This is a genomic window from Aquabacterium sp. NJ1, assembly GCF_000768065.1.
In the GTDB taxonomy this organism is placed as follows: Bacteria; Pseudomonadota; Gammaproteobacteria; order Burkholderiales; family Burkholderiaceae_C; genus Aquabacterium.
Genome location: NZ_JRKM01000001.1, coordinates 3827402 through 4288774 on the forward strand (window position 1 = coordinate 3827402; position 461373 = coordinate 4288774).

Below are 461373 nucleotides of genomic sequence, written 5' to 3' on the forward strand. Positions count from 1 at the left end.
CTGCTTGCCGCGCCCGCCACGCTTTTGCGCACGGTATTCGCTCAGCGGCTGGCTCTTGATGTAGCCGGTGTGCGAGAGCGTCACCACCATGTCGGTCGGGGTGATCAGGTCTTCGGTGCCCAGTTCCTGCGCGTTGTGCTCGATGGTGGAGCGGCGCTCGCCGACCTTGGTCTGGCCGAATTCCTGGCGGATGGCGGCCAGTTCGTCGCCAATGATGACGGACACGCGTTCGGGCTTGGCCAGGATGTCCAGCAAGTCGGCGATTTCGGCCATCACGTCGCGGTATTCGCCGACGATCTTGTCCTGCTCCAGGCCGGTCAGGCGTTGCAGGCGCATCTGCAGGATTTCGCTGGCTTGCGCGTCAGACAGGCGGTACAGGCCATCGGGCTGCATGCCGTAGTTCAGCGGCAGGCCCTCGGGGCGGTAGGCTGCGGCGCCGCCGGGCGTGTCGGTGCCGACACGTGCCAGCATCTCGCGCACCAGGGACGAATCCCAGCTCTTGCTCATCAGGGCCTGTTTGGCCACGGGTGGCGTGGGCGAGGTCTTGATGGTTTCGATGAACTCGTCGATGTTGGCCAGGGCAACGGCCAGGCCTTCCAGCACATGGCCGCGTTCGCGCGCCTTGCGCAGCTCGAACACGGTGCGGCGGGTCACCACTTCGCGGCGGTGCTCCAGGAAGACCGTGATCAGGTCCTTGAGGTTGCACAGCTTGGGTTGCCCGTCGATCAGGGCCACCATGTTCATGCCGAAGGTGTCCTGCAGCTGCGTCTGCTTGTACAGGTTGTTGAGCACCACCTCGGGCACTTCGCCGCGCTTGAGCTCGATCACCACGCGCATGCCGGACTTGTCGGACTCGTCCTGCAGGTGGCTGATGCCTTCGATCTTCTTTTCGTTGACCAGCTCGGCGATGCGCTCCAGCAGCGTCTTCTTGTTGACCTGATAAGGGATCTCGTCAACGATGATTGCCTGGCGGTCGCCCTTGCCGATGTCTTCGAAGTGCACGCGGGCGCGCATGACCACGCGGCCACGACCCGTGCGGTAGCCTTCGCGCACACCCGACAGGCCGTACACGATGCCGGCGGTGGGGAAGTCGGGCGCGGGGATGATCTCCATCAGCTCGTCGATCGAGCAGCCGGGGTTCTTCAGCGCATGCAGGCAGGCGTCCACCACCTCGTTGAGGTTGTGCGGCGGGATGTTGGTGGCCATGCCCACCGCGATACCGGCCGAGCCGTTGATCAGCAGGTTGGGCAGGCGCGTGGGCAGCACCAGCGGCTCTTGCAGCGAGCCGTCGTAGTTGGGCCCGAAATCGACGGTTTCCTTGTCGATGTCGGCCAGCATCTCGTGGGCGATTTTCGTCAGGCGGATTTCGGTGTAACGCATGGCCGCGGCGTTGTCGCCGTCGACCGAACCGAAGTTGCCCTGGCCATCGACCAGCATGTGGCGCAGCGAGAAGGGCTGCGCCATGCGGACGATGGTGTCGTAAATGGCCGAGTCACCGTGGGGGTGATATTTACCCATCACGTCACCGACGATACGCGCGCTCTTCTTGAACGGGCGGTTCCAGTCGTTGTTCTGCTCGTGCATCGCGTACAGGGCGCGGCGGTGCACGGGTTTCAGGCCATCACGGGCATCAGGCAGGGCCCGGCCGACGATCACGCTCATCGCGTAATCGAGGTACGAACGCCGCATCTCCTCTTCGAGGCTGATGGGCAGGGTTTCCTTGGCGAATTGCGTCATGCGGGCTAAAGCGGTGAGAAGAGCCGGCTCAAGCGCGGGGGCTCGAGGCCGTCAGGGGCTTCCACTGGCGCCAACGCCCCCCTGTCCTGACGGTCCACGGGCGCGCGAGCGAACAAAGAGAGGATTGTAATTGGCCGGCAATGTCGTCCACGCGCAACAATCGGCCTGCTTCTCCGTGGCCAAGCCCCGTCTTGCTTGAGCGGGAAAATGGCTATGGCACAATCGTTTTCGTTATGTGCCCTAGGGTTAACCTTGTGGGCGCGTCCCACCCCCTCAGGGGAGGTTGCCCTGTCAGGGCGTCCGCAGTGGAATGCTGCGTCTTTATCGTGAGGATTTGCATGAACAAACTCAACAAAGTTGCCGCCCTGTTCGTTACCGCAGCTCTGGCTGGCTCCGCTTTTGCGCAGACCGTTGACAACTGGCGCGGTTCCGACGGCACCGTCTGGAAGAACGGCTCCAACGAACACTGCTGGCGCGACAACCCCTGGACGCCTGAAACCGGCGTTCAAGGTTGCGACGGCGTGCCGGCTCCTGCTGCGCCCGCTCCTGCTCCCGCTCCCGCACCTGCTGCAGCCCCGGCTCCTGCCCCGGCTCCCGCTCCTGCCGTGGTGCCTGCTGCCCCTGCGACCGAAAAGGTGAGCTTCGCTGCTGACGCCTTCTTCGACTTCGACAAGGCTGACCTGAAGAAGGAAGGCAAGGCCAAGCTGGACGACCTGGCTGACAAGGTCAAGGGCCTGACGCTGGAAGTCGTGATCGCCGTGGGTCACACCGACGCCAAGGGTAGCGACGCCTACAACCAGAAGCTGTCGGTGCGTCGCGCTGAAGCCGTGAAGAAGTATCTGGCTGACAAGGGCATCGAAGCCTCGCGCATCTACACCGAAGGCAAGGGCAAGTCTCAGCCTGTCGCCGACAACAAGACGGAAGCTGGCCGCGCCAAGAACCGTCGCGTTGAAATCGAAGTGGTCGGCACCCGCACCAAGTAATTGGTCGGCTCGCGCCACTGATGCAAAAGGCCCTTCGGGGCCTTTTGTTTTGCCTGGACGTGGTGAACAGCTGGCCGCTGTGAAGATCGGCGCTCAGCGCGCCCAGGCAAAACAAAACCCCGCCATGGCGGGGTTTTGTGCTTGTGGGGGCAAAAGCCGCGTCAGGCCAGGCTGACGTCCTTGCCGGTCAGGCGTTTGGCCAGGCTTGTGGCCAGGCGGTTCGTCAGGCCATAGATGGACAGCTGCGGGTTGGCGCCAATGCTGGTCGGGAACAGCGAACCATCGTGCACCGACAGGTTCGACAGTTGCCAGTGCACGCCGTCCTGGCGAACCACGCCTTGCTGTTCCGTGCCGCCCATGCGGCAGCCGCCCATGATGTGCGCACTGCCGCCACCCACGTAATAAGGCTTCATCTCGTAGGCCGCGATGGCAGCCTTGGCTTCGGCCCAGCTGGTGTAGTAGTGCGCCTGCTCATGCAGTGGCATGACCTTCTTGGCGCCGGCGGCGAACTGCACCTCTGCCATGGTCAGCAGGGCCTGCTTGAAGCCTGCCAGCACGTAGTCGGACATCGAGTAGTTCAGCAACGGGCTGCCATCGACGTTCAGGATCACGGTGCCGCCGGTGGATTCCGGGTGGAAGCCATCGCGCAGCAGCGCCAGCATCATCTGCGTGTTGGGGTAGTGCTGGAAGCGCTCGGCCAGGCCCTTGCCATAACCGCCCATCAGCACAGCGGCCAGGCCGGGGTGCATGGGCGTGGCTTCCAGCTTGTAGCCAATCGGGCCGTCCATCGGGGCGTTGTGCACGAAGTGATCGGAGTAGATCGACTGCGGAGCGCCAGCCCAGCCCTCGACGCGCTGTTCGAACACGCCGCCGGAGAACGCGACGGGGTGCAGGAAGGTGCGGGTACCCAGCAGGTCGTGCGGGTCCGGCGCCTTCGAGCGCTTGAGCAGCGCGGGCGAGTTGATGGCGCCACCTGAGACCACGTAGTGCTTGGCCGTGATGCGCAGCACCTTGTCGGAGGTCTTCTGGCCGTTGACACGGATGGGCACGCAGATCAGGCCTTCGACCTTGTCGCCCTTGATGATGAACTCCTGGGCGCGGGTCTGGTAGAACAGGCGCGCGCCGGATTCCAGCGACGAAGGGATGGTCGTGACCAGCATCGACTGCTTGGCATTGGTCGGGCAGCCCATGCCGCAGGAGCCCAGGTTCCAGCAGCCCTTGACATTGCGCGGGATCACCTCGGCCGAGATGCCCAGCTTCTGGGCGCCGGTGCGCAGCAATTCGTTGTTGGCGTTGGGTGGGGCCTCTTCCCACTTGTGCATGTTCAGGCGATGTTCGGCCTGGGCAAACCAGGGTGCCATCGACGCTTCATTGAAGTCCTTCAGGCCGAAGTTGTCTTCCCAGTACTTCAGGGTCGAGGCTGGCGTGCGGAAGGAACTCGTCCAGTTGATGACGGTGGTGCCGCCCACGCAGCGGCCCTGCAGCAGGGTCAGGGCGCCATCCATGGTCTTGCGGCCGCCGCCGTCCTGGTACAGGTTGGCGTAGGCTTCGGATTCTTTCTGGTTGAAGTCTGTGCTGGTGCGCAGCGGGCCTTCTTCGACCAGCACGACGTCCAGGCCAGCCTTGGTCAGCAACTCGGCGGTGATGCCGGCGCCAGCGCCGGTGCCCACGATGACGACATCGCATTGCACCTGCTCGGGCAGGCCTTGTTCGCCGTTGGTGGCCTTCCAGCCACGCGCCAGGCCTTCGCGGAATGGATCGGGGAGTTTGCTCATATTTGCACGGGGCCGGGGTAGCCAGTCAGGGGCCAGTGGGCGCTGTTGGAGTAGAAGGACATGCAGACGATGCTGCGCATGACCTGATAGGTCAGGCGGGTGGAGGGCAGCGGGTTGAGGCGCATGGTCTCGAGGGCCTGCGCCAGTTCGTCCTCGGTCGCATCGGACCACGAGGCGCCCATGCCGGTCAGCATCTTGCGGGTGGGGTAGTTGCCCAGCAGGCCCAGCAAGGCATTGATCTCGATCTGCAGCACATTGGGCATGCCGTTGAGGAATTCCTCGGTGTGCGCGAGGTGGCCTTCCATGATGGCGTCGCGCTGGGCCTTGTCTTTGGGCAGCATCGGGCCCACGATGGCCATGGTCAGGCCTCGAAAGACGTCACGGCCGTGTTCAGTCAGTTTGCCGTTGCTCATGCCGCGGTGCCAGTAGACCAGTGCGCCAAGCGCACCGCCTACGGCCCCGATCGCCAGCGCCGTCTTGAGAAACCAGCGGCGCTTGGGTTGAAGTGGGTGATCTATGGATCGGTCGACCATGTGTTTGGCTTCCGTGCGTAACTGTTCCCAAATAAGGAAAGGTTGTGAGTCAGATTGCCGGGAGATTGTGCCTTGCGTGTGCAGCCTGTCCCGCTGGCGTTTAACCTCTCGTCGCCTGTTTTTTGCGGGCTGTCGGAGGAATGAACAAGAAGTGCGGCGTCCGGCTTTAAGGGAATACCCTTAGTCACGAATGTTGCAGAATTCATGCAGTGCTTTACGCGATTTCTTCCGGGTGTCCGATTAACGGGTGTCCGCCGAACTTGATCCATCAAAGAGGATGACGATGACGACTTCAAAGCCATGGCTGGCCAGCTACGAACCCGGTGTGCCGACCGAGATCAACCCGGGTGAGTACGACTCGCTGATGGACTTGCTGGATCATTCGTTCAAGCAGTTTGCCAAGCGGGACATGGCCGCTTTCATGGACGTGCACTGGACTTTCGAGCAGGTCGACGAGATGTCTCGCTCGCTCGCTGGCTGGTTCCAGTCCAAGGGCCTGGCCAAGGGCGCACGTGTGGCCCTGATGATGCCCAACATCCCGCAATACATGGTGGCGATCGCCGCTGTGCTGCGCGCTGGCTACGTGGTGGTCAACGTCAACCCGTTGTACACGCCGCGCGAGCTGGAGCATCAGCTGAAGGACTCGGGTGCCGAAGCCATCATCGTTCTGGAGAACTTCGCCACCACGCTGCAGGAAGTCGTGGCGCGCACGCCGGTCAAGCACATCGTGCTGGCCGCCATGGGTGACATGCTGCCTTTCCCCAAGGGCCTGATCGTCAACTTCGTGGTGCGCAACGTCAAGAAGATGGTGCCGGCCTTCACGCTGCCCAACAACGACAAGTGCAAGCTGACCAAGTTCAAGGATGCCCTGGCACAAGGCCGTTCTGCCAAGTACACGCGCCCGAGCCTCAAGCCTGACGACGTGGCCTTCCTGCAGTACACCGGCGGCACGACGGGTGTGTCCAAGGGCGCGACGCTGCTGCATCGCAATGTGGTGGCCAACATCCTGCAAAACGAAGCCTGGTTCAAGCCTGAGCTGGCCAAGCTGGGTGACCAGCCGCTGACCGTGGTGTGCGCCTTGCCGCTGTATCACATCTTCGCGCTGACCGTCTGCTACATGATGGGCGCGCGCATGGGCAGCATGAACCTGCTGATCGCCAACCCGCGCGACATTCCCGGTTTCATCGAGACGCTCAAGAAGTACAAGGTCAACCAGTTCCCCGCCGTGAACACGCTGTTCAACGCGCTGGTGAATCACCCCGACTTTGCCAAGATCGATTTCTCCGGCCTGAAGGTGTCCAACGGCGGCGGCATGGCCGTGCAGCAGTCCACCGCTGAAACCTGGAAGAAGGTCACTGGTTGCCCGATCGTGGAAGGTTATGGCCTGTCGGAAACCTCGCCCGTGGCCACCGCCAACCGTCTGGACCTGGCTGAGTTCAATGGCGCCATCGGTTACCCGATTCCTTCGACCGAAGTGGCCATCCTGGATGACGACGGCAACCACCTGGATGTCGGTGGCGTGGGCGAGATCTGCATCCGTGGCCCGCAGGTGATGGCTGGTTACTGGAACCGCCCCGATGAGACCGCCAAGGTCATGACGGCCGACGGCTTCTTCCGCACGGGCGACATCGGCGTGATGGACCCGACGGGCCTGTTCAAGATCGTGGACCGCAAGAAGGACATGATCCTGGTGTCGGGCTTCAACGTGTACCCCAACGAGGTCGAGCAGGTGGTGAACATGCACCCGGGCGTGCTGGAGTGCGCAGCCGTGGGTGTGCCTGATGACAAGTCGGGTGAAGCCGTGAAGCTGTTCGTGGTGCGCAAGGATGCAACCTTGACCGAAGCAGCCCTGAAGGCCTACTGCCATGAGCAATTGACCGGCTACAAGTGCCCCAAGCACATCGAGTTCCGCCACGACCTGCCCAAGACCAATGTGGGCAAGATCCTGCGCCGCGAACTGCGCGACGAGAAGAAGGCGGCCTGATCGCGCTGAGCGTTTCAAGTTCGTCAAGAAGCCGCTGGTGAGTGCCAGCGGCTTTTTTTTTTACCCCCTGCGGAGGGCGCCCTGATGGGGGGTTAAGAGCGCTTTAAGAATTGCTGAAGAAGCATTTACGAAACGTCTGGGTGCGTCTTCCCTACAGTCACTTCCATCATCAACAAGGGCCTGGCACAGCACGCCGGGCCACAACAGGAAGTGACACCATGAGCAACCTCACACAAGAGATCCCCGTCGAGCAGTTCGGGGCCAGCATCAGTACACAGCTGGTTGACCAGGCGCTGGACCACAGCCAGCGCTTCAATGTTTACCAAGGCGTGCACAAGGGGCTGCGCGCCTTCATGGCCGACACGCTGGTGCGCGTGGGCAGCACCGATTACACCGATGCCCAGGAGCGTCAGGACACGGCAGAGGTGGTCCGGTCCCTGTTGCACATCTGCGGTGAGCACCTCAAGCACGAGAACCACTTCCTGCATACCGCCATGGAGCGACGCGCGCCAGGCAGCAGTGCCAGCTGCGCTCAGGAACACGTCGAGCATGTTGCGCACATCGATGCCTTGAGCGGCAGCCTGCGGCAGGCCCTGGCCGCATCCGAGTCACAACAGGCGGCGGCCTGGCAGCGCCTGTACCAGTTGCTGAGCCTGTTCGTGGCCGACAACTTCGAGCACATGCTGTTGGAGGAGCGTGAGCACAATGCGGTGCTGTGGCGCCACTTCAGCGATGAAGAGCTCATCGAGATCCACGATGCGCTGCTGGCCAACGTGCCGGCGGACGAGATGGCGCACCACTTCCGTTGGATCCTGCCGCAGTTGTCGCACCCCGAGCGCGTGGTCATGATGAGTGGCATGCGCCAGGGCATGCCGCCCGAGGTGTTCGCTTCCCAGCTGGACATGGCCCGGCCCTTGTTGAACGCCCGCGCCTGGCACAAGCTGCAGGCCGCGCTGAAGTCGGAGGTGGCTTGCCATGGCTAAGAACCTGTTGCGTTGCGCGGTGCTGTACGCGCTGTTCGGTATCGGCATGGGCATCGTGATGGCCGCATCAGGTGATTTCACGAACAAGGGCGTGCATGTGCACCTCAACCTGGTGGGCTGGGTGTCCATGGCCATCATGGCGATGGCTTACCAGGTCTTTCCCGCCATGGCGGGCAGCGTGCTGGCCAAACTGCAGTTCTGGCTGCACAACCTGGGGCTGCCTTTGATGGCCTGCGGCATCTACGCCGTACTGCACCACCTGCCGATGGCCGAGCCCATTGTGGGCAGTGGCTCGATCATCGTGGCACTGGCCTTTGCGGCCTTCGCCATCAATGTCTGGCGCAACTCAGGCGTCGGGGCGGGAGCGACAGCATGAACAGCATCCAGGCGTTGCAGCGCATGCTCCTGATCCGGGCTTACGAGGAGAAGCTGGCCGCTTTGCAGGCTGCCGGTCCCTTTCCGATGAGCTGTTCGTCGCAGGGGCAGGAGGCCAGTGCTGTGGGGGTGATCGCGGCTTTGTCGAGCGAAGACAGGATCTTGACCAATCACCGAAGCGCCGCCCATCTGATCGCCCGTGGTGCGGACCCAGCGCGCCTGCTGGCGGAGGTGATGGGCAAGGCCACCGGCTATTGCAAAGGCAAGAGCGGCTCCCTGCACATTTCGGTCGCCGAGTTGGGTGTGGTGCTGACATCCACCATCGTCGGTGGTGAGTTGTCCATGGCGCCTGGCGTGGCTCTGGCGCGCAAGATGCGGCGTGAGGCTGGCATCGTGGCCTGCTTCTTTGGCGATGGTGCGGCCTGCGAGGGCATCTTCCATGAGTCATTGAACCTGGCGACGATCTGGTCTCTGCCCGTGCTGTATGTGTGTGAGAACAACCAATGGCAGGCATTTGTACGCCGAAAAGAGACCATGCAGACCGAGCACATCAGCGAATGGGGCAAGGGCTATGGCCTGCCCTGTCAGACCGTCGACGGCAATGACGCGCACGCGGTTCACGAGGCTGCCCGGGCTGCCGTGGCTCAGATTCGTGACACGGGCAAGCCCTTTTTGCTGGAAACCTTGACCTATCGACAAAGGGGGCACTTTTCGGGCGACGACGAAGCGCACATCAGCGATGCCGAGCGTGCGCCGTGGCTCAAGCGTGATCCGATCGAGCTGTGGCAGTCGCGGTTGCTCGCGCAAGGTCAGCTTCAGGCCTCGGACCTCAGGGGCTTGAAGGATGAGGCCCTGGCCCGTATCGAAGAGGCCTTGGCTCAGGCACAGGCTGCGCCTTACCCCTCGCCAGAGGCCTTGCTGACCGATGTCTACGCATGAAGAAGGAGGAAGCATGACGACAACCATGACCGCAAAGGCTGCACTGCTCAGCGCCTTGCATGAGGAAATGACCCGAGACGATCGCGTCATGTTGATGGGCGAAGGGGTGGCCACCTTGCATCCTGATCTGGTGATGGCGTTCGGCGCCGACCGCGTGCGCAATACGCCGCTGGCGGAGGCCATCATGGCGGGCTGCGCCGTGGGGGCAGCGGCCAGTGGGCTTCGCCCCGTGGTGGACATGCTGTATGCGCCTTTTCTGACCTATGCGATGGATGCGCTGGTCAACAGCGCGGGCAAGTTGCGCTACATGTCCGGCGGGCAGTTTTCCTTTCCGCTGGTGGTGCTGGCCAATACGGGCGCGGGCTGGGGTGTGGGCGCGCAGCACACCCATAACCTGGAAGCCTGGTTCGTACACAGCCCGGGGCTGAAGGTGGTGATGCCCTCGACCGCGGCCGATTTCAAAGGGCTGCTCAAGAGTGCCATCCGGGACGACAACCCTGTTGTATTCCTCAATGACATGACGTTGCTGCATCAGGCCGGAGAAGTCGCCGAACCTGACGACATGCTGGTGCCACTGGGGCAGGCCAAGGTGATGCGTGCCGGGCGGGATGTGACCCTCGTGTCCTACGCCAAGACTGTCCACACGTGCATGGCGGCGGCCGAGGTTCTGGCCGAGCGAGGGCTGTCGGCCGAGGTGATCGACTTGCGCACCCTCAAGCCCCTGGACATGGAGACGGTGTTGCAGTCCGTGCAGCGCACCGGGCACATGGTGGTGGTTCACGAGGCGGGGCCCCTGTGCGGGGTGGGCGCGGAAGTGGCCGCTCAGGTCGCCGAGCGGGCCTTTGGCGCGCTCAAGGCCCCGGTTCGTCGCATCACCAGTGCAGATGTGCCCACGCCGGCCAGCCATGTATTGGAGCAGGCCTTTCTGCCTCAGGCGGATCAGATCGTCTCGGCCGTCATGGCATGGGTCAGTCAGCCAGCTGCAGCTTGAGCGGGCGAGACACCTGCAGCTGAAACCGGCCTCGGCCTGTCTTGTGCATGCGCACGCAACTGGTCCGCTCGGCCAGACGGCGTTGCAACAGCACCAGACGCGCTTCGAGGTTGTCGGCGATGTCGGGCAGGGACAGGTCGGGTGCCAGCCTCAGCTCACGGTTGGTGAACTGGTCTCGGCCTTCCTGTTGCCTGACCTGCACCAGCTTCCAGAAGATGGCGCCGGCCACGCCCTTGATCAGGTAGTCCTCGTCGAGGAAGATGCTGTGGTCGGCCTTGAAGTACCGAACCAGCACCGGTCGCCCATCGATGGATGCGGACGCAAGGGGGGCGACGGACATGGCGGGCTCGGCAGGGCGTGCAGGTGATGCGACAGCTGGCGTCAGTGCTTCATCGGGCTGGTCCATGGGGTCGGCGCATGCCATGCTCCGCGCCATCCAGCCGAACTGCTGCGCCACGATCTGCAGCATGTCTTCGTCGTCGTAGCTGAAGCGCAAGTCTTCATGGCTTTCGACATACAGCACGCCATACAGCGTGGCACCAGCGGTGATGGGCACCGCCATCTGGCTGCGGCATTCGGGCAGGCCGGGCATGGGGATGGCCGTTTCGAGCTGGTGGTGCAGGCCCAACGCCTCGGCGCTGTCACGCACGGCCTTGCCGTAGATGTACTCGCTGGTCATGTGCGAGATGCGGATGGGCGTGCGTTCGCGCGCGGCCACGCCGATCACGCCGTGCCCCATGGGGATCTCCGAGCCCACGCCGGACTGGTCATAGCCCCGGCTGGCCACGGTGAACAGACGCTCGCCGCACTCGTCGAGCTTGAGGATCATCATGTGGCCGATGCCGCAAACCGTTTGCAGCGCGGTGAGGGTGTTGTCGAGCAGCTCGTTCAGATCGCGGCTGGCATTGAGCATGGCGCTCATGTGGCGGAGTTTGGGCAGGCTGTCTTGAACGGTCGCCACGAGGCCGGGCAAGGTGCTCACCACGATCTCGAACTTTTCAACCTCGTAGATGTCAGAGCCCCTCAGCTTGAACACCTCGGTCATGCCGGTGTGCGAGGCGATGCCGGCCAGCTTGGCCTTCATGCTCTCGAACAAGGGGCCGCTGGTCTCCGTTCGCAGGTAGCGCACGTGCAGCTTGTAGCTGTGGCCAGTGTAAGGATCAACCACCTTCAGAAGGGCGTAGGGGTTGGCCAGAATGTTCTGGCGTGTCTTGTTGAAGAACTGGAACGTGGTGGCCACGTGACACTGGTCCACATATTGCACCTGCGAGAGGTAAGCGATATTGGGTGAGCCATCGGGCGAGCAGGTGGACAGTGCGCTGGGAATGGCGCCCTCAAAGCAGTTGCGCAGATGGGCGATGCACACGGCGCTCATGGCTGGTTGCCCCCAAGGCGATTGCCGGCCATGGGGCCGGGTGTCTGTTCGAACACCAGTTCTGGTGTGAAGCTCAGTGCCACAAGCTGCCCGGCCTCGAACGCCATGGAGGACAGCCCGAACTCTCGCCGGTGCCCCAGCCGCACAATGCCATCCACAAAGGCGTTCCGGTACGCCTCGACGCAAGCTATGTCACTGGTGCTGGCGGCACTCAGGCTGACCTGACGCCCCTTGATCTGGATGGCGGTTTCGGTGGCGGGCAGGCAAAACACCACGGCGATGACGTCCTGGCCGAGAACGTCCTGCAACAGTTGGCCGGCTTCACCGCGGCGCACAAAAATGGTCAGGCGCTGCCGGTCTGGGGAGACACGGCAGGCAAATCCCCGGCAGGCGCTGGGGCGCAGATCCGATGAGCACGAGGCAACATCGATGGCCACCTCCCGCTGGATGAAGGCCACGGTGCTGTCGCTGAGCAGGGCTGGGGTCATGCTGCTGTTCGACTGAGACTGAAGCGGGAATGTCGCCGGATTGTAGGTGGCGACGGGCAGGCCCTCAATCCTTCAGGAACAGGGCTTGCAGATCGCTGAGGAAATCAAAGCCCTTGGCCGTGGGCCAGGCGCGGGCGAGGTCACGCTGCAGCAGGCCTTGCGCTTCGGCCTGGGCCAATGGCTGCTGGATGCTGGCCAGGGTCAGGCCGGTGCGCTCGGTGAAGCGCAGCAGCTCGAAGCCATCTTTCAGGCGCAGGGCGTTCATCATGAACTCGAAGGCGCGAGAAGACAGGTCCACCTCGGTTTCGTTGGAGCAGGCCAGGCCCTGGCGCGCCTTGTCCATGTAGGTGGCGGGCTCGCGCCAGCGCACCTGGCGCACGATGCGGTCCGGGAAGCTGATCTTGCTGTGCGCGCCGGCGCCGATGCCGAGGTAGTCACCGAACTGCCAGTAGTTCAGGTTGTGCTGGCACTGGTGGCCGGGGCGCGCATAAGCGGACACCTCGTAGCGCTGCAGGCCGGCACCGGTGGTGCGGTCGATGAGGTGGTCCAGCATGTCGAAGGCCGTGTCGTCGTCGGGCAGGCCTTTGGGCGGCTGCGTGGCGAAGACGGTGTTGGGTTCGAGCGTGAGGTGGTAGAGCGACAGGTGCGGCGGCTCGAAGGCCAGGGCCTGGCTGATGTCGGCATCCAGATCGGCCGGGCTCTGGCCGGGCAGGGCGTACATCAGGTCGAGGTTGAAGGTCTCGAAATGCTGCTGGGCTTCTTCGATGGCGGCGATGGCCTGCGTGCGGTCGTGCACGCGACCCAGGGCCTTGAGCTTGGCGTCATCAAAGCTTTGCACGCCGATGGACAGGCGGTTGACGCCAGCCTGGCGGAAGGCCTTGAAGCGGTCCTTCTCGAAGGTGCCCGGGTTGGCCTCCATGGTGATCTCGCATTGCGGCTCCAGCGGCAGGCGCGCGCGGATGTCGGCCAGCAGGCGGTCGATGCTGTCGGGCGAGAACAGGCTGGGCGTGCCACCACCGATGAAGATGGTGTGCACGCGGCGGCCCCAGATCTGCGGCAGGGCGGATTCGAGGTCGGCACACAGGGCGTCGAGGTACGCGGTCTCTTTTTGCGTGTCGAGGTGTCCGGCGCCGGGCCGCCCCAAGCCGGACGCTCCCCCTTGGGGGGGCGACGCCGCAGGCGTCTTGGGGGCCAGGTCATGTGAGTTGAAGTCGCAGTAGGGGCACTTCTTGAGGCACCAGGGCAGGTGCACGTACAGCGACAGGGGCGGCAAGGCTTGCAGGGCGCCGGGGCGTTGCAGCGTGATCATGGGGTGTGCGTCGTCGTCGGGTGGGGAGGGGGCGGCGCAGCTCAGCGCTGCCAGGGCCAGCGCGCGTCGGCATCCAGGTGGTTCAGCCCGGCCAGGCCCCATTGCGCCTCGATCATGTGCAGCATGCGCTGGCAGGCCTTGGCGCGGTGGCTGACGCCGTTCTTGATCTCGGGCGCCAGCTGGGCCGCGCTTTGTTGGTAGGCGGGCAGCCACAGCAGCGGGTCATAACCAAAGCCATGCTCACCCTGGCCGGCCTCCAGCAGCTCGCCCTCCCAGTGGCCTTCGGCGATCAGCGGCTCCGGGTCATCGGCATGGCGCACAGCCACCAGCAGGCAGGTGAAGTGGGCACGGCGTTGCGCCTGGCCACGCATCTGATCGAGCAGCCAGGCGTTGTTGGCGGCGTCGATGGTTTCGCGAGGCAGGCCTTCGGCGATGCGGCCAGCGTCCACGGCATAACGGGCCGAGCGCACGCCCGGTGCGCCGCCGAGTGCAGCCACACACAGGCCGGAATCGTCGGCGATGGCCGGGCCCTGGCCGATGCGCGCCGCATGACGGGCCTTGGCCAGTGCGTTCTCGACAAAGGTGATGTGCGGCTCTTCGGCCTCGGGGATGCCCAGCGAGCCTTGCGTGACCAGTTCAACGCCCAGCGGGCTGATCAGCGCCTGCAGCTCACGCAGCTTCTTGGCGTTGTTGGAGGCGAGGATCAGTTGCTTGCTCATGGTGCGCTCAGGGGGCAGGGTGGGGTCAGGCTGTGGGCAGGGGTTGGGCCAGCGCGGCGGCCTGGGCCGTGATCAGCTCGCGCACGCCCTTGTCGGCCAGGGCCAGCAACTGGTCCATTTCCTGGCGGGTGAAGGCCACGCCCTCGGCCGTGCCTTGCACTTCCACGAAGTGTCCCGCACCGGTCATGACCACGTTCATGTCGGTGTCGCAGGCGGAGTCCTCGGTGTATTCCAGGTCCAGCAGGGGCGTGCCTTCCACGATGCCCACGCTGATGGCGGCCACGGGGTGCAGGATGGGGCTGGCGGTGAGCTTGCCTTTGGCGATCAGGCCGGTGACGGCGTCAACGGCTGCGACATAGGCGCCGGTGATGGCCGCGGTGCGGGTGCCGCCATCGGCCTGGATCACGTCGCAGTCGATGATGATGGAGCGCTCGCCCAGTTTGGCCAGGTCGAACACGGCGCGCAGGCTGCGGCCGATCAGGCGCTGGATCTCTTGGGTGCGGCCGGTCTGTTTGCCGCGTGCGGCCTCGCGGTCGCTGCGGGAATGGGTGGCGCGGGGCAGCATGCCGTATTCGGCGGTGACCCAGCCTTCGCCGCTGCCACGTTTGTGCGGCGGCACCTTTTCTTCGATCGAGGCGGTGCACAGCACCTTGGTGTCACCAAAGCAGATCAGGACCGAGCCTTCGGCGTGCTTGGTGTAGCCGCGGGTGATGCTCAAGGGGCGCAGTGCGTCTGCGGCACGGCCTTGGGTGCGCTGGTATGCCATGGGGGCTCCTGGTCTTCAGATGAAAGTGGACAGTACAAAAAACCAACCGGCCACAGCGGCCGGTTGATCAATCAAGCGGAGGGCTGCGGCGTGTCAGCTTTTCTTGGCGGCGCTGGCAGAGCGGCGAATCGCTTCGTTGATCTCTCGGATCGAGCGTTCGATTTCGGCTTCGTCCAGGTCGTCGGCCTCGACATTGTCGCCCGGGGTGCCGGTGCTGCCTACGCTGGCCTGGATGGTGGAGGCAAACACCTCTTCACCCAGGTTGTCGGTGTGCACATTGGGCTGATCGTCGTTGGAGGCGGACTCCCATTCCATGGCCAGCACGGTCACGTTGTCGCACTTGGCGCCACCATTGCGCAGGGCCACTTCCACCAGTTCCGGCACGGCATCCGAGATGGTGCGGGTGGACAGGTGGCGGGTGATCTCTTCGTCTTCCACCGTGCCCCACATGCCGTCGGAGCACAGCATGATGCGGTCGCCCTCCTGCATGATCAGCGGGCCGGCCGTGTCGACCACGGGTTTGCCGGGGCTGCCCAGGCAGGTGAACAACACGTTGCGGTTGTAGCGCTCGTTGAGCGGCACCACGGTGGACAGCGTCTGCTGCAGTTCGGAGTAGGAGTGGTCGCGTGTGCGGGCAATCAGCTTGTCGCCGCGCACGAAGTACAGGCGCGAATCGCCACAGTGCGCCCAGTAGGCCGCATTGCCTTGCAGGATGCACGCGACGATGGTCGTGCGGGGCGTGTCCATCAGGCCTTTTTCGCTGGCGTAGCGCAGCAACTGGTGGTGCCCGGCCATGACGGCGTCCTGCAGGAATCGAATGGGGTCTGCCAGGGTGGGGCGCGCATCGCGCTGGTACAGCGCGGCCATGGTCTGCAAGGCCAGTTGGGACGCCATCTCGCCTTCGGGGTGGCCGCCCATGCCGTCTGCCAGGGCAAACAGGCCTGAATCCCGCGTGTAGCAATAGCCCATGCGGTCTTCATTTTTCTCGCGGCCGCCTTTGCGGCTGATCTGGTAGACAGAGAATCTCATGCCAGCGCCATGCTTTCCTTAGGCCTTCGCCCCGGATTTGAGGTTTTCAAGTTGCAGTTTGACCCGCTCGGCAAAGGTGAGCTTGGAGTAGCGCCTTTCGGTCTCACGGGCCAGCTCTTTTTGCAAGGCAAAAACGCTTTGCGGGCGGGCCAGCGGGTCCAGTGACATGCACCACTCGGTCACTTCGATGAGGTTATCCGAATAGACGTTGCGCAGTCTTGAGAGAGAAAGCCCTAATCGGTCTTTTTCCAGGCGTTGGGGCGCATCGTTGGGGGGGTAGCCCTGCATGCAGGCGTAGATGCAGGCACCGATGGCGTAGATGTCCGTCCAGGGGCCCAGGGAACCGTCGCGGCGGTACATCTCGGGCGCGGCAAAACCGGGCGTGTACATCGGGCGGATGAAGTTGCCCTCTTTGGACAGCACTTCGCGTGCAGCACCGAAATCCAGCAGCACGGCCTTGTTGTCGTTGGTGATGAAGATGTTGGCGGGCTTGATGTCCAGGTGCAGCATCTTGTGCTGGTGCACGATGCGCAAGCCGCGCAGGATCTCGTCAAACAACGAACGGATGGTGGATTCGCGGAAGACCTTGTCGCGCTTGAGATCGCGCGCCGTGACGATGAAATCCTGCAGGGTGTCGCCCTGGAGGTAGTTCATCACCATGTAGACGGTTTCGTTCTCGCGGAAGAAATTCAGCACCGACACCACACTGGGGTGGGCGATCTGCGCGAGCGAGCGGCCTTCTTCAAAAAAACTTTTGAGGCCCAGGCGGTACAGCGGCTGCTTGTCGGGTTTGACGCGCGGGATCAATTCGCCCGGGGCGCGTTCTGCCAGGGAGGCGGGCAGGTATTCCTTGAGCGCGACGAGCCGTTTGTCGGGGTCTTCACAGAGGTAAACCACCCCGAAACCGCCGGCAGCGAGCTTCTTGACGACTTGGTAGCCGCCCACGACGGTGCCCGAAGGCAACGGGGCAGGTTTCGGCTTTGACATAATCTAGTTTTGTCTGGTGTCAAGTAACCATGTCAGTCTACTCTATGACCGGCTTTGCCAGCGCGGTTGCGTCGGCTCCCGACCACGTCAGTGAAAACACCGATGAGGGGGATTCGCCTACTGCTTCACGCGCCGGCGGTGGCAAGAGCGCCTCGGGTGGCGTGGGGGCCGAGTTGCGCTCCGTCAACAGCCGCTTTCTGGATCTGAGCTTCAAGCTGGCTGACGAGTTCCGCGCGCTGGAACCCGCTTTGCGTGATCTGCTGACGGCCTCGTTCAAGCGCGGCAAGATCGAGTTGCGCCTGCAGCCCCAGCGCGCGGCCGATGCCGGTTGGCCCACGCCCCAGCCCGACCAGCTCCACACCCTGGCCCGTCTGGAAGGCACGGTGCAGAACTGGCTGCCCAAGGCTTCGCCGCTGTCGGTCAACGAGATCCTGAACTGGTGCCGTGCCGCGGCGCCATCGGTCAAGCTGGAAGATGCGGCCCTGGAAGCTGCCCGCCAATGTGTGGAGGCGCTCAAGGAGGCGCGTGAGCGTGAAGGCGCTCGCCTGGTCGGCATCCTCAAGGACAAGCTCAAGGGCTTGCTGGCTCTGGCCGAGCAGGCGACCCCCCTGGTGCCGCTGGCCGTGCAGCGTCAGCAAGAACGTTTTGTCCAGAAATACCAGGAGGCCTTGCAGGCCGTGGGTGGCTCGGTGACGCCCGAGGCAGCCCAGGAGCGTGCGCTCAATGAGGCGGCAGCCTATGCGCTGCGCATTGATGTGGACGAAGAGTTGCAACGCCTGAAGGCCCATCTGGACGAGATCGGGCGCCTGCTGAAAAAAGGTGGTGAAGTGGGCAAGCGCCTGGATTTCCTGATCCAGGAGCTGCACCGCGAGGCCAACACGCTGGGCTCCAAGGCGGCGGCGCTGGAGCTGACGCAGATTTCGGTCGAAATGAAGGTTTTGATCGAACAGATGCGCGAACAGGTTCAGAACATCGAATGACGGCCGATAACTACCCCCAAACCTCCCCCATGTCCGCGGGCGCGTCGCCAGCGAATTCCGGAGACAAGCTCATGGACTACCCCGGCAACCTCTTCGTGGTGTCTGCGCCCAGCGGCACCGGCAAATCCAGCCTGGTGAAGGCCTTGCTGGAGCTGGACTCGCGCCTGCAGGTGTCGGTGTCGCACACCACGCGGGCGCCGCGCGGGCAGGAGCAGCAGGACCGCGAATACCACTTCACCAGCAAGGAAGAATTCCTGGCCATGGTGGAGCGGGGGGACTTTTTCGAGCACGCCGAGGTGCATGGCAACCATTACGGCACCTCGCGCCACGCCATCGAGAGCCGCATCAAGGGCGGCGAAGATGTCGTGCTGGAGATCGACTGGCAGGGCGCCTTGCAGATCAAGAAGATCTTCCCCAACGCCATCCTGATCTTCATCCTGCCGCCCAGTTATGAAGAGCTGTCGCAGCGCCTGAACCGCCGCGGCGAGGACAGCCCGGAGACCATCGAATTGCGCATGGCCAATGCCCGCATCGAGGTGGGCCAGGCTCAAAACTTCGATTTCATCGTCGTGAATGCACTTTTTGAGTCGGCTTTGTTCGATTTGAAGGCCATTGTTCATTCGCAGCGGTTAAAATACGCAGCTCAGCGCCGGAACAAGTCTGCCGTGTTCCGTGCCCTCAATCTGGTCTGACCGGCTTTCTGGCTGATTCAGACACCCTACCGGAGCGCCCACATGGCCCGCATCACCGTTGAAGACTGCCTGCAAAAGATCCCGAACCGCTTTCAGCTGGTGCTCGCTGCAACCTACCGTGCCCGCATGCTGAGCCAGGGCCACACGCCCAAGATCGAGTCGCGCAACAAGCCCGGCGTGACCGCGCTGCGAGAGATCGCCGCTGGCCAGGTTGGCCTGGAAATGCTGCGCAAGGTGCCGACCTGATCGTCATGCACGCCAATCGGGCCCACGCCGCTGACTGACGGCGGCCCCGAACTTGCAGAAAAAGGCCCGTCTCGAACGGGCCTTTGCTATTTCGCGATTGATTTCCCAGATTGATTCAGACGGCCCCGGGGCTTTCCCAATCACGCTACAGTCAACACATGACCTTGGCCAATGATGCTGCAGCGGCTTCCTTTGCTGCACTGACCCACAAACTCGACTACTTGGACGAGGCGGACATTCGTCGCGTCCGTGAGGCCTATCGCTTCGCCGACGAGGCGCACCTGGGCCAGTTCCGTGCCAGCGGCGAGCCCTACATCACGCACCCGATCGCCGTGGCCGGCCTGTGTGCCGACTGGAAGCTCGATGCCCAGGCCATCATGGCCGCGCTGATGCACGACGCCATGGAAGACTGCGGCGTCACCAAGATCGAGTTGATCGAGCGTTTTGGGGCGCCCACGGCCGAGATCGTGGACGGGCTGACCAAGCTGGACAAGCTGCAGTTCTCGACCAAGGAAGAGTCCCAGGCCGAGTCCTTCCGCAAGATGCTGCTGGCCATGGCGCGCGATGTGCGCGTCATCCTGATCAAACTGGCCGACCGCCTGCACAACATGCGCACGATGGACGCGATGGTGGCGCACAAGCGTGCCCGCATCGCCCGCGAGACGCTGGACATTTACGTGCCCATCGCGCACCGCCTGGGCCTGAACCAGACCTACCGCGAGCTGCAGGAGCTGTCTTTCCAGTACATCAACCCCTGGCGGCATTCGGTGCTGTCCAAGGCCGTCAAGAAGACACGTGGCAACCGCCGCGATCTGGTGGACCGCATCCGCAAGGAAGTCGAGCAGGCCTTCGAGGATGCGGACATGCAGGTCGAGGTGTATGGCCGCGAGAAAACCATCTTCTCGATCTACAACAAGATGATCGAGAAGCACCTGAGCTTTGCCCAGGTGAGCGACATCTTCGGCTTTCGCATCGTCGCGCGTGAACTGCTGGACTGCTACCGCGCTCTGGGCGTGCTGCACCAGCTCTACAAGCCACTGCCAGGGCGCTTCAAGGATTACATCGCCATCCCCAAGGCCAACGGTTACCAGTCGCTGCACACGACGCTGGTGAACCCGGTGGGCACGGCGGTGGAGTTCCAGATTCGCTCGCAGGCCATGCATGCCGTGGCCGAGAAGGGCATCGCGGCGCACTGGATGTACAAGGAGCAGGATTCGGCCGATGACGCTTCGCCGCAGCAGGCCGCCGTGTGGCTGCAGTCGCTCATCGACATCCAGCACGAAACACGGGACTCGGCCGAGTTCCTGGAGCACCTCAAGATCGACTTGTTCCCCGAGTCGGTGTATGTGTTGACACCCAAGTCGCGCATCGTGGCGCTGCCCAAGGGGGCCACGCTGGTGGACTTCGCGTACGCCATCCACTCGGGCGTGGGCGACCGCTGCGTGTCGGCCAAGGTCAATGGCGAGCCGGTGGCCTTGCGCACCGAGCTGCGCAGTGGCGATGTGGTCGAGATCATCACGGCGGCCAGCGCCAAGCCCAACCCGAGCTGGTTGAACTTCGTGCGCACGGGCCGGGCGCGCTCCAAGATCCGCCATTACCTCAAGAACATGGAGGCCGAGGAGTCGCTGGAACTCGGCGAGAAGCTGCTGATGCAGGCCCTGCGTGCCGAAGGCCTCACGATGCCCGCGGGCAACGAGACGACCGAAGGCGATGCCGGCTTGCTGTGGCAGAGCCTGATCCGCTGGGGGGGCAACCGCACCCGCGACGAATTGCTGGCCGACATCGGCCTGGGCCGCAAGATCGCGACCATGGTGGCCAAGCGCCTGGCCCAACTGATGGCCGAGTCTGGCGCCAAGCCCGATGCGCTGACGCTGACGCTGGGGCGCTTCTCGGATGAAACACCGGCACAGGGCTCCGTCATCATCGACGGCAGCGAAGGGGCCACCGTGCAACTGGCGCCGTGCTGTTGCCCGGTACCGGGAGACCCGATCGCGGGCTACCTGGGGCGTGGCGAAGGCCTGGTCGTGCACACGCAGTCTTGTGGTGTGGGCAAGCGCCTGTTCGAGCGCGACCACGAGCGCTGGATCGATGTCAGTTGGTCGGATGAGCCCACGCGCCTGTTCGAGACAGTGCTCAAGGTGCTGGTGGCCAATGGCAAGGGCGTGCTGGCTCAGGTGGCGTCGGCCATCAGCAGCGCCGAAACGGACATCACCCACATCGAGATGGGTGACGAGCGTCTGGGCGAAACCGCCGAGCTCAAGCTCACGGTGGCCGTGCGCGACGCCGAGCACCTGGCTGACGTGATCCGCACGCTCAAGCGCTGCCCCGTGGTGCTCAAGGCCGAGCGCTTCAGTCAGTGACTGGTGGGCGGGGCAGGGTAGCTGACCTTGATGATCTCCAGGCGCTCCAGGCCGCCTGGGGTCATCAGCTGAACCTCGTCACCTTCACGTGCCTTGAGCAGCGCGCGCGCAATGGGCGAAATCCAGCTGACCTCACCTTGCAGGTTGTCGACCTCGTCGATGCCCTTGATGGTGATGGTGCGTGACACGCCCTGCAGGTTCTCGTAGGTGACGGTGGCCCCGAAGAACACCTGGTCATGGCCGTGGTGCAGGCTGGGGTCGGCCACTTCGGCGATGTCCAGCCGCTTGGTCAGGAAGCGGATGCGGCGGTCGATTTCGCGCAGGCGCTTCTTGCCGTAGATGTAGTCACCGTTCTCCGAGCGGTCGCCGTTGGAGGCGGCCCAGTGCACGATCTCCACGATCTTGGGGCGCTCGATGTCGATCAGGTTGAGCAGTTCCGTGCGCAGGCGCTGGTAGCCCTGCGGCGTGATGTAGTTCTTGCCCCCGGCGGGCAGCGGCGGCAAGGACACGTCATCGTCGTCGTCGCTTTCTGATTCCTTGGTAAAGGCTTTGCTCATGGGACGCGATTGTGCCCAATCCTGGGGGCGGGATGAAAGCGTCACTTCTTCACGAGGGCCAGATCTTTGTTCGCCAGAACGTGTGCCGAAGCGGATTTGAACTCGCAAAAATGAAATGGCTGCCGATAACAAACCCATTTCAACCGCCGTTTGTGTCCCTGAAAGGCGCGAGATGTCTCAAGTCATCCCTTTGGGCCCCGCCGCCCGCATGTTGACCACCCGTGAAGCCGCTGTGCGCCTGGGTGTCTCGCTGCGCACCGTGCAGCTCTGGGTGGAGGCCAACATCCTGCCCGCCGCACGCACACCTGGCGGGCACCGCCGCATCCCCTACAACGCGGTGGAAGCACTGGCCTTGAGCACAGGGCTGGGGGGGGAGCCGGTGGCGCGCAGCGCACTCAACCGGCAAAACGAGCGCCCGCTGCTGGACGACACGCCTGTACCTGCCCCGACTGAACCGGGTCGTTCCGGTGCGCCCATGGACGTGCTGCTGGTGGCCGATGATCAGGACTGGCAGACGCGTTGCGCCGAGGCCATGGCGCCCTATGGATCGGCCGTCAAGCTGCGCTTTGCGGAGACGGGTTACCTGGCCTTGCTGCAGATCGGGCAGAAGGTGCCGGACCTGCTGATCACGAATCTGGAGTTGCCCGGCATGGATGGCATGGCCATGTTGCGCACGCTGGAGCGTTGCGAATCCATCGCCAACATGCGCATCCTGGCCCTGACCGAAAGTGGCGAGCACGAACTGGCACGCCGTGGCGGCCTGCCCCGCTCGGCCGAAGTGATGCGCCTGCCCGCGACGGCCGAGGCTGTGGCGGTGCGTGTGGGCCGATGGTTGCTGGGCCAGCGCGTGTCCTGAGCCCATGCCGCCCCCCGACTCCCGGGGGATCCAACCGAACTCCAAGGTAAGCACGGGCTGATTTCGCCTGCAACTTGCCTCAAGATGCGCCAGCCTGCGGCATGCACGGGGTGGCAGGCGCCCCACGAGAGACGGAGTTCGTGTTGTGAGTGACAAGCCTGTTGCAGCCTCCGGGCTGGCCTGGCGTTGGTTGGTGCTGGGCGTGTATGTGTCGGTCCTGATTGGCCTGGCACTGCTGTGGCGGCAGCCCGATATGCGCCACTGGCTGGACCCCCAGTCGCTCAGCGAACAGGGGCGGCAATTGCTGGCCACGCCACTGGGGCCGCTGGCCGTGATGGCAGGGTATGTCGTAGCCGTGCTGCTGGGCATGCCCGTGCTCGTGCTGATCACGGTGGGTGCCCTGGTGTTCACCCCCTGGCCAGGCATGGCCTACGCGCTGTTCGGGATGGTGGCCGGTGCCACGGTGACCTACGGCATTGGCCGTTACACCGGCGCGCAGACCATGGACCGCTGGACCAAGGGGCGGCTGGCGCTGCTTTCTCGCCACCTGCAGCGTCGCGGCCTGCTCACCATGATGGCCGTGCGTGTGATGCCGGTGGCGCCCTTCATCATGGTCAACATGGTGGCCGGGGCCTTGCGCGTGCGCTTGCGCGACTACGTGCTGGGGACCTTTTTCGGGCTCCTGCCTGGCACGGTGATGATTTCCCTGTTCATGGACCGCCTGACCGAAGCCTGGCGTGCGCCCGGCGTTAGCAGCTACGTGGCCCTGGCTGCATGCGTGGTTCTGCTGATCGTTGTTTTTTGGTGGGTCCGAAAAAGACTGTTGCGATCGACCTGAACGCAGCCCGATGAGCGGGTTTCCACGTGAATTCAAGGGGCCGAGGCCCCTTTTTTGTCGCCTTCAGCCAAGTCGCGAACGGTCCCCTAAGGGGTGCCACTTAAGGGGTTTCCTCGCCCTTCATTGGGGTGGTTTCAAGGGTCATGCGCTTGGCTTGTCGGGCCAGTCTGCATCTTGTAACAAAGCCTGATGATTCGTTCACGCCGCAGCCAGTTTGTCGCGGTTTCGATGCCGACGTCGCATCGGGCCAACCTGACGGATTGATCACCCGAACGGTTGCATGAACTGGCCGGCGCGAGACATCACATACACACATACCTGGAGTTCTACATGCAAGCTTTCAAACTGTCCGTCATCGCCCTGGCTCTGACCGCCGTGGCCGCTTCCGCTTCCGCCATGTCGTCCATCGACGACGCAGCCCTGAGCCAAGTCAGCGGCCAGGACGGCGTGTCGATCGCTGGTGACCTGAACATCAACATCGGCTCGTTCAAGTACACCGACACCGACGACAACGGTGGTTCCGTGTCGTTCAACAACATCGGCATCAAGGGCATGTTCGTGATGACCGTGGACATCCTGAACAAGACGTCGTTCGTGGGTGCCGTGGGCGCCGCCATGGCTTCGCACGGTCTGTCGACCGTTGCTGGCTCTGCTTCGAACGCCACTGCAGCTGCCGCTGGCCTGAGCGATGTGGACTACAACCTGGCTCTGCTGGCTCCTGCAAGCGCCACGAACCCGTTCGGTCAGGGCGTGTACGACGGTCAATCTGATGTTGTCCAGTTCGCCTTCCCCAACGCTGGCCTGAACAGCAAGCTGGCTCCGACCATCACCGTTGGTTCGATCACGATGGGCAACGCCGCTGCCACGAGCAATGCTGACGGCCACACTGCCTCGTTCGGCTCGTTCGCCATCAACAACATCGACATGCAAGGCACCAAGATCTGGATGTGGGCCCACTGATCCTGAGCTGATGCTGATCGCCTGACCGGGTGCCCACAAGGCGCCGGCAGGGCGCACCAGGTCGATGCAGACAACCCCCGGGGACTGGTTCCTCGGGGGTTGTTTCGTCTCCGGAGTCCGAAAAACGTGATGTCCATCACGCTGTTTTTACCGAGCGAAATCTGAATTCAAAAAGTGTCTGAATGAAACATAAAAATGCGGGTTATCCCTGTATTTATGTTGCATTGTCTCTGCAACCATCCGAGACCTTTCGGGGTAGCAGTCACATAACCTGAAGGGTCTTGTCATGGCCGTCAAAGCATTCACCTTGTCGCAAATCGCGTGGTACCGAACCATGAGCGATGCCTTTCGTCAGCGCGGCCTGGACGCTGACGAGTTGCTGGTCAAGTGTGGCGTGCCCATTGGCTCGACCGATGAAATGGATGTGAACCACTTGTCCGACCTGTTTTCGGCCATGTGGGAGCTGGCGGTGACCTTGACGGGTGACCCCAGCATTGGCCTGACGAGGGTGGTGCACCCGCTGGCAGCGTTTGGTGTGGTGTCACACATGCTGCTGTCGTCCACGAACGTGCTGGCGGCGGCCAAGTGCCTGGCGCGTTTTGCGGCCCTGGTTTCGCCGACTTTTGCCATGGACGTGGTGCGCGAGGACAAGCACTACGCCGTGTCGTTTGCCATCTCGGGTGGCCGTCGGCCTGTGCCCATGCAGCGCTTTGACTTCCTGGCTTCGGTGTTCCTGGCTGGCGCGCAGTGGATCACAGGCAAGCGCCTGGTGCCCAACGTGATGCATGTGCCATTCCCGGAGCCGGCCGATGCGCAGCCCTGGCGCGAGGCTTACGGTTGCCCCATCGTGTTCAATGCCAGCTCCTTCAGGGGCGAGTTCAACATCGCCGACTTCGAGCAGCCCATTCCCACCAGCGACCCGGCGATCGCCGATATGTGCGTGCGCATGACCGAGCAGGCTGCGCAGGACATGGGCGATCACTTCACGGGCAAGGTCCGGCAGTTGCTGACGCGGATCCTGCACAAGGGCGATCCGCGGCGTGAGCAAGTGGCTGAAATGCTGTGCGTCAGCGAGCGGACCTTGCAGCGCCGCCTGAGTGAAGAGGGGACGAGCTTTGCCGAGCTGGTGGATGCGGTCAGGCGCGAGCGCGCGGAACGCATGCTGGCCAGGGGCTTTCTGAGTGTGACGGAGATGGCTTGCGAGCTGGGCTTCTCCGACCCAAGCAATTTCTACCGTGCGTGCAAGCGCTGGTTTGGTCTTTCACCCAGTTCATTGCGCGTGACGCAATAAGCGGGTGGTGCTGTGTCGTACTAGTACCTAAGGGGTTTCCTCGCCCTGCATGCGGGTGGTCTGTGTGGTCATGCGCTTGGCCTCAGTGGTCAAGGTGAAAAGCAGGCGCTTCGCGATGATGCGTCAGCGTTTCAAACAAGAGCCGCTCTATCGCACAGGGACGTCAGGCAATAGAGATCGGTGATCTGATCAATCACTGGTGTGGCATTGAAACGCCCAAGCAAATCTCATACATACATATCTGGAGTTTTCATGCAAGCATTCAAGCTTTCCGTCATCGCCCTGGCTCTGACCGCCGTGGCCGCTTCCGCTTCCGCCATGTCGTCCATCGACGACGCAGCCCTGAGCCAAGTCAGCGGCCAGGACGGCGTGTCGATCGCTGGTGACCTGAACATCAACATCGGCTCGTTCAAGTACACCGACACCGACGACAACGGTGGTTCCGTGTCGTTCAACAACATCGGCATCAAGGGCATGTTCGTGATGACCGTGGACATCCTGAACAAGACGTCGTTCGTGGGTGCCGTGGGCGCCGCCATGGCTTCGCACGGTCTGTCGACCGTTGCTGGCTCTGCTTCGAACGCCACTGCAGCTGCCGCTGGCCTGAGCGATGTGGACTACAACCTGGCTCTGCTGGCTCCTGCAAGCGCCACGAACCCGTTCGGTCAGGGCGTGTACGACGGTCAATCTGATGTTGTCCAGTTCGCCTTCCCCAACGCTGGCCTGAACAGCAAGCTGGCTCCGACCATCACCGTTGGTTCGATCACGATGGGCAACGCCGCTGCCACGAGCAATGCTGACGGCCACACTGCCTCGTTCGGCTCGTTCGCCATCAACAACATCGACATGCAAGGCACCAAGATCTGGATGTGGGCCCACTGATCGGCTGATGGCCGATGGGCTCGCGTCAAGCGGGCCCGCTCTCTCCGCTTGAGTTGAACAGCAAATCCGCCGTGGCATCCACGGCGGGTTTGTTTGTGAAGCCTGATTTTCTGAAAAGCCTTTTCAGATCCTGACGACCTCTTCCACCCGCAGCCAACATGAACAGGACATCCCGCTTGATGCCACTGCTGTGCATGAGCCTGGCGCTGACAGGCGCACCACTGGCACATGCTCAGGGCAAGCCCATTGGTGATGAAGAGTTGTCTGACGTCTGGGGCCAGGCGCTGTTCTCGCTGACCAACACCAGCGACGGCACGTACGACTTTTCCCGCATCACCTTGAATGCGGACATCAAGCTCAACGCCAACCTGGGTGGCGTGCGCCTGGGCGAGTACACCAGCGCGATCCGCAATGGCACGGGCGCTGACATCGACATCGCCAAGCTGCAGTTCGGGCGCACCGATGGCACGCTGGCCCAGCGCACGGTGGCCGTGACCGACCCGTATATCGAATTCGTTTACCGCAATGTCGCCAACTCGTCGACGCGCGAAGTCGTGGGCATGCGCCTGGGCTTTGGCGGCATCCAGGGCGACATTGGCTTGCAGATGAACGCCGTGAGTGGCTCGCTGCTGATCGATGCCGGCAGCAGTGGCACCGTTGATTCACGCAATGACACCTTGGGCGGCAAGCGCTGGGATGGCAGCGCCGCCACCTGCGCCAATGCAGCCGCTTGCCAGGTTGCCTTGTCGCAGATCGGCGGCGTGACCGCGGGTAATGCCAGTGGTGCCAGCCGCGACTTCTTCATCTCCGTGCTCAAGAGCGCCGTCAACTTCCCGACGAACGCGGCCACCGGCCTGCCGACGGACACGGCCATGGCGGGCTTCTGGCTGAACTGGCGCGACCGCCTGACGGCCTTGAATACCACTGGCACCGTGCCGGCCAATGTGGGCAAGAAGTGAGGTGGGGCCTATGAACACGCGCTTGTTCCTCATCGCGCTGGGCCTGTGCCTGTTGGCCACGTCGTCTGCTCATGGCAGCAGTGCAGCAGCACCGAAGGCACTGCATGAACTCGAGGACGAGGCGCTGTCAGAGGTCAGTGGGCAGGATGGCCTGGCCTTCAACCTGCGTGACTTTGCCATGGGTGGCCCGCTCACCTTGACTTACACCAGCCCGGACGATGGCAACCCCAGTCTGTGGTTTGGCAACCTGTACCTGTCGCGCTCGGACGATCTGGACGCGACCTTTTCCGATCCGTACCGGCTCAACATCTACGGCCGGCCAGGCATGGCCGACGTGATCGAGTTGAGCAACCCGCTCAACACCAACAGCCTGCTGAAGTGGCAGTTCGCGGCCGACTTCGGGGTCAATGCCAACGGCACGGCCTTCAATGCAGGCACCTTGATCCTGCAGGACCTGGTCTTCCAGGGCGGTGGGCTGAGCATCACCACGCCAGCTGACCCCAATGTGCAGGGCGTGGTCTTTGGTCTGGCGCTGCATGTCGACATCGGCAACTTGATCATCCGCCCGCGTGGGGCCGATGACATCAGCGTGGCCAACCCCGATACGGTGGCCGAGCAGCTCAGCATTTCAGGCATCCATCTGGCTGGCGCCAATGGCGGCACCTGGGCCCTGGCCGATGTCACCACGCAACCCGGCATCTTCAATGCCATCACCGAGAACGGGCAGTCCTACCTGCACCTGGGCGTCGACTGGAGTTCCAGCCCCAATGGTGCGCCCGTGGGCAGCCTGCTGATCGACAACATCAGCTTCAAGAGCGATGTCACCGGCAACCTGAACCTGGGGTCCAGCCGCATCAACACCATCCAGCTCCAGTACCTGGACGTCAAGTTTCGCTGAGGTGTGGGGATGTTGATCATGTTGGCTCGCCTGCTTTGTCTCGCCCTGATGTGGATGGTGTGCATGCCGCTTGCCGCGCTGGCCGCGCCGGAGCCCCTGGACGACCAGGCCATGGCCAGCGTCAGCGGGCAGGACGGCATCGGTTTTGCCGTGCACCTGGAGATGAACTCCGCCTTGCTTGATGGTGCCGTGATGAACAGCCGCCTGCTGGCCGGCTTCACGGTCGACAACGTGACGACGTATGCCGTGGCACTCAATGTGGGCGGGATCATCGACATGTACGCGATGACGCTCAACCTGCGCACCAGGCCCGATGGCGGTGACTACATCGACATGGGCCTGCCCTTTTTCGTGGGCGTGAGCAAGTTCGGCTTCCGCGCGCTGGGCGTGCAGACCGACCCCACCGCACCGATCACCCGCAACTACGGGCAACTGCTGCTCGATGGCCACGCGGCCATGCGCGGCCATGTGTATCTGTGGGCGCAGTGAGCGCGCCACGACAGCCCGAACGAAACAGGACGCCTCACCCATGTTGCCCATGCTGCTTGGAATCATCGCCAGCGCGATCGGAGGATCGGCGGGCACGACCATTCACCCGCCAGACGAGCATCCCAAGGGGGAGTTCGAGCTGCCCATGGTCAGTGTGGGCGGTGGGGTGTCGCCTCAGCCCGTGACCATCAGGCCTTACTCGGAGTTCAAGTTCGAGAACATCGTGCACCAGGCCTATGACTACAGCTGCGGCTCGGCCGCGCTGGTCACGGTCATCAACAACTACCTGGGCATCAAGGTGACCGAGCAGCAGGCCATGGAGGGCATGCTCGAACATGGCGAGAAGGAAAAGATCATCGAGCGCCGGGGCTTCTCGCTGCTCGACATGAAGCGCTATGTGGCTTCGCTCGGGGCCAAGGGCGCGGGCTTTCGCGCCGAGATGTCCGATCTGGAGACGCTCACGCAGCCGGCCATCGTGCCCATCGAATACGCGGGCTTCAAGCACTTCGTGGTGTTCCGGGGCATCCGTGATGGCCGCGTCTTCATCGCCGACCCGTCGGCGGGCCACATCGTGTTCTCGGTCGAGCAGTTTGCCAAGTTGTGGGACAGGGGCACCTTGTTCCTGCTGACCTTGCCCGAGTCCATGGGCAAGCCCCTGACCAAGCTCGCCTTGAGCGACCGGGAGCTCGGTGTCATCGACAACGATTCGGTTCGCAAAGGGACCGTGCTCTCCATTCCCGACCATGCCGATGCGCTGCGCAATGCCGTGCAGTCGGGCATGGGTGTTTTCAATCTGCGCAAGTTCTGACCATGCTGTACCCCTCGATCACCCCCGCCCTTGTTCGTTCCGGCTTGCGCGCCGCCGCCCTGGCCGCCTTGTGTCTGTCGGCTTCGCTGACGTGGGCCGAGGACAAGACCGCGCCATCGGGAGATGCCGCCCGCGATGCGCTCGGCAAGCAGGAGGGCGACGTGGACCAGGCCGCCTTGCTCAAGCAGACCTTGACGGCCTCCGACAAGCAGTACTCCTTGCTCAAGAAGGGCAAGTGGGCCGCCACGTATGACCTGAGCTATGCCTACACGGGCCAGCAGCAGATCGACGCCAAGTTCACCGACAGCACACTGACGCTGTTCAAGATCGAGAACACGCGTTCGCACACCATCACCAATACCTTTTCGGTGGACTACGGCCTGCGCGACAACCTCACGGGCAATGTGTCTTTGCCGATTGTCAGCAAGTACTCCGAGTCCAGCACCTTTTCCGGTCTGTCTCATGGCTTTGGTGACCTGCAGGCCGGCGTGCGCTGGCAGCCCTTCGAGATGCGCCGTGATGCGGCCAGCTTCACCACCAGTGCTTCGCTGCGCCTGCCGACAGGCCGCAGCCCCTTCCGCACCATCGACGGCCAGAACCTGGCCACGGGCTCGGGCACGGCAGGCCTGACGCTGGGCGTGAACTCTTCCAAGATCATCGACCCCATCGCCTTGTTCGGTTCGGCCAGCCTGGGCCTGAGCGCACCAGCACGCCACCTCAACCAGGAGCGCGATGGCGTGACCCTGGTGGCCGTGCACCCTGGGCCCAGCGTCACGGTGGGTGGGGGCTTTGCCTATGCGCTGTCCTACGACGTGTCGACCACCATGTCCCTGCAGGAGTCCTTGTCCTTCCCGTCCAAGCTGGTGTTTGCCGATGGCCAGACCTCGCGCACCAGCGTGCAGACCTCGGGCATGTTCAACATCGGCCTGGGTGTGCGCACGGCGCCGCAATACACGGTCAACATGACCCTGGGCGTTGGCCTGACCAGCGACTCGCCTGATTTCACGCTCGGCATGAACCTGCCTTTGAGCTTCTGAGCGAGTTGAGGCCTGCATGATGAAGATGGCGATCGCCATGGGCAAAGCCTTGCCTGCACAGTGGCTGTGCGGGCTGCTGGGCCTCGCCTGGATGGGCGCCTCACACGCGGCCTTGACGGACAACCTGGGCACGAGCGTCAAGGCCATGTCCATGGGCAACGCGGTGACGGCCGACCCGCCTGGTGTGGACTCGATCCACTTCAACCCGGCCGGTCTCACTCGCCTGGAAGGCAACGTCAAGCAGGACAACTTCTTTGGTGCATCGATCCGCATCAAGGCCAACTTCCACCAGCCCGATGGCTTTGACGTCGGCGGCTGGAAGGAGGACCCGCTTGCAGGCAGCACCAGTGGCCCCGTGCGCCAGAAGATCTACCTGCCCGGCATCGGCCTGCCCAAGTGGTCCTTGCCGGCGGCGCTGGGCGCGGGCATGGGCTTCAGCTTCAACCGGCCCGGTTCGCCCTGGACGTTCGCTACAGCGGCTTATGTGCCGCAGGCCGTGGGTGTGGATCGCAGCTCGGACCCGAACGACCCGACCCGTTTTGACGGCCGCTCGGTGGTGCTGCAGCGCCTGGTCTACCTGTCGCCCTCGGTGGCCTACAAGGTGAACAACACGCTCAGCGTGGGCCTGGCCGTGCCCATTGCGCACCAGAGCTTTGCGCTGGACACCGACATGCGCTTTCCCAACAAGCTGCTGGGCATCATCGGCAAGCTGCAGGACGCCTGGTGCGGCAATGGCGACGGCGGCAACCCGCTGGACGAGTTCGGCTTCGGCCTGTGTGGGGGCGGGCAGCAGGGGCGCCTGAGGCCTTTTAACCGCGCCGGCACGATGAAGTTCGACATGACCGCACCGCTGGACCCGACCTACAACGTGGGCCTGCTGTGGGAGCCCAAGGACTGGTTCGCCTTCGGTGCGGTTTACCAATCGGGCAGCAAGACCACGCTGACTGGCCGCTACACCTTCATGGCCGACCCGATGTTCCCCAAGTTCGTGCAGGGCATGTACGGCAGCCTGCTGGGGCCCGTGGTGGCCTCGATGTTCGGCTTCCCGACCTCGATCCCCGATGTGCAGACGGGCAATGCCACCATGCGGCTGCCGTTCCCGGCGCGCTTGCAGGCCGGCATCAAGCTCAAGCCCTTCAGTCGCCTGCAGTTCAACATGGACGCCATGTACACCGACTGGAGCAAGTGGGACAAGCTGGAGATCCAGTTCGATCGACAGATTGCCTTGCTGCAGATGGCGCGCATCTTCGGCCAGGCCGATGCGTCCAAGCTGGTGATCCCGCGTGGCTACCGCGACCCCATCCACTTCGGCTTCGGGCTGGAGCTGGGCGTCACACGCGGCTTCAAGCTGCGCTATGGCTATGAGCCCCGCAAGACCTCTGTTCCGCAATCGGCTTTCGACCTGATCGCACCCCTGCCCACCATGACGGTGCGCAGCGTGGGGGCGGGCTACGAGAGCCCATCGGGCCTGAAGATCGACGCGACCTACAGCTATGCCAAAGGCCGCTACAACGTCCCGGCTGACACCAGCTGCAATCTCAATTGCACCAATTTCTTCAACGTCATCTACAACCCCTATGCGGGGCTGGATGTCTCAGGCTCCATAACCGTGCGTTATGGCGGCATGTCCATCACCAAACCGTTCTGAGTAGTGCCATGTCCTTTGTTCGCTCGCTTCCCCGTCTGAACCAGTTGACCGCCGCGCTGTGCCTGTCGGCCTGTGCGCTGGTACCCGCCTGGGGGCAGGCCACCGATGCCAAGGCCAAGCTCGTTGAGCGCGTGCTGGCGGTGTGGCACCCCGACGATGTCGTGGTCGTGATGGTGCAGCGCCCTGCGGCCAGTGCCATGCAGCAGGCCCGCATCGCCCTGCAAGGCCGAGTGTCTGCCGAGAAGCGTGACGCCACGCTCAAGGACATCGCCGTGGACATCCAGAAGTATGTGGATGAGGCCACGCCCATTGCCCGTGAGGCCGCGCACAAGCAGGTGACCGCCACGGTGGTGCCTGTACTGCAACAGCAGTTCACCGAAGACGAACTCAAGCAACTGGTGGCCCTGTTGGAATCCCCCGTGAAAAAGAAGTTCGAGCAGTTGATCCCGCAGATGGAGCGTGCGCTGGGTGAGAAAGTCGCCGCAGAGAGCCACGCGCAGATCGACCCCAAGTTGCAGGCCATGACGCAAGCGGTGGGCCTGAAGCTGCGCGCTGCGACGGTTGCACCATGAAGACGGCGCGCCATCCTGCTTGCGGCCCGGGCTGCGCTGGCGCGCGGTGGCTGCTGGCCTTGCTCATGTGCAGCGTGCTGGCGGCTTGTGGTGGCGGTGGTGGCAGCACCGGCAACAGCGCGAGTTCAAGCACGTCATCAGGTGCGGACAGCACGCATGCTGCTTTCACGCTGGGCTTGTCTGGTGGTGCCTACCGTGATGTGACCCATGTGTGGGTGACGGTGGGCAGTGTGGCCCTGCATCCGCAAGCCTCTCAGGCCTGGTCCAGCTCTGATCGCAGCTGGACGGTGTTGAAGCTCGAAACGCCCGTGGTCATCGACCTGGCCGTGCCCGATACGTCGCAGGGCAATGTGACGCCCATCTTCAACGGGTTGAGCGTTCCCGCCGGTACCTATGGGCAAATTCGCGTCTTTCCGCTGGCACACGATGCGGCGCTGGACGATGCGGCCGCTGCCAAAGGCCTGAGCTACAACGCACAGGTCAACTACAAGGATGCCGGCGGCATCGCGCGCACCGTGCCGTTGGAGCTCCCGTCGCCCGAGCTGGGCTGGCGTCTGCCTGGTTCGTTCACGATGGCGGCCAACAGTGGCAGTTATGTGGTGATGGGTACCGATCTGCTGCAAGGCCTGGTGCGCATGAGTTCGCCCGATGGCATCGACCGTTTCAGCTTCCGGCCCAGTTTGCGCAGCTATGACATGGCCACCAGCGGCGCCATCATCGGCCAGCTCGATCCGACGCTGATTTGCGGCGGGGCGTCTGCCCCTGCTGCGCCCAATTGTGCAGAAGACATCGTGGTCAGCGCCCAGAGCCTGTCCGCCGATGGGCAGCGCCATGTCAGCGTGCGCCAGTATCGATTGAGTGGCACCAGTGGTGGTTTTGCGCTGTACCCCCTGCCATCGGATACGCGTTATGACGTGGTGATCACGGGCCGCCACATGCAGACCATGCTGATCAAGGATGTGGCTGTGTCGGCCTTCAGCGTGCTGATCACCCTGGACTGGACGACGCTGGGCACGAGCAGCGACCCGATCCGCCCCGTGATCACGCCTGCCACGCCACGCACCGTGAACCTGGCCTCCGCCATGTCACCCCCCGGCAGCCAGCTGTACTTCGGGCAGACGCTGGGCAGCGTGACCCAGCCGTATGAGGTTGCCCTGTCGAATGTGGACATCCTCAGCGGTACGCTGGCGCAGCCGTTGGCGCTGCCACAAGGCCCGGTGAGCCTGGCAACGTATGCCGCGCCCACGACGGATTCAGGCACCGGTGTCACGACCTACCCGCCGCTGGTGTTTGCCGACACCGTGCCGCAAGAGGGCAGCGATGCCTTCAGTGTGATGGCCTTGGGCACGGCCTATGACGACCCAGGTGCGAGCAGCGTACAAGCGCCCGCACTGGGCACGGCCAGCACCATCACGGTGGCCAACCCGGTGCGCCAGGCTGCGCTGGGCATCGGTCAGATCCAGGTGAACTTGACGGGCTCGCTGTCATCCACCTACGACGGCGCCAGGCTCATCGTGTCGGATGTCAATGGGGTGGTGGCCTCGCAGGCTGTGACCGGTAGCGGCAGCGTGGTTGTCAACGTGCCTGCGGGCAGCCAGGCTGCAGCGCTGGGCGGCACGGCGGTGTACACGGTGGCTTTGCGTGCTGCGGGCCACACCGGCAGCTTGCGCTGGGTGCGCGCCACATCGGTGGTGGACTTGCGCAGCAGCGCCAGCGCCGCTGTGACGCTGGCCTTGCCCTGATCTGGTCGGATCAGGCTGCCTGCGTCAGTGGCTGGCGTGTGGCAGGGCCGGCAAGCCGAACAAGGGCAGGCCGATCGGCGCCAGCGCGGCCACCGGTGCCAGTGCGATCAAGGTGCCCCCAACCTGTGCGGCCGTGTTCACCGCATTGACGGCCATGGCGGCGCTGCGCGGCCCCATATTGGTCTGCAACTCCAGTGCGGCCATCAGCGCGGCGGTGTTCTGCGCGGAAACAGCCTGGCGGCGCGGCTCATCAGCGGATTGCTTGAGCTGACCGCGTCCCAGTTGACGCAAGGTGTCGTCATCGATGCCGGCGCCGTGAACCTCTTTCAGATCCTGATCGTCCAGCGCCACCATCTGCGAGGTGGGCGAGGGCTGCGGTGCCGCGCGATGCGGTTCAGCCAGAACGCTCGATGTGGCGAGTGCGGCGGCCACGGCCACGATGGTGCTCAGTCCCAAACCCTTGCGCATGCACAACTCCTAGACAAGCTCAGGCGCTGCGCGACATGCGCAACCCTGCAGGCTGATCTATCGGTGCGGGTCAGGGCTGGTTTGAGCCTCGGGCTTCACTTAGCTCAGTGCTGCGTGATCAATCGACGGAAAAGCCGCGAATCGGTGCTGCTGTTGCGGCGATGGCCTTGACTTGCTGCGAGCTCGGGCACAAACAAAAACAGCCTGAAGGCGCAGGCCTGCAGGCTGTGGTTTGGGCGCGTCTTCAGGCGCGCCCATCGAGGCGCAGGGCCTCAGGGTGCGTAGACGAGCGGGTCCAGCGGGTTGCCCGCGGCGATGCTGGCGCAGTTGTCCGGCACAGGCTTGCCGGCAAAGCGGTCATCGATCCAGGCAGTGGCTGCGGGCAGCCAGTTGGCGATGGTCAGGAAGTGGCTGGAGCCGTATTCCTTGTGCTGGATCTTCACGCCCTTGGCGCAGTACTGGCGAGCCAGTGTGCGCACGTCGCCTGCCAGCATCACGCCGTCACCCTTGCCCCACTTCGGCGAGGGCTGGGTGCCTTCCCAGATGCCGCCGGTGCCCTGGCCAATCTGCAGGGGGATGGAGGGCGTACCACCCGTCCCCATGATGACCTTGTTCGCGGCGTTCACGTATTCGAGCAGCTTGGTGCGGTCCTGGTACTCGGGGACGACCAGGTCCTTCCAGGTGACGTTGCCATACTGGCCGAGCACGTAGGCGATCGACGCATTCTTGATCCTGTTGTAGACCTCGATGCCACGAGGTGTCAGGTACTTCTGGATGTCGATGCCATACGAGCGCGACACACCGACCACCGCCATGGGCATCACGCCGCCCCAGATGGGCGCGCCTTCGATGTAAGTCAGGTTGTGCTCCGGGCTCACCAGCGTGCCACCGAAGGTGGCGCCGATCAGGTTGTCGTTCACATCCGGTGCGTAGGTCGGGGCCAGTTCGGCCGCCCATTCGGTGGCAATGGCGCCACCCGAGTAGCCCATCAAGGCCACCTTGGCGTTCTGGCTGAGGCCGATCTGCGGCGAATTGAATGCGGCACGGATCGAATCCAGCGTGTTGTAGCCGTACTCGGGGCCGGCGGCAAAGTTGGCTTTCTGGCCTTCCGTGTCGGAGATGATGACGGTGTAGCCCTTCTTCACGTAGGAGCCGAACAGCGCCGTCTCGACTGCTGGCAGCAGATCAGGCAGGCGCTTGCCGCCGGCGAAGGCGCGCGAAGGCGAGTCCTCAGGGTTCAGCGAGTCATAGAACGACTGGTACGAGACCACCTTGTTCTTGTTGGGGCAGGCAGATGCCGTTGCGCAATCCGGCGTGAAGATGGTCGTGACGTTGGCCGCCGGCTGTTGCTGGGCGTCGGTCGAGCGGTACACGATCTGGGTGGCCTTGTACGAGGTCTTGAGGCCAGCGACGTAGACGGAAATCGTGCGGCTCTTCAGAACGGTGCCGGGGGCGATGTCGGTCAGCGGGATGCCGTCGGTGTACTGGTAGAACGGATCGGGTGTGGTGGCCGCGCTGGCCATGGTCGGCACCATGATCGCTGCAACTGCGGTTTGAACTGCGGTCAGCAGCAGGCGTTGGGTGCTTGGGCGGAATGGCATCTATGTCTCCAGATCTTTGAGTCGTCATATCGCCCTGGCGGGACGATAAGGCGCCATGGTGCGCATCACGTCATGATCTAACTGTCGAGGACTCGACAGTTTCGGGGTTTGCGATGAGGGTGCTTTCCCGTGATGCAGTTGGCGACAAACGCGCGCCAGGCCCCGAAAAATCAGGTAGCGGGCATGGAAAAAGCCGCCCAAGGCGCTTGGCTTCGGGCGGCTTAGCTCGGCGGGCAGGACGCACTTGGTGCGTCCATGCTTCAGCCTTGCTGAACTTCAAGCTCAGGGCGCGTACACAAGCGGCGCCAGCGAGTTGCCCGGGGCGATGCTGTCGCAATTCTCGGGTGCGGGCTTGCCGGCAAAGCGGTCATCCATCCAGGCCGTTGCTCCCGGCAGCCAGCTGATCATGGTCACGAAGTGGCTCGATCCATATTCCTTGTGCTGGACCTTCACGCCTTGGGCGCAGTACTGACGCGCCAGCGCGCGGACATCCCCCGCCAGCATCACGCCGTCGCCTGCACCCCAGATGGGCGACGGCTTGGTGCCTTCCCAGATGCCGCCTGTGCCTTGGCCGATCTGCAGCGGGATGGTGGGCGTGCCGCCCGAGCCCATGATGACCTTGTTCACGGCTTCAACATAGTCACGGATCTTGGTGCGGTCCTGGTATTCGGGCTTGACCAGCGAGTTCCAGGTCACGCCAGGATATTGCAGCAGCACGTAGGCGATCGATGCGGACTTCATCTTGTCGAAGACAGCCAGGCCCTTGTCGGACAGGTACTGCGTCATGTCGATGTTGTACGAGCGCGCGATGCCAATGGCCGCCATCGGCAGCACACCGGCCCACACAGGCGTGCCTTCGACATAGCTCAGGTTGTGCTCCGGGCTCACCAGCGTGCCACCGAACGCGGCGCCAATCAGCTTGGCGTTCACGTCTGGGGCATAGGTGGGTGCCAGTTCGGCGGCCCACTCGGTGGCGATCGCACCACCCGAGTAGCCCAGCAAGGCCACTTTGGCGTTCTGGCTGAGGCCGATCTTCGGCGAGTTGAAGGCCGCGCGGATCGAGTCCAGCGTGTTGTAGCCATACTCCGGGCCGGCGGCAAAGTCGGCCTTCTGGCCTTCGGTGTCCGAGATGATGACGGTGTAGCCATTCTTCACGTAGGACCCGAACAGGGTCGTCTCGACGGCCGGCAGCAAATCGGGGAGCCGCGCGCCGCCTGCAAACGCACGGGACGGTGCATCTTCGGGGTTCAGCGAGTCATAGAACGACTGGTACGAGATCACCTTGTCCTTGTTCACGCAGGCCGATGCCGTCGCGCAATCGGGCGTGAAGACCGTGGTCACGTTCGCCGTAGGCTGCTGGGTGGCGTCGGTCGAGCGGTACACGATCTGGGTGGCCTTGTACGAGGTCTTGAGGCCCGCGATGTAGGCTGAGATCGTGCGGGTCTTGAGGACCGTACCGGGCGCGATGTTGGCCAGCGGGGTGCTGTCCGTGTACTGGTAGAAGGGATCAGGTGTCGTGGCTGCGCTGGCCATGGTGGGCACCATGATGGCAGCCACGGCGGTTTGCACGGCGGTGCGCAGCAGGCGTTGGGTATTCAGGCGAAAGGTCATCAATGTCTCCTGGGGATCTGGAGCTGGATGCTCGTTGAATTGATGTGGGATAACGCAATATGGTGTACGTGATGGCGTTATCCGGTTGTCGAAGTATCGACATTCCCGGGGTTTGTGATGAGGGGGCTTGTCCGTCCCTGAGATAGGGGGCGCAGGGGCGAAAACACGTGCCGAAAGCCGCGCACCGGAGGTGCAGGCTGTGATGAGCGAAAGCCGTGAGCACAAAGAAAAACCGCCTGAAAGCGTTGGCCTTCAGGCGGTTTGTTCTAGAACTTAAGTTCTGGTGCGGCTGGCAGGATTCGAACCCACGACCCCTTGGTTCGTAGCCAAGTACTCTATCCAACTGAGCTACAGCCGCTAAAAATGTTCTCGGCTACCGGTTTGACACTGTGCAGTGAAACTGGTGCGGCTGGCAGGATTCGAACCCACGACCCCTTGGTTCGTAGCCAAGTACTCTATCCAACTGAGCTACAGCCGCCGAGAAGTGAGACTATAGCATGGTTTACGAGCATGTGTAAACAAGTCGTCATACAAACTGCTTTTTGAGCCCCGATCGATGCGCGCTCGCGTCGGGATGCAAACGTGGGCTTGAAAGCCTGGGCTCAATCGCGATCAGGCAGCGCAGCCAGGCGGTAGAAGCGGGCGGCTTCTTCGGGACGGTGTTCGCGCTCGGCCAGCTGGCCCAGCTTGGCCCAGGCCATGCGGCGGCGCTCCAGATCGAGTTGCAGGTCGTTGGCCGCAGACAGCAGCATGCCGCGTGCCTTGCCCCACAGCTGGCGCTCTGACAGGGCCAGGCCCAGGGTGAGGGCCAGCGCCGGGTTGCGCAGGGCGGCCTGCGTGGTCGCGTCCAGGCGAGGCAGCCATTCGGCTTCCAGGCCCAGCAGGCTGTGCGACAGGGCATGAGCCAGGGCGTCCACGGCTTCGGGGCTGAGTTGCGCGATGCGGTCCCAGAGGGGGGCCAGCCATTGACGGGCTTCGATCTGGGCACCGAGATCCGCCATGCGGCGAGCGGCATGCGCCACCACCAACGGGTCCTTGCGGTCGTTGTTGTCCAGGTTTTGCCACAGGGCACGCAATTGGTCGGCATCCCGCGCCGAGTCCAGGGTTTCTATGGCCAGGGTGCGCAACAGGCCCTCGGCCGCCACATTGGTGAAGCCCTGGTGCTTGGCCAGCAAGCGGGCGGTTTTCAGTGCTTCAACGGGCTGTCGGGCCAGGCGCGTGGCCTGCAGCTTCAGGCGCAAGGCCTGTGTGCGGCGCGCCACACCCGGGGGCAGTTCGGACAGGTCGTGCAGGGCGCGGCGGGCGTCGCGGTCTTCCAGGGCGCATTCGGCGGCCAGCAGGCGGGCGCCTTCTTCGGTGGCGCGTGGCTTGCGGGTCAGGCGCGACAGGTCGATGGCGCGTTGCAGGTGCTCATCGCGGCGTTTGCGGTCTTGCAGGCGGTGCAGGCTGCCGGCCGACAAGAGATGGGCCAGGGCGGTGAACTCGGCATCCAGCGTGAGCTCGGGCGTGTCGGCCTGGATGGACACGGCGCGCTGGCAGGCCTTGTGGGCGCGGGTGTAGCGGCCGGCCATGTACAGGGCCAGGCCTTCGCGCAGGGCGGCTTGGGCCACGCGGTCACGTTGGGCAACGCGCCAGCGTTTGGCGCGCTCGGGCAGGGCCAGCAGGCTGTCGAGGCCGCGCACCAGCGAGTACACGGCCAGGAAGATCAGCACCATCCCCAGCAGGAAGAGGTTGAGCGAGATGTCGGCGCGCCAGCCCAGCCAGTAGATGGTGACCAGGCCGTCGTTGGCACCCAGGGCGGTTGCACCCACCACGGCGGCCACGGCCAGCACGAGGAACCAGACAATGGAGCGCATGCGTTGGCGTCCTTGTACGGCGGTGGCTCAGCGGCCGCCCGAGACCGCGGCCAGCGCGGCCAGGGTGTCGTCGGGGCGCGGGACGGTGGTCTGCTGGCTCTGCGCGGCCACGTCGTTCAACATGGATTGCAGCAGTTGCGTCTTGCGCGATTGCAGGTCGAAGTAGCGCGGTACGGTCGCCTGGATGTTCTGCAGATCGGCCAGGGCCACGGCGTTCTGGCGGCTCAGTAGCGCGAGGCGCGCGTTGAGCAGGCGCAGCTTGATGTTTTCACGCAGGAAGAAGCCCTGGTCCGGCGAGATCAGCATGCCCTCGGGGCGGTTGATGCGTGTGAGGCGGATCAGGCCACGGGTTTCGTTCCAGAAGGTCTGGGCGGCGCCCTTGGTCCAGTCCAGCATGTGGCTGCCCCAGCCGGGGGTGTTGTCGGCGGCTGGGGTTGCGGATGCGGCCTGGCTGGCGGCCGTCTTGCCCTTGCCTGCAGATTTCGTGTTGGTGGCAGCCGCCCCGTTGGGCTTGGGCGCCGCGGTTTCGGCCTTGGCCGCAGGGGCCATCACCACCTCGGGCTGGTTGAGCAGGGGCACCTCGTCGACCAGGCGCGCGGCTTCGTCCAGGCGGATGGTGAGGGAGGCGGTGTCGGCCACCCGGGTGGCGCGCACGCGGTCCAGGTCCTTGGCCAGGGCGCGGCGGATGTTGTCCAGGCGCGGCTGGCGGGCGCGAGCCAGGCGGTCATCGGCCGATTGCATGGCCGTGATCAGCGGTTCGGCGCTGCCTGTGAGGGTGGCTTGCTGGCTGGCCACGCGCAGGCCGGCTTCGATGTCGGCGACCAGGTTCTCGTCACGCGACAGGCTCAGTGTCTTGATCAGGTCTTCGACCTGGCTGCGCTGCAGGGCGACCTCGGCGATGCGGGTCTCCAGCAGCGTGGTGCGGGCGGTGGCTTCGCGCGAGGCTTCCTGGGCCTGGCGGGCCAGCACGCGGGCTTCGGTGGCCTGGCTCTGGCTGTCTTGCTGGCGGCGCACCAGTTCTTGCTCCAGCGACAGGACCTTTTTCTGGGTGCTCCAGGCCATCCAGCCCGAGCCGGCAGTGGCCACGCTCAGGATGAGAATGGCCCAGCGCACCCAGTTGGCGGGCGCGTCGGTGTCACCTTGGGGATCGAGCGGGATGGCTTCGATCTGGACGGGTGTGGGGAGGTTGGTGGGGGCGCTGGTGTCGGTCACAGTGAAATCATTGTATCGACGTGCTCAGCGGGCGATGGTGAAGACACCGGATGTCCGTCGCCTTACTCGATGGATCGTAGTGCTTCCACCACTGCACCGAGGGTCGGGCGGGTGGCGGTGATGCGCTGGATGCCGAGCTGGCGGCAACGCTCGGCGATCTTGGGGTGGGTGACGAGCGCCTGGGTGGTGGACCAGTCCGGTGCCGGCAGGCCGCTGGCAGGCAGGTGGTGTTCGACCAGGTGGTCGATGGCTTGCGAGCTGCTGAACAGCCAGATGTGGCGGCTGGGCTGGCCCAAGGCCTGGCTGGCGAGCCGTTGTTGTGCGGGGCTCCATTCGCCGGGCCCGCGCTGGTAGGTCAGCACGGCGTGAACCGTGGCGCCACGTTCGCGCCATTGCTGCGTCAGCCAGTTGCGGCCTTTGGCCTCCTGCTGGTCCCCGCCGCTGATGATGGCGACCTGCTGGCCTGGCCAGTCCAGCGGGGCCAGCAGTGGCCACAGGGCTTCGGAGTCGAATTGTTCGGCCGAGGCGTCGGGTGACAGCACTTGCTCGGCACGCAAGCCGGCAGCATGGCCGGCAGCCAGCAGGCTGTGCGCCGTGCCCGGGCCAGGCGTGGCGGCCAGGGTGCCTTCGGCCCAGGTGGCGCCCTCGGGCCGCAGCTTGAAGAACCACTCGACGGCGGCCGGGCTGACAAACATCAGCAGGCGCAGCTTGCCCATGTCATGCCAGGTCTGCAGCACGGGCTGCGGGTCGGCGGGGCCGTCGATCGAGATCAGGGGCAGGGCATGGGCGTCCAGTCCGTTGGACTGCAGGTCGGCCGCCCAGATGCTGGCCTGGGGCTCGGGGCGCGTCACCAGCACCTGCATGGCATCAGGCATGGCGTGGGGCAAGGGGGCGGTCAAAGTGCGGCCAGCCAGTCCGGCCCGGCCTGGGCCTTGAGCTGCTCGGCCACCGAGCGGCCCAGGGCTTCGGCCTCGGCGTGGGTTTGCGGCTGCCCTTCGGCCTGGGCCTGCACGAGGCTGCTGTGCTCGGGGTGGCCCAGCAGGCTGCGCAGCACCAGGGTGTCGCCACGCCATTCTGCAAACGCTGCCAGCGGCATGGAGCAGCTGCCGCCCATGGCGCGGGAGACGGCGCGCTCGGCCATGGTGGCCAGCCAGGTGGGCTGGTGGGCCAGGCTTTGCAGCGCGGGGCCCAGGTCGGCGTGGTTCTGGCGGATTTCCAGGCCCAGTGCGCCCTGGCCGGCGGCCGGCAGCATGTCGGTGGTGGCGATCAGCTCGCGGATGCGGCTTGCCAGGCCCAGGCGCTTGAGGCCGGCGGCGGCCAGCACGATGGCGTCGTACTGGCCTTCATCGAGCTTGCGCAGGCGGGTGTCGAGGTTGCCGCGCAGGGCTTCGATGCGCAGGTCCGGGCGGCGGGCGCGCAACTGCACCAGGCGGCGCAGGCTGGAGGTGCCAACCACGGCGCCTTGTGGCAGCTCGGCCAGGCTGGCGTACTGGTTGGACACCAGCGCGTCACGCGGGTCTTCGCGCTCCATCACGGCGGCCAGCACGAAGCCTTCAGGCAGCTCCATGGGCACGTCCTTGAGGGAATGCACGGCCAGGTCGGCGCGGCCTTCTTCGAGCGCGACTTCCAGTTCCTTGACGAACAGGCCCTTGCCGCCCACTTTGGACAAGGCGCGGTCCAGGATCTGGTCGCCCTTGGTGGTCATGCCCAGCAGCTGCACCTCGCGCCCGAAGCGGCTTTGCAGCAGGTCGCGGATGTGCTCGGCCTGCCACAGGGCCAGGCGGCTTTCGCGGGTGGCGATTACCCAGGGGGTGGAGGATCCGGACGGGGAAGTGGGGGGAGAAGCAGGCGCGGTCATGCGCCGATGCTATCAGCCAAGCCGCGCGGCGGCCTTAACGCTTGTCAGCCAGCATCGCCAGGCGGCGTTTTTGCGTCTGGTTGATGTAGTACTGCAGCGTGCGGTCGCTCCAGTCCATGCCGATCAGCTCGCAGCCCAGTCGGGCGCCTTTGGATTCGGGATGGATGGCCGTGACGTGGTGGATCATCAAGGTGACGTCCATGCTGGTGTCGTCATCCAGGTCCAGACGGCATTGGCCGATCTTGACGCCGGCGGCGATCATGGGCACGTTGTCCGGCAGGAACAGGGCCACGCCGCTGAGGCTCACGTCCAGCACGCGCAACGCCAGTTGCATTTCGGGCATGGCAGGGTGGCGGAACCTGGCCACGGGGCTCTTGGTGGCCAATGGTTGCACGCGGAATGCAGCCCGGCGCTGGAAGCGGTAGAGCACGGTGGGGTATTGCGCATTGAGGGCGCTGTGGTGGCCGCCCTTGACGTGCACCACGCCTTCCAGGTCGAACTGGAGCTTGATGCTGTCGAGGTAGGCCACGGCCACGATCTCGCCGGACTCCAGCAGGGCGTCCAGCCGGGCGTCGCTGTCTTCGGCACTGAAGCACAGGCCCCGGCCGCCTTCTGCCGCCCACATCAGGGTGGTGTAGCTGTCGCCATTGGGGCCGCTGAGCGTGACCATGGACTTGGCGTCCAGCAACTGCTTGAGCAGGGCCTGAATCTCGACGGACGAGGTGATGCGGTAGTCGTCCAGCTCGGCGGTGGCGGCGCGTGAACCTGGCATGTGGGCCCTTGGGTGCTCAATGCATCTTGGTGGGATCGGTGGCGTTGCCCATCATACGGCTGAGGTCGTTGATCCAGGGCTCCGCCAGGTTGCGGATCTCGGCATCGTTGACCAGGATGCGCTGCATGATGCGTGTCTTGAGCGCGACCTCGTCGGGCCCCAGGGGGTGGTCGTCGGAGGCGTGCTTGAGCTGGGCGATCAGCACGGCGCAGGCACCTTCCAGCTTGACTACGGTGTCCCAGTCGCCGGCGCGTGCGGCGTTGAGCATGTCCAGGCTGGCGTGTTCGATGGCTTCGTAGTAGCTCAACAGATTCCCGTTCATCAGGTCTTCGTCGGGCGCAGTGATCAATTCCGGGGCGTTCATGCGTGCACCTCCATGGCTGCGCGTACAACAGTGGCATCGGCGGGGGCGATGGCGACCCACGCGTCTCGGATCGGAGCCAGCAGCCTGACGCATTCATCCAGCGCTTCGGTGTCGTTGCGCAGGTTGCCTTGTGTCAGGCGCATGGTGATGTAGCCGTACAGATCGCACAGCTGCTGGGCGAGTTGGCCGCCGGCACGCATGTCCAGGCCTGCCTTGAGGCCTTCGTCGACGATGCGCACGGCCTTGGAGACCGCCGCGCACTTGGCTTCGATGTTGCGCGACTGCATGGCGCCCTTGGCCTGGGCGATGCTGTCGAGCGCACCGTTGAACAGCAGTGTGATGAGTTGATGCGCGGAAGCGCCGCTGACACCGGTCTCGATGTCAATCTGGCGGTAGACGCTGCTCATGTTTTTTGAACCGAACATACTGGCGGAGGATCCGGTAGCAGTGGCGTACATCTGGAGCTCTTGGGTGATGCTGATTTCAGCGTTAATGCTTTATCGGCATCACCCCTCGCAGCTTGAACTCCTGGGTGTGATGTGATCCCAGGAAATAGGCGGTATTCAGGCCGCGTTTGCCGACATCGAGACGTCGTCTTCGTGCATGGACGACGTCGATTGCGCGTATTGCTCCAGCAGGCGCTGGCGGAACAGGGCGCCTGCGGCAGATGGGTTGTCCTGCCCGTTGATGGGGGCCGAGGCACCCAGCGCCGCGGCCAGCGGGTCCTCGCTTCGGGTCAGTGCCAGCAGGCGTGTGGCCAGGCCCGATGAACGACCTGCGCCGCCACTGCCATCAAACAATTGTTCGACCTGGCTGGGGTCTTGCTGCAAGGCCTGGTTCAGTGCGCCTTCGTCCACCTGCAGCTGGCCGTCCTTGAGCTGGATGCCGATGGACTGGAAGGGCTGGCTCAGGGAGTTGGCACCGGCGTTCGCGCTGAAGGCTTCCTGGATGTGCTGCTCGATGGCGTGCGCCGCCTGCAGGCTGGGGTCCGAGGTGGACGGGTCGCTGGCGGCCAATTGGGTCGCCATGTCGTTGTAGGCATGCGCGAAGGACTGGATGTCCTGCACCATGGCCTGCGTGTCGGACTCGACGTGGATCCTGACGGGATCAGGGCTTGTGCCATTGAGCCTGAGGGTCAGGCCCGACTGCTCATCCTCGATCAGGTTCTGCGGGGATTGCACCTGGCGACCATCGATGCGCAGCCGGGCGTCCTGCGCGGGCTGGGTCAGGGGGGCGTTGCCCTTCATGGACTGAGGGTCCACGCCCATGGATGCGAGCGCCTGTGCCGCTTCCGGTGAAGTCTTGCCGTCCGCTTCCGGGCTGGCCTTGAAGCCGTTGGCTTCGCCGGTGGCCGTCGAGCGCAGCACCAGGCGCGAGCCCGTGGCGTCAGAGACCACCAGGGCGATCACGCCCACGCCGGCCGCGTTGATCTTGTCGCGGATGCGCTCCAGCGAGGTGTCCTTGGGGCCCAGCATCACGCTGGCCTTGGGCCAATTGGGGTTGGTGGAAAAGGTGCTCAGCGAGGTGTTCCAGCTGCCCAGCTCGATGTTGAGCGTGCCGATGCCCACAACGGTCGACAAGGACGAGAAGGTGGTGGAGGCCGTGCTTTGTGCCGTGGCCAGTGCGTCCACATTGATGGCGTAGTCGCCCGGCGTGGCTTTGTCGCTGACAGCCTGGACCACCGCCTCGTTGTCCGATGTGGCCTTCGTGGCCTGCCAGGTCTGGGTCTTGTTCAGGCGTGCGGCCGCATCCATCACCGCGGAGGTGGCGCTGCGCAGCCTGGCTGCTTGCGAAAAGCGGGCGTCCGGTTCGCTGTCGGCCGAGGAGGCGTTCACATGGGCTTGCGGGCGCGCAAAAGCAGTAGCAGCGCTGACCATCATCTGGAGGTCAACGCCGTCAACTCTTGTTGCTGAGCCTACGGTAGCCATGATGCAGTCCTCTAAAGCCTCATCACACCTGTGAACAGCGGCCTGAGATGGCCCCATGCCATCCGCGTCACACCGCTTGTCCTGTGTTTCGGCTGGAACTGCTCAGCCTTGAGGGCTGAACCGTGAAAATGTCACTAACCTTTATTCCAGTTTGTGATCATCTGTGTCACGTAGCTGCTTTGGCCGCTGATGTTGGCCATGGTCTGGTCCAGCGCCGTGTATTGCGCGCGCAGGCGCTTTTCGTACAGCGTGGCGCGGGCGTCCAGTTCATCCTGGCGCTTCTGGTTGTTGGCCACGGAGGTTTTGAGGCCGGCGGTGCGGGTGGTGAGTGCACCTTCGAAGCCCAGCAGGTTGTCACCCAGGGTGCGCAGCTTGGTGGCGATGCCATCCTGGCTGCTGTCGGTCAGGTTGGCGTTGGCGAACAGTTTTTTCACTTCACTCAGTTTGCCCAGCGAGTTGGTGAGCTTGGTGCTGTTCACCGCCAGCGTGCCATCGCTTTGTACCGTCACACCCACGGACGACAGGGTGTTGAACACCGATGAGTTGCCCGAGGTGCTGCCGATGGTCGCGCGCAACTGGTTGAGGACGCCCACGGCGGTGCTGTCGCCTTGCAAGGTGCCGGCCGTCTTGGTGGAATCGTCGTACTTGGTGTTGGTGCGCAGCAAGGTGACCAGCGAGGAGTAGGCGCCGGCGAAGTCGCTGATGGCCTTGCTGATGGTGTCGTTGTCCTGCTTGACCGTGACGGTGGCGGGGTTGTCGGTGAGCACCGGCGGTGTGCCGCTGGACGTCACGGTGAGCTTGCCCACGGTGAAGCTGATGCCGGTCAGCACGTCCGAGAACTGGTTGGTGCTGGAGGTGACATCCACGCCGTTGACCGAGGCTGCTGCATCAGTCGCCGATTTGGCCAGCTTCGTGCCGGCGGTGCCGCCCGCCGGGTCATAGGCCAGGGCAGACAAGCCTGCGTCGTCGGTGTTGTTGCCGTCACCGGTGTCGTTGACCGTCACCTTGAAGGCGTTGGCTGCGCCGGTGGCACTGGAGGTCATCACCAGGCGCGCGCCCTTGGAGTCCTTGACGATGGAGGCGGTGACCCCCGCGGCGGCATCGTTGATCTTGTCTCGGATGGCTTCCAGCGTGTCGGATGAAGCGATGCTGATGTTCGTCGTCTTGCTCGAAGTCAGCGTGGTGCCGTTCAAGCTGCCCAGGTCGATCGTCAGCGTGCCGCTGCCCAGTGTGGACGTGCTGGATGCCAGTGCGGTGTTGGTGACCACCGATTGGGTGGACGCCAGCGAGGAGACCGATACGCTGTAGCTGCCCGTGGCCGCGCCGGACGAGGTGGTGAAGCTGACGACGTTGCTGTCCGTGGACGAGGAGGTCGTGCTGTACCAAATGTCGGGGTTGGCCAGCTTCTGCGCGGCGTCGCGCAGCGTGGAAAGATTGGACTGCACCTGGCCGAATGCCGAGATCTTGGACTGGATCTTGTCGGCTTCGGTCTGAAGGGTGGAAATGGGCTGACGCTCCAGATCCACCAGCTTGGTCACGATGGCGTTGGCATCCAGGCCGCTGCCAACGCCCAATGAGCTGATGGTTCCAGAGATTGAAGAGGTGCTGGTCATCGTGATCTTCCTTCAGCGCCAGTCAAGCCGGATGGGGCCAGACATGCCAATGTCCGGTCGAGGCCGGACACCGTGTACTTCGGCACGAAGCCTCAGGACTTGAGCGCCCGGCTGGATAACCATCCATCCGGGGTGGTCATCAACCCAGCAGCTTCAGCACAGTCTGCGGCAGCTGGTTGGCCTGCGCCACCATCGCATTGCCGGCCTGCTGCAGGATCTGGGCGCGTGACAGGTTGGCGGTTTCTGCGGCGAAGTCGGCGTCCATGATCCGGCTGCGGGCAGCGGTCTGGTTCTCGGCGGCCACCTGCAGGTTGGAGATGATGGCGTCGAAGCGGCTCTGCGTTGCACCGTAGACGGCGCGTTCGGAGTTGACCTTGTCCAGGGCGCCGTCGATCGAGTCGATCACCGTCTTGAGCGCCGCCGAGTTGGCATCGCTGCCGATGGACACGGTGGTGCCGGTGACGGCCGTGATGCTCGCGTCAGCCAGCATGTTGGCCGTGGAGATCGTGATCAGGTCGTTGGCGGTGGTGTTGGCACCGATCTGGAAGTCCAGCGCGCCGGCACCCGAGGCCAGGATGTCCTTGCCGTTGAAGGTGGTGGCGCCCAGAACCCGGGTGATTTCCATCGACAGCTGCTTGAACTCCTTGTTCAGGGAGTCCTTGTCGCTGGAGCTGTTGGAGGCGTTGCGGGCCTGCACAGTCAGTTCACGCATGCGTTGCAGCGCGTCGCTGACCTTGCCCAGCGCGCCTTCAGCGGTCTGGGCCAGCGAGATGCCGTCGTTGGCGTTGCGTGCCGCGACGTTCATGCCCTTGACCTGGGCGTTCATCCGCTCGGCGATGGCCAGGCCGGCCGCATCATCCTTGGCGGAGTTCACACGCAGGCCGGAGGACAGCCGCTGCATCGACACGGACAGCGACATCTGCGACGTGTTGAGGTTGCGCTGAGCGTTCAGCGAGTTCAAGTTGGTATTGATCGTCTGAGGCATAACGCGCTCCTAAAGATTCGTCAGACTTCCGGCGATGGCGCCGACCTTCAGCTAGTCGCCGAAGGAGTCCAAAAAATTCCTTCAGCCAGTGGTATGGATGTTCGGAGTTTTCTTGAGAACCAAAAGTGCGAATAAAGGCCCCATCGGCCCCCAATTTCAGACTGGCAAAGAAAAAGCCGCCCGAAGGCGGCTTGTGGGGGCCGGCAGGGATGAACCAGCCGGTTTGCCTGGCGTATCAGCGCAGCAGAGACAGGACCTGCTGGGGCAGCTGGTTGGCCTGGGCGATCATCGCGTTGCCAGCCTGTTGCAGGATCTGGGCACGTGACAGGTTCGCGGTTTCCGACGCGAAGTCGGTGTCCATGATGCGGCTGCGAGCAGCGGTCTGGTTTTCGACCGAGACCTGCAGGTTCGAGATCACCGAGTCAAAGCGGCTCTGAGTGGCACCGTACATGGCGCGCTCGGAGTTGACCTTGTCGATGGCGCCGTCGATGTTGTCGATCACCGTCTTGATCGCTGCGGCGTTCTGGCTGCTGTCGATCTTCGAGCTCGCGCCGGTCACAGCGGTGATGCTGGCATCGCTGTTCATGTTGGACGTCGTGACGGTGATGGTGTCGTTGCTGGTGGTGTTGGCACCGATCTGGAAGTCCTTGGCACCGGCGTTGGAACCGATGATGGTCTGGCCGTTGAAGGTGGTGCCGCCGATCACGCGGGTGATTTCAGAGGCCAGCTGCTGGTATTCCTTGTTCAGGGAGTCCTTGTCGCTGGAACTGTTCGAAGCGTTACGGGCTTGCACAGCCAGTTCACGCATACGCTGCAGGGCGTCAGAGACCTTGCCCAGCGCGCCTTCAGCGGTTTGAGCCAGCGAGATGCCGTCGTTGGCGTTGCGCACCGCGACGTTCATGCCACGCACCTGGGCGTTCATGCGTTCTGCGATGGCCAGGCCGGCGGCGTCGTCCTTGGCAGAGTTGATGCGCAGGCCCGAAGACAGGCGTTGCATCGAGGTGCTCAGCGACATTTGAGAGACGCTGGTGTTGCGCTGTGCATTCAGGGACAGCAGGTTGGTATTGATGATTGAAGGCATGGTGCTCTCCTATGGTTGCAAAACTCCCGGCAGATAGCGCCGGCATGTAAACGCGGTGATACAGCTACCGCACTGCCAGACCGTCGCTAGCTAACCGCATTGCCCAAAGTGGCGTCTTGCCACCAGAACCTCGGCCGGCTAACCGGACCACGGACCCTTTCAGAAGACCGTTGCTTTGCATATCGGCGTCCCTTTGTGTGGACTTGAGAGATTTACAAAACCCGGATTCGTGAAATAGTGTCGAGAGAAATGACATTGCTTTGCTGCGCATCTCCAACTCCCACGGGAATCGTTGATGTCTAGACTGATGGCACCTCTTCCTTATGAAATGGGTGTCATCCGCCATGCAAACCTCGACACAAGCCGTTTTCGGCCAACAAGCACGGCTTCTGAAGCAGGCGCATCAACATTGGGAACATGGCCTGGCGTTTTCAAAGAAGGCGCAATGGCTTGCCGCCGTCAAGGAGTTCGACAAAGCCTGCAAGGCGGCACCAGCCGACACCCTGTTCAGGTTGAACCTCGCACGAGCCTTGTTGAGATCGGATCAGGCCGAGCGCGCCATTGAAGAGACGCGCCGCATCATGGAACAGGAGCCGGGCAACCTGCTGGCACGCCAGTTCATGGGTGAGTGCCTCTCGCAAGTTGGTCGCCACAGCGAAGCGGCGAGCTACATGCTGGATGTGCCTCCTGGCATGAAGCCCAGCGCCGAGTACCTGCAGATCCTGGGGAACACCTTGTTCAGTGCGCAGCGCTATAAGGAAGGCATCCAGGTCCTGTTTGATGCGCTGTCACAAGATGTGACCCATGCGATGAGCCATTACCGCCTGGGCATCTGCTTCAATGCCGTGGGCATGAAGGCCGAGGCCATTGAGTGCCTGACCACGGCATTGACCCTGGGCCTCGATGGCGGCGAGCTGGCGGCGCAAAGCCTGCGTGTGTTCATCAGCCGCGAACTGTGCCGTTGGGATGAAGCCGCCCTGGAGATGGAAGAGGTCAACCAGCTGCTGGATGCCTTGACCCCCGAGTCGGTCAACTGGTCCTCGGTGTTTGCCGCGGTCACGCTCAGTGGCGATGTGGGCCGCCAGCTGCGTTCTGCACAGGCCTGCGCCAACTTCTATGCGCATGGCGTCAAGCCTTTTGCACCCCGTGCACCACGCCCCTTGGGTCAGCGCCTGAAGGTGGGCATGGTGTCATGCGACTTCCACCACCACGCCACCACCATCCTGCTGGCCGAGGTGCTGGAGAAGCTCGACCCCGAACGCTTCGAGCTGCACCTGTATTCACACGGCCCGGATGAAGATAGCCCCATGCGCCAGCGCATCAAGGCCGTGGCCACCCAGTTTGTGGAAGTGGGCGACTGGAGCGACCAGCAGGTCGCGCAGAAAATTCGTGATGACGACATCGACGTGCTGATCGACCTCAAGGGCCACACGGTCAATGGCCGGCTGGGCATCTTCGCCCACCGCGCGGCGCCAGTGCAGGCCACCTACCTGGGCTTCCCGGGCACCAGTGGCGCCACCTACATCGACTACATGATTGGTGACGCCGTGGTGAGCCCCTTGGGCGAAGCGCCGCACTACACCGAGAAGCTGGCGCTGATGCCGCATTGTTATCAGCCCAATGACCGCAAGCGCCCCTTGCCCCAGCCCGACAGCCGTGCTGCGCATGGCCTGCCCGAGGATGCCGTGGTGCTGTGCGGCTTCAACCAGCCCTTCAAGCTGTCGCCCGAGGTGTTCGATGTCTGGTGCGATCTGCTCAAGCGCACGCCCAATTCGGTGCTGTGGCTGCTCAACTGGCTGGGGGACGCCGAAAACATCCTGCGCCAGGAAGCGGCCAAGCGCGGTGTGGACCCGCAGCGCCTGGTCTTTGCCCGCAAGGTGCACATCAGCGAACACATCAGCCGCTTTGCCCTGGCCGACGTCTACCTGGACAGCTGGCCCTGTAACGGCCACACCACGGCCAGCGACGCCTTGTGGGCAGGCGTGCCGATGGTGACCTATGCTGGCCACAGTTTTGCGCAACGTGTGGCGTCCAGCCTGTTGCACAACGTGGGCCTGCCTGATCTAATTTGCCAGGATCTGGACACCTACAAGGCCAAGGTGCTGGAGTTGGCGGCCGATGCCGGCAAGCGCCAGGCCTTGCGCGAGCACCTGCACCGCGCGCGCAATGAGGCGCCCTTGTTCGACAGCGATGCCTATGCGCGCGATTTTGGCGAGCTCCTGTGGCGCATGGCCGAGCGCCAGGCCCAGGGCTTGGCACCTGATCATTTGAGCTGAAGGGGCATGAACATGATGTCCCTGATCCCAGCCCCTAACGGAAACCGGAGTGCTGTCATGACTGAACTGCCCCGCATCCACCTGAGCATCGTGCAGCCCAAGGGCTACGTGCATTCGCTGGGTTTTCTTGACCAGGCTCGCTACTTCAGGCACCAGTTCCGGCGCATGGGGGCCGAGGTCAGCATTGGCAAGAACCGTTTGCGCCACGATGCCGTCAACTTCGTGTTTGGCGCGCACCTGGGCTTCGAGGCCGACCTGCGCCAGCGCTACAGCTGCATCTTCGTGAACCTGGAGCAACTGGGGCAGGGCGGTGCGGCGGTGTCGAAGGATTACCTGGCCCTGCTCAAGACTTCCGCCGTGGTGGATTACGACCAGGACAACATCCAGGCCTATTCGGCCCACCCCGACGAGGTGATGGTGGTGCCCTTCCTGTACGCGCCGTATCTGAAGCAGGCCGATGCCATCCCGCTGGCGCAGCGCCCCATCGACCTGCTGTTCATCGGCAGCATGAACGAGCGCCGTCGGGCGATGATCCAGCGCATCGAGTCCACCGGCGTGCAGGTCAGTGTGTTTGATGGCGCGCTGTACGGCCCGGAGCGCGATGCCTACATCGTGCAGGCCAAGGCCGTGTTCAACGCCCACTTCTACGAGAGCAGCCGCTTCGAGCAGGCGCGCGTCTCGCTCTGCCTGTCGCTGGGCACACCGGTCATCTCCGAGCGTCGCCCGCAGACCCGCCCGCATGACGCGTTCGAGCACAGCGTGCTGTGGCTGGAGGAGGATCAGCTGGAGGCCTATTTCAGCCAGCAATTCGGCACCCCCGCTTTTTACGAGCAGGCCCGTGCGGCTTTGCAGGCCTTCGAACAGGCCGACCCCATCGAGCCGTATGCCGACCTGCTGGCCTTTGCTGCTGGCTTCGGGCGCACCCACCAGGAGAGGCGGCCTCACGCGCCGTGGCAGCCCACCCGGGTGCACCTCGGCTCTGGCCATGACTACCTGCCTGGTTGGCTCAACATCGATGCCAATGACCTGATGCAGCCTGATCTGCACGGTGATTTTGCCCAGCCAGTGTTCCTGCCTTTTGCGGGTGACACGCCGCAGACGGGCCCGATCGAGATCCAGCCGGGTAGCGTCGAGATGATTTTTGCCAGCTCGGCGCTGGAGCAAGCCGACGATTTGCCCATGCTGATGCGCAACTGCCTGGACATGCTCCAGCCGGCTGGCAAGCTGATCGTGCAGGTGTCGCACGAGGCGGCCATGAAGACTTGGCAGGACCCCACGCACAAGCGCGCCTTCAACGAAAAGACCTGGCTGGCCTTCACCGATCAGTTCTGGCAGCTGGGCTGGTTCGAGCACCGCTTCCAGGTGGAGCGTTTCGAGTACATGAACGACAAGAACGAGGTGTGCGAACGCGCGCAGGCCAGCAGCATGAGCTTGTTGCTGCGCAAGGTGGAAACCACCGCGCAGGAGCGCTCGCTGGCGCGCACCATGCAGGCCGACTTTGGCCCCTTGCCCGATGACGAGCTGGACGCGGTCGAGCTGACCAAGGTGGCGCCATCCGCGACGCGGGCGGCCTGAAAACAAAAGCAGCCCATGAGGGCTGCCTGCTTGCACCATGAAGCAAGCGCCTGATCGGGCGCTTTGCTTTTGGGCTCACTCGAAGATGATGTAGCTCTGGTTGCCCGAGTAGGGCGAGCGGATGAGGCGGTGCTTTGACAAGTCCAGCACTTCGCGCAGGGCAACGGTTTCGCCCGGGAAGGCTTGCAGGCACAGTTCGTCGAAACCGATGACGCTGCCCTTGGTCAGGCGTGGCAGCAAGGCTTCCAGCGCGGCGCGGGTGGGGCGGTAGATGTCCATGTCGAAATAGGCCAACGCCACGAGGCTCTCGGGGTGCTGCTCCAGCCAGGCAGGGAAGGTGTCGACCACGTCGCCCTTGACCAGCTCGAAACGCTTGAGGCCGGGGCGAGGTGCCAGGGCTTCATGCTGGGTGAGCAGGTTCTCCAGCGTGTCCTGCCAGTTGTCGCTCACGGCCAGGTGGCCGTCCTTGAGGATGGCGTCCTGCCCATCCTGCGCCGACAGCGAGGCAAAGCCTTCGAAGGTGTCGAAGCCGATGATGCGGCGTGTGTAGTTATGCGGCTCCAGCACATTGCGCAGCGAGGCGAACAACGCCAGGTTGCGGCCCCAGCGCACGCCGAATTCGAGCACATCGCCGTGCACGGTCAGGGCCTGCTTGTACAGGTCCGTCATGAACATGATGTGCGCCATCGACGAGCGTGTCAGGTACAGGGGCAGGTGTGCCAGCAACTGATGCGGAGGGATGGGGTTGGTGCGCAGGCTGTGTTCCAGCGTGTCATAGGCCTGGACCTCCAGCTCGCTGGCGCGCAGGCGGACGGTGTCTTTGTAATTGGGGGTGGTCATGCCTGGATCCTGATGCTGCCGTCCATGTAGACGGGCGTGATGGGGAAGCTGTCCTTGGTGGCACAAAAGAGCACGTCCGCCGTCTTGCCCAGGGCGGACAGGTTCAGGCCGGATTCGCTGGCCAGGAAGTCACGGTAGAAGTCGTTGCTGGAGATGGGCTGCAGGTCGCCGAGCACGGGGGCGCCAGGCAATGACATCGCGATCTCGGAGGCAGCGATCAGGTCTTCACTGGCCATCTGGTTGTTGCGCCCGGCGCAGATGAGGGAGATGTTGCGGCGGCGGCTGCGGGCCATGTCCAGCGCCGACCTGGCCACCGCGCGTGCGTTCAGCAGCGATCCTACCAGCGTGACGGCATCGGGATTGGAAGCGGCGGCATGCAGGCATTCTGTGCCGTTGGAGGTGGTCAGCACCAATTCTTTGCCCGCCATGTCCTTGCTGGCGAAGACGAGTGGCGAGTTGTCGTATTGCAGTTGTTCGACCTTCTTGCCACCGCGTTCGCCAGCGGTGACTTCACCGATGCAGGCGTCCACGCTGGTGACGGGGCGCACACTGCGCATGCCGTGGGCCAGGGCCGTGACGATGGTGGAGCTGGCGCGCAAGGCGTCGACCACGACGATGACGTCGCCGCGTTGCGAAGCGGCCAGTGCGGCTTCTGCACCCAGGCCCATGCGGATGCAGGGGTAGTCCATGTGGTAGTACCGCAGCGTGTCGCTGCGCAGGCCCAGTCGCAAGGTTTCCAGGGGGACGACATCGGTGGGGGCGATGTTGCCCAGGTTGACCTGGTTGCCCAGCATCAGAATCAGCTCGGTCTGCTGGCTGCGCAAGGGGGCTTCGAAGATCAGGTTGTCGGCGCCAGCCTCGTTCGTGAGCGCGTGCAGCAGGTCGAGCTGGGTGCCGCCCTTCTTGTCGAAGATGCCCTGGGTGCCGCTTTCGCGGGCCTCGATGATCACCTTCCAGGCGCCGGCGGCCAGCTCCGATCGGATTTGCGCCAGGCGCTCTTCCAGGGTGATGCGCTTGTCCTCTTCCGACAGCTTGGAGCCCACTTCGGAGGTCACGCGAAAGCCCATGTCCAGGGCCTTCTTGATCATGTCGTTCTTCTGGTCCTGCGGGATGGGCACCGTGCCGTTGGACACCTCGATGCATGAAAAGCCCAGGGCCTTGGCCTGCGTCAGGTAGCTGTCCATGCGGCCTTGCAGCCAGGCCAGCTCGGTCAGGGTGCCGCCAGGGCAGCACATGATCTGGCGCTCGGCCAGCATGGCGCACTTCTTTCGGATCAGCTCGGCGTCCTGCATGGCGCTCGTGCCCCAGCCGAACTTGACCAGATCGATGCTGGATGCCGCCGTGTCCAGCAGGTCCGTCAGGGCGTTGAGGCCCATGTTCTTGTCCAGCACCATGGTCAGGCCATTGGCGCGGGGCTTGGCGGAGCGGGCTGGCAGGCGAATGTCGGGAAAGGCGGAGGGCATGGTTGGCTCCTTGTCGGCTCGCTCAACGGCGAGGCAGGCACTGCCCGATGGGCAAATCTTCGTAGTCGGGCACGAACACGGGCAGGCCGTCGATGTCCCTGAACAGGCGGTTGCGAGGCGGGAAGGTGACTTCCACGGGCCCGATGTCATCCCACAGCCCGAAGGTGGCCAGGGCCTGTGCTTCAGCCAGGTTGGCACCCTCTACCTCGGCGAAGGCCGACGCGGCCGCGACCTGACGCAGGTTGATCTCGGTGACCTTGGGGGCGTCCTGGGCATCGGTGCGCAGGTCCACGGTCACCAGGCCGTGCATGGTTTCGCCGGTGTGGCGGCAGAGTTGCTCAACCGCTTCTTTCGAGGCGGCCACGGCAACCGGGTCGTTGATCAACCGGCCTTTGCTGATGTTGCCCGAAACACCCGAGATGACCGTCTTGGCCATGAAGTATTCCAGCCGCTCGTAGCAGCCCAGCTTGACCAGCCGGCCTTGATTGAACAGCATCAGGCAGGCGAGGTTGCGGCCCGGCAGGAACTCGGAGACCATGAAGCGTTGCGTGCCCTGGTTGAGCACCATCCAGGCGGCGGCCTCTTCCTGGCTGTGGACGTGGATGGCGCCTTTGCCGCTTGTGCTGCCTTCGCTGACGTCACGGATCCAGGCGCTGCCGGCAAAGCGGTCGAGCACCCGGCCGGCCAGGATGGCTTCACGGCTGAGGATCTCGTAAGCCGGCACCAAGCCGGTGTGCTTGAGCAAGTCGTAGACGCGAGCCTTGCTGAGGGCCTCGGTGCTGAACCGGGGGGGGGGCAGCAAGGCGGGGGCGGGCATCGGGTTTTTCGTCCAGAACAGCACTTCCGGTTCGGGCACCACGATGGCGGCGTCGATGCGTTCGGTCTGGACGATGTTGGCCACGCAGGCCTGGTAGGCCTGCGGGTCATTCAAACGAGGGACGCGGTAGATGCGTTCGTACAGCCCTTCATAGAGCGTGAAGGGGTTGTCGCACACGTCCATCCCGATCAGTCGGGTCTGCGCAAAGCGGGGGCTTTTTCTCAAGGCCCGCACGATCGTGCGCGAGGTGACGCCACAGGCGCCTGAAATCAGCAGGCTTTTCTGATTGAGATCGATGGGGCTCATGGCGTGGCAGCTTGAAGGGCAAAAATGGCCTGCTTCCATATTGAGCCCCCATCGTCCGGCTTGATCGGACGATGAGGCGACGTAAAGCGCGTTAAATCCGACCGGCGCCGGTCATGCCGCCAGGCGGTTTGTGTCTGCCGGGTGGGGCTTCCAGAACACGAAGAAGGGCTCCCGGCCGTTGACGCCGGACTCGGCGGGCACGGTATCGGGCAGCAGGGCGTTGTGCTGCAGTAAATCGCCCTGCAGGCCGCTTTGGTGGAAGTAATTGGCGATGTCATCACCAAAAAGCCGGACGTGGTCGGATTGGCCGTAGAGCAGGTGTGCGGTTTGCTCGTCCGGGACGGTCTTCATTTCCAGTGTGTTCTTCAAGGACGGCGCGTAAGGCGTCTGTGCGATCAGCATGCCGCCTTCGCGCAGGCAGCGGTTGATCTCCGACAAGGCCTTGCCGGGGTGCAGGACGTGTTCCAGCACGTGGTTGCAGATGATCAGGTCCAGGCTGGCATCCTCAAAAGGCATGGCCTCGAGGTCGACGCGCTGGTGGTGCGCCTGGGTGGGGTGCAAGTCCCCCCGGATGTAGTGGGCTGGCCCGCAGGCCGCGATCAATTGCTCGATATGGCGCTCGGGCGCGATGTGCAGGATGGTGGCATCCGGCAACTGCCTGGTGATGCCGGTGGCCTGCATGTACAGCCAGAGGTGGCGGTCGCGGTCCGTGCAGCCGCAGGCGGGGCATTGGTAGACCGACAGGTCCGATCCAACGGTGCCGAGCAGGGCCATCAGCGGGCTGCGTTGCTCGATATGGGCATGGGGTAACCAGTTGCTGACCTGGTGGTCGCATACGCAGCAGTAAGGCATGTGGGCTCCTGTGTGTCCGCGGGTCAGGCGGGGTTGGTGGCGTGGTGAAGCACCTCGCCGCGCGGGGCGGCTGGCACCGCCGGGCTGTCGGGCCATTGCGGCTGCCGGATGATCTGGGCCACGCGTGCAACGTCCTCGTCGCTCAGCGCCGGGTAGATGGGCAGGCAGATCACCTTGGACGAGGTGGCCTTGGCCACGGGCAGCAGGCCCGCGCTGGCGGAAGGCAGGCCGCGGTACATGGGGAAGTCCGAGATCAAGGGGTAGAAGTAGCGGCGGCCATTGATGCCGGCGTCCTTCATTTGCTGATACAGCGCATCGCGGGCGAGCGGGTAGTCCGGCTCGATCAGGATGGGGAAGTAAGAGCAGTTGACCTCGGTATCGGCCGGGGGCTCCAGCAGACGGATGCCTTTGACGCCGTTCAGCAGCGAACGGTAGAGCGCGTCGATTTCCTTGCGGCGCGCAATCGCCTTGCCCACATGCTTGAGCTGCAGCAGGCCGAGCGCGGCATTGAGCTCGCTCATCTTGCCGTTGATGCCGGTGGCCACCACGGTGGTCTCGTTGACGAAACCGAAGTTCTTGAGGTGGTCGATGTGCTGCTTGGTGCGCGCATCCGGGCTGATGATGGCGCCGCCTTCAAACGTGTTGAACACCTTGGTGGCGTGGAAGCTGAGGATGGACAGATCACCGTGCTGCAGCACGCTCTGGCCGTGCTGCTTGACACCGAAGGCATGGGCCGCGTCGTAGATGACCTTGAGGTTGTAGTCATCCGCAATGCGCTGGATGGCTTCCACATCGCAGGGGCGGCCATAGCAGTGCACCGGCATGATGGCCGTGGTCTGCGGGGTGATGGCGGCTTCGATGCAGGCGGGGTCGAGGTTGAAGGTCTGTGGGTCGATGTCGACGAAGACCGGCTTGATGCCGTTCCACAGCAGCGAGTGCGCCGTGGCCACGAAGGAGTAGGGCGTGGTGATCACCTCGCCGCTGATGCGCAGCGACTGCAGCGCCGTCACCAGGGCGATGGTGGCGTTGGTGAACAGCGAGATGTGCTTGACCCCGAGGAACTCGGCCAGTTCGGCTTCCAATTGCTTGTGGAAGGGGCCGCCATTGGTGAGGATCTTGCTGTCCCAGATCTGCTGCAGATAGGGCATGAACTCATCCAGCGGCGGCAGATCCGGCTGGGTCACATAGATGGGAGGCTGGGTGCTCATGGGTGTGGCTCCTGCTCAGGTCTTGCTCAGCGCTTGGCTTGGGCGGGGTCGCTGGCGCTTGCGGCCGGGCCAGGGGTGTAGGACGTGGCTGGCTGGCTGGCCAGCAGCTTGAGCCAGAAGTCCCGATAGGCCACGTACAACTCATCCAGGGAGCCGGCCTTGGTGTCCAGCACGTGGAAGTAGCCGGCCATCACGGGGTCTTCGCTGAAGTGGTGCACGATGCGTTGCGTGACCGTGCCGATCGCCTTGACGGCCGTTTCAGGGCTGATGCACCCATCGCGCCATGCTGCCAGAGCGTAGGTCACCCAGGCGAGGAAACCCACGCGGCCGCCATGGGTGGTGGTGGCCTGTTGCGTGGTCTGCTGGTCGTTCTGGCGGAACACACCCAGGTACTCACGGATGAAGGTCACCGGCAGCTGTTGTGCCGCGGTGAGCACGGCGCCGATGTCCAGCAGGCCGTAGTAGCTCAGGTCATTCGCCGGCGGGCGAGGGTAGAGCGCCGCGCCCTCTGCCGAGAACACCATGTTGCTCAACTCACCCAGCCAGTTCTGGCAGGTGCCCACCGTGCTGTTGAACAGCTCTTCGGTGGTGGGCTGCAGCACATGGCCATTGCTCTCTTGCACGAAGTCGGGCAGGGGCAGGGTCCAGGCGGGCACGCCGTCGTCATGGCTCAGCCAGCGCTGGCTCACGGTGGCGCAGCAAGGCGCGGCCATGTGGGCGGCCACGTGGGTGCGGTAGAACTCGGGGTAGATGACGTCGTCATCCAGGTTGAAGTGCACCAGCGGGGTCTGGCCGCCCCACAAGTCCAGCAACTGCTCGTGGTTGCGGCGGGCGTTCTGCGGGCCACGCACCACGGTGAGGTTGAGCTCCGAGGTCAACTTGCCCCAGTGCTGGTTGCGGATCATGTCGGTGATGACACCGCCGGGGCTGTCGTCCGACAGGATGACCTTGAAGTCCTTGAAGCTCTGGCGGCGCAGGGCCAGGAACAGCTCGCCCAGGTATTCCTTCTTGTAGGCGGGGATCAGCGTGGTGATCTGGGTCATGCTCAGTTGCTCCTGGTGGTCCGGTGCTGGGCCACGAAGCCCTGGTCGATGACGCCGCACAGCGAGTGGATGGTGCTGAAGGCGGTGTGCTTTTGCAGGATGTACTCGGCCGAGTCGTAGAAGGCCTCGGGCAGCTGCCAGCCGCTTTGCGTGTTGTGGTACAGCGGCAGGCGCACGATGCGCGGGAAGACGCGGTGTGTGCAGATGGCGCTCAGGCACAGGTCGGTGGCCCACAGGTGCCAGCCGATCTGCGGGTCGATGCGGTGGATGGAGTCTTTCGAGATCACCAGGGCCAGCTCGTCGATGGACACGGCGGCGTCCGATGCGGGGTGGTCGGCGCTGTTGACGCGGTCGATCACAAAGCCGGCGGGTTCAGGCTGTTCGGTCTGGCGGTTGATGCCCATGCCGATGAAGCCCAGCAAGGTCTTGGGGCGGTCTTCCGCCGAGATGGTGGCCAGCAAGGCATTGAGGCGTTGGCCAAAGCCCTTGGGGAAGTAGACGTCCTGGTGGCACAGCAGCACCCAGTCGCTTTGCGCATGGGCCAGCGAGGCCTCCAGCGCTTCGGCCGGCGTGGCCGCCTGGCGGTAGGAAATGATGCGGGCCTGCACTTCCTTGAGCCCCGGCGATTGCTCGACGTTCACACGCAGTTGCTGTTCTTTGGTGGTGGGCACCACCACGTCGAACAGTGGCTGGCTGGAGGCGGGTTGCACATCATCGAACTGGCGCACGCCGCGGATGATGAAGTGCTTCATGCGGTGCACGCGGTCGGCGCAACCTGCGGGCACACCGAGCGCATCGCCCATGTAGCGCACGGCGGCGGCCACCTTGTCGTCCATGGGCTGATCGGGCTGGTGGTCCACCAGGGTGGGGGTCCAGCCGGCGTCCAGCAGCAGCTTGTAGATGGTCGAGTGCGACTGGTAGCGGGGGTGCGCCAGCTCCTGGCTGAGCGTGTCATGAGCCGAAGCCGCGATCCCCGTGGAAGGGTCCGCCTCGATCAGGTGCGCCAGGGTGGACAGGCAGGCATGGTTCTCGGCCAGCACGAACAACTGGCCACCAGGGGCCAGCAAGGGGCCCAGCTCGGCCAGCGTCTTGGCGGCGTGGGGCAGGTGCTCCAGGCGGTTGACCACGATCAGGTCAAAGCTGCCCTTGTTGACCGGCAGGGCGGTGGTATGCGGGTTCAGCGCCAGCCACTGCGCTTGTGGGTGCCGGCGCTGATAGGCCTGGGCCAGCTCACCCTGGCCGCAATCCAGCTCCAGCACCTGCGAGGCGGCCGGCAGGGCGGCCAGCAGCCGTTGAAAAGAAGGGTCTGCGGCACGGGCTGCGCGCTCGTGGCTGGCCGGTGCCGGCGAGCCACCACCGATCACGATCAGGGCGGGTGCGGGCGCGTTGAAGGTGGCGGGTGCATTCATACCACCATGATGGGCTTTTCACCCTGGAGCGATCTGCCAATGAGGCGCCTGAACAGTGCATTAATCCCGGCCTCACGGCAGGGCACGCCTTCAGATTTCGGCCATGGTGCCGAGCAGCAATTTCAGGTTGTGGCGAGCCAGATGGCTGCCGCGTCCGTGCACGGCGCCCTCGAGCTTGGGGTTCTCGCCGATGGCCAGGCACTGGCGCCAGGCGTTCTCGATCATGGGCAGGATGTCGGTGGCTTGCTCGGGCAGGGCGGTGGCCAGGTCCAGCAGCACGTCGCCCAGCACGAAGTAGAAATCGGGTGAGTCGGGCCAGTTGGCCATCTCGGTGTCGGCCAGTTGAATGGCTTGCTCCACCTGGCCGCTGGCCTTGAGGGCATACAGGCTGCGCAGGATCAGGTCATGTCGCCACGGGGGCTCACGCGTGGCCTGCGGGCCCAGCAACTGCAAGGCCTGTTCATAGGCTCGCCAGGCATCCTCGAAGCGGTCATGGATCTCGTGGTCCTTGCCCAGCTGGTAGCGCAGGTAGGCGTCTTGCGGGCGTTCGGCCATGGCGGCTTCCAGCAAGGCACGGTTGCGCGCGCCTTTGGCCTGCATCTGCGCGGGCATGTAGCCGTCGTGCAGCACGGTCACAGCCAGGTCCCTGCGGGGCAGGCTGGACACCGGTTGTTCGTGGATGCGGCCTTCGTATTTCACGCCAACCGGCAGCACGCGCGGCAGCCAGCTGGAGGCGTCTTGTTGATGGGGCTGGCCGTTGGCCTGGAAGGCACTGCGCACGTCCACGCGGCCCATGAAGTCGGGTGGCTGATGCCGCAGTGCCGCAATCAGTTCGCCACCTTCACTCAGGATCTCGTCGGCATCCAGCACCAGGTTCCAGTCAGCCTGGCTCAAGGCCAGTGCGGCATTGCGCGCTGCAGCAAAGTCCTGCACCCAGGTGAAGTGGTGCACCTGTGCGCCTTCGGCTTGCGCCAGGGCCACGGTGTTGTCGCAAGAGCCCGTGTCGAGCACGATCATCTCGTCCACCCAGGGGCGTGCGCTGCGCAGGCAACGCACGATGCAGCGCGCTTCATCGCGGGCAATCATGACCAGGGCAACGCGGGACACAGGGGCTCACAAATCCATACACATGCTCGGCAGTGTGGGGCTCAAACTTGAGCCACGAACCCCGAAACAGGGTGTGGGTTAACACCCAAATAGCGTGCTTACGCCACCGCTACTGATGGCATCCCCCGGGATTACGTCATTGCAGAATGAATTCACGGCAATAAGCTGAACCCAGGTCGAAGCAGGAGACCCGTATGCGCAATCAACTCATTCTGATGTTGGCGATGACGTCGATCATGACGGCAGCGCGTGCGCAAGACGCCGAACCCGAAGTGGTTCAACAACTCAGCACGACCCAGGCTCATTTGCGCGAGATGTCGCCACCGTCGGGCAAGCCGGCATCGGCCACCCCCTTGCTGGGGCGGCTGGTGGGCAAGATGCTGTCCGAGCAGTTCAAGGATGTGCGCATTGATCTGGAATCTGATGCCGGCCCGGTCAACCCGGCGATGGCACCCACGCAAGGGGCCCTGCATTTGAACCGTCGTGCCGAAATCTGCTTTGACAACTACCGCGTCGGCCTCAAGCGCGACGGCGTGGTCATGCGCTACGAACTGACGTTCTGAGCAGCGTCAGCGGGGCGCGATGCCCGGCATCACCAGGATGTTGTCGAACATGTGCGACTTGTTGCTGATGCAGTCGCCTTGTACCCAGGTGAGCGTTTTCAGGTTGTAGAAAACCGAGGGGAAGACCACGCGTTGCCAGCCCGGCTTGCCATCCAGCGGGGCGCTCATGCGCACTTGCGTGCCATCGGTCTTGGTGCCGATGAATTCGACCGTGGCGGGGGCGTCCGCATTGGCTTCGGCCAGGTCCAGGGCCAGCACCGAGAAGGGCTTGCCCGACTGGGCGGTGAGCGTCGTGCTGGCGTTGCAGCTGTTGGCCAGCATGGCCGTGTTGCCGCCCACATTGGGCGCCCACAGCTTGCCGATGGCGTGAAAGCCCACCGGGCGTTCGTCGTCCGGCGCAGGGGCGTAGCGCAGCGCGTAGCCCTTGCTGGCATACACCGAGCCCACATTGCAGATGGGTTGGGTTCGCGCGCACGTGAGGTCTTCGAAGTCCAGCACCACGGCCTGGGCCAGTTGCACGCCCGCCATGCCCGTGAGGGCGACGAACACTTGAAGGGCGAGGCGGCGAGACAGCATGGTCAACAAGGCGAGGCAGGGGTGAACGGCCATTCTAGGCAGCCCGCCCCAGGCGTGGGGTGAAATTGCTGAACGGCGCCCGGTAATTTTTCAGAAAATCTTGCGCCCCGTCAGGCGTTCGTGTTCCCGCACGGCAAAACGGTCGGTCATGCCGGCGATGTAGTCGGCCACCGAGCGGTGCAGGTCGTCGCGGCGGGCAAAGTCGGCCGGCATGGCCTCGGGCTGGCTCACGTAGGCGTGAAACAGCTCGATCAGCACCTGCTTGGCGCGTGCCGTCGTGTCATTGACCTGCTCGTGCCGGTACAGCTCCTTGAACAGGAATCGCTTGAGCTGGGTGCTGGCTTCACGCATGGGCTGGCTGAAGCGCACGAGTGGCGGGCACTGCCGCGCTTCGTCGGCCGTCAAGGGCAGGTGCTCGGCCAGCTTGGCGCGCGTCGCGTCGATCACGTCATACACCTGCTGCGACAGCATGCGGCGGATGCTGTCGAACAACAGGCGCTTGCCCGTGGCATGCGGGTGCTCGGACAAGGTCTCGTCCCGGAAGCGGGTGAACAGCGGCACGGCCTCCAGTTGCTCCAGGGTGATGAGCCCCGAGCGCACGCCGTCGTCGATGTCATGGGCGTTGTAGGCGATCTCGTCGGCCAGGTTGCACAGTTGCGCTTCCAGACTGGGCTGCGTGCCGTTGAGGAAGCGCCGGCCCACCCCGCCGGGCTCCTGGGCTTCAAGCTGCTCGGCGTGTTGTTTCGAGCAGTGCTTGAGGATGCCCTCGCGTGTTTCGAAGCTGAGGTTGAGGCCATCAAAGCCGGGGTAGCGCTCTTCCAGCTTGTCGACCACACGCAATGACTGCAGGTTGTGCTCGAAGCCACCATGGCCCTTCATGCACTCGTTGAGCGCGTCCTGGCCGGCATGGCCAAACGGCGTGTGGCCCAGGTCGTGCGCCAGGGCGATCGCCTCGACCAGATCCTCGTTCAAACCCAGCGAGCGCGAAATCGAGCGGCCCAGTTGCGCGACCTCCAGCGAGTGGGTCAGCCGGGTGCGGAACAGGTCGCCCTCGTGGTTGAGGAAGACCTGCGTCTTGTAGACCAGGCGCCGAAACGCCGTGCTGTGCACGATGCGGTCCCGGTCACGCTGGAAGTCACTGCGGGTGGGGGCGGGCGGCTCGGGGAAACGACGCCCCTTGGTTTGCTCAGGTTGACTGGCGTAAGGGGCTAACCACATCGGCTTGTTCTACCTCGGGTGTGCTGCTCAGCGGGTGTGGGCGGCAATCACATCACGGACCATGGCGTCGGGGGCGGTCCGCGTGCTCGCTTGCCCCAGTGGCCCGACGACCACGAACTTGATCTCGCCGCCTTCGGCTTTCTTGTCCACCTGCATCAGCTCGATGTAGCGGTCTGCGCCCAGATCCGGGCCCTTGACGGGCAGGCCGGTGCGCTCGATCAAGGCCTTGATGCGCAGCGAGGTGGCTTCGTCGATCAGGCCCAGTCGTGCTGACAGATCAGCGGCCATGACCATGCCACAACCCACGGCCTCGCCGTGCAGCCATTCGCCGTAACCCATGCCGGATTCGATGGCGTGGCCGAAGGTGTGGCCAAAGTTCAGGATGGCGCGCAGGCCGGATTCCTTTTCGTCCTGGCCCACCACCCAGGCCTTGATTTCGCACGAGCGCTTGATGGCGTGCATCAGTGCGGCGCGGTCGCGGGCGAGCAGCTTGTCCATGTTGGCTTCGAGCCAGGACAGGAAGTCGGCATCGGCAATCGGGCCGTACTTGATGACCTCGGCCAGGCCGGCCAGCAGTTCTTTTTGCGGCAGGGTGTCCAGCGTATCGAGGTCGCAGATCACGCGCTGGGGCTGGTAGAAAGCCCCGATCATGTTCTTGCCCGCCGGGTGGTTGATCGCCGTCTTGCCACCCACCGATGAGTCGACCTGCGACAGCAGTGTGGTGGGCACCTGCACGAAGGGCACGCCGCGCATGTAGCAGGCTGCGGCAAAGCCGGTCATGTCACCCACCACACCACCGCCCAGTGCGTACAGCACGGTCTTGCGGTCCGCGGCTTCTTCCAGCAACTTGGTGAAGATCTGGTTGAGGGCGGGCCAGTCCTTGTACTGCTCGCCATCGGGCAGTTCCACGTCCAGCACGGTTTTGTGATGCGGCGCCAGCGCGGCACGCAGCCTGGCCGTGTACAGCGGGCCCACCCTGGTGTTGGTGACGATCAGCGCCTTGGAGGACTTGGGCAGGCCGGCAAAGGACGCCGCCTGCAGCAGGCCGCCACCGATCAGGATGTCGTAGCTGCGATCGCCCAGGTCAATGTGAACCTGGGTGTTGCCAGAGACGGAGGAGGATGCGGGCGGGAGGGGAGTTGATGCCATGAGCCTGAACGCGCCCCGAACTTCGCGGAAGTTCGGTCCCGGCCGCGACGCAGGGGGCATCAAAACAAAGAATGGGGTGACGAGCCTGAACCCCGGCACTGAAGGTAATCGGTTAGGGCTGCTTCGTTCCCGACCTGACCCGGTTGGCCGCACCCCCATGCGGGGAGGCCCGTCACCGACGATTGTAAGCCATGCCGCGGTACCGGGCTGGAACTTGTGTTGCCAGCCCGCGTTGCACCAGGGTGATGTGTTGCTTTCGAGGGGGATCGAGCGCGATCAGGCCTGCGCCTTCAAGTGCGTGAGCATGAAGCTCACCGTGCGGTCCCAGGCCTGCTGGGCGCAGGCCGCGTCGAACACCTCGGGGCGGGTCTGGTTGACGAAGGCGTGGTGCGCCTGGTAGCGGTGGATGTCGGGTGCCTGACCGGCCTGCCGCATCGCCGCTTCCAGCTTGTCGACCAGCGCGGGCGTGCACCAGTCATCCAGGCTGGCAAAGTGCCCCTGGAAGGGGATGCGGATGCGTGCCGGGTCGGCGAACTCGGCAGGCGGGATGCCATAGAAGCACACGGCCGCCGACAGGCCTGGCACGTGCACGGCGCTGGCCACGGTGAGTGCACCGCCCATGCAGAAGCCCATCACGCCCACCTTGCCGCCGCGTTGAGTCAGGTACTGCGTGGCACCGCGCAAGTCCTGGTGGGTGGCGTCGGCAAAGTCCAGGCCGTTCATCATGTGGCTGGCTTCGTCGGCGGTGCTGGCCAGGCGGCCGCGGTACAGATCGGGCGCCAGCGTGGTGATGCCGGCTGCTGCCATGCGGTCCACCAGGGCCAGGATGTGGTCATTGAGCCCCCACCATTCCTGGATCAGGATGACGCTGGGGCTGCCGGGGCCGGCATCGGCCAGATAGCCACGGCTTGTGGCGCCATCGGGGCGTTGGAACTCGATCATCTGACCCATGTTGGACTCCTTGCCTGTTTGGCGCCGAGTGTTCAGCGCAGTTGCAACTCGTCGGCGCCGTACACCACGTTCAACGGTTCGATCACGACCTGCTTGGGGCCGGCTTCCACGCGGCCAGCCACCAGGGCCGGGATGCCCAGGCCTTGCGCGATCTCGACCACGCGCTGGGCATCGCTCGCCGCCACGTACAGCGCAAAACCGGCGCCCATGTTGAGCGTGCCGTAGGCCTCGTGGTCATCCAGGCCGCATTCCTTTTGCATGAAGGCCAGCACGGGTGTTTTCTCGGGCAGGGCGGTGATGCGGTAGGTCAGCGCCTTGGGGTGGCGCAGCAGCTTGCGCCAGCCGTGGCCGGTCACGTTCGCACAGTAATGTGGGTGGATGCCGGCAGCGGCCAGGGCCTCAGTCACGGGCGAGTACAGCGTGGTGGGCGCCAGCAGGGCCTCGCCATAGGTCTGGCCATTGCCGATGTCGGTCAGGTAGCCCTTGGGCAGGCGCTCGGCCAGCTTGCGCGCCAGCGACAGGCCGTTGGCGTGGATGCCACTCGATGCCAGCAGCACGATGGCATCACCCGCTTCCATCTTGTCGCCCACCGACAGGCGGGTCTTGGGGCTGATGATGCCGGTGCAGGATGCGGCCAGATCCACACGGCCATCGGCCACGATGCCAGCCAGTGCGGGTGTTTCGCCGCCGCCCCAGGCCACATTGCAGACCTCGCAGGCTTTTTTCCAGCCGGCCACCAGGGCATTGGCGCGGATCTTGTCGCCGAACCAGTCCGAGCCGCCAGCGGCCCAGTAGGCCTGCACGACCAGGGGCGTGGCGCCCACGGTGATCAGGTCATTGACGGCCATGGCGATGGTGTCTTGCGCGATGCTGTCGTAGTAGCTCTTGCCCGTCAGCGTGGCCATTTCGTCGGCCACCAGGGTCTTGGTGCCCAGGCACTCCACGATGGAGGCCAGGTACATCGGGCCCACGTCCACCACATAAGCCGACTCGCCACGCGAGGCCAGCACTTCCGAGAAACCATGGCTGGCCAGGTTCGCACCGGTTTCAGCAGCAGCACGTTGCGCCGCGACCTTCAACGGGTCGATCAGGTCATAGTTGACACCGGCCTGGTCGTAGGTGAGGGGCGCGTTCTGGTTAGTGGGCGTGGTCATGGGCAGGCAAAGAGCTGGGTGATCGGGAAAACCGCGATTATCCCGTACCGCGGCGGGGTATGGGGTAATTTGCGTGGACGGCGCTCCACGATGAGCCCGTTTAAGGGGGCGCTAGGGGAGGGCGCTGCAGTTGCGCGTCTTTGGTTTCATGTGAGGGGCGACGGCCACTGAACGAGGGCAAAGGGGTGGCCGGTGCGGGGAGGGGCTTGGGCGGGTGACTGCTAGACTTGAACGCGTCATTGCCACTGAACAAGGACTTGTCCATGCTTGCTTCCCATGAGCTCACCTGCGGCGCTTGTCTGCAGGGCCTGCTCAGCCGCCAGAACGGTCACTGCATGACGCTGGCCTGAGGCGGGTCCATGGTGCATTTGCTGGGCAAACTGTTGCGCAGTTTGCGTGAAGACAAGTTTTTCCTTGTTCTGCTTGCCGGTCTGGTGGCACTCAGCGCGCTTGCACCGAGCGGCATGGGCGCCTATGCGTCGCTGGTCGATTGGCCGACGATCGCGGCGCTCACCGGGTTGTTGCTGCTGACCAAGGGCATCGAGGTCAGTGGCGTGCTGCACCGTTTCGGCCTCGCCCTCATCCGCTTGATGGTGACCGAGCGCGCTGCGGCGCTGTGCCTGGTGATCGCCGCCGCGTTGCTGTCCATGGTGCTGACCAACGACGTGGCCTTGTTTGTCGTGGTGCCTCTGACGCTGGGGATGTGCCGCCTCACGAAAATGCCGGCAACCAGGCTGATCGTGTTCGAGGCGCTGGCCGTGAATGTCGGCTCGGCGCTGACGCCGATTGGCAATCCACAGAATCTGTTCCTGTGGCAACGCTCGGAAGCTTCTTTCGGTCAGTTCGTGTGGCACATGCTGCCGCTGGTCGCGCTGATGATGGCAGCGCTGCTTGTGCTGACCGCCTGCACGTTTGGCCGCCAGGCAGTGCAGGCACGCGACGACGCCACCCTCGTGGCGCTTGACCGCCCGCTGCTGGGTGTGTCGCTTGCGCTGTACTTGCCGTTCCTGATTGCCACCGACCTGCATCACGTCGGCGTGGCGGTGACCGCGTTGCTGGCGGTGTTCCTGGTGCTGCGGCCGCGTGTGTTGGCCCAGCTGGACTGGGGGCTGCTGCTGGTGTTCATCCTGATGTTCATCGACCTGCGTCTGCTCGTTGGCCTGGCGGGTGTGCGCGAAGCGCTGCAACACCTCGGGCTTGACCAGCCAGCGCACCTGTATTTCGCCGGCATCGGCGCCTCGCAGATCGTCAGCAATGTGCCGGCGGCCATCGCGCTGGCGGAATACGCCAAAGACTGGCGGGTGCTGGCCTACGGCGTGAACGTCGGCGGCTTCGGGTTCATGGTCGGTTCGCTCGCTAACCTGATCGCCCTGCGCCTGTCAGGTGACCGCAGGGCCTGGCTGAGCTTTCACGCCTACGCCATCCCCGCGCTGTTCGTGGCCGCCGCCATGGGCTACCTGCTGCTGTTCGTGAGGTAAGTGCCCCCGACGCGGTTGACGCTATGCGGCTGCCTGCTTGCGGCCAGCAAGCTGCTGGCTGATTACTGGCTACTGGCTGATCTTGCGGGCCTCTTCGACCTGGTATTCGAAGTAGCGCTGGCCGGAAAACGCGATGGTCGACATCAACACCGTGGCACCCAGCATCAGCGCCAGGCCCACGCCGATCACCGCGGCCCAGCCGCTGGCCGGCGCATCGGGTGAGGTGGCCAGGGCCGGGTTGTAGCGGGCGTGCCATTTCTCGTCCGGCATCAGGCCGTAGAGGATGGCCTGCAGCATCGTGTAGGCCACCATGAAGCCCAGGATGGGGATGAGCAGCCACGACAGCTGGTCGTCCTGCCCGAGATCCTGTACCCGCTGGATGCCCCAGGCGCCCACCAGGGTCGGGATGGCGTGCAGCCAGCCCAGCCAGTCGCCCAGGCCGAACAGGTAGAAGCGGTGCGCCCCCACAGGCCCCCCCAGCAGGGCAGCCCAGGTGGCCAGGGTTTTGGACTTGTAGCCAGCGGGGATTTGCGTCATGGATGCAGTGTTCACACAAACGGTAAGAGTCGGACTATAATGCGCGGTTTCGTGGCCCGAGTCGGGTGTTTCCCATGCTGGAGTTTTTGGCTTCAATCTGGGGGTGAACTCTGGCGCGTATCTAAACGGGCTGTGAGATCCCTATACCTGGTTGGGCCAGATCATTTTTGAATGAGATGTCTGACCAACCTTTGGCCGCCTGCCCCCGAGTGTCTCCCGGGAAGGGTGGCCGCCAAACCAATTTGAAGGACACATCATGGTCGTGATTCGACTCTCTCGCGGTGGCTCCAAGAAGCGCCCCTTCTACAACATCGTTGTGGCTGAACAAAAGAACCGCCGTGACGGCCGCTTCCTGGAGCGCGTGGGTTTCTACAACCCCCTGGCTTCCGGCAACGCCGAAACCCTGCGCCTGTCGCTGGACCGCGTGGCCCACTGGGTTGGCAACGGTGCCCAGCCCTCTGAGGCCGTGACCCGTCTGGTCAGCGAAGCCAAGGCCAAGGCCGCTCCCGCTGCCTGAGCTTGACGCTTGCATGAACGATCGCGCCGAGACCTATACCCCTGTTCTGGACGACGGTGTCGTCTGGCCTGCAGATGCGGTAGAGGTCGGGCGCATCGTTGACGCCTGGGGCGTGAAAGGCGGGATCAAGGTCCAGCCTTTCTCCTCTGATCCTCAGGCGCTGTTCTGTACCAAGAAATGGTTCTTGCGCCCCGGCGAAACCGCTGCGGGCGCTTTGCCACGTCCGTCTGCAGCCAAGGCCAGTGCCGCGGCGCAGGCTGCCCCGGCTGCCGCGCCCAAAGGTGTGCTGCGCCTGAGCAAGCCGCGCTTCCTGCAGGTCAAGCAGGCCCGTGAGCAGGGCGACGTGGTCGTGGCCACGGCCGATGGCCTGGAAGACCGCAATGCCGCCGAGGCGCTCAAGGGCGCCCGCGTGTACGTGTCGCGCTCGGCCTTCCCGACGCCCGACGCAGACGAGTTCTACTGGGTCGACCTGATCGGCCTGGATGTGCTCAACAAAGCCGGCGAAGCCCTGGGCAAGGTGGTTGATCTGCTCGACACCGGCCCCAACAGCGTGTTGCGCCTGGAGGGCGAGGCTGGCGAAGACGGCAAGCCCGTCGAGCGCATGATCCCCTTCGTGTCGGCCTACATTGTCAGCGTGAGCCTGGCCGATCGGCGCATCGTGGCCGATTGGGGCCTGGACTACTGATCCTTTTTTGAACGGGGGGTCAAGCATGGCCGTGCGCTTCGACGTCATCACCCTGTTTCCCGAGTTGTTCGCCCCGTTTCAAAGCATCGGCGTGACGCGCCGCGCGTTCGAGACGGGCGCGGTGGACGTGCGCTTGTGGCCCTTGCGTGACCATGCCGACGGCACCTACCGCCGTGTGGACGATCGCCCCTTTGGTGGCGGCCCCGGCATGGTGATGCTGGTCGAGCCCCTGGTGCGCTGCCTCTCGGCGATCCGCTCGGACCAGGCGGCGGCCGCGGCCCCGCGCCTGCCGGTGGTGCTCTTCAGCCCGGCGGGCAAACCTTTGACCCAGCAGCGTGTGCAGCACCTGGCCCAGGGGCCGGGTGCGGTGCTGCTGTGCGGCCGTTACGAGGGCATCGACCAGCGCTTCATCGATGCCCATGTGGACGAAGAAATCTCCATGGGTGACTACGTGCTCTCAGGCGGCGAGCTGCCTGCGCTGACCTTGATCGACGCCGTGGCCCGCCTGCAGCCCGGCGTGCTCAACGACGTGGCTTCGCACGAACAGGACAGCTTCTCGGACGGTCTGCTGGACTGCCCGCATTACAGCCGCCCGGAGGTGCTGAGCCTGCCGGAGCAGGGTGAGGGCGCCAGCGTGGAGGCCGCCGTGCCGCCCGTGCTCATGTCGGGCCACCACGCGCACATTGCGCGCTGGCGCCGGGAGCAGCAGCTGGCCATCACCGCCCGTCGCCGGCCCGAGTTGATCGAGGCAGCCAGGGCGCGCGGTGAATTGTCCAAACAAGACGAACACTTTTTATCCCAACTCGCGCTATAATCTGCGGTTTTCCGATCCTCTACCCGGCTTTTACCTCTGCGCAAGCCGATCAGACCATCTGGTTGACTGGGCAGATTTCAATCTTTCTGGCGCGGGCAAGATCATTTAGGAGCCTTTGATGTCCAACATCATTCAACAGCTCGAGCAAGAAGAAATTGCTCGTCTGAACAAGACCATCCCCTCTTTCGCCCCTGGCGACACCGTGATCGTGTCCGTCAACGTGGTGGAAGGTACCCGCAAGCGCGTCCAGGCCTACGAAGGCGTCGTGATCGCCAAGCGTAACCGCGGCCTGAACTCCAGCTTCATCGTGCGCAAGATCTCCAGCGGCGAAGGCGTGGAGCGTACGTTCCAGCTGTACAGCCCCCTGATCGCTGGCATCGAAGTCAAGCGTCGCGGCGATGTGCGCCGTGCCAAGCTGTACTACCTGCGTCAGCGCAGCGGCAAGTCGGCACGTATCAAGGAGAAGCTGGCTTAATTGCCGGTTCCCTCCGAGCCGGGCATCACAGTGTGGTGCCTGCCCCAATAGCCGCCCTTGCGCAAGCACTGGCGGCTTTTGTTATGGTGGTGTCATGGCATTCATGATCGATCCTCGTGTGGCCGAGCTGTTGGGCCACGATGCCCACCTGCCGGCTGTTGACCCGCAGCGCTTCACGCGGGCTTCGCTGGTTCAGCGCTTCCAGCAGCCACCCGTCTGGCAGCCCGATGTCGAAGTCGAGAAGTGGTACCGTGCGCCGGATCCGGTGCCGGCCTCGGTGCTGGTGCCTCTGGTGATGCGTGGCGAGCCCAGCGTCTTGCTGACACAACGCACCACGCACCTCAAGAAGCACGCCGGCCAGATCAGCTTTCCGGGTGGGCGCAGCGAACCCTCTGACCCGGACGCCGTTGCCACGGCCTTGCGCGAGGCGCAGGAAGAAGTGGGCCTGGCGCCGTCACGGGTGGACGTATTGGGTACCTTGCCCACCTACACCACGGGCACCGGCTTTGTGGTCACGCCCGTGGTGGGCCTGATCGAGCCTGGTGCGCAAGAGCTGGAGCGCCTGCAGCTGCAAGCCGACCCCAGCGAAGTGGATGAGATCTTCGAGGTGCCGCTGCACTTCCTGATGGACCCGCGTTACCACCAGCGCCGTGCCTTCGATGTGTCGGGCACCCGCCTGGAGTTCTTCTCCATGCCGTGGACGTCGCAGGCCACCGACAAGGAGTACTTCATCTGGGGTGCGACTGCCGCGATGTTGCGAAATTTATACCGCTTCCTGTCTGCCTGAAACTTGGCCCCATTTCCCGGCCATTCAAGGGCGGGGCGGGGGCTATCATCCATCCATGAGCTTTTTTGCCGTGCTCTTCGCCCTGTTGGCGGAGCAGCTCAAGCCCTTGTCGAACCTCAACCCCATCCACCACGGACTGACTGGCTGGGTGCGTTGGGCTGGGCGCAACTTCGATGCCGGCGAGGACATGCACGCGCGCGTGGTCTGGGGCATCACGGTGCTGGCGCCTGCTGCGCTCACGGCCATCATCTATGTGTTCACCAACCGCTACAGCACCGTGCTGGCTCTGGGCCTGGATGTGGCCGTGCTGTACCTGACGCTGGGCTTTCGTCAGTTCAGCCACCACTTCACCGACATCCGCGATGCCCTGGAGGCCGGCCGTGAAGACCGCGCACGCGAGTTGCTGGCGCACTGGCAGAACCTGGACGCCAGCGAACTGCCCCGCACCGAGATCCTGCGCCATGTGCTGGAGTACTCGCTGCTGGCTGCGCACCGCCACGTGTTCGGCGTGTTCTTCTGGTTCGTGGCCCTGTCGTCATTGGGCCTGGGGCCGGCGGGGGCCGTGCTCTACCGCATGGCCGAGTTCGCCAGCCGTTATTGGTCGTACCGCAGCCAGATCACCGGGGTGTCCACGCACGACCGCCTGATGAGCCTGTCGCAGACCTTGTTCTCGCTGGTCGACCATGCGCCCGCGCGCTTGACGGCCTTTGGTTTTGCCGTGGTGGGCAACTTTGAGGATGCCGTGGATGCCTGGCGGCGTCACGCCGTGTTGTGGGTACGCCCCAATGAGGGCACCATCCTGTCGGCTGCCTCGGGGGCACTGGGTGTGCGCCTGGGTGGCCAGGTGGCGCCGAGCACCGACGGCGCACGCGATGTGAGCCGCACGATCACGCAAGGCGATGCGCCCGATGTGATCGAAGCGCAAGGCAGCACCACCGGTGCCGCGCCCCAGATGGCCCACCTGCGCAGTGTGGTGGGTCTGATCTGGCGCTCGGTGGTCCTGTGGATGCTGCTGCTGGCCTTGCTCTCGCTGGCCAACCTCATTGGTTGATCAGCACGCGCTGATCCACACCGCCTCAGCCGGCTGCTTTCACATTCATCGTGATGCGCGCCGTGAAGACCTTCTTGCCTTCGGTATCGAACACCTCCACGGGCACGACCTGATCGCCCGTCTGCGTCCAGTCAATGCCGCTGCCATCGGACACGGCACGGATGTCGGTCTTGACCTTGGCCAGGTATTCCACGCTCATGCCCTTGGGAATCCAGCGGTAGCCGGCCGGCAGCGAGGCGTCGGTCATGGTGCCGGCCACCAATTCGGCCGCGTTGCACAGCGCGATCGCATGCATGGTGCCCAGGTGGTTGGTGACTTCCTTGCGCAAGGGGACGGTGGCTTCTGCATAACCCGGGCGCAGCGCCGTGACGCTGGGCGTGATGGTGCTGAAGTAGGGGGCGATCTGGCAGATCATGGTGGTGAACTGCTCGGGCCCGACGCTGTTGAACAGGTTCAGGACTTGGCTCATGGGTGTCTCCTCGGTGTCCTTGCTGGACGGTTGATAACGAACAGAATAGTATTCTGGAATATTATTCGGTGTCAAATAGCGCGCCATGAAGCAAGCAAGCAAGACCATTGAACCCAAGGCTGCAGCGAAAGAAAAGGCCGTGGGTGTGCGGGGTGTGCTGGAGCGGGCCTACCCAGGCAGCCGGGCGCAACTCAAGCGGCGCATGCTGGAGGGGGCGCTGGCCTGCTTCAACGAACACGGTATCGAGCCCACCACCATCGAGATGATCCTGGCGCGCTGTGAAGCGAGCGTGGGCAACCTGTACCACCACTTCGGCAGCAAGGACGGCCTGGTGGCTGCGCTGTTTTTCTGCACCCTGCAGGATCAGGCGGCCCTGGTGGACGAGGAACTGGCCAAGGCCCACTCCATGCGTGAAGGCGTGGCCGCGTTGGTCTACAGCTACGTGGATTGGGTGAGTGCCCAGCCGGAGCTGGCGCGCTTCATGTTCCAGGCGCGCTCGGCGGTGTCCAAGGGGCCGCATGCCAGCGAGTTGCAGCAGCGCAACCGCCTACGCGCCAAGCTCGTCATGAACTGGTTTGCCCAGGCTGATCGGCCAGTCCGCATCAAGGACTGGCCGACCGAGCTCTTGCCTTCCTTGATCATCGGCCCCGCCGAGAACCTCAGCCGCGCCTGGTTGTCCGGGCGGGTCAAGGCTACGCCCGCGCATTACCGCGAGCAGCTGGCCGAGGCCGCCTGGCTGAGCGTGGCAGGGTCAGACTGAAGGAGCCTGGTCCGCCAGGTCGTTGCCGGCCACGTAGCCGAAGGTCATGGCCGGGCCGATGGTCGAGCCCGCACCCGCATAGCTGTGGCCCATGACCGACGCGCTGTTGTTGCCCGCGGCATAAAGGCCTTCGATGACGCTGCCATCGTCGCGCAGCACGCGGGCGCGCGCATCGGTGCGCAAGCCACCCTTGGTGCCCAGATCGCCCGGCCGGATCTTGAAGGCGTAGAAGGGCGCATGGCGCAGTGCGGCCAGGCTGGAGCTGGGGCGCACGGCGGGGTCCGTGTAGTAGTGGTCATAGACACTGTCGCCGCGGTGGAAGTCCAGGTCTTTGCCGGCATCGGCAAAGCCGTTGAAGCGTTGCACGGTGTTGCGCAGCGCGGCCGGGGGCACGCCCATCTTGGTGGCCAGGCCTTCGAGTGTCAGGTCCTTGACGACCACGCCGGCGTCATACCAGCGTTGCGGCAGCGGCAGGAAGGGCAGCGTTTCCTTGAACAGGTAGCGGTTGCGGTAGCGTTGGTCCACCACCATCCAGGCGTTCACGTCCTGGCTGACCAGGGCTTGCTTGTAGGTGGCGTGCACGAAGTCCGTGTAAGGCGCGGCTTCGTTGACGAAACGCTGGCCCTGGCTGTTGACCATGATGCTGCCCGGCAGGGTGCGTTCGGCCAGCACGAAGTAGGGGCCTTCCGGCAGGGGGATGACCGGACCCCACCAGGCGTCGTCCATCAGGTCCAGCGCGGCGCCGGCGCGTTGCCCGGCCTGGATGCCGTCACCCGTGTTGGTCTTGGTGCCGACCGTCCAGTCCGTGGTGATGGGGTGTTGCTGGTAATCCAGCCGCATCTTCAGGTTGTGCTCGAAGCCGCCTGCGGCCATGACCACGCCTCGTGTGGCCCGGATCACCGTGGGGTTGCCGTTCTTGTTGACGAGCACGCCGTTGACGCGGCCATTGGCGTCGAACTGCAGGTCGATCAGGGGCGTGTTGAGCCACACCGGCACATTGGCCTGAAGCAAGCCGGCACGCAGGCCGGCCGCCAGGGCCTGGCCCATGGTCAGCGGGATCTGGCCCTTGAGCATGGCCTCTGCATAACGTGCCACGGCATTGGCTGCGATCAGGGCGCCCTTGGCGGACACGGCCGCGAGGTTCAGCCACTTGTACTCGCCACCGAAGATCACCACGCCGGGCGGCGTCGCCAGGTAGGGCGGGTTGAGGTTGGCCAGCTCCTTGCCCAGCAGCCGGCCATCGAACTGATCGGGCTCGATGGAGGCGCCGTTGGGCTTGCCGCCTGGCAACTCGGGGTAGTAGTCAGAGTAGCCCTCCATCCATCGAAAGCGCAGCGGCGTGTTGCGCAGGATGAAGGAGATCATGGCCGGGCCTTGCTGCAGATAGGTGGCCTTGCGCTCGGGCGGCACGATGGGCCCGACCACGGCGTCCAGGTAGGCGGCAGCTTGTTCGGGCGTGTCGGTCACGCCGGCCTTTTGCAGCACCTCGTTGTTGCGGATCCAGATGCCGGCGCCCGAGCGGGCCGTGGAGCCACCGAACTTGTCGGCCTTTTCGATCACGACGACGCGCAGGCCGCGTTTGGCGGCGCTCAAGGCGGCGGTCATGCCCGCGGCGCCCGAGCCGATCACGACCACGTCAAACGTGTCCTCGGCGGCTTGGGCGGGGCTGCTGAGGCTGCCCATCACGCTGGTGGTCAGCGCGGCCGATGCGGCGCCTTGAAGGACTTGTCGACGGGTGCGGGATACAGGCATGGGTGTCTGGAAAGCGGGGGTTGGTGACCGAACCATTCTCGGTTCAAATGGCAAGCTACAAATGATGGGCCACTCATGTCGGTGGCCCTTGAAGCAAGGGGGGCTGCATGGGAGACAAGTTGTCGGGTTTACGTGAGCTGGGCGTGTCCTATCCGGTCATGCAAGCCGGCATGCCGGGCATCGCGGGGCCTGAACTGGCCGCGGCAGTCAGCCTGGCGGGTGGCATCGGCACGCTGGGCATCATGGATGTGTCCGAGTGGGGCACGGCGCTGGCCTTGACGCGGCGCCTGTGCCAGGGGAGGCCCTTCAACGCGAACCTCTTGCTGCCCTTCACGCGGGCGCGTCACATCGAGCTGGTGATCGCGCAGCAGGTGCCGATGGTGACGCTGTTCTGGGGGCGTGATGCGGCCTTGATCCAGCGTTTGAAGCAGGCCGGCATCTTCACCTTCCAGCAAGTGGGCAGCGTGGACGAGGCGCGTTTTGCGCTGGATGCAGGCATCGATGCCTTGATCGTGCAAGGCCGCGAAGCGGGTGGGCATGTGCGCGGCACCAGCTTGCTCAAGGTCATTTTGCCGGCCATCGTGGGCGAGGCTGGCGAAGTGCCGGTGTTTGCGGCGGGCGGCATGTACACCGAGCAGGATGCCCTGGCGGCGCGGCACATGGGCGCCAGTGGCGTGTCAACGGGGACGCGTTTCGTGGCCACCAACGAAAGCCGCGCCCACGATGCCTACAAGCGTGGCCTGGTCGAGGCCGACGACACGGTGGTGACCACCTTGTTCGGTTTGAACTGGGATGCCCCGCACCGTGTGCTGCCCAACGAGGCCACGCGGCGCTGGTGTGATGCGCAAGGCCAGGCGCCAGCCTGGGTGCGCGGCCTGCACAAGCTCACAGGCTTGGGGCGGCGCCTGATGCCGATGAAGGCCGAGCTCACGCATTGGCAACGAGCGGCGATGCCTTTGTTGACCGGTGCCGCGCTGGAGGCCAGCATGCCGGCACGCATGGCGGGCTGTACGGCTTTGTATGCGGGGGCCGATGTGGGCCGTATCCGATCCGTGATGCCGGCGGCCGAGGTGGTCAGGGAACTGGCGGCGGCATTTGATCAGCGCGGCAGCCGGGCTGGCCGGGCGGCTTGATCCATTTGATCTGCTTGATCTGCGAGATGCATGGCCTGGCTGGCCCAAACGAGTTTGTGCGTGCTCCGGGTTTGATCAGGACGCAGGCAGGGCACGTGCCCGGGCCAGCCAGTCGGCGAGTGCACCCACCATGTCGGCCTGGCTGAAGGAGCAGCTTTCTTCGGTGAACAGGGCGGCGCTTTCCAGTTGGTTGAGCAGGCGCTCCAGCACGTCCACGTAACGCTGCGGCAGCGCAGGCTCGTGGCTGTAGGCGGCGTCGCGCCAGTCACGGGCCAGGTCGGGGATGGAGATGGCGCCTTGGGCGAAGTCGTCAAGGGTGGCGGCCAGGGCGATGAGTCGGTCTGTCATGGTCGTGGGTGTCAGTGCGAGGTGTCGGTTCGTGATCTTGCGATTGCGATAGGGTCTTGCAAGATGGGCTTGGGGGCGCAGCCAGGGCTTGGTTTGGCCTTTGGCCTGAGTCTTGGCTCACCAGCGCGGCTGGCTGAGCTCGTCATACAGCGCGGTGTACAGGCTCAGGCGGATGGGGCTGATCTCGCCACGCGCCACGGCGGCCTGCACCGCACAGCCCGGTTCCTGCCGGTGCGTGCAGTTGTGGAAGCGGCAGTCGTTCATGTGCCGGGCGATGTCGGGCATCCAGCGCGCCAGTTCGGTGGGCGGGATGTGGTGCATGCCGAACTCCTGAAAGCCCGGTGAGTCGATCACGGCGCTGGTGCGGCTGTCGTCCAGCCAGTACCAGAGGCTGGATGTGGTGGTGTGCTTGCCGGAGTTGAGCGCCTGCGAGATCTCTTGCGTTTCGGCGCGGGCGTTGGGCAGCAGGGTGTTGATCAGCGTGCTCTTGCCTGCGCCGGACGGGCCCAGCACCAGTGTGGCCTTGCGTTCCAGCAAGGGGGCGACCTGGGCGCGTGCGGCCTCGGTCTCCTTTTTCAGGGACAACTCGACCACCTTGTAGCCCATGGCGCGATAAGGCGCGAGGCGATCACGTGCAGCCTGCGCACCGGGCAGGTCGATCTTGTTGAGCACGATGGTGGGTGGGATGCCTGCAGACTCGGCGGCGATCAGCGCGCGTGTGAGCTGCGATTCGCTGAACACGGGCTCCACCGCGATCCACATCAGCAACTGGTCGAGGTTGGCGGCGAAGGATTTGCTGCGCCACTCGTCCTGGCGGTAGAGAAGGCTCTTGCGCTCTTCCACGGCCACGATCACGCCTTCGTCACCGCCTTCCAGGGTGTGTTGCCACATGACGCGGTCGCCCACCACGGCTTCGCTTTTCTTGCCGCGTGGGTGGCAGATCAGGCGCTCGCCAGCATCGTCTTCCACGATCACATGGCGGCCGTGCGTGGCCACCACCAGGCCGCTCTGGCACTGGCTGGTGTCCGTGCTCTTGCTGTTGCGACGAACGCCGCTGGGTTTGCCGGGCCGCTTCATGCGGACAGGGCGTCCACGCGGGCGGCGCAGATGAAGTCGTTGAGGGACAGGCCGCCCACGGAATGCGTGGACCAGCGGATGGTGCAGTGTTTGTAGCTCACGGCCAGATCAGGGTGGTGGTCTTGTTCATGGGCGACCCAGGCCACGGCGTTGACGAAGGCCATGGTGTGGTGGAAGTCGGCCAGGGTGTAGGTCTTGGTGAGGGCGCCGCCTGGCGTGCTGGTGTCCACCTGCCAGCCTTGCAGCTGGCTCAGGAGCAGCAATTGCTCGTCAGGCGTGAGGGCGGGGCCGCTCTGGTGGCTGCAACGCTGTTGCTGCAGGGGCAGGGCATGGGCTGCGGTCATGGTCACCTCACTCAGTTGGCCGCCATGGCCGCCAGGCGTTCGGAGGCCGGTGGGTGCGAGTAGTAAAAGCGCACGTACATCGGGTCTGGCGTCAGGGTGGACGAGTTGTCTTTGTACAGCTTGATCAGGGCCATGGCCAGGTCCTTGCCGCTGGACTGCTTGCAGGCGTAGGCATCGGCCTGGTATTCGTCGCGGCGCGAGAAGTACGAGAACACGGGCGACACAAAGAACATGAAGGCGGGCAGGGCCAGCATGAACAGCAGCAGGGCCAGCGCATCGTTGGGTGCCGTCAGGTTGGGCGCCACGCCCAGGCCGGTGTAGAAAGCCATCTGGCGCGACAGCCAGCCCAGCAGCGCGAAGCCGGCCAGGCTCATCACGAACATCATGATCATGCGCTTGAGCACGTGCTTGTGCTTGAAGTGGCCCAGCTCGTGCGCCAGCACCGCCTCGACCTCGCCGTGCGACAGCTTGGTCAGCAGCGTGTCGAAGAACACCACGCGTTTGGACGAACCCAGGCCGGTGAAATAGGCATTGGCGTGCGCCGAGCGGCGGCTGCCGTCCATCACGAAGAAGCCCTTGGCCTTGAAGCCACAACGCGTCATCAGGTTGGTCACGCGCGAGGCCAGGGTGTCGTCCTGCAGGGGTTCGAACTTGTTGAACAGCGGCGCGATGAAGATGGGGAAGATCACCATCAGCAGCAGGCTGAAGGCCACCCAGGCGCCCCAGGCCCACAACCACCAGGCCTGGCCGGCCGCGCCCATCAGCCACAGGATCAGGGCGGCAATCGGCGTGCCGATGAGGATGCCCAGCAGCACCTGCTTGAGCTGGTCACCGATCCACATGCCCCAGGTCATGCGGTTGAAGCCGTGGCGTTGTTCGATGCGGAAGGTGTTCCAGGCGTCCATGGGCCATTCGATGATGGCGCCAATGGCCGTGAACGAACCCAGCAAGGCGAGCTGGTAGGCCAGGCCGCCCCAGCGCGGGAAGACGGCGTCGCGCACCAGGTGGTTGAGTGCGTCCAGGCCACCCAGCAGCGTCCAGCCGAGCAGCACGGCGGTGCTGATGGCGGTGTTGAGCAGGCCAAAACGCAGTTTGTCCAGGGTGTAGTCGGCTGCACGCTGGTGGCTGGCCAGGGCCACCTCGTTGCTGAAGGCCGGGGGGACGGCACCTCGGTGGGTGGCCACGTGGCGCGCCTGGCGGCTGTCCAGCCAGAACTTGGTCAACAGGGAGGCGGTCACGAAGGCCGCGAAAAGCAGGGTGAGATCACTGGATTGCATGGGCGCCAGTGTACGTTTGCCTCACAATCGCCGCTTCGGGCTCGATGGCCATAACCCCACACCCATGCGGACAGGGGGCCATCGGGCCGCTGGTTTTTCGCATGACAAGAGCCGGGCGATGGCCCGCGCAAGGACCCTGATCGATGAGCGACACGCTGCCCGCCACAGCCCCGACCCCGGCCGATACCCCCGCCGCCGATACCCCTGCCACCCTGACCAAGAGCGACCAGAACCTGATCTGGATCGACCTGGAGATGACGGGCCTCAAGCCGGACAGCGACCGCATCATCGAGATCGCCGTGGTGGTGACCGACCCGAACCTGAGCATCCGGGTCGAGGGTCCGGTGTTTGCCATCCACCAGTCTGACGAGATGCTCAATGGCATGGACGCCTGGAACAAGGGCACGCACGGCAAGAGTGGCCTGATTGACCGCGTCAAGGCTTCGACGGTCGATGAGGACCAGGCCGCCAAGGCCGTGATCGCTTTTCTCAAGCCTTATGTGGGCAACAACAAGTCGCCCATGTGCGGCAACTCGATCTGCCAGGACCGCCGTTTCCTGGCCCGCTACATGCCTACGCTGGAGGCCTACTTCCATTACCGCAACCTGGATGTCAGCACCTTGAAGGAGCTGGCCAAGCGCTGGAAGCCGGGTCTGGCCGAGGGTTTCAAGAAGGCGCAGAAGCACACGGCGCTGGCCGACATCCACGAGTCCATCGACGAGCTGGCGTATTACCGCGAGCACTTCCTGGTGAAGTGAGGGCGGGCCATGTCTTCGCGTCTGTCTGACAAGCCGGGCATCGTTCGCCTGGACCAGCCAGCCCAGCCTGGTGCGGTTGATCACCCCCGGCCGGATCGGCTGGAGCAGGGCAACCCGCGCCGCGAAACCTGGACGCTGTACGAATCAGCCGATGGGCAGATGAGCTCCGGCATCTGGGCCTGTGAAGTGGGCCGTTGGCGCATCGTGTTTCCCGCCGGCAAGGACGAGTACTTCTTTGTGCTCGAAGGCCATGTGCGCCTGCACGACCGCGATGGCGGTTTCGTGGATGTGCAGGCGGGCCAGGGGGCCGTGATCCCGGGCGGCTTTGAAGGTGCGTTCGAGGTGATCAGCCCGGTACGCAAGCACTTCGTGGTGGTGGAGCGGCCTCAAGCGGGTTGAGGCCCGGCCGCGATCAGGTCAGGGCTTGCTGGCCGGCGGCACCGATGGGGCGGGCTGCGTCTGAGGTGTCGCGGGCGTGGCGGGGGACGGTTTGCCTTCAGTGGCAGGCGAAGTGGGTGCAGGTGAAGGCGTGGACGCCTCGCCCGCAGAGGCCGCAGCCAGTTGCGGTGGTGGCGTCAGCACACAGCCGTGCGACACGGCAAAACCCTTGAGAAAGGCCCGGCGGATGGAGCCGGCCGTGATGGCCGCCGCCAGCTTTCTGGAGTGGCGCTCTGCACCGCTGAGCTTGCGCACCCAGCTTCTGAACGGCACCAGGCCTTCGGCGGTGCGCTGGATGGCGCCGATGGCGGTGTTCTCGGCCATGTCCTCGCCGCGGTCCAGCAGGGATGGGTTGTCATCCGAAGCGGGGGCATCCAGATCGGCGCCCAGCACGGCATCGAGCTGGTACACCTCGGTCACGACCACGCTGCAAGTGGCATCCGAAGGCGGCAGGTAGGGCTGCTTGAGCGCGTTTTGCAGGACCTCGGGGATCTCGTCGCGCATCAGGTTCAGGTCGCTCAACGGGGTGGTGGCGGCCGAGGTGACGCGGTTTTGTGTCTTGGTGGTGGCGCATGCCGACAGCAACAGCAACAAGGCGAGTGTGCTGACGCGCTTGGCGTACTGGGCGAATTTCGGAACGGGGCTCACGGTCGTCATGCTTTCACTTTAACCGAGTACCTCACAGATGAGGCTTCGTGCGCGCCTTGTCAAGACGCCTGGAGGCCATCGGCAGGCAAACCGGTGGTCTTTCACGGATTCCCTGGTGTGGCGAAGGGCCACTGTCGAACTGCTTGCGCCAGCCAATCCGCTACGCTACCTCGCGCTTCAGTCACCAGACCCAGTGCGCGCCCGGCCTGTTGCAGGGTTGCTTGAGGCGATGACAGGTCCAGCGCCCGGGCCCCGTTCTGTTTGGACAGCTTCTCGCCGTTGTCGCCCAGCACCAGCGGCGTGTGCAGGTAGCGCGGCGTGGGCAGGCCCAGCCAGCGCTGCAGCAGGATCTGCCGGGGCGTGTTGTCGCACAGGTCGGCGCCCCGGACGATGTGGGTGACACCCTGTGCGGCATCGTCCACCACCACGGCCAGTTGGTAGGCCCACAGGCCATCGGCGCGCTTGATGACGAAGTCGCCCACGGCGCTGGCCAGGTGCTGGTGCTGGGGCCCCAGTCGGCGGTCTTGCCAGGTGATCAGGTCATGCGGGGCGTCGGGTACCTGCAGGCGCCAGGCGCGGGCGGGCTTGCCTTGGAGCCCACCTCGCTCTGGGCGGCAGGTGCCGGGGTAGACCAGGTCGCCATGGCGTGGCTTGCTCAGGCCCAGGGTGGCATTGGCCTGGGCGATGTCGGCACGGGTGCAGCCGCAGGGGTAGGCGTGGCCGTTGGCAACCAGTTGGTCCAGCGCCGCCTGGTACAGCGCACCGCGCTGGCTCTGGTAGACCGGGGGCGCATCCGGGATCAGGCCGCAGCTGGCCAGTTGCTGCAGGATGAGCTGATCGGCGCCGGGCACGCAGCGTGGCAGGTCCACGTCTTCGATGCGCACCAGCCAGCTGCCACCATGGGCACGGGCATCCAGCCAGCTGGCCAGCGCGGCCACCAGCGAGCCCGCATGCAGCGGTCCCGTGGGGGAGGGCGCGAACCGGCCGATGTAGCGGCCCGCCTCTGCCACAGCGCTCACAGGATCAGGCCCTCGTGCAGGTCCAGCAGGGCGCAGCGCGTGGCCGGGCTGGCCAGCTGGTGCAGCCACCAGGTCAGGGCCATGCCGGGCTGGGCACCCGTCTGGCGCCAGGCGTAGTGCGTGCGCACGACGCGGGGTGGGGTGTCCACCTCCTTGCGGATCAGGCGGCCTGAGGCGATGTGGGGACGCACCATGGGTTCAGGCAGGAAGCCGCAGCCCAGTCCGCGCAACTGGGCCTCGAGCTTGGCGGCCATCGAGGGCAGGGTCAGCACATCCTGGCCGGGCAGGATGCCCACGGTGGCCGGGGCCAGGTCGCGTGCGGTGTCGGCCACGGCGATGATGCGGTGCTGCGCCAGCGTGGTCGATGACAGCGGCTCGGGCGCCTGGGCCAGCGGGTGGTGGGGCGCCACGGTCAGCACGAACTGGTGCTCGCCGATGGCCTCGAAGCGGATGTCCTGGCTGGACGCACGTTCGGCCATCACCCCGATGGCGAGGTCCGCCTGGCCGGAAGCCAGCGCTTCCCAGGTGCCGGTCATGACCTCGCTGCGCATGCGCAGGCGGGTGGGGGGCTTGAGGGCGTAGAAGGCCTCCATGAGGTCGAACACGGCGTGCGGGGCAATGGCCTTGTCCACGGCCACGGTCAGCTCGGCTTCCCAGCCCGAGGCGATGCGGTGCACGCGGTTGGCCACGGCGTTCATCTGCTGCAGCAGCAATTGGCCCTCGCGCAGCAGCTCTTCACCTGCTGCGGTGAGTCGGGCCTGGCGGCTGCGGCGGTCGAACAGCAGCACGTCAAGCGCATCTTCCAGCTGGCGCACGCTGTAGGTCAGCGCCGAGGGCACCTTGCCCAGCTCGCGTGCGGCGGCGGCAAAACTGCCCGTGCGGGCGATGGCCACCACCATGTCCAGGGCTTCGGGCGAGAGGGCGTGGCTGCGGTCGGTCATGCAGGGTCAAACCTTGGATGATTCAAATTACTTGAATGATGCCATCAGCGGCCCGCAGCGGCCAGGCGGGTGTCGGCGCCTACAGTGAACCCACCGCGAACGACATTCGCTCACACCCTGAAAGGAGTCACACCATGCTGACACTGCGCCGCTCCGATGAACGAGGTTATGCCGACCACGGCTGGCTGCAGAGCTTTCACAGCTTCTCGTTTGCCGAGTACTTCGACCCGGCACACATGGGTTATGGGCCGCTGCGTGTAATCAACGACGACGTGATCGCGCCCGGCCGGGGCTTTGGCATGCACGGCCACCGCGACATGGAGATCGTGACCTATGTGCTCGAAGGTGAGCTGGCCCACAAGGACAGCCTGGGCAATGGCGCGAGCATCCTGCCCGGCGATGTGCAGCGCATGAGCGCTGGCAAGGGCATCATGCACAGCGAGTTCAACCAGGCCTTGTACAAGCCCACGCACCTGCTGCAGATCTGGATCGAGCCGACCGAGAAGGGCCTGCGCCCCGGGTATGAGCAGAAGAACTTCAGCGCCGAAGACAAGCGCGGGCGCCTGCGCCTGGTGGCCTCACCCGACGGCCGTGATGGCTCGGTGACCATCCACGCGGATGCGACCTTGTCCGTGGGCCTGTTCGATGGGGCTGAAGCGGCCGAGCTGGCGCTGGACCCGACGCGCAAGGGCTATGTGCACGTGGCGCGCGGGCAGGTGGTGGTCAATGGCCAGGCTTTGAACGCGGGTGATGCGCTCAAGCTGGACGGTGAGCACAGCTTGATCATCGGGCAGGGCCAGCAGGCCGAAGTGCTGTTCTTCGACCTGGGCGCCTGATGGCGCTCAAGCCTGGCCGGGCTCAGCTTTGCTGGGCTTCGAGCGTGTAGGCCGCGTGGTCGTCCTGCCCGATGGTCTCGACCAGCCAGGGCAGGGCTTCGGCCAGGCGGTCGTACAGCGTCCACGGCGGGTTGATGATGAACATGCCACTGCCGTACAGGCCCAGGCCGCCCTTTTCGGCGGCCTTGACGCGCAGCGTGGCATGCAGCCAGTCCACCTTGGGCAGCTCGGCGGCCAGGCGCTTGAGCTGGCCGGGCAGCTGCTGTGATTCGCGGCGCGCCACCTCGGGGTACCAGATGGCGTAGGTGCCGGTGGTGAACTTGGTGATCGCGTCCTTCAGGGTCTGCGTCACGCGGCGGTAGTCTTCCTTGAGCTCGTACGGCGGGTCGATGTGGACCAGGCCGCGGCGAGGGGGCGGCGGCAGGCAACCCTTGAGGTTGCTGAAGCCGTCGGCGCACTGGATGCTGACGCCACGCTTGACCGAGGCGAAGTGCCCTTCCAGCAGCTTGATTTCGGTGGGATGCAGCTCGAACAGGCGCAGGTGGTCACCCTCGCGCAGCATCTGCGCGGCGATCTGAGGCGAGCCGGGGTACCAATGCAGGTCATCCTTGTCGTTGACCTTGGCCACCTGGGCCAGGTAGTCCTGTACCGCTTCGGGCGTGGCTTTCTTATTGCGCAATGGCCACAGCGTGGTCACGCCGGTTTCGGCTTCGCCACTCTTGGTGGCGTAGCTGCTGGTGAGGTCGTAGAGCCCCCCGCCGGCGTGGGTGTCCACCACCCAGAAGGGTTTGTCTTTCTTGAGCATGTGCTCAAGCAACTGCACCAGGACCATGTGCTTGAGCACATCGGCGTGGTTGCCCGCGTGGAAGCCGTGTCTGTAACTGAACATCCGCCAAGGGTAGCGGTTTTATGGGCCTGTGCCCCCTGGCCGGTGTGACTTTTTTCTGGACGGCGATCAGGCGGAGGGCGCGTGCGGCAGTTCGATGACCTCGACCCAGGTCGGGCTGGTGCCGCAATCGAGCTGGCTTTGAAGCCGCATGCGGCCTTGTTCCGGATCGAAATCGATGACGCTCAGGCGGCCCGTGTCCTGGCTGGCCACGAAGAGCGTCAGGCCATCAGGGGCCAGCGCAAAACTGCGTGGCAAGGCTTCTGTCTGCAGGCAATCGACCAGGGCGAGCTGGCCGGTGGTGGTGTCGATGCGCAGGGCGCTCAGCGTGGCGGCGCGGCGGTCGCTGGTGAACAGCCATTGGCCGTTGGTGCTGACGCGCAGTTCGGCCGACCAGGGTTCGGTCGATATCTCCGGCGGCAGGATGCGGGCATGGCTCAATGGCGACGGTGGCGCGCTGCCTTCGCCCAATGCCAGCCCATCCACGCTGCCGCCAAGCTCGTTGATGAGGAACAGCCAGCGCCCGTTGGGGTGAAAGGCCAGATGCCGGGGGCCGCTGCCGGCACGGCAGGCATGGCGCAGCACAGGCTCGGTTGACAGCGGGGTGGCGGTTTGCTGGGGGGCAGACGCAAGCCGGTAGCACAGCAGCTGATCGGCACCCAGGCAACTCACCCAGACGTGCTGGCCATCGGGGGCCGGGCAGATGGCATGCGCTTGCCTGGGCGTGTTCAACACCTGCAGCGTCGGGCCGACAAGGCCGTCGGCCTCGATGGCGTTCACCGCGATCAGGTCTTCACCATAAGACGAGGTCAGCAGGTATCGCCCGTCCAGGCTGGTGGACACATAGACCATGTTGCCGGCCAGCGGGCTGGTGCCCAGCAGGCTCAGGTGGCCCTTGTGCGCGTCGACAGCCAGGGTGTGCACCGTGAAGGGTGCGGTGCGGTTCACCGCGTACAGGCGATCGCGCTGGGGGCTGAAGGCCATGGGCATGATGGCGCCGCCCAGCGCCAGCCGCTGCACGGTCTGCCAGCTGGCCTTCGTGGCGGGCTGATCAGCGAGGCCAGACGCAAGCGGGGGGGCGTGCGGGCGCAGCACATGGATGTCGCCGCTGCCGGCTGCCGACACGTAGACGGCCAGACGGCTGGAGCGGGCCGCCATGTGCATGGTGCCGTTCAGGCCTTGGCGCCTGCGGTGCCACGCCCGCGTCGGGCCATGCTCAGCAAGGCGTCGGGCATCAGTGCCTTGAACAGGGCGCGTGCGGCCGTGCCATTGAAGGCGCCATAGCGCAGCGCCGCCTTGATCAGCAGGCTGATGGCCAGGCCAGGGCGGTCCTCCGAGTTGGCGTATGCCGCATCGATGGTGACCTCCGACAGCAGCTTGCGCAGCGCCGGCCCACGTCGCTGCCGCAGCTCAGGGTCACGTGCCACGATGCGCTCGGCCACCATCACCACATCCACGCTCGAGTTCTTGCTGTAGCGCTCGGACGAGATCTGCGTGTTGGAGCGCCGGTAGTTCAGCAAGGGCCGGTCGATGTAGGCGAAATCGGTGACACGGGCGGCGCGCACCAGCCAGTCCCAATCGGTGCACAGACGCGCTTCGGGGTCAAAGCCACCGATCTGGTCGATCAGGGCGGCACGGAACAGCACCGTGGGCGGGTGGGCGAAGTTGCCGCAGGCCATGGTGTCGTAAACCGAGCCCATGTACACCGGCACGTCCACGGGTTCGCTCGCCGGTGTGGGCAGGCAGGCGGCCACATCCAGTGTGGTCTTGCGCGGGAACTGGCCGGCCGGGCCACCGCGATCGGCGGTGCATTGCGCGTAGTAGCAGGGGCTGTAGCGCTCGGCGATCGGGCCCTTGTCGCTGAAGGCGCTGAACTCCGTGCAACACAGGCCGACCTCGGGGTGCTGGTCCAGCAGGGCGATCTGCGCGGCGATGCGCTCGGGCATGCACAGGTCGTCGTGGTCCATCAGGGCGATGAATTCGCCGCGGGCATGCAGCAAGCCTGTGTTGCGCGCCGCAGGTACACCGCCATTGGCCTGGCGCACCGCCACGATGCGCTCGCCGTAGGACTGCAGCACCTGCCAGGTGTCGTCGGTGGAGCCATCGTCCACGATGATCAGCTCCATGGGCTGGTAGGTCTGCGCCAGCATGGTGTCGATCGTCTCGCCGATGTGGCGCGCCGAGTTGTACGCCCCGATGATGACGCTGACCAGGCGCGGGACGCGCGCATGCTTCTGTTGAATGGGGTGGATGATCATCATGCGCCTGCAATCAGTTCGAGGGGCATGACGTAGTCCAGCAACTCTCGGCAGCTCAGGAGACCCAGGAGCACGGCGGTGGTCATGTTGCGGCGGTTGCGCATGGTGGCCACCCATTGCTTGCCGCTGCGCAGCCCTTCCTCCAGCCTGGGCAGGAGGCCATCGCGCTGGAACACGTGTGTGCCCTGGGGTTCGCGGCCCGTGGCCAGCGAACTCTTGTAGCGGTAATCGCCCGCGGTGAAGTCGTAGACATGCTGCCCGTTGCGGGCGTTGTGTTCGATGGCCAGCGCGTGGCAGACCAGGCCTGGACGATCCTGCTTGTCCAGCAGGCCCGTGCGGAAGCCGGATTGGTAGAACACCACGCGGCCGCGGTGCACGAAGTTGTAGAGGTAGCCCAGTTCGGTGTCGCCTACCGAGATGCGCAGCAACTGGATCTCGCCGCGGTCGAACGCTTCTTCTATGAGCAGATCGTGGAAGCGCTCTGCCACCTTGGAGTTGACGAAGGCGGATTCTTCGCCACGTTCTTCCCATTTCTGGGCATGCAAGGCGCGCAGGGCGTTGAGAAATGCCCGGGCCTCCTGGGCGGTGCTGGCCGGGGTCAGCGTCACCTCGCCCAGCTTTCGGTAGCCGCTCAGGCTGCGCCTGACCTGGCTTCGCGTGTTGGCGCTCAACAGCGGGATGTAGCCCTCTGCCTGGGCACGCACCTCGTTGAGATCGACCGTGTACGAGGCCAGCTCGACGGTGCGCACCAGCATGCCGCGTTCCTGATGGGCACTGGCCAGTTCGGCAAAACGGGCCTCGGCCTTGGTGATCTCGAAGCGCCGCACACCGGTCTGAGTCAGCAGGTGGTTGAGCATGGCGTCCTTGATCTGCACGGCGCGACCTTCTTCCGTGAGGAAGCCGTTGTACTCGATGGTCAGGCTGTCGAACTCCATCAGCCCGGTCGCGTGCAGCCGCCAGCAAGACACGGGAACGACGCGCAGCATGCGGGCCCGGCCGCGGATCAACAGGCCCAGGCCCATGATGACATCCCCATCGCGTGCGACGAGCAACTGGGGTTGCAGATGCGCGGGCAGGATGTTCAGCCAGTTGCCGATCCATGACCATGATGTGAAAAAAGTGGCCATGGCGCGGGTTTCAAGCTCGCGCCACCATGCAGCCAGCGTGGTTCGGGGCGGTGGGCTTTCCAGCGCGATGGTCAGGGCCATTGAGGGACTCCGTGTACTTGTCTTTTGTTGGCATGCCGCACCAGGGGCCGGGCGCACCGCTGGCTGGTGGGCAGGGCAGGTGTCTTTTACCGAACGGCCGACGCATCACCTGGCGCATGAGGCGTGGTGGAGGCTGAGGCTGAAACGGGAACCGGCCGATCTTAATCAAACCAGGCCCTGGCAGCGTCCGCCTGTATCGGGGGGCGGCAAAGCCGGCTTGTGCGAAATTGCATGTTTCTCTAGCAATATACGTGCTGGAGTTACAGCGCCTGGTTGCTGTCCGAAATTGGCCCTGAAAAGGGTCTTGATAACTGGAAGTACATGACCGCAAGCAATCTTTCCCGGCCAGTGAGGCTGTTGGCCATTTCAGGTAGTTCACGCCAGGGTTCGCTCAATCGCCAGCTGCTTGGTCTGGCGGCGCGCAAGGCGCAGGCGCTGGGGGCGGAGGTCACGCAGGTCGATCTGCGCGAGCTGGCCCTGCCTGTTTACGATGACGATTGGGCCGCGGCGCATGGCAAGCCAGAAGGCGCCATCAAGCTGCGCGCCTTGTTTGCCAGCCATGATGGCTTGTTGTTGTCCTGCCCGGAGTACAACGCCTTGCCCACGCCCTTGTTGATCAACAGTTTTGACTGGCTGTCCACGGTGCCGGCACAGGATGAGCTGCCCGGCGGTACGGGCGCCACGTCTGGCAAGCCGGTGGGGCTGATGGCCGCCTCGCCAGGCGCCCTGGGCGGCCTGCGGGCTTTGCCCATCGTGCGCACCTACCTGAGCACCAATTTCGCCATGGTGGTGGTGCCCGAGCAGCTGGGCCTGCCGCATGCCGACCAGCAGTTCGATGAAGCCCATGGCCTGGTGAAGCCGGATCTGGACAAGGTGCTGGACCGCCTGGTGGCGTCGGTGGTGCGCCAGGCGCGCTGGCGCATCGCTGAACAAGCCTGAGGACGCCTGAAGGGCTCAGGCCAACGGGGCCGAGAGGCCTCAGTTGCTGGCCGCCAGGAAGGCGAGGAACACCTTCAGCGTGGCCTGCGGGTCTTCTTCCTGGGGCAGGTGGCCCAGCCCGGGGAAGGTGGTGAGCTGGCAGTGCGGGATGTCCCGGCAGAACAGGTTGCCCTGGTCGGGCGAGATCATCTCGTCTTTCTCGCCCCACATGACCAGTGTGGGTTGCTGCACCCGGTGGATCAGCGCTGAGTTGCTGCCGAACTGCGCCTGGTCCATGCGCTGGAACAGGGCGCGGCGGTTGCCCACGCGCAGGTTCAGCTCGAAATAGCGGTCGACCTTCTCTTTGGTGGCGTGGGCCGGGTCACCGAACACGCTGCGCACGCTGGACTCGACGAGCGAGCGCGGCAGGATGCGTTCGGACACCCAGCGCAGCCCGCGCATGCTGGCGATCTGGAAGGCCAGCGGCATGGACAGCACGGAGGGCTGGTAGCCGTCCGAGTCGATCAGCACCAGCTTGCGCACGCGCTCGGGTGCCAGCACGGCCGTTTGCCAGGCCACTTCGCCGCCCAGGGCGTTGCCCACCAGGATCACGCGCTTGACGTTGAGCGTGTCCAGAAACCGCAGCACGAAGCGCACATAGGCGTCGATGCGGTAGTCGCCCTGGGGGCTGGGGCCGGTCAGGCCGAAGCCGGGCAGGTCCACGCTGATGACACGGTGTTTGGCCTGCAGTGCGGTCTGCCAGCCTTCGTAGGTGTGCAGGCTGGACGACATGCCGTGCAGCAGCACGATGGGCAGGTTGTCCTCGCGCGGGCCGGTGTCCCGCATGTGCACCTGCATGCCGTCGAGCTCGACGAAGCTGGAGGGCTCGGGCGCCCAGCGCCCCACCAGTTGCCCCAGTTGCCGGTCAGGCTCCCAGGTCGACCAGACAGCCACAGCCAGGCCGATCCCCAGCAGGACGGCACTCCACCAAAGTCGGTTCAGCCACTTCATGCGCGCATCATGCCGCGCTTCGGGCCGGTTGACGCGGCTTGTTCATCTTGCGCAACTGTTTCATCACCAGCACCTGGTAGGCCGAGCCGAACAGGCGGATCACCTTGTCGAGCTTCTTGGCGTCGTTGCCGACCAGCACGCGGCGCTCGTTGTTTTCAACGGCCTGCAGGATCTGCAGCGCGGCCGATTCGGCGGTGGTCACGTTGATCAGCTTGTTGGCGCGGCGCTTGTGGGCGTCCACGCTCTGGCCGGTGAGCTTTTCCATGACCGGGTCCACCTTGCCGGCGTTCGCGATGTTGGTGGCGATGCCGCCCGGGTGCACACAGGTGGCGCTCACGCAGGCGCCTTCCATGTCCAACTCCATGCGCAGGGCCTCGGTGAAGCCGCGCACGCCGAACTTGCTGGCGTTGTAGGCGCTTTGCGTGGGCACGGCCATCAGGCCGAACAGGCTGGAGGTGTTGATGACATGGCCTTCGCCCGACGCTTTGAGGTGCGGCAGGAAGGCCTGGGTGCCATACACCACGCCCCAGAAGTTGATGCCCATGATCCACTCGAAGTCGCTGATCTTCATGTGCTCGACGGGGGCGGTCAGCGCCACGCCGGCGTTGTTGAAGATCAGGTTGACCTTGCCGTGGTCGCGCACGACTTCGTCGGCCCAGGCGTAGACCTCGTCGCGCTTGGAGACATCCAGCTTGCGCACGGTGACGCGCACGCCATGCTGGCTGGCCAGTTCGGCCGTCTTGACCAGCTCGGCGTCGTTGACGTCGCTGATGGCCAGATTGCAGCCGCGACGGGCCAGCTCGACGGCCAGCGTGCGGCCCATGCCGGATGCGGCGCCGGTGATGGCCGCGACCTTGTTCTTGAAGTCTTTCATGGGGTCTTCCTCAGGCGATGGGTTTAAGCGGTCACGCGGGCTGTCACGTTGGTGATAAAGGCGCCGCATTCTTTCAGGGTCTGGCGGGCTTCGGGCAGCATGAGCATGGTGGGCCACACGTGGGGCATCTTGGCCTTGAGGTGCAGCTCGCTCTTGACGCCTTGTTGCTGCGCGCGTTCATGCAGGCGGGTCGAGTCAGCCAGCAGGATCTCGTGCTTGCTGGCGTGGATCATCAGGGGTGGCAGGCCCTTGAGGTCGGCAAACAGGGGCGAAGCCAGCGGCGTGGTGGTGGGCTTGCCGTTGAGGTAGAGCGCTGCAGCTTCGGGCAGGGACTCGGGGTTGAACATCACGTCCGCATCGGCCAGGGACTTCATGGTCTCGCCCGAGCAGGACAGGTCGCTCCAGGGCGAGAACAGTACGGCGCCTGCGGGCATGGGCAGGCCCTGGTCACGCGAAGCCACCAGGCAGGCCAGGGCCAGGCCACCACCGGCCGAGTCACCACCGAAGACCACGCTCTTGGGGTCGATGCCCTTGTTCAAGAGCTCTTTCCACCAGGCCACGGCGTCGTCCACGGCAGCGGGGAAAACGTTTTCGGGCGCCATGCGGTAGTCCACCGACAGCACCTGGGCTTCGGCGGTGCGCGCCAGGTAGGCACAGGTCGGGCGGTGGGTTTCCAGGCCGCAGAAGAAGTAGCCGCCACCATGGAAGTACAGCACCGTGCGCTTCGGGTTGGCCACACTCAACCACTCGGCCGAGCACAGGGCGCTGGCCGGTTGCGCCGCCACGGGCGTGTGCTTGATTTCGGGCGGCGGGGGCGGGTAGCGCTTGGCCATCTTGTTGACCATGTGGCGTGCCTTGTGCACGTTCAATGGCCCACGCCCTGCGCGCTTGAACTGGTAACGCAGGACCATGTTGGCGATGACGGATTGAATGCTCATGCGCGCTCTGTGAAGTAGGGGTTGAGGTTGAAACGGCGGGTTTTCAAACGGTAGGCAAATGTAAACCCTGGCCACAGCGTCGTGTTGCGGCCCTTGTCGTCGATGTACCAGCTCTTGCAGCCGGAGTTCCACACGGTTTTCTTCAGGTCGGCCTGCACATCGGCCACGAAGCGGGCCTGCGCCTGGGGTTTGACTTCCAGGGCCTTGATGCGGCGCTCTTTCATGGTCTTGAGCGCCTCGACGATGTAATGCGCCTGCGACTCGATCATGAACACCATGGAGTTGTGGCCCAGGCCCGTGTTGGGGCCCATCAGCATGAAGAAGTTGGGGAAGCCTGCCACGGTGATGCCCATATAGGCCTCGGCGCCTTGCTTCCACACCTCGGCCAGATCGGCGCCACCCTTGCCGAACACGGCCTTGGGCGGGATCGGGTCCTGCACCTTGAAGCCGGTGCCGAAGATGATGGCGTCCACCTCGTGCTCGCGGCCATCTTGCGTGCGCACGCCGCGTGGCGTGATGGCCTGGATGCCCTCGGTGACGACCTCGACATTGGTGCGCGCCAGGGCAGGGTAGTACTCGTTGGAAATCAGCAGGCGCTTGCAGCCGGGCGTGTAGTCGGGCGTGAGCTTGGCGCGCAGGGCCGGATCCTTGATGGCCTTGTTGATGCGGTGCTTGCCCACCTTTGCCACCAGCTTCATCCACTCGGGCTTGAACTTGAAGGCCAGGAAGCGCATCTCCAGCGTCCAGTACAGCTTGGTGCGGGCGATCTTCTGGCGCCAGGGGTTGGCGTTGAAGTCGGCCTTTTCTTCGGGTTTGATGGGGCGGTCCATCTTGGGCACGACCCAGGGCGGGGTGCGCTGGAAGTAGGTGAGGTGGTCCACCTTGGGGGCAATCGCCGGCACGAACTGGATGGCGCTGGCGCCGCTGCCGATCACGGCCACGCGCTTGCCCGTCAGGTCGTAATCGTGGCGCCAGGTGGCGGAATGGAAGGTGGTGCCCTCGAAGCTGTCCAGGCCCTTGATGCTGGGGATGGCCGGGTTGCTCAGTCCGCCCATGCCGGAGACCAGCACATCGGCTTCGAACACGCGGCCGTCGTCCGCCTTGACGACCCAGACCTGGCGCGCTTCGTCATAGCGCGAGGCCGTGATGTTGGCGCCAAAGCGGATGTGGCGCAGCAGGTCGTACTTGGTGGCGACGTGCTTCAGGTACGCGTAAATCTCGGGCTGGGGCGCGTACATGCGCGACCAGTTGGGGTTGGGCTCGAACGAGAAGGAGTAGAGGTGGGACTCCACGTCGCAGGCGCAACCGGGGTAAGTGTTGTCGCGCCAGGTGCCACCCACGTCATGGGCACGCTCCAGCAGCACGAAGTCGTCCTCGCCGTTTTCACGGAGTTTGACACCCATGCACAGGCCCGAAAATCCCGTGCCCACGACGATGATGCGGTGCCGCTCCACCCCCTGGCCGGCGGCAAGCGGCTGCTTGAATTCATTCGGCTTCATACGGAGATCTTTCTGAAAGCACTTTGATTTGTGACAAGAATTATTGTCAGACTAACTTTGACAATGATTCATGTCAATATAGGGATCCCTATGGACGCAGCAATTTCCGACTCATCCCCCCCGAACAAGCGCCGTTATGGCGGTGTCTTGCCCGAAGAGCGCCAGCGCCTGCGGCGAGCCAAGCTCATCGACGGCGCGCTGGAGGTGTTCGGGACGAAAGGCTTCCACGCCACGACGGTGCGCGAGGTGTGCGTGGCTGCGCACCTGACGGAGCGTTACTTCTACGAGTCCTTCAAGACGCTGCCGCAGCTGTTTCTGGCCACTTACGCCGAATTGCGCGAGCAGTTGATGGCCTTGACGCTGGCCTCGCTCAAGCAGGCCGAGCCCACGCCGCTGGGCATGCTGGAGCCCGCCATGCGCGTGTTCCTGGAGTTCATCCGCGACGACCCACGCCGGGGCCGCGTGATGCTGGTGGATTCGCTGGGCGTGAACGACGAGGTGGCCGCCTTGAGTGGCGCCACGGCGCGCGACTACTCGGCCATGATGCGCCAGCACCTGCACCTGCTGGTGCCCAAGGGCCGCGCCGCCGAGATCAACCTGGACTTGCTGGCCGACGGCATGATCGGCCTGAACGTGCTGCTGGCCTCACGCTGGATGCAGGACGGCTTCAAGGAACCGATCGACAAGGTCGTCAAGACCAACTTGTTGCCGTATCAGGGCTTGCTGGCGCTCGTGGACCACGAACCCAAGGCCCCCAAAGCGGGCTGAGCCTGATAAGGTGGTGGCATGCTCGAAGCCATCCGCCAGCCACTGATCCAGCGTTATGCCGAGCCCCATCGGGCCTACCACGGCATGGCCCACATCGAGGCCTTGCTGCAAGCGCAACTCGCGCACCGCGATCTGATTCAGGACCAGCGCGCCGTCATGCTGGCGATCTGGTTCCATGACGCCGTCTACGACACGCAGCGGCAGGACAACGAGGAGCGCAGCGCCGTGCTGGCCGGGGAGATGCTGCAACAGGCGGGGGCGGATGCCGCCTTGATCGACTCGGTACAGCGCAAAGTGCGCGCGACGCACCACCATGAATGGACCGATGGGGACCCGGACACGGCGGTGTTCCTGGACCTGGATCTCGGCATTCTGGCGACCTCACCCGAGGCCTATGACCGCTATGCACAGCAGGTGGCCCAGGAGTGGGCCTGGGTGCCCGAGCCGGCCTACAAACAAGGCCGCGTCAAGGTTCTGCAAGCCTTTCTGGATCGGTCCCAGATCTATTTCACGCCGGCCTTGCGGGCCCAGTGGGAAGACCGCGCCCGCGCCAACCTCCAACGTGAAATCGCCGCGCTGACGGCGTGAGCGTCAACGCGGCGCGAGGTGCTGGCCAGCGAGCTGGCCGCGATGGGATCAGGCCTGCTTGAGCGCGGGCTGGGCCGCCTGGCTGGCCTGAGCGGTGGCCGAGTCGGTCAAACCAAAGCGGCGCATCAGCATCGCGCGCTTGGCGGGCAGGAAGTTGATGCGGTTCGCATCGCCACCGACGGCCTGGATCACGCGCTTGTCCATGATGGCGAACCACAGTGGCGGCACATAGGCAGCCAGGAACATGCCGAAGTAGCCGGAAGGCAGTGTGGGCAGCTCGGGGAAGTTGCGCAGCGACTGGTAGCTGCGGGTCGGGTTGGCGTGGTGATCCGAGTGGCGCTGCAGGTGGAACACGATCAGGTTGGACACGATGTGGTTGCTGTTCCACGAGTGGTGCGGCTGGCAGTGTTCATAGCGGCCATCGGCCTTCTTCTGGCGCAGCAGGCCGTAGTGCTCGATGTAGTTGGCCGAGGTCAGCTGGAAGGCGCCCCAGAAGGCCACGATGGCCAGGATGGGCACCATCTTCGGGCCGAAGGCCGCGATCAGGCCACCGTACAGCAGGGCCGTGACCAGGCCGGCTTGCAGGATCTCGTTGTCCAGGCTCCAGACCGACTTGCCGACGCGGTCCAGGCGTTCCGTTTCCAGATCCCAGGCGCGGAAGTAGGCGCCGGGCAGCTCGCGGAACATGAAGCGGTAGATGCTCTCGCCCATCTTGGAGGATGCGGGGTCTTCGGGCGTGGCCACATGGCGGTGGTGGCCGCGGTTGTGCTCGATCGAGAAGTGACCATAACCACCCAGCGCCGAGTTGAACAGGCCCATCTTGCGGCCGATCCAGTCCTTCTTGTGGCCCAACTCGTGGCTGAGGTTCAGGCCAAAGCCCAGCATGGAGCCGGTGATCACGGTGGTGGCCAGCCATTCATACCAGGCCAGGTCGTGTGTGGCCAGGAACACCACGTTGAACAACAGGCTGCCCCACAGCACGGGCACCACGAGGTAGTTGATCCAGCGGTAGTAGCCATCGGCTTCCAGGCGCGGCACGGCGCCCTCGGGCGGGTTGCTCAGGTCCTCGCCCATGATGTAGTCGAGCAGGGGCACGCCCAGGTAGATCGCGATCATGCTGGCAAAGAACCACATGGGGTGGGTGTGGCCGTTCAGGTAGGCCACAGGGCCCACCACCACGGAAGCCGGCGCGATGACCGACAACAGCCACATGAGCTTCTTGCGGTCGCGGTAGCTGGCGGGGTCTTGTTCTTGTGCAGGAAGGGGCAGGGTAGCGGGCATGGGTTTGTCTCCTCAAGTTCCTTGAACCATGACGTGACTGTGCGTTTTCCCTCCTCGACGCGACACCGTTTGTGCTGGCAGAATTTCGTCATTTAGTGACATGCCCGAATGACCTCAACCCGAATGGCATCCAGGATCGACATGCTTGATGCGCACGCGCCTGCCGACTGGTTGAAGCCCTCCCTGCACCCCGTCTACGCCCGCCTGATCTGCGCCGAGTTGCGCCGCCGCGGCTTCAGTGAAGACGAGATCCTGCAAGGCACCCGGCTGAACTGGGCCGAGTTGCATGGCAGCAACCTGTTCCTCAGCTTCGAGCAGACGCGCCGGCTCGTCCTGCGGGCTTTGACCTTGACGCAATGCCCCTGGCTGGGGCTGCAGGTGGGCCTGAGCACACAGTTGTCCGCGCACGGGGCCTTGGGTTATGCGGCCATGGCGGCCGGCACGGTGGGCGAGGCCATGTTGCTGTTGCAGCGCTTCACCGACGTGCGCCTGCGCCTGGCCCGCATGGATGTCGATACGCGTGGTGGCTTTGCCCTGGTGCTCAAGGAGGTGCTGGTGTCTGATGATGTGCGCGAGTACATCGTCGGGCACATCGCGGCGGCCATGTTGCGCATGTTCGAGACCATCGCCGGTCAGGACATGCGGGGCCGCGTGCGGATTCAGTGGCCCTTCCCCGAGCCGCCCTGGGGCCAGCACTACCGCGACTTCTGCCCGCAAAGCGAATTCGGCGCCGATCAACTGCGCATGGAGTTGCCGCTGGATGTGTGGGGCAGTCCGGGCATCGCGTCCGACCCCGAGGCCTTTCGCACGGCCTTGCGCGACTGCGAACGCCAGCTCAACCAGATCGAGATGGGCACGGTGACGACCCGCGTGCAACGCCGCCTGTTGGGCTGCGACGGCAGCTACCCGTCGCTGGAGCAGATGGCCGAGCTGGAACATGTGTCCCCGCGCACGCTGATTCGCCATCTGAGCGAAGAGGGCATGAGCTACCAGCGCCTGCTGGATGCGGTGCGCGAGGAGCTGGCCTGCTGGCTGCTGGTGCACACCGAGCTGAGCGTGGAGGCCATCGCCGAACGCCTGGGGTATCAGGACACGTCCAACTTCAGCCGCACGTTTCGGCGCTGGCTGGGTGTCACACCGCGGGATTTTCGGCAAACCCGGGTAGACCACAAGCCACTTGAGGCTCAATCGGGCTGATCCGGGTGCCGGGCTTCTTACAATGCCTGGATGCCTTTCGTACACCTGCGCTCCCACACAGAATTTTCGGTCGTTGACGGCACCGTTCGCATCGACGACCTGGTCGCTGCCGCCGCCAAGGACAAGCAGCCGGCCGTGGCCGTCACCGACCTGAGCAACCTGTTCGGGGCGCTCAAGCTGTACAAGGCCGCGCAGAAGAAGGGCGTTCAACCCATCATCGGCGCCGATGTGTGGCTGGAGCCCGAAGAAGCCGGCAAGGCGCCCACGCGCCTGCTGCTGCTGATCCAGAACCGCAAGGGCTATCTGCGCCTGTGCGAACTGCTGGGCGAGGCCTGGACGGCGCCCGGCCAGCGCACGCATGCCTGGGTGCACTGGGCCTCCCTGGCGGCCAACAACGAGGGCCTGATCTGCCTGTCTGGCGCCGAAATGGGCATGGTGGGCCAGGCCTTGCTGATGGGGGATGTGGCCAAGGCCGAGGCCCAGGCGCGCAAGCTGGCCGAGACCTTCCCGAACCGCTTCTACATCGAGCTGCAGCGCGCCGGGCACAGCACCAACGAGCCCTACATCCGCGAAGCCGTGCCCCTGGCCGCGCGCCTGAAACTGCCCGTGGTGGCGACCCACCCCATCCAGTTCCAGGAGCCCGATGACTTCCAGGCGCACGAGGCGCGCACCTGCATCGCCGAAGGCGAGACCCTGGGCAACCCCAAACGCGTCAAGCGCTTCACGCGGGATCAGCACTTCAAGACCACGGCCGAGATGGAGGCCCTGTTTGCCGACATCCCCTCGGCCATCAGCAACACGCTGGCCATTGCCCGCCGTTGTTCGTTGACCCTGGTGCTGGGCAAGCCGCAGCTGCCCAACTTCCCCACGCCCATCATGCCCAATGGTGAGCCGCAGCCCATGGAAGACTTCTTCCGCGAGCTGTCGCACGCCGGCCTGGAAGAGCGTTTGGTTCACCTGTTTCCTGATGAGGCCGAACGCGAGGCGCAGCGCCCACACTATGTCGAGCGCCTGGACTTCGAGATCAACACGATCCTGAAGATGGGCTTCCCGGGCTACTTCCTGATCGTGCAGGACTTCATCAACTGGGCCAAGAACAACGGCTGCCCCGTGGGGCCGGGCCGGGGCTCCGGTGCCGGCTCGCTGGTGGCCTATGCGCTCAAGATCACGGACCTGGACCCGCTCAAGTACAACCTGCTGTTCGAGCGCTTCCTGAACCCTGAACGCGTCTCGATGCCCGACTTCGACATCGACTTCTGCCAGGGCAACCGCGACCGCGTCATCGACTACGTGAAGGACCGCTACGGCCGCGATGCCGTCTCGCAGATCGCCACCTTCGGCACCATGGCGGCCAAGGCCGCGCTGCGTGACGTGGGCCGCGTGCTGGGCATGGGTTATGGCCAGGTGGACGGCATCGCCAAGCTGATCCCGGCGCCCCCGGGCAAGACCGTGACGCTGGCCAAGGTGCCCGCCGAGCCGGACCCCGGCATCATCTACGCCCGCAAGGAAGCGCCCGAGCTGGAAGAGCGCGAGAAGGCCGAAGAAGAAGTGGCCTCGCTGCTCGAACTCGCCATGCGCGTGGAAGGCATGGTGCGCAACATCGGCATGCACGCAGGGGGCGTGCTGATCGCGCCCGGCAAGATCACCGACTTCTGCCCGCTGTACCAGCAGCCCGGCAGTGAATCGGCCGTGAGCCAGTACGACAAGGACGACGTGGAAGCCATCGGCCTGGTGAAGTTCGACTTCCTGGGCCTGGCCACGCTGACCATCCTGGAGCTGGCCAAGGACTACATCATCGCCCGCCACCCGGATCAGAAGGACTTCGACTTCGCCAAGATCCCGCTGGACGATACGGCCTCGTACCGCTTGCTGTCAGAAGGCAAGACCGTGGCCGTGTTCCAGCTTGAATCCCGCGGGATGCAGGGCATGCTGCGAGACGCCAAACCCAGCGTCTTCGAGGACATCATCGCCCTGGTGGCGCTGTACCGGCCAGGCCCGATGGATCTGATCCCTTCCTTCTGTGCGCGCAAGCACGGCAAGGAAGAGGTGACCTACCCGCATCCGCTGATGGAGCAGGTGCTCAAGGAAACCTACGGGATCATGGTCTACCAGGAGCAGGTGATGCAGGTGGCCCAGATCGTGGGGGGCTACTCACTGGGCGGCGCCGACTTGCTGCGCCGCGCCATGGGCAAGAAGAAGGTCGAGGAGATGCAGCACCACCGCGGCATCTTCTCGGAAGGCGCGGCCAAGAACGGCATCAGCAAGCAACTGGCCGACGAAATCTTCGACTTGATGGAGAAGTTCGCGGGCTACGGCTTCAACAAGTCGCACGCCGCCGCGTATGCCTTGCTGGCCTATCACACGGCCTGGTTGAAGGCGCACTACACCGCCGAATTCTTCTCAGGGAACATGAGCGTGTCGAGTGACGACACGGACAAGCTCAAGATCTTCCATGACGATGCCACGCAGAACTTCGGCATCACCTTCACGCCGCCCGATGTGAACCAAGGCGAGTGGCGCTTCGTGCCCACGGGCAACAAGACCATCTGCTACGCGCTGGGTGCCGTCAAGGGTACGGGCCAGGGCGCCATCGAAGCCCTGGTGCGCGAGCGCAAGGAGAACGGGCCCTTCAAGAGCTTCTTCGATTTCTGCGCGCGGGTGGACCGCAAGCAGGTCAACAAGCGCGTGGTCGAGGCCCTGATCAAGGCCGGTGCCTTTGACTCGCTGGAGCCGCATCGTGCCGGCCTGCTGGCCAGCGTGGGCCTGGCCTTCGAGTACGCCGACACGCTGGTGGCCAATGCCGACCAGGGAGGCCTCTTTGATTTTGGCGACAGCCATGCAGCCTCGACCAACGAGCCCGAGCTGGTGCCCACCGAGATGTGGACGCTCAAGGAGCGCTTGTCGCTGGAAAAAACGGCCATCGGCTTTTACCTCTCAGGCCACTTGTTCGACGAGGCTGAACCGGAGGTGCGCCGTTTTGCCAGGCAGCGCATTGGCGACCTGAAAGACAGCCGCGACCCGCAGGTGGTGGCCGGCATCATCAGCGAGCTGCGCGTCATCAACGGTGTGCGCGGCCGCGTGGCCATCTTCAAGCTCGACGACAAGAGCGACGTCATCGAGGCCGTGGCCAATCAGGACACGCTGGACGCCAACAAAGACCTGCTCAAGGACGATGAGCTGGTCATCATCACCGGCAAGGTACAGACCGACCGCTTCTCGGGTGGCCTGCGCCTGAACGTGCAGCAGGTGATGAGCCTGCCGGCGGCGCGTTGCCGTTATGCCCGTTTCGTGCGCGTGCTGGCCAAGGACCAGAAGCTGCCCGTGGCCGACATCCTGCGCGAGTTCCCTGCGCGCCAGATCGAGGCGCCCCAGCCTGATCTGCCGCCCACCATACAAGGGCTGCCGATTCGCGTGGTGGTGGAGCGGCGCACCCCGGACATCTCGGCCAGGGCCGAGGTGGAGCTGGGCGACAAGGCACGCATGTTCCCCAGTGACCAGGCCCTGCAGCGCTTCAAGGAGCTGATGCCCGAGGGGCAGGCCATGGTGGTGTACGGCGAGGGCTGATCAGTCCAGCGATGCGACCTGGATGGCGGGGCTGCCCACGCATTCGCCACGGCTCAGGCAGGCCGCAGCCACCTGGCTGAGGTTACGGCCCAGCACCACGCGCACATCGGCACGCATGCCGTCTTGCAGGCTGGCCGAGGCCTCTTCCAGCTCGCTGCTGGTGGGCAGCAGCCGGGCCAGCGCGCGAGCCTCTGCGGCCTTGCCTGGGCGGTAGACGATGCGCGTGTTCGACACATCGAACTTCGCCATGTTGGCGATGCGATTGGGCTTCAGGCCTTGACGGGCCAGCGCGTGGCTGAGCCCTTTGGCCGCGCCCGCAATGCCGTTGCCGTTGAACACCTCCACCGTCAGCCCCGTGAGGGTGACGGACATGGTGGAGGCGGGCACGGCCTGGTCGTTGAGCGCCACCGATGTGAGTGGCACCACCTTGATGTTGTCGGCGCCCTTGAGCTGCAGCGGCTCGGCGGAGGCCGTGGTCGTGATCTGCGGCAAGGGGGCCACATTCGGTGTTTGCTGAACACCCAGCACGGTGGTGAGCCTGAGGGCCATCTGGGTCACCCCGGACAAGGTCGGTTCGGCTACAGGCGCCGCCGGGCTGGTGGCCTCACGCGGCTCGACCTGGGCCACGGTCATCGACATGGCCGATTGCGCCAGCATGGCCAGGTTGTAGCGCGCCTGGGCGTGCGTCGGGTCTGCCTGCAGTGCAGCCTTGAACATGGCCACGGCCTCATCGCGTTCGCCCTGCAGCTTCAAGGCATTGCCCAGGTTGTTGAGGATGCGGGCGTCGTGTGGTGCCAGCGAGGCCGCTTCTCGCAAAGAGCTGATGCCCTCGGGCAAACGCCCCATGCGCGCGAGACACAGGCCCAGGCCATGGTGGGCATCCGCACGGCCGGGGGCCGCGCCCACGGCGCGTGCCCACCAGATGGCGGCGTGCTCCAGCTGGTTTTCCGCCTCCGCTTCGCGTGCCCGCACCATGTAGCCGTAGGACAGGTCCACCTGCCCACCCTGCTTGACCTGGTAGTTCGGTTTCACCTGGAGCGCCTGCGGCCCCATCGGGTTGTGCGCGCAGCCTGAGAGCGCCAGGCCAATCAGGATGGTGCCGCAGGACAGGGCGAACTTGGGCTGTGACATGGGGGTGTCCTTCCTTGGCTACTTGGCCGTGAAGATGCCGACCAGCTGGATGATCGAGGGGCCGACCAGCACGAACAGCAGGGCCGGGAACAGGCACAACACCAGCGGGAACAGCAGCTTGGTGCCAATCTTGGCGGCCTCTTCTTCGATGCGCTGGCGGCGGCGTGTGCGCATGGTCTCGGAGTGCACGCGCAGCGCCTCGGCGATGCTGGTGCCGAAGCGCTCGGCCTGCATCACCATGGTCACGAAGCTGTCGACCTCGTCCACGCCGGTGCGGCCGTAGAAATTGCGCAAAGCCATGGCCCGGTTGAGGCCGGCGCGTGTTTCCATGCCGATGATCCGCAGTTCCTCACCCAGCACCGGGTTGCTCATGCCGATGTCTTCGGCGACCCGCGACATGGCCGAATCCATGCTCAGGCCGGCCTCCACGCACACGGTCATGAGGTCAATGGCATCGGGCATGCCCTCCACGATGCGCTGGCGGCGGTGCCTGACGGCCCACTTCAGGAACAGGCTGGGCAGGTAATAACCCAGCGCCGCGGGCGCCAGCACGGTCATGATGTTGAACGAACGCGGGCCCACCGTGCTGAAGGTCAGCACAGACAGGGTCAGCAAGGGCAACAGCAGCGTGAGCGCCGCCTTGGCGCCGAAGTAGGCGGCGGGCGCCGATTTCTGACGCAGGCCGGCATGGGCCAGCGTCAGCGAGATTTCGTTGAAGCGGTCCTCGTCGGGGGTGGCCAGCTTGCCGATGGGTTCGGTGACGCGGGCCAGCACGTTGATGAGGTGGTTGCGCCTCACGCGGCGCGCGGCATGGGGCGAGGCATCGACGAGGTCTGCCAGACGGCGCCGGGCCTCGTCAGGGAAGAAGATGTCGAACACCCACACGGCAAACAGCGCAGCTGCCGCGAAGATGAAGAGCAGGACCAACCAGATTGACATGTGTGGCACTCCTCAGGCCCTGATGCGCACAATGCGCGTGATCCACAGGATGCCCAGCGCCATCAGCACCAGCATGCGGAACAGCCACATCCGGCCGGATGGGTCCGTCCAGATCAGGGACATGGATTTGGGGTTCAGGTACATCAGGAAGGCCGCCATGCCAAAAGGCAGCAGGCTCAGGATCCAGGCAGACATGCGGCCTTCGGCGCTGCGGATGCGCACCTCGCCGATCAGCTTGAACCGTTCGCGCATCAGCTTGGCCAGCTTGTCCAGCAACTCGGCCAGGTTGCCGCCGGTTTCACGTTGCACGGTCAGCACCACGGCCAGGAAGGACACCTCGCGCAGCGGCACGCGGTCGACCAGGCCTTGCAGCGCATCGTTGAAAGGGATGCCCAGCGTGACTTCGTCCGACATCTCGCGCAATTCGGGGCCCAGCGGACCGGGCAGCTCGTCGCCGCACATCTTGATGGCCACGGACAGCGCATGGCCCGCCCGCATGGCGCGGGCCACCATGTCCAGCGCCTCGGGGAACTGCTGCTCCAGGCGCTTGATGCGTTTGTCGCGGCGGTAGCTGATGAACCACCAGGGCGCCGCACCAATGGACAAGCCCACGGCCGCACCAAAGGGCAGGGGCCGCCCCGTGACGGCCGCCGCCAGGATGCCGGCCAGCAACAACGCGGCCGAGATGAGCACCATGTCTGCGGCATGCAGGCCGGCGTCAGCCTGGTGAACATACAGGGTCAGCCGCTTGCCAATCGGGTTCCCCAGCATCCAGCGGGCGAGCTCGCCAATACGGGCTTGCTCTTCCTCCCGCGTCAGGCGCAGTTCAACCTGCCTGCCGGTGTCGTTGAGTTGCGCCAGGCGATTGCGGATGCGCCGGGCTTCCCGCGAGCGACCGGCAAAGAAGGTGTGATACAGCCCTTCGAGTACCAGCACCACGGCCAGAAAGGCCAGGATGACGAACATCAGGTAGGTTGCGTTCATGACTTGCTCCTGATGTGCTTCACACGTTGTGTTTGACGGGCTCGAACAGCCGCTCGGGCAGGTGGATGCCCTTGGACACCAGCTTGTCCCACAGCTTGGAGCGCACGCCCGTGGCGGTGAAGTGGCCCTGGACCACACCGTTGGCGGCCACGCCGGTCTGCTTGAAGACGAAGAGCTCCTGCATGGTGATCACATCGCCTTCCATGCCGGCGATCTCGGTGACGCTGGTCAGGCGGCGCGTGCCGTCGGTCAGGCGGTTGACCTGCACGATGACGCCGATGGCCGATGCAATCTGGCTGCGTGCGGCGCGGGCGGGCAGGTCCACACCCGCCATGGCGACCATGCTTTCCAGGCGGGCCAGCGCATCACGCGGGGTGTTGGCGTGAATGGTGGTCATGGAGCCCTCGTGGCCCGTGTTCATGGCCTGCAGCATGTCCAGCGCCTCGGGGCCGCGTGTTTCGCCCAGCACGATGCGGTCAGGGCGCATCCGCAGGGCGTTGCGTACCAGTGCGCGCTGGTTGATCTCGCCGCGGCCTTCGATGTTGGCCGGGCGGGTTTCAAGGCGCACCACATGGGGCTGCTGCAGCTGCAACTCGGCGGCGTCTTCGATGGTGACGATGCGCTCGTTGGTGGGCACGTAGCCGCTGAGGATGTTGAGCAGCGTGGTCTTGCCCGAACCCGTGCCACCCGAGATCACGATGTTGACCTTGGCCTCTGCGGCCGCGGCAAGGAACAAGGCCATCTCCTCCGACAGGGACTTGAAGCCCAGGAGGTTGCTCATCTGCAAGGGCGTGGCGGAAAACCGCCGGATCGAGAGAATCGGGCCATCGATCGCCAGGGGCGGGATGATCACGTTCACGCGGGAGCCGTCGTCCAGGCGGGCATCGGCCATCGGGCTGGACTCATCGACGCGCCGCCCCACACGGGAAACGATCTTGTCGATGATCTTCATCAGGTGGGCGTTGTCGGCGAACGCGATGTTCGTCAACTCCAGCTTGCCCATGCGCTCCACGTACACCTGCTGAAAGGTGTTGACGAGGATGTCCGACACGGACGGGTCCTGGAGCAGGGGCTCGATGGGCCCCAGCCCCAGCATCTCGTTCTGGATCTCGGTGACCAGTGCGCGCCGCTCCGAGGCATTGAGGGCGATGCTCTGCTCATGCAGCAGCTGTTCGACCAGCAGGCGCAGCTCTTCGCGCAACCGGTCGGGCGGCAGCCTGTCCAGGGCTTCGATGTCCAGGCGACGCAGCACCTGCTGGTGCACCTGCGATTTGAGTTGCTGGTAGGCCCGCGTGGCAGCAGGGTTGGCGTCCACCGGGGCTGGCACCGCGCCTGTCGGTATCAGCTTGGACAGGGCTGCGCGGGTGATGGCTTCATCGTCAGGTGGCGGCATCACGCTGTCGGGGGCGCCGGACGGAGCCGTTGTGGTGAGTGCTTTCTCACCGCCTCCACCGCCACCGGCACCCAGGCCGAGACGTTCTCTCAAACTCATACCGATACCCCGTCACCACGTTTGTCGAAGAACTTGCCCAGCATGCCCTTGATGCCCGCGTTGCCTGCGTCCACAGGCGCCTGGCCGGTGATGCTGGAGGCCAGTTCATGGATGGCCAGCGTCACCGGGCTGCGCGGTGCAATGCGCGAAACCGGCACGCCCTGGTTCACCGAGTCGGCCACCACGCCATAGTGGTTGGGGATGGTGCTCAGGTGCTGGATGTTCAATGTGCGCTTCAGGTCGTGCAGCGTCAGCTGGCCGCCCGCTTCGAAGCGGTTGACGATCCAGTTGATCTTGCTGGGCGGATAGTCCAGCGACGTGAAGATCTGCTGCAGCCGCTTGCCGTCGCGGATGAAGGGCAAGGTCAGTTGCAGCACGGCATAGACCTGGTCGGCCATGTCCAGTGCCTGCAGGGCCACGGCATTGAGCGTGCGGCCCAGGTCAATCACGATGTAGTCGAACTCGTTCTGGGCCGTGTGCAGCAGGGTGCGCACGTGTTCGGCGTGCACGTCTTCGGCAGCAGCCGGGTCTTCAGGTGCCGGCAGAACGAGCAGGCCGGGGCTGACTTCCAGCATCGACGCACGCAGCAACTCCTGGTCAAGCCGTTCGCTGTTGCGTGCCACTTCGGCTACGTTGCTGGAGGCCTGCTGGCTGCTGATGAACAGCAAGGCGTCGCCGAACTGCAGGTTGAAATCGAACAAGGCCACCTTGCGCGTGCCTTCGGCTGCCAGGTCCACCGCCAGGTTGGCCGCCAGGAAGGTGGCGCCGCTGCCGCCCTTGCAACTGATGAAGCACAGGATCTTGGCCTTGCGGGTGGGGCGCAGCGCACCGCCTTTCTTGCGGGCCAGGCGCTCGACAGCCTGGGCCACCGCCACGCCATCGGGGTTGCCGGGCAGCACTTCGCGCACACCGGCGCGCATCAGACTGACCAGCGTATCCGCATCGGGCTGCAGGCCGACGATCACGCAATCAAGGTAGGGCAGGTCCTGTGCCAGGGCCTGCAAGGCGGCGAAGTCATCGGGCTTTCGGGCCTCCACCACCAGGATGTCGGGCACATCCTCCTTGATGGCGGCTTGCGCCTCGCTCAAAGACCCGTAGGCGCTGGTGATGTGCAGGCTTCGGGGGGATGCGCGCAGCGACGCTTGCCAGCCTTGAGCGGCGGTGGGACTGCAGACCAGATGGATGTGCATAGGCGTTCAGTGGCAAATGGCTACGTCAACTGCAGAAGCCGTTGTTGGTGCTCACCATGAGCTCACGCGGCGCGGTGGTCGACACGGTGGGCAAGGTGAGGTTGAGCGGAAACACCGGGATGACGGTCGGGACGGGGACACCGCTGAGCGCGACCCGGACATAGGCGCAGTCCGACGTGCTGGTGCAGCTGGTGCTCATGTCGCTTTTCATGCGCGTGATCGTGACGTAGCTGCTGTAGTCGCTGGGGATCTGCGGCAGGATGGCGCGCATGCGGTTCACCGCCAGGTTGACCGTGGTGTCGTTGGGGTCGCACAGGGCGATGGTGCGGGCGCCGATGCGGGTGGCCTCGGAGGCGACATTGCGCAAGTAGGCAAACCGGGCCAGTTCGATGGCGCCCAGGAACAGGGGCATGAAGAGCACGAAGCTCAGGGCAAACTCGACAGCCACGACGCCTCGGGCCGCGCGGGCAGGCGTGCTGTTCATGAGGAGGGGTGGGCGATGTGTGTTCATCTCAGCCCACCCTGGGAAGCGTCACGGAAATGGTCTTGAACAGCATGTCGGCGACCGTTTGCGGGAAATAGGAGATGAGGGTCAGGTTGCTGACCTGCACCTGGACCAGGTTCACGGTGCCGGCACCGGTGACGGGCTGGTTGGTCATGCTGGCGGTGCTGGCGCCCGGGATGTCGCAATAGCTGGGCGTGCAGAACTGGATGGCCGTGCTGGAGGCGGTGAGCTCGCTGGTCAAGGCCGGCCCGCTGTTGGAGAAGCTGCCGTAGATCACCAGATTGCGGGCCCTGCTCACTTCGGTGGCACCAACGGTGGGCGAGGTGGCCAGGTAACGTGCAGCCGTTCTGGTCGACTGCGCGATCTCGTTGTAGGCATACATGGCGCGCCCCAGGTCGAGTGCACCAAACATCATCGTGGCCAGCAGGACGGTGACCAGCGCCAGTTCGATCACCACGACGCCGCGTGTGCGCAGGCTGCTGGGGGATGAAGGGCGTGATTTGCGCATCATGGGTCCCCGTCAGTTCACCAGCGTGGCCACCGAGTTGCCGATCCCGCTGCCGGAGGGGTCGGGCAGGCCGCTGATCTGGCACGGTGTGCCGCTGGTGCCGGGCTTGCCCAGGTATTGCAGGTACAGCGGGGTGCTGTTGGCACCGTTGCCGTTGTCCATGGGGTTGAGCATCAGCACGCAGGCGCTGTCCGTGACCTTGGGTGCAGCAGAATTGCAGTCCGCCACGATCAGGGTCAGGATGCGGCGGTCCCGGCCGTAGGTCTGCAACTCGCTTGTGGTGGCGATCTTCTTGTAGGCGCTGTTGCTGAAAGATTTGCCGCCGCTCTGATCCACATAGGCCGCTTTGGAGAAGGGCGTGTTGCTGGCCCGCTGGACGAGGTAGTCGTCGTAGGCGTTGGTCGCATTCAGCGGGATGCTGGCCGTCGGGTAGGCATAGCCGGTCTTGTCCGGCATCGGCGTGGTGGACAGCGTCAGATCGGTTGAGGCCGATTTGTACAGGCCGAAGCGCGAGTTGTATTCGTCGCTCACACCGCTGGCCACGCCGGGGAAGGTGACGGGGTCGCCCTTGCCGGCGCAGGTGTTGTCGTTGGACGAGAGCCCGGCGGCAATGGTGCTGGCACCCCCTTTGCCGGACAACAGCGCCCACTTGAACACGGTGCCACCCAGCGTGCCCTTCTTGTCGGCATAGGCTTCGGTCAGCCACTGCCCCTTGGTGTAGGTGGGGCCACTGCACACGGCAATCGGCGCGTTGGTGCACATGTTCTGCCCGCCAGAGAGCGTGGCCACGGCCACGGCCTGGGCCTGCATGCTGTTGATGCCCAGCACGCTCAGGAAGGCCGGCGCGATGGTGCTGGGCTTGATCGTGCACTTGGCATAGCGCGACGCGTTCTGCGACTTGTCGAAAGTGCCATTGCTGCTGGTCGAGAACGTCACATCGTTTTCGGTGATGGCCACGCTCTTGCTCTGCAAATCCATCTTGTTGCGGTTGGCCAGGTTCACACCACGCTTGGCGGCGCGGCTCAGGCAACTCGCATCACCTGCTTCGCACACCAGCTCGGTGGCAGCCGCGAGGGCACAGGCATCGGCGGCCGACTGCAGTTCGCTCTTGTTGCTCAGCAGCCGGCCGCCGTCCAGCGCCAGGCCGAGCGCACCGAGCAACACCACCATGGCAATGGCCACAAAGATGGCGAACGCACCGTGCTGGCGCTGCCTGCCGGCTGCGCCTGGAGGGGCAATGCGTCGGGTGCTCATGGCGGGCTCGTCCAGCGTGGTTCAGCGGTTCGAGTTCGTGCCGGTGCTGCCACCCACGCCACTGACCGTCGGGATCTCGCCGGTCTGCGGGTTGCGGTAGCTCTCCAGCAGGCGCTCGGAACTGGCGCGCACGGTGCGGCCGTCGGCGCCCAGGGGTTTGGCTTCGTTGGCCGCGCTGGCCTCGGGGTTGATGCGCTGCTGCACATTGAGTTGGTGCACCGATTCACCGAAGTGGGCATCCAGGATCGGGGAGGTCGAGGCGCAGCCGCCGATCAGGATGGCGGTACTCAGCAGGGTGCCCAGGGCAGCCCTGTTCAGGCATGAAGAGTGGTTCATGGTTTGTCCTTGGGCGTGCTCAGGTCGAAGCCACCGTTGCTGGCGGGTTGGCGAGAAGGGGCGGGTGCGGGGGCGCTGCCGGCTGCGTCACCATCGGGCTTGCTGCCTTCGGTGCGGCCATTGAGGATCACGTCACTGCGGCTGGGGGGCACGTAGTTGTCCGTTGGCAGCTTGTAGTCGGCCGGCAGTGACTTGACGAGGCGCGGCGTGATGACGAACACCAGCTCGGTGCGATTGGTCTGGAACTGCGAGCTTCTGAACAGCGCGCCGATGACAGGTAACTCACCCAGGAAGGGGAAGGCGCTGATGTTGGTTGTGGCGTTGTTCTTGACCAGTCCACCGATGGCAAAGCTCTGGCCATCGGCCAGTTGCACCGTGGTTTCGGCCTTGCGCGAGGTGAACGAGGGCAGCACGGCGTTGCCATTGAGGCCTGCGATGGTCACGCCCGAGGCATTGAGCTCGGACACCTCGGGGCGCACGTGCAGGTTGATGCGGCCACCACCCAGCACCGTGGGCGTGAAGCTCACGGCCACACCGAACTCTTTTTCTTCCAGCGTGATATTGGTGCCGCCAGACGAGTTGTTCTGACTCACCGGTATGAGCACCTTGCCGCCGGCCAGGAAGCTGCCTGTCTGGCCGCTGATGGCCATGATGGTGGGCTCGGCCAGCACCTTGATCAGCTCATCGTTCTTCTGGGCGTTGATGAGGACACTTGTGGTGTACTTGGAGCGCGCACGGCTGAAGGCGATACTGCCGCCGAGGTTGCCTCCTGGGCTGACGCTCAACAGGTTGCTCAACAGCTGGATGCTGTTCCCGGAACTGTTCTGATACCGAGAAAAGTCCACGCCAAACTCGTCGAGCAGTGTCTTGGAGATCTCGGCCACCTTGACCTCCAGCATGACCTGCTGCGGTGCGCCCACGCTGAGCATGTTGATGACCTTGGCGTTGCGGTTGTTGGTGCTGCCTGCCCCGCTGGCCGAGCCGCCGCCCACAAAGGCCTGCGCCAGATCCACCACGCGGTTGACGGCCTCGCTGTCAGACACCTCGCCCGACAGCACGATGGCGTCGTTGGCCGTGGTGACCTTCACATTCTTTTCGTCCGGGACCAGGTCGCGGATCAAGGTCTGCAGGCCCAGCGCGTCCATGCTGACCAGCACGTCAAAGGCCGTGCACACATTGCTGCGGTCCATCAGCACTACGTTGGTCGTGCCCAGTGACTTGCCCAGCAGGTAGACCTCGCTGGGACTCAGCAGCATCACGTCCACGTCTGCCGCACCCAGGCGCGGTGCGCCTGCCGGGTTGGCCGCTGCGGCATTGGCCGGGGCAGGCGCCGAGCCCAGCACGATGCGCTGGATGGGGGCCTGGGGCCGGATGATGGTGGACTTGCCCAGGGCGACCTTGACCACGGGGGCGATGTCGACACGGCTGCAGCTGGCGTTGGCAGCCATGGCCTGGCTGGTGGCCAGGCAGCAAGTCAGGGCTGCGGCCCAACTCAGGGTGGACCGTGCCAGCGTGAGAGGACGGTTTGATTGGCTCATGTTCGTGCTCATGCGAGGGCCCTCAGAAACATTCGTGGCTGCGTGCGCCTGCCCGAATCACGTCCACGCAATCCTGCGCGGTGCCCTGGGATGGCTTGACAGATGGAGATGTGCGCGGGCGGGGCGTGGCCACCGCGCTGCTGGCTGGGGCGGGCGCCGCCTTGATGGGCAGGTGGGCATCACGCAGGCCCAGCAAGGCCTCCTTGGTCGCACCGGTGGTGCCCGCAGTCTGGGCTTCAGCCTGATTGCGCAGCACCAGCGACAACGCGCCGACGCTGCGTGCCAGGTCCAGCGTTTCGGCCTGCTGGGGGGTGACCTCCAGCGTCACCGCGTTGGCCACCTGGGGCTTGGTCGAGTCGCGCTCGACGTCTTGCGCCACGGCCAGCACGAGGATGCGTTCCAGCACGATCTTGGAGATCGATTCCTGCTTGCTGCCTTCCTGGCCGACCTGGGTGTTGACAATCACATCGACGTAGGTGCCGGGCAGCACGAAGCCGGCCACGCCCACCACGTCGTTGACACGCACCGTGATGGCCCGCTTGCCGGGTGCCACGATGGCGTTGAGGCCGCCCTTGGAGCCTTCCGGCGCAAGGCGGCGCTGCACGATGGGCTCACCCTTCTGCACCGCCGTCAGGATGACGCGGTTGCGCAAGGGCGCCACATCGGTGAAGGCGCCCTCGGGTTTGGCATCTTCTGGCCAGGGCGCCAGCTTCACCATGTCGGGCCCGATGACCGCACCCATGGGGATGTCGTTGACCGCCACGGCAACTTGCGTGGACCTCGTTCCCGTCGTTTGCGAACGCATCCACTGCGTTGCCAGCACGATGGCAAGCAAGCCTGCCAACAGCGCGAAGACGAGCATCAATACACCGCGGAATCTCATGGGCAACTCACTCCCTGGGTTAGCAGGACCTTGGACGAATTAGTCATCGACAGCCCTCATAAGAAATCAATGCTGAAACAACGTTACGCTGATGCTCGCCAGCAGGATGGGTAAAGAAAAAGGTAATTTGACCGTCGTGTAACGAAGCGGGTCAAAACCTTTGATTTCACCTTCCACTGTCGGGATCGCGCCGCCGTTCGAGCAGCCTTGCAACCTGCGCCAAAGCGCGCCTATGGGGTGCCACAAGAGCAGGGATGGCACCCCGAACCAGAGCTTCCATGCCAGGGCCATGACACCTCCCAGCATCAGCGCCACGAGGGCGCCTTGCCAGGCGAGTGCCGGGCCCAGGATGGCACCGCAGGTGGCCATCAGTTTCACGTCGCCGGCACCCATCAGTCGGGCGATGTGAAGCGGTAAAAAACACAGCAGCCCCACCAGCAAACCGCTCGGGCGCTGGGTGAGGGCAAAATCGGTATCCATATGGCCTGACTGAATCGAATTAACGATGGCCATAGAGAATGTCAATATCAGGCTGAAGAGCAGAACCTGATTGGGTATGCGGCGTTCGCGCATATCCGAGCGAACGGCAGGCATCAGCACAAGTAATAGAATGACTTGCACCATACGATATTCCTGGTTCTGTATTGATCTGGCGCAACAAGCCGGGTTTTTGAGCGTGTCAGGCAATTCGACTGAATATCGATTGCCAGATGCTGGTCAAAATACCGGGGGCGTTGCTGGTGAAGAAGCCAAGCACCGCGGCAGCCACAAAGGCAGCCGTCAAGGCATATTCAATGGCGATGGCACCAAACTGGTTTTCGCGAAACCGGGGCATGAGAATGCTGGGTGTCATGGCAGGGGCCTCCCAGGTTGGCAGATTCGCCGGAGCAAAGTCATTGGGAACAGCGGCGGATGGTCAGGATGCCACGCACCCTGACCCGTCAGGAGCTTCGCTTCTTAGTTCGCGGGGGTGGTGACGCCGGCAGCCGTCTTGATCTTGTCGTACAGCGCGGTCAGCAGCGAGCCAAACGAGCCGCTGGAAGAGAAGAAGGTCAGCACCACAGCCGCAATACCGGCAGCCACCAGTGCATATTCAATCGCAACAGCGCCTTCTTCGTCGCGCAGGAACTTGGTCAGGGATTTGGTCAGGGACATAAGATACTCCTTAAAAAGTGGCGAAAACACGATACGAATCGCTAAAGATGAGCACGGCCTGGTGTACTGCTTCAACCCATTTCGCCTCGCCCTCAAACCTGTTCATCTATTGAGCATGTCGCTTTAGCGTTGTGACCGTAACGAAAGGTTACAAGGGTTCTTACCGATCGTGTAAACATTTTCGGTTATTCGGACCCTTAATCAAGGGGTAGAAGTTACCCTGTGCTGTGATTTATGACTAAGTTGGCATTACATGGGGGTCTGTGGGCATATAAGGTCGGAAAATGTGCAAAAGTTCATATCACGCAAATGAGTGCCAGCAAGATATGAAGAGATGAGCGAGTATTTACGTCGGGAATGGCGCCAGGCCATGGGCAGGGCTCCAGTCCAGGAGGGGCACAGGGAGGGGCGGTAAGCAGGTCAGGCTTGAGTGCTGTATGTTTGTACAGTATCATTCAATCAACCATGAGCACCCCACCAGACGACCGACACGTTGCCGCGCCCCGCAAAGGCCGGGGCACGATGACCCGCATCGCGCACCGCTTCGAGTCACAAGGCCGGCAGGTGGACGAGCTTGTCGAGCCGGTGCCTGATCAGGCTGAGCCAGCCTGGGGTGACGATGACGCTCAGCCCTCGCCGCAGACCGAGGTCACGCCCGAGCAGGCGCGCAGCATCCTGTCCCGCAACGATTCACCCGACATCCCCTTCACCTGGTCCATCAACCCTTACCGCGGTTGCGAGCACGGTTGCATCTACTGCTATGCCCGCCCCACCCACAGCTACCTCAATCTGTCGCCGGGGCTGGACTTCGAAACCAGGCTGGTGGCCAAGGTCAACGCAGCTGCCTTGCTGCGGCACGAGCTGGCACGCGAGGGGCATGAGCCTTCTCCTATCAACATCGGTTCGGCCACCGACGCGTATCAACCCGTCGAGCGCGAGTGGCGCATCACCCGCAGCGTGCTGGAGGTGCTGCACGCCTGCCAGCATCCCTACACCATCGTGACCAAATCGAGCGGGGTCGAGCGTGATCTGGACATCCTGTCTGTGGCGGGTGCGCGCCGGCAGGCTTATGTGATGGTCAGCGTCACGACGCTGGACAGCGGCTTGTCACGCCGGCTGGAGCCTCGCGCCGCCGCGCCTTTGCGCCGCCTGCAAACCGTGCAAAGGCTCGCGCGGGCCGGCGTGCCGGTGGGAGTGAACGTGGCACCCATCATCCCCTTCCTCAATGAGCCCGAGATTGAGCAGATCATCGAGGCGGCGGCACAGGCCGGGGCCCAGGCCATCCACTACACCGTGGTGCGGTTGCCCTGGGAGGTCAAGCCCTTGTTCGAGGAGTGGCTCATGCACCATGTGCCTGACAAGGCGGCGCGCGTCATGGCCCGTGTGCGTGAGCTGCGGGGCGGCAAGGACTACGATGCCGACTTCAGCCTGCGCATGAAAGGCGAGGGCGTGTGGGCCCAATTGATCGCGCAGCGGGTTCGCAAGGCCGCGGCGCGCCATGGCCTGGGGCGCCGTGCACCTGAGCTGGACAGCAGCGCGTTCGATCGCGGCGCCTTGCACCTGGACGATGGCCCCCAGATGGGCTTGTTCACTGGATGACGGGCATGTCCTGCTCGATGGGCTTGTCGCCGTCGAACAGGTGCTCGACCTCACGGTCGCCCAGGTGGTTGTCGCCGTCCTCGTCATGATCCGGGTCGTCTGAGGGTGAGGTCACCACGGGCAGCGGGTCCAGCGAGCGCCAGGCCGGGGTGCTGACCAGCGCGCTGGTGACCAGGCCCGAGATCCGCGCCGTCCACCAGATGGTGCCGATGGACAGGCCCAGGCCCGTGGAGTAGCTGGCCACCTTGGTCAGCTTGATCGGTGTCTGCCCCCCGTCCTGGTCGGATGCGTTTGTGTCTGCGACTGAGCGTGCAGGCAAGGCGTGCGTGACGCTGCTCAAGGGGGTGTGCAGCAGATTGATGTCCTGAGCGTGTTCCACGGCGGGCTTGATCAGATCCAGGAGTTGGATCACCGTGGTGCCATTGCCCGGATTGGTCGGCATGGACGGGACGTAGTTGCTGAGGGTGGGTGAGAAGAGCATTTGTCTGCCGCTTCCAAACGTGTCCGTCAGCGTGCGGGGACTCCAGATACCTGCCTGGATACGTTGCAGCAGCGCACCTGCCGCATCTTTGGGGGCAAAGTCTGCGCCTTCCGCCTTGGCTGGGGTGGGCGTGGCAGGTTGTGCGTTCTGTGCGGGTTTGGGCTCGGCTTCCTTGCTTGGTTTGGATGGGCTCGTCTCAACGCTTGTTTTGTTGCCGGTATCGGTTTGGGCGCTGGGAGGGGGCGAGTTTGATGTGTCTGTGCTCGGGCCCAAATCGATTGCCACCGGCATGGATACCACGGTGGCGGCACTGGTGACGGTCTCGGCCGCGCCGTGTCCGTCGGTGTAGGTGGCTTTTGCAGAGATGGCCGTGCCCATATCGGCGTCAGCCAGGACATAGGTGCTGCCCGTGGAGCCCGTGTCCACGCCATTGCGCAGCCAGTGGTAGGTGATGGTGCCCAGACCGTCCGCATCGGCGATGTTGTTGCTGGCGGTGAGTGTCTGGCCCTGCGTCGGCGTGCCTGAAATCGTGACCGCACCCGTCGGCGCATCATTGACATTGGCCGCGGCCGCCGTGGCGGCGCTGGTGACGGCCTCGGCCGTGCCGTGTCCGTCGGTGTAGGTGGCCTGTGCAGAGATGGCCGTGCCGACATCGGCTTCGCCGAGTACATAAGTCGAACCGGTGGAACCGGTGTCCACGCCATTGCGCAGCCAGTGATAGGTGATGGTGCCCAGGCCATCGGCATCGGCGATGTTGTTGCTGGCCGTGAGCGTCTGGCCTTGGGTGGCGGTGCCGGTGATGGTGACGGAACCAGTGGGCGCGTCATTGATATTGGCCACGGCTGCGGTAGCTGCACTGGTGACAGTCTCGGCGGTGCCGTGGCCGTCGGTGTAGGCGGCCTGTGCAGAGATGGCGGTGCCGACATCGGCTTCGGCCAGGACGTAGGTGCTGCCCGTGGCGCCCGTGTCCACACCATTGCGCAACCAGTGGTAGGTGATGACACCCATGCCGTCCGCATCAGCGATGTTGTTGCTGGCCGTGAGCGTTTGGCCCTGCGTCGGCGTGCCAGAAATCGTCACCGAGCCGGTGGGCGCATCGTTGACATTGGCCACGGCTGCGGTGGCTGCGCTGGTGACGGTCTCGGCGGTGCCGTGTCCGTCGGTGTAGGTGGCCTGTGCAGAGATAGCGGCGCCCACATCGGCTTCGGCCAGGACGTAGGTGCTGCCTGTGGAACCGGTGTCCACGCCATCGCGCAACCAGTGGTAGGTGATGGTGCCCAAACCGTCGGCATCGGCGATGTTGTTGCTGGCGGTGAGTGTCTGGCCTTGGGTGGCGGTGCCGGTGATGTTGACGGAACCAGTGGGCGCGTCATTGACATTGGCCACAGCCGCCGTGGCGGCGCTGGTGACGGTTTCGGCCGTACCGTGTCCATCGGTGTAAGCCGCTTGTGCAGAGATGGCCGTTCCGACATCGGCTTCGGCCAGGACGTAGGTGCTGCCCGTGGCGCCCGTGTCCACGCCATCGCGCAGCCAGTGGTAGGTGATGGTGCCCAGGCCATCGGCATCGGCGATGTTGTTGCTGGCAGTGAGCGTCTGGCCTTGGGTCGGCGTGCCTGAAATCGTGACCGCACCCGTCGGTGCATCGTTGACATTTGCCACAGCCGCTGTGGCTGCGCTGGTGACGGTCTCGGCGGTGCCGTGGCCGTCGGTGTAGGTTGCTTGTGCAGAGATGGCTGTGCCGACATCGGCTTCGGCCAGGACGTAGGTGCTGCCAGTGGCACCCGTGTCCACGCCATCGCGCAACCAGTGGTAAGTGATGACACCCATGCCGTCCGCATCAGCGATGTTGTTGCTGGCCGTAAGCGTCTGGCCCTGCGTCGGCGTGCCTGAAATCGTGACCGAGCCCGTCGGCGCGTCATTGACATTGGCTACGGCCGCAGTGGCGGCACTGGTGACAGTCTCGGCGGTGCCGTGTCCATCGGTGTAGGCGGCTTGTGCAGAGATGGCTGTGCCGACATCGGCTTCGGCCAGGACGTAGGTGCTGCCTGTGGCACCCGTGTCCACGCCATCGCGCAACCAGTGGTAGGTGATGACACCCATGCCGTCCGCATCAGCGATGTTGTTGCTGGCCGTAAGCGTCTGGCCCTGCGTCGGCGTGCCTGAAATCGTGACCGAGCCCGTGGGCGCGTCATTGACATTGGCCACGGCTGCGGTAGCCGCACTGGTGACAGTCTCGGCGGTGCCGTGTCCATCGGTGTAAGCCGCTTGCGCGGAGATGGCCGTGCCCACATCGGCTTCGGCCAGGACATAGGTGCTGCCTGTGGCGCCCGTGTCCACGCCATCGCGCAGCCAGTGATAGGTGATGACACCCATGCCATCGGCATCAGCGTTGTTGTTGCTGGCCGTGAGCGTTTGGCCTTGGGTTGCAGTGCCCGTGACGGTCACGGAACCAGTGGGCGCGTCATTAACATTGGCTATGGCCGCCGTGGCGCCACTGGTGACGGTCTCTGCAGTGCCATGTCCATCGGTGTAAGCCGCTTGTGCAGAGATGGCGGTACCCACATCGGCTTCGGCAAGCAGGTAAGTCGAGCCTGTGGAGCCGGTATCCACGCCATCGCGCAACCAGTGGTAGGTGATGACGCCCATGCCGTCGGCATCGGCGATGTTGTTGCTGGCGGTGAGTGTCTGGCCTTGGGTGGCAGTACCGGTGACGGTGACCGAGCCGGTGGGGGCATCGTTGACATTGGCCACGGCTGCGGTAGCCGCATTGGTGACAGTCTCGGCGGTGCCGTGTCCATCGGTGTAGGCGGCTTGCGCAGAGATGGCGGTGCCGACATCGGCTTCGGCCAGGACGTAGGTGCTGCCTGTGGCGCCCGTGTCCACACCATCGCGCAACCAGTGGTAGGTGATGACGCCCATGCCGTCGGCATCGGCGATGTTGTTGCTCGCGGTGAGCGTTTGGCCTTGGGTTGCAGTGCCCGTGACGGTCACGGAACCAGTGGGCGCGTCATTAACATTGGCTACGGCCGCCGTGGCGCCACTGGTGACGGTCTCTGCAGTGCCATGTCCATCGGTGTAAGCGGCTTGCGCGGAGATGGCCGTGCCCACATCCGCTTCGGCGAGCAGGTAAGTCGAGCCTGTGGAGCCGGTATCCACGCCATCGCGCAACCAGTGGTAGGTGATGACACCCATGCCGTCCGCATCAGCGATGTTGTTGCTGACGGTGAGTGTCTGGCCCTGCGTCGGCGTGCCTGAAATCGTTACCGCACCCGTCGGCGCGTCATTGACATTGGCTACGGCCGCAGTGGTGGCGCTGGTGACGGTCTCGTCGGTGCCGTGTCCGTCGGTGTAGCTGGCCTGCGCAGAGATAGCGGCGCCCACATCGGCTTCAGCCAGGACGTAGGTGCTGCCCGTGGCACCCGTGTCCACGCCATCGCGCAACCAGTGGTAGGTGATGGTGCCCAGGCCATCGGCATCGGCGATGTTGTTGCTGGCGGTGAGTGTCTGGCCTTGGGTGGCGGTGCCTGAAATCGTGACTGCACCCGTCGGCGCGTCATTGACATTGGCCACAGCCGCCGTGGCGGCGCTGGTGACGGTTTCGGCCGTACCGTGTCCATCGGTGTAGGCGGCTTGTGCAGAAATGGCCGTGCCGACATCGGCTTCGCCGAGTACATAAGTCGAACCGGTGGAACCGGTGTCCACGCCATTGCGCAGCCAGTGATAGGTGATGGTGCCCAGGCCGTCCGCATCAGCGATGTTGTTGCTGGCCGTAAGCGTCTGGCCCTGCGTCGGCGTGCCAGCAATCGTCACCGAACCGGTGGGGGCGTCATTGACATTGTCCACAGCCGCCGTGGCGGCGCTGGTGACAGTCTCGGCGGTGCCGTGGCCGTCGGTGTAGGCGGCTTGCGCAGAGATGGCGGTGCCCACATCGGCTTCAGCGAGCAGGTAGGTCAATCCGGTTGTACCTGTGTCCACGCCATCGCGCAGCCAGTGGTATGTGATGACACCCATGCCGTCGGCATCGGCGATGTTGTTGCTGGCGGTGAGCGTCTGGCCTTGCGTCGGCGTGCCGGCAATCGTCACCGAGCCGGTGGGGGCATCGTTGACATTGGCCACGGCTACGGTGGCGGCGCTGGTGACGGTTTCGGCGGTGCCATGCCCATCGGTGTACGCCGCTTGTGCGGAGATGGTGGTACCCACATCGGCGTCAGCGAGCAGGTAAGTTGATCCGGTTGTACCCGTGTCCACACCATCGCGCAGCCAGTGGTATGTGATGGCACCCATGCCGTCTGCGTCGGCGATGTTGTCGCTGGCGGTGAGGGTCTGGCCTTTGGTGGCGGGGCCGGTGACTGTGACCGAACCGGTGGGCGCATCGTTGACATTGGCCACGGCCGCGGTAGCGGTGCTGGTGACGGTCTCGGCGGTGCCATGTCCATCGGTGTAAACCGCTTGTGCGGAGATGGCGGTACCCACATCGGCTTCAGCAAGCAGGTAGGTCGACCCAGTTGCACCAGTGTCCACACCGTTGCGTAGCCAGTGATAGGTGATGGTGCCTAAACCGTCGGCATCGGCGATGTTGTTGCTGGCGGTGAGTGTCTGGCCCTGCGTCGGCGTGCCTGAAATCGTGACTGCACCCGTCGGCGCGTCATTGACATTGGCTACGGCCGCAGTGGTGGCGCTGGTGACGGTCTCGGCGGTGCCGTGTCCGTCGGTGTAGGTGGCCTGTGCAGAGATGGCCGTGCCCACATCGGCTTCGGCGAGCAGGTAAGTCGAGCCTGTGGAGCCGGTATCCACGCCATCGCGCAACCAGTGGTAGGTGATGACACCCATGCCGTCGGCATCAGCGATGTTATCGCTGGCCGTGAGCGTCTGGCCTTGGGTGGCGGTGCCGGTGATGGTGACCGAGCCGGTGGGGGCATCGTTGACATTGGCCACGGCTGCGGTGGCGGCACTGGTGACGGTCTCGGCGGTGCCATGTCCATCGGTGTAAGCGGCTTGCGCGGAGATGGCCGTGCCCACATCCGCTTCGGCGAGCAGGTAAGTCGAGCCTGTGGAGCCGGTATCCACGCCATCGCGCAACCAGTGGTAGGTGATGACACCCATGCCGTCGGCATCAGCGATGTTGTTGCTGGCGGTGAGCGTCTGGCCCTGCGTCGGCGTGCCTGAAATCGTGACCGCACCCGTCGGCGCATCGTTGACATTGGCCACGGCCGCAGTAGCGGTGCTGGTGACGGTCTCGGCGGTGCCGTGGCCGTCGGTGTAGCTGGCTTGTGCCGAGATGGCGGTGCCGACATCGGCCTCGGCCAGGACGTAGGTGCTGCCTGTGGCGCCCGTGTCCACGCCATCGCGCAGCCAGTGATAGGTGATGACACCCATGCTATCGGCATCAGCGATGTTGTTGCTGGCCGTGAGCGTCTGGCCTTGGGTCGGCGTGCCTGAAATCGTGACCGCACCCGTCGGTGCATCGTTGACATTGGCCACAGCCGCTGTGGCGGCGCTGGTGACGGTCTCGGCGGTGCCGTGGCCATCGGTGTAAGCCGCTTGCGCGGAGATGGCCGTGCCCACATCGGCCTCGGCCAGGACGTAGGTGCTGCCAGTGGCACCCGTGTCCACGCCATCGCGCAGCCAGTGATAGGTGATGACACCCATGCCATCGGCATCAGCGATGTTGTTGCTGGCCGTGAGCGTCTGGCCTTGGGTGGCGGTGCCGGTGATGGTGACGGAGCCAGTGGGCGCGTCATTGATATTGGCCACGGCTGTGGTAGCCGCACTGGTGACAGTCTCGGCGGTGCCGTGGCCGTCGGTGTAGGCGGCTTGTGCGGAGATGGCCGTTCCGACATCGGCTTCAGCGAGCAGGTAGGTCGATCCGGTTGTACCAGTGTCCACGCCATTGCGCAGCCAGTGGTAGGTGATGGTGCCCAGGCCATCGGCATCGGCGATGTTGTTGCTGGCGGTGAGCGTCTGACCTTGAGTGGCGGTACCAGTGACGGTGACCGAGCCGGTGGGGGCATCGTTGACATTGGCCACGGCTGCGGTAGCCGCACTGGTGACAGTCTCGGCCGTGCCGTGTCCGTCGGTGTAGGTGGCCTGTGCAGAGATGGCCGTGCCCACATCGGCTTCGGCCAGGACGTAGGTGCTGCCTGTGGCGCCCGTGTCCACACCATCGCGCAACCAGTGGTAGGTGATGGTGCCCAGGCCATCGGCATCAGCGATGTTGTTGCTGGCGGTGAGCGTCTGGCCTTGGGTGGCGGTGCCGGCAATCGTCACCGAACCAGTGGGGGCGTCATTGACATTGGCCACGGCTGCGGTAGCGGCGCTGGTGACGGTCTCGGCCGTGCCGTGTCCGTCGGTGTAGGTGGCCTGTGCAGAGATGGCCGTGCCCACATCGACTTCAGCGAGCACATAAGTCGAGCCGGTGGAACCGGTGTCCACGCCATCGCGCAGCCAGTGGTAGGTGATGGTGCCCAGGCCATCGGGATCGGCAATGTTGTTGCTGGCGGTGAGCGTCTGACCTTGGGTGGCGGTACCGGTGATGGTGACGGAACCAGTGGGCGCGTCATTGATATTGGCCACGGCTGCGGTAGCCGCACTGGTGACAGTCTCGGCGGTGCCGTGGCCGTCGGTGTAGGCGGCTTGTGCCGAGATGGCGGTGCCCACATCGGCTTCGGCCAGGACATAGGTGCTGCCGGTGGAACCGGTGTCCACGCCATCGCGCAACCAGTGGTAGGTGATGACGCCCATGCCGTCGGCATCGGCGATGTTGTTGCTTGCGGTGAGCGTCTGGCCCTGCGTCGGCGTGCCTGAAATCGTGACCGTACCCGTCGGCGCATCGTTGACATTGGCCACGGCTGCGGTGGCGGCACTGGTGACGGTCTCGGCGGTGCCGTGTCCGTCGGTGTAGGTGGCTTGTGCAGAGATGGCTGTGCCGACATCGGCTTCGGCCAGGACGTAGGTGCTGCCTGTGGCACCCGTGTCCACGCCATCGCGCAACCAGTGGTAGGTGATGACACCCATGCCGTCGGCATCAGCGATGTTATCGCTGGCCGTGAGCGTCTGGCCTTGGGTTGCAGTGCCCGTGACGGTCACGGAACCAGTGGGCGCGTCATTGACATTGGCCACGGCTGCGGTAGCCGCACTGGTGACAGTCTCGGCGGTGCCGTGGCCGTCGGTGTAGGTGGACTGCGCAGAGATGGCCGTGCCCACATCGGCTTCAGCCAGGACGTAGGTGCTGCCGGTGGAACCGGTGTCCACACCGTTGCGCAGCCAGTGATAGGTGATGGTGCCCATGCCGTCCGCATCGGCGATATTGTTGCTGGTCGTGAGCGTCTGGCCTTGGGTGGCGGTGCCGGTGATGGTGACAGAACCAGTGGGTGCGTCATTGACATTGGCCACGGCTGCGGTAGCCGCACTGGTGACAGTCTCGGCGGTGCCGTGTCCATCGGTGTAGGCGGCTTGTGCAGAGATGGCCGTGCCCACATCGGCTTCGGCCAGGACGTAGGTGCTGCCTGTGGAACCGGTGTCCACGCCATCGCGCAACCAGTGGTAGGTGATGACGCCCATGCCGTCGGCATCGGCGATGTTGTTGCTTGCGGTGAGCGTCTGGCCTTGGGTGGCGGTGCCGGTGATGGTGACGGAGCCAGTGGGCGCGTCATTGACATTGGCCACGGTTGCGGTAGCCGCACTGGTGACAGTCTCGGCGGTGCCGTGGCCGTCGGTGTAGGCGGCTTGTGCCGAGATGGCGGTGCCCACATCGGCTTCGGCCAGGACGTATGTGCTGCCTGTGGCACCCGTGTCCACACCATCGCGCAACCAGTGGTAGGTGATGACGCCCATGCCGTCCGCATCAGCGATGTTGTTGCTGGCCGTAAGCGTCTGGCCCTGCGTCGGCGTGCCTGAAATCGTGACCGTACCCGTCGGCGCATCGTTGACATTGGCCACGGCTGCGGTGGCGGCACTGGTGACGGTCTCGGCGGTGCCGTGTCCATCGGTGTAGGCGGCTTGTGCAGAGATGGCTGTGCCGACATCGGCTTCGGCCAGGACGTAGGTGCTGCCTGTGGCACCCGTGTCCACGCCATCGCGCAGCCAGTGATAGGTGATGACACCCATGCCATCGGCATCAGCGATGTTATCGCTGGCAGTGAGCGTCTGGCCTTGCGTCGGCGTGCCGGCAATCGTCACCGAACCAGTGGGGGCGTCATTGACATTGGCCACAGCCGCCGTGGCGGCGCTGGTGACAGTCTCGGCGGTGCCGTGGCCGTCGGTGTAGGCGGCTTGTGCCGAGATGGCGGTGCCGACATCGGCCTCGGCCAGGACGTAGGTGCTGCCTGTGGCACCCGTGTCCACGCCATCGCGCAACCAGTGGTAGGTGATGACACCCATGCCGTCCGCATCGGCGATGTTGTTGCTGGCCGTGAGCGTCTGGCCCTGCGTCGGCGTGCCTGAAATCGTGACCGCACCCGTCGGTGCATCATTGACATTGGCCACAGCCGCTGTGGCGGCGCTGGTGACGGTCTCGGCGGTGCCGTGTCCATCGGTGTAGGCGGCTTGTGCAGAGATGGCTGTGCCGACATCGGCTTCGGCCAGGACATAGGTGCTGCCTGTGGAACCGGTGTCCACGCCATCGCGCAACCAGTGGTAGGTGATGACACCCATGCCGTCCGCATCAGCGATGTTGTTGCTGGCAGTGAGCGTCTGGCCTTGGGTCGGCGTGCCTGAAATCGTGACCGCACCCGTCGGTGCATCGTTGACATTTGCCACAGCCGCTGTGGCTGCGCTGGTGACGGTCTCGGCGGTGCCGTGGCCGTCGGTGTAGGCGGCCTGTGCAGAGATGGCGGTGCCGACATCGGCTTCAGCCAGGACATAGGTGCTGCCAGTGACGCCCGTGTCCACACCATCGCGCAGCCAGTGATAGGTGATGACACCCATGCCATCGGCATCAGCGATGTTGTTGCTGGCGGTGAGTGTCTGGCCCTGCGTCGGCGTGCCTGAAATCGTGACCGAGCCCGTCGGCGCGTCATTGACATTGGCTACGGCCGCAGTGGCGGCACTGGTGACAGTCTCGGCGGTGCCGTGTCCATCGGTGTAGGCGGCTTGTGCAGAGATGGCGGTGCCGACATCGGCTTCGGCCAGGACGTAGGTGCTGCCTGTGGCACCCGTGTCCACGCCATCGCGCAACCAGTGGTAGGTGATGACACCCATGCCATCGGCATCGGCGATGTTGTTGCTGGCCGTGAGCGTCTGGCCTTGGGTGGCGGTGCCGGTGATGGTGACAGAACCAGTGGGCGCGTCATTGACATTGGCCACGGCTGCGGTAGCCGCACTGGTGACAGTCTCGGCGGTGCCGTGTCCATCGGTGTAGGCGGCTTGTGCCGAGATGGTGGTGCCGACATCGGCCTCGGCCAGGACGTAGGTGCTGCCAGTGGCACCCGTGTCCACGCCATCGCGCAACCAGTGGTAGGTGATGGTGCCTAGGCCATCGGCATCGGCGATGTTGTTGCTGGCAGTGAGCGTCTGGCCTTGGGTCAGCGTGCCTGAAATCGTGACCGCACCCGTCGGTGCATCGTTGACATTGGCCACAGCCGCTGTGGCTGCGCTGGTGACGGTCTCGGCGGTGCCGTGTCCATCGGTGTAGGCGGCTTGTGCAGAAATGGCCGTTCCGACATCGGCTTCGGCCAGGACATAGGTGCTGCCTGTGGAGCCGGTGTCCACACCATCGCGCAACCAGTGGTAGGTGATGACACCCATGCCATCGGCATCGGCGATGTTGTTGCTGGCCGTGAGCGTCTGGCCTTGGGTGGCGGTGCCGGTGACGGTCACGGAACCAGTGGGCGCGTCATTGACATTGGCCACGGCTGCGGTGGCGGCGCTGGTGACGGTCTCGTCAGTGCCATACCCGTCTGTGTAAGTCGCCCTGGCGGAAATCACGGCTCCAACATCAGCTTCAGAAAGCAAGTAGGTTCCGCCCGTCGCGCCGGTGTCGACGCCACCGCGCAGCCAATGGTAGGTGATGGTGCCCAGGCCGTCAGGATCGGCAATGTTGTTGCTGGCAGTGAGTGTCTGGCCTTGCGTGGCCGTGCCGGTGATGGTGACTGATCCAGTCGGCGCGTCGTTGACCGCAGTGATGTTGATCGTTGCTGTATCAGATGCGGTCAGCGTGCCGCCCGTGCCCGTATTGCCGAGGTCACTGACTTGAAGCGTCAAGGTGTCGCTGGCGGGCGGCGCGTCGCTGTTGATGATGTACGTGACAGTGCCGCTCAGACTGCCTGCCAGCAAGTTGTTGATCTGTGTGATGGTGCCGCTCAGCGTGACCGTGTTGGTGCCTGAGTTGCTGACCGTCACACCTGTCGTTCCTGCCCCCACATTCAGTGTGCCGCTCGTCACACCAATTTGCACCTGAACGATCGAACTGCCAGCGTCGGGGTCGGAGATACTCAGCCCCGTTCCATGCAGCGTCAGGGAGACCTGTTCGGTCGCGCTATAGCTGATGGGCGTGATGGTCGCGGTGGGCGCATCGTTGACGGCGGTCACAGACACCGTGGTATCCGTGCTGGTGCTGCTTGTACCTCGTGCGTTCGTCGCCACAAAGCGGACTGTGCGGCTGCTTGTCGAAGGCGTCGTCGTGTTGGTGTTGGCATAGGTCACGTTATTGACCAGCGCACTCACCGCGGCATTGGTGGCCGAAGCGTTGAGCGTGATCACCAGGGCCGCGCCACTGGAGCCACCCGCATACGTGCCGATGACGGTCCCGCCATATGTCACGTTCGCCCCGCTGACGCCGATCTGTCCAGCGCCTGTGCCCTGGTTGCGTATCGCCAGCACGTCCTCCGAGGAGGTCGATCCGGCCGTGAACGACACGGTCAGATTCCCACCTGACCAGCCAATCCCATCCCCGTCGCTGACGGCAGCGGCTGATCCCTGGTCGATGACCGTTGCCGCAGCATCCTCGGTATACGCCAAGGTGTCGCCAGAGAGGTTGCCAATGCTGGGCGGCGTGTAGATGTTCCAGGCAAAGGCGTAGTTCTCTCGATAATATTCACCCGTATTGGCATCAATGGTCGTCACGGATCCCCAGGCGCTGCCATCCCAGGCCACCATGTTCAGGTCCAGGGCGCCATCCTGATCTGCCATCATGATGGTGTTGGAGTAAGGGTCAGCGTAGAGCTTGAGCGAGTAGGTGATGTCCGTGCCGCCCATGCTTGGGCCTTGTTGCTCGGCGGACCACACGCCAGCGCTGCTGTATGTCTGGTAGTACACATAGGGGCCCGCCGCCTTCCCATAAGCCACCAGCAAATCACCCGACAAGGATTCGAACGCCACGGCCATGGTGGCATGGTTGTCCGGCGAGGCAATGCCTGACGTGGTGATCAGATGAGACGTGTCCCAGGCGCTACCGCTCCAGACGCTGACATACACATCGTTTGCCGCATCTTTGACCGCAACCGCGATCTTGTTGCTGGTTGGGTCTGACGCGATGGCCGTGCAATACACGTCAGACGTTGCCGTGATGCCCGCTGCCGCAGAGATCGTGCCTTCGCTGCTCCAAGTGCTGCCATTCCAGGTGCGGTATTGCAGGTTGGAAGAATTTGAAGCCGAGTTGTCATAGACCACCATGGCGTTGCCGGTCTTGGCCTCGTAAGCGGCGTTGATCTCGAAATACTGCTTGTTGGTGTTGGTGCCCAGTGTTTGAGAGTTGCCCCAACTGCTTCCGTTCCACACGATGGCGTAGTTGTTGTCGCCCGTATTGGTCGTCGCCACCAACACCAAGCCATCTGCAATGGGGTTGGATACCAGCTTCATCTGCAAGGGCTCGCCCGATGATGGCGCGGTGATCGTGTTGATGGCCGACCAGCTCGTCCCGTTCCACACCGCGTACGACAGACCGGCCGTACCGGTGGTGCCGTTGTCCCACACCAGCATGGCATCGCCGCTTTGACTTTCATAGGCCAGGCCGAAGCTGTTGTACTGCGATGCGGCAGCGCTGGGTGCAGCGACCGGCACACCCAGCGGGGCCGTCCAGGTGCTGCCGTTCCAGACGATGGCTTCGATCTTGCCCGAGGCATCGGCCGAGCCGATCATGATGAGCTCATCGCGTGTCGGGGCTTCTGCAACCGTCATCATCGTGACGTCGTCACCCAGATTCAGCCCTGTCATGCCAGGCGCACTGAAGGCCGTGCCCGACCAATTGGACACCCAGTTGTCGAGCTGATCGTTGTCGGTCCAGATCAACTTGCCTTTGGGCGCGTTGGCAATGGATGTCGCAGCCAGGCCCTGCGAGAACTCGGAGCCACCCAGATAGCTGGTTTCGACGTTGCCCACCGCGGTGATGTAGTCACCCACGTTGACCCCGGTGACCGTGATGCTGAAGGTGGCGTCGCCGGTGGTCGGGTCCGTCGTGACGGAGGCCGCGCCCAGATAGGTCTTGCCCTCACCGTAACCGGAGGCATCCAGTGTTGGGCTGGAGAACAGCTCGATGTAGATGGTGTCAGCTGTGGCGTGGTTATGCCAGTCAATGGAGCCAGTGATCGTGGTGTTGCTGCCGTTGACCACCGCCGAGCTGACGACCGGGTAGTTGTTGAGGTAGTTTGGCCCGCCGTCGCCATCGTTGTAGTCGTTGGCCGTCACGCCATCGTTGTTCAAGTCGATGCCTAGCCCGGTGTTGCTGTAGATCGAGTTGCGATACCAGAGGTTGTCATGGCCGGCGATGACCGCAATGCCCGCGCCGCCATTGCCGGCGATGATGTTGCCTTCACCGGCATTTTTGCCGCCGACCTTCACGTAATGCGCGTTGATGTAGACGCCCGTGGAGCCATTACCGATCAGCGTCGTTCCGTCAGACGCCACTCCGATGTAATTGCCCTGGATGACGTGCCCTGCGCTGGGGCTTGATTCCACGTCGATGCCATAGGTGCTGTTGCCGGAGATGACGTTGCGTGCCGCTGCCGAGCCGCCGCCAATGGTGGATGCCGCCGACGTGTTGAGATAGATGCCGGGGCCGGTGTTGCCCAGGGTGGCGGTGCCCGTCGCATTGAGCCCGATGATGTTGCCCTGGACGGTGATGCTGTTGTTAGCTGCGAAGATGCCGCCATAGTCGTTGCCGGAGATGACGTTACCCGCCCCCGCAGTGGTGCCGCCGATCACGGCCGTACCCGTGTCATCCAGGTAGATGCCGTAACGCGCGTTGCCGAGGTCCGCCGTGCCGGCCGCATTGGTGCCGATGTAGTTGCCTTGTATCGTCACCGAGCCCGTGGAGCTCTCGTAAATGCCCTGCAGGTTGTGGCCGGAGATCACATTGCCTGCGCCAGCGGCCGTTCCACCGATCGTGACGTTGCTGGCCGACCCCTGGATCACGATACCGTAGTCGGTCTTGTTGCTTGAGAAAATCGATGTGCCCGTCGCGTCCAGGCCGATGTAGTTGCCCTGCACGACCGTGCCGTTGGAGCCCGTGTCCAGCCAGACGTCATAGGCTGTGCCGTTGCCCGAGATGACGTTGCGGTCTGCCGCAGTCGTGCCGCCGATCACCGCATTGCCGCCAAAGACGTAAACCCCCAGGTTCGCGTTACCTTTGCCCGTGCCGGCATTGCTGCCGTCGGCGTAGAAACTGCCGATGTAGTTGCCCACCACCGTCACGTTGTTGGCATTGCTTTCGATATAGACACCATTGCCGGCCGAATTTCGAATGACCAGCCCGCGAATCGTGCTGCCGGACGCGCCGGATGCCAGGTCGAAAACGGTTCCGAAGTCAGCGCCATCGATCACCACGGTGTGCAGGCCGCCCGCCACATAGCCGCTTTGCGTCGAGCCGTCGATGCTGACCGCCTTGGTGATTTGCGGCAGCGCAGAGGTCAGGGTGATGACATAGGCGCCTGTATCACTGCCCGTGCCTGCTGCGCCCGAGCTGATGTTGAACGTGATCGAGCCGCTGCTCGTGCTGTTGATCTGATTGAGCGCGTAGCGCAGCGTGCCCGATGTATTGGTGTCTGCGGTGGATGTCACCACGTAGTTGGCGAGCAGGTGATCCCACTGGCTGACGGGTGAGCCGTTGAGCAGCATGCTCGTGTGGATGGCGCCATCCTGGTACTCCAGCGTCCAGTCTGCGCCAAGGTTGCTGTTGCCTGTCTCGTTGGTGCTGGCCGCCACGTTGGCGCCCGTGAGCAGCGAGAAGTCGTCTACAAAGCGCTGGCCATGGGTTGACTGCGCCACATCGCAGCCATACAGCAGGATGTCCGCATTGGGTGCGAGCGCGGCATGCCAGGATGACAATTGCGCAGCGTGGTTGGCCAGGTTTGTGTCATTGAGCACGCCATTGCCCAGGACCAGCTGACCATCATTGCCGTGCGTGATGAGGTGCAGCGCGCCGATGTCCTCTCGGCCTTGGAGGAGTTTTGTGATCTGCTCGACGCCATCCTGCTGACCATCCAGGTAGTGAATCTCAAGCTGGCGATTCTGGTTCTGCGCCATGATCTGGTCGACCAGCAATCGCGCATCGGCGACGCGTCCGTCAACGATGACCAGTTCGGTCTGTGCGCTTTGCGTGGATGAGCCGGTGCTTGTGCTGCCAGCCGTGGTCTGCGTTGCAGACGTTGCCGGTGGCGCAACCATCTGGATTGGAGGTGCCGGGTCGCCGGATGTCAGCAGGTCAGGGGCAAGCAGCGCCGCTGCATCGGCACTGAACAGGATGCGTGGTTCCAGCTCTTCCAGCTGGCCATCGAATCGCGCCCTGTCGAGCACCTTGGCGGGGCGCTTCATCCAGGCGAACGGAGACCGGGCCTTGCTTTTCATGCAGCCCTCCGGCCATGCCTTGCATGGCTCACCGTCGCCGTTGACGCGGACATGGACAAACTCCCACCCAGTACACCACGCTGTAACCCAAGCTCATCATGGGCTACATGTCCGAATATTGCGTGTTCCGCGACGAGTTAAACGCCTTGAAAAACGTGATGAACTCACGGCTTTTCAAGGCTGCCAGTCCGCCTGCATGCTGCACTGGCCTGAAGGCCTCAGTCTGGCACCTCAATCCCAGTGGCGGTGGCGTCGCCAGCCTCGGTCATCTTCATCGTCGTTGTCATAGGGATCAGGGCTCGGCGCATAAGCCACGGGGGCCACGGCCACGGGTGCGGCAGGCGCGGCCACGGCCGGTGTCAGCGTCACTTGCAGCGGGATGGTGGCACCAGGCTCCTGCGCCATCTGCGTGCTGAAACGCTGGCCGGCATATTCGTAGACCACGCTGTAGGCCACCACGCGGTTTTCGTAGGCGGACTGCTGCTCGCACCGGCGCACCGTGCTGGCGTTGCCTGGCCGGCCATTGACCTCAACCTGGTTGCCCAGGATGGCGCCACCAAAGATGCCCAGGCCGGTGGTCAAGGCCCGGCCAGAGCCTTTGCCGATCGCATTGCCCATGGCGCCGCCCGCGATGGCCCCCATCAAGGCGCCTGCACCGGACGAGCGTGGCGGCTCCTGGCGCATCTCGTCATAACAGACCTGGCGTGGCACGGGCACCTGCCCGATCACCGGCGTGGCCGACACCACCCTGGCCTGCACCGTCAGCGAAGTGGTGCTGGGGCTGCCCACCACCTCGCCCACACGTGGGCCGGCGCTGGCCGCCGTGGCCGCCAGCAGGCTGCTCAAGGCCAGGGCAAGGGTGCGGCAGGTGGGTGTGAATCGGGTGTGCATGCTGATCTCCTGGTGAACGCGCGAACCTGCTGGTGCGCTCCAGCACTCAACGGGCATGCGCCCACCCTGGTCGACCAGGGGCACGTGAAGTTTGCGTAAAGCCACTTGAAACGGGTGCGATGGCAGCCAGGGCAGCCTTACAGCGTACACAGCGTAAAATCCACGGTTTCGTCTCTATCCACCGATTCGACCATGTCCAAAACTGCCAAGCCAGCCCGCGCCGCCAAGCCGGCCAAGGTTTCCAAGGCCGCTGCAACCGCAACTTCGCCTGCTGCCGCCCCCGTGGCCGCCACCAAGGCATCTGCCGCTGGCGCACAGAAAGTCAAGAAAGTTGTCCTGGCCTACTCCGGCGGTCTGGACACCTCCATCATCCTGAAGTGGCTGCAGGACGAGTACCACTGCGAAGTGGTCACCTTCACGGCTGACATCGGCCAGGGCGAGGAAATCGAGCCCGCACGCGCCAAGGCCCTGAAGATGGGCATCAAGCCCGAGAACATCTTCATCGAAGACCTGCGCGAAGAGTTCGTGCGCGACTTCGTGTTCCCCATGTTCCGCGCCAACGCGCTGTACGAGGGCGAATACCTGCTGGGCACCTCCATCGCCCGCCCCCTGATCGCCAAGCGCCTGATCGAAATCGCCAAGAAGACCAAGGGTGACGCCATTTCGCACGGCGCCACCGGCAAGGGCAACGACCAGGTCCGCTTCGAGCTGGGCGCCTACGCGCTGCTGCCCGGCGTCAAGGTGATCGCACCGTGGCGCGAGTGGGATCTGCTGTCGCGTGAAAAGCTGCTGGCTTATGCCGACAAGCACGGCATCCCCGTGGACTTCAAGAAGCGCAAGGGCGGCGCCCCCTACTCGATGGACGCCAACCTGCTGCACATCAGCTACGAAGGCGGCGTGCTGGAAGATCCGAACTTCGAGCCTGAAGCCAATATGTGGCGCCTGACGGTGTCGCCCGAAAAGGCGCCCAACAAGCCCCAGATCATCGAGCTGACCTACGCCAAGGGTGACGTGGTCGCCATCGACGGCGTGAAGATGTCGCCTGCCCAAGTGCTGACCAAGCTGAACGAAATCGGCGGCAAGCATGGCATCGGCCGCCTGGACAAGGTCGAGAACCGCTACGTTGGCATGAAGAGCCGTGGCTGCTACGAAACCCCTGGCGGCACCATCTTGCTGAGCGGCCACCGCGCCATCGAATCCATCACCCTGGACCGCGAAGTCCTGGCGCTGAAGGATGACCTGATGCCGCGTTACGCCCGCATGATCTACAACGGCTACTGGTTCAGCCCCGAGCGCGAACTGCTGCAAGGCCTGATCGACAAGAGCCAGGAAACCGTCAACGGCACCGTCAAGCTCAAGCTGTACAAGGGCACCATCCTGGTCGTGGGCCGTGAGTCCAAGACCGACAGCCTGTTCGACGCCAAGATCTCGACCTTTGACGACGACGGCGGCGCCTACAACCAGGCCGATGCAGCTGGTTTCATCAAGCTCAATGCGCTGCGTCTGCGCATCGGTGCCAATGTCAAGGCAGCACGTGCCGCTTCGGCCAAGCCGGCTCGCAAGACTGCTGGCAAGAAGCCGGCAGCCAAGCCTGCTGCCAAGAAGGCCGTGGCCAAGAAGGCCGCCAAGTAAGCACGTTGAACAGGCCGGGGCGCGAGCCTCGGCCTTTTATATTTTTGGAGACTCTCTCATGACCACCACCACCCTGGCCGGCACCGTTGCCACCCAAGCCAATGTGTACTTTGACGGCAAGTGCGTCTCGCACACCGTGACCCTGGCGGACGGCGTTCGCAAGTCTGTTGGCGTGATCCTGCCTGCTGCGCTGACCTTCAATACCGGCGCACCCGAGATCATGGAAACCGTGGCCGGCCGTTGCAGCATCAAGCTCAAGGGCGAGACCGAATGGAAGAGCTACGGCCCGGGCGAAAGCTACAACGTGCCTGGCAACTCCTCGTTTGAGATCAAGGTGGAAGGCGAGCCTTACCACTACATCTGCCATTTCGGTTGATTCCGCACGCTTCCCCAAGGGGGAGCACAAAAAAGGCCGCACGGTGTGCGGCCTTTTTGCTTGGGGCGGGTAGTCCGCCTGACGTGGGCAAGGCCCGCTCAGAACTTCGGCTCCGGCATGTCATCCGCCGTCATGGGCTTGCAGTCCATGGTGATGGTGCCCAGCGAGTCGTCGTTGAAGTCCAGCAACTCGCCTTCCAGCTCGGCCGTCTGGCGGTCCACCGACAGGCGGATGGTGGCCAGGCGCTTGAGGTTGGGCTGCCACACCACCCATTGCCCGTGCACCCAGTCGTTGTAGTAATGGGTGCCCGGTTGGGGCAGCTTGTAGACCATGGCGTACACCATGGGCGAAGCCTTGTACTTCAGGCGCTCACCCACGGGCAGCACGTTGGAGCGCTGGATCAGGGCGGTTTCATTGCTGTCCCGCATGGCCAGGTCCAGCGTGGCGGCCTTGCCCTTGCCATTGGCGTTGAGCTTGCCCGCGCAGTTCAGGAACAGGTTGAACTCGGCCGCGCCGGCTTGCTGCGTAGCCCCATAAAGGGCCAGCGTGGCCACAGCCAGATGAACAAGGCGGCGCGCAGCGGTCATCCTCGTCACCTTACTTCTTCTTCGTCGTGGACTTTGTGCTTGGCTTGGCGTCGAGTTCCTTGGACGCCGGCGTGTCACCACCTTGAACGCCCAGACGGCCACCGGTGCCCAGGCCACCCTTGACCGTCTGCGCCTTGTAGCGGCGCAGCGCCTTGACCATCTGGTTGTACGAGTCGGCAAACGCCGCCACGATCACCTTGCCCTGGGGCGTCTTGGCGTAACCGCCACCGCCGCCAAAGCCGCCACCGCCAAAGGCCGCGCCGAACAAGCCGAAGTCAAAGTTCTTGGCCGTGCCTTCGGCCGCCGCGATCTGCACGCCCGAGCGGTTGTCGATCAGCAGCAAGGTGGTGGAGGCCTCGTTGCGGCCCACGCTGCCGGCAATGGCGCCCAGCATGCCCAGTGCACCGCCGCCGCCAAAGGCGCTGCCGCCACCGGTCTTGCCCGAGAACTGGATGGCCGGGCTCATGGTGTAATCCGCCGCGACCATCTGGCCCTTCTGGAAGTTGCTGCCGGCGCGGCTTTCTTCGCCGCGGGCGAACTCGCGCTCGCGCATCATGTTGTTGAGGCTCTTGCCGCGCTCCACGATCACGAAGCAGTTGCTTTGCTGGATCATCAGGCGCAGCACGGGCACCGTCGAGCCCAACTGGTGGTCGCGCAACTGGTAGTACCAGGGGGCGTTGGTGTCTTCCTCGATGGCCAGGGTGCCCAGGGTCTCGGGGCAGCTTTCCAGCTGGGAGTTCTGGCCATCGGCGCTTTCGCCACCGGCCGCACCACTGACCACGCCCTTGTTGTCGCCCAGCGTGGGCGCCGTCGAGGCACAGCCAGCCAGAACGGCCGCAACGACCGCGGCACCGAGCAGGGAAAGGGACCAGCGCGACGCGGCGCGCACGTGGGTAGCAGAACGCATGGGCAGACCTCCGAAATTCGATGGCCGCAGTATAGGTCGCACGCCGGTTTCCGCCTCTCCCTAGCAAGGGTGGTGTGTTGCAGGGCGGCTTCGGCGCGCAGGGCGGGGTGCCAGCCCTCAGACCACCACCGGCTCGGGCTCCAGCCGGATGCCGAATCGCCCGTACACGCTTTCCTGGATGGCCCGCGCCAGGGTGACCACCTCGGCCCCGCTGGCCCCGCCACGGTTGACCAGCACCAGCGCCTGGCGCTCGTACACGCCGGCCCGGCCGATGGACTTGCCCTTCCAGCCACAGGCATCGATCAGCCAGCCAGCGGCCAGCTTGTAAGTGCCGTCGTCCATCGGGTAGTGCACGATCTCGGGGTCACGGCCGATGATGTCGCGGCATTGTTCGGCCGACACCACGGGGTTCTTGAAAAAGCTGCCCGCGTTGCCGATCACGGCGGGGTCGGGCAGCTTGGCGCGGCGCACGTCGCAGACCCAGTCGAAGATCTGGCGGGCGTCAGGGTGGATGTTGGCCGTCTCGGCGATCTTGCGCTCCAGCTCCATGTAGCCGAGCACCGGCTGCCAGGGGCGGGGCAGGCGCAGGCGTACCTTGGTGATCACGCTCTTGCCGCCCAGGCGCTGTTTGAACACGCTGTCGCGGTAACCGAAGTGGCACTGCGCCGCATCGAGCGTCACGGTGCGGCCCGTGATCATGTCCACCGCGTCCAGCGATTCGAAGCGGTCCTTCAACTCCACGCCGTAAGCGCCGATGTTCTGCACCGGCGCCGCGCCCACCGTGCCGGGGATCAGCGCCATGTTCTCCAGGCCGGGCAGGCCCTGCTCCAGGCACCATTGCACGGTGTCGTGCCAGGATTCGCCCGCGCCCACCTCCACGATCCACGCGTCTTCACGCGTTTCCAGCAAGCGCCGGCCCTTGATCTCGATCTTGAGCACGCACAGGTCCACATCCTGCGTGAGCACCAGGTTGCTGCCGCCCCCCAGGATGAACTTGGGCGCGCGGCCCAGCTCCGGGTCATTGACCACCTTCTTGGCGTCTGCCTCGGAGGCAATGCGCACCAGCGTTTGGGCGCTTGCGGGCAGGCCGAAAGTGTTGAAAGCACGCAGGCTGGCCCCCCGTTCAATCACGAGAGAAGAGGGGGGTGGGACGGCGGCTGGCGTGTGCATGGCAGAATTTTCGCAGACAAAGGAGAAATTCATGCCCAGTTTTGACACCGTGCTCGATCCCAATCTGGTCGAAGTTCGCAATGCGGTCGACCAGACCACCAAGGAAATTGGCACGCGCTTCGATTTCAAAGGCACCAGCGCCGCCATCGAATTCAAGGAAAAAGAGAAGGAAATCACCATCCTGGGTGACAGCGACTTCCAGCTCGACCAGGTGCGCGACATCCTCAACAACAAGCTCACCAAGCGCCAGGTCGACATCCGCTTCCTGGACATCGGCAAGGCCGAGAAGATCGGCGGCGACAAGGTCAAGCAGGTCATCAAGCTCAAGGCCGGCATCGAGGCCGAGCTGGCCAAAAAAATCACGAAGCTGATCAAGGACAGCAAATTGAAGGTCACGGCCAGCATCCAGGGTGATACCGTGCGGGTGCAGGGCGCCAAGCGTGACGACCTGCAGGCGGCCATGGCCCTGATGAAGAAGGACCTGACGGAAGCGCCGCTGACCTTCAACAATTTCCGCGACTGATTCATTTCGGTGCGGTTTCGGTATGCAGCCGGCAACAAAACAGGGAGATCAGGCCGTGCAGATGGAATCCAGGCAATTGAGCGGGCGCGCTGTGGCCCCATGGGGGGCGCGGCGCGTGGCGCTTGCGGTGGCCCTGGCGTTCGGCGGCGGTGTGATGCCGCTGACAGCGCTGGCGCAAAGCGTGGCCATGACCGGCGGCATGGGCAGCAAAGCCCTGCTGGTGGTCAATGGTGGGGCGCCCAAGGCCTTGGCGGCGGGTGACACCTACCAGGGCGTCAAGGTCCTGAGCGTGAGTGCAGACCAGGCGGCCGTCGAGGTCGCGGGCAAGCGCCAGACCGTGCACCTGGGTGAGGCACCCGTCAGCATTGGCGGATCAGGCGGTGGTGCCAATGGCACGCAGATCGTGCTGTCGGCCGTGTCAGGCGGGCACTTTGTGACCCAGGGCCAGGTCAATGGCAAGTCCACGAGCTTCATGGTGGACACGGGCGCCACCTCCGTGGCCATGGGGGCCGACGAGGCCCGCCGCATGGGCATCAAGTTCGAGGATGGCGCCAAGTTTTATGGCAGCACCGCCAATGGCACGGTGGTGGGTTACCGCGTGAGCCTGACTTCCGTGCGCATCCAGGATGTCGAGGTGTTCAATGTGGAGGCCGCCGTGCTGCCCATGCCCATGCCGCACATCCTGCTGGGCAACTCGTTCCTGACGCGTTTCCAGATGAAGCGCGACAACGACACGCTGACCTTGACCAAGCGCTATTGAGCCAGGGCGTCAGGCTGCGTACTGCGCGCGGCTGCCCTGGCGTTCGCGCGCCTGGCCACTGAGTTGCGCCAGCTCCACCGGGTCATGGGCGCAAAACAGCGTGACGTCCCGGCCGTGTTGCTGCTTGAGTTCGCGCAGGCGCAACTGGTTGGCCATGCGGCTGGCGCCGTCCATCTGCACCATGCTCTGGAACACACGCAGGCCGATGGGGCAGTGGCGCTCGTCCACGTCCATCTCGCCCCGGAAGAAGTAGGCATCGCCACAGTGCAGCAGCCAGCCATCGTCGCCACGCACGGCCACGCCGCAGTGGCCTTGGGTGTGGCCGGTGAGTGGCACCAGCAGCACTTCCTCATCGGTGTCGGGCAAGGCGCGGGCGGCTTCGAAGCCCATCCAGCGCTCACCCTCCACGTTGTGCGGTGACCATTTCGGGCCATGCGCCCATTGCGCCGGGATGTAGCGGCTCTTTTCCTTCAAGCTGGGCCGTGTCAGTGCAGCCTGCAACTCCTTGGCGTACACATGCACCTCGGCTTGTGGGAAGTCGCCCAACGCGCCGACATGGTCCAGATCGAGGTGGGTGGGCACGATGTGGCGCACATCGCGCGGGTCCAGCCCCAGCTCGCGGATCTGGTAGAGCGCGGTTTCCGACATCACCAGCTTGGGCCTGACCATCGCGTTGAAACCAAAGCCCAGGCGCGAAGGGTTGCTCACATCGGCGGTGCCCAAGCCGGTGTCCACCAGGATCAGGCCATGACGCCCTTCGATCAGCAGGCAGTGGCAGCACATATTGGCCGGGGCCAGCCAGCCGCCTTCGCCGCTCAACAGGCGTCGCCCCAGAGGGCACATCGACCCGCAATTCAGATGGTGAACTTTCATGCGTGAACCCTTCGTGCTGATGCTTGCCCGTCTGTGCTGACGCCAGCGTGGTCATGATGGCAGCACAATGTCGCTTTGGCCAGTAGCTGGCCGTGTCAGTCGGATTCGATTTTTACCATGCCTCCACGTTCCCGTTTGCCCGCCGGTCACGAGCACCTGGCCCAGATCCTGTTTGCCCAAGGCTTCGGCGCCCGCCGCGAGTGCGAGGGCCTGATCCTGCATGGCCTGGTGCAGGTCAAGGGCGAAGTGGTGGATGACCCGGACGCAGTCTTCCCGGAAGACCGGCTGGAGCTGGTGGTGGACGGCATGCCCTGGGTGACCCACGTCAAGGCCCTGATCGTGCTGAACAAGCCGGCGGGCTACGAATGCTCGCTCAAGCCCGGCGCCTGGCCGGGGGTGCACAACCTGTTGCCCGTGCCGCTGCGCCGCCGCGGCCTGCAGCCTGTCGGCCGGCTGGACCAGGACACCACGGGCCTGCTGCTGATGACCGACGACGGCCCGCTGCTGCACAAGCTCACCTCGCCCAAGCACCACGTGCCCAAGGTGTACGAGGTGACCTGCAAGTACCCCGTGACACCTGCCATGTGCGAGAAGCTGCTCAAAGGCGTGGTGCTGGACGATGACCCCATGCCGGTCAAGGCCGATGCGGCTGAAGCCGTGGGGGAGGGGGAAACCTGCCATCTGCGGCTGACACTGCTGCAAGGCAAGTACCACCAGGTCAAACGCATGGTGGCGGCCGTGAGCAACCGCGTCGAAGGCCTGCACCGCAGCCAGATTGGCCGCCTGATCTTGTCGGACGAGTTGGCGTCAGGCCAGTGGCGCTGGCTGGAAGACCCCAAGCTGGTGTTGCCTTGAGGCAGCCTGCTGGCCGGGCATAATTTGGGTCTATGCAAGTCTTTCGTGGTTTTCACCATGCGGCGCTCGCCCCGGCTTGCGCGCTGACCATTGGCAACTTTGACGGTGTGCACCGGGGGCATCAGGCCATGCTGGCCTTGTTGCGCAGCGAGGCCCAGCACCGAGGGGTGCCCAGCACCGTGCTGACCTTCGAGCCGCACCCGCGCGACTATTTCGCCCAGCTGGCCGGCAAGCCGGAGATCGCGCCTGCGCGCATCGCCACGCTGCGCGACAAGCTGTCCGAGCTGGAGCGCTGCGGGGTGGACCAGGTCGTGATCCTGCGCTTTGACCGCACATTTGCCAGCCAGAGCCCGGACGACTTCATCAACAATGTGCTGGTCAAGGGCCTGAACGCGCGTTACGTGCTGGTGGGCGATGACTTCCGCTTTGGCGCCAAACGCGCGGGTGACTACAACCTGCTGGACGCCGCCGGCAACGACCACGGCTTCGACGTGGCCCGCATGATGAGCTACGAGGTGCACGGCACCCGGGTGTCGTCCTCGGTGGTGCGTGATGCCATGGCGGCAGGCGACATGGCCCGTGTCGAGCAGATGCTGGGGCGCCCCTACACCGTCAGCGGCCACGTGATCCACGGTGCCAAGCTGGGCCGCAGCCTGGATTGCCGCACGCTCAACGTGCGCTTCGGCCATGAAAAACCGGCCACCACGGGCATCTTCGTGGTCCGCACCCATGGCCTGGCCGACCACCCGATCGAAGGCGTGGCCAGCCTGGGCGTGCGCCCCACGGTGGAAGACGCCGGGCGCGTCCTGCTGGAGGTCCATTGCTTTGAATGGCCCTCGCATCTGGGAACCGAGGGGGGCTACGGTAAAATCGTGCGCGTGGAACTCCTGCACAAACTCCGAGATGAAGCCCGTTATGACGGGCTGGACGCCTTGCAGGCCGCCATCCACAAGGACATCGCCGATGCGAAGTCCTTCTTCCAGGCTCAGCGCCGTCAGACCACGCGCGACCGAATTTGACGCTCACCGTCTGACCGAAACCGAGCCTGGCCGCTTTCCCCGCCGCTTTTTTCGCCTTTCAAGGCAGCGTGCGTGGTGCGCGGCTCACCTGATTCCCAGGAACCCGATGGCAACGGGGCCAGATGTGGCCGCCCTGTCGTGTTCCTTTGCCGAGAACGATCATGAGTCAAGACAAGAAGTCTGCAGCCCCTGCCAACACCGCTGGTGAGGGTCAGTACCGCGCCACGCTGAACATGCCCGACACCCCCTTCCCGATGCGGGGAGACCTGCCCAAGCGCGAGCCGGGCTGGGTGGCCGAGTGGGAAAAGAACGGCCTGTACGACAAGCTGCGCGCGGCCCGCCAGGGCGCGCCCAAGTTCGTGCTGCACGACGGCCCGCCCTACGCCAACGGCAACATCCACATCGGCCACGCCGTCAACAAGGTCCTCAAGGACATGATCGTCAAGGCGCGCCAGCTCAAGGGCATGGACGCCATCTACGTGCCCGGTTGGGACTGCCACGGCCTGCCCATCGAGAACCAGATTGAGAAGACATTCGGCCGCAACCTCAGCCGCGATGACGTGCAGGCCAAGGCCCGCGTGTATGCCGCCGAGCAGATCGATGGCCAGCGCACCGACTTCAAGCGCCTGGGCGTGCTGGCCGACTGGGCCCATCCCTACCGCACCATGGACTTCGGCAACGAAGCCAACGAAATCCGCGCCTTGAAGAAGATCGTGGAGCGTGGCTACGTCTACCGAGGCTTGAAGCCCGTGTACTGGTGCTTTGACTGCGGCTCCTCGCTGGCCGAGTTCGAGATCGAATACGCCGACAAGAAATCGCAAACGCTGGATGTGGCCTTCCTGAGTGCCGAGCCTGCCGCACTGGCAGCAGCCTTCGGCCTGAGCGCGCTCAGCAAAGACGCCTTCGCCGTGATCTGGACGACCACCGCCTGGACCATCCCCGCCAACCAGGCCCTGAACGTGCACGCCGAACTGAGCTACGCCCTGGTCGACACACCCAAGGGCTTGCTGGTGCTGGCGGAATCGCTGGTGGAAAAGGCCGTCGCCCGTTATGGCTTCGAGCCGGATCAGGTCAAGGTGCTGGCCACCACGCCCGGCGCCAAGCTCGAAGGCCTGAAGTTCAAGCACCCGCTGGCCCATGTGGACAAGGGGTATGACCGCGAAGCGCCCGTTTACCTGGCCGAGTACGTCAGCGCCGAGGACGGCACCGGCATCGTGCACGCCGCGCCTGCCTACGGCGTGGACGACTTCAACTCCTGCATCGCGCACGGCCTGAAGTTCGACGACATCCTCAACCCCGTGCAGGGCAATGGCGTCTACGAAGCCGATCTGCCCTTGTTCGGCGGCCAGCACATCTGGAAGGCTGCGCCCGTGGTGCTCGAGACCCTGCGCGAGCACGGCCGACTGCTGGCCACCAAGGACATCGTCCACAGCTACCCGCACTGCTGGCGCCACAAGACGCCGGTGATCTTCCGTGCGGCTGCGCAATGGTTCGTGCGCATGGACGAAGGCGAGGGCGTGTTCGCTTCCAACCCGGCCGACAAGACCCTGCGCCAGACTGCGCTGGATGCCATCGACCACACCACCTTCTACCCGGAGAACGGCCGCACCCGCCTGCGCGACATGATCGCCAACCGCCCTGACTGGTGCATCAGCCGTCAGCGCAACTGGGGCGTGCCACTGCCTTTCTTCCTGCACAAGGTCACGGGCGAGTTGCACCCCAACACCATGGCCTTCATGGACAAGGCTGCTGACCTGGTCGAAGCCGGCGGCGTGGAAGCCTGGTCCAAGCTGGACCCGGCCGAATGGCTGGGCGCGGAAGCAGCCGAGTACAGCAAGTCCACCGACATCCTGGACGTGTGGTTCGACTCCGGCACCTCCTTCTTCCACGTGCTCAACCCGGCGCAAGGCAGCCACCCGACGGCCGGCCACGATGAGCTGCACGAAGCCGACCTGTACCTGGAAGGCCACGACCAGCACCGCGGCTGGTTCCACAGCTCCTTGCTGGCTGCCTGCGCCATCTACGGCCGCGCACCTTACAAGGGTCTGCTGACCCACGGCTTCACCGTGGACGGTCAGGGCCGCAAGATGTCCAAGTCCGTGGGCAACACGGTGGCACCGCAAGAGATCAGCACCAAGATGGGCGCCGAGATCATCCGCCTGTGGGCCGCGTCGACCGACTACTCGGGCGACCTGGGCATCGACGACAAGATCCTCGCCCGCGTGGTGGACGGCTACCGCCGCATCCGCAACACCCTGCGTTTCCTGCTGGCCAACACCTCCGACTTCAACCCCGAAACGGATGCCGTGCCGCTGGGCGAGTTGCTGGAGATCGACCGCTACGCACTGGCCCGCGCCTCGCAGCTGCAGGAGGACATCCTCGCGCACTACGAGCGCTACGAGTTCCACCCGGTCGTGGCCAAGCTGCAGGTCTATTGCTCCGAAGACCTGGGCGCGTTCTACCTGGACGTGCTCAAGGACCGCCTGTACACCAGCGCCGCCAAGAGCCACGCCCGCCGCGCCGCGCAGACCGCGCTGTGGCACATCACGAACGGCATGCTGCGCTGGATGGCGCCGTTCCTGAGCTTCACGGCCGAAGAGGCCTGGAAGGTCTTCAACGGCGGCGAGTCGATCTTCACCGAAACCTACTGGGACTTCCACGAAGCGGACAAGGACGCCGAACTGCTGGCCAAGTGGTCGCGCATCCGCGCCTTCCGCGAGGAGTGCAACCGCCAGATCGAAGAAGTCCGCACCCGTGGTGAAGTGGGCGCCTCGCTGCAGGCCAATCTCTTCGTCACCATCAGCGCCGACGACCAGCGCCTGCTGGCCGATCTGCGCAGCCTGGGTGATGACCTCAAGTTCGTGCTGATCGTCTCCAGCGTCGAGCTGGCCGAAGGCCATGCCACCCAGATCGAGGTCAACCCGTCCAAGGCTGTGAAGTGCGAGCGTTGCTGGCACTACCGTGACGACGTTGGCGTCAACCCCGAGCACCCCACCATCTGCGGCCGTTGCGACAGCAACCTGCACGGTGAGGGTGAACACCGCGAACACGCCTGAGCACCCGCATGGCCACCAAAAAGTCCGCTTCGGGCGCCAACCAGGGTTTGCTGCCCTGGTTGGGCATCGCCTTCATCCTGATCCTGCTGGACCAGTTCACCAAGGTGCTGATCCTGGGCATGTTCCAGCTGGGGGACGGCCGCCACGTGCTGTCCTTCTTCAACATCGTGCGCGTGCACAACACCGGTGCAGCGTTCTCCTTCCTGGCCCATGCGGGCGGCTGGCAACGCTGGTTCTTCGTGGGCCTGGCCTTCGCCGCCACCGGTTTCATCCTCTACATGCTGCGCCAGCACAGCGGCCAGAAGCTGTTTGCCTGGGCGATGTCACTGATCCTGGGCGGCGCCATCGGCAACGTGATCGACCGCCTGGTGCACGGCTACGTGGTCGACTTCCTGGACTTCCACTGGAACTTCCTGTCGCCCATGTTCCCGGGCGGCCACTTCCCGGCCTTCAATGTGGCTGACTGCGGCATCACCATCGGCGCCGGCTTGCTGATCCTGGACGAATTGCGCCGAGTACGTCGCGGTTGAATACATTTGGGGACAAAAAGCAGGCTGACTGACACCGGTTGACCTGTTTTCCCCGTGTTTTCACCAGTGACGCAGCGCCATTCCAGGCGTACTTTTCTCCTATCGAAGGTGCTTCGGAGGAGAACGCATGGGTACGGCTGGTCGTCTGACACATCATGTCCTGGTTTCTCGTCGCCGTACGCACCGTCGTCGCCCGACCCTTCGCAGGGCCCACCTCTGGCCAGGGCAGCCTTCGCAACAGGATGCGCCCTCATCCCAGCTTGAGTTGTCATCGCGCTTCCTGACGCCGATTGCCGAAGCGCCGCTGGCCCCCGGCATGAAGCTGGCCAGCGCACCAGGCCAGGTGGACGTCGCCCCCATCATCGATGCCGACCCGGCTGAGGCCGCGCGCCGCAACAGCGTGCTGGACATGCCCTTGGCGCAGTTGAGCTGGCACGACCCTTTCGAGTGGCTCTCCCTGGGCTGGCATGACTTCACCCGCGCACCTTTGATCGGCCTGTTCTACGGGGCCTGCTTCGTGCTCATGGGCTGGCTGATGGTGGCCTGCTTCCATCAGGCGCCGCAGTACACGCTGGCGCTGTCTGCAGGTTTCCTTTTGCTCGGCCCTTTCCTGTGCCTGGGCCTGTACGAGGTCAGCCGCCGCCTGGGCCGCGGTGAACCCGTCAGCATGTGGTCCTCGCTCACGGCCTGGCGCATCAGCAGCGGGCAGTTGGCCATCTTTGCCTGTGTGCTGCTGGTGCTGGAAATGCTCTGGGGGCGCTCGGCCATGATCGTCTTTGCGATCAGCTTCGATGGTGTGCCGGATTTCAGCGGCCCGCTGTCTTCGATGCTGACCGAGGAGTACCTGACCTTCTTCGCCGGCTACATGGCGGTCGGTGCGCTGTTTGCCGGCTTGATCTTCGCCTTCAGCGTCATCTCCATGCCCATGATGCTGGACAAGTCCACCGATGCCATCTCGGCCGCGCTGGCCAGCATGCGCCTGGTCACGACGCAGACGGGCGTGATGCTGCTGTGGGGCGCCCTGATCACCCTGGCCATCGTCATGGCCATGTTGCCGGGCTTTCTGGGCCTGCTGGTGGTCGGGCCCGTGGTGGGGCATGCGTCCTGGCATGCGTATCGCAAGGCCACCATGGCGCGTGACTGAGCGCCTGATGGCGTGCCCACTGGCGCACCCATTGCCGCATCGTTTGCGGCATCGTTTGCCCGCTTGATCCGCGCGCGCTCTTTCTTGTCAGGCTGTTCTAATGGCAGGTGATCGACCACCTGCCTGAGCCTGCCTTGACGCGCCCCGCCTATCTCCAGCCCCGCATCCTGTTCCTGCTGGTATTGCCGCCCATGATGTGGGCGGGCAATGCCGTCGTGGGCCGCCTGATGGTCGGCACCTTGCCACCCGTGGCCATGAACGCCTTGCGCTGGTTGATGGTCGCCTTGATGCTGATGCCCCTGTCGACTCGGGTCTGGCGGGACATGGCCGCCATCCGCCAGCGTTGGGTGTACCTCGCCGCCATTGGCGTGCTGGGCGTGGGCACCTACAACGCGATGCAGTACCTGGCGCTGCAGACCTCGACCCCGCTGAACGTCACCTTGATCGGCTCCAGCGTGCCCGTCTGGATGATGCTGGTGGGCTGGCTGGCTTACGGCCAGCGCTTGCATGCACGTCAACTGCTGGGCGCACTGTTGTCCGCCTTGGGTGTGGTGCTGGTGATCGCGCAAGGCCAGTGGGAGGTGCTGCGGCATGTGCGCCTCGTGCCGGGCGATCTGTTGATGCTGCTGGCCAGCCTGGCCTGGGCGTTCTACAGCTGGATGCTGGCTTGCCCACCTGCCAACATGCTGGGGCACCAGCGGCCGGACTGGGACTGGGCGGCCTTCTTGCAGATTCAGGTGCTGTTTGGCCTGATATGGGCCGGGGCTTGCACCGCCGTGGAAGCCATCATGGCCGGGCCTGGGCAGGCGCCCATGTGGCCCTCAAGCTGGCAGGCCTGGGGCGCGATGGTCTTCATCGCCATTGGCCCGTCCATCCTGGCCTATCGCTGCTGGGGTCTGGGCGTGCAGGCCGTGGGGCCCACCATGGCCGCCTTCTTTGGCAACCTCACGTCCATCTTCGCGGCGGTGTGGTCTGCCCTGTTGCTGGGGCAGCATCCCCGCTGGTATCACCCCGTTGCGCTGGTGCTGATCACCGTGGGGATCGCTGTTTCATCGCGCGTCAGAAGCGGCGACCAGGCCCGCGACGCGACTTGAACGGGGGCTGGCCACGCCAGAAGCGGATCATCAGCCAGCCGCCCAGCATGCCACCCAGGTGCGCAAAGTGCGCGATGCCCGAGGTGGTGTCCTTCCAGCTCAGCAGCAGCTCCAGCAAACCGAAGCCCAGCACGTAGTACTTGACCTTCATGGGGATGGGGGGGAACAGCGGCATGATGATCCGGTTGGGGAACATCATGGCGTAAGCCAGCAGCAGGCCGTAGATGCCGCCCGAGGCGCCCACCATGGGGTGGCCCCAGCCCCCCAGGAAGGACATCAGCAACTGTGTGGCGCCAGCCGCCACCACGCTGGCCAGCAGGAACTCCAGGTAGCGCCGGTTGCCCCAGACGCGCTCCAGCTCACCACCGAACATCCACAGCGCCAGCATGTTGAAGAACAGGTGCTCGATCGAGCCATGCAGGAAGGCATAGCTCACCAGCTGCCAGGGCAGGAAGTTGCCGCTTTGCAGTGGCCACAGTTCCAGGTAGAACCGCAATGCACCGCCAGTCAAGGCATCGTCCAGGCAGAACATGGCGACGTTGATCAGAATCAGTGCCTGGGTAAGGGGGGGAAGCGGCGGCATGCTTTCTGAGAATGGGCAGTGGATGTAGGCGCACATCATAAGGGCCGGCGAGAAGCCCCCAAGGCCCGCGGGTCCTCGGTACAGACCCTTTGATTCAGCCCATCTCCGGTGATCCGTCACAGCGGGCTGGCATGCAACTCGCTAAGGTGTTGACAAGCCCTGGCGCCAGATCGGCGGGCACTTTGGAGACGGAGGTCTTTGACCATGTCAGCCCATATCGTTTTGACCTCACACCCTGCTCGCAAAAAGAGCGACGAGGCCCATCAGGGCATCGAATGGGGCGCAGCCACCGCGGCGCAGCGGGGCCCCCTGGTTGCCAGCGTGGCCAACCCGGGTGTGCGCAACGTCATCGGCACGCACGCGGGTGCCTACTCCGTCTATCGTGCCCTGGCGGTGGCCTCCGGTGCGCTGCAGCGCGACCACAAGCCCGACCTCACCAACACGATGCCTGCCGAAGTCATCGGCCCGCACCCGCAATGGGCAGACCCCGGCAAGATCGTCTCGCTGGACCCCTGGGGGCATCTCGTGGCCAGCGAGTTCAAGGCCCAACTGGACGCCGGCCTCGACGTGCGCCCCACCATCGCCATCACCAAGGCCCACATCAACATGCCCGAGCTGTTGGCGGCCATGGCCAGCGGCCGGCTTCAACCCGATGGCGACATCCTGCAGGCCAATGGCGACGTCAAGGTGACCAAGGCGGCCATCGACCCCGTCTGGTACCTGCCGGGCCTGGCCGAGCGTTTCGGCATCAAGGAAAGCGCATTGCGCCGCCACCTGTTCGAGCAGACCGCCGGCATGTTCCCCGAACTGGTGACGCGGCCCGATCTCAAGGTGTTCCTGCCACCCATTGGCGGCATGACGCTGTACTTCTTCGGCGATGTCAGCCTGCTGGGCAAGCCTGAGACCAAGGTGGCCTGCCGCGTGCACGATGAATGCAATGGCTCGGACGTGTTCGGCTCCGACATCTGCACCTGCCGCCCTTATCTGGCCCATGGCATCGAGGTGTGCATCGAGATGGCCCAGCAAGGCGGTGTGGGCCTGTGCATCTACAACCGCAAGGAAGGGCGCGCGCTGGGCGAGGTCACCAAGTTCCTCGTCTACAACGCGCGCAAGCGCCAGAACGGTGGCGACCGTGCCGAGACCTATTTCGAGCGCACCGAATGCGTGGCCGGTGTGCAGGACATGCGCTTCCAGCAACTCATGCCCGATGTCTTTCACTGGCTGGGCATCAAGCGCATTGACCGCTGGGCTTCCATGAGCAACATGAAACACGGTGCGCTGGTGGAGCAGGGCATCGAGGTGGTCGAGCGCGTGCCAATCCCCGATGCCTTGATCCCTGCAGACGCCCGCGTTGAAATGGACGCCAAGAAGGCCGCAGGCTATTTCTCGACCTACACACCCGATGCGAGCGAGCTGGCCCAGCCCAAGGGCAGGGGGTTGATGGAATGAGCGCCCTGCATGCCCCTGCACCCAGCCTGGCAGACAAGCTGCTGAGCACCTGCGCCGTTCGCCAGCACAGCGCGGCGATCATGGCCCTGGCGCAGTCAGGCCAAGCCCGCCACTTCACCTGGCACCCTGAGCGCATGGCCGTGGTGTCGGCTTATGTGGCCAATGTGATCCGCCAGCGCTACCCGAGCCTCAAGGTGCCGTACCACAGCCGTTGGCGGCATTTCGAGGCCGGTGGCGTGGACCGGTGGTCGGCCGTGTCCCATGAGCAGGGGTTGGATGGTTTGCACACACGCCTGGAGCGCGCCCGCGCCCGGGTGGACCTGGCCATCACCAGCGTGCTGCTGGACGCCGGCGCGGGCCCATCGTGGCAATACAGGGATCAGGCAAGCAGCCAGGCTCTCAGCCGCTCAGAAGGCCTGGGTGTGGCCAGCCTCCGGTGGTGGTCTGGGGGCGGGCTCTCCAGCGATCCGCATCAACCCTGCCGCGCAGACGCCAAAGGGCTGGAGCGCGTGCAGACGGCCGATCTGGCCCTGGCCTTTCAGGTGTCGGACAAGAACCCGCTGGTGGGCCTGGAAGGGCGTGCCAACCTGCTGCGGCAACTGGCCCTGGCGCTCAAGGCCCATCCCGATGTCTACGGCCGCCCGGACGAGCCCGGCCTGCTCAGGCCCGGGCACCTGATCGACACGCTGTTTCGGCAGTCCCCCACCGGCCAGGTTCGTGCTGCCCATGTGCTGTCGCTCTTGTTGCACACGCTTGGCCACATCTGGCCGGGCAGGCATGAACTGGGGGGCGTGCCGCTGGGCGATTGCTGGCCGCACCCCGATGCGCCCGATGGCTGGTTGCCCTTCCACAAGCTCAGCCAATGGATGACCTACTCCCTGCTGGAGCCGCTGGAGGACGCCGGCCTGACCGTGATCGGGCTCGATGAACTCACGGGCTTGCCGGAGTACCGCAACGGTGGCCTGTTGCTGGACCTGGGCTTGCTGCAGGCCCGCGATCGTGCCTTCCACACCACACGTTGGGCCGTGGATGCCGAGCCCATCGTCGAATGGCGTGCATTGACGGTGGCCATCCTGGATCATCTGGCCGAGGCCGTGCGGGGCGAGTTGGGCATGACGCCCGAGCAGTTCCCTCTGGCCCGTGTCCTGGAGGGGGGCAGCTGGGCAGCGGGGCGCCAGATCGCCCTGGCCAAGCGCCCCGGCGGCCCGCCCCCCGTGCAACTCGACAGCGACGGCACCGTGTTTTGACAACAGGAAAGCAAGATGACCGCAGATTTCCCCAACCTCACCGTGGTCCATCATCCCCTGGTGCAGCACAAGCTCACCTGGCTGCGCAGCACGGACACCAACACCGACAGCTTTCGTAACCTCTTGCGCGAGGTCAGCCAGATGCTGGTGTACGAAGCCACGCGGGATCTGCCCACCGAGCTGCAGACCATCACCACGCCCATCACCACCATGGACTCGCCGGTGATCAGCGGCAAGAAGCTCTGCCTGGTCTCCATCCTGCGTGCGGGCAACGGCATGCTCGACGGCATCCTGGCTGTTTTGCCGCTCGCACGCGTGGGCCACATCGGCCTGTACCGCGACCCTGAAACACTGGAGCCCGTCGAGTACTACTTCAAGGTCCCGGCCGACATCGCCGAGCGGCAGGTCATCGTGGTCGACCCCATGCTGGCCACTGGCAACTCGGCCGTGGCCGCCATCGACCGCATCAAGGAGGCCGGCTGCGCCAGCATCAAGCTCATCAGCCTGCTGGCCGCACCGGAAGGCGTGGCCAACATGCTCCAGCACCACCCCGACGTGCCCATCGTGACGGCGGCGCTCGACAGCCACCTCAACGAACACGGCTACATCGTGCCCGGCCTGGGTGATGCTGGCGACCGCATCTTCGGCACCGTCTGATCGGGTCTGATCCCTGCTAGTCTGCGGGCAGTCGCGCATGCGCGTTGCTGCCAGGAGCCTGCCTTGTTTGATCTCATCGTTCGACATTGCACCTTGCCCGATGGTCGCGTCCATCAGGACATCGGTATCAACAAGGGGCGCATCACCGCGCTGCACCCGGCCATCGCGGGCCATGCCGCGCAAGAGATCGACGCCGCCGGGCACCTCGTCAGCCCGCCCTTTGTGGACGCCCACTTCCACATGGACTCGACGCTGAGCTACGGCCAGCCTCGTGTCAACCAATCCGGCACCCTGCTGGAAGGCATCGCCTTGTGGGGGGAGCTCAAACCCCACCTGACCCAGGACGCGATCATCGAGCGCGCGCTGCGCTATTGCGACTGGGCAGTGGCCAAAGGCCTGCTGGCGATTCGCTCGCATGTGGATGTGTGCGACCCACGCTTGCTCGCGGTCGAAGCCTTGTTGCATGTCAAGCAACAGGTCAAGCCCTACCTGGACCTGCAACTGGTCGCCTTCCCGCAAGACGGCGTGCTGCGCAGCCCGGGCGCCCTGGCTCAACTCCAGCGCGCACTCGACATGGGCGTGGACGTGGTCGGTGGCATCCCGCATTTCGAGCGCACCATGGCCGATGGCGCCGAGTCGGTGCGCATCCTGTGCGAACTGGCCGCCGAGCGGGGGCTGCGCGTCGACATGCATTGCGACGAGTCTGATGACCCGCTGTCCCGCCACATCGAGACCCTGGCCAGCCAGGCCCATCGCCTGGGCCTGCATGGGCGCGTCGCCGGCTCGCACCTGACCTCCATGCACAGCATGGACAACTACTACGTCAGCAAGCTGCTGCCCCTGATCAAGGAGGCGGGTGTGGCCGCCATCGCCAACCCGCTGATCAACATCACCCTGCAGGGCCGTCACGACACCTATCCCAAACGACGTGGCATGACCCGCGTGCCCGAGATGCTGGCCGCCGGCATCGACGTGGCCTTCGGGCACGACTGCGTCATGGACCCCTGGTACAGCCTGGGCAGTGGCGACATGCTGGAAGTGGCCCACATGGGCTTGCACGTGGCCCAGATGACGGGCCAGGCGGCCATGCGCCAGTGCTTCGAGGCGGTCACCAGCACGCCTGCACGCATCCTCGGGCTGGAAGGCTACGGCCTGGAGGTCGGTTGCCATGCCGACTTCGTGCTCCTGCAAGCACGCGACCCGGTCGAGGCCATCCGCCTGCGTGCCACCCGCCTGGCCGTGGTTCGGCGCGGTCAGGTCATCGCACGCACGCCCCCAACAGTGGCCACGCTGAGCCTGCCGCAGCGGCCATCCACCATTGCCTGGAGTTTGTGACAGGACCACAAAAGCATGTGCTATGCTTTTGGTCTTCACACTGGACGCCCTGGTGGTGAAATTGGTAGACGCGCCGGATTCAAAATCCGGTTCCGCAAGGAGTGCCGGTTCGAGTCCGGCCCGGGGCACCACCCAACACCTTCCCTGGTGTTGCGCCTTCCGGCCTGGGCCCTCCGCCTCCAGGCCCCCAGCCTGAAACAGCGCAGCGCGCGCAATGCACACAGGCCGCATTTGGTCTTTGTCTGCCTGCGACAATACCGGCCATGAACTACCCCACGCTCGAAGACGCCATCGGCAAGACCCCGCTCGTTCGACTCCAGCGCGTCCCCGGGGCAGGCAACGATGCCCGCGGCAACGTCATCCTGGCCAAGCTCGAAGGCAACAACCCCGCCGGCTCCGTCAAGGATCGGCCCGCCATCAACATGATCCGCAGGGCCGAAGCGCGCGGCGAGATCAAGCCTGGTGACACGCTCATCGAGGCCACGTCCGGCAACACCGGCATCGCCCTGGCCATGGCCGCAGCCATTCGGGGCTACCGCATGGTCCTCATCATGCCGGAGGACCTCAGCATCGAGCGGGCACAAACCATGAAGGCCTTCGGTGCGGAACTCATCCTCACGCCCAAGAGCGGCGGCATGGAATACGCGCGCGACCTGGCTGACCAGATGGTGCGCGACGGCAAGGGCGTGGTGCTCGACCAGTTCGCCAACCCTGACAACCCGGCCGTGCACTACGACACCACCGGCCCCGAAATCTGGGCGGACACGCAAGGCCGCATCACGCATTTCGTGAGTGCCATGGGCACCACCGGCACGATCACCGGCGTCTCACGCTTTCTGAAAGAACAGAACCGGGAGGTGCGCATCGTCGGCGCCCAGCCTCAGGAGGGCTCGCGCATCCCCGGCATCCGCAAGTGGCCCGAGGCCTACCTGCCCAAGATCTACGAACCCAGCCGGGTCGACGAATTCATCTATGTCAAACAGACCGATGCCGAGGAGATGGCGCGTCGCCTCGCCCGTGAAGAAGGTCTGTTCTGTGGCATCTCCGCCGCGGGGGCCTGCTGGGCCGCGCTGCAACTGGCGCAGAATCTCAGCAACGCCACGATCGTCTTCATCGTTTGCGATCGAGGTGATCGTTATCTGTCGACAGGCGTCTTCCCAGCCTGAGATCGGACCTTGCCATGGACATCCACAAAGAACTCGACGCCCGCGGCCTGACTTGCCCCTTGCCCATCCTCAAGGCCAAGAAGGCCTTGTCGGACATGCACAGTGGCGAGGTGCTCAAGGTGCTGGCCACCGACCCCGGCTCCGTGCGCGACTTCCAGGCCTTTGCCCGCCAGACCGGCAATGACCTGGTCGACCAGCAGGCCCAGCAAGTGGCCGGCCGCGACGAATACATCCACCTGCTCCGCCGTCGTTGAGTCCTTGTCGCTGAGGCCTCTCAGTCCAGCAGATCTCCGCCTTGCGGTGCCTGCAAGCCCAGGTGCTTGAACGCGGACGCCGTGGCAATGCGCCCACGCGGTGTGCGCTGCAGAAAGCCTTGCTGGATCAGGTAAGGCTCGATCACATCCTCGATGGTCTCGCGTTCTTCGCCAATGGCGGCCGCCAGGTTGTCCAGCCCGACCGGGCCGCCATCAAAGCGATGCAGGATGGCCTCCAGCAGCTTGCGGTCCATCACATCGAAGCCCAGCGGGTCCACATCCAGCATGGCCAGGGCCTTGTCGGCCATCACGCGCGTGATGCGGCCATCGCCCTTGACCTCGGCATAGTCCCGCACCCGCCGCAGCAGCCGGTTGGCAATGCGCGGTGTGCCGCGTGAGCGCCGGGCCACCTCCATGGCGCCCTCTGGATCAATGGGGGCGCCCAGCAAGCCGGCAGAGCGCGTCACGATGCGCTGTAACTCCTCGGCCGAATAGAACTCCAGCCGCGCCACGATGCCGAACCGGTCGCGCAAAGGGTTGGTCAGCATGCCGGCGCGTGTGGTGGCACCCACCAGCGTGAAGGGCTGCAGATCCAGCTTGATCGAGCGCGCGGCGGGCCCCTCGCCGATCATGATGTCGATCTGATAGTCCTCCAGCGCCGGATAGAGGATTTCTTCCACGACGGGGCTGAGGCGGTGGATTTCATCGATGAACAGCACGTCGTGCCGTTCCAGATTGGTCAGGATGGCGGCCAGGTCCTTGGGCTTTTCCAGCACAGGCCCGGAGGTTTGGCGCAAGTTGACGCCAAGTTCCGTGGCGATGATGTGACTTAGCGTCGTTTTGCCCAGGCCGGGTGGCCCGAAAAGCAGCACGTGATCCAGCGCCTCACCACGTTTGCGCGCCGCACCGATGAAGATCTCGAGCTGTTCGCGCGCCTTGGCCTGCCCGACGTACTCATCCAGGTCCTTGGGGCGCAAGGCCCGCTCGATGGCGTCCTCATTGGGCGAGCTCACGGAGGGCTCGACCATGCGTGCAGGCGCTTCGAACGGCGAGGCTGCGGGGCTGCTTTTGCTTCGGCGAGGAGGGCTGAAGTCGTCGGTCTGGATGCTCATGCGGCGATTATCCCGCCCTGGGCGTTGTTGCGTGATGGCAACGTTAATCCTTTTGGATTGGGGTTTATGACAACCCTGTCACCACGAAAACTGAAAAAGTCTGCTGCAATGCCATCTAGTTTCAGCGGGAGCCAAACGACTTCCGGGTCGTCAGGCAGCACGAGTTGTTTACATCCGTGCCAACACAACAAGCCGCTGAAGCCTCTGGTTCAACTTTGGAGAAGTCAATGAAAAAGACTCTGCTGGCTCTGGCTGCCATCGCCGCATCTTCTGCCTCTTTCGCTCAATCTTCCGTGACCCTGTACGGCGTGGTCGACGCCTCGCTGGAAAGCGTCAAGGCTGACAAGACCGTGACCCGCGTGTCGTCTGACAACCTGTCCTCCTCGCGTTTCGGCCTGAAGGGCTCTGAAGACCTGGGTAGCGGCATGAAGGCCAACTTCAACCTGGAAGCCAGCCTCAAGGCTGACACCGGTGCATCCGCTACCGGCCGCTTCTGGGATCGCGCTGCTTGGGTTGGTCTGGCTGGTGGCTTTGGTGACCTGCGTCTGGGCCGCATCGATTCGCCTATCGGTGACATCGCTGGCAACGTCCTGAGCGCTCAGCCTTACGACGATCTGAAGATCGTGGGCACCCGCGCTGGTAACTCGTACCGTCGCGTTGACAATGCCATCACCTACTTCCTGCCCACGCTGGTGCCCGGCCTGACTGCCTCGCTGCAGTACACCACGGCCAACGGTACATCCACGGCCGGTGGCGCTGAAGCCGCTGGCAGCAATGTCGGCAAGGCCTACGGCCTGGGTGTGAAGTACGTTGCAGGCCCCCTGTCGGCGGGCCTGGGCTACGAGAACATCAAGGACGACAACGGCGTCTCCACCGACGGCAACCAGAAGGCCAATGCCACGCTGGTGTACGCTGCTTATGACTTCGGCGCTGCCAAGGTCACCGGTTATTACGACTCTGAAACGCATCCGTACGGTGTGGTTGGCGCTACGGCTGCCGACACCCGTCGCCTGACCGTGTTGGGTGCCAAGGTTGCCGTGCCGGTCGCTCCTCAGTTCACGCTGGTGGCTGGCCTGTCGACCGCTCGTAACGTGCAGGGTGACCAAGCCGGTGATGACAACGTGCAAATCGTGACCGTCAAGGGCATCTACGACCTGTCGAAGCGCACTTCCGTGTACGCCATGTTCACCAACGTGAACAACGACACCGCTACGAACAAGAGCGTGGACTCTGCTCTGACCACCAGCGCTGACAAGACCACCCACGGTATCGCCGTTGGTCTCCGTCACACCTTCTGATCTCGATCAGATCTTGTGATTCCAAAAGGGGCTTCGGCCCCTTTTTCGTTTCTGGATTGCCAAATTGGTTGTCGTCAATAGGCGACACATAGCAGAAACCTTGCAGACCTTTGAATCGGTTTCAGCAACAATTCCCTGCACCCCCGATTCAAGGGGTAATCAAGGAGATTCAAGATGCAAAAAACCGTCCTGACCAAAGCCGTCGCGGTTGCTCTGGCCACTTTCGGCGTTGGTGCCGCTTTCGCTCAATCTAGCCTGACCATCTACGGTAACCTCGACGTGGCTGTGGATAGCGTCCACAAGGGTCAGGGTGACATCAACGGTACGTTGTTCCAGACCCTGCCTATTTTGGTGGGGGGCACCAACGGGGCAGCGTTGGCAGCAGGCTACAACGCTGCTTATGCTGACAAGTCCACGGTCACGCGCCTGACCTCCAGCATCTCCTCCGTGAACGCGCTTGGCTTCAAAGGGACGGAAGACATCGGTGGTGGCTACAAGGGCGGTTTTGTGCTCGAAGGTCAGTTCCAGGTGGATACTGGTGCACAAAGTGGTCAGGACAGCCGCATGTGGGGTCGTCAAGCTTTTGTCAGCTTGACCACGCCGTATGGTGAAGTTCGTCTGGGTCGTCAGTACGCCCCGATGTTCTATTCCTTTGCCACTGCGACGGTTGAGGCGCTGGGCGGGGCCGACATCATGGGCTCCGGTCTGATCGTCAACAACCTGCAGGTTCGTCAAGACAATCAGATCAGCTACTGGCTGAAGGCGGGTGACCTGACAGGCGCATTGTCCTATTCGCCGAACGCTGGTGTCGATCAGAAGGTCAGCTCGAACCGGACTGGCTCGCCATTTGGTACCACCAACGGCCAGATTGTGGGCGGGGCAACGGCTGGCACCGAAGCTGCGAACACGCAAAATCGTGGGCAGTCTGCCGGGTTGTACCTGAACTACATGGTGGACCCTGCCTTGATGGTCAACGGTTCGGTTCATGCCAACCGCTTTGGTAACGCCCAACTCGTAGTTGGTGGTACCGGGACAGTCATTGCCAATCTGCGCAACTTTTTGGGCTATTCGCTGGGCACCAAGTACACGATGCCTGGTGCTGGTACCCAGCTGGCTGCGATTCTGCACCGCGGGGAGTTCAAGAACGATCCAGGTGATGCTGTCGGCCCCAAGATCAACACGATTGCATTGGGTGTGAAGCACCCGATTGGTCAGTATGCGGTGGGCGCAGAGTACGCCTATTCGAAGTTCGCCAACTTCACCAAGGGTAAGGACACCTCCTTGATGCTGATTGGGGATTACAACTTCTCCAAGCGCACCAAGGTGTACCTGCGCGCAGGTTACGCCAAGGATGATCGAGGTCAATTGGCATCGACTGGCGCTGGTTTGACTGTCGCTGGTGGTCCGCTGCCTTTGCTGACGGGCTTCGGTTCGCTTGAGACGCCGTTCTTCTCGGCTGGTGGCGCCAACATCGACGCCACAACCCGCGTGGTGGCCATCGGTATCCGCCACCAATTCTGATCGATTGGTACGCAAACAACAAAAAACCGCCTTCGGGCGGTTTTTTTTGTTTGGCGGCCCGAGCAAATCGGCCCCGAGCCCTCATCAGGCAGGCAACAGCTTCTCCAGCTTGAACAAATCGGCCACGGCCTCACGTTCACGCACCACCCACACCTGATCCCCATCCACCATCAACTCGGCAGCACGGCCACGCGTGTTGTAGTTGCTGGCCATGGTCATGCCATAGGCCCCCGCTGACAGCACCGCCAGCACATCGCCGGCTTGCACGCTCAGCTGGCGGTCGCGACCCAACCAGTCGCCCGATTCGCAAACCGGGCCCACCACGTCCCAGGTCTGCGCAGCGTCGTCACGTTGTTGTGTGTTGACGATGCCCATGTAGGCTTCATACAGCGCGGGGCGCATCAGGTCGTTCATGGCCGCATCCACGATGCAGAAGTTCTTCTTCTCGCCGGGCTTGAGGTACATCACCTCGGTCAGCAGCACGCCGGCATTGCCCACCAGCGAGCGGCCAGGCTCGAACACCAGTTCTCGGTGCCCATGGCCACGTGCGTCGATCTTGGCCAGCAATTGCGCGATCAACTCGTCTGCGCCGGGTGGCGTTTCGTCTGTGTAGGTGATGCCCAGTCCACCGCCCAGGTCCAGATGGTGGATCCGCACGCCGCCGGCTTCGATGGCCTCGACCAGGTCCAGCACGCGGTCCAGCGCATCCAGGTACGGTGACACCTCGGTGATCTGCGAACCAATGTGGCAATCAATGCCCACCACCTCGATGCCGGGCAGGGCGGCTGCGCGCTTGTAGGTATTCACGGCCAGTTCGTGGGCGACGCCGAACTTGTTGCCCTTCAAGCCCGTCGAGATATAGGGGTGGGTGCCCGCATCGACATCGGGGTTGACGCGCAAACTGACGCGCGCGCGCTGACCCAGGCCCGCCGCCACTTCAGACAGCACTTCGAGTTCGGCCGTGCTCTCGACGTTGAAACAGCGCACGCCGGTTTCAATGGCCAGCTTCATTTCGGCGCGTGTCTTGCCCACGCCGGAGAACACCACCTTGCCGGCGTCACCACCGGCGGCCAGCACGCGCGCCAGTTCGCCTGCTGAGACGATGTCAAAACCGCAGCCCGCCTGTGCAAACGTCTGCAGCACGGCCAGGTTGGAGTTGGCCTTGACGGCATAACACACCAGGTGCTGGCGCCCCTTCAGGGCGCGTTGATAGGGCGCGAGTGCAGCCAGCATGGCCTTGCGCGAGTACACATACAACGGGCTGCCATGCTGACGAACCAGGTCCCGCAGGGAGATGTCGTCCATGTACAGGTCGGCCCCTTTGTAGGCCAGATAGGGAGAGCCGGGCAAGGTCATTTTGAAAGGCTGGGTGAAGGGGTTGAGGCGGCTTGGGTCGGGGCGGGCAGGTAGAGCGGGCCCTTCTGGCCGCAAGCGGTCAAAAAGGCGCAGACGGCGGCGCCAGCCACGCCCCGGGCGAGGGCCTTGCGCAACGAATTCGGGCCCATTGTCGGGGTGCAAGGCCCAGCAAGTCGCGCGGTCTTGGCGGTACTGCCTAGAATTTGGGGATCTTGAATCATGTTCTCATTCTAAGGAAGTCACCATGTCCATCCTTGACACCCCTTCGGGCTTGACCGATGCGCAGTACGACGCCGCCATCCAGGCCGCGCTGGCGCGCATTGAGCGTGCGGTGGACAAATGGCTGGAGGACGACGTCATCGACATCGACACGGCACGCTCTGGCGGCATGCTGACGCTGACGCTGCCCAATCGCAGCCAGTTGATCGTCAATGCGCAGCCACCCTTGCATGAACTGTGGCTGGCCGCCCGTCGCGGCGGTTTTCACTTCAAGCTCAACAGCGCGGGCCAGTGGCAGGATACGCGCAGTGGCGAGGAGTTCTTCGCCTTGCTGTCCAGCTGTGCCAGCGAGCAAGGCGGCAAGCCGGGGCTGGCATTCTGAGCGGGCGTTGAGCTGGGGCTTACTCTGGCTTGCCCCCAAACATGTTGAGGATGCCCTTTTTCTCTTCATCGGAGCTGGGGGCCGGGGCGCCGCCAGCAGGGGTGTCCGTGCTGTCCGGGCCCAGTTCCCTGACGCCGGTGCCCGATGTGTATTCCTCATAGAACCACTCGCCACCCACGTTGACCACACCCTCCGGCGCGGCGGGTTCCTCGATGGGGGCGTTGCGCAGGGCGGTGCTCATGAAGTCGATCCAGACGGGTAGTGACAGCCCGCCACCGGTTTCCCTGTCGCCGAGCTTGCGCGGCTGGTCGTGCCCGATCCACACTATCGCCACGTTGTGCATCGTGTAGCCCGCAAACCAGGCGTCCATCGAATCATTGGTGGTCCCGGTCTTGCCGTACAGGTCAGGGCGCTTGAGCATGGCCTGTGCCTTGGCCGCCGTGCCAGAGCGGGTGACCTCCTGGAGCAGGCTGCTCATGATGAAGGCATTGCGTGCATCAATGGCGCGCATGCTTTCGTTGAGCGGGCTGGGGCGATATTGCGCCAGCAGGTGCCCGCGGTTGTCGGTCACCTTGAGCACCAGCAGCGGGTTCACGCGGTAGCCCCCGTTGGCGAACACCGCGTAGGCGTCGGCCATCTGCAGAGGCGTGACCGAGCCGGCACCCAGCGCCATCGTCAGGTAGGCGGGGTGCTTGTCTGCCTCAAAGCCAAAGCGCGTGATCCAGTCCTGTGCATACTTGGCACCGATGGAGCGCAACACGCGGATCGAGATCATGTTCTTGGATTTCGCCAGGCCTCTTCGCAAGGTCATCGGGCCTTCGAATTTGCCGTCATAGTTTTTCGGCTCCCAGGCTTGCCCGCCCGTGGTGCCTGCATCGAAGAACAACGGTGCATCGTCGACAACGGTGGCGGGCGTGAACCCCTTTTCCAGCGCGGCCGAATAAATGAAGGGCTTGAAGCTGGAGCCCGGTTGGCGCCAGGCCTGGGTGACGTGGTTGAACTTGTTGCGGCCGAAGTCAAAGCCGCCCACCATGGCGTGAATCAGCCCGGTGCGAGGGTCCATGGAGACCAATGCGCCCTCGACCTCCGGCAACTGCTGCACGTACCACATGCCTTGCTTGTCCTGGTTGATGCGGACAATGGCGCCTCGCCTGATCTGCTGCTTGGGGTTGGCCTTGTCCGTCAGGGCGTTGCCCACGGCCTTCAGGCCATCCTGGGTGATCGTGACCTGCTCGCCGGATTGCAGGGCCACAACCAGCTTGCGAGGCTCGGCCTGCAGCACGACCGCCGCACGGATGTCTTCGCTGTCGGGGTGTTCTTCCAGCGCTTCTGCAATCCGTACATCCATCTGTTTGGGGTCGGCTGGCAGGTCGATGTAGGCCTCAGGGCCGCGCCATGGCTGGCGGCGATCGAAGTCCAGCAGGCCCTTGCGCAGCGCCTTGTAGGCTGCGGTCTGCTCTGTCATGTTGATGGATGTGTAGACGTTCAGGCCCCGTGTGTAGGCCTCGGCGCCGTATTGCTCATGCATCAGCAGTCGGGCTGCTTCGGCCGCATATTCCGCGTGGATGGGGATGGGGGCCTTGGTCCGGTAATGCAGCACCTCTGCTTTGGCGTCATCGCGCTGCTTGCTGGTGATGAAGCCGTTCTCGAACATCCGGTCAATGATGTATTGCTGGCGGATGGTGGCGCGCTTGGGGTTGCGGATCGGGTTGTAGGCGGAGGGGGCCTTGGGCAGGCCGGCGAGCATGGCGGCCTCGGCCACGGTGATGTCCTTGATGGGTTTGCCGAAATACGTGTCGCAGGCGGCCGCAAAACCGTAGGCTCGCTGGCCCAGGTAGATCTGGTTCATGTAGAGCTCCAGAATCTGATCCTTGCTCAACAGGCTTTCGATCTTCAGCGCCAGCAGCATCTCGTAGATCTTGCGGGTGAACGTCTTTTCCGTTGGCAGGTAGAAATTGCGAGCGACCTGCATGGTGATGGTGGATGCGCCCTGGCTGCGAGCTTCGCCGAAGTTGGCCAGGCCGGCGCGCAGGACGCCCACGTAATCAACGCCGCCGTGTTTGTAAAAACGGGCATCCTCAATCGCCAGAACCGCATCCCGCATGACACGGGGAATTTCTGAAATGGGCAGGAAATTGCGTTTTTCTTCGCCAAATTCCCCAATCAAAACCTGATCGGCCGAGAAAACTCTCAAAGGTATTTTGGGTTGATAGTCGGCCAAACCACGCACTTCGGGCAGATTGGGGTAGGCCACCGCCAGGCCGATGCCGGCAATCAAAACGCCGCTGAGCACGCCTGCCAGCCCCAGACCGGCCAGCACGGCAATCGGCTTGATCAGCCACTGGACCCACCAGGCCTGGGCGCGAGAGGGGGCCGCGCGGCCCGATCGAGGTTGCTTGTCGCTGGTGTTGGTATCGCTCATGAGGGCACGCGGAAGAAGGTTTGGCGATTATAGAAACCCCTGCGCCACCTCTCGTACACCAGCCTCAGCTAACCGTTTGATTGCGATTTGTTGGTTTTGCAACCGCTTGTAAGGCGTGTGCATCTCGCAACGAGGTTGGGATTTATCCTGCTTTCTCCCGTTTCATACACAAAAACTTTACTGATAGCATTCAAGCGGTTTATTAACTTTCCAGCGCCAGCCTTGGCGCATGGGGGACGGTGTGAGCTTTCTTGACACGCTCTTGGGCCGCAAGCATCCGCCAATGATCGGACTGGACATCAGTTCATCGAGCGTGAAGCTGGTCGAGCTGAGCCAGAGTGCATCTGGCGAATACATCCTGGATCGGTTTGCCTCCGAGCCCTTTGAGAAGGGCTGGATTGCGGATGGGCAGATCGAAAAGTTCGACGAAGTGGCCGAAGCGGTCCGCAAGGTGGTCAACAAGAGTGGCACGCGCACCAAGCACGCGGCCATGGCCATGCCTCAATCTGCGGTGATCACCAAGAAGATCATGCTGCCCGCAGGCTTGCGTGAGGAAGAAATGGAAATGCAGGTGGAGGCCGAGGCCAACCAGTACATTCCCTTCTCCCTGGACGAGGTCAGCCTGGATTTCTGCGTGGTGGGCCCGAGCCCGACCTCGGCGGGTGATGTCGAAGTGCTGATTGCCGCGTCCCGCAAGGACCGTGTCCAGGATCGCCAAGGCCTGGCTGAAGCCGCCGGCCTGAAACCTGCCATTCTGGACATCGAGTCTTATGCCTCGCGTCTGGCCATGCAGCGCCTCATCGCCGCCTTGCCGGGTGAAGGCAAGGATGCGCTGGTGGCGCTGTTCGAGATCGGTGCCGAGAACACCAGCCTCAAGGTGCTGCGTGATGACGAGTTGCTGTATGACCGCGATCAGGCTTTCGGTGGCGCCCAGCTTTCGCAGCTGATTTCGCGCCAATACGGGTTCTCTTTTGAAGAGGCCGAGCAGAAGAAGCTGTCGGGCGATCTGCCCGAGGACTTCCAGAGCACGATCCTGGGGCCCTTCGTTGACAGCCTCTCTCAGGAAATCGGCCGTGCACTGCAGTACTTCTTCACCAGCACACCGCATCACAAGGTGCACTACGTGATGCTGGCCGGTGGCACGGCAACCTTGCCTGGCCTGAAAGACCGGGTGACGGAGTTGACCGGGTTTGCTTCCATGGTCGTCAACCCCTTCGAGGGCATGAAATTGGGTTCGGCGGTGCGTGAAAGCAAGCTGCGGCGTGAAGCGCCCGCTTACCTCACCGCATGTGGCCTGGCCATGCGGAGGTTCCTCGCATGATTTTGATCAACCTGTTGCCTCATCGCGAGGAAAAGCGGAAGCTGCGCAAGCAGGCTTTCTTTGTCGGGCTGGGCCTGTCTGTTGTGGCGGGCGCCGTGATCGTGGCGCTCTGGTACGCCGTGCAACTGCGCATGATGGCCACGCAACAATCCCGCAACGAGATCCTGACCTCTGCCATCCACAAGCTGGACGACGAGATCAAGGACGTGTCCGCGCTGAAGGCGGAAATCGATTCGCTGAAAGCGCGCCAGCGTGCTGTGGAAGACCTGCAGACCGACCGCAACATGCCTGTTTACCTGCTCAATGAGCTGGTGGCCCAGACGCCTGAAGGCATCTACCTGACGTCCATTCACCAGAATGGCCAGAGCGTGACGGTGGCCGGTCTGGCGCAGACCAACGAACGGGTGTCGGAGTTCCTGCGCAACACCAATTCGCGCTCGAAATGGCTGGAGCACCCTGAACTGGTGGAAATCAAGGCTGCCACGCCAGGGAAAGACGGGCGAGACAGCAAGCGGCTGTTTGATTTCTCCATGCGCGTCAGCCTGAAGCGCCCTGGCGAAGTCTCCACGGCGGCCAGCGGTGCATCCGCACCTGCGGGCGCGGCTTCCGGGGTCAAGGCCTCACAACCTGCCGCGTCTGCTGCGGTGAAGTCCTGAGGTTGAAGCCATGGCAAATCCCAATCTGAACATTGATCTGAACGCCTGGTTCGAGAACGCCCAGGCGCAGTTCCGCGGGCTCAACCCCAACGAGCCCGGCCAATGGCCCATCCTGCCCAAACTGCTGAGCTTCCTGGCGACCGGTGTCGCCATCGTGGGGCTTGGCTGGTTCGGCATGCTGTCGTCGCAAAGTGACGAGTTGCAAGCCGAGCGCGACAAGGAGCCCAGGCTCAAGGAAGAGTACCGTTCGAAGGTGGCACAGGCTGTGAACCTGGGTGAGTTGCGCAAACAGCGCATCCAGGTGGAAGAGTACGTCAAGCAGCTCGAAAAGCAGTTGCCCGGCAAAGCCGAGATGGATGCGCTGCTGTCTGACATCAACCAGGCTGGCCTTGGTCGTGGTCTGGAGTTCGATCTGTTCCGCCCCGGCCAGGTGTCCGTCAAGGATTACTACGCCGAGTTGCCGATTTCGATCCGTGTCTCGGGCCGTTATCACGACATCGGCGCCTTTACGGCAGACATCGCCAACCTCTCGCGTATCGTGACGCTGCACAACCTGGTCATTGCTGCCGTCAACGCGAAGGAAAGCAAGGACAACACGGGCGGCAACCTCTATATGGAGGCCACGGCACGCACCTACCGTTATCTGGACCCGGCTGAGCTTGATGCCATTCGTGCCGAAAAGGCCAAGCAGAAGAAGGGGGAGAAGAAGTGATGACCCGCCCCCACAATTGGCTGATGGCCTCTGTCGCCGTGCTCGCCTTGAGCGCTTGCACGGGTGAGCAGGAAGAGCTGCAGGCCTGGATGGATCAGCAGCGACACGAGGTGCAGCCTAGCGTGCAGCCCTTGTCGCCCCCTCAAAAATTCAACCCGCAGGCCTATGCCGGTATGGATGGCGTCGAGCCGTTCAGCACGCAGAAGCTGACAGGCGCACTCAAGCAAGAGGCCGCCCAGCCCAATTCGGCCGTGGCTGCCGAGTTGAGCCGGCGCAAGGAGCCGCTGGAGGCCTTCCCGCTGGACAGCATGTCCATGGTGGGCAGCGTCAATCGCAAGGGCGTGCCGTACGCCTTGCTCAAGGTCGACAACCTGCTCTATCAGGTGAAGGTTGGCGAGTACCTTGGTCAGAACTACGGAAAGATCATGAAGATCACCGAGACCGAAATCACCTTGCGTGAGATTGTGCAGGACGCCGCAGGCGAATGGATCGAGCGGCCCACCACACTGCAGTTGCAGGAGGGCAGCCGATGAAAACGAATCTGGAGATGATGACTATGAAACCGTGGCGTGTTGCATTGGCCGGGCTGACCTTGACCCTGGTTTCGCCGCTGACCTGGGCGGCTGCGGCGATCCAGGCGATCACGAGCAGCCAGCAGGCGGGCTCGGATGTGGTTCGCATTGAAATGTCCGAGCCGCTAGCCTCTTTGCCGGCTGGCTTCGTCATTCAGGTGCCACCGCGTATCGCGATCGACCTGCCAGGTGTCACCAGCGCCATGTCGCGCAACTCGGTGGAAGTCAACCAGGGCAATGTGCGCTCGGTCAATGTGGTGCAAGCCGGTGAGCGGACTCGCCTGGTGCTGAACCTGCGCCAGTCCACCACCTACCGCGCGCAACTGCAAGGCAACACGCTGATGCTGATCCTGGACTCCGGGTCCAATCCGCCACAAGCTGTTGCCGCCGCAACGCCTCCGGCCGCGGCGAAGACTGCAGCCAAGCCCGAAGACACCGTGCGGTTTGCTGAAAACAAGAACGTCAACCCGCTGGCGCTCAAGGACATCGACTTCCGTCGTGGTCAGGATGGGGCGGGTCGTGTTGTGGTCGAGTTGCCCAACAACCAGGTTGGCGTGGACATCAAGCAGCAGGGCCAGAGCCTGGTGGTGGAGTTTGCCCGGGCAACCTTGCCCGAACGCTTGCGTCGTCGGTTTGATGTGACTGATTTTGGTACGCCCGTGCAAGCGGTGTCGGCCAGCCAGATCGGCGATCGTGTCAAGCTGGTGGTGGACCCGCGCGGTGACTGGGAGCACTCCGCTTACCAGAGCGACAATCAGTTCGTGCTGGAAGTGCGCCCCCGCAAGGTTGACCCCAACAAGCTGACCCAAGGCCCCGGTTATTCGGGTGAAAAGTTGTCGCTGAACTTCCAGAACATCGAAGTGCGCGCCTTGCTGCAGGTGATCGCTGACTTCACCAACTTCAACGTGGTGACCAGCGATACCGTGACCGGTAACGTGACTTTGCGCTTGAAGGACGTGCCCTGGGATCAGGCGCTGGACATCATCATGCAGGCCAAGGGGCTGGGCGTGCGCAAGTCCGGCAACGTGCTGTGGATTGCGCCCAAGGACGAAATCAACGCCAAGGAAAAGATCGATCTGGAAGCCAAGGCCCAGGTGGCTGCGCTGGAGCCTTTGCGCACCCAGTCCTTCCAGTTGAACTACACGAAGGCTGAAGAAATCGCCAAGGGTTTGACCGGCACGAGCACAGGCTCCAGTGGCGGCGGTACCGCCACGCGGATCCTGTCTCCACGCGGCAGCGTGATTTTCGAGACCCGTACGAACCAGCTGTTCGTCAATGACATCCCTTCCAAGCTGGAAGAGATCCAGGCGATGATCACCAAGATCGACATCCCTGTGCGTCAGGTGTTGATCGAGGCACGTATCGTGGAAGCCAACGATACGTTCGGTCGGTCCCTGGGGGTTCGCCTTGGTGCACTCGACATGCGTGGTCTTCAGGGCAGCACGCCTGGCTCGGCAATAGGCGGCAGTGGTGGACGTATTGCTGTGACCGGTACCTACCAAGGTGTGGGTGAGCAGACCTTGCAGGCTGCAGCTACTTCGGGCAGTTACACGCCCAACACCTATTTCGTGAACTTGCCGAGTACGGGCTTCAATGGCTACAGTGCCTCCTCGGTGGCGTTGTCGCTGTTTGGTGCCAGTGCCAATCGATTCCTGAACCTGGAGCTGTCTGCGCTCGAATCTGACGGCAAGGGCAAGATCGTATCCAGCCCGCGCGTGATCACGGCGGACCAGGTCAAGGCCTTGATCGAACAAGGTACGGAGCTGCCTTACCAGGTGGCCACATCCAGCGGCGCTACTGCACTGGCCTTCCGTAAGGCCAACCTCAAACTGGAGGTGACGCCTCAGATCACGCCTGAAGGCAACGTCATTCTGGATGTGGATGTGAACAAGGACAGCGTCGGTCAGGTGACGAACGCGGGCTATGCCATCGACACCAAGCACGTGCAGACCCAGGTACTGGTGGAGAACGGGGGCACGGTCGTGATCGGCGGTATCTTCCTGCAAAGCGAAAACAGCACCGATACCAAAGTCCCGTTCCTGGGCGACTTGCCTATCCTGGGACATCTGTTCAAGTCCAATACACGAAGTGCAGCGCGTTCGGAACTGCTGATCTTCTTGACACCCAAGGTGGTGACGGAAAAGGCAGCATTGCGATAAGAAGGGGAGGGGCTTCGCCCTTTCGCTTGTGGCACCCACTCGGAAATGAGTGGGCGTCGTCAAATAGAAAAAGGGGCCGGCAAAACCGGTCCCTTTTTTTGTGCCCAGGCTTTTCCTTTCAGGCGCTGTCCACCTTCGCATGGTGGTAGCAATTCGCTAAAAGGCTCATTAATCGACAGATCGCGCCCAGCACCTGGGTTCTAGCATCACCTTCAACCTCGACAAGAGGTGCCCACTTTGCGCCTGACAGCGCAGTGGATCGAACCGACGCGTTTGCCAGCTTGCCTGGCTTGCGTATCCAAATCGAAAGTGACGGGTGAATGTTATGAACTGGAAGAACCTGGTGCTGTGGGCCGCGACGACCGCGCTCGTGGCCGCGTGTGGTGGAGGCGGCAGCTCAAGCTCTCCAGCGTATAACGTGTCAAACAACGCTGCGTTCGGCAATGGTTCAAGCGGTGGCAGCAGTGGGAGTACAACTGGCTCCTCGGATGTGTCTTCGAACGTGTCGGGCACGGTGGTGTTGTCATTGACCAATAGCACCATCAGCGCGTCACAACCTGCAACGGTGATTGCCGTTGTCAAGGATGCTGCCGGGCTTCCAATTGCAGGAGCGCTGGTTCAGTTCGCGCTGACCGGCTCCAGCGCGTCGACGTTGGCCACCTTGTCACCAGCGTCGGCCATCACCGATGCGAACGGGCAGGCCGCCACGACGCTCACACCAGCTGTTGGTGCAACCAGCGGTGCGACCTATGTGAGCGCAACCGCTGACACGAGCTCGGGTTCGTTGACCGCTAAGAAAGCGTTTTCTATCAGTGCGACGAATGTGACCTTGAGCTCCGTGGTGCTTTCGCCTTCGTCCATCAGTGGCTACAACACGGCACTGATCAACATCACGGTTGCTGGAGCCAGCAGCACATCGCCGGTGACGGTCAATGTGTCGTCTACCTGCGCATCTGGGGGTAAGGCCAGCATTTCGCCTTCTTCGTTGACGATGACAGGCACCAGTGGTTCGGTGACTTATCAAGACAAGGGCTGCGGCTCGGTGAGTGGCGGCGCCAGCGCGACGGACCGCATCAATGTGCAGATTGTTGGCACAACGGAGCAGCGTTCCGCGGACTTGACCGTGGGCGCGCCGTCAACACAAGGCATCCAGTTCGTGTCTGTTGACAACCCCACGATTTGCCAGAAGGGCACGGGTTGCCCCAGCGTGGCGAACGTGGTGTTCAAGACGGTAGATCAAACTGGCGCCGCGCAACAGGGCGTTCAGGTTGACTTCAGCCTGGACAACACCGCTGCCACATTGGGCTCCACGTTTGGCGTGACTGCTGCCGATGGGACGGTGTCTGTGGCCGTTGCGGCCAAAAACACGCCATCGCCGGTGCGCGTGATTGCCAAGGTGCATGGCACGACTTTGCAGACCGTTTCCAATCAACTGACCGTATCAGGTGGGTTGCCCATGGCAGGTCTTAGCGATAGTCACACGGGCATTTCCTTTGCGGCGGAGAAATATGCCCTGGACTATAGCTATGACGGCGACAGCGCCGACTTGACTCTGCGACTGACCGATCGATATGGTGCACCAGCAACGGATGGCACCGTGGTCAATCTTGTGTCCGACGGCGGTACGGTCGTGCCGGCCTATTGCGTGACGAAGGATGGGGCAGGCGCGTGCGCGGTCAAGCTGGTGGTCTCCAACCCTCGGCCTGTCAACGGGCGAGTGCACGTGGTGGCTTATGCCAATGGGCAGGAGTACTTTGTCGATGCCAACGGCAATGGTGTGCACGACTCAAACGAGGCTTACGATGACACGCCGGCTGCAGTTTGTCTGGACAAGGATGAGAACGGTGCGTGCAGCTCAACCGAGTTTCTGGTGGGGGATATCAATGCGCCGGATGTCGGCAATGGCGTCTGGGATGATGGTGGCTCGGCGTTTGCTCGCATGCAGAGGACTTTCTTCTTTTCCAGCACGACGACGTCTCCGCGCTTGTATCAGGTTAATGGCAGTGGCGCATGCACCAATACGTTGGTGAACGATGCCTACATGTCCATCACCATGGGTGGGCAAAGCAGCGCGTCGCTGCAATTCTGTGTCAGAGATGGCAATGCGAATGCGGATGCCTATGGTGGCAACCCCTTGCCCAGTGGCGTGGCGATTACTTCTGCCGCCAACATGGCAAACGCCAGCGTGAACATCGTGGACGCGAGCATTCCCAGCGGAGTGAATGGGCCGACCCTGCACACCCTGACGGTCCAGAATACCTCGACGGCGTCGCCTCAACCTGCACTGGCAAGCGGGTTGGCCACAATCACCTTTATGATGCCGCACACCGGTTCTATCACCATCACCCAGAAGGTACACATTTCCCCGTGACGGCATCGTTGAATCCGCCATTGATCGTTTCTCTTGTAGGCCTCCCTGGCGGCGGTAAATCCACCGTCGGGCGGCAGTTGGCGAAGCGCATCGGAGCGCGATTTATCGACTCCGATGCGGTTCTTGAAGAACGGATCGGCATGCCGATCCGTCAGTTTTTTGAGCAGTTCGGAGAGGTCGCCTTCCGTGATCGCGAAGAGGCCGTGATCGATGAGCTCACGGCTGGCGCTCAGGATGCCGATGCGCCCGCTCTGGTGCTTGCCACTGGCGGCGGCGCGCTCTTGCGGCCAGCCAACCGCGAGCGGCTGCGTGACCGAACCACAGTGGTGTACCTGCGTTCAACGCCTGAGGAGCTGTATCGGCGCCTTCGGCACGATACCCAGCGCCCTTTGCTGCAGGTGGCGGACCCGCTCGCCAAGTTGCGAGAACTGTTCGAGCAGCGTCACCCGCTGTATGAGCAGACTGCGCACTACTGTGTGGACACTGGCCGCCCATCCGTGGCGACGCTGGTCAACATGATCATGATGCAGCTCGAGGTGGCAGGGCTCTTGCCTGTTCAGAACGCACAAAACGCACAAAAGGGGCCTTGAGCCCCTTTTTTGTTTTGCGTCCGCTGGTGGTGGGCGCTCTTGCGCCGAGCCCATTCAATCCAGCTTGAGCTGCTTGAGGTAGCTGCGGAACCAGTCGCCCACCTGATGGTGCTTGAGCGCCAGTTCGACGTTGGCCTCCAGGAAGCCTTCCTTGCTGCCGCAGTCATAGCGCTTGCCTTCGTATTGGTAAGCGAAGACTTTCTCCAGGTTGAGCAGACCGGCGATGCCGTCTGTCAGCTGGATTTCGTTGCCCACGCCGCGAGGCTGCGAGCGGATCTGTTCAAACACGGCAGGCGTCAGGATGTAGCGGCCGGCCACGCCAAGTCGCGATGGTGCGGCCTCTGGTGCGGGTTTTTCAACGATCTTGGAGATGGCCATCACACGCTCGGATACGGGCGTGCCCGCCACGATGCCGTAACGCTTGGTGTGCTCTGCTGGCACTTCCTGAACGGCCAGGATGGAGCCTTGCAGTTCATCGAACTGCGCCACCATCTGTTTGAGGATGGGGGTGGTGCCCACCATCAGGTCGTCGGCCAGCAGCACAGCAAAGGGCTCACCACGCACCAGGCGCTCGCCGCACAGCACGGCATGGCCCAGGCCCAGGCTCTTGGGCTGGCGCACGAACACGCATTCCATGTCGGCCGGCTTGATGGACTGCACCGTCTTGAGCAGGTCCATCTTGCCGGCGTGTTCCAGCTCGTACTCCAGCTCGAAGGCGGTGTCAAAGTGGTCCTCGATGGGGCGCTTGTGGCGGCCCGTGACGAAGATCATTTCGCGGATGCCCGCATCGTAGGCTTCTTCAACGGCGTACTGGATCAGCGGTTTGTCCACCACCGGCAGCATCTCTTTCGGCTGGGCCTTGGTGGCGGGCAGAAACCGGGTACCGAGGCCGGCGACGGGAAAGATGGCCTTCGTGATGGACATGCATAGCTCCTGACAGATTGGCCGGGATTGTGTCACCGGCGTGAAGATGCGGTGTAAGCAGACGTCCCTACCTTGTGGGGGGGACGCCTCATTCGCGGGGGGCAAAAGCGGGCGTTTATCCCAGTCGCTGGAACTGGGTCTTGACGCGTTCAAGCGTGGCTGTGAATTCCGTCACACGTTGCTTTTCCTGCTCCACCACCGCAGCCGGGGCGCGTGCGACGAAGCTCTCGTTGCCCAGTTTGGCGTTGGCCTTGGTGATTTCGCCTTCGAGGCGAGTGATCTCCTTGGCCAGGCGCGCCTTCTCGGCTTCGACGTCGATCTCGACGTGTAGCGCCAGACGGGCGTCCCCCTGCACGGCAACCGGTGCCATGGCCGTGGCCTCGGCAAAGGCGGCTTCGTCCAGCACCTTGACTTCGCTGAGCTTGCCCAGGGCCTTCAGGATGGGGGCCGCCTGCGTGATGAAGGCCGCGTCACCGGTGGTCAGCATGGGCACGCGCTCGGCAGGCGACAGGTTCATTTCGCCGCGCAGGTTGCGGGCGGTGCCGACCAAGGCCTTGAGCTTGCCCATCCAGGCGTCGGACTCGGCGCACACGCGGCTCAGATCCGGCACAGGGTAGGGCGCCAGCACAATGGAGTCGTCCGCGTCGGCTTGCTTGCGGCCGGCCACAGGCGCCACCACTTGCCACAGCTCTTCGGTGATGAAAGGCGTGATGGGGTGCAGCAGGCGCAGCACGGTTTCGAGCACGCGGATCAGGGTGCGGCGCGTGCCGCGTTGTTGCGCTTCGTTGCCGGTGTCCTTGGCCACGTTGAGCTGCGTCTTGGCGATCTCGATGTACCAGTCGCAGTATTCGTCCCAGACGAACTGGTAGATGGCGTTGGCGACGTTGTCGAGGCGGAACTCCTTGAAGCCTTGCTCTACTGCTGCTTCCACACGTTGCAGCTCGCTGACGATCCAGCGGTCAGCGGGGCTGAAGTCCAGGTAGCCGTTGGCGGCGCATTGGCCGGGCTCGTGCTTGACGATGCCGCAGTCCTGGCCTTCGCAGTTCATCAGCACGAACTTGGTGGCGTTCCAGAGCTTGTTGCAGAAGTTGCGGTAGCCCTCGCAGCGCTTGCTGTCGAAGTTGATGCTGCGACCCAGGCTGGCCAGTGCCGCGAAGGTGAAGCGCAAGGCGTCGGCGCCGTAGCCGGGGATGCCTTCCGGGAACTCCTTCTCGGTGTTCTTGCGGACCTTGGGCGCAGTCTCGGGCTTGCGCAGGCCGGTGGTGCGCTTCTCCAGCAGCGGGGCGAGCTCGATCCCGTCGATCAGGTCAACCGGGTCCAGCACATTGCCTTCGGACTTGGACATCTTCTGGCCTTGCGCATCGCGCACCAGACCGTGGATGTAGACATGCTTGAACGGCACCTTGCCCGTGAAGTGCTTGGTCATCATGATCATCCGGGCCACCCAGAAGAAGATGATGTCGTAGCCGGTCACCAGCACCGACGAGGGCAGGAAGAGGTCCAGCTCCTTGGTCTGCTCGGGCCAGCCCAGGGTGGAGAAGGGCACCAGGGCGGACGAGTACCAAGTGTCCAGCACATCCTCGTCGCGGGTCAGCGTGCCTTCGTAGCCGGCGGCCTTGGCGCGCACATGCGCTTCTTCCTCATTGCGAGCCACGAAGATCTCACCGTTGCTGCCATACCAGGCCGGGATCTGATGACCCCACCACAGCTGGCGGCTGATGCACCAGTCCTGGATGTTCTTCATCCACTGGTTGTAGGTGTTGACCCAGTTCTCGGGCACGAACTTGACCTCGCCGGACTCCACCGCCTCGATGGCTTGCTCGGCAATCGACTTGCCTTGCGCACCGGGCTTGGTCATGGCCACGAACCATTGGTCCGTCAGCATGGGCTCGATGATCTGGCCGGTACGGGCGCAGCGCGGCACCATCAACTTGTGCTTCTTGACCTCGACCAGCAGGCCTTCGGCTTCGAGTTGCGCGACCAGGGCCTTGCGGGCCACAAAGCGGTCCAGGCCACGGTAGGCCTCGGGGATCTCTTCGAGGTGCGACACCACCTGCGCGTCCAGCGTGAAGATGGTGATCATCGGCAGGCTGTGGCGCTGGCCGACCTGGTAGTCGTTCGTGTCGTGGGCCGGGGTGACCTTGACGACGCCGGTGCCGAAGTCCTTGTCCACGTGTTCGTCGGCGATCACGGGCACGAGGCGGCCGGTGATGGGCAGCTTGACCAGTTTGCCGATCAGGTGGGTGTAGCGCTCGTCTTCTGGGTGGACCATGACGGCGGTGTCGCCCAGCATGGTTTCAGGGCGGGTTGTGGCCACGACCAGGGTCTCATCGCTGCCATCAATGGGATAGCGGATGTGCCACATCGAGCCGTCTTCTTCCTCGCTTTCGACTTCGAGGTCGGACACGGCGGACTTGAGGATCGGGTCCCAGCTCACCAGGCGTTTGCCGCGGTAGATCAGGCCTTCTTCGTACAGCTTGACGAAGGTGTCGCTCACGACCTTGGACAGCTTGTCGTCCATGGTGAAGTACTCGTGCTCCCAGGACACCGAGTCACCCATGCGGCGCATCTGCTGCGTGATGGTGGTGCCGCTTTGCTCCTTCCACTCCCAGATCTTGGCGACAAAGTTCTTGCGGCCCAGGTCGTGGCGGTTCTGGCCCTTTTCCTGCAACTGGCGCTCCACCACGATCTGGGTGGCGATGCCGGCGTGGTCGGTGCCGGGGATCCACAGGGTGTTGTGGCCGAGCATGCGGTGGTAGCGCGTCAACGAGTCCATGATGGTCTGGTTGAAGGCGTGGCCCATGTGCAGGGTGCCGGTCACATTGGGGGGCGGCAGCTGGATGCAGAAGGACGGCTTGCTGGCGTCCAGGGTGGGCTTGTACAGACCGCGCTGCTCCCACTGGGGGCCGTATTGGGCTTCAATCGGGGCGGGGTCGAAAGATTTGGCGAGTTCGGTCATGGTGTTGGGAGGCTGGTCTGCGCCCGAAGCGGGCGCTTTCTCTGGGCCAAACCGCGATTTTAGGTCGGCTGAGCGGCTTCGCGAGGCTTTCTGGCCTGGCAGGCTTTCATGTCATGGATCAAAAACCTGAGGTTTTGATGTTGTTGTGTGGTTTTAGGTGTTGGCGCGAAACGATTCGCGATCTAGGATGAAGCCAGATCAGTCGCTTGACTGAAGTTGGAATGCAAGGCGTTAGGAGGCCCTCATGTACGAACATTTGTTGGTGCCGGTAGATGGCAGCGAGTTGTCGAACAAGGCCATTGAGCACAGCATTGGCCTGGCCAAGATGCTGGGGGCGTCGATCACCGGGTTCACGGCCGAGCCGCCGCTGCCTGTGCTGGTGGTGGAGCAAGCCGCCGTGGCCTATGACGTGGCCACGTTTCAGGAACACGAAAAGCGTTGTGAGGCGCATGCCCGGGAAATTCTCGAAGCGTTTGCAGCCCGGGCCAAGGAGGCGGGGGTGCATTTCGATGGCCAGTTCATGATCACCGACAACGTCCAGCAGGGGATCGTGGACACGGCGCGCAAGCAGGGCTGTGACCTGATCGTGATGGCCACGCATGGCCGCCATGGCCTGGATGCCCTGATCCATGGCTCGCTGGCCAAGAGTGTGCTGGCGCACAGCCAGGTGCCTTTGTTGATCCTGCATTGATTTCTGTTTGACCCCACTAACTGAAGGAGAGCGACATGAGCGAACTGACTTCCGCCCAAAAGGACAAGCTGATGGCCGACCTGCAACTGGTCATGGCCGATGCCGAAGCGCTGCTGGCTGCCACCGCCGATGACGCGGGTGCTGGCGTGGCCGAGTTGCGCAAGCGCGTGCAGGCCACTCTGTCCAATGCCAAGACAGGCCTGATCGAGGTGCAGGCTGCCGTGGTGGACAAGGCCAAGGCCGCCGCCAAGGTGACGGACGAATACGTGCACGAGAACCCCTGGAAGTCCATCAGCATCGCCGCTGGTGCGGGCTTGTTGATCGGCCTGCTGCTGGGTCGTCGATGAATGGCTGACGCTGCTGATCAGTCAGCGGAGGTGCGCCGGGGGCGTTTGATGTCCTCGGTGCAGGGCCTGGCCGCCACCTTGATGGCGATCTTCCAGACGCGCCTCGAATTGCTGGCCACTGAGGTCGAGGAAGAAAAGCAGCGCCTGCTGGCCGTGCTGGGCTGGGGCGCCGTGGCCATCCTGATGGGCGCGGTCGCGAGCGTGTTCCTGGCCGGTTTCATCACCGTGCTGTTCTGGGACACGCACCCGCTGCTGGTGCTGGGCTTGCTGACCTTGGCGTTTGCAGCGGTGTGCCTGTGGGCTGTCAGGCGTGTCCAGGCGATCACGGCGTCGCCCGAGGGCATGCTGGCCGCCACCCTGGCCGAGTTGCAGGCAGATCACGACGCCTTGCTCGCTGCCGCCCAGGAGGGCGCTCAACCTGAGCAGAAAGGGTGACGCGCATGTCGGCTCGCATGGCTGAACTGGCCTTGAAAAAACACATGCTGCGCCAGCGCAGTGCTGTGTTGCGGCATACCCTTGCCTTGCAAGTGAACGCCCGTGTAGCGCCGCTGGCGGGTCTTGCTGATCGGGCTGTGTCCACCGGGCGTTGGGTGGGGCGCCATCCGTACTGGGTCGTGGCTGCGGCCGTGGCGCTGGCGGTGTGGCGGCCCACGGGCGTGGCTCGCCTGGCTGGGCGAGGGCTGTGGATGTGGCAGACCTGGCAGCGCCTGCAGCCTGTGGTCATGCCCTTGCTGGCCCGGCTCGCCAGCGCGCAAAAGGGCGTCGCAACAGATACGGACAACAAGGACACCACGAAGGCATGATCATGCGCATGACGTTTTATGGCGCGACCGCCACGGTGACTGGTTCCAAGACGCTGGTGGAAGCCGGCGACGTGAGGATGCTGGTGGATTGCGGCATGTTCCAGGGTTTCAAGACCCTGCGCGAACGCAACTGGGCGCCTCTGCCATTTGATCCAGGCAGCCTGGATGCGGTCTTGTTGACCCATGCCCACATCGACCACAGCGGCGCCTTGCCTTTGCTCACGCGCAATGGCTTCAAGGGCACCATCTGGGCCACGGCCGCCACGGCGGATCTGTGCGAGGTGTTGTTGCTGGACACGGCGCACTTGCAGGAAGAAGAAGCGCGTTACCGCAACCGCCATGGCGCGACCAAGCACAAGCCCGCCGTGCCCCTGTACACCGTGCAGGATGTGAAGGCCTGCCTGAAGCACATCAAGCGGGTGCCGCTGGATGGCGTGGTTCAGCTGGACGAGGGCGTGCAGGCCCGCTTCACGCCAGCCGGGCACATCCTGGGCGCGTCCAGCGTGGCCATCGAGTACCAGGGCAAGACGGCCTTGTTCTCTGGCGACCTGGGTCGCGATGACGACCTGGTCATGCTGCCGCCCGCCACCGGGCAGAAGGCCGACTGGGTCGTGATCGAGTCGACCTATGGCGATCGCCTTCACCCTGATCTCAATGCCATCGAGAAACTGGGCGACATCGTGCGCCGAACCGCTGCGCGCGGTGGCGTGGTCATCATCCCGGCGTTTGCGGTGGGTCGCACGCAAGGTGTGCTGTATGCCTTGTATCGCCTGCGTCAGGCTGGCGCCATTCCTGATATGCCCGTGATCCTGGACAGCCCGATGGGTATCTCTGCCACGGGGCTGTACGAGCGGCATCGCGCCGAGCATCGCCTGACGGACGAGGAGTGCGAGGGCATCCGCCACATGACGCGCTTCGTGCGCGACGTGGAGGAGTCCAAGGCCTTGTTGAGCCAGCGTTACCCCATGATCATCGTGGCCGGTAGCGGCATGGTGACGGGTGGGCGCGTGTTGCACCACATTGCCCACTATGGGCCGCATTCACGCAATTCGATCGTGCTCAGTGGCTTCCAGGCGGGTGGCACGCGGGGTGCCTCCCTGGTTGCCGGGGCGACCTCGCTCAAGATGTTTGGTGAGTACGTGCCCATCCGCGCGGAGGTCGTGCAGATCGAGGGCTTGTCGGCGCATGCCGACCAGGCAGGTTTACTGGCCTGGCTCAAGGCGCTGGGCAAGGTGCCGGAGCACGTCTTCATCAACCATGGCGAGCCACAGGCGGCCGACACGCTGCGCCTGCGCGTGGGTGAAGACCTGGGCTGGAACGCCAGCGTCCCTGATTACAAGGATGCGGTGGATTTGAGTTGACCTGTCGCAAAGCCGCGAGCGCGTCAGGCCGTTACCGTCGGGGGCAATTTCATCTTTGAACGCTGCCCATGACGCTCGACACATTCGAATCGCCTTCTTCTCTTTCGGATCATGTGGATGTCGAACTGGCGCGCAAGCTGGGCGCCAGCGGGCTGCGCAGCATGCGCCTGGGCGGGCGGGAGTTGCTGCCCATCGTGCAGGGCGGCATGGGCATCGGGGTGTCAGCCCACAAGCTGGCGGGTAGCGTGGCGGCCATGGGTGGCATGGGCACGCTGTCGTGCGTGGACATCCGCCGGCATCACCCGGATCTGATGGCCAGTACGCAGGGTTTGTCGTCCCGCATCGGGCAGGATGACGATACCCGTGAGCGCATCAATGCAGCGAACCTGGAGGCGGTCGAGCGCGAGGTGAAGGCCGCACGCCAATTGTCGCAAGGGCGGGGCCTGCTGGCCATGAACGTGATGCGTGCGGTGAGTGATTACGCTGGCTACGTGAAGCGTTCGCTGGAGGCCGGTATCGATGCCGTGGTGGTGGGCGCTGGCCTGCCGCTGGATTTACCGGACCTGGCTCAGGACCACCCCAAGGCCTTGCTGATCCCGATCCTGTCGGATTCGCGCGGTGTGCAGCTGATCATCAAGAAGTGGGAGCGCAAGAAGCGCCTGCCGGACGCCATCGTGATTGAGCACCCACGTCTGGCCGGTGGTCATCTGGGTGCGGCCAAGATCGCTGATCTCAACGACCCGCGCTTTGATTTCGAGCGTGTGATCCCCGAGGTACTGGCCTTCATGCGCGCTGCGGGCATCGAGAAGCACATCCCCTTGATTGCTGCGGGTGGCATCCGCACCCATGAAGACATCCGCCGCATTCAGAACCTCGGTGCGGATGGCGTGCAACTGGGGACACCCTTTGCCGTGACGCTGGAGGGTGACGCCCACCCCGAGTTCAAGCGTGTGCTGGCCGAGGCCCATGATGAGGACATGGTGGAGTTCACCAGTGTGGCGGGTTTGCCTGCGCGCGCTGTGGCCACGCCCTGGCTCAAGGCTTACCTGAAGATCGAGTCACGCTTGCAGGCGGTCAGCCATGCCAAGAAGCGTTGCACCAAGGCGTTTGATTGCCTGGCGCAATGCGGCCTGCGTGATGGCTTGCAAGGCTGGGGGCAGTTCTGCATCGACAACCAGCTGGCTGCGGCCATGCGGGGTGATGTCAAGAAAGGGCTGTTCTTCCGCGGTGCGGGGGCCTTGCCCTTTGGCAGCCAGATTCGCAGCGTGCGGGATCTGATGGAGCGTTTGTTGACACGCGAAGAAGCGGCGCTGGCCGCTGCAGCCTGATCCGTTCAGGGGGGTGTGGGCTGCTCCTGAAGCCCGCCGTCCAGGTCAGCTGATTGGAAGTGAGCCAGGCGCTCGGCATCAGCCGGGTGGCTGCTGAACGCGATCCCGATGGGCTGGCTTGCGTCATCGGCCTGCGGTGCGGTGGCTTGCCCCCTGCGCGGGCTTGCGTCTTTGACTCGCTGAAAGAACACCCCCATCACGGACGGGCGGATGTGGTTGCGGTGCATGAAGGTGATGGCCGCATCGTCTGCCTCGCGCTCCAGATCACGTGAATAGGCAAGTTGCCCCATGAGGATGGGGGCGCTGGCCAGCACGGTACTGAAGTCCCCGAAGGTGAGGCTGCCGATGGCACCCAGCAGGCCGGCCTGAATCAGGCCGCGCAAACCATGGCGGCCGGTGATGTGCCCGGTCTCGTGCCCGACCACACCGATCAGCACGTCCTCGCGGTCATGCAGCAAGGCGATCAGATCGTCGGTGATGACGATGTTGCCATCCGGCAGGGCGAAGGCGTTGGGGCCGATGTGCGCCTGCCTGAACTGAAGCTGGATGGCGGGCTGCCTTGATGCCGCGCGGGTGCCTGTGTCGATCTCGGTGCCCTCCAGCCCTTGCGCGATGGCCTTGGACAACAAGGCTCGCCAGTGTGCCTGTTCCTGAAAGGGGAGCTGGCTGGGCTTGAGCCATTGCTCGTCCATGGTTTGCAAGGTGGCTTTGCCGATTTGCTGGCTGACCGTTTGAGGTACCAACGGTGCGAGGAGCCGGGCAGCCAGCGGCAGCCCCCACCAGTAGCCCATGACGGCCACCATCAGCAAGACGGTGGTGGCCAGCATGGTCCAGCGCCAACTCTGGTGCGCGCGCACGCTGAGCGGGGCGCCCAGGTCGTGGTGGTCCAGCCAGCTGTCCCAATCTGCCGGGTTGACCGCCTGGATGGTGCCACCGTCAGCGAAATGGGCCATGCGGGCGCCATGGCGTGTGCGTTCGCTCCATTGCACCTTGTTGAGCGGCACCTGCCTGATCAAACCGGCCCCGGACAGTTGCAGCATGCCCGGCTCCACCCACATGAGGACGGGTTGGGCGCGGGCGGTCAGGCCGTCGAAATAGGCCACCGACAGTTGGCGTGCGGAGGTCATGGGCTGTTTCACAGCCCGACGTCGATGCCGACCAGATCCGCGGCGAGGTCCCCCGTGGCGTTGGTGCTGGCCTGGCGGGCCTGGCCCACCAGCAAGTCTGGATCCTGGCGCGTGTGGATCACGATGGCCTGCAGGCGGGCGCGCGCCAGTGCCACGGCGGCAAAGGGCCAGTACAGGCCCAGCGTGAGCATGATCAGGAGCCAGTTCTTGAGCGCCAGCCCGGCCATGTCAGACCATTTCAGGTGGCTCTTGAAACGCACCATCCGGTTGCCGGTCTGGGTCCACACCAGATTCTGCAGGTGCACGCTGAAGTAGGGTGCCACGACGACCTGGGTCAGCAGGATGTAGCCAGCCAGCACGGGCAGCATCAGGGACACGGCGGACAGCAACTGCCTGGGGTCTGGCCGGGTGCTCATGTGCCCACCGCCCAGCACGGCGCCCAGCAGGCCACCGGCCAGGGCCAGCCCGGTGGCGGCGGCCAGCGTCAGCAGCCCGGTTTTCACGAAGATGGCCAGCACATTGCCGTAGCTGGCCTTGAACGAGGTCTGCAACTGGCCCAGCGCATAGTGGGCATGCTGGTAGCGTTTGATGCGCCAGATCACGTACGGCGCCAGGGCTGCGCCGCTGAGCATGAAGGTGACCATGAGCACCAATGGCATCACGACCTTGCTGGTGCCGCGGGGCAGGAAGGCCACCAGGATGCCGCTGAGCACCATCAGGCCCACGCCAATCAGCGCGGGGTTCAGCACCGTCATGTAGGCGCCCTTGAGCGAGCCTGTGAAATGGAAACGCAGGCCGCGCCAACTGGTTTGCGACAAGCGAAATTGCAGCGACGAGCGCATCAGCGCGGGCCAGATGGCCGCCAGGATCAGGCCCGCCACCGAGCCCGATGCCGGCGAAACGCGCCCGGCCACCGCATACAGCACCATGAGCAGGCTGACCAGCAGAAAGCCGCGCAGCATCTGGCGCGGGTTGCCGTGAAAGCCCAGCGGGTGGCCGATCACGATGGTGTTGCCGTAGAAATAGCGCAGCTTGCGGGTTTTGGCCCAGGGGTAGTAGAGCCCCAGGGTGACCAGCGTGAGCAGGAGGTTGACGATCCAGATCCTGAAATATTCGCTGCCCGAGCCGGTGAAACGGATGGTATGCAGGCTGGCCGGACGGGAGCCCATCGCCGAGATGAAGGGCGATGCGGTCAGGCCGCCGGCTGGTGGGCCGGGCAGGCGGAGCTGGTTCATGCTGATTCCCTGTTTTTTTGGTGTGATGGCCAGGCCTTTGTTGGCCTTTAACCAGGATATCCAGCAAGCCCGCCTACAATTTTTGGATGAACGAGCGCACTGATACCCCTGGATTGTTTCCTCAACAGCCCCCCGCAGGCAACTCCCCCATGCTGGTGGGACTCAATCCGGAGCAGTTGGCCGCCGTGACGGCCCCGCCGGGCCCGACCCTGATCCTGGCGGGCGCGGGCTCGGGCAAGACCCGGGTGCTGACCACGCGCATCGCCTGGCTGCTGCAGACGGGCCAGGTATCGCCCGCCGGCATCATGGCCGTGACCTTCACCAACAAGGCCGCCAAGGAGATGCAGGCACGCCTGTCGGCCATGTTGCCCGTCAACACGCGGGCGATGTGGATCGGCACCTTCCACGGCCTGTGCAACCGCTTCTTGCGCGCGCACGCCAAGATTGCGGGCCTGCCCCAGGCCTTCCAGATCCTGGACACGCAAGACCAGCTGTCGGCTGTCAAGCGCATCATCAAGGCGCTGAAGTTCGACGAAGAAAAGTGCATCCCCAAGCAGACGAGCTATTTCATCGCCAACGCCAAGGATGCCGGGCAGCGCCCGCGCGATATCCAGCCGCGTGACGAACTGGGCCGCATGCAGCTGGCCGTCTACCAGGCTTATGAAGACCAGTGCCAGCGCGAAGGCGTGGTGGATTTTGCCGAGCTGATGCTGCGCACCTACGAGATCATGCGCGACCACCCCGAGGTGCGCGAGCATTACCAGCGCCGCTTCAAGCACATCCTGGTCGACGAGTTCCAGGACACCAACCGTCTGCAATACGCCTGGCTGAAGATGTTCGCGGGCAACCCGGCCGTGACCGGCAACAGCGTGTTCGCCGTGGGCGACGACGACCAGAGCATCTACGCCTTCCGGGGCGCGCTGGTGGGCAACATGGCGGACTTCGAGCGCGAGTTCCGCGTGCCCAGCGTGATCAAGCTGGAGCAGAACTACCGCAGCTTCGGCCACATCCTGGATGCGGCCAACACCCTGATCGCACAGAACAGCCGCCGCCTGGGCAAGAACCTGCGCACCGACGCAGGGCAGGGCGAGCCCATCCGCATCTACGAGGCCAGCAGCGACTTCGCCGAAGCCCAATGGGTGGTGGACGAGGCCCGCCAGTTCAAGCGCGACGGCCAGCCCTTGCATGAAGTGGCCGTGCTGTACCGCAGCAATGCGCAGTCACGGGTGATGGAGTCGGCGCTGTTCAACGCGGGTGTGCCTTACAAGGTGTACGGCGGTCTGCGCTTCTTCGAGCGTGCTGAAGTGAAGCACGCACTGGCCTACCTGCGCCTGCTTGAGAACCCGAACGACGACACCAGCTTCCTGCGCGTGGTGAACTTCCCGGCGCGGAGCATCGGCGCGCGCACCGTGGAGGTTTTGCAGGATGCGGCCCGCTCATCGGCACGCAGCCTGGGGCAGAGCGTGACGGCGGTGCCGGGCAAGGCGGGGGCGAACCTGCAAGGTTTCGTGGCCTTGATCGACACCATGCGCGAAGCCACGCGCGGCCTGACGCTGCGCCAGATCATCGAGCATGTGGTGGAGGCCTCCGGCCTGGCTGACTTCTACCGTGCCGAGAAAGAAGGCCAGGAGCGCCTGGAAAACTTGGCCGAACTGGTGAACGCCGCCGAGGCCTTCGTGACGCAAGAAGGTTTTGGCAAGGACGCCGTGGCCCTGCCGGTGGACGAGCCTGCGGGCACGATCGCCCAGGGCCTGCCTGCGGCCGTGGCGCAGGTCGACACCCTGCCCGATGCCGAGACCGGTGAAATCATCTCGCCCTTGCTGGCCTTTCTGACGCACGCCTCGCTGGAAGCAGGCGACAACCAGGCCCAACCCGGGCAAGACGCCGTGCAGCTGATGACCATCCACGCTGCCAAGGGCCTGGAGTTCAACAACGTGTTCCTGACCGGGCTGGAAGAAGGCCTGTTCCCGCATGAGAACTCGATGAACGACACGGACGGCCTGGAAGAAGAACGCCGCCTGATGTACGTGGCCATCACGCGTGCCCGTCAGCGTCTGCACATCAGCTTCAGCCAGACGCGCATGCTGCATGGCCAGACACGCTACAACATCAAGAGCCGCTTCCTGGACGAGTTGCCCGAAGGCGCGCTCAAGTGGCTCACGCCGCGCAACCAGGGCTTTGGCTCGGGTTTTGCCAAGTCCTACAACGACGCGTGGGCCAGCGGCAAAGGCATGGGTTCGATGGTGGGGGCCGGGGCGCAGCCTTATCGCTCTGGTGGCGGTTCAGGTGCTTATGCCGGTGGCAGCCGCGGTGGTTATGGCGGTGGTCAGTACTACGGCGCCAAGAAGGAAGACGATTTCAAGGATCTGACGGCACCGCTGCCCACCAAGATGGCGCAGGCCAAGACCGAAGGCGGCTTGCGTGTGGGCCAGAGCGTGTTCCACAACAAGTTCGGCGAAGGCGTGGTGCTGACCTTGGAGGGCAATGGCCCGGATGCCCGCGTGCAGGTCAACTTCGGGCGTCATGGCACGAAGTGGCTGATGTTGAGCGTGGCCAAGCTCACGCCCATCGAATAAGGCGCAGGCCGGGCCGCTGCGGGCCCGGTGTGACTCAACCGCCTCAGACCAGCCCGTTGCGGATCGCGTAGGCGATCAGGTCGGAGTTGTTGGTCAGGCCGAGCTTTTCCAGCACGCGGGCGCGGTAAACGCTCACGGTCTTGGGGCTCAGCAGCAGTTGTTCGGCGATGTCGGACAGGCGCTTGCCCGAGGCGATCATCACCAGGGTCTGCAATTCGCGGTCAGACAACTTCTGGTGCGCGTCTTCTTGAGCCGGTGCGGTGAGGTTCTCCACCAGCATCAGCGTCATCTCAGGCGTCACGTACTTCTTGCCCTGCGCCACGGTGCGCACGGCCGCCACGATCTGCGCGGCGTCGCTGCCCTTGTTCAGGTAGCCCGAGGCACCGGCCTTCAGCGCCCGCATGGCGTACTGGTCTTCCGGGTACATCGAGACCACCAGCACCTTGAGTGTGCTGCCTTCTTCCTTGAGCACGTGCAGCACGTCCAGGCCGCTGCGGCCGGGCAGGTTGATGTCCAGCACGAGCACGTCACAGCTCTTGTCGCGCAGCAGGGTGCGCAGCTCGCCGTAATCGGCCGCTTCACCCACCACGTCGATGTCCGGTGCATCGGCCAGCGTGTCGCGGATACCGCGTCGGATCAGGGCATGGTCGTCGCAGAGAATGACTTTGATCATAGTTTGCCCCATACCGTGGGGTCGTCAGGGTCAGCCTCGTTGCCCAGCGTGCCGGCTTCCAGATCGGGCAACAGTCGATCGATGAAACCGTTTTCCGGGCCAGACAGCGGCACGGACAGGATCAGGGTCGTGCCGTCCGGGTTGCTGCTGATGTCCACCCAGCCGCCCACCGTTTCAGCACGCTCATGCAGGCCACGGATGCCGAAGGAGCGGGCCTTGGCCAAGTCCTCGGCATTCAAGCCTCGGCCATTGTCAGTCACTTCGATGGACAAGACGCCGCCTGCCTGCGTCAGATCGACGCTGACCTTGCTGGCCTGTGCGTGTTTGGAGACATTGGTCAGCGCTTCTTGTGCAAAGCGGTAGGCCACCAGGGGCACACCCGGCGCCAGTTGCAGCTGTTCATGGCTGGTGCGGAAGCTCACCTGCAGGCCGGTGCGCTTGGCGAAGCGGTCGCTCATCCATTGCAGTGCGGCCACCAGGCCTTGCTCCAGGATGGCCGGGCGCAGGTTGTGCATGATGCGCTGGCTGGCCTCGTGGGCGTGGCCGACCGATTCCAGCGCCTGCTGCACGCGCTCGGCGATTTCGGGCGAGCCGGCGTGGCGGGCGATCCAGGCCAGGTCGAACTTCACGGCCGTCAGCGCGCCGCCGACATCGTCATGGATTTCACGCGCGATGGCGGCGCGTTCCTGCTCGATGCTGGTCTGCAAGTGCTGGGCGAGTTCGCGCAGCTGCTGGCGCGAGCGGCTCAGGGCGTGGTCGGCGCGCTGCTTGGCGATGCGGGTTCGGTTGGCCTCGATGGCCAACAGGGCGGCGGGCGCCAGGCGAGCCAGGTTGCTCTTGAGCAGGTAGTCGTTGGCGCCGTTGCGCATGGCCTGCACGGCGATGTCCTCGCCGATTTCGCCGGACACCAGGATGAAGGGCACCAGCTTGCCCATGGAGCGCACCTTGTCCAGCGCCGCCAGGCCGGAGTAGCCCGGCAGGTTGTAGTCCGACAGGATCAGGTCCCAGTCCTGCTCCAGGGCCTCGATGAGCGCCGCTTCGTTCTCGACCCGCACGATGTCGGCGTTGATGCCGCCGCGGCGCAGGTGGATGGCGACCAGGGCGTGATCCTCGTCGTTGTCTTCCAGGTGCAGGACGCGCAGCCTCACCGGCGGCATGCTGTTGACGCCGGTCTGGGCGGGATCCGTCAATGGGGGCATATCGGACACGGACTTCCTTCGCTGGTTCGATCTGGCGATTTGCGCCAAGTTTTCCCGTGTCATTGTGAACATGCCACAGCGGGAAATGCGAAAAATTCTATCAACCGGCAAAGCCGAGCGAACTTATTGCTTTCGGCATTAAGGATCCCACGGATTCGGCCGAAAAGGTCCTTGTGCCATGCCGTCTGGTCAAAGGACGGTCCCGTCCGTAACCTGGTTGAGTGGAGCCAAGATGAGCCACGACGATCCCGTCGAACCCTCGCAGCCCGAAATGCCGCTGCTGTTGGCCGCCGAGCTGCAAGATCACTTGATGACGGCTCACAACGATCTGGAGCGCCTGCAGCGCCTGCTGGACGATGCCTGTGAAGTCCTGATGGAAGGATTTCACGGAACGGCCGGCCAGCTGGGCGAGGTCATCGACCTGGGACACGAGGTCACGCCGCATTTGCAGGCCGTGAGGCAGACGCTCTACAAGACCGTCACCGCCCTGCAGTTTCAGGACATGGCGACCCAGCTGATCGCCCACACGAACAAACGCCTGCGCAACTGCGCCGACCAGATTGCCCGTGACGCCCTGGGGGACGACGATCCCGATGGTGCCGCAGTGGTGGACGAGGCCCCGATGAAGCCGAACCCGGTCACCCAGGATGAGGTGGACGCCGGGTCGGTGGAGTTGTTCTAAAGAAGCCGTCCCACCAGCCGAAATAACGTCCGCCTAACCAGCATTCAATTAAGCCCCGGAGAGCGACATGCACTCGATTCTTGCCGTCGACGATTCTGCATCCATGCGTCAAATGGTTTCCTTCACGCTCAAGAGCGCTGGCTACAACGTGGTCGAAGCGGTTGACGGCCAGGACGCCTATGAAAAGGCCCAGGGCCGCAGTTTCGATCTGGTGCTGACCGACCAGAACATGCCCCGCATGGATGGCATCAGCCTGACCAAGAAGCTGCGTGAATCGCCCCAGTTCAAGACGACGCCGATCCTGATGTTGACCACCGAGTCCAGCGATCAGATGAAGCAGGCAGGCCGTGCCGCAGGTGCGACCGGCTGGCTGGTCAAGCCCTTTGACCCCACCAAGCTGATCGAAGTGATCCAGAAGGTGATCCGTTAACCGGGCGGGCGCCAGGTTCACGGGCATCGCGACGAATTTCAGGAGTCAGAGATGGCAGACACAAGCACTGATCACAGCGCGGCAGCAGGCATCGACCTGAGCCAGTTCTATCAGGTCTTCTTCGAAGAAGCAGGCGAGAACCTCGAGAACATGGAACAGCTCCTGCTGGAGCTGGACATCACGGCCGCCGACGACGAGGAGATGAACGCCATCTTCCGTTGCGCGCACTCGATCAAGGGCGGCGCTGCCACCTTCGGTTTCAGCGACGTGGCCGAGCTGACCCACCAGATGGAAACGCTGCTGGACAAGCTGCGCCGTCATGAACTGATTCCCACGCCGCCGATGGTGGACGTGCTGCTGCAGTCCGGCGATGCCCTCAAGGCCATGCTGGGCCGCCACCAGGGCTCCGGCGGCGAAGAGGTGGACACTTCCGAGCTGTTGTTCAACATCCGCGCCATGGTGGCCGGTGAAGCGCCACCCGCCGCAGAGGCTGTGGTGGCTGCGCCCGTGGTCAGGCAGGAAGCGCCTGTTGCCCAGGCCGCTGTTGCAGTGCCTGCTGCAGCGCCCACCACGGGCAAGCGCACGGTCGAGTTGCGCGTGGGCCCCTTGAGCGATGCTTCGCAGGCCGACAACCTGGTGGACCTGTTCAAGGAAATCACCGATCTGGGCACCATCGAACCTCTGGCCGATGATCCTGCTCTGGCTGGCATCCGCCGCTTCAAGGTGGACACGGCCTCCGCTGAATCCGAACTGCTGGACCTGTTCACCTTCCATGTGGCGCGTGAGCAAGTGGCCTTCCTGCCCTATGGCGACGCGGCGGCCCCTGCTGCACCGGCTGCGCAGGCTGAAGCATCTGAGAAGGGCTACGGCTTCTTTGACGATGCGCCTGGTGCCCCGGCCGCCGCGCAGCCTGTCGCCCCCGTTTCGGCCATCGAGCCTCAGCAGCCCAAGCCGGTGGCAGCCGTGGCCAAGCCCGCTGCGCCCAAGGCCGAGAAGCCAGCCGCTGCGCTTGAAGCCTCCACCATCCGCGTGTCGGTCGAGAAGGTCGATCAGCTCATCAACCTGGTGGGCGAACTGGTGATCACCCAGGCCATGCTGGCCCAGAACAGCCGCGGCCTGGACCCGGTCGTCTACCAGCAACTGGTGACCGGCCTGACCGACCTGGACCGCAACACCCGCGACCTGCAAGAGGCCGTGATGTCGATCCGGATGATTCCGATGTCGACGGTGTTCAGTCGCTTCCCCCGCATGCTGCGCGACCTGGCCAACAAGCTGGGCAAGAAGGTCGAGCTGGTCACGCAGGGTGAAGCCACCGAACTGGACAAGGGCCTGGTCGAGAAGATCACCGACCCGCTGACCCACCTGGTGCGCAACTCCTGCGACCACGGTGTTGAAATGCCTGCAGACCGCCTGGCAGCTGGCAAGCCCGAAGTGGGCACCATCACCCTGGCCGCTTCGCACCAGGGTGGCTCCATCGTGATCGAAGTGCGTGACGACGGCCGTGGCCTGTCACGCGAGAAGCTGCTGCGCAAGGCCCGCGAAAAGGGCATTGACGCACCTGACAGCCTGACCGACTCCGAAGTGTGGAACCTCATCTTTGCGCCGGGCTTCTCCACAGCCGATGTGGTGACCGATGTGTCCGGCCGCGGCGTGGGCATGGACGTGGTCAAGAAGAACATCACCTCGCTGGGTGGCACGGTCGAGATCGACTCGGCCGAAGGCTACGGCATGCGCGTGGCGGTTCGCCTGCCGCTGACCCTGGCCATCATGGACGGCATGAGCGTGGGCGTGGGCGAAGAGGTCTACATCCTGCCGCTGTCGTCGGTGGTCGAGTCCTTCCAGGTCAGCCAGGAGATGGTCAAGACCATCGGGGGCTCGGGTCGCGTGGTCGAGGTACGTGATGAATACATGCCGGTGATCGAGCTGGAGAAAGTCTTCCAGGTGCCCCGATTCGATTGGGAGCACAACAGCGGGATCATGGTGGTGGTCGAGGCAGAGAGCGGCCGTGTGGCCCTGCTGGTCGACGAGCTGCTGGGGCAACAACAGGTGGTGGTCAAGAACCTTGAGACCAACTACCGCAAGGTCAACGATGTGTCGGGCGCCACCATCATGGGTGACGGCCGGGTGGCCTTGATTCTGGACGTGGGCAGCCTCGTGCGCCGCTCGCGTCACTGAGTTCAACAGGAGACCATGCAATGGGCATGATGGAAAAACTGGACGTGCAGGCCGATCTGGCACGCGAGTACCTGACCTTCCGCCTGGGCGATGAAGAGTACGGCATCGACATCCTGAAGGTGCAGGAGATCCGTGGCTACGAGAACCCCACGCGCATCGCCAATGCGCCCCACTTCCTCAAAGGGGTGGTGAACCTGCGTGGCACGATTGTCCCTATCGTCGACCTGCGTATGCGCTTTGGTTGCTCCTCGGCGGAGTACAACGCCTTCACCGTGTCGATCATCCTGCACATCGGGCAGCGCACCATCGGCGTGGTGGTGGACTCGGTGAGCGACGTGATGGAAATCCCGGCCGAGGCCATGCGCCCCGCGCCTGAAATGACTTCCGCCATCGAGGCGACCTACATCCGTGGGCTGGCTCAGGTGGGTGAGCGCATGGTGATCCTGCTGGATATTGAAGCCATGCTGATGAGCCAGGACATGGGTCTGGTTGACTGAACACAGGAGATGACATCATGAACAAGCTGTTTGCTGTTACCGCCATTGCGTTGTCCGTCATGACGGGCTCGGTTCTGGCCGCCGAGGGCGGTGCCACCAAGGAAGACGCGGTGGCCATGGTGAAAAAGGGCGTGGCCGCCATCAAGTCTGGCGGCGCTGACAAGACCTATGCCGAGTTCGGCGACAAGGCCAACACGACCTGGCACCAGCATGACCTGTATCTGGTGGTCTATGGCCTGGACGGCGTGGTGCGTGCACACGGTGCCAACGGCAAGATGGTGGGCAAGAACCTCATCGAGCTCAAGGACATCGACGGCAAGGCCTTCGTGAAGGAGCGTGTCGACATGGCCAAGACCCACGGCACCTTCTGGCAGGACTACAAGTTCACCAACCCCGAAACCAAGAAGATCGAGCCCAAGAGCATGTACTGCGAAAAGCTCGATGAAACCGTGGTGTGTGGCGGCATCTACAAGTGATGCTCGGTTAAGCCGAAGCGAAACAACGGGCCTTCAAGGGCCCGTTTGCTTTTGGTGGATGCGGCGCTTCAACCGGCGGCTTTGGCGGGGTTGCGGTAGACGTCGATCAGCTCGCCTTGCGGACCGAACAGGCGCGTGCGCCAGGCCTCTTCCAGTGCCTGGGTCTGTTGCTGCCTGGGGTGGAACTGGCGGCGCCAGAACTTGGGCATGTGGCGCAGCACGTTGCTGATGAGGGCCCCACGCCCGAACAGCGCCCGATAGCCGCGGCGGTTTTCTGCACGGTTGAACAGCTGGCCTTCCTTGATCAGCAGGCGCAGCCAGGCTGCCACCACCGCCGGCATCACGAAGAGGCCCACCAGCCAGCCGGCCTGCTTGCGCTCCTTCTGGGTGCCACCGATGAGCTCGAAGACGTCATAGGCCACCGACTTGTGTTCCAGCTCCTCCAGCGCGTGCCAGTACCAGAGCTTGAGCATCTCCGGGTCGGACGAATCGGTCAGGGCCTGGTTGGTCAGCCATTGCTCGGCCAGGTGCGCGGTGAAGTGCTCCATCATGGTCGTGCAGGCCAGTTGCAGCCGGGGTGAGAAGCGCTCCAGCTGGCGCAGCCCGAAGCGCACGTAGCGCGCGGGCAGGTCCACATCCAGGCCGCGTTCGCGAAACAGATCGTTAAGGCGCTCGTGTTCGCGGCCATGCAAGGCCTCCTGGCCCATGAAGCCCGACACCTGGGCTTTCAGCACCGGATCCTGGATCTGGTCGCGGAAGTTCCGAACCGACTCCATGAAAAAGCGCTCGCCCGGCGGGAAGGCGCCCGAGAACACGACGAACAGCAGGCTGGCCAGCGGGTTGTTGTCGTAGAAAAAGTAGCGGTCTGCCTCACGTGAAAACTTGAAATCGATGTGGCGCGGCGGGATGCCTACCTGGGCGCCGGTGAGGGAACGTGATGCGGCGGTTTCGGACATGGCTGGAATGTCTCCGTACTGAAGGTGGCGAGGTCAGTGGCTTGGTCGCTTGACGTGCACGATAATCAGCGCCAGTTTGTTCCGAATGTTTATTCGGATTCAATTCGGATCTTTGTTGGTTCTCTGCTCCGGAACGCCGCCCATGCAACGCATCCCCAGACAGCAACGTGCCAAGTCCACCGTCGAAGCCATCCTGGACGCCGGCTACATCAGCCTGGGCCGACATGGGCTGGCGGGCACAACCACCACGCACATCGCCGACATCGCGGGTGTCAGCGTGGGCTCGCTGTACGAGTATTTCAAGAACAAGGAAGCGATCTACGAGGCCATGCGCGACCGTTTCGTGCGAGACCTCATCGGCGTGCTGCAACCGCTGACGCCGCGCATCGTGCGCATGCCGGTGGTGGAGGCCATTCCGATCCTGCTTTACGACGTGCAGGCGCTGTTGCTGCGTGATGAGCAGCGCTACCTCAAGTACGCCCGCGAGGTGTTCAACGCGGACTTCCGCTTCGACCTCACCGATGTGTCCCGGTCACTGGGCGACATCATCGTGCAGTACCTGCTGCACAACCCGAAATACGCCGGCATGCAGCGCTTTGCGGCCATGAGCTACATCTTCGTCAACGCGGGGATGTTCACCGTGATCCGGCACATGTCAGACCCGAACCCGCCCATCACGTATGACGAGCTGGTGGACGGGCTGGCCCACATGGTGAGCCACTATGTGCGCATGGAGCGGCAACTGGCCCGGCGGCAGAGCGACGCGTCGGGCGCAGCTGACAAAGCGGCGAGCTGATCTCAGCCCGCCTGCAGGGCCCTGGCCAGCATGGCGTCGAGCTGCGTCAAGGGCAGGGCCAGGCGCGATGCCGCATCCGAGACCTCGCGCTGCTTGGGTGCCCACACCGGCGCGGGCCAGCGGGCATCCCAGTCGAAGCGGGCAATCACGTGCCAGTGCAGATGCGGCACCACATTGCCCAGCGAGGCCAGGTTGATCTTGGTGGGGCTGAGCGCCTCACGCAGCACGGTTTCCACCTTGGCCACCGTCTGCATGATGTGGCTGCGGTTCTCGGGGATGAGGTCCGTCCACTCGGCCACGTGGTCGTTCCAGATCACGCGGTAGAAGGCAGGATGGTCCTCGTCCAGGGCGCGGATCACACGGAGCTTGTCGGTGCGCACGATGAGGATGCCCCCATCTTGCGTACACAGTTCGCAGCCCACGGCGCGGGAAGTATCCAGTTGCCCCATGATCAGACCAGCACCCGTTCGATGCCGCCGTTATTGGCCTTGGCCACGTACTCCGGCATCCAGTTCTCGCCCAGGATCTGCTTGGCCATCTCGATCACGATGTAATCGGCCTCCAGCAGCCCGGTCTGGGCGTCGTCCACGTAGCGGCTCAGGCCTTGCAGGCAAGCCGGGCAGGACGTCAGCACTTTCACGTTTTCCTTCTCGCCGATCAGGCCCTTGGCGCGCAACTCGGCCTCGCCCTTGCGGATCTCTTCTTCCTTGCGGAAGCGGATCTGTGTGGATACATCCGGGCGGCTCACGGCCAGCGTGCCCGCCTCGCCGCAGCAGCGCTCGGACTTGATGACACCGTCGCCCACCAGGGCCTTGACGGTCTTCATCGGGTCCTGCAGCTTCATGGGCGTGTGGCAGGGGTCGTGGTACAGGAAGGCGCCCTTGCCTTGCAGGGTGATGCCCTTTTCAAGCAGGTACTCGTGGATGTCGATGATGCGGCAGCCCGGGAAGATCTTGTCGAACTGGTAGCCCTGCAACTGGTCGTAGCAAGTGCCGCAGGACACGACCACCGTCTTGATGTCCAGGTAGTTCAGCGTGTTGGCCACGCGGTGGAACAGCACCCGGTTGTCGGTGATCATCTTCTCGGCCTTGTCGAACTGGCCGGCACCGCGTTGCGGGTAGCCGCAGCACAGGTAGCCAGGCGGCAGCACGGTCTGCACGCCGGCATGCCACAGCATGGCTTGCGTGGCCAGGCCCACTTGCGAGAACAGGCGCTCCGAGCCACAACCGGGGAAGTAGAACACCGCCTCGGTATCGGCCGTGGTCTGCTTGGGGTCGCGGATGATGGGGACGTAGTCCTTGTCCTCGATGTCCAGCAACGCACGCGCGGTCTTCTTGGGCAGGCCACCCGGCATCTTCTTGTTGATGAAGTGGATGACCTGCTCCTTGAGCGAGGCCGTGCCGACCGACGCCGGCGGGGCGCTGGTCTGTTTGCGCGCGGCCAGCTTGAGCACTTCGTTGCCCAGGCGCTGCAGCGGCATCGCCACGTCCACCAAGGCACTGCGCACGATCTTGATCGTCTGCGGGTTGTTGGTGTTGAGCATCAACATGCCGGCCGCACCAGCGGGGCGGAAGCTCTTCTTGCCCAGCTTGTTGAGCAGGTTGCGCATGTTCATCGACACGTCGCCGAAGTCGATCTTGACCGGGCAGGGCGTCAGGCACTTGTGGCAGACCGTGCAGTGGTCGGCCACATCCTCGAACTCTTCCCAGTGCTTGATGGACACGCCGCGGCGCGTCTGCTCTTCGTACAGGAAGGCCTCGACCAGCAGCGAGGTGGCCAGGATCTTGTTGCGCGGGCTGTAGAGCAGGTTCGCGCGCGGCACGTGCGTGGCGCACACGGGCTTGCACTTGCCGCAGCGCAGGCAGTCCTTCACCGAGGCGGCGATGTCGCCGATGTCGCTCTGCTGCATGATCAGCGACTCGTGGCCCATCAGGCCGAACGAAGGCGTGTAGGCCTCGGTCAGGTCGGCGGCGTGCACGTCGTCGCCCAGGGCCTTGAGCGCGGCGCCACGCAGCAGCTTGCCCTTGTTGAAGCGGCCTTCAGGGTCGACCTTGAGCTTGTAGGCCGTGAAGTTGGCCATCTCGTCGTCCGTCAGGAACTCCAGCTTGGTGATGCCGATGCCGTGTTCACCCGAGATCACGCCGTCCAGCGAACGGGCCAGCTTCATGATGCGGGCCACGGCTTCGTGGGCCGTCTGCAGCATCTCGTAGTTGTCGCTGTTGACGGGCAGGTTGGTGTGCACATTGCCGTCACCGGCGTGCATGTGCAGGGCCACCCAGACGCGGCCACGCAGCACCTGCTTGTGGATGCGCTTGAGCTCGTCCACGATGGGCGTGAGGGCCGCACCGGTGAAGACCTTGGCCAGTTCGTCACGGATCTCGCGCTTCCAGCTGGCGCGGATGGACCAGGTCTGCAGCAGGTTGAAGACCGTGTCGCCGTCTTGCGGGGTATAGGTGCCGTTGCGATGCTGCTCGTAGCCGAGCGCGACCAGTTGATCACCCACCGTGGCCAGTGGCGTATCGATGTGGTCGTACAGGAACTGCCAGCGCGCGCGGACCTTGTCGAGCTGTGTCAGCGCGGCGCCAACCTTCTCGGCCAGTTGCTCGGGGCTGGGCAGCTCTTCGGCGTCTTCGACCTTGCCAAGATAGGAGGAGATTGGCAGGTTGCCACCCTGCACGAAAGCGATCAGCGCATCGGCGATGGCCAGCTTGTTGCGCAGGCTCAGCTCGATGTTGATGCGCTCGATGCCCAGCGTGTACTCGCCCATGCGCGGCAGCGGGATCACCACGTCTTCGTTGACCTTGAAGGCGTTGGTGTGCTTGGCAATGGCGGCGGTGCGCTTGCGGTCGGCCCAGAACTTCTTGCGCGCGTCGCTGCTGACGGCGATGAAGCCTTCGCCCGAGCGGCCATTGGCCAGGCGGATGACCTCGCTGGCAGCGCGCGCCACGCGGTCTTCGTCGTCACCGACGATGTCACCGATCAGGACCATCTTGGGCAGGGTGCCACGCTTGCTCTTGGTGGCGTAACCCACGGCGCGCAGGTAGCGGTCGTCCAGGTGCTCCAGGCCCGCAAGGATGGCGCCGCCAGGCTGCTTCATCTCTTCGAACATGAAGTCCTTGATCTCGACGATCGAGGGCACGCCTTCCTTGGGATTGCCAAAGAACTCCAGGCACACCGTGCGCACGTGGCCGGGCATGCGGTGCACGACCCAGCGGGCGCTGGTGATCAGGCCGTCACAGCCTTCCTTCTGGATGCCGGGCAGGCCGGCGAGGAACTTGTCGGTGACGTCCTTGCCCAGGCCTTCCTTGCGGAAGGTGCGGCCCGGGATGTCCAGACGCTCGGTGCGGATGGGTGTCTTGCCGTCGGCCTGGAAATACTTGAGCTCGAAGCTGGCGGTTTCGACGTCGTGGATCTTGCCCAGGTTGTGGTTGAGGCGAACCACTTCCAGCCATTCGGCGTTGGGCGTGACCATGCGCCACGAGGCGAGGTTGTCCAGCGCAGTGCCCCACAACACGGCCTTCTTGCCACCGGCGTTCATGGCGATGTTGCCACCCACGCAGGATGCTTCAGCCGAGGTCGGGTCCACGGCGAACACGAAGCCGGCGCGCTCGGCCGCATCGGCCACACGTTGCGTGACGACGCCCGCGCCCGTCCAGACCGTGGCCACCGGCTTGTCCACGCCGGGTAGCGTCACCATCTCGACTTCGGTCATCTGTTCGAGCTTTTCGGTGTTGATCACCGCGCTCTTCCAGGTCAGCGGCACGGCGCCGCCGGTGTAGCCGGTACCACCCCCACGCGGGATGATGGTCAGGCCCAGCTCGACGCAACCCTTGACCAGGGCAGCCATCTCTTCCTCGGTGTCCGGTGTCAGGACGACGAAGGGGTATTCCACACGCCAGTCGGTCGCGTCCGTCACGTGCGAAACACGGCTCAAGCCATCGAACTTGATGTTGTCGTGTCGGGTGACCTTGCCCAGGACCTTGTTGGTGCGCTCACGCAGCGCGCCCATCTGGTCAAAGGCCTTGGCGAAACGGTCCACGGCGCCGCGCGCCGCGTTCAGCAACTCGGCGACCAGCGTGTCGCGCAAACCATCGGTCGCCGCCTTGTCCTCGGGGTGGCGGCGCTTGTCGACCTCGCCCAGGCGGTGGTGCAGGGCGTCGATCAGCAGGGCACGGCGCTTGGGATTGTCCAGCAGGTCGTCTTGCAGATACGGGTTGCGCTGTACGACCCAGATGTCGCCCAGCACTTCGTACAGCATGCGGGCAGAGCGGCCGGTCTGGCGCTCGACGCGCAGCAGGCTGAGCACCTCCCAGGCACGCTGGCCCAGCAGGCGCTGGACGATTTCACGGTCCGAAAAGGAGGTGTAGTTGTAGGGGATCTCGCGCAGGCGGGGCTGGCCGTCGCCGTGTGCGTCGGCGGCCTGGGCGGTCATGTGGGTCAGCTCGATGGGTGCGTTCATGAGGGCGCCAGGCGCGAAAAACCGGTTCAACAAAGGGCAATTCGCCTGGGGTTTGGGATAACGCCCAGGCACTGCGGGGGAGGGTGGTTTTCGCGCCTGAGGCGAGATGTTAACGCAGCAGGTCATGCCCTCGGGCAGAAAAGGGCAACCGACAGGGTCTTCTGAAAGCGTTTAGCCTTGGCTCAAATCGATATTCTGAGCAGCAGTTCAGAATTCAAAGTAGTCGAGCCCGCCATGACCCAATACGGATCCCCAGCCACCCATTGGCCTTATCCATGCTGGATTGCCCACCGTGGTGCGGGCAAGCTGGCGCCCGAAAACACCATGGCTGCCTTCCGCCTGGGGGCCGAGCACGGCTTTGCGATGTTCGAGTGCGACGTCAAGCTCAGCGCTGACGGCGAACCCTTTTTGCTGCACGACGCCGAGCTGGACCGCACGACCAACGGCCAAGGCGTGGCCGGTGTGCTCAAGTGGGATGCCTTGTCGCGCCTGGACGCCGGCAGCTGGCATGGCCGCACCTACGCTGGCGAGCCGCTGCTGCGCCTGGAAGCCCTCTCGCGCTGGCTGCAGGCCCTGGGCCTGATGGTCAACCTGGAGATCAAGCCCACGCCCGGCGAAGAAGTGCGCACGGGCCGCATCGTGGCCCAGCATGTGGCCCGCCTTTGGGCGCAGTCGCAGATCAAGCCGCTGCTGAGCTCCTTCAGCGTGGACGCCTTGCGTGCCGCGCAGGAAGCCCAGCCCGAATTGCCTCGTGCGCTGTTGCTGGACAAGTGGGTGCGCGACGCGGTGGACCAGGCCCAGTCTCTGGGCTGCCAGGCGCTGGTGGTCAACCAGACCCAGCTCGATGCGGACCGGATCGAATTGGGCCATGCCGTCGGTTTGAAGATGCTGACGTACACCGTCAACGACGCGTCGCGCGCCAGCACCTTGTGGTTGTCTGGCCTGGATGGGCTGATCACGGACCGGGTCGACCTGTTCGAGCCTCAGGCCCGCCTGGGCGCCAACCCCGCCCAATTGATGTACGTGGCCGAAGAGTTCATCGCCTGAGCCTGACGCCCTGGTGCTGAGCCCAGGGCCATCAAGCCATCAGGGGTGAGGGGGCTTCAGGCCAGCGCCTTGAGCAGCTTGTCGTGGATGCCGCCAAAGCCCCCGTTGCTCATGCACAGGATCTGATCACCCGGCTTGGCAGCCTTGACCACCTTGCTCACCAGCGTGTCGATGTTGTCGGACACGATGGCGCGCTCGCCCATCTCGGCCAGCGCCTCGTTGGCATCCCAGCCCAGGCCGCCGCTGTGGCAGAAGGCCAGATCAGCTTCTTCGAGTGACCAGGGCAGCAAGGCCTTCATGGTGCCCAACTTCATGGTGTTGGAGCGTGGCTCGAACACCGCCAGGATGCGGCTGTCGGGGCCTACCTTGCGGCGCAGGCCGTCCACCGTGGTACGGATGGCGGTGGGGTGGTGTGCGAAGTCGTCGTAGACGGCCACGCCCTTGACCTCGCCGCGCAACTCCAGCCGGCGCTTCACGTTGGCAAACTGCCCCAGAGCTTCGCAGGCCTGTTGCGGCGTCACGCCCACATGCTCGGCTGCCGCGATGGCCGCCAGCGCGTTCATCTGGTTGTGCTCGCCCAGCAACGCCCACTCCACGCGGCCCACCAGTACGCCCGCCTTCAACACGTCGAAGGCATGCGGCTCGCCGCGGGCACGGAAGCCGGGCACATCGCCACGCACGCCAAAACGCGCCACATCGCTCCAGCAGCCGCGTGTCAGCACACGTTCCAGCGCTTCTTCACGAGCATTGACGACCAAGCGGCCGCTTTGGGGCACGGTGCGCACCAGGTGGTGGAACTGGGTTTCGATGGCAGCCAGGTCGGCAAAGATGTCGGCGTGGTCGAACTCGAGGTTGTTGAGCACGGCGGTGCGCGGGCGGTAGTGCACGAACTTGCTGCGCTTGTCGAAGAATGCGGTGTCGTATTCGTCTGCCTCAATGACGAAGGGGTGGCCTGTGGCCGGGCGCGTCTCGGCAGTGGTGTCACCCAGGCGGGCAGACACGCCAAAGTTCTGAGGCACACCGCCCACCAGGAAGCCGGGCTGCTTGCCCGCGAACTCCAGGATCCAGGTCAACATGGACGTGGTCGTGGTCTTGCCATGCGTGCCAGCCACAGCCAGCACATGGCGGCCTTGCAGCACGTTCTCGCTCAGCCATTGCGGGCCGCTGGTGTAGGGCAGGCCCGCATCCAGGATGGCTTCCATCAAGGGGTTGCCGCGTGAGACCACGTTGCCGATCACGAAGAGATCGGGTTCGAGCTTGAGCTGGTCAACCGTGTAGCCTTCGATCAGCTCGATGCCCAGGGCACGCAGTTGGTCGCTCATGGGCGGGTAGACGCCGGCGTCGCAACCGGTCACGCGGTGGCCTGCTTCGCGGGCCAGGGCGGCCACACCACCCATGAAGGTGCCGCAAATGCCGAGAATGTGAATGTGCATGTAAAGCTCAGAGTTGGCGGAAGGCCTTGCCGGCGGCCGCCACGGTTTGGGCGATGTCATCGGCCGTGTGCGCAGCGCTCACGAAGCCGGCCTCATACATGGCGGGTGCCAGGTACACGCCCTGGTCCAGCATGAGGTGGAAGAACTTGTTGAACTTGTCCGTACCCTTGGCCATCACGGCCTGGTAATGCTGGGGCAGCTGGTCGGCAAAGAAGAAGCCGAACATGCCGCCTTCGCAATCCGCCGTCAGTTCGACGCCGGCAGCCTGGGCTTCGGCACAGAAGCCGTCCATCAGGCTGCGGGTCGATGCCGACAAGGCTTCGAAGAAGCCCGGGCGCTGGATCAGCTTGAGTGTGGCCAGCCCACAAGCCGTGGCCACCGGGTTGCCCGACAGGGTGCCGGCCTGGTAGACCGGGCCCAGCGGGGCCAGCTTGGCCATGATCTCTTTCGAGGCGGCAAAGGCCGCCAGCGGCATGCCGCCGCCGATCACCTTGCCGAACACGCTGATGTCGGGCTTGAAGCCGGGCAGGGCCTTGGCGTAGATGCTCTGTGCACTGCCCAGGGCCACGCGAAAGCCGCTCATCACCTCGTCGAACACGAACAGGGCGCCATATTGGTCGCACAGTTCGCGGATGCGCTGGATGAAGGGCACGCTGGCGCGCACGAAGTTCATGTTGCCGGCGATCGGCTCGATCATCACGCAGGCGATGTCGGCGCCTTGCGTGGCAAAGGCCTCTTCGATCTGGGCGATGTTGTTGTACTCCAGCACCAGGGTGTGCTGCACCACTTCAGGCGGCACTCCGGCGCTGGTCGGGTGGCCGAAAGTGGCCAGGCCCGAGCCGGCCTTGACCAGCAGGGCGTCGGCATGGCCGTGGTAGCAGCCCTCGAACTTGATCAGCTTGCTGCGGCCGGTGAAGCCGCGCGCCAGGCGGATGGCGCTCATGCCGGCCTCGGTGCCAGAACTCACCAGCCGCACCTGCTCGGCACTGGGCACGATCTTCAGGATCTCTTCGGCCAGTTCGATCTCGCGCTCGGTGGGGGCGCCAAAAGAGAAGCCTTCCAGCACGGCCTTCTGCACGGCCTCGACCACCTCGGGGTGCCCGTGGCCCAGGATCATCGGCCCCCAGGAGCCGATGTAATCGATGTAGCGCTGGTTCTCGGCGTCCCAGATGTAGGCGCCTTGAGCCCGGGTGATGAAGCGGGGCGTGCCGCCCACGGCGCGAAAAGCGCGCACGGGCGAATTGACGCCGCCAGGGATGACGCGTTGGGCGCGCTCAAAAAGCGAGGCGTTAGTGGACATTGCGGGTATGCGGGGGAGGGAGCTGTTCGTTCAGATCGGTGATGTCGCCTTCGGCTGGCGCGCCTTCGCCTTCAGCGGGCTGTTCGCCCGGGGGCAGCGCCCAGAAGAAGCGATCGGGCACCACACCACCCATGCCGGGGCGGAAGCCCGAGTCCAGGGCCTGGTCCAGGAAGCTCAAGGCTTCGGACACGGCCACATCCAGCGCGGTGCCGGTGGACAGGATCGCGGCCAGCGCGGCCGACAGGGTGTCGCCGGCGCCCACGAAGCTGGCCTCGAAGCGCTCGAACCGCTCGCCGGCCACGGCACCTTGCGGTGAGGCCAGCACGTTGTCGATGAACTGGTCCGGCAGTTGCACGCCGGTCACCAGCACGTAGGCGCAACCATGCTCGGCGGCGGCCACGGCGAGCTCCCGTGCGGAGGGCGAACGCTCGGCATCCCACTCGGGCAGCAGGAAATCCGTGAGGGTCTTGTGGTTTCCCACCAACACCTGGCTGGCCGGCAGGATCAGTTCGCGGAAAGCATCCAGATAGGCCATCTGGGCGTCCTCGTCCATCCAGGACAGGTTGGGCAGATAGGACACCAGCGGCGTGTCGGTGTAATCGGACAGGATCTCGGCGACGGCGCTGATGCCCTCGGCGCTGCCCAGAAAACCGACCTTCCAGGAGGCGATGGTGATGTCTTCCAGCACGCTGCGCGCCTGGTCGATCACTGCCTCGGCATCGATCTCGTGAGACTCGAAGACCTCGGCGGAATCGCGAATCAGCAGGCTGGTGACCACGGGCAGCGCGTGCGCGCCCATGGCGGCGATCGTGGCGATATCGGCCCCGATCCCGGATGCCCCGCTGGCGTCATTGGCGTTGAAGCTCATGACGCATGCTGGCGAGCCTGCGTCCTGGTCTTCTGCGGCGGTGTGGTCCTCTGGACCGGTCTGGGGGGCGTTCATGCGTGTGCAGTATTGGCTAGAAGGTGAGCCCGTGCCCACAAACCCTGGGGTTCACGGGAGCGGCTGATGGCTACAATCAGTTCATTGTATTCAAGCTGGTTTGGACCGACGTGAACGAGTTTCGTACCTGGATGTGCCTGATTTGCGGCTGGATTTATGACGAGGCCGCTGGTTTGCCTGAAGAGGGTATCGCGCCCGGCACCCGCTGGGAAGACGTTCCGATGAACTGGGTCTGTCCCGAGTGCGGTGCCCGCAAGGAAGACTTCGAAATGGTTCAGGTCTGATCCTCGTGATCGAATTGATTTTGACCAAGGCCCCGAGAGGCGTTGGTCGTCTGGAGGAACGCGTCCGTGTCTGATGCTGAGAACCCCGAATTGAAGGCGGGCACCAAGGTGCTCGTCATTGACGACAGCAATACCATTCGCCGCAGCGCCGAAATCTTTTTGAAACAAGGCGGTTACGAAGTGGTGCTGGCTGAAGATGGTTTTGACGCCCTGTCCAAAGTCAATGACCACAATCCAGATGTTATTTTTTGTGACATTCTGATGCCCCGCCTGGACGGATATCAGACCTGCGCCATCATCAAACGAAACCCGCGCTTCACCAATACCCCGGTGATCATGCTGTCATCGAAGGACGGCCTGTTTGACAAGGCGCGCGGGCGCATGGTGGGCTCGCAGGACTACCTGACCAAGCCTTTCACCAAGGACCAATTGCTGCAGGCCGTGGCGCAATACAGCGCCAGTTGATTGCAACAGAGGCTGCCGGGCCGTGGCCTGTCAGCATGAATAATGCGTGTGCGCCGGGCTGCTTGAAACCCTGGGCCAGGCGCGCACCGAGGAGTTGAGATGCCCATTCAGAAAATATTGCTGGTTGACGATTCCAAGACCGAATTGCATGTCCTGTCCGAGTTGCTGACGAAAAAGGGCTACCAGGTGCGTACGGCCGAAAATGGCGAGGAAGCCATGCGCCGCCTGCAGGAAGACAAGCCGGACCTGATCCTGATGGACGTGGTCATGCCCGGGCAGAACGGCTTTCAGTTGACCCGTGCCATCACGCGTGACCCCGCTTTTGCGAGCGTGCCGGTCATCATCTGCACCAGCAAGAATCAGGAAACCGACCGGGTCTGGGGCATGCGCCAGGGCGCGCGCGACTATGTGGTCAAGCCGGTCAACCCGGAAGAGTTGCTGACCAAAATCAAGGCCTTCGGCTAAACAGAGGTCGCAGCAAGATGGCCAATAAAGAAGCCTTGAGGGAGTTGCAGCAACGTCTGGCAGATCGCCTGCAGATGGTGCGGCAGCAAGCGCCCGCGCGCAGTTGGTTGGCTGTCGAGATTGCCGGTCATGGTTTCCTGCTGTCGCTGGATCAGGCCGGCGAGATTTTCCCCTTGTCCACCATCCAGCCCGTGCCGCACAGCCAGGCCTGGTTCCTGGGGGTGGCCAACCTGCGCGGCCAGTTGCACGGCGTGGTCGACATGGCGGCTTTCCTGGGCTTGCCGCAGCGCCAGGCACGCAACCTCAATGAAGTGGCGGCCCGTGATGCCGGCCGCCTGATCGCATTCAACTCGGGGCTGCAGATGAATGCGGCCTTGCTGATCGACCGCCTGATGGGCTTGCGCAACGCCACGGCCCTGACGCCGGCGCCCGATGCAGCCGGCGCGGTCAAACCGCATTTCATCGGCCAGCAGTTCAACGATGCGTTGGGCCGGACCTGGTACGAACTGGACCTTGCCGGCCTGGTGGCCGACGAGGCCTTTCTGAAAATTGACGTTTGACGGGGTTGACCCCGTCTGGCAGTACACAGTGGAGCAAAAGGCATGAGTTTCCTGAGTCGAATCAAGGACCTGGGCAAAACACAGGACGACGAAGAGGTCCAGTCGGAGGCATTGAGCACCGAGGGCATGGTGACGTCCTCTGGCGCGCAGTCGGTCGACACGCAGGCCGCGCCTTCCACCATCCAGCCCGGTGGCAGCACGATCACGTCCGACTCGATCATCTCGGAGGCTGCGCCGTCCGAGTTTCCGCCTGACTACCACGACAACCGGCTCAAGAACGAGGTGCCGGATGGCCCCTTGATGGCCGAGCCGCAGACCGGCCTGCCCGTGATCGGCAAGTGGCGTCTGGACCGCCAGCAGCGCTTCATCGGCGGTGCGCTCGGTGTGGGCATGCTGGGCCTGCTGCTCTCCGCCTTCCTGTCGGTGACCTCTGCGGACCGCCGCGCGGCGCAGACGGGCGCCACCGGTCAGGCGCTGATGCAGTCGCAACGCCTGGCCAAGTCGGTGTCGCAGGCCTTGATCGGTCGTGCGCAGGCTTTCGGCGAAGTGGCCGACAGCTCCAAGGTGCTGGCCAGCAACGTGCGCGGCCTGGACAAGGGTGACTCGGCACTGGGCCTGAGCGAAGTGCATGGCGCCGCCAAGGAAGAGTTGACCAAGCTGCTGCCGCTGGTGGATCGTGCCGAGAAAAACGCCGACTACGTGTTGAAGCAGAAGCAGACCCTGACCCAGGTGAGCCAGGCCCTGCGTGAAGTCAACAGCCAGTCGTCCGAACTGCTCGACCTGGCCGAAGGCATCGCCACGACCAAGATCGAGAAGGGCGGCGTGACGCCGGCCGAGGGCACCTCGCTCAACCAGCTGGTGATGCTGACGCAGCGCATCGGTAAGTCGGCCAACGAATTCCTGACGGTGGAAGGCGTGTCGACCGAGGCCGTGTTTCTGCTGGGCAAGGACCTGAACGCCTTCAAGGAAATCGCCGAAGGCCTGCTCAATGGTGATGCCGACCTGAAGCTGCCGGCCGCCAAGGACCCGGCCGTGCGTGAGCAGCTGGATGCCTTGCTCAAGATCTTCGAGCGCACCCGCACACAGTCGACCTTCATTCTCGGTTCGCTGCAAAGCCTGGTGGCCGCGCGTGACGCCCAGGTGGCCGTGATCGACGACTCCGAGCCGCTGCGCAAGGGTCTGGAAACGGTTCAGCAGAAGCTGTCGGAAAGCGCCGGTATTGGTGGCGTCAACGTGGCCCTGATCCTGGTCTTCCTGTTGATCACCGTGGCGGCTGCTTATGGCCTGCTGCGCGTCTTCCTGACCGACCAGAACCACCGTCGTCAGGTGGCTGAACAACAGCGCCAGGAAGCCGAACGCCTGGAGCGTGAAGCCAAGCGCGTGAACGACGCCAACCAGGCCGCCATTCTGCGTTTGATGAACGAACTGCAACTCGTCGCTGAAGGTGACTTGACGCAACAAGCCACCGTGACCGAAGACATCACCGGCGCCATCGCCGACTCGGTGAACTTCACGGTGGAAGAGCTGCGCAACCTGGTGTCGCAGGTGCAGGGCACGGTGCAACGGGTGACCGAGACCACCGGCGAGGTGGAAGCCACGTCGACCGAACTGCTGGCTGCCTCTGACGAACAGCTGCGCGAGATCCGCGAAACCGGTGAGTCCGTGCTGCAGATGGCCGGCCGGATTAACGAGGTGTCGGCACAAGCTCAGCACTCCGCCGAAGTGGCGCGCCAGTCGCTGGCTGCCGCCGACTCCGGTCTGCAAGCCGTGCAGAACGCCATCGGTGGTATGAACACCATCCGTGAGCAGATCCAGGAAACCTCCAAGCGCATCAAGCGACTGGGCGAGTCGTCGCAGGAAATCGGCGAAATCACCGAGCTGATTTCCGACATTACCGAGCAGACCAACGTGCTGGCGCTGAACGCCGCCATTCAAGCGGCGTCCGCAGGTGAAGCGGGCCGCGGCTTCTCGGTGGTGGCAGAAGAAGTGCAGCGTCTGGCTGAACGTTCGGCTGATGCGACCCGCGAAATTGCCGCCCTGGTGCGCACCATTCAGACCGACACGCAAGATGCCGTGGCCGCTATGGAACGCTCCACGCAGGGTGTGGTGGAAGGGGCCCGACTGTCCGACGCCGCCGGCTCCGCGCTGGGCGACATCGACCGCGTGTCTCGCCGACTCGCTGAACTGATTGAGCAGATCTCGTCGCAGGCGCTCAAGGAAGCCGAATCGGCCAATGTGGTGGTGTCCAACATCCAGCACATTTTTGCCGTGACCGAGCAGACCGGTGAAGGTACCCGTTCAACCACGCAGTTGGTGCGTGAATTGTCCAGGACCGCCAACGAACTTCAACAATCGGTGGCCCGATTCAAGATCGCTTCCTGAGAGAGCGAATGAACCATGGACAGCTTGCACAACGACGCTCCTTCGCCCTCCGATGACCTCAGCGCTCTGGCCTGGGTTCACGAGGAACTGCGCAAGTCGCTGGATGCGGCCCACAAGGCGCTGCATCGTTGCCTCAAGGATGTGACATCGGCCGGGCTGTCCGACATGGACGCCATGGACCCGGCCATCCTGCGCACGGCACGCCAGCAGATCCACCAGGGTGTGGGCGCGCTGGAGCTGGCGGGCGTGCCCGCTGGTGCGACGCTGCTGCGCGCCGCCGAAGCGGTGGTGCAGAAGTTCGTCAACCGCCCGCAGTCCATCACCGAGGATGCCGTGCGCGACGTCGAGAAGGCCTCGTTTGCCTTGCTGGACTATGTCGGCCGCCGCCTGGCGGGTAAGCCTGTGTCGGCCATGGCACTGTTCCCGCAGTACGAGGCCTTGATGGCCCGTGCCGGCAGCGTGTTGCCACGCCCGACCGATCTGTGGTCGCAAGACTGGCCTGACCTGTCGCTCGAAGCGCCCTTGGCCCCGCCCGAGAACGTGCAGCCGCGCGCCGCCGATGCGGCCACCGTGGATGATTTTGAAACCGGCCTGCTGAACCTGCTCAAGCGTAACCAGCCGGCTGACGCCGTGGTCTTGGCGGACCTGTGTGCCTCGCTGGCCAGCGGGGCGGTGCAGCGCTCCGCCCACCGCGAGTCCGCCACCTGGATGTTGGCCAGTGGCTTCCTGGAAGGCCTGGCCGGCGCCCATGTGCCGCTGAGCGTGCACGCCAAGCGCGTGCTGTCGCAACTGCTCAGCCAGTTGCGCGTGCTGGTCAAGGGCAATGCCACGCCGTCTGATCGCCTGGCCAATGAATTGCTGTTCTTCTGCGCGCAGGCCTCCGATGTGCCGGCCGCCGACAACTCGGTGCTGGCGCGCGTGCGCCGCACGTTCGGCCTGGAACGCCACAAGCCCGTGGACTTGCAGGCCTCTACGCTGGGCAAGTACGACCCCGCCTGGGTGGCGCAGGCCCTCAAGCGCGTGGCCGGTGCCAAGGATGGCTGGTCTGCTGTCGCGGCCGGCGAGTTGTTGCGCCTGGGTGGCTTGAACGAGCAGTTCTCGCTGGTCAGTGATTCCTTGCGCAGGCTGTTCCCGGAAGGCCAGTCGCTGGCCGATGCCCTGACGCATGCCGTGCACAACACGGTGCAGGCGGCCAAGGCGCCTGAACCTGCGCTGGCCATGGAAGTGGCCACGAGCCTCTTGTACGTCGAGGCCTCTCTGGAAGACGGCGAGTTCGACAGCCCCGATCAGCAGCAGCGCGTGCAGCGCCTGGCGCAGCGCATCACCAGTGTCAGCGATGGCCACGATGCGCAGCCGCTGGAAGGCTGGATGGAAGACCTGTACCGCCGCGTCTCTGATCGCCAGACGATTGGCAGCGTGGTTCAGGAGTTGCGCACCACGCTGACCGACTGCGAAAAGCACATCGACCAGTTCTTCCGTGATCCCAAGGACACCACCCCGCTGGTGAGCGTGCCCGGCCAGCTGCAGTCCATGCGCGGTGTGTTGGCCGTGCTGGGCCTGGATGTGGCCGCACACGCGACCGTGCGCATGCGCGAGGCCGTGGACCACCTGCTGGTGCCCGGTGCCGATCTGGATCAGGCCGCGCAAGATGGCGTGTTTGATCGCCTGGCCACCAACCTGGGTGCACTGGGCTTCCTGATTGACATGATGGGCGTGCAACCCGCCCTGGCCAAGTCCCTGTTCACGATGGACGAAGCCACCGGCGTGCTGGCGCCGGTGATGGGGCGGGAAAAAAAAACCCAGGATGACCCTGTAGAGTTCGTGGCGCAGCATGTGCAGATGGAAGAAGCACATGCGGTGGTCGAGGAAGTGGCCGAGGTGCTGGAGCGTGATGACGCTTCGCTGAGCGAGGTGTCCGAACAGCTGCAGAAGCTGGCCGAGACACAGCACGTGCAGGAGCAGGCAGGCCTCGCCGAAAGCGTGGCGGCAGCGCAAGCGGCCATCGAGTCCGCCCAGGCCAGCGACGACGAGGCCGCCCTGGCTGCCGCGCGCGAGCAGGTCTCTCAAGTGCTGACCGACTTCACCGCCTCGGTGTCGGACGCCGAAACCCTGCAGCCTGAACCGCACTTTCCGCCGCAAGCTCCTTTGTCGCTCGCACCCGTGGCGGTGACGGAAGAAACCGGCCTCGAAGAAGACGACGAGATGCGCGACATCTTCCTGGAGGAAGCGCGCGAGGTCATCGACAACATGCAGCAGGCGCTGGCCCATCTGGCCACGCAACCCGATGACGTGGGCTCGCTGACGGCCGTGCGCCGTGGCTTCCACACGCTCAAGGGCAGTTCGCGCATGGTGGGCCTCAAGGAGTATGGCGAGGCGGGCTGGGCCTGCGAGCAGATGTACAACGCCTGGCTGGCATCGCAAACGCCTGCCAGCCCGGATCTGCAGGCGGTCACAGCCGAGTTGCTGGGGCACTTTGCCTTGTGGACGGACGCGATTTCTGCCAAGCAGGATGCCGGCTGGACGGCGCAGCCCGTGATAGCCGTGGCCGATGCCTTGCGCCTTCACGGTCAGCGCATGCGCCTGGCCGATGCCGCCTCTGCCGCGGCAGCCGAGCCCGAAGGTGGCGAACCCGAAGAGCCTGCCCCTGCCCCGGCTGCGCCGGTGATCGAGACTTTGGCGGAGCCGGCCCCGGTTCTGCTGGACGAGCCCAAGCCTGTGCCACCCGATGTGGACTGGGAGCTGCCTTTGCTGGATCGGGCTGCCGAAGCGGCACCGATCGAGGCCGAGCCCTTGGTGCAGACACTGTCCTTCGACGAGCTGGATCTGTCCGACGCGGTATCGACGCCGGTGGAGTCGATGGTCATGCCAGAGCTGACGCTGCCTGAGCAGGTGGCCGTCACCGAGCCCGACACGGTGCTGGATCTGGAAGCCCTGCCCGAAGTGGATACGCAGCCGCAGGGGCTGATGGGGGAAGCGCTGGCCGACCACGAGCTGATCGTGCTGGACCTCGACGCCGCAACGGGTGCGCCACAGGCGCCGCTGGTGGCCGAAACCAGCCATGCCCCCTCGACGCCAGCCGCCTTGTATGCCGAGTCGGAGGAGGCCGCTGACGAGCCCCTGGCCGCGGTCACCCTGACCGATCCCAAGGAGTTCGTGCTCCTGGACGACAACGATCCGACGCAAGCCGGTGAGTTGCTGGATCTGCCCATGGAGGCCGCTGCGCCCGAGACGCCGTCGAATGGCGCTGCTCACATCGAACCACCGGCGCAACCTGAGCCGCCTGAACAGGCCCATGAAGGCCAATCCGACGCCAGCGATGAGCAGATCAAGGTGGTGGGCCCGTTGCGCATCAGCATCCCGCTGTTCAACATTTACCTCAACGAGGCCGACGAGCAATCGCGCCGCCTGAGCACCTCCTTGGGCGAGTGGGCGCTGGAGCTGCATCGTCCTGTGGGTGACGACGCCATCGCGCTGGCGCATTCCCTGGCTGGCAACTCTGGCACCGTGGGCTACACCGAGCTGTCGCAACTGGCCCGCCTGCTGGAGCACGCCCTGATGCGCTCGCAAGCCCTGGGTGGCGGCGAAGCCGAGGCCGTGTCGCTGTTCAACGAAGCGGCCGAAGAGATTCGCCGCCTGCTGCACCAGTTCGCCGCCGGGTTCCTCAAGACCCCGTCTGACGAGTTGATGCGCCGCCTGGAGTGGTACGACCACGAGGCCTCGCGCCGCATCGAGGCCCGCAGCCTGGTCAGTGACCTGGATGAGTCAGGGGAGGCCGCTGTGCCGCCCCATGTCGACCCGTTTGCGCCCGAGGGGGAGCATCCGCAGCCGTCCGATTCGTTGCTGGGCGACTTGCCGGTTGAAGACTCGCGCCCGCATCTGCGTCTGGTTCGCTCTGCCGATGAGGTCGAGTCCACCCAGCCTGCGCCGCTGGGCGTGGCCGAGTTCAAGGACTTCGAGCCCCTGACACCCGAGGCCGACGCACTGCAGGGCGCGGTGCCTGGCGTGCAGGGCTTGAGCGGGGCAGGGCCCGTGCATTGGGATGATGAGTCCGACATCGATGCGCAGGACAACGTCGACGCCGACCTGTTCCCGATCTTCGAAGAAGAGGCGCAGGAGTTGCTGCCTCAGCTGGCCAGCCAGACGCGTCAGTGGCTGGAAATGCCGGATCACCCCGCGGCGGCGGCGGCTTGCATGCGCACGCTGCACACCTTCAAGGGCGGTGCGCGCCTGGCCGGTGCGATGCGCCTGGGCGAGCTGGCACACCGCATGGAGTCCACGATCGAGCGCCTGCTGGCGTCCGATCACATCACGCCTGCCGATGTGGCGCCTCTGGAAGGGCGCGTAGACCGCCTGGTCGAGGTGTTCGAGGCTCTGCGCGCCCGTGATGCACAAAGCTACGACGAGCAAGCCAGCCGAGCATTGCCGCCTGCCGAGCCGGTGCTGTCGGTGCCCGAACCCACACCCTTGCCGGTGACCGAGCCGGTCGACGCAGCGCAGGTCACGGCGTCGGCCGAGCACCAGGCCGCGCCGCAGCCTGTGGTGCCGCTCATGCCGCGTCAACCGGGCGAAGCCAAGCTGGAGCCGATCAACTGGGCCAGCCTGAGCAGCGCCGGGCAGGTGCCCTCGGTGCGTGTCGAGCGCGAGCACGTGCAAGGCCCGTCGCAGGCCGCTGTGCGTGTGCGCCCGCAACTGCTGGACCGTCTGGTGAACCACGCCGGCGAGGTCAGCATCACGCGCACCCGTCTGCAGTCGCAGGTGGGCCAGATCCGTGGCTCCCTGACCGACCTGACGGACAACCTGGAGCGTCTGCGCCAGCAACTGCGCGACATCGAACTGCAAGCCGAAACCCAGCTCAGCACCCGCATGGAAGCGGCGCGCGCCATGAGCCAGAACTTCGACCCGCTGGAGTTCGACCGCTACACGCGCTTCCAGGAGCTGACCCGCATGATGGCCGAGTCGGTCAACGACGTGGCCACGGTGCAGCGCACCTTGCAGCGCAACCTGGAAACCGCCGAAGACCAGCTGGCCGCCCAGGCACGCCTGACGCGCGACCTGCAGGATGACCTGCTGCGCACGCGCATGGTGGAGTTCGATGGCCTGTCTGATCGCCTCTACCGTGTGGTGCGCCAGGCGGCCAAGGAGACCGGCAAGCAGGTGCGTCTGGACATCCAGGGGGGCTCCACCGAAATCGACCGTGGCGTGCTGGAACGCATGACCGGCTCGTTCGAGCACTTGCTGCGCAACTGCATCACCCACGGCATCGAAGATGGCGCCACCCGCACGGCCAATGGCAAGGACGCCACCGGCCAGGTCATCGTGGCCTTGCGCCATGAAGGCAACGAAGTGGCCATCGAGTTCCGTGACGATGGCGCCGGCCTGAACCTGGAGCGCATCCGCCTGCGTGGCGTGGCCATGGGCCTGCTGCGCCCGGACGAGCAGCCCAGCGAAGCCGAACTGGCGCAATTGATCTTCACCTCGGGCTTCTCGACGGCCGAGTCCGTCACCGAACTGGCCGGCCGTGGCATCGGCATGGACGTGGTCCGCTCCGAAGTGAACGCCATGGGCGGCCGTATTGAGACGGCCACCTCGGCGGGCAAGGGCACCAGCTTCACGCTGATCCTGCCGCTGACCACCGCCGTCACGAAGGTGGTGATGCTGCGTTGCGGCGCCATCAACATCGCCGTGCCTACCCACCTGATCGAGATGGTGCGCCGCGCGCGTCCGCAAGAGGTGATACAGGCTTACCAGCAGGGCAGTTATGCCTTCGCGGATCTGGTTCTGCCGTTCTACTGGCTGGGCGCCTTGCTGGACTTCAGCCCGCGTGGCCTGGAAGGCGGGCGCACCTTGCCGGTGGTCATCGTGCGCTCGGCGCAGCAACGCGTCGCGCTGCACGTGGATGAAGTGCTGGGCAATCAGGAAGTGGTCGTCAAGAACCTGGGGCCGCAACTGGCGCGCCTGCCGGGCCTGGCGGGCATGACGCTGCTGGCCTCTGGCGCCGTCTCGCTGATCTACAACCCGGTGGCGCTGGCCACGGTGTATGGCGACCGCGCGCACGCGCAGACTGCCGAATCGCTGGCGGCCGTTGGCCCCGATCTGGGCGACTGGCTGCAAGTTGACAGCAAGCAAGCTGGCAAGGCCAAGGCCGTGACGGAATCCTCCGAGCCTCAGGCCCCCTTGGTGATGGTGGTGGACGACTCGCTGACCGTGCGCAAGGTGACCCAGCGCCTGCTGGCGCGTGAAGGTTATCGCGTGATGCTGGCAAAAGACGGGTTGGAAGCCCTTGAATTGCTGGCACAGGAGCGCCCCGCGGTGGTACTGTCCGACATTGAAATGCCCCGCATGGATGGTTTCGACCTCGTTCGCAACATCCGCGCGGATCAAAAGTTGTCTGATCTGCCGGTCATCATGATCACCTCACGTATCGCGCAGAAGCACCGTGACTACGCAACCGAGCTGGGTGTGAACCACTACCTGGGCAAGCCGTACGGCGAAGAAGAGTTGCTGGCCTTGGTGGCGCGCTACACGGTGCAGCATGAGGCAGCCGTCTGATCCATTGCAGTCAAGACTTGTCGGCCATTACCGCAACCCCGCCCCAGACGGCAACCGTGCATCCGGTTGCCGAGGAGGCCATTTCCCATCTGGCAGCCCTGACGGCCCAGCGCGACCGCGAAATGCTGGACGTGTCGCTGGCGCAAGGCGTGCTCGAGCTGCTGTCCGTCAGCAGTGTGGGGGTGTACCGACTGGTCGGACGTGACGAAGAACCTCGGCACTGGCTGTGCAGTGGTCTGGCGCGCCGTGGCCAGTTGACGGTCAGCGATCCGCCCTGGGTGGACCTGGAATCCTTGCCTCCTCTGGGCGCCTACCCCATGCGCGAATCCGTGCTGGAGGCGCGCTTGCTGGAACAAGCCGAATTGAGCGAAGAGGTGGCTGGTGATCCGGCGCTGCGGCATGTGACCGTGCTGCCTCTGCAGGTCGAGGTCGGCTTGCCGGGGGTGATCGAGGTCTGGTCGGACAAGCCCTTGTCCTTGCAGGCCTTGCGACCGATCCAGACCTTGCTCAAGGTGTTTGGCAACTTCCAGAACCTGCTGGAGTCCAGTCAGCGCGATGCGCTCACGGGCTTGCTCAACCGCCAGACTTTCGATGCGTCTTTCCTGAAGGCCTCGATGCCGGTGGCCGCCGACCTTCACCAGGTGCCCGCTGGCGAGCGGCGTGCCGTGCCGGTGACCGGCTATTGGCTGGGTGTGGTGGACATCGACCACTTCAAGAAGGTCAACGATGGCTTCGGCCACCTGATCGGTGACGAAGTGCTGGTGCTGGTGGCGCGCATCATGCGCCAGTCTTTCCGGCACTACGACCGGCTGTATCGCTTCGGTGGCGAGGAGTTCGTGATCCTGCTGCGCGGCGGGACCGAGGAGGACGCCATGGGCGCTTTCGAGCGCTTCCGGCGTAACGTCGAGTCCTACCCCTTCCCGCAGGTCAACCGGGTGACGGTGAGCGTGGGCTTCACCGAAATCCAGCACCAGGACACGCCCAACGTGGCCTTTGCCCGCGCGGACCAGGGCGTCTACCAGGCCAAGCACCAGGGGCGCAACCAGGTGCTGTGCTTCGAGGCACTGGTGCGCGATGGCGTGCTGGCATCCGAAGACACCCACGTTGGTGACGTCGAGCTGTTCTGACCCGACGCCGGGCCGGGCTCAGCCCGCTTTGTTAGCGGCCTTCTTCGTGGGCTTCTTGCGCGCCAGCTTCAGGATGTCCTTGTCCGTGGCGGTCTTGAGCACCGCATAGCGCTCCAGTGTTTCGGCTCGGGCCTCATCGTGCATCACGATGGGCTGCGGGTAGTCGCGCCCGATCACCACGTCGTCAACGCTGGCCAGATCGGATGGGCGAGCCAGCCAGGGCGCATGCAAGGCCCTGTCGGGCAGGGCGGCCAACTCGGGCACATAGCGGCGGATGAACTTGCCCTGTGGGTCGAACTTCTCGCTCTGGTTGATGGGGTTGAAGATGCGGAACCAGGGTTGGGCATCACAGCCGCTGGATGCGGCCCATTGCCAGCCACCGTTGTTGGCAGCCAGGTCGAAGTCGAGCAGCTTCTCGGCAAAGTAGGCTTCGCCGCGGCGCCAGTCGATCCCCAGGTCCTTGATCAGGAAGCTGGCCACTACCATGCGCAGGCGGTTGTGCATGTAGCCCGTCTGGTTGAGCTGGCGCATGGCCGCGTCCACCAGCGGGTAGCCGGTGCGGCCGTCGCACCAGGCCTGGAAATGCGCCTCCGCCTTGCTGCCGTGCGCCCATTTGATGAGGTCGTACTCGCGTTTGTAGGCGTGGCCCACCACATGCGGGTGGTGGAACAGGATCTGGTGATAGAAATCGCGCCAGATCAGCTCGGACAGCCAGGTTTGCGCGCCGGCTGAACCCGCTTTGGCGCGGTCCCAGGCCAGACCTGCCAGTTGCCGGATGGACACGGTGCCAAAACGCAGGTGGGTGGACAGGTAGCTGGGGCCCTTGATGCCGGGGAAGTCGCGGGTCTCGTCGTAGTGGTCGATGCGGTGCAGGAAGTCGTCGAGCAGGGCCTGGGCGCCGCTCATGCCGGCCGGGATCTTCAGCTCCCCCACCGGCTCGAAGCCGATGGCCTGAAGCGCGGGCACCCGTGGTGTGCCCACCGCGTGGACCTTGGCGGGTATCGGCGCGAGGTGGCCGGCGAAGCGCTCGATGGGGTAGGGCTTGACGTAGAACGGGTCGATCTTCTTGAGCCAGGCGTTCTTGTACGGCGTGAACACGCCGTAGGGTGAGTCGTTGCCGGTCAGCACCTCGTTGCGCTCGAAGATCACGTGGTCTTTCGAGGTGAACAGGGCCGCGCCCAGGTTGCTCAGCTGGCCGCGCACATGGGCGTCCCGGGCCTGGGCGGCGGGTTCGTCATCGTGGTTCGCGTAGACGGCCTGCACGCCCAGTTGGGCCACCAGCTTGGGGATCTCGACCTTGGCAGAGCCGTGCCGCACGATCAGGCCGGTGGTGGCGCCGCTGGCGGCTGAACTGTGTAGTTGCGCCAGCGGGTGCTGCTGCCCCAGGGCCTCCAGTGCCTGGTCCAGCTCGACCAGGCTGCGCTGGATGAAATCCACCCGCCGGTCGAACCGAGGCAGCGGGTCCAGGATGTCGGTGTCGAACACGAAGGCGCACCACACCCGGCGGGCGTTTTTCAGGGCGTGGTAAAGCGCCGCATGGTCCGTGCTGCGCAGGTCGCGTCGAAACCAGACCAGGGCAGAATCAATGACTTCGGTCATGTCTTGGGCGTTCGTTTGTCAGCAAGTGGGCTGGCGTGAGGGGGCTAAGTGGGGGAATTGGGTGAATCAGGCTGAAAGGGCTGGGCGCGGGCGTCTAAAATTACGCCATGTCTGCCGGCGCGCCCAACCCCATCAATCTGACCAACCAGTTCCTCATCGCCATGCCGGGGATGAAAGACGGCAATTTTGCCGGTACGGTGGTCTATCTGTGCGAGCACAACGACAAAGGCGCGTTGGGCCTGGTCATCAACCGGCCGATCGACATCAACCTCAAGCACCTGTTCGAGAAGGTGGACCTGAGTCTGGATCGACCCGATCTGGCCAGCCGGCCGGTGTTCTTCGGCGGCCCGGTGCAGACCGAGCGGGGTTTCGTGTTGCATGAAAGCCTGGATGCCGAGGGTGGCCACTACAACTCCACCCTGAAGGTGGCCGATGGCCTGGAGATGACCACCTCGCGCGACGTGCTGGAGGCGCTCTCCAATGGCGCCGGCCCGCGCAATGTGTTCATCACCTTGGGTTACTCGGGATGGGGCGCCGGTCAGCTGGAAGAAGAGTTGTCGCGCAACGGCTGGCTCACTGTAGACGCCAAGCCGGACATCATCTTCAACACGCCGGTGGAGCAACGCTATGACCAGGCTTTGTCTCTGCTTGGCATCGACCGCAACTTCCTGATGGGCGAGGCTGGGCACGCATGAGCGGGCCGACCTTGACTTACCTCGCTTTTGACTACGGTCTCAAGCGGGTGGGCGTGGCCACGGGCAACAGCCTGATGCGCCAGGCGCAGCCGCTGCGCACCATCGCGGTCGAAGGCAAACCGCGGTTCGAGCAGATCGCCCAGCTGATTGAAGAGTGGCGGCCTGACGCCCTGGTCATCGGCGTGCCGTATCACCCTGACGGCGCGGAGCACGACAATACGCTGCGTGCGCGCAAGTTCGGCGGCCAGCTGCGCGGGCGTTTTCACCTGCCTGTGCACGAGGTGGACGAGCGTTACTCCACCACCGAGGCCATCGCCAATGGCGCGCGTGACCTGGATGCGGCCTCGGCTGCCATCCTGCTGCAACAATATTTCAACGATCATCCACAGCCCTGACAAGCAAGAGGCCACCGTGAGCGACTCCACGCCCCACACCCTGCACCTCGATGCCGAGGCGCTTTACGACAACCTGCTGGCCGGCTTGCGCCGCATCGTCACCCCTGAGACCACCCTGGTGGGCGTCTGGTCGGGTGGTGCCTGGCTGGCCGAGCGGCTCAATGCCGACCTGGGCCTGAAGATGCCCCATGGCGTGATCTCGTCGGCGCTGCACCGCGACGACTTCAGCTCGCGCGGCATGTCCACCACCAAGGATGCGACCCATCTGCCTTTTGAAGTCGAAGGCCGCCACATCCTGCTGATCGACGACGTGCTCTACACGGGCCGCACCACGCGTGCCGTGATCAACGAGCTGTTCGATTTTGGCCGTCCGGCCAGCGTGACCCTGGCCGTGCTGGTGGACCGCGGTGGCCGCCAGCTGCCCATCGAGCCGGCCCTGTCCGCAGCCCGCATCACGCTGCCCGCCAATGAGCGCGTGTCGCTGGACCGCACCGAAGACGGCCGCTTCCAATTCCATTTCGAGAGGGTTTGATGCTCAAGACCAACCCACAGCTCAACAAGCATGGCGAGCTGATCCACCTGCTGTCCACCGAAGGACTGCCCAAGCCCATCATTCACCAGATCCTGGACACGGCCGAGCAGTTCCTGAGCGTCAATGACCGCGAAGTCAAGAAGGTGCCCTTGCTGCGCGGCAAGAGCGTCTTCAACCTGTTCTTCGAGAACAGCACCCGCACCCGCACCACCTTCGAGATCGCGGCCAAGCGCCTGAGCGCCGACGTGATCAACCTCGATATCGCGCGTTCGTCGGCCTCCAAGGGCGAGAGCCTGCTGGACACCATCGCCAACCTGAGCGCGATGCAGGCCGACATGTTCATCGTGCGCCACTCCGAATCCGGCGCGCCCTACCTGATCGCGCAGCACGTGGCACCGCATGTGCACGTGGTCAATGCCGGCGACGGCCGCCACGCGCACCCCACGCAGGCCTTGCTGGACATGTACACGATCCGGCACTACAAGAAGGACTTCAGCAACCTGACCGTGGCCATCGTGGGCGACATCGTGCACTCGCGCGTGGCCCGCTCCAACATCCATGCCTTGACGACGCTGGGCGTGCCGGAAGTGCGTGTGGTCGGCCCGCGCACCCTCGTGCCCGGCGACCTGCGCGAGATGGGCGTGCGCGTGTGCCATGACATGGCCGAAGGCATCCGTGGTGCCGACGTCGTCATCATGCTGCGCCTGCAGAACGAGCGCATGAGCGGCGGCATGCTGCCCAGCGCCGGCGAGTTCTTCAAGGAATTCGGCCTGACCGAATCCAAGCTGGCCCTGGCCAAGCCCGACGCCATCGTCATGCACCCGGGTCCCATCAACCGTGGCGTGGAGATCGACTCCGCCGTGGCCGATGGCAAGCAGAGCGTGATCCTGCCCCAGGTGACCTTCGGGATCGCGGTTCGCATGGCCGTCATGTCCATCATCGCTGGCAACGAGGCTTGAGCTGTCTATGAAAATCCTCATCAAGAACGGCCGCCTGGTCGACCCTGCTTCCGGCCTGGACCAGATCGGTGACCTCGCCATCACCTCGGGCCGCATCAGCGCCATTGGCACCGCCAGCGCCGACTTCGCCGCTGACCGCGTCATCGACGCCACGGGCATGATCGTGGCCCCCGGCCTGGTGGACCTGGCCGCGCGCCTCAAAGAGCCCGGCCACGAGCACGAAGGCATGCTGGAGTCCGAGCTGGCCGCCGCCGCCGCCGGTGGCGTGACCAGCGTGGTCTGCCTGCCCGACACCGACCCCACGCTGGACGAGCCCGGCCTGGTCGAGATGCTCAAGCTGCGTGCCCGCAAGCTCAGCCGCTGCCGCCTGTTCCCGCTGGGCGCGCTCACGCGTGGCCTCAAGGGCGAAACGCTCACCGAGATGGCCGAGCTGCATGAGGCCGGCTGTGTGGGCTACTCGCAAGCCGAAGTGCCCATCAAGGACACGCAGGTGCTGCAACGTGCCCTGCAATACGCAGGCACCTTTGGCTACACCGTCTGGCTGCGCCCGCAAGATGCCTGGCTGGGCAAGGGCGTGGCTGCCAGCGGCCCGGTGGCCACGCGCCTGGGCTTGTCCGGCGTGCCGGTCAGCGCCGAGACGATCGCGCTGGGCACCATCATCGAACTGGTGAAGGCCACCGGCGCGCGCGTGCACATCTGCCGCCTCTCCAGTGCCCAAGGTGTCGAGCTGATCCGCCAGGCCAAGGCCCAGGGCCTGCCCATCACCGCGGACGTGAGCATCAACTCCCTGTTGCTCACCGATGTCGACATCGGCTACTTCAACCCCGCCATGCGCGTGACGCCCCCGCTGCGCCAGGGCCGTGACCGCGACGCCCTGCAAGCCGGCCTGCTGGACGGCACGCTTGACGCGCTGGTGTCCGACCACACCCCGGTCGACGAAGACAACAAGACCTTGCCTTTTGGCGAGGCTGAACCCGGCGCCACCGGCCTGGAGCTCTTGCTCAGCCTGGCCTTGAAGTGGTCGGGCGCCGATCAAAGCGACAAGCCCGATGCCGCCAAGCTGCGTCGCGCGCTGTCTGTGGTCACCCAAGGGCCGGTCAAGGTGCTGGGCGAGGCCCTGGGCTCCTTGTCTTCCAGCGCCGGCCGCCTGGTGGCCGGCGGTGTGGCCGACGTGGTGGTGTTCGACCTGGCCGCGCGCTGGGTGGTTGAGCCATCAGCTTTGGTCAGTCAGGGCAAGCACACGCCCTTTGCTTTCAGCTCGACCGGTTTCGAGCTGGCGGGACGGGTGCAACTCACGCTGGTGGCTGGTCAGGTCGCGCACGAGGCTGAAAACCGACGCGTGACGGCATGAGTGCCACCCTGGGCAGCCCGCAACAAGGCCAACAACCCGGGCCCGCTGGCCCGTTGCAGTTGGTCCAAGCCATTCCACGGGCCGCATGGCGCCTGTCTCGGGTCTTGCTCCACCTGTTGATCGGCTATGCGCGCTCGTATCTGGTCTGGCCCAAGCTGGACGAGCAAGGTTGGCACGACGAAACGGCCCGCTGGTCCGGCAAGTTGCTCACCATCCTGGGCATCGAGCTGACGGTGCAAGGGCAGGCGCGGCCTGGTGCCAAGCTGGTGGTGTCCAATCACATCTCCTGGCTGGACATCGTGTCCATCAACGCCGTGGTGCCCTCGCGCTTCGTGTCCAAGGCCGAGGTCGGGCAGTGGCCCCTGGTGGGGCGCCTGGTGACGGCGGCGGGCACCCTCTACCTCGTTCGGGAGCGGCGCCGGGACGCCATGCGCGTGCTGGGCTTGATGTCCAAGGCCATGCGCGAGGGCCACACCGTAGCCGTTTTCCCGGAAGGCACTACCGGTGACGGCCACGGCGTGATGCACTTCCACGCGAATTTATTACAGGCCGCCATCGACGCCCCGGCGCCTGTGCAGCCCGTGGTGTTGCGTTATAGCGACCCGGCGCACGCCGTGAGCCCCATCGCCGCCTACGTGGGCGACACCACCTTGATGCAATCCCTGTGGTGGATCGTCACTGCGAAAGGGTTGCAAGTGCACGCTCACATCCTGCCTCTACAGGCGGCGGCACATGCTGACAGGCGGGCACTGGCCGACCAGTTGCAAACGCAAATCTCTGACTGCCTGCATTTGCAGAATCACTAATTCGTGCATTAGTGAAAAAATGCACGTTGCGATACACCTTATTCAGGGGATTGGTGTCAAGTGGTAACTCTACTCTGACGACAACCGCAAAGCCCTTAGGCAAAGTGGTGGCGCATTCGGACACAACACCGACTTCCAAAAAGTACCAGGTGTTCAGGCCGATTCGGCGTCCCGTCAACCCTGTTGAGGAGTCCCTCCAATGTCAGAGAAAAAACTTCGGCGCCTCCCCCTGGCGGCCGCAGCCTTGGTCACTTGCATGAGTGCCCAGGCTGATTACCAGTCGCCTGACGGCAACTTCCGGCTTTCTGGGTTTGGTACGCTGGGTGCCGTGCATTCCAGTACCAACGATGTGTATGTGAACTATCCTGGCCAGGGTGGCGGTGCAGGCACAACTCCCAGCACCACCCCAGACAGCAAGTTGGCGCTTCAGGGGACATACAAATTCACCCCAACTATTTCCGCCACTTCGCAAGTCATGCTTCGGTATACGGCGGACAGTGAATACTATCCGAGTGTGGATTGGGCATTTGCCAAGTGGCAAGCTATGCCAGCCCTATCATTCCGGGCTGGGCGCATGGGCGCCCCATTCTTCATGGTTTCGGATTTCCGAAACGTGGGTTATGCGAATATTCCCATCAGACCCCCTCTGGATGTGTATGGGTTGGTGCCAACAGATCAATTTGAAGGCGCTGATGCAACCTATCAATATAATCTAGGATCTACCACCTTCAACTTCAATTTGTGGGGTGGTGAATCCATTGCTGACTATCGTTCCGCGATCAATAAGGGTGCAACGGCCCTGCCTCCTTCCACATTTGAGTTGAAGAAGCAACATGGCATCAATATCAGTGCGGAAATGGACAATGGCTTAACGTTGCGAGCTGGTTATTCCAAGGCGAAGTTCAATCTGTCGTCGACGTCGATCTCGAGTCTCTACAGCGCCGCGACCTGCTTGGGTGCCGCGGCACAATTTGGTGTCAATACGTGCCCCCTATACTCTTCCTATGGTTTGACTAACACCGCGGGCATGCAAACTGCGGCGGCAGGCATGGCGGCACAGACCATTGCCTCGACGGATGTGCTTGCCACCAATGGGAAGAATATCTCCTTCGTGGATTTTGGTTTTACATACGATCAGGATGCCTGGGTGGTGTCTGGTGAATATACCAAGCGGCGTAGCAGTGGTTTTATTGCCGATACGACTGCCTGGTATGGTTTGGTCGGCTACCGCGTGGCGAAGTTCACGCCATATGTCGGACTGTCGAAAATCAGCGTGAACAGCGCTAATATTGCCCCAGGAAGCGTCACGCCGGGATCAGTTGCAGTGGTTGACGTGAACACAGGTACGTTCAATGCTGTGTCCCAGGGCATTGCTGCCAATATCAACAGTAGCGTGCAGAGCTTGATGGATGTTCAAAAGCTTTCTCAACGCACTATCACCCTGGGTACCCGTTGGGACATTTCCTCCAGCCTGGCGCTGAAATTCCAGTGGGATCAAATCCACAAACCTGCCGATTCCTGGGGTATGTTCTTCACGAAGGATCCCAGTACGACGCAGGCTCAATCCTTCCTCACTAGCCGTCGCAAGGTCAACGTGTTGTCCGCGTCGATGGACTTTGTGTTCTGAGCGGAAGGGAGCATCACATGAAACTCAAGCACACCCTTCAAGCCTTCGCCACAGTTGCACTCCTGACCCTGGCCCAAGCCGCCAGCGCCCAGGTCGCTGTGATCGTCAACCACAAGAGCCCGCTGGCGTCCATGACGCCTGAACAGGCAGCCGCCATTTTCCTGGGCAAGACTTCGACATTGCCTTCAGGTCAGACTGCCGTTCCGGCCGATCTGCCTGAGTCCGACAAGGCGCGCGAAATCTTCTACAGCAAGGCCGCTGGCAAGTCGCCTGCGCAGGTGAAAGCCACCTGGGCCCGTCTGACCTTCTCGGGTAAGGCCACGCCGCCCAAGGAAGTGCCGACAGCCGCTGATGTGAAGAAGCACGTGGCAGCCAACCCGGATGCCATTGGCTACATCGAAAAGTCCGCAGTGGATAGCACGGTCAAAGTTGTCCTGACCGTGGAATAAGTCGCTCCGGGCAAGGGTTGTCACGCGATCACTCGCGTGGCAACCCTTTATTGTTTCCGGACCAAGACAATATTTCGGGGGCCTCTACAATCACGCGTCCCGTTGAAAGGTCCCTGATGTTTTTTTCCGAGTTTTCCGGGTCGCTGCATGATGGTCTCGTGCAATGGGCGATCCATGGTCTGACAGACGCCAGCTGGTGGCATGTTGTTGTCTACACGCTGCTTCTGACGCACATCACCATTGCATCTGTCACGATCTACCTGCATCGATCTCAGGCGCACCGTGCACTCGAGCTGCACGCTGCGCCATCACATTTCTTCCGTTTCTGGCTGTGGCTGACCACCAGCACCGTCACCAAACAATGGGTGGCCGTGCACCGCAAGCACCACGCCAAGTGCGAAACCGCTGAAGACCCGCACAGCCCTGTGGCCCACGGCATCAAGAAGGTGCTGCTGGAAGGCCGCGAGCTCTACCGCGACGAGGCCATGAAGGCCGAGACGCTCAAGAAGTACGGTCACGGCACGCCCGATGACTGGCTGGAGCGCCACCTCTACACCCCGCGCAACGACTGGGGCCCGATCGCCATGTTGCTGATCGACCTGGCCTTGTTCGGCGCCATCGGTATCACCGTGTGGGCCGTGCAAATGTTGTGGATCCCGATCACGGCCGCCGGCATCATCAATGGCCTGGGGCACTGGTGGGGCTATCGCAACTTCGAGGCGCCTGACGCCTCCACCAATGTGTCGCCCTGGGGCATCATCATCGGTGGCGAAGAGTTGCACAACAACCACCATACGTATCCGACTTCGGCCAAGCTGTCGGTCAAGCCTTACGAGTTCGACATTGGCTGGGGCTACATCCGTGGTCTGGAAATGTTGGGCCTGGCCAAGGTTCGCAAGACGCCGCCTCGCCTGCAACTGGGTGAGATCAAGCCGGTGGCCGATGCCAAGACGCTGGAGGCCATCGTGGCCAACCGCTATGAGCTGATGGCCCGTTATGCCGCCGAAGTGCGTTCGGCTTGTGCGGCTGAAGTCAGCCGTCTCAAGGCCAGCGGGCAGGAGTCTGCGGCCAGCCAGCTGCAACGTGTGCGCAAGTGGATGCACCGCGACACCGACCAGATGCCCGTGGGCATCCAGCAGCAGGTGGACCAGGCACTGGCCGCCAACCCCCACCTGGACAAACTCATTGCCATGCGCGAAGAACTGCGCACGCTGTGGACGCGCACCAATGTGTCTGCCGAGCAGCTGGTGGTGGATTTGCAGGCCTGGTGCCAGCGGGCTGAAGCCAGCGGCATTGCGGCCTTGCAGGAGTTTTCTCGCAAGCTGCGCGCCGCGCATGCCTGACAAATCATCGATCGGCATACGTTTGTCGATCTGAGTAGCGTGCCCTTGCGGCACGCTTTTTTTTTTGCCAGATTTGCATCCTTTCCCACATCCCGATGAAAAAGGTCTTACTGAAGGCTTAAGTGTTCTCTTTTCCGGCCGTAAACCTGTCCTGTATTTCGTATTCTGATTTGCCGCTCATAAATCATTGAACGGTGACGTAGTCCGGTCTGCAGTGGTTTGTCATGCCGATGGCATGCGAATCAGGCGGGCTCATGAAAGAGGTTGAAGGCGATGGAACACATCATGCAAAGTCCTGCCGCGCTCCCCCAAAACAAGCCAGCTTCCGGGGAGCCCGAGGCGGCTGCGGCACCGTCTACGGCCAACCCGATGCGCAAGATCATCTTCATGGTCGGTGTGGCCATTGTGGTGTTCCTGGCGGTGACCAGCTACAGCGTGCGCCAGTCCTTCCAGAGCAGCGACCAGCTCTCTGCGATCAAGGACTTGTACTTCCCGGTGCTGCAGAAGATCGAGGCCAACATTGTTCGCCTGGACAAGATGGAAGAGCTGTTCATGCGCTCCGTCATGCTGGGCGACCATGACCCGCTTGACGAAGCAGAAGACTTCTACAAGAAGGGCGACGAGGAGTTCGTCGAGATGGCGCAGATCTATCCCGAGCGCGCCAAGGAAATCGGGGCCTTGCGCGAGGAGTACAAGAAGTACAACGCCATGGCGCTGCAGACGGCTGAGGACTTCCTCAAGAACAAGATCGCCAACATGCCCGAGCAGACCAAGCGCATGAACAAGACGCTCAATGCGCTGCGCGACTCGATCAAGAAATTCCGCGAATCCAGCTACCAGAACTTCGTCAAGACCCTGGCTTCGTCTCAGCAGACCGTCAAGCTCAACCTGTACATGGGCATGGCGCTGGGCGTCATGAACTTGATCTTCATGGGCGTGCTGGTTTTCTTCATCCGCAACAACGTGCAGATGATGGCCGTGATCGCCGAGCAGAACGCCACCCTGGAAAAGCGTGTGGCCGAGCGCACCGCCCAGTTGCGTCAGAAGACGCACGACATCCAGGCCATGCTGCAGAACATGCCCCAAGGCGTGCTGACGGTGCTGCCTGGTGGTGTGATCCACCCCGAGTACTCCGCCTACATGGAGACCATCTTCGAGACCAAGGACATCGCTGGTCAGAACATGATGGAGCTGGTGTTCACCGACACCAGCCTGGGCTCCAACGACCTGTCTCAGGTGGATGCGGCGGTGGGTTCGTGCATTGGCGAAGACCTGATGAACTACGAGTTCAACTCGCACCTGCTGGTCACCGAGTTCAACAAGGCCATGCCCAATGGCGCGCTCAAGAGCCTGGAGCTGAGCTGGTCGCCGATCTCGGATGACAACGACGTGGTCGAGAAGCTCATGCTGTGCGTGCGCGACGTGACCGAGCTCAAGCGACTGGAAAGCGAAGCCGGTGCCCAGAAGCGCGAGCTGGAAATCATTGGCGAGATCCTGGCTGTGAGCCAGGAGAAGTTCCAGGACTTCATCGAGTCCAGCTACAAGTTCGTGGCCGAGAACGAAGAGATCATCCGCAAGGCGCCTCAGAAGGACATGGATGCGATCGGCCTGTTGTTCCGCAACATGCACACCATCAAGGGCAACGCCCGTACCTATGGCCTGCTGAACATGACCAACGTCGTGCACGAGACCGAGCAGGAGTACGACGATCTGCGCAAGGACGACGAAAAGGTCTGGGACCAGGATGCCTTGCTGAGCCAACTGGCCCTGGTGCACGCCTCGATCGACGAATACCACAAGATCAACGACGTCAAGCTGGGTCGCAAGGGTCCGGGCCGTCGCGGCAATGTGGAGCGCTTCCTGATGGTCGAGAAGGACCAGGTGGCGCGCGCCATGGAGCTGATCAAGGCTGCCAACGCGGGCGACCTGGCCGATGCGCGCCAGGCCTTGAACGAAGTCGAGCGCACGCTGCGCCTGATCGGCACCGAGAAGATCGACACCGTGCTGGCTGGCATCGTCGAGTCCATGCCTTCGCTGGCCAAGGAGCTGGGCAAGGAAGCGCCGCAGATCAGCATCGCCGACAACGGCATCGTGGTGCGCAACCAGGCCATTGGCCTGCTCAAGAACGTGTTCACTCACCTGTTCCGCAACTCCATGGACCACGGGCTGGAAACCGCCGAAGCGCGTCAGGCCGCAGGCAAGAGCCCCGCTGGCCACATCCAGCTGGACGCGGCACTGGACGCCGCTCAACTGACCTTGAAGTTGCACGACGATGGCCGAGGCCTCGCGGTGGGGCGCATCCGCCAGAAGGCCATCGAGAACGGTGTGTTGAACGAAGGTGAGAGCCGTTCGCCGGAAGAGATCGCCAATCTGATCTTCGCCTCGGGCTTCTCGACCGCAGACAAGGTCACCGAAGTGTCCGGGCGTGGCGTGGGCATGGACGCGGTTCGCGGCTTCCTGCAGAAGGAAGGCGGCGATGTGGCCATCCGCTTCACCGACAACAACGTTGGCGCTGATCTGCGCGCCTTCGAGCTGGTGATCACGCTGCCAGAGAAGTTCGCCGTCAAGGCCTGATCGGGCCGCGACGCTGCACCGTGGCCCTGCTGGTTCGCGCCGGTGGGGCCTTTGTTTTGCCGCCATGCCCTTGTTGTGCCAAGGGTGAGTGCAAGGCGTGAAAAGCGTGGAATTTGGACGCCTCTGCAACTTTATGACGCCCCATATGCGCCGATAAGCTGAAGTAACTATGCGCTTGTCACCATGGATTCATGGCCAATCGCGCGATCACCGCAAGGGTTCTCAAGATGCTGCTCTACTCGATTGTGTTTTTATCGGGATGCCTGATGGGCGCGCTGGGTGCATGGTTTCATCACCAGCGTGCCTTGAAGCTGAGAGGCGAGGTGGTGCTGGCCAGCGAGGCGCAGGCCAGGGAAACCAGCTTGCAGCACACCATTGAAGAGCTGCGCCAGGAACTGGACCAGCATCAGCGCCGCCTGCATGACGAGCAGTCTTCGGCCAAGTCCGAGATGAGCCAGCTCAAGCAGGGCCTGGACCGTCAACTGCGTGAAGTGCAGGCGATGGCCTCGGGCAGCAAGGAGCAGACGCTGGTCAACTGCAACCGCCTGGCCGACTCGATCGAGAAGCTGCTCACTCTGATCAAGACCTTCGAGCGCTGGCATGCCGACATGAACGTGCTGATCACGCACAACCGCGAAATGCACGATCGCAATGACGAGTTCGCTGCCATCGTGCGCCAGGTGGTGATCGTGGCACTCAACGCCTCGATCGAGGCGGCACGTGCCGGCGAGCAGGGCAAGGGCTTTGCCGTGGTGGCCAATGAGGTGCGCACGCTGGCCAATCGTGCCGAGGCCTTGTCCAACGACTACCGCAACAACCTCTACAAGAACGACCTGATCACCACGACCACCTTCCAGGACCTGCAGGCGGGCGGCAAGATGATCATTGGCGCGGTCACCGAGTTGCAGTTGATCAACAGCAAGACCAAGGATGCCCTGGTCGTCGAAACGGTCTGAATGCCATGATCAGTCAGCAAGCCAAAGATGCGCTGGACTTCATCGTCACCTCGGCGCTCAAGAGCTCCATGGTGGCGTCGGCGGACGATCGCTGCGAGGTCACTGTCATCAGTGACATCAAGGACATCAAGGAAAAGAAGGTCGTGCTGCTGACCGTGTCGTCCTATGTGTTCCGCGTGATGACGATGGTGTACTTCACGCTCAACAAGGACACCAAGGCGCACTTTGCGGCCATCAACCGCTCGGAAGTCGAGGCCATGAGCGACTCGGACTTCCTGGACGTGATCTGCGAGTGCGGGAACATCTTCTGTGGCGCCCTCAACCGCGAGTTGGGCAACCACTTCCCGCACCTGGGCATGTCCACGCCCAATGTGCTGGACCGTGAATGCGTGGACTACCTGACCGAGCTGGATGCAGGCTACACACAGCATTTCAAGATTTCGATCAACGACAACTTCACGATGCACGCCAGCCTGTGCGTCTGTGATTTTGCAGATATCGACTTCACCGTCGATATGACTCAGACCGAAGAGAACAACGGCGAGCTGGAGCTGTTCTAGTCGTTCCCTCAACACCAGAAGGATTTGGATCATGGTTGAAAAGGCAGAGCTGGTCAGCAAAGTGCTGGTGCTCGAGGAATCGCAGGACTGCGCCTTGCGCATCAAGGCGTTCTGCGACGCAAACAATCTGGTTGGGGTGAAAGCTCATCTGGAAAACGTCATGGGCGTGTTGAAGTCCAATGTGGACCTCGGCGCTATCTTCCTGTGCGAAGGCTATGGCGGTGCCGATGGCGGCGTGACCCTGGCTCGCGAGATCCACGAGGTTCGCCCTGAATTGCCCGTCTTCCTGCGCCGCCAGGGCACGGACGATCTGGATGACATTCCCGAGCAGGATCGCAGCCTCTTCTGCCAGGCCTACTCGATCGACAACATCGACAAGCTGGGCCCGGTGGTCAACGAGACCATCTTCAGCCTGGTCTACCCGAACGCGCTGGTGCGAGGCATCACGGAGATCACCAAGGCCGCGCTGGAGAGCCAGTTCAAGGACATGGACGTCACGTCCGAGGCGCCCTACATCGTGCGGGACCGCATCATCTACGGCGAGCTGTTCACGCTGATCCCGCTGGAAAGCAACTGGTGCCGCGGCTACATGATGCTGCAGACCGAGGAGCAGCCGCTGGTGCGCTTTGTCGAATCCGGCAAGACCCACATCACGACCGATATGGTCAACTTCCGCGACATCAACCACGTGCTCGGCGAAGTGACCAACCTGGTCTGGGGCTCGTTCAAGAACCGCTTCATCGCCTACGAGCCCATCGAAGGGCGCGCTTCGCAGGTGCCAATCATCGTCAACCACCTGCACCGCTACATCTCGTTCGGTTCAGAGGACCCCCAGCTCTGCTTCAAGTACACGCTGTCTGACAAGAGTGGTGAGGGCCCCAATCTCGTTTTGTACCAACGCTTTGTCTTCAACCTGAGCTGGTCACCTGACAAGTTCAAGGAGAACGAAGCGCTGGTTGAAGATCTGTTTGACTCGGGTGAGCTGGAGCTCTTCTGATTGCTTTTTAGTGAGGTGAATAAACATGGCACAAGTTCTCGTCGTTGATGACTCCGCAACCGTTCGCAACGAAGTCGGTGATTTCCTGAAGAAAAACGGTCTGGACGTGATCACGGCCGTGGATGGTCGTGATGGCCTGGCCAAGCTCAAGGCGGACCCCCGCGTCAAGCTGGTGGTCAGTGACGTCAACATGCCCAATATGGATGGCCTGACCATGGCCGAGAAGATCCGTGGCGAGCTGGGCAATGCCTCGGTCAACATCATCATGCTGACCACGGAAAACACGCCCATCATGAAAGAGCGTGGCAAGGCCGCGGGCATCAAGGGCTGGATCGTCAAGCCCTTCAAGGGTGATGCGGTGATCGCCACCTTCAAGAAGCTGGCCGAGTAAGCCTTCAGGGCCTGTCAGGCCGCTTCAGGCCATGATGTTGATGCCGCCATCCACATAGACGGTCGAGCCCGTCAGGTGGCGTGCAAACGGGCTGGCCAGGTAGGCACAGGTCAGCCCGACATCCATCACGTCCACCATCTCGCCGATGGGGGCGGTGCTGACGGCATGCGCCAGCAGCACATCGAATTCTTTCAAGCCAGATGCCGCGCGTGTCTGGATCGGTCCGGGTGATATCGCATGCACCCGGATTTTTTTCGGCCCCAGCTCGTACGCCAGATACCGGCAGGCCGATTCGAGTGCGGCCTTCACGGGGCCCATCAGGTTGTAGTTGGGCACCACCTTGTTGGCGCCGTGGTAACTCATGGCGAACATGCAGCCACCTTCGGTCATGAGCGGCACTGCTTCGCGCGCCAGCCTCAGGAAGGAGTGGCAGGAGATGTCCATCGCCTTGGCGAAGCCCTCGGGTGAACTGTTGAGCAGGCCGCTCTGCAAGTCGGCTTTGGGTGCAAAGGCGATCGAGTGGACGAGCAGGTCGAGTCGGCCCCAGCGCGCCGTAATCTGGTCGAACAAGGCGCGAACCTGATCCGGCTGGGTGACGTCCAGGGGCATGAAGATATCGGCACCCAACTCCTGCGCCACGGGCTCTACAAAGGGCCGCGCCTTCTCGTTCTGGTAGGTGACGGCGACATCGGCGCCAAGCTGGCGAAAGGCCTTCGCGCAGCCATAGGCGATGGATGAATCGTTGGCGATGCCGACGATCAGGGCTTTTTTGCCGGCAAGCGCCTGGCCGGTGAGGTTGGGGGCGTCCATGCATGCATTCTGCGGCGCCGCTGTGAACCTGGCTTGATGGGCAACAAAAAACCCGCTGGGCTTGCGCCTGAGCGGGTTTCTCATCTGGCAGGCGAGCCTGCCGGAAAACAGCGCTGAATTACTTCAGCTTGATTTCCTTGTAGGCGACGTGCTTGCGTGCCTTGGGGTCGAACTTCATGAATTCCAGCTTTTCGGGCGTGGTCTTCTTGTTCTTGGTGGTGGTGTAGAAGTGGCCGGTACCCGCAGTGGATTCCAGCTTGATCTTTTCGCGTCCGCCTTTAGCAGCCATGAGTCTCTCCTAATTACAGTTCGCCGCGGGCGCGCAGGTCGGTGATGACCTGGTCGATGCCCACTTTGTCGATCAGACGCAGAGCGGCGGCGCTGATGCGCAGGCGCACCCAGCGGTTTTCGCTCTCGACCCAGAAACGACGGTACTGCAGGTTGGGCAGGAAACGACGCTTGGTCTTGTTGTTTGCGTGGGAAACATTGTTTCCGACCATCGGGCCCTTGCCCGTGACTTGACAGACGCGTGCCATGACGCTTCTCCGTTCACATTAAAAGCGCTGATTGCGCTGGTGTTGCGGTCTTGGTGCTCAGAGCAGGGCCCTGTCTACTCATTGCTGAGTTGCCTGGGATGATCCTGGTAAGCACCCTTCCGGAAGCAGTTGGCGGCCCTGCTAAGGCCTTGCCAGCCCTGTTAAAGGCCACCCACTCCGGGACGAATTTCGGCAAAACCGAGATTATAGCCAGATTCTTGGCGCTTGGCAAAGTCTCTGGCTGGTTTTGCTTTAGTTGGCCGCTTATTTGTCCAGGAAACGCTGGGCATCCAGGGCCGCCATGCAGCCTGTGCCGGCGCTGGTGATGGCCTGGCGGTAGACGTGGTCCTGCACGTCGCCTGCGGCAAACACGCCTGGCACGCTGGTCTGGGTGGCAAAACCTTCGTTGCCGCCCTTGGTGATGATGTAGCCGTCCTTCATCTCCAGCTGGCCCTTGAAGATGTCGGTGTTGGGCTGGTGGCCAATCGCAATGAAGCAGCCTTGCAGCTTGACTTCCTTGGTCGCGCCGTCGTTGACGTTCTTCATGCGCACGCCGGTCACGCCCGACTGGTCGCCGAGAACCTCGTCCAGCACATTGAACAGGTGCAGCTCGATCTTGCCGGCGGCGACCTTTTCATGCAGCTTGTCGATCATGATCGGCTCGGCGCGGAACTTGTCGCGGCGGTGGATCAGGTGCACCTTGCTGGCGATGTTCGACAGGTACAGCGCTTCCTCGACGGCCGTGTTGCCGCCGCCCACCACGCAGACCTCCTGGTCACGGTAGAAGAAACCGTCGCAGGTGGCGCAGCCGCTCACGCCGCGGCCCATGAAGGCCTCTTCGGAGGGCAGGCCCAGGTATTTGGCCGAGGCACCCGTGGCAATGATCAGGGCATCGGTGGTGTAGGTGCCGGCGTCGCCCTTGAGCGTGAAGGGCCGCTTGGACAAATCCACCTCGTTGATGTGGTCAAACACCATATTGGTGTTGAAGCGTTCAGCATGTTGCAAGAAACGCTGCATCAGGTCCGGGCCCTGGACGCCATGCACATCGGCGGGCCAGTTGTCCACCTCGGTGGTGGTCATCAGCTGGCCGCCCTGAGCCATGCCGGTCACCAGGGTGGGCTTGAGGTTGGCGCGAGCGGCGTAGATGGCGGCGGTGTAGCCGGCGGGGCCCGAGCCCAGGATCAGGACGTTGCTGTGTTGTGCGGCGCTCATGGCGGTCTTTCTGTCTGGTGATTTCGTAGTGCGAAGCTTAGCCGGTGCGGAACTGTGCGGTTTTCACGGCGCTCTTTTGCCCTTGAGGGGGCAGTGTCGCTGCATAAAGTGCTCAATATTTCCGAACCCCTGCCGAAAATTGTAGAGACAGGTTGTTTGTCACACACCGCACAGGTGAAAAGTCTCACCTGAATTCATGTTTTCTTGACAGGCCCATCCCGTCTGCACAAAGAGGAGCTGCCATGGCCATGTTGTCCAATCTCGATCTGATCCGGCGCGTACCGCTGTTCTCGATGCTCACTCAGGCGCAGGCCGAGTCGATCGCCGAGGGCGTGGTCAAGCGTCGCTACCGTCGCGGCGAGCTGATCGTCGAGCGCGGTCGCAAGACAAATTCCCTGTTCATCCTGCTGACGGGCCGTGCCCGCGTGGTGGCCTCTGACGAACGTGGCCGCGAGGTCATCCTGGCCGTGCTGGAAGCCGGGGACTACCTGGGCGAGATGAGCCTGATCGACAACGAGCCCCATTCGGCCACCGTCCGCGCCGAAGTGCAGACCGATGTGCTGGTGCTGGGCCGTGCCGAATTCGCCCGCTGCCTGCCCGAGAATTCCTCGCTGTCCTACGCCATCCTGCGTGGCCTGGTGCAGCGCCTGCGCAATGCCGACCGCCAGATCGAATCCCTGGCCCTGCTGGACGTGTACGGCCGCGTGGCCCGCGCTCTGCTGGACATGGCCGACGAAGACGCTGGTGAGAAGGTCATCCGCGGCAAGGTGTCGCGCCAGGACCTGGCCAAGCACGTGGGCGCCTCGCGCGAGATGGTGTCGCGTGTGATGAAGGATCTGGAAGAACGTGGCCTGATCGAGACCCAGGACACCGGCAGTGTGGTGCTCAAGGACCGTCTGGCCGCCACAGCCTGATTTGCTCGGCAGTTTCTCTGTGTAAACGCCTCTCGCGGCTCTCGCGAGGGGCGTTTTTCATGGGCGAAATTCCCCCACAATGCGGGCATGACATTTCCCCTGGGTTCTCTCCGTTCCGAAGGTGCTGCGCCAGCCAAGGGCAGCGATCGCAGCAGGGCCGAGCCGGCTGCCGGCGTGCGTGTCAGTGGCCGTTTGCACCGTGTGCCGGCTGCGCCGGTGGTCGAGCCTTCACCGCCCGTTGAAAACACCTTGCGCTTCCAGGCCGGGCTGCTGCTGGGCAGCGTGTTCTGGGTGCTGGCCTTGCTGGCCATGCTCAGCCACAACCGGCTGGACCCCGCCTTCACGACCTCCGGCCAGCATCTGGAGCCGAGCAACTGGGTGGGGCATCTGGGCGCCTATGGCTCTGATCTGATGCAGTTCCTGTTTGGCCAGTCGGCCTGGTGGTTGCTGCTGGTGGGGCTGCGTGTGCTGCTGGGCGGCCTGGCGCGTTGGCTGCGCAGAGACTCGGCCGTGAGTGTCACCATGGGTGCCAACCCTGCACCCATCGAACATATGCATGAGTTTGCGCCCTGGCGTCTGTGGCTGGGCGTGATCCTGTTGATGTCGGCCAGCTGCGCGCTGGAGTGGACGCGGCTGTATCGCCATGAGCTGAGTCTCGCGGGCGAGCACGCCGGCGGCATCCTCGGTTTGACGCTGGGGCAGCTCAGCAGCAAGTGGCTGGGCTTCAATGGTTCGGGTGTGCTGTGGATCGCCTTGCTGGTGGCCGGTAGCTCCATGGCCTTGAAGTTCTCCTGGCTGGATCTGGCCGAGCGCATTGGCGCCCAGGTGGATCGCCTGCGCGAGACCCGCGAAACCAAGCGCGAAGTGGCACAGGACATCCGCATCGGCGAGAAGGCCGCCATCGAACGCGAGCGTGTCGTCGAAGAAGTGCGTCATGAACTACCGGCCGAGCCCATCCCGCTGATCATCGAGCAGCCCGTGGTCGAGGTGCCCAAGTCCGAGCGCGTGGTCAAGGAGAAGCAAAAGCCCTTGTTCGCCGAAATGGGCGATAACAAGTTGCCGCAAATCGACCTGCTGGACAGCGCACCGGGCCGCATGGAGACCATCACCTCGGAAACGCTGGAGATGACCTCGCGCCTGATCGAGAAGAAGCTCAAGGACTTTGGCGTGGAGGTGCGCGTGGTCGCGGCCTCGCCGGGCCCTGTCATCACGCGCTACGAGATCGAACCCGCTACCGGTGTGAAGGGCTCGCAGATCGTCAACCTGGCCAAGGACCTGGCGCGTTCGCTGTCGCTGGTGTCGATCCGCGTGGTCGAGACCATCCCCGGCAAGAACCTGATGGCACTGGAGCTGCCCAACGCCAAGCGCCAGATGATCCGCCTGACCGAGATCCTGGGCTCGCAGGTCTACCACGAGGCCCAGTCCATGCTGACCATCGGCCTGGGCAAGGACATCGTGGGCGCGCCTGTGGTGGCCGACCTGGCCAAGATGCCGCACTGCCTGGTGGCGGGTACCACCGGTTCGGGTAAATCGGTGGGCATCAACGCGACGATTCTGTCGCTGCTCTACAAGGCCGAAGCGCGCGATGTGCGCCTGATCCTGATCGACCCGAAGATGCTGGAAATGAGCGTCTACGAAGGCATTCCGCACCTGCTGTGCCCGGTTGTGACCGACATGAAGCTGGCCGGCAATGCGTTGAACTGGGCCGTGGGCGAGATGGAACGCCGCTACAAGCTCATGTCCAAGATGGGTGTGCGCAACCTGGCCGGCTACAACAAGAAGATGGATGACGCCAAGGCGCGTGGCGAGCTGATCCCCAACCCCTTCAGCCTCACGCCGGACGAACCCGAGCCGTTGGATCGCCTGCCGCATGTCGTCATCGTGATCGACGAACTGGCCGACCTGATGATGGTGGTGGGCAAGAAGATCGAAGAGCTGATCGCGCGCCTGGCCCAGAAGGCCCGTGCGGCCGGCATCCATTTGATCCTGGCCACGCAGCGCCCCTCGGTGGACGTGATCACCGGCCTGATCAAGGCCAACATCCCCACGCGCATTTCCTTCCAGGTCAGCAGCAAGATCGACAGCCGCACCATCCTCGACCAAATGGGCGCCGAGGCGCTGCTGGGCCAGGGTGACATGCTGTATCTGCCATCCGGCACGGGCCTGCCGGTGCGTGTGCACGGCGCCTTTGTGAGCGACGAAGAAGTGCACCGCGTGGTCGAGTACCTCAAGTCGCAGGGCGAGCCCAACTACATCGAAGGTATCCTGGAAGGCGGCACGCTGAGCGACGAAGGCAGCAACCTGGATGGTTCGCCATCAGGTGGCGGCGACGGCGAGCAGGACCCGATGTACGACAACGCCGTGTCGGTCGTGTTGCAGCACCGCAAGGCCTCGATCTCGCTGGTGCAGCGCCACCTGCGCATCGGCTACAACCGCGCGGCACGCCTGCTGGAGCAGATGGAGAAGTCGGGCCTGGTGTCGGCGATGTCCACCAATGGCAACCGCGAGATCATCACGCCCGCACGAGGCGGGGAGGGCGGCGCGACCGCGGCCCCATGGGATGCTTGATCCCCTCAGGAAGAACACGAACATGAAGATGAAATCAAGTGGGCGCCTGATGGTGTCTGGCGCTTTGGCTGGCTTGCTGCTGAGCGCTGCGGGCATGGCCCATGCTGATGCCGTGGCCACCCTGCGCGCCTTCGTCAAGGACGTGAAAACGGGCCGGGCCAGCTTCACGCAGACCGTGACCTCGCCCGATGGCAAGAAGACGCGCAAGTCCACCGGCACGCTGGAATTCCAGCGTCCGAACAAATTTCGTTTTGCTTATGCGGGGCCGACCGAGCAACTCATCGTGGGTGATGGCAAGCAGGTCTGGTTGTATGACACGGACCTCAATCAGGTCACCGTGCGCCCCATGAACGACACGATCGGGGCCTCGCCCGCCGCCTTGCTGGCAGGTGGGTCGCTGGACAAGGACTTCACCCTGAGCAACGTGGCTGCTGGCTCGTCGAGTGCGGCGGCCGCGACCTCGACGCCTTCACAGGCAACGTCAACTCTTGAATGGGTGCAGGCCTTGCCGCGCCACAAAGAGGGGCAGTTCCAGTCCGTGCGTGTTGGCTTCAACACGAAAAATGGCCAATTGGCCGCCCTGGAAATCCTGGACAGCTTTGGCCAACGCTCACGGCTGGACTTTGCGCAATTCGAGTCCAAGGTGGCCTTGCCGGCCACCCGGTTTCAATTCACACCGCCCAAGGGGGCGGATGTGCTGAATCAACCTTGATGCTGCGCGGCGTGCCGCAAGGCAGCGCTGCGAGCAGGTTGATCCTGGATCTGTTTGTGCCGGACGCCACTGTGGATGACAGCGGGTGCGCCACGTGTTCTTCCCGATTTATCTGGTGTTCAGGCCCATACGCTGTGGGTCTGAAAACTTTCTTCTACTGAGTGACCTCAGGCTCAGGCACCTGAGGTCCGCCGAGGCGATCAGCCTTCGCGCTTGCCGAAGCCGGGGCGCTTGCCGCCAAAGCCAGGCTTGGGGCCGGACTTGAAGCCAGGCTTGCCGCCAAAAGGTTTGCCACCGAAGCCAGGCTTGTCACCGAAGGACTTGCCACCCGATTTGTCGCCGAAGGACTTGCCGGCAGGCTTGCCGAACGGACGGTCACCTTGGGGACGATCGCCAAAAGCGGGGCGGTCACCAAACGGGCGATCACCGCGCGGACGGTCGCCAAAAGCAGGGCGATCGCCACCAAAGGCAGGACGGTCACCACGTGGGCGATCACCGAACGAGGGGCGGTCACCGAAAGCCGGACGGTCGCCGCCGAAAGGCTTGCGGTCGCCACGGTCGGCGTTGAAGCCACCCTTGTTGAAGCCGCCACGATCGCCGCCAAAACCACCACGATCACCACCGAAACCGCCGCGGTCACCGCCACGCTCTTCGTTGTTGAAACGAGGGGCGCGGTCGCCACCGAAATCACCACGCGGTGCGCCACCGAAACCGCCTTCGCGCTTGCCGCCGAACGCAGGACGGTCGCCACCAAAGCCACCACGGTCACCGCCGCGGTCATTGAAGCCGCCACGGTCACCAAAACCGCCTTCGCGGTTGGCGCCAAAGCGCGGTGCGCCACGGTCTTCACGGTTGCGGTGACCAGGCATGGGCTTGCCGGTACGCGGGCCACGGCTGTCGCCGCCAGACTTCATCTTGGGCTCCAGGCCTTCGATGACGGATTCAGGGATGCGCTGCGTGGTGAAGCGCTCGATGCGGCGCATCATGCCGATGTCACGACGCTCGCACAGGGTCACAGCCAGGCCGCTGCGGCCAGCACGACCCGTGCGGCCAATGCGGTGCACGTAGTCTTCAGCCTTCATGGGCATGCCGTAGTTGATCACGTGGGTGATCGTGGGCACGTCGATGCCGCGGGCAGCCACGTCGGTGGCAACCAGCACGCGCAACTGGCGCATGCGCAGGCCTTGCAGCACGCGGTTGCGGCGGCCTTGCGGCATGCCACCGTGCAGGGCGGCCACAGCGTGACCAGCATCAGCCAGACGATCAGCCAGGATGTCGGCATCGCGCTGGGTGCTGGTGAAGATCACGGCCTGGTCGACATCCTTGGAGGTCAGCAGGTGGTCCAGCAGGTCATTCTTGTGCGACAGCGAGTCGGCCAGGTGCAGGCGCTGCTCGATGTTGTCGTGGCTGTCGGTGTGCGAAGACACTTCAATCTGGATCGCATCACGTGTCAGGCGCTGCGCCAGCTGGCCAACGTGACCAGCAAAGGTCGCGCTGAACATCATGGTCTGGCGGTTTTCGGGTGTCTGCTGGGCGATGGCCTCGATGTCATCGATGAAGCCCATGTCCAGCATGCGGTCGGCTTCGTCCAGGATCAGCACTTCCAGGTTGGACAGCACGCAAGCGCCGGTACCCAGGTGGTCGAGCAGACGGCCAGGGGTGGCGATCAGCACGTCCAGCGGGCCACGCAGGGCCTTGAGCTGGGCTGCGTAAGGCACACCACCCACGATCGTGGCTACACGCAGGCCTTGCATGTGGCGGCCGTAGGTGTCGGCAGCCTTGGCCACCTGCATGGCCAGTTCACGTGTCGGTGCCAGGACCAGGACGCGAGGACCGTAGGTCTTGCCCTTTTCGCGGCGCTTGGTGTTGTCGCCGCGGGCGGCGATGATGCGCTCCAGCGAAGGCAGCATGAAGGCGGCGGTCTTGCCGCTACCGGTGCTGGAGGCCACGCGCAGGTCGGCACCCTTCATGGCGGCGGGGATGGCTTCGATCTGAACCGACGTCGGCTGGGTATAGCCCGAGTCGGCCAGCGAGCGGCACAGCATGGGGTTCAGCCCCAGGTCTTCGAAACGGGGGCCTTGGGCGGCGGCTTCCACGCCTTCTTCTGCACCAGCTTCGTCGGCTTCTTCGCCGAACTCTTCGGCCTGCAGGCGGCGCGCCAGAGCATCAATCAAGGAAGCGCTGTGGGCGTCGACGCGCGACTCGTCCAGGGATGCTTCGATCTGATCGTTCTGGGGCAATTGATTTTCTTGTGACATAACTTCTTTCAAGCAAGACAAAGCGCTGCCACTTGCCAGTAAAAGGCAAGCAACAAAGCGCCACGGCCAGGCGTTGACAACAGTCAGACGGCCTGAGCCAAGGTGGAGTCGCTATGGATTCGTGTCCGTACTTCGTGGCGGTTGCACTCGGCGATAAAACGCGCGACGCAAAAGGAGCCCACGGTGAGTCGGTTGATAAGCGACGGCATCGCCGCCAACCGGAACTCAAGACACGCTCATGGTCGGCACCCGACGCGTTGTTGGCACTGCGAACAGGCAACTTGCGTTGTGACGACCCGGCTTGAAAAAGGTCAGAGGGGATGAACTTAGTTCTCTGTGCTGCAGCCCAAAACACTTGTTCTGGCCTTTGCAACTCAGCGAAGTAGGGGATTATCCCATGATGTTGCGGATTTGTCCAGCCCCTCTGTGGGAGTCAGCTTATTTCCGGCGGATCAGGGAGAGCTCGATAGTCTGGTGGCGGCCGCGCAGGGCGACATCCAGCGCAATGGGCACCAGCACGAGGCAGAGGATGGAAAGAGTCAACATGGGGCACCTCAGCTTTCTTCTTGAGCGGTTCTGTGGAGGGCCGACCTGAACAAGCGCCGGATGTGAATGGACAGCATGCGCCCGTGTCGTGATCTGCAAATCAGTAGTAACCTTCATCAAACCGTCATATTTCGATGCGCTGTGGTGCCTGGAAAACGGCAGGCGAGAGGGCTGCGACAATCACCCTATGTCCGACCTGTTCAAACTGGAGCCGGCGCCTCCGCTGGCAGAGGCCCTCCGGCCGCACCAACTGTCCGATGTGATCGGGCAGACTCACCTGTTGGGCGAGGGCAAGCCCCTGCGGCTGGCCTTCCAGTCAGGCAAGCCGCACTCGATGATTCTGTGGGGGCCACCGGGGGTGGGCAAGACCACGCTGGCCAGGTTGACGGCGCAGTCTTTCGACTGTGAGTTCATCGCGCTGTCGGCGGTGTTCTCGGGCGTCAAGGACATCCGTGCGGCGATGGAGCAGGCCGAGCAGAACCTGGCGCGAGGCAAGCACACGATCCTGTTTGTCGATGAAATCCACCGCTTCAACAAGTCGCAGCAGGATGCGCTGCTGCCTTATGCCGAATCCGGCCTGGTGACTTTCATCGGCGCGACCACGGAGAACCCCTCTTTCGAGGTCAACTCGGCCTTGTTGTCGCGGGCACAGGTCTATGTGCTCAAGTCGCTGACCGAGGATGAGCTCAAGCAGCTGCTGGCACGCGCGCAGGCCAAGGCCTTGTCGCACCTGCAGTTTGATGACTTGGCCGTGGACACGCTGGTGGGCTATGCCGATGGGGATGCCCGGCGCTTCCTGAATCTGCTGGAGCAGTGCAACACGGCGGCGGGCGCGGCCGGCATCACGCGCATTGATGCCGCGTTCATTGAAAACGCCTTGACGCTCAATGCCCGTCGTTTCGACAAGGGTGGCGACAACTTCTACGACCAGATATCGGCGCTGCACAAGTCCGTTCGCGGCTCCAGCCCTGATGGGGCGCTGTACTGGTTGTGCCGCATGCTGGATGGCGGGGCTGACCCGCGTTACCTGGCGCGGCGTATCGTGCGCATGGCCTGGGAGGATATTGGCCTGGCAGACCCGCGCGCCATGCAGATTGCCAATGATGCAGCCGCTACCTACGAGCGCCTGGGCTCGCCAGAAGGTGAGCTGGCACTGGCGCAGGCCGTGATCTACCTGGCGGTGGCGGCCAAGAGCAATGCGGGTTACATGGCCTACAACCAGGCCAGGGCCTTCGTGAAGCAGGACAAGTCACGTGAGGTGCCCGTGCACCTGCGCAATGCGCCAACCAAGCTGATGAAGGAACTGGGCTACGGCCACGAGTACCGTTACGCCCATGATGAGCCGCATGCTTATGCCGCTGGCGAAACCTATTTGCCGGACGGCATCAAGGCCCCGCAGTGGTACCAGCCCGTGCCGCGCGGCCTGGAGGCCAAGATCGCCGAGAAGATGGCCTTCCTGCGCAAGCTGGATGACGAGGCCAGCTAAGTAGCCGGATCATTGCCACCGAGCCTGAAGGTCAGGGCAGCGTGATGGTGATGTTGGCCACCTGCGGCGCCAGTTGCACGATGTGATGGTGCTCGCCCAGTGCGCGCTTGGTCTGCTCGGTCAGCTGCCAGCGCAGGCCCAGGAAGCCGAGCAGGGCCATCAGGCCGAACACCGAGCCCATGACCCACAAGGGGACCTCGTTCTTGAGCTGGTTCTGAATGCGATCAGGCGCAGACCAGTGCGGTGCAAAGCCGGCGCCGTGGCCCTTCATGCGGGCGATTTCGTCACCCAGGCGGGCGCTGAGGTAGCCCAGTTTCTCGGAACCTTCGAGCAGGTACTTGCCCTGAAAGCCCAGCAGCAGGCACATGTGGAAGACCTCCAGTGCTTGCACGCGGGGCGCACCCTGGCGGCGCAGGTCTTCCAGCTTTTCAAAGAACTGTTCGCCGGCCAGTTGCTCGCCAAAGAACTGCAACTGCAGCGGCAGGCGCTGCCAGGACTCGCGGGCCTTGAAGCCTGACATCAGCACGGCTTCGTCCACCGTGGCACAGAAGGCGTATTTGCAGGCGTAGATGTCTTCGGCGGGGGCTTGCAAGCGCGCCGCACCGCGTTCGAATGCGGTCAGGAACTGCTTGATGCGGTCACGAAAGACCTCGGCATCCATCGGTGCATGTTTGCCCTTGAGCAGGAATAGCAGATAGAAGCCGTCGTACATCAGGTCCAGCAGGGATGAGGCTTCCTTGTTGACAAGGGGCTGGCGCTGCGTGCCGCCCTGGCGCGGCGAGGTGTCCTGATCGGCGAACAGGCGGGGGGCTTGAGAGGGGCTCATGGTCGTGCGGGATGGGCGTCAGGCGTTCACGGCGATCAGCTCCAGGCGCAGGTCCTGGATGCCGGAGGGCACGTAGATGGTCAGGGCCTGGGCCTGCATCATGCGTTCGTACAGCATGCCGCGAGGCTCCAGCGTGAAGTAGTAGCTCCCGGGGCGAACCGGCACGGCCGCCGGCACTTGCGGCGCGTGCATGAGCTTGACGCCTGGCATGGCCGACAGCACGAGCTTGTCGACGTCATCGGGTGCACCCACCTTGAAGCGCGTCGGGACCACGTCCACCAGTTCGGCCGGCTGCATGGCGGCCGACACACCCAGGTAGAACTGCGTGTTTTGCGCGATCTGTTCGGAGTCCAGCCGGCCTTGGTGGAAGGATGGCATGGTCTCTTGCAGGTTGATGGCGAAGTAGCGCGTGGAGATCACGGTCTCCAGCAGTTCACGCACGATCTGATCCAGGCGTGTGAAAGCCGGGCCGGGGTTGAGGTGATCGTAGGTGGGCAGATCCGCCAACGTGAACGTCTTGGAGAAGGTCATCAAGGCGCCGGTCAGCTCCAGCAGGCGCTCGAACAGGCGCTCGGGGTGCAGGGCCGGGTGGCGTGCCAGATGAGACAAGCCGGCAAAGGCTGCGCTGGCCGTGTGCAGCAGCCAGAATGAGGCCACGTCGCCCGAGCGGAACTCGATGACGTTCTTGCTGGGCTCGCGGTGCATGCCATAGAGCGCATCGACCTTGGCCTGCAGCACGTCCAGCAGGCGGCGCAGGTGCAGGAACATGGCGGGCGAAGCCTGGATGTTCAGGCAGGGTGGCATGAAGCGACCATCCAGCTCGTAGCCGCCGGTGGAGGTCTTCTTCAGGCGCAGCAGCGGCAGGCTCACCAGGTGGGCGCGCGGTTCCGAATCAGCCAGCAGGCGTGCAGACTTGCGCAGCACGACCACCTCGGCGGCGACGGCATCGGTGTAGGCGTCGGCGGCCTGAATGGGCGCGCGGTAATAGCGAGCAGCCGTGTCAGCCTCTTCGCGCGTCGAGGCCATGTTGGTGCCGTTGGCGCGCAGGGGGGCCACGGCGAGATGGAAAATCATGTCCGAGCCTGTCGCGCTTGCGCCATCTGCCAGCGCGTTGAGCGACACGGGCGGGGGCAGTTCATCCTCCATGGGGGCGTTGAACAGTTCGCCATCAGGGAAGACAACCTGCAGTTCGAGGACGCGCAGCAGGCCCGTCTGCAAGGCGTCGGGGTCCACCTTGATGTGGCGGACACCCCAGGCATACGGATGCAGCAGGCGCGTCATTTGCGCCAGGCGCCACTCGTGGTACGCGTCTTGTTGCTGGAAGTGCTGGGGCCTGAGGAACAGGCCTTCTCCCCAGAGGATCTTGGGTGACTGGATCACGTGCTTGTCTTTCTGTGAATCTTCAAGGGCAGGGCGCCGCAACGGAGCGCACGGTGCTGGTGGGCAAGCCAATGGCCTCGCCAACCTGCACGCTCATGGCGCAGGCGTGGGCACCGATGTTCAGGCCGGTCTTGTCTGCCTGGGCCGTGCTGAAGGCATAGCGCCATCGACCCGGCAGAGGGTTGCGATACAGCGCCACGATGCCGACGTAGCGGGCTTCACGCGCGACCTTGTCCGTTGCTTCGTAATGTTGGCCGGGGACCAGTTGCACTTCACGGGCGGCCACCAGGTCGTCGCCGAGCACCGTCTTCTCTTTGGCTGCATCGCCGAAGGTGTCATACGGTGCTTGCAGGAAGGCGTCGGGGCTCTTGAGTTTGTAGATGCGCAGCACCAGTGCCAATGCCTGGCCTTGCTCGTCCACATTGAGCGACTCGCTGGCATAGACACGCCAGTTGACCTTGAAGTCAGGCAGCGCGCTGTCCGGCACGGCGGGCACATCCGGCACATCGGGTTTCTTGAGGCCCACGGCACTCAAGGCCGAGTCAGTCAAGCCGCCCAGGAAGCCCATCACGCCACCACCATCTGCAGCAGGGGCCGTGGGCAGCGTCGGCACAGCAGGAGCCGAAGGTGCAGACGCGCAGCCTGACATCGCCAGCAATGCCGCTGTCAGCACACTACCGAGCAGCGCGCTTCGACTCCCTGTTTGTTCTGGTTTCATACATCCTGAGCGGGGCGCCCTACGCCCATCGCAGGCGCGTAGTTTAGAGAGGTGAAGCCCCGTTGCTCGAAGGTGCTCCCCCACTGGAGGGGGCTGTATTTGCAACCAAGTGAAAGAGTCTGTAAACACCCCCCCTATGGGGGCAGGCGCTCAAATCGAATTCGGCTTTAATCCGGCCTGTCGCGACTCAGCCAAGTGCTGTTTCAGCGATTCAAAAGATCGAACAGGGAGTGTTAGATTGAGTCTTGTATACGTACGCCGCGGCATGTGCTGCGCGGTGATTGTCTCGGTGTTGTCCAACTTGATGGCGTGTTCGTCGACGCCCAAGAAGGACGACGTGGCCACCAGGCTGGCGGTGCAGGAACAGGTCAACGAAAACCTGGCGGCTGCAGACAAGGCACAGAAGCAAGGCAAGACCGATCAAGCCATCGAGCAACTGGATCTGGCCATCAAGGCCGACCCCTCGGTCAAGGCGCCCTGGCTCAAGAAAGCACAGATTCATTTTGATGCACACCAGTACGGCCAGGCCATCACCGAGGCACAGGAAGTCTTGCAGCGTGACGTCAATGACCTGACGGCCAAGAGCATCCTCGCGGTCAGCGGCTTGCGTGTGAGCGCCTTGGCGCTGGAGCAATTGCGCAAGGCCAACGAGGTCAACGGTTCGACACGCAGTGAAGCCGAAAGCGTGGCCAAGCTGATTCGGGAAGCCTTGGGTGAGCCCATCCTCGTGCCACCTGTGCCCGTCGCAGCGGGCCCTGAACCGGTGAAGTCCAAGCCGGTGTCTCCCCGAACCTCGTCTCGTGCCGCGATGGTCGCTTCAGGTGGCCATCGCCCCAATTCCGGATCAGTTGCCGCATCCACAGCGGCGGCCCCGAACAAGTCCACAACGGCGAGTGCTGGCGGAGCCGGCGCAGCGTCTGGTGGTCGAAACAATCCCTTTGGTGCTTTGCAGTAAACAGTTCAAGGAAGGAGCCTGGTCATGGCCAAGAAAGACAGCGTTCAGCAGCGTTTGGGGCGAGTGCGCGCGCCGCGTGTTCAGCTCACGTATGACGTGGAAGTCGGGGACGCGATCGAACAGAAGGAGATTCCTTTTGTGGTCGGCGTCATGGGGGAATTTACCGGCCAGCAGGACCCCGACAAGCCGCAAGCACGCCTGAAGGACCGCAAGTTCGTCAATGTCGACATGGACAACTTCGACGAGGTGCTGGCCGGCATGGCGCCTCGTGCCAGCTACCGCGTGAAGAACAAGCTCAGCGCCGACGGTGGTGAGTTTGCGGTGAACCTGGAATTCAAGAAGATGGAGGACTTCCGTCCCGAATCGGTGGTGGATCAGGTCGAGCCGCTGCGCAAGCTGCTGGAAGCCCGTACCAAGCTCTCCGACTTGCGCAACAAGCTGGCTGGCAACGAGAAGCTGGAAGACCTGCTGGGCGAAGTGCTGAGCAACACCGAACACCTCAAGACGTTGGGCGCTCAAGCTCAGCAGGACCAGGAGTGAGACCATGAGCGCACAACTCCAAGCTCAAACGGGAGCACTGGCTGACAGCGTCAGCCTGCTGGACGACATCGTTGCCAAGAGCAAGGTTGCCAAGACCGAGACCGAACACGCTCGCGCAAAGGACATCATCGGCGAGCTCGTCAAGGAAGTGCTGGATGGCACCGTGGTGGTCTCCGACAACCTGTCGGCCAACATCGATGCACGCATTGCTGAAATCGATCAGCTGATCTCCGACCAGCTCAGCGAGGTGATGCACGCGGCCGAGTTTCAGAAGCTCGAATCGACCTGGACCGGTCTGCATTACCTGTGCAAACAGACTTCGACCGGTGAGCGCCTGAAGATCAAGTTGCTCAATGCCACGAAGAAGGAAATCGTCAAGGATTTCAAGACGGCAATCGATTTCGATCAGTCGGCCTTGTTCAAGAAGGTCTACGAAGAAGAGTTCGGCACCTTTGGTGGCGCACCCTTTGGTACCCTGATCGGCGATTTCGAGATCGGCCGCAGCGCGGAAGACATGTTCTTCATCGAGCAGATGGCTCATGTGGCGGCCGCCGCCCATGCGCCGTTCATCTCGGCCGCGTCCAGCGAGCTGTTCGGCCTCGAAACGTTCACGGATCTGGGCAAGCCCCGCGATCTGGCCAAGGTGTTCGACACGGTGGACTATGCCAAGTGGAAGTCCTTCCGTGAGTCGGAAGACTCCCGCTATGTCGGCCTGACGGTGCCGCGTTTCCTGGGGCGTCTACCGTACGACCCGAAGGAGGGCACGACGACCGAGGGCTTCAACTTCGTGGAAAACGTAGATGGCACAGACCACAGCAAGTACCTGTGGGTCAACACCGCCTACGCCATGGCCGCCCGCCTGACCGATGCTTTCGAGAACTACGGTTGGTGTGCCGCCATCCGTGGCGTGGAGGGTGGTGGTCTGGTTGAGGATCTGCCCACCCACACCTTCAAGACCGACGATGGCGAGCTGGCACTGAAGTGCCCTACCGAGGTGTCCATCACCGATCGTCGCGAGAAGGAGTTGAGCGATCTGGGCTTCATCCCGCTGGTGCATTGCAAGAACACGGATTACGCCGCGTTCTTTGGCGCCCAGTCGACGCAGAAGGCCAGGAAGTACGACAGTGATGCAGCCAATGCCAATGCAGCCTTGTCTGCGCAGATGCAGTACATGTTTGCTGTCTGCCGTATCGCTCACTACATGAAGGCGATGATGCGCGACAAGGTGGGCAGCTTTGCGAACACGCTGGATGTGGAGCGGTACCTGCACAACTGGCTGATGCAGTACGTGGTCGATGCAGATGATGCGTCTCAGGAACTTCGTGCTCAGCGCCCGCTTCGTCAGGCGCAAGTCGAAGTGGAGGAAGTGCCAGGGCGCCCTGGCGTGTTCCGTGCGGTGGCCTTCGTCCGTCCGCACTACCAACTGGACGAATTGTCTGTCTCGTTGCGTTTGGTCGCCGAGATGCCGTCTGGCTCATAAGCGACGCCACATGGCTGCGCCTTCCGTGCGCAGCATTTAACCCAAGGGAAAAAGCAAAATGAAGGACATTTACATCAAGTTTGGCACCCCGCTGAACGGCAAGAAGATCGAGGGTGAATCGCGTGACGGCGATCACAAGAAGCCCTGGTTCGAAGTGTCGAGCTGGACGCATGAAATCCGTCAGCCGAAGTCGGCAACGGCATCGACCTCGGGTGGCCACACCGCTGAGCGTTGTGAACACGCCGAAATGGTGTTCACGAAGGACCTGGATCTGATCAGCCCCCAGCTCTGGGAAGCTTGTTCCGCCGGTACGCTGTATGACGAAGTCGAAATCCACTTCATGCGTGCAAACGGTACCAGCGGCCGCGTCCAGTACCTGACCATCAAGCTCAAGAAGGTCGTCATCGCCCGCGTCACGCCCGCCGTCATCGGTGAAGGCCTGCCGACGGAGTCCTTCGGTCTGAAGTACGCCGCCGTGCAATGGGATTACATCCAGCAGACCATGGACGGCAAGACCGTCAAGGGTACGCCCGCGATGTGGAGCCTGGCGACCAACAAGGCCGCCTACGACGCTCCGAACTGATCTTTGCTCTGACGCAATGCCGTCATGGGGATGGGACTTGGGGTCCCATCCCTTGCTTTTAGGTGCTGTGCATGTCTTCCCCTGTTCGGATCAGACGAAGTGTTTTTGATCGCTTGATTGATGATGGGCGTGATACGCCGGAGGGGCTGATGCAGACCTGCTCCATCGAGCAGATGCGTGATGCCGTGGCGCGGGATCTGGAGCGTTTGCTGAACGCCCGCACGGCACTGGACTTTGAGTCTCATCTTCTGGGACAGCACACCAGTCGTTCGGTCTTCTGTTTTGGCGTGCGTGACTTCGTGGGCCGCGCCTTGTCCAGTTCTGAGGACCGTCGCCATATCAGCCGCAGCTTGTCACACGCCATCGAAACACACGAGCCTCGGCTCAAGCAGGTGGTGGTGGATTTCAACGAGGGACACCTGTCATCCAGCTCCCTGCGTTTCACGATCAGGGCACTGCTGGTCATTCGGCCGACCAAGGAAAGCGTGAGCTTCGACGCCGAGCTGCAACCAGCGCTCTCCACTTATCGCGTGACCTACGCCAGATTTGCGTCGCATTGAGCCGAGCTCTGGGTCGTTGGCAGTTTGGAATGAATCAAGGGGGACAAGGGGATGGATGATCTGCTGCCGCACTACGAGCGTGAACTGGCGTTCTTGCGGACTCGCGCATCTGATTTCGGGCGCATGTACCCCAAGGTGGCCGGACGCCTGCAACTGAGCACCGATGTCGGGGACGATCCTCATGTCGAACGGATGCTGGAGTCGCTGGCGCTGTTGACCGCACGCGTCCACAAGCGGCTGGACGACGACTTTCCCTTGTTCACGGAATCGTTGCTGGAAGTACTGTATCCGCACTACCTCCGGCCGTTTCCCTCGGCATCCATTGCCCAGTTTGAGCTGGGGCCAGCGGCTGGCCAGATGACCAAGCCCATGTCGGTGGACCGCGGTACTTTGCTGAGTTCTCGAGCCGTCAAAGGTGTGCCGTGCAAGTTCCGCACCACGCAGGCGGTCACGCTGTTGCCGATTCGGGTGGCATCGGCTTCATATCGCAATGCCATTCAGGCGCCTGAGGGCTCCTGCATACCGGCGGGTGCGACCTCCGTGCTGTCCATCACGCTCGAACTGGTCTCGCCCCAGGCTTCCTGGGGCATGCTGCCGGACTCGTTCCTGCGCTTCTATCTGGATGGCGAGCCATCCCAGGTCAGTGCATTGCGAGAGGCTTTGTGCCACAAGGTGCTGGGTGTGATGGTGCAGACGCATGCACAACAGAAATGGCTCGCCACCGACGCGATCGGGGCAGCCGGCCTCCCCAAGCCCGTGCTTGCCGGGTTCTCTGACGACGAGGCCCTGATTGAATTTGATGCGCGCTCGCACGCTGCCTATCGCTTGTTGACAGAGTACTTTGCGTTCCCGGAGAAGTTCAACTTCGTCGACATACCTGTGCCTGTTCCTCCGGCCCTGCGACAAGCCTCCCTCGGTGATGTGCCCGATGGGGCCGTGAACGGCGCTTCAGCGGGCACAGCCAGGCGGAGTCTGACCTTGCATTTGCTGATGGCTGGCGTACGTTCGGACTCCGACGAGTCGCGCATGCTGGAGTCACTGCAGGCACGCAATTTCCTGCTGGGCTGCACGCCTGTTGTCAACCTCTTCAAACAGCCGGCCGACCCCATCCGGGTGACACACGCCACGACTTCCTACCCTGTGCTGGTCGACGCCAGGCGGGCATTTGCTTACGAGGTCTATTCGATTGACCGGGTGTTTCGCGTGCGGCAGTCATCCCAAGGCGAAACCGTCCAGGAGTTCCGCCCCTTCTTCTCCTTGCAGCACGATGACCTGCTGGGCGTTGACGAGGACCTCGGTTATGACGACGCCGCGACACTGAGCGCGCTTCGGCGCGCCCGCGCACGCGCGGACCAGGACCATGGGGAGCGGTCGGGTGGTCGCTACTGGTCTGCCCATCGAGATGAAAGCCTGGCGCAAGACAGCCCTGGTTACGAGCTCGAACTGTCCATCGTGGATGTGGACTTCAACCCTGCGTTGCCGCAAACAGAGACTTTGTCCTTGACGGTCACGGCCACCAACCGCGACCTGCCTTCGATGTTGGCCGTTGGTACGCCGGGTGGTGACCTGTTCATGGAGGGCGGCGGTGTCGCCAAGGAAGTGCGCCTGCTGCGCAAGCCCAGCTTGCCTCAGCGCTTCGATCGCGGCCGTGGAGCCTTGTGGCGGCTGATTTCCCATCTGTCGCTCAATCATTTGTCGCTGTCCGGTGGCGGTATTGACGCGCTCAAGGAGATGTTGCGGCTGTATGACCTGCCTCGAAGCGCGAGCAACCGCCGGCAGATCGATGGCTTGAAGGCCATCGAGTTCAAGCCCAGCACGGCCTGGTTGCCCGGTGAGCCTTATGCGACCTTCGTGCGTGGCACGGAGGTGCGCATCACCGTGGACGAGGACAGTTTCGTTGGCACCGGCCTGGGCTTGTTTGCCTCCGTGCTGGATCGGTTCTTTGGCTTGTATGTGCACGCAAACAGCTTTGTCAGGTTGACGCTGGTGTCCGCTCGCACGCAGGAAGAGGTGCTCTCATGCCCACCCCGCAACGGCGAAATGTCACTGGTGTGATCGAGCAACTGCTGTGCGAGCCACAGCAGTTCAGCTTCTTTCAGGCGGTCCGGTTGCTGGATCGCTGGATGGCGCCTGGCGCGCCCGATGGGCAAGGGCTGGCCAGGCTGAACTTCCGCAACTCCTTGTCGCTCTCGTTCCCAGCCAGCGAGATCGAAGCCATTCGGGTTCAGCGCAGGCCGAAGGAATCCGAGCCAAACGGCGCGTCAACGACAGATGGACAGGCCTCGTCTGTATCCACGACTGCGCCCGGCTCGACGCTGTCTGCCGTTCTGGCTGACCACGCTCAGGCGCCCTGGCCGTGCCAGCCAACCGAGATCGACCGCATCGACATGACGCCTGCCTTCATGGGCTTGCTGGGGATGTCGGGGACCTTGCCGCACTTCTATACGGAGACCCTGGCTCAGCGCGAGCTCTATCACAAGGACTTTGCGGGGCGGGCCTTCATGGACGTGTTCAGCCACCAGGTCGTGTCCTTGTTCTACCAGGCTTGGCGCAAGCACCGCCTGCCCATCCAGTTCGAGGCTGATCGTCGTAGCCGGTTTTTACCGTTGGCCTTGTCCCTGGCTGGCCTGGGCCAGAAGGGGCTGCGCGACAGACTGGGGGCAGAGCGTGGCGCCGTGGCCGATGAGGCCCTGGCGTACTACGCGGGTACCTTGCAGCAACGCACCTTGTCCGCACGCCAGTTGCAGCAGATCCTGCAGGATTACCTGGCCGTGCCGGTGCGCATCGAGCAGTTCGTGGGGCGCTGGTACCAGGTGCCGGAGTCGGGGCGCGCTTATCTGGGTGTGATGGGGCGACAGGGTGGGATGTCGGGGCCGCTCAATGGCGTGCTGGGGCGTTCAGCCATGCTGGGCGAGCGCGTCTGGCAGCGGGACTTGCGCATGCGTGTGGTGCTCGGGCCTTTGCCGCACGCGCGTTTCCGCCGCTTCCTGCCCGGTGGCGCAGGTGCTTCTGCGCTCAAGGAGCTGTTGACCATGCTCAGCGGCGTCAGCCTGGAGTACGAGATCAACCTGCAACTGCAGCGCGAGGACGTGCAGGGCTGCGCGCTGGATTCGAGTCGCGCCCCAACGGCGTTCAGGCTGGGCTGGGACACCTTCCTGCAAACGCAATCGGCCAACGAAGACCGCGCGGATGTGCGCTATGACATCCACGCGGCGGCCTGATCAAGCATCAGGCTTTCTCTTTCTCATTCCAACAATATTCAAGAAGCTGTCATCACCATGAGCCAGAACCTCAAGACCCTGATCTCCAAGCTCAACGACACCACGCGCCAGGCCGCCGAGCGTGCCGCCAGCCTGTGCATGGCGCGTGGCCACTACGAGGTGGACCTGGAGCACCTGGTGCTGGCCTTGCTGGAGCAGCCGCAGAGCGACCTGGCCGTGCTGTGCCAGCGCGCAGGCGTGTCTACCACCGCGTTGCAGCGCGACCTGGAGGCCGAGCTGAGCCGTTTCAAGACGGGCAACAGCCGCACGCCGGTGTTTTCCAGCCACCTGCCGGTGTTGCTGGAGCACGCCTGGCTGATCGCCTCGCTGGAATCACACACGGCGCGCATCCGTGGTGCGCACCTGCTGCTGGCCATGCTGACCGAGCCGACCCTGAGCCAACTGGCCTTGCGTTCGTCCAGGCTGTTTGCGCGCTTCAACCTGGATGAGCTCAAACACAAGATGGCCGACGTGACGCGTGGTTCGCAGGAGGCTGTTCAGGCCTTGCGTGACGCCGATGCGCCTGTGGATGGTGAGGTGGGGCAAGCCGACGAGGCCGGCGCAAGTGAGGCATTGAGCGGCAAGACGCCCGCGCTGGACCAGTTCACCACCAACCTGACGCAACGCGCGAAGGAGGGTAAGGTGGACCCGGTGATCGGCCGTGACACCGAGATCCGCCAGGCCATCGACATCCTGATGCGCCGCCGCCAGAACAACCCGATCCTGACGGGCGAGGCCGGCGTGGGCAAGACGGCCGTGGTGGAAGGGCTGGCACTGCGTGTGGCCCTGGGCGATGTGCCCACGCCGTTGCAAGGCGTGGCCATCCACGTGCTGGACATGGGCCTGCTGCAGGCTGGGGCATCGGTCAAGGGCGAGTTCGAGAACCGTCTCAAGAACGTGATCGACGAGGTCAAGAAAAGCCCGCACCCGATCATCCTGTTCATCGACGAGGCCCACACCATGATCGGTGCGGGTGGCCAGGCTGGCCAGAACGACGCAGCCAACCTGCTCAAGCCGGCCTTGGCACGGGGTGAACTGCGCACGATCGCGGCCACCACCTGGGGCGAGTACAAGAAGTATTTCGAGAAGGACGCGGCCCTGGCTCGGCGCTTCCAGGTCATCAAGGTGGAAGAGCCTTCTGAAGAGCTGGCCTGCGCGATGCTGCGTGGCATGGCGCCCTTGATGGAAAAGCACTTTGGCGTTCGCCTGTTTGACGAGGCCATCGCCGAGGCGGTGCGCCTGTCGGCGCGCTACATCAGCGGCCGCCAGTTGCCCGACAAGGCCATCAGCGTACTAGACACCGCTTGTGCCAAGGTGGCTCTGGGCCAGAGCGCCACGCCCGCCCGCATTGAAGACGCCCGCAAACGCCTGGAGCGGCTGGATGCCGAGGTGGCTGCGTTGCAGCGCGAAGCCGCGGCAGGTGCCCGCCATGGTGACCGCCTGGATGCCCTGAAGGTGGAGCGCGACGGCATCGTGGCCAGCCTGCAGGCCGATGAGCAGCGCTGGACGTTCGAGCAGCAACTGGTCAATGACATCCGCGAGCTGCGCACGAAGCTGGAGCACCAGGCGGGGGGCTTGTCGAACGCGGAAGCCGGTGTGGACGCTGAGGCAGGCGCGAGCGCGGGCTTCAATGGGGCTGCCGGCGGCCAAGTCGCCGAGCCCACCAAGGCCACATCAACCAGCAAGACCAAGGGCAAGAAGGTCGCCATCAGCCACGCCAGTCCGGATCATGAACTGCTGGCCATGAAGCAGGCCGAGCTGGCCGCGCTGCAAGGCGAGGCGCCGCTGGTGCCGATGCAGGTGGATGGCCATGTGGTGGCCGAGATCGTGGCGGCCTGGACGGGCATCCCGCTGGGCAAGATGGTCAAGGACGAGATCAAGACCGTGCGCAACCTGCAGGCCACGCTGCAGGAACGTGTGATCGGCCAGGACCACGCGCTGGCGGCCATCGCCCAGCGTGTGCGCACCGCACGTGCCGGCCTGGAGGACCCCAACAAGCCCAAGGGTGTGTTCCTGTTCGTCGGCCCATCGGGCGTGGGCAAGACCGAGACGGCGCTGGCCCTGGCCGACATCCTGTACGGTGGCGAGCGCAACCTGATCACCATCAACATGAGCGAGTACCAGGAGGCGCACAGCGTCAGCGGGCTGAAGGGCTCGCCCCCGGGTTACGTGGGCTATGGCGAAGGTGGTGTGCTGACCGAGGCCGTGCGCCGCAAGCCCTACAGCGTGGTGCTGCTCGATGAAGTCGAGAAGGCCCACCCCGACGTGCTGGAGATGTTCTTCCAGGTCTTCGACAAGGGCTTGATGGACGATGCCGAGGGCCGCGAGATCGACTTCCGCAACACGGTCATCATCCTGACCTCCAACGCGGGTTCGCAAGGCATCATGCAGGCCTGCTTCAAGCACGATGAAGAAGCTGGCGGCACGGTGATGAAGTCGCTGGAAGAGTTGCCACAGGCTGACGAACTGGCCGAGCTGCTGCGCCCCACCTTGTACAAGACCTTCAAGCCCGCCTTCATCGGCCGGACCAAGGTGGTGCCTTACTACCCGTTGAGCGACGATGTGTTGGTCAGCGTGATCAAGCTCAAGCTGGACCGCATTGCCGCCCGCGTGATGGCCAATCACCAGGCCGTGCTGGACTACGACGACGCCCTGATCGAAACCGTGCTGGCGCGTTGCACGGAGGTGGACACCGGCGCGCGTGCCGTGGACCACATCCTCAATGGCAGCCTCTTGCCCGAGGTGGCCGACAGCGTGCTGGCGCGCATGGCCGAAGGTCAGGCCATCAGCAAGATCAAGGTCAGCGCGGGCAAGAACGGCGAGTTCAAGTTCAAGGTGAGCTGATGGGGGGGGCCCGAGAGGGCTCGTGGGAGGCTAGTGGGCCTTGAGCAATACCTCAGTCGCTGAGGACCAGCAAGGCCTCGTCGCGCCAGTATTGGGCTGCGGCGTAAAAGCCCTCCCACACGCAGCCGTTGCAGCCGCGCCCGCAGCAACTCGTGGGCTCGGGGGGCGGTTGTCGCAAGTCCACCCCTTGGGTGCGCGCGCGTGCCTGCAATGTGTCGAACATGGCACGCACGGCGTTGAGGTCGGTCAAGGGGAAGTCCATCTGGGAGGGCAGGCTCGTGTGCCGGGCGTGTGGGGGCTTGCAAACCCTGGATTTTAACGAGGCCGGCCGTGGCATAGTGCCCGTGTGACACACGCCCGCTCTGACTCCCTTGTTGATGCACCTGGCTCCGGCCCCATGCTGGCCATCTATGGCCGGACGGTGACCTGGAAGCACCTCATCATCACGGCGGTGCTGCTGCTGATCCTGATGGGCGCGGGCGCGGCCTTCGTGACCTGGTGGATCTGGCAGAACATGGCCGCCCAGGTGGTGCTCAAGGAGCAGCAGGCCGACATCGTCCTGCCCAAGGAACTGACCGTCAAGGCAAAGGTCAACCAACGGGTCCGCATTCAGGTGGACCAGACCTTGCCCGTGCGCGTGCCGATTCACCAGGATCTGTCCATCCCGCTCAAGGAGGCCATCCCCATCAACGTCAGCATCGACACCATGGTGCCTATCAGCATCGATGTGCCGATCAAGCACGTGGTCAAGGTGGACCAGATCGTGGAGCTGGACACCCAGGTCAAGACCCGCTTCCTGGGCATCCCCTTGACCGTGCCGATTCAGGGGCGCATCCCCGTGAAGGCCGAGGTGCCGGTGGACCTGGTCATCCCGGTGCGCAAGAACCTGCCGGTGGTCATCGTGACGCCGGCCACGGTGAGGCTCAACGAGCCCTTGCGCACGACGGTCGATACCGTGATCGAGGCGAAGATCCCGGTACACGAATCCTTGTCCTTGCCGGTCACTGCGCCGGTCAATGCCACGCTGAGCTTCCCGCAGCAGCGGGTGCGTGCCGGCCTGGAGCTGCTGGATTTGACCGTGCCTTTCGAGTCGGTCACGCTGGCACCGCGGACCCGACCTGCGGTGGCCCGTTGACGGTGTTGGGCGTCCATGACGATTGAAGCGCCCCCCCTGGTTGCGGCACCTGCCCCGCGAGGCTGGAACCGGCCCATTCGCCCGGTGGCGCTGCTGCTGTTCGGTGGCACGGTGCTGCTGATCTGGCTGGTGCTGATGTCGTTGGCGGTCTGGTACTTCTATGCGTTCTGGGAAGCCCGGATGACCATGCACAACCAGGCCGTGCGTTTGCGCCTGCCGGCCGGCATGGTGGCCATGGCCGAGGTGAGCTCACCGGTGCGGACCATGCTGGACATGAGGCCTGTGGTGCGCATGCCCATCAAGCAGACGGTGCCGGCGCAGATTTCCGATCACCTGCAGGCGCAGGTGCAGTTGCAGACCACTCTGCCTGTGGACACCAGCGTGACGGTCGACCGGGTGGTGCCGGTCACGACCACCTTGAACCTGTCGGTGTCCTTGCGCTCGTGGTTGCCCAGCATCCCGGTGACCTTGCCGATCACGCTGAACCTGCCGCTTCAGATGACGGTGCCGATCAAGACGGAGCTGCCCATCAAGCTGGACCTGGCGGTCAGCGGGGAGCTGCCGCCGGTGATCAACATCCCCATCGATGCGACGTTCACGGTGCGGCCGCGTATCAAGAGCGTGATCGAGACGCGCATGGTCAGCCAGACGGCGTTCAGCCTGATGGCGCCCATCGAGCCCTTCCCCATGACCATCGAGCGCACGGACCTGCGGGTGCCGTTCAGCCTGACGCTGCTCAAGCAGCGCAGCCGCTAGGCCTGTTCAGGGCTTGGCCTTGTTGGTGCTGCTGCAGCAATCCGCCGGCGTCAGCGTGGGCCAACCATAGGGCGGCGCCACCTGGGTGTTGATGCGCACCGAGATGACTTGCGGGCGGTGATGCTTGTCCGCATCCTCCAGCGCATGCTGCAGCGCCTCTCGTAAAGCCTGCGTGCCTTGTTCATGCGTCACCGTCACGGCGTGTGCGCCCAGCCCTTGCGCGAACAAGGCCAGGTCGGGGCGGCCAAGCTGGTAGTAGTCATCCCACTGGGCAGCAGGCGGCAGCAGCTGCGCCATGCCCTGGCTCACCATGGCCAGGTCGTTGTCGTCCAGCACGATCCAGATGGCGCCCACGCGGTGCTGCGCGGCGGTGGAGATCTCGGCACCGTGCATCATGAAGGCACCGTCGCCGACCACGGCCACGCAAGGCAGATGCGGCGCGGCCATCTTGCCGCCCACGACCGCCCCCACGGCGAAGCCCATGGGGCCCATGGACAAGGCGCTGTGATAACGAACCGGCGGGTTGATGACCAGGTTGTTGAGCGACCAGCCCACGCAGTTGCCCGCGTCGATGAAGATGTGGCCTTCGTGCACGAGCTCATCGATGACGCGCATCATCGCGGCGGGGTGCACGGGGGCGGCCTCGCTGTCGCGGCCAGCCGGGTCGGACCAGGGCGCGCGGCTCAGCTTGATCTGCTGGATCACGGCCTTGCGTGCATCCACCTTGGCTTGATCAGGATGCAGGTGGTGGGCCTGCTCGCACATCACATCCAGCGTGCTGCCGATCTCGGCCACGATGCCCCGGGTGATGGGGAAGTCCCGGCCGATCACGCCGGCGCTGAGGTCCACCTGGATGAAGTGCCGGGTGGGTTCCAGCGCGGGGCTGTAGAGCGCCGAGGCGGTGACCGAGGTGGACAGCTCGCCCAGGCTGGAGCCCAGCACCAGCAGGGTGTCGAACTGATCGGCCTTGTTGCTGGGATGCATGTAGAGGCTGGGCCAGGCGCTGCCACAGATGCCGTAGTTGCGCAGCGAGAGCGCATGGCCTTCGGGGAAGATGCCCTTGGCGTCCGGTGTGGTCATCACGGCGATGCCGAAGCGGTCGACGAATTCGGTGAAGGCTTTCAGGCGCTCGGGGCAGGCCAGGGCGTCGCGGCTGCCGTTGCCCAGGAAGATCAGCGGGCGTTTGGCATGAACGAGCTCATGCAGGGTGTCGGCCACGGCCTTGGGGTCGGTGCAGGCTGTACGGGGCCGGTAGGTGGATGGGCGCACCGAGGCGGGGTAGCCGGGCACGCATTCGCCGGCGATGTCGTTGGGCAGGCTGATGTGCACGGCCTGCCTGGGCAGTGACAGGGCGTTGCGCAAGGCCTGCTGGAACAGGGTCTGGAAGTTGGCCGGGCTGGAGATGATGGCGCTGGAGGCCAGGGCGTTCTGGTAGATGTTGTGCACGTCCAGCTTGGCATCGGTGCCTTCTTGCAGGTAGCCTTTGCCGTAATAGGCTTCCGGCACTTCGCCGGTGATGACGAGCACGGGCGAGTTGCTGGCCTGTGCGTTCATGGCGCCGGTCAGCGCATTGGTGGCGCCCGGGCCCGAGGTCGTCAGCACCACGCCCAGATGGCCTTTGACGCGCGCATACCCGTCGGCAATATAGGCTGCACCAGTTTCGTGCCTGCAAATCACATATTCGATTTCATGTGATTTGTTTTTGAGCTCATTCATCAACCAGACAGCCGCACCGCCCGGAATACCGAATACCTTGTCGACCCCTTCGGCACGCAAATACTCAATGAGCAATTGGGCGACGGTGCCGCAGGGTGTGGGGGCGGGGGATGGTGCAGGGGCAGAGAGGTGAGAGGACATGGTCGATCGCTTCCTGTTTGATGGGGCGCCGGAATATGGCGCCGGTATGGGCACAAATATGGGGCAGACAAAACCTGGCCGATCAAATGGGCCAGACATGGTCTGTACATCGTCAGATTGATCCAGACCATGAGTGCCAAAAATGTGCCCTCCACAACCTCAGGGCTAAATCGTGAAAACAGATACTTTGGACCCCGTTCTGGATATCGCCATCGTGGGTGCAGGCGTGTCAGGCCTGTACAGCGGCTGGCGGTGGTTGACCAGCCCGCAGGGCAAAGGCGGCCGCGTCGAGGCCTTCGAGCTGAGCCACCGCGTGGGCGGGCGCCTGATGTCCGCCCAACCGCCCGGTATGCCAGAAGGCCGCGTCGAACTGGGCGGCATGCGTTTCACGACGGGGCAGACGCGGGTCGCCAACCTGGTGTCTTACCTGCAACTGGCCACCGAGCCTTTTGTGGTGGCGCAGGACCAGAACATCGCCTACCTGCGTGGGCGCCATCTGCGTACCAAGGATCTGTCGGACCCGAGCAAGGTGCCCTACGACATCCCGAAGTCCGACGACGAGGGCTTCAAGAAGGGCTTCACGGCGCTGGCTGCTGAACGCTATCTGCAAGAGGTGCTGCACAAGCAACACGTGGACCTCAAGACCGTGGATTGGGACAAGGTGGCGCAGACCGGCCGCTATGAAGGCCACCGCGTGATCGACCTGACCATGCGCTACATCTACAACCGCTCGGTCAGCCACGAGTCCTTCCAGTTTGCGGAGGACACGAGCGGCTACGACAGCATCTTCTTCACCTGGAATGCCGCCGATGGCTTCCCCTGGAACCTTGGGGACTATGGCGCCAGCATCGAATACAAGCGCCTGAAGGAGGGCTACGAGATGCTGCCCAAGACCTTGCATGAGCGTTTCGAGTCCGTGGGCGGCAAGGTGCACTTCAGGCATCGCCTGGTGCGTTTTGACACTGTCAAGCTGGATGACGGCAGCGAAGGGGTGGAGTTGCACATCGAGCACGGTGGCCATCACAAGGTGGTGCGTGCGCGCAAGCTGATCCTGGCCATGCCGCGCCGCTCGCTGGAGCTGATCGAGCAGACCGGCTCGGTGCTGGGCCAGGAGCAGCACGAGGTGCACAAGCTGATCGAGTCAGTGACGCCGATCCCCTTGTTCAAGCTGGCCTTGTGCTATCGCTCGCGTTGGTGGGAGGCGCTGGGGATCACGCAGGGGCAGTCGGTGACCGACTTGCCGATTCGGCAGTGCTACTACTGGCCGGTGGGCGATGACACCAAGGCGGGCGCCATCCTGATCTACAACGATGGCCTGGACCTGGACTACTGGGCCGGCTTGCGCAATGACCCGCACCACTTCCCCAATGAAGACGGCACGGACAGCAATAACCCGGCTGTGGAGTGGAAGGAGAACCCCGCGCCCAAGCTGATGGTGCAGGAAGCGCATCGCCAGTTGCTGGAGATGCACGGCCTGGAAGACACGCCCGAGCGGCGCCCGTATGCCGCGGCTTACCGCGATTGGGGCGACGACCCGTTCGGTGGTGGTGCCAACTTCTGGCCGCAGTACGTGGACAGCCAGGATGTGGGCAAGCGCATCGTGCAGCCGAAGCAGGGCAAGCCGGTGTTCATCTGCGGCGAGGCTTACTCCCATGCGCAAGGCTGGGTGGAGGGCGCGCTGGCCACCGCCGAGGACATGCTGCAGAACCACCTGGGCCTGCAGCCGCCGCCTTATGAAAGTGCGCCCTGAGTCTGGCCGTCAGCCTCGCTCAAGCAGCAAGGCTGTGGCGTGCATTTCCATGCCGATGCCCAGCAGGACGAGGTACCTGGTGCGGATCTCGGCATGGCATTTGGCCAGGTTGACCGGCACCGATGAGGACACCATGTCGCCGAACTCCTCCAGCGTGCTGATGTAGTGCGCGGGCTGGATCTCGGCGGCCCAGGCATCCTGGACCATCTTGGAGGTCTGGTGCGTGATCAGGGTGATGTCCTGGCCGCTCAAGCCATGGCGTGACAGCAGGCGCTGGATCAGCGGGCCCGGGGCTTTGAGTCCGAAGGCCTTGAACGCTTCCTGGCCCGTCTTGTCGTCCAGTTTCATCAAGGGCTTGGTGAAGCGGTCGTGCGACACGGGGCGAGGCGCCATGCGGAAGGCGCCATACCACTGGCTTTGTGTCTCGTTGTCCCAGTCGATCAGGCGAAAGCAGTGGGCATCGTGAGTGCGGCCCACCAGGGCGGCGCCCGCGCCGTCAGAGGCGGCCAGCGACACGGGCTCGTGGTAGTCCATGAAGTGGGTCCAGTTGTTGCCGCAGGCCACCAGCACATGCCGGGCCGTGCCGCAGCGCACCAGGTCGGTGGCCAGGCGCAGGCCGTCCTGGAAGGTGGAGTAGTCACTGTTGATAGGCAGGATGCGGCACGAGGCGGGCAGGCCCAGCTTGTGGTGCACCACGGCCAGGTCGTTGGGGGCCACATAGCTGCTGACCGAGCCGGCGCCGATGATCATGTCGACATGCTCGGGCTTGGCGCGAGCCTGGTGCAGGGCGTGTTCGCAGGCCGTGGTCATGATGTCGATGACCCCATCGGCGGTGGGCAGCACGCGCCGGTACTTCAGACCATTGAACAGGTCGGAGCCCGATGGCGAGTGCTTTTTCAGCCAGTCAAAGATGGGCGCGTCATTGCCCCGGATGATGTCCGGTACGGCATAACCTTGCCCCAGGATGGCGACGTGTTGATCCGAGCCCATGGGGCACCTCCAGTGAAATGCATTGCTCTGGAGGTGTTTGTCGGCGGTCTGGCGGCAGACTGAAGCCGCAGGCCCGAGCCAGGCTCACTCAGGGGTGGCCACACGGCGCCAGGCGGCGCGCCCGATCATGCGCAGCTTGTTGCCCAGGTCCATGCGCATGAGGTTGGTGCGCAGGATGCCTTTGGTGAAGCGGGTCTGCTTGCTGTAGTCGATCATGACGTCCACGATCACCGGCTGGCCCTGGGCGGACAAGGTCTGGGCCTGCCCGATGATGGCCGCGATGTCGCTGTGGCCGTCCATGCGCAGGTAATGCGCACCGACCGCATCGGCAATGCCCTTGAAGCGCACTTCAGGCAGCACGGTGCAGGCCTTGCGGTTGAAGGGCAGCTTTTGCGCCTGCGAGATCTGCGACAGTTCGCCGTCGTTGAACACATAGCAGACCACGCCCAGTTGGTGCTCGGTGGCAGTCAGCAACTCCAGCCCGGTCATCAGGAAGGCGCCATCGCCCACGATGCCCACGACCTGCTTGTCAGGGTGGGTGAGCTTGATGCCCACCGCAGCGGGCACGCAATAGCCCATGCAATTGAAGTCGGTGGGGGTGATGAGGTGGCGGCTGCCGCGGGTCTCGAACAGCTCGGCCACCAGGAAGGTGTGGTTGCCGTCGTCGGTGACCAGGTAGCCATCGTCGGGCAGCTGGCTGCGCAAGGCAGCAAAGAAGCGTTGCGGGTTGACGCGCGCGCCGCTGTCATGGCCTTGCCATTCGGCGATGTAGGCCTGCTTGTCGCGGGCGATCTGCTGGCGCACCGCCTGGCCGCGAGCTTGCCGTGCTTGGGTCTGTGCGGCGTCACCCGGTTGCTGTTTGAGTTCGTCGATCAGGCCTCGGACCACGGCGGCGGCATCCCCTTCGATGCACAGGCGGGCCTCGTAGTTGGCGTTGAACACGGCCGGGTTGATGTCGACGTGGATCAGGTCCCAGGTGGGTTTGATGCCATAGCTGCCGGTGGCGATCTCGCCAAAGCGTGTGCCGATGGCCAGCAGCACGTCGCAGTCGGCAAAGGCGTTCTCAGCGGCGGGCACGGCGGCAGGGCCCATGCTCATGCCGGCATGCAGCGGGTGCTGGGCCGGGAAGGCGCTCAAGCCCTGCAAGGTGGTGCTCACCGGGGCTTGCAGCAGCTCGGCCAGTTCTTGCGTCAAGGTGCTGCCATGCACACCGCCCCAGCCCACGAACAGGCCGGGCTTGCGCGCCTGCCGCAGCAACTGTGCGGCCTGCTTCACGGTGGCGCGTGTGCCCTCATCCAGCAAGGGCTGCGGCGGGGCGGGGCGCACGAAAGTGGGCAGCTCGTCCACCTCGCCAGGGAAGAGCTGCAGGTTGACCGGTATCTCGATGAATACGGGGCCGGGCTCGCCCGAATTGGCCAGGCGCCAGGCCTCGTAGAAGGTGGGCACGATCTGCTTGTGCTCGGTGATGCGCCAGGCGCCCTTGGTGAAGGGCTTGACCAGCTCGAGTTGATCCAGCTCGTGCAGCTGGTAGCTGTAGCCCGTGTCGGTGCGGGTGCCGCCCGAGATCACCAGCAGCGGGATGCCATCCAGGAAGGCCTCGCCGATGCCGGCCATGGCCAGGGCGGTGCCGGCTGCGGGCACGATCAGCAGGGCGCCGTTGAAATCGTTGGTGCGGCTGACCGCGTCGGCCATGAAGGCGCCGCAGCCCTCGTGGTTGACGCGAATGGGTGTGACCACCGACGAACTGGCGAGCTGGTCATAGATCTCGGTGTTGTGCACGCCGGGGATGCCGAAGGTGTGGCGGATGCCGAGTTGTTCCAGGGCGTGGCGAACGAGTTGGGCGCCGGTCTTTTTCATGCTTGTCTCCAGTGTGTCGGTGTGTTCAGGCCTGGCCCAGGATGTGGCGTGCGGCGGCATGGGCGGTGAGGATGCAGCCGGACAGGAAGGTGCCTTCCAGCGACTTGCGGCCGTTGGATCCACCGCCGCCAAAGCCTGCCGCCTCACCCACCGCATACAGGCCTTCGATGGCCTGGCCTTGCGTGTCCAGCACGCGGCTTTGCAGATCGGTCTGGATGCCGCCGGTGGACTTGCGGGTCAGCAACTGGCAGCGGATGGCGATCAGGGGGCCTGCAGACGGGTCAAGGATAGGCTGATAGCGGCAGGTGCGGAAGCGGTCACCCGGCCAGCGGCGCATGTGTTCGATGCGGCGCAGCTGGTCGTCGTTGTGCAGGCGCGGGCCGCGGCGGATCTGGTCGTCGAAGGGCTGGATCTGTTGTTGCAAGGTGCTGGCGCTGATGCGGCCATCACCCGTGACCTGGTTCATGCGGCGAGCCAGGTCGGTGAGGTTGCCCGCTTGCACGAAATCCGGGCATTGCGTCAGCAGTTCATCAACCAGTTCGCGGTTGCCGCGCAGCATCTGCAGCAACAAGGCCAGCGGCCGCCGGTCGCGGATGTGCTGGTTGTGTTCGGCACCGGATGCGGCCAGCTCCTTCTCGGCAATGTGGCGGTTGAGCACCTGCCAGGTCCAGGGCCATTGGGCGCGCGCGATCTGGGCCACCATCTCGTGCGTGTCAAAGCCCGTCACAAAGGGCACGGGGCCGATGCGGCGGCCGTCCGGGTCCAGCCACAGGCCTGATTTGGCGGGGATCAGGCTCAGGCCGTGGCCGGGGAAGTGCGGGCGGGGGTGGCGAACGCCGGCGGCGTAGTTCCACATCTGGTCCAGATGGGTGACGGCACCGCCCAGCGCCGAGATGGCGTCGTGCATGCGACCATCGGCATGCGGGTGCGAGCCATTGAGCAGGGTGCGTGGCGCCTGGCCCCAGTCCACAGGCCAATGCTGGCGCACCCGATCCAGGTCGCCCGTGATGCCCCCGGTGGCCACGACCACCGCGTTGGCGTGCAGCTCGAAGGGCCGTTCGTTGGCCAGGTTCACACCATGGCAGCCCGTGATGGCCTTGGTGCCCGATGGGCTGCTGAGCAGCCCATCCACACGGTGTTGCGCGTGGATGCTGAGCCGGTCACGGTGGGGGTGTTGCCGCAACGCAGTCAGCAAGGTGAGCACCATGTGGCGCGAGGTGCCCCAGAGCACGTGGTAGCGGGGCAGGGTGTTGCCGCGCGTCATCCAGCCGCGCTCGACCCATTGCACCGCGGGGATGAAGCGGATGCCAAATTGCCTGAGCCATTCATACACCTCGGGCACGCAGCGCTGGATGTAATGCTCGGCCCAGCGGCGAGGCCAGATGTCCTGCGGGCCGAACTCGGCGAAGGCCAGCCAGTCGGTCAGGGCGATCTCGGCGCTGTCGTGGATGCGGTTGAGGCGTTGCAGCGGCGTGTCGACCAGGGCCATGCCACCAAAGGCATGCAGGCCCAGGCCACCCAGGTGCGCGGCCTCATCACGGTCGATCAGGGCCACGCGGTGGCCCTTGTCCAGCAAGTCCAGAGCGGTGGTCAGCCCAGCCAGCCCGGCGCCGATGACCAGGGTGTGAGCAGTGGTGGAGGAAGAGGGCACGAGCAAAGTCAGGGTGTCTCAATGTGGTTTGAGTTTGACCATGGCGGGTGCATTTGTCTGTCTGCGAGCCGACACCTGCATCTAACCCGATTTGACGTAACGCAAGTGCGCGATATCCGCTTGACGTGTGCGTCCGTTGCATCTGCGTACAAACCCGATTCGTCTGGAAACGCCCCCCCTTGGATGCGGTGGGTTCAGACCATGTTTTTTGTCCCTTTCCCCGGCGGCTTCCCCCGAAATGGCTCGTAAGCCCTGTGTTCGCAATGAGGCGTTGATCGGCAAAATTCGTTCAGGGCATAACCCGCTCTGGTTGCGGGAACGTGATTCGATCGCGGGGTGCTCAACAGGAGTTGCGGTTTGACAAGCGTTGACGTCCTTTCATCTGGCGACACGGCACCCAGCGTGCCTGACCAGGCTGAACTGGTTGATCGCACGATCGCCAATGGCTTTGTCTGGCTGACGTTTCCCCGCGAGCTGGAGGTGCGCTTTCTGCGCGAAGGTGCGTCCAAGCGTTTCCTGATGATGGTGGTTGCCGGGCTGGCATCCATCGTGCTGTTTGCGGGGGTCATCATTGCCGACTTCCTCATGATGCGCAGCGTGGTGCCATTGGCCCTGTTCATCCGTGGCCTCATGTACGGGCCGGTCATCGTGGCGGGCCTGCTGGTGGCACGCAGGCTGAACAAGCCTGCGCTCAACGAATGGCTGATTGCTGGCGCGGGTGTGTGGGCGACCTTGCTGCAGTCCTGCATCATCTTGCAGGGCTCGGGGCCCTGGGCCGTGGCGCGCGTGGTTGAGCTCAACATCATTGTCGTCTACACGTGTGCGCTGGCCCGCTTCTGGCCGGCCGTCGCGCTGGCCGCCACGGTGGGGGCGGTGCACGCCTTTCTGGTCACCACCGTACCGGATGCGACCGGGGTACTGATCCCGACGACGACCTTGCTGATGGTGACCAGCACGGCCTTTGTGCTGTATGGAAACTACAAGCTCGAGCACGACGAGCGCACGGCCTTCCTGCTGGATGCGCGCGAGCAGGCCCTGCACGCGGAGCTGACTGCCACCAACAAGCGGTTGACGCACATGGCCACCACCGACGTCCTGACCCAGGTGGCCAACCGCCGCTACTTCGAGGGCTTTCTGGCCGAGTGCTGGCAACGCGCCCAGGCGCAAGGCCGCGTGCTGTCGCTGATGGTGCTCGACGTGGACTACTTCAAGCTTTACAATGACCTGTACGGCCATCAGGCTGGGGACCGTTGCCTGGTCGGCGTGGCGCGCGCCCTGGAGAGCTGCATCCGTCGCCCGGGCGATCTGGTGGCCCGCTGGGGGGGCGAGGAGTTCGTGGTCGTGATGATGGACACCGACATGGATGCAGCGGCTGCCGCGGCAGAGCGCATCCGCGACGCGGTGGCGCGCCTGGGGCTGGCACACCAAGGCTCAGGCTGCTCATCGCATGTGACGCTCAGTGGCGGCTGCGTGACCATGAGGCCGCAAGCCCACGGCGAATGGACCCAGCTGGTGCAGATGGCTGATGAGGCGCTTTACCGCGCCAAGGCGGCGGGGCGTGATCGCATCGTCGTGACGGCGGATGACGCCATGCCCGAGGTGAAAGTGGGGGCCGTCTGATGAGCCGACAAGCCGCCCCACTGGCTTTTGAGTTTGACTGGCGCCGCCTGTTGGCCTGGCGCCCGCCAGCCTTGCGCTTCGACCCCATTGACGAGGCGCACTTCCAGCATGCGGGCGCGGCGGCCAGGGTGATGCACTTTGCCAGCAGCGGCGTGCTGGCGCTGTTCATCTACAACCTGTTCCTGCTGGCTGATCAGGTCATGATCCCGGACGTGTTCGGCATGGCACTGCAAGTCAGGTTGTTCATGTTCACGCCCTTTGCCTTGCTGCTGTTGCTGCTGGGCTGGCGGTTCAGGCCATTCCTGTTGCTGCTGCCGGCCAGCCTGCTGGAGGGTATCGTGGCCTTGACCGGGAGCGTGGCGGCCTTGAGCCTGGGCTGGCTGTTGAGCCAGTCGAAAAGCGACTTCGCAGGCATGTACACCGCGGGGCTGGTGCCCATCATCATCTACGGCAACCTGGTCCAGCGCTTCCGGTTTCGCTTTGCCCTGGCGTCTTCCTTGAGTGTCATCGGGGTGGCGCTGGTGTGCGTCTGGCTGCGCTTCGGCCAGGGCCATGCTTATGACGTGTTCGACATCCCGCTGGCCTTGCTCGTGGTGTTGATCGCGGCCTACACCTTGATCATGAATTACCGCTTCGAGCTGGAAGAGCGTCGCCGCTTCCAGTGGTCGGTGCGGGCCCAGACCTTGCACCAGAAGCTGGCCGAATCGCAGGCTCAGCTGGATGCGCTGTCCCGGCTCGATCCGCTGACAGGGGTGCCCAACCGCCGCCATTTTGATCAGTATGTGGACCAATGCTGGGCGGCCGCCCTAGGCTCGGGCCAAACCTTGGCCCTGCTGTTGATCGACGTGGACCACTTCAAGGCTTTCAATGACCGTTATGGCCATCCTGCGGGCGACCAGTGCCTCAAGCATGTCGCCCAGGTGCTGCAGCAGCAAGTGCCATCAGCCAGTGGCTGCGTGGCGCGTTGGGGTGGTGAAGAATTCATCGTGGTCATGCCCGACACCGATGCGGCGCACGCCATGAAGGCAGCCCAAGGCCTGTGTGAAGCGGTGGCCGGCCTGGGCTTGCGGCATGAGGCGTCCGCCACGGCGCCGCATGTCACCATCAGCGTGGGCGTGGCGGTGACGCGGCCCTCACTGGCCCATGCTTCGATCGACAGCCTCGTGGCAGCGGCGGATGCGGCGCTTTACCGCGCCAAGGAAGCAGGGCGCCATCGCGCCATGGCCGCGCTCAGTCCAGTGTCTGGCTGACAAGCTGGTTGCGGCCGGCCTGCTTGGCCTTGTAGAGCAGGGTATCGGCCTGGCTGTAGAGCTCGGCGGGGCTGCGGGTGGCGCCCAGGCCTCGCAGGATCACCAGCCCCATGCTGATGCTGACCACGCCCACGGGGCTGCCCTCGTGCCGGATCGCGAGGGCCTGGACAGCCGCGCGCATGTGCTCGATGAAGCGCTGCACTTTCTCGGGGGGCTCGTTGATGTCCAGCAGCACCGCGAACTCTTCCCCGCCGACACGGTAGACGTGGTCGCTGGCGCGCTGCAGCTGCCGGCGCAGCACCTGCGCGATCTGTTGCAAGACCTCGTCACCCGCCGGGTGGCCGTAGCGGTCGTTGTAGAGCTTGAAATGATCCACATCCAGCAGGCACAGGGCCAGCGGCGTGTGGTGGCGGCTGTGCAGGGCCACGGCGGCAGCCAGGTCCTTGTTGAACTGGCGGCGGTTGTGCGCCCCGGTCAGTTCGTCGGTCACCGAGAGGCTGGCCAGGCGTTGGTTGGCGGCTTCCAGTTCCTGGGTGCGGCTGGACACCAGCGATTCGAGCTGGGTGTTCAGGGCCGTCTGGGCCGCCAGGGCCTCGCGTTCGGCTTGCAGCTTTTCGGTCTTGAGCCTGTTTGTCTGATCGGCCAGGCCAAAGGCCAGGATCAGGGCCTCGGCCGCCGAGCCGACCTGCACGATGTTGTCGGTCAGGGCGTTCGCCGGTACCAGGCCGAGCACCCGCAGGTAGTAGATCAGGGCAGCGACGGCCAGCAGCACGAACGCGGCGGCGAAGTACCGAGCCGGACGCGAGCCCTGGTAGACCAGCACGTGGCCCGTGACGATCAGGCTGATGATCAAGGCCAGACCCAGGACGGTGTTGATCACGAAGGCCAGGGCATACAGGCCCATGAAGGCCGGCAGGATGCCGAGGCCATTGGCCGCGGTACAGGTGGCCACGATGCGGTGCAGCCGGGGCGACACGCTGTGGCGGGTATCCATGTAGCGCATCAGGAACAGGCCCAGTGTCAGGTAGACCATGCTGACAATGACGGGCAGCACCTGGTTGTTGAAGTCGGGTGCGTCGGGCCACCAGTACTGGAAGGCATAGCCCCGAAAGATCAGGCCCCAGGCCAGGAAGCTGCCGATGTAGGCCACGTAAAAACCGAAGGTGCTTTGCCGTGTCGAGATGAAGAGAAACAGGTTGTAGAGCAGCATCGTGCCCAGTACACCGTAGTACAGGCCGAAGAACAGTGTCTCGGTCTGGTTGTGCTCGGCGAAGGCGGCAGGGGTCCACAACGTGGGGGTGATGATCTCGTGCAGCCCGTCGTGCGCGGCCAGGCGCATCAGCACGGTGAGGGTTTCGCCAGGTGGCAGGGTCAGCCGCGTGGCGATGGTGCGCACCGGTTCGCCCCGGCTGGAGAAGGGGCGTCGGTCGCCGCTGGCCATGTGCTGGCGTTCGCGGCCATCCGGGCCCAGCACAAGCACGTCCACCTCGTCTACCAGCGAACTGCCCAGGTCCAGCACGCGCTCGACCGGCTGTGAGCTGCCATTGTGCAGCGTCACCCGCGTCCACCAGACGGACTTGGAAAAGCCGAAATTGAGCGATGGTGTGGCGCGGGGCTGCCAGGCCGCGTTGGCCTGGGGCAGCGTGGCGGGTGTCCACTGGCCATGGGGGTCTTCCAGAACCTGGGTGTGGGTCCCGAGTGGCGTTTCGCTCTGGCTCGCCGACACCGGCAGGGGCTGGGCGAGGGCCTCCGCGGCCATCAGGCGCCAAGGCAGCATCAGCAAGGCGAGCAAGGCCAGGGCCCGTACCAGCGGGCGCATCAGCTTGGGCAAACGTCGGCGAAGGTGCGTGAGAAGCATGAGGCCATGAACTGCTCGGGCCGCTTCGACGCACGAAGCTCAACCCGGTGAATGATCGGCAGGCGCCGTCTCTCTCAGCACCTGCAAGGCTTCCTGGGACCAGTTCAGCCACCCTTGCTCGTACATGATCCCCGTTTTCAGGATCAGGTGCTGGATGCGTGCTTCACGGGTCAATGTCTTATCGGCAGGAAAGTCGCGGGCTTCAATCTGGCGGTACGCGGCCAGCATGGTGGCATGTTGCGCCATGCGCCGCTCGACTTCCTGCTCCAGCCCCAGCGGGCCGATGACGGCGTCGGCGCGCATGCGCACCATCATCTCGTCGCGCTGGTCTGGCGCGGGGGAGGGCTCGCGCACCCAGCGCTCCAGCTCCTGGCGGCCGGCGTCCAGCACGCGGTAGTTGCGTTTGCGGGTGCGGCCGCCATCCGGCGCGGCTTCGGAGGCGATCCAACCGGCCTTTTCCATGCGGGCGAGTTCACGGTAGATCTGCTGGTGGGTGGCGCGCCAGAAGAAGCCGATGGACTTGTCGAAGCGGCGGGCCAGGTCGTAGCCCGAGGACGACTTTTCCAGCAGGGACGTCATCAGGGCGTGGGATAAAGACATGGACCGAGTCTAAGGGGTGGCATTCAACTATGCAACCAGTTGCATAAACGAGAGACTTCTCCTAATATCCGATCCGTTCATGCAACTGGTTGCATAGTCAACCGCTGCCGATCCCATCGACTTCACCGAGAGAGACACCTATGAGCGCTTATCCCCACCTGCTGCAACCGCTTGACCTGGGTTTCACCACATTGCGAAATCGCGTCCTGATGGGCTCGATGCACGTGGGTCTGGAAGAAGCCAAGGACGGCTTCGAGCGCATGGCCGCTTTTTATGCCGAGCGTGCACGTGGTGGCGTGGCCCTGATGGTGACCGGTGGCATCGCCCCTAACGATGCAGGCCGCCCTTACCCCGGTGGCGCGCGCCTGGCCACGCAAGAAGAAGCCGCGCAGCACAAGGTTGTGACCGATGCCGTGCACGCCGCGGGCGGCAAGATCGCCATGCAGATCCTGCACTTCGGACGCTACGCCTACCACCCCGGCCTGGTCGGCCCCAGCCCCATCAAGGCCCCGATCTCGCCCATGCCCCCGCGCGAGCTGACGACCGCCGAGGTCGAGCAGACCATTGAAGACTTCGCCAACTGCGCCGCCATGGCCCAGAAGGCCGGCTACGACGGCGTGGAAGTGATGGGCTCCGAGGGCTACCTGATCAACGAGTTCATCGCCGCACGCACCAACCAGCGCACCGACGAGTGGGGCGGCTCATATGAGAACCGCATGCGCTTCCCGGTGGAGATCGTGCGCCGCGTGCGCGAACGCGTGGGCGCCAACTTCATCATCATCTATCGCCTGTCCATGCTGGACCTGGTGGAAGGTGGCTCCACCTTTGACGAAGTGGTGCAACTGGCCCAGGCCGTGGAAGCCGCTGGCGCCACCCTCATCAACACCGGCATCGGCTGGCACGAAGCCCGCATCCCCACGATCGCCACCAGCGTGCCGCGTGGTGCCTTCGCCTGGGTGACCCAGAAGATGAAGGGCAAGGTCAAGATCCCGCTGATCACGACCAACCGCATCAACACGCCTGAAGTGGGCGAGAAGATCCTGGCTGACGGTTGTGCCGACATGGTCTCGATGGCCCGCCCCTTGCTGGCCGACCCCGAATTCGTCAACAAGGCCGCTGCCGGCAAGGCCGACCAGATCAACACCTGCATCGGCTGCAACCAGGCCTGCCTGGACCACACCTTCAGCGGCAAGATCACCTCCTGCCTGGTCAACCCGCGTGCCTGCCACGAGACCATCCTGAAGATCGAGCCCGTGGCCGCCAAGAAGCGCGTGGCGGTGGTGGGCGCGGGCCCCGCCGGCCTGGCTGCGGCCACCACGGCCGCTCGCCGTGGCCACGACGTGACGCTGTTCGAAGCCGCGGACGACGTGGGCGGCCAGTTCAACATCGCCAAGCAGATCCCCGGCAAGGAAGAGTTCTACGAAACCCTGCGCTACTACCGCAACGAGATCAAGCTCAGCGGCGTGAAGACGCAGTTCAACACCCGCGTGAGTGCCGATGACCTGGTCAAGGGCAACTTCGACGAGGTCATCCTGGCCACCGGCGTGGTGCCTCGCACCCCGGCCATCGATGGCGTGGACCACCCCAAGGTGCTGAGCTACCTGGATGTGCTGCGCGACAAGAAGCCCGTGGGCAAGACGGTGGCCGTGATCGGCGCCGGCGGCATCGGCTTTGACGTGTCCGAGTACCTGACGCACGAAGGCGAAAGCCCCGCGCTGAACCTGGCCAAGTTCAATGCCGAATGGGGTATCGACTCGGAATACAAGGACCGCGGCGGCATCAAACAACCGCACCTGGACAAGGCCCCGCGCCAGATCTACCTGCTGCAGCGCAAGACCAGCAAGGTCGGCGACGGCCTGGGCAAGACCACGGGCTGGATCCACCGCACTTCGCTGAAGAACCGCAATGTCGAGATGATCGCGGGCGCCAGCTACAACAAGATCGACGATGCCGGCCTGCACATCACCGTGGGCGGCAAGGATGTGGTGCTGCCGGTGGACAATGTGGTGCTGTGTGCCGGCCAGGAGCCCTTCCGCGAGCTGCAGGCCGGCCTGGAAGCCGCTGGCAAGAAGGTGACCCTGATCGGGGGTGCCGACGTGGCCGCCGAGCTGGACGCCAAGCGCGCCATCAAGCAGGGCACCGAAGTGGCCGCAGCCCTGTGATCATCGTGTGATCGTGTGTTGATCAACCCAGGAGTGACACCATGAGCCTGCCCTCGACCCTCAAGCCCGCTGCGGCGGCCTCACTGGCTTTGTGGCACGAGATGGTGTCACTGCAGGATATGGGCAAGCTGCCCACCATCCTGCATGACAACGCCGTGTTCCGCTCGCCCATGGCCTTCAAGCCGTATGTGAGCGCCGCGGCCGTCAACCTCATCCTCAACACGGTGATGAAGGTGTTCACGCAGTTTGAATACCACCGCACCCTGGTGAGCGAAGATGGCCTCAACGTGGTGCTGGAGTTCAGCGCCAATGTGGGCGACAAGTCACTCAAGGGCATTGACCTGATCCGCTTCGATGAAGAGGGCAAGATCGTGGACTTTGAAGTCATGGTCCGCCCCTTCAATGGGTTGCAGGCCCTGGGCGCCGAAATGGGCGCACGCCTGGCCGCCTATCTGCCGGCCTACAAGGCGCAGCACAACCAATAAAGAACCTCACTCATCCACCGAGGACAAGACATGCAACTCGAAACCGTCACCGTCAGCCTGGACAAGCACGTGGCCGTGGTTCGCCTGAACCGGCCTGAGAAAGCCAACGCGATGAACGCCGCCATGTGGCAGGACATCCGCAAGGCCTTCACCTGGATCGACGAAAACGTGGAGGCCCGCGTGGCCATCATCGAAGGCGAAGGCAAGCACTTCACCTCGGGCATCGACCTGCAGATGATGATGGGCCTGCTGCCCCAGATCAAGAACGATTGCGACGCGCGCACCCGCGAAAACCTGCGCCGCGTGATCCTCGACATGCAGGACACGCTGACCAGCATGGAGCGTTGCCGCAAGCCCGTGCTGGCCGCCATCCACGGCGGTTGCGTGGGCGGTGGCGTGGACCTGATCTGCTGCACCGACATGCGCTACGCCTCGGCTGACGCCTACTTCACCATCAAGGAAATCGACATCGGCATGACGGCCGACGTGGGCACCTTGCAGCGCCTGCCCAAGCTGATCGGCAACCAGGGCATCGTGCGCGAGCTGGCCTATACCGGCCGCAAGGTGGATGCTGCCGAGGCCTTGTCGCTGGGGCTGGTCAACAAGGTGTACGAATCGCGTGAAGCGCTGCAAGCCGGCGTGCGCGAGCTGGCTGAGCAGATCGCGGCCAAATCGCCGCTGTCGATCCGCGGTGTCAAGGAAATGCTGAACTACAGCCGTGACCACTCGGTGGCCGATGGCCTGAACTACATCGCCACCTGGAACGCCGCCATGCTCATGTCCAATGACCTGACGGCCGCCATGATGGCCGGCATGAGCAAGCAGACGCCGACGTTCAAGGACTGAGCGCGTCGTCCTGCGAGGTGCATGGCTGACGTTGAACCCGGTCTGCGTCATGGCGCTGCGCGAGTTGAAGGGTGCCGGTGTCAGGGCATCTGCCTGTGCCGGTGTCTCAGGTCAATCCAGTGGCTTGTGCCGTCAATGACAAACGGGGGCAGCGGGCCCACACTGGCGGGCATGAAGCTGTCATTCCTGCCTGTATCCCGCCACACCGCCCCAGCGCACCCACCTCAACCCGGCGGCACACCGCGACTCAGGAGGCTGCGCGATCTGCCCGGGCCGCCGCAGTGGCCGCTGGTTGGCAATACCTTGCAGGTGCAACTCGACAAGGTGCACCAGGACGTGGAGAAATGGGTTCAGCAGTACGGCCCCATGTTGCACGTCAGGTTGGGCGGGTTTCCGCTGCTGGTGGTGTCGGACCATGAACTGATCGCGACCCTGTTGCGTGATCGGCCTGACACCTTCCGCCGCCCCTCGCGCATGCAGCAGATCATGTCCGAGATGGGCATCCAGGATGGCGTTTTCGTGGCCGAAGGCGAGCACTGGGCCAAGCAGCGCCGCATGGTCATGGCCAGTTTTGCGCCCGGGCAGGTGAGGGCTTACCTGCCTGCGCTGTTGAAGGTCGCCGCTCGCCTGCGTGGCCGGTTTGAACGGGCTGCCGCGCGAGGCACCCCCATCGAGCTGCAGGCGGACCTGATGCGGTTCACCGTCGATGCGATCTCGGGGCTGGCGTTTGGCATGGACGTGAACACCATCGAGTCCAACGACGACGTCATCCAGCGGCATCTGGACCAGATCTTCCCGACCATCTGGCGGCGCGCACACGCCATCGTGCCTTACTGGAAGTGGTTCAAGCTGCCGCGTGACCGTCGCCTGGACCGCAGCGTGAAGGTGGTGAACACCGCCATCCGCGGCTACATCGCCGATGCCCGCCTGCGCCTGCAGGATCAGGCCAGGCGCGCGGCACCCCACAATCTGCTGGAAGCCATGATCGTGGCGGCCGACGAACCAGGCAGTGGCATGAGCGATGACGATGTGGCGGGCAATGTGTTCACCATGCTGCTGGCAGGTGAGGACACCACCGCCACCAGCCTGTCATGGATGCTCTACCTGATGAGCCGCGAGCCCCAGACTCTGCAAAGGGCCAGGCAGGAGGTGGAACACTGTCTGGGCGACCTGCAGGCCTGGACGGCCGATGACCTGGGGCGGCTGGACTACCTGGAAGCCTGCATCCATGAAAGCATGCGCCTCAAGCCCGTGGGGCCTTTCAATGTGGTGGAGGCGTTGAAGGACACGGTCGTGGGGGATGTGCAGATCCGGGCCGGTACCTCGGTGTTGCTGCTGATGCGCCATGACACCGTGCGCGAAGAGGCCTTCCCTCAGGCCGAGCGTTTCATGCCGGAGCGCTGGCTGGATGAGGCCACGCACCTGGCACCGCAACACGCCAAGCGTGTGTCCATGCCGTTTGGTGCGGGCCCGCGGATCTGCCCGGGCCGCTACCTGGCGCTGCTGGAGATCAAGCTGGTGGCCGCGATGCTGCTGCAGCACTTCGACATCCTGGGCATCGACACGCCAGATGGCCGGGAAGCCGACGAACACATGGCCCTGACCATGGTGCCCGTGGGCTTGAAGATGCGTTTGCGGCCACGGCAGGGTTGAAGGCCCTGCCAGGGGCTCACAGCATCACCTGGGTGCCCAGTTCCACCACCTGGTTGGCCGGCAGGCTGTAGTAGGTGGCGGCGCCTTCGGCTTGCCGGGTCATCCAGCCGTAGAGCGCGCAACGCCAGGCGGGCAGGGCACCCGGGCCATCCGCAATGGTCGAGCGCGCCACGAAGAAAGTGGTGCTCATGGGCTCCAGCGACAAGGTCGGGTGTTTGATCAGGGCCAGCGCCTTGGGGATGTCCGGCTCTTCGCGGAAGCCGAAGCGCACGGTCACGCGGAAGGCGCTTGGCGTCAGCTCGACCACGGTGACGCGTTCGTCGTCGTGCACATACGGTGCGTTGTCATTGAGCACGTGCAGGAACACCGTCTGTTGGTGCATGACCTTGTAGTGCTTGAGGTTGTGGAACAGTGCGCTGGGCACGATGGTCGGGTCGGACGTCAGGTACACAGCCGTGCCGAACACGGTGGGCACATCGGGGTGTGGGCCATGGATGAAGTCATCCATGGGGATGTCGATCTTGCGTCGCTGGTCGGCCACCAGGCCGGTGCCTTCTTTCCAGGTGGTCAGCATCAGGAAGATGCCCGCACCCAGGGTCAGGGGGAACCAGCCGCCTTCGCCGAGCTTGCTCAGGTTGGAGGCGAAGAAGCCCAGCTCCAGCAGCGTGAAAGCACCCAGGGCGATCAAGGTGGGGCGGCGCAGGGTACGTGCCTGGATCCGGGTCACGAAGGCGGTCAGCAAGGTCGTGATGATCATGGTGCCCGACACCGCGATGCCGTAAGCCGCAGCCAGCGCGCCGGATGATTTGAAGGCCATCACCAGGGCGATCACCGCCAGCAGCATCAGCCAGTTGACGGTGGGCACATAGATCTGGCCGCGTTCCTTGTCCGAGGTGTGCAGGATGCGCACGCGCGGCAGGTAGCCCAGGCGGCTGGCCTGCAGCGTCATGGAGTAGGCGCCCGAGATCGTGGCCTGCGAGGCGATCACCGTGGCCGCGGTGGCCAGGACCACCAGCGGGATCAGCAGGGCTTGCGGTGCCATCAGGAAGAAGGGATTGGCGGCCATGTGCGCGTCACGCAGCACCAGCGCGCCTTGCCCGAAGTAGTTGAGCATCAGGCAAGGGAAGACCAGTCCATACCAGCCCAGGCGCACCGCCTTGCGGCCGAAGTGGCCCATGTCGGCATACAGCGCCTCGCCCCCTGTCAGGGCCAGGAACACGGCCGACAAGAGAATGAAGGCGCTACCGGGGTGGTCCAGCGTGAACTGCAAGGCATGGTGCGGGCTGATGGCCTGCAGCACCGTTGGGGTCTGCGAGATGCTGTGGATGCCCATGCCACCCAGGGTGAGGAACCACACCACGGTGACCGGCCCGAACAAGGTGCCCACGCTGCCCGTGCCGTGTTTCTGGATGAAGAACAGCCCGATCAGGATGCCGATGGTGATGGGGATGATGAAGTGCTCGAAGCGCGGCGTGGCCACGCTGATGCCCTCTACCGCAGACAGCACCGAGATGGCCGGCGTGATGATGGCGTCGCCATAAAAGAGGGCGGCTGCGAACACGCCGGCGCTGACCACCAGCAGCGAGCGCCGGGGCGCGTCGTGCGTGAGCCGGTGTGCCAGGGCGGTGAGGGCCAGCACGCCGCCTTCGCCGTCGTTGTCGTACTTGAGCACGATCCAAACATACTTGATGGAGACGATGACCAGCACCGCCCACAGCAGCGCGGACAGCGTGGCCAGCACGTTTTCTGGCGAGATGGCCAGCGCGTGCGGGCCGGTGAAGGCTTCCTTGAAGGCATACAGCGGGCTGGTGCCAATGTCGCCAAAGACGATACCCAGTGCCGCCAGCGTCAGTGCGCCCAGGCGTGAGTTGCCTTGATGGTTGGATGACATGATGTTGAAATCCCTTCAGTTATCCAGTTGGAAGCGGTAGCCCACGCCCACCTCGGTGAGAAAGTGGCGGGGCTGGGCGGGGTCGTCCTCCAGCTTTTGGCGCAGGTGGCCCACATAGATGCGCGTGTAGTGGTTGCTCTCGGCGTAAGCTGGCCCCCACACCTCGCGCAGCAATTGGCGGTGCGTCATGACCTTGCCCGCGTGCGCCAGCAGCACGCACAGGAGCCGGTACTCGATGGGGGTGAGGTGCACGGCCTGGCCGTTGCGCGTGACCTGGCGGCGGATGAGGTCCACCTCGATGGTGCCGAACTTGAACACGGGTTGCTCGATGTCGGTGCCGCGGCGGGCGCGGCGCAGCATGGCGCGCACACGGGCCAGCAGCTCGCCGACGGAGAAGGGCTTGGTCAGGTAGTCGTCGGCACCGGCGTCCAGCACGTCGATCTTGTCGACCTCGGCGGCGCGTGCCGACAGCACCAGCACCGGCATGCTCGACCAGGTGCGCAGGTCGGTCACGAACTGGCGGCCATCACCATCGGGCAGGCCCAGATCCAGGATGACCATGTCGGGCTTGCGTGTGCCAGCCTCGATCAGGCCGTGCTGCATGGTGTCGCTCTCGACCACGCGGCAGCCATCGCCTTCCAGCGCGGCGTGCACGAAGCGGCGGATGTGCGGGTCGTCTTCGACCAGCAAGATGGTGTAAGGGTTGAGGCTCATCGGCGTGCCTCCGTGTTGGTGTCCAGCGTGGCGCCTGGCCTGGCAGGTGAGGGCATGTCCAGCTCGGGCTCGATGGCTGGCGGGTGGCCCAGCGGCAAGGTGAAGCGCACTTCGGCGCCACCCTCTGGCGGGTTCAGGGCCTCGATCTGGCCGCCATGGGCTTCGACAATCACACGGCAGATCGACAGGCCCAGCCCCACGCCGGGGATGGCGGATTCAGGCTGGCCGCGCTCGAACACATCGAACACATGGTGCAGTTTGTCTGCCGGGAAGCCCGAGCCGGCGTTGCGCACACTGACCAGCATCCGGGCGCCATCGGTATGGGCTTGAACATGGATGTCGGAGCCGGGCGGGGCGTACTTGCTGGCGTTTTCCAGGAGGTTGCCAAAGACGCGTTCCATCAGCACCGCATCGATGGCGACCAGGGGCAGCGTGTCGGGCAGTTGCACGGTGATGCGGTGGCCATGCAGGCTGTGCCCCAGCAACTGGATGCTGGCGCCGATCACCTCTTCGATGGGCTGCCACTCCAGGCGCAGCGGCAGCTGGCCGGCTTGCTGGCCGCTTTGCAGCCGGGCCATGTCCAGCAGGTTGCTGACCATGCTGTGCAGGCGCATGGCCTGGTCGCGGATGGCGCCCGCCATTTCATGGGCAGGTGCGGGCAGCGGCGGTTGCAGCAGGGTGAGCGTGTCGGCCAAGCCGAAGAGCGAGGTCAGCGGCGTGCGGATGTCGTGCGACAAGGCTGACAGGATCGAGCCGCGCAGGCGCTCGTCATTCATTTCCAGCTGGGTCTGGTGGGCCACGTTCACAAAGTGCAGGCGCTCCAGGGCGGTGGCCACCAGCGAGGCCAGGGCGTCGAGCAGCGTGCGTTCAGTGGCCAGTTTCTGGGCGCGTGCATGCGAGGTCGAGATGATCAGCACCCCGCGCGCCCGGGTGGAGCCCGTCAGCGGCAGCATCACGTGCAACTGGTCGTCGTCGCCGGCGTGCTGGGCGCCGTGGCCCTTGTAGTCGCGGTAGACGGCCTGGGCCATCAAGGCCATGGTCGTGGGCAAGGTGGCCTGGCTGGGCAGGGCGGGCACGAGTGCTTCGCCCTCACCCGGCAGCAACAGCCGCATGTCGCCTTGCAATTGCAGGTGCGTGAATTGCTGCGTGGCGGTACACACCTGTTCGATCTCCAGCGCACCGGCCAGCTGGCTGGCCAGTGAATACAGGGCATCCGAGCGCTGGGCCGCCTGTTGGGCCTCGTAGGCGCGCAGGCGCAGGCTGATGGTGAGCTGGCTGATCACCAGGGCCACCACCAGCATCACGGCGAAGGTCAGCAGGTACTGGACATCGCTGACGGCAAACGACCAGCGAGGTGGCACATAGAAGAAGTCGAACAGGCCCACGCTCAGGAAAGAGGCCAGCACCGCCGGGCCGCGGCCCAGGCGGGTGGCCACCAGCACCACGGTCAGCAGGAACAGCATGACGGTGTTGACCAGCTCCAGCCAGTCATGCAGCGGGATGGTGAGCGCCGTGGTGAGCCCGCAAGCGACGATGGCGAGCAGGTACTCGGACCAGGTGGCGTGCCTTGCAGGGGCGTTGATCGGGCTGATCGTGGTGGACATGGGTGGCTGAATCGGTGCCGGGATGATTCAGCTTATTCAACTGCGCATCTCGCTGTTGAAAATTCTGGCACGGCGGGTATAAAAAAGCCGTAAAGATCAGGCGGGCCTGGGGTGCTCGACGCCCTCGATGCTGCGCAATCTGAAATCCTGACCGGCCAGCCAGGCCTTGCGGAACGAGCCGCAGGCGGGGCAGGGGTCGATGCGGGTGGGGGGGCTGAAAGCGTGCTGGCAATCCTGGCATTGCGCCAGGGCTTCGATGGTGTGGATGTGCACCAGAGCGCCCTGTGCCAGCGTGCCTTGCAAGGCGCTGTCCAGTGCGGTGCGCAGCGCGCCTTCGTCCACGCAACTGAGCGTGCCGATGTCCAGCGTCAGGCTGGTGATACGGGCCAGCTCGTGCGCGTGGGCTTCCAGCAGTTGCACGATTTCCATGGCCAGGGAGAGTTCATGCATGGTCTGGCTGCTCCACGGCGTGTTGGTCTCCCACGCAGGGAAGCGCTTTGGTCAGCCAGGCTTCCAGCAGCCGCCAGGCTTGAGGCAGCAGCGACTGGGCTTCGGCGGACAAGGGGGCACCCAGCTCGAAGCCATGGCCTCTCAAGGTCAGCAGATCGGCGAGGGGTGGTGGTGCATTCAGCAGTGATTCGAACAAGGCCAGCAAGTCGCTGGGGGTGCAGCTGTGGCTGTTGACCGCAGGCTCCCGCGGCACTCGGTGCTCGTGGGGCGCTGCGCCTTGCTCGGTGGCGTGTTCGCGTGGGCAGCCAGATGGGGCGCTCGCCGTGGACGTCTTCGAGACCGTTTGCAAGGCCACCGGTGCATCGTGCTGGGCTGCCGCATCGATGAACAGCACCTGCTCGCGCCCTTGCAGGTCCAGCGCGTGCTCCACCATCAGCTGCTGGTCGGTGACCAGTTCGATGGCTTGCTGCACGTCCGCGGTCTGCGTCGCCAGCCAGGCCTGCAATTGCTGGGCGAGCAGCGGCCCGAAGGCATCGTCACCCCGGCTGGGGTTGCCCACGGCCAGCACGAGGATGGGGGCTTTGTCGCTCCGGGCGTTCACCAGGCTCATGATGGCCAGTTGCCCGGCTGGGCGTTCGCTGGCAGCACAGGGTGCTCGATGCGGCCGTCTTCGTGTTTGAGCAGCAGGTCGATGGCCTGGCCTTCGGCGTCCAGCAGCTCCACGCGCAGCGGCATCTTGCCCACGGCATGCGTGGCACACGACAGGCAGGGGTCATAAGCGCGAATCGCCACCTCGACGTGGTTGAGCAGGCCTTCGCTCAATTCGCGTCCATCAAAGTATGTCGCGGCCACGCTGCGCACAGCCTCGTTCATGGCCGTGTTGTTGTGCGTGGTCGAGACGATCAGGTTGGCGTAGCTGATCAGCTCGTCGTCACCGATGCGGTAGTGGTGGATCAGGGTGCCGCGCGGGGCTTCGATCACGCCGATGCCCTCGCGCAGGGGCGTGCCTTTGGCCATCAGGTCGGTGCCGATGATGTCCGGGTCATTCAGCAGGCGTTCGATGCTTTCGGCGCAATGCAGCATGTCGATCATGCGCGCCCAATGCTGCGCCAGCGAGGCGGTGACCGGCTTGCCGTGGTTCCAGGCCTTGAACTCCTCGCGGGCGGCCTCGGCCCGTGGTGTGTCGAGGTAGCTGGCGTTGTTGATGCGTGCCAGCGGCCCCACGCGGTACCAGCCATGCTCGGGCCCCATGGCACGCAGGTGCGGGAACTTCATGTAGGTCCAGGGCTTGACCTCTTCTTGCAGCAGTTGGTTGTACTGGTGCACGTCCACCTGGTCGACCACGTGCAGGCCGTGTGCGTCGTTGACGCGCAAGGCGCCGTCGTACAGGTCACCCGCGCCATCGGGCCGCACCAGGGACATGAACATCGAGGGGAAGTTTGCAAACTCACCTTGCTCGGGTTGCCCGGCCAGGAACAGGTCACGGGCCAGGCCCAGCGCATGGGCGCACCAGTCGGTGATCTGCCCGATGTCACCCTGCATCAGCTTGCGGTCTTCGCTGGACAAGGCCTTGTTGAAGCCGCCGGGCACCGAGCCCGTGCCGTGCACGCGCTTGCCCGTGAGCAGGCGGATCACCTCCTGGCCGTACTTGCGGATGCGGATGCCTTGCAGGCCCAGCTCGCGGTGGTCCTGCAGCACGCCCACGATGTTGCGGTGGGCCACGTCATCGTCAAAGCCGAACAGCAGGTCGGGCGAGGCGAGGTGGAAGAAGTGCAGCGCGTTGGACTGCAGCACCTGCGCGAAGTGCAGCAGGCGGCGCAGCTTCTCGGCCGTCGGTGTGATGCGGTCATTGCCGATCACAAAGGCATCACAGGCCTTGCTGGCCGCCAGCAGGTGGCTGACCGGGCAGATGCCGCACAGGCGTTGCACCAGGGTGGGCACTTCCCAATAAGGGCGGCCCTGGATGAAGCGTTCGAAGCCGCGGAACTCGACGATGTGCAGGCGCGCCTGTTTGACGCGGCGGTGTTCGTCCAGCAGCAGCGTGACCTTGCCGTGGCCCTCAACGCGGCTCACAGGCTCGATCACCACGCGGTTCAGGCCGGATGGGTCTTCAGCGGTTTCGAGTGGGCTGGGCATGGGTGTGATGGGGGTGTGGGCGGCTCAGTCGAAACGGCGCAGGTCTTCAGGCAGCACGGGTGCACGCTGTTCAAGCATGGCCATGATCAGCTCGCGAAAGGCCGCGGCCGGTGGCGGGCAACCGGCCAGGGTGTAGTCGATGGGCACCACTTCGTGCAGCGGCAGCACCTTCTTGAGCAAGGGGGGCAATTCGGGGTCTTGCGGCACCTGAGGGTTGAGCACATCGGTGCCCAGATAGGCCTCGGCCACCAGCTCCGACACCGGGATGCCATTGCGCAAGGCCGGCACGCCGCCATACATGGCGCAGGCGCCCACGGCCACCAGTACCTTGCAGCGCTGCCTGAACTGGTGCAGCACCTCGACGTTCTCGCGGTTGCACAGGCCGCCTTCAATCAGACCGATGTCCACGCCTTGTTCGCTCACCTGCTTGATGTCGGTCAGCGGGCTGCGGTCGAACTCGATGTGCTCGATCAGGTCGGCCAGGGCTTCATCCACATCCAGAAAGGACATGTGGCAGCCAAAGCAGCCGGCCAGCGAGCACGTGGCAATGCGCAGCTTGCGGCTCATGTGTCCTCCGGGCGCTGGGCGATGTCGGCATGGTCGTAATGCCGCTGGCCGATGGGGATGACAAAGCCTTGCCGCTTGGGCATGAGCGCGCCCGTCGGGCAGATGGACAAGGCGCGGTCGGTGGCGGCCACGGCGCTGTCTTTCAAGGTGCCGCTGGGGCTGTTGATCAGCAGCTCGGTTTTCAGGCCGCGGCCACCGATGGCGAACACGTTCTTGCCGTCCACCTCGCGGCTGGCGCGCACGCACAGTTCGCACAGCACACAGCGGCTGCGGTCCAGCAGCACGTCGGGGTGCGTGGCATCGACCGCGTGCTGCGGGTATTCGTGCACGAAGTGGGTGTCCTGCATGCCCAGGTGGTAGCCCAGGGCCTGCAGGTGGCAGTTGCCGCTTTTCTCGCAGAAGGGGCAGTGGTGGTTGCCCTCCACGAACAGCATCTGGATGAGGCGTTGGCGGTCGAGGTTGATGTCGGGCGCTTCGGACTCGACTTCCATGCCCGCGCTGGCCGGCATGGTGCACGAGGTGACCGTGCGGCCCTTGATGCGCACGCTGCAGACCTTGCAGCTGCCGATGGGATCGAAGTCGGCGTGGTGGCACAGGTGCGGGATGTAGGCGCCGGCAGCTTGCGCGGCCTGCATGATGGTCTGGCCAGGCTCGAAGGGGATGTCGCGGCCATCGAGCTTGAAGGTCGCTTGGGGGCTCGTGCTCATGCGGGCCTCCGTGCCAGCGTGGGCGTGTTGGCGTGCATGTCGGCATGCGTATCTGTGGTCCTGTCTGCAGTCACGCCGAAGCTCATGTCGGCTGTGGCTGCATCCAGGTCAAAGGCCTGCTCATCAGGCACCAGGCGGCGGTCGATCTGATCGGGGAAGTGCTGGATCACGTCCAGCAGCGGGTGGGCGGCGGTCTGGCCCAGGCCGCAGTGGCTGTGGTGTTGCATCAGGCTCGCGGTTTCTTTCAGGCGGTTGATGTCCGAGGCGCTGGCGTGCCCGCCGATGAGGCGCTCGGCGGTTTCGACCAGCTGGCCGCAGCCCACGCGGCAGGGGGTGCAGAAGCCGCATGACTCATGCGCGAAGAAGCGTGTGTACTGCGCGGCCACGTCCACCATGTCGCGGCTGCGGTTGAACACGGTGAACGCGCCGCCCGTAGGCAGGTCTTCAAAGCTGATCTGGCGCTGCAACTGGCTGGCATCGATCAGCTTGCCGGACGGGCCACCCACCAGCACGGCCTGCACATCGGTGGCGCCGCTGTCGGCCAGCACTTCGGCCACGGTGACGCCCCAGGGCACTTCGTACAGGCCGGGGCGGGCCACGTCGCCGGCCACACTGAGGATGCGGGTGCCGCGTGAAGCGCCCGTGCCCTGTGCCGCAAACCAGTTGCTGCCGTGCACCGCGATCTGCGCCACCTGCACGAAGGTTTCCACATTGTTGTTGACCGTGGGCAGGCCGAGGTAGCCACGGTCCACAGGGAAGGGCGGGCGGGTGCGAGGGATGCCGCGTTTGCCCTCGACCGATTCGATCAGCGCCGTTTCTTCACCGCACACATAGGCGCCGGCGCCCATGTGCAGAGTCACGTCAAATGCCAGACCGGATCCGGACACGGATGCGCCCAGCAAGCCTTGTCCTCGCCGAGCTTGAAGCACATCACGCAGATGCGGTTCGATGAACTCGTACTCGCCGCGCACATACAGAAAGCCTTGTGTGGCCCCGACCGTGAGCGCCGCCAGCGTCATGCCTTCGATGAGCTCGTGCGCCCATTGCATCAGCAGCATGCGGTCCTTGAAGGTGCCGGGCTCGCCCTCGTCTGCGTTGCAGGTGATGGCGCGCGGCCCGGGGGCCTTGCGGCAGGCCTGCCACTTCTGCCAAGTGGCAAAACCCGCGCCGCCACGCCCGCGCAGGCCGGAGGCCCGCAGCTCATCGAGCATGGCATCAGGGCCCACAGCCAGCATGCGCGTGATGGCATGCCCGGGCGCAATGGGGTGTTGCAGGGTGAGGTTGTGGCGCCAGACCGGGTTGCTCACTTCAAAGAAGTCGGCAGGCCATTCCTCCAGTGGCGTGGCACTCTGGATCAGGTCGGTGACCTCGTCGGCGCGGCGCGGGGTCAGGCGGGTGAGCGGGCGGCCATTGATCAACCCGGCAGGGCCTTGATCACACAGCCCCGTGCAGGAGGTGCGGTGCAAGGAGACGAGGCCGTCATCGCGCGTCTGTTCGGGCGTCACATTCAACCGTTCGCTCAGGCGCTGCAGGATGGCTTCGCTGCCCAGCATGCGATCGGTCGCGCTGTCGCTCAGGTAGAGCGAGTAGCGGCCACGCGGCTCGAAGCTGAGGAAATGGTAGAAGCTCACCACGCTGCGCACGGCCGCGTAGCTCAGCCCCCAGGTCTTCACCAAGGTCTCGATGGCCCAGGGCGGCACGTGATGGAAGCGGGCCTGCACTTGCCGCAGCACCTGCAGCAGATCAGCCGGCCCCGCCTGGTAGCGTTGCAGGATGTCGCTGATGTCGTGGGTGCTGGTGTGAGCGGGCATGCTTCAAAGTATCCGGTACGTGTGACGGCTTCTTGTCAGCAGATGCGGGGTAAGGGCTCGCCCATCAGCCAGTCCAGCATGCGTTGCCCGCCAAAGGTGGTGCGCATGCGAACCTGCCCGGCGGGGCCTGCTGTGACGTGGCCGATGTGGCAGGCCTGGCGGCCCAAGGGGTGCGCACGCATGGCATTCAACAGGCGCTCGGCATCGCTGGCGGCACAGATGGCGATCAGCTTGCCCTCGTTGGCCATGTAGAGCGGGTCCAGCCCCATGAACTCGCAAGCAGCGGCCACGGTGGGGTTCACGGCGATGGCGCTTTCATCGAGTTGCATGCCTACACCCGAGGCCACGGCGATCTCATTGAGCGTGGTGGCCAGGCCGCCTCGTGTGGGGTCGCGCAGCACTCGCAGGGCCGCGCCGGTGTCCAGCATGTGCGCCACCAGGCCATGCAAGGCTGCACAGTCGGATGCGATCGGGGCATCAAAGCGCAAGCCTTCGCGCTGGCTGAGGATGGCCACGCCATGGTCGCCCACGGTACCGGACAGCAGCACGGCATCACCCGCCTGGGCCAGCCGGCCCGACAACTGCACGCCCGGCCGGCATTGGCCCAGGCCGGTGGTGCTGATGTAAAGCCCATCGGCCTTGCCGCGCTCCACCACCTTGGTGTCACCTGCCACGATGGCCACCTCGGCCTCGCGCGCAGCGCGCGCCATCGACTGCACCACGCGCTGCAGTTCGCTCAGCGGCAGGCCTTCTTCCAGGATGAAGCTCACGCTCAGGTACAGCGGCCGAGCGCCCATCATGGCCAGGTCGTTGACCGTGCCGTGCACCGCCAGGCTGCCGATGTCGCCCCCAGGGAAGAAGAGCGGTGAGACCACGTGGGCATCGGTGGCCATGACCAGCTTGCCGCCCGCCGTGCCCGGCGTCAAAGGCATGTCGGGCAGCAGGGCGCCATCGTCGCCGCCGTCTTGCCAGCCACCGGGCCAGGTCTGCGCGAAGGCGGGGCGGAACACCGTTTCGATCAGCTGGTGGCTGGCGCGGCCGCCTGCGCCGTGGGTGAGGTCAATGCGCCCGTGCTTGAGATCCAGCGGGCGGACGTAGGCGGGCTTGGCAGCCGTGGACGGGATGTCACTCATGCGGCGACCTCATCGGCTTGGTGCCGGCCATAACGGTAATGCGCCGCACAGGCGCCTTCGGAGCTCACCATGCAGGCGCCCGTGGGTTGATCGGGTGTGCAGATGGTGCCGAACAGCACGCAGTCTTGCGGGCGTTTGTGGCCACGCAGGATGGGCCCGCATTCGCAGCGTGGGTGATCGGGCACCACGCGTGTGCTCAGAGCGAAGCGCAGCTCGGCGTCCATGTCGGCGTAGCGATCACCCAGGCGCAAGGCGCTGTGCGGCATGCTGCCCAGGCCGCGCCACTCGAATTGATCACGCAAGGCAAAAACTTCATCGGTCAAGGCGATGGCCCTTGCATTGCCTTCGCGGTTGACCGCGCGCGTGAATTCGTTTTCCACCTCGGCACGGCCTTCGTTGACCTGGCGGATCAGCATCAGGACGGCTTGCATCACGTCCAGTGGCTCGAAGCCGGCGATCACCACGGGCAGGTGGTAGTCGCTTGCAAAGACCTCATACGGGCGTGAGCCGATGATGGTGGACACATGCGCCGGGCCCACCAGCCCGTCCAGCGCCACAGGCTCGGGCTGATCCAGGATGGCGTGCATGGCCGCGGGCGTGAGCACGTGGTTGCACAGCACGCTGAAATTGCGCAGGCCTTCACGCCGGGCCGTCTGGATGGCCACGGCCGTGGGCGGTGTGGTCGTCTCGAAACCGATGGCCAGGAAGACCACTTCGCGGTCTGGCCAGGTGCGGGCCAGTTGCAAGGCGTCGTCCACCGAATAGACCACGCGAACATCGGCACCTTGTGCGCGAGCGCCCATCAGGCTCAGGCCTTTTGATGCGGGGATGCGCAAGGTGTCGCCATAACTGGCCAGGATGACGCCGGGCCGGCGCGCCACCTCGATGGCCATGTCAATGCGGCCAATGGGCAGCACGCACACCGGGCAGCCCGGGCCGTGGATCATCTGCACTTGCGACGGCAGCAGGTCCAGCACGCCGTAGCGGGCCAGTGCATGCGTGTGGCCGCCGCAGAACTCCATGAAGCGGTAGAGCCGATCAGGGTGCACCTCGTTCGCCATCGCTTGCGCAAGCTGCTGTGCCAGCTGGGGGTCACGGAATTCGCTGACGTACTTCATGGCGCGCTCGGTTGTTCATCAGCGGCCATCTGGGCAAACAGGGCCAGGGTCTGTCGGGCTTCGTCCTGATCGAGCCGGGTGAGCGCATAACCCACGTGCACGATCACGTAGTCATCGAGCTGGACTTCATCGAGCAGGGCCAGCGAGACTTGCTTGCGCACGCCACCCATGTCCACCGTGCCGTGCTGGCGGGTGGCGTCGATGTCGATCACGCGGGCTGGTAGGGCGAGGCACATGGGGCTTGTTTGATCAGTCTCTGGCGGGCAACCCAGGCTTGCCCAAGGCTCAGGCCGCCGTCACCACAAGGGTATTGTGCCGGGCGCCAGACCTGCAAGCCCTGGACGACCAGGTTGCTGTACAAGGCGTCGTCCAGCAGTCGGTTGGCCAGGCAACCACCCGACAGCACCACGGTGTTCACACCGCGGCGTGCGCAGGCCTGGGCGGCCCAGTCGGCCAGGGCCGTGGCCATGGTGGCGTGGAACACCGCTGCCGCGTGAGCCGCGTCGTGCTGGTCGGCCAGCCAGTTCATCAGGGGGCGCCAGTCCAGCACCAGGTCGTCGGTGATCTGCCAGCCCCCTTTCAAGGGCTCGGCGGGCCCATGGGCGCTGGCCAGGCTTTCCAGGCGCATCGCTGCCTCGGCTTCGAAGCGTGATTGGGTGTAGGGGGCCAGCACGTCAAGCAGCCCGGCTGCGGCATCGAACAGCCGGCCCAGGCTGGTGGTCTGGGCGTGTCCATGGGCAATGGGTGATTGGCCTGCGGCGGCACCCGGCGTGCTGCCTTGTTGCAACCATTGCTGCAGCAGGCCTGATTGCTGAATCGACGCGAAGCGCACGCTGATTTCCTGGGTGCGACCGAGCGCGTGCAGCAGCGATGCGGCCATGCGCCAGGGCTCGCGCACCGCGGCGTCGCCACCGGGCATGACCAGGGGCCACAGATGGCCCAGGCGCTCGCACAGGTCTTCCTGCACGGCCAGCAACTCACCGCCCCAGACCATGCCGTCGCTGCCCAGGCCATGGCCATCCAGGGCCAGCCCGATCACCGGGCCGTGCACACCCTTTTCATCGACGTGTTCGGCCAGCACGGCGGCCACATGGGCGTGGTGGTGCTGGACCTGGATCAGCGGCAGGGCCTGCACGCCTGAGGCCGTGGAGGCGCGGCTGTGGGCCATGTGCGCCGCCAGGATGGTGCTGAAGAAGTCGGGGTGCAGGTCACAGGCCAGGGCGTCGGGCTGGGTGCGCAGCCAGCCGGGCCAGATGTCGGCCATGCGGGTGAAGACCACGCGGGTGTCCACCGAATCCAGATCGCCCACGTGTGGCGACACCATGGCGCGGTCGCCCTGGGTGATGCACAAGGTGCTTTTGAGCAAGGCCCCCATGGCCAGCACGGAAGGCGCGATCTGCTGTTCGTCCTGGCCCTTGCCGGGGCGCGTGGGCAGGGCCACGGGCATGGGCGCATAACCCCGGCTGCGGCGGATGAAGCAGGCCGAGCCATCGGGCCGCACGCGCAGCACCGAGTCATCGTTGCGCGCCAGGATGTCGCGGTCGTGCAGCAGCCAGCCATCGGCGAGTTCGGCCAGTTCCAGCTGGGCTGTTTCGTTGTCGATCACCAGGGGCGAGCCGCTGGCATTGCCACTGGTGACCACCAGCACCATCTCCCGCGGGCGCGTCAGCCAGTCGGTGCCGGCAGGGCGCCCCGCCGCTTCATGGAACAGCAGGAAGTGGATGGGGGTGTAGGGCAGCATCACGCCCAGCCAGGCCAGGTCGGGCGCTACGCCCGGCATCTCGCGTCGGGCGCGCTCTGATTGGGCCAGCAACACGATGGGGCGTTCGGCCGACTGCAGCCAGCGCTGCTCGTGCGGCGTCATCGAGGCCCAGGGTGGGATGGACGCCGGGTTGGCCATCATCACGGCCAGGGGCTTGGCATCGCGGCGTTTGCGTTGGCGCAGCCGTGCCACGGCATCGGGCTGGCGGGCATCACAGACGAGGTGGAAGCCGCCCAGCCCTTTCACCGCGAGGATGCCGCCTTCCTGCAGCAGCTTCAGGCCGGCGGCAATCGGGTCTTGCTCATCCAGGCTGCCGTCGGTCTGCTTGAGCCACAGGCGTGGGCCGCATTCCGGGCAGGTGTTGGTCTGGTGGTGAAAGCGGCGGTCGGCGCCCTGCTTGTATTCGGCTTCGCAAGCCGGGCAGGGCAGGAAGCGCGCCAGGCTGGTGTGGCCGCGGTCAAACGGCAGGCTGCGCGTGACGGTGTAGCGAGGGCCGCATTGCGGGCAGTTGATGAAGGCATGGCGCCAGCGCCGGTTGCCCAGGTTGAACAGCTCGGACAGGCAACGCGCGCACACGCCCAGGTCAGCGCCGATGGTCGCCATGTGGGGGTGCGCGGTGTTGACGCTGGCTTGAATCTCGAAGGGCTTGCCGGGTGCTGCGGGCGGTTCCGGGGCCGTGGCGGTGAGCACGTCCACCTGCTCGACCCTGGCAGGTGACGGGGCCTGCCACAGGCGTTCTTGCAAGGTGTCCAGCAAAGGGGCATCGCCGTGCAGGTCGATCTCCACGCCAAAGCTCGTATTGCGCACCCAGCCGATCAGGCCCAGCGCCGTGGCCTGCTGCCAGACCCATGGGCGGAAACCCACGCCCTGGACCTGCCCGCGCACAGCTAGGCGGCGGTGCATTGCTGCTCCAGCCAGCCCATCCAGTCATCGAAGCCCTGGCCGGTGGTGGCCGAGAGCGCGATGACGGCGGCATCCGGGTTGACCTGTCGGATGAAGCCCATGGCCTTGTCCATGTCGAAGCGCAGGTGCGGCAGCAGGTCGCACTTGTTGAGCAGGATCAGGCCGGCGGCCTGGAACATGTCGGGGTACTTGAGGGGCTTGTCTTCGCCCTCGGTCACGGAGAACACCAGCACCTTGGCGCGCTCGCCCAGGTCAAAGGCGGCCGGGCAGACCAGGTTGCCGACGTTTTCGATCATCAGCACGCCGTGATCCAGTGCGGGCAGGTGATGCAGCGCATCGTGCACCATGCGGGCATCCAGGTGGCAGCCCTTGCCGGTGTTGATCTGGATGGCGCTCACGCCCGTGGCGCGGATGCGCTCGGCGTCGAAGCTGGTTTGCTGGTCGCCCTCGATCACGGCCACGGGGCGGTGGGCTTGCAGGCGTTGGACGGTTTCCACCAGCAAGGTGGTTTTGCCTGAGCCTGGGCTGGAAACGAGGTTGAGCGCCAGCGTATGGTGGGCCGCCAGATGCTCGCGGATGTGGGCCGCGACGTGGTCGTTGCCGGCCAGGATGTCCTGCTCCAGCTGCAGCACGCGGGTGTGCATGTCGCCGGCGTGCGCGTGCGTATGACCGTGCCCGTGCGCTGGCCCGTGCACATGGCCATGTTCATGCACATGGTTTTCGGCGGGCTCGCAACCACAGATGGTGCACATGGGCGTTCCTGATTCTGGCCGAGGATGCTGTCAAGGGTAGCGCAATTCACGCTCAGGTCAATGGCAGTGGGGCGCGCGACACACCGCGATTTGACGCTAAATTTGACGCCAGTGAAACCTTGTCAGCCAGGAGAGCCAGCAGCATGAGCGATTTCCCCAAGGACATCTACACCGAGCCCTCCAATGTGGATGTGGACACCCTGAAAAACCTGGGCCCCTTGCGCGGCATGGCCGGCATCTGGCAGGGCACGCGCGGCCTGGATGTCAAGCCCAAGGCGGAAGGCGCGAAGAAGCAGGCCTACGTCGAGCGCATCGAGCTGCAACCCATCGACCCGCAGACCAACGGCCCGCAGCTGTTCTACGGCCTGCGCTATCACACCCATGTCACCAAGCCGGACCAGGTCAAGACCTACCACGACCAGGTCGGCTACTGGTTGTGGGAGCCGTCCACCGGCACGGTCATCCACACGCTGACCATCCCGCGTGCGCAGACGGTGATGGCGGTGGGCAAGGCCTCGGCCGATGCCACCAGCTTCGAGCTGGTCGCCACGCGGGGGCAACTGGACTACGGCATCTGCTCGACGCCGTTTCTGGAGCACGCCTTCCGCACGGTGGCATTCCGCATCCAGGTGACGATCAACCCTGATGGCACCTGGTCGTACGACGAAGACACCGTGCTGGAGATCAAGGGCCAGGACGAGCCCTTCCACCACCGTGATCGCAACACGCTCAGCAAGATCGCCGAGCCCACGCCCAATCCGCTGGCGCAGGCGCTTTACCAGACACCCTGATCTAACAGGCCGCTCCTGAATCAGGTCGCTCAGGGCTTTCGAGGCCAGGGCGGCAGTGTTTCGTAGCCAAACAGGTAGGGCACCACGCGGTAGCCCTTCACCAGGCCGCCATCGGCGGGGCGTTGGCTCAAACGCCGGTAGTCTTCAGCGCTCAGAGGTTGGATCTTGTCGGCGTCGCGCGAACGGCTGAATACCCCGTTGCGCCACTGGTAGACCTCGTCGACCTTTTCCTCGTAGCTGTACGAATGGTTGTGGTCATTGAAGTAATCGTCAAAGCGGTTGCGACCCATGTACAGCGCATTGGAGCCCTCATAGCCCGTCTTGTGGTGGGTCTTGGGGTCGGTGTTGAGGATGTAGATCCAGTCGCCCGGCACGAAGTTGCCTGGCGCGACGTTGTAGTGCATCTTCATCAGTTTGCCGGGACGATCCTTCTCGCGCGGGTCGAAGTCCTCCTCGAAAAACCACATGTCGCCGGGTTCGATGTTGACCAGCGGGTCGCCATTGACGAACACCCGCTGGTCGACCAGCGCCGTGGTGGCCGGGGCGGCCTTGATGCGGCGGTAGTAGTCCGTGATGCCTTGCAGCACGACCAGCTTGGTGGCGGTGTAGCAACCGATGGCATAACGGTCATGGTGGGTGAACGCATCCAGCAGGGCCGTGTGCAGGGCGCGGCCGCGGACCGGCGTGCCGTCCAGCCAGTAGCGGGTGTTCCATTGGGCGGGGCCCCCATCCGGCCAGACCCAGTGCAGGTGCTCCGACCAGGCGACGATGTTTTGCCGCAGGGCGACCTGGTCCTTGAGTGCCTGCAGGTCACAGGCGGCGCCGCTGAAGGTAGTTTGACGACCATGCTGCATGAGCGCCAGCATGATCTCCTTGCGCGATACCGTCTGGACGGACATCGGGGGCTTGCCGGCCTGCGGCAGGATCACGATGTCCTGCCCCACGTCGAATTCGGGCCGCTTGAACAGGTCCAGGGTATTGGTGTCGTCTGCCAGCGTGCGCAGTGTGTAGGACAGTGCACCGGTCTGCGCATCGGATGTGAGCTGGTAGAGCGCGGGGGCGATGCCCAGTTCGGCCAGGTAGCGCCCCATGCCGGTTTGAACGGCGGGTGCCAGGCTGCTGCCGCAGGCGAACGTGATGCCGTCCTGACGGGCCTGGGCCTGGGGTGCCAGGGCACCGGCGGCGGCGAGCAACAGGCATGCACGCCAGGGCGACGCGACAGAAGGGGGCGGGGTGAGGGGGGCGGTCTGGCAGGGCAACATCTGGCGCGTCAATCTTGGGCCGCTTTGGGTTCGGGGCAAAGTCCACACGGAAATGACAAAAGCCGGGAAACCCCGGCTTTTTGAACAAGGCCGCAAGCGGCTGTGTTGCAGTTTACTGGCTGGCGCCCGAAGCGGCCGATGCAGCCTTGTGGTGCTTCTTGCTCTTGTGAGCAGCCTTGTGGTGCTTCTTGTGCTTGGCAGGTGCCGATGCCGTGGCAGCCGGTTCGCCCATCGGGGCCGTCTGGGCTTGAGCAAAGGACATGCTGGCAAACAAAGCGAGAACCGATGCGACGAGGAGCGACTTTTTCATGACGAATGTCCTTCTGTGATAAACGAGCTCTGGTTGGAGCAGAAAGAGCCCCCGAAAGCCTCGAACAGGCTGGGGTACTGAACGATAACGCAGCTGTTTGACGAGTGGTTGACAGCGTTGGCAACATCAGACACAGGGTTTCAATGCAGCTCTAGGGGCTTGGCGCGCGCATGGGTTTTCCCGTAAGGGGCTTGAGTCCGCTTTGTGGTTCTGGATCAAAGCTGGAAGCCGACGATGCGGACCAGGCCTTCGAACAGCTCTCGGGCCGCAGAGGGCGCTTGCCGCGGTGCAGGCTCGCTCTCATCGGCCAGTTGCTGGGCCCATCCGGACAGCCAGTTGATGGCGTTGGCATCATAAAACGCCGTGTTCAGCTCGAAATTGAGGAACAGGCTGCGGCTGTCGAGGTTGGCCGAGCCGCACCACGCCACGCTCTCGTCCACGATGATGGCCTTGGCATGCAGCATGCGCGGGTACAGCCTGACATCGGCGCCCGCTGCGATCAAGGCGCGCAAGGCTGGGGACCGCGCCACATCGGCGAGCCGATGGTTGGAGCGCGCAGGAATGACGAGCGTGAGCTTCACGCCGCGGCGGCAGGCCATGCACCACGCGGTCAGCAGCGCGTCGTCGGGCACGAAATAGGGCGACACCAGCAGGATGCGTTGTTCTGCGCGGTAGGCGGCGGCCAGCAGCAGGGCGTAAAGGGTGTCATCCGCGTGGTCGGGGCCACTCGGTATCCATTGCAGCAGGGCGCCGCTGGTGGGGGCGGGCGGGGCCGCAATGGCCGCATCCACAAAGCCGATCTCGCCACTGGCCACCTGCCAGTCTTGCTGATAGAGGTCTTGCGCCTGCCGTGCCAGCGGGCCGCTGACCACGAAACTGATGTCAGTCCACACGGGCGTCGCGCCTTGCGTGACGAAGTACTCCGAGGCCAGGTTGCGCCCGCCGCTCCACACGTGCTGGCTGTCAACGATCACCAGCTTGCGGTGGTTGCGCAGGTTCACCCGCCCGCGGCGGATGTTGCGCAGCACCGGCATGAACAGCTGCAAGTCGACACCGTTGCGGCGCAGGGCTTGCCGCATCGAGCGCGGCGTGGCCCAGCTGCCCACGTCATCGAGCAGCATGCGCACCTTGACGCCTCGGCCCGAAGCGCGCCCCAGTGCGGCAGACAGATCGGCGGCCACCGGGTCATGGCCCAGCACGAAGGTGCAGATGTCGATGCTGTGCCGGGCCTGCTCCACCAGTTGCATGAGGTGCTTCAGCGCGGCCTGGCCGTCGGCTTGAAAGGTCACCGCGTGGTTGCGAGCCGGCGCAGGCAAGGCGAGCGCCTCACCCAGCTCCAGTGCCCAATGCGCCGCGGTGCCAGGCGGGCGCGCTGTGGCACCGCGCGGGCGGCCCGATGCGCGCGGCACCTTGCGCACGCCGAACAGCAGGTACAGCGGGATGCCCAGGTAGGGCAGCAAGGTGATCACCAGCACCCAGGCGAGCGCCGCGGAAGGATGGCGGTGCTGACGCGTGAGCCGGGTCGAGGTCAGGTAAACGAGCAGGCCTGCCAGCACCAGCATGCCGTGCTCCACGGCAATCAGCGACCAGTGCAGGTGGGTAATCATGTGGGACATGCTGGCGCGGCCGCGTGGTCTCAGGCGGGGCGCAGCTGCACGGCCGGCAGCAGGCGCGCCATGTCGGCAGGCTGGCTGAGCGCGGTGCCCGACGACAGCAATGCCGCAGCACCTGCGGCCATGGCCTGGCGCAGCGCCGTGGCCAGATCCTGAGACTGGCTCAGCGCCCAGACCAGCGCCGCCAGGAAGCTGTCGCCGGCGCCAATGGTGCTGGCCACTTCGACTTGCAGCGCCTGGGCGCGCCACGCCTGTGTGGCCGACACCAGCAGCGCGCCTTCTTCACCCAATGACAGCGCCACGATCTCGGTTTGCCCCTGCGCAATGAGCGCGCGGGCGGCGGCGCACCAGTCGGCTTCGGTGTCCAGGGGCAGGCCCGTCAGCTCACGCAACTCACGCAGGCTGGGTTTGACGAGGTGGACGCCACCGGCCTGCAGCGCGGCCCGCAAGGCTGGCCCGGATGTGTCGAGCACCATGCGGCTGCCCAGCGCCTGGACTTGGGCGGTGACCTGGGCGTAAAAGTCATCGGGGATGCCGGGGGGCAGGCTGCCGCTCGCAATGACATAGCGGGCTGAGGAGGCCAGGTCAGCGAGCCGCTGCAGGCTCGTTGCAGCTTCGCTCGGGCTCAAGGTCGGGCCGGGCAGCACGAACCGGAAGTCCTGCTGGCTGCCGGTCTCGTGCACGGAAAAGCTCTCGCGTGTCTCGCCGGCGATGTCGATGGCCTGCGCGGGGATGTGTTCAGCCTGCAGCAAGGCCTGCAGCACCTGGCCCGTGACGCCACCCGCGGTGAACAGGGCCAGCACATCGCCGCCCAGGCGGTGGATGACCCGCGCCACATTGATGCCACCGCCACCCGGGTGGTTCTGCGCGGCGGCGCAGCGCAGCTTGTGGTTGGGCACAACCCGGTCGATCGACGTGTAGATGTCGAGCGCGGGGTTCATGGTCAGTGTCAGGATGTCGGCCATGGGCCGCAGTTTATTTCGCTCCTGATGTTTTGCCGCCGCTGATGTCGGGCCGCAGCGACTTCAGCATCTCTGGCGTCACCGTGCCTTGCAAGACGCAGCCGAATCGGGTCAGCGAAGGGTCTTTCTCGTCGGCTTCGATGCGCAGCACACGTTCGACCGAATCCGGCGGGGATTCGGTGCCGCCTGGGGTCGCCACCTTTTGCCAACCGTTGGCGGGCTGCGCCGGGTCCCACAGTTCGGTGCGGGTGTACAGCTGCCCGTCCTGCAGCAGCCGCTCCTTGTCCCAGATCAGGTGCTGCGTGGCTTTGGCCACCTCTTGCGCGGGGGCGCGCAGCAGAAAGCCCCAGGCGAGGAAGGCGTCGTCGGCGCTCAGGCTCATGTGCGCGTCGAAATAGCCGACCACGTCCAGCCGCTCGGTGGGCAGTGGCGCATTGAAGTGGCGCACGCTTTGCTCCGGCACGGTGCGGTCCACGACCTTGAAGTAGGCGAACCCGGTGCCTTTCGCGAGATAGGGGTTGCCCGACAACTCGCTGGCGCGGCGGTGCAGGCTGGCAAAGAAGTGGCCATCGCAGCGTGATAACTCGGCCAGGAGGCTGTCAGGTTCGGGCGCGTTGCCCGCGCAAGCCGTGCCGGCCCATGCCAGCAGGACCAAGGTGGATACGGATGTCTTCAACGTCATCAAAGGAGCCTGTGCTTGTTCGGGTATCGCTGGTTGTCAATCGGCAGGTTGCCAATTGAACACGGGAGATGTGTCGCCGCGTTGTCAAGCACGCAAGCACGCGGCGGGCCATCCTACAAGCCGGCCTGTGAGTGGGTGAGCCCCCGGAATCAAGGATATTGCTGAACGTTAGGCGTGCGCGCCACAGTCGTGTCGCGCATCATGCTCAAGACGGCTGCCGGCGCTGTAACTCGCGGTAAAGCCCGGACTGGTCCAGCTCGGCAAAACCGTGTTGAGCCGCATCTTCATACAGGCCCGCCAGGTGCTGGGTGATGGGCGCATCAAAGCCCAGACCCGCAGAGGTGTGCAGGGCGTTGCGCAAATCCTTGAGCTGGATGGCCAGCGAGCCGCGCTTGGCAAAGTCACCCTCGACCATGCGCAGGCCATGCACCTCCAGGATGCGGCTCTCGGCAAAACCACCGCGCAAGGCCTGGCGAACGCGCGCCGGGTCGGCACCGCCGCGCTCGGCCATCAGCAGGGCCTCGGCCACCGCGCCGATGGTGATGCCCACGATCATCTGGTTGGCCAGCTTGGTCAACTGGCCCGAGCCCGCCGGGCCGACATGCACCGGGCGCCCCAGCACCTCCAGCACGGGCCTGGCCCGCTCGAAATCAGCCTCATGCCCCCCGGCCATGATCGCCAGGGTGCCGGCTTCGGCGCCGACGGTGCCGCCTGATACCGGCGCGTCCAGGGCCTGCACGCCTATCTGCGCCAGCCTGGCGGCGTGCTGCTGGGCCTGTTCCGGCAGGATGGAACTCATGTCGATCACCAGCGCGCCCGGTTTCAGGCTGCTGGCCGCGCCGGGCAGTGCCGGGTCGAACAGCACGTCGTGCACCACACCGCCGTGCTCCAGCATGGTGATGACGATGTCGGATTGCGCCACGGCCTCGGCGGGCGTGCTGGCCACGGTGGCGCCGTCGGCAGACAGGGCCTCTGCTTTGGCTCGGGTGCGGTTCCAGACCGTCAGCGGGTAGCCGGCAGCCAGCAGGCGGCGTGCCATCGGGGAGCCCATCAGGCCGCAGCCCAGGAGGCTGATCCGAGTCGTGTTGATCGTCATGGTCGGTTCAAAAAGTACGGTGTGGGGCCACCTCGGGTGGCCGGGGCGCTGTGGTTTGCTTGCAAATTCGGGTATCCCAGCTTCGGCGCGTGTGCGAAAAACCGCATATGTCGCGGAAACTCGGGGCAGATCCCTTGTTTGAAGGACAGCCAGGCGGGTTATTTTCGGCGAACATTCGCTGACTCATGCTTGGCACCAGGGAAGGCCGGGTGCCGGTCGATTCCATAAAACAATCTAATTCTTATGGCCCAAACCACAGAAGCTGAAGCGCTGCAAAGCGTGGCCTTGAATCAGAAGGTCCTGCATGCGCTGGACCAACTGGGCCTGGCGGTGCTGGTCAAGGACGTGGCAAGTGGCCGTTACGACGTGGCCAATGAAGCCGCAGCCAGGCTGCTTGGCCTGACCGATCGACATGTCGTCGGGGCGGTGGACGCGGAACTCTTCGATGCCGCCCAGGCCGTGGCCTTGCGTGCAGCAGACCAGCAGGCGCAAGCGGTGCCTGATGGCGTGCGCGCCGAACACAAGCTGGAATTGAGCACCGGGCGCCACGAGTTCGTGACCTGGCGCCAGGCCTTCACGGATGAAGCCAGCGGTGGCAACAAGCTGCTGTCTGTCTGGCAGGATGTGACCGAATCCCGCCGCCGCGAGGCCCAGTTGCAGACGGCGCTGGCCCAGCTGGAGCAGCAGCAAAAAGCCAATGACGCGCTGCGCCGCGATGTCGAGGACAACCAGGTCCGCGATGCGGTGTCCGGCTTGTACCATCGCGCCCATTTCGAAGAACAACTGCGCCGCGAGGCCGATCTCTCCAGCCGCGAGCAGCGCGAATTCGCCCTGGTGTCGGTGTCCATCGACAACCTGGATGAAATCCGCCGCATGCATGGTGTCGATGGTTGCGAGCGTGTGGTCGAGGCGCTGGGCCGCTTGCTGCGTGCCAACACCCGGGCCATGGACTCCCCATGCCGCCTCGGTGGCGACCGATTTGTCGTGTTGCTGTCCGGCGTGGGCCTGGCCACGGCGCACTCGAGGATGGAGCACTTGCGCCGCCAATGCGCGCAGCACATCGTGCCTTACAACGGCCAGCAGATCCCGTTCACGGTGGCCATGGGCGTGGCCAGCTTCCCGCACACCGCGGGTGGCATCGACGAGCTCATGCGCAGTGCAGACCGCGCCATGGCCTCGGCACGCGAGAAGGGCGGCAACCGCATCGCGCTGGCCAGCATCCAGTTCGTGCCGGCCAACTGATCATCGCCTGATCACGGCCTGCCAAGCCGACACAAAAGAAAACAGCCAGATCCCGAAAGGGTCTGGCTGTTTTGCATGAATCAAAGGCCCGCCGCAGACTGGTTGCCGCATTCCTGAACCCAGGGGATTCAGGTGGGCGAGGTCAGTGGCACTTCGGGTTCATCTGACGCGAGACGATCACACCAGCACCACAATATTCCAAGCCCTGGCTACGGATAGCATCGGTTCAAGGAAATAAAACAACCACGAACGCGACGGACGATTTCATTCTACGTGCTCTTGCCGGATTTGGCTGTGCAAATACGCCGTCTTGAGGGGCTTCTTGACAAGATCGTTCGATCAGATCAGGCCGCATCAAATCAGATGGCCGTCGCTGTCGAGCGCCTGATCCAGCCGGCTGATCAGCTTGTCGATGTACTCGGCCGTGGGCAGGGCCGGGTCGTCGTTGGCGGCCTGCGCTTGTTTGGCTGATGGCGCTTTGGCGGCCTCGGCAGGCCGTTCGGTGAGCATGTAGGCCAGGTTGAGCGCAGCCAGCACGGCGATGCGCTCACGGGCCTTGAGCTTGCCGCTGTCGCGGATGGCGCACATCTCGCGGTCCACCTGGTGCACGGCCTCCTTGAGGCGCTCTTCGCCACCTTCCGGGCAGCCCAGCAGGTAGCTCTGGCCCATGATGGAAACTTCAATCTGCTTCATGCGTGTCGGGCCTCGTATCAGGCGTCAGGGTGGGCGCTGCCATCGTGGCCGTCACCCGCTTCGCCCGGGTGCTGGGGCAGCTTGTCGATCAGGGCGTCGATGCGGGCGCGTGCCGCGGCCAGGCGCGCGCGCAGCGAGTCGCGCTCCTGCGTGGCCACGACCACCTGCTGCTCCAGCAGGGCATTGGTGCGGCGCAATTCTTCGTGGCGCAGCAGCAGGCGCTCAATGCGGTCCGTGAGTTCGTCGATTCTGGACATGGGCTGATCGTGGGACCCACCCGGTTCGGAGGGGCCTTGTGGCTCTACAGCAGAACAAACATTGTAGGCGCCTTACAATCCGCGCCGTTGGTGCTCGCACTGGGGTTCGCCCGGTGCAGTTAAACGGGAAGCAGGAAGGCTGCCGCGTCACGATTTTGCCGATGACGCCAGCCCCACCTGCGCTGCCCCCGCAACGGTCGGCGGTCGAGCCCTCACGGGTTCAGCTTGCGTTCACAACCACTGGTCACCTGAAAGCGACTGGGAAGGTTTCGCAAGCCGCACCGCCTAGCCCGGATACCGGCCGACAAGGGGCCTGGCCTTGCTCATCGAGCGGCGCCGGGCCATATCGCCCAATGCCTGCGGGGACGCTGGCGGGGGTTTTTGTCCTGTCTGATTCATCATGTTGTTTTTGAACTCGGTGCGCGTGGCACCCGGGGTGCGTTCGGCTTTGGCCGTGGCGTGTGGTTTGGCTTTGTCTGGCGTCGGAATGGCGCAGGCGCAGGATGGCGTGGAGCCGGTGGTGGTGACCGCCACGCGCCATGACACTAGAGTCTCTGAAGTGCTCTCTGATGTGACCCTGATCGATTCTCAAGAGATTCGACAAGCCGGAGCAACAACCACGCTGGCGGCCTTGCTGGGCCGTCAACCGGGGATCGAGTTCACGCAAAACGGCGGCCCGGGCGGGACCTCAAGCGTGTTCATCCGAGGCAGCAACTCCAATCACGTGCTTTTGCTGGTGGACGGCGTTCGGGTTGGCTCGGTGACAACGGGCAGCCCAACCTGGGAATACATGCCGCTGGAGCAGATCGATCATATCGAGATCGTGCGTGGCCCGGCTTCTTCGCTGTATGGCTCAGACGCCATTGGCGGCGTCATCCAGATCTTCACCAAGCGCGGGGAAGGCCCTTTGCAGCCTTTTGTTGAGGCCGGTTATGGCACCTACAACACATCGGCGTTGTCCACGGGCTTCTCGGGCAGTAAGGGCGGACTGCGCTACGGCTTGCAGGTGTCTAACAAGCGCAGCGATTCATTTTCTGCCATCAATAGTCCATCGAGCATCTATTACAACCCGGATAAGGATGGCTATCAGAGCACCAGCAGTTCAGGCAGTCTGTCCTACTCGCCGCTCAAGGGGCATGAATTCGGTGTCAACTACCTGTATTCGGATGGGTGGACTCGCTTTGATTCAGGTGGCATTTCTACGCCCGCAAGCGATGACTATAAGCAGAAAGAGACGCTCTACAGCGTCAGCCTTTACAGCCGCAATCAGCTGACAGACATCTGGACCAGCACGCTGCGGATCGGGCAGAGCACTGATGACAGTCGCAATCTGGACAATGGTGTGCGCTCATCCTTTTTCCGCTCGACGCAGACGCAATATCAGTGGCAAAACGATTTCAAGTTGCCTGTCGGGACGGCCCTGCTGGGGGTGGAGCGTCTTGAGCAACGTGTGGACTCCGATACCAACTTTGCAGTTAACAAGCGCGGCATCAATTCGATTTTGGCTGGCTGGTCTGGTCATGTGGATGATCACACCCTGCAGGTCAACGCCCGTCAAGACAACAACTCGCAGTTCGGTGACAAGGCCACTGGCATGTTGGCGTATGGGTACCAGTTGGCCAGCAACTGGAGAGCCGGTCTGTCATGGGGGACGGCGTTCAAGGCGCCCTCGTTCAACGACTTGTACTATCCCGCAGATGCATATGGGGATGTCAGCAACCCGAATTTGAAGCCAGAAACTGCGGTAAACAAAGAAGCCTCGCTTCACTACGAAGCAGTTGGCCTTGATGTATCGATCACCTACTACCAGAACGACATCAAGAACCTGATCCAGTGGGCACCGATCGATCCCACCTTCGTGACGACTTACGGCTATACCCCCTCCAATGTGGCCAGTGCCACGCTCACTGGTTGGACTCTGGCATCCAGCGGCAAGATGGCCGAGTACAAGGTGTCTGGTAGTCTGGATCTGCAAGATCCGAAAGATGATGTCCTGGGCAAGACACTCATCTATCGAGCCCAAAAGGCTGCCAAATTCGCCGTGAGTCGCGATATCGGCAACATGAATGTTGGAGGCGAAGTCCAGGCGTATGGCAGACGATTTGTGGACGCGGCGAATACGCAGGCTTTGGCTGGCTACGCCTTGTTCAACCTGACGGCGAGCTATCGCATGACGGATGGCTTGTTGGTCTTTGCACGAGCCAACAACGTCTTCGACAAAAAATATGTTTTGGTACAAGACTTCGCAACGCCCGGTGCCAGCTTGTTTGTTGGCATGCGCTATGTGCTGAAGTAAAGTCTTTTATCCTCATGCAGTCACACCACCTCATCATCGGCGGCCAACGCAGCGGCAAGTCGCGCCATGCCGAGCGGCTGGGTTTGAGGTGGCTGGCTCAGTCCGATGCGCACAGCGTGACCGTGCTGGCCACTGCTGTGGCCTCGGACGATGAGATGCGTGAACGCATCGCGCGGCATCGGGCGGATCGGCCTCAGGGCTTCGACACGGCGGAGGCGCCCGTGCATCTGGGGGCGGCCTTGCGTGCCGCCGCCGAGCCAGGGCGCCTGCTGATCGTGGACTGCCTGAGCTTGTGGCTGGCCAATGCGCTGATGCCCATGCATGCGCCAGACCATGTCCCGAGCCCTGTGTCGATGGCCACGGCGCAGGCAGTCTGGTCGGACCTGCGGATGGATCTCCTGTCTGCCTTGAAGGAAGAATTGGCCAGCCCTGTGCTGCTGGTGTCCAACGAGATCGGCTGCGGTGTGATCCCGATGGGGGCGGAGGTTCGGCACTTCGTGGATGAGCTGGGCCGGCTCAATCAGGACGTGGCGCAGGCGTGTGCACAGATCACCTTGATGGCCGCCGGGCAAGCCTTCACCCGTGATGTCGAGGTCTGGGCATGAGCGCACCGATGAGTGCCAGAACAAGCAACCTGATGCGCGGGCTGGGCCTGTGTCTGCTGGCGGCCATCCTGGCCTTGTTGTCGGGGGAGCCTGCGCATGCCAGCGCCATCAGCGTGGTTGATGACCAGGGTGCGACGGTGCACCTGGACAGGCCGCCACAACGCATCGTGACGATGTTGCCTTCCTTGACGGAGACCGTCTGTGCGCTGGGTGCTTGCGGCAAGGTGGTGGCCACTGATCGATGGTCCAACTGGCCGGCTACCGTGCAAGCCTTGCCCAAGCTGGGCGGGCTGGACGATGCCAACATCGAATTGATCGTGGCGCGGCGGCCGGATCTGGTGCTGGTGGCGCCTTCTTCACGCGTGGCCAGCCGCTTGCGCGCGCTGGGCCTCACGGTGGCCGAGCTGGATGCGCAGGACCTGCCCCAGGTGCAAAGGCTGTTCAACAAGGTGGCCGTGTTGATCGGGCAGCCACAGGCCGCAGCCGTGCGCTGGCAGGCCATGCAGGCCGAGGTCGACGTGGCCGCTGCGGGTGTGCCGGCCAAGGTGCGCGGTGCACGTGTGTATGTCGAAGTGGGCTCGACGCCTTATGCCGCGGGTGAAGCCTCGTTCATCGGGCAGTTGCTGACAAGGCTGGGTGCGGCCAACGTCGTGCCCGCATCCTTGGGGCCTTTTCCCAAACTCAACCCCGAGTTCGTGGTGCGTGCCCAGCCTGATCTGATCATGATGCCCGCGGATGACGTGGCCGGCTTGTCGGCGCGGCCTGGTTGGGCGCGCATGAAGGCGGTGGCAGCCGGGCAGGTCTGCCCCATGACGCATGCCGACTATGACCTGCTGGCCAGGCCTGGCCCTCGGCTTGGGCTGGCGGCGGGTGTGTTAGCGCGTTGCCTGAGCAACTACGCAAGCCGCCTGCCTGCCTCGCACAAGGGGCAGCCATGAAGAACCCGCCAGCCTGGCTGGGTGTGGCCGCGCTGTGCGTGCTGATGCTGGCGCTGGTCTGGGCCGGGCTGAGCCTGGGCAGCACAGGCTGGCAGTCGCCATTGGTGGCCTGGTCCGATGAGAGCCTGCGCCAGATCGTTTGGGAGATCCGCGCGCCGCGCACCTTCGGGGCCTTGCTGGTGGGCGCTTTGCTGGGCCTGGGTGGTGCGGTGGCACAAGGCCTGTTTCGCAATCCGCTGGCCGAGCCGTATCTGCTAGGCAGTTCGTCGGGGGCGTGCCTGAGCATGGTCCTGATGCTGACGGTGGGGCAGTCCTGGGCGGTCTCATCGGGTTGGTTGGCGGGCCTTGGCTTGACGGGCGCCGCCTTCATCGGCGCCGTGGGCGGCGTGTCCTTGACATTGATGCTGTCGCGAGGCGCCACGCAGACCATGCGGCTTCTGCTGGGCGGTGTGGTGGTGGGCGTGGTGCTCGGTGCCCTGACCGAACTCGTGTTGCTGTGGTCCGCCGAGGCCTGGCGCACCATGCGCGCCTTCATGCTGGGCAATACCGCCATGCTGAGCTGGCAGGCCTGCGGCTTGATGGGCCTGGTGCTGGCGGTGACCTTGCCTGTGGCCTGGACCTTGTCCCGCGTGCTGGACGCCCTGAGCCTGGGTGAGGACACGGCACGCACCCTGGGCATCCCATTGGGGGCGGCCCGTGGCGTGCTGGTCGGCGTGCTGGCCCTGAGCACGGCCGCGGCCGTGGCGCAGGCCGGGCTGGTGGCCTTTGTGGGCCTGGTGGCGCCTCACCTCGCGCGGCCGTGGGCTGGCGCGCGGCATGCATCCATGCTGTGGGCTTCCAGTTTGCTGGGCGGTACGCTGTTGCTGGCCGCCGATGTGCTGGCGCGTGGCCTGATCGCGCCGCAGGAGTTGCCCGTGGGCGTGCTGACTGCCGTGATGGGCGGGGTCTATCTGCTGGTGTTGCTGCACCGGAGAGCCGCATGAGCACCACGCGCCACCACCCGCTTGCCATCGAAGCCACCCGCCTGTGCGCCAGCCATGGTGAGCGCCAGGTGCTGCACGACGTGGGCCTGCGCGCGCAGACCAGCGAGTGGCTGGCCATCGTGGGGCCGAACGGGGCGGGCAAGTCCACCTTGTTGCGCTGCCTGGCCGGCCTGATGGCACCGCAGTCCGGCGAGATCAAGTTGCAAGGGCAGGCGCTGGCCCACTGGCCGAGTCGGGCCCGTGCGCGGCATCTGGCCTGGCTGGGGCAGGATGCGGGTGGCGACCCTGCCATGGCGGTGCGCGATGTGGTCGCGCTGGGGCGCGTGCCGCATCAGGGCTGGTTGGGGCTCTCCGGCATGCGGGCGGCCGATCGTGGCGCCGTGTCTCAAGCGCTGCAGGACAGCGACATGGCCTGGGCTGCCGACAGGTGCATGGCTGCGCTGTCCGGGGGCGAGCGCCAGCGTGTTCACCTGGCGCGCACATTGGCCGTGCAGGCACCTGTCATGCTGCTGGACGAGCCCGTGTCGCACCTGGATGCCCCTCATCAGCGCATGCTGGCCCGTGTGTTGCGGCGCGAAGCCGACAAGGGGCGTTGCGTCGTCAGCGTGTTGCACGAGTTGCCGCTGGCCCTGGCTGCTGATCGCCTGCTCGTCATGCAGGCGGGCCGCGTGGTGATGCAAGGCCACCGCGATGACCCTGCTGTGCACCGCGCCATCGAATCCGTTTTTGATCAGGCTGTGACCATCACCCGCGTGGCGCAACGCTGGGTCGTCCTGCCATCCTTTTGAGGTACCTGCCACCATGGACATCCAAAACCCTCCGACCGAAGCCCCTCAACAGCAAGAGCGCGCCGAGCGCCGTGGCCTCCTGATTGTCAACACCGGCGATGGCAAGGGCAAGAGCACGGCTGCATTCGGCCTGGCCCTGCGTGCCCACGGCCGTGGCAAGCCCGTCAAGATCTTCCAGTTCATGAAGGTGCCCAGCGCACGCTTTGGCGAGCACCGTGCCTTCGAACAACTGGGCGTGCCCATCGAGGGCCTGGGTGACGGCTTCAGCTGGAAGAGCAAGGACCTGGAGCGCTCCGCCGAGCTGGCGCGGCAAGGCTGGGCGCGTGCCGCCGAGGCCATCCGCAGCGGCGAGTTCTTCCTGGTGGTGCTCGACGAGATGACCTACCCGATCATCTACGGCTGGGTGCCGCTGGACGAGGTCGTGCAGACCCTGGTGTCCCGCCCCAAGGAGGTCCACGTGGTGATCACGGGCCGTGATTGCCCGGCGGAAATCATCGCCGTGGCGGACACGGTCAGCGAGGTGCGCAAGATCAAGCATGCCTACGAGGCGGGCATCCCCGCGCAGCGTGGCATTGAAGACTGAGCCGGCACCGGCATGAGCGCGCGTGCTGTCATGGTGCTGGGCACCAGCAGTGGGGCCGGCAAAAGCTGGCTGACCACCGCCTTGTGCCGCTGGTACGCGCGGCAAGGGCTCAAGGTAGCGCCGTTCAAGGCGCAGAACATGAGCAACAACGCCCGCGTCGTGCCAGGGCTCGGTGGTGATCTGGCTACCGAGCTGGGTGAGATCGGTTCGGCCCAATACTTTCAGGCCCTGGCTGCGCGCACCGTGCCTGACGTCCGCATGAACCCGGTGCTGCTCAAGCCCGAGTGCGACACCGCCAGCCAGGTGGTGGTGATGGGTCAGGTGCGGCGTGACTACTCGACCATGCCCTGGCGCTCGCGCAGCGAGCTGCTGTGGCTGCATGCTGAAGCAGCATTGGCCTCGCTGATGGCAGATCACGATGTGGTCGTGATCGAAGGCGCGGGCTCACCGGCCGAGATCAACTTGCATGACAACGATTTCGTCAACATGCGCGCTGCGCTGGCTGCCCGGGCCGCCTGCCTGCTGGTAACGGACATCGACCGGGGCGGTGCCTTTGCCCATCTGTACGGCACGCATCAACTGCTGCCTGCACACGAACGCGCCCTGATCAAGGGCTTCGTGCTCAATCGTTTTCGGGGTGACGCCACCTTGCTGGAACCGGGCCCTGCGCAATTGCAGGCGCTCACGGGCGTGCCCACGCTGGCCGTGCTGCCCATGCTGCGTGGCCATGGCCTGCCCGAGGAAGACGGCCTGTACGACGACCATGGCTCTTTGAGTGGTTCGCGCAACCTGGCCACACGGCGCATCGCCATCGTGGCCTACCCGCACATCAGCAACCTCGACGAGTTCCAGCCCCTGCGCAACTTGCCCGATGTGCGCATCGTGTGGGCACGCCAGCCACGTGATCTGGATGGCGCCGATTGGGTCATCCTGCCTGGCTCCAAACACACCCGGGCCGACCTGGCCTGGTTGCAAGCGCAAGGCTTGGGCCACGCCATCCAGGCCCACGCTGCGCAAGGGCGGGCGGTGCTGGGCATCTGTGGTGGCCTTCAGATGCTGGGCCACAGCGTGCAGGATCACCATGGCGTCGAGGGCCTCGGGGCGGCGGGCGCCACGGCCACCAGTTCGCTTGGCCTGGGCTTGCTGCCCATCGAGACACACTTTGCGCAGGCCAAGTCGCTGCGCGCCGTGCAGGTTGAATGCCGCGCCAGGCCTGGTCTGCCTGCTACCGCCTGGTCAGCCTTGCACGGCCTGTGCTTTGAAGGCTACGAGATCCACCATGGCCAGACCAGCTGGGCGGAGGGGCCAACATCGCCCCAAGCACTCATCACCGACGACGCGGGTACGCCGCTGGGCTGGCAACGCGACGAGGTGCTGGGGCTGTATGTGCACGGCCTGTTCGAGTCGCCTGCTGTCTTGCGGGCGCTGTTCGGCCAGCATGTGCGCACCCTGGATGCGGTGTTCGATGGCCTGGCCGATGTGATCGATCGCCATTTTTTACCCGGCTCCTTGATGCGTTTGCTGCAACGCTGATGGCCGGCGCGCTTTGAATGCCCCTTTACCTGAACCCACTACAACATGTCTTTTGCTCTCCCTTCGATCTCCGATCTCTCCCAAGCCGAACTGGCGCAAGGCCTGCAGCACCTGATCGACCACAAGACCAAACCCCTGGGCGCACTTGGGCAGCTTGAAACGCTGGGCCGCCAACTGGGCCTGATCCAGTCCAGGCTGGATCCGCAACTGGTGCAGCCGCAGATGGTGGTGTTCGCGGGCGACCATGGCCTGGCCGCGCGAGGCGTGTCGGCCTACCCGAGCGACGTGACCTGGCAGATGGTCGAGAACTTCCTGGCCGGTGGGGCGGCGGTGAGCGTGCTGGCACGCCAGCATGGCCTGGCCCTGACTGTGGTTGATGCCGGCGTGGCGCATGACTTCGCACCGCGTGCCGGGCTGCAGATCCGCAAGGTGGCACCCGGTACGGCTGACAGTTCTCGCCAGGCGGCCATGAGCGCGGCGCAATGCGAACTGGCCATCGCGCAGGGCCAGGAGGTGATCCGCAGCTTGCCAGGCAACACCGTGCTGCTGGGTGAAATGGGCATCGGCAACACATCGAGCGCCACCTTGTTGATGGCGCGCCTGCTGGGTGAGCCCTTGCTGGCCTGCGCCGGCCGTGGCACGGGCCTGGACGACACGGCCTACCAACGCAAGCTGGACATCTTGCGCGAGGTGCTCTCGTTGCATGTGGACGCGGTTTCGCCCATGGCCACGCTGGCCGCCTTCGGTGGCTTCGAGATCGCGATGATGGTGGGTGCCATCCTGCAGGCAGCCGCTGAAAACCGCGTGATCGTGGTCGATGGTTTCATCACCAGCAGCGCCGTGCTGGTCGCATCCCGCATGCAACCGCTGGTGCTGCAACGCTGCGTGTTTGCCCACCAGTCGGACGAATCCGGCCATGCCTTGCTGCTCAAGCACCTCAACGCCAAACCCTTGCTCAAGCTCAACCTGCGTCTGGGTGAAGGCTCCGGTGCCGCGCTGGCCTGGCCCTTGCTGGAGTCGGCTTGCCGCATCCTGCGGGAGATGGCCAGCTTCGAAGCCGCAGGCGTGAGCAGTTCGGACCAGGACGCCGGCCAACGCCCTGCAGACGAGGCATGATGCGGGCATGAAAGCCCTGCTGCACGAAATCCGCCTGAGCCTGATCGCCTTGCAGTTCCTCACGCGGGTGCCTGTGCCGGGCTGGGTGGGTTTCGAGCCGACCTGGTTGCAGGGCTGCCTGCGCTACTTTCCCTTGATCGGCGCCCTGGTCGGCCTGGCGGGGGCCTTGGTGCTGGCCGCCACGGCCTTCTGGTGGCCACCGGCGGTGGCTGTGGTGCTCAGCATGGCGTTCACCGTGTGGCTGACCGGCGGCTTCCATGAAGACGGGCTGGCCGACACCTGTGATGGCCTGGGCGGAGCCGTCAGCCGCGAGCGTGCCCTGACCATCATGAAGGACTCGCGGCTCGGCTCTTACGGCGCACTGGGCTTGATCCTCATGCTGCTGCTCAAGGCAGCCGTGCTGGCCTCGCTGGCCACACCTTTGTTCAATGAGCTCGACAGCGCAGAGTCCAGCCACGTTCGCCAGGTCTTGTTGGCGTGGACCATGATGGCCATGATCTGGTGTCATGCCGCTTCGCGCCTGGTGCCGGTCTGCCTGATCCGCTTCCTGCCTTATGCCGGTGACCTGGACCACGCCAAGGCCAAGCCACTGGCCATGCAGGTGTCCTGGCCCAACCTGCTGGCGGCTGTGGTGGTGACGGGGGCCGTGGCCGGCCTGATGTGGCTCTGGTTCAGCTTCACGGGCTGGCCTGAAGGGACCTTGCTGGCTGCCATGCTGAAGTCCACATTGGCGATGGTGTTGGGCGCGGTGGTCTGCGCCCGTTGGTTCCACAAGCGCCTGGGCGGCTTCACCGGTGACACCCTGGGCGCCAGCCAGCAGATCACCGAAGTCCTGGGCCTGATGGCCTGGCTGGCCGTGGTGCACCCGGTGGCCTGACGCCCCTTGTCGCTGAAGACCATGCCCACCGTAGCCGCCCACATGGCTTGCGGCCCTGCATCGTGCTGGGTCTGGCGTCACCCACGCCCGCGCGATGTGGCAGGGCGTTGCATCGGCCGGACGGACGTACCCGTGGACCGGCGCAAGGCCAAGCGCCTGGCCCACCGCATCCGCAAGCAGGCGCGCCGGTTTGGCTGGCCTCATGTGATCCACACCTCGCCGTTGCAACGCTGCGCCCAGGTCGGGCAGGTGTTGCGTTCATGGGGTTGGCGTCACCACATCGACCCGGCCCTGCTGGAGATGGATTTCGGGGACTGGGATGGGCGAGCATGGTCTGGCATTGCACGGGCACAAGTGGACGCCTGGTGCGATGACTTCCTGCACCACCCGCCAGGCGGTGGCGAGAACCTGGCCAGGCTGTTTCAGCGCGTGGAGGATTGGGCCGAGCGGGCACACCAGCAAAGCCAGGGCGGCGGCCCTGCGACCTGGCTGGTGGTGGGGCATGCCGGCTGGATGTTGACCCTCGAATGGTTGATCACCCGTTCAGATCGCCCGAGCAGCCCGGCGCAATGGCCTGCGCCACCGGCTTACGGGCAGTGTCGGCCAATGCAGCTTGTGAAGCTGGCCGGGGCGAGTGGGCGATGAGGCCTTCGATACGCGCTCAATAGCGCCCAGCCGCCCCAGCCAGCCGCAGATAGGCCTTGGCCAGCTGGCGCACGAACCCCCGCCGCAGGCGCGTGATCCAGCGCGAGGTGTGCTCGTCGGCCTGTTTGACTTCGCGGCTTTGCGCAAAGTCCACGCTCAGCGCATCCGACAGCTCGCGCACGAACTGCCTGTCCCGGACGATGAGGTTGCCCTCCAGGTTCAGCACCAGCGACAAAGGGTCGAGGTTGGACGAGCCGATCGTCGCCCACTCATCGTCCACGCACAGCACCTTGGCATGCAGAAAGGCCGGCTGGTACTCGAAGATGCGCACGCCTTGCTGCTGCATCTCGCCATACAGCACCCGGGCGGCCAGGCCCGCAATCTGGAAATCCAGCTTGCCTTGCAGCAGCAGGCGCACGGCCACACCGCGAGCAGCCGCCGCACGCAGTGCCAGCCTGATCGCCCGGCGTGGGTAGAAGTAGGGCGTCACGATGTCGATGCGTTGGCGCGCCCGGTTGATCGCCTGCAGCGCGGATTGCTCGATGGTGCGGCGCTGCCGCAGGTTGTCTCGCATCACAAAGGCGCTGCGCATGGGCACGTGCAGCGCCGCGGCATGCGCCAGCTTGCCCTGTTCGCGCGGGTTCAGGCGCATGCGGGCCTGTTGCACCCAGTGTCTCAGGCGCTTGAGCTTGTGCTCATCCTGCATGAGGTGGCTGAGGTCATCGCGCCAGTCGCGGCCAAACTGCGCGCGGGTCCACACCGCCTTGATGGTGTGCAGCACCGGCGTGATCACGGGGCCCCGCGCCTGCACTGCATAGTCCAGGCGCGGCTGGTCTGACCAGCCATGGGTGAGGTCGAAGTGGTCGTCGATCAGGTTGATGCCGCCCACAAAGGCCTGTTCCTCATCGATCACGCACAGCTTCATGTGCATGCGCCGCCACTGGCTGGTGTCCAGCAGCCCCCACAGCCTGTGCATCGGCCGGTAGATGGCCAGCTTCACGCCCGCCTTCTCCAGCTCCTGCCACAGGCTCTGTGGCGCTTCACCCGAGCCAAAACCATCCACCACCAGGTGCACATGGACACCGCGCCGCGCTGCGCGCTTGAGCGACTGCAGCACACCGCCGCTTTGCCCCAGTGGCGACACGATGTAGAGCGCCAGCCACACGCTGCGGCGTGCCCGGTCGATGCCGTCGCTCAGCGCCGGGAACAGTTCCTTGCCGCCACGCAGCAGCGTGACCTGGTTGCCCCCGGTGAACACAGGCTTGCGCTGGGCATACCAGGCCAGCCTCCTCAGCGAGTCATCCGCCTCTTCATCCGGGGATGCGTGCTCCAGCATGATCGGTCAGGACGCCAGATCCAGCTCCACCACCAGCGGCAAATGGTCTGACAACCGGGCCCAGGCGCCGCCACGCGGCACCATGATGGACTGGCAGTGCATGCCGCGCGTGTAGACGCGGTCCAGCGCCAGGACGGGCACCAGCGAAGGGAAGGTGGGCGTGCGGTCGGCATCACCCACGCTGGCGCGCTTCGTGCCGGCCGACTCCAGGATGGCATCAAGCTTTTCGTTCCAGTCGTTGAAGTCGCCCGCGATCACGACCGGCGCGCCCGGTGGGATGTGCTCCTGCACCAGCTGGGCCAGGCGCTCGGCCTGCCGCACCCGGCTGGCGTGGATCAGGCCCAGGTGCACCACCACCACATGGATCTCCACACCGCGCCAGTGCACCGACACGTGCAGGAAGCCGCGTTGCTCGAACCGATGGTCGGAAACATCATGGTGCCCGATATGGCCCAGCGGCCAGCGCGCCAGCAGGGCATTGCCATGCTCGCCGTTCTTGGTCACCGCATTGGTGCGGTAAGCCACCTCGTAGCCCTCTGGCGCCAGGTACTCGGCCTGCGGCACATTGGGCCAGCACAGCGGGCCGAAATCCGTTCTGGAGAAGCGCTGCGCATCGGTATGGTGGAAGCGCCGCACCTCCTGCAGGCAGACGATGTCGGCGTCCATGGCCTCCACGGCCAGCCCCAGGTTGTGGATTTCCAGGCGTTTGGTGGGCCCCAGCCCTCGCACACCTTTGTGGATGTTGTACGTGGCCACCCGCAGGCTGCGCGAGGACAGCGTGGACGGTGGCAGCAGGGAAGACTGGAGGGGATTCAGCACGGCAATGTTCGGCAGCGAAACAAGGGCAACCCTATGGTGTCAAAGATAACCGCAACTGCGGGGCTTTGAGCAGGGTTTCAAACGGGGGCTTTCCCCGTCTGCTTGGCTGTTTGACTTGCCGCAGCAAGTCTGGGCGGGTCTCAGGGGGCGGTGAGGCGCTGTGGCAGCTGCAGGATGGCCTCGGCGTTGGAGGGCGAAAAACAACGGTCGGCCGCTTCCTGCCAGGGCAGCCAGACGTACTGCGTGTGCTCGCGGGGCGCCAGGGTGATCGGCGTGCCGCGCGGCACGCGCAGGCCAAACACGCGCTCGGTGTTGTGGGTGACGCCCGGGGCATAGCGGTGGCGCCACACCGGGTAGATCTCGTAGACGTTTTCCACTGCCCAGTCGCTCAGGGCAGCCAGGGGGACCTCAGGCGAGCCCGCCACGATGCCGGTCTCTTCCTGCACTTCACGGACGGCGGTGGCCTGCCAGGGCTCGTCCAGCGCGTCCTTGGAACCGGTGACGCTCTGCCAGAAGCCGGGTTGCTTGGCGCGCTCGATCAGCAGCACATCCAGCTCGGGCGTGTAGATCACCACCAGCACGGACAGCGGGATTTTGTAAGGCGTATCAGACATGAAGCCAAGTGTGGCACGTGCGCGCCACAGGCGCTTTCAGCAGGCTTTATTTCGTGGCGACGGCGGGGGGCAAGCTCTTGGCCTGCAACTGCCTCACCTGGGCCACCAGCTTGTTGTGTGCATCCAGAAAGGCGGCGGCGATCACCTTGCCTTCATTGGTGTTGCTCCAACCCAGGCCGGCGCCACCGCCCAGCTTGCTGATCACGAGCCCACCCAAACCGAGGTCGGTTGTACGGGCAGAACCCGTGGCCGCAGCCAGTTGCTCGGTGGTTTCGTTGTCGGTCAGCAGCAGGGCCACCTGGGCCTCCTTCAGCTTGACCTGCTCCAGCAGGCCTGCCAGCCCGGCGATGTCGCGCAACACCGGGATGCTGCCGATGACACCCGCGATGCCGCGCCCCGCATCCTGCTCGCTGAAGGTCAGGCTGGGGATGATGGTGTACTGGGCTTCGTAACCCTTGCCCTTGTGCACCGTGCTGTCGGCGCGCACGATGCCGGCTTCCTTCAATTGGGATTCCTGCATGGTGTTGCGCAGGCCGGCTGCGCGGTCCACCACCCGGAAGCAGCCGCTTTGCTGCGCCAGCAACTTGATCAGCGGCACGGGCGAAGCGGGCAGTTGGTAATGGCTGCTCATCGTGTAGCCATCGGGGTTCTCGGCCAGGGCCAGCGTGGCCACCGGGCTGTCGCACTTCACGAGCGACGCGTCTGCGCCTTGCGCGCCTTTGGGGCCCGCCGAGCCACTGACCATCGAGCCACCCTGGCCCAGTTCGGTCGACGACTGCGGGGTCTTGTCCTTGCAGCCGGCCAGGCCCAGAGCCAGAGAAGAGATCAGCAAAGCGGTGGTGGCTGCGCGCATGGTGGTCGATCCTGAATGTGATGCTTGAAGGGGATGCCGAAAATGAAAACGGGCCACCGCATGGGTGGCCCGCAGGAGTTTACGCAAGAGGCAGGGCGGATCAACCGCCCCTCTTGGGTGTCTCTTTGGCGTCGCTCGTCAGTGCATCAAGCCGCTGGCGTGGCAGCCGCCGCATTGCGCAGGCGGATGTGCAGCTCGCGCAACTGCTTCTCGTCGACGTTGGACGGTGCGCCCGTCAGCAGACACTGCGCACGTTGCGTCTTGGGGAAGGCGATCACGTCACGGATAGACTCGGCCTTGGTCATCAGGGTGACCAGGCGGTCCAGACCGAAGGCCAGGCCACCGTGCGGGGGCGCGCCATATTGCAGCGCATCCAGCAGGAAGCCGAACTTGACCTTGGCGTCTTCGTCGGTGATGTTCAGGGCCTTGAAGACCTTGGACTGCACCTCGGCGCGGTGGATACGGATCGAGCCGCCACCCAGTTCCCAGCCGTTCAGCACCATGTCATACGCCTTGGCGATGCACTTGCCGGGATCGGTGTCCATGTAGTCTTCGTGGCCGTCCTTCGGTGCGGTGAAGGGGTGGTGCACGGCGTTCCAGCGCTCGGATTCGTCGTCGTACTCGAACATCGGGAAGTCCACCACCCACAGCGGGGCCCAGCGGTCTTCGAACAGGCCGGCCTTCTTGCCGAACTCCGAATGGCCCACCTTCAGGCGCAGCGCACCGATGGCGTCGTTGACGATCTTTTCCTTGTCGGCGCCGAAGAAGATCAGGTCGCCGTCCTTGGCGCCCGTGCGCTCCAGGATCTTGGCAATGGCGGCATCGTGCAGGTTCTTGACGATGGGCGATTGCAGGCCCTCGCGGCCCTTCGCGACCTCGTTGACCTTGATCCAGGCCAGGCCCTTGGCGCCGTAGATCTTGACGAACTCGGTGTAGGCGTCGATCTCGCCGCGCGACATGGTGCCGCCGCCGGGCACGCACAGGGCCACCACGCGGCCGCCCTTGGTCGTCGCAGGCGTCGAGAAGACCTTGAAGTCCACATCGGCCATCACGTCGGTCAGCTCGGTGAACTCCAGCTTGACGCGCAGGTCGGGCTTGTCCGAACCGAAGCGGTGCATCGCGTCGGCGTACTTCATGACGGGGTAGGCGCCCAGGTCCACATTCAACGCCTTCATGAAGACGTGGCGGATCATGCCTTCGAACATGTCACGGATTTCCTGCTCGGTCAGGAAGCTCGTTTCAATATCGATCTGGGTGAATTCGGGCTGACGATCAGCACGCAGGTCTTCGTCGCGGAAGCACTTGGTGATCTGGTAGTAGCGGTCGAAGCCGGCCACCATCAGCAGCTGCTTGAACAGCTGGGGCGACTGGGGCAGGGCGAAGAACTGGCCGTCGTGCACGCGAGAAGGCACCAGGTAGTCGCGGGCGCCTTCGGGCGTGGACTTGGTCAGCATCGGGGTTTCGATGTCGACAAAACCGTGCTCGTCCAGGAACTTGCGCGCTTCCATGGCCACGCGGTAGCGCAGCATCAGGTTCTTCTGCATGTAGGGGCGACGCAGGTCCAGCACGCGGTGCGTCAGGCGGGTCGTCTCCGACAGGTTCTCGTCGTCGATCTGGAAGGGGGGCGTCACGGAGGCGTTCAGCACTTCCAGCGTGTGGCCCAGCACTTCGATCTTGCCGCTGGTCAGACCGGCGTTTTCCGTGCCGGCAGGGCGGGCGCGCACGACGCCGGTCACCTTCAGGCAGAACTCGTTGCGCACGTCTTCGGCGATCTTGAAGGAGTCGGCGCGGTCGGGGTCGAACACCACCTGCACCAGACCTTCGCGGTCACGCATGTCGATGAAGATCACGCCGCCGTGGTCGCGGCGACGGTGGGCCCAGCCCATCAGCGTCACGGTCTGGCCCATCAGCGCTTCGCTGACCAGACCACAGTAAGTGGTGCGCATTGTTGGTTTTCTCCGAGATGAAGGTCACGCGGCCCACGCATTTTGCGCAGGCCCGAAACCCTCGATTGTCGTTCAGGATTGGGTCGTTGGCCCGGCGGTGGGCAAACTCGGGGGCAAACTGCCCGGTGCAGCCGAGGGTGGCGGGGCCACCACGCCCATGGAAATGATGTACTTGAGCGCCTCGTCCACGGTCATGTGCAGGGCCATCACGTCCGCGCGCGGCACCATCAGCATGAAGCCCGAGGTGGGGTTGGGCGTGGTCGGCACGTACAGCGTCAGCATGTCGCCGGGCAGGTGCTGGGCCACTTCGCCGCTGGGTTTGCCCGTCACGAAGGCGATCGTCCAGGCGCCGGCGCGGGGGTATTGCACCAGCACCGCTTCACGGAAAGCCTGGCCGCTGCTCGAAAACAGCGTGTCCGACACCTGCTTGACCGAGGTGTAGATGCTCTTGACGATCGGGATGTTGGAGAACATCCGGTTCGACTGGGTGAGGATCCACTGGCCGGCCATGTTGGTCACGGCGACGCCGGTCAGCCACAAGGCGGTCACCACGACGATGACACTCAGACCCGGGATGTTGCGCAGGTCCTGCAACAGGGGGCGCAGGCTTTCAGGCAGCACCGTCTGGGCGGCCACGACGACCCAGGCAAACACGCCGTCCAGCGTGCCCACCACGTTCATCAGCACCCAGATGGTGATGGCCAGCGGCAACCAGACAAGCAGCCCGGTCAGGATGTATTTTTTCACTTGGTGCCTTGTGTTGGGGCCTGAATGGCTCAGTGGCAGGCGCAGGAGGTGCCGCAACCGCCGGCGGCCGTGTCACCACCAGACGAGGATGAGGACGATGTACCGCTGTCAGAGGCAGCGGCAGCCGTTGCCGTGGACGCCGCCGCTGTGCCCGTGGCGGGGGCGCTCGCCCCACCCGAACCACCGCGGAAATCGGTGACATACCAGCCCGAGCCCTTGAGCTGGAAGCCAGCGGCCGTGACCTGTTTGGTGAAAGACTCGGCGCCACAAGCAGGGCAGGTGGTCAGAACCGGGTCAGAGATCTTTTGCAAGACGTCCTTGGCGTGACCACAGGACTCGCATCGGTAAGCGTAAATCGGCATGTGAAAACCTCGGGCATTCCCGTAAAGACGCCATTCTAGTTGGGGCGCTGGCCGGTCATTTCAAGAGTGGACCAAGTCCTGCCCCACGAATGCAGGATGAATGCAGTATTTGGTGCTGAAGCCGGGCTGCGTGGCCCCGGTCAGGCCCCGATCAGGCCATATGGGCTTCGCGGGTACGGCGATCCGGGATCAACTGCGGCATCAGCGAACCCAGCACCATGCCTGCCAGTGCGGCCAGCAAGCCGGCCAATTGCCCTGGAAAGAGCTCTCCCCAGGCGCTGTTGGCCATGAATGCGCCCCACACCCCGATGCCGCCCACGATGGACAGGATGGCGCCCTGCGTGGTGGCACGGCCCCAGTACAGACCGAAGGTCAGCGGCACGAAGGCGCCCACCAGCGTGACCTGATAGGCCGACGACACCAGGTCGTAAATGGCCGTACCTTGCATCTTGATGGCGTAGGTCAGCACCAGCCCCGTGAAGACCAGGATGGTGACCCGCAGCGACAGCAGCACCTGGCGGTCGCTCATGCCGGGGTGGATGTTCTTGAGGATGTTCTCGACAAAGCTGGTCGACGGCGCCAGCAGCGTGGCCGAGGAGGTCGACTTGATGGCCGACACCAGGGCGCCGAAGAAGAAGATCTGGGCGATCAGCGGCATCTTGGTCAGGATCAGCGTGGGCAGGACCTTCTGCGGGTCATTGGCCAGCAGTTCCTTGGTCTCCGCGGGCATGATGATCAGCGAAGAGGCCACGATGAACATGGGCACGAAGGCAAAGGCCAGGTAGCTGAAGCCGCCGATCATGGCGCCTTTCTTGGCCGTGGCGCTGTCCTTGGCCGACATCACGCGCTGGAACACGTCCTGCTGCGGGATGGAGCCCAGCATCATGGTCACGGCCGTGCCGATGAAGAAAATCCAGTTCTTGGCCGTGTGCTCGGCCGGCAGGATCTTGAACCAGTCATTGGCCTTGGCCATGTCCAGCACCTTGTCGGCGCCGCCTGCCTGGTGGCCGGCCATCACGGCGATCAGCGACAGGCCCACGACCAGCACGATCATCTGGATGAAGTCCGTCCAGGCCACGGCCAGCATGCCGCCGATCAACACATACACCAGCACCAGCGAGGTCCCGATGATCATGCCGGTGGCCGGCGCAATGGCCCCGCCCGACAGCACCGAGAACACCAGACCCAGCGCCGTGATCTGTGCGGCCACCCAGCCCAGGTAGCTCAGGATGATGGCGATCGAGCAGAAGATTTCAACGCCCTCGCCAAAACGATGACGGTAGAAGTCACCTATGGTCAGCAAGCTCATCTTGTACAGGCGCGAGGCGAAGAAGGCGCCCACCAGTACCAGGCACATGGAGGCGCCAAACGGGTCTTCCACCACGGCATTCAACCCGCCCTGCACGAACTTGGCCGGTATGCCCATCACCGTCTCGGCACCGAACCAGGTGGCAAACGTGGTCGTGATCACCATGGCCAGCGGCAGGCTGCGGCCGGCGACGGCGAAGTCCGTGGTGCTCTTGATGCGCGTGCCCGCGTAGATGCCGATGCCCATCGTGCCGACCAGGTACAGGATCACAAACGCAAGCAAGGTGGTGTTCATGTCAGCAGTCTTTTCGCTCGGGGTTATGGCAATGGGGCGAAGTGGGACGAGGTGGGCTCACGCGGCCAGTTTGGGCGCGGGGCGCAGTTTAGTGCCTGTCGGCTGGGCGACGGGCCCTGCTGGTGTAACCGCGCTGCACCCCCCTCAGCCTGGGGGGCGCCGGGCAGTCAGAACCAGCCCAGGCCGTGCAGCCGTGCCACGAACTGCGCCGCCACCAGGCCCATCACGAAGCCGAATCCCACCCACAGGATGGCTGACAGCGTGCGGTTGGTTTTGCGCTGCTCCAGCAGGATGGCCTGCAGGTCGCGGCGCAGGGCCGAATCCCCTTGCTGCAGGTTACGGTGCACCAGGCGAGGCAGTTCAGGCAGCAGCTTGGCATAGCGGGGTGCTTCGCGCTTGAAGCGCTCGAACAGGCCGCGGATGCCCACCTGCTCGTGCATCCAGCGCTCCAGGAAGGGCTTGGCCGTGCTCCACAGGTCCAGGTCGGGGTCGAGTTCGCGGCCCAGGCCTTCGACGTTCAGCAGCGTTTTTTGCAGCAGCACCAGTTGGGGCTGGATCTCGACGTTGAAGCGCCGCGAGATCTGGAACAGGCGCATCAGCACCTGGCCCAGGGAGATTTCCTTGATGGGCCGGTCGAAGTAGGGCTCGCACACCGTGCGCACCGCACCTTCGAGTTCGTCGATGCGGGTGTTGGCCGGCACCCAGCCGCTTTCGATGTGCAGCTCGGCCACGCGCTTGTAATCGCGGTGGAAGAAGGCCACGAAGTTCTGCGCCAGGTAGTCCTTGTCGACCTCGGTGAGCGTGCCGATGATGCCGAAGTCCAGCGCGATGTAGCGGCCGAAGCTGACCGGGTCCAGGCTGACCTGGATGTTGCCCGGGTGCATGTCGGCGTGGAAGAAGCCGTCGCGGAAGACCTGGGTGAAGAAGATGGTGACGCCATCGCGCGCCAGCTTCTTGATGTCCACGCCGGCTTCGCGCAGGCGCTGCATCTGGCTGATGGGCACGCCCTTCATGCGCTCCATCACCATCACGGTGGGCGTGCAGTAGTCCCAGATCATCTCCGGCACCAGCACCAGGTCCAGCCCCTGCATGTTGCGGCGCAGCTGGGCGGCGTTGGCCGCTTCGCGCACCAGGTCCAGCTCGTCGTGCAGGTATTTGTCGAACTCGGCGACCACTTCGCGTGGCTTGAGGCGGCGGCCGTCGGCCCAGATGCGTTCAACCCAGCCGGCCAGCGTGCGCATCAAGGCCAGGTCATCGTCAATGACGTTGAGCATGCCGGGGCGCAGCACCTTGACGGCCACTTCGCGACCATCGTGCAGCACGGCAAAGTGCACCTGCGCCACCGAGGCGCTGGCGATCGGGTCGGCGTCGAACTGCTTGAACACGGCGGCGATCGGCCGCCCCAGCGCCTTCTCGACCAGCCTGACCGACTCATCGCTGGGGAAGGGGGGGACGCGGTCCTGCAGCTTGGCCAGCTCGTCGGCCACATCGGCGGGCAGCAGGTCGCGCCGGGTGGACAGCATCTGCCCGAACTTGACGAAGATGGGCCCCAGGCGCTCCAGGGCCATGCGCAGGCGCTGCCCGCGTGGCGCGTTCAGCCGGCGGCCAAAGGACATGACACGCGCGAGCGCGCTCAGGCCCGGGCGGCGCAGGCTGTCGAGAAACAGCCCGTCCAGGCCGTAGCGCAAGGCGATCAGGCCGATGAAGGCAGGACGAAACAGCGCGCGCATTGGCTAGCGGTCAGTCCGTGTCAACGTGGGCCACCGGGGCGGGCACCGGCCTGCGGGCGCCAGCGCAGCAGGCTTTGCTTGATGCTCTCGCCGACGGTGCGCAGCAGCTCGGCCGGCGCCGTGCCCATCCAGCGGGCGATGTCGTCCTGGATGTCCCAGCGCAGGTTTTTCATCATCCAGGACGCCACTTCGGCCAGGGCCGCGTCACCCTCGATGGTCACATCGGGGCGCTCGCCCTTGAGGGCCTGGCGCGCCATGGTGAGCGGGTCGGCTAGGCGGACGGTGATCGTCAAGCCGTTAGGAGGTGTGACAGTCGTGTCCAGGTTTGTGGGCGACGCGGGGGCGTCGACGGCTTCGAACAAGCCTGCTGGCGTGATCACGAAGCGCCAGGGCGAGGGCAGGCCATTGCCGTCTGGCAGCATGCGCGCCAGGAAGCCGGGCAACGGCGCGCTGGCCGACGAATCCCAGCGGATGTCGATGGTGCGCCCAGCATGGGCCTGCAGCTTGGCGGTGGCCACGGGTTCGCTCGACACGATGTGGTTGATCAGCAGGGTCAGTCGCGGCAGGGCGAACTGGCCGATCCAGGAAAGCGGGTGAAGTGCCATTCTTCGATTGTAGGGCCCCCCCGACAACCCTTAGGAACTCTTGTCCTAAAGGGCGAGTCCGAGTCTGACTGTCACAATTTTTGGTCCACAATGTCTGGCCGGCCTTTTGCTTGAGGTTCTTTCGGCTCTTTCATTTGTCACGAGATCATCTGTCACGACCTTTGCGCCTTCTGTTGGCGAAAAGGTCGTGGTGTTTTCCGGGGCTTGGGGTGAGCCCCTGGTGTACATGTTCAATAACCGCAACTACAACCGCACGTTTTTCAACGCTCCGCAATCGGTGACATCGTTCGTGGCGGCTTTCCTGGAGCCGTCCATCACCGTGGCATCCCTGCTGGGCGCACTGGCTTATTTTGATGAGCCGGTGATGCGTGCGTCCATGGCGCTGTGCCTGCTGGTGTTTGCGCTGACCTTTCCCGGCCGCAACCGCTTCACCGATTCGCGCCTGGAAGCCGGTGTCGACATCGTCAGCTCCTGGGTGTCCATGCTGGCCATACTGTGGCTGTGCGGGTATGCCACCAACAGCCTGCAGTTCTTCGACTTCAATGTGATGCTGGCCTGGGCGGTGCTCACGCCCATCTACCAGTGGGTGGCCGTGCTGATCGGCAAGGGCGTGATCAAGTACATGGTGTCGCAGCCCAATGCCAAGCGCCGGGCCATCGTGGTGGGGGCGGGGCCTCTGGGTGGCAAGGTCGCACGCGCCCTGCAAAGCAACCCGGACCAGAGCACCGAGTTCATCGGCTACTTCGATGACCGCACCGACAGCCGCGTGCTGCCTGAGGCCGTGAGCATGCGCCTGGGTGGGCTGCGCGACGTGGCCAATTACGTCTACGCACATGGCGTGCAAGAGGTCTACATCACCCTGCCGCTGGGCTCGCAGCCCCGCATCGTCGAGCTGCTGGAGGCGGTGCAGGGCACCACAGCCTCGCTGTACTTCGTGCCGGATGTGTTCGGCATCAGCATCATCCAGGGCCGCCTGCAGGACATGAACGGCGTGCCGGTGGTGGGCATCTGCGAAACCCCGTTCACGGGTACCAACGAGCTGGTCAAGCGCCTGTCGGACATCGCGCTGGCCAGCGTCATCCTGGTCCTGATTTCGCCCATCCTGCTGGCGCTGGCCATTGGCGTGAAGCTCAGCTCGCCGGGCCCGGTGATCTTCAAGCAGCGACGCAATGGCCTGGACGGCGAAGAGATCATCGTCTACAAGTTCCGCTCCATGCGTGCGCTGGACAACGGTGCCGTGGTCAAGCAGGCCACCAAGGGTGACCCGCGCATCACGCCGTTTGGCGCCTTCATCCGCAAGACCTCGCTGGATGAACTACCCCAGTTCATCAACGTGTTGCAAGGCCGCATGAGCATTGTCGGGCCGCGCCCGCATGCCGTGGCCCACAACGAGGAATACCGCCGCCTGATCAAGGCCTACATGGTGCGCCACAAGGTGCGCCCGGGCATCACCGGTTGGGCCCAGGTCAACGGCCTGCGCGGCGAAACAGAAACCATCGAGAAGATGCAGGCCCGGGTCGAGTACGACCTGGAATACCTGCGCAACTGGTCACTGGGCCTGGACTTGCAGATCATCATCCGCACGATCCGCCTGGTGCTTTTTGACCGAAATGCATATTGAGACGAGAGGAGCTGAGGTGCACGCTAAACGATCCATCATGTTCTTGCGGCCCGTTGCGGCAGCGGTGTTGAGCCTGGGTGTGCTGGCTTCGGGCCATGCTGTGGCGGGGGAGGATGACACGCCTCTGTCGTTGACGTTGGCGCAGTATCTCAGCCGGGATAACAACCTGTTCAAGGACGATCAGAACAAGGCCGCGGAGACGGTGAGTACGTCTGTAGCACAAGTGGGTTTCAATAAAGCCTATGGTCGTCAGACTTATCGGGCTGCAGCCAAGTTGTCTGCTCAACGTTACAAGAACTTTGATCAGTTCAACAACGACGGCAAGGATGTCAGCGGCTCGTTCACGACAGAGTTTTTGAGGGACTGGCTGATCAGTGCCAATGGGTTGTATAACGAATCACTTAATTCTATTCAGAATAATGCTGTTCGCTTCGATCCCAATATCCGCAAGTATCGCGATGGTGGTTTTTCTGTTCAATATGGTAACGGGGGAACATGGGCGGTTGCCGGGTCATACGATAGCAATAAGCAGACTTATTCGCAGGATTCTCAGAAATATCAAAATGCCAATCAAAGCAGCAAGGGGCTGAAGGTCATTTACTTTGCATCGGACGCGTTGAACTACAGCTTGGGTACGCGTCGAGTCGTGACTGACTATCCTTTGAATGGTAGTTATTCACAGGTGGTCGATCGCAACGTGGATTTGTCAACCAACTGGCAAGTTACGGGGCTCAGCTCCTTGAATGCCACGTTGACTCGGCGTTCGACAAGCTATACCCCTAGTGATATTGCCGGCAATAGTGGGTGGACGGGCAGCGCCAGTTGGGGGTACACGCCACACGGCATTATTTCTTACAATGTTGGTTTTGCGAGAACCACGGGTACTGACCGTAGTCGTAGCGATAAACCCATCTATCTTCAAGGTGAAGATGGCCAGAAGACGTTCGATATTTTGTCAAATCGGGTAAATAACAACACCGTGACGACAAGTATCAATGCGGCAGCACGGATGCAGGTGACGGGGAAGATCGCTTTCGGACTTAACCAGGCAATCAGCCATTTCAAGATCGATCGAACTCAGTCCCAGATTTTGTTGCTTGGGTCTGATACACCATCCCCAGACAGAGCGAGTCAGTTCAGCAGTTATTACCACGCGACCACATTGTCCATGGAGTACGCTGCCATGCGCTCCTTGAGCCTGAGTTGCTCGTACATGCGCTACAGTCAAAATCAGGACATCTATCGACTGAAGTACACGGGCAATTCCGTCGATTGCAACGCCAACTTCACCATCGACTGATTCAGAGACGCGCACATGCCCTGCATCCTGCTGACCGGCGCGACCGGCTACATCGGCTCCCACACCTGGCTTGCCTTGCAAGATGCGGGTTTCGATGTCATTGGCGTAGACAGCCTGGTCAACAGCTCCATCCGCGTGCTGGATCGACTGGAAACCATCGGTGGCCGCCAGCCTGTGTTTGTTCAGGGCGATGTGCGTGATCAGGCTGTGATGGACCGCTGCTTCGAACTGGGTCAGGCTCGGTTCGGTGGCATCAAGGCGGTCGTGCACTTCGCGGCGCTCAAGGCGGTGGGCGAGTCGGTCGAGCGCCCGCTGGACTACTTCGAGAACAACCTGGGTGGCTTGCTGGCGGTGTGCCAGGCCATGAAGCGCCACGGCGTGTTCAACCTGGTGTTCAGCTCGTCGGCGACGGTGTACGGCAAGCCCGAACGCTTGCCTATCACCGAGGACGCGCCCCTGCGTGTGACCAACCCCTATGGCCAGACCAAGCTGCTGGGCGAGGAAATGCTGCGCGAGCTGGAGCGCTGCGATGCCCGCTGGCACGTGGCTTACCTGCGTTACTTCAACCCGGTGGGGGCGCATCACAGTGGGCTCATCGGCGAAGACCCGCGTGGTGTGCCCAACAACCTGATGCCTTATGTGGCGCAGGTGGCCATCGGCAAGCGCCAGCACCTCAATGTGTTCGGCAACGACTACAACACGCCTGATGGCACCGGTGTGCGCGACTACATCCATGTGTGCGATCTGGCTGAAGGCCATGTGGCTGCGCTGCGCTACCTAGCCGACAAGGGCCAGTCGCTGACGGTCAACCTGGGCACAGGGCAGGGCTACAGCGTGGTGGAGCTGGCACAGGCTTACGGCAAGGCCGCCGACCGCGAGATTCCGCTGGTGTTCGCGCCCCGCCGGCCGGGTGACGTGGACGCCTGTTATGCGGACCCTCGCCACGCATTTGAAACGATGGGCTGGAAGGCCAGTCGCGGTCTGGAGCAGATGTGCATAGACTCCTGGCGCTGGCAGTCCACCAACCCCAATGGATTTGAAGGTTGAGCCGGGGTTTTGCCCCTGGGATCGCTCGCCAATTTTGTGATGGTTTGACTATGAAATACGCTTTGCTTCCCGTGATCATGGCCGGCGGTTCCGGCACCCGCTTGTGGCCGCTGTCGCGTGCGCTGTACCCGAAGCAGTTCCTGGTGCTGCAAGGCAACCAGAGCCTGTTCCAGCAGGCCCATCTGCGTCTGCAGGCCCTGGGCTCTGACGACATTGAGGTCAGCAAGCCCTGCGTGGTGGGCAATGAGGAGCATCGCTTCCTGGTACTGGACCAGCTGCGCGAGTTGAAGGGCGAGCCTTCTTCGCTGTTGTTGGAGCCCGTGGGCCGCAACACCGCACCTGCCGTGACCCTGGCCGCGCTGCAAGCCACGGCCGATGGCTCAGATCCCATCCTGGTGGTCACACCCGCTGACCAGACCGTCACCAACGAAGCGGCCTACACCGCTGCGCTGCAAGCCGCAGTGCGTGCCGCCGCCAGTGGTGACATCGTGATTCTGGGCATCACGCCGGATCGCCCTGAAACCGGTTTTGGCTATATCCGCACCGGTGCGGCCGATGCCGATGGCGCGCGCGCCGTGGCTGCTTTCGTCGAGAAGCCCAATCTGGAAACGGCCAAGTCCTATCTGGCCGATGGTGGCTACTTCTGGAACAGCGGCATGTTCGTGATGAAGGCGTCGCGCTGGTTGGCCGCGCTGGAGCATTTCCGCCCGGACATCGCCAAGGCCACGCGCGAATCCTTCGCCGTTCGCACCACCGATGCGCAGTTCGTGCGCCCCGGCAAGGCCGAGTTCGCCAATGTGCCCTCCGAATCCGTGGACTATGCGGTGATGGAGCAGTGCCCCTCGCACCCCGAGAGCGGGTTCACCGTGCGCATGGTGCCGCTGGATGCCGGTTGGTCTGACCTGGGGGCCTGGGATGCCGTGTGGCAGGTCAGCGAGCATGATGAGAAGGGCAATGCCTCGCAGGGTGATGCGCTGTTCCAGAACAGCAGCAACACCCTGGTGCACGCCACGAGCCGCCTGGTCGCCGCTGTGGGCCTGGACAATGTGGTCGTGGTGGAAACGCCGGACGCCGTGCTGGTGGCCGACCGCAACAGCAGCCAGGACGTCAAGAAGATCGTGTCCACGCTGGACAGCAAGGCCCGTTCGGAAGGCACGCTGCACCGCCGTGTGCACCGCCCCTGGGGCTGGTACGACTCGATCGATTCGGGCCCGCGCTTCCAGGTCAAGCGCATCATGGTCAAGCCCAAGGCTTCCTTGAGCCTGCAGATGCACCACCACCGCGCCGAGCACTGGATCGTGGTGAGCGGCACGGCCGAGGTCACCAATGGCGACAAGGTGCTGATGCTGTCCGAGAACCAGTCCACCTACATCCCCCTGGGTACGGTGCACCGCCTGGTCAACCCGGGTACGATTCCGTTGGAAATCATCGAGGTGCAGTCGGGCAGCTACCTGGGTGAGGACGACATCGTGCGCTTCCAGGACAACTACGGGCGCTCGGCCTGATCAAGCAGGCAAGTGCGCCAGCAAATCCATGGGGTGCGCGACGATCACGTCTGCGCCCCAGGTGCTGATCTCACCGTTGTGCCCGATGTAGCCCCATTCGACCGCCGCGCTCGGCATGCCGGCGGCCTGCGCTGCTTGAATGTCGCGCAGGTCATCGCCCACATACAGCACGGAGGCGGGCGGCACGCCCATCTGTTCGCAGGCCGTGAGCAAGGGCAAGGGGTGCGGTTTGGCGTGGGCAGTGCTGTCGCCACTGATGATGACGGCCGCGTCCTCACGCAAGCCCAGGCCGTCCATCACCGGCAGGGTGAAACGGTGCGGCTTGTTGGTGACGACGCCCCACTTCAGGCCGCGTGCGCTCAATTCGTACAGCAGGTCGCCCATGCCATCGAACAGCGCGGTGGTGTCGGCCAGGCAGCGCGTGTAGGCGTCCAGAAACGCCGTGCGCAGGGGCTCGAACTCGGGGTCGCCAGGGTGGATGTCCAGCCCCACACCAATGAGGCCGCGTGCGCCCGCCGAGGCATAAGGGCGCAGCATGTCCAGCGGCAACGGGTCTAGGCCACGGGCCACCCGCAACTGGTTGAGCGCACCACCCAGGTCGCCGGCGGTATCGGCCAGCGTGCCGTCAAGGTCAAACAGCACGGCCGTGGGGGGGCAGGCCCAATTGATCGAGGAATGGATCGAGGCGCCCAGCTTGAAGGCCGATGATTGCAACACGCTGCCAGCCATGGCTACCCCCGATCAGGACGCCAGCGGCTTGCGACAAGCCATCATGTAGTTCACGCTGGTGTCGCCCGACAGCCAGTAGCGGCGGGTGATCGGGTTGTATTCCATGCCTTTGAACTGCACCAGATCCAGGCCAGCCTCGCGCGCCCAGCGAGCCAGTTCGGCCGGGCGGATGAAGCGCGAGAACTCATGCGTGCCCTTGGGCAGCAGCTTGAGCATGTACTCGGCGCCCACGATGGCAAACAGGAAAGCCTTGGGGTTGCGGTTGATGGTCGAGAAGAACACCCAGCCGCCGGGCTTGGCCATGTCGAAACAGGCCTGCACGATGGACGAGGGATCGGGCACGTGCTCCAGCATTTCCATGCAGGTGACCACGTCGAAATGGCTGGGCTGTTCGGCGGCCAGGGCCTCGGCGGCCACGCTACGGTAGTCGAGGTTGGCGACACCGGCTTCCATGGCGTGCAGCTGGGCCACTTTCAGGGGTTTGTCGGCCAGGTCCACGCCCAGCACATTGGCGCCTTTGCGGGCCATGGATTCAGCCAGGATGCCGCCGCCGCAGCCCACATCCGCCACGTTCTTGCCCTTGATGGCGGCAAGCTGGTCGATCCAGTCCAGGCGCAGGGGGTTGATCTCGTGCAGGGGGCGGAATTCGCTTTCAGGGTCCCACCATTTGTGGGCCAGGTCGCTGAATTTGGCGAGTTCTTGGGGGTCGGCGTTCGTCATGCCCGTGATGCTACCGAAATGCTGGCCGGGATCACGCTTGGGCATGGATTTCTTCGCCGTTTTTTGATCCTGACCAGGGGGTGACGCCTGCAGATGCGCCGGGCGGTGCCCGGTTGCCTGTGCGTCAACTACCCGTTTGCTTGAGCCGGCGGTAGAGCGTGTTGCGGCTGATGCCCAGGCGTCGCGCCGCTTCGGACATATTGCCCTGTGTGGCTTCGATGACCTGCTGGATGGCCTGGTCGGACAGGCGGCGCAGGTTGGCGTCGGCCAAAACAGGCGCTGGCGTGGGGGGCGTGGCGGTGGCTGAGCTGGATGTGACCGGGCTGGCGGTGCCGGGGGCGGCTCCCCTGGCCGCCTTGAGCTCCTGCGCCATGTCTTCGGGCAGGTGGTGCCAGTCCAGCGTGTGTTCGTCCGGCTCCAGCAGGGCGCAGACGGTGCGCAGCAGGCTGTGCAGCTGGCGCAGGTTGCCCGGCCAGTGGTGGCTGCTCATGGCCGCCATCAGGCCGGGGTGGATGGCCTGCACGGGCGGGCGCTTCATGTCCTGGGCCAGTTGATCGAGCATGTGGAAGACCAGGCCTTCAAAGTCCTGGCGTTCGCGCAGGGCGGGCAGGGTGACGGTCAGGCCGTTGATCCGGTAGTACAGGTCTTCGCGGAAGGTGCCTGCGGCAATGGCGTCGCGCAGCTTGTGGTGCGTGGCGCAGACCAGCACGAAGTCCACCGGCTGGGGCTTGCTGCCGCCCAGGGGCATCACCACCTTGTCCTGCAGCACGCGCAGCAGGCGGGCTTGCAGGGCCAGGGGCATGTCGCCGATTTCATCGAGGAAGAGGGTGCCACCGTGTGCCTCGCGGATGCGGCCGGGCGAGCCTTCTCGGCGTGCGCCGGTGAAGGCACCGCCCACGTAGCCAAACAGCTCGGCTTCGATCAGGGTTTCAGGCAGGGCAGCGCAGTTCACGGCCACAAAGGGCTTGTGGGCGCGTTCGCCCTCGGCATGCAGGGCGCGTGCAAATACTTCTTTGCCACTGCCCGATTCGCCCTGCACCAGCACGGCAATGCCCTGGGCCTGCACGCGGCGGGCGCGCATCAGGGCTTCTTGCAGGCGGGGGTCTTGTTCGTGGGGGCGCTCCGGGGCGGTTGTGGCCGTGGGGGCGACCGAAGAGCGCATGGCGCTGCCCGACAGGTTCAGCACCGGCCGCTGGCGCGGGTCCATGCGGCCGAACAGGGGGCGGTCACCCGGCGTGTGCAGGCGCATGACCTTGCCTGGCGGCATGAGCCGGCTCTGGATGCCGGTGAGCTGGTCCAGCGTGCCCGCACCGATGCGGGATTCGTTCAGACCCAGCCACTGTTGCGCCAGGGCGTTGGCACCCACGACCCAGCCGTCGTCGGACAGGGCCACCAGGCCTTCACCGACGGCGCCCAAGCCCTCGGCGAGGTGGTGCAGTCGCAGGATCTGGTCGCGGCTGTGGCGGGCGTGGAAGAGCCGGTCCTCGATCATGCGGGCGGCCGAGCGCACCAGCGCGAAGGTGTGCGGGTGGTGGGCGCGCTGGTCGCCCGAGATGTCGAGCACGCCTTGCAGTCTGCCCGCGGAGGTCAGCACGGGTGCGGCCGAGCAGGTCAGGAAGCTGTTGCGCTCCAGGTAGTGCTCGGCGCCATGGATGACGACGGGGCGCTGGTCGGCCAGGGCCGTGCCGATGGCGTTGGTGCCGCGATCGGCCTCGTGCCACAGGGCGCCGGGGCGCAGGGAGACACGGTCGGCGCGGCTCATGAAGTCGGTGTCGCCCAGGCTGTGCAAGAGCAGGCCACGCGAGTCGGACAGCACCACCAGGTTGCCGCTGCCGCGCATCTGGTCAAACACGAACTCCATCACCGGGCGGGCGTGGGCCAGGAAGTCGTGCTGCCTGTCCAGGGCCAGACGCAGATCGGGTGCGCTGCAGACGGGTTGTTCGGTGGCAAGGTCGACGGGGCTCAGGCCGGCGTGGCGGCTGCGCTGCCAGGAGCGGCTCAGGGCTTCGTCGACCATGCCCTGGGGCACTTCGCCGTGCTCCAGCATCCAGCGCCGGGCTTGTTGAAGCTCGGTGGCGGATTGGTGGTGCACAAGGCGGTGGGGCATGGGCAGGTGATATGTGAGCGGCAACCTGGGCAGTATCGCCCCGACCGGGGGGGGCGACACCCGTAGTCACCCTGTGTCATTTTGGGGCAGTGTGCACTTGTGGCGCAGCAGGGCTGACACAGGGGTGACAGTTGGGTCGCGATCTGAAAAACCGTGTGCTTTGCTCTGGCAAAGCCAATGCTGATCGGGCTTGGCGGCCGATTCGGCTGCTTTTTCAGGACAGGGCGGGGCGGCGGCAGATCAGGTCGAACCCCAGATGGCACACGCCGTGCGCTGTAGATGGCACGACGCCGGCCGCACAAGGGCCTGGCATGTGTGACCCGTGAACCAGGAGACTGACATGATCTACGCCCTCCCCGGAGCAGCCGGCGCCCCTGTGGCTTTCAAGAAGTGCTACGACAACTTCATCAACGGCAAGTTCGTGCCGCCCGTCAGCGGCCAGTATTTCGACGTGATCACGCCGATCAACGGGCTGGTCTTCACCCAGGCAGCGCGCTCCAACGAGGCCGATGTGGAGCTGGCCCTGGACGCCGCCCACGCCGCATCGGCCAAATGGGGGGCGACCTCGCCCACCGAGCGCGCCAACATCCTGCTCAAGATCGCCGACCGCCTCGAGCAGAACCTGGAAAAGCTGGCCTACGCCGAGACCATCGACAACGGCAAGCCCATCCGCGAAACACTGAATGCCGACATTCCGCTGGCGGTGGACCACTTCCGCTACTTCGCAGGCTGTCTGCGCGCCCAGGAAGGCTCGCTCAGCGAGATCGATGGCAACACCATTGCCTATCACTTCCATGAGCCGCTGGGCGTGGTCGGTCAGATCATCCCCTGGAACTTCCCCATCCTGATGGCGGCCTGGAAACTGGCCCCGGCGCTGGGTGCAGGCAACTGCGTGGTGCTCAAGCCCGCCGAGTCCACGCCTGTGAGCATCATGGTGCTGATCGAGCTGATCGCCGACCTGCTGCCCCCTGGTGTGCTCAACATCGTCAACGGCTATGGCCGCGAAGCCGGCATGCCCCTGGCCAGCAGCAAGCGCATCGCCAAGATCGCGTTCACGGGCTCGACCGCCACGGGCCGTGTCATCGCCCAGGCAGCGGCCACCAACCTGATCCCCGCCACGCTGGAGCTGGGCGGCAAGAGCCCCAACATCTTTTTCGACGACGTCATGGCGGCAGACGACGCCTTTCTGGACAAGGCGATTGAAGGCATGGTGCTGTTCGCTTTCAACCAGGGTGAAGTCTGTACTTGCCCCTCGCGTGCGCTGATCCAGGAATCGATCTACGACCGCTTCATCGAGCGTGCGGTCAAGCGTGTGGCCGCCATCAAGCAAGGCAGCCCGCTGGACACCGACACCATGATGGGCGCCCAGGCCTCGTCCATGCAGATGGACAAGATCATGTCCTATCTGGCCGTGGGCAAGAGCGAAGGCGCGCAGGTGCTGATCGGTGGCGACAAGGCCAACCTGGGCGGCGAGTTGAGCGGTGGTTATTACGTGCAGCCCACGCTGTTCAAGGGCCACAACAAGATGCGCATCTTCCAGGAAGAGATCTTTGGCCCGGTGCTGGCCGTGACCACGTTCAAGACGGAGCAAGAGGCTCTGGAGATTGCCAATGACACGCCTTATGGCCTCGGTGCAGGTGTTTGGACACGCGATGGCAGCCGCGCTTACCGATTTGGCCGTGGTATTCAGGCTGGCCGTGTATGGACCAATTGCTACCACGCTTACCCGGCTCACGCCACGTTCGGCGGCTACAAGGAATCGGGCATCGGCCGTGAGACCCACAAGATGATGCTGGATCACTACCAGCAGACCAAGAACCTGCTGGTCAGCTACGACCCCAACAAACTGGGCTTCTTCTGATGCTGACCGGCTGACAGGGCAACGACTTCATGTTGTGCTGGGCCGGGACGTCCTGCCGCTTCCAAAAGAGGCGTCGGGGCTTCCCGGGCAGGCCTGTGATCAACGGGCCTGAGCCAGCGGTGGCGGTGAGCCGATCCTCTCCACATCACTCAAGGTAATCCGCGACTTTCAGGGGGCTTCGTGCTCCCTGTTTTTTTTTGTGAGATGCCTGACCTGGCACGATTGAAGCCGCTTATGCCTTGGCCGTTTGCTTGCGGTACGCCAAACCCAAGCCACACGCCAGGCCGAGAATCCACAGGCTCGTCATCGTGGGTTCCGGCACGGGGGCAGCCGTAGGCGTCAGCATGAACGGCATGGGATTGCTCCATTCTTGATTCGTGATGTCCCCAATGATGACGCCGTCATCGTTGATGGCTCTCAGCCGGGGAATCAGGCCCTGGGCCAGCAACTCGGAGGGGATGAACTGATCAAGGTCGATCATGTTGCCGGACTCGTCCCAAAGCACGGCATGATCGATCCAGTTATTGGGCATGGTGGTGCTGTTGCCAATGATTTGGCCACGATTATTGATACCGATGGCCGCGCTGAAGTCGCCTCCCAGCGTGCCGAGGTCGGTATAAGTCGTACCGTTCCAGAGCGCTGCGTGAATGCCCATGAGACCGACAGCTTGCCCTTTGTCGTTCAAGGCAAGCACGTCCGCGTTCGTGCCCAGTTCAATGAGCGTGTTGTTCGACCAGATGCCGGCATGGGAGGTGGCGTCATCCAACGTGGAGTAATTGAGCGCTACCTGCCCGAGGTTGTTGATGGCCTGTGCGGAGCCGCTGACCATGTTGGCCGTAAGCAGGCTGGTCATGCCTGCGGTACTCCACATGACGGGAGTAGAGCCGCTCGAGTACCCGGCGTATATGGATCCTGCAACCTGTCCATGATCGTTGAGGCCCGCGACATTGGCCATACTATGGTCCGCAGGGGCCTGCAAAGTGACGACTCCTGTATCGGTCAGTATTCGGCCACCATTGGCGCCGTCAAGTATTTGCCCCAGATTGTTGATGTCTTGTCCAAGGACGGTGTAGCCCAGATCAGTCACTGTACCGTTGCTGGTTAGAAACGTGTGTTCGTTGAAGTCCGTGAGCTTCACCCGACTGATGATCTGCCCCGAATTGTTGATGGCTGTCACATTCGCCCGGAGCGCGCCCTCTGGCAGCGGTAGAAAGCTGAAGTCGTAGCTTGCCGCAACCGCCATATCAGCAACAACAAACAGCAATGCAGCAGCGAGGGCTGATTTCAACCCAGAAGGACAACGTGTTTTCATGAACTCCCCGAACTTTCCCTGAAGCAAATCACGTGGTGCATTACACCATGTCGCGATGGCAGAGATCCCGTCAGCCGGGTGAGCTTCCATTCGGTGCACTTGGTATCGGGGCTGAGCACGATCCCATTTGTTTTCTGCGATATTTCTGACTGAATTGATTCAGGAGTCCTTGTCACATGAGCACCGTCGTCTACGGCATCCCCAACTGCCACACCGTCAAGAAGGCCCGTACCTGGCTGGACGAGCAAGGCGTGGCCTACACCTTCCACGATTACAAGAAGCAGGGTGTGCCCGCCGAGCGGCTGGACGCCTGGATCAAGGCGGTGGGCTGGGAGGTGCTGGTGAACCGCCAGGGCACGACCTGGCGCAAGTTCGATGATGCGACCAAGGCCGCCGTGGTGGATGCAGTCAGCGCCAAGGCCTTGATGCTGGCCAATGCGAGCGTGATCAAGCGCCCGGTGGTCGAACGTGATGGCAAGGTGGTCTGCGTGGGCTTTGACGAGGCCAAGCTGGCTGGCCTGGCTGCTTGATCACGCTGTCAGCACGAAGGGCGTGAGCCCGTGGACCACGCCGTTGACCTGTACATCCAGGGCATGCGGGCCGGGGTAGTAGCGCCGCGTGCTGATGGGCTTGAGTGTGTGCACCTTCTGCCAGACCAGTCTTTCACCGGGTTGCAGTGTGAGGCGCTTGCCCTTGAAGGTCTTGGGTGAGGTCTCGCCATTGGCCTTGAGGTGGTGGACGCGGTAGTCCACCTCCAGCGCCTGTGGGGTGCGGCCACGTGCATGCAGGGTTACCTGGAGGGTCAAGGCTTCGCCCACGGCCACACGGTGTCTGTCCAGCGTCACGGTGATGTCGCCCTCGAAAGGCTGGCCCAGGCCCCATGCGGCCAGCGTATCGGCATGGCCTGCCTTGATCAGCGAGCGGCTGGCGTGCCGGAGCAAGCTGCGGCGTGCGTCAGGGGCATCTGGCAAGTGCGTGTTCAACCAGTTGACCAGCAAACCTGGGTGGTCCTTGGCGATGTCGTTGAGGTGGTTGGCCACGCTGCGGCGCACGTATTCGCTGGGGTCGTCCTGCAAGCGCTGCAGCAGCGGCAGCGTGGGGCTGGGGTCTTGCACCAGTGCCTGAAGACGTTGGCCCCAGGGCAGGCGAGGCCGGCTGCCTTCACTGACCAGGCGGCGCACATGGGCGCTGGGGTCATCCAGCCAGCGAGCCATGGTCGCAAAGGTCAACTCAGGGTGTTCGATGATGAAGGGCCGAATGGCGAACTCGGCGGTGAAGCGCTGGGTGATGGCATGCAATGCCTTCAGCGCGCGCTCGGGGTGGGCCAGGCCCGCGTTGGCGATGTACTCGCCAAACGCCCACAGCGCCCAGCCGGCCAGGCCTGTGTCGTCGGTTTGCAGCGCGCCCAGCTCCTTGTCCGGGTCGTGGCCCATGTGAGGCTGGGGCACCTGCTTGAGGCTGGCCTCCAGTTGATCGGCTGCCTGCTCGAAGTCGGTGGGCAGTGTCGCGTGCAGGGCCCGTGAGAGGTGGCGGGCGCGGTCCTTGAACGCCAGGGCCTCCAGTCCATCCAGCGCGAGTTGCTCGAAGCGCTGGCGCTTGAACGAGGCATCGGCGCGCTTTAAATGGTGCCCCGTCTGTCGCACCACCTCGGCGTTGATGAGGTTCTTGAATGGTTCCATGTTGACGTGAGTATGCATGTGCTGATCAAGATCAAGCGGGTGTGCCGGGGATGGCGACCTAGGGATGGCTGCGGTCATGTGGCCTGCCTAGACTGAAACCATCTTCAACAGCAGGGCAAGAGACACACCATGGCCACATCCAGGAAGGCACCCAAGTCTGACTCGGGCAAACGCGCAGCGGCCAGCAAACTGGCTGACCCTTTGAAGCTGGCAGGCATGGCCGCCGTGATCGAAGATGCGCGCAAGGCGGCTGTGTCAACGAGCAAGGGGCCGGCTGACCCGACCCACTACGCGGCGTTTGTCAAAAGGCTCAAGGCGGTGGAGGGCAAGTTCCCGCCCTTGTATGAGCAGTCCTACGTGGCCCCCTTCGTCAAGATCATTACCGGGCTGGGGGCTGCCAAGTTCAACAAGATCCTGGCCAGTGACCCTGATCGTGAAAGCACGGCGGGCCTGATGTTCGACTTGGGGCAGGCTATTCTTCAGCATGGTGAGGGCTACCTCAAAGCCGAGACACGCGGCTTTCAGGAGTTCATCTCCGACTTGTATGACGGCTTCCTCAGCGCAGAAGACCGGCGTGGTGTGAAGGCGCCCGATCTGGGTGTGATCCCGCCGCTGGCCAAATGGGGCAACCCCGAGGCCGGCCCCTATACCTGGCCCATCGATGCCGCCAAGTCCTTCCATGTCGGGGCGGCCGTGGTCAATATGCCGCCCGCCAATGCCGACAGGGGCTTGATCGCCTGGGCGGCCTTGGGCCATGAAACCGCAGGCCATGACATCCTGCATGCGGACAAGGGCTTGCAAGCCGAACTGGCGCAGGCCTTGCGCACCAACCTCGCCTCACTCGGGCATGGTCTGGGCGACTACTGGGCCGAGCGCATCGACGAGACCTCGTCCGACGTGATGGGCATCCTCAACCTGGGGCCCGCTGCGGGCATCGGGTTGATCGCCTATTTCCGGGGGCTGGGCGCGGCGTTCGGCCAGCCGCCCAAGCTGCGCAGTGATGGCCCGGATGATGACCCGCACCCTGCGGACATCGTGCGGGGCTATCTGGCCGCCGAGGTGGTGGCCTTGCTGAGTTTCGCGGGGCACACGGCCTGGTCCAAGCTGATCGCGGCTGAAACCGAGAAGGACCGCGAGACCATCGTGCTGGCGGGGCAGACCATCTCGCCCTCGCTGGCACGCAAGGCGGCCAAGATCGTGGCCAAGACCTTGGTCAAAGGCAAGGCCAAGGCATTGGAGTTCCACGCGCTGGGCGACATCCAGGGCTGGGCCGATTCTGACGAGGCCATTCTGCAGGCCATGCGCGTACCGTTGCGCGACGGCAAGCCACTGCCACCTACGCCGGGCGGCAAGAAACTGTATGCCGCGCACCTGGTGTCCGCCGCGGTGATGGAGGCGCTGGCCACCGGCCAGAACATCGGCACGCTGCAAGCCAATCTCATCGCGCAACTCAACAAGTTGCATGATGCCAACCCGGCCTGGGGCCCCTTGTTCGTGGCCCACCCCGGCCAGATGCGGCGCGACTACTTCATGCCCGAAGCCCTGCGCCAGCTCAAGCGGGTGGCCTGAGCTGGTGAAGTGCGAGCCTGATCAGGGCCGCGGGTCAGGCGGTCGATCAGGCTGCCAGCAACTGGCGCAGCACGAAGGGCAGGATGCCACCGTGCTGGTAGTAGCTGACCTCGATGGGCGTGTCGATGCGCAGCTTGACCGTGACCTCGGTCCGGCTGCCATCGGCGCGTTCGATGATGAGCTTCACATCGGCCTGGGGTTTGATCTCGCCCCCCAGATCGATGCTGATCACCTCATCGCCCTTGAGGCCCAGCGACTGCCAGGAGTCGTCACCCTTGAACTGCAGGGGCAGGACCCCCATGCCGACGAGGTTGGAGCGGTGGATGCGCTCGAAGCTGCGTGCCACCACGGCCTTGATGCCCAGCAATTGCGTGCCCTTGGCTGCCCAGTCCCGGCTGGAGCCCGTGCCGTATTCCTCGCCGCCGAAGATCACCGTGGGCGTGCCCGCGGCGATGTACTTCATGGCCGCGTCGTAGATGTACATCTTCTGCTTGTCGGGTTGGAACAAGGTCAGGCCGCCTTCTTCGCGGCTGCCATCGGCGCCCGCAGGCAGCATCAGGTTCTTGATGCGCACATTGGCAAAGGTGCCGCGCATCATCACCTCGTGGTTGCCGCGGCGTGAGCCATAGCTGTTGAAGTCGGCCTTCTGCACACCGTGCTCGACCAGGTACTGGCCGGCGGGTGAGGCTTCCTTGATGGAGCCGGCCGGCGAGATGTGGTCGGTGGTGATGGAGTCCCCGAACAGCGCCATGATGCGGGCCTTGTCGACACCAAGCTTGACCGCCTTGGGTGCCTGCTCGAAGCCATCGAAGAAGGGCGGCCGGGCGATGTAGCTGCTCTTGGGCCAGCTGTAGACCTGCCCCTTGACGCCCTTGGCCTGCTCCCACAGCTTGCCGGGCTTGGTCTTGACCTTGGCGTAGTTGTCCTTGAAAGCCTTGCCGTCCATCGCGTACTTCAGCAGCTTGTAGACCTCGTCGCTGCTGGGCCAGATGTCGCCCAGGTACACATCTTTGCCGCCCTTGCCCTTGCCCACCGGCTCGGTCATCAGGTCGCGCGTGACGTTGCCTGCGATCGCGTAGGCCACCACCAGCGGCGGGCTGGCCAGGAAGTTGGCCTTCAGGTTCGGGTGGATGCGGGCTTCGAAATTGCGGTTGCCCGAGAGCACGGCGGCACAGACCAGGTCATTGCTGGTGATGACTTCGTTGATCTCAGGCGTGAGGTCGCCCGCATTGCCGATACAGGTGGTGCAGCCATAGGCCGCCACATTGAAGCCCAGCTTTTCCAGGTAGGGCAGCAAGCCTGCTTTCTCCAGGTACTCGGTGACGATGCGTGAGCCCGGGGCCAGCGACGTCTTCACATGCGGTTTGACCTTCAGCCCGGCCTCCACGGCCTTCTTGGCCAGCAAGCCCGCAGCCAGCAGCACGCTGGGGTTGGAGGTGTTGGTGCAGGAGGTGATGGCGGCGATCAGCACGTCACCGTTCTTGATGTCGACACCGTTGGCCGTGGTGAAGGTCTTGCCCAGCTTGTCGGCTGGCTGGTTGAAGCCGTTGTCGGCAATCGGCTTGCTGAACAGCTCGGTGAAGGTCTTGCTCAGGTTGGTGATTTCGATGCGGTCCTGCGGGCGCTTGGGGCCGGCCAGCGACGGGGCCACGGTACCCAGGTCCAGCTTGACGACGCTGGAGTAGTTGATGTCGCCGGCCTTGGGGACACCAAACAGCTTCTGGGCCTTGAAGTAGGCTTCGAATGCGGCGATCTCGTCCTTGGTGCGGCCCGTGCCCTTGAAGTAGTCGATGGTCTTGTCGTCCACCGGGAAGAAGCCCATCGTGGCACCGTACTCGGGCGCCATGTTGGCGATGGTTGCGCGGTCCGGCAGCGCCAGGGACGCCGTGCCCTCGCCATAGAACTCGACGAACTTGCCCACCACTTTCTGCTTGCGCAGGATCTCGGTGATGGTGAGCACCAGGTCGGTGGCGGTCACGCCCTCGCGCAGGCGGCCGGTCAACTCCATGCCGACCACGTCGGGCGTCAGGAAGTACACGGGCTGGCCCAGCATGCCGGCTTCGGCCTCGATGCCGCCCACGCCCCAGCCCACCACGCCGATGCCGTTGATCATGGTGGTGTGGCTGTCGGTGCCGACCAGGGTGTCAGGGTAGGCCACGCCTTCCTTCGTCTGGTGCACGCCGCGCGCGAGGTATTCCAGGTTGACCTGGTGCACGATGCCAAAGCCCGGCGGCACCACGCCAAAGGTGTCGAAGGCCTGCATGCCCCATTTCATGAACTCGTAGCGTTCGGCGTTGCGCTCGAACTCGAGTTTCATGTTGAGGTCCAGCGCCTTCTTGCTGCCGTAGTGGTCGATCATCACGGAGTGGTCCACCACGAGGTCAACCGGCACCAGGGGTTCGATGCGCTTGGGATCCTTGCCCTGCGTCGCCGCCACATTGCGCATGGCGGCCAGGTCAGCCAGCAGAGGGACGCCGGTGAAGTCCTGCAGCACCACACGCGCGACCACGAAGGGGATCTCGTCGGTACGCTCGGCGTTGGGCTGCCAATTGGCCAGCTGGGCCACATGCTCGGCGGTGACCTTCTGGCCATCGCAATTGCGCAGCACCGATTCGAGCACGATGCGGATCGACACCGGCAGCTTGTTGATGTTGGGGTGGAGCTTGGCCAGCTCGGGCAAGGCGTAGTACTTCAGCGATTTGCCGGACGCCGTCTTGAAGGACTTCAGGGTCTGCTTAAAGGCGTGCACATTGGCGTGCTGGGGAAGGCTTGCCTTGGAAGCTTTGGCCATGGATGGTTCTCCGTCTGCAATGGTTGGTGGATGCGACAAAACTTCATTTTGGCAGCAAGCCCCGGCGCGCGACAATACGCCGCGAGTGGCCATGCCACGTACACAGGATCCATGCTGGTGTTTAAAAAATACAGTCGACAAACCGGCGCAGCCGATTGGTTCTTGATGGCCATGGTCGGGGCCGTCCTGCTGGCCTCGTTTGCGCCGCAATGGGGCCGCAGCGAAGGCGTACTGCACCTGGGGCAGGTGACCGATGTGGGGGTCTTCCTGCTGTTCTTCCTGCACGGCATGGGTTTGTCGACCGACAGCCTGAAGACCGGCGCCACACGCTGGAAGCTGCATGTGCTGGTGCAGGCCTGCACCTATGTCCTGTTTCCCATGTGGTGGGGGCTGCTTTACGTGTCGCTGGGCCGCTGGTTGCCGCATGACCTGGCCATGGGTTTCTTTTACCTGGCGGTGCTGCCCTCGACGGTGTCATCCTCGGTGGCGATGACGGCCCTGGCGCGCGGCCACGTGGCGGCGGCTGTGCTCAATGCCACCTTGTCGACCTTGCTGGGGGTGTTCATCACGCCCTTGCTGGTCAGCCTGGTGATGAGCGGGCAGGGGCACGAGCTGGATGTCGGGCACACCATGCTCAAAGTCGCGCAGCAGTTGCTGCTGCCGTTTGTCATCGGGCACCTGTTGCGCCCCTGGCTGTCGGCCTGGTTCACGCGCATCAAGCCCATCACCACGGTGTTCGACCGCGGCGTGATCGTGCTGCTGGTGTGGTCGGCCTTCAGTGACTCCGTGGCCGACGGGCTGTGGACGCGCCACGGCCCCTGGTTGCTGGCGCAGGCCATCATCGGCGCGGCGGTCTTCCTCCTGCCCATGCTGTGGGTGACGCGCCGTGCGGCACGCGCCTTGGGCTTTGAGGTGGAAGACGAGATCGTGGCCGTGTTCTGCGGCTCCAAGAAGACGCTGGCCTCGGGCATGCCCATGGCCAAGCTGCTGTTTGGTGGCAATGCGGCGATGGGGGTGCTGATCCTGCCCATCATGCTGTACCACCAGCTGCAGCTGTTCGTGTGCGCCGTGATGGCGCGGCGTTATGCGGCGCGCGAGGCGCGGACCATCGTGTCGAGTTGAGGCAGGATCAGGCCTAAGGAGACCCGACCAAGCCCAGGCAACGTCAACCCACGCGGAACACCTGCGCGGCGCGCACCAGGGTCTGTGCCTGACGCTGCAGCGATTGCGCAGCCACAGCCGCTTCCTCCACCAGGCTGGCGTTCTGCTGCGTGGCGCTGTCGATCTGGCTGATGGACTGGTTGACGCTGGCGATGTCGTCAGATTGCTCGGCCGTGGCCGTTGTGATGCCCTGGATCAACTGGGTGACCTGCGAAACGGCTTCGACCACGCGGTTGATGGTTTCGCCGGCCGCCTCCACCTGACGCGTGCCATCGCCGACCTGCTCCACCGATGAGCTGATCAAGCTGTGGATTTCCTTGGCAGCCTGCGAACTGCGGCGAGCCAGTGACCTGACCTCTGCCGCTACCACGGCAAAGCCACGGCCTTGCTCGCCCGCCCGCGCGGCTTCCACGGCTGCGTTGAGCGCCAGGATATTGGTCTGGAACGCGATGCTCTCGATCAGCTGGGTGATTTCGCTCATGCGTTGCGACGAACCCTGGATGCCCTGCATGGCCTCGATGATCTGGCTGACGGCCTGGCCGCCTGCCTCTGCCGCGGCCGAGGTGTTCTCGCTGACCTGGGCCACCTCGCGGGCGGTGTCGGCCGTTTGCTTGACGTTGCTGGTCAGCATGGACATGGCCGCCGTGGTGCGCTCCAGGCTGCCCGCCTGGGTGTCGGTGCGGGTTGACAGGTGGTGGTTGCCCTGGGCGATGTTGCCGATGGCCAGCTGGATGCCGTCGGTTTCGCAACGCACATCGTTGACGAAGGCGCGCGTGTTGAGGTTGGCCTGGCGCAGGCCGCGCATCAGCATGCCGACCTGATCGGTGCGGTCAGACCAGATGTCTTGCGTCAGGTCGCCCGCCGACATGCTGTTGATGAAGCGGATCGCCTGGTTCAAAGGCTGGGTCACCGTGAGATCCAGCAGCTTGACCATGGCCAAGGACAGGGCAGCACCTACCGCCAGTTGCGCCCAGGGCAGGATGTGCGCGGGCAGGCCCAGCCAGGACGGCACCAGCATCATCGGCAGGATGAGCGCCATCGCGATGCCAACACGGCCGGTGAGGTGCACGCGACCGAACTTGCCCACCCAGTCGCGCATGCCGAAGTAGCGCACACGGCCCGCATGCAGCTTGAAGCGGGGCCTGACCAGGGCGCGTTGCGCGATCAGGTCCTTGTAGAGCGATTGGGCGGTGTTGATCTGCTCGCGCGTGGGTTTGGTCCGCACCGACAGGTAGCCGATGGGTTTGCCATGGCTGAGCAGCGGCGTCACGTGGGCCTGGACCCAGTAGTGGTCACCGTTCTTGCGGCGATTCTTGACCGTGGCCGTCCACGAGCGGCCAAAGCCGATGGTGCGCCACATGTCCTTGAACGCTTCCTCGGGCATGTCCGGGTGGCGGATCAGGTTGTGCGGCTGCCCGATGAGCTCCTCCTGCGTGTAGCCGCTCACGCGCGTGAAGGCGGCATTGCAATGCGTGATGACGCCTTGCTTGTCCGTCATGGACACCAGCATTTCCTCGCCGGGGTAGTCATACTCTTGCCCCGAAACGGGCAGGTTGAGCCTCATGTGCCGTCCTCCGGCGTGGGGTTTAGACTCGGCCCGATCTGGCCAGCGTCCCGCGCGCCTAATGTGCAATCACTTCGTCTTTCGGCGTTATTGTCCTGGTGTTGAGTAACTTATGAGTCGCGAATGAGCGATATGCGTGGCCGTAGTGCGCCATCCTTCACACCCGATGTCATTTATTGCCCGCCACCCGACCAGGGCCTGGACGTGGTGTTCGTGGACGAGACCCTGCTGGTGCTCAACAAGCCGGCAGGCCTGCTGTCCGTGCCGGGGCGGGGCGAGGGGCGCGACGATTGTTTGATCAGCCGGGCGGCTCGCCAGTATGGCGACGCGCTGATCGTCCACCGGCTGGACATGGCCACCTCGGGGCTGCTGGTGCTGGCGCGGGGCGAGGCCATGCAGCGCGCCCTGAGCATGCTGTTTCAGGATCGGCACGTCAGCAAGCGCTATGTGGCACTGGTCCATGGCTTGCTGGCCGATGATGTCGGAGAGGTGGCATTGCCCCTGATCACGGACTGGCCCAATCGGCCCAAGCAGATGGTCTGCCACGAACGGGGCAAGCCATCGCTGACGCGTTACCGTGTGCTGTCACGCGATACGGCGCTGGGGCAGACGCGGGTGGAACTGGAGCCCGTCACCGGGCGCTCGCACCAGTTGCGCGTGCACATGCTGGCGCTGGGCCACCCCATCGTGGGCGACCCGCTGTATGGCGATCAGGCCGTGCAGGCGGCCTGGCCGCGCTTGATGCTGCATGCAAGCCAGCTGACCTTGCCTCACCCGGTGACGCAGGTGGTGCACCGGTTCGAGTGCGCGGCACCCTTTTGAAGGCTTGCCTTCAGCGGCACGCGCCGGTTCCCGGCGCCGTTCACAGTGGCTTCTTGCGCCCCGTGATCATGGCTTTGGCCAGGTTTTCTTTTTGCAGCCCGCTCATCACCAGCACACCCGCCCAGTGGCCCAGCACGCAGGCTTGCAGTGCCCAGGCCAGGTACTGGTGGGTGTCGATCAACCAGTCTTCGCCCCAGTAGGCATCGAGCTGCGACATCCAGCCGGTGAGCCCCAAGGCGAGCACCAGTACCCACAGCAGCCAGGCCATGAGCATGCCAACCGGGTTGTGCCCCAGGGTGCGCTGCACCTGGCGTTGCCGCAGTTCATGCAGATGTTGCCGCACCGCCGCCCATGAGGGCAGGCCGACGTGCGCCACGTCGCCACGTGAGCGGCTCATGCCGAAGATCACCCGTAGCAAGACGGCAGCGGCCGCCACATACCCCGCATAGCGGTGCACTGGCCCGGTCTCGTTGAACAGGTTGAACAGCACGATGGCCGCCACCAGCCAGTGGCTCAGGCGGACGAAGCCGCCCCACACCGGTACCGGGCCGGTGTCATCCCGGCCAGGCATCACTTCTCGATCTCGGCCTTGACGATGTCCAGCGTCTTGGTGTCGAAATAGATCTCGACCTTCTTGCCATCCTTGTTCCAGCCATAGATCTCGTAGCACTGGCCTTCGACCTTGAACTTGCGGATCTTGTAGCCTTGCTCCAGCAGCTTGGCGCGGGCATCGCCTTCCTTGATCCATTCGGATTTGGGGTGGGCTTCGCAATGGGCGCTGGCCAGGGCGCTCAGGGGGAGGGCAGCCAGGCCCAGAACGAGGGTAGCGGTCAAACGTGTCATTCAGATGCTCCTAAGAATCATTCGCATTTACTCGGATATTCTCGCACGATGTGCGACCTGAATCCAGCGCGTGATGACCTGGTACATCTGATTGACGTCCAGCGGTTTGGGGACGTGGTCGTTCATGCCCACGGCGAGCGCGCGTTCCCGATCGCTCACCAGGGCGCTGGCGGTCATGGCGATGATGGGCAGGTGCTTCCAGCGCGCATCGCTGCGGATGCGTTCGGTGGTGGTGTAGCCGTCCATATGGGGCATCTGGCAATCCATCAGCACGCAGTTGAAGCGGGCAGGGTGGGCCTCCAGCAGGCGCAAGGCTTCATAGCCATCCTGCGCGATGGTGACTTCCGCACCCGCGCGCGCGAGGAGCTCCCGGGCCAGTTCCTGGTTGAGGGGCTGGTCTTCCACCAGCAGGATCTGCACTCCGGTGAGCTGGGGCACTTTGGGTCTGGGCGGCTCGGCCTGGGGCAGTGTGAGCGCCTGGTGAGGGCTCTGGTCGTGGTTCATGGCGCGCGTCAGGCTGTCGAACAGGGTCGAGGGCGTGACGGGCTTGGTCAGGATGTCGGCCAGGGGGACGTCATGCGCCGCCTTCAAGGCATCCGCCTTGTTGAAGGCCGTGACCAGCAGGATGCAGGGGTTGTCATCCGGGAAGCGGGCCTGGGCCAGTTCGTGGATGTGCCGCGCGCAGGTGATGCCGTCCATGCCGGGCATCTTCCAGTCCAGCATGATGCAGTCGTAGGGTGCGTGGGCCCGTTGCAGGTGCGCCAGCGCCTCATCGCCGCCACTGGCGAAGTCCACGCTCAGGCCCAGGGTGCAGGCCATCTGGCCCAGCACCTGGCGGGCATCGGCGTTGTCGTCGACCAGCAGCACGTGCTTGCCGCGCCAGTCCTCGCTGGCCAGCGCCATCGGTGAGGACCGGGCGGGCAGGCTCATGCGCAAGGTGAAGTGGAAGGTCGAGCCCTGGTGGAGTTCACTGTCCACCCAAAGGCGCCCGCCCATGCGCTCAGTGAGTTGCCGCGAGATGGTCAGGCCCAGGCCGGTGCCGCCAAAGCGCCGCGTGGTGGAGGCGTCCACCTGGGTGAAGGGCTGGAACAGCCTGGCTTGCTGCTCGGGGCTCATGCCCATGCCGGTGTCGCGCACCCAGCCGTGAAGCACGATGTCCTGCCCGTTGCGGTGCTGGACTTCCAGGCCGATGGTCACGCTGCCCTGGTCGGTGAACTTGATGGCGTTCGAGCCCAGGTTGACCAGGATCTGGCGCAGGCGCGTCGGGTCACCCATCAGGTGCGCGGGCAGATCGGGCGGGGCGGTGAACAGCAGCTCCAGCCCCTTGCGCTCTGCGGGCAGGCCCAGCACGTCGGACACGTGCGTGAGCACATCCTGCAGCTCGAAGTCGATGCACTCCAGCTCCAGGTGGCCGGCCTCGATCTTGGACATGTCCAGCACGTCGTTGATGATCTGCAGCAGGTTGTTGGCCGCCTGGTGGGCCTTGACCACGTACTGGCGCAGCTTGTCGGGCGGGGCGTCGTCCAGGGCCAGGTGGGTCATGCCGATGATGGCGTTCATGGGCGTGCGGATCTCGTGGCTCATATTGGCCAGGAAGGCCGACTTGGCCCGGGTGGTTTCCTGCGCGGCCTTGCTGGCCGAGCGCAAGGCCTCTTCGGTCTGCTTGCGCGCGGTCACGTCGTCCACGATGGCGAAGTACAGGTCCTTGTCCTCGTGGTCGAGAGACAGCAGCATCACTTCGGCGTCAAAGGTTTGCTGGTCCAGCCGGCACAGGCGCCATTCGATGCGCCCTGGCGGGCTGCCGTCACGCGCGCTGTCGAGCAACTGTTCGGCCAGTGCCTCGCTGGCTTCGCCGTTGGGTTGCTTGGGCTGGCACAGCGGGGCGAGCCAGGGCCGCAGGCCTTGCAGTTGCTCGAAGCGGTCCGCGCCGAACAGGCTCAGTGTGGCGGGGTTGCACCGCAGGATGCCCTTTTGCCGGTGGAAGAACAAGAAGGCCGAGCTGGCGTGGTTGAAGACGGCATCGAAGCGCAGCTCGGCCTGGCGTCGGTCCGTCACGTCCAGCCAGTAGCCGTCGTACACCTCGCCGCCATCCGGCGTGCGGGCCACGGCGCTGTTGACGCTGATCCAGTGCTTCTGGGATTGGGCCTCCACCTCGAACTCGAGCGGCGTGGTGGGCGGGTGCGTGGGCAGTTCTGCATGTGGGCCCCAGGCAAAAGCCGGGTTGGCCTGCAGCGTGGTCTCGTCCAGGCCGAACAGCCGGTTCACGCCTGCGCCGATGTAGGCGAACTTGCCTCGCCCAGAAGGGGACACTCGATAGCGGAACAAGGTCAAGGGCAGGGCGCGGGTCATGTCCAGTGTTTCGCGGCGCACCCGCTCCACCGCACTTTGCCGTTCCAGCCGCCTCAGATAGGCCCAGATGACGAGCCAGCCAAAGGCCATGGCCAGGGCCGCCCCGACGGTGGTGGCGGCGCTGATGGCTGCTTCGGCCGCCAGTGGTGTCAGCACCCACAGCGTGTAAGGGTAGCCGTTGAGTTGGCGTGTCAGGGCCAGATAGCGCTGCCGCCCGATTTCCATGCCGGCTTGCGCACCCTTGCCATCGTCGACGGTGATGGGTTTCCAGCCAACTGGCTTGGGCATGCCGAGGTAGGCCCCCTCCATCTGTTTTTCTCTGCCCGCCAGTGCAGGCCCACCTGGGACCTGGTGCAAGGTGGCCTCGGCCTGGTTGCCCGCCACGATCACGCCATTGGCGTCGACGATGTGCAGGTAGCGCCCGGTCGTGTCCGTGAACAGACGCGCCATGGAAGCCGGGTCCGTCTTGAGGATGAGCACGCCCAGCGCCCGCGTGCCATCGTCAATGCGGGCCGAGAAATTGAAGCCCGGCTTGTGGCTGATCCGCCCCATCACGAACTGAAAGCCCGCGCCGGACTCCATGGCGTCGATAAAGTAATCGCGGATGTGGAAGTTGTGCCCGATGGTCGAGTAATGGGGGTCGAGGTAGGTGCTGTCGGCCACCGTGGTGCCATAGGCATTCTGCAGATACGCCTGTCGGATCTGGAAGCTTCTGACGATGCCGTCGAGCTGCCGGCTCATCTTCTGCACCGCAGGCTGCGCGGTGAGCATCTCGCGCAGGCGTTGGGGCTTGATGGCCCGCGATTCCACGGTATCGGGTGCGATGTTCTGGCTCAGAAAGTCGACGAAGGATGACTCTTTGGCCAGGACCTGTCCCAGCGCCGCCAGCGAGCGAAAGTGATTCTCGACGTTGTCCTGGAGGCTGGTCAGGCGAAGGTTGGCGTTGGCGCTCGCATCCTGCCGGAAAGCATGGATGCGGTAATGGTCTACCCAGAGTGCGCCGACAAGCACGGCCGCTGACCAGATCAGTGCCGCGATCAGCAGCCTGCGTCGCTGAGGGTCGATGTCGGGGGGCTCGCCCGTGAATGCCTGGTCCATCAGGGTCTCCAATCTGGGGTCTCCAGCTTGCTGAGCCCAGGATGACGGTACAGCGGGGCTCCCGCCTGCGTGCTTTCGCCTGCAGCAGTGGATTTCTAACAGAGGTGACTTGCCACGGGCAACCCGGATCGCGCAGCAAGCCCTCTGCCGGCAGGGGATGGCGTGCTTTGGCCACAGGTATCCAGTGCATTTGCAGCATGTCAAATAGGTGGATCAGAGCGTGCCGGGCGCTCGTGGCAGAATCTACGCTTTTCCTCAGAGACCGGATGCCATGACTGCAGTTGTCATCAGCGGTACTGGGCTGTACCAGCCGCCCCATACCATCACCAACGCCGAACTGGTGGAGTCGTTCAACGCTTACGTTGACAACTACAACGCCGAGCATGCCGCTGAAATCGAAGCCGGTACGCTGACGGCCCTGACCCACTCCAGCTCCGAATTCATCGAAAAAGCGTCCGGCATCAAGCAGCGCTACGTGATGGACAAGGAAGGCATCCTTGATCCCAAGCGCATGTACCCGCGCTTCAAGGAGCGCTCGGACGACCAGCTGTCCATCCTGGCCGAAATCGGTGTGGAAGCCGCCAAGAAGGCCATGGCCGCAGCCGGCAAGAAGGGCGAAGACATCGACGCGGTGATCTGCTCGTGCTCCAACCTGCAACGCGCCTACCCGGCCATCGCCATCGAGATCCAGAACGCCATTGGTGCGCGTGGTTACGGCTACGACATGAACGTGGCCTGCTCGGCTGCGACCTTTGGCCTGGAGCAGGCGGTCAACGCGATCAAGTCCGGCTCGGCCAAGTGCGTGCTGGTGATCAACCCCGAGATCACCTCGGGCCACCAGGAGTGGAAGGACCGCGATTGCCACTTCATCTTCGGTGACGTGGCCACGGCCACCATCGTCGAGCGTGCCGACACCGCCACCTCGGCCGAACAATGGGAAGTGCTGGGCACCAAGCTGGCCACGCAGTTCTCCAACAACATCCGCAACAACTTCGGCTACCTCAACCGCAGCGAAGACAGCGACCCCAAGGCCCGCGACAAGACCTTCCGCCAGGAAGGCCGCAAGGTGTTCAAGGAAGTGGTGCCCATTGCCGCCGCCCACATCGAGTCGCAGCTCGCGCCGCTGGGCCTGGAGCCCACTTCGGTGCGCCGCTTCTGGTTGCACCAGGCCAACCTGTCGATGAACCAGCTGATCGTCAAGCGGCTGATCAACGCCGAGGTCACGCCGGATACCGCGCCGCTGATCCTGGACGAATTCGCCAACACCTCGTCGGCCGGCTCCATCATTGCCTTCCACAAGTACCGTGCCGATCTGGCCAAGGGCGATGTGGGCGTGATCTGCTCCTTCGGCGCAGGTTATTCGGTGGGCAGCGTGGTGGTGCGCAAGCGCTGAGCCGCATCCCTCATCGGGCGGAGAGCCGGGCCTGCTTGACGCGGGCACAATCGCCGCATCCCGACCACGGCCCGCCGGGTAGACCAGCGGGCCGTTTTCTTTTTTGGCCATGAGCAACGACTTCACCTTCTACTGGCACGACTACGAGACCTTCGGCAAAGTCGCCCGGCGTGATCGCCCCTCGCAGTTCGCCGGTGTGCGCACGGATGCCGACCTCAACGAGATCGGTGCGCCGCTGATGCAGTACTGCCAGCCCGCGCCGGACTACCTGCCTGATCCGGAAGCCTGCCTGCTCACCGGCATCCTGCCGCAGACCTGTCTGGAGCGCGGCGTGCCCGAGCACCGTTTTGCCGATGCCATCGAGCGCGAACTGGCGCAGCCCAACACGGTGGGCGTGGGCTACAACACCATCCGCTTCGACGACGAGGTGACGCGCCACCTGTTCTGGCGCAACCTGATCGACCCGTATGCGCGCGAGTGGCAGAACGGCTGTGGCCGCTGGGACCTGCTGGACGTGGTGCGCTGCACCTGGGCCTTGCGCCCTGAAGGCATCAACTGGCCGAAGCACGAAGATGGCCGCCCCTCGTTCAAGCTGGAGCACCTGACGGCTGCCAATGGCCTGAGCCACGAGGCCGCGCACGACGCCTTGTCTGACGTGCGGGCCACCGTGGGCCTGGCTCGGCTCATCAAGCAGGCCCAGCCCAAGCTGTGGGACTTCTGCCTGAAGCTGCGCAAGAAGGACGCCGTGCTGGCCGAAGCCGGGCTGGACAAGCCGCGCGCGATGTGGCGGCCCTTCCTGCACATCTCGGGTATGTTTAGCCACGAGCGCGGTTGCATGGCCCTGGTCTACCCGCTGGCCCAGCACCCCAGCAACAAGAACGAGATCCTGGTGTGGGACCTGGCCCATGACCCCAGCGAGCTGTTCGGCATGAGCGCCGCCGACATGCGTCTGCGCATGTTCAGCAAGACGGCCGATCTGCCTGAGGGTGTGACCCGCCTGCCCGTCAAGAGCGTGCACATCAACAAGTCGCCCATCGTGATCGGCAACCTCAAGATCCTGAGCCCCGCCTTGATCACCAAGTGGGGGCTGGACCTGGACAAGGCCATGGCCCACGCCGAGACGGCGGCCCAGCACGCGGCCAGCATGGACGGCATCTGGGCGGAGCTGTACACGCGGCCAGATGCGCGCACTGAAGTCGACGTGGACGAAGACCTGTATGGCGGCTTCATCGGCAATGAAGATCGCCGTGTGCTGCAACGCCTGCGTGGCCTGTCGCCCGCGCAACTGGCCGAGCGCACGCCAGGCTTCGTGGACGAACGCCTGGAAGAGGTGCTGTTCCGCTACCGCGCCCGCAACTTCCCGGACACCCTGAGCGAGGCCGAGCAGGCCCGTTGGCATGAGCTGCGCATGGCCCGCCTGCATGAAGGGCAGGGCGGCGGCCTGTCGCTCGCGGCCTTCTTCGAGCGCATCGATGCGCTGGGCGAGTCCTTGAGCGAGGATGACGAGCGCGGCCAGGACATCCTGGGGGCGCTGTACGACTATGCCGAGCAGATCGCACCGTAAATCAGGCGAGTCGGCCGCGGGCACGCTTGGTGGTGCTCAAGGTGGCGTAGCCCGGCCAGGCGTGCAGACACTGGTGCCGGTGATCCGCAGTGCGCCGCCGCATCTGCGTTATCTGAGCGGCTATCCACCGCACCTGCTGCAGCAAGTGCAGCAACTGATCGACGAAGGCAAGCTGGCCGACACGCTGGCGCGCCGCTACCCTGATCGGCACGAGGTCAAATCCGACGCGGCCTTGTACGAGTATGTGATGGACCTCAAGGCCCGCTACATGCGCAACGCCGACCAGATCAGCAAGGTGGCGTATGACAACAAGCTCAAGGTGATCACGCAGGCGCTGGGCACGCACACGGCGGTGTCACGCGTGCAGGGCGGCAAGCTCAAGGCCAAGCGCGAGATCCGCGTGGCCAGCCTGTTCCGCGAGGCGGCGCCGGAGTTCCTGCGCATGATCGTCGTGCACGAACTGGCGCACTTGAAAGAGAAGGCCCATGACAAGGCCTTCTACCAGCTGTGCACGCACATGGAGCCCAGCTACCACCAGTACGAATTCGACCTGCGCCTCTACCTTGTGGCGCAGGATCTGGCCCGGGTCAAGCCCGACGCGCCTGAGGCGCCTGAGACGAATCCGGCGCAGCCATGATGCGCTGCCAGTGGGCCTGCAGGCTGGGCGCCACGCGGTCCACATCGGTCACCACGGACATGTGACCCAGGCCAGGCATGGTCTCCAGCAAGGCGTGGTCGTTCACGCGGGCCAGGCGGTGGGTCATCTCACGCGCGGGCAGGCGGGTGTGTTCACCATGGACCAGCGTCAAGGGCTGCTCGACGCGGAAGTCCTCGAAGTGGCGCGGCAGGGTACCGATCAGGCTCACCTCTTGAGACATCTTCCAGCCGACAGCCCGCATCGGCGCCTTGACCTTGTCGGGCATGAAAGACCAGGCGCCCGGGCCGTTCCAGTAGTTGATGAAGGCCTCCAGCCATTCGTCCGTACCGCCTTGCTCGGCCTTGGTGAAGACGCTGTCGGGCCCGTACATGCCACGTATTTCGGCACCCAGTTCGCCTTCGAGTTCATCCTGCACCAGGCGCAGCGAGCCGAACATCACGGGCTCGTACAGCCACAGTGACTTGATGGGCAGGTCCTTGTCCAGCGTCAGCAGCAGGGCGAGCAGGCCGCCATACGAGTGGGCCACCAGATGCAGCCCATTCGTATCCGACGGGATCTGCGCGCGGATGTGCGCCAGGTCCATGTCCATGGAAAACGGTGTGCCGGCGGGCATCAGGTCATCGGGTGCATAACCCCGGTTCACCACCGCCAGGCTGCGCATGCCTTCGGGCACGGTGCCCATCAGGCGCTTCCACATGAAGGGGCCCATGCCTGTGGAGTGGATGAACAGGGCGGTGTCTGGCGTGGTCTGGCTCATGGATCGTCTCCAAAAATTTACTTGCATAAAGCAAGTAGTTGGGTCAGTATAGAAACGAAATGCCTTGCCTGCAAGCGCCAGCCTTTTCTCTGCCTTCTTTGCACCTTTCCTGTCTTCGAAAGCCCCCATGCGCCGCACCTCGTTTGCCAAGATGAGCTGTTCCATTGCCCGCACGCTTGAGCTGGTGGGCGACTGGTGGACGTTTCTGATCGTGCGCGAGGCGTTTTTCGGCAGCCGCAAGTTCGGCGAATTCGAGAAGGCCCTGGGCATCGCGCCCAATGTGCTCACGCAGCGCCTGGGCAAGTTGGTGGAGGGCGGCATCCTGGTGGTCGAGGCCACCAGCGCCAGCGGCAAGGCCTTGTCCTACCGGCTCAGTGCCAAGGGTCGGGATCTGTTTCCGGTGCTGGTGGCCATGCTGCAATGGGGTGACAAGCACGCCAGCGCACCCAAGGGGCCACCGGTGCGCATCGTGGCGCGCCGCACGGGCGAGGAGATCGCGCCCATGGTGCTGCGCTCGGCCAACGGTGAGGTGCTGGATGTGTCCGAGGTGATGCCTGTGGCGGGGCCTGGGGCCGGGCAGGCGGTGCGCCAACGCATGGCAGAGATCGCCGAGATGGCCGAAGTGCGCCGAGCTGGCAAGGGCTGATTGATCGGGCCTATCTCGGAGAAGGTGCCTGGCCAGGCCTACGCCTCATGCGCGCGTCAATGCCATGAGGTCTTGACCAGATCCTGATGCCCGATGGGGCGTCGGCCCAGGACTTCGGTGAAGGCCTGAACGGGCGCGACATTGTCCTGCTCCAGCAGGGACAGCGTTTCCGTGCAAAAGGGCAGGGCCGGGATCTGGTCGCCAATGCGGGCGCTCAGCGTGGTCATGAAGCCGGGAAGGGGCATGACCAAAGCCTTGCCTTTGCCCAGCTGCTGGCGCAGGCTGCCAATGAAGTCGGCCATGCTCAAAGGCGTGGCACCCACACAGGGCAGGATACCCTTCAGCGAACGCGACTCCTGCAGAAGCCGGGCGATGGCCAATGCCAGATCCCCCACTGCAACGGGCTGGATGCGTGCACGGATCATGGCTTGGGGCAGCATCAGCACCGGCAACTGAGCCAGATTCACGAACAGCTTGCTGCTGTCACCATTGGCACCGAACACCACACTCGGCCGCAGCACCACGCCATCCAGCAGGCCCTGTTCGGTGAGGCCCAGCAGGTGCCGTTCAGCGGCCAGCTTGGTCTGCGCATAGGCGGTGTTGCTGCCCTCGATGCCCAGCGCAGAGACGTGGACCACGCGCCGCACGCCCGCCTGCGCACACGCCGTGTACAAGGCCTTGGGCACCTCGGTGTGCACCACCTGGATGGGCCGCTGGCGGGTATCGCGCAAAACGCCCACGGCGTTGACCACCGCGTCCACGCCTTTGAGTCGGGCCAGCCAGATCGCCGGGTCGGTATCGCGGCTGAAATCGACGGCGATGGCCTGGGCATCTGCAGAGCCGGCGGGCGAGCGCGTGGCCATGACCCGGTGCCCGGCGGTGACCAGCGCCTTGGCGATGTTGCGGCCGATGAAACCGGACGATCCGCAAAGCAGGACGTTCATGATCGAGGCTCCTTGTTGACGTTGAGCAGGTCGCGGACGCGTCGAAACTCGGCGTCACCGAGGAGCGTGCCACAAGCTATCGGCATGCACAGGCGGCGCCACCGGGACTTAGCCTCTCCTGGCATATTGCACAGGGATTGCCTCCGTCTGGCGGGGTTGGGCGCCCGTGCTCAAGCGCCTGCCGTTCACATTGAACGTGAACGCTGAAGCCTGGTCAATCAGTTGTGGATGTCCGGGAACAGCGATGGGTCAGGCCCTTTGGGGGAGCCCATGATCAGCCCCGGCTCGGACGCCGCAGATGCCGCAGATGCCGCACCGGGTGGCATCGGGATCAATGAGCGGTTGATGACCTGGTCATCCAGCCCCAGGGAGGTGATGAAGCCCCCGTCGGCCCATTCGGCGTAGCGCCAGTCCGTGTCGCTGCGCACCAGGCCTTCTGCTGGCGGGCTGATTTCCTTCACCGGTTCGTGAGCCAGGGCCGTGGCCATGAAATTGATCCAGATCGGCAGGGCCAGCGAGGCACCCGAGCTGTGGCTGCCCAGGGACTGTGGCTTGTCATAGCCCACCCACACCACCGCCACCAGATTGGGCTGGAAGCCGGCAAACCAGGCGTCCACCACGTCGTTGGTGGTGCCGGTCTTGCCATAGATGTCCGGGCGTTTGAGCTGGGCCTGGGCGCGTGCAGCTGTGCCGCTGCGTGCGACCTCCTGCAGCAGCGAGGCCGTCATGAAGGCGTTGCGGGCCGGGACCGCGCGCTGGCTCTCGTCCACCGTGGCCGCGGGTGCTTCGAACACCGTCTTGCCGTCGACATCGGTGATGCGCCTGATCACCACAGGCGTCACCTTCAGGCCGCCATTGGCGATGACCGCGTAGGCGCTGGCCAGTTGAATTGGGGTGGTTGAGCCAGCGCCCAAAGCCAGCGTCAGGTTGTTGGGCTGCTTGTCGACATCAAAGCCGTAGTGGCCGGTCCAATCGCGTGCAGCATCTGGGCCCAACAACTGCACCAGTCGGATGCTGACCAGATTCTTGGAATGGGCAAGGGCTTCACGCAAGGTGATCGGGCCATCGGCGCTGCCGTCGGCGTTCTGCGGATTCCAGTCACCCAGGCCGGTCAGGGGCGCGTCGTTGATGATGGTCTCCGGCATGACGCCGTTTTCCATGGCGGCGGCGTACAGGAAGGGTTTGTAGCTGGAGCCGGGCTGGCGCCAGCCCTGGGTCACGTGGTTGAACTGGTTGGCGCGGAAGTCGAAGCCGCCCACCAGCGCGTGGACTTCACCGTCATGCGGGTTGATGGCGACCAGCGCGCTTTCGGCTTCGGGCCATTGCGTGATCGTCCAGTCCTTGCCTTGTTGCAGCACGCGCACCACGGCGCCACGCTGGATGCGCAGCTTGGCGCTGGCCTTGGCTGACAGGCCGGGTTGCGCCTGCCGCAAGCCCTTGCCGGTGATGGTGATCACCTCGCCGGACGCCAGCACCACCACTACGCGCTTGGGCGAGGCCTCGGTCACGATGGCGATCTTGAGGACCTCGTCGTCGTTGTAATCGGCCAGGGCCTGCGAGACGGCCGGGTCGGTGTCTTCCAGGCTGTTGTCGAGTTCCTCGTGGTCCTCGGGGCCGCGCCAGGCCTGCTGCAGTTCGCGGTCGATCAGCGTCTTGCGCACGGCCTTGTAGGCGGCTTGCTGTTCGTTGGCACGCAAGGTGGTCACCACCTTCATGCCCGTGCTGTAGGCTGCCTCGCCGTAGCGGGCGAACACCTGGGCGCGGGCCATTTCGGCCACGAACTCGGCGTGTACTTCGACCTCGCCGGGGGCGCGCACATTGAGCTTTTCAGCCTTGGCTGCCGCGTACTGGGTGTCATCCAGCACGCCTTGCGCATGCATGCGCATCAGGGCAATGAGTTGCCGCGCACGCGCCCGTTCCGGGTTGCGGATGGGGTTCACGTTGGAGGGGTTCTGCGGCAGGCCGGCCAGCATCGCGCATTCAGCGGCGGACAGGGCGCTCAGGGGCTTGCCGAAGTAGGTTTGCGCGGCTTCTGCAAAACCGTAGGCACGGGCCCCCAGGTAGATCTGGTTCATGTAGAGCTCAAGAATCTGGTTCTTGCTCAGTTCATGCTCGATCTTCAAGGACAGCATGGCCTCCTTGAGCTTGCGGCTCAGCGTCTTTTCTCGCGTGAGAAAGAAGGTGCGCGCCACTTGCTGGGTGATGGTGGAGGCGCCTTGCGTGCGGCCACCCGTGAGGTTGGACACCACCGCGCGCAGCACCCCCACCACGTCGATGCCGGGGTGCTCGTAAAAGCGGGCGTCTTCCACCGCCAGCAGGCTGTCGCGCATCAGCTTGGGGATCTGGTCGAAGTGCTGGTACAGGCGCTTCTCGTTGCCAAAACCGCCGATCTCGACGCCATCAGCTGTGTAGACGCGCAGGGGTTGCTTGGGCTGGTAGTGCGCCAGGCCGCTGGTGTCGGGCAACTGGGGGTAGAGCACGGCGATCGAGGCCAGCAGGGTCAACAGGCCGATCACGGCGGCAACGGCGCCCAGCCACAGCAGTTTCTTCAGAACCGGGCCGCTGGTAATGCGGGCCCACAGGGAGACATCTTCGATCTTCTCGGACATGCAAGATCCTATGCGCGCGCCTGGCATCCGGCCAGGCAGAGCCGTGGATTATCAGCCCTGGTTCGCCGTGGGCGTGACAAACGGTGAGCGCGCTTTCGCATCGCCAAAAGAAAAAGCCCGCCTGGTTTCCCGGGCGGGCTTGTGAGGGGGCTTCAGGCTCAGGCGGCCTTCACGCCCTTGGCCGTTTCCACGTACTCTTCAATCTGGTTGAAGTTCATGTACTTGTAGATCTTGTCGGCGTCCTTGGCCACCACGCCCACTTCAGCCATGTACTCGGCTGGCGTCGGCAGCTTGCCCAGCTTGGAAGCCACGGCAGTCAGCTCGGCCGAGCCCAGGAACACGTTGGTGTTCTTGCCCAGACGGTTCGGGAAGTTGCGGGTCGACGTGGAGATACAGGTCGAGCCTTCCTTGATCTGAGCCTGGTTACCCATGCACAGCGAGCAGCCAGGCATTTCGGTACGGGCGCCAGCGGTGCCGAAGGTGTTGTAGAAGCCTTCCTTGGTCAGCTCGGCAGCATCCATCTTGGTGGGCGGAGCCACCCACAGACGCACCGGGATGTCCTTCTTGCCTTCCAGCAGCTTGCCGGCGGCACGGAAGTGGCCGATGTTGGTCATGCAAGAACCGATGAAGGCTTCGTCGATCTTGGTGCCAGCGACTTCGGACAGGAACTTGGCGTCGTCCGGGTCGTTCGGGCAGCAGACGATGGGCTCCTTGATGTCAGCCAGATCGATCTCGATCACGGCGGCGTACTCGGCGTCCTTGTCGGCTTCCAGCAGCTGGGGGTTGGCCAGCCAGGCTTCCTGGGCTTCGATGCGGCGCTGCAGGGTGCGAGCGTCGGCGTAACCGTCGGCGATCATGTTCTTCATCAGAACGATGTTCGACTTCAGGTACTCGGCCACAGGCTCCTTGTTCAGCTTGATGGTGCAACCAGCAGCGGAACGCTCAGCCGAAGCGTCAGACAACTCGAACGCTTGCTCGACCTTCAGGTCAGGCAGGCCTTCGATTTCCAGCACGCGGCCCGAGAAGATGTTCTTCTTGCCGGCCTTGGCCACGGTCAGCAGACCAGCCTTGATGGCGTACAGGGGGATGGCGTGCACCAGGTCACGCAGGGTGATGCCAGGCTGCATCTTGCCCTTGAAGCGCACCAGCACGGACTCAGGCATGTCCAGAGGCATCACGCCGGTGGCGGCGCCGAAGGCGACCAGGCCCGAACCAGCGGGGAAGGAGATGCCGATGGGGAAGCGGGTGTGCGAGTCGCCACCGGTGCCGACGGTGTCAGGCAACAGCAGACGGTTCAGCCACGAGTGGATCACGCCGTCACCAGGACGCAGGGCCACGCCGCCGCGGTTGGAGATGAAAGCGGGCAGCTCGCGGTGCATCTTCACGTCCACGGGCTTCGGATAAGCAGCCGTGTGGCAGAACGATTGCATGACCAGGTCGGCGCTGAAGCCCAGGCAAGCCAGGTCCTTCAGTTCGTCGCGGGTCATCGGGCCGGTGGTGTCTTGCGAACCAACGGTGGTCATCTTGGGTTCGCAGTAGGTGCCAGGACGCACGCCTTGGCCTTCGGGCAGACCAACAGCGCGGCCGACCATCTTCTGGGCCAGGGTGAAGCCCTTGCCGGTGTCCTTGGGGGCCACGGGCAGGCGGAACAGGGTCGAAGCGGGCAGGCCCAGGAACTCACGTGCCTTGCCAGTCAGCGAGCGGCCGATGATCAGGTTGATGCGGCCACCAGCGCGGACTTCGTCCAGCAGCACTTGCGACTTCAGTTCGAACTTGGCAGCTTCAGCGCCGTTCTTTTCGATCTTGCCGTCATAGGGGTAGATGTCGATGACATCGCCCATTTCGAAAGCGGACACGTCCACTTCGATCGGCAGCGAGCCGGAGTCTTCTTGCGTGTTGAAGAAGATGGGGGCGATCTTGCCGCCCAGGGTCACGCCGCCGAAGCGCTTGTTGGGCACGAAGGGGATGTCTTCGCCCGTGGCCCAGATCACACTGTTGGTGGCCGACTTGCGCGAAGAACCGGTGCCGACCACGTCGCCAACGTAGGCAACCAGGTTGCCCTTCTTCTTCAGGTCTTCGATGAACTGCATCGGGCCGCGCTTGCCGTCTTCTTCGGGCTTGAAGGCCGCGTCAGGACGGGTGTTCTTGAGCATCGCCAGATAGTGCATCGGGATGTCAGGGCGGCTCCAGGCGTCCGGAGCGGGCGACAGGTCGTCGGTGTTGGTTTCGCCAGGCACCTTGAACACGGTCACGGTGATCTTCTTGGCGACTTCAGGACGGGTGGTGAACCACTCGGCGTCCGCCCACGATTGCATCACGGCCTTGGCGTTGGCATTGCCAGCCTTGACCAGTTCGGCGACGTCATGGAAGGCGTCGAACATCAGCAGGGTCTTTTTCAGCGCGTCAGCGGCGACGGCGCCAACTTCCGCGTCGGACAGCAGGTCGATCAGGGGCTTGACGTTGTAGCCGCCCACCATGGTGCCCAGCAACTCGGTGGCCTTGGCCTTGGAGATCAGGGCAACCTTGATGTCGCCATGGGCCACGGCCGACAGGAAGGAGGCTTTGACCTTGGCCGCGTCGTCCACGCCGGGGGGCACGCGGTGCGTCAGCAGATCCAGCAGGAAGGCGTCTTCGCCAGCGGGCGGGTTCTTGATCAACTCGATCAGCTCGGCAACTTGCTGAGCAGACAGGGCCAGAGGGGGGATACCCAGCGCGGCGCGCTCGGCAACGTGTTGGCGATAGGCTTGCAACATGGTGTTCACCTGGAGTGGATGGGGCAAAACGCTTCAGACGCGTGCCCTGCCGAATCACCATCGTGGGGCGCAAACGGGGCAGACAACGCGTCGCGGTCACAGGGAAATGCAATTTCCGTGCAGCCCAAGATTATCGCCCACGTGAGGGCATTCCGATGCCTTGCCAGGGGGAATTGTTCGCGTAAACAGGGGGGAGAGGCGGCATCCGGGCTGCCAGCGAGGGCAAAAAACAAAGCCCGGGGGATGCCCGGGCTTCATCTGGGTGCGCTGGCCGTGCACGGTGGGTGCACGACGCGTCACGCGTCTTTTGCGGCTTGCCGTGATTTACTGGGCGCCAGCGGGCGCTTCAAACAGGGCGGGGCGAGGCTGCCTGGCCAGTTCGGCCTCGGCGGCGCGCTGGGTGTCGTTGGCGCAGCCATCCACCAGGCGGTGGCCGGCCTTGACGTCCATCAGCATGGATTTGGTCAGGATCTGGATCAGCAGGGTGCCGCCCTTGACGTCTTCCAGGCGGATGGCGCCCGTGTTGGACAGAACGGGCTTCATGGTCCACGACTGCTTGCCCAGCGTCAGCTTGAAGTAGCCCTTGTTCCGGCTGTCAGCACCCACGGAGACGCGCTTGCCGAATTCGCAGTTGTAGCTGCCCACCATGACACGCTCGGCGGCCTGGAGCTGGTCCGGCGTGGCTTCAGGCAGGGCCACAAATTTTTCGGCGAGGATCTTCTTGGATGCGCTGGCGGCGTGCGCCAGTTGGGGGCCGAAGGTGGCGGCAACCATGCCCAGCACCATGCCGGCCGACAAGGCCAGGGTGCGGATACGTTGATGGCGCTGGATGCGGGGGGTAGCGGTCTTCGTCATGGCGAGGGGCCTTACTTCAATCACTGGCGTTGATCAATGGACGCGGATTTCGCCTTGTGGAACAGGCGCCGCGCTGGCTGAGGGGCCGATCTTGCCACCAAACCAGCGGGGTCAAACGTAAGAACTGCCCCCGGTTTGTACGCATTGGTACAAGCCGGGGGCGTGATCAGAACGTGTCGCCGGGCACGCGTACCCAGCCTTCCATGAGGATGCGGGCGCTGCGGCTCATGATGGCCTTGGTGACCGTCCACTGGCCATTCACCTGTCTGGCCTGGGCGCCCACGCGCAGGGTGCCCGAGGGGTGGCCAAAACGGACAGCCTCCCGTTCGCCGCCACCTGCGGCCTGGTTGACCAGGGTGCCGGGGATGGCCGCCGCCGTGCCGATGGCCACGGCCGCCGTGCCCATCATGGCGTGGTGCAGCTTGCCCATGGACAAGGCGCGCACCAGCAGGTCGATCTCGCCGGCTTCAATGGTTTTGCCGCTGGAGGCCTTGTAGCTGGTGGGGGGGGCCACGAAGGCAATCTTGGGTGTGTGCTGGCGGGTGGCGGCTTCTTCAGGTGTCTTGATCAGCCCCATGCGCAGCGCACCCGCCACGCGGATGGCCTCGAAACGCTTGAGCGCAGCCGGGTCATTGTTGATCTGCTCGCGCAGTTCGGTGCCGGTGTAGCCGATGTCCTTGGCGTTGACGAACACGGTGGGGATGCCGGCCGTGATCATCGTGGCCTTGAAGGTGCCCACGCCCGGCACGTCCAGGTCGTCGACCAGGTTGCCGGTGGGGAACATCGAGCCGCCTTCGTCGCCATCATCGGATGGGTCCATGAACTCGAGCACGATCTCGGCGGCGGGGAAGGTCACGCCGTCGAGTTCGAAATCACCGGTTTCCTGCACCTGGCCATTGGTGATGGGCACGTGGGCGATGATGGTCTTCTTGATGTTGGCCTGCCAGACGCGGACCACTGCAGTGCCGTTCTGCGGAATGCGCGCAGGGTCAACCAGGCCGGCATGGATGGCGAAGGCGCCAGCTGCCGTCGACAGGTTGCCGCAGTTGCCCGACCAGTCCACAAAGGGCTTGTCGATCGACACCTGGCCATACAGGTAGTCCACATCGTGATCAGGCACGCTGGACTTGGACAGGATCACGCACTTCGAGGTGGACGACGTGGCCCCGCCCATGCCGTCGATGTGGGCGGCATAGGGGTCCGGGCTGCCGATCACGCGCATGAACAGCTTGTCGCGTGCTTCGCCGGGCTGCTGGCAGGCGGCGGGCAGGTCCTGCAGGCGGAAGAACACGCCCTTGCTGGTGCCGCCACGGATGTAGGTGGCGGGGATTTTGATTTGCGGTGCGAATGCCATGCCGAAGTCCTTTCAGGCAGCCTTGTTTGCCGCAAGAAAATCTTGTGCAAAGCGTTGCAGCACGCCACCAGCCTGGTACACCGACACCTCTTCCGCCGTATCCAGGCGGCAGGTCATCGGCACCTTCACCACTTCGCCATTCTTGCGGGTGATGACCAGGTTCAGGTCGGCGCGGGGCTTGAGTTCGCCTTCCACGTCGTACGTCTCGGTGCCATCCAAAGCCAGCGTCAGGCGGTTGGTGCCTGGCTTGAACTCCAGGGGCATCACACCCATGCCGATCAGGTTGGTGCGGTGGATGCGCTCGAAGCCTTCCGCGGCGATGGCTTCCACGCCGGCCAGGCGCACGCCCTTGGCGGCCCAGTCACGCGAAGAGCCTTGACCGTAGTCGGCGCCGGCCACGATGATCAGCGGCTGCTTGCGCTCGTAGTAGGTCTCCATGGCTTCCCACATGCGCACGACCTTGCCTTCGGGCTCGATGCGGGCCAGCGAGCCGGCCTTCACCTTGCCATCGGCATCACGCACCATCTCGTTCTTCAGCGTGGGGTTCGCGAAGGTGGCGCGCATGGCGGTGAGGTGGTCGCCGCGGTGGGTGGCGTAGGAGTTGAAGTCTTCTTCGGGCAGACCCATCTTGTGCAGGTACTCACCGGCCGCCGAGTTCATCAGGATCGCGTTGGAAGGCGACAGGTGGTCGGTGGTGATGTTGTCCGGCAGGATGGCCAGCGGGCGCATGCCCTTTAGCGTGCGCGGGTTGGCGGCCAGCGCGCCCACACCTTCCGTGTCCCAGTAAGGCGGGCGGCGGATGTAGGTGGACTGCGGGCGCCAGTCGTACTGCGGGCTCACCTTCACGCCCTTGTCGGCCTGGATGGCGAACATGGGTTCGTACACCGCGCGGAACATCTCGGGCTTCACGGCCGCCTTCACGATGGCATCGATCTCTTCATCCGAAGGCCAGATGTCCTTGAGGCGAATTTCCTTGCCGTCCACCACGGCCAGCACATCGTTTTCGATGTCGAAGCGCACGGTGCCGGCAATGGCGTAGGCCACGACCAGCGGGGGCGAAGCCAGGAAGGCTTGCTTGGCGTAGGGGTGGATGCGGCCGTCGAAGTTGCGGTTGCCGGAGAGCACGGCAGTGGCGTACAGGTCGCGGTCAACGATTTCCTTCTGGATCTTGGGGTCCAGCGCGCCGGACATGCCGTTGCAGGTCGTGCAGGCGAAAGCCACGATGCCGAAGCCGAGCTTTTCCAGGTCGCCCAGCAGATTGGCTTCCTTGAGGTACAGCTCCACGGCCTTCGAGCCAGGGGCCAGCGAAGACTTCACCCAGGGCTTGCGCGTCAGGCCCAGCTTGTTGGCGTTGCGGGCCAGCAAGGCCGCAGCGATCACGTTGCGTGGGTTGGAGGTGTTGGTGCAACTGGTGATGGCGGCGATGATCACGGCGCCATCGGGCATCGTGCCTTCACCGGCAGCAGGCATGGTCCATTTGCCAGCGATGCCCTTGGCCGCCAGATCGCTCGTGGCCACGCGGGCGTGCGGGTTCGAGGGGCCGGCCATGTTGCGCACCACGCTGGACAGGTCGAACGTCAGGTCGCGTTCGTACACGGCGTCCTTGAGCGAATCCGACCACAGGCCGGCTTGCTTGGCATAGGTCTCGACCAGCTTGACCTGTTCTGCGTCGCGGCCGGTCAGCGTCAGGTAGTCCAGGGTCTGCTGGTCGATGCTGAACATGGCGGCGGTGGCGCCGTATTCGGGGGCCATGTTCGAGATGGTGGCGCGGTCGCCGATGGTCAGCTTGGAAGCACCTTCGCCGTAGAACTCCAGGTAGGCACCCACGACCTTGTTCTTGCGCAGGAACTCGGTCAGGGCCAGCACCACGTCGGTGGCAGTGATGCCGGGTTGGCGTTGGCCGGTCAGCTTCACGCCGACGATTTCAGGCAGGCGCATCCACGAGGCGCGGCCCAGCATCACGTTCTCGGCTTCCAGTCCGCCCACGCCGATGGCGATCACGCCCAGCGCATCCACGTGAGGCGTGTGCGAGTCGGTGCCCACGCAGGTGTCGGGGTAGGCCAGGCCCTTGTCGGCATGGATCACGGGCGACATCTTCTCCAGATTGATCTGGTGCATGATGCCGTTGCCCGCAGGGATCACGTCCACATTGGCGAAGGCATTCTTGGTCCACTCGATGAAGTGGAAGCGGTCTTCGTTGCGGCGCTCTTCGATCTCCCGGTTCTTCTTGAAGGCATCGGGGTCGAACCCACCGCACTCCACGGCCAGAGAGTGGTCCACGATCAGCTGCACGGGCACCACGGGGTTGACCTTGGCCGGGTCGCCGCCTTCCTTGGCGATGGCGTCACGCAGGCCGGCGAGGTCCACCAGGGCGGTCTGGCCCAGGATGTCGTGGCAGGCCACGCGAGCGGGGAACCAGGGGAAGTCGAGGTCACGCTTGCGCTCGATCAGCTGGGTCAGGCAGTCGTTGATGATGGCCGGGTCTGCCTTGCGCACGATGTTCTCGGCGTGCACGCGCGAGGTGTAAGGCAGGGTGGCCCAGGCGCCGGGTTTGATGGCTTCAACGGCGGCTTGGGTGTCGAAGTAGTCCAGCTTGGTGCCGGGCAGGTTCTTGCGGAATTGGGTGTTGATGTTGCTCATGGCCGGGGCACTCGGTGAACAGTGAGGCTCAAGGTAAAAGGGCGCCTGAGGCGCCCTTGCTGTGCTGAATTACTTGCGGTCCTTCAGCGGTACGAACTTCTGGTCTTCAGGGCCGGTGTAGTTGGCCGATGGGCGGATGATCTTGCCGTCGATGCGCTGCTCGATCACGTGGGCCGACCAGCCGGAGGTACGGGCGATCACGAACAGCGGGGTGAACATGGCAGTGGGCACGCCCATCATGTGGTAGCTCACGGCCGAGAACCAGTCCAGGTTGGGGAACATCTTCTTGATTTCCCACATCACCGACTCCAGGCGGGCGGCGATGTCGTACATCTTCATGTTGTTCTGTTCCTTGGACAGGTCTTCCGCCACCTTCTTGATGACCACGTTGCGCGGGTCGCTCACGGTGTAGACGGGGTGGCCGAAGCCGATCACGACTTCCTTCTTCTCGACGCGGGCGCGGATGTCGGCCTCGGCTTCATCGGGGTTGTCGTAGCGCTTCTGGATCTCGAAGGCCACTTCGTTGGCGCCGCCGTGCTTGGGGCCACGCAGGGCACCGATGCCACCGGTCAGTGCGGAGTACATGTCCGAGCCCGTGCCGGCCACCACGCGCGAGGTGAAGGTCGAGGCGTTGAACTCGTGCTCTGCGTACAGGATCAGGCTGGTGTGCATGGCGCGCACCCAGCTGTCACGGGGCTTCTCGCCGTGCAGCAGGTGCAGGAAGTGGCCGCCGATGGAGTCGTCATCGGTTTCCACGTCGATGCGCTTGCCGTTGTGGCTGTAGTGGTACCAGTACAGCAGCATCGAGCCCAGCGAGGCCATCAGCTTGTCGGCGATGTCACGGGCGCCGGGGTGGTTGTGGTCGTCCTTTTCAGGAGACAGGCAGCCCAGAACCGACACGCCTGTGCGCATCACGTCCATCGGGTGAGCGGAAGGGGGCAGTTGCTCCAGCGCGGCCTTCAGGCCGGCGGGCAGGCCGCGCAGCGACTTCAGCTTGGCCTTGTAGCCAGCCAGTTCGGCCACGGTGGGCAGCTTGCCGTGCACCAGCAGGTGGGCGATTTCTTCGAATTCACAGGTTGTGGCGACGTCCAGGATGTCGTAGCCACGGTAGGCCAGGTCGTTGCCGGTGCGGCCCACGGTACACAGGGCCGTGTTGCCGGCAGCAGTGCCCGACAGGGCAACGGACTTCTTGGGCTTGAAACCGGGGGTGGTCGTTTCGGGTGTAGCGCTCATGGATGAGGTTCCTGGCTTGAAGGTTGAGGCAGTCGGTTGAAACAGTCGGGATGCTTACTTCTTGGCGGCGAACAGCGCGTCAAGTTTGCCTTCAAAGGCGTGGTAGCCAATGCGGTCGTACAGCTCCTCACGGGTCTGCATGATGTCCACCACGTTCTTCTGGTGGCCGTCGCGTCGAATGGCAGTGTAGACCGCCTCGGCCGCCTTGTTCATGGCGCGGAAAGCGCTCAGTGGGTAGAGCACCATGCCCACGCCGGTGGGGCGCAGTTCGTCCACGCTGAACAGCGGGGTCTTGCCGAATTCGGTGATGTTGGCCAGCACGGGCACCTTCACGGCCTTCACGAACTTTTCATAGGTGGGCAGGTCGTAGGCAGCTTCGGCGAAGATGCCGTCGGCGCCGGCTTCCACGCAGGCAATCGCACGCTCGATGGCCGCATCCACACCGTGCACCTGGATGGCGTCGGTGCGGGCGATCAGGAAGAAGTCCTTGTCGGTCTTGGCGTCAGCCGCGGCCTTGACGCGGTCCACCATTTCTTCGGTGGTGACGATTTCCTTGCCGGGGCGGTGGCCGCAGCGTTTCGCGCCCACCTGGTCTTCAATGTGGCAAGCGGCGGCGCCGGCCTTGATCAGGCTCTTGACGGTGCGTTCGATGTTGAAGGCCGAGGGGCCGAAGCCGGTGTCGATGTCGACCAGCAAAGGCAGGTCGCACACATCGGTGATGCGGCGGGTGTCGGTCAGCACGTCGTCCAGCGTGTTGATGCCCAGGTCGGGCAGGCCCAGCGAGCCCGCAGCCACACCGCCACCCGAAAGGTAGATCGCACGGTAGCCCGCGCGCTTGGCCAGCAAAGCATGGTTGGCGTTGATCGCGCCAATGATTTGCAGTGGGGATTCTTCCGCGAGGGCTTGGCGGAAACGGGCGCCAGGGGTCAGGGTGGCCATGTCAGATCTCCAACTTGAAAAAGCAGCGAGGTATGCCAGGCATGAAATGCAACGCCTGTGCCAGCGGGTCAGCGTGCCGCCATGATGCAGCCGTCAAGGGGCGAGGCATAGGGCAAGCACTTGATTTTCATGGATTTTTCAGTTGGTGGTGTGTGTACGCACACCAAATGACGATGACATCGTTTCATGTTGAGTTTCTTTGATGAAACAATTTTTTATCAAATATGAAACAATGGGTGTGAAACACGCTACGCCCAGGCGTGACCCGACTGACACCATGCCCGCCCTCCAGCCAGCCAGCGTCCCTGCTTCCACGTTGCCGCACCTTGTTGCGGTGGGCTTTCGGCGCATCAACAAGATGCTGCAGGAGTTGGCGCCCGATTTTGCCGGCCGCGCCTCGGTGGACGTGCTGGACGTGGGCTTCGAGCAGGCCGTCAGCCGCATCCGCGAGATGCAGGCCAACCAGACCCTCAGGCCCATCGACGTGGTGGTGTCCGCAGGCTCCAATGGCGCCTACCTGCGCCAGCATCTCGACATGCCTGTGGTGCTGGTCAAGGTCGGCGGCTTCGATGTGATGCAGGCCCTGGCCGTGGCGCGGCGTGTGTCCGCCAAGGTCGGGCTGGTGACGTATGAAGGCATGGCGCCCGACCTCGCGCCATTTGCCGAGTTGCTCGACATGGGCCTGGTGCAACGCACCTACCGCACCGAAGAAGACGCGCAGGCCTGTGTGCTGGCGCTCAAGGACATGGGCGTTCAGGCCGTGGTTGGCCCGGGCCTGGTGGCCGACATGGCCGATCAGCACGGGTTGACGGGCGTGTTCCTCTACTCGGCTGACGCCGTGCGCGAGGCGTTGGAAGACGCGGTGGAGGTGGCGCGCGCCTCGCGCATCGAACTGGCCAAGCGTGAACGCCTCAACACCATCCTGGCCCATTTGAGTGACGGCGTGATCGCCGTTGACCAGCAGGAGCGCATCCAGACGCTCAACCCCGCCATGGCGCAGTGGCTGGGCATCTCCGCCTCGGACTGGCTGGGGCGCAAGCTCAGCGAGGTCTGCCCTGAACTCAGCCTGCAAGGCACCTTGAGGCTGGGCCTGCAGGAGCTGGAAAAAATCGAACGCGTCAAAGGCAAGGCCCTGATCGCCAATCGCATGCCCATCGTCGAACAAGGCGTTTTAACCGGTGCCGTGCTCAGCTGTCAGGACCCGATCAGCATCCAGCGGGTGGACCGCCACATCCGCACGCGCATCAAGCCCAATGCGCCGGGCACCCGCTATGAGCTCAGCCAGTTCCTGGGCGAGAGTCCGGCTGTGTCGCACATCAGGCAGGTGGCCCAACGCTGCGCGCAAAGCCAGGCCACGGTCTTGCTGATTGGCGAGAGCGGCACCGGCAAGGAGTTGATCGCGCAAGGCATCCACATGGCCAGCGACCGGTGCGATATGCCCTTCGTGGCGGTCAACTGCGCGGCCATGTCCGAGACCTTGCTGGAAAGCGAGCTGTTCGGTTATGAAGAAGGTGCTTTCACCGGTGCGCGCAAAGGCGGCAAGATCGGCCTGTTCGAGGCGGCCCACAACGGCACACTCTTTCTGGATGAGGTGGGCGAGATGCCCGTGTCGCTGCAAACACGCCTGCTGCGCGTGCTGCAGGAGCGCGAGGTGTTGCGCGTGGGGGCCACCGAGCCCACGCCCGTCAATGTGCGCGTGATCGCCGCCACGCACCGTGATCTCAAGGAGCAGGTCGACCGCGGCCTGTTCCGGCTGGATCTGTATTACCGGCTCAATATCCTGCGCGTGGACGTGCCGCCCTTGCGCGAGCGCCCGCAGGACATCGCCCCGATCGCACGTGCCCTGCAGCGCAAGCTGTGCCTGCGCTTGGGTCTGGATGTGCGCGCTACCTCGGGCTTGATCGAGGCGCTGCTCAAGCAGGCGCAGGGCTACGACTGGCCAGGCAATGTGCGGGAGCTCGAAAACCTGATCGAGCGCGTCACGGCCTATGCTGGCTCACTGCGGGAGGCTCAGGCTGTGGATGCCCGTCAAGCCAAGGCCTTTCTGGAGGCGGTGGTGCCGGAGTTGTTCGCGCAGCATGCCGCGCATCGCGAAGAACCGGGGCCTTGGCCTGTGAGTGCGTCGGTGGCCCGCCATGTGGCGCCAGCCGGCCCGCCATTGCGGCAGGCCCAGCGGCAGGCAGAGCGCGCCGAGATCATGCGTGTGCTGGCTGCATGTGGTGGGGACCGTGCACTGGCCAGTCAGCAGCTCGGTATCAGCCGCACGACCTTGTGGCGCAAGCTGAAAGAGGGCGCCTGAGTCAGCAGGCGTAAGACTCGATGAAGCGCGTGTCCGGGCCTGGCACGCAGTGCGCCGACGCGGCTTCGATGAGCAGGGTGCTGCCATTGTGAAACTGCAGGGTGAGTTGAACCGCGCCATCGCTCACCCACGGCAGGGTCAGTTGCCTGACCATCCCGCTGCCCACCCGGCAGGAACCTTCCGAGATGCTGCCCATGCAGCTTGACACGGGCCCCGTCAGGCGAGCCTGTACCAACACCAGTTCAACCGGTTTCAGAAAGCCCGGCATGCCCGCGCGCTCGACCGCCGCCGCCGAGAAGGTGATGCGAGCGGCCTGATTGTCTTCGTCGGGTGGTATGACGTGCAGGACTTCGGAGTTGTGCCAGAACAGGATGTCGCTCATGGCGGCAAGCCTACAGCAGGTCGGCAAGGTGTGCAGCCGCGCATTACGATAGCGCCCTCCCAGCTCACGGTGTGCAAGAGGTCACCGCATGAAGACCGAGTTCGATTGCCAGCAATGTGGCGCATGTTGCGCCTACTTCCGGGTTTCCTTTTACTGGGGTGAGGCCGATGACGCCCCTGGCGGAACCGTGCCCGTCGCGCTGACCGAGTCCGTGACGCCCTTGCGGCGCTGCATGCAGGGCACGAACAGCAAGCAGCCGCGGTGTGTGGCCTTGGGTGGGCAGATCGGCCAGCAGGTCGCCTGCGGTATCTACGCACACCGCTCGACCACCTGCCAGGAGTTGATGCCGGGCGATGAAAAGTGCCTCAAGGCGCGTCGGCACCACGGTTTGCCGGCCTGATCTTCACCCTGACGAAGGCCGGGTCATGCATTGGCGATGCCCCTAAAAGGCACTCAAATAGGCCGCAAACCGGCACTTTTCGGCACCGGTGCTCAGGTTTTCGCGAAGCATTCCGATAAGCCGAAGATCAACAGTGGTTGAAGCCGTTTGCGCTCCCGGCTGGGTGGGCGCCCCAAAGGATGTCGAGATCATGGTGAATCTCCATCAACTCAAGCTCGGGCAGCGTCTCTGGTTGGGATTTGGTCTGGTTCTGTTGCTGACGGCGATCATGGCCGCGGTGGGTTGGACGCGCTTGTCGAGCACGATCAACGACATCGACGACAACGCGAAGGTGCAGGAGCGTGCGACCGCCGCCTTGAAGTGGGAAAGCCTGACCCTGCTCAACGTCAACCGCACACTGGCCATTGCCGAAGCGGGCGGGGTTACCGACGTCAAGGATCACTTCTCGCCTCTGATCAAGGAGACGTCGGCGCAGATCAGTGCCATCCAGAAAGTGCTGGAGGCCAGCGCGTCAACCGCTGATGAAAAGGCGCGCTTCGAGGACATCGCCGCCAAGCGCAAGGTGTACATCACCGCCCGGGACTCCATTTTCTCCTTCCTGGAGATGGAAGACCCCGGTGCCAAGGAAGCGCTCAAGAGCCAGCTCCTGCCGGCTGCCACGCGCTACATCACCGCCATCAACGACTACCAGCGTGCCCAGCGCAAGATGGCCGATGAGGCGTCCGCCAACACGCATGCCAATGTGGCCACGGCCAAGATCGTGATGATGGTGCTGGCGCTGGTCTGCCTTGGCCTGGGGGCTTACTGCGCCTGGGTCATGGCGCGTTCGGTCACGGTGCCGCTGCGCAAGGTGGTGGCGGCCACACAGGTCATTGCCGGTGGCGACCTGTCGCACCGGGTCGAAATGGATGGTCGTGACGAGTTGTGCGAGCTGTGCCACAGCCTGGAGGCCATGCAGGTGTCCTTGCGCTCGATCGTGGGCGAGGTTCGCCAGTCCACGGACTCGATCACGGTGGCCAGCGACGAGGTTGCCTCGGGCAGCCAGGATCTGTCCAGTCGCACCGAGCAGGCGGCATCCAGCCTGCAGGAGACGGCCTCCACGATGGAGGAAATCTCCGGCACCATCCGCAACACGGCCGACGCGGCCCGCATGGCCAATCAACTGGCCGCAGGTGCCGCGGAAGCGGCCAGCCGCGGTGGCACCGTTGTGTCCCAGGTGGTGTCGACCATGGACGAGATCACCCAGAGCTCGCGCCGCATCGTGGACATCATCGGTGTGATCGATGGCATTGCTTTCCAGACCAACATCCTGGCCCTGAACGCCGCCGTGGAAGCTGCGCGGGCAGGCGAGCAGGGCAGAGGCTTTGCCGTGGTGGCTGGTGAGGTGCGGGCCCTGGCCCAGCGCGCTGCCGGTGCTGCCAAGGAAATCAAGGTGCTGATCAGCGCATCCAGCGAACGCGTCGACGCGGGGGCCACCCTGGTCAATGACGCGGGCGCTTCGATGGCCGCCATCGTGGACTCCGTGCAGCGCGTCACCGACATCATCGGTGAGATCACCTCGGCATCCACCGAGCAATCCGAAGGCATCAGCCAGGTCAACATCGCGGTGACCCAGCTCGACAGCATGACGCAGCAAAACGCCGCGTTGGTCGAGCAGTCCGCCGCAGCCGCCGAGAGCCTGAAGGATCAGGCCGCCAAGCTGGCCGAGGTGGTGTCGGTGTTCAAGCTGTCCTGATCTGCGCGCGTCAAGACGGGAAGAAGGCTTCCTCGATCTCGATGGGTAGGGGCTGGCCTGTCAGCCAGGCGCGCTCCAGCACGTACCAGTAATGGCGGTAGCTGGCGCGGTCATGCAGCGTGCCCCGATGCGAGATGGGTGCCCAGTGCGCGGCCTGCGCATCCTGCAGGATCTCGATGGCGTCATCGACCTCGGCCGTGACCGGCGCAAAGGCTTCGAGGATCACTCGGACCTGATCAGGGTGGATGCTCCACATGCGCGTGTAGCCCAGTTCGCGCGCGGCCCGGGTGGCGGCGGTGTTCAAGGCGCGCTTGTCCTTGAATTCGGTGACCACGCAGTGCGAGGGCGTGATGCCCGCTGCATGGCAGGCCGCCGAGATTTCCAGCTTGGCCCGCACGACCAGTGGGTGTTCGAACTGCCCCGTGGCTGACATGGCCGATGCGGGCACGGCGCCGCGATGATCGGACACGAAATCCATCAAACCGAAGGACAGCGACTCGACGCCAGGCAGGCTGGCGATCTCGCCCACTTCCTGCAGGGCCTTGTGCGTTTCGATCAGCACATGCACGGGCACGATGTGGCCCACGCCATGCTTGAGGCGCGATGCCTTGATGGCTTCCACGGCACGCTGGGCTTCGGTGGCATTGGCCACTTTGGGCACCATCAGGTAGGCCAGGCGATCACCGGCTTTCCTGATCAGGGTGTCCACGTCGTCCTCGAAGCGGCGGTGGTTGGGTGCATGCACACGGGCGCCCACGCGGCCCCAGGCGTTGTCGGGGCTGTTGAGCAGTTCGGCCACGAGCTCGGCCTGCTCGTGCTCGCCGCCCACGGGGGCGCCATCTTCCAGGTCCAGCGTCACGTCGAACACGGCGCGGCCGGTCTCTTCGGCCATTTCCGATTGCAGCGCGAGGCTCTTGCGCATGCGCGCCTCCACGCCGGCGTAGTGGTCACAGACGGGCAGGGGGGCGGGGCGGGGTTCGGACCCGAACAAGGCTTGACGGGGGTGAATGGCGGTCAGGTTGGACATGGTGATGCGGGCTTGCAGCGCATGCGCGTGATGCGACAAGTCTCGCGCAATTTGCGAGCGTCGTGCGCAGATCCATCTGTCTCAGGTCAAATAAAAAAACCGGCCCCGCCGCGAGGCGAAAGCCGGTTCTTCTTCGCGCATGCAAGCGCGTCACGCCCAAGGCGTCACGCACTCAATGCCGCATCACAGCAGGTGCTTGACGCCGTCTTGCTCGCCTTGCAGTTCAGCCAGGGTCTTGTTGATGCACTCTTGCGAGAAGGCATCGATTTCCAGGCCTTCGACGATCTTGTACTCGCCGTTCTGGGTGATGACGGGGAAGCCGAACACGATGCCGGCGGGGATGCCGTATTCGCCGTTCGAAGGCACGCCCATGGTGACCCATTCGCCGTTGGAGCCCAGGGCCCAGTCACGGATGTGGTCGATGGCGGCGTTGGCAGCCGAAGCGGCCGACGACAGGCCGCGAGCGGCGATGATGGCGGCGCCACGCTTGCCCACGGTCGGCAGGAAGGTGTCAGCGTTCCAGACCTGGTCGTTGATCATGTCCTTGATGGACTTGCCGTTCACGGTGGCGAAGCGGTAGTCGGCGTACATGGTGGGCGAGTGGTTGCCCCACACGGTCAGCTTGCGGATGTCGCCAACCTTGGTGCCGGTCTTGGCAGCCAGTTGCGAAGCAGCGCGGTTGTGGTCCAGACGCAGCATGGCGGTGAAGTTCTTGGCAGGCAGATCCGGTGCCGACTTCATGGCGATGTAGGCGTTGGTGTTGGCGGGGTTGCCGACCACCAGCACCTTCACGTTGCGCGAAGCGACGGCGTTCAGTGCCTTGCCTTGAGCCGTGAAGATCTGGGCGTTGGCGGCCAGCAGGTCGGCGCGCTCCATGCCAGGGCCACGGGGACGTGCGCCAACCAGCAGGGCGTAGTCGGTGTCCTTGAAGGCTTGCAGGGGGTCAGAGTGGGCTTCGATGCCGGCCAACAGGGGGAAGGCGCAGTCTTCGAGCTCCATGATCACACCCTTCAGTGCGTTCTGGGCCTTCTCGTCGGGGATTTCCAGCAGTTGCAGGATGACGGGCTGGTCCTTGCCCAGCATTTCGCCAGAGGCGATGCGGAACAACAGGGCGTAACCAATTTGGCCAGCGGCGCCGGTGACGGCGACGCGAACGGGTGCTTTGCTCATGTGCAACTCCGAAAAGGAAGTGAGAGGGGGAAGGGTGTTAGAGACAACCCTAGATTGTAGCGTCGCGCAGGAGTCTAGGGCGATGACCCTTGTGACGTCAACATCTTATGTCTTATATAAGACATCTTTCATCCTACTTCTGGACTTTGCCGGGTACTTGTGGTGCAATCACGCCCGGCCCGGGTTTTATCCGGCGCGGGTCAGTCGGCTGCCTCGTTCAAGGGTGGTCGCCAGCCCCGATCTCACCCCTGATCGACCCCAACCTAGACATACGCTGTGGTGCCTTCCTCGCCATCAAATGCTGCTTCCGATGCCGTGGCGTCTGCCGTTGGTGCGGGTGCATCCGGCGGGGGTGTTGCGGGTGCGGTGGTGCAGGGGCCTTCCTTCAGCCCGCTCTATCAGCAGATCAAGTCGCTGATCCTGCGCAGCCTGCAGTCCGGCGAGTGGCGCCCCGGTGAAGCCATTCCCAGCGAAATCGAACTGGCGTCCCGCTTCAAGGTCAGCCAGGGCACGGTCCGCAAGGCCGTGGACGAACTGGCCTCCGAGAACCTCCTCATGCGCCGCCAGGGCAAGGGCACCTTCGTGGCGACCCATGCCGAAGAGCAGGTGCAGTACCGTTTCCTGCGCCTCGCGCCTGATCAGCCCTCGGCCTTGCCCGGCTCCGCCCACCGCGAATTCCTGGATTGCCGCCGTTTGCGTGCGCCCGTTGATGTGGCTCGTGCCCTGCAGATGAAGGCCGGCGAGATGGTGGTGGAAGTGCGCCGCGTGCTGCATTTTTCCGGCCAGCCTGTGGTGCTGGACGACATCTGGCTGCCCGGTCACATGTTCAAGGGCCTCACGGCTGATCGCCTCAGTGAATACCGGGGCCCGATGTATGGCCTTTTCGAAACCGAGTTCGGTGTGCGCATGATCCGCGCTGAAGAAAAACTGCGTGCCGTGGCCGCTGACGAAACCGACGCCCAATTGCTGGAAGTCGCGCCTGGCACGCCCCTGTTGAGCGTCGAGCGCTTGGCCTTCACCTACGGTGATCAGCCTGTGGAACTGCGCCGCGGCCTCTACCGTACCGACCACCACTATTACCGCAATGAATTGAGCTGACGACCAATTTATTGACCTTGTTCACGCAAAGCGCGTGGTTGTCATGTGGATGACCACAAGCCGAGCGAGTTCGTCGGGCTGGGGATTGCCCTAAAATCCTGGATTCTCTTGACAGATTTTTGACGCTCGGCAGGAGCCTTTAACAACATGGCTGACAACGCGAAAACCCCACGCCCCGTCTTCCGGAACATCCACGTGACTGACATCGTCAGCTACCGACTGCCTCCGGCGGGGATCGTCTCGATCCTCCACCGTATCAGCGGCGCGGTCCTGTTCCTGTTGATGCCCTTCATCATCTGGATGTTCGACACCAGCGTGTCGACCGAGATCTCGTACGACGAGTTCACGGCCATCTTCAATGCCGGTTGCGCCGGCGGCCTGGTGCCCGGCTGGTTCTTCAAGCTGATTGCACTGGGCATCATCTGGGCCTATCTGCAGCACTTCATCGCCGGTGTGCGCCACCTGATCATGGACGCCACCCACCGCGTGAGCAAGGAACAGGGCCACTCCACGGCCGTCATCACCCTGGCCTTGAGCCTGGGCCTGACCGTGGTGCTGGGCGCCAAGCTGTTCGGCCTGTTCTGATTCAAGTTTCGACCGCAGGAAACAACAACCATGTCTCAAAACTACGGAACCAAGCGCATCGTCACGGGTGCGCACTATGGTCTGCGTGACTGGCTGGCGCAGCGCATCACCGCTGTGCTGATGGCCTTGTTCACCGTCGTGCTGCTGGCACAAGTGATCTTTGGCGAGCCCCTGAGCTATGACAAGTGGGCCGGCATCTTCTCGCACCAATGGATGAAGACCCTGACCTTCGTGGTCATCATCGCCTTGCTCTACCACGCGTGGGTGGGCATTCGCGATATCTGGATGGACTACATCAAGCCCGTGGGCGTGCGTCTGGCCCTCCAAGTGTTCAGCATCGTGTGGCTCGTGGGCTGCGCCGGCTGGGCCATCCAAGTGCTGTGGAGACTGTAAAAAATGAGCGCTACTTCCCTTCCTACCCGCAAATTTGACGTCGTGATCGTCGGGGCCGGCGGCTCCGGCATGCGCGCGTCGCTGCAACTGTCTCTGGCTGGCCTGAACGTGGCCGTGCTGTCCAAGGTCTTCCCCACCCGTTCGCACACGGTGGCCGCTCAGGGCGGTATCGGTGCCTCGCTGGGCAACATGTCCGAAGACAACTGGCACTACCACTTCTTCGACACCATCAAGGGCTCCGACTACCTGGGCGACCAGGACGCCATCGAGTTCATGTGCCGTGAAGCGCCCAAGGTCGTGTACGAGCTGGAACACTTCGGCATGCCCTTCGACCGCAACGCCGACGGCACCATCTACCAGCGCCCCTTCGGTGGCCACACCGCCAACTACGGCGAAAAGCCTGTGCAACGCGCTTGCGCTGCCGCTGACCGTACCGGCCACGCCCTGCTGCACACGCTGTACCAGCAAAACGTCAAGGCCCGCACCCAGTTCTTCGTGGAATGGATGGCCCTGGACCTCATCCGTGACGCCGAAGGCGACGTGGTCGGCGTGACTGCCCTGGAAATGGAAACCGGCGACGTGCACGTGCTGCACGCCAAGACCGTGCTGTTCGCCACCGGTGGTGCCGGCCGCATCTTCCAGGCTTCCACCAATGCCTTCATCAACACCGGTGACGGCCTGGGCATGGCGGCACGCGCCGGCATCCCGCTGGAAGACATGGAGTTCTGGCAGTTCCACCCCACCGGCGTGGCCGGCGCGGGCGTGCTGCTGACCGAAGGCTGCCGTGGCGAAGGCGCCATCCTGCGTAACGCCAATGGCGAGCGCTTCATGGAACGCTACGCCCCTACCCTGAAGGACCTGGCCCCGCGTGACTTCGTGTCCCGCTCGATGGACCAGGAAATCAAGGAAGGCCGTGGCTGTGGTCCCAACAAGGACTACGTCCTGCTGGACATGACCCACCTGGGCGCCGACACCATCATGAAGCGACTGCCTTCGGTGTTCGAGATTGGCCACAACTTCGCCAACGTCGACATCACCAAGGAACCGATCCCCGTGGTGCCGACCATCCACTATCAGATGGGCGGTATCCCCACGAACGTGCATGGTCAGGTTGTGGTGCCGGCCAACGGCAAGCCCAACGAGATCGTCAACGGCCTGTATGCCGTGGGTGAATGCTCCTGCGTGTCGGTGCACGGCGCCAACCGCCTGGGCACCAACTCGCTGCTGGACCTGGTCGTGTTCGGCCGCGCCGCCGGCAACCACATTGTCGAGTTCGCCAGCAAGACCAAGTCGCACAAGCCCCTGCCCAAGGACGCCGCCGACTACACGATGTCGCGCCTGGCCCGCCTGGACGGCGCCAAGAACGGCGAGTACTCGCAAGACGTGGCCAACGAGATCCGCGCCACGATGCAGAAGCACGCTGGTGTGTTCCGTACGCAGAAGTCCATGGACGAGGGCGTGCAGCGTATCGCCGCCGTGCGTGAGCGCGTGAAGGCCATCGGCCTGAAAGACAACTCCAAGGTCTTCAACACCGCCCGCATCGAAGCCCTGGAAGTCGACAACCTGATCGAAGCCGCTCAAGCCACCATGGTGGCCGCTGCAGCCCGTCCGGAAAGCCGTGGCGCCCACGCCCACGACGACTTCCCGAACCGCGACGACGTCAACTGGATGAAGCACTCGCTGTGGTACTCCGAAGGCAATCGCCTGGACTACAAGCCCGTGAACCTGACGCCGCTGACCGTGGAATCGGTGCCGCCGAAGGTCCGTACCTTCTGATCCCGTAGCGCCAACCTTCAGGAATCGAACATGAGCACTCAAAAGCGCACCTTCCAAATCTACCGCTACGATCCGGACAAGGACGCCAAGCCCTACATGCAGACCATCGAGATCGAACTCGACGGTCACGAGCGCATGCTGCTGGACGCCCTGGTCAAGCTCAAGGCCGTGGACCCGACCCTGTCGTTCCGCCGCTCCTGCCGCGAAGGCGTCTGCGGTTCGGACGCCATGAACATCAACGGCAAGAACGGCCTGGCCTGCCTGACCAACATGCGCACGCTGCCTGGCACGATCGTGCTCAAGCCGCTGCCTGGCCTGCCTGTGGTCCGCGACCTGATCGTGGACATGACCCAGTTCTTCAAGCAGTACAACTCCATCAAGCCTTACCTCATCAACGATTCGCTGCCGCCCGAAAAAGAGCGTCTGCAGTCGCCTGAAGAGCGTGAAGAGCTCGACGGTCTGTACGAGTGCATCCTGTGCGCCAGCTGCTCGACCAGCTGCCCCAGCTTCTGGTGGAACCCCGACAAGTTCGTGGGCCCCGCCGGCTTGCTGCAGGCCTACCGCTTCATCGCTGACAGCCGCGATCAAGCCACGTCCGAGCGCCTGGACAATCTGGAAGACCCATACCGTCTGTTCCGTTGCCACACCATCATGAACTGCGTGGACGTCTGCCCCAAGGGCCTGAACCCCACGAAGGCCATTGGCAAGATCAAGGAATTGATGGTCAAGCGCGCCGTCTGATCGCTTTCCCCCGATTCGATCAGCTCGTACCCCGAGACCGCCCCAGACATCAAGCAAAGCCGACCCGATGACCAGCACCAGCCCCGTTGCCGACCAGACACCCGATGCGGATGTGCTGAGGCGTCTGCGCTGGCGCTGTCGGCGGGGGCTGCTTGAAAACGATTTGTTCATCGACAAGTTTTTCGAGCAGCACGGCGAAAGCCTGACCACTGGCCTGGTCCAGGGCTTGCTTCAGTTGATGGACCTGTCTGACAATGATCTGCTGGATCTGCTTTTGGCCCGCAAGGAGCCCGAAGGCGAGCTGGCCAATCAGGAAGTCATGCAGGTGCTGTCGATGATGCGGGTTGCCAAGGCCTAGCGGCCGTTTGATTCCCCTCAGTTAAATGGCTGGGGGAAGCAGACTAAGACCCATAATGCCGGCTTAGGATTTTTCCCTAGTCACCGATTTTTTCCCCACAAGACCGATCCCTAGGAGTGCTCATGACACCGTCCGACGTGAAAGCCACCCTGTCGTTTTCTGACGGCAGCCCCAGCATGGAACTGCCCATTTACAAGGGTTCTGTCGGCCCGGATGTGATTGACATCCGCAAGCTGTACGGCCAGACCGGCAAGTTCACTTACGACCCCGGCTTCCTGTCCACCGCTTCGTGCAACTCGACCATCACCTACATCGATGGCGACAAGGGTGAACTGCTGTACCGCGGCTTCCCCATCGAGCAGCTGGCCACCAATTGCGACTTCCTGGAAACCTGCTACCTGCTGCTGAACGGCGAACTGCCCAACACGACGCAGAAGGACGAGTTCGTGGCCCGCGTGTCCAACCACACGATGGTCAACGAGCAGATGCAGTTCTTCCTGCGTGGCTTCCGCCGTGATGCACACCCGATGGCCGTGATGACCGGTCTGGTGGGCGCCCTGTCGGCCTTCTATCACGACAGCACCGACATCAACAACCCCGAGCACCGTCAGATCGCGGCCATCCGCCTGATCGCCAAGATGCCCACGCTCGTGGCCATGGCTTACAAGTACTCGATCGGCCAGCCGTTCATCTACCCGAAGAACGACCTGTCGTACACCGAGAACTTCATGCGCATGATGTTCGCCACGCCTTGCGCTGACTACAAGGTCAACGATGTGCTGGTGCGCGCCATGGACCGCATCTTCATCCTGCACGCTGACCACGAGCAGAACGCGTCGACCTCGACCGTGCGTCTGTGCGGTTCGTCTGGCACCAACCCGTTCGCAGCCATCGCCGCTGGCGTGGCCTGCCTGTGGGGCCCTGCTCACGGCGGCGCCAACGAAGCTGCCCTGAACATGCTGGAAGACATCCAGCGCAACGGTGGCGTCGAGAAGATCGGCGAGTTCATCTCGCAGGTGAAGGACAAGAACTCCAACGTCAAGTTGATGGGCTTCGGTCACCGCGTGTACAAGAACTACGACCCGCGCGCCAAGCTGATGCGTGAGACCTGCCACGAAGTGCTGACTGAGCTGGGCCTGCAAAACGACCCGATGTTCAAGCTGGCCATGGCCCTGGAAAAGATCGCCCTGGAAGACGACTACTTCGTGTCGCGCAAGCTGTACCCGAACGTCGACTTCTACTCCGGCATCGTCCAGCGCGCCATCGGTATCCCTGTGCAGCTGTTCACCGCCATCTTCGCTCTGGCACGTACCGTGGGCTGGATCGCTCAGCTCAACGAAATGATCGGCGACCCCGAGTACAAGATCGGTCGTCCCCGTCAGCTGTTCGTGGGTTCGCCCAAGCGCGACGTCAAGCCCATCGGCCAACGCTGATCTGCTGCTGACCGCACATGAACAAAACCCCGGCTTGCCGGGGTTTTTTCTTTCTTGCCGGCTTCAAGTCGCCTTCGGGAGGGGGCTACGAACACCCCTGGTGTTCGCGTCTTTCAGCTCACCTTGTCAACAGACAGCGGCAGGGTCACGTAGATCGTGGTGCCTTGGCCTCGTGGCGACGAGATGCACAGCTCGCCGCCGACGGCCGCCACGCGTTCGCGCATGCCGATCAGGCCCAGGCCGCTCTGGTTCGATGTGCTGGTATCGAAGCCCCGGCCGTTGTCCTTGATCTCGATGCACAGCAGTCGCTTGTCCCGGCTCAGCCCCAGTTGAACCGATGCCTCGGTGGCATCCGCGTGCTTGACGATGTTGTTGAGCGCCTCCTGCACCACGCGATAGGCCGGCATGGCCAACTCGGCAGGCACTTCGGTCAAGGCCAGATCCTCGCTGAAGCTGAAGCGGCAGCGTGGGTGCACCTTGTCGTGGCCCCGCACCATTTCCTCTACGGCGCCAGCCAGGCCCAGTGTGTCGATCACTTCCGGCCGCAGGCTCTTGACGATGTCGCGTGTGCTGGCATACAGCGATTCGGCCGTGGCTGCGATGCGTCGGGCGCCTTTGGCCGTGTCCTCATCGCCGCTGGCCTGCGCCTTGGCGACCAGCGCCGCGGCCTCCAGTCGCACAGAGATCAGTGCGGCCCCCAGGTGGTCGTGGATGTCCAGCGCAACCCGTCTGCGGTCTTCTTCGACACGCGCATTGCTGTGGGTGATCAGGCGGCGCTTCTCGGCGTCTGCCTGCTGGATGCGTTTGACGGCTTCCTGCAGCTCCTTGGTGCGGCTGATCACCTGTTGTTCCAGGTCGTGGCGCGCGGCGTCGAGCGTGTCGGCCATTTGCAGGATGGTTCTTTGCAGCTCGCCGAGCTCGCCGGGGTGGTCGGCGTCCAACTGCACGTCGAAGTGCCCGGTCCGGATGGACCGCAGGGCTCCCATCACGGAGCTCAAGGTCTGGCGCAGGCGTCCGGCCAGCCACATCCCGATCAGGCAGCTTGCGATGGCCGCGCCCAGGACCAGGGCGCATGCCAGCAACAGCGCCTGGCGCCGCGCCTCGAAGATGGGCGTGGCCGAGACGGTGACCCGCACATGGCCCACCGTGCGCAGGCTGGCGTCCGTTCGCGCTGGTTTGTTGCTCGATGGTGGCTCGAACTGATCGGTGTCGGGCAGTGACTCGATGCGCACGGGCATGTCGTAGACACCAGACTGCTTGAAAGGCCTGGCCTGGCATTCCGACGCGATGACCTCGCGCTGCACGTTCGAGATCGAGATGCACAAGATGCTGGGGTCGGCGTGCAGCACCTGGTGCAAGGTGCTGCGCAGGTAGTCCACGTTGCCGGAGACCAGGCCGTACTGGCTGCTTTGGGACAGCGCCGTGGCGATCAGGCGGCCACGCTCGGCCACGTCGCGGTGAACGTCGCCTCGAGCCGTGACATACAGGGTGCCGGTCACGGCAACGAACATGAGGCTGGCAGGCAGCACGGCCACGGCCAGCAGGCGGGCCGCAATGCCCCAGCCTCGCCAGAAGCGCCACTTCATCCGGATCTCCCAGGTGGGTGCACGCCCAAGGCCCGCACCTTGTCCGTGATGGCGATGCCCAGGGAGCGGGCGACGTTTTCGTTGACGGCCACGCGCCAGTAGTGCGGGAAGCGGGGCTCGGGCAGGGCGTCATTGCCTGAAGTGCCCAGCCCTTCGATCAGATCGGCCAGATCGGCCACGATGTCGTCGACATCAGGGTAGGCCGACGCCAAGGTGCCGGCGGCCACGGTGGCAGCCGAAAAGCCGACCACGGGCATGCCGCGCCGGTAGGTCGATTCCAGGACGGCGCGCAGCGTGTCGGGCGTGTACAGCATGCTGTCGGGTACGGCCAGCAGCACCTGCGCGCCCGCCAGCCCGTTGAGCGCACGCACCGGGTCATGATTGGGGTCGGTCTTGGCGATCAGGATCTCCAGCGCGTACTGCTGCGCTGCTTGCCGCAAGGCCTTTTCAAGGTAGGCGGACGCATCAGACAACAGCACGCCCACCGTGACTTTGCGCTCGAACAGCGCGGCGATCAGCTGGAGCTGGGCGCTGGGTGAGGCGTCCGCATAGATGGCGGTAGCGGCCTCGCGCGGCAGGTTGGCGGCAAGGCGTCGGTAGGTCTGGCTGGAGGTCAGCACGGAGATCAGCGGCGATCGCAAGTCGGCGTTCAGGGCCCGGCGCAATGCCGCAGGCCCCAGTGTCACGACGGGCCCTGCGTTCTTGTGTGCATCCCAGACGGCCGGATCCGACTCGGCCAGCAAGGCCGGGTAACGCAAGCGCAGCGCCTGCAGCATCTGGCGCTGTGCCGACGGGTCAGCTGCCGTGACGATGCGCAACTCCTTGTTGGCCGACATCGCCAGCCGCGGCACGGCCCCCAGGCCCAGCAGCAACGCCAGGACGCGCCTGCGCATGGGCGTGATGGGCGGGGGCTTGGGGGTATGCACGTCGGGTGTCCGCTTGGGCGTTGTGGTGGCCGGTGCGGTTCAGAAAGCCACACGGACCGTGCCGTGCAGACTGAGCCGATCGTTGTAGCTGGACTGGTAGGCGCCAACACTGTAGAGATAGGTGTTGACGACAGGCGTGTGCAGGTAGCTCACCACCAGGGTGGATGAGCCCGGCAAGGTGCCAAGCCGGAAGGTGTGCGATGCGCTCAGGTCGGTGCGGGCGTATCGGCTTTCCTTGTAGCCATTGCCTGTTGAGCCGTAGCTCGCCAGGGACAGGCGCCAGTCATTCGTCAGCGCGTGCGAGAGCCCCAGGCCACCGCTGTGGCGGGCGTACTGCGTTGTCTCCACCGGGGTGCTGGCTTCACGGTTGAGCAAGAAGGCATAGCTCAGCCAGCTCGACCAACGGGGGGCGAAGTCCCAGTTGAGCTGGGTTTCCGCGCCGGTCAGCCTCACGTGACCCGAGTTGGAAATGGTCAGCGTCTCGAGTGCCGTGGTGGCAGACATCAGCTGGGTCAGCCGATCGTCGAACAGACGTGAGTCCAGGGTCAGGCCTGCACTGCGCACCATCAACAGATAGCCCAGCTCCAGCGACCGGATGCGCTCTTCAGTCAGGTTCGGGTTGCCGTCGTAGAAGTGAAAGCGCCCGGTGCTCGAGCCCATGACCAGTGGGGTCAGGCCGGTGACGGTTTCCGTCCAGTTGCTCTTGACCTCACCCAGGTCCGGGGTGCGCGTGCCTTGCGAGTACACGGCGCGCAAGGCCTGGTCTTCGCTGAGGTGGTAGTTCACCGCCAGGCGCGGCGAGAAGGTGCTGCGCCCCAGCGAGTTGGATTCACCGTAGCCGCCTACATTGAGTGTCGTGCTCGAGGTCGGGCGGTACTCGGCATGGCCAAACAGCCAGCGCACCGTGTTGCCCACCTGGCCGCCGAAGTAGGTGTCGCTGTCGGCAGACTGGTAGCGCAGCCCCACGCCGCCTACCAGCCGCAATGCTTCCGACACCACATAGGTATCCTGCACTTCAAGCTGTGTGCGGGTCTCGATCATGTTCTGGTTGGTGGCGCCACAAGCGGTCAGGAAACCACCAAAGACGCCGCCAACGGGCGCCAGGATGGTGTTGAGCTGCGTGGCAATCTGGCCATCTCGCATCGGATCGCCGGTCGACAGCGTCTGTGTGTCGATGATGTGGGCCAGGAGGCTGGCGTTCTCCAGGATGAAGGCACGGAAGTCCGGCACGAACAGGGCTTTGAACGGGCAGGTGAGCCAGGTCTGCTTGGTGCTGAGCTTGTCGTGGAAGCCCCTGATCTGCAGTTCATGGTTGGACGAGAGCGCGCGCGTCCATTTGCCGCTCAGCAGGGTTTCCGTGTTCTTGATGTCGGGCGCGGTGATCTGAAACACGTCCTGCACGTAGCCGACGTCGCGCTTGCCGTCCACGATGGCCGCTTGCAACTCCAGGGACGAAGCGGCCCCCAGATCGGTCTCGGCGCGCAGGTTCAGCCGCTGCACCCGGGTGCTGTCATGTGCGCCGCCGCGCAGCGTGATGTTGTCGTAACCGCTGTCGCGCTGGTTGTCCGCCGTGGCGTACAGGTGGGTGGCGCCCAGCTTGGTGGCCAGGCGCGCCGTGGCCCCGTTCTCGTGGTGCGAGCCGACCGAGGCCGAGACCATGCCCTGGTCCACATCCTTGGGGTGCTTGGTGAGGATGTTGATGACGGCCATCATCGAGTTCGGGCCGTATGCCGCCGAGTTGGGGTCGCGCGTCACCTCGATGCGGTCAACGTCTTCAAGCGCCACGGGCAACAGGGGCCAGTCCACCCGCGAGAAGCCGGGGCGGTAGGCCGAGACACCATCGATCAGCACGTTCAGGCGGCGCGGGTTGGTGGCGTCCGTGCCGTGGTAGTTGACCCGGTAGTCGTTGCCAGAGGCCCTGGAAACCGCCATGCCAGGGACCAGGCGCAAGGCTTCTTCGATGCGCGTGATGCCGTAGCGGCGGATGGTGTCTGCCGTGATGACGGTGACGCTGGCCGGGACGTCGCTGAGTGATTGGCGCAGGCGCGTGGGGGTGATCACCACAGGGTAGCGGAACTCGGTGGAGTCGATATCCTCGGCCGGCGGCTGTTGCGCCAGGCCCCTCTGGGGCAGCGCGATGGAGGTCATGGCCAGGGACGCCAGGGCAGTGGCCACGCTGGTTTTCATGCCTGTGCTGCTGTGGCCCGGGCGGTGCGTGGCCGGCACGCTCAGGGCTCGATCAGGCCGCACTTCACCGCCAGCAGGGTGATGTCCGCGGCACGGTGGATGCCCAGGTGATCCTTGATGGACTGGCTCGTGGTGCTGATGGTCTTGGGCGACAGGTTCATGCGCTCGGCGATTTCCACGTTGGTCAGGCCTTGCGCCATCAGCTTGAAGACCTCGATCTCGCGGGGTTGCAGGCGAGCCAAAGGGGATTGGTCCCCGTGCACGCTCAACATGGCCAGGCGTGCGGCGATCTCGGGCAGGAACACCGTTTCGCCCTGGTGGATCTTGAGAATGGCCTGCGCCAGATCGGCAGGGTCGGCGCTCTTGGGCACAAAGGCCTTGGCACCACGCTTGTAGGCTTCGCGCACGACCGTGTCCTGGTCGAATTGCGTGTAGATCGCGACGCGGCCGTCAGGAAAGCGGGCCAGCAACGATTGCAGCAGGTCCAGGCCACCAACGCTGGCGTCGCCAAAACGCAAGTCCAGCACGAGCACGTCAGGCTGCAAGCGGGCGTATGTGTCGATCACCGCGGTCGCCTCGCTGGCCGCCCCGACGACCGTCAGGCCATGGCGCGACAGCACGCTGGCCAGACCTTCCACGATCAAGGGGTGGTCGTCGGCAATCATCACCTTGATCGCGCTCATTGGTTTCTCTCCGTCACTGATTTGGCTTTATATGGGCATCTCCGGGATGCCGTTGCGTGCAAGGTGTCATCACTTCGCTACCTTGTGGCATCTTGGTGATGTCTGATTCGCCGGGAACCGGGCATTTTACAGCTTTGCCGCATGGTGAGGGGCGGGGCGTTGATCACCCTGCGTGCCGCAATCTTGTCCGAATATGCGGAATATCTCGTGACTTGGTTTCTTTGTGTTGCATCTATTTGCTACTTAATGGCAATTTGATTGGCTTTTTGTGGTGCTATAGTTGCACACAAGAAGAAAGTTTTAACGCTGTCAACCGGTTCTTGAGGGGGAGTGCGGCCGAAGAGTCGCCAGATCGCTCTGGGAGGGGCGGCAGAAGGGCATGTCCAGTCAATGGGCATGCCCTTTGTGCTTTCTGCGCGCCTTTTTCCGGGCTGCGATGCGTGCTTGGGTGCTCAAAACCCTTCCCACAAGGGAAACCCGCGCCCCTACGGAGCCATTCGTGCGTCCCGTGCCTTAAAATCGTCATCTTTTCCCTCTACAGGGCCCACCAGCCCTTTGCCCGACTGAGCATCATGGGACGCACCCTCTACGACAAGATCTGGGACGAGCACGTCGTCCATACCGAAGAAGACGGCACCGCCGTGCTGTACATCGACCGTCACCTGGTGCATGAAGTCACCAGCCCGCAGGCGTTCGAAGGCCTGGACATCGCCGGCCGCAAGGTGTGGCGCCTGTCGGCCAACCTGGCCGTGAGCGACCACAACGTGCCCACGACCGATCGCTCCGAAGGCATCAAGGACCCGATCTCCAAGCTGCAGGTCGACACGCTGGACAAGAACTGCGACCGCGTCGGCATCACGCAGTTCAAGATGAGCGACAAGCGCCAGGGTATCGTGCACGTGATCGGCCCGGAGCAGGGCGCCACGCTGCCCGGCATGACCGTGGTCTGCGGCGACAGCCACACCTCCACGCACGGTGCTTTCGGCGCGCTGGCCCACGGCATCGGCACGTCCGAGGTCGAGCACGTGCTGGCCACACAGACGCTGCTGGCCAAGAAGGCCAAGAACATGCTGGTCAAGGTCGAGGGGACGCTGACCAAGGGCTGCTCGGCCAAGGACATCGTGCTGGCCATCATCGGCAAGATCGGCACGGCTGGCGGCACGGGCTACACCATCGAGTTCGCCGGCAGCGCCATCCGCGCCCTGAGCATGGAAGGCCGCATGACCGTGTGCAACATGGCCATCGAAGCCGGTGCGCGCGCCGGCCTGGTGGCCGTGGACGACACCACGATCAACTACTGCAAGGGCCGCCCCTTCTCGCCCGCTGGCGTCGAGTGGGATCAGGCCGTGGCTTATTGGCGCACGCTGCATTCCGACCCCGATGCTGTCTTCGACACCGTGGTCGAACTCAACGCCAGCGAGATCAAGCCGCAGGTCACCTGGGGCACCTCGCCCGAGATGGTGCTGTCCATCGACGACCGCGTGCCCGATCCCGACAAGGAAAAGGACCCGGTCAAGCGCTCGGCCACCGAGCGTGCGCTGCAGTACATGGCGCTCGAACCCAACAAGGCCATCAACGACATCCTCGTCGACAAGGTCTTCATCGGTTCGTGCACCAACAGCCGCATCGAAGACATGCGCGAAGCCGCTGCCGTGGTCAAGAAGATCGGTGGCCGCGTGGCCTCGAACATCAAGCTGGCCCTGGTCGTGCCTGGCTCCGGCCTGGTCAAGGAGCAGGCCGAGCGCGAAGGCCTGGACCAGATCTTCAAGGCCGCAGGCTTCGAATGGCGTGAGCCTGGTTGCTCCATGTGCCTGGCCATGAACGCCGACCGCCTCGAGCCCGGCGAGCGCTGCGCCTCGACCAGCAACCGCAACTTCGAAGGCCGTCAAGGCGCGGGTGGCCGCACCCATCTGGTTAGCCCGGCCATGGCCGCTGCGGCCGCGATGCAAGGCCACTTCGTGGACATCCGCCGCATCGCCTGATCCCATTTGTCTTGTAGTTGGAGCGCCCTCACATGAAACGTCTGGCTGTTTTTCTGATCGTGACTTTGTCCATGCTGACGCTGTCGGCCTGCAACACCGTTCACGGTGTGGGGCAGGACATCGAGAAGGCCGGTGAGGCCATCTCCAACGCAGCGAAAAAGTAATTCACCATGCAAGCATTTCGCATTCACAAGGGCCTGGTGGCCCCGATGGACCGGGACAACGTCGACACCGACGCCATCATTCCCAAGCAGTTCCTGAAGTCCATCAAGCGCACGGGTTTTGGCCCCAACTTGTTCGACGAATGGCGCTACCTGGACGCGGGCGAGCCCGGCCAGGACCCGGCCACGCGCAAGCCCAACCCGGATTTCGTGCTCAACCAGTCGCGCTACAAGGGCGCCTCCGTGCTGCTGGCTCGCAAGAACTTCGGTTGCGGCTCCAGTCGCGAGCACGCGCCCTGGGCGCTGGACCAATACGGCTTTCGCGCCATCATTGCGCCCAGCTTTGCCGACATCTTCTTCAACAACAGCGTCAAGAACGGCCTGCTGCCCATTCAATTGAGCGAGTTGCAGGTCGACAATCTGTTCAATGAAGTCGCGGCCTTCCCCGGCTACGAGCTGACTGTCGATCTGGAGCGCCAGGTCGTGATCAAGCCCGATGGCACCGAGTTGCCTTTCGAGGTGCAGCCCTTCCGCAAGTACTGCCTGCTCAATGGCTTCGATGACATCGGCCTGACCCTGCGTCATGCCGACAAGATCAAGGCCTATGAAGCCGAGCGCCTGGCGCAAAAGCCCTGGCTGAACCACCGCATCGTCTAAACAAAAACATCCCTCGCTGAGACTCCATCATGGTCATGAAGATTGCTGTTCTGCCGGGTGACGGCATTGGTCCCGAAATCGTCACGGAAGCTGTCAAGGTGCTCAACACCTTGGACCTGGCTTTCGAGATGAAAGAGGCCAAGGTCGGTGGCGCCGCCTTTGACGCCCACGGCCACCCGCTGCCCGAGCACACCCTGAACCTGGCCATGGAGTCCGACGCCGTGCTGTTCGGCTCGGTGGGCGACTGGAAGTACGACAAGCTGGACCGCCCCCTGCGTCCTGAGCAGGCCATCCTGGGTCTGCGCAAGAACATGGGCCTGTTCGCCAACTTCCGCCCCGCCATCTGCTACCCGCAACTGACCCATGCTTCCAGCCTCAAGCCTGAGCTGGTCGCCGGCCTGGACATCCTCATCATCCGTGAGCTGACGGGTGACATCTACTTCGGCCAGCCGCGTGGCCGCCGCCAGTCGCCGGACGGCGAGTTCAAGGGGGCTGACGAGGCTTTCGACACCATGCGCTACTCGCGCCCCGAGATCGAGCGCATCGCCCACGTGGCCTTCCAGGCTGCCCGCAAGCGCGGCAAGCGCGTGACCAGTGTCGACAAGGCCAACGTGCTGGAAACTTTCCAGTTCTGGAAGGACGTGGTCACCGAAGTGCACGCCCAGTACCCCGACATCGAGCTGGACCACATGTACGTGGACAACGCCGCGATGCAGCTGGTCAAGGCGCCCAAGAAGTTCGACGTGCTGTTCACCGGCAACATGTTCGGCGACATCCTGTCTGACGCGGCGGCCATGTTGACCGGCTCGATTGGCATGCTGCCTTCGGCCTCGCTCAACGCCAAGGGCCAGGGTCTGTACGAGCCCAGCCACGGCTCGGCCCCCGACATCGCCGGCAAGGGCGTGGCCAACCCGCTGGCCACCATCCTGAGCGCGGCCATGATGCTGCGCTTCAGCCTGAACCAGGAAGAAGCCGCCAGCCGCATCGAGCGCGCCGTGCAAGCCGTGCTGGAGCAGGGCCTGCGCACGCCGGACATCTACAGCGAAGGCACCAAGAAAGTGGGCACCGTCGATATGGGCGAAGCCGTGGTGGCCGCCCTGAAATCGCAAGGTTAAGGCGCGGGCTGATGCGCGCCTCGGCGCGCACGCACAAGATTCAATTTGAAGGATAGAAAAATGGCTACGACTCTGGTTGGTTTGGTGGGCTGGCGCGGCATGGTCGGCTCCGTCTTGATGGACCGCATGCAGGCCGAAGGTGACTTCGACCTCATCGAGCCGATGTTCTTCTCGACCTCGAACGCGGGCGGCAAGGCCCCGTCGATGGCCAAGAACGAAACCACGCTCAAGGATGCCTACAGCATCGAAGACCTCAAGCGCTGCGACATCATCCTGACGGCTCAGGGTGGCGACTACACGACCGAGGTGTATCCCAAGCTGCGCGCAGCTGGCTGGAATGGCCACTGGATCGACGCCGCATCGACCCTGCGCATGAAGGACGACGCCGTGATCGTGCTGGATCCGGTCAACATGCCCGTGATCAAGAACGCGCTGGCCAACGGTGGCAAGAACTGGATCGGCGGCAACTGCACGGTCAGCTGCATGCTGATCGGCGTGGGTGCGCTGTACAAGGCTGGGCTGGTCGAGTGGATGTCCACCCAGACCTACCAGGCTGCTTCCGGCGGCGGTGCCCAGCACATGCGCGAACTGCTGACCCAGTTCGGCACGCTGAACGCCGAAGTGCGCTCGCTGCTGGACGACCCCAAGAGCGCCATCCTCGAGATCGACCGCAAGGTCATCGCCAAGCAGCGCGCCCTGACCGAAGCCGAAACCGCCAACTTCGGCGTGCCGCTGGGTGGCTCGCTCATCCCCTGGATCGACAAGGACCTGGGCAATGGCCAGTCCAAGGAGGAGTGGAAGGGCATGGCCGAGACCAACAAGATCCTCGGTCAAGGCGAAGGCTTTGGTTCACCCGCCGTGCCGGTGGACGGCTTCTGCGTGCGCGTCGGCGCCATGCGCTGCCACAGCCAGGCTTTGACCTTCAAGCTCAAGAAGGACGTGTCCGTGCAGGAGATCGAAGCCATGATCGCCGCCGACAACCCCTGGGCCAAGGTTGTGCCCAACACCCGCGAAGCCACGATCAAGGACCTGACCCCCGTGGCCGTGACCGGCACGCTGACGATCCCTGTGGGCCGTATCCGCAAGCTGGCCATGGGGCCGGAATATGTCGGCGCTTTCACCATCGGCGACCAGTTGCTGTGGGGTGCGGCCGAGCCGCTGCGTCGCATGCTGCGCATTTTGCTGAACGCGTGATTTGAATTAACCGACGTTGTTGGTGCATATTGGGCAAGCGCCAGCAACGTCTGGTCACAAAATCGGTGCCGAGCCTTGTTGCCCCAGGGCGACAATCTAACCCCCTAGTTTCACGCTGGACACTTGTTTCCGGCCTGAATCCGACCTTGGGGCGCTAGATCAGTAATTGCATGAGCTTGTCACCGTATCTGCTTGATGCTATTGTGTTTTCTGCTGCGTACCGTCTGCAGGTGCTGGCGCGTCTGTGGGTCGCTTTCCGATCCAGGGGTGCCATCGGTCGACACGCCGACCTCATGACGACTTGGGAGACGCCTTGAAAGATCATTTGTTGTCCGCTGGGTCAAAAGCCCAAAGTTCATTTGCCCTGAATAAGGTTGCGGTTGCCGCAGCCTTTTCTGCTTTGGCCGTATTGCCTGTTTCGACCTGGGCGCTGGGCCTGGGCAAATTGAATGTGCAATCGGCATTGGGCGAGCCCCTTCGTGCCGAAATCGATGTCACCAGCCTGACACCGGAGGAGGGCAGTTCCCTCCAGGTGCGCGTGGCCACGCCGGAAACCTACCGTGCCGCAGGCGTCGACTACAACCAGGTGCTGACAGCCACGAACATCGTGCTGCAACGTCGCACGGATGGCCGCCCGTATCTGCGCATCGTCAGCGACCGCACCGTGCAGGAGCCGTTTGTCGACGTCATCCTGGATCTGTCCTGGTCTTCCGGGCGCCTGGTGCGCGAGTACACGCTGCTGTTCGATCCGCCTATCAGCCGCGCCAGCACACAGACCACCTCGCCGGCCATTGACGCGCCTGCCCCCGCTCCCGCTCCCGCGCCTGCCCCCGCTCCCGCCGTGATGGCCGAACCTGTGGCCAAGCCTGCGCCCTCCAAGCCCGTGGCTGTCGTGCCGAGCGAGCCTTTGAAGGTTCGCAAGGGCAAGAAGGCCGCACCGGCCGCCTCTGAAGCGGCGAGTGCGCCTGCGCCAGCGCCGGCTCCTGCCGAGGCCGAAGCACCCGCCAAGGTCGCCCCGGCCGAGTCGACGGCCCCGTCCTCGCAGGCAGCAGACACCATCCGAGTCAAATCGGGTGACTCCTTGTCGCGCATCGCCAGCCGCGCCGCGCAGCCTGGCGTGTCGCTGGACCAGATGCTGGTGGGCTTGTACCGCAACAACCCGCAAGCTTTCCAGGGCAGCAACATGAACCGACTCAAGTCGGGCGTGGTGTTGAATGTGCCGACGGCCGAGCAGGTCAAGAGCGTTTCCAACGAAGAGGCGCGTCAGATCATCGTGGCGCAGAGCGCCGATTTTGCGGCTTATCGCCAGCATCTGGCGGGCGCCGTAACCGCGGCAACGCCAGAACAGCCACAGCGTCAGGCCAAGGGCAAGGTCGAGGCCGAAGTTCAGGACAAGAAGCAGTCCGAAACGCCTGCGCCCGACAAGCTCACCTTGAGCAAGGGTGGCATGTCCTCGTCGACCAAGCCTGGTGCCGAAGACCGCCTGGCCAAGAACCGCGCCAAGCAGGACGAAGCTGCCCGCGTGGCCGAGTTGTCCAAGAACCTGGATGACCTGCGCAAGCTGAAGGAAAAGAGTGCCGCGGCTTCTGCTCCAGCCAAGATCACGCCGCCGCCTGCGCCGGTAGTGGCCAGCAAGCCCGCACCCGCTCCGGCCCCCGTGGCGCCGAGCAAACCTGCTGCTGTGGTGCCGCCGCCCGCGCCCGCTCCGGCACCCGCGCCGGCTCCAGTGCCTTCCAAGCCCGCCGTGGTTGAGCCGGCTTCCGCGCCTGCCTCCGCCACGGTGGCCGAGGCTGTGGCCAGTGCCGCGTCCGAGCAAGCCTCTGGTGCCGCGACGGCTGCCGTGGTTCAGGCCTCTGCGCCGGAGCCTGTGGCCTCGTCCGCGCGCCCCAGGCTGCCTCTGCCGCCCGTCACGTCGGTGCCTGAACCCGAATCGCCGGGCTTCCTGGAGTCCCTCAACCCGATGCTGCTGGCAGCCGGCGGTGCCGCCGTCGCCCTGCTGGCTGGCGCGGCGATGTACTTCCGTTCGCGCCGCCGTGGTGACACAGGTGAAACGTCGTTCCTGGAAAGCCGTCTGCAGCCTGATTCGTTCTTTGGTGCCAGCGGTGGCCAGCGCGTGGACACCCGTGACGCCACGGGTGGACCTTCGTCCATGAGCTACTCGCTCAGCCAGCTCGATGCCATCGGTGACGTGGACCCTGTGGCCGAAGCCGACGTGTACCTGGCTTACGGCCGGGACCTGCAGGCCGAGGAAATCCTCAAGGAAGCACTGCGCAGCACGCCGGACCGCCTGGCTGTGCGTACCAAGCTGCTGGAGGTCTATGCCAAGCGCCGTGACACCAAGGGCTACGAGCAACTGGCTGTCCAGCTCTTCAGCCTGACCAATGGCCAGGGTGACGACTGGGCCAAGGCTCAGGAAATGGGCCTGGGCATCGATCCTGAGAACCCGTTGTATCAGCCCGGTGGCCAGCCTTCCGCTGCACCGCTGAGCATCGAGACGCCCAATGACATGCTGGGCGCCAGCACCATCCCGCATTCCGTGATGCCTGCCCCCAGCATGCTGGAGCCGGCTCCGGCTCCAGCGCCTGTGGCCGCCGTGGTACCAGTGGCTGCGCCGGTTGCCGCAGAGCTGCCCGCTGAGCTGGTTGACCTGGATCTGGACATTTCCGCGCCCATGCCGCTGGATGAGGTGTCTGACTCGGTTTCGCCGCACACCACGGAAGCGGGTGACCTGCCTCCGCTGCAATTGCCCGAAATCGAAAACACCGTGGCTGAACCCAAGTCGTCCACTCAGGACACGGGGCCCATGGATCTGCCCAAGATCGATGCGGGCGTCTCGGCTGCCCCGTCCGCCGATGGCGGTCTGGACTTCGATCTGAACGTGGACCACAAGCCTGCAGCCTCCGCCGCGCCCGCTGCGGCCTTCGACATGGGCAGCATCAGCCTGGATCTGGACGCCCCTGCGCCCGCGCCAGCCGCTGCTGCCGAGCCTGAGGACGACTGGCTGGCTGCCACGACCAATGCGCCGTCTTCGGTGTCTGCCGACCCGATGACCCGCAAGTTCGAACTGGCCGACGAGTTCCGTCAGATCGGTGACATGGATGGGGCCCGCGAACTGCTCCAGGAAGTGCTGGAGAACTCGCAGGACGCCAACTTGAAGTCCAAGGCGCAAGCCATGCTGGACAGCCTGGGTTGATGGCGCATGCTGGATGATGATCCGGGGTTGAAGGCGCAGGCCTTCTCCTCGGTTGACCACCGATCCAGTGAAACAGGGGCGACCCGGCGGGTCGCCCTTGGTGTTTCTTACCTGGGGTGCGCGTACAAAGGCTGGCAAAGCCAGCCCGGCGGCGGCACGGTGCAGGACACGCTGGAGGCGGCGCTCAGCACCTTCGCGACCAAGCCGATCAAGGTGATGTGCGCAGGGCGGACTGACGCGGGCGTGCATGGCATCAACCAGGTCGTGCACCTTGATACCGATCTGGCCAGAGCGCCATTTTCCTGGGTGCGCGGCACCAACACCTTCTTGCCCAAGGACATCGCCGTGCAGTGGGCTGCTGAGGTGCCCTCGCGTTTCCATGCACGTAACAGCGCCATCGGTCGGCGCTACGCCTACATCCTGCTGGAGGCACCCGTGCGCCCGGCGCTGGAATCCGGGCGTGTCGGCTGGGTCTTCAGGCCCCTGGATCTGGCAGCCATGCAGGAGGCGGCATCGCACCTGATCGGCGAGCATGACTTCTCATCCTTCCGGTCCTCGATGTGTCAGTCGCCCACACCCGTCAAGCTGCTGCGCGAAATCCGCATCACGCGCACGGCACTGCCCAGCCGGCCGGTGCAAGCGGCGTCGTTTGACGGTTCGGTGCCCGATGTCTACCCGGAAGCAGGGCAGGGCCCCATGTCCACCCTGGATGGCCGTGGCGCCTATTGGCGCTTCGATTTCGAAGGGCAGGCCTTCCTGCATCACATGATCCGCAACATCATGGGCTGCCTGTTGGCGGTGGGGACCGGTACCAGATCGCCCTCGTGGGTGCAGGACGTGCTGGCTGCGCGCCGTCGCGAGGTGGCGGCCCCAACGTTCGCGCCTGACGGCCTGTACTTTCTTGGCCCTACTTATGACAAGGCATGGGGCCTGCCCAATGTGACGCCTGCACTGGCCTGGTTGCCTGGCGCTTGACATCAGTTGATGTCGATTGACGACAATTGGTGCCACTTTGCTTCGATGGAGCAGGTTTGGCGTCGCTGGCCACCGGATCCGGAGGCGGGAGCCTCGTCCGGCTATTGAATGACTCGAAGACATCGGCCCGCGGCGCTTCGGCGATGCCCTGGCCATTGTCGGTCGCGACGAGAGGGCGCCGATCTGGTTCACCTGTGCCTGCGATTGACCAGGTTTGCAGGAGGGGGAATCAGGGTTGCGGACGCTGGTGGATCGTCGCGACGCGGCTGAGTGCTCGCCTGACGCGGCGCTTTTTGAGAAAATGCCCTCACCGACACCGATGAGCTGCCAGCCAGCGCTCCGACTGGATGCCTTTGTCCCCTGAACACCGCACGCGGATCAAGATCTGCGGTCTGACCCGTGAAGCCGATGTGGATGCCGCCGTCGAGGCAGGTGCCGATGCCATCGGTTTTGTGGTCTATGAAAAAAGCCCCCGCTACGTGAGTGCCGCGCGTGCCGGTGAACTGGCGCGCCGTTTGCCCCCCTATGTCATGCCGGTTGTGCTGCTGGTCAATGCCTCGGCCGACCTGCTCCAGCAGGCCTTGCAGGCCGTGCCCAACACCGCGCTGCAGTTCCATGGCGACGAGACACCCGCACAGTGCGAGTCGGTCCGCCGGCCCTACGTTCGGGCGGCGCGGATGGCCCCCGGTTTCGATTTGTTAGACTTCGCCCTGGCTTACCCCAGCGCCCAGGCTATGTTGGTGGACGCTCACGTAGATGGCTACGGTGGGGGAGGCCAGGTATTTGACTGGTCCCTGTTGCCAAAACAGCTGCCTCGTCCCATGATCCTCTCGGGTGGTTTGCACCCGGGTAATGTGAAGGATGGGGTTGTCAGCGTGCGGCCATGGGCTGTGGATGTGAGTTCTGGTGTGGAAGCGGGCAAGGGCATCAAGGATGCCGCGCTGATGCGCCAGTTCTGTCAGGCCGTGCGGGCGGCCGATCGGCAGTGTGCCGAAGCCGCATGAGCGCGGAGCGCTTCACCTCCCAAGGTGTCGGCCCCGCATGGTGAGTTCATTGAGAGTGACATGCTGAATTACAACCAGCCCGACGCCAAGGGCCATTTCGGGCCCTACGGCGGCACCTTCGTCTCCGAGACCCTGATCCACGCGCTGAATCAACTCAAGGACGTCTACGAGCACTATCGCCACGATGAGGCCTTCAAGGCAGAGTTCCGTCGCGAACTGGCCCACTTCGTCGGCCGCCCCAGCCCGATCTACCATGCGGACCGCCTGAGCCGCGAAGTCGGCGGCGCTCAGATCCATTTCAAGCGCGAAGACCTCAATCACACCGGTGCGCACAAGGTCAACAACACCATTGGTCAGGCCTTGCTGGCCAAGCGCATGGGCAAGCCCCGCGTGATCGCCGAGACCGGTGCCGGCCAGCACGGTGTGGCCACGGCCACCATCTGCGCACGTTATGGCATGGAGTGCGTGGTCTACATGGGCGCCGAAGACGTCAAGCGTCAGTCCCCCAATGTGTACCGCATGCACCTGCTGGGCGCCAAGGTGGTGCCGGTCGAATCCGGCAGCAAGACCTTGAAGGACGCGCTCAATGAAGCCATGCGCGACTGGGTCACCAACGTCGAGAACACCTTCTACATCATTGGCACGGTGGCTGGCCCCAGCCCGTACCCCGCCATGGTCCGCGACTTCCAGAGCGTGATCGGCGAGGAGTGCCTCAAGCAGATGCCTGACCAAATCGGTCGCCAGCCTGACGCCGTGATCGCCTGTGTGGGCGGTGGCAGCAATGCCATGGGCATCTTCTACCCCTACATCCCGCACGAGGGTGTGCGCCTGATCGGCGTGGAAGCCGCAGGCGAGGGCGCTGACAGCGGCAAGCATTCCATGTCGCTGCAAAAGGGCGTGCCGGGCGTGCTGCATGGCAACCGCACCTACCTGCTGCAGGACGCCAATGGCCAGATCACCGAGACGCACTCGATCTCGGCCGGCCTGGACTACCCCGGCGTGGGCCCCGAGCATGCCTACCTGAAGGACATCGGCCGCGCCGAGTATGTGGGCATCACCGACAAGGAGGCGCTGGAAGCCTTCCACCGCCTGTGTCGCACCGAGGGCATCATCCCTGCGCTGGAGTCCAGTCATGCGGTGGCTTATGGCATGAAGCTGGCCGCCACGATGCGCCCTGACCAGCACGTGCTGATCAACCTGTCCGGTCGTGGTGACAAGGACATCGGCACCGTGGCCGACCTGACCGGCGCCGAGTTCTACTGCCGCCCGTCCTGCCGTGGTCAATCGGTGAAGGGGGGCTTGGCATGAGCGCCCACGCCAAAGTGATCACCCGCCTGGACAAAACCTTCGCCACGCTGAAGGAACAAGGCCGCAAGGCCCTGATCCCCTACATCACCTGCGGTGACCCGTACCCCGAGAAGACCGTCGAGCTGATGCTGGCGATGGCCGAAGCCGGTGCCGATGTGATCGAGTTGGGCGTGCCTTTCTCGGACCCGATGGCCGACGGCCCCGTGATCCAGAAGGCGGCCGAGCGCGCCCTGGCCAAGGGCATCTCGCTGACCCACGTGCTGGAGGACGTCAAAGCCTTCCGCACGAAGAATGCCGACACGCCCGTGGTGTTGATGGGTTACGCCAACCCCATCGAGTGCTATGACCTGCACCACGGTGCGGGCAGCTTCGTGCGCGAAGCCAAGGCCTGTGGCGTGGACGGCGTGCTGGTGGTGGACTACCCACCCGAAGAGTGCGAAGAGTTCGCGGCCCGCTTGAAGGCGGCCGACCTGGCGCCCATCTTCCTGCTGGCGCCCACCTCGACCGAGCAACGCATGGCCGATGTGGGCCGTGTGGCGGCGGGTTATGTGTATTACGTGTCGCTTAAGGGCGTGACGGGTGCTGGCCACCTGGACACCGCCGCCGTGGCCGACATGGTGCCCCGCATCAAGGCGCATGTGAATGTGCCCGTGGGTGTGGGTTTTGGTATCCGCGACGCAGAGACCGCCAAGGCGGTGGCTGCTGTGTCGGACGCCGTCGTGATCGGCTCGCGCATTGTCCAGTTGCTGGAAACGCAGACGCCGGACACGGTGGTGGCCGCCGGGCGAGGTTTCATTGCTGAAATCCGCACGGCCCTTGATTCTTTGAAAGGCTGATCTCCATGAGCTGGCTTGAAAAACTGCTACCCCCGAAGATTCAACCGACCGACCCTTCCGAGCGTCGTTCGGTGCCGGAAGGGCTGTGGGTCAAGTGCCCGTCGTGTGAAACGGTGCTCTACAAGAACGACCTGGAAGCCAATGTGAACGTGTGCCCCAAGTGTGGCCACCATCACCGCATTGGCGCCCGTGCTCGCCTGGACGCTTTCCTGGACGCTGAAGGCCGCTATGAACTGGGCCAGGAAGTGCTGCCCGTTGATGCCCTGAAGTTCCGAGACAACAAGAAGTACCCCGATCGCCTCAAGCAGGGCATGGAAGCCACTGGCGAGACCGATGCCCTGATCGTGATGGGTGGTTCGGTGCACAGCATTCCGGTGGTGGCGGCCTGCTTCGAGTTCGACTTCATGGGCGGCTCCATGGGCTCCGTGGTGGGCGAGCGCTTCGTGCGTGGTGTCGAGGCCGCGGTCGAGCAGAAAACGCCGTTCATCTCGTTCACGGCCACGGGTGGTGCCCGCATGCAGGAAGGCCTGCTCAGCCTGATGCAGATGGCCAAGACCAACGCCGCGCTGACCCGCCTGGCCAAGGCCCGACTGCCCTACATCAGCGTGCTGACCGACCCGACGATGGGCGGCGTGTCGGCCTCGTTCGCCTTCGTGGGCGACGTGGTGATTGCCGAGCCCAAGGCCCTGATCGGCTTTGCTGGCCCCCGCGTGATCGAGAACACCGTGCGTGAAGTGCTGCCCGAGGGTTTCCAGCGCGCCGAGTTCCTGATGCAAAAGGGCGCGGTCGACATGATCCTCGACCGCCGCGAGTTGCGCTTGGCCATCGCGCGCCAGCTGGCCATCCTGACCCGCCAGCCGGCCGATGCCGTGTCGGCCTGAGCATGAGTTGGTGACGTCGCTGAACCAGAATCCGGCTTGACCCCACGCCAGCGGGCAAGTCGTTCTGGCTTCAACATGCGGGCTGCCTTGTGATGCAGCCCGTTTTATTTTCTGTTTGAGTTTGCCGTTTTGGCCCCCATCTTGGTCATCTAGCCATGAGTCAGCTCCCCAACACCTCCGCCGCCACGCCTGCCACATTGGACGAGTGGCTGGCGCATTGCGAGCGCCTGCACCCTGTTGCCATTGACATGGGGCTGGAGCGCGTGGGGGAGGTCTGGCAGCGCACCGGCATCACGCTGGGTACGCCGATGGGGCGTGAAGACGAGGACCTGGAGGGGCCGGTGGTGTTCACCGTGGCCGGCACCAATGGCAAGGGCTCGACCTGCGCCATGCTGGAGGGCATCTTGCTGTCGGCCGGGTTCAAGGTGGGCGTATACGGCTCGCCCCATCTGGTGCGTTTCGAGGAGCGCTGTCGCATCGGTGGCGAGTTGGTCACGGCGGCCGATCTGGTGCCGCACTTTGCGGCCATCGAAGCGGCGCGGGGTGAGACAGCACTGACGTACTTCGAGTTCACCACGCTGGCGATCCTGCGTTTGCTGGCCACGTCAGGGCTGGACGCCGTGATCCTGGAGGTGGGCCTGGGCGGCCGGTTGGATGCGGTCAACGTGATCGACACCGACTGCGCCATCATCACCAGCATCGACCTGGATCACATGGACTACCTGGGCCCGGACCGTGAATCGATCGGCCGGGAGAAGGCCGGCATCATGCGCGCAGGGCGCCCGGTGGTGGTGTCCGACCCGCAGGTGCCGCACAGCGTGGTGGCCCGTGCGGAGGAGCTGGGCGCCGATCTGTGGCTGTTCGGGCGTGACCACAACTACGCGGGCGACCGCCAGCAATGGTCCTGGGGTGGGCGAGCCAAACGTTTCAACGGCATGGCCTACCCGGCGCTGCGTGGCGCCAACCAGTTGCTCAATGCTTCGGGCGTGCTGGCGGCGCTGGAGGCCATGCGCAATCGCCTGCCGGTGTCTGCTCAGGCGGTGCGCACCGGGCTGGCCACGGTAGAGTTGCCTGGGCGTTTCCAGATCATCCCGGGGCAACCCACCTTGATCCTGGACGTGGCCCACAACCCCCATGCCACCGCCACCCTGGCCGTCAATCTGGACCAGATGGGGTTTTATCCGCGCACGCATGCGGTGTGGGGCGCCATGTCCGACAAGGATCTGGGGGGCATGATCGCCAAAATGCGCCCCTTGGTGGATGCGTGGTACTGCTGTGATCTGCCGACGGCGCGCGCGGCTGGCGCGGCCGAGCTGAAACAGGCGATCGAGGCTGAAATGGCCGCACATCCGCTGGCCACGGCCCCCAAAGCGACCGTTTCCACGCATGCTGATCCGATGGCGGCGCTCAAGGCCGCGCTGGCCGCGGCGGACCCGACGGATAGAATCGTGGTCTTTGGGTCTTTCTATACCGTAGGCGGTGTTTTGCACGATGGCTTGCCCAAGCTGAATGCGCCGCATATGCCTGCTGCCTGAGCCCCTTTTTTCGTCTGACAGACCACCCATCCCTCACCGAGCATGCCGCTGCCTTCGTTTCTCCAGCGCTTTCGCCGAAAGGCCTCACCAGGGCAGGCAGCTGATGCCGTGTCCTTGTCGCCTTCGGACGTTGAGGCCACGCGGGCGCGTGCACGCCGGCGTCTGGTCGGTATGGTGGTGCTGGTCGCAGCCGGCCTGATCGGCTTCCCCTGGTTGTTCGAAACCCAGCCGCGATCCATGTCGTCGGACGTGCAGATCGTGCAGGCCGGTGGTGACGCCAATGGCGAGGTGCAGATCAGTGGCGCCGTGCCGGCACGCTCGCCGCGCAGTGTGGCGGGGCGTGTGGCCGTGTCTGGCATCGTGGCGCCGCCTGCGCCGGCCGAGCAGGATGCACCACCGGCGCCGTCTGCAGGCAAGCCGCCTGTTGAAGAGGTGGTGGATGAGCCCGCGCCGCGCGTGGCTTCGCGCCCCGTGGCAGCGAGCAAGCCAGCTGCCAAAGCTGTGGCAAAGCCCGCGGACAAGCTGGCCTCAAAGCCAGCAGAAAAACCCGCCGCCAAGTCGACAGACAAGCCTGCAGCGAAAACACCGGCCAAGGAGCCGGCCCGCGACGCTGCGAAGGACAAGCCCAAAGAGGCGGCTAAGTCCAATGACAAGCCCGCTGACAAGGACAAGGCTTCCACCCGCTACGTGGTCCAGTTCGGTGCCTTTGCCGACGCCAACACGGCCCACGAGGCCCGCATGAAGATCGAGCGCCTGGGCGTCAAGACGTATGCGCAGCAGGTCGATACGCCTGCCGGCAAGCGCATCCGTGTGCGCATGGGCCCATACACCGACAAGGCCGAGGCCGAGAAGGCGATGGCGACCCTGCGCAAGGCCGGCCTGACAGGCGCCTTGCTGACCTTGTGATGGACGGTGTGAGCGAAACCGGGGCTTACGCCTGGACCCTGCCGGACTTGCTGCTGCTGGTGGGCCTGGGCCTGTCGGTGGTGGTGGGTGCCTGGCGAGGCCTGGTCAAGGAGACGCTGTCGCTCGCGGGCTGGGGGGTGTCGTATTTTTCGGCGCAGTGGTTCGGGGCCGGCATGGGGGCGAATCTGCCCGTTGGCCAGCCGGGTGAGCGCCTGAACGTGCTGGCCGGCATGATCGTGGTTTTTGTCCTCGCCTGGCTGGTGTGGGCCCTGATATCGTGGGCCCTCACGCAAGTGGTGAGGGCCTCGCCCCTGAGCGCGCCTGACCGCGTGCTGGGTGCCGGATTTGGTTTGTTGCGCGGCGTGGTCGTGGCATTGGCGGTGGTGACCCTCGTGGGCATGACGCCGGTGGCCAAGTGGCCAAGCTGGCAGGCATCGCGCGGCGTCGCGTGGATGCAGGTGTTGTTGAAGGGGCTTCGCCCCGTGTTGCCCGAGCAGGTGATCCAATTCCTGCCTGAGCAGCAGCCTTGAAGTTTTGTCAGTTTTTTTGCAAGAGGTGAACCATGTGCGGCATCGTTGGTGTGATTTCCAAGACGCCCGTCAACCAGTTGATCTATGACGCGCTGTTGCTGTTGCAGCACCGTGGTCAGGACGCCGCCGGCATCGTGACGGCCGGCCCCGATGCGCATGGACGCAAGTTCTACATGCACAAGGCGCGCGGCATGGTGAAGGACGTTTTCCGTACCCGCAACATGCGTGCGCTGCCCGGCACGGTGGGCCTGGGCCAGGTGCGCTACCCCACGGCCGGCAACGCCTTCAACGAAGAGGAGGCCCAGCCTTTCTACGTGAACGCGCCTTTTGGCCTGGTGCTGGTGCACAACGGCAACCTGACGAACGCCCACGCGCTGCGCGGTGATTTGTTTGACGTTGATCGCCGCCACCTCAACACCGACAGCGACACCGAAGTGCTGCTCAATGTGTTTGCGCATGAGCTCGAACTGGCCGGCCGTGAACTGCCCTTGACGCCCTCCGCCGTGTTCAAGGCCGTGCGAGCCGTGCACAAGCGCATCAAGGGCTCGTACGCCGTGATCTGCCTGATCGCGGGTTACGGCCTGGTCGCCTTCCGTGACCCCTTCGGCATCCGCCCCCTGTGCTACGGCGAGGCCGATCTGCCCGAAGGCCGTGAAGTGATGGTGGCCAGCGAGTCCGTGGCCCTGGAGGGCACCAGCCATCGTTTCGTGCGCGACGTGGCACCCGGCGAGGCCCTGTTCATCGATCTGGACGGCGTGGTGCATGCCGAGCAGTGCGCCGAGAAGACGGTGCTCAACCCCTGCATGTTCGAGTACGTCTACCTGGCTCGCCCCGACTCGGTCATTGATGGCGTGTCGGTCTACCAGGCGCGCCTGGAGATGGGCGAGACCCTGGCTCAGCGCGTGATCTCGACCATGCCGCCGTCCGAGATCGACGTGGTGATCCCCATCCCCGAATCCAGCCGCCCATCTGCGATGCAGCTGGCCCAGAAGCTGGGCAAGCCCTACCGCGAAGGTTTCGTGAAGAACCGCTACGTCGGTCGTACCTTCATCATGCCGGGGCAGGGCGTGCGCAAGAAGTCCGTGCGCCAGAAGCTCAACGCCATCGGCCTGGAGTTCAAGGGCCGCAATGTGCTGCTGGTCGATGACTCCATCGTGCGCGGCACTACCTCCAAGGAAATCGTGCAGATGGCGCGCGAAGCCGGCGCCAACAAGGTGTACCTGGCCTCGGCTGCACCGCCCGTGCGTTTCCCCAACGTGTACGGCATCGACATGCCGACCAAGGCCGAACTGGTGGCCCATGGCCGCACGCTGGAAGACATCCGCCAGATCATCGGCTGTGACGCCCTGATCTACCAGGACGTGGACGCGATGAAGAAGGTGGTGGGCAAGCTCAACCCGAACATCAAAGGCTTCGAGGCATCCTGTTTTGACGGCGTCTACATCACGGGCGACGTGAGCCCGGAAGACTTCGCCGCCATCCAGTCGCAACGCCTGACGCAAAAGGGCGAGGACGAGGCCAGCAACTCCCGCCTGGCCTTGCAGAGCCACCAGGACGAATGATGTGTTGACTGCATCCGGGCTCGCTCAGTCGAGCCCGGTGCGCTTTCAAGAAGAGACAGGAGGCCCGCATGGCCGACTCCGAATCCAAGAAAAAACTGCCCCGCAAGGACCTGCCGCCCGATGCCCGCATCGAGACGCTGGCCGTGCGCGAAGGCCTGCCACCCACGCAATGGAATGAGAACTCGGAAGCGCTGTTTCTGACCAGCAGCTTCAACCACCCTGATGCGGCCACGGCGGCAGCGCGTTTTGCGAACGAAGAAGAAGCCTTCATCTATTCGCGCTTCACCAACCCGACCACGATGATGTTCGAGCGCCGCCTGGCCGCGCTCGAAGGCACCGAGGCTGCCATTGCCACCTCCAGTGGCATGAGCGCCATCCTGCTGCTCATCATGGGCCTGCTCAAATCGGGCGACCACGTGGTGTGTTCGCGCAGCGTGTTCGGCTCGACCATCACGCTGCTGCAGCGCGAGTTCGGCAAGTTCGGCGTCGAATCGACCTTCGTCTCGCAAACCGACCCGGCCGAATGGCGCGCCGCCGTCAAACCCAATACCAAGCTGTTCTTCGCCGAAACACCCAGCAACCCGCTGACCGAGGTCTGCGACGTGGCCGCGCTGGCCGAGATCGCGCACGCAGCAGGCGCCCACCTGGCGGTGGACAACTGCTTTTGCACGCCGGCCCTTCAACAGCCCGCCAAGCTGGGCGCAGACTTCATCGTGCACTCGGGCACCAAGTACCTGGATGGCCAGGGCCGGGTGATGGCTGGTGCCCTGTGCGGCCCTGATGCCTTCATCAACGGCCCCTTCATGGCCACCATGCGTGGCGCGGGCATGTGCCTGTCGCCCTTCAACGCCTGGGTCGTGCTCAAGGGCCTGGAGACGCTGTCCATCCGCATGGCTGCGCAAAGCGCCAACGCGCTCAAGCTCGCGCAGTGGCTGGAGCAGCAAGCTGCGGTCGACAAGGTCTACTACCCTGGCTTGCCCAGCCACCCGCAGCACGAGCTGGCCATGAAGCAGCAAAACGGTTGTGGTGGCGCGGTCGTGTCCTTCACGACCAAGCCAGTTGCAGGGCAGGGCGATGTCGCCGCACGCCAGCGCCAGGCGGCCTTCCACGTGATCGACAGCACACGCCTGTGCTCGATCACCTCCAACCTGGGTGACACCAAGACCTTGATCACCCATCCCTCCAGCACCTCGCACGGCCGCCTGAGCGAAGAGCAGCGCCTGGCTGCGGGCATCACGCAGGGCATGATCCGCGTCGCCGTGGGCCTGGAACACATTGACGACCTCACTGCCGATCTGGCGCGAGGCCTTGACAGTTTGAACGTATGACACAAGTCCCATCACAAGTAAGAACGCGCTTTGCCCCGTCCCCCACGGGCTTCATCCACCTGGGCAACATCCGCTCGGCCCTGTATCCATGGGCCTTTGCGCGCGCCAACAAGGGCGTGTTCATCCTGCGCATCGAAGACACTGATGTGGAACGCTCTTCGCAAGAAGCGGTGGACGTCATCATCGAAGGCATGGCCTGGCTGGGCCTGGACCACGACGAGGGCCCTTACTACCAGATGCAGCGCATGGACCGCTACAAGGCTGTGTTGCAGCAGATGCTGGACAAGGGCCTGGTCTATCCCTGCTACATGAGCACGGCCGAGCTCGACGCCCTGCGCGAGCGCCAGATGGCCAACAAGGAAAAGCCGCGTTACGACGGCACCTGGCGCCCCGAGCCTGGCAAAACCCTGCCGCCCGTGCCCGATGGCGTCAAGCCTGTGCTGCGCTTCAAGAACCCGCAAGGTGGTTCGGTGGTGTGGGAAGACAAGGTCAAGGGCCGCATCGAAATCAGCAACGATGAGCTGGATGACCTCGTCATCGCGCGTCCGGACGGCACGCCCACCTACAACTTCTGCGTCGTGGTCGACGACATGGACATGGGCATCACGCACGTGATCCGCGGCGACGACCACGTCAACAACACGCCGCGCCAGATCAACATCCTGCGCGCGCTGGGTCAGGAACCACCCGTGTACGCCCACTTGCCCACCGTGCTCAACGAGCAGGGCGAGAAGATGAGCAAGCGCCATGGCGCCAAGGCCGTCACGCAGTACCGCGACGAGGGTTATCTGGCAGACGCCATCGTGAACTACCTGGCCCGCCTGGGCTGGAGCCATGGTGACGACGAGATCTTCTCGCGCGCGCAGCTGATCGAGTGGTTCAACCTGGACCACCTGGGCAAGAGCGCCGGCCAGTTCGACGAAGCCAAGCTGCGCTGGGTGGCCCAGCAGCACATGAAGACGGCCGACGACGCCTTGCTGGCCACGCTGGTGGCAGAGCAGTGGGGCAAAAGCGGCATCACGGTGCCGGCCGAGTTGCAGGCGGGCTCGGACAAGCTCAAGGCCATGTGCGCCTTGTTCAAGGACCGCTGCGCCACCACGGTGGAGCTGGCCGACTGGCTGGGCATGTATGTGGCGCCGGTGAGCGCTTCTGCAGAGGAGCTGGCCGCACAGGTGACGGAGGCCAACAAGCCGGCGATTGCCGCGCTGGCCAAGCGCCTGGCCGATGTGGCCTGGGACAAGGCCGCCATCAACCAGGCCATCAAGGACACCATTGGCGAGTTCGGTTTGAAGATGCCGCAATTGGCCATTCCCGTGCGCCTGCTGGTGTGTGGCCGCGCGCAGACGCCTTCGGTGGATGCGGTGCTGGCCTTGTTCGATCGCGACGTCGTGTTGCAAAGATTGCAGAAAATTGACTGAGACTTGCTAAGAGGCAAAAAATCGGTATATACTCTCAGTCTCGCTTGAACGACGCTTTGTTCGAAACAACAAGGCAGCCGGGCAACCTGAAAGATGGCTCGAAAGAGTAATCAAACGGGGGTATAGCTCAGCTGGGAGAGCGCTTGCATGGCATGCAAGAGGTCAGCGGTTCGATCCCGCTTACCTCCACCAAACAGCCAAAAGCTGAAGAGGTGGTCTGGTTGCAGTGTTGCCGGGTACAGCGTCGATCAGGTTGCATGAAGGATTCAGTCCCCTTCGTCTAGAGGCCTAGGACACCACCCTTTCACGGTGACTACAGGGGTTCGAATCCCCTAGGGGACGCCAAGTTTTGACAGCACTTGGCTGATCGCAAGATCAGCGCAGTTGTCAGCCACTGCGGAGTGGTAGTTCAGTTGGTTAGAATACCGGCCTGTCACGCCGGGGGTCGCGGGTTCGAGTCCCGTCCACTCCGCCAAGCTCTTTAAATGGGTTTTGCTGGTGACACAGCAAGGTCCGGAAAACGAAACAGTCTCGGTGCCAGTTTGGCGCCCTGCCGTGAAACACCATGTGTGCACGATGGGGGTATAGCTCAGCTGGGAGAGCGCTTGCATGGCATGCAAGAGGTCAGCGGTTCGATCCCGCTTACCTCCACCATTCAACCGGTGGCGTCAACATGGCACAGAGTCGGTTTCAGGTTTGATGTAGTTTCAGTCCCCTTCGTCTAGAGGCCTAGGACACCACCCTTTCACGGTGACTACAGGGGTTCGAATCCCCTAGGGGACGCCAAGTTTTGACAGCACTTGGCTGATCGCAAGATCAGCGCAGTTGTCAGCCACTGCGGAGTGGTAGTTCAGTTGGTTAGAATACCGGCCTGTCACGCCGGGGGTCGCGGGTTCGAGTCCCGTCCACTCCGCCAAAAAATGCAAAGCCCTGATGCGCAAGCGTCAGGGCTTTTTGCTATGCGTGCTTCTATCCTTGGCGTGAGGCATCCGGTTTTGTGGGGCGCGCGTTGGGTTTGTTTGAAATCTTACAAACCTGCTTATTCCAGGCAAGTTCGCCCCACGGGGCCGTTGTGCGTCGAGGGCTTCATTTCCCAGGGCTTTACGCTGGTCTCATGTGTTCCTGCGCCGGCCTTGGTGCAGGTGGTACGACTGTTGCGTTGCAGTCTTGCATGCACACCGTTTCACCCTCGCAGAACCCGCACTATGCCCGCCTAGGTGGACATGACGCTATCGTGCGCCTGGTCGATGCCTTCTACCGAGCCATGGACACCTTGCCGGAAGCCGCCACCATCCGTGCCATGCATGAGCCCGATTTGCGCTCAACCAAGGGTGTGCTGGTGAATTACCTCTGCGAGTGGATGGGAGGCCCCAAACACTACACACCCGAGCGGGGCGCGCCGATGCTGCGCAGGCGCCATCAGCCCTTTGCCATCGACGCGGCGGAGCGTGATGCCTGGATGGCGTGCATGAGGCAGGCCTTGAGCGAGGTGTGTACCGATGCTGCCCTGCAAATGGAGCTGGAAGCGGCTTTCTACAAAGTGGCCGACTTCATGCGCAACACGGACGACAGCGGTGGCACGCGTCCGCACCCGGGCAGGCCACGCGAGATGCAGGCCGATGCGGTGGCCGCACCGCACAGCTCGCAGCCTTGAGCCGCATCAACAGCCGTGAGCCATGTCGAGCACCCGCACACCTGGTACACGACCAATCTGGTTGGCCTGCCTGCGCATGTGCTGGCCGGCACCGAGTTCAATGCGCACCCGGTCGCGCTGCACATCGTCGGCACGCGGGAGGCCCATTCCGGCCTCTTTGCCTTGCTGGACACCAGCCGCGAGCCCCAGGAGGCCAGCGACATGTTCGTGCACTATCTGAGCCTGGTCTTTGGCTTGCAGCCGGCGGCTGAGCCCCGCTCACCCGCGGAGGCGCGACGCTGGCGTGCCAGCTATATCAAGCTGTTGCAAAGCTGGGGTGTCGACAGCAATGGGCAGGCGGGCGCGGTGCTCAAAGGCTGGGTCGAGAGTCGTTTCGGGCTAGTGCCTTGTTTCCACCATGCTCGCCTGGCGCGCTTCCCCTCTGCGGCCTGGGTGCGTTATCTCGAAGAGAAGGCCTCCAGCCGTTTTCACAACAACTGCATCCACCAGCAACTGGATCTGCTCTACGAGTTCTGCCAGTGGGCGCTGCAGCGCTTCAAGCCCTTTGGTGATCAAGCCCATGTGCCTTTGTGGCGGGGTATCACGCGTTGTGACGAGCAGATCGTGGACGGCGCCTTGGGGCCTGGCCGGCGCAAGCTGATGGTGCAACTCAACAACCTGGTCAGCTTCGCCACGAGCTCAGACCAGGCCGAGTGCTTTGGCGACTGGCTCTTGCGCGCCGAGGTGCCGCTGGTCAAGTTGCTGTTCTACCCCGGCTTGCTGAAGCAGGTGCCCTTGTCGGGCGAAGGCGAGGTGCTGGCCATTGGCGGCCGCTACGAGGTCGAGGCTCGCTATGCATGACGTGCTGGAGCGCCAGCCTGACCGGGTGCCTGTGGCCATGGGCCGAGTGCGCCTGTTCGACCATGCCCTGGGCGCTTACCTGGGCCTCGCCTTGGGTGATGCCCTTGGTGCGACGGTTGAGTTCATGACGCCGCGCGAGATCGTGCACCACCACGGCGTCCACCGGGAGATCACCGGCGGCGGCTGGCTGAAATTGAAGGCAGGGCAGGTGACCGATGACACCACCATGAGCCTGGCCTTGGGTGAGGCGCTCTTGCGCGCACAGCGTGAAGGCCGCCCATTCGACCGCGGTTTGATGGCCGATGCCTTTGTGGACTGGTGGCGCGGCCAGCCGGTGGACTGCGGCAACACCTGCCGGCGCGGCATCGTGCGCTATCTGACGGAGGGCACGCTGGAGGGGCCGCCCCATGATGGCGATGGCGGCAATGGCGCGTTGATGCGCAACCTGCCGGTGGCACTCGCCACGCTGGGCCGGCCTGAGGTGCTGCGCAGTGCCTCGATGGCGCAGGCGCACATCACGCATCACCACCCCTTGTCAGACGCGGCCACCTTGGCCTTCGGGCAGATGCTGCACGTCATGCTGACGCAAGCCGAGCCCTTGATGGCCTTGCCAGCGTGCAAGGCGATTGCACGGGATCTGACGGCCCGCCACCCCTCGTTCAGCTATGAGCCTTATCCGGGGCGGGCAACCGGGTATGTGGTCGATACCGTGCAGACAGTGCTGCATCATTTTTTTGCGGCAGCGGACTTCGAATCAGCCGTGGTCGGGGCGGTGAACCAGGGCGGTGATGCCGATACCACGGGCGCCCTGGTCGGCATGCTGGCGGGTGCTCGATTTGGTGCGCAGGCCTTGCCCAAGCGCTGGCTCAACAAGCTGGACAGGTCGATTCGCATGGCCGTGACCGAACAGACCAGCGCCTTGCTGGCCTTGGCCTTGGCGCCGTGAGCACACCACCATGAGCCCAACCCGCTTCCAACGCCTGCGCGCGGCCGATCTGGTTGATTGGCTGCAGGCCCATCCCGATGCCTTGATCCTGGATGCCCGGGATGAGCGCCATCACGCCCAGAGCCATCTGGCTGGCAGCCTGCGGCTGGATGGGCGCAACCATGAGCACCTGCTGATGCACGAGCCCCGAAGCCGGCCGGTCTTCATCTATTGCTACCACGGCAATGCCAGCCAGACCTATGCCCATATGTTCATCGATTTCGGCTTCGAGCGGGTGGCCGACCTGATCGGCGGATGGGATGCCTGGCAGCCGTCAGGGGCCGGGGCTGGGCTTGCTGGCCGAGCTCAGTAGCCGAGCTCGAACCACACGGGTTGCTTGCGGCGCAGGTCCTGCAGCAGCGCCATGGTCTGAGGCACCAGGGCGCTGACGGCATACCAGATCTCGCTGCGACGTGGCTCGACGCCGTGCCGCAGCTTGTCGTGCAGCACCGTCCAGCCGTTCCAGTCCACCTCGATCAAGCGCTGGTGCAGGGCAGGGGTGACGTTGCCCAGGGTGTGCGCCATGATGAGCAATTGCGCCTCGATGGCACGCAAGGTCAGGGTGCTGGCGAACAGCTCGTCCTCGCTTTGCAGCGCCTGGATCAGTTGGCCAATGGAGGCACCGGTCTCCATCACGATGTCATAGAGCGAGCGGTGGTACATGTTTCAGCTTTCCACGCCGGCATGGCCGCGTTGAGGTGCAGTTTCATCGTGGGCCGCTCATGCGACGCCAAGGACATTGCGAGACCTGTGCCAACGCGATGCACCATCCAGCACCCCAGCCTGACCAAGCCCAACCAGCCGTTTGGTCTGGGCATTTTTGGCAGGTGTCAGACAAGGCTTGTCCGAATCAGGACAAAACCGACACGGCACGGCTCGTGTCAATCGGCAAGTCGGCCTGCGTGGCCGCCTTTGGGCTCAGCCTTCCATCGGTGGCGGCGCAGGCTCGCGACGGCCAAACATGGCCCAGCTCTCGATCACCATCACGACCTCGTCGCGCTGGTTGACGGCCTCCCACACGGTCTGCACCAGGCCCACATGCGGTTTGCTCTTCATCGGGCGGGTGGCCAGCACGCGCATGCGGGCACGGATCTCGTCGCCCACCAGCACGGGCTTGAGCCACTTCAGGCCGTCCAGGCCGGGCGAACCCAGGCTGCTCGAATCCAGGATGAAGCCGTCGCACATCATGCGCATCACCATGCCGGCGGTGTGCCAGCCGCTGGCCGCCAGCCCCTTGAACAGGGAGGCCTTGCCGGCTTCTTCGCTCAGGTGGAAGGGCTGGGGGTCGAACTTGGTAGCGAAGTCAATCACCTCGTCGCGCTCGACCTTCTTGGGGCCGAACTCCATGCTCAGGCCTTCGGTGAGGTCCTCCCAGTACCACCGGGGTTGACGTGGTGTCGGGGCGCTCGCGTGTTCGCTCATGCGTGATCCTTGTGGCTTTGAAAAATGGGGCTCACTGATGTTTGTGGGTGGCCAGGCGAGGTTCTGCCTCATCCAGCACAGGGGTGGGCAAGGCCGCCCCTTGGTTGGACAACCAGGTGCCCAGCAGGATGACCGTGGTGCTGGCCAGCATCATGGTCGTGATGTGCTCGCCCAGGAACAAGGCCCCCCACATCATGCCGAAGACCGGGATCAGGAATGTCACGGTCAGCGCCCGGCTTGCGCCGATGCGGTCGATCAAGCGGTAAAAGATCAGGTAGGCCACGCCTGTGCACAGCACCGTCAGGGTCAGCAGGGCCGTCCAGGCGCCGGTTGGCACGTGTGCCCAGCTGGCATCCCCCGATGCGGTGGCATGGGCTGGCTGCGGCCCCACCCACAGGGCCGGCAGGATCAGCAGGGCGCTGGCCACCGCCAGGGTGCCGGCACTGTTGGTCAAGGGGCTGAGGGTGGACAGATAGCGCTTGTTGTAGTGCACGGCAAACGCATACATCAGGGTGGAGCCCAGCGCCAGCATCGCGCCACCGGCTGCCCCCTCGGTCGAGAACTGGTGGCCGTCGCTGGCGAGCAAGGCCACACCGGCAAAGCTCAAGGCCAGCCCCGTGGCACGCAGCAAGGACAGCTTTTCACGCGCCCACAGCCACCCGACCAGGGCGCCCCACATGGGCGTGGTGGCGTTCAGGATCGACAGCAGGCCCGCGGGCAGGCTGCGCGAGGCCTGGCTCAGGCCCAGAAAGGGCAGGATGCTCGACAAGATGGCGGCCCCCACCAGTTGAGGCAGGTGGCGACGCAGGGCCGCGCCCTCGCGATGCAGCACGACCAGTGGCAGCAGCATCATGGCGCCGCCGGTGACCCGGAACGCCGCCACGCCCAAGGGGCCGATGGCCGGCGAGGCCACCCGCAGAAACAGAAAAGAGCCACCCCACACGGCGGCCAGAAACAGCAATTCGATCAAGTCCCTTGGTTTCATGCGTGTCATCCTATCGAGTTCGTCAAACCCCTGGTGGGTACCTCGATTCACGGGGTGGAGGCGGCCAGTGTTGCCCGGATTCACCAACCGTCACGCAGGCATCTCTAAAATCACCGGATTCGCCGCAGGCACCGCCAGGCGGGACCATCACACATCAAACGAAGGATCACCATGCAAGTCGCCGCATCCATCTTCAAGGCCTACGACATTCGCGGTGTCGTCGGGCAGACCTTGAACGAGGCCGTGGCCGAGCACCTGGGCCGCGCTTTTGGTACGGAAGCGCTCAAGCTGGGTGAAAAGGCCGTGGCCATCGGCCGTGACGGCCGCCTGTCCGGCCCTTCGCTGAGCGGCGCGCTGATCAAAGGCCTGCGTTCCACCGGCATCAACGTGATCGACCTGGGCGCCGTGACCACGCCCATGCTGTACTACGTGGCCGCCACCCGCGGCGCCGAGGGCTGCCACAGTGGCATTCAGGTGACGGGCAGCCACAACCCCAAGGACTACAACGGCTTCAAGATGGTGCTGGCCGGCCGCGCCATCTACGGCGACGACATCCAGGGCCTGCGCCAGCGCATCGAGAAGGAAGACTACGCCAGCGGCGCCGGCGGCCTGACCGAAGTGAACGTGCTGGACGAATACACCAACCGCATCGCCGGTGACTGCAAGCTGGCCCGCCCCATGAAGATCGTGGTGGATTCGGGCAATGGCATCCCCGGCGCCTCGGCCCCCGGCATCCTGCGCGCCCTGGGCTGCGAGGTGATCGAGTTGTACTCCGAGGTGGACGGCGATTTCCCCAACCACCACCCTGATCCCTCCAAGCCTGAAAACCTGGTGGACCTGATCAAGGCCGTGAAGGCGCATGGCGCCGAACTGGGCCTTGCCTTTGACGGCGACGGCGACCGCCTGGGCGTGGTCACCAAGGACGGCAACAACATCTTCCCGGACCGCCAGATCATGCTGTTTGCCCAGGATGTGCTGTCTCGCGTACCTGGCGCCCCGATCATTTTCGACGTCAAGTGCAGCCAGCGCCTGGCCATTGCCATCCGCGAGGCTGGTGGTGTGCCTACGATGTACAAGACGGGCCACAGCCTGGTCAAGGCCAAGCTGAAAGAGCTGAACTCGCCCTTCGCTGGCGAGATGAGCGGCCACATCTTCTTTGGCGAGCGCTGGTACGGTTTTGACGATGCCACCTACACGGCCGGCCGCCTGCTCGAAATCCTCAGCAAGGTGGCCAACCCCAGCGCCGTGCTGGACGCGCTGCCCACCAGCTTCAGCACGCCCGAGCTGAACGTCGCTTGCGCCGAAGGCGAGCACCACGCCGTGATCGAAAAACTGCGCCAGACGGCCACTTTCGAGGGCGCCGAGCTGACCACCATCGACGGCCTGCGCGCCGACTACCCGGACGGTTTCGGTCTGGTGCGCGCCTCGAACACCACGCCAGTGCTGGTGCTGCGTTTCGAAGGCCACACCCCAGAGGCACTGGAGCGCATCCAGAAGCACTTCATGGCGCAGATCCTGGCGGTCAAGCCTGACGCCCACGTGGGCGCTTCGGCACACTGATTTGACGGCACTCGCTTTGAAGCCCTGGCTGGCGCGGCAGGCCTACAGCCTCTTGCTGCGCCTGGGCACGCCCGCCTACCTCTGGCGGATCTGGTCGCGTGGCAAGGTCGAACCCGGATACCGGGAGGCCTGGCCGCAGCGCCTGGGCATCTACGATGCGGCCTACCGGCAAGCCTGGCAGAAGGACATGGGCAGCCCCGCGCGGCCCGTGGTCTGGGTACACGCCGTCTCGCTGGGCGAGGCGAGGGCGGCCGCACCGCTGATCCAGGCCTTGCGCCAGCAGCGCCCCGGCATGCGCCTCTTGCTGACCCACGGTACCGCCACCGGCCGCGAGGCGGGCCGTGCCTTGCTGCAGCCTGGCGATGTGCAGACCTGGTTCCCTTTTGACACCCCTGGCGCCGTCAGGCGTTTCCTGGCCATGCACCAGCCCAGCGTGGGCGTGCTGATGGAAACAGAGGTCTGGCCCAATGTGCAGCACGTGGCCCGGTGCATGGGCGTGCCCATGGTGCTGGCCAATGCCCGCCTGAGCGAGAAGAGCCTCAAACAAGGCCAGAGGCTGGCTGCCTTGATGCGCCCGGCTGCACAAAACCTGACCGTGGCACTGGCCCAGACCCCCGATGACGCCCGACGCCTGAAGGCCATGGGCGCGCAGGACGTGCGGGTGTCTGGCAACGTCAAGTTCGACATGTCACCCGCGCCTGATTTGCTGGCGCGAGGCCAGGCCTGGTCAAAAGCTTCGGTGCGCCCCATCGTGCTGGCTGCCAGCACGCGTGAAGGGGAGGAGCCAGGTTTGCTGGATGCCTGGATGGCCTTGCGGCGCTCCCCTGCCTGGCCGCAACTGGGTGATGCACCGCGCTTGCTGATCGTGCCTCGCCACCCCCAGCGATTCGACGAAGTGGCGGCGCTCATCACCCAAACGGGTATGTCGCTGTCTCGTCGCAGTGGCTGGCCCGATGGTCAGCCCGACGCCGCAGCCAAGGTGGCCGAGGTCTGGCTGGGTGACTCCATGGGCGAGATGCCCGCCTACTACGCGGCAGCCCATGTGGCCTTGCTGGGGGGGAGTTTTGCGCCACTGGGTGGGCAGAACCTGATCGAGGCTGCGGCATGTGGCTGCCCGGTGATCATGGGCCCCCACACCTTCAATTTTGCTGACGCGTCCGACTTGAGTGAGGCGGCGGGCGCTGCATACCGCGTGCCAGATGTAATGGGTGCCGTTATGAAAAGTGTGTCATTTTGTAATGATGAAACACGATTTGACATGGCACAAAAAGCCAATGATTTCGCCCGCCAGCACAGGGGCGCTGCCCAGGGAATGGCAGCCTTGATATGGGGGTTCCTCCCCCCCCACGTTAGGGGTAACGTTTAGAAACATTAGCGTGCACAATACTCACATTCCAAATCGAGTGAGCCAACCATGAACATCATCACCCGCCTCGCCGCCGTCGCCCTTGCCGTTACGGCCATGGCTTCGCAAGTGCAAGCCAAGACAGAGGATCTTGGTGCGCTCACCTCTACGGGTGCCACGTTCGGCAACACGTTCTTCTCGAACCAGGCCAGCTTCACCGACTACTACACCTTCTCGATCGCTGATCCCGGCACCGTGTCCGGCACCACGGTCGACACCTCCTACATCCTGTTCTTCACGAAGGATGTGGTGCTGAACTCGCTGACGCTGACCGCTGGCGGTTCGTCGACGGTGATCGCCAAGGACACCACGGCCAACTCCTTCACCTTCTCTGGCCTGTCGGCCGGTAGCTACACCATGGCCGTGAACGGTTCGGTGTCGGGCTTGTTCGCTGGCTACGGCAGCTACAGCGGCACCATCAAGGCCGTGTCGTCTTCGGTGTCCTCGGCTGCCCCCGAGCCCGCTGATCTGGCACTGACCTTCGTCGGCCTGGCTGGCGTGGGTTACATGGTGCGCCGCCGCGCTGCCCGCTGATCTGCGCTTCCCTGCGCCGACCAACGAAACGGACCTTCGGGTCCGTTTGTTTTTGGGATCGTGCGTTTCATCTTGTGAACATAATGGTGCAAGGCCGTGCCCGTCGTGCGGCCCTCTGAGGAGACACCTGAACATGCATCGCTTGAGTCGCGAGTCTGCCCGTCTGGCTGGTCGTTTGTTGAGTGGGGCCGTTGGCCTTGGCGTCGCGTTGTTGCTGACCGGTTGTCCGGGCAAGGACAAAGCGGCTGCCGGCGCGGACACGTCCCAGATCGTTGCCCAGGTCAACGACAGCGAGATATCCATCCACCAGGTCGAGGCCATGCTGGCAGCGCAGCCCGCCATTGCGGAGCAACTGGGGGCCAACGGGCCGCGCCGCGTGCTCGACAGCCTCATCGACCAGGAACTGGCCGCTCAGGAGGCCCGTCAGTCGGGATTGGACAAGAGCCCCCGCGTGCTGCAGGCCATGGAGCTGGCCAAGCGCGAGGTGCTGGCCCGCGCTTACCAGGATCAACTGGCCGAAAAGGCCATGATGCCCGACACCGAGGCCGTCAACCGTTACTACGACGCGCACCCCGAGTTGTTTACCAAGCGTCGCCAGTACAGCTTGCAGGAAACCGTGGTCAAGGCGCCTGCAGGCCAGGTGGCTGAGCTCAAGGGCAAGGTGGAGAAGCTGGGCAGCGTGGAGGCCGTCAACACCCTGATCAATGACAGTGGCCTGGCGTACAGCCGCCGCAACAGTGTCCAGTGGGCAGAAGGCATTCCCATGGATCTGCTGTCTCAACTGGCGTATCTGAAGAATGGGCAGTCAATCAGCGTGCCTCGTCCGGATGGCCTCGTCGTGCTGACCCTGCTGAACTCGGAAGAAGTGCCGATGAGCAGCGGCCAGGCGAGCAACGCGATCCAGGCAGCGTTGATGTCCAGCGCCCGCCGCGAGCTGGTGCAAAAGGGCATGGACGCCCTGCGACAGAAGGCCAAGATCAAGCGCATGGGTGCGTTTGCCGATGCGGCATCAGCCCCGTCGGGTGCCTCCGCACCATGACGGCAGGCGCTGTGGCGGCCGCACCGCAACCGGCCAGGTCATTCTGGCTGGTGGTGGGCGCCGGCTGGCTGACCCTGGCCGTGCCCAGCTTCTGGGATTTCATGTTTGGCCAGTGGTCGGCATACAGCCAGGGGCACGAGCTCCTTTTGTTCGCTGTGGTGGCCTGGCTGATGTGGCGCCAGTGGCCCACCATCGGCGCCTCGCCTGATCGCGCCTCGGCGTGGTGGGCCTGGGCCAGCCTGGCCTTGGGTCTGGCGGCTTACGCCTTTGGCCGGACGCAGGAGTTCATCCGCATCGAGATGCTGGCCTTGTGGTGGATCAGCGTGAGCATCCTGCTGGCCTGCAAAGGCTGGGCGGGGCTGCGGCAGACCTGGTTCATGTGGCTGTTTGCGCTGTTCATGATCCCGATCCCGTTTTCCGTCGTGCTGATGCTGACGGCGCCGCTCAAGGAAGCCGTGTCCGCGCTGGCCACGGTCATCCTGGGTTCGGTCGGCTACCCGGTGGGGCGATCCGGCGTGGTCATCACGGCCGGGCAGTACCAGCTGCTGGTGGCCGAGGCCTGTGCCGGCCTGCACTCCATGTTCATCCTGGAGGCCATGGGCCTGCTGTACAGCTACCTGGTCAACCACCAGTCCTGGGCGCGCAATGCCTTGCTGGCGGCGTTTGCCGTGCCGGTCTCCTTCTTCGCCAATGTCATCCGGGTGATGATCCTGGTGGTGGTGACCTACCACTTTGGTGATGCCGTCGGGCAGGGCTTCATCCACAACTTCGCGGGGATCGTGCTGTTCGCGGTGGCCCTGGCCTTGATCGGCATGGTGGACGCCGTGCTGGGCTTCTTCCTGCCGGACCCGCCGGCCGGGCCCCAGGTCTGATCCCGAGAGACCTCACCGACCATGCGCACGCCCATGAAAACCGCCTGGCTGATGGCTATCCTCATGACGCTGACGGCAGCGCTGAGCTACGCCTTTTTGCCCAAGCCCCAGCCCGAGGCACAAGCGCGAGCCCGCACGCCGCTGGAGCAACTGTTCCCCAGCGAATTCGGGCCCTGGCGGCTGGACCCGGCTGCGGCGGCCCTGATTCGCCCGGCTTTCGAGCGTGCCCGCCAGTTCCAGATGTACGACCAGGTGCTGGAGCGCACCTACATGGACGCGGCTGGCTACCGCATCATGCTGTCCGTGGCCTATGGCCGGCAGCAGTCGGTCGGCTTGCAGATGCACCGGCCGGAGGTTTGCTACAAGGCGGGCGGGTTCACGGTGTCCCGCATTGAGCCGGGCGAGTTGCAGATGCTGGGCCGGGCCATCCCCGTGACACGCCTGTTTGCCAGCCTGGAAGGGCGGCCGGAGCCCATCACCTACTGGCGCTTGCTGGGCAACGAGGTGATCGCGGACGAAGCCCGCTTCAAGCTCAGGCAGTTGTCTTCAGGCGGGGCGGGTGGCATCCCGGACGGTTTGCTGGTTCGCATCTCCAGCCTGGACGATGATCTGCCTCACGCCTACAAGCTGCAGGCCGACTTTGCACAGGCCATGGCGCAGGCCTTGACGCCCGCGCAGCGGCAACGCGTGCTGGGCTGGTGAGCCTTCAGGCGACCAGATCCTGCCACTCCGGGTGGCGCCGGATGTAGATGTGCACGTAGCTGCAGATCGGGTCTACCTTGTAGCCCTGGACGCGTGCCCACTGCAGCGCGGTCTTCACCAGCGCGGCGGCAATGCCCCGACCTTCCAGTTGTGTCGGCACGCCCGTGTGGGTCATGCGCACCACACGCCCATCCAGCCGGTAATCGGCTTCGCAGCGCAGGCCTTCGACGATGGCTTCAAAACGGCCGATGTCGGGTTTGTGGACGATGTTCAGGGGGCTTGCTTCAGTGCTCATGATGGGTACGGTATCAGTGTCTTGATCAGACCAGGCCCAGCCCGCCCAGCACGGCGCCAGCCAGCACCAGCCAGATCAGCGAAACCTTGGTACGCCAGACCAGCAAGGCGATCACCGCGCTGAGCAACAAGGCCTTGGGTTCGGTCTGAATGGGCGGGGCCAGGTGCCAGCCGGTGGCCAGCAACAGCCCGATTGTCACGGGGACCATGCCTGCCTGGAAGGCCTGCACGCTCAGCCAGTGGCGGCGGGTGGACACCCAGCGAGACACAGCCAGGGCCAGCGTGGTCGAGGGCAGCATGATGCCCACCATGCTGACAAGGGCGCCACCCAGGCCGCCGCTGTACCAGCCCATCAGGGCCACGAACAGCACGTTGGGGCCGGGGGCGGCCTGAGCCAGGGCGATGGCCGAGGTGAAATCCGTGTCGTTGAGCAAGCCGGCGTCGACGACCAGGCGGCGGTGCATGTCGGGCACAAGCGTGATGGCCCCGCCAATCGACATGAGCGACAAGGCCAGAAAGTGGCCGAACAGCGCCCACCAGATATCGGGTGACCACATCAGGGGGCTCATGCCGTGCTGCCCTTGCTCGTTGTGCGACGCCGCAGCAGCACGTAGGTGCCCGCGCAGGTCAGTGAGCCCAGCCCCAGCAGCACCCAGACCAGTGGCCAGTGCAGCCAGGCCATCATCCCGAAAGCCAGCGCGGCCAGGGCGACGCAGGCGGGCCAGCCCAGGACGTGGTCTTTCACCGGCGCAGCAAGCTTGAGCACGGTGCCGACGATCTGGCCTGCGGCCACCGCCGCGATGCCGGCCAGCGCATGCCTGATCACCTCTTGCGCATGGCCCACGTTGGCGGCCTCACCCAGCAACCACGCGAGGGCCAGCATCAAGGCCATCGGGGCCGCGATCATGCCGGCCAGCGCCACCAGGGCGCCGCGCCAGCCAAAGAAGCGGTCGCCGATCATCAGCGACAGGTTGCACACATTGGGGCCGGGCAGCACCTGCGCGCCACTGAGCAGCTCGACAAAGTCCTGCGGCGTGAGCCAGCGCCGGCGCTCGCACAGCTCGCGCTGGGCCACGGCGATCACGCCACCAAAGCCTTGCATGGCCAGTGCCGAGAACGCCACGAACAGGTGCCAGAGGGAGTGGGGCCGCTCCAGGCCGGAGCCCTCGGCCCCCGCTGATCCCTCCGGCGTGGCGGGCGTGTCAGGCATACACCGCGACCACCTGGTAGCCCAGCGCGGCCAATTGACCGCAAGGCGACCACAAGGTGGTTTTTTCGTTGACATAGCCCTCGCCGGTGGCCAGCGCGTCCTTGTCCATGCGCCAGAAGCCTTTGGGGTCACCTACTTCGACCGGGCGCAACTCCAGGGCCCAGGATACGGATGAGGCGGGGGCAAAGCCCTTGAGTTGGCCCAGCGCCGGGGTGGGGCCGGCGTCGGCCAGCAGCACGGCCTGCAGTTCGGCGTCCACGCCTTCGACCTCGTTGAGGCGGATGTGGGTGCGGCTGTGCCATTCCTTGGCCCCGGTGAAGGGGATGGCGCCGTCGGCGTGGCGGATGTCCAGGTGCTGGGTGAAGGCCGGGGTGATGTTGGGCACGAAGGGCCATTTCGGCACCTCGTCCGGCCCCTTGGCCACGACTTCCTGCTCGGGGCGCAGATGGGGTAGGGCAGACTCGCGGCCCGTGCCGAAGACGCCCAGCAGCACGCCGCCGACCTGTTCCTGCCCTTGCTCGTCACGCTGGGTGACGCGGGCCTGGATCTGGCGCACGTTCTTGCCTTGGCGCAGCAGGGTCACCTCGACGTCCATGACGCCGGGCGCCACGGGGCCCACGAAATTGGTCTGCAGGGCGCGCAGCGGCCAGTCGGCGCCGCAGACATCACGCATGGCCTGCACGACCAACACGGACAGCAAGCCGCCAAAGGTGGTTCGGCCCTGGCCCCAGTCGGGTGTGACCAGAAAGCTCACACGGTGGCCGTCGCGACGGCGGCTGGCCAGCAATTGGGCCAGGGGTGTGGCAGAGGTGTTGTCAGTCATGGGCGAACCTGCGTCATTGAACGAAGGCTCATTATCGAACGATCGTGCTTTTTTTGCTTGACGCCTGATTTCGAGGGGCGATCAGGTGTTTTCGAGCAGGTGCTCAAGCTGGACGGCGGGCACGGGCCGGCTGTAGAGGTAGCCCTGGACGACATCACAGCCGCGGCTGGCCAGGAAGGCTTCCTGATCCGGCATTTCCACCCCCTCGGCCACCACGTTCATGCGCAGGCCATGCGCCATCGAGATCATGGTGCCGACCAGCTGGGCGTCGCTGTCGTTGCCGGGCAGATCCTGCACGAAGCTGCGGTCGATCTTCAACTGGTGCACGGGGAAGCGCTTGAGGTAGGCCAGCGAGGAGTAGCCGGTGCCGAAATCGTCGATGGACAGGAACACGCCCAGGGCATGCAACATCTGCAGGAACTGCTCGGCGCCCATGCCGGACTCCATCAGGCCGCTTTCGGTGATCTCGATTTCCAGGCGGTCAGGCGGCAGGCCGGTGCGGTTGAGGATGCGCGACAGGCGTTCGACCACGCCGCCGCGTCGGATCTCGCTGGGCGACAGATTGACGGCGATGCGGCCGAAATCCAGCCCGGCATCCAGCCAGGCCTTGCCCTGGCGGCAGGCCTCTTGCAGCACCCACTCGCTGAGCGCCACGATCATGCCGGTTTCCTCCATCACGGGGATGAACTGGGTCGGGCTGATCGAAGGCAGGCAGACGTCGCTTTCGGTAGGCGTCCGCAGGCGTACCAGGGCCTCGACCGCCGTCACCTTGCGGGTGGCCAGGCTGATCATGGGCTGGTAGTGCAGCACGAACTCGCCATGCTCCACAGCGCGGCGCAGGCGGGTTTCCAGCTGCAGGCGCGAGGTGGCGTCGCTGGTGAAGGACTCGGTGTAGAAGCTGAAGCTGTTGCGGCCGCGGCGCTTGGATTCGTACATGGCCGCGTCCGCATTGCGGACCAGCTCGGGGGCGTCCTGGCCGTCGGCCGGGAACAGGCTGATGCCGATGCTGGCGCGCACATAGACCTGCTGGCCACCATCCAGCGTGAAGGGCTGGTTGAGCGTTTCCAGGATGGCGGTGGCCACGTGCGCAGCCTGCTGGGGGTGGCGCAGGTGTTCCAGCACCAGGATGAACTCGTCGCCACCCAGGCGGCCCAGTGTGTCTTCCTGGCGCACACGCTGGCGCAGGCGCTGGGCAACCTGCTTGAGCAGGCTGTCACCGGCGGCATGGCCCAGGCCGTCGTTGACGGTCTTGAAGTTGTCCAGGTCAATGAAGATCACGCCGACCAGGGTGTGGTGGCGCTGCGCCAGGTTCACGGCGTGCGCCAGGCGCTGGTGGATCATCACGCGGTTGGGCAGCTCGGTGAGTGGGTCGAAGTGGGCCATGCGGGCCAGGCGCTCTTCGGTTTGCTTGAGCTGGGTGATGTCGGTGAACACGCCCACGAAGTGGGTGGGGCGGCCCTTGGCGCTTTTGACCGCGCTGACCGACAGCTTGGTCATGAACAGCTCGCCACTCTTGCGGCGGAACCACACTTCGCCCTGCCAGTAGCCGCTGCCGATCATCTCGCCGCGCATGTCGAGCAGGGTCTCTTCCGGGCGGTCGGGCAGCAGGAACTCGGGTGAGCGCCCCACGACCTCATCCTCGTCATAGCCCGTCAGGGCCGTGAAAGCGGGGTTGATGGAGACCAGCACGCGGTTGCGGCTGAGCACCATCATGCCGTCCTGGGTGCTTTCCAGCGCTGCCGCGTGCAGGCGGATGCGCTCCTCGGCTTCATCGCGCAGGGCCTCGCGGTGCAGGTTGTGCAAGGCAAACGACAGGTCACCGGACAAGTCCTCGAACAGGGACAGTTCGTCCGGGTCCTGATCGTCCACGCGCTTGCCTAGCAGGATCAGGTGGCCGACCAGCAGGTTGTCGCGGCGCAGGGGCACGACCACGCAGCCGGGTACACCCGCAGCCTCGGCCTCGTTCGCCCAGGTGGGGCGTGGTCCGCATTGGCTGAGGTCCTTCGTGCGGAAAGTGCGGCCGTGGCGCAGGGCCGTGTCCAGCGTGGCGTCTTCGGCCTCCAGCTCCAGCAGGTCGAAGCTCAGGCTGGCGTGGCGGGGCGTCTCGTCACCGGCCACGGCGACACAACTGAGGTGACGTCGATCGTCCTCGTCGAACAGGGCCACCCAGGCTTTGCGGAACTGCCCATGGTCCACGGCGACTTCGCATACCTTGTCCAGCAGGGTCTGGTCGTCTTCCGAGCGCACGATGGCCTGGTTGACGTGACTGAGGAAGTCGTACATGCGCGTCTTGCGGCGCAGGCGGTGTTCGATCTGGCGGCGTGAGGTGATGTCCCAGATCATCCAGACGACTTCGTTGGTGTCGCCGATGGGCGCGCAGCGGCTGTCGAAATGGCGGCGCTCGCGGTTGATGGGGATCGTGAAGGTCTGCAACTGCGTGGTGCGTGTCTGCAGGGTCTGCTGCAGCACGCCCATGAAACGGGCGGCCAGCTCCTCGGGGAACATGTCCTTGAGGCCCAGGCCGATCAGGGCTTCGCGTGGGCGGCCCAGCAGGGGCAGGTTGCTGCCGTAGATGTCCAGGTAATGGCCCTGCGCATCCATGTGGAAGGCCAGGTCGGGCAGCACCTCGGCGAAGGCACGCAACTGCGCTTCGCGGGCTTTGAGCGCACCCGCCGCCTGTTCGCGCTGCCGATGCGCGCGGCCCATCAAGGTCAGCAGCAGCAAGGTCATGCCGCCCACCAGGCCCATGTTGATCTTGTCCAGGCGGTGCTGGGCTTCGGTCTCTTCGTTCAGCTCGGTGGCCCAGGTGCGCGCGGCCACCTTGGCGGCATCGTCCACCTCGGCCAGGGCGTGTTGCAGCCGGGCAGCGTCCGTGGACACCGGTGCCTGCAGTCGCTGCCTCAGGGTCTGGCGTGCCTGGTCAATCCGGGCCTGCAGCTGCGCCAGGGCCGGGTCCAGCGAGGGGGGCGCCTGCTCGCGCAACTGGCGCACGGTGGCTTGCGCCTTGCCCGCCGGGGCGTCCACCATGCTGTCGCTGATGTCGGACTGGCCCAGCACGCGTTGCTCGGCCAGGGCCTGGCTCTGCCGAACCTGGGCCTGGGTTTCGGACAACAGCGTGTCGAACACGTGGGCGCGCTGCTGCAACTGGTGCCAGCCAATGTGCGACCAGGCGATCAAGCCCATGCTCACGGCGGCAACCGCTGCAACGGACACGGCAATAGGGCCGAAACGACCCATTGCCGGCACGGGGAGGGAGGCGGGGGCCTGCTGCTGCATGGTGGATGGGATGACGGCGCTCACGGACCTTGGAATCGTTCGATGTGGAGTCTCTTTTCGCTGAGCAGGCCAGCTTAGGTGAAAAACAGTGTCTTCGGCGATGATGGGCGCTGGCAATCGGGGCCTCCCCCTTATAGGGGGCCTGCGGTGTCGGTACTTGTTCACGTTTTGGAGGTTGCGCCCCTTATGTCCAGCTCACAGGCCTATGTGCCCGTTCAAACGGCCCAGTCGCGCTTTGTCACTGCGCGTGGCCTGAAGCACCACGTGTTTGTCTGGGGGGATGTGGCCCGTGCGACGCCCGCACAACCCTTATTGGTGATGGTGCATGGCTGGATGGACACCTCCGCCTCGTTCCAGTTCATGGTTGATGCGCTGAGGCAACAGCCCGGCTGGGCGGAGCGCCCCATCGTGGCCATCGACTGGCGAGGTTTCGGCCTCACCGAGACCCCGCAGACGGACAGCTATTTCTTTGCCGATTACCTGGGCGACCTGGACTTCCTGCTTGATGAGCTGGCGCCCGGTCAGCAGATCGACCTGCTGGGGCACAGCATGGGCGGCAACGTGGTCATGCTGTATGCCGGGGTGCGCTCCGAGCGCATCCGCCGCCTGGTCAACCTGGAGGGCTTCGGCATGCCCGCCACCGAGGCCACCGAGGCCCCAGAGCGCTACGTCAAGTGGCTGGACGAACTCAAAAAGCCGGCTCAGCTCAAGGGCTACGCCACACTGGAAGAAGTGGCCAAGCGCCTGCAGGCCAACAACCCGCGCCTTCGCACGCCTTTCGCGTTGTGGCTGGCCGGGCATTGGGCGCGCCAGCAGGGTGAACGCTGGGTGATCAATGCGGACCCGGCGCACAAGCGCCCCCAGCCCATCCTCTACCGCGTCGAGGAGGTGCGGGCATTCCTGCAGCGTATCCACTGCCCCGTGCTGTTCGTGGAAGGGGCGCAAACCCTGTATTTCATGCTGTTCAACGGCAAGTTTTCGCGCGAGGAGTTTCTCGATCGCGTGAAACTCGTGCCCGATTTCCGCCTGGAAAGCATCGACGATGCCGGCCACATGCTGCACCATGACCAGCCGGAGGAGCTGGCCGTGCACATCGCCAACTTCCTGAATGTGGCGCCTTTGGATAATCCCCCCGCCGCATGAGAAAATAGCCGGATTGAAAAAGGCTCCAGTCACCGACTGCCGGGCCTTTTTGACTTGAACAACGACCCGAACCCATCCGCAGGATCCACATGGACATCGAACACATCAACGCCCTGGGCGCTCAAATTGCCGACCTGACCCAGCGGACCGCCGAACTACGGAGGTATCTTTGACTGGGATGAAAAGTCCCGCCGCCTGAGCGAAGTCAACGCCGAGCTCGAAGACCCCTCCGTCTGGAACGACCCCAAGCGCGCCCAGGAGCTGGGCAAGGAAAAGAAGTCGCTTGAAAACGTGGTCGTGACCATTTCCGAGCTGGAAACCGGCCTGGCCGACAACGCCGAGCTGTTCGAGATGTCCAAGGCCGATGGCGACATGGACGGCCTGCAGGCCATTGCAGACGACGTGACGGCCCAGGCCGCCCGTGTGGGCGAGCTGGAATTCCGCCGCATGTTCAACAACCCGGCCGACCCGCTGCCCGCGTTCGTGGACATCCAGGCCGGTGCCGGTGGGACCGAGGCCTGCGACTGGGCCAGCATGCTGCTGCGCCAGTACATCCGCTACGCCGAGCGCAAGGGCTTCACTGCCACGGTGGAAGACATCACCGACGGTGACACCGCCGGCATCAAGAGCGCCACCATCAAGGTCGAAGGCGAATACGCCTTTGGCCTGCTGCGCACTGAAACCGGCGTGCACCGCCTGGTCCGCAAGTCGCCGTTCGACTCGTCCGGTGGCCGCCACACCAGCTTTGCCAGCGTGTTCGTCTACCCCGAAATCGACGACACCATCGAGATCGAGATCAACCCGGCCGACGTGCGCACCGACACCTTCCGCGCCAGTGGTGCAGGCGGCCAGCACATCAACAAGACCGACTCGGCCGTGCGCCTGACGCACATCCCGACCGGCATCGTCGTACAGTGCCAGGACGGCCGCAGCCAGCACAGCAACCGCGATGTGGCCTGGAAGCGCCTGCGTTCGCGCCTGTATGACCATGAGATGCGCAAGCGCCAGGAAGAGCAGCAAAAGCTGGAGGACACCAAGACCGATGTGGGCTGGGGCCACCAGATCCGCTCTTACGTGCTGGACAACAGCCGCATCAAGGACTTGCGTACCAACGTCGAAATCTCCAACACCCAGAAGGTGCTGGATGGTGATCTTGACCAGTTCATCGAAGCCAGCCTGAAGCAAGGCGTCTGAGTTTGACGCCACTGCAGGCCTCCTGCCTACACCCCCACAGGGCTTCCTTGAAGTTCTTCATCCAAAGGACTCACAGACATGCGTGAAGGTACCGCTACCCTCATTCGCCGCGAAGACTACGCGGCGCCCGCCTTCTGGATCAAGACGGTCGACCTGACCTTTGATCTGGACCCGGCCAAGACCCTGGTCATCAACAAGATGACCGTGGAGCCCAACGTCAGCCAGCCCGGTGCCCCGCTGCGCCTGGACGGCGAGGACATCACCCTGACCCGCGTGCTGGTCGATGGTGAGCCGGTGACCTTCCGGTTCGAGGACCAGCAACTCGTGCTGGAGAACCTGCCTCAGCAGCCCTTCCTGCTCGAAATCCGCAACATCTGCACGCCTGAGAAGAACACGCAGCTGTCTGGCCTGTACACCAGCAGCGGCAACTTCTTCACGCAGTGCGAGGCCCTGGGCTTTCGCCGCATCACCTATTTCCTGGATCGCCCCGATGTGATGGCGACCTTCAAGGTCACCCTCAAGGCCGACAAGCGCAAGTACCCGGTGCTGCTGTCCAACGGCAACCTGGTGGAAGAGGGCGCCATCGATGGTGGCCGCCACTACGCCGTCTGGGAAGACCCGCACCCCAAGCCTTGCTACCTGTTTGCCCTGGTGGCGGCTGACCTGGTGCGCCGCGAGCAACGCATCCGCACCCGCGCCGGCAAGGATCATCTGCTGCAGATCTATGTGCGCGCCGGTGACCTGGACAAGACCGAGCACGCGATGAACTCGCTGATTGCCTCGATCGCATGGGACGAAGCCCGCTTCAACCTGAGCCTGGATCTGGAGCGCTTCATGATCGTCGCCGTGAGCGACTTCAACATGGGCGCCATGGAGAACAAGGGCCTGAACATCTTCAACACGAAGTTCGTGCTGGCCAATCCGGCCACGGCCACCGACGTGGACTTCGGCAATGTGGAGAGCGTGGTCGCCCACGAGTACTTCCACAACTGGACGGGCAACCGCGTCACCTGCCGCGACTGGTTCCAGCTGTCGCTGAAAGAAGGCCTGACCGTCTTCCGCGACCAGCAGTTCAGCCAGGACATGGCCGGCAGCCAGAGCGCCCGGGCGGTGAAGCGCATTGAAGACGTGCGCACGCTGCGCCAGTTACAGTTCCCCGAGGACGCGGGCCCCATGGCCCACCCGGTGCGCCCCGACAGCTACATGGCCATCGACAACTTCTACACGGCCACCGTGTACGAAAAGGGCGCCGAAGTTGTGCGCATGATGCACACGCTCGTGGGTGCCGAAGGCTTTGCCAAGGGCATGGCGCTGTACTTCAGCCGCCATGACGGGCAAGCCGTGACCTGCGACGACTTTGCCCAGGCCATCGCCGACGCCAACCCGGGTAGCGAGCTCGCAAACCGGCTGGACCAGTTCAAGCGCTGGTACAGCCAGGCGGGTACACCGCGCGTGCAAGCCCATGGCGTGTACGACGCCGACAGCCAGGTCTATACCCTGACCTTGAGCCAGACTGCGGCGGCCACCCCTGGCCAGCCGGTCAAACAGCCCGCCGTGATCCCCGTGGCCATGGGCCTCGTGGGCGTGGATGGCCGCCAGATCAACCTGCATTTCGAAGGCAAGCTGGCCCCGCAAGGCCATGACGCGGTGCTGGTGCTGTCCGAAGCCTCGCAGACCTTCACCTTCGTGCATGTGCCAGTGGAGCCCGTGCCCTCGCTGCTGCGCGGCTTCTCGGCACCTGTCGTGCTGGAAACCGAACTGGGCGACGACGCGCTGTTCACCTTGCTCAGCCACGACCTGGATCCCTTCAACCGTTGGGAAGCGGCCCAGAAATTGGCCCTGCGCCGCATCCTGAGCGCGGTGCACGGCAATGGCCACGCGGAGCTGGACCAGCGCTTCATCGACGCCATGCGTGGTGTGCTGCGCCACCCCGAGCTGGACGCCGCCTTCAAGGACCTGGTGTTGACGCTGCCGAGCGAAGCCTATGTGGCCGAACAGCTCGACGTGGTGGACCCGCAGCGCATCCACACCGCGCGCGAAACCATGAAGCTGCAGCTGGCGCAAGCCCTGCATGAGGACTGGGCCTGGGCTTACGAGCACCACCAGGACAACGGCGGGTATTCGCCGGATGCGGTCAGTGCGGGCCGCCGCGCCTTGTGCAACCTGGCTCTGAGCATGCTGACCCTGGACGGTATCACCCGCCACAACCCGGTCTGGCCGGGCCGGGCGTTCCAGCGTTTCAAGGACGCCACCAACATGACCGACCGCCTGGGCGCCTTGTCTGCGCTGGTGCACAGCCACGCCGAGCTGGCCGCGCCGGCGCTGGAGCGCTTCCACGAGCAGTATCGTGAAGAGGCCCTGGTCATCGACAAGTGGTTCACGCTGCAAGCGACCGCACCGGAAAAGGACGGCAAGGTCTTTGCCCGTGCCAAGGCCCTGATGCAGCACCCGGACTTCACCCTGCGCACGCCCAACCGCGCCCGCAGCCTGCTGATGGCGCTGTGCCAGATGAACCCGGCGGCCTTCCATCGCACGGATGCGGCAGGCTACGTCTTCTGGGCCGACCGTGTCATCGAGATCGACGGCATCAACCCGCAGCTGGCAGCCCGCCTGGCCCGCGCCATGGACCACTGGCGTCGCCTGGCCGAGCCTTACCGCACGGCGGCCCGCGAGGCCATCAGCCGTGTGGCCGCCAAGGCCGAGCTGTCGGATGACGTGCGCGAGATCGTCACGCGCGCGCTGCAGGATTGAGCGTCCGTGCCCCTTTTCAATTTTTCAGATCGAGTCAAGACCATGACCAAACACATCAGCCTCACGCAGTACCTGATCGAGCAACAGCGCGGCGACGCTCAGATCCCGTCGCAGTTGCGCCTGCTCATCGAAGTGGTGGCGCGCGCCTGCAAGCGCATCGCCATCAGCGTCAGCAAGGGCGCCCTGGGTGAAGTCCTGGGCACCGCCGGCAGCGAGAACGTGCAGGGCGAAGTTCAGAAGAAGCTCGACATCATCGCCAACGAGGTGCTGATCGAGGCCAACGAATGGGGCGGCCACCTGGCCGGCATGGCATCCGAAGAAATGGATGACATGCACGCCGTGCCCAACCGCTACCCGCAAGGCGAATACCTTCTGCTGTTCGATCCCCTCGACGGCTCCAGCAACATCGACGTGAACGTCAGCATCGGCACCATTTTCTCGGTGCTCAAGCACAAGGGCGGCGTCGAGGTCACCAACGACAGTTTCCTGCAGGCGGGCACCGAGCAGGTGTGCGCAGGCTACTGTGTGTATGGCCCGCAGACCACCCTGGTGCTGACCGTGGGCCGTGGCGTGGTGATGTTCACGCTCGACCGCGAAATGGGCGCCTGGGTGATGACCGACAGCGACGTCAAGATCCCTGAAGACACCAAGGAGTTCGCCATCAACATGTCGAACATGCGCCACTGGGCCCCGCCTGTGAAGCGCTACATCGACGAGTGCCTGCAAGGCAAGGAAGGCCCCCGCGGCAAGGACTTCAACATGCGCTGGGTGGCCTCGATGGTGGCCGACGTGCACCGCATCCTGACTCGCGGCGGCATCTTCATGTACCCCTGGGACAAGCGCGAACCCAACAAGCCCGGCAAGCTGCGCCTGATGTACGAAGCCAACCCCATGAGCTTCCTGGTGGAGCAGGCCGGTGGCGCCTCGACCAACGGCCTGCAGCGCATCATGGAAATCAACCCGACGCAACTGCATGAGCGCGTGAGCGTGGTGTTGGGTTCGAAGAACGAAGTGGAGCGTGTGACCGCCTACCACCGTGAAGCACAGTAAATTGCCGTGCTAGAATTTTGGTCTTGGAAGCCGGTGTAGCTCAGTCGGTAGAGCAGCTCATTCGTAATGAGAAGGTCGAGGGTTCGATTCCTTTCTCCGGCACCATCTGAACAAAGCAAAAAGCCCAGTCGAAAGACTGGGCTTTTTTGTTGCCGACGCCCTTGGGGCTCGCTCGACGTTCTTTGGGTCAGGTGGATGACTTGGTCGCGCATGCGGCGCAGATGCACGCCTTGTGCTTCAGCGGCTCGGGGACCCGGGCCAACAGTTCTGCGCTGAAGCGCACATCACGACACCAGCAAGGCGTGTCCAGCTTGCCGGACTCGGCTGCCGCGCAGGCGTTCGGGCCGCCGCAAAGGGGGCAACTGTGGTTGGGCAGGGCCTTGTCGACCGTGACGCTCATGCCTTTTTCTCCCAGGCATTGCACCAGCCAACGGCCGTGACTTCCTTGAACATGAACAGGCCGCAGGGGCCCGAGGCCGCGCCCTTGTCGCCGGCATACAGCGAGCAGTTCGCGCAGGTCTGGCCGAGTTTGAATTTGGGGAACTTGGCCGCGTCCACTGTGCTGGCGTCCGCGCGATAGTCCATGGCCAGGGCTTCGGGGGCGGACTCTTTCAGCAGCGGGTCAGCGTGGGCCCAGGTGCAGCAACCCAGTCCACCGAGGATGGGCGCCAGGGCGATGAAATCTCTGCGTGACAGACGGCGGTTGACGCGTGCAACAGGCATGGCAAGGCGGCGAGAAGAGGGGTAAGCGGATGATACGCCGCTCGTTTCCACAGCTCCATTTGCATGTCGATATGAACCCCCTTACACACCGTCTGCGCTGTTTGCTTTTGCTCAGCAGGTGCCTGCGAACAAGTGAGTGCGGGCGTGTCAATGCCCGTCGCCAGAGGTTCTGAAATCGTGCGCCCAAAGAAAAAGTGCCGCGCTGGGCGCGGCACTTGGTTGGGAGCCCGAGGCTCCGCGTGAAGGGGCTAGTCGATCAGTTGCTCATCCGTTCGACGGCGCCGATGTCGCTGGCCGTGCCGAATGTGGTGCGTGTCTTGCCTTTGAAGGTTGCCATGTCGAACTGGAACTGCACCGGATAGTTGGCGACAACAGCGGGCAGTGCCTGAGCCGTGTCCACGATGGTAGAGCCGCTCAGCGGAGTGAGGGTGGCGCTGTCAGTCGGAGACGTCGTGCCCTTGATCAGGTTGGTGAAGCCGGTCAGGGTCGTGGGAACGGGGCGGCCAGCGGAATCCGAGAAGGTGCTCGGTACCCAGTTCTTGCCCAGGTTGAAGGTGCCGCCAGCCGTCCAGTAGGCGGTGTAGACGTCATCCCAGGCAGCGCGCAGGGCCGGTGAGGTCACCGTGGAGGCGAAGTTGAACACGTTGTTCCAGATCTCGGCCTTCTCTTCCGTGGTGGACAGCTGGAAGATGACCGGAGCCGTCACGGTGCCCGTGATCGTCACGGTGTTGTTGTAGAAGTAGAGCGTGCCCTTGCGGAAGATCGGTTCACCCCAGTTGGAGCCTGGCGTGGAGTAGTAGTGGTCACCACCGTAGTGGATGGCCGAACCGGTCGAGCCGTTCTTGGTGATGATGTTGCCGTACACATAGGTGGTGCGGTAATCGGCATAGCTCATCGCCGTGGTGGGGAAGTCTTCTGCCTCAACGAAGTCCAGAGAACGCGAGCCTTCGCTGATGTCGTTGTAGCGAACGATGGAGCCTACCGAGCGGTCCTTGATGGCGCCGCCGTTGGCGCCTGCGCGCTGGGCACCAATGCGGTTGTACTCGTAGACAGGGTGCACGCTCTGGATGTAGAGGTTGTGCTCGTGGTCGTCGCCGACGATACCGTTGCCGTAGATGTAGTTACCGGCGATCCGGAGGTTTTCCGTGATGGTGGAGGTGCCTGCGCCAACTTCTACCGAGCGGGAGTAGATGCCGTTCGTGCAATCGTGGATCACGTTGTCGGCAATCGTGATGTTCTTGCCGCGTTCAACCCAGATGCAGCCGCCAAAGCTGTCGTAAGCCTGCACGACACCCGCCGAGTTGGTGAAGGTGTAGGAGGGATGCGCAGCACGGATCTCCAGGCCATCGATCTGAATGTAGGTGGGGTAAGCGGTGCCCCAGTCCTGGGTGCCCAGGCGGTCCACCATGACGATGGCGCGCTTTTCCTGGATGTTGCCGGCGCTGGCGCCGACATAGCTCAGGCCCTTGCGTGCCACGGCATTCTGACCGTCAATGATGGGGCGTTCGCCGTTGGGGCCCTTGACGCCGCAGACGCGTACGGGGGCCGATGCGGTGCCCTTGGCTGCCAGCAGGATGTGGCCACGATAGGGGTTGGTCGAATAGAAGATGCGAACGGTGTCACCGGCCACCAGCTTGTCCCAGGGGACCAGATCCAGCGATGCGAGTTGCCCGGTGCCTGGGCCAACCTGGTAGTCGGTGCCGGAGCCTGAAGGCTGGCAGACTGTGGTGATCGCGACATCTGTGGTGGCGCCCGTGGTCGTGCCGGTTGTCGTACCTGTGGTGGTACCGGTTGTCGTGCCGGTGGTGGTACCGGTTGTCGTATCTGTGGTGGTGCCGGTTGTCGTACCTGTGGTGCCGGACGTCGTGGTGTTGGACACGGTCACGGACACGGTGCTGGAGCTACCCTTGTTGCCAGCCTTGTCGTAGGCGATGGCCTTCAGGGTGGCCGAGCCATTGGCCAAGGTCTTGGAGTCAACCGTGAAGGCGTACGGGCTGGCGGCGACGCTACCGCTCAAGGCGCCATTGACGTACAACTCGACCTTGGTCACCCCGACGTTATCGCTGGCCGACACGGCAACAGCCACGGCGCCGCTCACTGCGGTGCTGGCAGAAGGCGACGTGATCGAGGCCGTGGGGGCAGTGGTGTCTGCATAGTAGACGCGGCGGCCAGCGTATGCCGCAAACAGCGTGCAGGCACTGACCAGAACAATACCTGCCTTGGCCTTGCGGTTAGCAGTTACTTTTTGCGTGATGATCTTGGAGGATGGGGACATGTTCAACCTTCTCGACGTGGGCGTGTATGCGCTCAGGGCGTTGTCAAGCTTCACCTGCCCTCTACAAGGCGGTGATGGTGAATACTCGACGGGGGGTAATTTAAATACCGGGTGCGTTGATATTCAGGATCGGATATGGCCTGTTTTTATCCCTCTAATTCGAGGGGCACCCGAAAGTAAGAGTTTTCCCGCTGTCACCGGGGCGGTGTCCTTCAGGACACACAATGCGCCATCTGCGTGGAGTTGAGAGCGATACTGCATTTCTCTATGGGTTCAGCGTTGAAACTCGGTATATCCGTGTGGAAGGTGAATGAACTGTCGTTTCATCACCATGGAACGCAGTGTAATGGCAACCCCCTAGTTCAATGTTTGCTACTCCGTGACCACGCGTCGCATTCTGTAACTCACTGTAATCATCGTCCGGTGGCATTTGAACGTGAATCGGCCGTGATTTTCCGCACAAAAAATGACAAGCAGATTCTGTTATCTGTCGCCAATTCAAACTATTCGTGACGTGTTTCACGCGGGCCGATGCCCCTCTGGCCGGTAATAGTTTTTGTCCGCGCGCCCATTCACGCCCAGTTGTCATTTCTTGTTGCACAAAGCTAGGGGGGTAGGGCCCGCAAGGCGCGTCTGACGGGGTGTCGGTCGGCGTTTCGGGGCACGGGGCACCCCTTGTGATGAGGTGTCGCGCGAGCGAAAAGCACAACGCCAGCGCTCAGGTGGCCCGAGGCTGGCGAGTGTGTGGCATGCAGACTTATCCCCGCAAGCTGTGGATAAGCTTGTTGGCAAGCCTTTGGTAAGGTGGGTTTCCCCTGGGAAGCACCTTGGGTTGCCTCGAAATGAGGCAGTTTTGTGACGTAGTTCCGGGAATCAGGCGCGGCGGCGCTTCACGACGGCCAGGCCGCACAGCCCCAGGCCCATCAAGGCCCAGGTGCCAGGCTCGGGCACGGGGGCGGTCGCTTGCACGGCAATGCCGTCGATGGACATGTAAGCCTTCTGCGAGGGCGAGGCCAGCATGAAGGAGAGTTGCTGGCTGCTGGCCGTGGCCGTGAAGGTCAGCGACTGGTTGGCCCAGCTGGAGCCCAGGGCCAGTTCTGCACCCGAACCGACGGCGGCACCGTCCAGCAGCACGCTGATGGCGTTGCTGCCCAGGTAGCTGATGTTGCCGTAGGTGTAGCCGAAATTGCCTGCTTCCCAGGAGACGGTGTACTGCTGGCCGACCTGCAGGCCGCTCAGGGTCTGGCCGAAGCGCTCCATGTAGGAGCCATAGGCGCCCAGGCCGACCCAGGTACCACCGTCTGCCGAGGCGGTGGGGGCGGCACCAAAGCGCAACTGGCCGACCACGCCCACGTTGTCGGTGGTGTCCATGATGTCGGGTGTGCCTTCAAAGATGCTCCAGCCCGTGGGTACACCGTTGTTGGTGATCGGGCCGGTCAGCGAGCCATTGACCACGAGGTTCTGGGCCGCAAAGGCGGGCGAGGCGGCGATCAGGGCGGCCAGGGCAATGTGACGGAGGGACATCATGGGCGGCTTCTTCAAGAAGGGCGCCCAGCTTCGGGCGCGGAAACAAACGTGTAACGAATCGTAGCCTCACCCGTGCGCGTGCCGCCATCCCCTGGCTGGTGGGTCGAAGGGGCGGTACAGCGCAATTGCGTGAATTCATCACACTTGAGCAAGCGATCGCGAGAGGCTTTCAGCCACTAACATGGGCGCTTTCATGCATCCGGCTCGTCCAAGAGCCCTTGAACGCTGTGAGTACTGGCCTTTTCACCTCCCTGCCGGGTCTGGCAGTTTCGCCTTCCAAGACCGACCCCAACCCGCTGGTGATCTACCACGGCAAATGCCCGGACGGCTTTGGCGCCGCGCTGGCCGCCTGGTTGTACTTCGAGGGCCAGGGCGAGTACCTGGGCGTCACCCACGGCAAGATCAACGATGTGGCCGAGTTGCCGCCACTCGAAGGCCGGGCCGTCTACATCGTGGACTTCTCGTTTGACGAGACCATCATGCAGGGCATCGACGAGCGGGCGGCCAAGCTGGTCCTGCTGGACCACCACAAGAGCGCGGCCGACAAGCTCGGGCGCTTCCAGTGCCGTTGCGGCGCGGTGCACTTCGACATGTCGCAGTCTGGCGCGATGCTGTCGTGGAAGTTCTTCTTCCCCGACCAGGCCGTGCCCGATCTGATCCGCTTCATCCAGGATCGTGACCTGTGGAACTGGGCCTACCCGGAAAGCGCCGCGTTCTTGTCGGCGCTGGACCTGGAGCCCAATGAGTTCCCGCGTTGGGCCGAGATCGCGGCGTTCACGGCCGAGCAGGTCAGCGAGTTCTGCCAGCGCGGCACGGCCATGAACGAGAAGTTCCTGAACCTGTGCAAGGACATCGCACAAGGTGCTTCGCCTGTGACCTTCAATGGCCAGCAAGGCGTGATGGTGAACTGCCCGGGCGCGTTCACCAGCGAGGTCGGCAACATGCTGTCGGCCGAGTGCGGCAGCTTCGCCTTGTTGTGGAGCGTGTCCAAGGACGGCACGGTCAAGGTGGGCTTGCGCGCCGTATCCAGCTACAACGCCATCCCCCTGGCCGAAGCCATGGGCGGCGGTGGGCACCCGCAGGCTTGCGGTTTCCGCATGGGCCCCGAGCGCCTGCCGGAGTTGCTGACGGGCGTGTTCTGGTCTGATCCGGAACAGCGGCCCGCCGCCTGAGCTTCTCCGCTTGATTGCCGCCCGGTCAGACCGGGCGGTTTTCGTTGGGGTTGCGCACCGGCCCCATCAACTCCAGCCCTTCGGCATACGTGATGGTGTCGAAGGTGACGTCGTACTTGAGGGCCGCATCGGCGATGCGGTCGAGCTTGGCGGCGGTATCGAGCTTCTTGAGGTCATTGCGCTCCAGATAGAGCAGCTCCAGCAGTTCGTTGTACACGGTGCCCTCATCGATGGGCAGCACATAGAACATCGCACCCTTGTAAGGCACCTGGTACTTCTTGCTCAGGTCGATGTTGTTGCAAAACAGGAAGTACTTGCCACCGGCAGTCAGCGCATCGCCCAGCACCTCGGCCACGTCCTTGAGGTGCTCGAAGGACAGCAGGTAGCCCGTGAAGAAGGGCAGCGTGTTCTCGCCGATATTGGCCACGGCCATGACCTGGTCGCAGGTCAGCTCGGGCGGGCGCGCTTCGTCGGCCAGCTGGGTTGAAAAGCGCAGGGCCAGTTCACCGCGAAAGCCAAAGCGCGAGGGCTTGTGCGTCATGCCCTTGAACACGGGGTTCTGCAGATAGCGACCTTTGTCCAGTCGGCCAAACACCGTCTGTTCAATGGGATTTTGCTCGATGGTCACGGTCATGGTCAGTCCTTAAGAGTGGACGCGAACGGGTGTGTGAAGGGTGTTCGCGCTTGTTGAAACAAGACCCTTCAATGCAATCGGCATACCAGTGCGGCCCACACTGTTGACCACACCGCGTCCAGCCTGTGTTCACGCAGTGTTTCCCACGCACGCACGTGTTTTCCAGCCTGGTGTCGCTTGTGCGACCAGGCGCTTCCGTCATGTGTCGTTCGCGACGTGATGCGGTGTTTTGTCAGCTTTCAAACAATGCCCGGGAGGGCTGTGTTTGAGACGTAAAAAAGCCATTTCCCTAGCTGAATCAAGCACTTGCGGCTACTGAGCGCAGGTGGCACAGCAGTTGCGATAGAGGTCTTGCGCAGACCATGTCTGGCCAGTGAGTGGCGGCAAAAGAAGACCGACATCGGCACCAAAGGCACATCAGGGTCGCGGCTTCGCAACCTGCTTTTTTTCCTCATTTTCTGGAGAACTGAAATGGCTTCTTTGAGACAGATCGCCTTCTACGGCAAGGGTGGCATCGGCAAGTCCACCACCTCGCAAAACACCTTGGCTGCGCTGGCCGAAATGGGTCAGAAGATCCTGATCGTCGGCTGCGACCCCAAGGCTGACTCGACCCGTCTGATCCTGCACGCGAAGGCCCAGGACACCATCCTGTCGCTGGCTGCTGAAGCCGGTTCGGTGGAGGACCTCGAGCTGGAAGACGTCATGAAGGTCGGTTACCGCGACATCCGTTGCGTGGAATCCGGTGGCCCTGAGCCCGGGGTCGGCTGCGCTGGCCGCGGCGTGATTACCTCGATCAACTTCCTGGAAGAAAACGGCGCTTATGACGGCGTGGACTATGTGTCCTATGACGTGCTGGGTGACGTGGTGTGTGGTGGCTTTGCCATGCCCATCCGTGAAAACAAGGCTCAGGAAATCTACATCGTGATGTCGGGCGAGATGATGGCCATGTACGCCGCCAACAACATCTCCAAGGGCATCCTGAAGTACGCCAACAGCGGTGGTGTGCGCCTGGGTGGCCTGGTTTGCAACGAGCGCCAGACCGACAAGGAACTGGAACTGGCTGAATCGCTGGCCAAGATGCTGGGCTCACGCCTGATCCACTTCGTGCCCCGCGACAACATCGTGCAACACGCTGAGCTGCGCCGCATGACCGTGCTGGAGTACGCACCGGACTCCAAGCAGGCTCAGGAATACCGCACGCTGGCCAACAAGGTCCACGGCAATGCCGGCAACGGCACCATCCCCACCCCCATCACCATGGACCAGCTGGAAGACCTGCTGATGGAGCACGGGATCATGAAGACCATCGACGAAAGCCAAGTGGGCAAGAGCGCTGCCGAATTGGCGGCTTGATGCCACAAGAGGGGGGCCGGGGGCCCTCCCTCCGAACCCCCCTCTGAATGATTGAAAGACCGGAGTCACACCATGAGCATGACCGTTGAAGAACGCAAGGCCACCAACAAGGCCTTGATTGATGAAGTCCTCAAGGCCTATCCAGAGAAGATGGCCAAGCGCCGCGCCAAGCACCTGGGCACCTTTGAAGAAGGCAAGCCTGATTGCGGCGTGAAGTCCAACATCAAGTCCCTGCCCGGTGTGATGACCATCCGCGGCTGCGCCTACGCCGGCTCCAAGGGCGTGGTGTGGGGCCCGATCAAGGACATGATCCACATTTCGCACGGCCCCGTGGGCTGTGGCCAGTATTCATGGGCTGCGCGTCGCAACTACTACATCGGCGTGACCGGTGTGGACACTTTCGTGACGATGCAGTTCACGTCCGACTTCCAGGAAAAGGACATCGTGTTCGGCGGTGACAAGAAGCTGGAAAAGATCGTGGACGAGATCCAGGAACTGTTCCCCTTGAACAAGGGCATCTCGGTGCAGTCCGAGTGCCCAATCGGCTTGATCGGTGATGACATCGAGGCCGTGTCCAAGAAGAAGTCCAAGGAACACAACAACCACACCATCGTGCCGGTGCGTTGCGAAGGCTTCCGTGGCGTGTCCCAGTCGCTGGGCCACCACATTGCCAACGACGCCATCCGCGACTGGGTGTTCGATGGCAAGACCAAGAAGGAGCACGAGTTTGCTTCGACGCCGTATGACGTGGCCATCATCGGCGACTACAACATCGGTGGCGACGCCTGGTCCAGCCGCATCCTGCTGGAAGAGATGGGCCTGCGCGTGATCGCGCAATGGTCGGGTGACGGCACCATCGCCGAGCTGGAAAACACGCCCAAGGCCAAGCTCAATGTGCTGCACTGCTACCGCTCGATGAACTACATCAGCCGCCACATGGAAGAGAAGTACGGCATCCCATGGGTGGAGTACAACTTCTTCGGCCCCACGATGATCGAGAAGTCGCTGCGCGAGATCGCTTCGCACTTCGATGACACCATCAAGGCCAAGGCTGAAGAGGTGATCGCCAAGTACAAGCCGCTGATGCAGGCCGTCATCGACAAGTACAAGCCTCGTCTGCAAGGCAAGAAGGTCATGCTGTACGTGGGTGGCCTGCGCCCCCGCCACGTGATCGGTGCTTACGAGGATCTGGGCATGGAAGTGGTCGGTACCGGCTACGAGTTCGGCCACAACGACGACTACCAGCGCACCACGCACTACATCAAGGACTCCACCTTGATCTATGACGACGTGACCGGCTACGAGTTCGAGAAGTTCGTCGAGAAGATCAAGCCTGATCTGATCGGCTCGGGCATCAAGGAAAAGTACGTCTTCCAGAAGATGGGTGTGCCCTTCCGCCAGATGCACAGCTGGGACTACTCCGGCCCTTATCACGGCTATGACGGCTTTGCCATCTTTGCTCGTGACATGGACATGGCCATCAGCAGTCCGATCTGGGGCCTGACCAAGGCGCCCTGGAAGAACTGAAGAACCTGACCCCCTTGATGCCTTCGGCATCGTCCCCCCATGGGGGAACGGCCCTCTTGGGGCGGCCCGGCGAGGGCCAGTCGCCCCTCGGTGAACACCGTTCCTCACTAGGCAAGAACTGAATTGCAACGCACTGGAGAAGCACCATGCCGCAAAGCGTCGACAAGATCCTCGATCACGAACACCTGTTCCGTGAGCCGGAATACCAAACCATGCTCGAAGGCAAGAAGGCCTTCGAGTTCAACCACGCGGACGACAAGATCAAACAGATCGTCGAGTGGACCAAGACCGAAGACTACAAAGAGAAGAACTTCAAGCGTGATTCTCTGGTGGTCAACCCCGCCAAGGCTTGCCAGCCGCTGGGTGCCGTGTTCGTGGCCAATGGCTTTGCCAGGACCATGAGCTTCGTGCACGGCTCGCAAGGTTGCGTGGCTTACTACCGTTCGCACTTCTCGCGTCACTTCAAGGAGCCGACATCGTGCGTGTCGTCCTCGATGACGGAAGACGCAGCCGTGTTCGGTGGCCTCAACAACATGATCGATGGCCTGGCCAACACCTACAACCTGTACAAGCCCGACATGATCGCCGTGTCGACCACGTGCATGGCCGAGGTGATCGGTGACGACTTGAATGCCTTCATCAAGACATCGAAGGAAAAGGGCAGCGTGCCGGCCGACTTCGACGTGCCCTTCGCGCACACGCCTGCCTTCGTGGGCAGCCACGTGACCGGTTATGACAATGCCCTGCTGGGGGTGCTGCAGCACTTCTGGGATGGCAAGTCGGGTACCGCACCGGCCCTGACCCGTACGCCCAACGAGTCGATCAACTTCATTGGTGGCTTCGACGGATTCGTCGTGGGCAACATGAAGGAAATCAAGCGCATCTTCGAACTCTTCGGTGCGGAATACACCGTGCTGTGCGACCCGTCCGAGGTCTGGAGCACGCCCACCGATGGCGAGTTCCGCATGTATGAAGGCGGTACCACCAAGGCCGAGGTCGAACGTGCGCTGAACGCCAAGGCCACCATCGTCTTCCAGGAGTTCTGCTGCGAGAAGACCATCAAGTACCTGAAGGAAAAAGGCCAGGAGGTCGTGGCGCTGAACAGCCCGATCGGCGTGGCGGGCACCGATGCCTTCGTGATGGCCTTGTCTCGCCTGACCGGCAAGCCTGTACCCGCCGCACTGGAGAAGGAGCGTGGCTTGCTCGTGGACGCCATGGCCGACAGCCAGGCCCACCTGCATGGCAAGCGCTATGCCCTGTATGGCGACCCTGACCAGATGCTGGGCCTGACCCAGTTCCTGCTGGAGTTGGGTGCCGAGCCGGCTCATGTGCTGGCCACCAATGGCGACGACAAGTGGGCTGACAAGGTGCAAGCCTTGTTCGATGCTTCGCCTTATGGCAAGGGCTGCAAGGCTTACCCCAAGCGCGACCTGTGGCACATGCGCTCGCTGCTGCACACGGAGCCGGTGGACTTCCTGATCGGCAACACCTACGGCAAGTACCTGGAGCGTGACACAGGTGCGCCCCTGATCCGCCTGGTGTTCCCGATCTTTGACCGCCACCACTACCACCGTCTGCCCACATGGGGCTATGAAGGTGCGCAGCGTGTGCTGGTGAACCTGCTGGACGAGTACTTCGAAACGCTGGACGCCAACACCATTGTGCCGGGCAAGACCGACTATTCCTACGACATCATCCGTTGACGTAGGCGCATCTGCCTACTGCGCGGGGCGATCTGGGGTTCGCTGTGCTCGCCATACGGGTGTATGGCTGCGCGCTGCGAACCCCACCTCGACCCGCTCGCTACGGCATCTGCGCCCACGTCAAAGGCCATTTTGTTGACGTTTGATGAATGTTTGATGGGGTCAATGAACATGAACACGTATGTCAAGACGACGCAAGACGGCCGCAAGGTGGAAGTGATCGATGGGTGGTTGTGCTTGGGCGGCGCGCGCGAAGCGGACACGCTGGTGCCGTTGATCGAACACCCCAATCGCCAGGCCATTTCGAAAGCGGTGCCCGGTGCAACGCACATGGGGGGGCGCATCCCGCTGCGTCATGACGAGGCTGCGATTGCGCAAGGCGCGATGGACGTGGCCAAGCGCGATTTCGCCAATGACCCGGTTGCCATCGCGGAACGGTTCCGCAAGGTGGTGTGGGCCAAGGCTCAGCTTGAAGGCGTGGAGTAGTCGGCCTGTTGGTGGCCAGGTAGGAGCGCAGCATGATCTTTGTGGTCGAGGTTCCTCATGTCGGCGAGCCCCGTGCGTGGTTCGCCTTTCACGGCGAAGACCTGTTGAACAAGGTCGTGCTGGATGACCCGCTTCAATCCTGGGAGATCTACGACACCGCGACGGCGCGCGAGTTGTTGGCGATGGTGGGTGCACAACCCGATACGCCGCAAGCGCGCAGTGCCTTTCCGGGCATCTGTCGGCTGGCCGATGAATATGGCTTGGACACGGCGCTTTACCGAGCGGACCATGCGCTGGAACGTGGTTGTTACCAGCCCGATGCGGTGAGCATCGAGGCGGCTTGTGAAGCCGCACTCCAGCGCCGTGTGTCGGCTGATCCCGCGCAGGGCCCATTGAGGGATGTGCGCGTGTACTGGTCCGAGCCGCAGGCCGTGCTGGCCACGGAGGCCAAGGATGACCCGCTGTTCACCGCTCCCGGCGGCTGGCGATCGCTGCATGCCTTGCGTGAGCAACTGCTGGCGCTGGATGTGCTGGCCGAGAACTGATGAGGCCTGGCCATGTCGGTTGAAGCCTTGAGTTCGCTGGACTTCTTCCAGCAATTGCAAACGCATTTCAGCCAGATATGGCAGGCACTGCGTGGGCGGTCCGAGTTGCTGGACACGCTGTTGATGCGTGCCTGGCAGAGCTTCGATCTCAACGTGGCCAGCCAATGTGAGGGCCTGCCCGCGCTGGATTGCCACAAGGGCTGCGCTACCTGCTGCACCTTGCGTGTGACGGCCACGGCGCCCGAGGTGTTCATGCTGGCACGCTTTATCCGGGCGGTGACGCCGGGCTTGATGAAGCATGGTGTGGACCTGCGCGCGCAGATCGCGCAAGCCAATGACGTGACCTGTGGGGTGGGTGAGGCCGGTCGCGTCGCCGCACGCCAGCGTTGCCCTTTCATTGCGCAGGGCGCGTGCGTGGTGTACCAGGTTCGCCCGCTGGCCTGTCGCGGCCTGGCCTCTTATGACCGCAAGGCCTGTGCACAGGCAGCGTCCTGCCGCATTGATGAGATCCCGTATTCGGAACCGCACATGCAGGTGCGCAGCCTGGTGCAGAACGCCTTGCAATCGGCCATGCGCGACGCGGGGGTGGCCTGGGGCAATTACGAGCTCAACCAGGCCTTGTTGACGGCACTGGACGACGACACCCTGGAGGCCCGTTGGCTGGCCGGTGAGGACGTGCTGAACGCAGCCCTGGTGGAAGAGGTGTCTGCGCAGGAGATGGCGCATGCCTTTGACCTGCTCAAGCCGGCCCATGGCTGAGCTTGCCGCGTGTTGGCGACTTCCCGACACAGCCTGTCGAGTTTGTTGTCTCAAAGAGGTCGATGCCAGGGCGCTCAAAGCCTGCTCACCAGGGCAAGCGAGGTTGGCACCGTTTGTGCAATGACAACGTCAATCCCACAAGGAGTTCAGCATGTCCGTATCGCTCAAGCAAAAGATCGCCGAAGTATTCGACGAGCCCGGTTGCGACAAGAACCAGGGCAAGAGCGAGAAGGAGCGCAAGAAGGGTTGCACCAAGCAACTCTCGCCCGGTGCGGCAGCCGGTGGTTGTGCGTTTGACGGCGCCAAGATCGCGTTGCAACCCATCGTGGATGTGGCCCACCTCGTTCACGGCCCTATTGCTTGCGAAGGCAACAGCTGGGACAACCGTCACAGCTATTCATCGGGCTCGCAGCTCTACCGCACGGGCTTCACCACCGACATCAACGAACTGGATGTGATTTATGGCGGCGAGAAGCGCCTGTTCAAGTCCGTGCGCGAGATCATCGAGAAGTACAACCCGCCCGCCGTCTTCGTCTACCAGACCTGTGTCACGGCCTTGATCGGCGATGACATCGAAGCCGTCTGCAAGAAGGCCTCCGAGAAGTTCGGCAAGCCGGTGATCCCTGTCAACAGCCCCGGTTTTGCCGGCCCCAAGAACCTGGGCAACAAGCTGGGTGGCGAGTCCGTCCTGGATTACGTCATTGGCACCGAAGAGCCCGAGTTCACCACGCCGTACGACATCAACATCATCGGCGAGTACAACCTTTCTGGTGAGCTCTGGCAGATCAAGCCGCTGCTCGACGCGCTGGGCGTGCGCATCCTGTCCTGCATATCCGGTGACGGCCGCTACCACGAGGTGGCCAGCAGCCACCGTGCCAAGGTCAACATGATGGTGTGCTCCAAGTCGATGATCAACATCGCCACGCGCATGCAGCAGAAGTGGGGCATCCCGTACTTCGAGGGCTCGTTCTATGGTATCGGCGACATGAGCGACACCCTGCGCCAGATCGCGCGCTTGCTGGTGCAGACGGGTGCGGGCGCCGACCTGATCGATCGCACCGAGCGCCTGATCGAAGTCGAAGAAGCACGTGCCTGGAAGCGGCTGGAGAAGTACAAGGCGCGGCTCAAGGGCAAGCGCGTGCTGCTGATCACCGGCGGGGTGAAGAGCTGGTCCGTGGTGTCGGCCCTGCAGGAAGTGGGCATGGAGATCGTGGGCACCTCGGTCAAAAAGTCCACCAGGGAAGACAAGGAAAAGATCAAGGAGATCATGGGGGATGACGCCCACATGATCGACGACATGACGCCGCGCGAGATGTACAACATGCTGCGCGATGCCCGGGCCGACATCATGTTGTCCGGTGGTCGCTCTCAGTTCATCGCGCTCAAGGCCCGTATGCCCTGGCTGGACATCAACCAGGAGCGCTACCACCCGTACGCCGGCTACGAAGGCATGGTCGAACTGGTGGAGGAGATCGACAAGGCGCTTTACAACCCCGTGTGGGAGCAGGTGCGCATCCCAGCACCTTGGGACGAGGTGGACGCGGGCATGCTGGCTGCCGAGCCCTTTGTGCCACCGGCCAAGGCCGAAGGGCAGGGCGGCGGCCAACATGGTCATGACCATGGTCACCAACACGCACATGCCTGAGAGGGCTTGACCATGGCCAAGACGCTCGAGTCCAAAAAAGCCTGTGCGGTCAACCCGCTGAAGATGAGCCAGCCCCTGGGCGCGAGCTATGCCTTCATGGGGCTGGACAGTTGCATGCCGGTGATGCACGGCTCGCAAGGTTGCACCTCCTTTGGTCTGGTGCTGCTGGTGCGCCATTTCAAAGAGGCCATTCCGCTGCAGACCACGGCCATGAACGAGGTCACCACCATCCTGGGTGGTTACGAGAACATCGAAACGGCGCTGCTCAACATCAAGAAGCGCGCCGCGCCGCGCATCATCGCCATCTGCTCCACGGGCCTGACCGAAACCAAGGGCGACGACGTGGTGGGCTACCTCAACATGGTCCGCAAACGCAAGCCCGAGCTGGACGACACGGCGCTGATCTACGTGTCCACGCCAGACTATGTCGGGGCCTTCGAGGACGGCTGGCGCCATGCGGTGACGGGCATCATCCAGCACATCGTGCCTGACACATCGGCCAACCCTGTGGTGGGGCAGGCGGCCAGGCAGGTCAACGTGCTGCCGGGCTGTCACCTCACGCCGGGTGACCTGGAAGAAATCAAGCAGATGCTCGATGACTTCGGCCTGAGCGCCATCATGCTGCCGGATGTGTCCGGCTCACTGGACGGCCACATCCCGCCGGACTGGCGCGGCACCACGCTGGGCGGCACGAAGCACGATGACATCCTGCGCATGGGCGAGTCCATCGCCACGCTGGCCATTGGCCAGCAGATGCAAGATGCCGCAGAAGCCTTGCAGCAACGTACCGGCGTGCCTTACGAGCTGTTTGACAGGCTGACCGGGCTGGCCTGCAATGACCGCTTCCTGATGACACTGTCCAGGCTGAGCGGCAAGCCGGTGCCACAGAGGTACCGTCGCCAGCGCAGCCAGTTGCTGGACGCCATGCTGGATGGCCACTTCTACCTGGGCCACAAGAAGGTGGCCATTGGCGCAGAGCCCGACCTCTTGTTCGCTGCAGGCAGCCTGCTGCACGAAATGGGCGCCGAGCTGCACACCTGTGTGACCACGACCCACTCGCCGGTACTCGACAAGCTGCCCGCAGAAACCGCGCTGATCGGCGACCTGGAGGATCTGGAGAAGGGCGCTGCCGAGTGTGATTTCATGATGACGCACTCGCATGGCCGCCAGGCGGCGGAGCGTCTGAACAAGCCCTTCTTCCGGCTTGGATTCCCCATTTTCGACCGCATCGGCAATGCGCACCGCCTGATGGTGGGTTACCGCGGCACGCGCCAGTTCATCTTCGAGGTGGCGAACCTGATGATGGCCCACATCCCTCACGCCGTGCCCGATACCTGGCCCTTGCCAGATGCCGCCCAACGTGTGGCCATGCCTTCGCAGGCGGTGGCCGAGTTGCCCTGGCCAACCGGGCCTCAACGTGGCAACGCTCAATCCGAACCCAGGACCACTGATGGAGTCACCCCATGAAAGTCGCATTCAGTACGCAAGACAAGCAGCGCGTTGACGCGCACTTTGGTTGGGCCAAGAACATTTCGGTCTACGACGTCACCCCCGAGGGCTACCACTTTGTCGAGAACTTCGAGTTCGGAGGCAAACTGGAGGAAGACGGCGACGAGGACAAGCTCGCGCCCAAGCTCGAGGCCATCAAGGACTGCGCCATCCTGTATGTGGCGGCCATTGGTGGTTCGGCCGCGGCCCGTGTGGTGGCGGTGAAGATCCACCCGATCAAGGTGCCTCAGCCCGAGCCCATCCTGGGCATCCTGGAAAAACTGCAGGAGGTGCTCAAGGGCACCCCGCCCCCCTGGTTGCGCAAGGCCCTTCAAAAGGGTTCCGAAGCGCTCGCCACCCACTTTGATGAAGATGAAGACGAGGTCAAACATGGCTGATTCCGCCACGCTGGAAGCTCCGGCATCCCCATCGGCGCCCACCGATGACGAACTCATGGCCACGCCGTTCGTGCGTGAACTGATCAAGGTGCTGCGCGCCCAGGACACCCATGGCACCTGGGAAGGCAAGTCCGACCTGATGCTGCTGAGCCCCTACATCCTCACGGCCGAACAGCGCCGCGAGATCCCGATCATTGGCGACCCAGACCCCGAAACGCTGTGGCGCATGGAGTTGTTCTACAACGCCGTGGCCGTGGCCATCGAGCGTGAGACCGGCAACATGGTGTCACCCATGATGAAGATGAGCCATGAGGGCTTCGGGCGCATCGTGCTGATCGCTGGCCGCCTGGTCGTGGTCAACAAGCAATTGCGTGATGTGCACCGTTTCGGTTTTGCCTCGCTGGCCAAGCTGGCTGAAGGCGGTGCCAAGTTCTTCAACGAGGGGGTGGCCATGGTGCGCGACTACCCACAGGTCGCCAATTACGGCACTTGAGCTTGAGGGAGCCCCACATGGATGCCGATGAACTGAAGGCGCGGATCAAGAAGCTGAACGCCCAGGCCACGCAGGCCAAGATGGACCTGCACGACCTGTCTGAAGAGCTGCCGACCAACTGGGAAAAGATCCTGGAGATCGCGCAGCGTTGTCATGATGCCCATGCCGCCTTGATCGAGGCGCGCAAGGCGGCCGCCGCAGCCGCATGAGGTTGATGCCATGAGCCACTTCTCCATCACCATGCCCAGCGGCGAAAGCTGGGAGCCCAAGTTTGTCCAGAACATCAACGAAGAGACCTGCATCGGTTGTGGCCGTTGCTTCAAGGTCTGCCCGCGCGGCGTGCTGGAACTGGTGGGCCTCAATGACGAGGGCGAGCGTGTCCACATCTCGGACGAGGACGATGAGGACGAAGAGTACGAAAAGAAGGTGATGACCATCGCGCATCAGGAGATGTGCATTGGTTGCACCGCGTGCTCCAAGATCTGCCCCAAGAAGTGCTACACGCACGCGCCGGCGACGGTGTGATCTGAACCCGGGCGGGTGACCAGGCCGGTCATCCGCTCTCTTTTTACCCTGTTCTTTCCAAGGTGTTCTGATGCGCATACCGTTGTATATAAATGAATATGACGATGACAAGGCCAGGCGATCCAAACGCGCGTCGCACTTGGGGCAGGAGGTGGATTGGTCCGAGCGCTTGCCGATGCTGTGGCGCAGCCTGACCGTGGGGCCTTTGTGGGTGGACGTGAACCGCGATGCGGACGCGGGCGCCGAGCGCTGGGTGGGCTACGACGAAGAAGAGCAGCCTTGCTACTGTCGCTACCGATTTCAGGTGCCGATTGGCAGCATCAGCCAACGCAGCGACGGCTTGTACAGCGAGGACCTGGTGGCCTGGCGCATGCGTGATGGCCGGTGGTTGATCCACCGCGTCATCAACTGCCACGCTGAAAGCAGGATGGCCTATGCCTTCTACGCTTTCAGCGAGAGCATGCCGCGTTGAGCGGCATGGGAATGGGCTGCCTCAGGCGGGGAGGGCCAGGATGACGTGGCTGGCCTTGATGATCGCACTGGCGGGCTTGCCAAGCGACAGGTTCAATTCACTGACGGCTTCGTTGGTGACGACCGAGAACACCTCGGTGCCGCCGGCCAGGGTCAGGCCCACTTCGGAATTCACCGCGCCCTTGATCAGGGTGCTGACCTTGCCGGCCAGCTGGTTGCGCGCACTGAAAGTCAGGCCGCAGTCGCTGGCGGCCAGCATGACCCAGGGGGCCTTCACCAGGGCCACGACCTCCTTGCCTACGGCCAGCCCCAGGGATTGCACGCTGCCTGCCGTGACGATGGCCACGATCACGTCGCCACCGTTCGTCTTGAGCGTGACCTCCGAATTGACCGCACCGGGCAGGACGGCGGAAATGGTGCCCTTGAAGGCATTGCGTGCACTGACTTTCATGATGAACCTCAAGACAACGGAAGGCGGCTACGTGGAGCCGGGGTGCTGGCACGTTGTTTGCGTTATAAAGCAATGTATACAACAAAAACGACACAGTGCAATCAGTCTAGGTGGCCGGGCTATGTAGCCGCCAGCCATATCCGAGTGTTTACCTCCGAGTCTTGACCTCAACATGCCAGCCACCAATCGCCCACCCGCACCGCGCAAGACCAAGGCCGTCGGCCCCCGGCTCGTCAGCAAGCTGGAGGTGTCCACCGAGCTGGGCGCCTTCCTGGGTGACACGCGCATCCGCCTGCTGGAAGCCATCGAGCAGTACGGCTCGATTTCGCAGGCCGCCAAACACGTGCCCTTGTCTTACAAGGCTGCCTGGGATGCGGTGGACGCCATGAACAACCTGGCTGACCAGCCGCTGGTCGAGCGCAGCACAGGCGGCAAGCACGGCGGCGGCACCTTGTTGACGGATCACGGGCGCAAGGTGGTGAGCCTCTACCGTGCGGTGGAGGCCGAGTACCAGATGGCCCTGGACCGCCTGATGGCGCAATGGGGCGACGTGGATGCGGGCAATGTGCGCGCCTTTCAGCAACTGCTGCGGCGCATGGGCATGCGCACCAGTGCGCGCAACCAGTTCGCCTGCACCGTCATCGGCCTGCGCGAGGGCGAGGTGGACTACGAGGTCTACCTGCGCCTGGACGCGCACAACGAGCTGGTGGCCGTCATCACGCGGGATTCCGCCGAGCAGCTGGGCATCGAGATCGGCATGGAGGTGGTGGCCCTGGTGAAGGCGTCCGCCGTGTTGTTGCTGACCGATGAGGGGCTGCGCACCAGTGCCCGCAACCACTTGTGGGGCACGGTCGAGCGTGTCGTGGATGGGCCGGTCAACGCCGAGGTGATCCTGAGCCTGGGGGGCGGCAAGACCGTCACGGCCGTGGTCACCCGCGAGTCGGTGGTGTCTTTGGGGTTGGCGGTGGGGCAGCGTGCCTGCGCCATCTTCAAGTCCTCCAGTGTGATCTTGTCGATTCTGGGCTGAAGCAGCCCTTCAAGGAGTGCATGATGAAACGCGTGAGTCTGAATGCCCTGATGCTGGGCGTGGTGTCCTTGTGGTCCGGTGCCGCGCTGGCCGACGAGGTGCAGGTGGCGGTGGCCGCCAATTTTGCGGGGCCCTTCCAGAAGATCGCCGCCAGCTTTGCCACGGACACCGGGCACAAGGCCGTCGCCATCACCGGTTCCACCGGCAAGTTCTACACGCAGATCAAGGAAGGCGCCCCGTTCGAGGTGCTGCTGGCCGCTGACGACGAGACCCCCAGGAAGCTGGAAGACGAAGGCCTGGCCGTGAAGGGCCAGCACTTCACGTATGCCAAGGGCAAGCTCGTGCTGTGGAGCAGCAAGGCCGGGGTGGTCGATGACAAGGGCGAGGTGCTGAGCAAGGGGGGCTTTGCCCGCCTGGCGCTGGCCAACCCCAAGCTGGCGCCTTATGGTGCGGCCGGCGTCGAGACCTTGAAGGCGCTGGGTTTGTACGATGCCGTGGCACCCAAGATCGTGCAGGGTGACAACATCGCTCAGACCTACCAGTTCGTGTCCACCGGCAATGCCGATGTCGGTTTTGTCGCACTGTCGCAGGTGGCGCAGCCTGACAAGCCCCTGGTGGGCTCGTGGTGGGTGGTGCCCGCGAAGTTGTACACCCCCATCCTGCAGGATGCGGCCCTGTTGAAGAAGGGCGAGGCCAACGCGGCCGCAAGCGCCTTGCTGAAGTACCTCAAGGGTGACAAGGCCAAGGTGATCATCAAGTCTTATGGGTATGAACTTTGATGTGGCTGGATGCCGATGACCTGCAAGCCCTGAAGCTGACGGCCGGCCTGGCCGCCTTGACGACGGTCTTGCTGCTCTTGCTGGGCACGCCCATTGCCTGGTGGCTGGCCCGCACGCGCTCACGCCTGAAAGGGGCCGTGGCGGCGGTGGTGGCCTTGCCACTGGTGCTGCCGCCCACCGTGATCGGCTTTTACCTCTTGATGCTGATGGGGCCGCATGGCCCGGTGGGTGCATTCACGCAGGCCATGGGCTGGGGCTTGCTGCCCTTCACGTTCTGGGGTCTGGTGGTGGGCTCGGTGCTGCATTCCTTCCCGTTTGTGGTGCAGCCCTTGCAACAGGCGTTCGAGGCGATTGGCAATCGGCCCATGGAGGTGGCCGCCACGCTTCGCGCATCGCCATGGGACCGCTTCCTGACCGTGGCATTGCCGCTGGCCAGGCCGGGTTTCCTGACGGCATCGGTCCTGGGCTTTGCGCACACGGTCGGCGAGTTCGGCGTGGTGCTGATGATCGGCGGCAACATCCCCGGTGCCACGCGCGTGCTGTCCGTGGCTTTGTATGGGCATGTGGAGGCCATGGACTATGGCAAAGCCAATGTGCTGGCGGCGGGCATGGTCGGCTTTGGTTTTGCCGTGATGCTGCTGCTTTACTTGCTCAATGGCCGCGTGGGCCCTGCACCAGGGCGCCTGGAGGGCAGGGCATGAGCGAGATCCTTGCTGAGCTCAAACTGGCTTATGCCGGCTTTTCGCTGGATGTATCACTGCGTCTGCCGGGCAAGGGCGTCAGCGTGTTGCTGGGCCCCTCCGGTTGCGGCAAGACCACCGTGCTGCGGGCGCTGGCCGGGCTGGAGCGCGCACAAGGTCGAGTTGCACTCAACGGCGATGTCTGGCAGGACGAAGCTGGCCGCTTTGTGCCCACGCATCGGCGGGCGATCGGCTATGTGTTTCAAGAAGCCAGCCTGTTCCCGCATCTGGATGTGCAGGCCAACCTGGACTATGGCCGCCGTCGCGTGCCACGTGATCAGCAGCGTGTGGGCCTGGAAGAGGCCGTCAGCCTGCTGGGCATCGGGCATTTGCTGGCCCGACGTCCGCCAGGCCTGTCCGGTGGCGAGCGTCAGCGTGTGGCCATTGCCCGCGCCTTGCTGACCAGCCCGCGCCTGCTGCTGATGGACGAGCCCTTGTCCGCACTCGACCCGGCACGCAAGGCCGAGGTGCTGCCTTATCTGGAGCGGCTCAACAGCAGCGCGGGCATCCCCATCGTGTACGTGACCCATGCGCTTGATGAGGCTGCCAGGCTGGCCGACCATCTGGTGCTGATGGATGCCGGGCGTGTGCTGGGCAGCGGCCCGGCCGTGGACATGTTTGCGCGGCTGGACACGCCCATGAGCACCTGGGAGGACGCCGCCGCCTTGCTGCAAGGCTGCATCGAGGCACATGAGCCCGAGTTCGGCCTGAGCCGCTTGCGCGTGGGCGACCATGCTTTCTGGGTCGGGCTCAGCGCTGCGCAAGTGGGGCAGGCCGTCAAGGTGCGTGTGCTGGCGCGGGATGTGAGCGTGACCCTGAGCGCCGCCCGAGACAGCAGCATCCTCAACATCCTGCCCGCCCGCATCGACGAGATCCGGCCCGATGGTGCCGACAGTGTCACCTTGCGCCTGAGCCTGGCCCAAGGTGCCAGCCTGCTGGCCCGCTTGACGCGCCGTTCATGCGAGCAGCTTCAGTTGCACGTGGGCATGGCGGTGTTTGCCCAGGTCAAGGGGGCCGCCTTGCTGGGGGCGTGAGGCCTTACACCGCCTCGCGCCGATACTGCAACATCCGGCCTCGGTAGGCCTCTCCGCTGGCCAGGCTGTGGCTCAGGTCGATCTCTTCCAGCGCAAAACCTTCATTGGCCATGCGCTTGTTGAAGGCCGAGCGGTTACCGCGGTTGGGGTCGACGATCAGGATCTCGGCGCAGGGTTGCGCATGCCGGGCGATGAAGCCGGACAATCTGCCTGACTCGTCACGCTCGTAAAGCACGTCGCTGCCGATGATCAGATCGAAGCGGCCCTTCACGACGGGATGTCGATCATGCACGGCCGTGTCGGCCACGTCGTCCCAGTTGCCATGTCGGTAGGTCAGCGGTGGCAGGTCATTGAGGCCCGTGTTGTCGATCAGGAAGCTGGAGGCCAGAGGGTGGCAGTCGGATGCGGTGATGTCGACACCACGGCGGTGCGACACGAGGCTGGCCAGGGCCAAGCCACAACCGACTTCAAGGATGCGTTCATTGGCCACCAGCGGGCGCTCCGCCATCCAGGCTGCCAGTTGCAGTGAAGAGGGCCACAGCAGGCCGAACATGGGCCAGGCTGCGCTGGAGATACCCATGGCTGCGGCCTCGCCCATTGGGTCGGCATATTGCTGCTTGTCCAGCAGGGATCGGATGATGAGGCTGTGCGCACCTTGAATGGCGATGCGCTCTTGTTTGGTCTGGTAGCCCGGCATGAAGCAGCCCGAAGGCCAAGGGCCGCGCCTGATCTGCGGGTGCGGCCTGGTGAGTTGGCGCAATGCGGCGGGCTCATGTTCAGATCGAACGGGTCGGCCACCTTGTCGTCAACAAGGTCGCCTGCCGGGCCAAAAGGGCACTCACGCGGGGCAGAACGGAATGGGCCAGTGTAGCGCAGTGCCGTTGGCAGGCTTGTTGCTTGTCAGGACTACACTGCTTCAATCGCTTGAGTTTCGTATCAAGCATCACGGCTTGACGCCGAGGTCCCCATGGTTCGCATCGAGTTGTCCATCCTCCTGAGCTACGAGGTCAGCTCGCCAGGCGCCGATTTCGTGTTCAACATCCATGCGGCCCATACCCGCTGCCAGAGCGTGCACGCGGAGCAGTTGCACATCAGCCAGTCGCTGGTGCCCCAGGTGTTCACGGACGGGGCTACGCACAACCGCTATCTGCGCTTGAGTGCCTTCCCGGGCAGCTTGCAGGTCAGCTACCACGCCATCGTCGACCTGCACCACCATTTCGCCCAAGCCGAAGAGGTGGCCGAGATCCCGGTGTCGCGCCTGCCGCCTGAAGTGCTGGGCTACATCTACCCCAGCCGCTATTGCCAGTCCGACCGCCTGGGCGCGCTGGCCATGGCGGAGTTCGGCCACATGCAGCAGGGTTACGGGCGTGTGCTGGCCATACAGGACTGGGTGCGTCGACAGGTCAAGTTCAAACAGAACACCACCAACTCGAACACCTCGGCGCTGGACACCGTGACCGACCGCGTGGGCGTCTGCCGGGACTTTGCGCACCTGATGATCGCCCTGTGCCGGGCCTTGAGCATCCCCGCGCGTTTCACCACGGGCATCGACTATGGCGCGGACCCGGCACTGGGCCCCACGGACTTTCATGCCTATGTGGAGGTCTTCCTGGGCAACCGCTGGTACATGTTCGACCCTTCGGGCACGGCGATCCCCATGGGTTTCGTGCGTTTCGGCACCGGGCGCGATGCGGCCGACGTGTCGTTTGCCACGATCTTCGGCAGCGTGACCTCGATGGCGCCGAGCATCCAGGTGAGGGCGCTGACCGATTCAGCCGGGACCTGGGAGTGGCCGAGGCACCGTGTTGAGGCGATCTCGACAGACGCGGCGCTGTCCGTGGCCTGAACCCCGCACCACACGTGGTGCACTCAGTTCACGACCTTCACCATCTGGCCCGGCTTGGGCTCGTCGCCACCGTTGTAGAGGCCGTTGAGCAGGCGCAGTTGTGCCTCGGCGCGTGTGGCGAGCGGTGACGTGCGGGCCAGTTCGGCAAAGCCACCGCGCGGGAAGGGCACGTTCTTGATGACCCAGGGGCGCGCTGCCGTGCGGTCTGCGGCGGTCAGTGCCCGAAAGGATGATTCGGCCTCGTTGATCTGCGCGGCGGCGCGCTGCAGCGCATTGGCATCGCGTGCGGCGTACTGAAGCAGGTAGTTGCGGTTACCTGGGCCGCTGACCAGGGTCAGGCGCACACCCTTGTTCTGGCCTTGTGCATTGCGCACCGTGCCTTCGAAGTGCGTGGCGCTCAGGCCGCTGATGGTGCGGTGTTGGGTTTGGCCGTCGACAGGCTTGATGAGGTTGCGGATCACCTCTTCGTGGGTCTGGCCGGCCTGGGGCGGCACCAGTTTCACGATCAAACCGGCATCACCGGCGCCATTGATCAGGGTGATGGCCTCCGGGGCGTTGGCCACGCGCCAGCCGACCGGCGCCGTCAGGGCAAAGCCCAGGTCCTCGTGGTAGAAGTTTCGCCCGCGCGTCACGCCTTGCGCACGCGTCTCGCCAAAGGCCATGCCGTTGATGGCTTGCAGATAGCGTGCGTGACCATCGTCCACATAGTGGCCGGCATATGTGGCCGCGATCTCCTTGATGTCGGCCAGGCGCTTGTCGTTGCTGGGGTGGGAGGCCAGCCAGTTGGCGCCTTGTGGTGCGCTGCGGCCCTCGGCCTTGGCCGTGTCGATGGCGAACTGCTCCTGGCTCTTGAGCACCTGGATCACATCGACCATGTTCTGTGGGTTGTACTGGTTGCGCGCCAGGTATTCGGCACCCAGCTGGTCCGCCTGGGATTCCTGATCGCGGCTGTATGAGGCGATGTAACCCGCCGCCGCTGTTTGCGACACCTGGCTGGCGATGTCTTGCGCGCCCTTCATGCCCTTGGCCTCCAGCACGGCGCCCAGTACGCTGGCGGCCAGCACGCCGAAGCCGGCAGTCTGCTGCTGGGTGGCGCGCTGCGCACCATGCCGGGCCGTGACGTGCCCGATCTCGTGGCCCAGTACGCCAGCCAGCTCGGCCTCGTTGTTCAGGTAGGCCATGATGCCGCGCGTGATGTAGACATAGCCGCCGGGCAAGGCAAACGCGTTGATCTCGGTGCTGTCCAGCACGGTAAACGTCCAGGTGAGCTGCGCGCGCTGAGACTGGCTGGCGAGCTTCTGGCCGATCTCGTTCACATAGGCTTGCACACGCGGGTTGTCATAGGCGCCGTATTGCTTCATCACCTCCTGGTGGGCCTTCTGCCCTTGCGCCAGTTCGGCTGGTTCATCCATCACCGTGCGCTCGACTTCGCCGGTGACGGGGTTGACCATTTCGGTGCCGCAGGCGGTCAGCAGGGCGGCGGCAGTCAGCAGGGGCAGGGCGCGGTACAGGCGCATGAGCATGAGGGGCTCCGGGTGTAAAGGGCTGTGCTGGGGCGCAAGCCTACCGTAAGCTCAGGTCAAGACCCGCTCGATGCGGCGGTCTGGCGTCAACCACATCAGGGCCACGGCCACATACAGGGCTTGAGCCAGCCACTGGTTGTAGAAGGCCAGCGGGATGGCCACGGCGTAGATCACGACCGAGATGGCGCCTTTCACATCCCGCCCGATGGCCTTGGCCAGCAGGGAGTCCTGCCCTTCGGTGTTGATGATGGCGTGCGCCAGGATCCAGTAGGCCACGCCGGCCATGAGCAGCACGCCGCCGTACAAGGCCGTGGGCAAGGCCGCAAAGTGGTTTTCGCCCATCCAGCCGGTGACGAAGGGCAGCAGTGACAGCCAGAACAGCAGGTGCAGGTTCGCCCACAGCACGCCGCCACTGACCTTGTGCGTGGCGTGCAGCATGTGGTGGTGGTTGTTCCAGTAGATGCCGACGTAGATGAAGCTCAGCACATAGCTGAAGAACATCGGCAGCAGAGGCTTGAGGGTGTCCAGGGTTTCGCCATGGGGCACCTTCAGCTCCAGCACCATGATGGTGATGATGATGGCCAGCACGCCATCGCTGAAGGCTTCGAGTCGGGTCTTGTGCATGCGCTTGCATCCTGGCCGGGGGAGGGAGGTGGCCAGTTTAGCGGTGCGCTGCGCTGTCTCGTTCAGTAGGTGGCCGGTGCGGCGGGCCGCGCCATTTCGCAGCGCACGATGTTGATTTGAATGTGCTGGCCTGGTTCGGGCGCTTGACCGGCCGGCATGCGCACGACCATGGTGTGCCGGAGATTGGGGTTGCCGCCAAATGAATAGCTGGCCAGCACATAGGGGCCTGAGGCGTCGCTGGCCGGATCCGCCTGGCGGCAGTCCCGATAGGCGAAGCGCACGGTTGCTTGCGCGTCCACGACGGCCTCGACGCGCGCGGGGCGCCAGCCTTGTGCATAGCCCTCGCTCTGGTCGGTCATGGCGGTGCAGCAGCCCGCCAGCACTGGGGTGCTGATCAAGGCCAGTATCCAGCGTGACAGATCACTCATCGTCGAACTCCCAGGTGTCATGCAGGTCGAGCTTCAGGCGCAGGGCGGCATGGCGCGCCTGCGCACGGGCCTGGATTTCAGCCAGGGCGGCATCCATGAACTGGCGGCGGGCCAGCAGCAGGTCGGCCTGGCTGTATTCACCCAGTTGCCAGCCCCGCACCATGGTCTTGAGCAACTGCTCGTGGCGCTGGCGTGCCTGGTCCTGGCTTTGCCAGGCGCTCAGGGCGGATTGCGCCGTCAGCCAGGCGGTCGCGGCTTCGGTACGCACTTTCTGCCGAACAAACTCGGCTTGTTGCTCGGCTTCCAGGCTCATGGCCTGGGCTTGCCGGGCGGCTGCGCTGCGTGCCTCGCCGGCAAACGGCAGGCTCAGCGACACACCCAGCACGCGCTCCGCACCACCGCGTTCGGACGCGGCGTACACACCCACCGTCGGGTCGGCCGTCTTGTCCAGATTGATGCGCTGGGCTCGGGCCCTCACCAGCTCGGCCTGCAGTTGAGCCATCCGCCATTCATGGCTGCGTTCTTCCAGCCACTGGGTGATGGTGGTGCCGGGTTCGGCCGGGAAGTCAGCCTGGCTGGGCGCCCTGAGTTCGGTGGGTGCCGAGGCGGTCAGGCCCGGGAACTGGGTGTCCAGCAGGGCGCGTGCGGTGGCCTCGCTGGCTTGCGCGCTGATGAGGCTGGCCTGCACCTGGGCTGCGCCGGCTTCCTGCAGGCGCAGCTCGGTGCGGGCCGCATCACCGGCCTTGACACGGCGCTCGGCCTGCCGCGTCAGCTCGGTCTGGTCCACCACCTGGCTTTGCCACAGCTTGACGGTGGCCTGTTCGCGCAGCCAATCCACCCAGGCACGCAGCAAGGTGCGTGATGATTCGTGGATCGCGTCTGCTCGGCGGATCTGCGCCAGCTTGATGGCGGCGTCACCAATGGCGGCATCCTGGCTGGCTTTGCCGGTACTGCGCAGCGTGCGCTCCAGCGAGAGCTGGGTCTCGTTGTAGCGCTGGCGGTCTGTCAGCCCATCGGCCAGTTTGTCGCTGGTGCGGCGTTGCTGGCCAGCCAGGCGCATGGTGAATTCATGCGGCCCGGCCTTCAGGCGCTCGGCATCAGCCCGGTCAGCCTGTTGGGCCGCTGTGGCGGCGCGCACTTCCGGGCGGGCCAGGATGTGCTGGCGCACCAGGGCCTCGGGCGGCAGTTCGTCCGCAGGTGTTTCTACGGCGAAGGCGGGTGGCGTGACCAGCAGCGCCAGGGTGAGCGCCTGGGTCAGCGCCTTGAAGCGCGCCTTGATGCGCGCCGACAGGGCGCACGAGCGAATGTGATGCATGGTGATGTGGCTCATGAGCGTGCCGCCTCGCTGACGCCAAAGCGCCTGAACAGGATGGGCAACAAGATGAGGGTCAAAGCGGTGGAGGACACCAGGCCGCCGATCACCACGATGGCCAGCGGGCGCTGGATCTCGGAGCCGGGGCCGGTGGCGAACAGCAGGGGCAGCAGGCCGAAGGCGGTGATGCTGGCGGTCATCAGCACCGGGCGCAGGCGGCGGATGGCGCCGTTGCGCACGGCGTCGGCCACGCTGTGGCCCTGTGCCAGCAGTTCATTGAAGTGGTTGACCAGCACCAGGCCGTTGAGCACGGCAATGCCCATCAGTGCAATGAAGCCCACAGATGCCGGCACCGACAGGTACTCGCGTGCCGCAGCCAGAGCGAACACGCCGCCAATCAGGGCCAGCGGGATGTTGAGGAAGACCAGCGAGGCTTGCCGCGCGCTGCCAAAGGTGGTGTACAGGATCAGGTAGATCAGGCCCAAGGCAATGGGCACCACGATGGCCAGGCGTTGCGCGGCACGCTGCTGGTTCTCGTACTGGCCACCCCAGGTGATGCGGTAGCCCGGTGGCAGCTGGACCTCCTTGGCCACGGTGGCCTGGGCCTCGGTCACGAAGCTGACCAGGTCGCGGTCACGCACATTGGTGGTGATGGCTGCGAAGCGCGAGCCGTTTTCGCGGTCGATCTTGACCGGGCCTTCGGTTTCTTCCAGCGTGGCCAGTTGGGCCAGGGCCACGGGCGCACCATCGCTCACGGGCAGTTGCAGCTGGGCAAACAGGTCCGGCGTGAGCGACAAGGCACTGGGGCCTCGCACGATGATGGGCACGCGGCGGCCTTCTTCCAGCACGAAGCCCGGGCTTTGGGATTCGAGCAGCGTGCGCAGGTCTTCCTGGGCTTGTTCCACGCTCATGCCGTGCAGGCCCAAGGCCTGACGGTCGAACACCACGCGCAGGTAACGCAGGCCGCTGTTCTGGATCAGCTGCACGTCCTCGCTGCCTTGCGTCTTCTTGAGGATGCCTTCGACCTGTGCCGTCAGCTTGCCCAGCATGGCCAGATCCGGCCCGAAGACCTTCACGGCCACGTCACCGCGCACGCCCAGGATCATCTCGTTGACGCGCATCTCGATGGGCTGGGTGAAGCTGGTGGCCACGCCAGGCAGCTGCAGCAGCTGCTCGCGCAGCTTGTCGAGCAAGGCGTCCTTGTTGGCCACCTGCCATTCACTCTTGGGCTTGAGCACCAGGAAGGTGTCGGTCTGGTTCAGGCCCATCGGGTCCAGGCCCAGCTCGTCCGAGCCGCTGCGCGCCACGATGCCCTTGACCTCATGCACTGACATCAAGGCCTTTTGCACCTGTGTATTGAGTTGCAAGGCCGTGGGCAGGTTGATGGCGGGGGATTGCTCCACCGACACGATCACATCGCCTTCGTCCATCGTGGGCATGAAGCTCTTGCCCACCATCAGGAAGCCGATCACGGCGCCCACCAGGCTCAAGGCCGTGCCGGCCAGCCATGGCGCGGGTTTGCGCAGGGCGCTGTCCAGCAGGCGGGTGTAGCCCTTGTTGCTCATGCGCACCAGCCAGGGGTCCTGATGGGCGCCGGTCTTGAGCATCAGCGAGGCCAGCACAGGGATCACGGTCAGCGACAGCAGCAGCGAGGCGCCCATCGCGTACAGGATGGTCAAGGCCACGGGCTTGAACAGCTTGCCTTCCAGGCCTTCCAGCGTCAGCAGGGGCAGGAAGACCAGCATGATGATCAGTACACCGGAGGCCACGGGCGTGGCCACTTCTTCCGCCCCCATGCGGATCAGGCGGATCAACTGCCCCAGGCCACCGCTGTGCTCAGGGTGAGCCGGGTGGGCCAGCTTGGCCTCGATGTTTTCAACGACCACCACAGCCGAGTCCACCAGCATGCCGATCGCAATCGCCAGGCCGCCGAGCGACATCAGGTTGGCCGTCAGCCCCGTCTGGCGCATCAGCCAGAAGGTGGTCAGTGCAGACAAGGGCAGCACGATGGCCACGACCACTGCCGCACGCAACTGACCCAGAAAGAGCAGCAGCAGGACCAGCACCAGCACGATGGCCTCGGTCAGCGCCTTGCTGACGGTGTGCACCGCCTGGCCCACCAGGGCGCCGCGGTCATAGAAGGGTTCGATGTGCACGCCCTTGGGCAGGCTGCGCGAGATGTCTTCCAGCTTGGCGCGCACTTGCGTAACGACCTTGTTGGCATCCGCACCGCGCAGGCCCAGCACCAGGCCTTCCACGGTTTCGCCCTGGCCATTGCGCGTGACGGCGCCATAGCGGGTCAAGGCACCGATGCGCACCTCGGCCACATCGCCCACCCGCAAGGTGGCGCCTTGATGACGGCCAATCACGGTCGCAGCCACGTCTTGCAGGTTGCGGATGCTGCCTTCAGCCCGCACCAGCAGGGCTTCTTCGCCCGCGATCAGTCGGCCTGCACCATCGTTGCGGTTGTTGGCGGCCAGCGCTTCACGCAGTTGCGTGATCGACAGGCCACGCGCAGCCAGCTTGACCGGATCAGGCACGATCTCGAAGGCCCGCACCGAGCCGCCCAGCGCGTTCACATCGGCCACTCCGGGGATGCCGCGCAGTTGCGGGCGGATGGTCCAGTCCAACAAGGTGCGCTTGTCCTGCAGGGACATGGGGCCCTCGATGGTGAACATGAACATCTCGCCCAGCGGCGTGGTCACCGGGGCCAGGCCACCACCCACATTGGCGGGCAGGTTGGCCTGCGCGTTGGCGTAACGCTCGCCCACCTGCTGGCGGGCCCAGTAGATGTCGGTGCCTTCTTCGAAGTCGATGGTGATGTCGGCAATCGCGTACTTGGACACCGAACGCATGCTGCGCTGGCCGGGGATGCCCAGCAGCTCCTGCTCAACCGGCTGCACGATGCGGGATTCGACTTCCTCGGGCGTCATGCCCGGGGCCTTGAGGATGATCTTGACCTGCGTGGGCGAGACATCCGGGAAGGCATCGATGGGCAACTGGCGTGCGGCGTTGAGGCCCAGGCCCACCAGCACACAGGCGGCGACCAGCACCAGCAGGCGCTGCAGCAGCGCGGCTTCAATCAGGCGCTTGAGCATCATTCGGCTCCCAGGCCTTGCAGCACGCCCTTGAGTGCCACCGTGCCTTGGGTCACCACCTGCTCATCGGCCTTGAGCTGCGCGGGCGAGATCGGGCTGATCTGGGTCTGGGCGACCTGGTTGCCGCTGGCGGCCTGCTGGCTCACCACCCGCACGGCCACAGCCTGGTAGGCGGCGCCACGTTGTACGAAGATGATGTCCTGGCCGTCATGGCGCAGCACGGCGGTGGCCGGTACCAGCCAGTTGGCAGCCTGGTTGCTGGCGTCAGGGCTCAAGGCCACTTCGACTTGCACACGCTGTTGGGGCAGGGCGCAGTCATTGGCCTGCGGCCACTGCGCCCGCACGGCCTGGGTCTGGCTGCCTGGGTCCAGCTCGGTGTTGATGCTCACGATTTTGGCGGGCATGGCGCAAGCACTGACGCGCACCAGATCACCCTTGCGCAGGCGCCGCGCCACATCGGCGGGGGCTTGCAGGTCGATGGCCAGCGCGCCTTCACTGGCGAATTTCAGGATGGCGGCTCCTGCATCCACGTGCTGGCCGGGCTGCACCAGCATGTCGATGACCGTGCCACGCCCCGGCGCGCTCAGCGCCAGCCGGCCTGACAGCCCGCCATTGGGCTTGACGCCGGCCATCTGCAGCAGTTGCCCACGCTCGCGAACGGTGGCTTGTGCGATCTGCAATTGGGCCTGGCTGGCCTGCGCGCGCGAGCCGGCGATGATGCCTTCGGCCAGCAGCGTGTCGTCACGCTGTGCGGTCTGCTGCGCCAGCTTCAATTGAAGCTGGGCCTGCTGGTACTCGCGTTGCCACTCCACGATCTGCGGTGCGTTGAGCGACACCAGGGCCTGCCCCGGCTTGACCGCATCCCCCTTGGACGCATGCACCTGCTCCACCAGCGCCGCCACCGGCACGCTCATGACGCGCAGCAAGGCGGGCGGCAGCATCACCTGGCCTTGCAGCACCACACGCCCGGCGTCACCGGCGGCCACAACCGGCGCGGTGCGGATGCCCAGGCTTTGAACCTGGGCCGGCTTGAGGGTGACACGGTGGCTGGCATCCAGGGCCTGGGGGGCCGCGTCGGAAGGCGCCATGTAAGAGGTCATGCCTGCCAGCATCAGGGCTTGCAGCAAAAGACGAGGGATCGAGTATTCAGACGGCATGGGCATCCACGTGATGGGGTTTGCCGAGCACTCTAGGTAGCGAATCTGAACGCAGCCTTAAGACCTTGCTGCCCGAGCAGTGCTACCTTTGCACCAGAGGACACACCCATGCGACTGCTGCTACTTGAAGACGATGCCATCCTGGGCGATGGCCTGGCCGAATTCCTGAGAACGGAAGGCCACGTGGTGGACTGGTGCAAGCGCCTGCTCGACGTGCAAGCCCTGCAGGGCGAGCCGTACGACGTGCTGCTGGTGGATTGGCAACTGCCCGATGGCTCCGGCCTGGAGTGGATCCGCTCGCTGCGGCGCCAGGGCTCGCGCACCCCCGTTGTGATGATGACCGCCCGAGACCTGCTGGACGACCGCATCAAGGGGCTGGATTCCGGTGCGGACGACTACCTGGTCAAACCCTTTGCTCCCGAGGAGTTGGTGGCCCGCCTACGTGCCTTGCAGCGCCGCACCACTGGGGCCACGAACGCGCGTGTCTACATTGGCGAGGTCGAGGTCGACCTGATGGCCAAGGCGGTGTACCTGCATGGTGGGCGCGTTGACATCACGCAGCGCGAATGGCGTGTGCTTGAAGCCCTGTTGCAACGCGCGGGGCGTGTGGTGTCCAAGAACGATCTGGAGTCGCTGATGCTGGGGCTGGGCGGCGAGCTGGCCAGCAACTCGCTGGAGGTGCACATCTCCCGCTTGCGTCGCAAGCTGGGCGCCGAGGTGATCGAAACCGTGCGTGGCATGGGCTACAGGGTGACGACATGACGGATGCCCCGTCCATCCGCAAAGGCCTGTCACGCGTGGTGATCCAGGTCTCGCTGGCCTGGAGCCTGGCCGTGTTTGGCGTGGTGTGGTTTGCGGTGCACCACAAGCTGGATGATGTGCTGGACGGCACCTTGCAGGAGTCCGCCGAAATCCTCTATGGCCTGCTCAAGGCCAATGCCGAGCACCTGCCGATCGGCTCGGGCGGCTCCTTGCCAGCGCCGCCGCATCACGAGCGCATGGTCTGGCAACTGGTGTCGAATGACCAGCGTGTGGTGTGGCGCTCGCACAGTGCACCGACGCAGCCCCTGGCGGCCGTGCACCGCGAGCGCTGGTCGGCCGATTCACCTGACTGGCATGTGTACGGCATCCCCTTTGATGACCAGGGCACCATGCTGTATGTGGCCCAGCCCCATGGCGAGCGGCGCAAAGCCCAGCTCGAGGCGGCGCTGGTGACGGCCTGTGGGGCCTTGCTGGTGGGCCTGGCCTGTGCCGTGTGGTTGCGCAGGCGGGCGGGCAGGGAGCTGAGGCCCTTGACGGATCTGTCCGAGCAGGTGGCGCGTTACCACCCGCTGGAGCCTGGCTCATCCCCACCCATGGCCACACGTGAAGAACTGCGGCCCGTGCGCGATGCCATCGTGCACCTGGGTGACCGGCTGGCGCAGAACGTCACCAGCGAGCGGGCCTTCAGCGCCAACGCGGCCCATGCCTTGCGCACGCCGCTGGCGGGGCTGGGCGCGCAACTGGCCATGCTGCAGCGTGAAAGCCCGGCCGATGTGCAGCCTCGCATCCAGCGTGCGCGCGAGGCCGCAGACCGGCTCAGCCGGGTGGTCACCGCACTGCTGTCCCTGTTTCGCAGTGGCGGCGAAATCAAGCCTCGGCACATCGCCCTGGCCGCCTTTGTGCAGGACTTGCCACTGCCGGGCCTGGCCATCAAGGTGAGCGGTGACGCCGACGTGCAGGCCGACCCGGACCTGCTCGCCGCCGCTTTGCTCAACTTGCTGGACAACTCGGTGCGTTATGGCGCCACGCAGGCACAGGTGTCCTTCCGTCGTGATGCCCATGCGACCGTGATCCAGCTGGTGGACAACGGCCCAGGTGTGGATGAGGCCGCGCGCAAACGCATTGGCGCGGCGCTGGCCACGCAGCATTACGAGCAGGACATGGGCCTGGGGCTGATGCTGGCCGACCGTGTGGCCCGGGCGCATGGCGGGCACCTGGTGCTGGTGCCCGTCGAGCAGGGGTTTGGTGTGGAGATCACCCTGGGCTTGCGCTGAGCTATTCAATGCTGGCCACAGCCGGGTCGATCTGCTTCAGGTGGTTGGAGATCAGCCGCAAATAGGCCGCCTGGCAGGCCTCCCGGTTGGGAATGGCCGGTGCCGTGAAGCAATCGATGCCGTCCGAGGCGTACTCCTCGGTGTGCAGGGTCCGCGTGCTGGGTGGCGTACTCGGGATGATCTCGAAGACTTCCGCGCTCCAGTTCCGGTTGAACAGCCGCGGGTAGCCGAAGCTTGTCTGTGCGTGCTCGGAGCGAACCCTCTCCACGATCACGTGCGAAAACCCGGTCGGGTTCACGATCAGCCGGCCTGGCCCCTTGTGGATCCGGGTCTCGATCTTGATGCCTTGCTTGTCAGCCCACCCGTTGAGCTTCAAGAACACGGTCTTGAACTTGGTGTTGATGTAGTCGTCGGTTGACTCCAGCATGCCGCCCTTCGGGAGCCTGGGCACCTCCAGGCTGATGTCGTAGACAAACAGGACGTTGCTGATGGGCCTGAACGATTGGGGCACCCGGGTGTTCTGGTTGTAGACCGTGGGATCGTTGATCGAGGATGAGCAACCGAATAGCACCAGCAGGGGCGCCAGGAAGAGTGTTTTGTGAATGCGCATGGTTGACGGGGTGGAACGCCCCTTTTAGCTTTTCTGTTCGGTGGCGCTGGTTGCGCAACTATAGCGGCGCACGAGCCAAGGTGGCCCGCCTGATTGGATGGCGTGACTGTCACGGTCCACGCCGTGGCGTGTGCCCTCAGGGCTTGGTGCGGCCCGGCGCTGGCCACTGCTGCTTGCGCTCGGCCGTGAAGTGCCACCAGGGCTGAGGCGCCTCGCCCCCCATGAAGCGGGTGGCGGAGATGAACACATCCAGCACACAAGGGTCATGCCGTGTGCGCGTGATCGTGCAAAGGCGCTCGTACAGCTCATGCGGACACATGCCGACAAGCTGTGCGGGTTGGGTGATGCCCAGACGCTGCAGATCGGCGGCCATGGCGGGGCCGATGTTGGGCAGGTCGGTCAGACGGGTGACCCGCTCGCGGACGACTTTGCTGGGGTTCATCGCTGGCGCATGTCCAATCAAATGCTGGCGGCGTCCCGCATAGTAAGGGCCTTTGTCATCAGCACATAAGGCCCCTCAGGCCCGACGTCC

The 461373-nt window shown here is 64.1% G+C and carries 404 protein-coding genes, 10 tRNA genes, 1 other RNA gene, 1 pseudogene and 1 riboswitch (2 of these 417 only partly in view); of the genes and pseudogenes, 221 read left to right on the forward strand and 195 right to left on the reverse strand.

Translation table 11 applies throughout. The features are described 5' to 3' along the window. A protein-coding gene (gyrA, locus tag JY96_RS16380; RefSeq protein ID WP_035039103.1) for a DNA gyrase subunit A crosses the window boundary here: on the reverse strand, positions 1-1737 show its 5' portion. It extends 933 nt beyond the left edge of the window; 1737 of the gene's 2670 nt are visible here — the first part of the coding sequence; it begins with the start codon at positions 1735-1737; its stop codon lies off the left edge, out of view. Positions 1738-2075: 338 nt separating this feature from the next. Between gyrA and ompA the strand changes: the two genes are divergently transcribed. Beyond that, complete coding sequence (gene ompA / locus JY96_RS16385) at positions 2076-2720, forward strand: outer membrane protein OmpA (RefSeq protein ID WP_035039105.1); 645 nt, start codon at positions 2076-2078, stop codon at positions 2718-2720. A 161-nt stretch (positions 2721-2881) separates the two neighbouring features. Here ompA and JY96_RS16390 read toward each other — a convergent pair whose 3' ends face one another. After that, the gene (locus tag JY96_RS16390; RefSeq protein WP_035039108.1) at positions 2882-4495 is read right to left on the reverse strand and encodes a GMC family oxidoreductase; all 1614 of its coding nucleotides are present in this window, start codon (positions 4493-4495) and stop codon (positions 2882-2884) included. Continuing rightward, a complete protein-coding gene (locus JY96_RS16395) occupies positions 4492-5028 on the reverse strand; it encodes a hypothetical protein (protein ID WP_035039110.1) in 537 nt (178 codons plus the stop codon). The genes JY96_RS16390 and JY96_RS16395 overlap by 4 nt, the downstream gene beginning before the upstream one ends. Positions 5029-5305: 277 nt before the next feature. Between JY96_RS16395 and JY96_RS16400 the strand changes: the two genes are divergently transcribed. The 5 genes from JY96_RS16400 (at position 5306) to JY96_RS16420 (ending at position 10300) form a co-directional block, all read left to right on the forward strand. Further along, positions 5306-7012, forward strand: coding sequence for a long-chain-fatty-acid--CoA ligase (locus JY96_RS16400; protein ID WP_081961338.1), 1707 nt, complete (start codon positions 5306-5308; stop codon positions 7010-7012). Positions 7013-7230: 218 nt separating this feature from the next. Further along, entirely contained in the window at positions 7231-7995 is a 765-nt protein-coding gene (locus JY96_RS16405; protein ID WP_052162634.1) for a hemerythrin domain-containing protein, read from the forward strand. Then, positions 7988-8371: a cytochrome-c oxidase gene (locus JY96_RS16410; RefSeq protein WP_035039111.1), complete on the forward strand. Its 384-nt coding sequence runs from the start codon at positions 7988-7990 to the stop codon at positions 8369-8371. Before JY96_RS16405 ends, JY96_RS16410 begins: the two co-directional genes overlap by 8 nt. Then, entirely contained in the window at positions 8368-9309 is a 942-nt protein-coding gene (locus JY96_RS16415) for a thiamine pyrophosphate-dependent dehydrogenase E1 component subunit alpha (RefSeq protein ID WP_035039114.1), read from the forward strand. Before JY96_RS16410 ends, JY96_RS16415 begins: the two co-directional genes overlap by 4 nt. A gap of 13 nt (positions 9310-9322) precedes the next feature. Next, on the forward strand, positions 9323-10300 hold the full coding sequence (locus tag JY96_RS16420; RefSeq protein WP_035039117.1) for an alpha-ketoacid dehydrogenase subunit beta: 978 nt from the start codon (positions 9323-9325) through the stop codon (positions 10298-10300). Here JY96_RS16420 and JY96_RS16425 read toward each other — a convergent pair. The 7 genes from JY96_RS16425 to JY96_RS16455 all read right to left on the reverse strand — a co-directional run bounded on the left by JY96_RS16425 (position 10278) and on the right by JY96_RS16455 (position 16973). Continuing rightward, the gene (locus JY96_RS16425; protein WP_035039120.1) at positions 10278-11675 is read right to left on the reverse strand and encodes a GAF domain-containing protein; all 1398 of its coding nucleotides are present in this window, start codon (positions 11673-11675) and stop codon (positions 10278-10280) included. The two genes, JY96_RS16420 and JY96_RS16425, sit on opposite strands and share 23 nt — an antisense overlap. Further along, positions 11672-12163 (reverse strand): hypothetical protein, encoded by a 492-nt coding sequence (locus JY96_RS16430; RefSeq protein ID WP_035039122.1) that lies wholly within the window; start codon positions 12161-12163, stop codon positions 11672-11674. Before JY96_RS16430 ends, JY96_RS16425 begins: the two co-directional genes overlap by 4 nt. Positions 12164-12227: 64 nt before the next feature. Next, complete coding sequence (gene hemW, locus JY96_RS16435; RefSeq protein WP_035039125.1) at positions 12228-13472, reverse strand: radical SAM family heme chaperone HemW; 1245 nt, start codon at positions 13470-13472, stop codon at positions 12228-12230. Between the two features lie 41 nt (positions 13473-13513). Further along, a complete protein-coding gene (rdgB, locus tag JY96_RS16440) occupies positions 13514-14191 on the reverse strand; it encodes an RdgB/HAM1 family non-canonical purine NTP pyrophosphatase (RefSeq protein ID WP_052162636.1) in 678 nt (225 codons plus the stop codon). Between the two features lie 25 nt (positions 14192-14216). Continuing rightward, positions 14217-14957: a ribonuclease PH gene (rph, locus tag JY96_RS16445; protein ID WP_035039128.1), complete on the reverse strand. Its 741-nt coding sequence runs from the start codon at positions 14955-14957 to the stop codon at positions 14217-14219. A gap of 93 nt (positions 14958-15050) precedes the next feature. Then, a complete protein-coding gene (locus JY96_RS16450) occupies positions 15051-15986 on the reverse strand; it encodes a PP2C family serine/threonine-protein phosphatase (RefSeq protein WP_035039131.1) in 936 nt (311 codons plus the stop codon). Between the two features lie 18 nt (positions 15987-16004). Then, positions 16005-16973 (reverse strand): serine/threonine-protein kinase, encoded by a 969-nt coding sequence (locus tag JY96_RS16455; protein WP_035039133.1) that lies wholly within the window; start codon positions 16971-16973, stop codon positions 16005-16007. Between the two features lie 29 nt (positions 16974-17002). Here JY96_RS16455 and JY96_RS16460 point away from each other — a divergent pair, with 29 nt between their 5' ends. From JY96_RS16460 to JY96_RS16475, 4 genes are all read left to right on the forward strand, one after another. Continuing rightward, positions 17003-17953, forward strand: a complete 951-nt coding sequence (locus JY96_RS16460; RefSeq protein WP_035039136.1) for a YicC/YloC family endoribonuclease — start codon at positions 17003-17005, stop codon at positions 17951-17953. Between the two features lie 71 nt (positions 17954-18024). Beyond that, positions 18025-18645, forward strand: a complete 621-nt coding sequence (gmk, locus tag JY96_RS16465; protein ID WP_035043309.1) for a guanylate kinase — start codon at positions 18025-18027, stop codon at positions 18643-18645. 42 nt (positions 18646-18687) lie between these two features. Beyond that, positions 18688-18891 (forward strand): DNA-directed RNA polymerase subunit omega, encoded by a 204-nt coding sequence (rpoZ, locus tag JY96_RS16470; protein ID WP_035039139.1) that lies wholly within the window; start codon positions 18688-18690, stop codon positions 18889-18891. A gap of 158 nt (positions 18892-19049) precedes the next feature. After that, positions 19050-21251 (forward strand): bifunctional (p)ppGpp synthetase/guanosine-3',5'-bis(diphosphate) 3'-pyrophosphohydrolase, encoded by a 2202-nt coding sequence (locus tag JY96_RS16475; RefSeq protein WP_035039141.1) that lies wholly within the window; start codon positions 19050-19052, stop codon positions 21249-21251. Here the strand turns inward: JY96_RS16475 and greB are convergent. After that, complete coding sequence (gene greB / locus JY96_RS16480) at positions 21245-21808, reverse strand: transcription elongation factor GreB (RefSeq protein WP_035039143.1); 564 nt, start codon at positions 21806-21808, stop codon at positions 21245-21247. The two genes, JY96_RS16475 and greB, sit on opposite strands and share 7 nt — an antisense overlap. A gap of 172 nt (positions 21809-21980) precedes the next feature. On the opposite strand from greB, the gene JY96_RS16485 reads away from it, so the two are divergent. From JY96_RS16485 to JY96_RS16545, 13 genes are all read left to right on the forward strand, one after another. After that, entirely contained in the window at positions 21981-22664 is a 684-nt protein-coding gene (locus JY96_RS16485) for an excisionase family DNA-binding protein (RefSeq protein ID WP_035039145.1), read from the forward strand. 145 nt (positions 22665-22809) lie between these two features. Beyond that, positions 22810-23502, forward strand: coding sequence for a TVP38/TMEM64 family protein (locus tag JY96_RS16490; RefSeq protein WP_035039148.1), 693 nt, complete (start codon positions 22810-22812; stop codon positions 23500-23502). Between the two features lie 330 nt (positions 23503-23832). Further along, complete coding sequence (locus tag JY96_RS16495) at positions 23833-24462, forward strand: DUF6160 family protein (protein ID WP_035039150.1); 630 nt, start codon at positions 23833-23835, stop codon at positions 24460-24462. Between the two features lie 286 nt (positions 24463-24748). Beyond that, positions 24749-25753 carry an AraC family transcriptional regulator gene (locus tag JY96_RS16500; RefSeq protein WP_052162637.1) on the forward strand — a complete coding sequence of 335 codons (1005 nt, stop codon included), beginning with the start codon at positions 24749-24751 and terminating at the stop codon, positions 25751-25753. 252 nt (positions 25754-26005) lie between these two features. Continuing rightward, positions 26006-26635: a DUF6160 family protein gene (locus tag JY96_RS16505; RefSeq protein WP_035039150.1), complete on the forward strand. Its 630-nt coding sequence runs from the start codon at positions 26006-26008 to the stop codon at positions 26633-26635. Between the two features lie 158 nt (positions 26636-26793). Beyond that, on the forward strand, positions 26794-27594 hold the full coding sequence (locus tag JY96_RS16510; RefSeq protein WP_035039152.1) for a hypothetical protein: 801 nt from the start codon (positions 26794-26796) through the stop codon (positions 27592-27594). A 10-nt stretch (positions 27595-27604) separates the two neighbouring features. Next, a complete protein-coding gene (locus JY96_RS16515) occupies positions 27605-28492 on the forward strand; it encodes a hypothetical protein (protein WP_052162638.1) in 888 nt (295 codons plus the stop codon). 9 nt (positions 28493-28501) lie between these two features. Beyond that, complete coding sequence (locus JY96_RS16520) at positions 28502-28981, forward strand: DUF6160 family protein (protein ID WP_052162639.1); 480 nt, start codon at positions 28502-28504, stop codon at positions 28979-28981. A gap of 40 nt (positions 28982-29021) precedes the next feature. Further along, complete coding sequence (locus JY96_RS16525; protein ID WP_035039154.1) at positions 29022-29789, forward strand: C39 family peptidase; 768 nt, start codon at positions 29022-29024, stop codon at positions 29787-29789. Between the two features lie 2 nt (positions 29790-29791). Then, positions 29792-30826 carry a hypothetical protein gene (locus tag JY96_RS16530; protein WP_052162640.1) on the forward strand — a complete coding sequence of 345 codons (1035 nt, stop codon included), beginning with the start codon at positions 29792-29794 and terminating at the stop codon, positions 30824-30826. Between the two features lie 16 nt (positions 30827-30842). Then, a complete protein-coding gene (locus JY96_RS16535; protein ID WP_235333957.1) occupies positions 30843-32474 on the forward strand; it encodes an OmpP1/FadL family transporter in 1632 nt (543 codons plus the stop codon). A gap of 8 nt (positions 32475-32482) precedes the next feature. Further along, the gene (locus tag JY96_RS16540) at positions 32483-33046 is read left to right on the forward strand and encodes a DUF2059 domain-containing protein (protein ID WP_035039156.1); all 564 of its coding nucleotides are present in this window, start codon (positions 32483-32485) and stop codon (positions 33044-33046) included. Next, complete coding sequence (locus tag JY96_RS16545; protein ID WP_035039159.1) at positions 33043-34788, forward strand: DUF4382 domain-containing protein; 1746 nt, start codon at positions 33043-33045, stop codon at positions 34786-34788. Before JY96_RS16540 ends, JY96_RS16545 begins: the two co-directional genes overlap by 4 nt. A 24-nt stretch (positions 34789-34812) precedes the next feature. Here JY96_RS16545 and JY96_RS16550 read toward each other — a convergent pair whose 3' ends face one another. From JY96_RS16550 to JY96_RS16625, 16 genes are all read right to left on the reverse strand, one after another. Continuing rightward, positions 34813-35256 carry a hypothetical protein gene (locus JY96_RS16550; protein ID WP_035039162.1) on the reverse strand — a complete coding sequence of 148 codons (444 nt, stop codon included), beginning with the start codon at positions 35254-35256 and terminating at the stop codon, positions 34813-34815. A gap of 272 nt (positions 35257-35528) precedes the next feature. Then, positions 35529-36857, reverse strand: coding sequence for a lipase family protein (locus JY96_RS16555; protein ID WP_035039165.1), 1329 nt, complete (start codon positions 36855-36857; stop codon positions 35529-35531). A gap of 282 nt (positions 36858-37139) precedes the next feature. After that, positions 37140-38468 carry a lipase family protein gene (locus tag JY96_RS16560; protein ID WP_035039167.1) on the reverse strand — a complete coding sequence of 443 codons (1329 nt, stop codon included), beginning with the start codon at positions 38466-38468 and terminating at the stop codon, positions 37140-37142. A gap of 281 nt (positions 38469-38749) precedes the next feature. Beyond that, a tRNA-Arg gene (locus JY96_RS16565) sits at positions 38750-38826 on the reverse strand. Between the two features lie 43 nt (positions 38827-38869). Next, positions 38870-38946: transfer RNA gene (locus tag JY96_RS16570), tRNA-Arg, on the reverse strand. A gap of 124 nt (positions 38947-39070) precedes the next feature. Further along, complete coding sequence (locus tag JY96_RS16575) at positions 39071-40324, reverse strand: heme biosynthesis HemY N-terminal domain-containing protein (RefSeq protein WP_035039169.1); 1254 nt, start codon at positions 40322-40324, stop codon at positions 39071-39073. A 27-nt stretch (positions 40325-40351) separates the two neighbouring features. Then, a complete protein-coding gene (locus JY96_RS16580) occupies positions 40352-41536 on the reverse strand; it encodes a uroporphyrinogen-III C-methyltransferase (RefSeq protein ID WP_035039172.1) in 1185 nt (394 codons plus the stop codon). A gap of 62 nt (positions 41537-41598) precedes the next feature. Continuing rightward, complete coding sequence (locus JY96_RS16585) at positions 41599-42423, reverse strand: uroporphyrinogen-III synthase (RefSeq protein ID WP_152606547.1); 825 nt, start codon at positions 42421-42423, stop codon at positions 41599-41601. Between the two features lie 8 nt (positions 42424-42431). After that, positions 42432-43394: a hydroxymethylbilane synthase gene (gene hemC / locus JY96_RS16590; protein WP_035039175.1), complete on the reverse strand. Its 963-nt coding sequence runs from the start codon at positions 43392-43394 to the stop codon at positions 42432-42434. Positions 43395-43428: 34 nt separating this feature from the next. Then, positions 43429-44166, reverse strand: coding sequence for a flagellar brake protein (locus JY96_RS16595; RefSeq protein ID WP_235333958.1), 738 nt, complete (start codon positions 44164-44166; stop codon positions 43429-43431). Between the two features lie 16 nt (positions 44167-44182). Beyond that, positions 44183-44488 carry a flagellar protein FliT gene (locus tag JY96_RS16600; RefSeq protein ID WP_035043329.1) on the reverse strand — a complete coding sequence of 102 codons (306 nt, stop codon included), beginning with the start codon at positions 44486-44488 and terminating at the stop codon, positions 44183-44185. 38 nt (positions 44489-44526) lie between these two features. Continuing rightward, entirely contained in the window at positions 44527-44937 is a 411-nt protein-coding gene (gene fliS, locus JY96_RS16605) for a flagellar export chaperone FliS (protein WP_235333959.1), read from the reverse strand. 156 nt (positions 44938-45093) lie between these two features. Further along, the gene (fliD, locus tag JY96_RS16610) at positions 45094-46515 is read right to left on the reverse strand and encodes a flagellar filament capping protein FliD (RefSeq protein WP_081961342.1); all 1422 of its coding nucleotides are present in this window, start codon (positions 46513-46515) and stop codon (positions 45094-45096) included. 77 nt (positions 46516-46592) lie between these two features. Next, a complete protein-coding gene (gene fliD, locus JY96_RS16615) occupies positions 46593-48071 on the reverse strand; it encodes a flagellar filament capping protein FliD (protein ID WP_035039181.1) in 1479 nt (492 codons plus the stop codon). A gap of 139 nt (positions 48072-48210) precedes the next feature. Next, on the reverse strand, positions 48211-49056 hold the full coding sequence (locus JY96_RS16620; RefSeq protein WP_035039183.1) for a flagellin domain-containing protein: 846 nt from the start codon (positions 49054-49056) through the stop codon (positions 48211-48213). 235 nt (positions 49057-49291) lie between these two features. Next, complete coding sequence (locus tag JY96_RS16625; RefSeq protein WP_035039186.1) at positions 49292-50137, reverse strand: flagellin; 846 nt, start codon at positions 50135-50137, stop codon at positions 49292-49294. A gap of 344 nt (positions 50138-50481) precedes the next feature. Here JY96_RS16625 and JY96_RS22465 point away from each other — a divergent pair, with 344 nt between their 5' ends. Next, positions 50482-52413, forward strand: a complete 1932-nt coding sequence (locus JY96_RS22465; RefSeq protein ID WP_161784353.1) for a tetratricopeptide repeat protein — start codon at positions 50482-50484, stop codon at positions 52411-52413. 57 nt (positions 52414-52470) lie between these two features. After that, the gene (locus JY96_RS16635; RefSeq protein WP_035039190.1) at positions 52471-53988 is read left to right on the forward strand and encodes a hypothetical protein; all 1518 of its coding nucleotides are present in this window, start codon (positions 52471-52473) and stop codon (positions 53986-53988) included. 75 nt (positions 53989-54063) lie between these two features. On the opposite strand, the gene JY96_RS16640 is transcribed toward JY96_RS16635, so the two are convergent. The 8 genes and pseudogenes from JY96_RS16640 to JY96_RS16675 all read right to left on the reverse strand — a co-directional run bounded on the left by JY96_RS16640 (position 54064) and on the right by JY96_RS16675 (position 63033). After that, on the reverse strand, positions 54064-54828 hold the full coding sequence (locus tag JY96_RS16640; RefSeq protein WP_052162644.1) for a class I SAM-dependent methyltransferase: 765 nt from the start codon (positions 54826-54828) through the stop codon (positions 54064-54066). Then, on the reverse strand, positions 54825-56291 hold the full coding sequence (locus JY96_RS22940; RefSeq protein WP_081961343.1) for a phosphosulfolactate synthase: 1467 nt from the start codon (positions 56289-56291) through the stop codon (positions 54825-54827). Before JY96_RS22940 ends, JY96_RS16640 begins: the two co-directional genes overlap by 4 nt. Positions 56292-56313: 22 nt before the next feature. Further along, on the reverse strand, positions 56314-57414 hold the full coding sequence (locus JY96_RS16650; protein WP_035039193.1) for a hypothetical protein: 1101 nt from the start codon (positions 57412-57414) through the stop codon (positions 56314-56316). Between the two features lie 111 nt (positions 57415-57525). Then, complete coding sequence (locus JY96_RS16655) at positions 57526-58266, reverse strand: class I SAM-dependent methyltransferase (RefSeq protein WP_052162645.1); 741 nt, start codon at positions 58264-58266, stop codon at positions 57526-57528. Positions 58267-58373: 107 nt separating this feature from the next. Continuing rightward, positions 58374-59474 (reverse strand): annotated as a pseudogene (locus JY96_RS16660) (DegT/DnrJ/EryC1/StrS family aminotransferase); the annotation flags it as partial. A gap of 26 nt (positions 59475-59500) precedes the next feature. Next, positions 59501-60517, reverse strand: coding sequence for a glycosyltransferase family A protein (locus JY96_RS16665; RefSeq protein ID WP_035039196.1), 1017 nt, complete (start codon positions 60515-60517; stop codon positions 59501-59503). A 2-nt stretch (positions 60518-60519) separates the two neighbouring features. After that, entirely contained in the window at positions 60520-61926 is a 1407-nt protein-coding gene (locus JY96_RS16670) for a methyltransferase domain-containing protein (RefSeq protein WP_035039198.1), read from the reverse strand. Between the two features lie 90 nt (positions 61927-62016). Next, on the reverse strand, positions 62017-63033 hold the full coding sequence (locus JY96_RS16675; RefSeq protein WP_035039201.1) for a glycosyltransferase family 2 protein: 1017 nt from the start codon (positions 63031-63033) through the stop codon (positions 62017-62019). Between the two features lie 194 nt (positions 63034-63227). Between JY96_RS16675 and JY96_RS16680 the strand changes: the two genes are divergently transcribed. After that, positions 63228-63596, forward strand: a complete 369-nt coding sequence (locus JY96_RS16680; protein WP_035039204.1) for a hypothetical protein — start codon at positions 63228-63230, stop codon at positions 63594-63596. Between the two features lie 6 nt (positions 63597-63602). Here the strand turns inward: JY96_RS16680 and JY96_RS16685 are convergent, their stop codons facing one another. The 6 genes from JY96_RS16685 to JY96_RS16705 form a co-directional block, all read right to left on the reverse strand. Continuing rightward, complete coding sequence (locus JY96_RS16685) at positions 63603-64205, reverse strand: hypothetical protein (RefSeq protein WP_035039206.1); 603 nt, start codon at positions 64203-64205, stop codon at positions 63603-63605. Between the two features lie 57 nt (positions 64206-64262). Then, positions 64263-65390: a deoxyguanosinetriphosphate triphosphohydrolase gene (locus JY96_RS16690; protein WP_035039209.1), complete on the reverse strand. Its 1128-nt coding sequence runs from the start codon at positions 65388-65390 to the stop codon at positions 64263-64265. A 27-nt stretch (positions 65391-65417) separates the two neighbouring features. Then, the gene (gene aroB, locus JY96_RS16695; RefSeq protein WP_035039211.1) at positions 65418-66539 is read right to left on the reverse strand and encodes a 3-dehydroquinate synthase; all 1122 of its coding nucleotides are present in this window, start codon (positions 66537-66539) and stop codon (positions 65418-65420) included. Positions 66540-66614: 75 nt separating this feature from the next. Next, positions 66615-66713: signal recognition particle sRNA small type (ffs, locus tag JY96_RS22945), an RNA gene on the reverse strand. 102 nt (positions 66714-66815) lie between these two features. Beyond that, the gene (locus JY96_RS16700; RefSeq protein ID WP_035039214.1) at positions 66816-67490 is read right to left on the reverse strand and encodes a dienelactone hydrolase family protein; all 675 of its coding nucleotides are present in this window, start codon (positions 67488-67490) and stop codon (positions 66816-66818) included. 32 nt (positions 67491-67522) lie between these two features. Beyond that, positions 67523-68644, reverse strand: coding sequence for an AIR synthase-related protein (locus JY96_RS16705; RefSeq protein WP_035039216.1), 1122 nt, complete (start codon positions 68642-68644; stop codon positions 67523-67525). 359 nt (positions 68645-69003) lie between these two features. Here JY96_RS16705 and JY96_RS16710 point away from each other — a divergent pair, with 359 nt between their 5' ends. Beyond that, positions 69004-70122, forward strand: a complete 1119-nt coding sequence (locus JY96_RS16710) for an SLC13 family permease (RefSeq protein ID WP_035039219.1) — start codon at positions 69004-69006, stop codon at positions 70120-70122. 69 nt (positions 70123-70191) lie between these two features. On the opposite strand, the gene JY96_RS16715 is transcribed toward JY96_RS16710, so the two are convergent. Beyond that, the gene (locus JY96_RS16715; RefSeq protein WP_035039222.1) at positions 70192-70659 is read right to left on the reverse strand and encodes a hypothetical protein; all 468 of its coding nucleotides are present in this window, start codon (positions 70657-70659) and stop codon (positions 70192-70194) included. A gap of 256 nt (positions 70660-70915) precedes the next feature. On the opposite strand from JY96_RS16715, the gene rpsP reads away from it, so the two are divergent. The 6 genes from rpsP to JY96_RS16745 all read left to right on the forward strand — a co-directional run bounded on the left by rpsP (position 70916) and on the right by JY96_RS16745 (position 74988). Then, the gene (gene rpsP / locus JY96_RS16720; RefSeq protein ID WP_035039225.1) at positions 70916-71176 is read left to right on the forward strand and encodes a 30S ribosomal protein S16; all 261 of its coding nucleotides are present in this window, start codon (positions 70916-70918) and stop codon (positions 71174-71176) included. 13 nt (positions 71177-71189) lie between these two features. Beyond that, positions 71190-71861, forward strand: a complete 672-nt coding sequence (gene rimM, locus JY96_RS16725; RefSeq protein WP_052162647.1) for a ribosome maturation factor RimM — start codon at positions 71190-71192, stop codon at positions 71859-71861. Positions 71862-71892: 31 nt separating this feature from the next. Then, on the forward strand, positions 71893-72675 hold the full coding sequence (gene trmD, locus JY96_RS16730; RefSeq protein ID WP_035043352.1) for a tRNA (guanosine(37)-N1)-methyltransferase TrmD: 783 nt from the start codon (positions 71893-71895) through the stop codon (positions 72673-72675). Positions 72676-72793: 118 nt separating this feature from the next. Further along, on the forward strand, positions 72794-73150 hold the full coding sequence (gene rplS, locus JY96_RS16735) for a 50S ribosomal protein L19 (protein WP_035043354.1): 357 nt from the start codon (positions 72794-72796) through the stop codon (positions 73148-73150). A 94-nt stretch (positions 73151-73244) separates the two neighbouring features. After that, on the forward strand, positions 73245-73937 hold the full coding sequence (locus JY96_RS16740) for a CoA pyrophosphatase (RefSeq protein ID WP_035039228.1): 693 nt from the start codon (positions 73245-73247) through the stop codon (positions 73935-73937). Between the two features lie 55 nt (positions 73938-73992). Continuing rightward, a complete protein-coding gene (locus JY96_RS16745) occupies positions 73993-74988 on the forward strand; it encodes a CobD/CbiB family protein (RefSeq protein ID WP_035039231.1) in 996 nt (331 codons plus the stop codon). Positions 74989-75013: 25 nt separating this feature from the next. Here JY96_RS16745 and JY96_RS16750 read toward each other — a convergent pair whose 3' ends face one another. Then, positions 75014-75457 carry a hotdog fold domain-containing protein gene (locus tag JY96_RS16750; protein ID WP_035039234.1) on the reverse strand — a complete coding sequence of 148 codons (444 nt, stop codon included), beginning with the start codon at positions 75455-75457 and terminating at the stop codon, positions 75014-75016. A gap of 85 nt (positions 75458-75542) precedes the next feature. Here JY96_RS16750 and JY96_RS16755 point away from each other — a divergent pair, with 85 nt between their 5' ends. Next, positions 75543-76217, forward strand: a complete 675-nt coding sequence (locus tag JY96_RS16755; protein ID WP_081961346.1) for a TetR/AcrR family transcriptional regulator — start codon at positions 75543-75545, stop codon at positions 76215-76217. On the opposite strand, the gene kstD is transcribed toward JY96_RS16755, so the two are convergent. Continuing rightward, on the reverse strand, positions 76209-77969 hold the full coding sequence (gene kstD, locus JY96_RS16760) for a 3-oxosteroid 1-dehydrogenase (RefSeq protein ID WP_035039237.1): 1761 nt from the start codon (positions 77967-77969) through the stop codon (positions 76209-76211). The genes JY96_RS16755 and kstD overlap by 9 nt on opposite strands. A 107-nt stretch (positions 77970-78076) precedes the next feature. On the opposite strand from kstD, the gene JY96_RS16765 reads away from it, so the two are divergent. Then, the gene (locus JY96_RS16765) at positions 78077-79102 is read left to right on the forward strand and encodes a nitronate monooxygenase family protein (protein WP_052162648.1); all 1026 of its coding nucleotides are present in this window, start codon (positions 78077-78079) and stop codon (positions 79100-79102) included. A 75-nt stretch (positions 79103-79177) separates the two neighbouring features. Here JY96_RS16765 and JY96_RS16770 read toward each other — a convergent pair whose 3' ends face one another. The 4 genes from JY96_RS16770 to JY96_RS16785 form a co-directional block, all read right to left on the reverse strand. Further along, the gene (locus JY96_RS16770) at positions 79178-79450 is read right to left on the reverse strand and encodes a hypothetical protein (protein ID WP_035039240.1); all 273 of its coding nucleotides are present in this window, start codon (positions 79448-79450) and stop codon (positions 79178-79180) included. Positions 79451-79567: 117 nt separating this feature from the next. After that, on the reverse strand, positions 79568-80527 hold the full coding sequence (gene rsgA, locus JY96_RS16775; protein ID WP_081961347.1) for a ribosome small subunit-dependent GTPase A: 960 nt from the start codon (positions 80525-80527) through the stop codon (positions 79568-79570). Beyond that, on the reverse strand, positions 80524-80871 hold the full coding sequence (locus tag JY96_RS16780) for a 4a-hydroxytetrahydrobiopterin dehydratase (protein WP_035039243.1): 348 nt from the start codon (positions 80869-80871) through the stop codon (positions 80524-80526). The genes rsgA and JY96_RS16780 overlap by 4 nt, the downstream gene beginning before the upstream one ends. 11 nt (positions 80872-80882) lie before the next feature. Beyond that, the gene (locus JY96_RS16785; protein ID WP_035039246.1) at positions 80883-82148 is read right to left on the reverse strand and encodes a M48 family metallopeptidase; all 1266 of its coding nucleotides are present in this window, start codon (positions 82146-82148) and stop codon (positions 80883-80885) included. A gap of 143 nt (positions 82149-82291) precedes the next feature. Between JY96_RS16785 and orn the strand changes: the two genes are divergently transcribed. Both orn and JY96_RS16795 read left to right on the forward strand, forming a co-directional pair. Further along, the gene (orn, locus tag JY96_RS16790; RefSeq protein ID WP_052162649.1) at positions 82292-82906 is read left to right on the forward strand and encodes an oligoribonuclease; all 615 of its coding nucleotides are present in this window, start codon (positions 82292-82294) and stop codon (positions 82904-82906) included. Positions 82907-82915: 9 nt separating this feature from the next. Continuing rightward, positions 82916-83305 (forward strand): cupin domain-containing protein, encoded by a 390-nt coding sequence (locus JY96_RS16795; protein WP_052162650.1) that lies wholly within the window; start codon positions 82916-82918, stop codon positions 83303-83305. Between the two features lie 18 nt (positions 83306-83323). On the opposite strand, the gene JY96_RS16800 is transcribed toward JY96_RS16795, so the two are convergent. The 3 genes from JY96_RS16800 to JY96_RS16810 all read right to left on the reverse strand — a co-directional run bounded on the left by JY96_RS16800 (position 83324) and on the right by JY96_RS16810 (position 85952). Beyond that, positions 83324-84001, reverse strand: coding sequence for a hypothetical protein (locus tag JY96_RS16800; protein ID WP_200883522.1), 678 nt, complete (start codon positions 83999-84001; stop codon positions 83324-83326). Positions 84002-84093: 92 nt separating this feature from the next. Then, on the reverse strand, positions 84094-85011 hold the full coding sequence (gene gluQRS, locus JY96_RS16805) for a tRNA glutamyl-Q(34) synthetase GluQRS (protein ID WP_081961348.1): 918 nt from the start codon (positions 85009-85011) through the stop codon (positions 84094-84096). Then, a complete protein-coding gene (locus JY96_RS16810; RefSeq protein ID WP_035039249.1) occupies positions 85008-85952 on the reverse strand; it encodes a LysR substrate-binding domain-containing protein in 945 nt (314 codons plus the stop codon). Before JY96_RS16810 ends, gluQRS begins: the two co-directional genes overlap by 4 nt. Positions 85953-86086: 134 nt before the next feature. Here JY96_RS16810 and JY96_RS16815 point away from each other — a divergent pair, with 134 nt between their 5' ends. Continuing rightward, positions 86087-86788 (forward strand): pirin family protein, encoded by a 702-nt coding sequence (locus JY96_RS16815; RefSeq protein WP_035043370.1) that lies wholly within the window; start codon positions 86087-86089, stop codon positions 86786-86788. 22 nt (positions 86789-86810) lie between these two features. Here JY96_RS16815 and JY96_RS16820 read toward each other — a convergent pair whose 3' ends face one another. The 4 genes from JY96_RS16820 to JY96_RS16835 all read right to left on the reverse strand — a co-directional run bounded on the left by JY96_RS16820 (position 86811) and on the right by JY96_RS16835 (position 91140). Further along, positions 86811-87677 (reverse strand): 23S rRNA (adenine(2030)-N(6))-methyltransferase RlmJ, encoded by an 867-nt coding sequence (locus tag JY96_RS16820; protein ID WP_035039252.1) that lies wholly within the window; start codon positions 87675-87677, stop codon positions 86811-86813. Positions 87678-87743: 66 nt separating this feature from the next. Next, positions 87744-88838, reverse strand: a complete 1095-nt coding sequence (locus tag JY96_RS16825) for a beta-propeller fold lactonase family protein (RefSeq protein WP_052162651.1) — start codon at positions 88836-88838, stop codon at positions 87744-87746. 8 nt (positions 88839-88846) lie between these two features. After that, positions 88847-89935 (reverse strand): glycosyltransferase family 2 protein, encoded by a 1089-nt coding sequence (locus JY96_RS16830; RefSeq protein WP_052162652.1) that lies wholly within the window; start codon positions 89933-89935, stop codon positions 88847-88849. Beyond that, positions 89932-91140, reverse strand: coding sequence for a GNAT family N-acetyltransferase (locus JY96_RS16835; protein ID WP_052162653.1), 1209 nt, complete (start codon positions 91138-91140; stop codon positions 89932-89934). The genes JY96_RS16830 and JY96_RS16835 overlap by 4 nt, the downstream gene beginning before the upstream one ends. A 321-nt stretch (positions 91141-91461) precedes the next feature. Between JY96_RS16835 and JY96_RS16840 the strand changes: the two genes are divergently transcribed. After that, complete coding sequence (locus tag JY96_RS16840) at positions 91462-92079, forward strand: NADPH-dependent FMN reductase (RefSeq protein ID WP_035039255.1); 618 nt, start codon at positions 91462-91464, stop codon at positions 92077-92079. A gap of 39 nt (positions 92080-92118) precedes the next feature. Here JY96_RS16840 and JY96_RS16845 read toward each other — a convergent pair whose 3' ends face one another. From JY96_RS16845 to JY96_RS16860, 4 genes are read right to left on the reverse strand one after another with little or no spacing between them, the layout of a single operon-like run. Continuing rightward, complete coding sequence (locus tag JY96_RS16845; RefSeq protein WP_035039258.1) at positions 92119-93069, reverse strand: alpha/beta fold hydrolase; 951 nt, start codon at positions 93067-93069, stop codon at positions 92119-92121. Positions 93070-93076: 7 nt separating this feature from the next. Beyond that, positions 93077-93943, reverse strand: a complete 867-nt coding sequence (locus JY96_RS16850; RefSeq protein ID WP_035039261.1) for an SDR family oxidoreductase — start codon at positions 93941-93943, stop codon at positions 93077-93079. Between the two features lie 23 nt (positions 93944-93966). Then, complete coding sequence (locus JY96_RS16855; RefSeq protein ID WP_035039264.1) at positions 93967-94881, reverse strand: alpha/beta hydrolase; 915 nt, start codon at positions 94879-94881, stop codon at positions 93967-93969. Next, a complete protein-coding gene (locus JY96_RS16860) occupies positions 94878-96380 on the reverse strand; it encodes an NAD(P)/FAD-dependent oxidoreductase (protein ID WP_052162655.1) in 1503 nt (500 codons plus the stop codon). Before JY96_RS16860 ends, JY96_RS16855 begins: the two co-directional genes overlap by 4 nt. A gap of 90 nt (positions 96381-96470) precedes the next feature. On the opposite strand from JY96_RS16860, the gene JY96_RS16865 reads away from it, so the two are divergent. Further along, positions 96471-97148: a TetR/AcrR family transcriptional regulator gene (locus JY96_RS16865; RefSeq protein ID WP_035039267.1), complete on the forward strand. Its 678-nt coding sequence runs from the start codon at positions 96471-96473 to the stop codon at positions 97146-97148. A gap of 18 nt (positions 97149-97166) precedes the next feature. Then, positions 97167-97736, forward strand: a complete 570-nt coding sequence (locus JY96_RS16870) for a hypothetical protein (RefSeq protein WP_052162656.1) — start codon at positions 97167-97169, stop codon at positions 97734-97736. Positions 97737-97784: 48 nt separating this feature from the next. Here the strand turns inward: JY96_RS16870 and JY96_RS16875 are convergent, their stop codons facing one another. Next, positions 97785-99017 carry an alkane 1-monooxygenase gene (locus tag JY96_RS16875; RefSeq protein WP_052162657.1) on the reverse strand — a complete coding sequence of 411 codons (1233 nt, stop codon included), beginning with the start codon at positions 99015-99017 and terminating at the stop codon, positions 97785-97787. A 141-nt stretch (positions 99018-99158) separates the two neighbouring features. Between JY96_RS16875 and JY96_RS16880 the strand changes: the two genes are divergently transcribed. Together JY96_RS16880 and dnaE are read left to right on the forward strand one after the other, a co-directional pair. Beyond that, entirely contained in the window at positions 99159-100214 is a 1056-nt protein-coding gene (locus JY96_RS16880; RefSeq protein WP_161784354.1) for an AraC family transcriptional regulator, read from the forward strand. Positions 100215-100244: 30 nt separating this feature from the next. Next, positions 100245-103778 carry a DNA polymerase III subunit alpha gene (dnaE, locus tag JY96_RS16885; RefSeq protein ID WP_035039270.1) on the forward strand — a complete coding sequence of 1178 codons (3534 nt, stop codon included), beginning with the start codon at positions 100245-100247 and terminating at the stop codon, positions 103776-103778. Here the strand turns inward: dnaE and JY96_RS16890 are convergent, their stop codons facing one another. The 14 genes from JY96_RS16890 to JY96_RS16950 all read right to left on the reverse strand — a co-directional run bounded on the left by JY96_RS16890 (position 103779) and on the right by JY96_RS16950 (position 115693). Further along, positions 103779-104909, reverse strand: a complete 1131-nt coding sequence (locus JY96_RS16890) for a LytR C-terminal domain-containing protein (protein WP_035039273.1) — start codon at positions 104907-104909, stop codon at positions 103779-103781. An 18-nt stretch (positions 104910-104927) separates the two neighbouring features. After that, positions 104928-105848 (reverse strand): type II secretion system F family protein, encoded by a 921-nt coding sequence (locus JY96_RS16895; protein ID WP_035039276.1) that lies wholly within the window; start codon positions 105846-105848, stop codon positions 104928-104930. Positions 105849-105860: 12 nt separating this feature from the next. Beyond that, positions 105861-106832 carry a type II secretion system F family protein gene (locus JY96_RS16900; protein WP_035039279.1) on the reverse strand — a complete coding sequence of 324 codons (972 nt, stop codon included), beginning with the start codon at positions 106830-106832 and terminating at the stop codon, positions 105861-105863. Between the two features lie 19 nt (positions 106833-106851). Further along, positions 106852-108225 (reverse strand): CpaF family protein, encoded by a 1374-nt coding sequence (locus JY96_RS16905; protein WP_081961352.1) that lies wholly within the window; start codon positions 108223-108225, stop codon positions 106852-106854. Between the two features lie 95 nt (positions 108226-108320). Then, positions 108321-109514, reverse strand: a complete 1194-nt coding sequence (locus JY96_RS16910; protein WP_052162659.1) for an AAA family ATPase — start codon at positions 109512-109514, stop codon at positions 108321-108323. A gap of 25 nt (positions 109515-109539) precedes the next feature. After that, on the reverse strand, positions 109540-109998 hold the full coding sequence (locus JY96_RS16915; RefSeq protein ID WP_035039282.1) for a TadE/TadG family type IV pilus assembly protein: 459 nt from the start codon (positions 109996-109998) through the stop codon (positions 109540-109542). 28 nt (positions 109999-110026) lie between these two features. Continuing rightward, on the reverse strand, positions 110027-110530 hold the full coding sequence (locus JY96_RS22470) for a TadE/TadG family type IV pilus assembly protein (RefSeq protein WP_052162660.1): 504 nt from the start codon (positions 110528-110530) through the stop codon (positions 110027-110029). A gap of 9 nt (positions 110531-110539) precedes the next feature. Next, the gene (locus tag JY96_RS16925) at positions 110540-111781 is read right to left on the reverse strand and encodes a pilus assembly protein TadG-related protein (RefSeq protein WP_035039285.1); all 1242 of its coding nucleotides are present in this window, start codon (positions 111779-111781) and stop codon (positions 110540-110542) included. A 21-nt stretch (positions 111782-111802) separates the two neighbouring features. Continuing rightward, entirely contained in the window at positions 111803-112117 is a 315-nt protein-coding gene (locus JY96_RS16930) for a hypothetical protein (protein WP_052162661.1), read from the reverse strand. Beyond that, positions 112114-113655, reverse strand: coding sequence for a type II and III secretion system protein family protein (locus JY96_RS16935; protein WP_081961662.1), 1542 nt, complete (start codon positions 113653-113655; stop codon positions 112114-112116). Before JY96_RS16935 ends, JY96_RS16930 begins: the two co-directional genes overlap by 4 nt. Before the next feature lie 22 nt (positions 113656-113677). Then, positions 113678-114538 carry a Flp pilus assembly protein CpaB gene (gene cpaB / locus JY96_RS16940; RefSeq protein WP_035039298.1) on the reverse strand — a complete coding sequence of 287 codons (861 nt, stop codon included), beginning with the start codon at positions 114536-114538 and terminating at the stop codon, positions 113678-113680. Between the two features lie 66 nt (positions 114539-114604). Then, positions 114605-115162 carry a prepilin peptidase gene (locus JY96_RS22475; protein WP_052162663.1) on the reverse strand — a complete coding sequence of 186 codons (558 nt, stop codon included), beginning with the start codon at positions 115160-115162 and terminating at the stop codon, positions 114605-114607. A gap of 55 nt (positions 115163-115217) precedes the next feature. Then, positions 115218-115391 (reverse strand): Flp family type IVb pilin, encoded by a 174-nt coding sequence (locus tag JY96_RS23335; RefSeq protein WP_152606548.1) that lies wholly within the window; start codon positions 115389-115391, stop codon positions 115218-115220. Between the two features lie 104 nt (positions 115392-115495). Further along, positions 115496-115693 carry a Flp family type IVb pilin gene (locus tag JY96_RS16950; protein ID WP_052162664.1) on the reverse strand — a complete coding sequence of 66 codons (198 nt, stop codon included), beginning with the start codon at positions 115691-115693 and terminating at the stop codon, positions 115496-115498. Positions 115694-116158: 465 nt separating this feature from the next. Here JY96_RS16950 and JY96_RS16955 point away from each other — a divergent pair, with 465 nt between their 5' ends. Further along, on the forward strand, positions 116159-117292 hold the full coding sequence (locus tag JY96_RS16955) for a PA0069 family radical SAM protein (protein WP_052162665.1): 1134 nt from the start codon (positions 116159-116161) through the stop codon (positions 117290-117292). On the opposite strand, the gene JY96_RS16960 is transcribed toward JY96_RS16955, so the two are convergent. Both JY96_RS16960 and JY96_RS22480 read right to left on the reverse strand, forming a co-directional pair. After that, positions 117282-132551: a DUF4347 domain-containing protein gene (locus JY96_RS16960; protein ID WP_081961354.1), complete on the reverse strand. Its 15270-nt coding sequence runs from the start codon at positions 132549-132551 to the stop codon at positions 117282-117284. The genes JY96_RS16955 and JY96_RS16960 overlap by 11 nt on opposite strands. Before the next feature lie 231 nt (positions 132552-132782). After that, positions 132783-133442 carry a glycine zipper 2TM domain-containing protein gene (locus JY96_RS22480; RefSeq protein WP_152606549.1) on the reverse strand — a complete coding sequence of 220 codons (660 nt, stop codon included), beginning with the start codon at positions 133440-133442 and terminating at the stop codon, positions 132783-132785. Between the two features lie 192 nt (positions 133443-133634). On the opposite strand from JY96_RS22480, the gene JY96_RS16970 reads away from it, so the two are divergent. Together JY96_RS16970 and JY96_RS16975 are read left to right on the forward strand one after the other, a co-directional pair. Continuing rightward, positions 133635-135074 carry an argininosuccinate synthase gene (locus JY96_RS16970; RefSeq protein ID WP_081961355.1) on the forward strand — a complete coding sequence of 480 codons (1440 nt, stop codon included), beginning with the start codon at positions 133635-133637 and terminating at the stop codon, positions 135072-135074. Between the two features lie 58 nt (positions 135075-135132). Then, complete coding sequence (locus tag JY96_RS16975) at positions 135133-135450, forward strand: pyrimidine/purine nucleoside phosphorylase (RefSeq protein ID WP_035039303.1); 318 nt, start codon at positions 135133-135135, stop codon at positions 135448-135450. Positions 135451-135548: 98 nt separating this feature from the next. Here the strand turns inward: JY96_RS16975 and JY96_RS16980 are convergent, their stop codons facing one another. The 3 genes from JY96_RS16980 to murB all read right to left on the reverse strand — a co-directional run bounded on the left by JY96_RS16980 (position 135549) and on the right by murB (position 138114). Further along, the gene (locus JY96_RS16980) at positions 135549-136037 is read right to left on the reverse strand and encodes a hypothetical protein (protein ID WP_152606550.1); all 489 of its coding nucleotides are present in this window, start codon (positions 136035-136037) and stop codon (positions 135549-135551) included. A gap of 10 nt (positions 136038-136047) precedes the next feature. Next, positions 136048-136944 carry a CsgG/HfaB family protein gene (locus tag JY96_RS16985; protein ID WP_052162667.1) on the reverse strand — a complete coding sequence of 299 codons (897 nt, stop codon included), beginning with the start codon at positions 136942-136944 and terminating at the stop codon, positions 136048-136050. A 117-nt stretch (positions 136945-137061) separates the two neighbouring features. Next, on the reverse strand, positions 137062-138114 hold the full coding sequence (murB, locus tag JY96_RS16990) for a UDP-N-acetylmuramate dehydrogenase (RefSeq protein ID WP_052162668.1): 1053 nt from the start codon (positions 138112-138114) through the stop codon (positions 137062-137064). Positions 138115-138145: 31 nt separating this feature from the next. Here murB and JY96_RS16995 point away from each other — a divergent pair, with 31 nt between their 5' ends. After that, entirely contained in the window at positions 138146-138637 is a 492-nt protein-coding gene (locus JY96_RS16995) for a YajQ family cyclic di-GMP-binding protein (RefSeq protein ID WP_035043419.1), read from the forward strand. Positions 138638-138698: 61 nt separating this feature from the next. Continuing rightward, entirely contained in the window at positions 138699-139397 is a 699-nt protein-coding gene (locus JY96_RS17000; RefSeq protein ID WP_081961663.1) for a TIGR02281 family clan AA aspartic protease, read from the forward strand. Positions 139398-139406: 9 nt separating this feature from the next. Here JY96_RS17000 and JY96_RS17005 read toward each other — a convergent pair whose 3' ends face one another. Then, on the reverse strand, positions 139407-140270 hold the full coding sequence (locus JY96_RS17005) for an MBL fold metallo-hydrolase (protein ID WP_052162669.1): 864 nt from the start codon (positions 140268-140270) through the stop codon (positions 139407-139409). Positions 140271-140387: 117 nt separating this feature from the next. Here JY96_RS17005 and JY96_RS17010 point away from each other — a divergent pair, with 117 nt between their 5' ends. The 6 genes from JY96_RS17010 to JY96_RS17035 all read left to right on the forward strand — a co-directional run bounded on the left by JY96_RS17010 (position 140388) and on the right by JY96_RS17035 (position 147968). Next, positions 140388-141125, forward strand: coding sequence for a pseudouridine synthase (locus tag JY96_RS17010; protein WP_052162670.1), 738 nt, complete (start codon positions 140388-140390; stop codon positions 141123-141125). Between the two features lie 32 nt (positions 141126-141157). Next, positions 141158-142144: a bifunctional riboflavin kinase/FAD synthetase gene (locus JY96_RS17015; protein ID WP_035039307.1), complete on the forward strand. Its 987-nt coding sequence runs from the start codon at positions 141158-141160 to the stop codon at positions 142142-142144. A 161-nt stretch (positions 142145-142305) separates the two neighbouring features. Next, positions 142306-145200, forward strand: a complete 2895-nt coding sequence (gene ileS / locus JY96_RS17020; protein ID WP_035039309.1) for an isoleucine--tRNA ligase — start codon at positions 142306-142308, stop codon at positions 145198-145200. Positions 145201-145208: 8 nt separating this feature from the next. Then, on the forward strand, positions 145209-145730 hold the full coding sequence (gene lspA, locus JY96_RS17025) for a signal peptidase II (protein ID WP_035039311.1): 522 nt from the start codon (positions 145209-145211) through the stop codon (positions 145728-145730). Between the two features lie 265 nt (positions 145731-145995). Further along, a complete protein-coding gene (locus tag JY96_RS17030; RefSeq protein ID WP_235333963.1) occupies positions 145996-146874 on the forward strand; it encodes a DUF2189 domain-containing protein in 879 nt (292 codons plus the stop codon). Between the two features lie 134 nt (positions 146875-147008). After that, positions 147009-147968, forward strand: a complete 960-nt coding sequence (locus JY96_RS17035) for a DMT family transporter (protein WP_035043434.1) — start codon at positions 147009-147011, stop codon at positions 147966-147968. On the opposite strand, the gene JY96_RS17040 is transcribed toward JY96_RS17035, so the two are convergent. After that, positions 147934-148551 (reverse strand): rhomboid family intramembrane serine protease, encoded by a 618-nt coding sequence (locus JY96_RS17040; RefSeq protein ID WP_035039313.1) that lies wholly within the window; start codon positions 148549-148551, stop codon positions 147934-147936. The genes JY96_RS17035 and JY96_RS17040 overlap by 35 nt on opposite strands. Positions 148552-148755: 204 nt before the next feature. Here JY96_RS17040 and JY96_RS17045 point away from each other — a divergent pair, with 204 nt between their 5' ends. The 7 genes from JY96_RS17045 to JY96_RS17075 all read left to right on the forward strand — a co-directional run bounded on the left by JY96_RS17045 (position 148756) and on the right by JY96_RS17075 (position 154659). Beyond that, the gene (locus JY96_RS17045; RefSeq protein ID WP_035039315.1) at positions 148756-150000 is read left to right on the forward strand and encodes a GTP cyclohydrolase II; all 1245 of its coding nucleotides are present in this window, start codon (positions 148756-148758) and stop codon (positions 149998-150000) included. After that, on the forward strand, positions 149997-151247 hold the full coding sequence (locus tag JY96_RS17050) for a DUF1688 family protein (protein ID WP_035039317.1): 1251 nt from the start codon (positions 149997-149999) through the stop codon (positions 151245-151247). Before JY96_RS17045 ends, JY96_RS17050 begins: the two co-directional genes overlap by 4 nt. Positions 151248-151262: 15 nt before the next feature. Then, positions 151263-151904 (forward strand): uracil phosphoribosyltransferase, encoded by a 642-nt coding sequence (upp, locus tag JY96_RS17055; RefSeq protein WP_035039319.1) that lies wholly within the window; start codon positions 151263-151265, stop codon positions 151902-151904. A gap of 63 nt (positions 151905-151967) precedes the next feature. Beyond that, on the forward strand, positions 151968-153239 hold the full coding sequence (locus JY96_RS17060) for an amidohydrolase family protein (RefSeq protein WP_035039322.1): 1272 nt from the start codon (positions 151968-151970) through the stop codon (positions 153237-153239). Positions 153240-153285: 46 nt separating this feature from the next. Then, positions 153286-153370, forward strand: a tRNA-Leu gene (locus tag JY96_RS17065). Between the two features lie 132 nt (positions 153371-153502). Continuing rightward, entirely contained in the window at positions 153503-154405 is a 903-nt protein-coding gene (gene cysM, locus JY96_RS17070) for a cysteine synthase CysM (RefSeq protein ID WP_035039324.1), read from the forward strand. A gap of 14 nt (positions 154406-154419) precedes the next feature. Further along, positions 154420-154659, forward strand: coding sequence for a sulfurtransferase TusA family protein (locus tag JY96_RS17075; protein WP_035039327.1), 240 nt, complete (start codon positions 154420-154422; stop codon positions 154657-154659). Between the two features lie 20 nt (positions 154660-154679). Here the strand turns inward: JY96_RS17075 and ruvB are convergent, their stop codons facing one another. After that, positions 154680-155771, reverse strand: coding sequence for a Holliday junction branch migration DNA helicase RuvB (gene ruvB, locus JY96_RS17080; protein WP_035039330.1), 1092 nt, complete (start codon positions 155769-155771; stop codon positions 154680-154682). 227 nt (positions 155772-155998) lie between these two features. Between ruvB and JY96_RS17085 the strand changes: the two genes are divergently transcribed. Then, a complete protein-coding gene (locus JY96_RS17085; protein ID WP_035039331.1) occupies positions 155999-157069 on the forward strand; it encodes a porin in 1071 nt (356 codons plus the stop codon). 174 nt (positions 157070-157243) lie between these two features. Beyond that, positions 157244-158590 (forward strand): porin, encoded by a 1347-nt coding sequence (locus JY96_RS17090; RefSeq protein WP_035039333.1) that lies wholly within the window; start codon positions 157244-157246, stop codon positions 158588-158590. 84 nt (positions 158591-158674) lie between these two features. Here the strand turns inward: JY96_RS17090 and lysA are convergent, their stop codons facing one another. Continuing rightward, positions 158675-159946, reverse strand: coding sequence for a diaminopimelate decarboxylase (gene lysA / locus JY96_RS17095; protein ID WP_035039337.1), 1272 nt, complete (start codon positions 159944-159946; stop codon positions 158675-158677). After that, positions 159943-160167, reverse strand: a complete 225-nt coding sequence (locus tag JY96_RS22950; protein ID WP_081961356.1) for a lipoprotein — start codon at positions 160165-160167, stop codon at positions 159943-159945. Before JY96_RS22950 ends, lysA begins: the two co-directional genes overlap by 4 nt. A gap of 23 nt (positions 160168-160190) precedes the next feature. On the opposite strand from JY96_RS22950, the gene cyaY reads away from it, so the two are divergent. Next, the gene (cyaY, locus tag JY96_RS17100; protein ID WP_235333964.1) at positions 160191-160547 is read left to right on the forward strand and encodes an iron donor protein CyaY; all 357 of its coding nucleotides are present in this window, start codon (positions 160191-160193) and stop codon (positions 160545-160547) included. Positions 160548-160566: 19 nt separating this feature from the next. Here the strand turns inward: cyaY and JY96_RS17105 are convergent, their stop codons facing one another. Further along, a complete protein-coding gene (locus JY96_RS17105; protein ID WP_081961357.1) occupies positions 160567-162969 on the reverse strand; it encodes a penicillin-binding protein 1A in 2403 nt (800 codons plus the stop codon). A 283-nt stretch (positions 162970-163252) separates the two neighbouring features. On the opposite strand from JY96_RS17105, the gene JY96_RS17110 reads away from it, so the two are divergent. From JY96_RS17110 to JY96_RS17145, 7 genes are all read left to right on the forward strand, one after another. After that, positions 163253-164290 carry a pilus assembly protein PilM gene (locus tag JY96_RS17110; protein WP_369796168.1) on the forward strand — a complete coding sequence of 346 codons (1038 nt, stop codon included), beginning with the start codon at positions 163253-163255 and terminating at the stop codon, positions 164288-164290. Beyond that, positions 164287-164946 carry a PilN domain-containing protein gene (locus tag JY96_RS17115; protein ID WP_035039339.1) on the forward strand — a complete coding sequence of 220 codons (660 nt, stop codon included), beginning with the start codon at positions 164287-164289 and terminating at the stop codon, positions 164944-164946. The genes JY96_RS17110 and JY96_RS17115 overlap by 4 nt, the downstream gene beginning before the upstream one ends. Before the next feature lie 10 nt (positions 164947-164956). Further along, positions 164957-165658: a type 4a pilus biogenesis protein PilO gene (locus tag JY96_RS17120; RefSeq protein ID WP_035039342.1), complete on the forward strand. Its 702-nt coding sequence runs from the start codon at positions 164957-164959 to the stop codon at positions 165656-165658. Next, positions 165658-166191, forward strand: coding sequence for a pilus assembly protein PilP (locus tag JY96_RS17125; RefSeq protein WP_052162976.1), 534 nt, complete (start codon positions 165658-165660; stop codon positions 166189-166191). Before JY96_RS17120 ends, JY96_RS17125 begins: the two co-directional genes overlap by 1 nt. A 23-nt stretch (positions 166192-166214) precedes the next feature. Next, a complete protein-coding gene (gene pilQ, locus JY96_RS17130) occupies positions 166215-168389 on the forward strand; it encodes a type IV pilus secretin PilQ (protein ID WP_235333965.1) in 2175 nt (724 codons plus the stop codon). Positions 168390-168714: 325 nt separating this feature from the next. After that, a complete protein-coding gene (locus JY96_RS17140) occupies positions 168715-170760 on the forward strand; it encodes an Ig-like domain-containing protein (protein WP_081961359.1) in 2046 nt (681 codons plus the stop codon). 20 nt (positions 170761-170780) lie between these two features. Then, complete coding sequence (locus JY96_RS17145; RefSeq protein WP_035039353.1) at positions 170781-171350, forward strand: shikimate kinase; 570 nt, start codon at positions 170781-170783, stop codon at positions 171348-171350. A gap of 54 nt (positions 171351-171404) precedes the next feature. Here the strand turns inward: JY96_RS17145 and galU are convergent, their stop codons facing one another. Together galU and JY96_RS17155 are read right to left on the reverse strand one after the other, a co-directional pair. Then, positions 171405-172274: a UTP--glucose-1-phosphate uridylyltransferase GalU gene (gene galU, locus JY96_RS17150; RefSeq protein ID WP_035039355.1), complete on the reverse strand. Its 870-nt coding sequence runs from the start codon at positions 172272-172274 to the stop codon at positions 171405-171407. A gap of 115 nt (positions 172275-172389) precedes the next feature. After that, complete coding sequence (locus tag JY96_RS17155; protein ID WP_035039357.1) at positions 172390-175233, reverse strand: valine--tRNA ligase; 2844 nt, start codon at positions 175231-175233, stop codon at positions 172390-172392. Between the two features lie 244 nt (positions 175234-175477). Between JY96_RS17155 and JY96_RS17160 the strand changes: the two genes are divergently transcribed. The 6 genes from JY96_RS17160 (at position 175478) to JY96_RS17185 (ending at position 179763) form a co-directional block, all read left to right on the forward strand. After that, positions 175478-175924, forward strand: coding sequence for a universal stress protein (locus JY96_RS17160; RefSeq protein WP_035039359.1), 447 nt, complete (start codon positions 175478-175480; stop codon positions 175922-175924). Between the two features lie 35 nt (positions 175925-175959). After that, positions 175960-176271 (forward strand): YqjD family protein, encoded by a 312-nt coding sequence (locus tag JY96_RS17165; protein ID WP_035039361.1) that lies wholly within the window; start codon positions 175960-175962, stop codon positions 176269-176271. Beyond that, entirely contained in the window at positions 176272-176706 is a 435-nt protein-coding gene (locus JY96_RS17170; RefSeq protein ID WP_052162671.1) for a phage holin family protein, read from the forward strand. Between the two features lie 5 nt (positions 176707-176711). Beyond that, a complete protein-coding gene (locus JY96_RS17175; protein ID WP_152606551.1) occupies positions 176712-177074 on the forward strand; it encodes a YqjK family protein in 363 nt (120 codons plus the stop codon). A gap of 2 nt (positions 177075-177076) precedes the next feature. Beyond that, on the forward strand, positions 177077-178435 hold the full coding sequence (locus JY96_RS17180) for an MBL fold metallo-hydrolase RNA specificity domain-containing protein (RefSeq protein ID WP_035039364.1): 1359 nt from the start codon (positions 177077-177079) through the stop codon (positions 178433-178435). A gap of 161 nt (positions 178436-178596) precedes the next feature. Continuing rightward, a complete protein-coding gene (locus JY96_RS17185; protein WP_235334051.1) occupies positions 178597-179763 on the forward strand; it encodes a nitronate monooxygenase family protein in 1167 nt (388 codons plus the stop codon). A 5-nt stretch (positions 179764-179768) separates the two neighbouring features. On the opposite strand, the gene JY96_RS17190 is transcribed toward JY96_RS17185, so the two are convergent. Both JY96_RS17190 and JY96_RS17195 read right to left on the reverse strand, forming a co-directional pair. Continuing rightward, positions 179769-180890, reverse strand: coding sequence for a M48 family metallopeptidase (locus JY96_RS17190; protein WP_052162672.1), 1122 nt, complete (start codon positions 180888-180890; stop codon positions 179769-179771). A gap of 8 nt (positions 180891-180898) precedes the next feature. Beyond that, positions 180899-182125, reverse strand: coding sequence for a YjgN family protein (locus JY96_RS17195; protein ID WP_035039366.1), 1227 nt, complete (start codon positions 182123-182125; stop codon positions 180899-180901). Positions 182126-182274: 149 nt separating this feature from the next. Here JY96_RS17195 and JY96_RS17200 point away from each other — a divergent pair, with 149 nt between their 5' ends. Further along, entirely contained in the window at positions 182275-184701 is a 2427-nt protein-coding gene (locus tag JY96_RS17200; RefSeq protein WP_235333966.1) for a UvrD-helicase domain-containing protein, read from the forward strand. A 43-nt stretch (positions 184702-184744) separates the two neighbouring features. On the opposite strand, the gene JY96_RS17205 is transcribed toward JY96_RS17200, so the two are convergent. Next, entirely contained in the window at positions 184745-185374 is a 630-nt protein-coding gene (locus JY96_RS17205) for a response regulator transcription factor (RefSeq protein WP_035039370.1), read from the reverse strand. Further along, the gene (locus JY96_RS17210; RefSeq protein ID WP_052162674.1) at positions 185371-186573 is read right to left on the reverse strand and encodes a response regulator; all 1203 of its coding nucleotides are present in this window, start codon (positions 186571-186573) and stop codon (positions 185371-185373) included. The genes JY96_RS17205 and JY96_RS17210 overlap by 4 nt, the downstream gene beginning before the upstream one ends. 232 nt (positions 186574-186805) lie before the next feature. Here JY96_RS17210 and JY96_RS17215 point away from each other — a divergent pair, with 232 nt between their 5' ends. The 5 genes from JY96_RS17215 to JY96_RS17235 all read left to right on the forward strand — a co-directional run bounded on the left by JY96_RS17215 (position 186806) and on the right by JY96_RS17235 (position 190833). Next, entirely contained in the window at positions 186806-187255 is a 450-nt protein-coding gene (locus tag JY96_RS17215; protein WP_035039374.1) for a hypothetical protein, read from the forward strand. Between the two features lie 67 nt (positions 187256-187322). After that, entirely contained in the window at positions 187323-187685 is a 363-nt protein-coding gene (locus JY96_RS17220; protein WP_035039376.1) for a response regulator, read from the forward strand. Between the two features lie 51 nt (positions 187686-187736). Then, complete coding sequence (locus JY96_RS17225; protein WP_035039378.1) at positions 187737-189860, forward strand: chemotaxis protein CheA; 2124 nt, start codon at positions 187737-187739, stop codon at positions 189858-189860. A gap of 20 nt (positions 189861-189880) precedes the next feature. Beyond that, complete coding sequence (locus tag JY96_RS17230) at positions 189881-190357, forward strand: chemotaxis protein CheW (RefSeq protein WP_035039379.1); 477 nt, start codon at positions 189881-189883, stop codon at positions 190355-190357. Between the two features lie 17 nt (positions 190358-190374). Continuing rightward, positions 190375-190833: a cache domain-containing protein gene (locus tag JY96_RS17235; protein ID WP_152606552.1), complete on the forward strand. Its 459-nt coding sequence runs from the start codon at positions 190375-190377 to the stop codon at positions 190831-190833. A 68-nt stretch (positions 190834-190901) separates the two neighbouring features. Here the strand turns inward: JY96_RS17235 and JY96_RS17240 are convergent, their stop codons facing one another. Then, a complete protein-coding gene (locus JY96_RS17240) occupies positions 190902-191789 on the reverse strand; it encodes a metal-dependent hydrolase (RefSeq protein ID WP_035039383.1) in 888 nt (295 codons plus the stop codon). A 142-nt stretch (positions 191790-191931) separates the two neighbouring features. On the opposite strand from JY96_RS17240, the gene JY96_RS17245 reads away from it, so the two are divergent. Next, positions 191932-192585, forward strand: a complete 654-nt coding sequence (locus JY96_RS17245) for a TetR/AcrR family transcriptional regulator (protein WP_035039385.1) — start codon at positions 191932-191934, stop codon at positions 192583-192585. A 2-nt stretch (positions 192586-192587) separates the two neighbouring features. Here JY96_RS17245 and JY96_RS17250 read toward each other — a convergent pair whose 3' ends face one another. After that, positions 192588-193034: an HIT family protein gene (locus JY96_RS17250; protein ID WP_035039387.1), complete on the reverse strand. Its 447-nt coding sequence runs from the start codon at positions 193032-193034 to the stop codon at positions 192588-192590. 2 nt (positions 193035-193036) lie between these two features. Further along, positions 193037-197044, reverse strand: a complete 4008-nt coding sequence (locus tag JY96_RS17255; RefSeq protein WP_035039389.1) for a DUF3683 domain-containing protein — start codon at positions 197042-197044, stop codon at positions 193037-193039. Between the two features lie 234 nt (positions 197045-197278). On the opposite strand from JY96_RS17255, the gene ugpQ reads away from it, so the two are divergent. Beyond that, positions 197279-198091, forward strand: a complete 813-nt coding sequence (ugpQ, locus tag JY96_RS17260; RefSeq protein ID WP_052162675.1) for a glycerophosphodiester phosphodiesterase — start codon at positions 197279-197281, stop codon at positions 198089-198091. 56 nt (positions 198092-198147) lie between these two features. On the opposite strand, the gene mpl is transcribed toward ugpQ, so the two are convergent. Genes mpl through JY96_RS17275 form a run of 3 tightly spaced genes read right to left on the reverse strand, consistent with a single transcriptional unit; the run spans position 198148 to position 201767 of the window. After that, a complete protein-coding gene (mpl, locus tag JY96_RS17265; protein WP_035039391.1) occupies positions 198148-199524 on the reverse strand; it encodes a UDP-N-acetylmuramate:L-alanyl-gamma-D-glutamyl-meso-diaminopimelate ligase in 1377 nt (458 codons plus the stop codon). A gap of 7 nt (positions 199525-199531) precedes the next feature. Next, entirely contained in the window at positions 199532-200824 is a 1293-nt protein-coding gene (gene hemL / locus JY96_RS17270; RefSeq protein ID WP_035039393.1) for a glutamate-1-semialdehyde 2,1-aminomutase, read from the reverse strand. After that, the gene (locus JY96_RS17275; protein ID WP_052162676.1) at positions 200814-201767 is read right to left on the reverse strand and encodes a bifunctional hydroxymethylpyrimidine kinase/phosphomethylpyrimidine kinase; all 954 of its coding nucleotides are present in this window, start codon (positions 201765-201767) and stop codon (positions 200814-200816) included. The genes hemL and JY96_RS17275 overlap by 11 nt, the downstream gene beginning before the upstream one ends. Positions 201768-201898: 131 nt before the next feature. Here JY96_RS17275 and JY96_RS17280 point away from each other — a divergent pair, with 131 nt between their 5' ends. From JY96_RS17280 to JY96_RS17310, 7 genes are all read left to right on the forward strand, one after another. After that, positions 201899-202051, forward strand: coding sequence for a rubredoxin (locus JY96_RS17280; protein ID WP_035043462.1), 153 nt, complete (start codon positions 201899-201901; stop codon positions 202049-202051). Between the two features lie 90 nt (positions 202052-202141). Further along, positions 202142-202516 (forward strand): PleD family two-component system response regulator, encoded by a 375-nt coding sequence (locus JY96_RS17285; protein WP_035039395.1) that lies wholly within the window; start codon positions 202142-202144, stop codon positions 202514-202516. 99 nt (positions 202517-202615) lie between these two features. Further along, positions 202616-202981 (forward strand): PleD family two-component system response regulator, encoded by a 366-nt coding sequence (locus JY96_RS17290; RefSeq protein WP_035039397.1) that lies wholly within the window; start codon positions 202616-202618, stop codon positions 202979-202981. 17 nt (positions 202982-202998) lie between these two features. Next, complete coding sequence (locus JY96_RS17295; protein ID WP_035039399.1) at positions 202999-203541, forward strand: chemotaxis protein CheW; 543 nt, start codon at positions 202999-203001, stop codon at positions 203539-203541. A gap of 42 nt (positions 203542-203583) precedes the next feature. Next, on the forward strand, positions 203584-205923 hold the full coding sequence (locus JY96_RS17300; RefSeq protein WP_035039401.1) for a methyl-accepting chemotaxis protein: 2340 nt from the start codon (positions 203584-203586) through the stop codon (positions 205921-205923). Between the two features lie 15 nt (positions 205924-205938). After that, on the forward strand, positions 205939-212472 hold the full coding sequence (locus tag JY96_RS17305) for an Hpt domain-containing protein (RefSeq protein ID WP_035039403.1): 6534 nt from the start codon (positions 205939-205941) through the stop codon (positions 212470-212472). 17 nt (positions 212473-212489) lie between these two features. Further along, the gene (locus JY96_RS17310) at positions 212490-213599 is read left to right on the forward strand and encodes a diguanylate cyclase (protein ID WP_235333967.1); all 1110 of its coding nucleotides are present in this window, start codon (positions 212490-212492) and stop codon (positions 213597-213599) included. Positions 213600-213617: 18 nt separating this feature from the next. On the opposite strand, the gene JY96_RS17315 is transcribed toward JY96_RS17310, so the two are convergent. Then, complete coding sequence (locus tag JY96_RS17315; protein ID WP_035039407.1) at positions 213618-215198, reverse strand: deoxyribodipyrimidine photo-lyase; 1581 nt, start codon at positions 215196-215198, stop codon at positions 213618-213620. 107 nt (positions 215199-215305) lie between these two features. Here JY96_RS17315 and JY96_RS17320 point away from each other — a divergent pair, with 107 nt between their 5' ends. The 14 genes from JY96_RS17320 to JY96_RS17385 all read left to right on the forward strand — a co-directional run bounded on the left by JY96_RS17320 (position 215306) and on the right by JY96_RS17385 (position 228833). Continuing rightward, positions 215306-215893 (forward strand): YqgE/AlgH family protein, encoded by a 588-nt coding sequence (locus JY96_RS17320; protein ID WP_035039409.1) that lies wholly within the window; start codon positions 215306-215308, stop codon positions 215891-215893. Then, positions 215890-216288 carry a Holliday junction resolvase RuvX gene (gene ruvX / locus JY96_RS17325; protein WP_035039411.1) on the forward strand — a complete coding sequence of 133 codons (399 nt, stop codon included), beginning with the start codon at positions 215890-215892 and terminating at the stop codon, positions 216286-216288. The genes JY96_RS17320 and ruvX overlap by 4 nt, the downstream gene beginning before the upstream one ends. 16 nt (positions 216289-216304) lie before the next feature. Continuing rightward, positions 216305-216820 carry a bifunctional pyr operon transcriptional regulator/uracil phosphoribosyltransferase PyrR gene (gene pyrR, locus JY96_RS17330; protein WP_035039413.1) on the forward strand — a complete coding sequence of 172 codons (516 nt, stop codon included), beginning with the start codon at positions 216305-216307 and terminating at the stop codon, positions 216818-216820. After that, positions 216817-217779 (forward strand): aspartate carbamoyltransferase catalytic subunit, encoded by a 963-nt coding sequence (locus tag JY96_RS17335; protein WP_035039415.1) that lies wholly within the window; start codon positions 216817-216819, stop codon positions 217777-217779. Before pyrR ends, JY96_RS17335 begins: the two co-directional genes overlap by 4 nt. A gap of 7 nt (positions 217780-217786) precedes the next feature. Then, on the forward strand, positions 217787-219130 hold the full coding sequence (locus JY96_RS17340; protein ID WP_035039418.1) for a dihydroorotase: 1344 nt from the start codon (positions 217787-217789) through the stop codon (positions 219128-219130). Further along, complete coding sequence (locus JY96_RS17345; RefSeq protein WP_081961369.1) at positions 219127-219936, forward strand: 1-acyl-sn-glycerol-3-phosphate acyltransferase; 810 nt, start codon at positions 219127-219129, stop codon at positions 219934-219936. The genes JY96_RS17340 and JY96_RS17345 overlap by 4 nt, the downstream gene beginning before the upstream one ends. A gap of 199 nt (positions 219937-220135) precedes the next feature. Continuing rightward, the gene (locus JY96_RS17350; RefSeq protein WP_035039420.1) at positions 220136-221563 is read left to right on the forward strand and encodes a hypothetical protein; all 1428 of its coding nucleotides are present in this window, start codon (positions 220136-220138) and stop codon (positions 221561-221563) included. A gap of 17 nt (positions 221564-221580) precedes the next feature. Further along, positions 221581-222012, forward strand: a complete 432-nt coding sequence (locus tag JY96_RS17355; RefSeq protein ID WP_035039422.1) for a hypothetical protein — start codon at positions 221581-221583, stop codon at positions 222010-222012. 116 nt (positions 222013-222128) lie between these two features. Further along, positions 222129-223355 carry a fatty acid desaturase gene (locus tag JY96_RS17360; RefSeq protein ID WP_035039424.1) on the forward strand — a complete coding sequence of 409 codons (1227 nt, stop codon included), beginning with the start codon at positions 222129-222131 and terminating at the stop codon, positions 223353-223355. A 285-nt stretch (positions 223356-223640) separates the two neighbouring features. Then, complete coding sequence (locus JY96_RS17365) at positions 223641-225929, forward strand: ATP-binding protein (RefSeq protein ID WP_161784355.1); 2289 nt, start codon at positions 223641-223643, stop codon at positions 225927-225929. 191 nt (positions 225930-226120) lie between these two features. Beyond that, positions 226121-226885, forward strand: a complete 765-nt coding sequence (locus JY96_RS24240; RefSeq protein ID WP_304413408.1) for a methyl-accepting chemotaxis protein — start codon at positions 226121-226123, stop codon at positions 226883-226885. A gap of 5 nt (positions 226886-226890) precedes the next feature. Then, complete coding sequence (locus JY96_RS17375; RefSeq protein WP_035039426.1) at positions 226891-227445, forward strand: hypothetical protein; 555 nt, start codon at positions 226891-226893, stop codon at positions 227443-227445. A gap of 31 nt (positions 227446-227476) precedes the next feature. Then, positions 227477-228442: a chemotaxis protein CheX gene (locus JY96_RS17380; protein WP_035039428.1), complete on the forward strand. Its 966-nt coding sequence runs from the start codon at positions 227477-227479 to the stop codon at positions 228440-228442. A 25-nt stretch (positions 228443-228467) separates the two neighbouring features. Further along, entirely contained in the window at positions 228468-228833 is a 366-nt protein-coding gene (locus tag JY96_RS17385) for a response regulator (RefSeq protein ID WP_035039430.1), read from the forward strand. Between the two features lie 24 nt (positions 228834-228857). Here JY96_RS17385 and fabI read toward each other — a convergent pair whose 3' ends face one another. The 4 genes from fabI to trxB form a co-directional block, all read right to left on the reverse strand. Next, complete coding sequence (gene fabI / locus JY96_RS17390; RefSeq protein WP_035039432.1) at positions 228858-229643, reverse strand: enoyl-ACP reductase FabI; 786 nt, start codon at positions 229641-229643, stop codon at positions 228858-228860. A gap of 118 nt (positions 229644-229761) precedes the next feature. After that, positions 229762-229932 carry a 50S ribosomal protein L33 gene (gene rpmG / locus JY96_RS17395; RefSeq protein WP_035039434.1) on the reverse strand — a complete coding sequence of 57 codons (171 nt, stop codon included), beginning with the start codon at positions 229930-229932 and terminating at the stop codon, positions 229762-229764. Between the two features lie 13 nt (positions 229933-229945). After that, entirely contained in the window at positions 229946-230179 is a 234-nt protein-coding gene (rpmB, locus tag JY96_RS17400; protein ID WP_035039436.1) for a 50S ribosomal protein L28, read from the reverse strand. A 264-nt stretch (positions 230180-230443) separates the two neighbouring features. Continuing rightward, positions 230444-231391, reverse strand: a complete 948-nt coding sequence (trxB, locus tag JY96_RS17405) for a thioredoxin-disulfide reductase (protein ID WP_035039439.1) — start codon at positions 231389-231391, stop codon at positions 230444-230446. Positions 231392-231633: 242 nt separating this feature from the next. Here trxB and JY96_RS17410 point away from each other — a divergent pair, with 242 nt between their 5' ends. The 3 genes from JY96_RS17410 to lolA all read left to right on the forward strand — a co-directional run bounded on the left by JY96_RS17410 (position 231634) and on the right by lolA (position 235585). After that, positions 231634-232305: a Crp/Fnr family transcriptional regulator gene (locus tag JY96_RS17410; RefSeq protein ID WP_035039440.1), complete on the forward strand. Its 672-nt coding sequence runs from the start codon at positions 231634-231636 to the stop codon at positions 232303-232305. An 87-nt stretch (positions 232306-232392) separates the two neighbouring features. Further along, a complete protein-coding gene (locus tag JY96_RS17415) occupies positions 232393-234873 on the forward strand; it encodes a DNA translocase FtsK (RefSeq protein ID WP_035039442.1) in 2481 nt (826 codons plus the stop codon). A gap of 28 nt (positions 234874-234901) precedes the next feature. Continuing rightward, positions 234902-235585, forward strand: coding sequence for an outer membrane lipoprotein chaperone LolA (lolA, locus tag JY96_RS17420; RefSeq protein WP_152606667.1), 684 nt, complete (start codon positions 234902-234904; stop codon positions 235583-235585). A gap of 200 nt (positions 235586-235785) precedes the next feature. Here lolA and JY96_RS17425 read toward each other — a convergent pair whose 3' ends face one another. After that, positions 235786-237630, reverse strand: a complete 1845-nt coding sequence (locus JY96_RS17425) for a DEAD/DEAH box helicase (protein ID WP_035043472.1) — start codon at positions 237628-237630, stop codon at positions 235786-235788. A gap of 946 nt (positions 237631-238576) precedes the next feature. Here JY96_RS17425 and JY96_RS17430 point away from each other — a divergent pair. Then, positions 238577-239875, forward strand: a complete 1299-nt coding sequence (locus JY96_RS17430; protein ID WP_035039444.1) for a replication-associated recombination protein A — start codon at positions 238577-238579, stop codon at positions 239873-239875. Between the two features lie 31 nt (positions 239876-239906). On the opposite strand, the gene icmH is transcribed toward JY96_RS17430, so the two are convergent. The 3 genes from icmH to tssJ are packed head-to-tail and all read right to left on the reverse strand — an operon-like array spanning position 239907 to position 242799. Further along, positions 239907-240701, reverse strand: a complete 795-nt coding sequence (icmH, locus tag JY96_RS17435) for a type IVB secretion system protein IcmH/DotU (protein ID WP_035039446.1) — start codon at positions 240699-240701, stop codon at positions 239907-239909. Positions 240702-240719: 18 nt separating this feature from the next. Next, positions 240720-242081: a type VI secretion system baseplate subunit TssK gene (gene tssK / locus JY96_RS17440; RefSeq protein WP_035043474.1), complete on the reverse strand. Its 1362-nt coding sequence runs from the start codon at positions 242079-242081 to the stop codon at positions 240720-240722. A gap of 22 nt (positions 242082-242103) precedes the next feature. Beyond that, positions 242104-242799 (reverse strand): type VI secretion system lipoprotein TssJ, encoded by a 696-nt coding sequence (tssJ, locus tag JY96_RS17445; RefSeq protein WP_152606553.1) that lies wholly within the window; start codon positions 242797-242799, stop codon positions 242104-242106. 238 nt (positions 242800-243037) lie between these two features. Between tssJ and JY96_RS17450 the strand changes: the two genes are divergently transcribed. The 8 genes from JY96_RS17450 to tssH all read left to right on the forward strand — a co-directional run bounded on the left by JY96_RS17450 (position 243038) and on the right by tssH (position 253021). Next, the gene (locus JY96_RS17450) at positions 243038-243754 is read left to right on the forward strand and encodes a lipopolysaccharide assembly protein LapB (RefSeq protein ID WP_152606554.1); all 717 of its coding nucleotides are present in this window, start codon (positions 243038-243040) and stop codon (positions 243752-243754) included. 24 nt (positions 243755-243778) lie between these two features. Further along, positions 243779-244294, forward strand: coding sequence for a type VI secretion system contractile sheath small subunit (tssB, locus tag JY96_RS17455; protein WP_035039448.1), 516 nt, complete (start codon positions 243779-243781; stop codon positions 244292-244294). Between the two features lie 4 nt (positions 244295-244298). After that, a complete protein-coding gene (gene tssC, locus JY96_RS17460) occupies positions 244299-245774 on the forward strand; it encodes a type VI secretion system contractile sheath large subunit (RefSeq protein ID WP_035039450.1) in 1476 nt (491 codons plus the stop codon). A 58-nt stretch (positions 245775-245832) separates the two neighbouring features. After that, positions 245833-246357 (forward strand): type VI secretion system tube protein Hcp, encoded by a 525-nt coding sequence (locus tag JY96_RS17465; RefSeq protein ID WP_035039451.1) that lies wholly within the window; start codon positions 245833-245835, stop codon positions 246355-246357. A gap of 71 nt (positions 246358-246428) precedes the next feature. Continuing rightward, positions 246429-246917 (forward strand): type VI secretion system baseplate subunit TssE, encoded by a 489-nt coding sequence (tssE, locus tag JY96_RS17470; protein WP_081961375.1) that lies wholly within the window; start codon positions 246429-246431, stop codon positions 246915-246917. 51 nt (positions 246918-246968) lie between these two features. Further along, positions 246969-248972 carry a type VI secretion system baseplate subunit TssF gene (gene tssF / locus JY96_RS17475; RefSeq protein ID WP_035039452.1) on the forward strand — a complete coding sequence of 668 codons (2004 nt, stop codon included), beginning with the start codon at positions 246969-246971 and terminating at the stop codon, positions 248970-248972. Then, positions 248936-250138, forward strand: coding sequence for a type VI secretion system baseplate subunit TssG (tssG, locus tag JY96_RS17480; RefSeq protein WP_035039453.1), 1203 nt, complete (start codon positions 248936-248938; stop codon positions 250136-250138). Before tssF ends, tssG begins: the two co-directional genes overlap by 37 nt. Before the next feature lie 57 nt (positions 250139-250195). After that, positions 250196-253021 carry a type VI secretion system ATPase TssH gene (gene tssH / locus JY96_RS17485; protein ID WP_035039454.1) on the forward strand — a complete coding sequence of 942 codons (2826 nt, stop codon included), beginning with the start codon at positions 250196-250198 and terminating at the stop codon, positions 253019-253021. Positions 253022-253073: 52 nt separating this feature from the next. Here tssH and JY96_RS17490 read toward each other — a convergent pair whose 3' ends face one another. After that, the gene (locus tag JY96_RS17490; RefSeq protein WP_081961665.1) at positions 253074-253244 is read right to left on the reverse strand and encodes an oxidoreductase-like domain-containing protein; all 171 of its coding nucleotides are present in this window, start codon (positions 253242-253244) and stop codon (positions 253074-253076) included. A 174-nt stretch (positions 253245-253418) separates the two neighbouring features. Between JY96_RS17490 and JY96_RS17495 the strand changes: the two genes are divergently transcribed. After that, positions 253419-254156, forward strand: a complete 738-nt coding sequence (locus tag JY96_RS17495; RefSeq protein ID WP_035039456.1) for a hypothetical protein — start codon at positions 253419-253421, stop codon at positions 254154-254156. Between the two features lie 15 nt (positions 254157-254171). Continuing rightward, positions 254172-254912: a hypothetical protein gene (locus tag JY96_RS17500; protein WP_035039457.1), complete on the forward strand. Its 741-nt coding sequence runs from the start codon at positions 254172-254174 to the stop codon at positions 254910-254912. A 6-nt stretch (positions 254913-254918) separates the two neighbouring features. Here JY96_RS17500 and JY96_RS17505 read toward each other — a convergent pair whose 3' ends face one another. Then, positions 254919-256769: a thiamine pyrophosphate-binding protein gene (locus JY96_RS17505; RefSeq protein WP_161784356.1), complete on the reverse strand. Its 1851-nt coding sequence runs from the start codon at positions 256767-256769 to the stop codon at positions 254919-254921. A 172-nt stretch (positions 256770-256941) separates the two neighbouring features. Between JY96_RS17505 and JY96_RS17510 the strand changes: the two genes are divergently transcribed. Further along, positions 256942-258519 (forward strand): FAD-dependent oxidoreductase, encoded by a 1578-nt coding sequence (locus JY96_RS17510; RefSeq protein WP_161784357.1) that lies wholly within the window; start codon positions 256942-256944, stop codon positions 258517-258519. 9 nt (positions 258520-258528) lie between these two features. Here the strand turns inward: JY96_RS17510 and JY96_RS17515 are convergent, their stop codons facing one another. From JY96_RS17515 to JY96_RS17525, 3 genes are all read right to left on the reverse strand, one after another. Next, a complete protein-coding gene (locus JY96_RS17515) occupies positions 258529-259509 on the reverse strand; it encodes a 3-oxoacyl-ACP synthase III family protein (protein WP_035039460.1) in 981 nt (326 codons plus the stop codon). Between the two features lie 84 nt (positions 259510-259593). Continuing rightward, positions 259594-261366 carry a thiamine pyrophosphate-binding protein gene (locus tag JY96_RS17520; RefSeq protein ID WP_035043482.1) on the reverse strand — a complete coding sequence of 591 codons (1773 nt, stop codon included), beginning with the start codon at positions 261364-261366 and terminating at the stop codon, positions 259594-259596. 25 nt (positions 261367-261391) lie between these two features. Next, positions 261392-263017 carry an FAD-binding dehydrogenase gene (locus JY96_RS17525; RefSeq protein WP_081961666.1) on the reverse strand — a complete coding sequence of 542 codons (1626 nt, stop codon included), beginning with the start codon at positions 263015-263017 and terminating at the stop codon, positions 261392-261394. A gap of 357 nt (positions 263018-263374) precedes the next feature. Here JY96_RS17525 and JY96_RS22485 point away from each other — a divergent pair, with 357 nt between their 5' ends. Both JY96_RS22485 and JY96_RS17535 read left to right on the forward strand, forming a co-directional pair. Then, positions 263375-264637: a diguanylate cyclase gene (locus tag JY96_RS22485; RefSeq protein WP_152606555.1), complete on the forward strand. Its 1263-nt coding sequence runs from the start codon at positions 263375-263377 to the stop codon at positions 264635-264637. Beyond that, on the forward strand, positions 264637-265887 hold the full coding sequence (locus JY96_RS17535) for a GGDEF domain-containing protein (RefSeq protein WP_035039461.1): 1251 nt from the start codon (positions 264637-264639) through the stop codon (positions 265885-265887). The genes JY96_RS22485 and JY96_RS17535 overlap by 1 nt, the downstream gene beginning before the upstream one ends. Here the strand turns inward: JY96_RS17535 and JY96_RS24245 are convergent. Together JY96_RS24245 and JY96_RS17545 are read right to left on the reverse strand one after the other, a co-directional pair. Beyond that, the gene (locus tag JY96_RS24245; protein WP_081961380.1) at positions 265868-267745 is read right to left on the reverse strand and encodes a diguanylate cyclase; all 1878 of its coding nucleotides are present in this window, start codon (positions 267743-267745) and stop codon (positions 265868-265870) included. The genes JY96_RS17535 and JY96_RS24245 overlap by 20 nt on opposite strands. 39 nt (positions 267746-267784) lie before the next feature. Further along, complete coding sequence (locus JY96_RS17545) at positions 267785-268345, reverse strand: PadR family transcriptional regulator (protein ID WP_035039462.1); 561 nt, start codon at positions 268343-268345, stop codon at positions 267785-267787. Between the two features lie 140 nt (positions 268346-268485). Between JY96_RS17545 and JY96_RS17550 the strand changes: the two genes are divergently transcribed. From JY96_RS17550 to JY96_RS17565, 4 genes are all read left to right on the forward strand, one after another. Beyond that, entirely contained in the window at positions 268486-270507 is a 2022-nt protein-coding gene (locus JY96_RS17550) for an NADPH-dependent 2,4-dienoyl-CoA reductase (RefSeq protein ID WP_035039463.1), read from the forward strand. 41 nt (positions 270508-270548) lie between these two features. Further along, a complete protein-coding gene (locus tag JY96_RS17555) occupies positions 270549-270992 on the forward strand; it encodes a nuclear transport factor 2 family protein (protein WP_035039464.1) in 444 nt (147 codons plus the stop codon). Between the two features lie 30 nt (positions 270993-271022). Beyond that, a complete protein-coding gene (locus JY96_RS17560) occupies positions 271023-271838 on the forward strand; it encodes a crotonase/enoyl-CoA hydratase family protein (protein WP_035039465.1) in 816 nt (271 codons plus the stop codon). Positions 271839-272009: 171 nt separating this feature from the next. Next, positions 272010-273491, forward strand: coding sequence for a cytochrome P450 (locus JY96_RS17565; RefSeq protein WP_081961382.1), 1482 nt, complete (start codon positions 272010-272012; stop codon positions 273489-273491). A 16-nt stretch (positions 273492-273507) separates the two neighbouring features. Here the strand turns inward: JY96_RS17565 and JY96_RS17570 are convergent, their stop codons facing one another. The 14 genes from JY96_RS17570 to hypB all read right to left on the reverse strand — a co-directional run bounded on the left by JY96_RS17570 (position 273508) and on the right by hypB (position 289039). Further along, positions 273508-275382 (reverse strand): potassium transporter Kup, encoded by a 1875-nt coding sequence (locus JY96_RS17570; RefSeq protein WP_035039466.1) that lies wholly within the window; start codon positions 275380-275382, stop codon positions 273508-273510. Positions 275383-275397: 15 nt separating this feature from the next. Continuing rightward, positions 275398-276096 carry a two-component system response regulator KdpE gene (kdpE, locus tag JY96_RS17575; protein WP_035039467.1) on the reverse strand — a complete coding sequence of 233 codons (699 nt, stop codon included), beginning with the start codon at positions 276094-276096 and terminating at the stop codon, positions 275398-275400. Further along, positions 276093-277700 carry a DUF4118 domain-containing protein gene (locus JY96_RS17580; protein WP_052162684.1) on the reverse strand — a complete coding sequence of 536 codons (1608 nt, stop codon included), beginning with the start codon at positions 277698-277700 and terminating at the stop codon, positions 276093-276095. Before JY96_RS17580 ends, kdpE begins: the two co-directional genes overlap by 4 nt. 96 nt (positions 277701-277796) lie before the next feature. Next, a complete protein-coding gene (hypA, locus tag JY96_RS17585) occupies positions 277797-278150 on the reverse strand; it encodes a hydrogenase maturation nickel metallochaperone HypA (RefSeq protein WP_035039468.1) in 354 nt (117 codons plus the stop codon). Continuing rightward, positions 278143-278760, reverse strand: a complete 618-nt coding sequence (locus JY96_RS17590) for a hypothetical protein (protein WP_052162686.1) — start codon at positions 278758-278760, stop codon at positions 278143-278145. Before JY96_RS17590 ends, hypA begins: the two co-directional genes overlap by 8 nt. Beyond that, positions 278757-280286 (reverse strand): Ni/Fe hydrogenase subunit alpha, encoded by a 1530-nt coding sequence (locus JY96_RS17595; protein WP_035039469.1) that lies wholly within the window; start codon positions 280284-280286, stop codon positions 278757-278759. Before JY96_RS17595 ends, JY96_RS17590 begins: the two co-directional genes overlap by 4 nt. A gap of 24 nt (positions 280287-280310) precedes the next feature. Continuing rightward, positions 280311-280853, reverse strand: coding sequence for an NADP oxidoreductase (locus JY96_RS17600; protein ID WP_035039470.1), 543 nt, complete (start codon positions 280851-280853; stop codon positions 280311-280313). Further along, positions 280850-281560 (reverse strand): 2Fe-2S iron-sulfur cluster-binding protein, encoded by a 711-nt coding sequence (locus JY96_RS17605; RefSeq protein WP_035039471.1) that lies wholly within the window; start codon positions 281558-281560, stop codon positions 280850-280852. The genes JY96_RS17600 and JY96_RS17605 overlap by 4 nt, the downstream gene beginning before the upstream one ends. Next, on the reverse strand, positions 281557-283371 hold the full coding sequence (locus JY96_RS17610; RefSeq protein WP_052162687.1) for an NAD(P)H-dependent oxidoreductase subunit E: 1815 nt from the start codon (positions 283369-283371) through the stop codon (positions 281557-281559). Before JY96_RS17610 ends, JY96_RS17605 begins: the two co-directional genes overlap by 4 nt. A gap of 35 nt (positions 283372-283406) precedes the next feature. Next, positions 283407-284504: a hydrogenase expression/formation protein HypE gene (gene hypE, locus JY96_RS17615; RefSeq protein ID WP_035039472.1), complete on the reverse strand. Its 1098-nt coding sequence runs from the start codon at positions 284502-284504 to the stop codon at positions 283407-283409. Beyond that, positions 284501-285622 (reverse strand): hydrogenase formation protein HypD, encoded by a 1122-nt coding sequence (gene hypD / locus JY96_RS17620; protein ID WP_035039473.1) that lies wholly within the window; start codon positions 285620-285622, stop codon positions 284501-284503. Before hypD ends, hypE begins: the two co-directional genes overlap by 4 nt. After that, positions 285619-285858, reverse strand: coding sequence for a HypC/HybG/HupF family hydrogenase formation chaperone (locus JY96_RS17625; protein ID WP_035039474.1), 240 nt, complete (start codon positions 285856-285858; stop codon positions 285619-285621). Before JY96_RS17625 ends, hypD begins: the two co-directional genes overlap by 4 nt. After that, positions 285831-288287: a carbamoyltransferase HypF gene (gene hypF / locus JY96_RS17630; RefSeq protein ID WP_052162688.1), complete on the reverse strand. Its 2457-nt coding sequence runs from the start codon at positions 288285-288287 to the stop codon at positions 285831-285833. Before hypF ends, JY96_RS17625 begins: the two co-directional genes overlap by 28 nt. After that, complete coding sequence (gene hypB, locus JY96_RS17635) at positions 288272-289039, reverse strand: hydrogenase nickel incorporation protein HypB (RefSeq protein WP_052162689.1); 768 nt, start codon at positions 289037-289039, stop codon at positions 288272-288274. The genes hypF and hypB overlap by 16 nt, the downstream gene beginning before the upstream one ends. 143 nt (positions 289040-289182) lie before the next feature. On the opposite strand from hypB, the gene JY96_RS17640 reads away from it, so the two are divergent. Then, positions 289183-289830 carry an FABP family protein gene (locus tag JY96_RS17640; RefSeq protein ID WP_035039476.1) on the forward strand — a complete coding sequence of 216 codons (648 nt, stop codon included), beginning with the start codon at positions 289183-289185 and terminating at the stop codon, positions 289828-289830. A gap of 29 nt (positions 289831-289859) precedes the next feature. Here JY96_RS17640 and JY96_RS17645 read toward each other — a convergent pair whose 3' ends face one another. The 6 genes from JY96_RS17645 to JY96_RS17670 form a co-directional block, all read right to left on the reverse strand. Next, on the reverse strand, positions 289860-291023 hold the full coding sequence (locus tag JY96_RS17645; protein ID WP_152606556.1) for a hypothetical protein: 1164 nt from the start codon (positions 291021-291023) through the stop codon (positions 289860-289862). Between the two features lie 181 nt (positions 291024-291204). Continuing rightward, complete coding sequence (locus tag JY96_RS17650) at positions 291205-291402, reverse strand: hypothetical protein (RefSeq protein WP_035039478.1); 198 nt, start codon at positions 291400-291402, stop codon at positions 291205-291207. A gap of 215 nt (positions 291403-291617) precedes the next feature. Continuing rightward, positions 291618-293018 carry a phospholipase D-like domain-containing protein gene (locus tag JY96_RS17655; RefSeq protein WP_235333968.1) on the reverse strand — a complete coding sequence of 467 codons (1401 nt, stop codon included), beginning with the start codon at positions 293016-293018 and terminating at the stop codon, positions 291618-291620. A gap of 20 nt (positions 293019-293038) precedes the next feature. Further along, positions 293039-293980 carry a 1-phosphofructokinase family hexose kinase gene (locus JY96_RS17660; protein WP_035039479.1) on the reverse strand — a complete coding sequence of 314 codons (942 nt, stop codon included), beginning with the start codon at positions 293978-293980 and terminating at the stop codon, positions 293039-293041. Between the two features lie 10 nt (positions 293981-293990). Next, positions 293991-294659, reverse strand: a complete 669-nt coding sequence (locus tag JY96_RS17665) for a hypothetical protein (protein ID WP_152606557.1) — start codon at positions 294657-294659, stop codon at positions 293991-293993. 205 nt (positions 294660-294864) lie between these two features. Continuing rightward, positions 294865-295755 (reverse strand): NAD(P)-dependent oxidoreductase, encoded by an 891-nt coding sequence (locus JY96_RS17670; RefSeq protein WP_200883524.1) that lies wholly within the window; start codon positions 295753-295755, stop codon positions 294865-294867. A 243-nt stretch (positions 295756-295998) separates the two neighbouring features. Between JY96_RS17670 and JY96_RS17675 the strand changes: the two genes are divergently transcribed. Then, positions 295999-296997: a sensor domain-containing diguanylate cyclase gene (locus tag JY96_RS17675; protein WP_035039481.1), complete on the forward strand. Its 999-nt coding sequence runs from the start codon at positions 295999-296001 to the stop codon at positions 296995-296997. 354 nt (positions 296998-297351) lie between these two features. Here the strand turns inward: JY96_RS17675 and JY96_RS17680 are convergent, their stop codons facing one another. Together JY96_RS17680 and JY96_RS17685 are read right to left on the reverse strand one after the other, a co-directional pair. Beyond that, the gene (locus JY96_RS17680) at positions 297352-297690 is read right to left on the reverse strand and encodes a cell division protein ZapA (protein WP_035039482.1); all 339 of its coding nucleotides are present in this window, start codon (positions 297688-297690) and stop codon (positions 297352-297354) included. Positions 297691-297707: 17 nt separating this feature from the next. Continuing rightward, positions 297708-297947, reverse strand: a complete 240-nt coding sequence (locus JY96_RS17685; protein WP_035039483.1) for a hypothetical protein — start codon at positions 297945-297947, stop codon at positions 297708-297710. Positions 297948-298018: 71 nt separating this feature from the next. Continuing rightward, positions 298019-298268: riboswitch (cobalamin riboswitch) on the forward strand. Positions 298269-298347: 79 nt separating this feature from the next. Between JY96_RS17685 and JY96_RS17690 the strand changes: the two genes are divergently transcribed. The 10 genes from JY96_RS17690 to JY96_RS17735 are packed head-to-tail and all read left to right on the forward strand — an operon-like array spanning position 298348 to position 308311. Continuing rightward, positions 298348-300243, forward strand: coding sequence for a TonB-dependent receptor domain-containing protein (locus JY96_RS17690; RefSeq protein ID WP_052162691.1), 1896 nt, complete (start codon positions 298348-298350; stop codon positions 300241-300243). Between the two features lie 14 nt (positions 300244-300257). After that, positions 300258-300848, forward strand: coding sequence for a bifunctional adenosylcobinamide kinase/adenosylcobinamide-phosphate guanylyltransferase (locus tag JY96_RS17695; protein WP_035039484.1), 591 nt, complete (start codon positions 300258-300260; stop codon positions 300846-300848). Positions 300849-300856: 8 nt separating this feature from the next. Beyond that, the gene (locus tag JY96_RS17700; RefSeq protein ID WP_035039485.1) at positions 300857-301786 is read left to right on the forward strand and encodes an ABC transporter substrate-binding protein; all 930 of its coding nucleotides are present in this window, start codon (positions 300857-300859) and stop codon (positions 301784-301786) included. After that, on the forward strand, positions 301783-302769 hold the full coding sequence (locus tag JY96_RS17705; protein WP_035039486.1) for an iron ABC transporter permease: 987 nt from the start codon (positions 301783-301785) through the stop codon (positions 302767-302769). Before JY96_RS17700 ends, JY96_RS17705 begins: the two co-directional genes overlap by 4 nt. Next, a complete protein-coding gene (locus tag JY96_RS17710) occupies positions 302766-303557 on the forward strand; it encodes an ABC transporter ATP-binding protein (protein WP_035039487.1) in 792 nt (263 codons plus the stop codon). The genes JY96_RS17705 and JY96_RS17710 overlap by 4 nt, the downstream gene beginning before the upstream one ends. A gap of 13 nt (positions 303558-303570) precedes the next feature. After that, entirely contained in the window at positions 303571-304140 is a 570-nt protein-coding gene (gene cobO, locus JY96_RS17715) for a cob(I)yrinic acid a,c-diamide adenosyltransferase (RefSeq protein ID WP_035039488.1), read from the forward strand. Between the two features lie 12 nt (positions 304141-304152). Next, entirely contained in the window at positions 304153-305673 is a 1521-nt protein-coding gene (locus JY96_RS17720; RefSeq protein WP_035039489.1) for a cobyric acid synthase, read from the forward strand. Positions 305674-305718: 45 nt separating this feature from the next. Next, positions 305719-306789 (forward strand): nicotinate-nucleotide--dimethylbenzimidazole phosphoribosyltransferase, encoded by a 1071-nt coding sequence (gene cobT, locus JY96_RS17725; protein ID WP_035039491.1) that lies wholly within the window; start codon positions 305719-305721, stop codon positions 306787-306789. Positions 306790-306796: 7 nt separating this feature from the next. Continuing rightward, positions 306797-307666: an adenosylcobinamide-GDP ribazoletransferase gene (locus tag JY96_RS17730; protein ID WP_200883525.1), complete on the forward strand. Its 870-nt coding sequence runs from the start codon at positions 306797-306799 to the stop codon at positions 307664-307666. 21 nt (positions 307667-307687) lie between these two features. Next, a complete protein-coding gene (locus JY96_RS17735; protein WP_235333969.1) occupies positions 307688-308311 on the forward strand; it encodes a histidine phosphatase family protein in 624 nt (207 codons plus the stop codon). Between the two features lie 16 nt (positions 308312-308327). On the opposite strand, the gene clsB is transcribed toward JY96_RS17735, so the two are convergent. From clsB to JY96_RS17785, 10 genes are all read right to left on the reverse strand, one after another. Beyond that, on the reverse strand, positions 308328-309647 hold the full coding sequence (gene clsB / locus JY96_RS17740) for a cardiolipin synthase ClsB (RefSeq protein ID WP_081961384.1): 1320 nt from the start codon (positions 309645-309647) through the stop codon (positions 308328-308330). 6 nt (positions 309648-309653) lie between these two features. Continuing rightward, the gene (locus JY96_RS17745) at positions 309654-310463 is read right to left on the reverse strand and encodes an endonuclease/exonuclease/phosphatase family protein (RefSeq protein ID WP_035043513.1); all 810 of its coding nucleotides are present in this window, start codon (positions 310461-310463) and stop codon (positions 309654-309656) included. A 143-nt stretch (positions 310464-310606) separates the two neighbouring features. Continuing rightward, the gene (nudB, locus tag JY96_RS17750; RefSeq protein WP_035039493.1) at positions 310607-311080 is read right to left on the reverse strand and encodes a dihydroneopterin triphosphate diphosphatase; all 474 of its coding nucleotides are present in this window, start codon (positions 311078-311080) and stop codon (positions 310607-310609) included. 46 nt (positions 311081-311126) lie between these two features. Next, positions 311127-311933, reverse strand: coding sequence for a CsgG/HfaB family protein (locus JY96_RS17755; protein WP_035039495.1), 807 nt, complete (start codon positions 311931-311933; stop codon positions 311127-311129). A 146-nt stretch (positions 311934-312079) separates the two neighbouring features. Continuing rightward, positions 312080-313879 carry an aspartate--tRNA ligase gene (gene aspS, locus JY96_RS17760; protein WP_035039497.1) on the reverse strand — a complete coding sequence of 600 codons (1800 nt, stop codon included), beginning with the start codon at positions 313877-313879 and terminating at the stop codon, positions 312080-312082. 72 nt (positions 313880-313951) lie between these two features. Further along, positions 313952-314626: a DUF502 domain-containing protein gene (locus tag JY96_RS17765; protein WP_035039498.1), complete on the reverse strand. Its 675-nt coding sequence runs from the start codon at positions 314624-314626 to the stop codon at positions 313952-313954. Positions 314627-314655: 29 nt separating this feature from the next. Continuing rightward, positions 314656-314988, reverse strand: coding sequence for an FmdB family zinc ribbon protein (locus JY96_RS22955; RefSeq protein WP_035039500.1), 333 nt, complete (start codon positions 314986-314988; stop codon positions 314656-314658). A gap of 151 nt (positions 314989-315139) precedes the next feature. Then, positions 315140-316591: a sodium:solute symporter family protein gene (locus JY96_RS17775; RefSeq protein ID WP_035039502.1), complete on the reverse strand. Its 1452-nt coding sequence runs from the start codon at positions 316589-316591 to the stop codon at positions 315140-315142. Positions 316592-316758: 167 nt separating this feature from the next. Next, positions 316759-318321, reverse strand: a complete 1563-nt coding sequence (ubiB, locus tag JY96_RS17780) for a ubiquinone biosynthesis regulatory protein kinase UbiB (RefSeq protein WP_035039503.1) — start codon at positions 318319-318321, stop codon at positions 316759-316761. A 20-nt stretch (positions 318322-318341) separates the two neighbouring features. Continuing rightward, the gene (locus JY96_RS17785) at positions 318342-318926 is read right to left on the reverse strand and encodes a hypothetical protein (RefSeq protein WP_035039505.1); all 585 of its coding nucleotides are present in this window, start codon (positions 318924-318926) and stop codon (positions 318342-318344) included. Positions 318927-319152: 226 nt separating this feature from the next. Between JY96_RS17785 and JY96_RS17790 the strand changes: the two genes are divergently transcribed. The 4 genes from JY96_RS17790 to JY96_RS17805 are packed head-to-tail and all read left to right on the forward strand — an operon-like array spanning position 319153 to position 324399. Further along, the gene (locus JY96_RS17790; RefSeq protein WP_035043515.1) at positions 319153-320547 is read left to right on the forward strand and encodes an undecaprenyl-phosphate glucose phosphotransferase; all 1395 of its coding nucleotides are present in this window, start codon (positions 319153-319155) and stop codon (positions 320545-320547) included. A 37-nt stretch (positions 320548-320584) separates the two neighbouring features. Beyond that, a complete protein-coding gene (locus tag JY96_RS17795; protein ID WP_152606559.1) occupies positions 320585-321847 on the forward strand; it encodes a hypothetical protein in 1263 nt (420 codons plus the stop codon). A 15-nt stretch (positions 321848-321862) separates the two neighbouring features. Beyond that, a complete protein-coding gene (galE, locus tag JY96_RS17800; protein ID WP_035039508.1) occupies positions 321863-322894 on the forward strand; it encodes a UDP-glucose 4-epimerase GalE in 1032 nt (343 codons plus the stop codon). A gap of 50 nt (positions 322895-322944) precedes the next feature. Next, positions 322945-324399: a mannose-1-phosphate guanylyltransferase/mannose-6-phosphate isomerase gene (locus tag JY96_RS17805; protein ID WP_035039510.1), complete on the forward strand. Its 1455-nt coding sequence runs from the start codon at positions 322945-322947 to the stop codon at positions 324397-324399. Here JY96_RS17805 and JY96_RS17810 read toward each other — a convergent pair whose 3' ends face one another. From JY96_RS17810 to JY96_RS17820, 3 genes are all read right to left on the reverse strand, one after another. Then, entirely contained in the window at positions 324400-325128 is a 729-nt protein-coding gene (locus tag JY96_RS17810; RefSeq protein WP_081961386.1) for an HAD family hydrolase, read from the reverse strand. It abuts the gene before it with no gap. 12 nt (positions 325129-325140) lie between these two features. After that, positions 325141-325848 (reverse strand): bifunctional 2-polyprenyl-6-hydroxyphenol methylase/3-demethylubiquinol 3-O-methyltransferase UbiG, encoded by a 708-nt coding sequence (ubiG, locus tag JY96_RS17815; protein ID WP_035043519.1) that lies wholly within the window; start codon positions 325846-325848, stop codon positions 325141-325143. A 124-nt stretch (positions 325849-325972) separates the two neighbouring features. Continuing rightward, entirely contained in the window at positions 325973-327955 is a 1983-nt protein-coding gene (locus tag JY96_RS17820) for a sigma-54-dependent Fis family transcriptional regulator (RefSeq protein ID WP_035039512.1), read from the reverse strand. A gap of 340 nt (positions 327956-328295) precedes the next feature. Between JY96_RS17820 and adh the strand changes: the two genes are divergently transcribed. Continuing rightward, entirely contained in the window at positions 328296-329816 is a 1521-nt protein-coding gene (gene adh / locus JY96_RS17825) for an aldehyde dehydrogenase (protein WP_035039513.1), read from the forward strand. A 232-nt stretch (positions 329817-330048) separates the two neighbouring features. Here the strand turns inward: adh and JY96_RS17830 are convergent, their stop codons facing one another. Then, on the reverse strand, positions 330049-331218 hold the full coding sequence (locus JY96_RS17830; RefSeq protein ID WP_152606560.1) for a hypothetical protein: 1170 nt from the start codon (positions 331216-331218) through the stop codon (positions 330049-330051). 86 nt (positions 331219-331304) lie between these two features. Between JY96_RS17830 and JY96_RS17835 the strand changes: the two genes are divergently transcribed. Then, positions 331305-331658 (forward strand): ArsC family reductase, encoded by a 354-nt coding sequence (locus tag JY96_RS17835; protein WP_035039517.1) that lies wholly within the window; start codon positions 331305-331307, stop codon positions 331656-331658. Here JY96_RS17835 and JY96_RS17840 read toward each other — a convergent pair whose 3' ends face one another. After that, positions 331659-332825 carry a DNA alkylation repair protein gene (locus tag JY96_RS17840; RefSeq protein WP_235333970.1) on the reverse strand — a complete coding sequence of 389 codons (1167 nt, stop codon included), beginning with the start codon at positions 332823-332825 and terminating at the stop codon, positions 331659-331661. 111 nt (positions 332826-332936) lie between these two features. On the opposite strand from JY96_RS17840, the gene JY96_RS17845 reads away from it, so the two are divergent. Further along, positions 332937-334376 (forward strand): hypothetical protein, encoded by a 1440-nt coding sequence (locus JY96_RS17845; protein WP_200883526.1) that lies wholly within the window; start codon positions 332937-332939, stop codon positions 334374-334376. Between the two features lie 46 nt (positions 334377-334422). On the opposite strand, the gene acnA is transcribed toward JY96_RS17845, so the two are convergent. Further along, positions 334423-337167, reverse strand: a complete 2745-nt coding sequence (acnA, locus tag JY96_RS17850; RefSeq protein ID WP_052162693.1) for an aconitate hydratase AcnA — start codon at positions 337165-337167, stop codon at positions 334423-334425. 111 nt (positions 337168-337278) lie between these two features. Here acnA and JY96_RS17855 point away from each other — a divergent pair, with 111 nt between their 5' ends. Next, entirely contained in the window at positions 337279-338289 is a 1011-nt protein-coding gene (locus JY96_RS17855; protein WP_052162694.1) for a bile acid:sodium symporter family protein, read from the forward strand. Positions 338290-338332: 43 nt separating this feature from the next. Here the strand turns inward: JY96_RS17855 and JY96_RS17860 are convergent, their stop codons facing one another. After that, the gene (locus tag JY96_RS17860; protein ID WP_035039521.1) at positions 338333-339892 is read right to left on the reverse strand and encodes a PAS domain-containing methyl-accepting chemotaxis protein; all 1560 of its coding nucleotides are present in this window, start codon (positions 339890-339892) and stop codon (positions 338333-338335) included. Between the two features lie 132 nt (positions 339893-340024). Between JY96_RS17860 and JY96_RS17865 the strand changes: the two genes are divergently transcribed. Continuing rightward, on the forward strand, positions 340025-340714 hold the full coding sequence (locus JY96_RS17865) for an RluA family pseudouridine synthase (RefSeq protein WP_052162982.1): 690 nt from the start codon (positions 340025-340027) through the stop codon (positions 340712-340714). 40 nt (positions 340715-340754) lie between these two features. Here JY96_RS17865 and JY96_RS17870 read toward each other — a convergent pair whose 3' ends face one another. Genes JY96_RS17870 through JY96_RS17880 form a run of 3 tightly spaced genes read right to left on the reverse strand, consistent with a single transcriptional unit; the run spans position 340755 to position 345004 of the window. Then, complete coding sequence (locus JY96_RS17870) at positions 340755-341285, reverse strand: cytochrome b/b6 domain-containing protein (protein WP_035039523.1); 531 nt, start codon at positions 341283-341285, stop codon at positions 340755-340757. Then, positions 341285-341557 carry a PepSY domain-containing protein gene (locus tag JY96_RS17875; RefSeq protein ID WP_052162695.1) on the reverse strand — a complete coding sequence of 91 codons (273 nt, stop codon included), beginning with the start codon at positions 341555-341557 and terminating at the stop codon, positions 341285-341287. The genes JY96_RS17870 and JY96_RS17875 overlap by 1 nt, the downstream gene beginning before the upstream one ends. Positions 341558-341584: 27 nt before the next feature. Next, the gene (locus tag JY96_RS17880; protein ID WP_152606561.1) at positions 341585-345004 is read right to left on the reverse strand and encodes a response regulator; all 3420 of its coding nucleotides are present in this window, start codon (positions 345002-345004) and stop codon (positions 341585-341587) included. Positions 345005-345275: 271 nt separating this feature from the next. Here JY96_RS17880 and JY96_RS17885 point away from each other — a divergent pair, with 271 nt between their 5' ends. The 3 genes from JY96_RS17885 to JY96_RS17895 all read left to right on the forward strand — a co-directional run bounded on the left by JY96_RS17885 (position 345276) and on the right by JY96_RS17895 (position 348598). Then, a complete protein-coding gene (locus JY96_RS17885; RefSeq protein ID WP_035039525.1) occupies positions 345276-346397 on the forward strand; it encodes a beta-ketoacyl-ACP synthase III in 1122 nt (373 codons plus the stop codon). Between the two features lie 109 nt (positions 346398-346506). Then, positions 346507-347961, forward strand: a complete 1455-nt coding sequence (gene sbcB / locus JY96_RS17890; protein ID WP_035039527.1) for an exodeoxyribonuclease I — start codon at positions 346507-346509, stop codon at positions 347959-347961. Beyond that, positions 347939-348598, forward strand: coding sequence for a M48 family metallopeptidase (locus JY96_RS17895; protein ID WP_081961388.1), 660 nt, complete (start codon positions 347939-347941; stop codon positions 348596-348598). Before sbcB ends, JY96_RS17895 begins: the two co-directional genes overlap by 23 nt. Here JY96_RS17895 and JY96_RS22500 read toward each other — a convergent pair. Beyond that, positions 348549-349376, reverse strand: a complete 828-nt coding sequence (locus tag JY96_RS22500) for an alpha/beta fold hydrolase (RefSeq protein ID WP_052162697.1) — start codon at positions 349374-349376, stop codon at positions 348549-348551. The two genes, JY96_RS17895 and JY96_RS22500, sit on opposite strands and share 50 nt — an antisense overlap. A gap of 151 nt (positions 349377-349527) precedes the next feature. On the opposite strand from JY96_RS22500, the gene JY96_RS17905 reads away from it, so the two are divergent. Next, positions 349528-350022, forward strand: coding sequence for a helix-turn-helix domain-containing protein (locus tag JY96_RS17905; protein WP_235333971.1), 495 nt, complete (start codon positions 349528-349530; stop codon positions 350020-350022). A gap of 56 nt (positions 350023-350078) precedes the next feature. Here the strand turns inward: JY96_RS17905 and JY96_RS17910 are convergent, their stop codons facing one another. The 8 genes from JY96_RS17910 to prpB form a co-directional block, all read right to left on the reverse strand. Continuing rightward, the gene (locus JY96_RS17910) at positions 350079-350966 is read right to left on the reverse strand and encodes an NAD-dependent epimerase/dehydratase family protein (protein ID WP_035039530.1); all 888 of its coding nucleotides are present in this window, start codon (positions 350964-350966) and stop codon (positions 350079-350081) included. A 218-nt stretch (positions 350967-351184) separates the two neighbouring features. Further along, positions 351185-353575, reverse strand: coding sequence for a penicillin-binding protein 1A (locus JY96_RS17915; RefSeq protein WP_152606563.1), 2391 nt, complete (start codon positions 353573-353575; stop codon positions 351185-351187). A gap of 158 nt (positions 353576-353733) precedes the next feature. Beyond that, positions 353734-356328: a bifunctional aconitate hydratase 2/2-methylisocitrate dehydratase gene (gene acnB / locus JY96_RS17920; protein WP_035039531.1), complete on the reverse strand. Its 2595-nt coding sequence runs from the start codon at positions 356326-356328 to the stop codon at positions 353734-353736. Positions 356329-356652: 324 nt separating this feature from the next. Beyond that, positions 356653-357183, reverse strand: a complete 531-nt coding sequence (locus tag JY96_RS22505) for a hypothetical protein (RefSeq protein ID WP_052162698.1) — start codon at positions 357181-357183, stop codon at positions 356653-356655. 166 nt (positions 357184-357349) lie between these two features. After that, complete coding sequence (gene prpF, locus JY96_RS17930) at positions 357350-358537, reverse strand: 2-methylaconitate cis-trans isomerase PrpF (protein ID WP_035039533.1); 1188 nt, start codon at positions 358535-358537, stop codon at positions 357350-357352. A gap of 12 nt (positions 358538-358549) precedes the next feature. Next, positions 358550-361177 (reverse strand): Fe/S-dependent 2-methylisocitrate dehydratase AcnD, encoded by a 2628-nt coding sequence (acnD, locus tag JY96_RS17935; RefSeq protein WP_235333972.1) that lies wholly within the window; start codon positions 361175-361177, stop codon positions 358550-358552. Between the two features lie 69 nt (positions 361178-361246). Further along, positions 361247-362410 (reverse strand): 2-methylcitrate synthase, encoded by a 1164-nt coding sequence (gene prpC / locus JY96_RS17940; protein WP_035039535.1) that lies wholly within the window; start codon positions 362408-362410, stop codon positions 361247-361249. A gap of 54 nt (positions 362411-362464) precedes the next feature. Beyond that, the gene (gene prpB, locus JY96_RS17945; protein ID WP_035039537.1) at positions 362465-363349 is read right to left on the reverse strand and encodes a methylisocitrate lyase; all 885 of its coding nucleotides are present in this window, start codon (positions 363347-363349) and stop codon (positions 362465-362467) included. Positions 363350-363626: 277 nt separating this feature from the next. On the opposite strand from prpB, the gene prpR reads away from it, so the two are divergent. Continuing rightward, entirely contained in the window at positions 363627-365648 is a 2022-nt protein-coding gene (prpR, locus tag JY96_RS17950) for a propionate catabolism operon regulatory protein PrpR (RefSeq protein WP_081961667.1), read from the forward strand. 1 nt (position 365649) lies between these two features. Here the strand turns inward: prpR and JY96_RS17955 are convergent, their stop codons facing one another. After that, positions 365650-366030 (reverse strand): hypothetical protein, encoded by a 381-nt coding sequence (locus tag JY96_RS17955; protein ID WP_035039540.1) that lies wholly within the window; start codon positions 366028-366030, stop codon positions 365650-365652. A gap of 88 nt (positions 366031-366118) precedes the next feature. On the opposite strand from JY96_RS17955, the gene JY96_RS17960 reads away from it, so the two are divergent. Together JY96_RS17960 and JY96_RS17965 are read left to right on the forward strand one after the other, a co-directional pair. Then, positions 366119-366430, forward strand: coding sequence for a YkgJ family cysteine cluster protein (locus JY96_RS17960; RefSeq protein WP_035039542.1), 312 nt, complete (start codon positions 366119-366121; stop codon positions 366428-366430). Positions 366431-366620: 190 nt separating this feature from the next. Beyond that, on the forward strand, positions 366621-368165 hold the full coding sequence (locus tag JY96_RS17965) for a methyl-accepting chemotaxis protein (protein WP_035043543.1): 1545 nt from the start codon (positions 366621-366623) through the stop codon (positions 368163-368165). A 10-nt stretch (positions 368166-368175) separates the two neighbouring features. Here JY96_RS17965 and JY96_RS17970 read toward each other — a convergent pair whose 3' ends face one another. Beyond that, the gene (locus JY96_RS17970) at positions 368176-369192 is read right to left on the reverse strand and encodes a CoA ester lyase (protein ID WP_035043545.1); all 1017 of its coding nucleotides are present in this window, start codon (positions 369190-369192) and stop codon (positions 368176-368178) included. Positions 369193-369375: 183 nt separating this feature from the next. Further along, entirely contained in the window at positions 369376-370362 is a 987-nt protein-coding gene (locus JY96_RS17975; RefSeq protein WP_035039544.1) for a malate dehydrogenase, read from the reverse strand. A 315-nt stretch (positions 370363-370677) separates the two neighbouring features. Between JY96_RS17975 and JY96_RS17980 the strand changes: the two genes are divergently transcribed. The 7 genes from JY96_RS17980 (at position 370678) to gltA (ending at position 376746) form a co-directional block, all read left to right on the forward strand. Beyond that, complete coding sequence (locus tag JY96_RS17980; RefSeq protein ID WP_052162699.1) at positions 370678-371460, forward strand: GntR family transcriptional regulator; 783 nt, start codon at positions 370678-370680, stop codon at positions 371458-371460. A gap of 147 nt (positions 371461-371607) precedes the next feature. Next, on the forward strand, positions 371608-372045 hold the full coding sequence (gene sdhC, locus JY96_RS17985; protein ID WP_035039547.1) for a succinate dehydrogenase, cytochrome b556 subunit: 438 nt from the start codon (positions 371608-371610) through the stop codon (positions 372043-372045). A gap of 30 nt (positions 372046-372075) precedes the next feature. Further along, positions 372076-372438: a succinate dehydrogenase, hydrophobic membrane anchor protein gene (gene sdhD, locus JY96_RS17990; RefSeq protein ID WP_035039548.1), complete on the forward strand. Its 363-nt coding sequence runs from the start codon at positions 372076-372078 to the stop codon at positions 372436-372438. A 3-nt stretch (positions 372439-372441) separates the two neighbouring features. After that, positions 372442-374214, forward strand: a complete 1773-nt coding sequence (gene sdhA, locus JY96_RS17995; protein WP_035039550.1) for a succinate dehydrogenase flavoprotein subunit — start codon at positions 372442-372444, stop codon at positions 374212-374214. Positions 374215-374244: 30 nt separating this feature from the next. Further along, positions 374245-374955 (forward strand): succinate dehydrogenase iron-sulfur subunit, encoded by a 711-nt coding sequence (locus JY96_RS18000; RefSeq protein WP_035039552.1) that lies wholly within the window; start codon positions 374245-374247, stop codon positions 374953-374955. A gap of 67 nt (positions 374956-375022) precedes the next feature. After that, positions 375023-375313 carry a succinate dehydrogenase assembly factor 2 gene (locus JY96_RS18005; RefSeq protein ID WP_035039553.1) on the forward strand — a complete coding sequence of 97 codons (291 nt, stop codon included), beginning with the start codon at positions 375023-375025 and terminating at the stop codon, positions 375311-375313. Positions 375314-375435: 122 nt separating this feature from the next. Next, entirely contained in the window at positions 375436-376746 is a 1311-nt protein-coding gene (gene gltA, locus JY96_RS18010) for a citrate synthase (RefSeq protein ID WP_035039559.1), read from the forward strand. Positions 376747-376859: 113 nt separating this feature from the next. On the opposite strand, the gene JY96_RS18015 is transcribed toward gltA, so the two are convergent. The 4 genes from JY96_RS18015 to JY96_RS18030 are packed head-to-tail and all read right to left on the reverse strand — an operon-like array spanning position 376860 to position 382128. Next, complete coding sequence (locus JY96_RS18015) at positions 376860-378332, reverse strand: ATP-binding protein (RefSeq protein WP_035039561.1); 1473 nt, start codon at positions 378330-378332, stop codon at positions 376860-376862. Then, positions 378329-379258 carry a hypothetical protein gene (locus tag JY96_RS18020; protein WP_152606564.1) on the reverse strand — a complete coding sequence of 310 codons (930 nt, stop codon included), beginning with the start codon at positions 379256-379258 and terminating at the stop codon, positions 378329-378331. The genes JY96_RS18015 and JY96_RS18020 overlap by 4 nt, the downstream gene beginning before the upstream one ends. Before the next feature lie 39 nt (positions 379259-379297). After that, complete coding sequence (locus tag JY96_RS18025; RefSeq protein WP_152606565.1) at positions 379298-381445, reverse strand: TonB-dependent siderophore receptor; 2148 nt, start codon at positions 381443-381445, stop codon at positions 379298-379300. A gap of 41 nt (positions 381446-381486) precedes the next feature. After that, positions 381487-382128, reverse strand: a complete 642-nt coding sequence (locus JY96_RS18030) for a response regulator transcription factor (RefSeq protein ID WP_035039564.1) — start codon at positions 382126-382128, stop codon at positions 381487-381489. A 572-nt stretch (positions 382129-382700) separates the two neighbouring features. Between JY96_RS18030 and leuC the strand changes: the two genes are divergently transcribed. The 27 genes from leuC to JY96_RS18165 all read left to right on the forward strand — a co-directional run bounded on the left by leuC (position 382701) and on the right by JY96_RS18165 (position 406505). Next, positions 382701-384110 (forward strand): 3-isopropylmalate dehydratase large subunit, encoded by a 1410-nt coding sequence (leuC, locus tag JY96_RS18035; protein ID WP_035039566.1) that lies wholly within the window; start codon positions 382701-382703, stop codon positions 384108-384110. 32 nt (positions 384111-384142) lie between these two features. Beyond that, positions 384143-384274 carry an entericidin A/B family lipoprotein gene (locus tag JY96_RS18040; RefSeq protein ID WP_035039567.1) on the forward strand — a complete coding sequence of 44 codons (132 nt, stop codon included), beginning with the start codon at positions 384143-384145 and terminating at the stop codon, positions 384272-384274. Positions 384275-384280: 6 nt separating this feature from the next. Beyond that, complete coding sequence (gene leuD, locus JY96_RS18045; RefSeq protein WP_035039569.1) at positions 384281-384928, forward strand: 3-isopropylmalate dehydratase small subunit; 648 nt, start codon at positions 384281-384283, stop codon at positions 384926-384928. 35 nt (positions 384929-384963) lie between these two features. Further along, positions 384964-386043: a 3-isopropylmalate dehydrogenase gene (gene leuB / locus JY96_RS18050; protein WP_035039571.1), complete on the forward strand. Its 1080-nt coding sequence runs from the start codon at positions 384964-384966 to the stop codon at positions 386041-386043. Positions 386044-386103: 60 nt separating this feature from the next. Further along, positions 386104-387237 (forward strand): aspartate-semialdehyde dehydrogenase, encoded by a 1134-nt coding sequence (gene asd / locus JY96_RS18055; RefSeq protein ID WP_035039573.1) that lies wholly within the window; start codon positions 386104-386106, stop codon positions 387235-387237. 400 nt (positions 387238-387637) lie between these two features. Beyond that, positions 387638-390430, forward strand: coding sequence for a FimV/HubP family polar landmark protein (locus tag JY96_RS18060; protein ID WP_235333973.1), 2793 nt, complete (start codon positions 387638-387640; stop codon positions 390428-390430). A gap of 6 nt (positions 390431-390436) precedes the next feature. Beyond that, the gene (truA, locus tag JY96_RS18065; protein ID WP_081961393.1) at positions 390437-391405 is read left to right on the forward strand and encodes a tRNA pseudouridine(38-40) synthase TruA; all 969 of its coding nucleotides are present in this window, start codon (positions 390437-390439) and stop codon (positions 391403-391405) included. A gap of 347 nt (positions 391406-391752) precedes the next feature. Beyond that, positions 391753-392409 carry a phosphoribosylanthranilate isomerase gene (locus JY96_RS18070; protein WP_035039576.1) on the forward strand — a complete coding sequence of 219 codons (657 nt, stop codon included), beginning with the start codon at positions 391753-391755 and terminating at the stop codon, positions 392407-392409. A gap of 60 nt (positions 392410-392469) precedes the next feature. Continuing rightward, positions 392470-393717 (forward strand): tryptophan synthase subunit beta, encoded by a 1248-nt coding sequence (gene trpB / locus JY96_RS18075; RefSeq protein ID WP_035043551.1) that lies wholly within the window; start codon positions 392470-392472, stop codon positions 393715-393717. Between the two features lie 17 nt (positions 393718-393734). Continuing rightward, positions 393735-394553 (forward strand): tryptophan synthase subunit alpha, encoded by an 819-nt coding sequence (gene trpA, locus JY96_RS18080; RefSeq protein ID WP_035043553.1) that lies wholly within the window; start codon positions 393735-393737, stop codon positions 394551-394553. A gap of 5 nt (positions 394554-394558) precedes the next feature. Next, positions 394559-395434 (forward strand): acetyl-CoA carboxylase, carboxyltransferase subunit beta, encoded by an 876-nt coding sequence (gene accD, locus JY96_RS18085; protein WP_035039578.1) that lies wholly within the window; start codon positions 394559-394561, stop codon positions 395432-395434. Between the two features lie 155 nt (positions 395435-395589). Further along, positions 395590-396969 (forward strand): bifunctional tetrahydrofolate synthase/dihydrofolate synthase, encoded by a 1380-nt coding sequence (gene folC, locus JY96_RS18090; protein ID WP_052162702.1) that lies wholly within the window; start codon positions 395590-395592, stop codon positions 396967-396969. A 108-nt stretch (positions 396970-397077) separates the two neighbouring features. Then, positions 397078-397875, forward strand: a complete 798-nt coding sequence (locus tag JY96_RS18095) for an SPOR domain-containing protein (RefSeq protein WP_152606566.1) — start codon at positions 397078-397080, stop codon at positions 397873-397875. Further along, entirely contained in the window at positions 397875-398405 is a 531-nt protein-coding gene (locus tag JY96_RS18100; protein WP_052162703.1) for a CvpA family protein, read from the forward strand. Before JY96_RS18095 ends, JY96_RS18100 begins: the two co-directional genes overlap by 1 nt. 32 nt (positions 398406-398437) lie before the next feature. Beyond that, the gene (gene purF, locus JY96_RS18105; protein ID WP_035039582.1) at positions 398438-399967 is read left to right on the forward strand and encodes an amidophosphoribosyltransferase; all 1530 of its coding nucleotides are present in this window, start codon (positions 398438-398440) and stop codon (positions 399965-399967) included. Between the two features lie 68 nt (positions 399968-400035). Continuing rightward, positions 400036-401295, forward strand: a complete 1260-nt coding sequence (locus JY96_RS18110) for an O-succinylhomoserine sulfhydrylase (protein WP_035039584.1) — start codon at positions 400036-400038, stop codon at positions 401293-401295. Continuing rightward, positions 401292-402713 carry a glutamate--tRNA ligase gene (gltX, locus tag JY96_RS18115; RefSeq protein WP_035039586.1) on the forward strand — a complete coding sequence of 474 codons (1422 nt, stop codon included), beginning with the start codon at positions 401292-401294 and terminating at the stop codon, positions 402711-402713. The genes JY96_RS18110 and gltX overlap by 4 nt, the downstream gene beginning before the upstream one ends. Positions 402714-402829: 116 nt before the next feature. Next, positions 402830-402905, forward strand: a tRNA-Ala gene (locus tag JY96_RS18120). 77 nt (positions 402906-402982) lie between these two features. Further along, positions 402983-403058: transfer RNA gene (locus JY96_RS18125), tRNA-Glu, on the forward strand. A gap of 53 nt (positions 403059-403111) precedes the next feature. Further along, positions 403112-403188: transfer RNA gene (locus tag JY96_RS18130), tRNA-Asp, on the forward strand. Between the two features lie 103 nt (positions 403189-403291). Further along, a tRNA-Ala gene (locus JY96_RS18135) sits at positions 403292-403367 on the forward strand. Between the two features lie 56 nt (positions 403368-403423). After that, a tRNA-Glu gene (locus JY96_RS18140) sits at positions 403424-403499 on the forward strand. Positions 403500-403552: 53 nt separating this feature from the next. Continuing rightward, positions 403553-403629: transfer RNA gene (locus JY96_RS18145), tRNA-Asp, on the forward strand. A 255-nt stretch (positions 403630-403884) separates the two neighbouring features. Then, positions 403885-404367, forward strand: a complete 483-nt coding sequence (locus JY96_RS18150) for a group II truncated hemoglobin (protein WP_035039588.1) — start codon at positions 403885-403887, stop codon at positions 404365-404367. Positions 404368-404382: 15 nt separating this feature from the next. Beyond that, positions 404383-405207 carry an NAD(+)--dinitrogen-reductase ADP-D-ribosyltransferase gene (locus tag JY96_RS18155; RefSeq protein WP_035039590.1) on the forward strand — a complete coding sequence of 275 codons (825 nt, stop codon included), beginning with the start codon at positions 404383-404385 and terminating at the stop codon, positions 405205-405207. Continuing rightward, entirely contained in the window at positions 405200-406153 is a 954-nt protein-coding gene (gene draG / locus JY96_RS18160; RefSeq protein ID WP_235333974.1) for an ADP-ribosyl-[dinitrogen reductase] hydrolase, read from the forward strand. Before JY96_RS18155 ends, draG begins: the two co-directional genes overlap by 8 nt. Positions 406154-406163: 10 nt before the next feature. Next, positions 406164-406505 carry a thiosulfate sulfurtransferase GlpE gene (locus tag JY96_RS18165; RefSeq protein WP_052162704.1) on the forward strand — a complete coding sequence of 114 codons (342 nt, stop codon included), beginning with the start codon at positions 406164-406166 and terminating at the stop codon, positions 406503-406505. Here the strand turns inward: JY96_RS18165 and JY96_RS18170 are convergent. The 3 genes from JY96_RS18170 to JY96_RS18180 form a co-directional block, all read right to left on the reverse strand. Further along, positions 406499-406855 carry a hypothetical protein gene (locus tag JY96_RS18170; protein WP_035039592.1) on the reverse strand — a complete coding sequence of 119 codons (357 nt, stop codon included), beginning with the start codon at positions 406853-406855 and terminating at the stop codon, positions 406499-406501. The two genes, JY96_RS18165 and JY96_RS18170, sit on opposite strands and share 7 nt — an antisense overlap. Before the next feature lie 255 nt (positions 406856-407110). Then, a complete protein-coding gene (locus JY96_RS18175; protein ID WP_035039594.1) occupies positions 407111-407614 on the reverse strand; it encodes a MaoC family dehydratase in 504 nt (167 codons plus the stop codon). Between the two features lie 31 nt (positions 407615-407645). Further along, positions 407646-408599 carry a DMT family transporter gene (locus JY96_RS18180; protein ID WP_035043564.1) on the reverse strand — a complete coding sequence of 318 codons (954 nt, stop codon included), beginning with the start codon at positions 408597-408599 and terminating at the stop codon, positions 407646-407648. Positions 408600-408770: 171 nt separating this feature from the next. Here JY96_RS18180 and JY96_RS18185 point away from each other — a divergent pair, with 171 nt between their 5' ends. From JY96_RS18185 to epsI, 6 genes are all read left to right on the forward strand, one after another. Further along, positions 408771-410159: a phosphomannomutase/phosphoglucomutase gene (locus JY96_RS18185; RefSeq protein WP_035039596.1), complete on the forward strand. Its 1389-nt coding sequence runs from the start codon at positions 408771-408773 to the stop codon at positions 410157-410159. 1 nt (position 410160) lies between these two features. Further along, positions 410161-411525, forward strand: coding sequence for a 3-deoxy-D-manno-octulosonic acid transferase (locus JY96_RS18190; RefSeq protein WP_035039597.1), 1365 nt, complete (start codon positions 410161-410163; stop codon positions 411523-411525). 48 nt (positions 411526-411573) lie between these two features. Continuing rightward, positions 411574-412098 (forward strand): FxDxF family PEP-CTERM protein, encoded by a 525-nt coding sequence (locus tag JY96_RS18195; RefSeq protein WP_035039599.1) that lies wholly within the window; start codon positions 411574-411576, stop codon positions 412096-412098. Positions 412099-412231: 133 nt separating this feature from the next. Continuing rightward, entirely contained in the window at positions 412232-413137 is a 906-nt protein-coding gene (locus JY96_RS18200) for an EpsD family peptidyl-prolyl cis-trans isomerase (protein WP_081961395.1), read from the forward strand. Further along, complete coding sequence (gene xrtB / locus JY96_RS18205; RefSeq protein WP_035039604.1) at positions 413134-414009, forward strand: exosortase B; 876 nt, start codon at positions 413134-413136, stop codon at positions 414007-414009. The genes JY96_RS18200 and xrtB overlap by 4 nt, the downstream gene beginning before the upstream one ends. A 33-nt stretch (positions 414010-414042) precedes the next feature. Further along, a complete protein-coding gene (gene epsI, locus JY96_RS18210) occupies positions 414043-414711 on the forward strand; it encodes an exosortase-associated protein EpsI, B-type (RefSeq protein ID WP_161784358.1) in 669 nt (222 codons plus the stop codon). Between the two features lie 4 nt (positions 414712-414715). Here epsI and JY96_RS18215 read toward each other — a convergent pair whose 3' ends face one another. The 5 genes from JY96_RS18215 to JY96_RS18235 form a co-directional block, all read right to left on the reverse strand. Next, complete coding sequence (locus JY96_RS18215; protein ID WP_035039608.1) at positions 414716-415006, reverse strand: GNAT family N-acetyltransferase; 291 nt, start codon at positions 415004-415006, stop codon at positions 414716-414718. A 25-nt stretch (positions 415007-415031) separates the two neighbouring features. Next, positions 415032-415574: a chromate transporter gene (locus JY96_RS18220; RefSeq protein ID WP_035039609.1), complete on the reverse strand. Its 543-nt coding sequence runs from the start codon at positions 415572-415574 to the stop codon at positions 415032-415034. Next, positions 415571-416215, reverse strand: coding sequence for a chromate transporter (locus tag JY96_RS18225; protein WP_052162705.1), 645 nt, complete (start codon positions 416213-416215; stop codon positions 415571-415573). The genes JY96_RS18220 and JY96_RS18225 overlap by 4 nt, the downstream gene beginning before the upstream one ends. Continuing rightward, positions 416208-417038: an acyl-CoA thioesterase II gene (locus JY96_RS18230; protein ID WP_035039611.1), complete on the reverse strand. Its 831-nt coding sequence runs from the start codon at positions 417036-417038 to the stop codon at positions 416208-416210. Before JY96_RS18230 ends, JY96_RS18225 begins: the two co-directional genes overlap by 8 nt. Positions 417039-417119: 81 nt before the next feature. Then, complete coding sequence (locus tag JY96_RS18235; protein WP_152606568.1) at positions 417120-420338, reverse strand: EAL domain-containing protein; 3219 nt, start codon at positions 420336-420338, stop codon at positions 417120-417122. Between the two features lie 162 nt (positions 420339-420500). Between JY96_RS18235 and JY96_RS18240 the strand changes: the two genes are divergently transcribed. From JY96_RS18240 to JY96_RS18260, 5 genes are all read left to right on the forward strand, one after another. Beyond that, positions 420501-421457, forward strand: a complete 957-nt coding sequence (locus JY96_RS18240) for an alpha/beta fold hydrolase (RefSeq protein WP_035039613.1) — start codon at positions 420501-420503, stop codon at positions 421455-421457. A gap of 89 nt (positions 421458-421546) precedes the next feature. Further along, a protein-coding gene (gene prfB / locus JY96_RS18245; protein ID WP_152606569.1) for a peptide chain release factor 2 occupies positions 421547-422651 on the forward strand; the annotation gives its coding sequence in 2 pieces (ribosomal slippage) (positions 421547-421627 and positions 421629-422651; 1104 coding nt in all). A 78-nt stretch (positions 422652-422729) separates the two neighbouring features. Then, a complete protein-coding gene (pepN, locus tag JY96_RS18250; protein ID WP_035039617.1) occupies positions 422730-425402 on the forward strand; it encodes an aminopeptidase N in 2673 nt (890 codons plus the stop codon). Between the two features lie 42 nt (positions 425403-425444). Continuing rightward, positions 425445-426452, forward strand: coding sequence for a class 1 fructose-bisphosphatase (locus JY96_RS18255; RefSeq protein WP_035039619.1), 1008 nt, complete (start codon positions 425445-425447; stop codon positions 426450-426452). A gap of 29 nt (positions 426453-426481) precedes the next feature. Continuing rightward, positions 426482-426557, forward strand: a tRNA-Thr gene (locus JY96_RS18260). 82 nt (positions 426558-426639) lie between these two features. On the opposite strand, the gene JY96_RS18265 is transcribed toward JY96_RS18260, so the two are convergent. The 4 genes from JY96_RS18265 to JY96_RS18280 form a co-directional block, all read right to left on the reverse strand. Then, on the reverse strand, positions 426640-426852 hold the full coding sequence (locus JY96_RS18265) for a cysteine-rich CWC family protein (RefSeq protein WP_035039620.1): 213 nt from the start codon (positions 426850-426852) through the stop codon (positions 426640-426642). Beyond that, positions 426849-427175, reverse strand: coding sequence for a high-potential iron-sulfur protein (locus JY96_RS18270; protein WP_035039622.1), 327 nt, complete (start codon positions 427173-427175; stop codon positions 426849-426851). Before JY96_RS18270 ends, JY96_RS18265 begins: the two co-directional genes overlap by 4 nt. Before the next feature lie 256 nt (positions 427176-427431). Beyond that, positions 427432-429450, reverse strand: a complete 2019-nt coding sequence (locus tag JY96_RS18275) for an Ig-like domain-containing protein (protein ID WP_035039624.1) — start codon at positions 429448-429450, stop codon at positions 427432-427434. A gap of 873 nt (positions 429451-430323) precedes the next feature. Further along, positions 430324-430977, reverse strand: a complete 654-nt coding sequence (locus JY96_RS18280) for a PEP-CTERM sorting domain-containing protein (RefSeq protein WP_035039630.1) — start codon at positions 430975-430977, stop codon at positions 430324-430326. Positions 430978-431204: 227 nt separating this feature from the next. On the opposite strand from JY96_RS18280, the gene JY96_RS18285 reads away from it, so the two are divergent. Continuing rightward, the gene (locus JY96_RS18285; RefSeq protein ID WP_035043570.1) at positions 431205-432149 is read left to right on the forward strand and encodes a DHH family phosphoesterase; all 945 of its coding nucleotides are present in this window, start codon (positions 431205-431207) and stop codon (positions 432147-432149) included. A 25-nt stretch (positions 432150-432174) separates the two neighbouring features. Here JY96_RS18285 and JY96_RS18290 read toward each other — a convergent pair whose 3' ends face one another. Continuing rightward, complete coding sequence (locus tag JY96_RS18290; protein WP_035039632.1) at positions 432175-432783, reverse strand: hypothetical protein; 609 nt, start codon at positions 432781-432783, stop codon at positions 432175-432177. 471 nt (positions 432784-433254) lie between these two features. Here JY96_RS18290 and nifH point away from each other — a divergent pair, with 471 nt between their 5' ends. The 13 genes from nifH (at position 433255) to JY96_RS18355 (ending at position 444177) form a co-directional block, all read left to right on the forward strand. Beyond that, positions 433255-434136 carry a nitrogenase iron protein gene (gene nifH / locus JY96_RS18295; protein ID WP_035039634.1) on the forward strand — a complete coding sequence of 294 codons (882 nt, stop codon included), beginning with the start codon at positions 433255-433257 and terminating at the stop codon, positions 434134-434136. A gap of 72 nt (positions 434137-434208) precedes the next feature. Further along, a complete protein-coding gene (gene nifD, locus JY96_RS18300) occupies positions 434209-435663 on the forward strand; it encodes a nitrogenase molybdenum-iron protein alpha chain (RefSeq protein WP_035039635.1) in 1455 nt (484 codons plus the stop codon). A gap of 146 nt (positions 435664-435809) precedes the next feature. Further along, positions 435810-437366, forward strand: a complete 1557-nt coding sequence (gene nifK, locus JY96_RS18305; RefSeq protein ID WP_035039636.1) for a nitrogenase molybdenum-iron protein subunit beta — start codon at positions 435810-435812, stop codon at positions 437364-437366. A 165-nt stretch (positions 437367-437531) separates the two neighbouring features. Beyond that, positions 437532-437852, forward strand: coding sequence for a hypothetical protein (locus JY96_RS18310; RefSeq protein WP_200883528.1), 321 nt, complete (start codon positions 437532-437534; stop codon positions 437850-437852). Between the two features lie 32 nt (positions 437853-437884). Next, positions 437885-438397 (forward strand): hypothetical protein, encoded by a 513-nt coding sequence (locus JY96_RS18315; protein WP_035039638.1) that lies wholly within the window; start codon positions 437885-437887, stop codon positions 438395-438397. A gap of 12 nt (positions 438398-438409) precedes the next feature. Continuing rightward, a complete protein-coding gene (locus JY96_RS18320) occupies positions 438410-439156 on the forward strand; it encodes a YkgJ family cysteine cluster protein (RefSeq protein ID WP_035039640.1) in 747 nt (248 codons plus the stop codon). A 151-nt stretch (positions 439157-439307) separates the two neighbouring features. Further along, on the forward strand, positions 439308-440801 hold the full coding sequence (gene nifE, locus JY96_RS18325) for a nitrogenase iron-molybdenum cofactor biosynthesis protein NifE (RefSeq protein WP_052162707.1): 1494 nt from the start codon (positions 439308-439310) through the stop codon (positions 440799-440801). 12 nt (positions 440802-440813) lie between these two features. Continuing rightward, positions 440814-442268, forward strand: a complete 1455-nt coding sequence (nifN, locus tag JY96_RS18330) for a nitrogenase iron-molybdenum cofactor biosynthesis protein NifN (RefSeq protein WP_081961404.1) — start codon at positions 440814-440816, stop codon at positions 442266-442268. After that, positions 442265-442687, forward strand: coding sequence for a nitrogen fixation protein NifX (nifX, locus tag JY96_RS18335; protein ID WP_035039642.1), 423 nt, complete (start codon positions 442265-442267; stop codon positions 442685-442687). Before nifN ends, nifX begins: the two co-directional genes overlap by 4 nt. Further along, complete coding sequence (locus tag JY96_RS18340; RefSeq protein ID WP_035039644.1) at positions 442680-443180, forward strand: NifX-associated nitrogen fixation protein; 501 nt, start codon at positions 442680-442682, stop codon at positions 443178-443180. The genes nifX and JY96_RS18340 overlap by 8 nt, the downstream gene beginning before the upstream one ends. A gap of 17 nt (positions 443181-443197) precedes the next feature. Then, entirely contained in the window at positions 443198-443389 is a 192-nt protein-coding gene (locus JY96_RS18345; protein WP_035039645.1) for a CCE_0567 family metalloprotein, read from the forward strand. A gap of 10 nt (positions 443390-443399) precedes the next feature. Then, positions 443400-443705 (forward strand): ferredoxin III, nif-specific, encoded by a 306-nt coding sequence (gene fdxB / locus JY96_RS18350; RefSeq protein WP_035039646.1) that lies wholly within the window; start codon positions 443400-443402, stop codon positions 443703-443705. A gap of 70 nt (positions 443706-443775) precedes the next feature. Then, positions 443776-444177 carry a hypothetical protein gene (locus tag JY96_RS18355; protein WP_152606571.1) on the forward strand — a complete coding sequence of 134 codons (402 nt, stop codon included), beginning with the start codon at positions 443776-443778 and terminating at the stop codon, positions 444175-444177. Positions 444178-444198: 21 nt separating this feature from the next. On the opposite strand, the gene JY96_RS18360 is transcribed toward JY96_RS18355, so the two are convergent. Further along, complete coding sequence (locus JY96_RS18360) at positions 444199-444627, reverse strand: molybdopterin-binding protein (RefSeq protein ID WP_035039649.1); 429 nt, start codon at positions 444625-444627, stop codon at positions 444199-444201. Positions 444628-444799: 172 nt separating this feature from the next. On the opposite strand from JY96_RS18360, the gene JY96_RS18365 reads away from it, so the two are divergent. Genes JY96_RS18365 through modC form a run of 4 tightly spaced genes read left to right on the forward strand, consistent with a single transcriptional unit; the run spans position 444800 to position 448207 of the window. Next, positions 444800-445654: a TOBE domain-containing protein gene (locus tag JY96_RS18365; RefSeq protein ID WP_052162708.1), complete on the forward strand. Its 855-nt coding sequence runs from the start codon at positions 444800-444802 to the stop codon at positions 445652-445654. A 23-nt stretch (positions 445655-445677) separates the two neighbouring features. After that, complete coding sequence (gene modA, locus JY96_RS18370) at positions 445678-446433, forward strand: molybdate ABC transporter substrate-binding protein (RefSeq protein WP_052162985.1); 756 nt, start codon at positions 445678-445680, stop codon at positions 446431-446433. Then, on the forward strand, positions 446433-447134 hold the full coding sequence (modB, locus tag JY96_RS18375) for a molybdate ABC transporter permease subunit (protein WP_035039651.1): 702 nt from the start codon (positions 446433-446435) through the stop codon (positions 447132-447134). Before modA ends, modB begins: the two co-directional genes overlap by 1 nt. Next, the gene (gene modC / locus JY96_RS18380) at positions 447131-448207 is read left to right on the forward strand and encodes a molybdenum ABC transporter ATP-binding protein (protein ID WP_035039653.1); all 1077 of its coding nucleotides are present in this window, start codon (positions 447131-447133) and stop codon (positions 448205-448207) included. The genes modB and modC overlap by 4 nt, the downstream gene beginning before the upstream one ends. 4 nt (positions 448208-448211) lie before the next feature. Here modC and JY96_RS18385 read toward each other — a convergent pair whose 3' ends face one another. Further along, positions 448212-448904, reverse strand: a complete 693-nt coding sequence (locus tag JY96_RS18385; RefSeq protein ID WP_035043582.1) for a methyltransferase — start codon at positions 448902-448904, stop codon at positions 448212-448214. A 270-nt stretch (positions 448905-449174) separates the two neighbouring features. On the opposite strand from JY96_RS18385, the gene JY96_RS18390 reads away from it, so the two are divergent. Then, on the forward strand, positions 449175-450053 hold the full coding sequence (locus JY96_RS18390; protein ID WP_035039655.1) for a transglutaminase family protein: 879 nt from the start codon (positions 449175-449177) through the stop codon (positions 450051-450053). A 23-nt stretch (positions 450054-450076) separates the two neighbouring features. On the opposite strand, the gene JY96_RS18395 is transcribed toward JY96_RS18390, so the two are convergent. The 6 genes from JY96_RS18395 to JY96_RS18420 form a co-directional block, all read right to left on the reverse strand. Beyond that, positions 450077-451576, reverse strand: coding sequence for a M48 family metalloprotease (locus JY96_RS18395; protein WP_235333975.1), 1500 nt, complete (start codon positions 451574-451576; stop codon positions 450077-450079). 51 nt (positions 451577-451627) lie between these two features. After that, on the reverse strand, positions 451628-452200 hold the full coding sequence (locus JY96_RS18400; protein WP_035039663.1) for a TMEM175 family protein: 573 nt from the start codon (positions 452198-452200) through the stop codon (positions 451628-451630). Between the two features lie 62 nt (positions 452201-452262). Further along, positions 452263-452628, reverse strand: coding sequence for a hypothetical protein (locus JY96_RS18405; RefSeq protein ID WP_035039665.1), 366 nt, complete (start codon positions 452626-452628; stop codon positions 452263-452265). Further along, positions 452621-453958: a TolC family protein gene (locus tag JY96_RS18410; RefSeq protein ID WP_035039671.1), complete on the reverse strand. Its 1338-nt coding sequence runs from the start codon at positions 453956-453958 to the stop codon at positions 452621-452623. The genes JY96_RS18405 and JY96_RS18410 overlap by 8 nt, the downstream gene beginning before the upstream one ends. Next, complete coding sequence (locus JY96_RS18415; protein WP_035043586.1) at positions 453955-457038, reverse strand: efflux RND transporter permease subunit; 3084 nt, start codon at positions 457036-457038, stop codon at positions 453955-453957. The genes JY96_RS18410 and JY96_RS18415 overlap by 4 nt, the downstream gene beginning before the upstream one ends. Then, on the reverse strand, positions 457038-458195 hold the full coding sequence (locus tag JY96_RS18420; protein ID WP_161784359.1) for an efflux RND transporter periplasmic adaptor subunit: 1158 nt from the start codon (positions 458193-458195) through the stop codon (positions 457038-457040). Before JY96_RS18420 ends, JY96_RS18415 begins: the two co-directional genes overlap by 1 nt. Positions 458196-458303: 108 nt before the next feature. Between JY96_RS18420 and JY96_RS18425 the strand changes: the two genes are divergently transcribed. Continuing rightward, positions 458304-458957 (forward strand): response regulator transcription factor, encoded by a 654-nt coding sequence (locus JY96_RS18425; protein WP_035039673.1) that lies wholly within the window; start codon positions 458304-458306, stop codon positions 458955-458957. Next, positions 458954-460231: a HAMP domain-containing sensor histidine kinase gene (locus tag JY96_RS18430; RefSeq protein WP_052162710.1), complete on the forward strand. Its 1278-nt coding sequence runs from the start codon at positions 458954-458956 to the stop codon at positions 460229-460231. The genes JY96_RS18425 and JY96_RS18430 overlap by 4 nt, the downstream gene beginning before the upstream one ends. A gap of 1 nt (position 460232) precedes the next feature. Here the strand turns inward: JY96_RS18430 and JY96_RS18435 are convergent, their stop codons facing one another. From JY96_RS18435 to JY96_RS18445, 3 genes are all read right to left on the reverse strand, one after another. After that, a complete protein-coding gene (locus tag JY96_RS18435) occupies positions 460233-460841 on the reverse strand; it encodes a hypothetical protein (protein ID WP_035039678.1) in 609 nt (202 codons plus the stop codon). A 136-nt stretch (positions 460842-460977) separates the two neighbouring features. Next, positions 460978-461283 carry a helix-hairpin-helix domain-containing protein gene (locus JY96_RS18440; protein ID WP_035039679.1) on the reverse strand — a complete coding sequence of 102 codons (306 nt, stop codon included), beginning with the start codon at positions 461281-461283 and terminating at the stop codon, positions 460978-460980. Positions 461284-461300: 17 nt separating this feature from the next. Further along, positions 461301-461373, reverse strand: partial view of a GNAT family N-acetyltransferase gene (locus JY96_RS18445; RefSeq protein WP_081961409.1) — the 3' end only. 380 nt of this gene lie beyond the right edge of the window; the window shows 73 of its 453 coding nt (coding positions 381-453); the start codon falls outside the window, past its right edge — the gene reads right to left on this strand; the stop codon is at positions 461301-461303.

Coding starts and splice junctions, on each gene's coding strand:
- sdhA (WP_035039550.1), top strand. CDS start 372,442: ATGAGCGCTACTTCCCTTCCTACCCGCAAATTTGACGTCGTGATCGTC.
- rsgA (WP_081961347.1), bottom strand. CDS start 80,527: ATGAAGCGGCCCGGCAAACCCAGCGGCGTTCGTCGCAACAGCAAGAGC.
- JY96_RS17970 (WP_035043545.1), bottom strand. CDS start 369,192: ATGTCCAACCTGACCGCCATTCACCCCCGTCAAGCCTTGTTCGGGTCC.
- JY96_RS16960 (WP_081961354.1), bottom strand. CDS start 132,551: ATGAAAAGCAAGGCCCGGTCTCCGTTCGCCTGGATGAAGCGCCCCGCC.
- JY96_RS18215 (WP_035039608.1), bottom strand. CDS start 415,006: ATGAGCACTGAAGCAAGCCCCCTGAACATCGTCCACAAACCCGACATC.
- fdxB (WP_035039646.1), top strand. CDS start 443,400: ATGAGCCACTTCTCCATCACCATGCCCAGCGGCGAAAGCTGGGAGCCC.
- JY96_RS17355 (WP_035039422.1), top strand. CDS start 221,581: ATGAAACTCAAGCACACCCTTCAAGCCTTCGCCACAGTTGCACTCCTG.
- JY96_RS17235 (WP_152606552.1), top strand. CDS start 190,375: ATGAACAAGCTGTTTGCTGTTACCGCCATTGCGTTGTCCGTCATGACG.
- JY96_RS17085 (WP_035039331.1), top strand. CDS start 155,999: ATGAAAAAGACTCTGCTGGCTCTGGCTGCCATCGCCGCATCTTCTGCC.
- acnB (WP_035039531.1), bottom strand. CDS start 356,328: ATGTTGCAAGCCTATCGCCAACACGTTGCCGAGCGCGCCGCGCTGGGT.
- JY96_RS16545 (WP_035039159.1), top strand. CDS start 33,043: ATGAAGACGGCGCGCCATCCTGCTTGCGGCCCGGGCTGCGCTGGCGCG.
- JY96_RS17140 (WP_081961359.1), top strand. CDS start 168,715: ATGAACTGGAAGAACCTGGTGCTGTGGGCCGCGACGACCGCGCTCGTG.
- acnA (WP_052162693.1), bottom strand. CDS start 337,167: ATGGCCAAAGCTTCCAAGGCAAGCCTTCCCCAGCACGCCAATGTGCAC.
- accD (WP_035039578.1), top strand. CDS start 394,559: ATGAGCTGGCTTGAAAAACTGCTACCCCCGAAGATTCAACCGACCGAC.
- cobO (WP_035039488.1), top strand. CDS start 303,571: ATGGACATCCAAAACCCTCCGACCGAAGCCCCTCAACAGCAAGAGCGC.
- JY96_RS17190 (WP_052162672.1), bottom strand. CDS start 180,890: ATGACCTCCGCACGCCAACTGTCGGTGGCCTATTTCGACGGCCTGACC.
- JY96_RS16995 (WP_035043419.1), top strand. CDS start 138,146: ATGCCCAGTTTTGACACCGTGCTCGATCCCAATCTGGTCGAAGTTCGC.
- JY96_RS17775 (WP_035039502.1), bottom strand. CDS start 316,591: ATGAACACCACCTTGCTTGCGTTTGTGATCCTGTACCTGGTCGGCACG.
- JY96_RS16850 (WP_035039261.1), bottom strand. CDS start 93,943: ATGAAAGACTTCAAGAACAAGGTCGCGGCCATCACCGGCGCCGCATCC.
- JY96_RS18360 (WP_035039649.1), bottom strand. CDS start 444,627: ATGAAAGTCAGTGCACGCAATGCCTTCAAGGGCACCATTTCCGCCGTC.
- hemW (WP_035039125.1), bottom strand. CDS start 13,472: ATGATCACGCTGCAACGCCCCGGCGCCCTGCAAGCCTTGCCGCCCCTG.
- cpaB (WP_035039298.1), bottom strand. CDS start 114,538: ATGAGATTCCGCGGTGTATTGATGCTCGTCTTCGCGCTGTTGGCAGGC.
- JY96_RS17215 (WP_035039374.1), top strand. CDS start 186,806: ATGAGCCACGACGATCCCGTCGAACCCTCGCAGCCCGAAATGCCGCTG.
- JY96_RS16740 (WP_035039228.1), top strand. CDS start 73,245: ATGGCATTCATGATCGATCCTCGTGTGGCCGAGCTGTTGGGCCACGAT.
- aspS (WP_035039497.1), bottom strand. CDS start 313,879: ATGCGCACCACTTACTGTGGTCTGGTCAGCGAAGCGCTGATGGGCCAG.
- lysA (WP_035039337.1), bottom strand. CDS start 159,946: ATGACCTTGCCCGGCTCTCCCTATCTGGCCTACAAAGGGGCCGACCTG.
- JY96_RS18150 (WP_035039588.1), top strand. CDS start 403,885: ATGCACACCGTTTCACCCTCGCAGAACCCGCACTATGCCCGCCTAGGT.
- JY96_RS18175 (WP_035039594.1), bottom strand. CDS start 407,614: ATGAGCGAACACGCGAGCGCCCCGACACCACGTCAACCCCGGTGGTAC.
- JY96_RS22955 (WP_035039500.1), bottom strand. CDS start 314,988: ATGCCGATTTACGCTTACCGATGCGAGTCCTGTGGTCACGCCAAGGAC.
- lspA (WP_035039311.1), top strand. CDS start 145,209: ATGGCCACCAAAAAGTCCGCTTCGGGCGCCAACCAGGGTTTGCTGCCC.
- JY96_RS17290 (WP_035039397.1), top strand. CDS start 202,616: ATGCCCATTCAGAAAATATTGCTGGTTGACGATTCCAAGACCGAATTG.
- JY96_RS18355 (WP_152606571.1), top strand. CDS start 443,776: ATGCGCATACCGTTGTATATAAATGAATATGACGATGACAAGGCCAGG.
- JY96_RS17180 (WP_035039364.1), top strand. CDS start 177,077: ATGCGCATGACGTTTTATGGCGCGACCGCCACGGTGACTGGTTCCAAG.
- JY96_RS17250 (WP_035039387.1), bottom strand. CDS start 193,034: ATGGGGCAACTGGATACTTCCCGCGCCGTGGGCTGCGAACTGTGTACG.
- JY96_RS22480 (WP_152606549.1), bottom strand. CDS start 133,442: ATGCACACCCGATTCACACCCACCTGCCGCACCCTTGCCCTGGCCTTG.
- JY96_RS16520 (WP_052162639.1), top strand. CDS start 28,502: ATGTTGATCATGTTGGCTCGCCTGCTTTGTCTCGCCCTGATGTGGATG.
- JY96_RS18170 (WP_035039592.1), bottom strand. CDS start 406,855: ATGTACCACCGCTCGCTCTATGACATCGTGATGGAGACCGGTGCCTCC.
- JY96_RS17840 (WP_235333970.1), bottom strand. CDS start 332,825: ATGCATACTCACGTCAACATGGAACCATTCAAGAACCTCATCAACGCC.
- JY96_RS18400 (WP_035039663.1), bottom strand. CDS start 452,200: ATGCACAAGACCCGACTCGAAGCCTTCAGCGATGGCGTGCTGGCCATC.
- JY96_RS17855 (WP_052162694.1), top strand. CDS start 337,279: ATGCTGGTGTTTAAAAAATACAGTCGACAAACCGGCGCAGCCGATTGG.
- JY96_RS16395 (WP_035039110.1), bottom strand. CDS start 5,028: ATGGTCGACCGATCCATAGATCACCCACTTCAACCCAAGCGCCGCTGG.
- JY96_RS17580 (WP_052162684.1), bottom strand. CDS start 277,700: ATGTCCACCACGATCAGCCCGATCAACGCCCCTGCAAGGCACGCCACC.
- JY96_RS17230 (WP_035039379.1), top strand. CDS start 189,881: ATGGGCATGATGGAAAAACTGGACGTGCAGGCCGATCTGGCACGCGAG.
- rpmB (WP_035039436.1), bottom strand. CDS start 230,179: ATGGCACGCGTCTGTCAAGTCACGGGCAAGGGCCCGATGGTCGGAAAC.
- JY96_RS17655 (WP_235333968.1), bottom strand. CDS start 293,018: ATGTCCCACATGATTACCCACCTGCACTGGTCGCTGATTGCCGTGGAG.
- rph (WP_035039128.1), bottom strand. CDS start 14,957: ATGGCATACCAGCGCACCCAAGGCCGTGCCGCAGACGCACTGCGCCCC.
- rimM (WP_052162647.1), top strand. CDS start 71,190: ATGAACGATCGCGCCGAGACCTATACCCCTGTTCTGGACGACGGTGTC.
- JY96_RS17915 (WP_152606563.1), bottom strand. CDS start 353,575: ATGTCCGAGAAGATCGAAGATGTCTCCCTGTGGGCCCGCATTACCAGC.
- folC (WP_052162702.1), top strand. CDS start 395,590: ATGAGTCAGCTCCCCAACACCTCCGCCGCCACGCCTGCCACATTGGAC.
- tssB (WP_035039448.1), top strand. CDS start 243,779: ATGGCCAAGAAAGACAGCGTTCAGCAGCGTTTGGGGCGAGTGCGCGCG.
- modC (WP_035039653.1), top strand. CDS start 447,131: ATGAGCGAGATCCTTGCTGAGCTCAAACTGGCTTATGCCGGCTTTTCG.
- JY96_RS17640 (WP_035039476.1), top strand. CDS start 289,183: ATGAGCGATTTCCCCAAGGACATCTACACCGAGCCCTCCAATGTGGAT.
- JY96_RS17305 (WP_035039403.1), top strand. CDS start 205,939: ATGGACAGCTTGCACAACGACGCTCCTTCGCCCTCCGATGACCTCAGC.
- nifD (WP_035039635.1), top strand. CDS start 434,209: ATGAGCATGACCGTTGAAGAACGCAAGGCCACCAACAAGGCCTTGATT.
- JY96_RS18440 (WP_035039679.1), bottom strand. CDS start 461,283: ATGAACCCCAGCAAAGTCGTCCGCGAGCGGGTCACCCGTCTGACCGAC.
- icmH (WP_035039446.1), bottom strand. CDS start 240,701: ATGAGCCCCTCTCAAGCCCCCCGCCTGTTCGCCGATCAGGACACCTCG.
- JY96_RS17425 (WP_035043472.1), bottom strand. CDS start 237,630: ATGCTGTGCCGCTCGCTGGCCGACTCGGGCTATACCCAGCCGACGTCG.
- JY96_RS16820 (WP_035039252.1), bottom strand. CDS start 87,677: ATGTTCAGTTACAGACACGGCTTCCACGCGGGCAACCACGCCGATGTG.
- JY96_RS18315 (WP_035039638.1), top strand. CDS start 437,885: ATGATCTTTGTGGTCGAGGTTCCTCATGTCGGCGAGCCCCGTGCGTGG.
- JY96_RS17195 (WP_035039366.1), bottom strand. CDS start 182,125: ATGAACCAGCTCCGCCTGCCCGGCCCACCAGCCGGCGGCCTGACCGCA.
- JY96_RS16815 (WP_035043370.1), top strand. CDS start 86,087: ATGCTGACACTGCGCCGCTCCGATGAACGAGGTTATGCCGACCACGGC.
- fliD (WP_035039181.1), bottom strand. CDS start 48,071: ATGACCAGCACCTCTTCAATCTCTGGAACCATCAGCTCATTGGGCGTT.
- JY96_RS17860 (WP_035039521.1), bottom strand. CDS start 339,892: ATGAGGCTCAACCTGCCCGTTTCGGGGCAAGAGTATGACTACCCCGGC.
- JY96_RS18015 (WP_035039561.1), bottom strand. CDS start 378,332: ATGAAGTGGCGCTTCTGGCGAGGCTGGGGCATTGCGGCCCGCCTGCTG.
- JY96_RS16955 (WP_052162665.1), top strand. CDS start 116,159: ATGAGCACCCCACCAGACGACCGACACGTTGCCGCGCCCCGCAAAGGC.
- JY96_RS16925 (WP_035039285.1), bottom strand. CDS start 111,781: ATGAGCACCCGACGCATTGCCCCTCCAGGCGCAGCCGGCAGGCAGCGC.
- JY96_RS16495 (WP_035039150.1), top strand. CDS start 23,833: ATGCAAGCTTTCAAACTGTCCGTCATCGCCCTGGCTCTGACCGCCGTG.
- JY96_RS17240 (WP_035039383.1), bottom strand. CDS start 191,789: ATGTCCGAAACCGCCGCATCACGTTCCCTCACCGGCGCCCAGGTAGGC.
- JY96_RS17820 (WP_035039512.1), bottom strand. CDS start 327,955: ATGCCCCACCGCCTTGTGCACCACCAATCCGCCACCGAGCTTCAACAA.
- JY96_RS16505 (WP_035039150.1), top strand. CDS start 26,006: ATGCAAGCATTCAAGCTTTCCGTCATCGCCCTGGCTCTGACCGCCGTG.
- JY96_RS16430 (WP_035039122.1), bottom strand. CDS start 12,163: ATGACCCCAGCCCTGCTCAGCGACAGCACCGTGGCCTTCATCCAGCGG.
- fabI (WP_035039432.1), bottom strand. CDS start 229,643: ATGGACGCCCCCAACCTCACCGGCCAGGCGCTTGCCGGCAAAAAAGCC.
- JY96_RS18290 (WP_035039632.1), bottom strand. CDS start 432,783: ATGACCGTGACCATCGAGCAAAATCCCATTGAACAGACGGTGTTTGGC.
- tssG (WP_035039453.1), top strand. CDS start 248,936: ATGCCCACCCCGCAACGGCGAAATGTCACTGGTGTGATCGAGCAACTG.
- JY96_RS16970 (WP_081961355.1), top strand. CDS start 133,635: ATGTCCAAAACTGCCAAGCCAGCCCGCGCCGCCAAGCCGGCCAAGGTT.
- JY96_RS16780 (WP_035039243.1), bottom strand. CDS start 80,871: ATGACCGCAGCCCATGCCCTGCCCCTGCAGCAACAGCGTTGCAGCCAC.
- JY96_RS22940 (WP_081961343.1), bottom strand. CDS start 56,291: ATGCCCTCCGCCTTTCCCGACATTCGCCTGCCAGCCCGCTCCGCCAAG.
- JY96_RS16875 (WP_052162657.1), bottom strand. CDS start 99,017: ATGCCCGCTACCCTGCCCCTTCCTGCACAAGAACAAGACCCCGCCAGC.
- JY96_RS17960 (WP_035039542.1), top strand. CDS start 366,119: ATGAAGACCGAGTTCGATTGCCAGCAATGTGGCGCATGTTGCGCCTAC.
- JY96_RS17205 (WP_035039370.1), bottom strand. CDS start 185,374: ATGATCAAAGTCATTCTCTGCGACGACCATGCCCTGATCCGACGCGGT.
- JY96_RS18270 (WP_035039622.1), bottom strand. CDS start 427,175: ATGCCTGTTGCACGCGTCAACCGCCGTCTGTCACGCAGAGATTTCATC.
- JY96_RS17880 (WP_152606561.1), bottom strand. CDS start 345,004: ATGGACCAGGCATTCACGGGCGAGCCCCCCGACATCGACCCTCAGCGA.
- prpF (WP_035039533.1), bottom strand. CDS start 358,537: ATGGCATTCGCACCGCAAATCAAAATCCCCGCCACCTACATCCGTGGC.
- pepN (WP_035039617.1), top strand. CDS start 422,730: ATGCGTGAAGGTACCGCTACCCTCATTCGCCGCGAAGACTACGCGGCG.
- JY96_RS17810 (WP_081961386.1), bottom strand. CDS start 325,128: ATGGCTGGCAGCGTGTTGCAATCATCGGCCTTCAAGCTGGGCGCCTCG.
- JY96_RS16665 (WP_035039196.1), bottom strand. CDS start 60,517: ATGACCCAGATCACCACGCTGATCCCCGCCTACAAGAAGGAATACCTG.
- ruvB (WP_035039330.1), bottom strand. CDS start 155,771: ATGAGCATCCAGACCGACGACTTCAGCCCTCCTCGCCGAAGCAAAAGC.
- JY96_RS17545 (WP_035039462.1), bottom strand. CDS start 268,345: ATGTCTTTATCCCACGCCCTGATGACGTCCCTGCTGGAAAAGTCGTCC.
- murB (WP_052162668.1), bottom strand. CDS start 138,114: ATGCACACGCCAGCCGCCGTCCCACCCCCCTCTTCTCTCGTGATTGAA.
- JY96_RS24240 (WP_304413408.1), top strand. CDS start 226,121: ATGGCCAATCGCGCGATCACCGCAAGGGTTCTCAAGATGCTGCTCTAC.
- JY96_RS16420 (WP_035039117.1), top strand. CDS start 9,323: ATGACGACAACCATGACCGCAAAGGCTGCACTGCTCAGCGCCTTGCAT.
- JY96_RS18410 (WP_035039671.1), bottom strand. CDS start 453,958: ATGAGCCACATCACCATGCATCACATTCGCTCGTGCGCCCTGTCGGCG.
- JY96_RS18430 (WP_052162710.1), top strand. CDS start 458,954: ATGACGGATGCCCCGTCCATCCGCAAAGGCCTGTCACGCGTGGTGATC.
- JY96_RS16525 (WP_035039154.1), top strand. CDS start 29,022: ATGTTGCCCATGCTGCTTGGAATCATCGCCAGCGCGATCGGAGGATCG.
- JY96_RS16895 (WP_035039276.1), bottom strand. CDS start 105,848: ATGTCAATCTGGTTGGTCCTGCTCTTCATCTTCGCGGCAGCTGCGCTG.
- greB (WP_035039143.1), bottom strand. CDS start 21,808: ATGAGCAAAGCCTTTACCAAGGAATCAGAAAGCGACGACGACGATGAC.
- JY96_RS17315 (WP_035039407.1), bottom strand. CDS start 215,198: ATGACCGAAGTCATTGATTCTGCCCTGGTCTGGTTTCGACGCGACCTG.
- JY96_RS17680 (WP_035039482.1), bottom strand. CDS start 297,690: ATGAAGCAGATTGAAGTTTCCATCATGGGCCAGAGCTACCTGCTGGGC.
- JY96_RS17275 (WP_052162676.1), bottom strand. CDS start 201,767: ATGAACGCCCCCCAGACCGGTCCAGAGGACCACACCGCCGCAGAAGAC.
- JY96_RS17115 (WP_035039339.1), top strand. CDS start 164,287: ATGATTTTGATCAACCTGTTGCCTCATCGCGAGGAAAAGCGGAAGCTG.
- JY96_RS17050 (WP_035039317.1), top strand. CDS start 149,997: ATGAGCGCCCTGCATGCCCCTGCACCCAGCCTGGCAGACAAGCTGCTG.
- JY96_RS17795 (WP_152606559.1), top strand. CDS start 320,585: ATGTTCTTGCGGCCCGTTGCGGCAGCGGTGTTGAGCCTGGGTGTGCTG.
- JY96_RS16670 (WP_035039198.1), bottom strand. CDS start 61,926: ATGAATGCACCCGCCACCTTCAACGCGCCCGCACCCGCCCTGATCGTG.
- JY96_RS17350 (WP_035039420.1), top strand. CDS start 220,136: ATGTCAGAGAAAAAACTTCGGCGCCTCCCCCTGGCGGCCGCAGCCTTG.
- JY96_RS16390 (WP_035039108.1), bottom strand. CDS start 4,495: ATGAGCAAACTCCCCGATCCATTCCGCGAAGGCCTGGCGCGTGGCTGG.
- JY96_RS17165 (WP_035039361.1), top strand. CDS start 175,960: ATGAGCGAACTGACTTCCGCCCAAAAGGACAAGCTGATGGCCGACCTG.
- ubiG (WP_035043519.1), bottom strand. CDS start 325,848: ATGACGAACGCCGACCCCCAAGAACTCGCCAAATTCAGCGACCTGGCC.
- nifE (WP_052162707.1), top strand. CDS start 439,308: ATGTCCGTATCGCTCAAGCAAAAGATCGCCGAAGTATTCGACGAGCCC.
- JY96_RS18255 (WP_035039619.1), top strand. CDS start 425,445: ATGACCAAACACATCAGCCTCACGCAGTACCTGATCGAGCAACAGCGC.
- JY96_RS16530 (WP_052162640.1), top strand. CDS start 29,792: ATGCTGTACCCCTCGATCACCCCCGCCCTTGTTCGTTCCGGCTTGCGC.
- JY96_RS16635 (WP_035039190.1), top strand. CDS start 52,471: ATGACTGAACTGCCCCGCATCCACCTGAGCATCGTGCAGCCCAAGGGC.
- JY96_RS16595 (WP_235333958.1), bottom strand. CDS start 44,166: ATGCCAGGTTCACGCGCCGCCACCGCCGAGCTGGACGACTACCGCATC.
- JY96_RS17885 (WP_035039525.1), top strand. CDS start 345,276: ATGACTGCAGTTGTCATCAGCGGTACTGGGCTGTACCAGCCGCCCCAT.
- JY96_RS16655 (WP_052162645.1), bottom strand. CDS start 58,266: ATGCCTTACTGCTGCGTATGCGACCACCAGGTCAGCAACTGGTTACCC.
- JY96_RS17255 (WP_035039389.1), bottom strand. CDS start 197,044: ATGAACGCACCCATCGAGCTGACCCACATGACCGCCCAGGCCGCCGAC.
- JY96_RS16620 (WP_035039183.1), bottom strand. CDS start 49,056: ATGCCTCAGACGATCAATACCAACTTGAACTCGCTGAACGCTCAGCGC.
- truA (WP_081961393.1), top strand. CDS start 390,437: ATGCTGGATGATGATCCGGGGTTGAAGGCGCAGGCCTTCTCCTCGGTT.
- fliD (WP_081961342.1), bottom strand. CDS start 46,515: ATGGGGCCATCTCAGGCCGCTGTTCACAGGTGTGATGAGGCTTTAGAG.
- JY96_RS17360 (WP_035039424.1), top strand. CDS start 222,129: ATGTTTTTTTCCGAGTTTTCCGGGTCGCTGCATGATGGTCTCGTGCAA.
- JY96_RS17965 (WP_035043543.1), top strand. CDS start 366,621: ATGGTGAATCTCCATCAACTCAAGCTCGGGCAGCGTCTCTGGTTGGGA.
- JY96_RS16555 (WP_035039165.1), bottom strand. CDS start 36,857: ATGCCATTCCGCCCAAGCACCCAACGCCTGCTGCTGACCGCAGTTCAA.
- JY96_RS16625 (WP_035039186.1), bottom strand. CDS start 50,137: ATGCCTTCAATCATCAATACCAACCTGCTGTCCCTGAATGCACAGCGC.
- JY96_RS17410 (WP_035039440.1), top strand. CDS start 231,634: ATGGCCATGTTGTCCAATCTCGATCTGATCCGGCGCGTACCGCTGTTC.
- JY96_RS17975 (WP_035039544.1), bottom strand. CDS start 370,362: ATGAGCAAAGCACCCGTTCGCGTCGCCGTCACCGGCGCCGCTGGCCAA.
- JY96_RS17380 (WP_035039428.1), top strand. CDS start 227,477: ATGGTTGAAAAGGCAGAGCTGGTCAGCAAAGTGCTGGTGCTCGAGGAA.
- hemC (WP_035039175.1), bottom strand. CDS start 43,394: ATGACCGCGCCTGCTTCTCCCCCCACTTCCCCGTCCGGATCCTCCACC.
- hypF (WP_052162688.1), bottom strand. CDS start 288,287: ATGCACCGCCGCCTAGCTGTGCGCGGGCAGGTCCAGGGCGTGGGTTTC.
- JY96_RS17690 (WP_052162691.1), top strand. CDS start 298,348: ATGTTGTTTTTGAACTCGGTGCGCGTGGCACCCGGGGTGCGTTCGGCT.
- JY96_RS16870 (WP_052162656.1), top strand. CDS start 97,167: ATGCTCGAAGCCATCCGCCAGCCACTGATCCAGCGTTATGCCGAGCCC.
- JY96_RS16410 (WP_035039111.1), top strand. CDS start 7,988: ATGGCTAAGAACCTGTTGCGTTGCGCGGTGCTGTACGCGCTGTTCGGT.
- JY96_RS22505 (WP_052162698.1), bottom strand. CDS start 357,183: ATGACGAAGACCGCTACCCCCCGCATCCAGCGCCATCAACGTATCCGC.
- JY96_RS18030 (WP_035039564.1), bottom strand. CDS start 382,128: ATGAGCGCGATCAAGGTGATGATTGCCGACGACCACCCCTTGATCGTG.
- JY96_RS17910 (WP_035039530.1), bottom strand. CDS start 350,966: ATGAACGTCCTGCTTTGCGGATCGTCCGGTTTCATCGGCCGCAACATC.
- hemL (WP_035039393.1), bottom strand. CDS start 200,824: ATGTCCACTAACGCCTCGCTTTTTGAGCGCGCCCAACGCGTCATCCCT.
- JY96_RS17125 (WP_052162976.1), top strand. CDS start 165,658: ATGACCCGCCCCCACAATTGGCTGATGGCCTCTGTCGCCGTGCTCGCC.
- JY96_RS16575 (WP_035039169.1), bottom strand. CDS start 40,324: ATGCGCTCCATTGTCTGGTTCCTCGTGCTGGCCGTGGCCGCCGTGGTG.
- JY96_RS17515 (WP_035039460.1), bottom strand. CDS start 259,509: ATGGGCTCGGATCAACACGTCGCCATCCTGGGGCAAGGTTATGCCGTA.
- JY96_RS16890 (WP_035039273.1), bottom strand. CDS start 104,909: ATGTCACAGCCCAAGTTCGCCCTGTCCTGCGGCACCATCCTGATTGGC.
- JY96_RS16985 (WP_052162667.1), bottom strand. CDS start 136,944: ATGCGTTCTGCTACCCACGTGCGCGCCGCGTCGCGCTGGTCCCTTTCC.
- JY96_RS16560 (WP_035039167.1), bottom strand. CDS start 38,468: ATGACCTTTCGCCTGAATACCCAACGCCTGCTGCGCACCGCCGTGCAA.
- JY96_RS18220 (WP_035039609.1), bottom strand. CDS start 415,574: ATGAGCCCCCTGATGTGGTCACCCGATATCTGGTGGGCGCTGTTCGGC.
- JY96_RS17495 (WP_035039456.1), top strand. CDS start 253,419: ATGCTGGCCATCTATGGCCGGACGGTGACCTGGAAGCACCTCATCATC.
- JY96_RS17720 (WP_035039489.1), top strand. CDS start 304,153: ATGAGCGCGCGTGCTGTCATGGTGCTGGGCACCAGCAGTGGGGCCGGC.
- JY96_RS17875 (WP_052162695.1), bottom strand. CDS start 341,557: ATGACACGTTTGACCGCTACCCTCGTTCTGGGCCTGGCTGCCCTCCCC.
- JY96_RS17805 (WP_035039510.1), top strand. CDS start 322,945: ATGAAATACGCTTTGCTTCCCGTGATCATGGCCGGCGGTTCCGGCACC.
- JY96_RS17730 (WP_200883525.1), top strand. CDS start 306,797: ATGAAAGCCCTGCTGCACGAAATCCGCCTGAGCCTGATCGCCTTGCAG.
- JY96_RS17555 (WP_035039464.1), top strand. CDS start 270,549: ATGAGCCTGCCCTCGACCCTCAAGCCCGCTGCGGCGGCCTCACTGGCT.
- rpoZ (WP_035039139.1), top strand. CDS start 18,688: ATGGCCCGCATCACCGTTGAAGACTGCCTGCAAAAGATCCCGAACCGC.
- JY96_RS16510 (WP_035039152.1), top strand. CDS start 26,794: ATGAACAGGACATCCCGCTTGATGCCACTGCTGTGCATGAGCCTGGCG.
- cyaY (WP_235333964.1), top strand. CDS start 160,191: ATGTCCATCCTTGACACCCCTTCGGGCTTGACCGATGCGCAGTACGAC.
- JY96_RS18405 (WP_035039665.1), bottom strand. CDS start 452,628: ATGAGTGATCTGTCACGCTGGATACTGGCCTTGATCAGCACCCCAGTG.
- JY96_RS17835 (WP_035039517.1), top strand. CDS start 331,305: ATGAGCACCGTCGTCTACGGCATCCCCAACTGCCACACCGTCAAGAAG.
- JY96_RS17595 (WP_035039469.1), bottom strand. CDS start 280,286: ATGCCCAGCCCACTCGAAACCGCTGAAGACCCATCCGGCCTGAACCGC.
- JY96_RS17625 (WP_035039474.1), bottom strand. CDS start 285,858: ATGTGCCTCGCCCTACCAGCCCGCGTGATCGACATCGACGCCACCCGC.
- JY96_RS16750 (WP_035039234.1), bottom strand. CDS start 75,457: ATGAGCCAAGTCCTGAACCTGTTCAACAGCGTCGGGCCCGAGCAGTTC.
- JY96_RS18345 (WP_035039645.1), top strand. CDS start 443,198: ATGGATGCCGATGAACTGAAGGCGCGGATCAAGAAGCTGAACGCCCAG.
- JY96_RS16690 (WP_035039209.1), bottom strand. CDS start 65,390: ATGTGGTTAGCCCCTTACGCCAGTCAACCTGAGCAAACCAAGGGGCGT.
- JY96_RS17665 (WP_152606557.1), bottom strand. CDS start 294,659: ATGACGTTGAAGACATCCGTATCCACCTTGGTCCTGCTGGCATGGGCC.
- JY96_RS18025 (WP_152606565.1), bottom strand. CDS start 381,445: ATGAAAACCAGCGTGGCCACTGCCCTGGCGTCCCTGGCCATGACCTCC.
- JY96_RS16800 (WP_200883522.1), bottom strand. CDS start 84,001: ATGACGACCGTGAGCCCCGTTCCGAAATTCGCCCAGTACGCCAAGCGC.
- JY96_RS22475 (WP_052162663.1), bottom strand. CDS start 115,162: ATGGTGCAAGTCATTCTATTACTTGTGCTGATGCCTGCCGTTCGCTCG.
- adh (WP_035039513.1), top strand. CDS start 328,296: ATGATCTACGCCCTCCCCGGAGCAGCCGGCGCCCCTGTGGCTTTCAAG.
- JY96_RS17785 (WP_035039505.1), bottom strand. CDS start 318,926: ATGGCACTTCACCCGCTTTCCTGGATCGGCCAGTTCGCCCTGCCGCGA.
- JY96_RS17675 (WP_035039481.1), top strand. CDS start 295,999: ATGGCCCAAACCACAGAAGCTGAAGCGCTGCAAAGCGTGGCCTTGAAT.
- JY96_RS17490 (WP_081961665.1), bottom strand. CDS start 253,244: ATGTTCGACACATTGCAGGCACGCGCGCGCACCCAAGGGGTGGACTTG.
- JY96_RS17605 (WP_035039471.1), bottom strand. CDS start 281,560: ATGAGCACGAGCCCCCAAGCGACCTTCAAGCTCGATGGCCGCGACATC.
- JY96_RS17000 (WP_081961663.1), top strand. CDS start 138,699: ATGGAATCCAGGCAATTGAGCGGGCGCGCTGTGGCCCCATGGGGGGCG.
- JY96_RS17520 (WP_035043482.1), bottom strand. CDS start 261,366: ATGAAAAAGACCGGCGCCCAACTCGTTCGCCACGCCCTGGAACAACTC.
- JY96_RS17225 (WP_035039378.1), top strand. CDS start 187,737: ATGGCAGACACAAGCACTGATCACAGCGCGGCAGCAGGCATCGACCTG.
- JY96_RS17685 (WP_035039483.1), bottom strand. CDS start 297,947: ATGTCCAGAATCGACGAACTCACGGACCGCATTGAGCGCCTGCTGCTG.
- pilQ (WP_235333965.1), top strand. CDS start 166,215: ATGAAACCGTGGCGTGTTGCATTGGCCGGGCTGACCTTGACCCTGGTT.
- JY96_RS17345 (WP_081961369.1), top strand. CDS start 219,127: ATGAGTGCCACCCTGGGCAGCCCGCAACAAGGCCAACAACCCGGGCCC.
- nifH (WP_035039634.1), top strand. CDS start 433,255: ATGGCTTCTTTGAGACAGATCGCCTTCTACGGCAAGGGTGGCATCGGC.
- rplS (WP_035043354.1), top strand. CDS start 72,794: ATGTCCAACATCATTCAACAGCTCGAGCAAGAAGAAATTGCTCGTCTG.
- JY96_RS16755 (WP_081961346.1), top strand. CDS start 75,543: ATGAAGCAAGCAAGCAAGACCATTGAACCCAAGGCTGCAGCGAAAGAA.
- JY96_RS16700 (WP_035039214.1), bottom strand. CDS start 67,490: ATGGGTCAGATGATCGAGTTCCAACGCCCCGATGGCGCCACAAGCCGT.
- JY96_RS18415 (WP_035043586.1), bottom strand. CDS start 457,038: ATGCTCAAGCGCCTGATTGAAGCCGCGCTGCTGCAGCGCCTGCTGGTG.
- JY96_RS18390 (WP_035039655.1), top strand. CDS start 449,175: ATGGTTCGCATCGAGTTGTCCATCCTCCTGAGCTACGAGGTCAGCTCG.
- mpl (WP_035039391.1), bottom strand. CDS start 199,524: ATGCACATTCACATTCTCGGCATTTGCGGCACCTTCATGGGTGGTGTG.
- hypA (WP_035039468.1), bottom strand. CDS start 278,150: ATGCATGAACTCTCCCTGGCCATGGAAATCGTGCAACTGCTGGAAGCC.
- JY96_RS16910 (WP_052162659.1), bottom strand. CDS start 109,514: ATGCACATCCATCTGGTCTGCAGTCCCACCGCCGCTCAAGGCTGGCAA.
- JY96_RS22500 (WP_052162697.1), bottom strand. CDS start 349,376: ATGAGCCAGACCACGCCAGACACCGCCCTGTTCATCCACTCCACAGGC.
- JY96_RS17550 (WP_035039463.1), top strand. CDS start 268,486: ATGAGCGCTTATCCCCACCTGCTGCAACCGCTTGACCTGGGTTTCACC.
- leuC (WP_035039566.1), top strand. CDS start 382,701: ATGGGACGCACCCTCTACGACAAGATCTGGGACGAGCACGTCGTCCAT.
- fliS (WP_235333959.1), bottom strand. CDS start 44,937: ATGAGCAGCGTCTACCGCCAGATTGACATCGAGACCGGTGTCAGCGGC.
- JY96_RS16600 (WP_035043329.1), bottom strand. CDS start 44,488: ATGAACGGGAATCTGTTGAGCTACTACGAAGCCATCGAACACGCCAGC.
- JY96_RS17845 (WP_200883526.1), top strand. CDS start 332,937: ATGGCCACATCCAGGAAGGCACCCAAGTCTGACTCGGGCAAACGCGCA.
- upp (WP_035039319.1), top strand. CDS start 151,263: ATGACCGCAGATTTCCCCAACCTCACCGTGGTCCATCATCCCCTGGTG.
- JY96_RS17300 (WP_035039401.1), top strand. CDS start 203,584: ATGAGTTTCCTGAGTCGAATCAAGGACCTGGGCAAAACACAGGACGAC.
- JY96_RS17735 (WP_235333969.1), top strand. CDS start 307,688: ATGCCCACCGTAGCCGCCCACATGGCTTGCGGCCCTGCATCGTGCTGG.
- JY96_RS24245 (WP_081961380.1), bottom strand. CDS start 267,745: ATGCTTCTCACGCACCTTCGCCGACGTTTGCCCAAGCTGATGCGCCCG.
- JY96_RS17200 (WP_235333966.1), top strand. CDS start 182,275: ATGCTGGTGGGACTCAATCCGGAGCAGTTGGCCGCCGTGACGGCCCCG.
- JY96_RS17430 (WP_035039444.1), top strand. CDS start 238,577: ATGTCCGACCTGTTCAAACTGGAGCCGGCGCCTCCGCTGGCAGAGGCC.
- gltA (WP_035039559.1), top strand. CDS start 375,436: ATGACACCGTCCGACGTGAAAGCCACCCTGTCGTTTTCTGACGGCAGC.
- JY96_RS17155 (WP_035039357.1), bottom strand. CDS start 175,233: ATGACCGAACTCGCCAAATCTTTCGACCCCGCCCCGATTGAAGCCCAA.
- kdpE (WP_035039467.1), bottom strand. CDS start 276,096: ATGAGCCTCAACCCTTACACCATCTTGCTGGTCGAAGACGACCCGCAC.
- JY96_RS17075 (WP_035039327.1), top strand. CDS start 154,420: ATGGACATCCACAAAGAACTCGACGCCCGCGGCCTGACTTGCCCCTTG.
- JY96_RS16680 (WP_035039204.1), top strand. CDS start 63,228: ATGCGCAATCAACTCATTCTGATGTTGGCGATGACGTCGATCATGACG.
- JY96_RS16485 (WP_035039145.1), top strand. CDS start 21,981: ATGTCTCAAGTCATCCCTTTGGGCCCCGCCGCCCGCATGTTGACCACC.
- dnaE (WP_035039270.1), top strand. CDS start 100,245: ATGCCTTTCGTACACCTGCGCTCCCACACAGAATTTTCGGTCGTTGAC.
- JY96_RS17170 (WP_052162671.1), top strand. CDS start 176,272: ATGGCTGACGCTGCTGATCAGTCAGCGGAGGTGCGCCGGGGGCGTTTG.
- JY96_RS18240 (WP_035039613.1), top strand. CDS start 420,501: ATGTCCAGCTCACAGGCCTATGTGCCCGTTCAAACGGCCCAGTCGCGC.
- JY96_RS18225 (WP_052162705.1), bottom strand. CDS start 416,215: ATGCCTGACACGCCCGCCACGCCGGAGGGATCAGCGGGGGCCGAGGGC.
- prpB (WP_035039537.1), bottom strand. CDS start 363,349: ATGGCCACCCTGACCCCTGGCGCCCGTTTCCGCCAAGCCCTCGCGGAA.
- JY96_RS18230 (WP_035039611.1), bottom strand. CDS start 417,038: ATGACTGACAACACCTCTGCCACACCCCTGGCCCAATTGCTGGCCAGC.
- JY96_RS17600 (WP_035039470.1), bottom strand. CDS start 280,853: ATGAGCCGCAAGCTGCGCATTGCCACGTGCTCGCTGGCCGGCTGCTTT.
- JY96_RS16785 (WP_035039246.1), bottom strand. CDS start 82,148: ATGCAATCCAGTGATCTCACCCTGCTTTTCGCGGCCTTCGTGACCGCC.
- trpB (WP_035043551.1), top strand. CDS start 392,470: ATGCTGAATTACAACCAGCCCGACGCCAAGGGCCATTTCGGGCCCTAC.
- JY96_RS17465 (WP_035039451.1), top strand. CDS start 245,833: ATGAAGGACATTTACATCAAGTTTGGCACCCCGCTGAACGGCAAGAAG.
- ileS (WP_035039309.1), top strand. CDS start 142,306: ATGAGTCAAGACAAGAAGTCTGCAGCCCCTGCCAACACCGCTGGTGAG.
- tssH (WP_035039454.1), top strand. CDS start 250,196: ATGAGCCAGAACCTCAAGACCCTGATCTCCAAGCTCAACGACACCACG.
- JY96_RS18435 (WP_035039678.1), bottom strand. CDS start 460,841: ATGCGCATTCACAAAACACTCTTCCTGGCGCCCCTGCTGGTGCTATTC.
- galU (WP_035039355.1), bottom strand. CDS start 172,274: ATGTCCATCACGAAGGCCATCTTTCCCGTCGCCGGCCTCGGTACCCGG.
- JY96_RS16535 (WP_235333957.1), top strand. CDS start 30,843: ATGATGAAGATGGCGATCGCCATGGGCAAAGCCTTGCCTGCACAGTGG.
- cobT (WP_035039491.1), top strand. CDS start 305,719: ATGTCTTTTGCTCTCCCTTCGATCTCCGATCTCTCCCAAGCCGAACTG.
- ompA (WP_035039105.1), top strand. CDS start 2,076: ATGAACAAACTCAACAAAGTTGCCGCCCTGTTCGTTACCGCAGCTCTG.
- JY96_RS16685 (WP_035039206.1), bottom strand. CDS start 64,205: ATGGCCGTTCACCCCTGCCTCGCCTTGTTGACCATGCTGTCTCGCCGC.
- JY96_RS18000 (WP_035039552.1), top strand. CDS start 374,245: ATGAGCACTCAAAAGCGCACCTTCCAAATCTACCGCTACGATCCGGAC.
- prpR (WP_081961667.1), top strand. CDS start 363,627: ATGCCCGCCCTCCAGCCAGCCAGCGTCCCTGCTTCCACGTTGCCGCAC.
- galE (WP_035039508.1), top strand. CDS start 321,863: ATGCCCTGCATCCTGCTGACCGGCGCGACCGGCTACATCGGCTCCCAC.
- leuB (WP_035039571.1), top strand. CDS start 384,964: ATGAAGATTGCTGTTCTGCCGGGTGACGGCATTGGTCCCGAAATCGTC.
- JY96_RS16840 (WP_035039255.1), top strand. CDS start 91,462: ATGACCGCAAGCAATCTTTCCCGGCCAGTGAGGCTGTTGGCCATTTCA.
- JY96_RS18320 (WP_035039640.1), top strand. CDS start 438,410: ATGTCGGTTGAAGCCTTGAGTTCGCTGGACTTCTTCCAGCAATTGCAA.
- JY96_RS16550 (WP_035039162.1), bottom strand. CDS start 35,256: ATGCGCAAGGGTTTGGGACTGAGCACCATCGTGGCCGTGGCCGCCGCA.
- modB (WP_035039651.1), top strand. CDS start 446,433: ATGTGGCTGGATGCCGATGACCTGCAAGCCCTGAAGCTGACGGCCGGC.
- JY96_RS17220 (WP_035039376.1), top strand. CDS start 187,323: ATGCACTCGATTCTTGCCGTCGACGATTCTGCATCCATGCGTCAAATG.
- JY96_RS17210 (WP_052162674.1), bottom strand. CDS start 186,573: ATGCCCCCATTGACGGATCCCGCCCAGACCGGCGTCAACAGCATGCCG.
- JY96_RS17340 (WP_035039418.1), top strand. CDS start 217,787: ATGAAAATCCTCATCAAGAACGGCCGCCTGGTCGACCCTGCTTCCGGC.
- JY96_RS17295 (WP_035039399.1), top strand. CDS start 202,999: ATGGCCAATAAAGAAGCCTTGAGGGAGTTGCAGCAACGTCTGGCAGAT.
- JY96_RS17040 (WP_035039313.1), bottom strand. CDS start 148,551: ATGCCGCCGCTTCCCCCCCTTACCCAGGCACTGATTCTGATCAACGTC.
- JY96_RS18265 (WP_035039620.1), bottom strand. CDS start 426,852: ATGAGCGTCACGGTCGACAAGGCCCTGCCCAACCACAGTTGCCCCCTT.
- acnD (WP_235333972.1), bottom strand. CDS start 361,177: ATGAGCAACATCAACACCCAATTCCGCAAGAACCTGCCCGGCACCAAG.
- JY96_RS17590 (WP_052162686.1), bottom strand. CDS start 278,760: ATGAGCCTGGTGAACGCCCGGAGCGACAAAGCCCCCATCCTCGTGCTG.
- JY96_RS17365 (WP_161784355.1), top strand. CDS start 223,641: ATGCAAAGTCCTGCCGCGCTCCCCCAAAACAAGCCAGCTTCCGGGGAG.
- JY96_RS17280 (WP_035043462.1), top strand. CDS start 201,899: ATGTGCCTGATTTGCGGCTGGATTTATGACGAGGCCGCTGGTTTGCCT.
- JY96_RS16475 (WP_035039141.1), top strand. CDS start 19,050: ATGACCTTGGCCAATGATGCTGCAGCGGCTTCCTTTGCTGCACTGACC.
- JY96_RS17790 (WP_035043515.1), top strand. CDS start 319,153: ATGTTCAATAACCGCAACTACAACCGCACGTTTTTCAACGCTCCGCAA.
- sdhD (WP_035039548.1), top strand. CDS start 372,076: ATGTCTCAAAACTACGGAACCAAGCGCATCGTCACGGGTGCGCACTAT.
- JY96_RS22470 (WP_052162660.1), bottom strand. CDS start 110,530: ATGATGCGCAAATCACGCCCTTCATCCCCCAGCAGCCTGCGCACACGC.
- leuD (WP_035039569.1), top strand. CDS start 384,281: ATGCAAGCATTTCGCATTCACAAGGGCCTGGTGGCCCCGATGGACCGG.
- JY96_RS17385 (WP_035039430.1), top strand. CDS start 228,468: ATGGCACAAGTTCTCGTCGTTGATGACTCCGCAACCGTTCGCAACGAA.
- JY96_RS17245 (WP_035039385.1), top strand. CDS start 191,932: ATGCAACGCATCCCCAGACAGCAACGTGCCAAGTCCACCGTCGAAGCC.
- JY96_RS17375 (WP_035039426.1), top strand. CDS start 226,891: ATGATCAGTCAGCAAGCCAAAGATGCGCTGGACTTCATCGTCACCTCG.
- JY96_RS16460 (WP_035039136.1), top strand. CDS start 17,003: ATGTCAGTCTACTCTATGACCGGCTTTGCCAGCGCGGTTGCGTCGGCT.
- JY96_RS18365 (WP_052162708.1), top strand. CDS start 444,800: ATGCCAGCCACCAATCGCCCACCCGCACCGCGCAAGACCAAGGCCGTC.
- JY96_RS18275 (WP_035039624.1), bottom strand. CDS start 429,450: ATGTCCCCATCCTCCAAGATCATCACGCAAAAAGTAACTGCTAACCGC.
- JY96_RS17610 (WP_052162687.1), bottom strand. CDS start 283,371: ATGCCCGCTCACACCAGCACCCACGACATCAGCGACATCCTGCAACGC.
- rdgB (WP_052162636.1), bottom strand. CDS start 14,191: ATGAGCAAGCAACTGATCCTCGCCTCCAACAACGCCAAGAAGCTGCGT.
- JY96_RS23335 (WP_152606548.1), bottom strand. CDS start 115,391: ATGACACCCAGCATTCTCATGCCCCGGTTTCGCGAAAACCAGTTTGGT.
- JY96_RS16795 (WP_052162650.1), top strand. CDS start 82,916: ATGTCTTCGCGTCTGTCTGACAAGCCGGGCATCGTTCGCCTGGACCAG.
- asd (WP_035039573.1), top strand. CDS start 386,104: ATGGCTACGACTCTGGTTGGTTTGGTGGGCTGGCGCGGCATGGTCGGC.
- JY96_RS18070 (WP_035039576.1), top strand. CDS start 391,753: ATGCCTTTGTCCCCTGAACACCGCACGCGGATCAAGATCTGCGGTCTG.
- JY96_RS16425 (WP_035039120.1), bottom strand. CDS start 11,675: ATGAGCGCCGTGTGCATCGCCCATCTGCGCAACTGCTTTGAGGGCGCC.
- draG (WP_235333974.1), top strand. CDS start 405,200: ATGCATGACGTGCTGGAGCGCCAGCCTGACCGGGTGCCTGTGGCCATG.
- JY96_RS16765 (WP_052162648.1), top strand. CDS start 78,077: ATGGGAGACAAGTTGTCGGGTTTACGTGAGCTGGGCGTGTCCTATCCG.
- JY96_RS17895 (WP_081961388.1), top strand. CDS start 347,939: ATGCCGAGCAGATCGCACCGTAAATCAGGCGAGTCGGCCGCGGGCACG.
- JY96_RS16935 (WP_081961662.1), bottom strand. CDS start 113,655: ATGAGCCAATCAAACCGTCCTCTCACGCTGGCACGGTCCACCCTGAGT.
- xrtB (WP_035039604.1), top strand. CDS start 413,134: ATGACGGCAGGCGCTGTGGCGGCCGCACCGCAACCGGCCAGGTCATTC.
- JY96_RS17565 (WP_081961382.1), top strand. CDS start 272,010: ATGAAGCTGTCATTCCTGCCTGTATCCCGCCACACCGCCCCAGCGCAC.
- JY96_RS17185 (WP_235334051.1), top strand. CDS start 178,597: ATGCGCCTGGGCGGGCGGGAGTTGCTGCCCATCGTGCAGGGCGGCATG.
- purF (WP_035039582.1), top strand. CDS start 398,438: ATGTGCGGCATCGTTGGTGTGATTTCCAAGACGCCCGTCAACCAGTTG.
- JY96_RS16450 (WP_035039131.1), bottom strand. CDS start 15,986: ATGAGATTCTCTGTCTACCAGATCAGCCGCAAAGGCGGCCGCGAGAAA.
- JY96_RS16905 (WP_081961352.1), bottom strand. CDS start 108,225: ATGCCGCCACCTGACGATGAAGCCATCACCCGCGCAGCCCTGTCCAAG.
- JY96_RS17830 (WP_152606560.1), bottom strand. CDS start 331,218: ATGGAAGCTCACCCGGCTGACGGGATCTCTGCCATCGCGACATGGTGT.
- JY96_RS16710 (WP_035039219.1), top strand. CDS start 69,004: ATGGTGCATTTGCTGGGCAAACTGTTGCGCAGTTTGCGTGAAGACAAG.
- hypD (WP_035039473.1), bottom strand. CDS start 285,622: ATGAAGTACGTCAGCGAATTCCGTGACCCCCAGCTGGCACAGCAGCTT.
- JY96_RS18200 (WP_081961395.1), top strand. CDS start 412,232: ATGCATCGCTTGAGTCGCGAGTCTGCCCGTCTGGCTGGTCGTTTGTTG.
- JY96_RS16770 (WP_035039240.1), bottom strand. CDS start 79,450: ATGACAGACCGACTCATCGCCCTGGCCGCCACCCTTGACGACTTCGCC.
- JY96_RS17870 (WP_035039523.1), bottom strand. CDS start 341,285: ATGCCTGGCCGGGATGACACCGGCCCGGTACCGGTGTGGGGCGGCTTC.
- JY96_RS18180 (WP_035043564.1), bottom strand. CDS start 408,599: ATGAAACCAAGGGACTTGATCGAATTGCTGTTTCTGGCCGCCGTGTGG.
- JY96_RS16845 (WP_035039258.1), bottom strand. CDS start 93,069: ATGAAGTGGCTGAACCGACTTTGGTGGAGTGCCGTCCTGCTGGGGATC.
- JY96_RS17755 (WP_035039495.1), bottom strand. CDS start 311,933: ATGCGCGCAGCCACCACCGCTTTGCTGATCTCTTCTCTGGCTCTGGGC.
- JY96_RS16900 (WP_035039279.1), bottom strand. CDS start 106,832: ATGAACGCAACCTACCTGATGTTCGTCATCCTGGCCTTTCTGGCCGTG.
- JY96_RS18385 (WP_035043582.1), bottom strand. CDS start 448,904: ATGCCGGGCTACCAGACCAAACAAGAGCGCATCGCCATTCAAGGTGCG.
- JY96_RS18185 (WP_035039596.1), top strand. CDS start 408,771: ATGCAAGTCGCCGCATCCATCTTCAAGGCCTACGACATTCGCGGTGTC.
- JY96_RS17670 (WP_200883524.1), bottom strand. CDS start 295,755: ATGACGATCAACACGACTCGGATCAGCCTCCTGGGCTGCGGCCTGATG.
- prpC (WP_035039535.1), bottom strand. CDS start 362,410: ATGAGCGCTACACCCGAAACGACCACCCCCGGTTTCAAGCCCAAGAAG.
- JY96_RS17500 (WP_035039457.1), top strand. CDS start 254,172: ATGACGATTGAAGCGCCCCCCCTGGTTGCGGCACCTGCCCCGCGAGGC.
- rpsP (WP_035039225.1), top strand. CDS start 70,916: ATGGTCGTGATTCGACTCTCTCGCGGTGGCTCCAAGAAGCGCCCCTTC.
- JY96_RS17660 (WP_035039479.1), bottom strand. CDS start 293,980: ATGGCCGACATCCTGACACTGACCATGAACCCCGCGCTCGACATCTAC.
- aroB (WP_035039211.1), bottom strand. CDS start 66,539: ATGGCATCAACTCCCCTCCCGCCCGCATCCTCCTCCGTCTCTGGCAAC.
- JY96_RS16855 (WP_035039264.1), bottom strand. CDS start 94,881: ATGAGCATTCAATCCGTCATCGCCAACATGGTCCTGCGTTACCAGTTC.
- JY96_RS16400 (WP_081961338.1), top strand. CDS start 5,306: ATGACGATGACGACTTCAAAGCCATGGCTGGCCAGCTACGAACCCGGT.
- JY96_RS17175 (WP_152606551.1), top strand. CDS start 176,712: ATGTCGGCTCGCATGGCTGAACTGGCCTTGAAAAAACACATGCTGCGC.
- JY96_RS17700 (WP_035039485.1), top strand. CDS start 300,857: ATGAGTGCCAGAACAAGCAACCTGATGCGCGGGCTGGGCCTGTGTCTG.
- JY96_RS18100 (WP_052162703.1), top strand. CDS start 397,875: ATGGACGGTGTGAGCGAAACCGGGGCTTACGCCTGGACCCTGCCGGAC.
- JY96_RS17705 (WP_035039486.1), top strand. CDS start 301,783: ATGAAGAACCCGCCAGCCTGGCTGGGTGTGGCCGCGCTGTGCGTGCTG.
- JY96_RS18395 (WP_235333975.1), bottom strand. CDS start 451,576: ATGCTCATGCGCCTGTACCGCGCCCTGCCCCTGCTGACTGCCGCCGCC.
- JY96_RS18425 (WP_035039673.1), top strand. CDS start 458,304: ATGCGACTGCTGCTACTTGAAGACGATGCCATCCTGGGCGATGGCCTG.
- rpmG (WP_035039434.1), bottom strand. CDS start 229,932: ATGGCTGCTAAAGGCGGACGCGAAAAGATCAAGCTGGAATCCACTGCG.
- JY96_RS16405 (WP_052162634.1), top strand. CDS start 7,231: ATGAGCAACCTCACACAAGAGATCCCCGTCGAGCAGTTCGGGGCCAGC.
- JY96_RS18420 (WP_161784359.1), bottom strand. CDS start 458,195: ATGCCGTCTGAATACTCGATCCCTCGTCTTTTGCTGCAAGCCCTGATG.
- JY96_RS17905 (WP_235333971.1), top strand. CDS start 349,528: ATGAGCTGTTCCATTGCCCGCACGCTTGAGCTGGTGGGCGACTGGTGG.
- JY96_RS18310 (WP_200883528.1), top strand. CDS start 437,532: ATGAACATGAACACGTATGTCAAGACGACGCAAGACGGCCGCAAGGTG.
- nifN (WP_081961404.1), top strand. CDS start 440,814: ATGGCCAAGACGCTCGAGTCCAAAAAAGCCTGTGCGGTCAACCCGCTG.
- nifX (WP_035039642.1), top strand. CDS start 442,265: ATGAAAGTCGCATTCAGTACGCAAGACAAGCAGCGCGTTGACGCGCAC.
- sdhC (WP_035039547.1), top strand. CDS start 371,608: ATGGCTGACAACGCGAAAACCCCACGCCCCGTCTTCCGGAACATCCAC.
- JY96_RS16540 (WP_035039156.1), top strand. CDS start 32,483: ATGTCCTTTGTTCGCTCGCTTCCCCGTCTGAACCAGTTGACCGCCGCG.
- tssF (WP_035039452.1), top strand. CDS start 246,969: ATGGATGATCTGCTGCCGCACTACGAGCGTGAACTGGCGTTCTTGCGG.
- ruvX (WP_035039411.1), top strand. CDS start 215,890: ATGAGCGGGCCGACCTTGACTTACCTCGCTTTTGACTACGGTCTCAAG.
- hypB (WP_052162689.1), bottom strand. CDS start 289,039: ATGTGCACCATCTGTGGTTGCGAGCCCGCCGAAAACCATGTGCATGAA.
- JY96_RS17160 (WP_035039359.1), top strand. CDS start 175,478: ATGTACGAACATTTGTTGGTGCCGGTAGATGGCAGCGAGTTGTCGAAC.
- nifK (WP_035039636.1), top strand. CDS start 435,810: ATGCCGCAAAGCGTCGACAAGATCCTCGATCACGAACACCTGTTCCGT.
- orn (WP_052162649.1), top strand. CDS start 82,292: ATGAGCGACACGCTGCCCGCCACAGCCCCGACCCCGGCCGATACCCCC.
- JY96_RS17560 (WP_035039465.1), top strand. CDS start 271,023: ATGCAACTCGAAACCGTCACCGTCAGCCTGGACAAGCACGTGGCCGTG.
- JY96_RS17695 (WP_035039484.1), top strand. CDS start 300,258: ATGCAGTCACACCACCTCATCATCGGCGGCCAACGCAGCGGCAAGTCG.
- JY96_RS17650 (WP_035039478.1), bottom strand. CDS start 291,402: ATGAAAAAGTCGCTCCTCGTCGCATCGGTTCTCGCTTTGTTTGCCAGC.
- JY96_RS16860 (WP_052162655.1), bottom strand. CDS start 96,380: ATGAAGCCGAATGAATTCAAGCAGCCGCTTGCCGCCGGCCAGGGGGTG.
- JY96_RS17120 (WP_035039342.1), top strand. CDS start 164,957: ATGGCAAATCCCAATCTGAACATTGATCTGAACGCCTGGTTCGAGAAC.
- JY96_RS17045 (WP_035039315.1), top strand. CDS start 148,756: ATGTCAGCCCATATCGTTTTGACCTCACACCCTGCTCGCAAAAAGAGC.
- JY96_RS16515 (WP_052162638.1), top strand. CDS start 27,605: ATGAACACGCGCTTGTTCCTCATCGCGCTGGGCCTGTGCCTGTTGGCC.
- tssJ (WP_152606553.1), bottom strand. CDS start 242,799: ATGAAACCAGAACAAACAGGGAGTCGAAGCGCGCTGCTCGGTAGTGTG.
- JY96_RS17005 (WP_052162669.1), bottom strand. CDS start 140,270: ATGAAAGTTCACCATCTGAATTGCGGGTCGATGTGCCCTCTGGGGCGA.
- gmk (WP_035043309.1), top strand. CDS start 18,025: ATGGACTACCCCGGCAACCTCTTCGTGGTGTCTGCGCCCAGCGGCACC.
- cysM (WP_035039324.1), top strand. CDS start 153,503: ATGAACTACCCCACGCTCGAAGACGCCATCGGCAAGACCCCGCTCGTT.
- ugpQ (WP_052162675.1), top strand. CDS start 197,279: ATGACCCAATACGGATCCCCAGCCACCCATTGGCCTTATCCATGCTGG.
- JY96_RS16830 (WP_052162652.1), bottom strand. CDS start 89,935: ATGATGATCATCCACCCCATTCAACAGAAGCATGCGCGCGTCCCGCGC.
- JY96_RS17105 (WP_081961357.1), bottom strand. CDS start 162,969: ATGAGCGATACCAACACCAGCGACAAGCAACCTCGATCGGGCCGCGCG.
- JY96_RS17505 (WP_161784356.1), bottom strand. CDS start 256,769: ATGTCCTCTCACCTCTCTGCCCCTGCACCATCCCCCGCCCCCACACCC.
- JY96_RS16835 (WP_052162653.1), bottom strand. CDS start 91,140: ATGGCCCTGACCATCGCGCTGGAAAGCCCACCGCCCCGAACCACGCTG.
- modA (WP_052162985.1), top strand. CDS start 445,678: ATGAAACGCGTGAGTCTGAATGCCCTGATGCTGGGCGTGGTGTCCTTG.
- JY96_RS16865 (WP_035039267.1), top strand. CDS start 96,471: ATGGACGCAGCAATTTCCGACTCATCCCCCCCGAACAAGCGCCGTTAT.
- JY96_RS17320 (WP_035039409.1), top strand. CDS start 215,306: ATGTCTGCCGGCGCGCCCAACCCCATCAATCTGACCAACCAGTTCCTC.
- JY96_RS17090 (WP_035039333.1), top strand. CDS start 157,244: ATGCAAAAAACCGTCCTGACCAAAGCCGTCGCGGTTGCTCTGGCCACT.
- JY96_RS16950 (WP_052162664.1), bottom strand. CDS start 115,693: ATGTCCCTGACCAAATCCCTGACCAAGTTCCTGCGCGACGAAGAAGGC.
- sbcB (WP_035039527.1), top strand. CDS start 346,507: ATGAGCAACGACTTCACCTTCTACTGGCACGACTACGAGACCTTCGGC.
- JY96_RS16415 (WP_035039114.1), top strand. CDS start 8,368: ATGAACAGCATCCAGGCGTTGCAGCGCATGCTCCTGATCCGGGCTTAC.
- JY96_RS16640 (WP_052162644.1), bottom strand. CDS start 54,828: ATGACCACCCCCAATTACAAAGACACCGTCCGCCTGCGCGCCAGCGAG.
- JY96_RS16500 (WP_052162637.1), top strand. CDS start 24,749: ATGGCCGTCAAAGCATTCACCTTGTCGCAAATCGCGTGGTACCGAACC.
- JY96_RS18195 (WP_035039599.1), top strand. CDS start 411,574: ATGAACATCATCACCCGCCTCGCCGCCGTCGCCCTTGCCGTTACGGCC.
- JY96_RS17415 (WP_035039442.1), top strand. CDS start 232,393: ATGACATTTCCCCTGGGTTCTCTCCGTTCCGAAGGTGCTGCGCCAGCC.
- JY96_RS17710 (WP_035039487.1), top strand. CDS start 302,766: ATGAGCACCACGCGCCACCACCCGCTTGCCATCGAAGCCACCCGCCTG.
- JY96_RS22465 (WP_161784353.1), top strand. CDS start 50,482: ATGCAAACCTCGACACAAGCCGTTTTCGGCCAACAAGCACGGCTTCTG.
- JY96_RS17570 (WP_035039466.1), bottom strand. CDS start 275,382: ATGTCATCCAACCATCAAGGCAACTCACGCCTGGGCGCACTGACGCTG.
- gltX (WP_035039586.1), top strand. CDS start 401,292: ATGACACAAGTCCCATCACAAGTAAGAACGCGCTTTGCCCCGTCCCCC.
- JY96_RS16715 (WP_035039222.1), bottom strand. CDS start 70,659: ATGACGCAAATCCCCGCTGGCTACAAGTCCAAAACCCTGGCCACCTGG.
- JY96_RS18340 (WP_035039644.1), top strand. CDS start 442,680: ATGGCTGATTCCGCCACGCTGGAAGCTCCGGCATCCCCATCGGCGCCC.
- JY96_RS16880 (WP_161784354.1), top strand. CDS start 99,159: ATGCTTGATGCGCACGCGCCTGCCGACTGGTTGAAGCCCTCCCTGCAC.
- lolA (WP_152606667.1), top strand. CDS start 234,902: ATGAAATCAAGTGGGCGCCTGATGGTGTCTGGCGCTTTGGCTGGCTTG.
- tssC (WP_035039450.1), top strand. CDS start 244,299: ATGAGCGCACAACTCCAAGCTCAAACGGGAGCACTGGCTGACAGCGTC.
- kstD (WP_035039237.1), bottom strand. CDS start 77,969: ATGCCTGTATCCCGCACCCGTCGACAAGTCCTTCAAGGCGCCGCATCG.
- clsB (WP_081961384.1), bottom strand. CDS start 309,647: ATGCTGGAGCACGCATCCCCGGATGAAGAGGCGGATGACTCGCTGAGG.
- JY96_RS17865 (WP_052162982.1), top strand. CDS start 340,025: ATGCGTGGCCGTAGTGCGCCATCCTTCACACCCGATGTCATTTATTGC.
- JY96_RS18040 (WP_035039567.1), top strand. CDS start 384,143: ATGAAACGTCTGGCTGTTTTTCTGATCGTGACTTTGTCCATGCTGACG.
- epsI (WP_161784358.1), top strand. CDS start 414,043: ATGAAAACCGCCTGGCTGATGGCTATCCTCATGACGCTGACGGCAGCG.
- JY96_RS16915 (WP_035039282.1), bottom strand. CDS start 109,998: ATGAACAGCACGCCTGCCCGCGCGGCCCGAGGCGTCGTGGCTGTCGAG.
- JY96_RS16810 (WP_035039249.1), bottom strand. CDS start 85,952: ATGACCGACCGCAGCCACGCCCTCTCGCCCGAAGCCCTGGACATGGTG.
- JY96_RS16705 (WP_035039216.1), bottom strand. CDS start 68,644: ATGACCACGCCCACTAACCAGAACGCGCCCCTCACCTACGACCAGGCC.
- JY96_RS16930 (WP_052162661.1), bottom strand. CDS start 112,117: ATGAACCACTCTTCATGCCTGAACAGGGCTGCCCTGGGCACCCTGCTG.
- JY96_RS16745 (WP_035039231.1), top strand. CDS start 73,993: ATGAGCTTTTTTGCCGTGCTCTTCGCCCTGTTGGCGGAGCAGCTCAAG.
- JY96_RS18280 (WP_035039630.1), bottom strand. CDS start 430,977: ATGATGTCCCTCCGTCACATTGCCCTGGCCGCCCTGATCGCCGCCTCG.
- JY96_RS16975 (WP_035039303.1), top strand. CDS start 135,133: ATGACCACCACCACCCTGGCCGGCACCGTTGCCACCCAAGCCAATGTG.
- JY96_RS16825 (WP_052162651.1), bottom strand. CDS start 88,838: ATGCACATGGCGGCCCGCTCCAGCCGTCTGGCCGTCTACGTGTCGGCA.
- JY96_RS17015 (WP_035039307.1), top strand. CDS start 141,158: ATGCAAGTCTTTCGTGGTTTTCACCATGCGGCGCTCGCCCCGGCTTGC.
- JY96_RS17110 (WP_369796168.1), top strand. CDS start 163,253: ATGATCGGACTGGACATCAGTTCATCGAGCGTGAAGCTGGTCGAGCTG.
- JY96_RS16650 (WP_035039193.1), bottom strand. CDS start 57,414: ATGAGCCCCATCGATCTCAATCAGAAAAGCCTGCTGATTTCAGGCGCC.
- hypE (WP_035039472.1), bottom strand. CDS start 284,504: ATGAGTGACATCCCGTCCACGGCTGCCAAGCCCGCCTACGTCCGCCCG.
- JY96_RS18165 (WP_052162704.1), top strand. CDS start 406,164: ATGAGCCCAACCCGCTTCCAACGCCTGCGCGCGGCCGATCTGGTTGAT.
- nudB (WP_035039493.1), bottom strand. CDS start 311,080: ATGTCTGATACGCCTTACAAAATCCCGCTGTCCGTGCTGGTGGTGATC.
- tssE (WP_081961375.1), top strand. CDS start 246,429: ATGTCTTCCCCTGTTCGGATCAGACGAAGTGTTTTTGATCGCTTGATT.
- JY96_RS22950 (WP_081961356.1), bottom strand. CDS start 160,167: ATGATTCAAGATCCCCAAATTCTAGGCAGTACCGCCAAGACCGCGCGA.
- trxB (WP_035039439.1), bottom strand. CDS start 231,391: ATGAGCGCCGCACAACACAGCAACGTCCTGATCCTGGGCTCGGGCCCC.
- JY96_RS18005 (WP_035039553.1), top strand. CDS start 375,023: ATGACCAGCACCAGCCCCGTTGCCGACCAGACACCCGATGCGGATGTG.
- JY96_RS16980 (WP_152606550.1), bottom strand. CDS start 136,037: ATGACCGCTGCGCGCCGCCTTGTTCATCTGGCTGTGGCCACGCTGGCC.
- JY96_RS18110 (WP_035039584.1), top strand. CDS start 400,036: ATGGCCGACTCCGAATCCAAGAAAAAACTGCCCCGCAAGGACCTGCCG.
- JY96_RS16455 (WP_035039133.1), bottom strand. CDS start 16,973: ATGTCAAAGCCGAAACCTGCCCCGTTGCCTTCGGGCACCGTCGTGGGC.
- JY96_RS17535 (WP_035039461.1), top strand. CDS start 264,637: ATGAGCCGACAAGCCGCCCCACTGGCTTTTGAGTTTGACTGGCGCCGC.
- JY96_RS17010 (WP_052162670.1), top strand. CDS start 140,388: ATGCCTCCACGTTCCCGTTTGCCCGCCGGTCACGAGCACCTGGCCCAG.
- JY96_RS17955 (WP_035039540.1), bottom strand. CDS start 366,030: ATGAGCGACATCCTGTTCTGGCACAACTCCGAAGTCCTGCACGTCATA.
- ubiB (WP_035039503.1), bottom strand. CDS start 318,321: ATGCGCGCGCTGTTTCGTCCTGCCTTCATCGGCCTGATCGCCTTGCGC.